498 protein-coding genes, 1 tRNA gene, 14 pseudogenes, 7 riboswitches and 6 other annotated features (2 of these 526 only partly in view) are annotated in these 461,373 nt (G+C 36.0%); of the genes and pseudogenes, 374 read left to right on the top strand and 139 right to left on the bottom strand.

What is annotated here, in order from left to right; genetic code table 11:
- The 12 genes from JFU23_RS10165 to pheA form a co-directional block, all read left to right on the top strand.
- On the top strand, window positions 1–890 hold the 3' portion of the coding sequence (locus tag JFU23_RS10165; RefSeq protein WP_201031829.1) for an Rne/Rng family ribonuclease. 520 nt of this gene lie to the left of the window's left edge; the window shows 890 of its 1,410 coding nt (coding positions 521–1,410); the start codon falls outside the window, past its left edge; it ends in the stop codon at window positions 888–890.
- A gap of 77 nt (window positions 891–967) precedes the next feature.
- Window positions 968–1,046 (top strand) — a sequence feature (ribosomal protein L21 leader region).
- Between the two features lie 14 nt (window positions 1,047–1,060).
- Complete coding sequence (rplU, locus tag JFU23_RS10160; RefSeq protein WP_000270907.1) at window positions 1,061–1,369, top strand: 50S ribosomal protein L21; 309 nt, start codon at window positions 1,061–1,063, stop codon at window positions 1,367–1,369.
- 11 nt (window positions 1,370–1,380) lie between these two features.
- Window positions 1,381–1,725, top strand: a complete 345-nt coding sequence (locus JFU23_RS10155) for a ribosomal-processing cysteine protease Prp (RefSeq protein ID WP_002138477.1) — start codon at window positions 1,381–1,383, stop codon at window positions 1,723–1,725.
- 3 nt (window positions 1,726–1,728) lie between these two features.
- On the top strand, window positions 1,729–2,019 hold the full coding sequence (gene rpmA, locus JFU23_RS10150; RefSeq protein ID WP_000944957.1) for a 50S ribosomal protein L27: 291 nt from the start codon (window positions 1,729–1,731) through the stop codon (window positions 2,017–2,019).
- Between the two features lie 63 nt (window positions 2,020–2,082).
- Window positions 2,083–2,631, top strand: a complete 549-nt coding sequence (locus tag JFU23_RS10145; protein ID WP_044442397.1) for a sporulation initiation phosphotransferase B — start codon at window positions 2,083–2,085, stop codon at window positions 2,629–2,631.
- Entirely contained in the window at window positions 2,631–3,914 is a 1,284-nt protein-coding gene (gene obgE / locus JFU23_RS10140) for a GTPase ObgE (RefSeq protein ID WP_002015378.1), read from the top strand. Before JFU23_RS10145 ends, obgE begins: the two co-directional genes overlap by 1 nt.
- A gap of 174 nt (window positions 3,915–4,088) precedes the next feature.
- A complete protein-coding gene (locus tag JFU23_RS10135; protein ID WP_201031828.1) occupies window positions 4,089–4,796 on the top strand; it encodes a response regulator transcription factor in 708 nt (235 codons plus the stop codon).
- Window positions 4,786–5,868: a HAMP domain-containing histidine kinase gene (locus JFU23_RS10130; RefSeq protein WP_201031827.1), complete on the top strand. Its 1,083-nt coding sequence runs from the start codon at window positions 4,786–4,788 to the stop codon at window positions 5,866–5,868. The genes JFU23_RS10135 and JFU23_RS10130 overlap by 11 nt, the downstream gene beginning before the upstream one ends.
- A 93-nt stretch (window positions 5,869–5,961) precedes the next feature.
- Complete coding sequence (locus tag JFU23_RS10125; protein ID WP_002015381.1) at window positions 5,962–6,738, top strand: ABC transporter ATP-binding protein; 777 nt, start codon at window positions 5,962–5,964, stop codon at window positions 6,736–6,738.
- A complete protein-coding gene (locus tag JFU23_RS10120) occupies window positions 6,713–8,635 on the top strand; it encodes an ABC transporter permease (RefSeq protein ID WP_201031826.1) in 1,923 nt (640 codons plus the stop codon). The genes JFU23_RS10125 and JFU23_RS10120 overlap by 26 nt, the downstream gene beginning before the upstream one ends.
- Before the next feature lie 49 nt (window positions 8,636–8,684).
- Window positions 8,685–10,598 (top strand): ABC transporter permease, encoded by a 1,914-nt coding sequence (locus tag JFU23_RS10115; protein ID WP_201031825.1) that lies wholly within the window; start codon window positions 8,685–8,687, stop codon window positions 10,596–10,598.
- A gap of 97 nt (window positions 10,599–10,695) precedes the next feature.
- On the top strand, window positions 10,696–11,547 hold the full coding sequence (gene pheA / locus JFU23_RS10110; RefSeq protein WP_002067399.1) for a prephenate dehydratase: 852 nt from the start codon (window positions 10,696–10,698) through the stop codon (window positions 11,545–11,547).
- Between the two features lie 102 nt (window positions 11,548–11,649).
- On the opposite strand, the gene JFU23_RS10105 is transcribed toward pheA, so the two are convergent.
- The 3 genes from JFU23_RS10105 to JFU23_RS10095 all read right to left on the bottom strand — a co-directional run bounded on the left by JFU23_RS10105 (window position 11,650) and on the right by JFU23_RS10095 (window position 14,062).
- On the bottom strand, window positions 11,650–12,297 hold the full coding sequence (locus JFU23_RS10105; protein ID WP_201031824.1) for an MOSC domain-containing protein: 648 nt from the start codon (window positions 12,295–12,297) through the stop codon (window positions 11,650–11,652).
- Window positions 12,298–12,377: 80 nt separating this feature from the next.
- A complete protein-coding gene (locus JFU23_RS10100; protein WP_201031823.1) occupies window positions 12,378–12,920 on the bottom strand; it encodes a transcription repressor NadR in 543 nt (180 codons plus the stop codon).
- A complete protein-coding gene (locus JFU23_RS10095) occupies window positions 12,920–14,062 on the bottom strand; it encodes an IscS subfamily cysteine desulfurase (RefSeq protein WP_193652397.1) in 1,143 nt (380 codons plus the stop codon). Before JFU23_RS10095 ends, JFU23_RS10100 begins: the two co-directional genes overlap by 1 nt.
- Window positions 14,063–14,215: 153 nt before the next feature.
- On the opposite strand from JFU23_RS10095, the gene nadB reads away from it, so the two are divergent.
- From nadB to JFU23_RS10070, 5 genes and pseudogenes are all read left to right on the top strand, one after another.
- A complete protein-coding gene (nadB, locus tag JFU23_RS10090) occupies window positions 14,216–15,745 on the top strand; it encodes an L-aspartate oxidase (protein ID WP_002067402.1) in 1,530 nt (509 codons plus the stop codon).
- A 19-nt stretch (window positions 15,746–15,764) separates the two neighbouring features.
- A complete protein-coding gene (gene nadC, locus JFU23_RS10085) occupies window positions 15,765–16,598 on the top strand; it encodes a carboxylating nicotinate-nucleotide diphosphorylase (protein WP_002034160.1) in 834 nt (277 codons plus the stop codon).
- A 30-nt stretch (window positions 16,599–16,628) separates the two neighbouring features.
- Window positions 16,629–17,735 (top strand): quinolinate synthase NadA, encoded by a 1,107-nt coding sequence (gene nadA, locus JFU23_RS10080; RefSeq protein ID WP_002192476.1) that lies wholly within the window; start codon window positions 16,629–16,631, stop codon window positions 17,733–17,735.
- A 224-nt stretch (window positions 17,736–17,959) separates the two neighbouring features.
- Window positions 17,960–18,116, top strand: a pseudogene (safA, locus tag JFU23_RS31180) (SafA/ExsA family spore coat assembly protein); the annotation flags it as partial.
- A gap of 1,925 nt (window positions 18,117–20,041) precedes the next feature.
- Window positions 20,042–20,686: a YhcN/YlaJ family sporulation lipoprotein gene (locus tag JFU23_RS10070; RefSeq protein WP_201031821.1), complete on the top strand. Its 645-nt coding sequence runs from the start codon at window positions 20,042–20,044 to the stop codon at window positions 20,684–20,686.
- Window positions 20,687–20,718: 32 nt separating this feature from the next.
- Here the strand turns inward: JFU23_RS10070 and JFU23_RS10065 are convergent, their stop codons facing one another.
- Entirely contained in the window at window positions 20,719–21,153 is a 435-nt protein-coding gene (locus tag JFU23_RS10065; RefSeq protein WP_088040188.1) for a branched-chain amino acid ABC transporter substrate-binding protein, read from the bottom strand.
- Window positions 21,154–21,586: 433 nt separating this feature from the next.
- Between JFU23_RS10065 and JFU23_RS10060 the strand changes: the two genes are divergently transcribed.
- Window positions 21,587–22,102 (top strand): BofC C-terminal domain-containing protein, encoded by a 516-nt coding sequence (locus JFU23_RS10060; RefSeq protein ID WP_002015325.1) that lies wholly within the window; start codon window positions 21,587–21,589, stop codon window positions 22,100–22,102.
- A gap of 11 nt (window positions 22,103–22,113) precedes the next feature.
- On the opposite strand, the gene JFU23_RS10055 is transcribed toward JFU23_RS10060, so the two are convergent.
- Complete coding sequence (locus JFU23_RS10055) at window positions 22,114–23,058, bottom strand: iron-hydroxamate ABC transporter substrate-binding protein (protein ID WP_201031820.1); 945 nt, start codon at window positions 23,056–23,058, stop codon at window positions 22,114–22,116.
- 188 nt (window positions 23,059–23,246) lie between these two features.
- Between JFU23_RS10055 and ruvA the strand changes: the two genes are divergently transcribed.
- From ruvA to yajC, 7 genes and pseudogenes are all read left to right on the top strand, one after another.
- A complete protein-coding gene (gene ruvA / locus JFU23_RS10050; protein WP_002088786.1) occupies window positions 23,247–23,864 on the top strand; it encodes a Holliday junction DNA helicase RuvA in 618 nt (205 codons plus the stop codon).
- Window positions 23,865–23,869: 5 nt separating this feature from the next.
- On the top strand, window positions 23,870–24,871 hold the full coding sequence (gene ruvB, locus JFU23_RS10045; RefSeq protein WP_000344470.1) for a Holliday junction branch migration DNA helicase RuvB: 1,002 nt from the start codon (window positions 23,870–23,872) through the stop codon (window positions 24,869–24,871).
- A gap of 213 nt (window positions 24,872–25,084) precedes the next feature.
- Window positions 25,085–25,382, top strand: a pseudogene (gene tnpA, locus JFU23_RS30550) (IS200/IS605 family transposase); the annotation flags it as partial.
- Window positions 25,383–25,387: 5 nt separating this feature from the next.
- Complete coding sequence (locus JFU23_RS10035) at window positions 25,388–26,467, top strand: RNA-guided endonuclease InsQ/TnpB family protein (protein WP_201031818.1); 1,080 nt, start codon at window positions 25,388–25,390, stop codon at window positions 26,465–26,467.
- 235 nt (window positions 26,468–26,702) lie between these two features.
- Window positions 26,703–27,755, top strand: coding sequence for a tRNA preQ1(34) S-adenosylmethionine ribosyltransferase-isomerase QueA (gene queA, locus JFU23_RS10030; protein ID WP_002088783.1), 1,053 nt, complete (start codon window positions 26,703–26,705; stop codon window positions 27,753–27,755).
- 12 nt (window positions 27,756–27,767) lie between these two features.
- A complete protein-coding gene (gene tgt, locus JFU23_RS10025) occupies window positions 27,768–28,907 on the top strand; it encodes a tRNA guanosine(34) transglycosylase Tgt (protein ID WP_002015319.1) in 1,140 nt (379 codons plus the stop codon).
- Between the two features lie 27 nt (window positions 28,908–28,934).
- Complete coding sequence (gene yajC, locus JFU23_RS10020) at window positions 28,935–29,195, top strand: preprotein translocase subunit YajC (protein WP_061674817.1); 261 nt, start codon at window positions 28,935–28,937, stop codon at window positions 29,193–29,195.
- Window positions 29,196–29,232: 37 nt separating this feature from the next.
- Here yajC and JFU23_RS10015 read toward each other — a convergent pair whose 3' ends face one another.
- Window positions 29,233–29,616 (bottom strand): TIGR04086 family membrane protein, encoded by a 384-nt coding sequence (locus JFU23_RS10015; RefSeq protein WP_002015315.1) that lies wholly within the window; start codon window positions 29,614–29,616, stop codon window positions 29,233–29,235.
- Between the two features lie 103 nt (window positions 29,617–29,719).
- Between JFU23_RS10015 and JFU23_RS10010 the strand changes: the two genes are divergently transcribed.
- Entirely contained in the window at window positions 29,720–30,376 is a 657-nt protein-coding gene (locus JFU23_RS10010) for a DUF421 domain-containing protein (RefSeq protein ID WP_002143230.1), read from the top strand.
- A 29-nt stretch (window positions 30,377–30,405) separates the two neighbouring features.
- On the opposite strand, the gene spoVB is transcribed toward JFU23_RS10010, so the two are convergent.
- The gene (spoVB, locus tag JFU23_RS10005) at window positions 30,406–31,965 is read right to left on the bottom strand and encodes a stage V sporulation protein B (protein WP_002015313.1); all 1,560 of its coding nucleotides are present in this window, start codon (window positions 31,963–31,965) and stop codon (window positions 30,406–30,408) included.
- A 186-nt stretch (window positions 31,966–32,151) separates the two neighbouring features.
- Here spoVB and JFU23_RS10000 point away from each other — a divergent pair, with 186 nt between their 5' ends.
- The 11 genes from JFU23_RS10000 (at window position 32,152) to JFU23_RS09950 (ending at window position 46,904) form a co-directional block, all read left to right on the top strand.
- Window positions 32,152–32,436: a post-transcriptional regulator gene (locus JFU23_RS10000; protein WP_078175458.1), complete on the top strand. Its 285-nt coding sequence runs from the start codon at window positions 32,152–32,154 to the stop codon at window positions 32,434–32,436.
- A 281-nt stretch (window positions 32,437–32,717) separates the two neighbouring features.
- Window positions 32,718–34,982 carry a protein translocase subunit SecDF gene (gene secDF, locus JFU23_RS09995; RefSeq protein WP_201031817.1) on the top strand — a complete coding sequence of 755 codons (2,265 nt, stop codon included), beginning with the start codon at window positions 32,718–32,720 and terminating at the stop codon, window positions 34,980–34,982.
- Window positions 34,983–35,185: 203 nt separating this feature from the next.
- Window positions 35,186–36,079 (top strand): cation diffusion facilitator family transporter, encoded by an 894-nt coding sequence (locus JFU23_RS09990; protein ID WP_002015308.1) that lies wholly within the window; start codon window positions 35,186–35,188, stop codon window positions 36,077–36,079.
- Between the two features lie 101 nt (window positions 36,080–36,180).
- Window positions 36,181–38,502, top strand: a complete 2,322-nt coding sequence (gene recJ, locus JFU23_RS09985; protein ID WP_201031816.1) for a single-stranded-DNA-specific exonuclease RecJ — start codon at window positions 36,181–36,183, stop codon at window positions 38,500–38,502.
- A 65-nt stretch (window positions 38,503–38,567) separates the two neighbouring features.
- Complete coding sequence (locus tag JFU23_RS09980; RefSeq protein ID WP_002015305.1) at window positions 38,568–39,080, top strand: adenine phosphoribosyltransferase; 513 nt, start codon at window positions 38,568–38,570, stop codon at window positions 39,078–39,080.
- Window positions 39,081–39,291: 211 nt separating this feature from the next.
- Window positions 39,292–41,475, top strand: a complete 2,184-nt coding sequence (gene relA / locus JFU23_RS09975) for a GTP diphosphokinase (RefSeq protein WP_002015304.1) — start codon at window positions 39,292–39,294, stop codon at window positions 41,473–41,475.
- Between the two features lie 17 nt (window positions 41,476–41,492).
- Complete coding sequence (locus JFU23_RS09970) at window positions 41,493–41,933, top strand: D-tyrosyl-tRNA(Tyr) deacylase (RefSeq protein WP_002015302.1); 441 nt, start codon at window positions 41,493–41,495, stop codon at window positions 41,931–41,933.
- 268 nt (window positions 41,934–42,201) lie between these two features.
- Complete coding sequence (locus tag JFU23_RS09965; protein WP_001242605.1) at window positions 42,202–42,378, top strand: hypothetical protein; 177 nt, start codon at window positions 42,202–42,204, stop codon at window positions 42,376–42,378.
- 54 nt (window positions 42,379–42,432) lie between these two features.
- Window positions 42,433–42,663 (top strand) — a binding site (T-box leader).
- 69 nt (window positions 42,664–42,732) lie between these two features.
- The gene (gene hisS, locus JFU23_RS09960; RefSeq protein WP_012261743.1) at window positions 42,733–44,004 is read left to right on the top strand and encodes a histidine--tRNA ligase; all 1,272 of its coding nucleotides are present in this window, start codon (window positions 42,733–42,735) and stop codon (window positions 44,002–44,004) included.
- Window positions 44,005–44,016: 12 nt separating this feature from the next.
- Complete coding sequence (gene aspS / locus JFU23_RS09955; RefSeq protein ID WP_002015297.1) at window positions 44,017–45,792, top strand: aspartate--tRNA ligase; 1,776 nt, start codon at window positions 44,017–44,019, stop codon at window positions 45,790–45,792.
- A gap of 344 nt (window positions 45,793–46,136) precedes the next feature.
- Window positions 46,137–46,904 (top strand): tRNA threonylcarbamoyladenosine dehydratase, encoded by a 768-nt coding sequence (locus JFU23_RS09950; protein ID WP_000903181.1) that lies wholly within the window; start codon window positions 46,137–46,139, stop codon window positions 46,902–46,904.
- A gap of 157 nt (window positions 46,905–47,061) precedes the next feature.
- On the opposite strand, the gene JFU23_RS09945 is transcribed toward JFU23_RS09950, so the two are convergent.
- Together JFU23_RS09945 and JFU23_RS09940 are read right to left on the bottom strand one after the other, a co-directional pair.
- Complete coding sequence (locus tag JFU23_RS09945) at window positions 47,062–47,703, bottom strand: RsfA family transcriptional regulator (protein WP_201031815.1); 642 nt, start codon at window positions 47,701–47,703, stop codon at window positions 47,062–47,064.
- Between the two features lie 37 nt (window positions 47,704–47,740).
- Window positions 47,741–49,027, bottom strand: a complete 1,287-nt coding sequence (locus JFU23_RS09940) for a replication-associated recombination protein A (protein WP_201031814.1) — start codon at window positions 49,025–49,027, stop codon at window positions 47,741–47,743.
- Between the two features lie 394 nt (window positions 49,028–49,421).
- Between JFU23_RS09940 and cymR the strand changes: the two genes are divergently transcribed.
- The 7 genes from cymR to JFU23_RS09905 all read left to right on the top strand — a co-directional run bounded on the left by cymR (window position 49,422) and on the right by JFU23_RS09905 (window position 55,828).
- Window positions 49,422–49,838 (top strand): cysteine metabolism transcriptional regulator CymR, encoded by a 417-nt coding sequence (gene cymR / locus JFU23_RS09935; protein WP_000704117.1) that lies wholly within the window; start codon window positions 49,422–49,424, stop codon window positions 49,836–49,838.
- 35 nt (window positions 49,839–49,873) lie between these two features.
- Window positions 49,874–51,019, top strand: coding sequence for a cysteine desulfurase family protein (locus JFU23_RS09930; protein WP_201031813.1), 1,146 nt, complete (start codon window positions 49,874–49,876; stop codon window positions 51,017–51,019).
- A 16-nt stretch (window positions 51,020–51,035) separates the two neighbouring features.
- Window positions 51,036–52,151 (top strand): tRNA 2-thiouridine(34) synthase MnmA, encoded by a 1,116-nt coding sequence (gene mnmA, locus JFU23_RS09925; protein WP_002088752.1) that lies wholly within the window; start codon window positions 51,036–51,038, stop codon window positions 52,149–52,151.
- 110 nt (window positions 52,152–52,261) lie between these two features.
- Complete coding sequence (locus JFU23_RS09920) at window positions 52,262–52,921, top strand: tetratricopeptide repeat protein (RefSeq protein ID WP_201031812.1); 660 nt, start codon at window positions 52,262–52,264, stop codon at window positions 52,919–52,921.
- Between the two features lie 107 nt (window positions 52,922–53,028).
- Complete coding sequence (recD2, locus tag JFU23_RS09915) at window positions 53,029–55,365, top strand: SF1B family DNA helicase RecD2 (protein WP_201031811.1); 2,337 nt, start codon at window positions 53,029–53,031, stop codon at window positions 55,363–55,365.
- 127 nt (window positions 55,366–55,492) lie between these two features.
- Window positions 55,493–55,681 (top strand): hypothetical protein, encoded by a 189-nt coding sequence (locus JFU23_RS09910; RefSeq protein WP_002015288.1) that lies wholly within the window; start codon window positions 55,493–55,495, stop codon window positions 55,679–55,681.
- Window positions 55,682–55,699: 18 nt separating this feature from the next.
- Window positions 55,700–55,828 (top strand): YrzQ family protein, encoded by a 129-nt coding sequence (locus JFU23_RS09905; protein ID WP_002015286.1) that lies wholly within the window; start codon window positions 55,700–55,702, stop codon window positions 55,826–55,828.
- A gap of 36 nt (window positions 55,829–55,864) precedes the next feature.
- On the opposite strand, the gene JFU23_RS09900 is transcribed toward JFU23_RS09905, so the two are convergent.
- Complete coding sequence (locus JFU23_RS09900) at window positions 55,865–56,077, bottom strand: hypothetical protein (protein ID WP_002015285.1); 213 nt, start codon at window positions 56,075–56,077, stop codon at window positions 55,865–55,867.
- 177 nt (window positions 56,078–56,254) lie between these two features.
- Between JFU23_RS09900 and JFU23_RS09895 the strand changes: the two genes are divergently transcribed.
- Window positions 56,255–57,322 carry an AI-2E family transporter gene (locus JFU23_RS09895; RefSeq protein ID WP_201031810.1) on the top strand — a complete coding sequence of 356 codons (1,068 nt, stop codon included), beginning with the start codon at window positions 56,255–56,257 and terminating at the stop codon, window positions 57,320–57,322.
- 38 nt (window positions 57,323–57,360) lie between these two features.
- On the opposite strand, the gene JFU23_RS09890 is transcribed toward JFU23_RS09895, so the two are convergent.
- Window positions 57,361–57,705: a PH domain-containing protein gene (locus JFU23_RS09890; protein WP_002129215.1), complete on the bottom strand. Its 345-nt coding sequence runs from the start codon at window positions 57,703–57,705 to the stop codon at window positions 57,361–57,363.
- A gap of 237 nt (window positions 57,706–57,942) precedes the next feature.
- Window positions 57,943–58,161 (top strand) — a binding site (T-box leader).
- 41 nt (window positions 58,162–58,202) lie between these two features.
- Here JFU23_RS09890 and alaS point away from each other — a divergent pair.
- From alaS to JFU23_RS09830, 12 genes are all read left to right on the top strand, one after another.
- Window positions 58,203–60,845, top strand: a complete 2,643-nt coding sequence (gene alaS / locus JFU23_RS09885; RefSeq protein WP_002015283.1) for an alanine--tRNA ligase — start codon at window positions 58,203–58,205, stop codon at window positions 60,843–60,845.
- Between the two features lie 78 nt (window positions 60,846–60,923).
- On the top strand, window positions 60,924–61,190 hold the full coding sequence (locus JFU23_RS09880; RefSeq protein ID WP_000348591.1) for an IreB family regulatory phosphoprotein: 267 nt from the start codon (window positions 60,924–60,926) through the stop codon (window positions 61,188–61,190).
- 3 nt (window positions 61,191–61,193) lie between these two features.
- A complete protein-coding gene (gene ruvX / locus JFU23_RS09875; protein WP_001221204.1) occupies window positions 61,194–61,607 on the top strand; it encodes a Holliday junction resolvase RuvX in 414 nt (137 codons plus the stop codon).
- Between the two features lie 12 nt (window positions 61,608–61,619).
- Window positions 61,620–61,898 (top strand): DUF1292 domain-containing protein, encoded by a 279-nt coding sequence (locus tag JFU23_RS09870; protein ID WP_002034112.1) that lies wholly within the window; start codon window positions 61,620–61,622, stop codon window positions 61,896–61,898.
- A gap of 241 nt (window positions 61,899–62,139) precedes the next feature.
- The gene (mltG, locus tag JFU23_RS09865; protein ID WP_085312413.1) at window positions 62,140–63,210 is read left to right on the top strand and encodes an endolytic transglycosylase MltG; all 1,071 of its coding nucleotides are present in this window, start codon (window positions 62,140–62,142) and stop codon (window positions 63,208–63,210) included.
- Between the two features lie 215 nt (window positions 63,211–63,425).
- Window positions 63,426–64,067 (top strand): O-methyltransferase, encoded by a 642-nt coding sequence (locus JFU23_RS09860; protein WP_002034114.1) that lies wholly within the window; start codon window positions 63,426–63,428, stop codon window positions 64,065–64,067.
- 7 nt (window positions 64,068–64,074) lie between these two features.
- The gene (locus JFU23_RS09855) at window positions 64,075–65,004 is read left to right on the top strand and encodes a peptidase U32 family protein (protein WP_002138432.1); all 930 of its coding nucleotides are present in this window, start codon (window positions 64,075–64,077) and stop codon (window positions 65,002–65,004) included.
- Between the two features lie 18 nt (window positions 65,005–65,022).
- Window positions 65,023–66,303, top strand: a complete 1,281-nt coding sequence (locus JFU23_RS09850; protein ID WP_002015275.1) for a peptidase U32 family protein — start codon at window positions 65,023–65,025, stop codon at window positions 66,301–66,303.
- A gap of 17 nt (window positions 66,304–66,320) precedes the next feature.
- Window positions 66,321–66,959: a uridine kinase gene (gene udk, locus JFU23_RS09845; protein ID WP_002015274.1), complete on the top strand. Its 639-nt coding sequence runs from the start codon at window positions 66,321–66,323 to the stop codon at window positions 66,957–66,959.
- Window positions 66,960–67,235: 276 nt separating this feature from the next.
- Entirely contained in the window at window positions 67,236–67,712 is a 477-nt protein-coding gene (gene greA / locus JFU23_RS09840) for a transcription elongation factor GreA (protein ID WP_078213491.1), read from the top strand.
- Between the two features lie 92 nt (window positions 67,713–67,804).
- Window positions 67,805–69,559 carry a peptidoglycan D,D-transpeptidase FtsI family protein gene (locus JFU23_RS09835; protein WP_201031809.1) on the top strand — a complete coding sequence of 585 codons (1,755 nt, stop codon included), beginning with the start codon at window positions 67,805–67,807 and terminating at the stop codon, window positions 69,557–69,559.
- 116 nt (window positions 69,560–69,675) lie between these two features.
- A complete protein-coding gene (locus tag JFU23_RS09830) occupies window positions 69,676–70,326 on the top strand; it encodes a YrrS family protein (protein ID WP_002138429.1) in 651 nt (216 codons plus the stop codon).
- A gap of 34 nt (window positions 70,327–70,360) precedes the next feature.
- Here the strand turns inward: JFU23_RS09830 and JFU23_RS09825 are convergent, their stop codons facing one another.
- The gene (locus tag JFU23_RS09825) at window positions 70,361–70,576 is read right to left on the bottom strand and encodes a YrzA family protein (RefSeq protein ID WP_033672669.1); all 216 of its coding nucleotides are present in this window, start codon (window positions 70,574–70,576) and stop codon (window positions 70,361–70,363) included.
- Window positions 70,577–70,712: 136 nt separating this feature from the next.
- On the opposite strand from JFU23_RS09825, the gene JFU23_RS09820 reads away from it, so the two are divergent.
- From JFU23_RS09820 to JFU23_RS09760, 13 genes are all read left to right on the top strand, one after another.
- Window positions 70,713–71,351, top strand: coding sequence for a class I SAM-dependent DNA methyltransferase (locus tag JFU23_RS09820; RefSeq protein ID WP_002015267.1), 639 nt, complete (start codon window positions 70,713–70,715; stop codon window positions 71,349–71,351).
- Window positions 71,352–71,365: 14 nt separating this feature from the next.
- Entirely contained in the window at window positions 71,366–72,061 is a 696-nt protein-coding gene (gene mtnN / locus JFU23_RS09815; RefSeq protein WP_002015266.1) for a 5'-methylthioadenosine/S-adenosylhomocysteine nucleosidase, read from the top strand.
- Window positions 72,062–72,143: 82 nt separating this feature from the next.
- Entirely contained in the window at window positions 72,144–73,067 is a 924-nt protein-coding gene (locus JFU23_RS09810) for an O-acetylserine dependent cystathionine beta-synthase (RefSeq protein ID WP_002067263.1), read from the top strand.
- Between the two features lie 3 nt (window positions 73,068–73,070).
- Complete coding sequence (locus tag JFU23_RS09805; RefSeq protein ID WP_002067265.1) at window positions 73,071–74,204, top strand: bifunctional cystathionine gamma-lyase/homocysteine desulfhydrase; 1,134 nt, start codon at window positions 73,071–73,073, stop codon at window positions 74,202–74,204.
- Between the two features lie 260 nt (window positions 74,205–74,464).
- On the top strand, window positions 74,465–77,068 hold the full coding sequence (adhE, locus tag JFU23_RS09800) for a bifunctional acetaldehyde-CoA/alcohol dehydrogenase (RefSeq protein WP_201031808.1): 2,604 nt from the start codon (window positions 74,465–74,467) through the stop codon (window positions 77,066–77,068).
- Between the two features lie 126 nt (window positions 77,069–77,194).
- Window positions 77,195–77,431 carry a YrhC family protein gene (locus tag JFU23_RS09795; protein WP_002034123.1) on the top strand — a complete coding sequence of 79 codons (237 nt, stop codon included), beginning with the start codon at window positions 77,195–77,197 and terminating at the stop codon, window positions 77,429–77,431.
- Window positions 77,432–77,578: 147 nt separating this feature from the next.
- Window positions 77,579–78,526 carry an ABC transporter substrate-binding protein gene (locus JFU23_RS09790; protein WP_085312408.1) on the top strand — a complete coding sequence of 316 codons (948 nt, stop codon included), beginning with the start codon at window positions 77,579–77,581 and terminating at the stop codon, window positions 78,524–78,526.
- 5 nt (window positions 78,527–78,531) lie between these two features.
- Window positions 78,532–79,560, top strand: a complete 1,029-nt coding sequence (locus tag JFU23_RS09785; RefSeq protein ID WP_002015259.1) for a FecCD family ABC transporter permease — start codon at window positions 78,532–78,534, stop codon at window positions 79,558–79,560.
- Complete coding sequence (locus tag JFU23_RS09780; RefSeq protein WP_201031807.1) at window positions 79,547–80,365, top strand: ABC transporter ATP-binding protein; 819 nt, start codon at window positions 79,547–79,549, stop codon at window positions 80,363–80,365. The genes JFU23_RS09785 and JFU23_RS09780 overlap by 14 nt, the downstream gene beginning before the upstream one ends.
- Entirely contained in the window at window positions 80,332–80,727 is a 396-nt protein-coding gene (locus tag JFU23_RS09775) for an ankyrin repeat domain-containing protein (protein WP_002129192.1), read from the top strand. The genes JFU23_RS09780 and JFU23_RS09775 overlap by 34 nt, the downstream gene beginning before the upstream one ends.
- Window positions 80,728–81,021: 294 nt before the next feature.
- Window positions 81,022–81,549 (top strand): GNAT family N-acetyltransferase, encoded by a 528-nt coding sequence (locus JFU23_RS09770; protein WP_002015253.1) that lies wholly within the window; start codon window positions 81,022–81,024, stop codon window positions 81,547–81,549.
- A 58-nt stretch (window positions 81,550–81,607) separates the two neighbouring features.
- Window positions 81,608–82,066 (top strand): GNAT family N-acetyltransferase, encoded by a 459-nt coding sequence (locus JFU23_RS09765; RefSeq protein ID WP_002129190.1) that lies wholly within the window; start codon window positions 81,608–81,610, stop codon window positions 82,064–82,066.
- A gap of 110 nt (window positions 82,067–82,176) precedes the next feature.
- Complete coding sequence (locus JFU23_RS09760) at window positions 82,177–82,554, top strand: hotdog family protein (RefSeq protein WP_002015250.1); 378 nt, start codon at window positions 82,177–82,179, stop codon at window positions 82,552–82,554.
- A 39-nt stretch (window positions 82,555–82,593) separates the two neighbouring features.
- On the opposite strand, the gene JFU23_RS09755 is transcribed toward JFU23_RS09760, so the two are convergent.
- Complete coding sequence (locus JFU23_RS09755) at window positions 82,594–83,139, bottom strand: helix-turn-helix domain-containing protein (protein WP_002015249.1); 546 nt, start codon at window positions 83,137–83,139, stop codon at window positions 82,594–82,596.
- 156 nt (window positions 83,140–83,295) lie between these two features.
- On the opposite strand from JFU23_RS09755, the gene JFU23_RS09750 reads away from it, so the two are divergent.
- Both JFU23_RS09750 and JFU23_RS09745 read left to right on the top strand, forming a co-directional pair.
- Window positions 83,296–83,700 (top strand): DoxX family protein, encoded by a 405-nt coding sequence (locus JFU23_RS09750; RefSeq protein ID WP_002015248.1) that lies wholly within the window; start codon window positions 83,296–83,298, stop codon window positions 83,698–83,700.
- Between the two features lie 21 nt (window positions 83,701–83,721).
- On the top strand, window positions 83,722–84,579 hold the full coding sequence (locus JFU23_RS09745; RefSeq protein ID WP_002143199.1) for a VOC family protein: 858 nt from the start codon (window positions 83,722–83,724) through the stop codon (window positions 84,577–84,579).
- 16 nt (window positions 84,580–84,595) lie between these two features.
- On the opposite strand, the gene JFU23_RS09740 is transcribed toward JFU23_RS09745, so the two are convergent.
- The 3 genes and pseudogenes from JFU23_RS09740 to JFU23_RS09730 all read right to left on the bottom strand — a co-directional run bounded on the left by JFU23_RS09740 (window position 84,596) and on the right by JFU23_RS09730 (window position 90,133).
- Window positions 84,596–84,910 carry a 4a-hydroxytetrahydrobiopterin dehydratase gene (locus tag JFU23_RS09740; protein ID WP_002143198.1) on the bottom strand — a complete coding sequence of 105 codons (315 nt, stop codon included), beginning with the start codon at window positions 84,908–84,910 and terminating at the stop codon, window positions 84,596–84,598.
- Window positions 84,891–86,645, bottom strand: coding sequence for an aromatic amino acid hydroxylase (locus JFU23_RS09735; RefSeq protein WP_201031806.1), 1,755 nt, complete (start codon window positions 86,643–86,645; stop codon window positions 84,891–84,893). The genes JFU23_RS09740 and JFU23_RS09735 overlap by 20 nt, the downstream gene beginning before the upstream one ends.
- Before the next feature lie 162 nt (window positions 86,646–86,807).
- Window positions 86,808–87,035 (bottom strand) — a binding site (T-box leader).
- Window positions 87,036–87,086: 51 nt separating this feature from the next.
- Window positions 87,087–87,315 (bottom strand) — a binding site (T-box leader).
- 70 nt (window positions 87,316–87,385) lie between these two features.
- A pseudogene (locus tag JFU23_RS09730) lies at window positions 87,386–90,133 on the bottom strand (S8 family serine peptidase).
- A 229-nt stretch (window positions 90,134–90,362) separates the two neighbouring features.
- Between JFU23_RS09730 and JFU23_RS09725 the strand changes: the two are divergent.
- Entirely contained in the window at window positions 90,363–91,601 is a 1,239-nt protein-coding gene (locus JFU23_RS09725; protein ID WP_201031805.1) for a TolB family protein, read from the top strand.
- A gap of 44 nt (window positions 91,602–91,645) precedes the next feature.
- Here the strand turns inward: JFU23_RS09725 and JFU23_RS09720 are convergent, their stop codons facing one another.
- Together JFU23_RS09720 and JFU23_RS09715 are read right to left on the bottom strand one after the other, a co-directional pair.
- On the bottom strand, window positions 91,646–91,768 hold the full coding sequence (locus JFU23_RS09720) for a DUF4023 domain-containing protein (RefSeq protein WP_000071861.1): 123 nt from the start codon (window positions 91,766–91,768) through the stop codon (window positions 91,646–91,648).
- Window positions 91,769–91,840: 72 nt separating this feature from the next.
- Complete coding sequence (locus tag JFU23_RS09715; protein ID WP_061674802.1) at window positions 91,841–92,179, bottom strand: hypothetical protein; 339 nt, start codon at window positions 92,177–92,179, stop codon at window positions 91,841–91,843.
- A gap of 169 nt (window positions 92,180–92,348) precedes the next feature.
- Here JFU23_RS09715 and JFU23_RS09710 point away from each other — a divergent pair, with 169 nt between their 5' ends.
- The 3 genes and pseudogenes from JFU23_RS09710 to JFU23_RS09700 all read left to right on the top strand — a co-directional run bounded on the left by JFU23_RS09710 (window position 92,349) and on the right by JFU23_RS09700 (window position 94,034).
- The gene (locus JFU23_RS09710) at window positions 92,349–92,924 is read left to right on the top strand and encodes a histidine phosphatase family protein (protein WP_201031804.1); all 576 of its coding nucleotides are present in this window, start codon (window positions 92,349–92,351) and stop codon (window positions 92,922–92,924) included.
- Window positions 92,925–93,317: pseudogene (locus JFU23_RS09705) on the top strand (hypothetical protein); the annotation flags it as partial.
- A gap of 216 nt (window positions 93,318–93,533) precedes the next feature.
- Window positions 93,534–94,034 (top strand): DoxX family protein, encoded by a 501-nt coding sequence (locus JFU23_RS09700; protein WP_002015237.1) that lies wholly within the window; start codon window positions 93,534–93,536, stop codon window positions 94,032–94,034.
- A gap of 36 nt (window positions 94,035–94,070) precedes the next feature.
- Here JFU23_RS09700 and JFU23_RS09695 read toward each other — a convergent pair whose 3' ends face one another.
- On the bottom strand, window positions 94,071–94,955 hold the full coding sequence (locus tag JFU23_RS09695) for an alpha/beta fold hydrolase (RefSeq protein ID WP_137076034.1): 885 nt from the start codon (window positions 94,953–94,955) through the stop codon (window positions 94,071–94,073).
- A gap of 15 nt (window positions 94,956–94,970) precedes the next feature.
- Complete coding sequence (locus JFU23_RS09690; RefSeq protein WP_201031802.1) at window positions 94,971–95,810, bottom strand: GNAT family N-acetyltransferase; 840 nt, start codon at window positions 95,808–95,810, stop codon at window positions 94,971–94,973.
- A gap of 269 nt (window positions 95,811–96,079) precedes the next feature.
- Here JFU23_RS09690 and JFU23_RS09685 point away from each other — a divergent pair, with 269 nt between their 5' ends.
- Both JFU23_RS09685 and JFU23_RS09680 read left to right on the top strand, forming a co-directional pair.
- Complete coding sequence (locus JFU23_RS09685) at window positions 96,080–97,465, top strand: alkaline phosphatase (RefSeq protein ID WP_002143184.1); 1,386 nt, start codon at window positions 96,080–96,082, stop codon at window positions 97,463–97,465.
- Between the two features lie 54 nt (window positions 97,466–97,519).
- Window positions 97,520–97,984 (top strand): hypothetical protein, encoded by a 465-nt coding sequence (locus tag JFU23_RS09680; protein WP_201031801.1) that lies wholly within the window; start codon window positions 97,520–97,522, stop codon window positions 97,982–97,984.
- A gap of 179 nt (window positions 97,985–98,163) precedes the next feature.
- Here the strand turns inward: JFU23_RS09680 and JFU23_RS09675 are convergent, their stop codons facing one another.
- Window positions 98,164–98,814 (bottom strand): GTP pyrophosphokinase, encoded by a 651-nt coding sequence (locus JFU23_RS09675; RefSeq protein ID WP_002015229.1) that lies wholly within the window; start codon window positions 98,812–98,814, stop codon window positions 98,164–98,166.
- A 304-nt stretch (window positions 98,815–99,118) separates the two neighbouring features.
- On the opposite strand from JFU23_RS09675, the gene JFU23_RS09670 reads away from it, so the two are divergent.
- From JFU23_RS09670 to JFU23_RS09660, 3 genes are all read left to right on the top strand, one after another.
- On the top strand, window positions 99,119–100,615 hold the full coding sequence (locus tag JFU23_RS09670) for a YcdB/YcdC domain-containing protein (protein WP_201031800.1): 1,497 nt from the start codon (window positions 99,119–99,121) through the stop codon (window positions 100,613–100,615).
- A gap of 183 nt (window positions 100,616–100,798) precedes the next feature.
- A complete protein-coding gene (gene sigK, locus JFU23_RS09665) occupies window positions 100,799–101,512 on the top strand; it encodes an RNA polymerase sporulation sigma factor SigK (protein WP_000051382.1) in 714 nt (237 codons plus the stop codon).
- Window positions 101,513–101,803: 291 nt separating this feature from the next.
- A complete protein-coding gene (locus JFU23_RS09660; RefSeq protein ID WP_002129166.1) occupies window positions 101,804–102,592 on the top strand; it encodes a phosphatidylserine decarboxylase in 789 nt (262 codons plus the stop codon).
- A gap of 152 nt (window positions 102,593–102,744) precedes the next feature.
- On the opposite strand, the gene sda is transcribed toward JFU23_RS09660, so the two are convergent.
- Window positions 102,745–102,900 (bottom strand): sporulation histidine kinase inhibitor Sda, encoded by a 156-nt coding sequence (gene sda / locus JFU23_RS09655; RefSeq protein WP_002015226.1) that lies wholly within the window; start codon window positions 102,898–102,900, stop codon window positions 102,745–102,747.
- A 246-nt stretch (window positions 102,901–103,146) separates the two neighbouring features.
- Between sda and JFU23_RS09650 the strand changes: the two genes are divergently transcribed.
- The 8 genes from JFU23_RS09650 (at window position 103,147) to JFU23_RS09615 (ending at window position 108,278) form a co-directional block, all read left to right on the top strand.
- A complete protein-coding gene (locus tag JFU23_RS09650) occupies window positions 103,147–103,659 on the top strand; it encodes a YqeG family HAD IIIA-type phosphatase (RefSeq protein WP_002015225.1) in 513 nt (170 codons plus the stop codon).
- A gap of 3 nt (window positions 103,660–103,662) precedes the next feature.
- A complete protein-coding gene (gene yqeH / locus JFU23_RS09645) occupies window positions 103,663–104,769 on the top strand; it encodes a ribosome biogenesis GTPase YqeH (protein ID WP_002015224.1) in 1,107 nt (368 codons plus the stop codon).
- Window positions 104,770–104,784: 15 nt separating this feature from the next.
- Window positions 104,785–105,618 carry a shikimate dehydrogenase gene (gene aroE, locus JFU23_RS09640; protein ID WP_002015222.1) on the top strand — a complete coding sequence of 278 codons (834 nt, stop codon included), beginning with the start codon at window positions 104,785–104,787 and terminating at the stop codon, window positions 105,616–105,618.
- Window positions 105,619–105,622: 4 nt separating this feature from the next.
- Window positions 105,623–105,916 carry a ribosome assembly RNA-binding protein YhbY gene (gene yhbY / locus JFU23_RS09635; protein WP_002015220.1) on the top strand — a complete coding sequence of 98 codons (294 nt, stop codon included), beginning with the start codon at window positions 105,623–105,625 and terminating at the stop codon, window positions 105,914–105,916.
- A gap of 134 nt (window positions 105,917–106,050) precedes the next feature.
- Window positions 106,051–106,620: a nicotinate-nucleotide adenylyltransferase gene (locus JFU23_RS09630; RefSeq protein WP_002015218.1), complete on the top strand. Its 570-nt coding sequence runs from the start codon at window positions 106,051–106,053 to the stop codon at window positions 106,618–106,620.
- Entirely contained in the window at window positions 106,610–107,179 is a 570-nt protein-coding gene (gene yqeK / locus JFU23_RS09625) for a bis(5'-nucleosyl)-tetraphosphatase (symmetrical) YqeK (protein WP_002143180.1), read from the top strand. Before JFU23_RS09630 ends, yqeK begins: the two co-directional genes overlap by 11 nt.
- Window positions 107,176–107,532: a ribosome silencing factor gene (rsfS, locus tag JFU23_RS09620; protein ID WP_000653209.1), complete on the top strand. Its 357-nt coding sequence runs from the start codon at window positions 107,176–107,178 to the stop codon at window positions 107,530–107,532. Before yqeK ends, rsfS begins: the two co-directional genes overlap by 4 nt.
- Entirely contained in the window at window positions 107,529–108,278 is a 750-nt protein-coding gene (locus JFU23_RS09615; RefSeq protein WP_002088700.1) for a class I SAM-dependent DNA methyltransferase, read from the top strand. Before rsfS ends, JFU23_RS09615 begins: the two co-directional genes overlap by 4 nt.
- Window positions 108,279–108,450: 172 nt before the next feature.
- Here JFU23_RS09615 and comER read toward each other — a convergent pair whose 3' ends face one another.
- A complete protein-coding gene (gene comER / locus JFU23_RS09610) occupies window positions 108,451–109,278 on the bottom strand; it encodes a late competence protein ComER (RefSeq protein WP_016100601.1) in 828 nt (275 codons plus the stop codon).
- Between the two features lie 77 nt (window positions 109,279–109,355).
- Here comER and JFU23_RS09605 point away from each other — a divergent pair, with 77 nt between their 5' ends.
- The 3 genes from JFU23_RS09605 to JFU23_RS09595 all read left to right on the top strand — a co-directional run bounded on the left by JFU23_RS09605 (window position 109,356) and on the right by JFU23_RS09595 (window position 112,912).
- On the top strand, window positions 109,356–109,955 hold the full coding sequence (locus JFU23_RS09605) for a helix-hairpin-helix domain-containing protein (protein ID WP_063218883.1): 600 nt from the start codon (window positions 109,356–109,358) through the stop codon (window positions 109,953–109,955).
- Window positions 109,956–110,018: 63 nt separating this feature from the next.
- Window positions 110,019–110,576, top strand: a complete 558-nt coding sequence (locus JFU23_RS09600) for a ComE operon protein 2 (RefSeq protein WP_002088698.1) — start codon at window positions 110,019–110,021, stop codon at window positions 110,574–110,576.
- A 14-nt stretch (window positions 110,577–110,590) separates the two neighbouring features.
- Window positions 110,591–112,912 (top strand): DNA internalization-related competence protein ComEC/Rec2, encoded by a 2,322-nt coding sequence (locus tag JFU23_RS09595; RefSeq protein ID WP_201031799.1) that lies wholly within the window; start codon window positions 110,591–110,593, stop codon window positions 112,910–112,912.
- Window positions 112,913–112,943: 31 nt separating this feature from the next.
- Here JFU23_RS09595 and JFU23_RS09590 read toward each other — a convergent pair whose 3' ends face one another.
- Window positions 112,944–113,078: a YqzM family protein gene (locus JFU23_RS09590; protein WP_000997609.1), complete on the bottom strand. Its 135-nt coding sequence runs from the start codon at window positions 113,076–113,078 to the stop codon at window positions 112,944–112,946.
- A 348-nt stretch (window positions 113,079–113,426) separates the two neighbouring features.
- Here JFU23_RS09590 and holA point away from each other — a divergent pair, with 348 nt between their 5' ends.
- Window positions 113,427–114,437, top strand: coding sequence for a DNA polymerase III subunit delta (gene holA, locus JFU23_RS09585; RefSeq protein ID WP_002067332.1), 1,011 nt, complete (start codon window positions 113,427–113,429; stop codon window positions 114,435–114,437).
- 84 nt (window positions 114,438–114,521) lie between these two features.
- On the opposite strand, the gene rpsT is transcribed toward holA, so the two are convergent.
- Window positions 114,522–114,779: a 30S ribosomal protein S20 gene (gene rpsT, locus JFU23_RS09580; protein ID WP_002088694.1), complete on the bottom strand. Its 258-nt coding sequence runs from the start codon at window positions 114,777–114,779 to the stop codon at window positions 114,522–114,524.
- Window positions 114,780–114,959: 180 nt separating this feature from the next.
- Here rpsT and gpr point away from each other — a divergent pair, with 180 nt between their 5' ends.
- The 33 genes and pseudogenes from gpr to JFU23_RS09420 all read left to right on the top strand — a co-directional run bounded on the left by gpr (window position 114,960) and on the right by JFU23_RS09420 (window position 146,198).
- Entirely contained in the window at window positions 114,960–116,063 is a 1,104-nt protein-coding gene (gene gpr, locus JFU23_RS09575; protein WP_002088693.1) for a GPR endopeptidase, read from the top strand.
- A 20-nt stretch (window positions 116,064–116,083) separates the two neighbouring features.
- Window positions 116,084–116,425 carry a DUF3679 domain-containing protein gene (locus tag JFU23_RS09570; RefSeq protein WP_307838305.1) on the top strand — a complete coding sequence of 114 codons (342 nt, stop codon included), beginning with the start codon at window positions 116,084–116,086 and terminating at the stop codon, window positions 116,423–116,425.
- A gap of 208 nt (window positions 116,426–116,633) precedes the next feature.
- Window positions 116,634–118,457, top strand: coding sequence for an elongation factor 4 (gene lepA, locus JFU23_RS09565; protein WP_002015204.1), 1,824 nt, complete (start codon window positions 116,634–116,636; stop codon window positions 118,455–118,457).
- Between the two features lie 190 nt (window positions 118,458–118,647).
- Entirely contained in the window at window positions 118,648–119,022 is a 375-nt protein-coding gene (locus JFU23_RS09560; protein WP_002015203.1) for a winged helix-turn-helix transcriptional regulator, read from the top strand.
- 51 nt (window positions 119,023–119,073) lie between these two features.
- The gene (gene hemW, locus JFU23_RS09555; RefSeq protein WP_201031797.1) at window positions 119,074–120,213 is read left to right on the top strand and encodes a radical SAM family heme chaperone HemW; all 1,140 of its coding nucleotides are present in this window, start codon (window positions 119,074–119,076) and stop codon (window positions 120,211–120,213) included.
- Between the two features lie 133 nt (window positions 120,214–120,346).
- Window positions 120,347–121,363 carry a heat-inducible transcriptional repressor HrcA gene (hrcA, locus tag JFU23_RS09550; protein ID WP_002015201.1) on the top strand — a complete coding sequence of 339 codons (1,017 nt, stop codon included), beginning with the start codon at window positions 120,347–120,349 and terminating at the stop codon, window positions 121,361–121,363.
- A gap of 114 nt (window positions 121,364–121,477) precedes the next feature.
- Window positions 121,478–122,044, top strand: a complete 567-nt coding sequence (gene grpE, locus JFU23_RS09545; protein ID WP_002165061.1) for a nucleotide exchange factor GrpE — start codon at window positions 121,478–121,480, stop codon at window positions 122,042–122,044.
- 26 nt (window positions 122,045–122,070) lie between these two features.
- Window positions 122,071–123,906, top strand: coding sequence for a chaperone protein DnaK (gene dnaK, locus JFU23_RS09540; RefSeq protein WP_002015198.1), 1,836 nt, complete (start codon window positions 122,071–122,073; stop codon window positions 123,904–123,906).
- A gap of 202 nt (window positions 123,907–124,108) precedes the next feature.
- Window positions 124,109–125,215, top strand: coding sequence for a chaperone protein DnaJ (gene dnaJ / locus JFU23_RS09535; RefSeq protein WP_002015197.1), 1,107 nt, complete (start codon window positions 124,109–124,111; stop codon window positions 125,213–125,215).
- Window positions 125,216–125,243: 28 nt separating this feature from the next.
- A complete protein-coding gene (gene prmA / locus JFU23_RS09530; protein WP_002067162.1) occupies window positions 125,244–126,182 on the top strand; it encodes a 50S ribosomal protein L11 methyltransferase in 939 nt (312 codons plus the stop codon).
- Between the two features lie 145 nt (window positions 126,183–126,327).
- On the top strand, window positions 126,328–127,077 hold the full coding sequence (locus tag JFU23_RS09525; protein WP_002015195.1) for a 16S rRNA (uracil(1498)-N(3))-methyltransferase: 750 nt from the start codon (window positions 126,328–126,330) through the stop codon (window positions 127,075–127,077).
- Window positions 127,078–127,083: 6 nt separating this feature from the next.
- A complete protein-coding gene (mtaB, locus tag JFU23_RS09520; RefSeq protein WP_201031796.1) occupies window positions 127,084–128,436 on the top strand; it encodes a tRNA (N(6)-L-threonylcarbamoyladenosine(37)-C(2))-methylthiotransferase MtaB in 1,353 nt (450 codons plus the stop codon).
- A gap of 469 nt (window positions 128,437–128,905) precedes the next feature.
- A complete protein-coding gene (gene rpsU / locus JFU23_RS09515) occupies window positions 128,906–129,079 on the top strand; it encodes a 30S ribosomal protein S21 (RefSeq protein WP_000048061.1) in 174 nt (57 codons plus the stop codon).
- A gap of 15 nt (window positions 129,080–129,094) precedes the next feature.
- A complete protein-coding gene (locus JFU23_RS09510) occupies window positions 129,095–129,538 on the top strand; it encodes a GatB/YqeY domain-containing protein (RefSeq protein WP_000054578.1) in 444 nt (147 codons plus the stop codon).
- Between the two features lie 107 nt (window positions 129,539–129,645).
- Window positions 129,646–129,939, top strand: coding sequence for a sporulation protein YqfC (gene yqfC / locus JFU23_RS09505; RefSeq protein WP_002067170.1), 294 nt, complete (start codon window positions 129,646–129,648; stop codon window positions 129,937–129,939).
- Window positions 129,940–130,188: 249 nt separating this feature from the next.
- Window positions 130,189–131,387 (top strand): annotated as a pseudogene (yqfD, locus tag JFU23_RS09500) (sporulation protein YqfD).
- A 3-nt stretch (window positions 131,388–131,390) separates the two neighbouring features.
- Entirely contained in the window at window positions 131,391–132,350 is a 960-nt protein-coding gene (locus JFU23_RS09495) for a PhoH family protein (protein ID WP_002015189.1), read from the top strand.
- A 196-nt stretch (window positions 132,351–132,546) separates the two neighbouring features.
- Entirely contained in the window at window positions 132,547–134,691 is a 2,145-nt protein-coding gene (locus JFU23_RS09490; RefSeq protein ID WP_002015188.1) for an HD family phosphohydrolase, read from the top strand.
- Entirely contained in the window at window positions 134,688–135,158 is a 471-nt protein-coding gene (gene ybeY, locus JFU23_RS09485) for an rRNA maturation RNase YbeY (protein ID WP_201031795.1), read from the top strand. Before JFU23_RS09490 ends, ybeY begins: the two co-directional genes overlap by 4 nt.
- Entirely contained in the window at window positions 135,155–135,508 is a 354-nt protein-coding gene (locus tag JFU23_RS09480; protein ID WP_002190697.1) for a diacylglycerol kinase family protein, read from the top strand. The genes ybeY and JFU23_RS09480 overlap by 4 nt, the downstream gene beginning before the upstream one ends.
- A 99-nt stretch (window positions 135,509–135,607) precedes the next feature.
- A complete protein-coding gene (locus tag JFU23_RS09475; protein ID WP_002015184.1) occupies window positions 135,608–136,006 on the top strand; it encodes a cytidine deaminase in 399 nt (132 codons plus the stop codon).
- Complete coding sequence (gene era, locus JFU23_RS09470; RefSeq protein WP_002088672.1) at window positions 135,999–136,904, top strand: GTPase Era; 906 nt, start codon at window positions 135,999–136,001, stop codon at window positions 136,902–136,904. The genes JFU23_RS09475 and era overlap by 8 nt, the downstream gene beginning before the upstream one ends.
- A gap of 176 nt (window positions 136,905–137,080) precedes the next feature.
- Window positions 137,081–137,224 carry a YqzL family protein gene (locus tag JFU23_RS09465; protein ID WP_000883924.1) on the top strand — a complete coding sequence of 48 codons (144 nt, stop codon included), beginning with the start codon at window positions 137,081–137,083 and terminating at the stop codon, window positions 137,222–137,224.
- 33 nt (window positions 137,225–137,257) lie between these two features.
- Window positions 137,258–138,004, top strand: coding sequence for a DNA repair protein RecO (gene recO / locus JFU23_RS09460; protein ID WP_002088669.1), 747 nt, complete (start codon window positions 137,258–137,260; stop codon window positions 138,002–138,004).
- Between the two features lie 106 nt (window positions 138,005–138,110).
- On the top strand, window positions 138,111–138,743 hold the full coding sequence (ccpN, locus tag JFU23_RS09455; RefSeq protein WP_088034669.1) for a transcriptional regulator CcpN: 633 nt from the start codon (window positions 138,111–138,113) through the stop codon (window positions 138,741–138,743).
- 29 nt (window positions 138,744–138,772) lie between these two features.
- Window positions 138,773–139,585 carry a pyruvate, water dikinase regulatory protein gene (locus JFU23_RS09450; RefSeq protein WP_085312390.1) on the top strand — a complete coding sequence of 271 codons (813 nt, stop codon included), beginning with the start codon at window positions 138,773–138,775 and terminating at the stop codon, window positions 139,583–139,585.
- Window positions 139,586–140,022: 437 nt separating this feature from the next.
- Entirely contained in the window at window positions 140,023–140,169 is a 147-nt protein-coding gene (locus JFU23_RS30545) for a PIN domain-containing protein (RefSeq protein ID WP_002034048.1), read from the top strand.
- An 80-nt stretch (window positions 140,170–140,249) separates the two neighbouring features.
- Window positions 140,250–140,393: a hypothetical protein gene (locus JFU23_RS09445; protein ID WP_162836445.1), complete on the top strand. Its 144-nt coding sequence runs from the start codon at window positions 140,250–140,252 to the stop codon at window positions 140,391–140,393.
- A gap of 81 nt (window positions 140,394–140,474) precedes the next feature.
- Window positions 140,475–142,277 carry a DNA primase gene (gene dnaG, locus JFU23_RS09440; protein ID WP_002015179.1) on the top strand — a complete coding sequence of 601 codons (1,803 nt, stop codon included), beginning with the start codon at window positions 140,475–140,477 and terminating at the stop codon, window positions 142,275–142,277.
- 59 nt (window positions 142,278–142,336) lie between these two features.
- Window positions 142,337–143,464 carry an RNA polymerase sigma factor RpoD gene (gene rpoD / locus JFU23_RS09435; RefSeq protein ID WP_000764062.1) on the top strand — a complete coding sequence of 376 codons (1,128 nt, stop codon included), beginning with the start codon at window positions 142,337–142,339 and terminating at the stop codon, window positions 143,462–143,464.
- A gap of 385 nt (window positions 143,465–143,849) precedes the next feature.
- Window positions 143,850–144,206: a cytochrome c550 gene (gene cccA / locus JFU23_RS09430; protein WP_002129130.1), complete on the top strand. Its 357-nt coding sequence runs from the start codon at window positions 143,850–143,852 to the stop codon at window positions 144,204–144,206.
- A 166-nt stretch (window positions 144,207–144,372) separates the two neighbouring features.
- The gene (locus JFU23_RS09425) at window positions 144,373–145,080 is read left to right on the top strand and encodes a tRNA (adenine(22)-N(1))-methyltransferase (RefSeq protein WP_002190695.1); all 708 of its coding nucleotides are present in this window, start codon (window positions 144,373–144,375) and stop codon (window positions 145,078–145,080) included.
- On the top strand, window positions 145,077–146,198 hold the full coding sequence (locus JFU23_RS09420; protein ID WP_201031794.1) for a Nif3-like dinuclear metal center hexameric protein: 1,122 nt from the start codon (window positions 145,077–145,079) through the stop codon (window positions 146,196–146,198). The genes JFU23_RS09425 and JFU23_RS09420 overlap by 4 nt, the downstream gene beginning before the upstream one ends.
- A 40-nt stretch (window positions 146,199–146,238) precedes the next feature.
- On the opposite strand, the gene JFU23_RS09415 is transcribed toward JFU23_RS09420, so the two are convergent.
- Together JFU23_RS09415 and vrrA are read right to left on the bottom strand one after the other, a co-directional pair.
- Window positions 146,239–147,189 (bottom strand): 4-hydroxy-3-methylbut-2-enyl diphosphate reductase, encoded by a 951-nt coding sequence (locus tag JFU23_RS09415; protein WP_002015175.1) that lies wholly within the window; start codon window positions 147,187–147,189, stop codon window positions 146,239–146,241.
- A gap of 89 nt (window positions 147,190–147,278) precedes the next feature.
- Entirely contained in the window at window positions 147,279–147,992 is a 714-nt protein-coding gene (gene vrrA, locus JFU23_RS09410; RefSeq protein WP_063218892.1) for a VrrA/YqfQ family protein, read from the bottom strand.
- 179 nt (window positions 147,993–148,171) lie between these two features.
- Here vrrA and JFU23_RS09405 point away from each other — a divergent pair, with 179 nt between their 5' ends.
- Window positions 148,172–149,482 carry a DEAD/DEAH box helicase gene (locus JFU23_RS09405; RefSeq protein ID WP_002015172.1) on the top strand — a complete coding sequence of 437 codons (1,311 nt, stop codon included), beginning with the start codon at window positions 148,172–148,174 and terminating at the stop codon, window positions 149,480–149,482.
- Window positions 149,483–149,733: 251 nt separating this feature from the next.
- The gene (locus tag JFU23_RS09400) at window positions 149,734–150,630 is read left to right on the top strand and encodes a deoxyribonuclease IV (protein ID WP_201031793.1); all 897 of its coding nucleotides are present in this window, start codon (window positions 149,734–149,736) and stop codon (window positions 150,628–150,630) included.
- A gap of 19 nt (window positions 150,631–150,649) precedes the next feature.
- Here the strand turns inward: JFU23_RS09400 and JFU23_RS09395 are convergent, their stop codons facing one another.
- Window positions 150,650–150,904: a DUF2624 domain-containing protein gene (locus tag JFU23_RS09395; protein WP_002088657.1), complete on the bottom strand. Its 255-nt coding sequence runs from the start codon at window positions 150,902–150,904 to the stop codon at window positions 150,650–150,652.
- Between the two features lie 151 nt (window positions 150,905–151,055).
- On the opposite strand from JFU23_RS09395, the gene JFU23_RS09390 reads away from it, so the two are divergent.
- The 4 genes from JFU23_RS09390 (at window position 151,056) to JFU23_RS09375 (ending at window position 154,145) form a co-directional block, all read left to right on the top strand.
- Entirely contained in the window at window positions 151,056–151,934 is an 879-nt protein-coding gene (locus JFU23_RS09390) for a YitT family protein (protein ID WP_002015168.1), read from the top strand.
- A 180-nt stretch (window positions 151,935–152,114) separates the two neighbouring features.
- A complete protein-coding gene (locus JFU23_RS09385; protein ID WP_002015167.1) occupies window positions 152,115–152,885 on the top strand; it encodes a metal ABC transporter ATP-binding protein in 771 nt (256 codons plus the stop codon).
- On the top strand, window positions 152,885–153,718 hold the full coding sequence (locus JFU23_RS09380) for a metal ABC transporter permease (protein ID WP_201031792.1): 834 nt from the start codon (window positions 152,885–152,887) through the stop codon (window positions 153,716–153,718). The genes JFU23_RS09385 and JFU23_RS09380 overlap by 1 nt, the downstream gene beginning before the upstream one ends.
- Before the next feature lie 13 nt (window positions 153,719–153,731).
- On the top strand, window positions 153,732–154,145 hold the full coding sequence (locus JFU23_RS09375; protein ID WP_002015164.1) for a Fur family transcriptional regulator: 414 nt from the start codon (window positions 153,732–153,734) through the stop codon (window positions 154,143–154,145).
- An 84-nt stretch (window positions 154,146–154,229) separates the two neighbouring features.
- Here JFU23_RS09375 and ispG read toward each other — a convergent pair whose 3' ends face one another.
- From ispG to JFU23_RS09360, 3 genes are all read right to left on the bottom strand, one after another.
- Window positions 154,230–155,345, bottom strand: a complete 1,116-nt coding sequence (gene ispG, locus JFU23_RS09370; protein WP_131798918.1) for a flavodoxin-dependent (E)-4-hydroxy-3-methylbut-2-enyl-diphosphate synthase — start codon at window positions 155,343–155,345, stop codon at window positions 154,230–154,232.
- Between the two features lie 165 nt (window positions 155,346–155,510).
- Window positions 155,511–155,876: a hypothetical protein gene (locus JFU23_RS09365; protein ID WP_002129120.1), complete on the bottom strand. Its 366-nt coding sequence runs from the start codon at window positions 155,874–155,876 to the stop codon at window positions 155,511–155,513.
- A gap of 65 nt (window positions 155,877–155,941) precedes the next feature.
- On the bottom strand, window positions 155,942–156,709 hold the full coding sequence (locus JFU23_RS09360) for a DUF1189 domain-containing protein (protein ID WP_002129119.1): 768 nt from the start codon (window positions 156,707–156,709) through the stop codon (window positions 155,942–155,944).
- Between the two features lie 19 nt (window positions 156,710–156,728).
- Between JFU23_RS09360 and JFU23_RS30230 the strand changes: the two genes are divergently transcribed.
- From JFU23_RS30230 to glcK, 15 genes are all read left to right on the top strand, one after another.
- Window positions 156,729–156,920: a hypothetical protein gene (locus JFU23_RS30230; protein ID WP_002034057.1), complete on the top strand. Its 192-nt coding sequence runs from the start codon at window positions 156,729–156,731 to the stop codon at window positions 156,918–156,920.
- Between the two features lie 28 nt (window positions 156,921–156,948).
- Window positions 156,949–157,022, top strand: a tRNA-Ile gene (locus tag JFU23_RS09355).
- A gap of 220 nt (window positions 157,023–157,242) precedes the next feature.
- Window positions 157,243–157,854: a superoxide dismutase [Mn] gene (gene sodA / locus JFU23_RS09350; RefSeq protein WP_001052029.1), complete on the top strand. Its 612-nt coding sequence runs from the start codon at window positions 157,243–157,245 to the stop codon at window positions 157,852–157,854.
- Window positions 157,855–157,976: 122 nt separating this feature from the next.
- Window positions 157,977–159,254 (top strand): MFS transporter, encoded by a 1,278-nt coding sequence (locus JFU23_RS09345; protein ID WP_201031791.1) that lies wholly within the window; start codon window positions 157,977–157,979, stop codon window positions 159,252–159,254.
- Window positions 159,255–159,363: 109 nt separating this feature from the next.
- Complete coding sequence (locus JFU23_RS09340; RefSeq protein ID WP_201031790.1) at window positions 159,364–161,490, top strand: peptidoglycan D,D-transpeptidase FtsI family protein; 2,127 nt, start codon at window positions 159,364–159,366, stop codon at window positions 161,488–161,490.
- 521 nt (window positions 161,491–162,011) lie between these two features.
- Complete coding sequence (locus tag JFU23_RS09335; protein WP_063218895.1) at window positions 162,012–162,929, top strand: PstS family phosphate ABC transporter substrate-binding protein; 918 nt, start codon at window positions 162,012–162,014, stop codon at window positions 162,927–162,929.
- Window positions 162,930–162,956: 27 nt separating this feature from the next.
- Window positions 162,957–163,907, top strand: coding sequence for a phosphate ABC transporter permease subunit PstC (pstC, locus tag JFU23_RS09330; protein ID WP_002088646.1), 951 nt, complete (start codon window positions 162,957–162,959; stop codon window positions 163,905–163,907).
- A 1-nt stretch (window position 163,908) separates the two neighbouring features.
- The gene (gene pstA, locus JFU23_RS09325) at window positions 163,909–164,775 is read left to right on the top strand and encodes a phosphate ABC transporter permease PstA (protein ID WP_002088645.1); all 867 of its coding nucleotides are present in this window, start codon (window positions 163,909–163,911) and stop codon (window positions 164,773–164,775) included.
- Between the two features lie 28 nt (window positions 164,776–164,803).
- Window positions 164,804–165,619: a phosphate ABC transporter ATP-binding protein gene (gene pstB, locus JFU23_RS09320; protein ID WP_002088644.1), complete on the top strand. Its 816-nt coding sequence runs from the start codon at window positions 164,804–164,806 to the stop codon at window positions 165,617–165,619.
- Window positions 165,620–165,780: 161 nt separating this feature from the next.
- Window positions 165,781–166,437, top strand: coding sequence for a phosphate signaling complex protein PhoU (phoU, locus tag JFU23_RS09315; RefSeq protein ID WP_002015145.1), 657 nt, complete (start codon window positions 165,781–165,783; stop codon window positions 166,435–166,437).
- Between the two features lie 345 nt (window positions 166,438–166,782).
- The gene (locus JFU23_RS09310; protein ID WP_002088642.1) at window positions 166,783–169,137 is read left to right on the top strand and encodes a sugar phosphate nucleotidyltransferase; all 2,355 of its coding nucleotides are present in this window, start codon (window positions 166,783–166,785) and stop codon (window positions 169,135–169,137) included.
- A gap of 69 nt (window positions 169,138–169,206) precedes the next feature.
- Window positions 169,207–169,356 carry a 50S ribosomal protein L33 gene (gene rpmG / locus JFU23_RS09305; protein WP_001265616.1) on the top strand — a complete coding sequence of 50 codons (150 nt, stop codon included), beginning with the start codon at window positions 169,207–169,209 and terminating at the stop codon, window positions 169,354–169,356.
- A gap of 105 nt (window positions 169,357–169,461) precedes the next feature.
- Window positions 169,462–170,040 (top strand): 5-formyltetrahydrofolate cyclo-ligase, encoded by a 579-nt coding sequence (locus tag JFU23_RS09300; protein ID WP_002015142.1) that lies wholly within the window; start codon window positions 169,462–169,464, stop codon window positions 170,038–170,040.
- 104 nt (window positions 170,041–170,144) lie between these two features.
- Window positions 170,145–170,345 (top strand): YqgQ family protein, encoded by a 201-nt coding sequence (locus JFU23_RS09295; protein WP_201031789.1) that lies wholly within the window; start codon window positions 170,145–170,147, stop codon window positions 170,343–170,345.
- Window positions 170,346–170,394: 49 nt separating this feature from the next.
- The gene (gene glcK, locus JFU23_RS09290) at window positions 170,395–171,378 is read left to right on the top strand and encodes a glucokinase (protein ID WP_002088641.1); all 984 of its coding nucleotides are present in this window, start codon (window positions 170,395–170,397) and stop codon (window positions 171,376–171,378) included.
- 80 nt (window positions 171,379–171,458) lie between these two features.
- On the opposite strand, the gene JFU23_RS09285 is transcribed toward glcK, so the two are convergent.
- Entirely contained in the window at window positions 171,459–171,632 is a 174-nt protein-coding gene (locus JFU23_RS09285) for a DUF2759 domain-containing protein (protein ID WP_002015138.1), read from the bottom strand.
- Between the two features lie 170 nt (window positions 171,633–171,802).
- On the opposite strand from JFU23_RS09285, the gene JFU23_RS09280 reads away from it, so the two are divergent.
- Both JFU23_RS09280 and JFU23_RS09275 read left to right on the top strand, forming a co-directional pair.
- A complete protein-coding gene (locus JFU23_RS09280; RefSeq protein WP_016092321.1) occupies window positions 171,803–172,432 on the top strand; it encodes an MBL fold metallo-hydrolase in 630 nt (209 codons plus the stop codon).
- Between the two features lie 9 nt (window positions 172,433–172,441).
- Complete coding sequence (locus tag JFU23_RS09275; protein WP_201031788.1) at window positions 172,442–173,554, top strand: class I SAM-dependent methyltransferase; 1,113 nt, start codon at window positions 172,442–172,444, stop codon at window positions 173,552–173,554.
- 151 nt (window positions 173,555–173,705) lie between these two features.
- Here the strand turns inward: JFU23_RS09275 and JFU23_RS09270 are convergent, their stop codons facing one another.
- From JFU23_RS09270 to metI, 4 genes are all read right to left on the bottom strand, one after another.
- Complete coding sequence (locus JFU23_RS09270; protein WP_000894375.1) at window positions 173,706–173,996, bottom strand: ArsR/SmtB family transcription factor; 291 nt, start codon at window positions 173,994–173,996, stop codon at window positions 173,706–173,708.
- A 433-nt stretch (window positions 173,997–174,429) separates the two neighbouring features.
- Window positions 174,430–174,942, bottom strand: a complete 513-nt coding sequence (locus JFU23_RS09265) for a cysteine hydrolase family protein (RefSeq protein ID WP_137057952.1) — start codon at window positions 174,940–174,942, stop codon at window positions 174,430–174,432.
- A gap of 171 nt (window positions 174,943–175,113) precedes the next feature.
- Entirely contained in the window at window positions 175,114–176,277 is a 1,164-nt protein-coding gene (metC, locus tag JFU23_RS09260) for a cystathionine beta-lyase (protein ID WP_201031787.1), read from the bottom strand.
- A complete protein-coding gene (metI, locus tag JFU23_RS09255; protein WP_002067146.1) occupies window positions 176,274–177,386 on the bottom strand; it encodes a cystathionine gamma-synthase/O-acetylhomoserine thiolyase in 1,113 nt (370 codons plus the stop codon). The genes metC and metI overlap by 4 nt, the downstream gene beginning before the upstream one ends.
- A gap of 89 nt (window positions 177,387–177,475) precedes the next feature.
- A riboswitch (SAM riboswitch) is annotated at window positions 177,476–177,589 on the bottom strand.
- 202 nt (window positions 177,590–177,791) lie between these two features.
- Window positions 177,792–177,901: riboswitch (SAM riboswitch) on the top strand.
- Window positions 177,902–177,971: 70 nt separating this feature from the next.
- Between metI and JFU23_RS09250 the strand changes: the two genes are divergently transcribed.
- The 6 genes from JFU23_RS09250 (at window position 177,972) to JFU23_RS09225 (ending at window position 185,838) form a co-directional block, all read left to right on the top strand.
- The gene (locus tag JFU23_RS09250; protein WP_201031786.1) at window positions 177,972–179,804 is read left to right on the top strand and encodes a bifunctional homocysteine S-methyltransferase/methylenetetrahydrofolate reductase; all 1,833 of its coding nucleotides are present in this window, start codon (window positions 177,972–177,974) and stop codon (window positions 179,802–179,804) included.
- Window positions 179,804–183,202, top strand: a complete 3,399-nt coding sequence (gene metH / locus JFU23_RS09245) for a methionine synthase (RefSeq protein WP_016100612.1) — start codon at window positions 179,804–179,806, stop codon at window positions 183,200–183,202. Before JFU23_RS09250 ends, metH begins: the two co-directional genes overlap by 1 nt.
- Window positions 183,203–183,220: 18 nt before the next feature.
- Entirely contained in the window at window positions 183,221–184,279 is a 1,059-nt protein-coding gene (locus JFU23_RS09240) for an undecaprenyldiphospho-muramoylpentapeptide beta-N-acetylglucosaminyltransferase (RefSeq protein ID WP_201031785.1), read from the top strand.
- A gap of 244 nt (window positions 184,280–184,523) precedes the next feature.
- The gene (locus JFU23_RS09235; protein WP_085960924.1) at window positions 184,524–184,766 is read left to right on the top strand and encodes a DUF3966 domain-containing protein; all 243 of its coding nucleotides are present in this window, start codon (window positions 184,524–184,526) and stop codon (window positions 184,764–184,766) included.
- A 97-nt stretch (window positions 184,767–184,863) separates the two neighbouring features.
- Window positions 184,864–185,241, top strand: coding sequence for a nucleoside 2-deoxyribosyltransferase (locus JFU23_RS09230; RefSeq protein WP_002034029.1), 378 nt, complete (start codon window positions 184,864–184,866; stop codon window positions 185,239–185,241).
- Between the two features lie 108 nt (window positions 185,242–185,349).
- Window positions 185,350–185,838: a hypothetical protein gene (locus tag JFU23_RS09225; protein ID WP_137059013.1), complete on the top strand. Its 489-nt coding sequence runs from the start codon at window positions 185,350–185,352 to the stop codon at window positions 185,836–185,838.
- Window positions 185,839–185,874: 36 nt separating this feature from the next.
- Here JFU23_RS09225 and JFU23_RS09220 read toward each other — a convergent pair whose 3' ends face one another.
- Window positions 185,875–186,186: a hypothetical protein gene (locus JFU23_RS09220; RefSeq protein WP_002165070.1), complete on the bottom strand. Its 312-nt coding sequence runs from the start codon at window positions 186,184–186,186 to the stop codon at window positions 185,875–185,877.
- Between the two features lie 252 nt (window positions 186,187–186,438).
- On the opposite strand from JFU23_RS09220, the gene JFU23_RS09215 reads away from it, so the two are divergent.
- Window positions 186,439–186,654: a DUF3912 family protein gene (locus tag JFU23_RS09215; protein WP_002034026.1), complete on the top strand. Its 216-nt coding sequence runs from the start codon at window positions 186,439–186,441 to the stop codon at window positions 186,652–186,654.
- Window positions 186,655–186,723: 69 nt separating this feature from the next.
- The gene (locus JFU23_RS09210) at window positions 186,724–187,134 is read left to right on the top strand and encodes a hypothetical protein (RefSeq protein ID WP_201031784.1); all 411 of its coding nucleotides are present in this window, start codon (window positions 186,724–186,726) and stop codon (window positions 187,132–187,134) included.
- Between the two features lie 79 nt (window positions 187,135–187,213).
- Here JFU23_RS09210 and JFU23_RS09205 read toward each other — a convergent pair whose 3' ends face one another.
- The 3 genes from JFU23_RS09205 to JFU23_RS09195 form a co-directional block, all read right to left on the bottom strand.
- Window positions 187,214–188,608 carry an L-cystine transporter gene (locus JFU23_RS09205; RefSeq protein ID WP_201031783.1) on the bottom strand — a complete coding sequence of 465 codons (1,395 nt, stop codon included), beginning with the start codon at window positions 188,606–188,608 and terminating at the stop codon, window positions 187,214–187,216.
- 107 nt (window positions 188,609–188,715) lie between these two features.
- The gene (locus JFU23_RS09200; protein ID WP_002015110.1) at window positions 188,716–188,958 is read right to left on the bottom strand and encodes a DUF2626 domain-containing protein; all 243 of its coding nucleotides are present in this window, start codon (window positions 188,956–188,958) and stop codon (window positions 188,716–188,718) included.
- Between the two features lie 281 nt (window positions 188,959–189,239).
- Window positions 189,240–189,935 (bottom strand): helix-turn-helix transcriptional regulator, encoded by a 696-nt coding sequence (locus tag JFU23_RS09195; RefSeq protein WP_002014995.1) that lies wholly within the window; start codon window positions 189,933–189,935, stop codon window positions 189,240–189,242.
- 205 nt (window positions 189,936–190,140) lie between these two features.
- Between JFU23_RS09195 and comGA the strand changes: the two genes are divergently transcribed.
- The 10 genes and pseudogenes from comGA to JFU23_RS09145 all read left to right on the top strand — a co-directional run bounded on the left by comGA (window position 190,141) and on the right by JFU23_RS09145 (window position 195,784).
- Complete coding sequence (comGA, locus tag JFU23_RS09190; RefSeq protein ID WP_002138337.1) at window positions 190,141–191,184, top strand: competence type IV pilus ATPase ComGA; 1,044 nt, start codon at window positions 190,141–190,143, stop codon at window positions 191,182–191,184.
- Window positions 191,171–192,207 (top strand): annotated as a pseudogene (comGB, locus tag JFU23_RS09185) (competence type IV pilus assembly protein ComGB). The gene comGA and the pseudogene comGB overlap by 14 nt, the downstream one beginning before the upstream one ends.
- A gap of 11 nt (window positions 192,208–192,218) precedes the next feature.
- Window positions 192,219–192,518, top strand: a complete 300-nt coding sequence (gene comGC, locus JFU23_RS09180) for a competence type IV pilus major pilin ComGC (protein WP_002088623.1) — start codon at window positions 192,219–192,221, stop codon at window positions 192,516–192,518.
- On the top strand, window positions 192,515–192,970 hold the full coding sequence (comGD, locus tag JFU23_RS09175; RefSeq protein WP_137059084.1) for a competence type IV pilus minor pilin ComGD: 456 nt from the start codon (window positions 192,515–192,517) through the stop codon (window positions 192,968–192,970). Before comGC ends, comGD begins: the two co-directional genes overlap by 4 nt.
- On the top strand, window positions 192,963–193,244 hold the full coding sequence (locus JFU23_RS09170) for a type II secretion system protein (protein ID WP_201032271.1): 282 nt from the start codon (window positions 192,963–192,965) through the stop codon (window positions 193,242–193,244). Before comGD ends, JFU23_RS09170 begins: the two co-directional genes overlap by 8 nt.
- A gap of 1 nt (window position 193,245) precedes the next feature.
- A pseudogene (gene comGF, locus JFU23_RS09165) lies at window positions 193,246–193,704 on the top strand (competence type IV pilus minor pilin ComGF); the annotation flags it as partial.
- Window positions 193,701–194,072, top strand: coding sequence for a competence type IV pilus minor pilin ComGG (comGG, locus tag JFU23_RS09160; RefSeq protein ID WP_016096113.1), 372 nt, complete (start codon window positions 193,701–193,703; stop codon window positions 194,070–194,072). The pseudogene comGF and the gene comGG, both read left to right, overlap by 4 nt.
- Window positions 194,073–194,245: 173 nt before the next feature.
- The gene (locus JFU23_RS09155; RefSeq protein ID WP_201031782.1) at window positions 194,246–194,896 is read left to right on the top strand and encodes a 2OG-Fe(II) oxygenase; all 651 of its coding nucleotides are present in this window, start codon (window positions 194,246–194,248) and stop codon (window positions 194,894–194,896) included.
- 151 nt (window positions 194,897–195,047) lie between these two features.
- Complete coding sequence (gene aroK, locus JFU23_RS09150) at window positions 195,048–195,545, top strand: shikimate kinase AroK (protein WP_137057331.1); 498 nt, start codon at window positions 195,048–195,050, stop codon at window positions 195,543–195,545.
- Window positions 195,546–195,583: 38 nt separating this feature from the next.
- On the top strand, window positions 195,584–195,784 hold the full coding sequence (locus tag JFU23_RS09145) for a YqzE family protein (protein ID WP_002015009.1): 201 nt from the start codon (window positions 195,584–195,586) through the stop codon (window positions 195,782–195,784).
- A 66-nt stretch (window positions 195,785–195,850) separates the two neighbouring features.
- On the opposite strand, the gene JFU23_RS09140 is transcribed toward JFU23_RS09145, so the two are convergent.
- Together JFU23_RS09140 and JFU23_RS09135 are read right to left on the bottom strand one after the other, a co-directional pair.
- Complete coding sequence (locus tag JFU23_RS09140; protein ID WP_002138325.1) at window positions 195,851–196,486, bottom strand: VC0807 family protein; 636 nt, start codon at window positions 196,484–196,486, stop codon at window positions 195,851–195,853.
- Between the two features lie 127 nt (window positions 196,487–196,613).
- Window positions 196,614–196,730: pseudogene (locus tag JFU23_RS09135) on the bottom strand (GTP pyrophosphokinase).
- A gap of 71 nt (window positions 196,731–196,801) precedes the next feature.
- Between JFU23_RS09135 and JFU23_RS09130 the strand changes: the two are divergent.
- On the top strand, window positions 196,802–197,029 hold the full coding sequence (locus JFU23_RS09130) for a hypothetical protein (protein ID WP_000032698.1): 228 nt from the start codon (window positions 196,802–196,804) through the stop codon (window positions 197,027–197,029).
- A gap of 98 nt (window positions 197,030–197,127) precedes the next feature.
- A complete protein-coding gene (locus tag JFU23_RS30930) occupies window positions 197,128–197,259 on the top strand; it encodes a hypothetical protein (protein WP_002088613.1) in 132 nt (43 codons plus the stop codon).
- Between the two features lie 49 nt (window positions 197,260–197,308).
- Here the strand turns inward: JFU23_RS30930 and JFU23_RS09125 are convergent, their stop codons facing one another.
- Window positions 197,309–198,103, bottom strand: coding sequence for a YqhG family protein (locus JFU23_RS09125; RefSeq protein ID WP_201031781.1), 795 nt, complete (start codon window positions 198,101–198,103; stop codon window positions 197,309–197,311).
- Complete coding sequence (locus JFU23_RS09120; RefSeq protein ID WP_002015016.1) at window positions 198,090–199,772, bottom strand: DEAD/DEAH box helicase; 1,683 nt, start codon at window positions 199,770–199,772, stop codon at window positions 198,090–198,092. Before JFU23_RS09120 ends, JFU23_RS09125 begins: the two co-directional genes overlap by 14 nt.
- 391 nt (window positions 199,773–200,163) lie before the next feature.
- Here JFU23_RS09120 and gcvT point away from each other — a divergent pair, with 391 nt between their 5' ends.
- The 11 genes from gcvT (at window position 200,164) to JFU23_RS09065 (ending at window position 208,579) form a co-directional block, all read left to right on the top strand.
- The gene (gene gcvT / locus JFU23_RS09115) at window positions 200,164–201,264 is read left to right on the top strand and encodes a glycine cleavage system aminomethyltransferase GcvT (RefSeq protein ID WP_002034013.1); all 1,101 of its coding nucleotides are present in this window, start codon (window positions 200,164–200,166) and stop codon (window positions 201,262–201,264) included.
- Between the two features lie 20 nt (window positions 201,265–201,284).
- A complete protein-coding gene (gcvPA, locus tag JFU23_RS09110; protein WP_002034012.1) occupies window positions 201,285–202,628 on the top strand; it encodes an aminomethyl-transferring glycine dehydrogenase subunit 1 in 1,344 nt (447 codons plus the stop codon).
- On the top strand, window positions 202,625–204,100 hold the full coding sequence (gene gcvPB, locus JFU23_RS09105; RefSeq protein WP_002122485.1) for an aminomethyl-transferring glycine dehydrogenase subunit 2: 1,476 nt from the start codon (window positions 202,625–202,627) through the stop codon (window positions 204,098–204,100). Before gcvPA ends, gcvPB begins: the two co-directional genes overlap by 4 nt.
- A gap of 284 nt (window positions 204,101–204,384) precedes the next feature.
- Window positions 204,385–204,588, top strand: a complete 204-nt coding sequence (locus JFU23_RS09100) for a DUF3929 family protein (RefSeq protein WP_000262495.1) — start codon at window positions 204,385–204,387, stop codon at window positions 204,586–204,588.
- Between the two features lie 70 nt (window positions 204,589–204,658).
- On the top strand, window positions 204,659–204,850 hold the full coding sequence (locus JFU23_RS09095; protein WP_002088608.1) for a hypothetical protein: 192 nt from the start codon (window positions 204,659–204,661) through the stop codon (window positions 204,848–204,850).
- Window positions 204,851–204,966: 116 nt separating this feature from the next.
- On the top strand, window positions 204,967–205,341 hold the full coding sequence (locus JFU23_RS09090; RefSeq protein ID WP_044442613.1) for a GntR family transcriptional regulator: 375 nt from the start codon (window positions 204,967–204,969) through the stop codon (window positions 205,339–205,341).
- 3 nt (window positions 205,342–205,344) lie between these two features.
- Window positions 205,345–206,217, top strand: a complete 873-nt coding sequence (locus JFU23_RS09085) for an ABC transporter ATP-binding protein (RefSeq protein WP_201031780.1) — start codon at window positions 205,345–205,347, stop codon at window positions 206,215–206,217.
- Complete coding sequence (locus JFU23_RS09080; RefSeq protein WP_201031779.1) at window positions 206,198–206,866, top strand: ABC-2 transporter permease; 669 nt, start codon at window positions 206,198–206,200, stop codon at window positions 206,864–206,866. Before JFU23_RS09085 ends, JFU23_RS09080 begins: the two co-directional genes overlap by 20 nt.
- A gap of 14 nt (window positions 206,867–206,880) precedes the next feature.
- A complete protein-coding gene (locus JFU23_RS09075) occupies window positions 206,881–207,513 on the top strand; it encodes an ABC-2 transporter permease (RefSeq protein WP_061674780.1) in 633 nt (210 codons plus the stop codon).
- A 33-nt stretch (window positions 207,514–207,546) separates the two neighbouring features.
- Window positions 207,547–208,143 (top strand): ABC-2 transporter permease, encoded by a 597-nt coding sequence (locus JFU23_RS09070; RefSeq protein ID WP_201031778.1) that lies wholly within the window; start codon window positions 207,547–207,549, stop codon window positions 208,141–208,143.
- A 250-nt stretch (window positions 208,144–208,393) separates the two neighbouring features.
- A complete protein-coding gene (locus JFU23_RS09065; RefSeq protein ID WP_016100624.1) occupies window positions 208,394–208,579 on the top strand; it encodes a hypothetical protein in 186 nt (61 codons plus the stop codon).
- A 66-nt stretch (window positions 208,580–208,645) separates the two neighbouring features.
- Here JFU23_RS09065 and JFU23_RS09060 read toward each other — a convergent pair whose 3' ends face one another.
- From JFU23_RS09060 to JFU23_RS09040, 5 genes are all read right to left on the bottom strand, one after another.
- Window positions 208,646–208,903, bottom strand: a complete 258-nt coding sequence (locus JFU23_RS09060) for a DUF3975 family protein (RefSeq protein ID WP_098635948.1) — start codon at window positions 208,901–208,903, stop codon at window positions 208,646–208,648.
- Window positions 208,904–208,918: 15 nt separating this feature from the next.
- Window positions 208,919–209,233, bottom strand: coding sequence for a DMT family transporter (locus JFU23_RS09055; protein ID WP_002015033.1), 315 nt, complete (start codon window positions 209,231–209,233; stop codon window positions 208,919–208,921).
- A gap of 1 nt (window position 209,234) precedes the next feature.
- Entirely contained in the window at window positions 209,235–209,567 is a 333-nt protein-coding gene (locus JFU23_RS09050) for a DMT family transporter (RefSeq protein WP_000312339.1), read from the bottom strand.
- A 71-nt stretch (window positions 209,568–209,638) separates the two neighbouring features.
- On the bottom strand, window positions 209,639–210,220 hold the full coding sequence (locus tag JFU23_RS09045; RefSeq protein WP_201031777.1) for a TetR/AcrR family transcriptional regulator: 582 nt from the start codon (window positions 210,218–210,220) through the stop codon (window positions 209,639–209,641).
- Window positions 210,221–210,318: 98 nt separating this feature from the next.
- Entirely contained in the window at window positions 210,319–211,296 is a 978-nt protein-coding gene (locus tag JFU23_RS09040; protein ID WP_002034002.1) for a LacI family DNA-binding transcriptional regulator, read from the bottom strand.
- A gap of 317 nt (window positions 211,297–211,613) precedes the next feature.
- Between JFU23_RS09040 and JFU23_RS09035 the strand changes: the two genes are divergently transcribed.
- Complete coding sequence (locus JFU23_RS09035; RefSeq protein WP_016100627.1) at window positions 211,614–212,150, top strand: hypothetical protein; 537 nt, start codon at window positions 211,614–211,616, stop codon at window positions 212,148–212,150.
- 35 nt (window positions 212,151–212,185) lie between these two features.
- Here the strand turns inward: JFU23_RS09035 and JFU23_RS09030 are convergent, their stop codons facing one another.
- Window positions 212,186–212,569, bottom strand: a complete 384-nt coding sequence (locus JFU23_RS09030) for a rhodanese-like domain-containing protein (RefSeq protein ID WP_002034000.1) — start codon at window positions 212,567–212,569, stop codon at window positions 212,186–212,188.
- Window positions 212,570–212,738: 169 nt separating this feature from the next.
- Between JFU23_RS09030 and JFU23_RS09025 the strand changes: the two genes are divergently transcribed.
- The gene (locus tag JFU23_RS09025; RefSeq protein WP_201031776.1) at window positions 212,739–213,575 is read left to right on the top strand and encodes a lipoate--protein ligase family protein; all 837 of its coding nucleotides are present in this window, start codon (window positions 212,739–212,741) and stop codon (window positions 213,573–213,575) included.
- A 28-nt stretch (window positions 213,576–213,603) separates the two neighbouring features.
- On the opposite strand, the gene JFU23_RS09020 is transcribed toward JFU23_RS09025, so the two are convergent.
- From JFU23_RS09020 to JFU23_RS09005, 4 genes and pseudogenes are all read right to left on the bottom strand, one after another.
- Complete coding sequence (locus tag JFU23_RS09020; RefSeq protein WP_201031775.1) at window positions 213,604–214,443, bottom strand: hypothetical protein; 840 nt, start codon at window positions 214,441–214,443, stop codon at window positions 213,604–213,606.
- A gap of 200 nt (window positions 214,444–214,643) precedes the next feature.
- A pseudogene (locus JFU23_RS09015) lies at window positions 214,644–215,312 on the bottom strand (DUF1048 domain-containing protein).
- Window positions 215,313–215,319: 7 nt separating this feature from the next.
- Complete coding sequence (locus tag JFU23_RS09010; protein WP_201031774.1) at window positions 215,320–216,006, bottom strand: DUF1129 family protein; 687 nt, start codon at window positions 216,004–216,006, stop codon at window positions 215,320–215,322.
- Between the two features lie 5 nt (window positions 216,007–216,011).
- The gene (locus JFU23_RS09005) at window positions 216,012–216,329 is read right to left on the bottom strand and encodes a PadR family transcriptional regulator (RefSeq protein ID WP_000556081.1); all 318 of its coding nucleotides are present in this window, start codon (window positions 216,327–216,329) and stop codon (window positions 216,012–216,014) included.
- A 156-nt stretch (window positions 216,330–216,485) separates the two neighbouring features.
- Here JFU23_RS09005 and splB point away from each other — a divergent pair, with 156 nt between their 5' ends.
- From splB to JFU23_RS08990, 3 genes are all read left to right on the top strand, one after another.
- Window positions 216,486–217,511, top strand: coding sequence for a spore photoproduct lyase (gene splB / locus JFU23_RS09000; protein WP_002015042.1), 1,026 nt, complete (start codon window positions 216,486–216,488; stop codon window positions 217,509–217,511).
- Window positions 217,512–217,644: 133 nt separating this feature from the next.
- Window positions 217,645–218,073: a transcriptional regulator MntR gene (gene mntR, locus JFU23_RS08995; protein ID WP_201031773.1), complete on the top strand. Its 429-nt coding sequence runs from the start codon at window positions 217,645–217,647 to the stop codon at window positions 218,071–218,073.
- Window positions 218,074–218,126: 53 nt separating this feature from the next.
- Window positions 218,127–218,774: an HAD family hydrolase gene (locus tag JFU23_RS08990; RefSeq protein WP_002111771.1), complete on the top strand. Its 648-nt coding sequence runs from the start codon at window positions 218,127–218,129 to the stop codon at window positions 218,772–218,774.
- Window positions 218,775–218,854: 80 nt separating this feature from the next.
- Here JFU23_RS08990 and JFU23_RS08985 read toward each other — a convergent pair whose 3' ends face one another.
- The gene (locus JFU23_RS08985; protein WP_002015046.1) at window positions 218,855–219,256 is read right to left on the bottom strand and encodes an SA1362 family protein; all 402 of its coding nucleotides are present in this window, start codon (window positions 219,254–219,256) and stop codon (window positions 218,855–218,857) included.
- Between the two features lie 79 nt (window positions 219,257–219,335).
- On the bottom strand, window positions 219,336–220,256 hold the full coding sequence (locus tag JFU23_RS08980; RefSeq protein WP_061689630.1) for a DUF1385 domain-containing protein: 921 nt from the start codon (window positions 220,254–220,256) through the stop codon (window positions 219,336–219,338).
- A 244-nt stretch (window positions 220,257–220,500) separates the two neighbouring features.
- Here JFU23_RS08980 and JFU23_RS08975 point away from each other — a divergent pair, with 244 nt between their 5' ends.
- Genes JFU23_RS08975 through efp form a run of 4 tightly spaced genes read left to right on the top strand, consistent with a single transcriptional unit; the run spans window position 220,501 to window position 223,127 of the window.
- Complete coding sequence (locus JFU23_RS08975) at window positions 220,501–220,986, top strand: YqhR family membrane protein (protein ID WP_002015048.1); 486 nt, start codon at window positions 220,501–220,503, stop codon at window positions 220,984–220,986.
- Between the two features lie 55 nt (window positions 220,987–221,041).
- Complete coding sequence (gene aroQ / locus JFU23_RS08970; protein ID WP_201031772.1) at window positions 221,042–221,482, top strand: type II 3-dehydroquinate dehydratase; 441 nt, start codon at window positions 221,042–221,044, stop codon at window positions 221,480–221,482.
- A gap of 4 nt (window positions 221,483–221,486) precedes the next feature.
- On the top strand, window positions 221,487–222,548 hold the full coding sequence (gene pepQ / locus JFU23_RS08965) for a Xaa-Pro dipeptidase (RefSeq protein ID WP_201031771.1): 1,062 nt from the start codon (window positions 221,487–221,489) through the stop codon (window positions 222,546–222,548).
- 21 nt (window positions 222,549–222,569) lie between these two features.
- A complete protein-coding gene (efp, locus tag JFU23_RS08960) occupies window positions 222,570–223,127 on the top strand; it encodes an elongation factor P (protein ID WP_201031770.1) in 558 nt (185 codons plus the stop codon).
- Between the two features lie 104 nt (window positions 223,128–223,231).
- On the opposite strand, the pseudogene JFU23_RS08955 reads toward efp, so the two are convergent.
- The 3 genes and pseudogenes from JFU23_RS08955 to JFU23_RS08945 form a co-directional block, all read right to left on the bottom strand.
- Window positions 223,232–223,432, bottom strand: a pseudogene (locus tag JFU23_RS08955) (hypothetical protein); the annotation flags it as partial.
- Window positions 223,433–223,787: 355 nt separating this feature from the next.
- The gene (locus tag JFU23_RS08950; RefSeq protein WP_201032297.1) at window positions 223,788–223,964 is read right to left on the bottom strand and encodes a hypothetical protein; all 177 of its coding nucleotides are present in this window, start codon (window positions 223,962–223,964) and stop codon (window positions 223,788–223,790) included.
- On the bottom strand, window positions 223,945–224,526 hold the full coding sequence (locus tag JFU23_RS08945) for a GNAT family N-acetyltransferase (RefSeq protein WP_201031768.1): 582 nt from the start codon (window positions 224,524–224,526) through the stop codon (window positions 223,945–223,947). Before JFU23_RS08945 ends, JFU23_RS08950 begins: the two co-directional genes overlap by 20 nt.
- A 178-nt stretch (window positions 224,527–224,704) precedes the next feature.
- Between JFU23_RS08945 and JFU23_RS08940 the strand changes: the two genes are divergently transcribed.
- The 9 genes from JFU23_RS08940 to JFU23_RS08900 are packed head-to-tail and all read left to right on the top strand — an operon-like array spanning window position 224,705 to window position 230,226.
- Entirely contained in the window at window positions 224,705–224,986 is a 282-nt protein-coding gene (locus tag JFU23_RS08940) for a YqhV family protein (protein ID WP_000816054.1), read from the top strand.
- 27 nt (window positions 224,987–225,013) lie between these two features.
- Window positions 225,014–225,940 carry a stage III sporulation protein AA gene (gene spoIIIAA / locus JFU23_RS08935; protein ID WP_002143102.1) on the top strand — a complete coding sequence of 309 codons (927 nt, stop codon included), beginning with the start codon at window positions 225,014–225,016 and terminating at the stop codon, window positions 225,938–225,940.
- Window positions 225,934–226,449 (top strand): stage III sporulation protein SpoIIIAB, encoded by a 516-nt coding sequence (gene spoIIIAB / locus JFU23_RS08930; RefSeq protein WP_002088574.1) that lies wholly within the window; start codon window positions 225,934–225,936, stop codon window positions 226,447–226,449. Before spoIIIAA ends, spoIIIAB begins: the two co-directional genes overlap by 7 nt.
- 14 nt (window positions 226,450–226,463) lie before the next feature.
- Window positions 226,464–226,667: a stage III sporulation protein AC gene (spoIIIAC, locus tag JFU23_RS08925; RefSeq protein ID WP_000020914.1), complete on the top strand. Its 204-nt coding sequence runs from the start codon at window positions 226,464–226,466 to the stop codon at window positions 226,665–226,667.
- Between the two features lie 23 nt (window positions 226,668–226,690).
- Window positions 226,691–227,074, top strand: coding sequence for a stage III sporulation protein AD (gene spoIIIAD / locus JFU23_RS08920; RefSeq protein WP_078172833.1), 384 nt, complete (start codon window positions 226,691–226,693; stop codon window positions 227,072–227,074).
- Between the two features lie 10 nt (window positions 227,075–227,084).
- Window positions 227,085–228,257 (top strand): stage III sporulation protein AE, encoded by a 1,173-nt coding sequence (spoIIIAE, locus tag JFU23_RS08915; RefSeq protein ID WP_002067101.1) that lies wholly within the window; start codon window positions 227,085–227,087, stop codon window positions 228,255–228,257.
- Window positions 228,258–228,269: 12 nt separating this feature from the next.
- Complete coding sequence (gene spoIIIAF, locus JFU23_RS08910; protein WP_002015059.1) at window positions 228,270–228,902, top strand: stage III sporulation protein AF; 633 nt, start codon at window positions 228,270–228,272, stop codon at window positions 228,900–228,902.
- Window positions 228,892–229,554: a stage III sporulation protein AG gene (gene spoIIIAG / locus JFU23_RS08905; protein WP_002088572.1), complete on the top strand. Its 663-nt coding sequence runs from the start codon at window positions 228,892–228,894 to the stop codon at window positions 229,552–229,554. The genes spoIIIAF and spoIIIAG overlap by 11 nt, the downstream gene beginning before the upstream one ends.
- A 15-nt stretch (window positions 229,555–229,569) precedes the next feature.
- Window positions 229,570–230,226, top strand: a complete 657-nt coding sequence (locus tag JFU23_RS08900; RefSeq protein ID WP_002015062.1) for a SpoIIIAH-like family protein — start codon at window positions 229,570–229,572, stop codon at window positions 230,224–230,226.
- A gap of 58 nt (window positions 230,227–230,284) precedes the next feature.
- Here the strand turns inward: JFU23_RS08900 and JFU23_RS08895 are convergent, their stop codons facing one another.
- Entirely contained in the window at window positions 230,285–230,482 is a 198-nt protein-coding gene (locus tag JFU23_RS08895; protein WP_012261697.1) for a hypothetical protein, read from the bottom strand.
- A 469-nt stretch (window positions 230,483–230,951) separates the two neighbouring features.
- On the opposite strand from JFU23_RS08895, the gene accB reads away from it, so the two are divergent.
- From accB to JFU23_RS08820, 15 genes are all read left to right on the top strand, one after another.
- Entirely contained in the window at window positions 230,952–231,440 is a 489-nt protein-coding gene (gene accB, locus JFU23_RS08890) for an acetyl-CoA carboxylase biotin carboxyl carrier protein (RefSeq protein WP_002067078.1), read from the top strand.
- A gap of 16 nt (window positions 231,441–231,456) precedes the next feature.
- On the top strand, window positions 231,457–232,809 hold the full coding sequence (accC, locus tag JFU23_RS08885) for an acetyl-CoA carboxylase biotin carboxylase subunit (RefSeq protein WP_002015065.1): 1,353 nt from the start codon (window positions 231,457–231,459) through the stop codon (window positions 232,807–232,809).
- Between the two features lie 22 nt (window positions 232,810–232,831).
- Window positions 232,832–233,224, top strand: coding sequence for an Asp23/Gls24 family envelope stress response protein (locus JFU23_RS08880; RefSeq protein WP_000807630.1), 393 nt, complete (start codon window positions 232,832–232,834; stop codon window positions 233,222–233,224).
- Window positions 233,225–233,571: 347 nt separating this feature from the next.
- On the top strand, window positions 233,572–233,964 hold the full coding sequence (gene nusB / locus JFU23_RS08875; protein WP_002067080.1) for a N utilization substance protein NusB: 393 nt from the start codon (window positions 233,572–233,574) through the stop codon (window positions 233,962–233,964).
- A gap of 23 nt (window positions 233,965–233,987) precedes the next feature.
- Window positions 233,988–234,848, top strand: a complete 861-nt coding sequence (folD, locus tag JFU23_RS08870) for a bifunctional methylenetetrahydrofolate dehydrogenase/methenyltetrahydrofolate cyclohydrolase FolD (protein ID WP_002067081.1) — start codon at window positions 233,988–233,990, stop codon at window positions 234,846–234,848.
- 26 nt (window positions 234,849–234,874) lie between these two features.
- On the top strand, window positions 234,875–236,233 hold the full coding sequence (xseA, locus tag JFU23_RS08865; protein WP_002015068.1) for an exodeoxyribonuclease VII large subunit: 1,359 nt from the start codon (window positions 234,875–234,877) through the stop codon (window positions 236,231–236,233).
- Window positions 236,223–236,453, top strand: a complete 231-nt coding sequence (gene xseB / locus JFU23_RS08860; RefSeq protein WP_000428422.1) for an exodeoxyribonuclease VII small subunit — start codon at window positions 236,223–236,225, stop codon at window positions 236,451–236,453. The genes xseA and xseB overlap by 11 nt, the downstream gene beginning before the upstream one ends.
- Window positions 236,453–237,346: a (2E,6E)-farnesyl diphosphate synthase gene (ispA, locus tag JFU23_RS08855; protein WP_002015072.1), complete on the top strand. Its 894-nt coding sequence runs from the start codon at window positions 236,453–236,455 to the stop codon at window positions 237,344–237,346. Before xseB ends, ispA begins: the two co-directional genes overlap by 1 nt.
- 307 nt (window positions 237,347–237,653) lie before the next feature.
- Window positions 237,654–239,546, top strand: a complete 1,893-nt coding sequence (dxs, locus tag JFU23_RS08850) for a 1-deoxy-D-xylulose-5-phosphate synthase (RefSeq protein WP_002190646.1) — start codon at window positions 237,654–237,656, stop codon at window positions 239,544–239,546.
- Between the two features lie 3 nt (window positions 239,547–239,549).
- Window positions 239,550–240,389 carry a TlyA family RNA methyltransferase gene (locus tag JFU23_RS08845; protein WP_002015074.1) on the top strand — a complete coding sequence of 280 codons (840 nt, stop codon included), beginning with the start codon at window positions 239,550–239,552 and terminating at the stop codon, window positions 240,387–240,389.
- 142 nt (window positions 240,390–240,531) lie between these two features.
- Entirely contained in the window at window positions 240,532–240,981 is a 450-nt protein-coding gene (argR, locus tag JFU23_RS08840; protein WP_002015076.1) for an arginine repressor ArgR, read from the top strand.
- A gap of 270 nt (window positions 240,982–241,251) precedes the next feature.
- Window positions 241,252–242,991 (top strand): DNA repair protein RecN, encoded by a 1,740-nt coding sequence (recN, locus tag JFU23_RS08835; protein WP_002088564.1) that lies wholly within the window; start codon window positions 241,252–241,254, stop codon window positions 242,989–242,991.
- 119 nt (window positions 242,992–243,110) lie between these two features.
- Window positions 243,111–244,403: a SpoIVB peptidase gene (gene spoIVB, locus JFU23_RS08830; RefSeq protein ID WP_002015079.1), complete on the top strand. Its 1,293-nt coding sequence runs from the start codon at window positions 243,111–243,113 to the stop codon at window positions 244,401–244,403.
- A 286-nt stretch (window positions 244,404–244,689) separates the two neighbouring features.
- Complete coding sequence (gene spo0A, locus JFU23_RS08825) at window positions 244,690–245,484, top strand: sporulation transcription factor Spo0A (RefSeq protein WP_002015081.1); 795 nt, start codon at window positions 244,690–244,692, stop codon at window positions 245,482–245,484.
- Window positions 245,485–245,781: 297 nt separating this feature from the next.
- Window positions 245,782–246,345 carry a PRK06770 family protein gene (locus JFU23_RS08820; protein ID WP_201031767.1) on the top strand — a complete coding sequence of 188 codons (564 nt, stop codon included), beginning with the start codon at window positions 245,782–245,784 and terminating at the stop codon, window positions 246,343–246,345.
- A 237-nt stretch (window positions 246,346–246,582) separates the two neighbouring features.
- Here the strand turns inward: JFU23_RS08820 and JFU23_RS08815 are convergent, their stop codons facing one another.
- Window positions 246,583–246,729 (bottom strand): YycC family protein, encoded by a 147-nt coding sequence (locus JFU23_RS08815; protein WP_001247671.1) that lies wholly within the window; start codon window positions 246,727–246,729, stop codon window positions 246,583–246,585.
- Window positions 246,730–246,779: 50 nt separating this feature from the next.
- Between JFU23_RS08815 and JFU23_RS08810 the strand changes: the two genes are divergently transcribed.
- On the top strand, window positions 246,780–247,508 hold the full coding sequence (locus JFU23_RS08810; RefSeq protein ID WP_201031766.1) for a glycerophosphodiester phosphodiesterase: 729 nt from the start codon (window positions 246,780–246,782) through the stop codon (window positions 247,506–247,508).
- 51 nt (window positions 247,509–247,559) lie between these two features.
- On the opposite strand, the gene JFU23_RS08805 is transcribed toward JFU23_RS08810, so the two are convergent.
- Window positions 247,560–247,793, bottom strand: coding sequence for a DUF2627 domain-containing protein (locus JFU23_RS08805; protein ID WP_001190193.1), 234 nt, complete (start codon window positions 247,791–247,793; stop codon window positions 247,560–247,562).
- 137 nt (window positions 247,794–247,930) lie between these two features.
- Here JFU23_RS08805 and JFU23_RS08800 point away from each other — a divergent pair, with 137 nt between their 5' ends.
- From JFU23_RS08800 to JFU23_RS08710, 19 genes are all read left to right on the top strand, one after another.
- Window positions 247,931–250,003, top strand: a complete 2,073-nt coding sequence (locus JFU23_RS08800; protein ID WP_137058392.1) for a sigma 54-interacting transcriptional regulator — start codon at window positions 247,931–247,933, stop codon at window positions 250,001–250,003.
- A gap of 195 nt (window positions 250,004–250,198) precedes the next feature.
- Complete coding sequence (gene yqiS / locus JFU23_RS08795) at window positions 250,199–251,098, top strand: phosphate butyryltransferase (RefSeq protein WP_002033959.1); 900 nt, start codon at window positions 250,199–250,201, stop codon at window positions 251,096–251,098.
- Window positions 251,099–251,133: 35 nt separating this feature from the next.
- On the top strand, window positions 251,134–252,234 hold the full coding sequence (locus JFU23_RS08790; protein ID WP_113734247.1) for a leucine dehydrogenase: 1,101 nt from the start codon (window positions 251,134–251,136) through the stop codon (window positions 252,232–252,234).
- Window positions 252,235–252,321: 87 nt separating this feature from the next.
- Window positions 252,322–253,425 (top strand): butyrate kinase, encoded by a 1,104-nt coding sequence (gene buk / locus JFU23_RS08785; protein ID WP_002088555.1) that lies wholly within the window; start codon window positions 252,322–252,324, stop codon window positions 253,423–253,425.
- 4 nt (window positions 253,426–253,429) lie between these two features.
- Window positions 253,430–254,851 carry a dihydrolipoyl dehydrogenase gene (gene lpdA, locus JFU23_RS08780; protein ID WP_002033960.1) on the top strand — a complete coding sequence of 474 codons (1,422 nt, stop codon included), beginning with the start codon at window positions 253,430–253,432 and terminating at the stop codon, window positions 254,849–254,851.
- 27 nt (window positions 254,852–254,878) lie between these two features.
- The gene (bfmBAA, locus tag JFU23_RS08775) at window positions 254,879–255,880 is read left to right on the top strand and encodes a 3-methyl-2-oxobutanoate dehydrogenase subunit alpha (protein ID WP_002033961.1); all 1,002 of its coding nucleotides are present in this window, start codon (window positions 254,879–254,881) and stop codon (window positions 255,878–255,880) included.
- Between the two features lie 13 nt (window positions 255,881–255,893).
- Window positions 255,894–256,877 (top strand): 3-methyl-2-oxobutanoate dehydrogenase subunit beta, encoded by a 984-nt coding sequence (bfmBAB, locus tag JFU23_RS08770; RefSeq protein WP_000290070.1) that lies wholly within the window; start codon window positions 255,894–255,896, stop codon window positions 256,875–256,877.
- Window positions 256,878–256,892: 15 nt separating this feature from the next.
- The gene (locus JFU23_RS08765; protein ID WP_033731239.1) at window positions 256,893–258,215 is read left to right on the top strand and encodes a dihydrolipoamide acetyltransferase family protein; all 1,323 of its coding nucleotides are present in this window, start codon (window positions 256,893–256,895) and stop codon (window positions 258,213–258,215) included.
- Window positions 258,216–258,555: 340 nt separating this feature from the next.
- A complete protein-coding gene (locus JFU23_RS08760) occupies window positions 258,556–259,734 on the top strand; it encodes an FtsW/RodA/SpoVE family cell cycle protein (protein WP_000831201.1) in 1,179 nt (392 codons plus the stop codon).
- Window positions 259,735–259,840: 106 nt separating this feature from the next.
- Window positions 259,841–260,545, top strand: a complete 705-nt coding sequence (locus tag JFU23_RS08755) for a DUF421 domain-containing protein (protein WP_201031765.1) — start codon at window positions 259,841–259,843, stop codon at window positions 260,543–260,545.
- A 73-nt stretch (window positions 260,546–260,618) separates the two neighbouring features.
- The gene (locus tag JFU23_RS08750) at window positions 260,619–261,077 is read left to right on the top strand and encodes an NUDIX hydrolase (RefSeq protein ID WP_201031764.1); all 459 of its coding nucleotides are present in this window, start codon (window positions 260,619–260,621) and stop codon (window positions 261,075–261,077) included.
- A gap of 144 nt (window positions 261,078–261,221) precedes the next feature.
- Window positions 261,222–261,635, top strand: coding sequence for a BrxA/BrxB family bacilliredoxin (locus tag JFU23_RS08745; RefSeq protein WP_002015097.1), 414 nt, complete (start codon window positions 261,222–261,224; stop codon window positions 261,633–261,635).
- Between the two features lie 250 nt (window positions 261,636–261,885).
- A complete protein-coding gene (locus JFU23_RS08740; protein WP_002192550.1) occupies window positions 261,886–262,665 on the top strand; it encodes a transporter substrate-binding domain-containing protein in 780 nt (259 codons plus the stop codon).
- Between the two features lie 36 nt (window positions 262,666–262,701).
- Window positions 262,702–263,361, top strand: a complete 660-nt coding sequence (locus JFU23_RS08735; RefSeq protein ID WP_002067073.1) for an amino acid ABC transporter permease — start codon at window positions 262,702–262,704, stop codon at window positions 263,359–263,361.
- The gene (locus tag JFU23_RS08730) at window positions 263,354–264,076 is read left to right on the top strand and encodes an amino acid ABC transporter ATP-binding protein (protein ID WP_002088545.1); all 723 of its coding nucleotides are present in this window, start codon (window positions 263,354–263,356) and stop codon (window positions 264,074–264,076) included. Before JFU23_RS08735 ends, JFU23_RS08730 begins: the two co-directional genes overlap by 8 nt.
- 379 nt (window positions 264,077–264,455) lie before the next feature.
- On the top strand, window positions 264,456–265,613 hold the full coding sequence (locus tag JFU23_RS08725; RefSeq protein ID WP_201031763.1) for an RNA-guided endonuclease InsQ/TnpB family protein: 1,158 nt from the start codon (window positions 264,456–264,458) through the stop codon (window positions 265,611–265,613).
- 156 nt (window positions 265,614–265,769) lie between these two features.
- Window positions 265,770–266,738, top strand: coding sequence for an aromatic acid exporter family protein (locus tag JFU23_RS08720; RefSeq protein WP_201031762.1), 969 nt, complete (start codon window positions 265,770–265,772; stop codon window positions 266,736–266,738).
- Window positions 266,739–266,754: 16 nt separating this feature from the next.
- Entirely contained in the window at window positions 266,755–267,315 is a 561-nt protein-coding gene (locus tag JFU23_RS08715; protein WP_002015103.1) for a L,D-transpeptidase, read from the top strand.
- Window positions 267,316–267,379: 64 nt separating this feature from the next.
- Window positions 267,380–267,619, top strand: a complete 240-nt coding sequence (locus tag JFU23_RS08710) for a DUF3894 domain-containing protein (RefSeq protein WP_002088543.1) — start codon at window positions 267,380–267,382, stop codon at window positions 267,617–267,619.
- A gap of 90 nt (window positions 267,620–267,709) precedes the next feature.
- Here the strand turns inward: JFU23_RS08710 and prli42 are convergent, their stop codons facing one another.
- Entirely contained in the window at window positions 267,710–267,802 is a 93-nt protein-coding gene (gene prli42, locus JFU23_RS08705; protein ID WP_000549036.1) for a stressosome-associated protein Prli42, read from the bottom strand.
- A gap of 188 nt (window positions 267,803–267,990) precedes the next feature.
- On the opposite strand from prli42, the gene JFU23_RS08700 reads away from it, so the two are divergent.
- Entirely contained in the window at window positions 267,991–268,536 is a 546-nt protein-coding gene (locus JFU23_RS08700) for a GNAT family N-acetyltransferase (RefSeq protein ID WP_002015105.1), read from the top strand.
- A 127-nt stretch (window positions 268,537–268,663) separates the two neighbouring features.
- Window positions 268,664–269,782 carry a tripeptidase T gene (locus JFU23_RS08695; protein ID WP_201031761.1) on the top strand — a complete coding sequence of 373 codons (1,119 nt, stop codon included), beginning with the start codon at window positions 268,664–268,666 and terminating at the stop codon, window positions 269,780–269,782.
- Window positions 269,783–269,833: 51 nt separating this feature from the next.
- Here JFU23_RS08695 and JFU23_RS08690 read toward each other — a convergent pair whose 3' ends face one another.
- On the bottom strand, window positions 269,834–270,040 hold the full coding sequence (locus JFU23_RS08690) for a hypothetical protein (RefSeq protein WP_000809197.1): 207 nt from the start codon (window positions 270,038–270,040) through the stop codon (window positions 269,834–269,836).
- A 142-nt stretch (window positions 270,041–270,182) separates the two neighbouring features.
- Here JFU23_RS08690 and JFU23_RS08685 point away from each other — a divergent pair, with 142 nt between their 5' ends.
- Window positions 270,183–271,421, top strand: coding sequence for a DNA polymerase IV (locus JFU23_RS08685; RefSeq protein WP_201031760.1), 1,239 nt, complete (start codon window positions 270,183–270,185; stop codon window positions 271,419–271,421).
- Here JFU23_RS08685 and JFU23_RS08680 read toward each other — a convergent pair.
- The 7 genes from JFU23_RS08680 to JFU23_RS08650 form a co-directional block, all read right to left on the bottom strand.
- A complete protein-coding gene (locus tag JFU23_RS08680) occupies window positions 271,414–271,563 on the bottom strand; it encodes a hypothetical protein (protein WP_162014387.1) in 150 nt (49 codons plus the stop codon). The two genes, JFU23_RS08685 and JFU23_RS08680, sit on opposite strands and share 8 nt — an antisense overlap.
- A 76-nt stretch (window positions 271,564–271,639) precedes the next feature.
- The gene (gene mgtA, locus JFU23_RS08675) at window positions 271,640–274,345 is read right to left on the bottom strand and encodes a magnesium-translocating P-type ATPase (protein ID WP_201031759.1); all 2,706 of its coding nucleotides are present in this window, start codon (window positions 274,343–274,345) and stop codon (window positions 271,640–271,642) included.
- Window positions 274,346–274,676: 331 nt separating this feature from the next.
- Window positions 274,677–274,844, bottom strand: a riboswitch (M-box (ykoK) riboswitch).
- Window positions 274,845–275,390: 546 nt separating this feature from the next.
- Entirely contained in the window at window positions 275,391–275,900 is a 510-nt protein-coding gene (locus tag JFU23_RS08670; RefSeq protein WP_201031758.1) for a hypothetical protein, read from the bottom strand.
- A gap of 12 nt (window positions 275,901–275,912) precedes the next feature.
- Window positions 275,913–276,557, bottom strand: a complete 645-nt coding sequence (locus JFU23_RS08665; RefSeq protein ID WP_201031757.1) for an ATP-binding cassette domain-containing protein — start codon at window positions 276,555–276,557, stop codon at window positions 275,913–275,915.
- Window positions 276,544–277,404, bottom strand: a complete 861-nt coding sequence (locus JFU23_RS08660; protein ID WP_201031756.1) for a hypothetical protein — start codon at window positions 277,402–277,404, stop codon at window positions 276,544–276,546. The genes JFU23_RS08665 and JFU23_RS08660 overlap by 14 nt, the downstream gene beginning before the upstream one ends.
- 731 nt (window positions 277,405–278,135) lie before the next feature.
- A complete protein-coding gene (locus tag JFU23_RS08655) occupies window positions 278,136–278,927 on the bottom strand; it encodes a hypothetical protein (protein ID WP_061689287.1) in 792 nt (263 codons plus the stop codon).
- A gap of 116 nt (window positions 278,928–279,043) precedes the next feature.
- Window positions 279,044–279,454, bottom strand: a complete 411-nt coding sequence (locus tag JFU23_RS08650; RefSeq protein WP_201031755.1) for a hypothetical protein — start codon at window positions 279,452–279,454, stop codon at window positions 279,044–279,046.
- A gap of 239 nt (window positions 279,455–279,693) precedes the next feature.
- Here JFU23_RS08650 and JFU23_RS08645 point away from each other — a divergent pair, with 239 nt between their 5' ends.
- Entirely contained in the window at window positions 279,694–279,810 is a 117-nt protein-coding gene (locus tag JFU23_RS08645) for a hypothetical protein (protein WP_002067056.1), read from the top strand.
- A 40-nt stretch (window positions 279,811–279,850) separates the two neighbouring features.
- Here JFU23_RS08645 and JFU23_RS08640 read toward each other — a convergent pair whose 3' ends face one another.
- A complete protein-coding gene (locus JFU23_RS08640) occupies window positions 279,851–280,102 on the bottom strand; it encodes a DUF3932 family protein (protein ID WP_201031754.1) in 252 nt (83 codons plus the stop codon).
- A gap of 188 nt (window positions 280,103–280,290) precedes the next feature.
- On the opposite strand from JFU23_RS08640, the gene rnz reads away from it, so the two are divergent.
- The 4 genes from rnz (at window position 280,291) to sdaAA (ending at window position 283,515) form a co-directional block, all read left to right on the top strand.
- Window positions 280,291–281,214, top strand: a complete 924-nt coding sequence (gene rnz, locus JFU23_RS08635; RefSeq protein ID WP_201031753.1) for a ribonuclease Z — start codon at window positions 280,291–280,293, stop codon at window positions 281,212–281,214.
- A gap of 552 nt (window positions 281,215–281,766) precedes the next feature.
- Window positions 281,767–281,913: a hypothetical protein gene (locus JFU23_RS30540; RefSeq protein WP_158080567.1), complete on the top strand. Its 147-nt coding sequence runs from the start codon at window positions 281,767–281,769 to the stop codon at window positions 281,911–281,913.
- A 45-nt stretch (window positions 281,914–281,958) separates the two neighbouring features.
- Window positions 281,959–282,618: an L-serine ammonia-lyase, iron-sulfur-dependent subunit beta gene (sdaAB, locus tag JFU23_RS08625; protein WP_002088527.1), complete on the top strand. Its 660-nt coding sequence runs from the start codon at window positions 281,959–281,961 to the stop codon at window positions 282,616–282,618.
- A gap of 18 nt (window positions 282,619–282,636) precedes the next feature.
- Window positions 282,637–283,515, top strand: coding sequence for an L-serine ammonia-lyase, iron-sulfur-dependent, subunit alpha (sdaAA, locus tag JFU23_RS08620; protein WP_002033842.1), 879 nt, complete (start codon window positions 282,637–282,639; stop codon window positions 283,513–283,515).
- Window positions 283,516–283,572: 57 nt separating this feature from the next.
- Here sdaAA and proI read toward each other — a convergent pair whose 3' ends face one another.
- Window positions 283,573–284,412: a pyrroline-5-carboxylate reductase ProI gene (gene proI, locus JFU23_RS08615; protein WP_002066991.1), complete on the bottom strand. Its 840-nt coding sequence runs from the start codon at window positions 284,410–284,412 to the stop codon at window positions 283,573–283,575.
- 166 nt (window positions 284,413–284,578) lie between these two features.
- Between proI and JFU23_RS08610 the strand changes: the two genes are divergently transcribed.
- Both JFU23_RS08610 and JFU23_RS08605 read left to right on the top strand, forming a co-directional pair.
- Window positions 284,579–285,532 (top strand): MBL fold metallo-hydrolase, encoded by a 954-nt coding sequence (locus tag JFU23_RS08610; protein ID WP_002014957.1) that lies wholly within the window; start codon window positions 284,579–284,581, stop codon window positions 285,530–285,532.
- A 9-nt stretch (window positions 285,533–285,541) separates the two neighbouring features.
- The gene (locus JFU23_RS08605; protein WP_002143077.1) at window positions 285,542–286,336 is read left to right on the top strand and encodes an SDR family oxidoreductase; all 795 of its coding nucleotides are present in this window, start codon (window positions 285,542–285,544) and stop codon (window positions 286,334–286,336) included.
- 29 nt (window positions 286,337–286,365) lie between these two features.
- Here the strand turns inward: JFU23_RS08605 and JFU23_RS08600 are convergent, their stop codons facing one another.
- Window positions 286,366–286,551 carry a YqzH family protein gene (locus tag JFU23_RS08600; protein WP_002033845.1) on the bottom strand — a complete coding sequence of 62 codons (186 nt, stop codon included), beginning with the start codon at window positions 286,549–286,551 and terminating at the stop codon, window positions 286,366–286,368.
- A gap of 224 nt (window positions 286,552–286,775) precedes the next feature.
- On the opposite strand from JFU23_RS08600, the gene argC reads away from it, so the two are divergent.
- The 7 genes from argC to JFU23_RS08565 all read left to right on the top strand — a co-directional run bounded on the left by argC (window position 286,776) and on the right by JFU23_RS08565 (window position 292,920).
- Entirely contained in the window at window positions 286,776–287,813 is a 1,038-nt protein-coding gene (gene argC / locus JFU23_RS08595; RefSeq protein WP_201031751.1) for an N-acetyl-gamma-glutamyl-phosphate reductase, read from the top strand.
- Window positions 287,814–287,823: 10 nt separating this feature from the next.
- Complete coding sequence (gene argJ / locus JFU23_RS08590) at window positions 287,824–289,047, top strand: bifunctional glutamate N-acetyltransferase/amino-acid acetyltransferase ArgJ (protein ID WP_201031750.1); 1,224 nt, start codon at window positions 287,824–287,826, stop codon at window positions 289,045–289,047.
- A gap of 11 nt (window positions 289,048–289,058) precedes the next feature.
- Window positions 289,059–289,826, top strand: a complete 768-nt coding sequence (gene argB / locus JFU23_RS08585; protein ID WP_201031749.1) for an acetylglutamate kinase — start codon at window positions 289,059–289,061, stop codon at window positions 289,824–289,826.
- The gene (locus tag JFU23_RS08580; protein ID WP_201031748.1) at window positions 289,823–290,983 is read left to right on the top strand and encodes an acetylornithine transaminase; all 1,161 of its coding nucleotides are present in this window, start codon (window positions 289,823–289,825) and stop codon (window positions 290,981–290,983) included. Before argB ends, JFU23_RS08580 begins: the two co-directional genes overlap by 4 nt.
- 12 nt (window positions 290,984–290,995) lie before the next feature.
- The gene (gene argF / locus JFU23_RS08575; protein ID WP_002014968.1) at window positions 290,996–291,946 is read left to right on the top strand and encodes an ornithine carbamoyltransferase; all 951 of its coding nucleotides are present in this window, start codon (window positions 290,996–290,998) and stop codon (window positions 291,944–291,946) included.
- A gap of 148 nt (window positions 291,947–292,094) precedes the next feature.
- The gene (locus JFU23_RS08570) at window positions 292,095–292,646 is read left to right on the top strand and encodes a DUF2062 domain-containing protein (protein WP_085312312.1); all 552 of its coding nucleotides are present in this window, start codon (window positions 292,095–292,097) and stop codon (window positions 292,644–292,646) included.
- Between the two features lie 58 nt (window positions 292,647–292,704).
- Window positions 292,705–292,920, top strand: coding sequence for a hypothetical protein (locus JFU23_RS08565; RefSeq protein ID WP_201031747.1), 216 nt, complete (start codon window positions 292,705–292,707; stop codon window positions 292,918–292,920).
- 24 nt (window positions 292,921–292,944) lie between these two features.
- Here JFU23_RS08565 and JFU23_RS08560 read toward each other — a convergent pair whose 3' ends face one another.
- Window positions 292,945–293,391, bottom strand: a complete 447-nt coding sequence (locus tag JFU23_RS08560; protein WP_002088507.1) for a MarR family winged helix-turn-helix transcriptional regulator — start codon at window positions 293,389–293,391, stop codon at window positions 292,945–292,947.
- A 72-nt stretch (window positions 293,392–293,463) separates the two neighbouring features.
- A complete protein-coding gene (locus JFU23_RS08555) occupies window positions 293,464–294,243 on the bottom strand; it encodes a GDSL-type esterase/lipase family protein (protein ID WP_201031746.1) in 780 nt (259 codons plus the stop codon).
- Window positions 294,244–294,515: 272 nt separating this feature from the next.
- Here JFU23_RS08555 and cpdB point away from each other — a divergent pair, with 272 nt between their 5' ends.
- Complete coding sequence (cpdB, locus tag JFU23_RS08550; RefSeq protein ID WP_201031745.1) at window positions 294,516–296,897, top strand: bifunctional 2',3'-cyclic-nucleotide 2'-phosphodiesterase/3'-nucleotidase; 2,382 nt, start codon at window positions 294,516–294,518, stop codon at window positions 296,895–296,897.
- A gap of 49 nt (window positions 296,898–296,946) precedes the next feature.
- Here the strand turns inward: cpdB and nhaC are convergent, their stop codons facing one another.
- Window positions 296,947–298,320, bottom strand: coding sequence for a Na+/H+ antiporter NhaC (nhaC, locus tag JFU23_RS08545; RefSeq protein WP_201031744.1), 1,374 nt, complete (start codon window positions 298,318–298,320; stop codon window positions 296,947–296,949).
- A 277-nt stretch (window positions 298,321–298,597) separates the two neighbouring features.
- Window positions 298,598–298,817, bottom strand: a binding site (T-box leader).
- A 142-nt stretch (window positions 298,818–298,959) separates the two neighbouring features.
- Between nhaC and JFU23_RS08540 the strand changes: the two genes are divergently transcribed.
- From JFU23_RS08540 to JFU23_RS08505, 8 genes are all read left to right on the top strand, one after another.
- Window positions 298,960–299,316 carry a hypothetical protein gene (locus JFU23_RS08540; RefSeq protein ID WP_201031743.1) on the top strand — a complete coding sequence of 119 codons (357 nt, stop codon included), beginning with the start codon at window positions 298,960–298,962 and terminating at the stop codon, window positions 299,314–299,316.
- A 77-nt stretch (window positions 299,317–299,393) separates the two neighbouring features.
- The gene (gene bioA, locus JFU23_RS08535) at window positions 299,394–300,827 is read left to right on the top strand and encodes an adenosylmethionine--8-amino-7-oxononanoate transaminase (protein ID WP_201032270.1); all 1,434 of its coding nucleotides are present in this window, start codon (window positions 299,394–299,396) and stop codon (window positions 300,825–300,827) included.
- Complete coding sequence (gene bioD, locus JFU23_RS08530) at window positions 300,827–301,555, top strand: dethiobiotin synthase (protein WP_201031742.1); 729 nt, start codon at window positions 300,827–300,829, stop codon at window positions 301,553–301,555. Before bioA ends, bioD begins: the two co-directional genes overlap by 1 nt.
- The gene (gene bioF, locus JFU23_RS08525; RefSeq protein WP_201031741.1) at window positions 301,521–302,708 is read left to right on the top strand and encodes an 8-amino-7-oxononanoate synthase; all 1,188 of its coding nucleotides are present in this window, start codon (window positions 301,521–301,523) and stop codon (window positions 302,706–302,708) included. The genes bioD and bioF overlap by 35 nt, the downstream gene beginning before the upstream one ends.
- On the top strand, window positions 302,705–303,445 hold the full coding sequence (locus tag JFU23_RS08520; protein WP_137058363.1) for an alpha/beta fold hydrolase: 741 nt from the start codon (window positions 302,705–302,707) through the stop codon (window positions 303,443–303,445). Before bioF ends, JFU23_RS08520 begins: the two co-directional genes overlap by 4 nt.
- Complete coding sequence (gene bioC / locus JFU23_RS08515; RefSeq protein ID WP_201031740.1) at window positions 303,411–304,220, top strand: malonyl-ACP O-methyltransferase BioC; 810 nt, start codon at window positions 303,411–303,413, stop codon at window positions 304,218–304,220. The genes JFU23_RS08520 and bioC overlap by 35 nt, the downstream gene beginning before the upstream one ends.
- A gap of 1 nt (window position 304,221) precedes the next feature.
- On the top strand, window positions 304,222–305,220 hold the full coding sequence (bioB, locus tag JFU23_RS08510; RefSeq protein WP_113937121.1) for a biotin synthase: 999 nt from the start codon (window positions 304,222–304,224) through the stop codon (window positions 305,218–305,220).
- Between the two features lie 180 nt (window positions 305,221–305,400).
- Window positions 305,401–305,721: a hypothetical protein gene (locus JFU23_RS08505; protein WP_002088493.1), complete on the top strand. Its 321-nt coding sequence runs from the start codon at window positions 305,401–305,403 to the stop codon at window positions 305,719–305,721.
- Between the two features lie 23 nt (window positions 305,722–305,744).
- On the opposite strand, the gene ribH is transcribed toward JFU23_RS08505, so the two are convergent.
- The 5 genes from ribH to JFU23_RS08480 all read right to left on the bottom strand — a co-directional run bounded on the left by ribH (window position 305,745) and on the right by JFU23_RS08480 (window position 310,019).
- Window positions 305,745–306,206 carry a 6,7-dimethyl-8-ribityllumazine synthase gene (ribH, locus tag JFU23_RS08500; RefSeq protein WP_000230892.1) on the bottom strand — a complete coding sequence of 154 codons (462 nt, stop codon included), beginning with the start codon at window positions 306,204–306,206 and terminating at the stop codon, window positions 305,745–305,747.
- 18 nt (window positions 306,207–306,224) lie between these two features.
- Window positions 306,225–307,418, bottom strand: a complete 1,194-nt coding sequence (ribBA, locus tag JFU23_RS08495; RefSeq protein WP_201031739.1) for a bifunctional 3,4-dihydroxy-2-butanone 4-phosphate synthase/GTP cyclohydrolase II — start codon at window positions 307,416–307,418, stop codon at window positions 306,225–306,227.
- Window positions 307,419–307,430: 12 nt separating this feature from the next.
- On the bottom strand, window positions 307,431–308,075 hold the full coding sequence (gene ribE, locus JFU23_RS08490) for a riboflavin synthase (protein ID WP_016100654.1): 645 nt from the start codon (window positions 308,073–308,075) through the stop codon (window positions 307,431–307,433).
- Entirely contained in the window at window positions 308,057–309,169 is a 1,113-nt protein-coding gene (gene ribD / locus JFU23_RS08485) for a bifunctional diaminohydroxyphosphoribosylaminopyrimidine deaminase/5-amino-6-(5-phosphoribosylamino)uracil reductase RibD (RefSeq protein WP_201031738.1), read from the bottom strand. The genes ribE and ribD overlap by 19 nt, the downstream gene beginning before the upstream one ends.
- Window positions 309,170–309,478: 309 nt before the next feature.
- Window positions 309,479–309,622: riboswitch (FMN riboswitch) on the bottom strand.
- Between the two features lie 190 nt (window positions 309,623–309,812).
- Window positions 309,813–310,019 (bottom strand): CDGSH iron-sulfur domain-containing protein, encoded by a 207-nt coding sequence (locus JFU23_RS08480; RefSeq protein WP_001151582.1) that lies wholly within the window; start codon window positions 310,017–310,019, stop codon window positions 309,813–309,815.
- Window positions 310,020–310,303: 284 nt separating this feature from the next.
- Here JFU23_RS08480 and JFU23_RS08475 point away from each other — a divergent pair, with 284 nt between their 5' ends.
- Window positions 310,304–310,549 (top strand): DUF2552 family protein, encoded by a 246-nt coding sequence (locus JFU23_RS08475; RefSeq protein ID WP_002014992.1) that lies wholly within the window; start codon window positions 310,304–310,306, stop codon window positions 310,547–310,549.
- Window positions 310,550–310,559: 10 nt separating this feature from the next.
- On the opposite strand, the gene JFU23_RS08470 is transcribed toward JFU23_RS08475, so the two are convergent.
- The gene (locus JFU23_RS08470; protein WP_002014993.1) at window positions 310,560–311,483 is read right to left on the bottom strand and encodes an alpha/beta hydrolase; all 924 of its coding nucleotides are present in this window, start codon (window positions 311,481–311,483) and stop codon (window positions 310,560–310,562) included.
- An 82-nt stretch (window positions 311,484–311,565) separates the two neighbouring features.
- On the opposite strand from JFU23_RS08470, the gene JFU23_RS08465 reads away from it, so the two are divergent.
- Together JFU23_RS08465 and JFU23_RS08460 are read left to right on the top strand one after the other, a co-directional pair.
- On the top strand, window positions 311,566–312,060 hold the full coding sequence (locus tag JFU23_RS08465) for a GNAT family N-acetyltransferase (RefSeq protein WP_201031737.1): 495 nt from the start codon (window positions 311,566–311,568) through the stop codon (window positions 312,058–312,060).
- A gap of 248 nt (window positions 312,061–312,308) precedes the next feature.
- Entirely contained in the window at window positions 312,309–313,235 is a 927-nt protein-coding gene (locus tag JFU23_RS08460) for a LacI family DNA-binding transcriptional regulator (RefSeq protein ID WP_201031736.1), read from the top strand.
- 25 nt (window positions 313,236–313,260) lie between these two features.
- On the opposite strand, the gene JFU23_RS08455 is transcribed toward JFU23_RS08460, so the two are convergent.
- A complete protein-coding gene (locus JFU23_RS08455; RefSeq protein ID WP_002138221.1) occupies window positions 313,261–314,580 on the bottom strand; it encodes a Na+/H+ antiporter family protein in 1,320 nt (439 codons plus the stop codon).
- Between the two features lie 119 nt (window positions 314,581–314,699).
- Complete coding sequence (locus JFU23_RS08450; RefSeq protein WP_201031735.1) at window positions 314,700–315,698, bottom strand: alpha/beta fold hydrolase; 999 nt, start codon at window positions 315,696–315,698, stop codon at window positions 314,700–314,702.
- 131 nt (window positions 315,699–315,829) lie between these two features.
- Between JFU23_RS08450 and JFU23_RS08445 the strand changes: the two genes are divergently transcribed.
- A complete protein-coding gene (locus JFU23_RS08445) occupies window positions 315,830–316,306 on the top strand; it encodes a ribbon-helix-helix domain-containing protein (protein ID WP_002014948.1) in 477 nt (158 codons plus the stop codon).
- Window positions 316,307–316,355: 49 nt separating this feature from the next.
- Here JFU23_RS08445 and JFU23_RS08440 read toward each other — a convergent pair whose 3' ends face one another.
- Together JFU23_RS08440 and JFU23_RS08435 are read right to left on the bottom strand one after the other, a co-directional pair.
- Window positions 316,356–316,667, bottom strand: coding sequence for a ferritin-like domain-containing protein (locus JFU23_RS08440; RefSeq protein WP_113937126.1), 312 nt, complete (start codon window positions 316,665–316,667; stop codon window positions 316,356–316,358).
- Between the two features lie 169 nt (window positions 316,668–316,836).
- Complete coding sequence (locus JFU23_RS08435) at window positions 316,837–318,426, bottom strand: bifunctional metallophosphatase/5'-nucleotidase (RefSeq protein WP_201031734.1); 1,590 nt, start codon at window positions 318,424–318,426, stop codon at window positions 316,837–316,839.
- Between the two features lie 201 nt (window positions 318,427–318,627).
- On the opposite strand from JFU23_RS08435, the gene JFU23_RS08430 reads away from it, so the two are divergent.
- The 3 genes from JFU23_RS08430 to JFU23_RS08420 all read left to right on the top strand — a co-directional run bounded on the left by JFU23_RS08430 (window position 318,628) and on the right by JFU23_RS08420 (window position 320,442).
- On the top strand, window positions 318,628–318,891 hold the full coding sequence (locus JFU23_RS08430; RefSeq protein WP_002014945.1) for a YqkE family protein: 264 nt from the start codon (window positions 318,628–318,630) through the stop codon (window positions 318,889–318,891).
- A gap of 68 nt (window positions 318,892–318,959) precedes the next feature.
- Window positions 318,960–319,484, top strand: a complete 525-nt coding sequence (locus JFU23_RS08425) for a GrpB family protein (protein ID WP_002138216.1) — start codon at window positions 318,960–318,962, stop codon at window positions 319,482–319,484.
- Window positions 319,485–319,614: 130 nt separating this feature from the next.
- Complete coding sequence (locus JFU23_RS08420; protein WP_098167395.1) at window positions 319,615–320,442, top strand: aldo/keto reductase; 828 nt, start codon at window positions 319,615–319,617, stop codon at window positions 320,440–320,442.
- Between the two features lie 63 nt (window positions 320,443–320,505).
- On the opposite strand, the gene JFU23_RS08415 is transcribed toward JFU23_RS08420, so the two are convergent.
- Window positions 320,506–321,420, bottom strand: a complete 915-nt coding sequence (locus tag JFU23_RS08415) for an aldo/keto reductase (RefSeq protein ID WP_016096157.1) — start codon at window positions 321,418–321,420, stop codon at window positions 320,506–320,508.
- A 53-nt stretch (window positions 321,421–321,473) separates the two neighbouring features.
- Window positions 321,474–321,602 (bottom strand): Z-ring formation inhibitor MciZ, encoded by a 129-nt coding sequence (mciZ, locus tag JFU23_RS08410; protein ID WP_000870295.1) that lies wholly within the window; start codon window positions 321,600–321,602, stop codon window positions 321,474–321,476.
- Between the two features lie 74 nt (window positions 321,603–321,676).
- On the opposite strand from mciZ, the gene JFU23_RS08405 reads away from it, so the two are divergent.
- Both JFU23_RS08405 and JFU23_RS08400 read left to right on the top strand, forming a co-directional pair.
- Window positions 321,677–322,216, top strand: a complete 540-nt coding sequence (locus JFU23_RS08405) for an NUDIX domain-containing protein (RefSeq protein WP_201031733.1) — start codon at window positions 321,677–321,679, stop codon at window positions 322,214–322,216.
- A 121-nt stretch (window positions 322,217–322,337) separates the two neighbouring features.
- A protein-coding gene (locus JFU23_RS08400) for an IS1182 family transposase (protein WP_374191746.1) occupies window positions 322,338–323,800 on the top strand; the annotation gives its coding sequence in 2 pieces (ribosomal slippage) (window positions 322,338–322,899 and window positions 322,899–323,800; 1,464 coding nt in all).
- A 24-nt stretch (window positions 323,801–323,824) separates the two neighbouring features.
- Here the strand turns inward: JFU23_RS08400 and JFU23_RS08395 are convergent.
- Window positions 323,825–324,376, bottom strand: coding sequence for a GNAT family N-acetyltransferase (locus JFU23_RS08395; RefSeq protein WP_002033881.1), 552 nt, complete (start codon window positions 324,374–324,376; stop codon window positions 323,825–323,827).
- Window positions 324,377–324,502: 126 nt separating this feature from the next.
- Between JFU23_RS08395 and spoIIM the strand changes: the two genes are divergently transcribed.
- From spoIIM to corA, 9 genes are all read left to right on the top strand, one after another.
- Window positions 324,503–325,150, top strand: a complete 648-nt coding sequence (gene spoIIM / locus JFU23_RS08390; protein WP_002014939.1) for a stage II sporulation protein M — start codon at window positions 324,503–324,505, stop codon at window positions 325,148–325,150.
- A 106-nt stretch (window positions 325,151–325,256) separates the two neighbouring features.
- Window positions 325,257–325,712 carry a ferric iron uptake transcriptional regulator gene (gene fur, locus JFU23_RS08385; RefSeq protein WP_000392654.1) on the top strand — a complete coding sequence of 152 codons (456 nt, stop codon included), beginning with the start codon at window positions 325,257–325,259 and terminating at the stop codon, window positions 325,710–325,712.
- A gap of 103 nt (window positions 325,713–325,815) precedes the next feature.
- Window positions 325,816–326,046: a YqzK family protein gene (locus JFU23_RS08380; protein ID WP_002088473.1), complete on the top strand. Its 231-nt coding sequence runs from the start codon at window positions 325,816–325,818 to the stop codon at window positions 326,044–326,046.
- A 6-nt stretch (window positions 326,047–326,052) separates the two neighbouring features.
- Complete coding sequence (gene xerD / locus JFU23_RS08375; protein ID WP_002067028.1) at window positions 326,053–326,943, top strand: site-specific tyrosine recombinase XerD; 891 nt, start codon at window positions 326,053–326,055, stop codon at window positions 326,941–326,943.
- Between the two features lie 143 nt (window positions 326,944–327,086).
- Window positions 327,087–327,815 (top strand): FixH family protein, encoded by a 729-nt coding sequence (locus JFU23_RS08370; RefSeq protein ID WP_201031732.1) that lies wholly within the window; start codon window positions 327,087–327,089, stop codon window positions 327,813–327,815.
- A 364-nt stretch (window positions 327,816–328,179) separates the two neighbouring features.
- Window positions 328,180–329,364, top strand: coding sequence for a phosphopentomutase (gene deoB / locus JFU23_RS08365; protein ID WP_201031731.1), 1,185 nt, complete (start codon window positions 328,180–328,182; stop codon window positions 329,362–329,364).
- Window positions 329,365–329,376: 12 nt separating this feature from the next.
- Complete coding sequence (locus JFU23_RS08360) at window positions 329,377–330,198, top strand: purine-nucleoside phosphorylase (RefSeq protein ID WP_001078443.1); 822 nt, start codon at window positions 329,377–329,379, stop codon at window positions 330,196–330,198.
- A 7-nt stretch (window positions 330,199–330,205) separates the two neighbouring features.
- The gene (locus JFU23_RS08355; RefSeq protein ID WP_002067030.1) at window positions 330,206–331,510 is read left to right on the top strand and encodes a pyrimidine-nucleoside phosphorylase; all 1,305 of its coding nucleotides are present in this window, start codon (window positions 330,206–330,208) and stop codon (window positions 331,508–331,510) included.
- Window positions 331,511–331,719: 209 nt separating this feature from the next.
- Complete coding sequence (gene corA / locus JFU23_RS08350; protein WP_002067031.1) at window positions 331,720–332,682, top strand: magnesium/cobalt transporter CorA; 963 nt, start codon at window positions 331,720–331,722, stop codon at window positions 332,680–332,682.
- Between the two features lie 33 nt (window positions 332,683–332,715).
- On the opposite strand, the gene JFU23_RS08345 is transcribed toward corA, so the two are convergent.
- Complete coding sequence (locus JFU23_RS08345) at window positions 332,716–334,005, bottom strand: NCS2 family permease (RefSeq protein ID WP_002033892.1); 1,290 nt, start codon at window positions 334,003–334,005, stop codon at window positions 332,716–332,718.
- A gap of 134 nt (window positions 334,006–334,139) precedes the next feature.
- Window positions 334,140–334,811 (bottom strand): SIMPL domain-containing protein, encoded by a 672-nt coding sequence (locus tag JFU23_RS08340; RefSeq protein WP_002138209.1) that lies wholly within the window; start codon window positions 334,809–334,811, stop codon window positions 334,140–334,142.
- Between the two features lie 160 nt (window positions 334,812–334,971).
- Here JFU23_RS08340 and JFU23_RS08335 point away from each other — a divergent pair, with 160 nt between their 5' ends.
- Complete coding sequence (locus JFU23_RS08335; RefSeq protein ID WP_113937133.1) at window positions 334,972–335,391, top strand: MarR family winged helix-turn-helix transcriptional regulator; 420 nt, start codon at window positions 334,972–334,974, stop codon at window positions 335,389–335,391.
- A gap of 100 nt (window positions 335,392–335,491) precedes the next feature.
- Window positions 335,492–336,037 (top strand): hypothetical protein, encoded by a 546-nt coding sequence (locus tag JFU23_RS08330; RefSeq protein ID WP_002138207.1) that lies wholly within the window; start codon window positions 335,492–335,494, stop codon window positions 336,035–336,037.
- A gap of 17 nt (window positions 336,038–336,054) precedes the next feature.
- Here JFU23_RS08330 and JFU23_RS08325 read toward each other — a convergent pair whose 3' ends face one another.
- From JFU23_RS08325 to JFU23_RS08310, 4 genes are read right to left on the bottom strand one after another with little or no spacing between them, the layout of a single operon-like run.
- A complete protein-coding gene (locus tag JFU23_RS08325; RefSeq protein ID WP_085312290.1) occupies window positions 336,055–337,140 on the bottom strand; it encodes an acetoin ABC transporter permease in 1,086 nt (361 codons plus the stop codon).
- A 12-nt stretch (window positions 337,141–337,152) separates the two neighbouring features.
- On the bottom strand, window positions 337,153–338,220 hold the full coding sequence (locus JFU23_RS08320; protein ID WP_201031730.1) for an ABC transporter permease: 1,068 nt from the start codon (window positions 338,218–338,220) through the stop codon (window positions 337,153–337,155).
- Window positions 338,210–339,091 carry an ABC transporter ATP-binding protein gene (locus tag JFU23_RS08315; RefSeq protein WP_201031729.1) on the bottom strand — a complete coding sequence of 294 codons (882 nt, stop codon included), beginning with the start codon at window positions 339,089–339,091 and terminating at the stop codon, window positions 338,210–338,212. Before JFU23_RS08315 ends, JFU23_RS08320 begins: the two co-directional genes overlap by 11 nt.
- Window positions 339,057–339,476, bottom strand: a complete 420-nt coding sequence (locus JFU23_RS08310; RefSeq protein ID WP_002033900.1) for a GntR family transcriptional regulator — start codon at window positions 339,474–339,476, stop codon at window positions 339,057–339,059. Before JFU23_RS08310 ends, JFU23_RS08315 begins: the two co-directional genes overlap by 35 nt.
- A gap of 166 nt (window positions 339,477–339,642) precedes the next feature.
- Between JFU23_RS08310 and dacF the strand changes: the two genes are divergently transcribed.
- The 14 genes from dacF (at window position 339,643) to JFU23_RS08240 (ending at window position 350,348) form a co-directional block, all read left to right on the top strand.
- On the top strand, window positions 339,643–340,833 hold the full coding sequence (gene dacF, locus JFU23_RS08305; protein ID WP_201031728.1) for a serine-type D-Ala-D-Ala carboxypeptidase DacF: 1,191 nt from the start codon (window positions 339,643–339,645) through the stop codon (window positions 340,831–340,833).
- A gap of 165 nt (window positions 340,834–340,998) precedes the next feature.
- Window positions 340,999–341,349, top strand: a complete 351-nt coding sequence (spoIIAA, locus tag JFU23_RS08300; protein ID WP_002128957.1) for an anti-sigma F factor antagonist — start codon at window positions 340,999–341,001, stop codon at window positions 341,347–341,349.
- The gene (gene spoIIAB / locus JFU23_RS08295) at window positions 341,350–341,790 is read left to right on the top strand and encodes an anti-sigma F factor (RefSeq protein ID WP_001243400.1); all 441 of its coding nucleotides are present in this window, start codon (window positions 341,350–341,352) and stop codon (window positions 341,788–341,790) included. It abuts the gene before it with no gap.
- Window positions 341,791–341,802: 12 nt separating this feature from the next.
- Window positions 341,803–342,561 (top strand): RNA polymerase sporulation sigma factor SigF, encoded by a 759-nt coding sequence (sigF, locus tag JFU23_RS08290; protein ID WP_002014922.1) that lies wholly within the window; start codon window positions 341,803–341,805, stop codon window positions 342,559–342,561.
- A gap of 154 nt (window positions 342,562–342,715) precedes the next feature.
- The gene (locus JFU23_RS08285; protein ID WP_002094424.1) at window positions 342,716–342,817 is read left to right on the top strand and encodes a methionine/alanine import family NSS transporter small subunit; all 102 of its coding nucleotides are present in this window, start codon (window positions 342,716–342,718) and stop codon (window positions 342,815–342,817) included.
- Window positions 342,818–342,954: 137 nt separating this feature from the next.
- Window positions 342,955–344,459, top strand: a protein-coding gene (locus tag JFU23_RS08280; protein WP_483862042.1) for an IS1182 family transposase whose coding sequence is annotated in 2 segments (ribosomal slippage) — window positions 342,955–343,516 and window positions 343,516–344,459 — 1,506 coding nt in all. Because the reading frame shifts where the segments join, the coding sequence is not laid out codon by codon here.
- A gap of 71 nt (window positions 344,460–344,530) precedes the next feature.
- Window positions 344,531–345,151 carry a stage V sporulation protein AA gene (locus JFU23_RS08275; RefSeq protein ID WP_002067040.1) on the top strand — a complete coding sequence of 207 codons (621 nt, stop codon included), beginning with the start codon at window positions 344,531–344,533 and terminating at the stop codon, window positions 345,149–345,151.
- Window positions 345,144–345,560 (top strand): stage V sporulation protein SpoVAB, encoded by a 417-nt coding sequence (gene spoVAB, locus JFU23_RS08270; protein ID WP_016092269.1) that lies wholly within the window; start codon window positions 345,144–345,146, stop codon window positions 345,558–345,560. The genes JFU23_RS08275 and spoVAB overlap by 8 nt, the downstream gene beginning before the upstream one ends.
- 12 nt (window positions 345,561–345,572) lie before the next feature.
- On the top strand, window positions 345,573–346,031 hold the full coding sequence (gene spoVAC, locus JFU23_RS08265) for a stage V sporulation protein AC (protein ID WP_002128953.1): 459 nt from the start codon (window positions 345,573–345,575) through the stop codon (window positions 346,029–346,031).
- Window positions 346,032–346,044: 13 nt separating this feature from the next.
- Window positions 346,045–347,061: a stage V sporulation protein AD gene (gene spoVAD / locus JFU23_RS08260; protein WP_002165116.1), complete on the top strand. Its 1,017-nt coding sequence runs from the start codon at window positions 346,045–346,047 to the stop codon at window positions 347,059–347,061.
- Window positions 347,062–347,064: 3 nt separating this feature from the next.
- Entirely contained in the window at window positions 347,065–347,415 is a 351-nt protein-coding gene (gene spoVAE / locus JFU23_RS08255; protein WP_002014916.1) for a stage V sporulation protein AE, read from the top strand.
- A 5-nt stretch (window positions 347,416–347,420) separates the two neighbouring features.
- A complete protein-coding gene (gene spoVAEA, locus JFU23_RS08250) occupies window positions 347,421–347,990 on the top strand; it encodes a stage V sporulation protein SpoVABEA (protein WP_201031727.1) in 570 nt (189 codons plus the stop codon).
- Complete coding sequence (spoVAF, locus tag JFU23_RS08245; protein WP_002143032.1) at window positions 347,977–349,449, top strand: spore germination protein SpoVAF; 1,473 nt, start codon at window positions 347,977–347,979, stop codon at window positions 349,447–349,449. The genes spoVAEA and spoVAF overlap by 14 nt, the downstream gene beginning before the upstream one ends.
- A gap of 95 nt (window positions 349,450–349,544) precedes the next feature.
- Entirely contained in the window at window positions 349,545–350,348 is an 804-nt protein-coding gene (locus JFU23_RS08240; RefSeq protein ID WP_201031726.1) for a Cof-type HAD-IIB family hydrolase, read from the top strand.
- 31 nt (window positions 350,349–350,379) lie between these two features.
- On the opposite strand, the gene JFU23_RS08235 is transcribed toward JFU23_RS08240, so the two are convergent.
- On the bottom strand, window positions 350,380–351,246 hold the full coding sequence (locus JFU23_RS08235; protein WP_002033908.1) for a DUF1002 domain-containing protein: 867 nt from the start codon (window positions 351,244–351,246) through the stop codon (window positions 350,380–350,382).
- 187 nt (window positions 351,247–351,433) lie between these two features.
- Here JFU23_RS08235 and JFU23_RS08230 point away from each other — a divergent pair, with 187 nt between their 5' ends.
- Window positions 351,434–351,871 carry a peptidylprolyl isomerase gene (locus tag JFU23_RS08230; protein WP_002190570.1) on the top strand — a complete coding sequence of 146 codons (438 nt, stop codon included), beginning with the start codon at window positions 351,434–351,436 and terminating at the stop codon, window positions 351,869–351,871.
- A gap of 485 nt (window positions 351,872–352,356) precedes the next feature.
- A complete protein-coding gene (gene ribT, locus JFU23_RS08225) occupies window positions 352,357–352,725 on the top strand; it encodes a GNAT family N-acetyltransferase RibT (RefSeq protein WP_000908403.1) in 369 nt (122 codons plus the stop codon).
- A 20-nt stretch (window positions 352,726–352,745) separates the two neighbouring features.
- Here the strand turns inward: ribT and JFU23_RS08220 are convergent, their stop codons facing one another.
- Together JFU23_RS08220 and JFU23_RS08215 are read right to left on the bottom strand one after the other, a co-directional pair.
- Window positions 352,746–353,264, bottom strand: a complete 519-nt coding sequence (locus tag JFU23_RS08220) for a DUF309 domain-containing protein (RefSeq protein WP_063218952.1) — start codon at window positions 353,262–353,264, stop codon at window positions 352,746–352,748.
- 99 nt (window positions 353,265–353,363) lie between these two features.
- Window positions 353,364–353,459 (bottom strand): YjcZ family sporulation protein, encoded by a 96-nt coding sequence (locus JFU23_RS08215; RefSeq protein WP_000510194.1) that lies wholly within the window; start codon window positions 353,457–353,459, stop codon window positions 353,364–353,366.
- A gap of 169 nt (window positions 353,460–353,628) precedes the next feature.
- On the opposite strand from JFU23_RS08215, the gene JFU23_RS08210 reads away from it, so the two are divergent.
- From JFU23_RS08210 to phnF, 6 genes are all read left to right on the top strand, one after another.
- On the top strand, window positions 353,629–354,372 hold the full coding sequence (locus JFU23_RS08210) for a segregation/condensation protein A (RefSeq protein ID WP_002143025.1): 744 nt from the start codon (window positions 353,629–353,631) through the stop codon (window positions 354,370–354,372).
- A gap of 156 nt (window positions 354,373–354,528) precedes the next feature.
- Window positions 354,529–355,101, top strand: coding sequence for an SMC-Scp complex subunit ScpB (scpB, locus tag JFU23_RS08205; protein WP_002128944.1), 573 nt, complete (start codon window positions 354,529–354,531; stop codon window positions 355,099–355,101).
- A gap of 78 nt (window positions 355,102–355,179) precedes the next feature.
- The gene (locus JFU23_RS08200; RefSeq protein WP_002190566.1) at window positions 355,180–356,082 is read left to right on the top strand and encodes a ComEC/Rec2 family competence protein; all 903 of its coding nucleotides are present in this window, start codon (window positions 355,180–355,182) and stop codon (window positions 356,080–356,082) included.
- 207 nt (window positions 356,083–356,289) lie between these two features.
- On the top strand, window positions 356,290–357,432 hold the full coding sequence (gene nagA / locus JFU23_RS08195; protein WP_002165119.1) for an N-acetylglucosamine-6-phosphate deacetylase: 1,143 nt from the start codon (window positions 356,290–356,292) through the stop codon (window positions 357,430–357,432).
- Window positions 357,433–357,436: 4 nt separating this feature from the next.
- The gene (gene nagB / locus JFU23_RS08190) at window positions 357,437–358,225 is read left to right on the top strand and encodes a glucosamine-6-phosphate deaminase (RefSeq protein WP_002033913.1); all 789 of its coding nucleotides are present in this window, start codon (window positions 357,437–357,439) and stop codon (window positions 358,223–358,225) included.
- Entirely contained in the window at window positions 358,155–358,886 is a 732-nt protein-coding gene (gene phnF, locus JFU23_RS08185) for a phosphonate metabolism transcriptional regulator PhnF (protein ID WP_071746946.1), read from the top strand. The genes nagB and phnF overlap by 71 nt, the downstream gene beginning before the upstream one ends.
- Before the next feature lie 73 nt (window positions 358,887–358,959).
- Here phnF and JFU23_RS08180 read toward each other — a convergent pair whose 3' ends face one another.
- On the bottom strand, window positions 358,960–359,778 hold the full coding sequence (locus tag JFU23_RS08180; RefSeq protein ID WP_002014903.1) for a Cof-type HAD-IIB family hydrolase: 819 nt from the start codon (window positions 359,776–359,778) through the stop codon (window positions 358,960–358,962).
- 165 nt (window positions 359,779–359,943) lie between these two features.
- Between JFU23_RS08180 and glcT the strand changes: the two genes are divergently transcribed.
- The 4 genes from glcT (at window position 359,944) to ptsP (ending at window position 365,307) form a co-directional block, all read left to right on the top strand.
- The gene (gene glcT, locus JFU23_RS08175; RefSeq protein WP_002033914.1) at window positions 359,944–360,792 is read left to right on the top strand and encodes a glucose PTS transporter transcription antiterminator GlcT; all 849 of its coding nucleotides are present in this window, start codon (window positions 359,944–359,946) and stop codon (window positions 360,790–360,792) included.
- Between the two features lie 340 nt (window positions 360,793–361,132).
- Entirely contained in the window at window positions 361,133–363,196 is a 2,064-nt protein-coding gene (gene ptsG / locus JFU23_RS08170; protein WP_002014901.1) for a PTS glucose transporter subunit IIABC, read from the top strand.
- Between the two features lie 135 nt (window positions 363,197–363,331).
- A complete protein-coding gene (ptsH, locus tag JFU23_RS08165; protein ID WP_002033915.1) occupies window positions 363,332–363,595 on the top strand; it encodes a phosphocarrier protein HPr in 264 nt (87 codons plus the stop codon).
- Window positions 363,595–365,307 carry a phosphoenolpyruvate--protein phosphotransferase gene (gene ptsP / locus JFU23_RS08160; protein WP_201031725.1) on the top strand — a complete coding sequence of 571 codons (1,713 nt, stop codon included), beginning with the start codon at window positions 363,595–363,597 and terminating at the stop codon, window positions 365,305–365,307. The genes ptsH and ptsP overlap by 1 nt, the downstream gene beginning before the upstream one ends.
- An 86-nt stretch (window positions 365,308–365,393) precedes the next feature.
- Here ptsP and JFU23_RS08155 read toward each other — a convergent pair whose 3' ends face one another.
- From JFU23_RS08155 to JFU23_RS08140, 4 genes are all read right to left on the bottom strand, one after another.
- Window positions 365,394–365,756: a DUF3915 family protein gene (locus JFU23_RS08155; RefSeq protein ID WP_085312280.1), complete on the bottom strand. Its 363-nt coding sequence runs from the start codon at window positions 365,754–365,756 to the stop codon at window positions 365,394–365,396.
- A gap of 196 nt (window positions 365,757–365,952) precedes the next feature.
- Window positions 365,953–366,171 carry a hypothetical protein gene (locus tag JFU23_RS08150; RefSeq protein WP_002088422.1) on the bottom strand — a complete coding sequence of 73 codons (219 nt, stop codon included), beginning with the start codon at window positions 366,169–366,171 and terminating at the stop codon, window positions 365,953–365,955.
- A gap of 232 nt (window positions 366,172–366,403) precedes the next feature.
- Window positions 366,404–367,866 (bottom strand): IS1182 family transposase gene (locus JFU23_RS08145; protein ID WP_374191745.1). Its coding sequence is split into 2 segments (ribosomal slippage): window positions 366,404–367,305 and window positions 367,305–367,866, totalling 1,464 coding nucleotides; the frame shifts between segments, so codons are not numbered across the junction.
- 132 nt (window positions 367,867–367,998) lie between these two features.
- Window positions 367,999–368,616: a nitroreductase family protein gene (locus JFU23_RS08140; protein WP_201031724.1), complete on the bottom strand. Its 618-nt coding sequence runs from the start codon at window positions 368,614–368,616 to the stop codon at window positions 367,999–368,001.
- Window positions 368,617–368,926: 310 nt separating this feature from the next.
- Between JFU23_RS08140 and JFU23_RS08135 the strand changes: the two genes are divergently transcribed.
- The 4 genes from JFU23_RS08135 to JFU23_RS08120 all read left to right on the top strand — a co-directional run bounded on the left by JFU23_RS08135 (window position 368,927) and on the right by JFU23_RS08120 (window position 372,720).
- Entirely contained in the window at window positions 368,927–370,219 is a 1,293-nt protein-coding gene (locus tag JFU23_RS08135) for a GGDEF domain-containing protein (RefSeq protein WP_002128934.1), read from the top strand.
- Between the two features lie 149 nt (window positions 370,220–370,368).
- Window positions 370,369–371,499, top strand: coding sequence for a serine hydrolase domain-containing protein (locus JFU23_RS08130; RefSeq protein WP_002088417.1), 1,131 nt, complete (start codon window positions 370,369–370,371; stop codon window positions 371,497–371,499).
- Window positions 371,500–371,503: 4 nt separating this feature from the next.
- A complete protein-coding gene (locus JFU23_RS08125; RefSeq protein ID WP_201031723.1) occupies window positions 371,504–372,382 on the top strand; it encodes an NAD(P)-dependent oxidoreductase in 879 nt (292 codons plus the stop codon).
- Between the two features lie 5 nt (window positions 372,383–372,387).
- A complete protein-coding gene (locus tag JFU23_RS08120; protein WP_002014892.1) occupies window positions 372,388–372,720 on the top strand; it encodes a DUF3909 family protein in 333 nt (110 codons plus the stop codon).
- Window positions 372,721–372,831: 111 nt separating this feature from the next.
- Here the strand turns inward: JFU23_RS08120 and JFU23_RS08115 are convergent, their stop codons facing one another.
- The 6 genes from JFU23_RS08115 to JFU23_RS08090 all read right to left on the bottom strand — a co-directional run bounded on the left by JFU23_RS08115 (window position 372,832) and on the right by JFU23_RS08090 (window position 377,863).
- On the bottom strand, window positions 372,832–373,107 hold the full coding sequence (locus tag JFU23_RS08115) for a hypothetical protein (protein WP_002033923.1): 276 nt from the start codon (window positions 373,105–373,107) through the stop codon (window positions 372,832–372,834).
- 317 nt (window positions 373,108–373,424) lie between these two features.
- The gene (locus JFU23_RS08110) at window positions 373,425–373,937 is read right to left on the bottom strand and encodes a 1,2-dihydroxy-3-keto-5-methylthiopentene dioxygenase (protein WP_201031722.1); all 513 of its coding nucleotides are present in this window, start codon (window positions 373,935–373,937) and stop codon (window positions 373,425–373,427) included.
- On the bottom strand, window positions 373,915–374,553 hold the full coding sequence (locus JFU23_RS08105; protein WP_201031721.1) for a methylthioribulose 1-phosphate dehydratase: 639 nt from the start codon (window positions 374,551–374,553) through the stop codon (window positions 373,915–373,917). The genes JFU23_RS08110 and JFU23_RS08105 overlap by 23 nt, the downstream gene beginning before the upstream one ends.
- Window positions 374,550–375,209 carry a 2-hydroxy-3-keto-5-methylthiopentenyl-1-phosphate phosphatase gene (locus JFU23_RS08100; RefSeq protein ID WP_201031720.1) on the bottom strand — a complete coding sequence of 220 codons (660 nt, stop codon included), beginning with the start codon at window positions 375,207–375,209 and terminating at the stop codon, window positions 374,550–374,552. Before JFU23_RS08100 ends, JFU23_RS08105 begins: the two co-directional genes overlap by 4 nt.
- Window positions 375,206–376,450, bottom strand: a complete 1,245-nt coding sequence (gene mtnW, locus JFU23_RS08095) for a 2,3-diketo-5-methylthiopentyl-1-phosphate enolase (RefSeq protein WP_201031719.1) — start codon at window positions 376,448–376,450, stop codon at window positions 375,206–375,208. The genes JFU23_RS08100 and mtnW overlap by 4 nt, the downstream gene beginning before the upstream one ends.
- Window positions 376,451–376,514: 64 nt before the next feature.
- Window positions 376,515–376,620: riboswitch (SAM riboswitch) on the bottom strand.
- Between the two features lie 52 nt (window positions 376,621–376,672).
- A complete protein-coding gene (locus JFU23_RS08090) occupies window positions 376,673–377,863 on the bottom strand; it encodes a pyridoxal phosphate-dependent aminotransferase (RefSeq protein ID WP_201031718.1) in 1,191 nt (396 codons plus the stop codon).
- A 14-nt stretch (window positions 377,864–377,877) separates the two neighbouring features.
- On the opposite strand from JFU23_RS08090, the gene JFU23_RS08085 reads away from it, so the two are divergent.
- The 4 genes from JFU23_RS08085 to JFU23_RS08070 all read left to right on the top strand — a co-directional run bounded on the left by JFU23_RS08085 (window position 377,878) and on the right by JFU23_RS08070 (window position 381,700).
- Window positions 377,878–378,741: a carbon-nitrogen family hydrolase gene (locus JFU23_RS08085; RefSeq protein WP_002131202.1), complete on the top strand. Its 864-nt coding sequence runs from the start codon at window positions 377,878–377,880 to the stop codon at window positions 378,739–378,741.
- Between the two features lie 71 nt (window positions 378,742–378,812).
- Window positions 378,813–378,953: riboswitch (SAM riboswitch) on the top strand.
- Window positions 378,954–379,041: 88 nt separating this feature from the next.
- Window positions 379,042–380,220 (top strand): S-methyl-5-thioribose kinase, encoded by a 1,179-nt coding sequence (mtnK, locus tag JFU23_RS08080; RefSeq protein ID WP_002190558.1) that lies wholly within the window; start codon window positions 379,042–379,044, stop codon window positions 380,218–380,220.
- Window positions 380,217–381,272: an S-methyl-5-thioribose-1-phosphate isomerase gene (mtnA, locus tag JFU23_RS08075; RefSeq protein ID WP_201031717.1), complete on the top strand. Its 1,056-nt coding sequence runs from the start codon at window positions 380,217–380,219 to the stop codon at window positions 381,270–381,272. Before mtnK ends, mtnA begins: the two co-directional genes overlap by 4 nt.
- 290 nt (window positions 381,273–381,562) lie before the next feature.
- Window positions 381,563–381,700 carry a YvrJ family protein gene (locus JFU23_RS08070; RefSeq protein ID WP_002014881.1) on the top strand — a complete coding sequence of 46 codons (138 nt, stop codon included), beginning with the start codon at window positions 381,563–381,565 and terminating at the stop codon, window positions 381,698–381,700.
- 150 nt (window positions 381,701–381,850) lie between these two features.
- On the opposite strand, the gene JFU23_RS08065 is transcribed toward JFU23_RS08070, so the two are convergent.
- Window positions 381,851–382,627, bottom strand: coding sequence for a 3-hydroxybutyrate dehydrogenase (locus JFU23_RS08065; RefSeq protein ID WP_085312272.1), 777 nt, complete (start codon window positions 382,625–382,627; stop codon window positions 381,851–381,853).
- A gap of 198 nt (window positions 382,628–382,825) precedes the next feature.
- Here JFU23_RS08065 and JFU23_RS08060 point away from each other — a divergent pair, with 198 nt between their 5' ends.
- The 4 genes and pseudogenes from JFU23_RS08060 (at window position 382,826) to JFU23_RS08045 (ending at window position 385,051) form a co-directional block, all read left to right on the top strand.
- Window positions 382,826–383,158: a PadR family transcriptional regulator gene (locus tag JFU23_RS08060; RefSeq protein ID WP_002014879.1), complete on the top strand. Its 333-nt coding sequence runs from the start codon at window positions 382,826–382,828 to the stop codon at window positions 383,156–383,158.
- Window positions 383,158–383,925 (top strand): annotated as a pseudogene (locus tag JFU23_RS08055) (DUF1129 domain-containing protein). Before JFU23_RS08060 ends, JFU23_RS08055 begins: the two are co-directional and overlap by 1 nt.
- A 13-nt stretch (window positions 383,926–383,938) precedes the next feature.
- On the top strand, window positions 383,939–384,700 hold the full coding sequence (locus tag JFU23_RS08050; protein ID WP_201031716.1) for a DUF1129 domain-containing protein: 762 nt from the start codon (window positions 383,939–383,941) through the stop codon (window positions 384,698–384,700).
- 51 nt (window positions 384,701–384,751) lie between these two features.
- On the top strand, window positions 384,752–385,051 hold the full coding sequence (locus JFU23_RS08045) for a DNA-binding protein (RefSeq protein ID WP_201031715.1): 300 nt from the start codon (window positions 384,752–384,754) through the stop codon (window positions 385,049–385,051).
- Window positions 385,052–385,066: 15 nt separating this feature from the next.
- Here the strand turns inward: JFU23_RS08045 and JFU23_RS08040 are convergent, their stop codons facing one another.
- Complete coding sequence (locus JFU23_RS08040; protein ID WP_085312271.1) at window positions 385,067–385,684, bottom strand: ImmA/IrrE family metallo-endopeptidase; 618 nt, start codon at window positions 385,682–385,684, stop codon at window positions 385,067–385,069.
- Between the two features lie 177 nt (window positions 385,685–385,861).
- Between JFU23_RS08040 and JFU23_RS08035 the strand changes: the two genes are divergently transcribed.
- From JFU23_RS08035 to JFU23_RS08020, 4 genes are all read left to right on the top strand, one after another.
- Entirely contained in the window at window positions 385,862–386,155 is a 294-nt protein-coding gene (locus JFU23_RS08035; protein WP_002088390.1) for a DUF3928 family protein, read from the top strand.
- Between the two features lie 261 nt (window positions 386,156–386,416).
- Window positions 386,417–386,866, top strand: a complete 450-nt coding sequence (locus JFU23_RS08030) for an NUDIX hydrolase (RefSeq protein WP_012261633.1) — start codon at window positions 386,417–386,419, stop codon at window positions 386,864–386,866.
- 139 nt (window positions 386,867–387,005) lie between these two features.
- Window positions 387,006–388,181, top strand: a complete 1,176-nt coding sequence (locus JFU23_RS08025; RefSeq protein WP_002128911.1) for an acetyl-CoA C-acetyltransferase — start codon at window positions 387,006–387,008, stop codon at window positions 388,179–388,181.
- Window positions 388,182–388,310: 129 nt separating this feature from the next.
- A protein-coding gene (locus JFU23_RS08020) for an IS1182 family transposase (protein WP_374191743.1) occupies window positions 388,311–389,773 on the top strand; the annotation gives its coding sequence in 2 pieces (ribosomal slippage) (window positions 388,311–388,872 and window positions 388,872–389,773; 1,464 coding nt in all).
- A 30-nt stretch (window positions 389,774–389,803) separates the two neighbouring features.
- Here the strand turns inward: JFU23_RS08020 and JFU23_RS08015 are convergent.
- Both JFU23_RS08015 and JFU23_RS31050 read right to left on the bottom strand, forming a co-directional pair.
- Entirely contained in the window at window positions 389,804–390,529 is a 726-nt protein-coding gene (locus JFU23_RS08015; protein WP_061674451.1) for an AAA family ATPase, read from the bottom strand.
- Between the two features lie 10 nt (window positions 390,530–390,539).
- A pseudogene (locus JFU23_RS31050) lies at window positions 390,540–390,808 on the bottom strand (hypothetical protein).
- Between the two features lie 147 nt (window positions 390,809–390,955).
- On the opposite strand from JFU23_RS31050, the gene JFU23_RS08010 reads away from it, so the two are divergent.
- Both JFU23_RS08010 and JFU23_RS08005 read left to right on the top strand, forming a co-directional pair.
- The gene (locus JFU23_RS08010) at window positions 390,956–391,684 is read left to right on the top strand and encodes a DUF4184 family protein (protein WP_201031714.1); all 729 of its coding nucleotides are present in this window, start codon (window positions 390,956–390,958) and stop codon (window positions 391,682–391,684) included.
- 36 nt (window positions 391,685–391,720) lie between these two features.
- Window positions 391,721–392,479: a hypothetical protein gene (locus JFU23_RS08005; RefSeq protein ID WP_033715007.1), complete on the top strand. Its 759-nt coding sequence runs from the start codon at window positions 391,721–391,723 to the stop codon at window positions 392,477–392,479.
- A 36-nt stretch (window positions 392,480–392,515) separates the two neighbouring features.
- Here the strand turns inward: JFU23_RS08005 and JFU23_RS08000 are convergent, their stop codons facing one another.
- Window positions 392,516–392,947, bottom strand: coding sequence for a DUF3997 domain-containing protein (locus JFU23_RS08000; RefSeq protein WP_002033805.1), 432 nt, complete (start codon window positions 392,945–392,947; stop codon window positions 392,516–392,518).
- A 131-nt stretch (window positions 392,948–393,078) separates the two neighbouring features.
- Between JFU23_RS08000 and JFU23_RS07995 the strand changes: the two genes are divergently transcribed.
- The 3 genes from JFU23_RS07995 (at window position 393,079) to JFU23_RS07985 (ending at window position 394,507) form a co-directional block, all read left to right on the top strand.
- Complete coding sequence (locus JFU23_RS07995) at window positions 393,079–393,534, top strand: RDD family protein (protein WP_002033806.1); 456 nt, start codon at window positions 393,079–393,081, stop codon at window positions 393,532–393,534.
- Between the two features lie 299 nt (window positions 393,535–393,833).
- The gene (locus JFU23_RS07990; RefSeq protein WP_002142992.1) at window positions 393,834–393,932 is read left to right on the top strand and encodes a hypothetical protein; all 99 of its coding nucleotides are present in this window, start codon (window positions 393,834–393,836) and stop codon (window positions 393,930–393,932) included.
- A gap of 65 nt (window positions 393,933–393,997) precedes the next feature.
- Window positions 393,998–394,507 (top strand): SDR family NAD(P)-dependent oxidoreductase, encoded by a 510-nt coding sequence (locus JFU23_RS07985; protein WP_002033807.1) that lies wholly within the window; start codon window positions 393,998–394,000, stop codon window positions 394,505–394,507.
- A 69-nt stretch (window positions 394,508–394,576) separates the two neighbouring features.
- Here JFU23_RS07985 and JFU23_RS07980 read toward each other — a convergent pair whose 3' ends face one another.
- Window positions 394,577–395,677: an ABC transporter ATP-binding protein gene (locus JFU23_RS07980; protein ID WP_002066938.1), complete on the bottom strand. Its 1,101-nt coding sequence runs from the start codon at window positions 395,675–395,677 to the stop codon at window positions 394,577–394,579.
- A 278-nt stretch (window positions 395,678–395,955) separates the two neighbouring features.
- Between JFU23_RS07980 and malL the strand changes: the two genes are divergently transcribed.
- Complete coding sequence (malL, locus tag JFU23_RS07975) at window positions 395,956–397,632, top strand: oligo-1,6-glucosidase (protein ID WP_087955296.1); 1,677 nt, start codon at window positions 395,956–395,958, stop codon at window positions 397,630–397,632.
- Between the two features lie 38 nt (window positions 397,633–397,670).
- On the opposite strand, the gene JFU23_RS07970 is transcribed toward malL, so the two are convergent.
- Window positions 397,671–399,431 carry an alpha-glycosidase gene (locus tag JFU23_RS07970; protein WP_201031713.1) on the bottom strand — a complete coding sequence of 587 codons (1,761 nt, stop codon included), beginning with the start codon at window positions 399,429–399,431 and terminating at the stop codon, window positions 397,671–397,673.
- A 324-nt stretch (window positions 399,432–399,755) separates the two neighbouring features.
- On the opposite strand from JFU23_RS07970, the gene JFU23_RS07965 reads away from it, so the two are divergent.
- From JFU23_RS07965 to JFU23_RS07945, 5 genes are all read left to right on the top strand, one after another.
- The gene (locus JFU23_RS07965) at window positions 399,756–401,015 is read left to right on the top strand and encodes an extracellular solute-binding protein (RefSeq protein WP_201031712.1); all 1,260 of its coding nucleotides are present in this window, start codon (window positions 399,756–399,758) and stop codon (window positions 401,013–401,015) included.
- A 76-nt stretch (window positions 401,016–401,091) separates the two neighbouring features.
- On the top strand, window positions 401,092–402,393 hold the full coding sequence (malC, locus tag JFU23_RS07960) for a maltosaccharide ABC transporter permease MalC (RefSeq protein ID WP_002088367.1): 1,302 nt from the start codon (window positions 401,092–401,094) through the stop codon (window positions 402,391–402,393).
- Window positions 402,394–403,236, top strand: coding sequence for a maltosaccharide ABC transporter permease MalD (gene malD / locus JFU23_RS07955; protein WP_002088365.1), 843 nt, complete (start codon window positions 402,394–402,396; stop codon window positions 403,234–403,236).
- A gap of 282 nt (window positions 403,237–403,518) precedes the next feature.
- Complete coding sequence (gene malR / locus JFU23_RS07950; protein ID WP_002014809.1) at window positions 403,519–404,550, top strand: maltose operon transcriptional repressor MalR; 1,032 nt, start codon at window positions 403,519–403,521, stop codon at window positions 404,548–404,550.
- Window positions 404,551–404,669: 119 nt separating this feature from the next.
- Window positions 404,670–406,132, top strand: a protein-coding gene (locus JFU23_RS07945) for an IS1182 family transposase (protein WP_374191743.1) whose coding sequence is annotated in 2 segments (ribosomal slippage) — window positions 404,670–405,231 and window positions 405,231–406,132 — 1,464 coding nt in all. Because the reading frame shifts where the segments join, the coding sequence is not laid out codon by codon here.
- A 13-nt stretch (window positions 406,133–406,145) separates the two neighbouring features.
- Here JFU23_RS07945 and JFU23_RS07940 read toward each other — a convergent pair.
- On the bottom strand, window positions 406,146–407,309 hold the full coding sequence (locus JFU23_RS07940) for an aminotransferase A (RefSeq protein WP_002033816.1): 1,164 nt from the start codon (window positions 407,307–407,309) through the stop codon (window positions 406,146–406,148).
- A 234-nt stretch (window positions 407,310–407,543) separates the two neighbouring features.
- The gene (locus JFU23_RS07935) at window positions 407,544–407,744 is read right to left on the bottom strand and encodes a hypothetical protein (RefSeq protein ID WP_000929276.1); all 201 of its coding nucleotides are present in this window, start codon (window positions 407,742–407,744) and stop codon (window positions 407,544–407,546) included.
- Between the two features lie 309 nt (window positions 407,745–408,053).
- Here JFU23_RS07935 and JFU23_RS07930 point away from each other — a divergent pair, with 309 nt between their 5' ends.
- Window positions 408,054–409,328: a sensor histidine kinase gene (locus tag JFU23_RS07930; protein WP_002014814.1), complete on the top strand. Its 1,275-nt coding sequence runs from the start codon at window positions 408,054–408,056 to the stop codon at window positions 409,326–409,328.
- Window positions 409,329–409,387: 59 nt separating this feature from the next.
- Here the strand turns inward: JFU23_RS07930 and JFU23_RS07925 are convergent, their stop codons facing one another.
- Window positions 409,388–410,131, bottom strand: coding sequence for a DUF3967 domain-containing protein (locus tag JFU23_RS07925; RefSeq protein WP_002033817.1), 744 nt, complete (start codon window positions 410,129–410,131; stop codon window positions 409,388–409,390).
- 236 nt (window positions 410,132–410,367) lie between these two features.
- Between JFU23_RS07925 and nucA the strand changes: the two genes are divergently transcribed.
- Together nucA and comJ are read left to right on the top strand one after the other, a co-directional pair.
- Window positions 410,368–410,802: a DNA-entry nuclease gene (gene nucA, locus JFU23_RS07920; protein WP_002014817.1), complete on the top strand. Its 435-nt coding sequence runs from the start codon at window positions 410,368–410,370 to the stop codon at window positions 410,800–410,802.
- Between the two features lie 39 nt (window positions 410,803–410,841).
- Entirely contained in the window at window positions 410,842–411,231 is a 390-nt protein-coding gene (gene comJ, locus JFU23_RS07915) for a competence protein ComJ (protein ID WP_002088359.1), read from the top strand.
- A gap of 40 nt (window positions 411,232–411,271) precedes the next feature.
- Here comJ and metE read toward each other — a convergent pair whose 3' ends face one another.
- The 3 genes from metE to JFU23_RS07900 form a co-directional block, all read right to left on the bottom strand.
- Entirely contained in the window at window positions 411,272–413,560 is a 2,289-nt protein-coding gene (metE, locus tag JFU23_RS07910; protein WP_002014819.1) for a 5-methyltetrahydropteroyltriglutamate--homocysteine S-methyltransferase, read from the bottom strand.
- A gap of 130 nt (window positions 413,561–413,690) precedes the next feature.
- A riboswitch (cobalamin riboswitch) is annotated at window positions 413,691–413,878 on the bottom strand.
- Between the two features lie 223 nt (window positions 413,879–414,101).
- Complete coding sequence (locus JFU23_RS07905; protein ID WP_002128898.1) at window positions 414,102–414,659, bottom strand: PadR family transcriptional regulator; 558 nt, start codon at window positions 414,657–414,659, stop codon at window positions 414,102–414,104.
- 91 nt (window positions 414,660–414,750) lie between these two features.
- Window positions 414,751–416,292 carry an MDR family MFS transporter gene (locus tag JFU23_RS07900; RefSeq protein ID WP_002014821.1) on the bottom strand — a complete coding sequence of 514 codons (1,542 nt, stop codon included), beginning with the start codon at window positions 416,290–416,292 and terminating at the stop codon, window positions 414,751–414,753.
- A 511-nt stretch (window positions 416,293–416,803) separates the two neighbouring features.
- Here JFU23_RS07900 and JFU23_RS07895 point away from each other — a divergent pair.
- Window positions 416,804–417,304, top strand: coding sequence for a hypothetical protein (locus JFU23_RS07895; protein WP_201031711.1), 501 nt, complete (start codon window positions 416,804–416,806; stop codon window positions 417,302–417,304).
- Window positions 417,305–417,335: 31 nt separating this feature from the next.
- Here the strand turns inward: JFU23_RS07895 and JFU23_RS07890 are convergent, their stop codons facing one another.
- A complete protein-coding gene (locus JFU23_RS07890) occupies window positions 417,336–417,569 on the bottom strand; it encodes a phage holin (protein WP_002014824.1) in 234 nt (77 codons plus the stop codon).
- Window positions 417,570–417,730: 161 nt separating this feature from the next.
- On the opposite strand from JFU23_RS07890, the gene JFU23_RS07885 reads away from it, so the two are divergent.
- Both JFU23_RS07885 and JFU23_RS07880 read left to right on the top strand, forming a co-directional pair.
- On the top strand, window positions 417,731–418,384 hold the full coding sequence (locus JFU23_RS07885; protein WP_201031710.1) for a diguanylate cyclase domain-containing protein: 654 nt from the start codon (window positions 417,731–417,733) through the stop codon (window positions 418,382–418,384).
- Between the two features lie 551 nt (window positions 418,385–418,935).
- Window positions 418,936–419,598 carry a YkyA family protein gene (locus JFU23_RS07880; protein ID WP_201031709.1) on the top strand — a complete coding sequence of 221 codons (663 nt, stop codon included), beginning with the start codon at window positions 418,936–418,938 and terminating at the stop codon, window positions 419,596–419,598.
- Between the two features lie 32 nt (window positions 419,599–419,630).
- Here JFU23_RS07880 and JFU23_RS07875 read toward each other — a convergent pair whose 3' ends face one another.
- Window positions 419,631–420,089: a YkyB family protein gene (locus tag JFU23_RS07875; RefSeq protein WP_002014827.1), complete on the bottom strand. Its 459-nt coding sequence runs from the start codon at window positions 420,087–420,089 to the stop codon at window positions 419,631–419,633.
- Between the two features lie 177 nt (window positions 420,090–420,266).
- On the opposite strand from JFU23_RS07875, the pseudogene JFU23_RS07870 reads away from it, so the two are divergent.
- Both JFU23_RS07870 and JFU23_RS07865 read left to right on the top strand, forming a co-directional pair.
- A pseudogene (locus JFU23_RS07870) lies at window positions 420,267–421,804 on the top strand (Ppx/GppA phosphatase family protein).
- Between the two features lie 106 nt (window positions 421,805–421,910).
- Entirely contained in the window at window positions 421,911–424,019 is a 2,109-nt protein-coding gene (locus JFU23_RS07865) for a polyphosphate kinase (protein ID WP_201031707.1), read from the top strand.
- Between the two features lie 165 nt (window positions 424,020–424,184).
- Here the strand turns inward: JFU23_RS07865 and JFU23_RS07860 are convergent, their stop codons facing one another.
- Entirely contained in the window at window positions 424,185–424,421 is a 237-nt protein-coding gene (locus JFU23_RS07860; RefSeq protein ID WP_002014830.1) for a hypothetical protein, read from the bottom strand.
- A 97-nt stretch (window positions 424,422–424,518) separates the two neighbouring features.
- Window positions 424,519–425,375: pseudogene (locus JFU23_RS07855) on the bottom strand (metallophosphoesterase).
- A 194-nt stretch (window positions 425,376–425,569) separates the two neighbouring features.
- Here JFU23_RS07855 and fadH point away from each other — a divergent pair.
- The 3 genes from fadH to JFU23_RS07840 all read left to right on the top strand — a co-directional run bounded on the left by fadH (window position 425,570) and on the right by JFU23_RS07840 (window position 428,479).
- A complete protein-coding gene (gene fadH, locus JFU23_RS07850; protein ID WP_002142976.1) occupies window positions 425,570–426,334 on the top strand; it encodes a 2,4-dienoyl-CoA reductase in 765 nt (254 codons plus the stop codon).
- Between the two features lie 255 nt (window positions 426,335–426,589).
- The gene (locus JFU23_RS07845) at window positions 426,590–427,807 is read left to right on the top strand and encodes an EAL domain-containing protein (protein WP_201031706.1); all 1,218 of its coding nucleotides are present in this window, start codon (window positions 426,590–426,592) and stop codon (window positions 427,805–427,807) included.
- Window positions 427,808–427,990: 183 nt separating this feature from the next.
- Window positions 427,991–428,479 carry a DUF3993 domain-containing protein gene (locus tag JFU23_RS07840; RefSeq protein ID WP_002128890.1) on the top strand — a complete coding sequence of 163 codons (489 nt, stop codon included), beginning with the start codon at window positions 427,991–427,993 and terminating at the stop codon, window positions 428,477–428,479.
- A 25-nt stretch (window positions 428,480–428,504) separates the two neighbouring features.
- Here JFU23_RS07840 and JFU23_RS07835 read toward each other — a convergent pair whose 3' ends face one another.
- Window positions 428,505–428,741, bottom strand: coding sequence for a glutaredoxin domain-containing protein (locus JFU23_RS07835; protein WP_002014835.1), 237 nt, complete (start codon window positions 428,739–428,741; stop codon window positions 428,505–428,507).
- Between the two features lie 232 nt (window positions 428,742–428,973).
- On the opposite strand from JFU23_RS07835, the gene JFU23_RS07830 reads away from it, so the two are divergent.
- The 10 genes from JFU23_RS07830 (at window position 428,974) to JFU23_RS07785 (ending at window position 436,002) form a co-directional block, all read left to right on the top strand.
- On the top strand, window positions 428,974–429,210 hold the full coding sequence (locus tag JFU23_RS07830) for a YkuJ family protein (protein ID WP_000055151.1): 237 nt from the start codon (window positions 428,974–428,976) through the stop codon (window positions 429,208–429,210).
- 185 nt (window positions 429,211–429,395) lie between these two features.
- Window positions 429,396–429,545, top strand: a complete 150-nt coding sequence (locus tag JFU23_RS07825; RefSeq protein ID WP_002033828.1) for a hypothetical protein — start codon at window positions 429,396–429,398, stop codon at window positions 429,543–429,545.
- Window positions 429,546–429,619: 74 nt separating this feature from the next.
- Complete coding sequence (locus tag JFU23_RS07820; protein ID WP_002033829.1) at window positions 429,620–430,138, top strand: ribonuclease H-like YkuK family protein; 519 nt, start codon at window positions 429,620–429,622, stop codon at window positions 430,136–430,138.
- Window positions 430,139–430,265: 127 nt separating this feature from the next.
- Window positions 430,266–430,457: an antirepressor AbbA gene (abbA, locus tag JFU23_RS07815; RefSeq protein ID WP_002145987.1), complete on the top strand. Its 192-nt coding sequence runs from the start codon at window positions 430,266–430,268 to the stop codon at window positions 430,455–430,457.
- Between the two features lie 163 nt (window positions 430,458–430,620).
- Window positions 430,621–431,064 carry a cyclic-di-AMP-binding protein CbpB gene (gene cbpB, locus JFU23_RS07810; protein ID WP_002066926.1) on the top strand — a complete coding sequence of 148 codons (444 nt, stop codon included), beginning with the start codon at window positions 430,621–430,623 and terminating at the stop codon, window positions 431,062–431,064.
- Between the two features lie 177 nt (window positions 431,065–431,241).
- The gene (locus tag JFU23_RS07805; RefSeq protein WP_002014840.1) at window positions 431,242–432,126 is read left to right on the top strand and encodes a transcriptional regulator CcpC; all 885 of its coding nucleotides are present in this window, start codon (window positions 431,242–431,244) and stop codon (window positions 432,124–432,126) included.
- Window positions 432,127–432,197: 71 nt separating this feature from the next.
- Complete coding sequence (dapD, locus tag JFU23_RS07800; RefSeq protein ID WP_002014841.1) at window positions 432,198–432,920, top strand: 2,3,4,5-tetrahydropyridine-2,6-dicarboxylate N-acetyltransferase; 723 nt, start codon at window positions 432,198–432,200, stop codon at window positions 432,918–432,920.
- A gap of 61 nt (window positions 432,921–432,981) precedes the next feature.
- Complete coding sequence (locus JFU23_RS07795; RefSeq protein WP_201031705.1) at window positions 432,982–434,112, top strand: N-acetyldiaminopimelate deacetylase; 1,131 nt, start codon at window positions 432,982–432,984, stop codon at window positions 434,110–434,112.
- A gap of 274 nt (window positions 434,113–434,386) precedes the next feature.
- Window positions 434,387–435,253, top strand: coding sequence for a hypothetical protein (locus JFU23_RS07790; protein WP_002014843.1), 867 nt, complete (start codon window positions 434,387–434,389; stop codon window positions 435,251–435,253).
- Between the two features lie 83 nt (window positions 435,254–435,336).
- The gene (locus tag JFU23_RS07785; RefSeq protein ID WP_000504033.1) at window positions 435,337–436,002 is read left to right on the top strand and encodes a potassium channel family protein; all 666 of its coding nucleotides are present in this window, start codon (window positions 435,337–435,339) and stop codon (window positions 436,000–436,002) included.
- A 38-nt stretch (window positions 436,003–436,040) separates the two neighbouring features.
- Here JFU23_RS07785 and rnjA read toward each other — a convergent pair whose 3' ends face one another.
- Window positions 436,041–437,708, bottom strand: a complete 1,668-nt coding sequence (gene rnjA, locus JFU23_RS07780; protein WP_201031704.1) for a ribonuclease J1 — start codon at window positions 437,706–437,708, stop codon at window positions 436,041–436,043.
- Window positions 437,709–437,712: 4 nt separating this feature from the next.
- Entirely contained in the window at window positions 437,713–437,925 is a 213-nt protein-coding gene (locus JFU23_RS07775; RefSeq protein WP_000576436.1) for a DNA-dependent RNA polymerase subunit epsilon, read from the bottom strand.
- A gap of 547 nt (window positions 437,926–438,472) precedes the next feature.
- Here JFU23_RS07775 and JFU23_RS07770 point away from each other — a divergent pair.
- Window positions 438,473–439,246, top strand: coding sequence for a Cof-type HAD-IIB family hydrolase (locus JFU23_RS07770; RefSeq protein WP_002014845.1), 774 nt, complete (start codon window positions 438,473–438,475; stop codon window positions 439,244–439,246).
- Between the two features lie 62 nt (window positions 439,247–439,308).
- Here JFU23_RS07770 and def read toward each other — a convergent pair whose 3' ends face one another.
- Window positions 439,309–439,863: a peptide deformylase gene (def, locus tag JFU23_RS07765; protein ID WP_002014846.1), complete on the bottom strand. Its 555-nt coding sequence runs from the start codon at window positions 439,861–439,863 to the stop codon at window positions 439,309–439,311.
- A 167-nt stretch (window positions 439,864–440,030) separates the two neighbouring features.
- Window positions 440,031–440,180 carry a YjcZ family sporulation protein gene (locus JFU23_RS07760; protein WP_002014847.1) on the bottom strand — a complete coding sequence of 50 codons (150 nt, stop codon included), beginning with the start codon at window positions 440,178–440,180 and terminating at the stop codon, window positions 440,031–440,033.
- A 513-nt stretch (window positions 440,181–440,693) separates the two neighbouring features.
- On the opposite strand from JFU23_RS07760, the gene pdhA reads away from it, so the two are divergent.
- From pdhA to JFU23_RS07735, 5 genes are all read left to right on the top strand, one after another.
- A complete protein-coding gene (pdhA, locus tag JFU23_RS07755) occupies window positions 440,694–441,809 on the top strand; it encodes a pyruvate dehydrogenase E1 component subunit alpha (protein ID WP_000536893.1) in 1,116 nt (371 codons plus the stop codon).
- Window positions 441,810–441,812: 3 nt separating this feature from the next.
- On the top strand, window positions 441,813–442,790 hold the full coding sequence (pdhB, locus tag JFU23_RS07750; RefSeq protein WP_000068162.1) for a pyruvate dehydrogenase complex E1 component subunit beta: 978 nt from the start codon (window positions 441,813–441,815) through the stop codon (window positions 442,788–442,790).
- Between the two features lie 93 nt (window positions 442,791–442,883).
- Window positions 442,884–444,176 (top strand): pyruvate dehydrogenase complex dihydrolipoyllysine-residue acetyltransferase, encoded by a 1,293-nt coding sequence (pdhC, locus tag JFU23_RS07745; RefSeq protein ID WP_002033838.1) that lies wholly within the window; start codon window positions 442,884–442,886, stop codon window positions 444,174–444,176.
- 5 nt (window positions 444,177–444,181) lie between these two features.
- Window positions 444,182–445,594, top strand: a complete 1,413-nt coding sequence (gene lpdA / locus JFU23_RS07740; RefSeq protein ID WP_002014851.1) for a dihydrolipoyl dehydrogenase — start codon at window positions 444,182–444,184, stop codon at window positions 445,592–445,594.
- Window positions 445,595–445,806: 212 nt separating this feature from the next.
- Window positions 445,807–446,034 carry a hypothetical protein gene (locus JFU23_RS07735; protein ID WP_002088334.1) on the top strand — a complete coding sequence of 76 codons (228 nt, stop codon included), beginning with the start codon at window positions 445,807–445,809 and terminating at the stop codon, window positions 446,032–446,034.
- A 1-nt stretch (window position 446,035) separates the two neighbouring features.
- Here the strand turns inward: JFU23_RS07735 and JFU23_RS07730 are convergent, their stop codons facing one another.
- Window positions 446,036–446,428, bottom strand: a complete 393-nt coding sequence (locus tag JFU23_RS07730) for a DUF1885 family protein (protein WP_002014853.1) — start codon at window positions 446,426–446,428, stop codon at window positions 446,036–446,038.
- A 134-nt stretch (window positions 446,429–446,562) separates the two neighbouring features.
- Between JFU23_RS07730 and JFU23_RS07725 the strand changes: the two genes are divergently transcribed.
- From JFU23_RS07725 to JFU23_RS07710, 4 genes are all read left to right on the top strand, one after another.
- Window positions 446,563–446,859, top strand: a complete 297-nt coding sequence (locus JFU23_RS07725) for a DUF3055 domain-containing protein (RefSeq protein WP_201031703.1) — start codon at window positions 446,563–446,565, stop codon at window positions 446,857–446,859.
- A 195-nt stretch (window positions 446,860–447,054) separates the two neighbouring features.
- The gene (locus JFU23_RS07720; RefSeq protein WP_000536778.1) at window positions 447,055–447,183 is read left to right on the top strand and encodes a GapA-binding peptide SR1P; all 129 of its coding nucleotides are present in this window, start codon (window positions 447,055–447,057) and stop codon (window positions 447,181–447,183) included.
- 59 nt (window positions 447,184–447,242) lie between these two features.
- On the top strand, window positions 447,243–447,371 hold the full coding sequence (locus tag JFU23_RS07715; protein WP_002033839.1) for a GapA-binding peptide SR1P: 129 nt from the start codon (window positions 447,243–447,245) through the stop codon (window positions 447,369–447,371).
- Between the two features lie 44 nt (window positions 447,372–447,415).
- Complete coding sequence (locus tag JFU23_RS07710) at window positions 447,416–447,544, top strand: GapA-binding peptide SR1P (RefSeq protein WP_002111497.1); 129 nt, start codon at window positions 447,416–447,418, stop codon at window positions 447,542–447,544.
- Window positions 447,545–447,580: 36 nt separating this feature from the next.
- Here JFU23_RS07710 and JFU23_RS07705 read toward each other — a convergent pair whose 3' ends face one another.
- Both JFU23_RS07705 and speA read right to left on the bottom strand, forming a co-directional pair.
- Window positions 447,581–448,411: a protein-glutamine gamma-glutamyltransferase gene (locus JFU23_RS07705; RefSeq protein ID WP_002066931.1), complete on the bottom strand. Its 831-nt coding sequence runs from the start codon at window positions 448,409–448,411 to the stop codon at window positions 447,581–447,583.
- Window positions 448,412–449,029: 618 nt separating this feature from the next.
- On the bottom strand, window positions 449,030–450,502 hold the full coding sequence (gene speA, locus JFU23_RS07700) for an arginine decarboxylase (protein ID WP_002128878.1): 1,473 nt from the start codon (window positions 450,500–450,502) through the stop codon (window positions 449,030–449,032).
- Between the two features lie 383 nt (window positions 450,503–450,885).
- Here speA and JFU23_RS07695 point away from each other — a divergent pair, with 383 nt between their 5' ends.
- On the top strand, window positions 450,886–451,146 hold the full coding sequence (locus tag JFU23_RS07695) for a UPF0223 family protein (protein ID WP_201031702.1): 261 nt from the start codon (window positions 450,886–450,888) through the stop codon (window positions 451,144–451,146).
- Between the two features lie 88 nt (window positions 451,147–451,234).
- On the opposite strand, the gene JFU23_RS07690 is transcribed toward JFU23_RS07695, so the two are convergent.
- A complete protein-coding gene (locus JFU23_RS07690) occupies window positions 451,235–451,861 on the bottom strand; it encodes a YktB family protein (RefSeq protein WP_201031701.1) in 627 nt (208 codons plus the stop codon).
- 205 nt (window positions 451,862–452,066) lie between these two features.
- On the opposite strand from JFU23_RS07690, the gene JFU23_RS07685 reads away from it, so the two are divergent.
- Both JFU23_RS07685 and JFU23_RS07680 read left to right on the top strand, forming a co-directional pair.
- Window positions 452,067–452,255 carry a hypothetical protein gene (locus tag JFU23_RS07685; protein ID WP_002121995.1) on the top strand — a complete coding sequence of 63 codons (189 nt, stop codon included), beginning with the start codon at window positions 452,067–452,069 and terminating at the stop codon, window positions 452,253–452,255.
- Between the two features lie 88 nt (window positions 452,256–452,343).
- Window positions 452,344–453,135 carry an inositol monophosphatase family protein gene (locus JFU23_RS07680; RefSeq protein WP_060749584.1) on the top strand — a complete coding sequence of 264 codons (792 nt, stop codon included), beginning with the start codon at window positions 452,344–452,346 and terminating at the stop codon, window positions 453,133–453,135.
- Between the two features lie 44 nt (window positions 453,136–453,179).
- Here the strand turns inward: JFU23_RS07680 and JFU23_RS07675 are convergent, their stop codons facing one another.
- Entirely contained in the window at window positions 453,180–453,359 is a 180-nt protein-coding gene (locus JFU23_RS07675) for a DUF5325 family protein (RefSeq protein WP_000400129.1), read from the bottom strand.
- Window positions 453,360–453,499: 140 nt separating this feature from the next.
- Here JFU23_RS07675 and typA point away from each other — a divergent pair, with 140 nt between their 5' ends.
- The 3 genes from typA (at window position 453,500) to JFU23_RS07660 (ending at window position 456,094) form a co-directional block, all read left to right on the top strand.
- Window positions 453,500–455,344, top strand: coding sequence for a translational GTPase TypA (gene typA, locus JFU23_RS07670; RefSeq protein WP_113769776.1), 1,845 nt, complete (start codon window positions 453,500–453,502; stop codon window positions 455,342–455,344).
- A 157-nt stretch (window positions 455,345–455,501) separates the two neighbouring features.
- Window positions 455,502–455,804, top strand: a complete 303-nt coding sequence (locus JFU23_RS07665; RefSeq protein WP_000893662.1) for a YlaH-like family protein — start codon at window positions 455,502–455,504, stop codon at window positions 455,802–455,804.
- A 14-nt stretch (window positions 455,805–455,818) separates the two neighbouring features.
- Window positions 455,819–456,094 (top strand): hypothetical protein, encoded by a 276-nt coding sequence (locus tag JFU23_RS07660; protein ID WP_085312257.1) that lies wholly within the window; start codon window positions 455,819–455,821, stop codon window positions 456,092–456,094.
- 35 nt (window positions 456,095–456,129) lie between these two features.
- On the opposite strand, the gene JFU23_RS07655 is transcribed toward JFU23_RS07660, so the two are convergent.
- On the bottom strand, window positions 456,130–456,330 hold the full coding sequence (locus JFU23_RS07655) for a YlaI family protein (RefSeq protein WP_002094429.1): 201 nt from the start codon (window positions 456,328–456,330) through the stop codon (window positions 456,130–456,132).
- Between the two features lie 145 nt (window positions 456,331–456,475).
- Here JFU23_RS07655 and JFU23_RS07650 point away from each other — a divergent pair, with 145 nt between their 5' ends.
- Both JFU23_RS07650 and JFU23_RS07645 read left to right on the top strand, forming a co-directional pair.
- Window positions 456,476–456,931, top strand: a complete 456-nt coding sequence (locus JFU23_RS07650; protein WP_002014791.1) for a PNPOx family protein — start codon at window positions 456,476–456,478, stop codon at window positions 456,929–456,931.
- A 246-nt stretch (window positions 456,932–457,177) separates the two neighbouring features.
- On the top strand, window positions 457,178–458,506 hold the full coding sequence (locus JFU23_RS07645; RefSeq protein ID WP_002088317.1) for a PhoH family protein: 1,329 nt from the start codon (window positions 457,178–457,180) through the stop codon (window positions 458,504–458,506).
- Between the two features lie 49 nt (window positions 458,507–458,555).
- Here JFU23_RS07645 and JFU23_RS07640 read toward each other — a convergent pair whose 3' ends face one another.
- Complete coding sequence (locus JFU23_RS07640) at window positions 458,556–459,053, bottom strand: molybdopterin-binding protein (RefSeq protein WP_201031700.1); 498 nt, start codon at window positions 459,051–459,053, stop codon at window positions 458,556–458,558.
- A 150-nt stretch (window positions 459,054–459,203) separates the two neighbouring features.
- Here JFU23_RS07640 and JFU23_RS07635 point away from each other — a divergent pair, with 150 nt between their 5' ends.
- The 3 genes from JFU23_RS07635 to pyc all read left to right on the top strand — a co-directional run.
- Entirely contained in the window at window positions 459,204–459,491 is a 288-nt protein-coding gene (locus tag JFU23_RS07635) for an Fpa/YlaN family protein (RefSeq protein ID WP_002088314.1), read from the top strand.
- 125 nt (window positions 459,492–459,616) lie between these two features.
- Window positions 459,617–460,795, top strand: a complete 1,179-nt coding sequence (locus JFU23_RS07630; protein ID WP_201031699.1) for an FtsW/RodA/SpoVE family cell cycle protein — start codon at window positions 459,617–459,619, stop codon at window positions 460,793–460,795.
- A 333-nt stretch (window positions 460,796–461,128) separates the two neighbouring features.
- Window positions 461,129–461,373: the beginning of a pyruvate carboxylase gene (gene pyc / locus JFU23_RS07625; protein WP_201031698.1), read on the top strand. It continues 3,202 nt past the right edge of the window; only the first 245 of its 3,447 coding nucleotides appear in the window; it begins with the start codon at window positions 461,129–461,131; its stop codon lies off the right edge, out of view.

Here is a 461,373-nt window from a genome sequence, read left to right as displayed (position 1 = left end):
TGCAGCAGTTATATGAAGAGTTAAAAAGAAAAGAAGATCAAGGGAAGGCGCCCTTACTACTTCATCAACCAGCGACGTTTTTAGATCGTGTATTTCAGGAGAACCCAATTGAAACAATTGAAAAAATAGTTGTAGATACGAGAAGTATAGTAAAAGAATTAGAAGAAAAAGTAGGGAAAGAAAGAGTAACCTTTTATAATGAAAAATCTTCGATGTTTAACCATTTTGGAATAGATCGTGAAATCGAGAAAGCACTTCAAAAAATTGTGTGGCTACCAAATGGTGCCTATCTAATTGTAGAACAAATGGAGACGATGACTGTAATTGATGTGAATACAGGTAAATTTACTGGAAAACAAAATTTACAAGATACCGTATTTCGCACAAATGAAATGGCTGCTGAAGAGATTGCTCGTCAATTAAGACTTCGTGATATTGGCGGGATGATATTAATTGATTTTATTAATATGAAAAGACGGGAAGATAAAGAGAAGGTAAGAGAGCGTTTAATGATAGCTTTACAAGATGATCGCACATATACAAGAGTGCTTGGGTTTACAGAGTTAGGTATTTTAGAGATGACGCGTAAGCGCAAGAAACATTCGTTACGTGACGTATTATTAGAAGAGTGTGCGCCTTGTAAAGCGACAGGTTACGTTATATCTAATGAAACAATTGCGTATGAGCTAGAGAGAGAGCTTATTACTTATGGTAATATAGAGGATGAAGCTGTATTGATTGGTGCTTCAAAAAAAGTACAAAAACATTTTTCACAAAAAGAATTACAAAAAAATATTCCATTTGAAATTTATTTCAAAGATGATATTATCGAAAAGTACGCTATTATCCGTTTTGGAAGTAAGAAAGAAATTGTAGAACGGAAAAAATAGTTAGCAGAACATTCATTGACAATAGTCAATGAGTCATGGTAATATTTTTATGTTATAGTTTATAGCACCTAAACTGCTATATGCTACAACCGCACAAGACAGGTTCCCTAAAGACATTTTATGTCTACCTCGTTTTTGGCGAGTCTTAGTAATTAAGAGGAGGTGCAAGTATGTACGCAATTATCGAAACAGGTGGAAAACAAATTAAAGTTGAAGCTGGTCAAGCAATCTACATTGAAAAATTAGATGTTGAAGCTGGTGAAACTGTTACTTTTGACAAAGTTCTTTTCGTTGGTGGCGAAAACGTGAAAGTTGGTAGCCCAGTTGTAGAGGGTGCAACAGTTACTGCGAAAGTTGAAAAACAAGGTCGCGCTAAGAAAATCATCGTTTTCAAATACAAAGCGAAAAAGAACAATCGTAAGAAACAAGGTCATCGTCAACCTTACACTAAGCTAGTAGTTGAAGCTATTAACGCTTAATTCTGGTTAAGATGATTAAGATTACGATAAGTCGCACGAAACTAGGAAGTATCCGATCATTTAAAATGACTGGACATGCCAATTATGCGCCACATGGACAAGATCTTGTCTGTGCTGGAACTACAGCGGTTGTGTTTGGTTCTATAAATGCAGTGGAAGAACTTTGTAATGTGCAGGCAACTATTGAACTCGGAAGTGATGGCGGATTCTTGACGTATGAATTGCCTAATGATTTAGACGTTCATACAGCAGAAAAAGCACAAATACTTCTAGAAGGATTGGTTGTTTCACTTAAGACGATTGAACTTGATTACGGAAAGTATATCCGTTTAATAGAAAAAGTGCAGGAGGTGTAACGTATGTTAAGATTAGATCTTCAGTTTTTCGCATCTAAGAAAGGTGTAGGTAGTACAAAGAACGGTCGTGACTCTCAGTCAAAACGTCTTGGTGCTAAACGCGCAGATGGTCAAACGGTTTCAGGTGGTTCAATTCTTTACCGTCAACGCGGTACAAAAATTTATCCAGGTGTTAACGTTGGTCGTGGTGGCGATGACACTTTATACGCGAAAGTTGACGGCGTAGTACGCTTTGAGCGTCTTGGTCGTGACCGCAAACAAGTGAGCGTATATCCTGTTGCTCAAGAAGCATAAGAACTCACGGAAAACTCTAACCTGAGTGCAGGTTAGAGTTTTTCTATATTAAGGGGTATCTAAATGAATGAAAAATGGACAATTATAGATGCGTTGAGCCACTCGAGACATGATTGGCTCAATCGTTTGCAGATGGTTAAAGGAAATCTTTCCCTTGGAAAAGTGGAAGAGATTCATAGGCTCATCGATCGTTTTGTCCAAGAAGCGAGACAAGAATCCAATCTGATGGGGCTATCAATGCCTTTATTTTCAGAGTGGATTTTAACATATAATTGGAAACAGCAACCGTGCTTATTGGAGTACGAAGTATTAGGGAAATTACATAACTTATCTCATCTAGATGAGACTGTATGTACATGGACGAATCAGTTTTTCTTAATGCTTCAGCATAGTTTAGACGTATATGTTGAAAATTATGTTTGTATCACAATTGAATGTGACGCGGAGAATGCTCGTTTCTTTTTTGATTTTCGTGGAAAGCTAACGAATGTAGAAGAACTACAAACGTGGCTTGCGAACGAAAACAATAAATGGTATTCCATTTCTTATACAGTACGAGACGAAGAAGTCTCAGTTATATTACAACTAATCGAAAAAAGTGTGGTGAAATAATGTTTGTAGATCAGGTCAAGATATATGTAAAAGGCGGCGACGGTGGTAACGGAATGGTTGCGTATCGTCGTGAGAAGTATGTACCTAAAGGTGGCCCAGCAGGTGGCGACGGTGGTAAAGGTGCAGATGTTGTTTTTGTTGTTGAGGAAGGCTTACGTACATTAATGGACTTCCGCTACCAACGTCATTTCAAAGCTGATCGCGGTCAGCACGGAATGAGTAAAGGTCAGCACGGTCGTAAATCTGAAGATTTAATCGTAAAGGTTCCACCAGGAACAATAGTGAAAGATGAAAAAACAGGTGAAATTCTTGCCGATTTAGTAACGCATGAACAAACAGCTGTAATCGCAAGAGGTGGCCGTGGTGGCCGTGGTAATTCACGTTTCGCAACAGCGACGAACCCAGCGCCAGAAATCGCTGAGAACGGGGAACCAGGTCAAGAACGTGATGTCACGCTAGAACTTAAAGTGCTAGCAGATGTTGGACTTGTTGGATTCCCAAGTGTAGGTAAATCTACATTATTATCTGTTGTATCATCAGCGCGTCCGAAAATTGCAGAATATCACTTTACAACAATCGTTCCGAATCTTGGTGTTGTTGAAACTGGTGATAACCGCAGCTTCGTTATGGCTGACCTTCCTGGACTAATTGAAGGCGCACACTCCGGCGTTGGACTTGGACACCAATTCTTACGTCATATCGAACGTACACGTGTAATTGTACACGTTATCGATATGTCTGGTTTAGAAGGACGTGAGCCATATGAAGATTATGTCACAATCAATAATGAACTAAAAGAATACAATATGCGTTTAACTGAGCGTCCACAAGTTGTTGTTGCAAACAAAATGGATATGCCAGATGCAGAAGAAAACTTACAAGCATTTAAAGAGAAATTGGGAGACGAAGTGAAAATTTTCCCAATCTCAGCTGTAACGAAACAAGGTGTTCGTGACTTACTATTTGAAGTAGCGAACTTATTAGAAACAACACCAGAATTCCCAATGTACGATGATGTAGAAGAATCTGAAGCAAGTGTAATGTACAAATTTGAATCTGAATCTAATTTTGAAATTACACGCGAAAGTGATGGCACATTTGTTATTTCTGGTTATGACATTGAGAAAACATTCAAGATGACAGACTTCTCACGTGATGAATCTGTACGCCGATTTGCTCGTCAAATGCGTGGAATGGGTATTGATGAAGCCCTTCGTGCACGTGGTGCAACAGACGGAGATATTGTGAAAATTCTTGAATATCAATTTGAATTTATCGATTAAGACTGCCGAAATATGGCGGTCTTTTTTTTTTTCGTTATTTGAGTCCAGTAAAAACCCAATTCATATAGGCGAACTATAAGTCGATATAGGAAAAAATCCCCATTGATTAAAGTTTCAATTTATAATAGAAAAAGGAGTGATTTTAGAAGAATATTTTATGGGGAGAAAAGGAATATGTATAAAATATTAATTGTAGAAGATGATGAAAAAATTGCAGAGATATTAGAGGAGCATTTAGAAAGGTATGGATATCAATCTTTCAGAGTGAGCGATTTACGGCATATAAAAGATGAGTTTGTAAAAGTAAGTCCTCATCTTGTGTTACTTGATATTAATTTACCATACTTTGATGGCTTCTACTGGTGCCGCCAAATCCGCACTGTATCGAATGCGCCGATTATTTTTGTTTCTGCAAGAACAGGGGAAATGGATCAAGTAATGGCGATTGAAAATGGCGGAGATGATTACATTACGAAGCCATTCCATTTAGATATCGTAATGGCAAAGGTGAAAAGTGCACTCCGCCGCGGGTATGGTGAGTATGCTTTGGCCGCGGAAAGGGACTGCTTAGGTGTTAATGGATTGTTATTATTCCCATCACAGCACACAGTAGAGTGGAAAGGTCAACAAACGGAACTTACAAAAAATGAGTTTTATTTATTAGAATGTTTAATGAAACAATCAAATCAATACGTGACACGTGAAGAGCTGTTAGAGGCTTTATGGGATGAAGTAGCTTTTGTTGATGATAATACATTAACCGTGAATGTAAAGCGTGTAAGGAAGAAACTTGAGGAGTTAGGCATTAAAAATGCAATTGTCACAAAGCGTGGGTACGGTTATGCTCTTCTTACTGAGTGGGGCGAAGGGCATGAAGGTTAAAAATTACCTCATAGACCGCTTTTCGTTAATTATTACTTATATTGTAAGCCTTTGTTTATTTGGACTCGTATTGCAGCTGCAAAGTCTCTTGGAAAAGAGATCAATTGATTGGGGTACGTGGTTATATGGGCTTTTATTAGGGACAGTTGTATTTAGTGTATACCTTATTTACGATTACCGAAAACGAAGTGTGTTTTTAAAGAGAATAGAACAGTATATTGCCGGTGGACATACATTACATGACTCTTTACTTATTGATACTTCTTATACAACAGAGCAAGAACTGGTCGTTGAAGCGTTTACGCTATTAAGGCAGCAATATATGAATGAAGTTCATAAGCAGCATGCAAAAGAGCAACAGCAAATGATTTTTATGAACCAGTGGATCCATCAAATGAAAACACCAGTATCCGTTATTGAATTATTGTTACAGAAATATGGTAAGGAGCACCGTGAAGCAAGGGGAACGATTGAAAGTATTCGTGAAGAAAATAATCGTATTTTAAATGGGTTAGATTTAGCGTTACATATGGCAAGGTTAGATCAATTTTCGAAAGACTATAAAGTAGAAGTAGTAAATGTTATAGAGGTCATTCGAGATATTATTAATGAAAATCGGAAGTCGTTCATTCAATCTTCTGTATTTCCGAAAATGATGTTTGAAGAAGAGACTTGTATGATTGCGTCTGATAGAAAGTGGCTTAGTATCGCGATGAGCCAAATTGTTGTGAATGCAATTAAGTATACAAAAATTTCAGAAGCAGAGAAAAAAGAAATTCAATTTCAAATTGAAGAGAAAGATCAAAAGGTGTTATTACATATTAAGGACAATGGAATTGGTATTCCTGAGCAAGATGTAAAGCGTATATTTGATCCGTTCTTTACGGGAATAAACGGCCGTAAAACAAGGGAAGCGACAGGTATGGGTTTATATATTACGAAGGAAATCTGCGGTAATTTACATCATGGAGTGTATGTACAATCAACTGAAGGGGAAGGAACAACAGTTACGTTCCAATTTGCAAAAGATGAAGAATATCATACATTAATGAGAAAAATGACAAAACTGTAAGATAACAAAACGTTTTGTAAGGGAAATCACTCGTTTCTTTTTCTTATTTTTCTTATAGTAAATGTAAGAAGAAAACACGTAGGGGGATTAGAAATGAGTGTTCTTGAAGTAAAAGGGTTAACGAAGGTGTACCAATCAAAAGGTTCAGTAGCGACGACTGCTTTAAATGATATAAATTTTAAAATTGAAGAAGGCGAGTTTGTAGGGATTATGGGGCCTTCAGGAAGCGGAAAAACAACGCTTTTAAATTTATTAGCAACAATTGATAAGCAAACTTCAGGTCATGTGCTTGTAAATGGTGAAGAAATTAATCAAATGCGTGCTGCAAAATTGGCGGAATTTCGCCGTACACATCTAGGATTCATTTTCCAAGATTTCAACTTACTTGATACATTATCGATTAAAGAAAATATTATTTTGCCGCTTGTAATGGCGAAGAAATCTGTAAAAGAAATTGATGCGAAAGTACTTGAAATTGCGAGGTTTTTAAACATCGAAGAAATTTTAAATAAAAAAGTATACGAAGTATCAGGTGGACAACAACAACGTGCAGCAGCTGCAAGGGCGATTATTCATGAACCAACATTAATTTTAGCGGATGAGCCAACAGGAAACTTAGATTCTAAGTCAGCGAAATCATTAATGGGAGCACTTCAAGATTTGCATGAGCAAAAGAAAGTAACGATTGCAATGGTAACGCATGATCCAGTAGCGGCGAGTTATTGCGAACGTATTCTTTTCATTCGCGACGGAGAAATTTTCTCAGAAATACATAAGGGAAGAACGAAACAAGCCTTTTTCCAAGAAATTCTGGATGTACTTGCGATGCTAGGAGGAGAATATCATGAACTTTCGCCAGCTCGCGCTTAATAACGTAAAAGGAAATTGGCGTAATTATAAAGCGTTTCTTATTAGTAGCTGTTTATCGATTGTCGTATTTTTCATGTATGCTTCCTTCATTTATCATCCAGATGTCGTAAGCGGTAATATTAGTATGAGGGATATGATCTCAAAAGGGCTAGAATCGATGAATTATATTGTAGTCATCTTCTCAGCACTCTTTATTTTATATGCGAATTCAACATTTTTACGAGCAAGAAAAAAAGAGTTTGGTCTATTAACATTAATAGGCGGAACAAAATCTCAACTTGGCCGAATGATTATATTAGAACAGCTTATGTTAGGTAGTATTGCAATTGTAGTAGGTATTGGGCTTGGCATGCTTTGTTCAAAATTATTTTTCCAAGCATTAAGCGTAATATTGAAAATAGATAAAACACTTCCACTCGTATGGAATAGTAAAGCAATTCTTATTACAGCTGGTGTATACTTTATTCTATTTTTAATCCTATCATTGTTTAGTGTTTGGACAGTAGGGCGCTTGCAAATTATTGATTTATTAAGAGAAGCAAGAAAACAAAAAGTAGAACCTTTTGCATTTACATGGTTAGGTGTAGTTGGTATAGGATGTATTATTGTTGCATATGTACTTAGCTTCCAAGTGACATTTATGAATTTTATCATACTGTTTTTACCGATTGTAGGGCTGACGATAGGCGGAACGTATTTACTGTTTACACAAGGTAGTACAGTCGTATTAAAAGCACTGCAAAAAAGAAAAAAATCTTTTTATACGTATCCAAATATGTTCGTACTTAGCAATCTTATTTATAAAATGAAAGATAATGCTCGTTTTCTATTTGTAATTTCTATTATTACGGCAGTTGTATCTTCAGCGGTTGGTACGCTTTATGTATATTTTGAAAATATGAGTGCGAAAACGATAGAGCTTACACCGCATGCTATTTCATATGAGGAAAAGGGACTAAACACGCATAGCCTGATTAATGAAGAAAAAGAACAAGAGATTGTAAAAAAACATGGGTTTGAAGATGCACGAAAAGTAACTTACGTAAAACTACCTGCAACACAGAAAATAATGTTGTTTAACAGTGAACGTGAAGTACCAATGACGATTATTTCAGAAAAAGAATATAACGCGGAAGTGCGTAAACAAAAGAAAGAGCAAATTACAGAGGTTCATAATGCACCAGGTAGTGCGACGATGGTTATGGTTGATGCAGCAAATGAACTTATGAAGATAGATCGTACGAAACCGTATGAATTTACAATCAACGGACAAATGCAGTCTGCTCAATTAAATGAGCCAACGTCATATTCTGTTTTTAATGATAGCGAATATCTCATTGTGAATGATCAAGATTTTGAGAAATACGAAAAGCTCGTACCAGATGAAGAAAAGACGAAATATTATGGTTATTATATTGAAGACTGGAAAAGTACGGAAGACCTTGTGCTAGATTTGAAAAAGGAAATTGCACCAGAAAAGCAAGGGGAATTGAGAAACGCAGTGTTCGCTTATAAAGATATAAGAGAAGGTGGAGCGATTACAATGTTCATCGGATTCTTCGTAGCAGTACTGTTCTTCTTCTTTGCGTGTAGCATGACATACTTTAAATGGTTTAATGATAAAGAACAAGATCGTATTCAATTTAAGTCATTAAAAAGAATTGGTATGACAGATAAAGAAATTCGTAAAATTGCAATTCGTCAGATGGGTGTTATCTTCTTTATCCCAATTTTAATCGGTACAATTCATAGTGGGTTTGCTCTTCATACGTTAGGGAAAATGCTTTATATCGATTTATGGAAATCAGGTGCGATTGTAATAGGGGCTTATATTTTAGCTTCTGCCATTTACTTTATGATCGCGCAAAGAGGATATTTAAAACACGTGAAAAGCTAGGGAAACCTCTAGCTTTTTGCCTATGTAGTAAGGTACAGGAGGACGATAGATGAACATTCGGCAACTGGCGCTACAAAATATAAAGGGAAATTGGCGTAATTATAAAGTGTTTTTCTTAAGTAGTTGTTTTGCCATATTTGCTTCTTATGCATACATGTCTGTCATTGTACATCCGTATATGCAAGAGACGATGTGGTATCAAAATGTACGCTGGGGACTTATCATATGTAACGTTATAATTATTTCTTTTTTCGTCATATTTATTTTGTACTCTACTTCTATTTTCATAGAAGCACGTAAGAAAGAATTAGGGTTATATATGTTAATGGGAGCGACGAAGTCTAACGTAATAGGAGTGATTATGACCGAGCAAATATTGATCGGAATTTTCGCTAATATTTTCGGTATTGGGCTTGGCATGATTTTTTTGAAACTCTTTTTTATGGTATTTAGTATGTTACTTCATCTTCCGAAAGAACTCCCTGTCATATTTGACATGAGAGCGATTGGTGTAACGTTTGTTATATATATGCTCGTCTTTGTTCTGTTATCTTTTATAAGTGCTTTACGTATATGGAATATAAAAATCATACGGTTATTAAAAGAATTTCGAACAGATAAACGAGAGAGGAAAACATCAAAGTGGCTTTGTTTATTCGGCTTTGCTTGTTTAGGAACGGGATATGCGCTAGCGCTACAAGTGACGGTGCCAACGATAGCATTATACTTTTTCCCTGTGTCTATACTTATCTTTTTTGGAACGTATTTTTCTTTTACACATGGTGTTAGCCAATTGTTAGAAGTGATAAAACGAAATAAAAAGATTATGTATACATATCCGTATTTATTTATAGTGAATCAATTGTCACATCGAATGAAGGAAAATAGTCGCTTTTTCTTTCTGTTGTCTATGGCAACAACGTTTGTCGTTACGGCGACAGGTACGGTGTTCTTATATTTTTCTAGCATGCAAGATATGTGGCGTGGCGGAGGAGTACACTCATTTTCATACATAGAAAAAGGTACTTCTGCTCATGAAGTTTTCGAGAAAGACAAGGTTGAAAACTTATTACATCAATATGGATATGATAATTTTCAATATATGAGTTTTGTTGGAGTGTATGCATCCTTTCAGTCCAATAAGGGAGAAACAGAGGTAGCACCGCTTATAAAGGAAAGTGAATACAATCAAGAGGCAAGAAAACAAAAACAGAAAATGTATTATCCTAAAAAAGGAACAGTTACACTTGTCTATTATAATAAACGCAATTATCCAAATGTATATAATCAAAAAGAGATTCAATTGCAAGTAATGAATCAAGCGTATCCATTCGCATTTAACGGTCAGAAAGAAGGGGTGCAATTTAACTATCACCCTTCATACATTAATGGTCTGTTTTTTGTCATGAATGATGAAGATTTTAACAGTATAGCAAATATAATTCCGGATTCTGAAAAAATGATATATAGAGGGTATACATTACCAAATATCGAAAATACGAAGGAATTAAACGAAGCTTTACGGAAACATATGAAACAAAATGCAAATGATGCATTTCGAAGTAATATGGAGTTATATGTGAATATGAAAGAAGGCGGTGATATTACTCTATTTGTAGGCTCATTCATTAGTATATTATTCTTCCTTACTTCATGTAGCATCGTATATTTTAAATGGTTTCATAATATTGCATCGGATCGTAAGCAGTACGGGGCACTCTCTAAACTTGGGATGACGAAGGAAGAAGTTTGGAAGATTTCCCGTTGGCAATTGTGTATGCTATTTTTTGCGCCAATTATAGTAGGAAGTATGCATAGTGCAGTTGCGTTATATACGTTTCATAATACTCTCTTTATGGACGGTTCATTAAGAAAAGTAGGTTTGTTTATTCTGTTTTATATCGCTGCATGTATCATTTATTTCTTCTTCGCTCAAAGAGAATACAAGAAACATTTAGACTAGCGAATGCTAGTCTTTTTTAAATATTCGAAATTTACATAGAAGAATATAAAAAAGTATGGTATAACAGTAAGAAAACGAAAAAGAGAGGGAAAAGACGATGATTCGAGTAGGATATTTAGGACCAGAGGCAACATTTACAAATATGGCGGTGAGTCGTTTTTTTCCGGAAGCAGAGCATGTACCGTATCGAACGATTCCAGATTGTATTGATGCAGCCGCAAATGAAAACGTAGATTTCGCAGTTGTACCGTTAGAGAACGCCATAGAAGGTTCAGTTAATATAACGGTTGATTATCTCGTACATGAGCAGCCACTTTCCATTGTAGGAGAAATTACAGTGCCAATTCAGCAACATTTACTCGTACACCCGCAGTACGAAGGAGTGTGGAAAGAAGTATACGCTGTACATTCTCATCCACATGCCATTGCACAGTGCCATAAATTTTTAAATGAGGAATTAAAAGGCGTAACTGTTCGAGATATGACATCAACAAGTGCTGCTGCGCAATATGTGAAAGAACATCCTGAAGAAAAAGTTGCCGCCATTGCAAATGAAGCAGCGGCAGAAAAGTACGGATTAACAATTGTAAGGCGTGATATTCATACGCATAAAAACAATCATACGCGTTTCCTTGTTCTCCATAAGAAAAAGAAAGCAGTACTGCCAAATAACGGAGAAAACCGAGGAGAGAAAACGACGCTTATGATAACGTTACCTGCTGATTACGCAGGGGCACTATATCAAGTGTTATCAGCTTTCGCATGGAGAAAATTAAACTTATCCAAAATTGAATCGCGCCCGATGAAAACAGGTCTTGGAAATTACTTTTTCTTAATCGATGTCGATAAAGCATACGATGACGTATTATTGCCAGGCGTAACGATGGAACTTGAAGCACTTGGTTTTTCTGTTACTGTATTGGGGAGTTATTCTTCTTATTGGTTGTAAGGGGAGTGTTTGTCGTATTTTGTAGTTAAGTCGATATAATTTCGGTCGCTAGTATACCGTATGATAGATAAATAGAGTCCCACCTATAAAAGGTGGGATTTATTATTTTAACTTCGCAAGGCGATCCTCTAACTGACCACGCCAAATCTCGGCTAGTTCTGGTACAGCAAGAATCTTCTCAATGCCATCTTTATCTTTCCTATTATGAAAATAAATTTCGTTAGAGAACAAAACAGATACATTGTTTGATGGACGCTCTAGTAATGTAATTTTAGAATCTTTACGCACAGTACCTTCTTGAAGAACACGACATAAATACCCAGTATATCCAGTTGCTACAATACGTGGCAAAATACCAGGAATACCAAGGCGTTTTGAAATTGTGCTACAAGGTACTCTCGCTTGTGTAACTTGAATGATTGCTTCGCCTAGTTGATATGTATCTCCGATGCATACATCACGCTCTAACATATTTGTTACGGTAATGTTTTCGCCAAATGTGGAAGCCGGAAGTGTAGTTTGAAATTCCTCTTCCCATAGTGCGTAATGCTCGTGTGGGTACACACAAACTGCGCGATCAGGTCCCCCGTGGTGTTTTAAATCCGCTACATCATCACCACGGAATCCGTCTTTTGAGAGGAAGGCCTCTTCTGTAGGATCTTTACATATACCTGTTATCATTTCTTTATCTTCGCCATATTTCATTTGTTTCGGTTTACCAGTGCTAAAGTGAACGAGTTCAATCCCCATAGTTGATCTCCTTTACAATTGATTTCAATATTATATCACTAAAAAAGCACAGAGAATGATAAAAAACTCTGTGCTTTACATTAATAAACGAGAAATCCAACGCGGTCTAGTGCCTCACAAGCGGCATCTAATTTTTCTTTAGAATCTGCTTCGATTGTATGTAAGTGAATACCATCTGTTAGTTGCGAAAGATAGGAAGCGTTTGTGTTTTCGATTTTTTGTAAATATTGTTCTACATCGAAGCGATTACTTACCATAATCGATGCTGTTAAGTCGCCGTATACAGGATGCTCAACTTTTACATCTTTAATCGTAACGCCGTGGTCAACTAACATAGTAAGTTCTTGACGTACTTCTGCCGGTTTATGTTGGCATACGATTACGCGTTCAAAAGCTTGTTGTCTTGTTTGTGGCTTTAAATATAAATACCCTTGTGCAGTCGCAATAATTGGTTCATTTCGTGCTTTTAGTAAGGAAATGTCTTGAACGATAACTTGCCTACTTACGTTTGTCTTTTTAGATAGTTCATTCCCCGATAACGGTTCATTTGCAGCAAGAAGCCACTCGAGGATGAGTTGTCGTCTTTCTTCGCCTAAAATCTTTTTTTGATCATTTTGTTTCATTATGATTTAACACCTCTATAAAATTGATTTCCAATTGTGTGTAGTGCATGAATAGTTGTATCAATTTGTTCTTTCGTTGTGTGATGTCCGAAAGAAAAGCGGACATATTGTTTTGCCTCTTCATACGTTTTTCCAATTGCAAGCATTGTTTTTGAAGGGTCTTGTTTACCTACTTGGCAAGCACTTCCAGTTGAAATGGCTATACCATGACGGTTACATTCTAACATTGTATACTGACCTTCTATTCCTTTTATTGTAACCCCAATAATATGTGGTAAACAAGAAGTAGAATGTCCTTTCACTTCAATTTCTAGAGGAAGTGTTTGTAATTGCTCTAAAAAATAAGATCGTAATTGTTGAAAACGAAAGCTCTCTTCCTTTTGATTCTTTAATATATGCTCTGCGGCTGTTAAAAAAGCAGCGATTCCAGGAACGTTCACTGTACCAGGGCGAAAGCCTTTTTCATGAGAAGTTCCTGGAAATACTTGTTCCCAGCGAACTTGCGGATTTATATAGCAAGCTCCAACTCCTTTTGGTCCGTATATTTTATGGGCTGAAACAGAGAGGCTATCAATCTCCATCGCTTTAACGTCTATTGGAAGTTTACCAAACGTTTGAACACAATCCGAATGAAATAAAACATTATATTTTTTTAAAAGTGCTCCGATCTCTGCAATGTTTTGAACGGTCCCGATTTCAGAGTTTCCGTGCTGTATACTTGCTAGAGCAGTATCTTCTGTAATAGCTGCTTCTAAATCTACTAAATGAATTATCCCACTTTTATCAACAGGAATCTCAGTAATAGTATAACCTTGCGATTGTAAGGATTGAAAATAACTTCGAATCGATGCGTGTTCCATAGGTGTCGTAATAATGTGCTTTCCATTTCTAGCATTTAGAAGGGATTGAATCGCAAGGTAGTTAGATTCTGAACCGCCGCTTGTAAAGAATACACCTTGTTCCTTACCCCCAATCATTTCTGCAAATGTTTCTCTACAAACTTGCAATAAAGATGATGCGCTTCCGCCGATATCGTGTAAACTTTGTTCATTTCCGAAATATTTCTTTGCTGCTTCTACATATGTTTCTAAAGCTTCTTCGCTCATAGGTGTTGTCGCTGCATAATCTAGATATATCATCATGTAATTTCCTCTCTTCAGTAAGAGTGACATTTGTTTTCGTTTTTAGAATGGTAGTGAAAATAAGAATTGTAAAAAAACTCTTGTCATTATTTTAAAACTATGTAAATATAGGTGTCAAGACAGTTGGAAAGTGTAAAGTGGGAGGCAACAATTATGCCAAGTGCAGATGTCTTGATTATTGGAAGTGGCGTTGCGGCGCTTCGTGTTGCGAAAGAGCTTTGTCACGAAAAGAATGTGATAATTATCACAAAAAAAACAGGACGTAATAATAATACACATTTAGCTCAAGGAGGAATTGCAGCAGCTGTTGCTACATATGACGATCCGAGTGGGCATTTTGAAGATACATTAGTGGCAGGTTGCCATTATAACAACGAAGAAGCAGTTCGTTATTTAGTTGAAGAGGGACCGAAAGAAATAAGTAAGCTTATTACGAATGGAATGAAATTTGATGGGGATGAAAAAGGGATCCACCTTGGTAAAGAAGGGGCGCATCGAAAACGGCGCATTTTACATGCCGGAGGAGATGCAACTGGTAAAAATCTATTAGAGCATTTAATACAAGAAGTAGTTCCGAACGTTACTGTCGTTGAGCATGAAATGGTGCTCGATTTCATTATAGAAAATAATAAATGCATAGGAGCTTTAACGCGAAATAGTGAAGGGAAGCTGAAGCGTTACTATGCTGATAATACGGTGTTAGCATCAGGAGGAATAGGTGGTTTGTACGCCTTTACATCGAATGATGAGACAATTACAGGCGATGGACTTGCGATGATATATCGAGCTGGGGGAGAACTTGTGGATTTAGAATTTGTACAATTTCATCCGACGATGTTATACGTGGACGGGCGATGTTGTGGTCTCGTTTCTGAAGCAGTCCGTGGTGAAGGAGCTGTCCTTATAAATGGAAAAGGACAGCGTTTTATGATGGATATACATCCCGGGAAAGATCTCGCACCGCGTGATGTAGTGGCAAGGGCTATTCATGAACAACTTCTTGCAGGTGAAAAAGTGTACTTAAACATCGAAACCATCCAAAACTTTGAACAACGTTTTCCGACCGTCTCATCATTATGTAAAAAGAATGGTATTGATTTAAAAGAAAATTCTATTCCGGTCGTACCGGGCGCTCATTTTCATATGGGCGGCGTGAAGACGAATTGTGACGGAGAGACGTCCATTTCAAACTTATATGCGGTCGGTGAAGTGGCTTGTAATGGAGTTCATGGTGCGAATAGATTGGCGAGTAATTCATTATTAGAAGGTCTTGTGTTTGGAAGACGAATAGGAAAACACATTTTAGCTAAGCCAGCAGAGGAAAGAAAAAATGTGCCGGAAGAGAGAGGGAAAAGTTTTATAGCTCTTAATGATTTACCGTTGAAAGAAGAAATACAAGAATGCATGATGAAATATGTTGGGATTGTGCGAACTGAGAAAAATTTATCATATGCTCAGAGATGGTTTAGTAGGTACGGTGTGCGAAATATGATCTTACAATATGATGCACTTACAAATGAAGAGATAACGCTTATTAATATGTTAACAGTTTGTGAGCTTATAACAGTATCAGCTTTGCAAAGAGAAGACAGTATTGGTGGTCATTATCGCATTGATTATCCAGAAAGAAATAGCGTGAAAAAAGAGATTATCCGAGTGAGAAGAAAACTACAACTTGTTTAATAAGGGGAAGAGGGGTTTTATGAATACGTTAAAAGTTAAGGAAGCATTAAATCGATTTTTTCTAGAAGATATAGGAGAAAGAGATGTAACATCTCAGCTTATCTTTCCCGATAATGCACTTGCGAAAGGAACGTTTCTTGTAAAGGATACAGGGGTATTTGCAGGGTGCTTAGTAATTGAAGAAGGATTTAAATTAATTGATCAGAGAATTGGAGTTGAACTTCATAAAAAAGATGGGGATCTTGTAGAAAAAGGAGAAATAATTGCAACCGTGCAAGGCCCAATCGCATCATTATTAACGGCAGAGCGCGTTATATTAAACGTTATTCAGCGTATGAGCGGGATAGCGACGATGACACGTAAGGCGGTTTTTGCTTTAGATAGCAGTCATACACGCATTTGTGATACGAGAAAAACGATGCCAGGACTACGTATGTTTGATAAATATGCTGTAGTATGCGGGGGCGGATTTAACCACAGATTCGGTTTATATGATGGTGTCATGATTAAAGACAATCATATTGCTTTTGCTGGCTCGATTACAAAAGCTGTTACATCGGTGAAAGAAAGATTGGGACATATGGTGAAAGTAGAAGTCGAAACAGAGACAGAGGCGCAAGTAAGAGAAGCAGTAGAGGCCGGCGCAGATGTTATTATGTTCGATAATCGTACGCCAGAAGAGATTCGTGAGTTTTCAAAAATTGTACCAAGTGCCATCGTTACGGAGGCTTCAGGTGGTATTACAATTGAAGATTTATCAAAATACGGAAAAACAGGGGTAGATTATATTTCACTTGGAGCGTTAACACATTCAGTGAAAGCACTTGATATTAGTTTTAATATTGAGGCCTAATGAGAGTGGTTTAGAGGGGGAGAATCATAAATGGGTATTTTAGAGAAAGTTCAGCCAATCGAAGTAATGTTACCAGAGCGTTATCAAACGATGTCTATATTAGAGATGGAAGAGCGTGTCCGTGAAATTAAAGAAAAAATGGGGGCATTACTATTTATTCCAGGACATCATTATCAAAAAGATGAAGTGGTGCAATTTTCAGATGCAGCAGGGGACTCACTTCAACTCGCGCAAGTTGCAGCGAATAATAAAGAGGCAAAATATATTGTGTTTTGTGGTGTGCACTTTATGGCAGAAACGGCAGATATGTTAACGACAGATGATCAAATTGTCATCTTACCAGATATGCGTGCCGGTTGTTCTATGGCAGATATGGCAGATATTGAACAAACAGAAAGAGCGTGGAAAGAGCTCGCGAAATTATTTGGGGATACGATGATTCCATTAACGTATGTAAATTCAACAGCTGCGATCAAAGCGTTTTGTGGTCGTAATGGAGGGGCAACAGTAACCTCTTCTAATGCAAAACAAATGGTGTCTTGGGCGTTTACACAAAAAGAGCGTCTCGTCTTTTTACCAGACCAACATTTAGGAAGAAATACAGCGTATGATTTAGGTATTCCGTTAGAAAAAATGGCAGTGTGGAACCCGCATACAGATTCATTAGAGTACGATGGAGATATAGAAGAAATTCAAGTGATTTTATGGAAAGGCCATTGTTCTGTTCATCAAAACTTCACTGTGAAAAATATTGAAAATGTGCGAAAAAATCATCCGGATATGAATATTATTGTTCACCCTGAATGTTGTTATGAAGTGGTTGCTGCTTCTGATTATGCAGGATCAACGAAATATATTATTGATATGATTGAAGCAGCTCCGGCGGGAAGTAAGTGGGCGATTGGTACAGAGATGAATTTAGTGAACCGAATTATTCAGCAACATCCAGATAAAGAAATTATTTCGCTAAATCCGTTTATGTGTCCTTGCTTAACGATGAACCGAATTGACTTACCTCACCTGTTATGGGCACTTGAGAACATAGAAAGAGGAGAACAAATTAACGTTATTCGTGTAGAGAAACAAGTAACAGAAGAGGCAGTTCTTGCATTAAATCGTATGTTAGAGCGCGTTTAAAGCAGCGGGATTTCCGTTGCTTTTTTTCGTACATATAATCATAACAAGGATGAAATAGGCATACATTGTGTTGAGGAAATCATTGCGGTTTTTCTATACTTATTCCACTTCGAATCATATTGAAAATAGAAGAAGTGATAAAAGTAAAAGAAGTTAATGTTGTTTAGAAAGTGTTACTTCAAAGTGTTTTTACTTATAGATAAGTTATACAGGAGGGGGAAAATTTGAAAATTCATATCGTGCAAAAAGGGGAGACCCTTTGGAAAATTGCAAAAAAGTACGGAGTGGATTTTGAAACGCTAAAAAAAACAAATACACAGCTTAGCAATCCAGACCTAATTATGCCAGGGATGAAAATTAAAGTGCCATCGCATAGCGTTCATGTGAAACAACAAACTGGATCGGGTTCAGCGCCCCCGAAACAATATGTAAAAGAGGTGCAGCAAAAAGAGTTTGCATCAACACCAACGCCACTTGCAATAGAAGATGAAGATGAGATCACGTATCAATCAACACCTATTACACAACAACCAGCTATGCAACAAACGCAAAAAGAAATGCAGATAAAACCGCAAAAAGAAATACAGGTGAAGCCGCAAAAGGAAGTGCAAGTGAAGCCACAAAAAGAAGTGCAAAAAGAAATTCCGATTCAAAAAGAGAAGCCAGTTGAAAAGCCACCTGTCATTCAAAAACCACCTGTTGTAGAGAAAGTAGAAAAACTAAAACCTACTACGAAAGAAAACACTAAATTTTCTATCAATGTATTACCGCAGCCGCCGCAACCACCAATTAAAGCGAAAAAAGAATATAAAATTTCAGACGTAATAAAAAAGGGAAGCGAGTTAATTGCTCCTCAAATTAATAAAATGAAACCTAATAATGTCATTTCTCCGCAAACGAAAAAAGACAATATAGGAAACATAGTGTCACCGCAAGTGAAGAAAGAGAATGTAGGGAATATAGTGTCGCCGCAAGTGAAAAAAGAAAATGTAGGGAATATAGTGTCGCCGCAAGTGAAAAAAGAAAATGTAGGGAATATAGTGTCGCCGCAAGTGAAGAAAGAAAATGTAGGGAATATAGTGTCGCCGCAAGTGAAGAAAGAGAATGTAGGGAACATAGTCTCACCAAACGTATCAAAAGAAAGTGTTATTATCCCGCAAGTAATACCGCCTAATATTCAAGTGCCGAATATAATGCCAATAATGGATAACAATCAACCACCAAATATAATGCCAATAATGGATAACAATCAACCACCAAATATAATGCCAATAATGGATAACAACCAACCACCAAATATAATGCCAATAATGGATAACAATCAACCACCAAATATAATGCCAATAATGGATAACAACCAAATGCAAAATATGATGCCGATAATGGATAACAACCAAATGCCAAACATGATGCCGATAATGGATAACAACCAAATGCAAAATATGATGCCGATAATGGATAACAACCAAATGCAAAATATGATGCCGATAATGGATAACAACCAAATGCCAAACATGATGCCGATAATGGATAACAATCAAATGCCGAACATGATGCCGATAATGGATAACAATCAAATGCCGAACATGATGCCGATAATGGATAACAACCAAATGCCAAACATGATGCCGATAATGGATAACAATCAAATGCCGAACATGATGCCGATAATGGATAACAACCAAATGCCAAACATGATGCCGATAATGGATAACAACCAAATGCCAAACATGATGCCGATAATGGATAACAATCAAATGCCAAACATGATGCCATATCAACAGCCAATGATGCCGCCATATCCGCCGTATCAGCAACAAAATCCATACAATCAAATGCCGTATCAACAAATGGCGCCGCAATATACTTCTATGCCAAATCCAAATATGATGCCAATGGATAATAATATGCCGCCACTCGTGCAAGGTGAAGAAGATTGTGGATGCGGAGGAGAAAGTAGGTTATATAGTCCACAACCGGGTGGACCACAATATGCTAATCCTTTATATTATCAACCAACTCAGCCAGCATATGCACCACAGCCAGGAACGATGTATTATCAGCCGGACCCACCAAACGTATTTGGAGAACCAGTTTCAGAAGAAGAGAACGAAGAGGAAGTTTAAAAAAAGGTGGGGTTATTCCCACCTTTTTTGTATTCGTGATAGTCAGGAATATGGTGAATTTACATTAAGTGCTAGAAAATTCCTAGTGAAATATTAACAGTGTAAAAAAACTCTCTGTTACTCATCATAAGGGGGAGCTTTTCGAAAGAGAAGTTCATTCTAACAGAGGGGGTTTTTGTATTGAATACGAAAGTACAAGTTATTGCTGCTTCTTTGTTAGTTACCAGTGCATTAGCTGCATGTGGTACACCAAAAGATAATAATGCGATGGATGGACGTAACTATAATTACGAGCGTACATCTTATAATGATACACACCGATATAATGATAATGTAACGCGTAACGATCGTTATACAGATTATGTAACATATAGAAACGGTCGTAATGACGCAGGATCCAACTATTATCGTGATGTAAATTACAATGGGCAAATTGCTAATCCACACCCAACTCGTAATATTACAATGAACAATTCATACATTAACAATGATGGTAAAACTGCGGAGAAAATTACGAATCGTGTGAAACGTATGAATAACGTAGATCGAGTTTCTACAGTTGTATATGGAAACGATGTAGCGATTGCGGTAAAACCACGTAATACAGCGACGAATGAAACAGCGATGGCGAACGAAATTCGTCAAGCTGTTGTGAATGAAGTTGGAAATAGAAACGTATATGTTTCTGTAAGAAATGACATGTTTACTCGTGTCGATGCAATGAGTACGCGTTTACGTAACGGCACAGCTACAAACGATTTTAATCGTGACATAACAAATATGTTCCGAGACATTCGTTACGGCCTGACTGGTACTATGCGATAACAAATCAAAGAGGAAGGGATAGCCCTTCCTCTTTATTCATCTTCGTCTTGTAAACGACGTTTTTTTACAAAATAACTAACGGAGTAAGACGCTAAAAAGCATATGAAGAGAATACCACCTGTTAAAATAGCTTCAAATAGAGGTCGTTCTGGACTGAAAATGATATAAATAATAGCCATGATAATTCCTACAATAAGAGAGCGTAAAATAATTTTGTAATAAGGAGTTAACTTTATTTCCTTTTCGCTTTCTTCTACATCGATAGAAACGCTTAATTGTAAATAACTAAGTACAATACTTGTAAGAATAAATAATAACCACAATGGAGATTTCGTAATTTGATCCATTCCTTCTGTGAATCCGATATAGCCTAAAATTCCGATTATACCAATTGATTGAAAAAGAAAGGCAATACGTATGTTTTTTAACGTTTGAAGTATGAGGCGTTCATCTTTAATTTTTTTCAAGGTATTCATCCCCTGTTTATATTTATAGTATTAATTGTAACGTATATATTACATTAATCAATTTATAATTTACATAAATTTCAATTGGTTGAAAGAGGAAGTGCAATATATTTAGAAATATATTGCACTTCTACCTTGTTAATGTTATATTAGCAAAGCGATGAGCTAATTTACGTAAGTCGAGAGATATGCTTAAGTGCTAAACACGCGAATGTGGTCGCCTGGTCTTTCGCCGTAAACGCATCAGACGCCTGCTTTGCAGGCGTCTTTCATTTTATATAAAAGTAAATGATACATGCAGATGAGGATTAACCCTTATCTGCATTTTTTATTTTCCTTAGAAATTTAATGCTATTGTTTATATGGATAAAACCCCCATTTCCGGAAAAGCTACAAATGAAAGTATGATTTTGCCTAGAAGAGGTGAACAGAAATGAAATGGATGCTAATTGCAGTGCAAGCTTTCGTTGTGATGTTTTGCTTAGCTTATGGATCCGATGTGAGGGCAGAAGTAGTAGAAAAAGAACCTCAAGTTACAATTTTATTAGAGCGCATGTATGTTGATGGAGAAGTAAGTGAGGAAATACTGACAGAAAAAGTAGCGGATTTAGAAAAGTTTTTGCAGCAATATAAAGAATGGCAACTTGTTGATCGTGATGATGTGCAAATCGTATTACAAAGGAAAGTTGATGATATTTCTCCTTTACTGAAAACGAGCGGTTATTTTGGTGTTTCAGAGGAAGGGATATTGCAAATTTTTAAAGGGGTACCGAAAAGTGATAACGCGATCCATTCCTTCTTTCAAATTGATATGAAAAAGCTTGAGAGTTATGAGCGAGCAAAACTAAAGCGTGGTATTCGTATTAAGTCAAAAGAAGGATTCGTGAAGACAATCGAAAAAATGAAGCAATACGCAGTGCAAAATAAGAAAAAAAGCAGCTCAGGGTGAGCTGCTTTTTCTTATTTATTCTTAGCTAAAATCTCTTTTGCGATTTCATCAATTAGCATATCTTTTCCAATTGGATTGAATGCTTTCGTATTGAAGACTTCATTCGATACTTCATATACGTGATTGTTTTTTACTGCTTTATTATCTTTCCAAACCGCACTGTTTTTATAGTCTTCGTACACTTTATCAGCTTCTCCGCCGAAGTTTACAATAAACATTTGATCAGGCTGGAATGCAACAAGGCCTTCTAGTGATACTTGTGCCATCGTTTGTTTTAAATCAGTGCCTTTTGTTGCTGGAAGTTTTAAGTCGTTAAAGATGATGTCACCATATCCGAAGCTACCGTATACACGGAAGTTTTGTGGTGTTACTGCAACGAACATAAAGTTCTCATCTTTTGTTTTCTCTTTAATTTTTTTAGATAAAGAGTCTGCTTTTTTATCGTAGTCTGCAATCCATTTGTCGGCTTTCTTTTCTTCGCCAAATAGTTTACCTACTTCTTTAAACTTACCGCGCCAGTCTTCTAGATTTGTTTCTAGAACAACTGTCGGTGCCACTTTTTCTAGTTGATCATAAATTTTCAATTGACGATTGTTTAAAATAATTAAGTCTGGTTTTAGAGCGGTAACAGCCTCTAAATCAACTTTAGGTGCCCAATACCAGCCAACAGCTTTTACTCCGTCTAACTTTTCAGTTAAATGATTTTGGATTTTATCTTTATATGTGTTTGCTGTACCGACAGGTTTATGACCAAGAAGTAATAATTCTTCTGTTGATCCAGATAAGTCAACAATTCTCTTTGGATTAGCTGGAATTGTTGCTTCCCCTTTAGCATGTTTTACAACTTTCGTTTTCGGTTGTTCTTTTGCTTTTGATTCTTCTTTTTGAGAAGAACAGCCAACGATAGAAAGAACAACTAGCATAATAGTAAATAAAATAAATAGCTTTTGTTTCATCCTGATGTAACCCCTTTAATTAGTATTGATAATCATTATCGACTTCTGTATATTAAGGGGCTTTATCCTTTCTGTCAATGGAAAATAACAGAAGTTTTAAACAGAGAACATTCGTTGGGGTATTCTCGCTTTTCTATCATTAAATATGTTAAAATGGAATACATGATTTAAGAGGGAGAGATCGTATTTTGTTTGAATATGTTACAGGCTACGTGGAGTATGTAGGACCGGAATATGTCGTAATTGATCATAATGGAATTGGTTATCAAATTTTCACACCAAATCCGTATGTATTTCAAAGAAGTAAGCAAGAAATCCGTGTCTATACATATCATTATGTGAGAGAAGATATTATGGCACTTTACGGTTTTAAAACACGTGAAGAGCGTTTATTATTTACAAAATTGTTAGGTGTATCGGGGATTGGACCAAAAGGTGCTCTTGCAATTTTAGCTTCTGGTCAAACCGGACAGGTCGTTCAAGCGATTGAACATGAAGATGAGAAGTTCTTAGTGAAGTTCCCAGGCGTCGGAAAGAAAACAGCGCGCCAAATGATTTTAGATTTAAAAGGAAAACTAGCAGATGTTGTACCAGATGCGTTTGTTGATTTGTTCTCAGATACTGAAAGTTTTGATACGAAGAAAGGTTCATCAGTTGAACTTGATGAAGCACTGGAAGCACTGCGTGCACTTGGCTATGCAGAACGAGAAGTCTCTCGCGTTGTACCAGAGTTATTAAAAGAATCACTAACGACGGATCAATATATTAAAAAGGCACTTAGTCTTTTACTAAATGGTAAGAGGTGAGTATAATGGACGAACGTCTCCTTTCAGGGGAATCTGGATACGAAGATGCGGATTTAGAGTATTCATTACGGCCACAGACGCTCCGTCAGTATATTGGCCAAGATAAAGCGAAACATAATTTAGAAGTGTTTATTGAAGCGGCGAAAATGCGTGAAGAAACGTTAGATCACGTACTTTTATATGGCCCACCTGGACTTGGTAAAACGACGCTTGCGAATATTATTGCCAATGAAATGGGTGTTAACATTCGAACGACGTCAGGTCCTGCAATTGAAAGACCAGGAGATTTAGCGGCTGTATTAACAGCACTTCAGCCTGGGGATGTATTATTTATTGATGAAATTCATCGTTTGCATAGATCTATTGAAGAAGTGTTATACCCAGCGATGGAAGACTTTTGCCTTGATATCGTTATTGGAAAAGGACCGTCAGCTCGCTCTGTACGTCTAGATTTACCTCCATTTACGCTAGTTGGGGCAACGACGCGTGCAGGTGCATTATCAGCACCACTTCGTGACCGTTTTGGTGTACTTTCACGATTAGAGTATTATACAGTAGATCAGCTTTCTGCGATTGTAGAACGTACAGCAGAAGTGTTTGAAGTTGAAATAGATTCGTTAGCAGCATTAGAAATTGCAAGACGTGCCCGTGGTACACCTCGTATTGCGAATCGTCTATTACGACGTGTACGTGACTTCGCACAAGTTCGCAGTGACGGAACGATTGCGATGGAAATTACACAAATGGCGTTAGAACTATTACAAGTAGATAAATTAGGACTTGATCATATCGACCATAAATTACTGCTTGGTATTATTGAAAAGTTCCGCGGTGGTCCAGTTGGATTAGAAACTGTTTCAGCAACGATTGGGGAAGAATCTCATACGATTGAAGATGTGTATGAGCCGTATTTATTACAAATTGGCTTTTTACAAAGAACGCCAAGAGGCCGGATCGTAACACCGCTCGCATATGAGCATTTCGGAATGGAGATGCCCAAAGTATGACGGAGATGCCAAAGCTGCTTATTACAGCCCTGTCTGAGTGAGAAGTTTCATTACCTTTAGGGATATGGGATAAAAGTGTGGTTGGATACGGAGTACCAATAAAAATCGTAAGGTTTATGGTACTTTAAGTATCCAAAGTATGGGTAGCTTCTTTAATCTTTTTTGTTGTAGTTTTTGAAAAGACCGGATACATTGTAACTATGATAAATGATTATAGAAGAATGTTTCAAGGTGTTGTTTGCAGAGATATGTAACGCACGTGATATTGTTAATATCATAATGGGATGGGTTAAAGACCACGTTCACTTATTTTTTAATACACGCGAACACTTAGTCCTGCTGATACAATGGCAAAAATAAAAGGAGTGACATCAAAGTATTTGAGAGAAGAAATCCCTCTCTCATGCACTTACAAATTTTATGGACGCGGTCCCATGTTGTTTTTACTACTGGAAATGTGTCAAGTGAGACAATAAAACAGTGGATTGAACATCAAAAAACGAGGGGATGAAACGTATGTCACAGACCCTAACAGTGAAAGTGAAATTGCTTCCAACAAAAGAACAAATGTGCTTATTGGAAAAAAGTAGCCGCGAGTATATCAAAGTCATGAATATGCTTGTATCTGAAATGGCTGACACAAAGGCGAGCACGAAAAAAAGTACGAAAGATATTGAAGCCAATATCCCAAGTGCGGTGAAGAATCAAGCAATCAAAGACGCGAAAAGTTTGTTTGCTACAAAAGTAAAGAAAAGTAAGTATAAAATCATTCCGATTCTAAAGAGGCCTGTTTGTGTATGGAACAATCAAAATTATTCATTTGACTGTACTTATATTTCAATTCCATTTATGGTAAATGGAAAGTCAACGCGTTTAAAGGTTCGAGCTTTATTAACGGATAAAAATAATCGCAATTTGGATTTGTTAAAATATAAGCTAGGCACACTCCGTATCACGAAGAAATCGAATAAGTGGATGGCACAAATATCGGTCACGCTTCCTACAAGTGAAAAAGCAGGGACGAAAATTTTAGGAGTAGACTTAGGTCTCAAAGTCCCCGCGGTAGCGATCACAGATGATGATAAGATTCGTTTCTTTGGGAATGGTAGGCAAAACAAATATAAGAAGCGTAAGTTTCGAAGTGTTCGTAAGAAGTTAGGGAAAGACAAAAAAGTGAATGCGATTCGGCGATTTGATGATAAAGAGCAAAGATGGATGAAAGAAAAAGACCATAAAATAAGTCGTGAAATCATTGGTTTTGCGATTGATAATCATATTTCTGTCATTCGATTAGAACAACTAACGAATATAAGACAGACGGCAAGAACAAGCCGTAAAAACGAAAAAAACCTACACACTTGGTCATTCTGTCGTTTAGCGCAATTTATTGCATACAAAGCAGTATTAGTTGGTATTCAAGTTGAGTATGTGAATCCAGCTTATACAAGTCAAAGTTGTCCGAAATGTGCTAAAAAGAATAAAGCACAAGACAGAAGATACAAGTGTCCATGTGGGTTTGAGACACATCGTGATATCGTTGGGGCGATGAATATTCGCTACGCAACTGTGACTGATGGTAACAGTCAATCAGCCTAAACACCTATATGGTCTGGTTTAGGAGGGGTAATGAGATACCCTAATCTTGAAGGCTGTTCAAAACAGAAATGGACTGCGAACGTTTAGTCATTCAGGAATCCCACCTGTAATTCCGTAAGGATTCGGGCTTGCGGCTGTAGTTGTGGGAGTCTCAAATGTATTGTGTTAAGTATTGCATTATCTTTCATTATGTATATAATAAATCGATTCAAATAAGAAATAGGTGGATACAGTTATGGATATTAATCTGTTTGATTTTCATTTACCAGAAGAACTCATTGCACAAATTCCGCTTGAAGAGCGTGAAACATCAAGATTGATGGTGTTAGACCGTGAAACAGGAGATATTGAGCATAAACATTTTACAGACATTCTTTCTTACTTACAAGAGGGGGATTGCTTAGTTTTAAATGAAACGAAAGTGATGCCGGCTCGCTTGCACGGTGTGAAAGAAGATACAGGTGCACACATTGAAGTGCTTCTTTTGAAACAAGAGGAAGGCGATAAGTGGGAAACGCTTATAAAGCCAGCGAAGCGTGTAAAAGAAGGAACTGTCATCTCTTTTGGTGAAGGAAAGTTAAAAGCAACTTGCATTGGAACAGCAGATCAAGGTGGGCGTCAACTTGAGTTTTCATATGACGGCATCTTTTATGAAATTTTAGACGAGCTTGGAGAAATGCCACTTCCTCCATATATTAAAGAGACGCTAGAAGATCGCGATCGTTATCAAACGGTATATGCGAAGGAAATCGGTTCAGCAGCAGCACCGACGGCTGGCCTTCACTTTACAGAAGAGTTACTCGAGAAATTGAAGCAAAAAGGCGTCGGGTTAGCATTCATTACACTCCATGTAGGACTTGGAACATTTAGACCAGTTTCTGCAGATACTATTGAAGAGCATCATATGCACGCAGAGTATTACCATATGTCTGAAGAGACTGCGGCGTTATTAAACCGCGTGAAAGAGAATGGCGGCCGTATTATTACAGTAGGTACGACATCAACTCGTACGTTAGAAACGATTGCAACAGATCATAGTGGTAAGCTTTGCGCAGCTTCTGGCTGGACAGATATTTTTATGTACCCAGGATATGAATTTAAAGCAATTGATGGTTTAATTACAAACTTCCATTTGCCGAAATCAACATTAATTATGCTTGTAAGTGCATTTTCAAATAGAGATAATGTACTTCATGCTTATAATGAAGCAGTAAAAGAAAAATATCGTTTCTTTAGTTTCGGTGATGCGATGTTCGTTGCATCTCACGCTAAAATGAGAAACAAATAAAAGGAGTAAATTATGACAGCAATTCGTTATGAATTTATTAAAACTTGTAAACAAACGGGTGCGCGTTTAGGTCGAGTGCACACGCCACACGGCTCATTTGATACACCGACATTTATGCCAGTTGGTACACTTGCAACAGTTAAAACAATGTCACCAGAAGAATTAAAAGCAATGGATTCTGGCATTATTTTAAGCAATACGTATCATTTATGGCTACGTCCAGGCCACGAAATTATTCGTGAAGCAGGTGGCTTGCATAAGTTTATGAACTGGGATCGTGCAATCTTAACGGATTCAGGTGGATTCCAAGTATTTAGCTTAAGTGATTTCCGACGCATTGAAGAGGAAGGTGTTCATTTCCGCAATCACTTAAATGGCGATAAATTATTCTTATCTCCAGAAAAAGCGATGGAAATCCAAAATGCATTAGGTTCAGATATCATGATGGCATTTGATGAGTGTCCACCGTTCCCTGCTACTTTTGAATACATGAAAAAGTCTGTAGAGCGTACAAGCCGCTGGGCAGAGCGTTGCCTAAAGGCGCATGAACGTCCACAAGATCAAGGTTTATTCGGTATTGTGCAGGGCGGGGAGTTTGAAGAACTTCGTCGTCAAAGTGCGAAAGATCTTGTTTCAATGGACTTCCCTGGCTATGCTATCGGCGGTCTATCTGTTGGTGAACCGAAGGATATTATGAATCGTGTTCTTGAGTTTACAACACCACTTCTTCCTGATGATAAACCACGTTACTTAATGGGTGTAGGTTCTCCTGACTCGTTAATTGATGGTGCGATTCGCGGTGTTGATATGTTTGACTGTGTACTTCCAACTCGTATCGCTCGAAATGGTACATGTATGACAAGTGAAGGCCGCTTAGTTGTGAAAAATGCGAAATTCGCTAGAGACTTCGGGCCGCTTGATCCGAACTGTGATTGCTACACATGTAAAAACTATTCTCGTGCGTACATTCGTCACTTAATGAAATGTGATGAAACGTTCGGAATTCGTTTAACGTCTTATCACAACCTTCATTTTCTGTTAAACTTAATGGAGCAGGTGAGACAAGCTATTCGTGAAGACCGTCTTGGCGATTTCCGCGAAGAGTTCTTTGAACAGTATGGCTTTAATAAACCGAATGCTAAAAACTTCTAATACATAATTTAAAAGGAGGAACACAAGATGAATGCAGGTATGATGAATATCGTTATGATTGTTGCGATGTTTGCGATTTTCTATTTCTTATTAATTCGCCCGCAACAAAAGCGTCAAAAAGCAGTTGCACAAATGCAAAATGAAATCAAAAAAGGTGATACTATCGTAACAATCGGTGGTTTACACGCTACAATCGAATCAGTGGATGAAACAAAAATTGTTGTTAAATCTGGTGGTGCACACTTAACTTTCGATCGCAATGCGATTCGTGAAGTTGTGAAAAACTAATGATGAAGGCCCTGCATGAAATGTGCAGGGCCTTTTTTTAACTATTTTGTTTTGACATATTTACACCGAAAATACCTCCGAGTGTACTCGCACCCATCAATGCTAATTGGTAGAGTAACTGTGAGTTCGATAAAGTTTGAGAGAAGCCTAAATAGTTAACGAGAAAGACGAGAATAGCGAATGTAAGGCCTGTTGTGAAACCTACTAGCCATCCTTTTCCTTGTGCCTTTTTACCAGCAATAAATCCAGACATAAGCATAGATAGAAGGGCTATTATAAAAATAATAATTACTAATGTCCCTTCATTAATATTCGTAAATTTTAATAAAAGAGCCATGATCATACTTGTAATAGATGCGAGGATTAATAGGGTAATAATACCGAATCCGATTGCGCTCGATAATTTTTTCGTTCCATCCATTATGCATTCCCCCTTTTTAATACAAGCATATTTTCATTTTGTTTAAGTTAGACTAGTTTCTTTTTTGTAGGGGAGCCTATAAGTAAAAAAAGGGGATGTAGAAATGGAATGGGTATCAATAATCGGACGAACAATGCTTTTGTATATAATCATTTTAATTATTTTTCGTCTTATGGGTAAACGTGAAATTGGAGAATTAAGTGTATTAGATTTAGTTGTATTCATTATGCTCGGTGAAATGGCTGTAGTGGCAATCGAAAATACAGATAAATCACTTTGGCATCAATTAGTTCCAATGACTTTTCTTATGTGTATACAAATCATTTTGTCGGTCATTTCTTTAAAGTTTCAGCGTTTTCGGCATTTAATAGAAGGGGAGCCTGCGATTCTTGTGAATGCAGGTAAAATTGATGAAAAAAAGATGCGGAAGCAGCGATATAACATAGATGATTTATTGATGCAACTACGTGAGCAAGGAATCGGAGATGTGCGTGATGTAGAATACGCTATTTTAGAACCATCTGGAAAGTTATCTGTCTTTCAAAAACAAAAAAGTAAAAAGAGCAAAAATGATACACCAATTTTTACACTCCCACTAATTATTGATGGAGAAATTCAATACAATCATTTGCAAATGATCGAACATACAGATGGGTGGCTCGTTGAGAAACTGAATAACTTAGGTTATAAAGATGTGAAACGGATTTTATATTGTAGTTTTCAAAATGGACAGTTTTTCGTTGATTTGAAAGAAAATTAGAGGCTTACCATTTTGAATGGCAAGCCTGCTTACTTCAAAAATGAAAGTTTCCGAATGATAGGGAGACGACTTAATTCTTCTTTTCGAATGAGTTTGAAAACGAAGAGGAGAACGATATAAACGATTGTTGTTAAAGTGATTTCCCATAATGTTTGTATGCCAAGTGAATGAGAAAAAACGATATACTTATGAAGATAAAAACCGAAGGTACCAGCAATCCCGATAGCAATTCCGCCGAAAATATAGTCTTTTGCATAAATGGTAAATGCAATTTTCTTTAAAACAGTGGCGTAGTGAAGGAATGTTACGGTTACTATATTTGCTGCGATGGCGAGGGCAACCCCCATCATTTGGAACTCTGGGCGTGAAGCGAGTACAAAGATAACGATTAATTTTACGATAGCGCCAATAAATGTGTTCATCATAGCAGCGCGTGCTAAGTTTAAAGCTTGCAACACAGATGTAAGGGGGCTTTGAAAATAATGAAATAAAAAGCAAGGTGCAAGAAGCTGGATGAAAGCGGCCGCGTTGTCTGATCCGTACATGAGAGTTAAAACTGGAGAAGCAAATACATATAATATAACGACTGACCATCCGCCGGTTATTAAGGAAATTCGAAGTGCTTGTTGTAATCGGTGTTCTACTAATTTGTGTTGTCTCTTTGCCATTGCCTCGCTAATTGATGGGACGAGTGCTGTAGAAAGAGCATATGTAATAAAGGCTGGCAGTGATAGAAGTGGGAACGCATATCCGTTTAATATACCGTATTGCTGAGTTGCGACAGAAGCAGCAACGCCGGCGATTGCTAAGCTTTGCATAACGACGATAGGTTCAAAGAAATAAGAAACGGAACCAATTAAACGGCTTCCTGTAGTTGGTAAAGCAATGTCCATAAGGGAATAAAATGTATTTTTGCTCTCCTTTACAGTAGTGAAAAATCCAGAGCGTATAGATAAATGTTTTTCGCGTTGGAATAAAGTAAGTAAAAATAATAAAGATGCAACTTCGCCAAGAACAGCTGATAGCATGGCACCGGCTGCAGCATATTCTACGCCGTAAGGTAAAAATAACCGAATGCATACAGCGATAATTGTAATGCGGACAACTTGTTCTATGACTTGAGCGTAAGCGCTCGGCTTCATGTTTTGTTTCCCTTGGAAATAACCACGTAAAACGGAAGAAACTGCAATAACGGGGACGACAGGTAAAATAGCCATTAATGGATAGTAAGTTCTTTCATCTGTTAATAATGTTTTTGCTAAAATAGGTGTGAGTAGCATAATCCCAATTGTTAAAATGATGCTAATAATGGATGTAACGGCTAGCGAGACAGTTAATATTTTTTTAACTCTTTGTTTATCGTTCACTGCTTCCGCTTCTGCTACAAATTTTGCGATTGCAACAGGAAGGCCAATTTGTGTTAGTGTAATTGCTAAAATGAAGGTGGGGACAGCCATCATATAAAGGCCAACGCCTTCTTCGCCTAAAATACGTGCCATTACAATGCGATTAATAAATCCAAGGATTTTTGTAATAAAGCCAGCTATCATTAAAATAAATGCACCTTTTAAAAAGCTTTGTCTCGTCATACTCTTCTCCTACCTTCTCAAAATCAATGGAATGATTTACAATAATTTATATGCACGTATGAGACAAGAATGACAAGCATTTAAGAGAGTGAAGTATGAATGGTACTCTTGAAAGAAGTTATTACTGTCCATTAGAGCGGGATTAAAAGCGACTTTTTGTGCTGAAATAAGAAGGAGATGTTATATATGTTGGATAATGAGGCTTTGGTAGAATCATACCGCGGACAGTTACAAGTCGTTTTAGAAAGTAAAGTAGAAGAGTTTCACATGTTTGGCTATGACCGAGTGACAGATAATGATATTTGGAAGTTTCTCAAGGCGAAAAAGTGGAAAAAGATAGACAGTGATGTTAGGTTGTATGCATTAGTAAATGATGTATTAAGAGTAAGTACTAATGAATATATGAATTATTTAACTGTTGAAGCATATCAGGCGCCACTTTGGTCGTTTGATGAATATGAAAATAAATAACCGACTGTAATTGGTTTGTTCTTCCTTTTGCAGTATAATGATAGGTATTGATAAAGAGGAATTAATTATGTCTAAGATTATATATAAAGGAGGTAGTGAAGAGAAAAAATAAATAATGAAAGTGTAGGTATTGTGAAAAGCTTACCGACACAGCTAGTGATGAACTAGCGGAAATACATGTATTTTATAGAAAGTAAGTCTACTAACTAGGCGTATGCACACGTGCGAAAATGAATCGTAAGAGATTTATTGAAAGTGTTAGTAGCAGAAAGAGGGTACATATGGCAAAGCGTGGTACAAGAATTGCCGCCTTTTTCCTCATCGTTTTATTAATTGGTGGAGTAATTGGTGCGGCAGGAAAAGACATAGCAAAAGGAATTAGTCTAGGACTAGACCTTCGCGGTGGTTTTGAAATTCTGTATGAAGTAAAACCAGCCAAAAAAGGTGATAAAATCGATCGTGATGCACTTGTAAGTACAGTAGGTGCTCTTGAAAATCGTGTCAATGCACTCGGTGTAAGTGAGCCGAACATTCAAATCGAAGGGGAAGATCGAATTCGTGTGCAGCTTGCTGGTGTACAAGATCAGCAAAAAGCACGTGAAATGTTATCAACGCAAGCGAAATTAACATTCCGTGATGTAGATGACAACCTTCTTATGGATGGAGCGGATTTAAAAGGCGGCGGAGCGAAGCAAACATTTGATGATAAAGGTCGTCCAAGTGTTGGACTTACGTTAAAAAGCGCTGAAAAATTCCGTGAAGTAACAGAGAAGATTTCAAAAATGCCACCACCAACGAATTTAATGGTAATTTGGCTTGATTTTGAAGAAGGAAAAGATTCGTATAAAGCAGAATCTGCAAAACCGAATCCAAAGTTTTTATCAGCGGCAACAGTAGAACAAGTATTTAATCAAGCTGAAGTATCTATCGTAGGTGGAAACTTTACAGTTGAAAGTGCGAAAGAACTGTCATCTTTATTAAATGCAGGTGCACTTCCTGTTGATTTAAAAGAAATGTATTCAACATCTGTTGGAGCAAAATTTGGTCAACAAGCATTAGAGCAAACGATTTTCGCTAGTGCAATCGGTATTGCTATTATCTTCTTATTCATGCTTGTATTCTACCGTTTACCAGGGCTTGTAGCGGTTATTATGTTAGGTTTATACATTTTCGTTACATTACTTGTCTTTAACTGGATGCATGCGGTTCTCACGTTGCCAGGTATTGCGGCATTAGTGCTCGGGGTAGGTATCGCAGTAGATGCGAATATTATTACGTACGAGAGGTTAAAGGAAGAGCTGAAAATTGGTAAGTCAATGATGTCAGCATTTCGTGCTGGTAACCATCGTTCATTAGCAACAATTTTAGATGCGAACATTACAACGATTGCAGCAGCGGGTGTATTATTTGCTTACGGTAATAGCTCTGTAAAAGGTTTCGCAACAAGTTTAATTGTTAGTATTTTAGTCGGTTTCATTACGAACGTATTCGGTACTCGTTTCTTACTAGGTTTACTTGTAAAGAGCCGTTACTTCGATAAAAAACAATCTTACTTTGGTGTTAAGGAAAAGGATATTATTCCATTAACAAAAGGTGTAGTACATCCGCCAACGAGATTTGATCGTATTAACTTCGTAAATATCGGTCATAAATTCTTCTTATTCTCAATTGTAGTCGTAATTGCTGGGGCAATTATATTACCGATTTTCAAAATGAATCTTGGTATTGACTTTGCAAGTGGGACACGTATCGATTTGCAATCAAAACAAGCAGTTACTGTGTCTGATGTTCATAAAGATTTTAAAGAATTGAACATCGATGTGAAGGAAGAAAATATTGTACCGACTGGAGATGACAATAAAGGTTTCGCAGTTCGTACATTAGGTGTTCTATCAAAAGATGAAATTGCGAAAACAAAAACATTCTTCCACGATAAATACGGTACAGATCCGAATGTAAGTACAGTTTCGCCGACAATCGGTAAAGAGATTGCACGAAATGCATTTATCGCAGTACTAATTGCTTCTGCAGTAATCGTTCTATACGTAAGTATTCGTTTCCGTCTTACGTACGCAGTATCTGCAGTAATCGCATTATTACATGATGCATTCGTTATGATTGTTGTATTTAGTCTTTTCCAGATAGAGGTAGACTTAACGTTTATCGCTGCGGTATTAACGATTATTGGTTACTCTATCAATGACTCGATTGTTACGTTTGATAGAAACCGTGAGTTATACAAACAGAAAAAACGAGTTCGCGACATAAAAGATTTAGAAGAAATCGTAAACTCAAGTATTCGTCAAACAATTGGTCGTTCAATTAATACAGTGTTAACAGTGTTATTCCCAGTAATCACACTACTTATTTTCGGTAGTGAATCACTGCGTAACTTCTCACTTGCATTATTAATTGGATTAGTTGTAGGTACGTACTCTTCTATTTTCGTTGCTTCTCAAATTTGGTTAATGCTTGAAAACCGTCGTTTGAAAAAGGGCAAAAACAAGAAGAAGGTTGAGAAAGAAGAACCTGAACCGCAAGTATAAAAAAGATGATGTCTCATTATGAGGCATCTCTTTTTTCGTTTGTGGATACAATAAGATAGCAACTTTTGAAAGAATGAAATGGAATAAAGTGGTGATGTTATCGCTGATTTTGTTAAAATAAAGTGAAACTTTAATAAGTGGGAGTCTTACTGCTCGTTAAAGCGGGATAAAAAGAGAGGTTAAGAAAAGAAGGGATTTTAATTATGGAAAAAGATGAACGTTTTAAACAGGCCGAGTTTGGTGCTATTGTCGGAATCGTTGGTAATATTATATTAGCGATTGTAAAAGCGGTAATTGGTTATATTGGAAACAGTAAGGCACTTTTAGCGGATGCGGTGCATTCTGGATCAGATGTAATTGGCTCGTTAGCTGTACTTTTTGGATTACGAGCAGCAAAGCAACCGCCTGATGAAGATCATCCGTATGGTCATGGTAAAGCAGAATCGATTTCAGCGATTATTGTTGCGGTATTATTATTTATTGTTGGAATAGAGATAGCGATTTCGTCTATAAAAGCTTTTTCACAAGATTTAGAACCGCCAAAAGGAATTACAATTTTTGCAGTTATTCTTTCGATTGTAGTGAAAGAAGGGATGTTTCAGTATAAATATCGATTAGGGAAGAGGATAAATAGTGATGCAATTATTGCAAATGCATATGAACATCGTTCGGATGTGTTTTCTTCAATTGCAGCTTTAATCGGCATTTGTGCAGCTATTATCGGCGGTAAGTTAGGTATAGATTGGCTTGTATATGCCGATCCAATTGCGGGATTATTTGTTTCAATTCTCGTTGCTAAGATGGCGTGGAGTATTGGAGCAGAAGCTATTCATGCAACGCTCGATCATGTTCTGCATGAAGAAGATGTTGTTCCGCTTAGGGAGGCAGTTTTTCAAGTGGAAGGTGTGAAAAAAATCGGCTCTTTATATGCAAGAGAACATGGCCACTATGTTATTGTCGATATTAAAGTATCTGTAGATCCATATATCACTGTAGAAGAAGGTCACCGCATCGGAAAACATGTAAAAGAAAAACTTATGAAACAAGATAACGTACAAAACGTTTTTGTACATATTAATCCGTATTCTCCAAATTAAACATAACGGATATTTAATTATATAGATATCTAATCGTAGTTTGCATTATATTGTCACCCCTTAATCTGTCTTGTATAATGGATAGGTTAAGGGGTGATTTCGTGTTACAACCGAAGACGCGTTGGAAAGAAAAAGAATATAATGAGGAACTAGTGAGTGAATTAGCAAATAAATTGCAACTATCACCTCTTGTGACTTCATTATTTCTTGGCAGAGGCTTAAATACAGAAGATAAGATTGTAGACTTTTTAAATACAGCAGATCAAGAATTTCATGATCCATTTTTACTTGAAGGAATGGATCGGACTGTAGAACGTGTGAAAAAAGCTATTGAAAATGGAGAACAAATATTAATATTTGGCGATTACGATGCGGACGGAGTAAGTAGTACGACTGTGTTATATCTTGCTCTCAAAGAATTAGGTGCAGAAGTAGAGTTTTATATTCCAAATCGTTTTACTGAAGGCTATGGGCCAAATGAAGAAGCGTTTCGTTGGGCGCACAGTGCAGGGTTCTCACTAATTATTACTGTCGATACTGGTATCGCAGCGGTACATGAAGCGAAGGTAGCGAAGGAACTTGGAATAGATCTTATTATTACAGATCATCATGAGCCACCACCAGAATTACCAGAGGCACTTGCGATTATTCACCCGAAATTAGAAGGCCGTGTTTATCCGTTTCATTATTTAGCGGGTGTTGGTGTTGCATTTAAAGTTGCACATGCACTTTTGGGCCGTGTGCCAGAGCATTTGTTGGAAATTGCAGTAATCGGTACGGTAGCCGATTTAGTATCGCTTCACGGTGAAAATAGATTGTTAGTACAGCGTGGACTGAAGCATATGCGAATGACTCGGAATATCGGTTTAAAGGCGTTATTTAAAGTTGCTAACGTTTCGCAAAGCGAAATTACAGAAGAAAGCATCGGGTTCGCACTCGCACCTCGTATTAATGCAGTTGGTCGTTTGGAAGATGCAACACCTGCTGTACACCTTTTATTATCAGAAGATCCAGAGGAAGCGAAAGAGCTAGCTGAAGAAATTGATGAGCTGAACAAACTTCGAAAAGATATTGTAAAGCAAATTACTGAAGAAGCTATCGCTGAAGTCGAAAATAATTTCCCGCCAGAAGAAAATAAAGTATTAGTCCTTGCAAAAGAAGGTTGGAATCCAGGGGTAATTGGAATTGTCGCTTCTAAGTTAGTTGAACGTTTTTATCGTCCGACGATTGTATTAAGCATTGATCCTCATAAAGAAACAGCAAAGGGATCGGCTCGTAGTATTGCAGGATTTGATTTGTTTGCAAACCTTTCAGATTGCCGTGAATTGTTACCGCATTTCGGAGGTCATCCGATGGCAGCGGGAATGACGCTTAATATGAATGATGTGGATGAATTAAGACGCAGGTTAAATGAGCAAGCAGATGTAATTTTAACAGCAGAAGATTTTATTCCGATTACAGCAGTGGATGCATTTTGTAAAGTAGAGGATGTAACGCTTGCCGCGATTGAGGATATGCAAAAGTTAGCGCCATTTGGCGTAGGAAATCCGAAACCGCGTATTGCGGTGAAAGATGCCGACTTAGAAAGTATCCGTGCAATTGGATCTGATGGTTCGCATTTAAAAATGGCTCTTCGTGATGGACAAGCAACACTGGACACGATTGGATTTGGATTTGGTACTTATGCGAAAGAAATCTCTCCAGTTGCGAAGGTTTCTGTAGTAGGAGAAGTGTCCATTAATGAATGGAATAACTTTAAAAAGCCGCAATTAATGGTGCAAGATATTGCTGTAGAGGCATGGCAATTATTTGACTGGCGTAGTATGCGTAATGTAGAAGCAAATTTAGCAGAACTTCCGAAAGAAAAAATAACAATGGTGTATTTTTCTGAAGAGGTATTGAATAAATTTTCTTTAGAAGGCTATAAAGAGCGTATCGTGCATGCATCAGAGGTAGCTCATTTTGATGATCAATACATTGTGCTACTTGATTTGCCGAAAGGAACAGATGAATTAGGTGATGTATTTAAGGCTGGATTCCCAGCTCGAATTTACACGCTATTTTATCAAGAGAATAATCATTTATTTAGTACGGTCCCAACGAGGGAACATTTTAAATGGTACTATTCTTTCTTAAGCCAAAAAACACCATTTTCTTTAAGGCAATATGGGGAACAACTGTGTCGTCATAAAGGTTGGTCAAAAGATACAGTAAATTTCATGACACAGGTGTTTTTTGAGTTAGAATTTGTTACAATAAAAGACGGTGTCATTTTTATGGCAGACAAAAAACAAAAGCGTGATTTAATTGAATCGAACACATATCGTGAGAAAATGAACCATTTACAATTAGAGAAAGAATTGGTTTATAGCACATATCAGCAACTATATACATGGTTTGAAACGATTCGTGATCATAAATAAGTAGAACAGTTAGGGTAAAGGATTTGTATTTACAAACCTTTTATATCTGAGGAGGATTCAGAAATATGGATTTCAAGCAACATATCGCAATTGTACCAGATTATCCGAAAGAAGGTATTGTGTTTAAAGACATTACACCTTTAATGAACGACGGAAAAGCATATAAAGCAGCAACAGATGCAATCGTTGAGTATGCAAATAAAAGAGACATTGATGTTGTAGTAGGACCAGAAGCGCGTGGTTTTATTATTGGTTGCCCAGTTTCTTATGCATTAGAAGTAGGTTTCGCACCAGTTCGTAAATTAGGGAAATTACCACGTGAAGTAATTACAGTTGACTACGGTAAAGAATATGGAACGGACGTTTTAACAATCCATAAAGATGCAATTAAGCCAGGCCAACGTGTATTAATTACAGATGACTTATTAGCTACAGGTGGAACAATCGAAGCGACAATTAAACTAGTTGAAGAACTTGGTGGAGTTGTAGCAGGAATTGCATTTTTAGTAGAGCTTACTTACTTAGATGGTCGTAAAATGTTAGATGGTTACGATGTATTAGTATTAGAAAAATACTAATCATTATATAGGTGAAACTACGGTGATAAAAAAGTACCCGTGAATCTCTTGGAGAGGAGCGGGTACTTTTGTATAATTGCACAAAAAAACATGGTGAAATGTCAGTAAAATCTTTTCCTTTTCACAATTCACAATCATTGGGTTATAATGATAGAATATAATTTATTCTATTCAATAAAGATAAAGTCAATTTTCAATAAAAGGTGATTCGATGGCAAATGAGCAAGTACTAACAGCTGAACAGGTACTCGAGAAAGCAAGTCAATATTTAGCGGATGGAGATATTGAGCTAGTGGCACGTGCCTATGAATATGCGCGTGATGCACATAGCGAACAATATAGAAAATCGGGTGAACCATATATTATTCACCCAATTCAAGTTGCAGGTATTTTAGTTGATTTACACATGGATCCGGCTACAGTATCGGCAGGTTTCTTACATGATGTAGTGGAAGATACAGAAATTACATTAGAAGACATTGAACGGGAATTTAATAAAGAAATCGCTATGCTTGTCGATGGTGTTACAAAGCTTGGAAAGATTAAATATAAATCCCATGAGCAGCAACAAGCAGAAAACCATCGCAAAATGTTTATTGCAATGGCTCAAGATATTCGAGTTATTTTAATTAAACTAGCTGATCGTCTTCATAATATGCGTACATTGAAACATTTGCCTCAAGAGAAGCAGCGTCGCATTGCGAATGAAACGTTAGAAATCTTTGCACCTTTAGCACATAGACTCGGAATTAGTACTATTAAATGGGAGTTAGAGGATACGTCACTCCGCTATTTAAACCCACAGCAATATTATCGTATTGTGAATTTAATGAAGCGTAAACGTGCAGAGCGTGAAGAATATTTAGATGAAGTAATGACTGGCATTCGCGAGAAATTAAAAGAGGTTTCAATTCAACCTGAGATTTCTGGAAGACCAAAACATATTTACAGTATTTATCGTAAAATGGCATTGCAAAATAAACAATTCAATGAAATTTACGATTTACTAGCTGTACGTGTCGTTGTGAATAGTATTAAAGATTGCTATGCGGTACTTGGAATTATTCATACGTGCTGGAAACCAATGCCAGGTCGTTTTAAAGATTATATTGCAATGCCGAAAGCAAATTTATATCAATCTCTTCATACGACTGTAATTGGACCAAAAGGTGATCCGCTAGAAGTGCAAATTCGTACGAAAGAAATGCATGAGATTGCAGAATTCGGAATCGCGGCACATTGGGCGTATAAAGAAGGTAAAGCAGCAGAAACAACGGGTACATTAGAGAAGAAACTAACTTGGTTCCGTCAAATATTAGAATGGCAAAATGAAGCTTCTAATGCAGAAGAATTTATGGAGTCATTAAAAATTGATTTATTCTCTGATATGGTATTTGTCTTTACACCGAAAGGCGATGTAATGGAATTACCTCTTGGCTCTGTCCCAATTGATTTTTCATATCGTGTCCATTCGGAAATTGGAAACAAAACAATTGGTGCAAAAGTAAACGGGAAAATGGTGACACTTGATTATAAGCTGAAAACTGGTGACATCATTGAAATTTTAACATCGAAACATTCTTATGGCCCAAGTCAAGATTGGGTAAAGCTTGCTCAAACATCTCATGCGAAAAATAAAATACGTCAATTCTTTAAGAAGCAACGTAGAGATGAAAATATTGAAAAAGGCCGTGAACTTGTTGAAAAAGAAGTGCGTGGCTTAGAGTATGAGATGAAAGAAGTATTAGCACTTGATAATTTAAAACGTGTTGCTGAGAAGTTTAACTTTGCAAATGAAGAAGATATGTTTGCAGCAGTTGGATACAACGGCATTACAGCTGCACAAATTGTTACGCGACTAACAGATAAGTTCCGTAAACAACGTGAAGAAGAAGACATCGTGGAAGTTAAAGAAGTTCGTAAACCGATGAAAATTCGAAAATGGGATTCTGGTGTAAAGGTAAGTGGTGCAGATAATTTGTTAATTCGTTTATCAAAATGCTGTAACCCAGTTCCAGGCGATGATATCGTTGGGTATATTACGAAAGGTCGAGGCGTATCAATTCACCGTTGCGATTGCGTCAATGTGCATACAGAAGAAGCGGTGGAGCGTTTACTAGAAGTAGATTGGGAAGGTAGTCCTGAAAAAGAAATTGAGTACAATGTTGATATTGAAATTTCAGGCTATGATCGTCGTGGTTTATTGAATGAAGTATTACAAGCTGTTACAGAAACGAAGACGTATATCTCAGCTGTTTCTGGTAGAAGTGATCGTAATAAGATGGCAACGATTAACATGTCGATTTCTATTCGAAACTTACAACACTTGAAAAAAGTAGTAGAGCGCATTAAACGTGTTCCAGAAATTTATGCCGTACGACGCATGATGCATTAATAGGGAGTGTAGAAAAGATGAGAGTTGTTTTACAACGATCAAAGGAAGCGTCTGTCACAGTAGATGGCGAGATTGTAGGACAAATTCCATTCGGTTTAACATTACTAGTTGGCATTACGCATGAAGATACAGAAAAAGATGCAACTTATATCGCAGAAAAAATTGCAAACCTACGTATTTTTGAAGATGAGAGCGGAAAGATGAACCACTCTGTACTTGATATGAAGGGACAAGTTCTATCTATTTCGCAATTTACATTATACGGAGATTGCCGTAAAGGAAGACGTCCAAACTTTATGGATGCTGCGAAACCTGATTATGCAGAACATTTATATGATTTCTTTAATGAAGAAGTGCGTAAACAAGGACTGCATGTGGAGACAGGACAGTTCGGAGCAATGATGGACGTTTCTTTAATCAATGATGGTCCGGTGACCTTAATTGTAGAAAGTAAATAGTGTTGCCGGGGAAGAGAGGATTATAGGTCCTCTCTTTTTTCATACATTGTTGTATGTTTTGTTCATTTATCCCGCTATTTGTGGGAGATCCACTGCTCGTAAAAGCCTGATTAGTGAGGGCTAATAATGAGTGGCGATGGACAAAATCCCTATTCATTAAAGTTTCACTTTATTTGGAATCAATAGCTGTTTCGGTTATGTATAACTCTTTCATCAATATGGAACAATAAAAAGTAAAACATCTATATTGAATGTGAGGGATATACGTATGCGTATGAATGAAAAAGGGCATTCTGTTACAAATGGTGCAAATCAACTGTTTAACGTAAATTTTCATGATTTTATTTCAAAAGAACAAAACAATACTTCAATGGAGCTTGCTTCTGAGTTTGGAATTTCACTACAAGATGTAAAGCGCCTAAAGAAGCAAATTGAGCGCTCTTAGAGCACTTGACAATCCTACTCAACAAACGTATAGTAATTTTATATTTACATATGAATATAGCCGTTGATAGAGGAGAGTAAATGAGATACACATGGAAAGAGAAGAAATGTCCTAGGCTGAAAACATTTCTACATGATGACTGATTGAATGACACTCTGTAGGTTTCAACTTGAAAGGCTTATACGCTTAGTAGAGATGAACGCAAATTTAAGCGTTATTAAAAAAGTGGAAGCATACGTGCTTCAATTAGGGTGGCACCACGGGTATAATACTCTCGTCCCTACTGTTCAAACAGTAGAGGCGGGAGTTTTTTTATTTTTATTAAGATTAAAACAATTTGAGGAGGAACTGAATATGTCTATTCAAATCCCACGCGGAACGCAAGATATTCTTCCAGGTAGTGTTGAGTTATGGCAGTATATCGAAGGGCAAGCACGCGACATTTGCCGTCGTTACAATTATAAAGAAATTCGTACACCAATTTTTGAGCACACAGAGCTATTTTTACGTGGTGTTGGTGATACGACAGATATCGTACAAAAAGAAATGTATTCATTCCAAGACCGTGGAGAGCGTAGTTTAACATTACGTCCAGAAGGTACTGCACCTGTTGTACGTTCTTACGTTGAAAACAAAATGTTCGGTGATGCAACACAACCAACAAAATTATACTATATCGGCCAAATGTTCCGTTATGAAAGACCACAAGCAGGTCGCTATCGTCAATTCGTACAATTCGGTATTGAAGCAATTGGTAGTAACGATCCAGCAATTGATGCAGAAGTAATTGCACTTGCTGTAGAGTTTTACCGCGGTATGGGCTTGAAAAATATTAAAGTTGTATTAAATAGCTTAGGTGATGCAGCGAGTCGTCAAGCGCACCGTGATGCGTTAATTGCTCACTTTGAGCCGCGCATCGGAGAATTCTGTTCTGATTGCCAATCTCGCTTAGAAAAAAACCCTCTTCGTATTTTAGACTGTAAGAAGGACCGTAATCATGAATTAATGAGCACGGCACCATCTATTACAGAATACTTAAACGAAGATTCAGCAGTATACTACGACAAAGTACAAGAACTACTAACGATGATGGATGTTCCATTTGAGAAAGATCCGAATTTAGTACGTGGTTTAGACTACTACCAACACACTGTTTTTGAAATTATGAGTGAGGCAGAAGGTTTCGGTGCTATCACAACATTAAGTGGTGGTGGCCGTTATAACGGACTTGTACAAGAAATCGGTGGACCGGAAATGCCAGGTATTGGTTTTGCGATGAGTATTGAGCGTTTAATTATGGCGCTGAAGGCTGAAAATATTGAGTTACCAATTGAACATAGTATTGATTGTTACGTTGTAGCACTTGGTGAAAAAGCGAAAGACCGTGCTGCAAAAGTTGCGTTCGATCTTCGTAAAGCTGGATTATCAGTTGAAAAAGATTATTTAGATCGCAAAATGAAAGCACAATTTAAATCTGCAGATCGTTTAAATGCGAAATACGTAGCTGTATTAGGGGAAGATGAGCTAGATAAAGGCATCATTAACTTAAAAGATATGGCAACAGGCGGACAAGAAGAAGTAGCGTTAGATGTATTTGCTTCATATGTAGCAGAGAAATTAATATAGGGGGAACTTAAAGTGGCTGAAAGAACACATGCATGCGGGAAAGTAACAGTAGAAGCGGTTGGACAAACAGTTCAATTAAAAGGTTGGGTACAAAAACGCCGTGATTTAGGTGGATTAATCTTTATCGACTTACGTGACCGTACAGGTATCGTACAAGTTGTATTTAATCCAGAAACATCAAAAGAAGCGTTAGAAGTAGCAGAAACGATTCGTAGCGAATACGTATTGCACGTAGAAGGTACAGTTGTTGAACGTGGTGAAGGCGCAATTAATGATAATATGGCAACTGGTCGTATTGAAGTACAAGCATCGAAAGTAAATGTATTAAACGCAGCGAAAACAACGCCAATCATTATTGCTGATGATACAGATGCATCAGAAGATGTGCGTTTAAAATATCGTTACTTAGACTTACGTCGTCCTGCAATGTTCAACACATTCAAAATGCGTCATGACGTAACGAAAACAATTCGTAACTTCTTAGATACAGAAGAGTTCTTAGAAGTTGAAACACCAATTTTAACGAAGAGCACGCCAGAAGGAGCTCGCGACTATTTAGTACCAAGCCGTGTGCATGATGGTGAATTTTATGCATTACCTCAATCTCCGCAGCTATTTAAACAGCTTCTTATGGTCGGTGGATTTGAGCGTTACTATCAAGTAGCACGTTGTTTCCGTGACGAAGATTTACGTGCGGATCGTCAACCGGAATTCACGCAAATTGATATCGAGGCATCATTCTTAACACAAGATGAAATTTTAGAAATGATGGAGCGTATGATGACGAAAGTCATGAAGGATGCAAAAGGTGTAGAAGTTAGTGCACCATTCCCTCGTATGAAATATGCTGATGCAATGGCTCGCTTTGGTTCTGATAAGCCGGATACACGCTTTGAAATGGAACTAAAAGACCTATCTGAATTTGCAGTAGGTTGTGGATTTAAAGTATTTACAAGTGCTGTAGAAAACGGCGGACAAGTAAAAGCGATTAACGCAAAAGGTGCAGCGAGCAAATACTCTCGTAAAGACATCGATGCATTAACTGAATTCGCCAAAGTATACGGTGCAAAAGGTCTAGCTTGGCTTAAAGTTGAAGAAGACGGCTTAAAAGGACCGATTGCGAAATTCTTCGGTGAAGAAGAGGCAAACGTGTTAATGAGTACATTAGAAGCGGATGCTGGTGACTTATTACTATTCGTAGCAGATAAGAAAAGTGTTGTTGCAGATAGCTTAGGTGCACTTCGTTTACGTCTAGGTAAAGAACTTGAGTTAATTGACGAAAGTAAATTTAACTTCCTATGGGTAACTGATTGGCCACTTCTTGAGTACGATGAAGATGCAGATCGTTACTTCGCAGCTCACCACCCATTCACAATGCCATTCCGTGAAGACGTTGAGTTATTAGAAACAGCACCAGAAAAAGCACGTGCACAAGCATATGACCTTGTATTAAACGGTTATGAGCTTGGTGGTGGATCACTTCGTATTTACGAGCGTGACGTACAAGAAAAAATGTTCAAAGCACTTGGATTCTCACAAGAAGAAGCACAAGAACAATTCGGATTCTTATTAGAAGCATTCGAATACGGTACACCACCACACGGCGGAATCGCATTAGGTTTAGACCGTCTTGTTATGTTACTTGCAGGTCGTACGAACCTTCGTGATACAATTGCATTCCCGAAAACAGCAAGCGCAAGCTGCTTATTAACAGAAGCGCCAAGCCCAGTTGCAGAAGCTCAGCTTGAAGAGCTAAGCTTAAAATTGAGCTTGAAAGAAGAGAAGTAAGAATAGAGTCTAGATGGTTATACTATAGCCGTCTAGGCTTTTTTTATAGAGGTTGTTTAAAAAGTCCGGTTTAGATAACTGTTGCATCTCATCGTTACGTATGCTAGTCCGGTGCTCGAGTAGTATCCCTACACTGTGCTTCTCCTAGCATAAGTGCCTCGATCTGCTCGGTTCTCTAAATCCTCCTTTTTAAACGTATATGTAAGAAAAAAGTCCGGTTTACATTATGTTTTCCTTGTTTGAAATATGTATTTTTAGGAATTCTATAACTTTTTCTATACAAATAGTCGGAAAAACGCTAGAATACATGGTAGACCATTTTTGTAATAGGAGTGTAGAGCTGAATGTTACATCAATTTTCACGTAATGAATTAGCCTTTGGAAAAGAAGGCCTTGAAATATTAAAAAATAGTACAGTCGGTATTTTAGGTATTGGCGGTGTAGGATCATTTTCGGCAGAAGCGTTAGCACGTTCTGGCGTAGGACGTCTCGTATTAGTTGACAAAGATGTTGTAGATATTACAAACGTAAACCGTCAAATTCACGCGTTAGTATCTACTGTAGGACGTTCAAAAGTAGAATTAATGAAAGAGCGTATTGCAGATATTAATCCAGAGTGTGAAGTAATTGGGCTAGAGATGTTTTATACAGATGAAACATATGAAGAGTTCTTTAAACACGGTTTAGATTTCGTAGTAGATGCATCTGATACGATTACGTTCAAAATTCATTTAATTAAACAATGTTTACGTCGTAAAATCAAAATTATCTCATGTATGGGTGCGGCAAATAAAATGGACCCAACTCGTTTCCGTATTGCGGACATTTCTAAAACACATACAGATCCAATTGCGAAAGTAATTCGTACGAAGCTTCGTAAAGATGGTATTAAAAAAGGTGTAAAAGTTGTCTTCTCTGACGAAAACCCAATCGTAATTCGTGAAGAAGTACGTAAAGAAATCGTACCAGACGAAAATGCAAAAATTCGTAAAGCGAAATTACCACCTTCTTCAAATGCGTTCGTACCATCTGTGGCTGGTTTAATTATGGCAAGTCACGTTGTACGTGAGCGTATTAAAAACGTAGAAGTGAAGCGTGTAGGGCAAGAATAAAAGGAAAGCATATATCCATTTCGGATATATGCTTTTTGTATGTTTTAAAGAAATGTCGATGTCGAATCGTTAATATAATTTCATTTACTGTGGTGCTTTTTCACTAAGGGAAAATAAACAGGGATGTCACTTAGTTGAAAAAGTGGCATCCCTGTTTTTAGTTTTCTGCAGAATATATAATATCTAAATTTCCATTTTGATCGGTTTTGAAAATCGGAGCAATTTGCTCTTCTTGTTCTTCAACTGAAACAAGTTTTCGAGCACGATCCATAATTCTAACAAGCATTGCATAATCTTCTTCGATTGCTTGTTGTTTTTTTGTGAGAACAGCTAATTTTGCTTCAAGTTCATTATTCATTTTTTGCAGGGAAGTGAGCTGATCTTGTAATACGTCATTTTCAGTTTGTAACTTTGCGAGTGAAGGGTTATTGTGCTCCAAGTTTTGCAAAAATGAGATGACATTTTGCATTGTAAGATCTTGTTTATTTGGGACAATATCTTCTGAAAACTCGGCATCGATTACGAGCTGCCGAGTTTGTGAGAACAGCTCTTTTTCTATTTTAGCTTCCGAACGCTTTAATTCTTTACGTTGTTTTTTTGCGATTTGCACCGCATCTTCATAATATGGTCTTACTTCAGCATTCCATCTAAAGCCACAAGCTGCTGAAGTTCGGTTTAATGTATCACCAACTTCATCGAATGCTTTTATTTGTGTACTTCCGCTGCGAATATGTCGTAAAACAGTTTCTGCTAAAAGGAGATCGTCTTCTTTTGTCCATGCATCTTGACGTGTTTTCATAAGCGAACCCTCCGTAATGGTGACGTTTTCGCTTATATTACCCTTTATTCTTCGTTTTATGCGAACTTTGTAATCTTTCATAAACAGTAGAAAGTGCTTGTTCAAATTTTCCTGTCGTTTTCGGTTTATAATATTGCTTGTTTTTAATTTTATCAGGTAAGTATTGTTGTTGTACCCAGCCATTTGGGTGATCGTGTGGATATAAGTATTCGATGCCTCTTCCTAACGATTCGGCTCCTTTATAATGACTATCTTTTAAATGACTTGGAATATCGCCTGTTTGGCCATTACGTAAATCGTGTAGTGCGGCATCGAGTGCTTTATAGGCCGAGTTTGATTTCGGTGATAGACAAAGTTCAATAACAGCATTTGCAAGTGGTATGCGTGCCTCTGGGAAGCCGACCCGTTCAGCTGATTCAATCGCTGCAAGTGTACGTTGTCCAGCTTGTGGGCTAGCAAGTCCGATATCTTCATATGCCATAATAAGCAGACGTCTACCGATGCTTTGTAAGTCACCAGCTTCGATAAGACGTGCTAAATAATGAAGTGCGGCGTTCACATCACTTCCGCGTACTGATTTTTGAAAAGCAGATAAAACGTCATAGTGAGCATCGCCACCTTTGTCGTGAACGAAACTCTTTTTCTGTAAGCATTCTTCTGCGATTTCAAGTGTAATTTCCGCTGCCTTGTCGTCAGTTGTAAAGCTAGATAAAACAGCTAGTTCAAGTGCATTATAAGCTGAGCGCATATCTCCGCCTGACGCATTTGCAAAGTGATGTAATGCTTCATCCGTAACAGTTACATCATATTCCCCAAGCCCTTTTTCTTTATCTTCAAGCGCTCGTTTTAAGCCAATTAAAATATCATCTTCTGTTAATGCGTGTAATTCGAAGATTTGACAACGACTTCGAATAGCAGAATTAATAGCATGGAACGGATTGCTTGTCGTTGCACCAATTAAAGTAAGAAGTCCGCTTTCTAAATGGGGTAATAGAAAGTCTTGCTTCGCTTTATCTAGCCTATGAACTTCATCCAAAATTAAAACGAGGTGCCGATGCATCTTCGCTTCTTGTACGACAACTTCCATATCTTTTTTATTATGAGTAACAGCGTTTAAGAGGCGAAACAGGGTTCCAGTACTTCCTGCAATTGCGCTAGCGATTGATGTTTTTCCTGTGCCTGGAGGACCATATAAAATCATTGATTGAAAATGATTTGCTTGGACCATACGCCATAAAATCTTGCCTTCACCAACTAAATGCTGTTGTCCGATAATTTCTTGAATATTTGTAGGGCGCATTCGATGTGCGAGTGGTTGTTTCATTTGACCCTCTCCCTTAATGTATAATCTCATTCTATCGTATCATTTTTTTTGATGAAATTTGAAATAGGATGCTGTTTTGTGGGGAAAATGAATATGAATATTCCTATTTTTCTTTCAATTGTAATAATTTCCGAGTTTTTCAATGTGATTTTATGTTATCATTTTGATACACAAGTTGAAATTTCTTATAATACTATATTATGCTATAATTTCATAGGATTTTAAATTGTGTTCTTTTATAAAGTGAAACTTTAATTAGTGGGGGGTTTGTTCATCCCCCACCTAACTTCTTTACTCCAGCCGAATTTTGAGGTGGGAGTTTTACTGCCCGCAAATAGCGGGATAAATAAGATATAACCAATAGAAGTGAAAATTTGAAATGAGGTGCAAATAGATGAAGATTTCAACGAAAGGCCGCTACGGCTTAACAATTATGATCGACCTTGCAAAAAAGTTTGGTGAAGGCCCAATTTCATTAAAATCAATTGCACAGGCACATGACCTATCTGAGCATTACTTAGAGCAATTAATTTCACCACTTCGTAACGCTCGTCTTGTAAAGAGTACGCGCGGGGCATATGGTGGATATGTATTATCTGATCAGCCAGTCAACATTACAGCTGGAGATGTAATCCGTGTACTAGAGGGTCCAATTAGTGTTGTAGAAATGATAGAAGAAGAAGAACCAGCACAACGCCAATTATGGATGCGTGTTCGTGATGCAGTGCAAGAAGTATTAGATAGTACAACTTTAGAAGATTTAGTACGTTATGAGGAAGAAAATCACGGGGGCTATATGTTTTACATTTAATTCCTTGTGAAACGATTTGGAAAGAAGGAGATTTAATGGAACGCATTTACTTAGATCATGCTGCGACATCTCCGACTCACCCAGAAGTGGTCGAAAAGATGATTCCATATATGACAGAAACATTTGGAAACCCGTCTAGTATTCACTTTTATGGGCGTCAAACGCGCCATGCGGTAGATGAGGCGAGACGTGTGTGTGCACGTAGCATTCACGCGAGTCCAAATGAAATTATATTCACGAGCGGTGGTACAGAAGCTGATAATTTAGCACTTATAGGTGTAGCGCGTGCGAATCGTCATAAAGGTAACCACGTTATTACAACGCAAATTGAACATCATGCGATTTTGCATACGTGTGAATTGTTAGAGCGTGAAGGATTTGAAGTGACGTATTTACCTGTTGATGAAACAGGGCGTGTTCAAGTTTCTGACATACAAAAGGCACTAACGGAAGAGACGATTCTTGTATCTATTATGTTCGGGAATAATGAAGTAGGGACAATACAACCAATTGTGGAAATAGGAAAGTTGTTAAAAGAGCATCAAGCTTATTTCCACACAGATGCTGTACAAGCTTACGGTTTAATAGAAATAGATGTGAAAGAGTTTGGTATTGATTTATTATCGATTTCCGCTCACAAAATTAACGGCCCAAAAGGTGTAGGGTTCCTATATGCTGGTGCAAATGTGAAATTTGAACCGTTATTAATAGGCGGAGAGCAAGAAAGAAAACGTCGTGCTGGTACTGAAAATGTACCTAGTATTGTTGGACTTCAACATGCAGTTTCGCTAGCTGAAAAAACTCGTGAGCAAAAAAATGCCCAATATGAAGAGTTTAAAGATATAATGGTATCTGTCTTCAAAAATGAGGACATTCATTTCGAGGTAAACGGAGACTTAGAATATCGCTTACCACATGTGTTTAATATAAATTTTACAGGAATGAATATTGAACCGTTTCTTGTAAACCTAGACTTAGTTGGTATTGCAGTATCAAGTGGTTCTGCTTGTACAGCTGGTTCGATTGATCCATCACATGTATTAGTGGCGATGTTCGGAAAAGACTCCGATCAAATACGTTCATCCGTACGCTTTAGTTTCGGACTTGGAAATACGAAAGAGCAAATTGAAAAAGCGGCGTACGAAACAGTGAAAATCGTGAAGCGATTAACACAAAATTAGCATGGGAGGTGACATGATGAACAAACTACCTCAAGAAACACGCGTTGTCATCGGGATGTCCGGTGGCGTCGATTCATCTGTAGCAGCTCTTTTATTAAAAGAGCAGGGTTATGATGTAATCGGAATTTTTATGAAAAACTGGGATGATACAGATGCAAATGGTGTCTGCACAGCAACAGAAGATTACAATGATGTAATTGAAGTGTGTAACCAAATCGGCATTCCGTATTATGCAGTAAACTTTGAAAAACAATACTGGGATAAAGTATTTACGTACTTTTTAGATGAGTACCGAGCTGGTCGTACACCAAACCCAGATGTAATGTGTAACAAAGAAATTAAATTTAAAGCATTTTTAGAGCATGCAATTGCACTTGGTGCTGATTATGTAGCAACAGGTCATTATGCACGCGTTGCTTATATGGACGGCGAATATAAAATGCTTCGCGGCGTTGATGACAATAAAGATCAAACATATTTCTTAAATCAATTAAGCCAAGAGCAACTATCAAAAACAATGTTCCCATTAGGTGAATTAAAGAAACCACAAATTCGCGAAATGGCGACAGAAGCTGGTTTAGCGACAGCGGCGAAGAAAGATAGTACTGGTATTTGCTTCATCGGTGAGCGTAACTTTAAAGATTTCTTAAGTAACTATTTACCGGCGCAACCAGGTGTAATGCAAACATTATCTGGTGAAGTGAAAGGGAAACATGATGGTTTAATGTATTATACAATTGGACAACGTCATGGCCTTGGTATTGGTGGTAATGGTGATCCGTGGTTTGCTGTTGGAAAAAACTTGAAAGAAAACATTTTATATGTTGATCAAGGATTCCATAACGAACTTCTATATGGTGATGAAGTTATTGCTACGAATGTAGGCTGGGTAAGTAATAAAGCGAAGGAAAAAGAATTTACGTGTACAGCGAAATTCCGTTATCGTCAAGCAGACAATAAAGTAACGGTTCAAATCGTTGATGAAAATACAGTTCGTATTCTTTGTGATGAGCCAATTCGTGCGATTACGCCAGGCCAAGCAGTTGTTTTCTATGATGGAGATGAGTGCTTAGGCGGCGCTACAATTGATGAAGTATATCATAGTGGTAAGAAATTAGATTATTTAGGATAACACGAGAAGCCTCTGCCGATTAGCGGTTAGAGGTTTCTTTTACATAAAGCGAATTTTCGTTCGCTTGGAAAATACATTCTTTGTTATAATTTGTTGTAGAGGTGAAGGATATGTCAAACAAACTTGAAACAGGTATTAAATATATGCAAGAAGGAAACTGGGAAGAAGCAGCTAAAAATTTCACAGAAGCAATCGAAGAAAATCCGAAAGATGCGCTTGGATACATTAACTTTGCGAATTTATTAGATGTATTAGGTGATAGTGAGCGAGCAATTGTATTTTATAAACGTGCATTAGAATTAGATGGTAAATCTGCTGCTGCTTATTATGGCTTAGGAAATGTATATTACGGTCAAGAGCAATTTGCAGAGGCGAAGGCTGTATTTGAACAAGCGATGCAAGTGGGATTACAATCAGCTGACGTAACATTTATGTTAGGTATCACACATGTGCAACTTGGAAATGATCGTCTTGCACTTCCATTTTTACAAAGAGCGACGGAATTAGATGAAGGCGATGTAGAAGCTGTTTTCCAATGCGGACTTTGCTTCGCACGACTAGAACATATTCAAGAGGCAAAACCTTATTTTGAAAAGGTGTTAGAAATGGATGAAGAGCATGCAGATGCGTATTACAATTTAGGTGTTGCGTACATATTCGAGGAGAATAACGAGAAAGCTCTTACTTTATTTAAGAAAGCGACTGAAATTCAAGCAGACCACTTTTTAGCTGGTAATGGTATTCGTTTATTAGAGCAAGAAGCTGAATAAAGGGAACTTATAGTTTAATGCGCAGTTACCCCTCATCTAAAGATTGTGAAAGAGGTGGGGGATGTACTGCTCATTAAAGTGAAAAGAACTCGGAAAGGAGAGGCAATATGGGAAATCAACATGCAATGGATTTGTTTGAGGAAGAAAAAAAATTTATAAAAGCGCAAGTTCTTCATACCATTTTCCACAACGAAGAAAACCTCTATTCCGTTGTCAGTATGAAAGTCATTGAAACGAATGAAACATACGACGAAAAAAAAGTAATGATAAACGGTCATTTTCCCCGTATGCATGAAGATGAAGTGTTTACATTAACAGGTCATTTTAAAGACCACCCAAAGTATGGAAAACAATATTTAGTTGAAACGTTTAAAAAAGAACTGCCACAAACAAAAGCAGGTATGGTGCAATATTTAGCGAGCGATTTATTTAAAGGGATTGGAAAGCGTACAGCTGAAAAAATCGTGGACCATCTTGGTGAGCATGCGATTTCTAAAATTATGGATGATCCGGATGCGTTAAGTGGTGTTGTAAACAAGCAAAAAGCGCAGGAAATATATGAGACGATTATTGAGCATCAAGGGCTCGAGAAAGTGATGAGTTTTTTAAATGGTTACGGTTTTGGAACAAAACTTTCTATTAAAATTTATCAGCAATATAAAGAGATGACATTAGAAGTGATTCGTAATAATCCGTATAAACTTATTGAAGAAGTGGACGGAATTGGATTTGGAAGAGCAGATGATATAGGGCGTGCAATCGGAATAACGGGCAATCACGACGACCGTGTACGTGCAGGGTGTTTTTATACGTTAGAGAATATTTCATTACAACTCGGTCACGTGTATATGGAAAAAGGTCAGCTTGTAAGAGAAACGATGTCACTTTTAAATAATCAAGAAGGCAGAGTGACTGAGGAAGATATTGTAGGCTGCGTTGAAATGATGCAAAGCGAAGGGAAAGTCATTATAGAAGAAGAGCGAGTGTATTTAGCTTCTTTATTCTATTCTGAGAAAGGCGTTGTAAAGTCAATTCGTCGTCTTATGAATCAAGAAGAAACCCCTGCATTCCCTGAAGCAGAAGTGTTAAAAACATTAGGAGAAATTGAAGAACAGCTAAAGGTACAGTATGCGCCGCTTCAGCAAGAAGCAGTTCAAACTGCACTTCATAAGCCGATGATGTTATTAACAGGTGGACCAGGGACGGGGAAAACAACAGTTATTAAAGGAATTGTTGAAATGTATGCGTCACTTCACGGAGTATCATTAAATCCGAATGAATATAGTGATGATAATCCATTTCCAATATTATTAACGGCCCCAACTGGAAGAGCGGCGAAGCGCATGAGTGAATCGACAGGACTTCCAGCTTGCACAATTCATCGTCTGCTTGGATGGACGCCAGAAGGATCTTTTCAGCGCAATGAAACAGACCCTGTACAAGGGAAGCTCCTTATTATTGATGAGTTTTCGATGGTAGATATTTGGCTTGCAAATCAATTGTTTAAATCCTTGCCGACGAACATCCAAGTAATCGTTGTAGGTGATGAAGACCAATTACCATCGGTAGGACCTGGACAAGTGTTGAAAGATTTATTAAATGCAGGTGCCATTCCAACGGTAAAACTCACAGAAATTTATCGTCAGGCAGAAGGTTCGTCTGTTATTCAGCTTGCCCATGCGATAAAAGACGGGACGCTCCCGCCAGATTTAGCACAAAATAAAAAAGATCGTTCATTTATCAGCTGTGCAGGTGCTCAAATTGTTGAGGTTGTTAAAAAGGTTTGTGAAAATGCTAAGACAAAAGGCTTTAGTGCAAGAGATGTACAAGTGTTGGCACCAATGTACCGCGGACCAGCAGGTATTAATGTGTTAAATGAAGCTCTTCAAGAAGTGTTTAATCCGAAAAAAGAAAAGAGTAAAGAAATTGCCTACGGTGACGTTGTATACCGCAGAGGTGATAAAGTACTTCAATTAGTCAATCAGCCGGAAAGCCAAGTGTTTAATGGTGATATTGGAGAAATTGTTTCAGTATTTTATGCGAAAGAAAATTTCGAGCAACAAGATATGATTATCGTTTCATTTGATGGAATTGAAGTAACATATACAAAGCCGGATTTAAATCAAATTACGCATGCCTATTGCTGCTCGATTCATAAATCACAAGGTAGTGAATTCCCAATAGTTATTATGCCAATTGTAAAGAGCTACTACCGTATGTTACGTCGTAATTTAATTTACACGGGTATTACAAGGAGTAAGAAATTCCTTATTATTTGCGGGGAGGAAGCAGCGTTTCAATCCGGTGTAAATCGCCTTGATGATGCAATGCGTCAAACGACTTTAGCTGGCCGATTGCAAGAATCACAAGGAGAAGTGCAGATGGTGACGGTTAATGGTGAAGAAATGGACGTGGAAAACATTTCACCGTATGATTTCATGTAACAAGGTGAAATTATATAGTGAACCTTTCAAACGTATAACGTTGAAAGGTTCTAGCAATGTATAAATGAATGCAGTTTGGACATAATGGCGAATAGAATCTGGGAGACTGTAAGGAGATGAAAGCCATATGTTCAGTTGTCCAAATTGCAAAGGGAAAGACATCGGAAAAATAGGTGTCAACCAATTTTATTGCTGGAATTGTTATATCGAATTATCGGTTTCAAAGGGGAAAATCCATACACATCAAGTAGAGGAAGATGGTTCATTAAGCTCTCTTGATGATTTATTTGATGATAATGAAAGAACGATCGGATAACGAAAAGGGGGATTTACTTTGAATCTACGCAATTCATTAATCGCATTAGGTGTTGGAGCTGCAGCGTATCAATATGCTCGCAAACAAGATGTATTCTCAAAACGCAATGTAAAAAAAGCACGTAAGATGATTAAGTCTTATTTATAAGGCGTAAAAAACTCCCTTTATGATAAGGGAGTTTTTTTATGCGCTTGTATGCAAATATAAAAGTCCGATTTCAGAGAAGAGATAAGATAAACCGTAGCATCCAACGCCAAGCATTCCATAATGCCATAAGTGCTTAGCTCTTTCCTTTCGTGAGGAACGAATAAAGAAGCCTTTCCAAATACCAAACCCGATACAAATCCATTCAAGAAGCATAAAAAGTGCGGATAATGCAAGCATAAATAAGATCATTATGAGCCCTCCTGATTATATTTTGACATTTTGTATTTTCAAGGGGTGGTTGTCCTTATTATGTTAAATATATGTATGTCTTTAAAAAACAGTAGGGTCTGTATAAAAAGATTTTAAAACTTTTGCACATAACCTAACCTATTTATTTTCAAAATAAAGATGGAGGAGGTTTTTCGTGTGAAGAATCTTAAAATCATTTGGATATATCGTTTAGGATTATTGTTACTCGTTTTTCTTTGTTTGCTCGTCTTTTTAAAAATTAAGCCACTATGGGCACCGATTATTTTTGTATTTAAAGTGGCAATCACACCGTTCTTTATTGCTTGTTTTATTGCTTATTTATTACACCCTTTAATTGAAAAAATCCATAAGGAAGGAATGCCACGCACACTTGCTATTTTGCTCATTTATATTCTTTTCTTTGGCGGAATTGGCTATGGAATTTATAAAGGAACGCCAGTTGTTATTAAACAGTTACAAGAAATTAATGAACAATTTCCGCAGTTTACAAAAATGTACGATTCTTGGATGGATGGAGTTACAGAACAAACAGCGAATTTCCCATCATTTATTCATGAAAAGGTGAAACAAATTTTTGGTGGTGTAGAAACGAAGATTCAAGCGCTTTTAAATAAAGTCATGAGCACAGCTCGTGGTGTACTGGATTCGTTACTCATTATTTTCTTAATTCCGTTCATTGTATTTTACATATTAAAAGATTACGGTGAGTTTTATCATATATTTTGGAAATTAGTCCCGAGTAAGTGGCGTAGTACGGGGCAAATGCTTGCGAAAGAAATTGATAAATCACTCGGAAGTTATATTCGAGGGCAGTTATTTGTTTGCTTAGTATTAGGGGGAGTATCTGTTCTTTCTTTTTGGTTTATCGGTATGAAATATCCATTGCTGCTCGGCATTATTATTGGGGTAACGGATATAATCCCGTACTTTGGTCCTATTTTAGGGGCGATTCCGACGTTGATGATTGCAGCAACGGTATCAACGAGTTTACTCATTAAGGCGGGAATTACGATTGCTATTTTGCAATTTTTGGAAAGTAACATTTTATCGCCTTACATCGTTGGTAAGTCGCTTCGTATGCATCCTGTGATCATTATGTTTGCATTACTAGTAGGGGGAGAAGTTGCGGGGATTGTAGGATTACTAATATCGGTTCCTATTTTAGCGGTCATTCGGACAGTGGTCGTTCATGTGAGGCCTCTTTTGAAAAAAGAAGATGTGTAATATGATAGCCCTCTACTTATAAAAGTAGAGGGCTATCATTATTTAGAGAGTTGCTCGTGTATTTGTTGAACGAGAGAGCTTATATCATTTGTTTGAATATGTTTTATTTTTTTCCATTCATTATCGTACATAAATATAATTTGATTGCTGAAAAGGCGCTTTTGCTCTTTTAGATTAGAAATGTTTGCAAAAGAGTACTCTTCAAATATTGGGTTCTTACTTACATCTGGTCCATAAAAGAAGAGCCGTTTGTTCGTTAAAATTAACAGTCCTGGTCTTGCGACGGAACGATATATAAATATATTTAATGAGCATGCTGCATAAAAAAGGATTTTTTCATCAGTTGTTAACATTTCTTTAGCTTGATTCAATAAGGTTGTCATTGTAATCGCTCCTTTATTGTTAATAATTTAATTATAACAAATAATGTAATATTTAGAAAATTGTATAAAGTATTTTTTGAGAGGATATTCCTATTTAGTAATAAATGCATAATATATTTAAAGGCTGTTAAGAATGAATAGTAGAATAACTATGATTAATAAGCAATTGATACAATATAAATGATTATCTACATTGACAAACTTAAGAGAATTCTATTATATTTAGTCATATAATACATTAAATCAATGACGGAACAAGTACGTTACAGTCCATTTGTAGAGAGAAGCTTCCACTGGCTGAAAGGAGCTTTAAATGAAGGGTAACAGAAAGCTAATCCTGAGAGCAGCTAATCACTGCCGTCTTGCCACGTTACGGCACCATGAGGTGATGAATTGATTGTTATAATAATCAATTCATAATTAGGGTGGTATCGCGAGTTAACTCTCGTCCCTTTTATTAGGGGCGGGAGTTTTTTATATTTAAGGAGGAAAATACAATGAAACAACTAACAGGCGCACAAATTCGTCAAATGTTTTTAGACTTTTTCCAAGAAAAAGGACATGCAGTAGAACCAAGTGCATCACTAGTTCCTCATGAAGATCCATCTCTGTTATGGATTAATAGTGGTGTAGCGACATTAAAGAAATATTTTGATGGTCGTGTAATCCCACAAAATCCACGTATTACAAATGCACAAAAATCAATTCGTACAAACGATATTGAAAACGTTGGGAAAACGGCTCGTCACCATACATTCTTTGAAATGTTAGGGAACTTCTCAATCGGTGATTACTTCAAAGAAGAAGCAATTACTTGGGCTTGGGAATTTCTAACGAGCGACAAATGGATCGGATTCGATAAAGAATTACTATCTGTTACAATTCATCCGGAAGATGAAGAAGCATTCACAATTTGGAATGAGAAAATGGGTGTTCCAAAAGAACGCATCATCCGTTTAGAAGAAAACTTCTGGGATATCGGTGAAGGACCAAGTGGACCGAATACAGAAATTTTCTATGACCGCGGTGAATCTTACGGTAATGACTTTAGTGACCCAGAATTATATCCGGGCGGAGAAAACGAGCGTTACTTAGAAGTATGGAACCTTGTATTCTCTCAATTTAACCATAATCCAGACGGTTCATATACGCCGCTTCCTAAGAAAAACATCGATACAGGGATGGGTCTAGAGCGTATGACATCTATCGTTCAAGATGTACCTACGAACTTTGATACAGACCTATTCATGCCGATGATTGGTGCAACAGAATCAATTTCTGGTGAGAAATATCGTAATGGCGATTTAGAAAAAGATATGGCGTTTAAAGTAATTGCTGACCATATCCGTACAGTAACATTCGCTGTTGGTGACGGTGCTCTTCCATCTAACGAAGGCCGTGGTTATGTATTACGTCGTTTATTACGCCGTGCTGTTCGTTATTCTAAGAAATTAAACATTAACCGTCCGTTCATGTTTGAATTAGTACCGGTTGTTGGAGAAGTAATGAAAGACTTCTATCCAGAAGTACTTGAAAAGAAAGATTTCATCGCAAAAGTTGTGAAGAATGAAGAAGAGCGTTTCCATGAAACACTTCATGATGGTGAATCAATTTTAGCTGAAGTAATTGCAAAAGCGAAAGAAGAAAAAACAACTGTTATTTCTGGCGTAGATGCGTTCCGCCTATACGACACGTACGGTTTCCCAATTGAATTAACAGAAGAATATGCAGAAGAAGCTGGTATGACAGTTGATCAAGCGGGCTTTGAAAATGAAATGGAGAAACAACGTGAGCGTGCACGTGCTGCTCGTCAAGATGTTGATTCTATGCAAGTTCAAGGCGGTGTACTTGGTGAAGTTAAAGTAGCGAGCGAATTCGTTGGTTACGGTACAGTTGCAACAGAAAGTAACGTTGTTGCACTTGTGAAAAATGGTGAGTATACAGATAGCTTACAAGCAGGTGAAGAAGGACAATTAATGCTTGATGTAACGCCATTCTACGCTGAGAGCGGTGGGCAAATTGCAGACCGTGGTTATCTTCTTGCTGACGGCGTGAAAGTTGTTGTAAAAGACGTACAAAAAGCACCAAATGGTCAAAACTTACACAAAGTTGTTGTTGAAGAGGGTACATTAACGAAAGAAGCGGCTGTAAAAGCTCTTATCGATACGAAAAACCGTAGTAGCGTTGTGAAAAACCATACAGCAACTCACTTACTGCACCAAGCATTAAAAGATATACTTGGAACGCATGTTAACCAAGCGGGTTCTCTTGTAACATCTGAACGTTTACGTTTTGACTTCTCTCACTTCGGTCAAGTACAAGCTGATGAATTAGAAAAAATTGAGCGTATCGTAAACGAAAAAATTTGGGAAAGTATTGATGTTGCGATTTCTCAAAAAGCAATCGAAGAAGCGAAAGAAATGGGTGCAATGGCATTATTCGGTGAAAAATACGGTGATGTTGTACGCGTTGTACAAGTAGGCGATTACAGCTTAGAGCTTTGCGGTGGTTGTCACGTTGATAACACAGCTTCTATTGGTATTTTCAAAATCGTTGCTGAGTCTGGTATCGGTGCAGGAACTCGTCGTATTGAGGCGGTAACTGGTAAGTCTGCATACGAATTAATGAACGATCAAGTAGGTTTATTAAAAGAAGCAGCAGGAAAAATGAAAACAAATCCAAAAGATATTTTAACAAGAGTTGATGGTTTATTTACTGAAGTAAAACAACTTCAAAAAGAAAACGAATCTCTTGCTGCGAAATTAAGCAATATCGAAGCTGGAAACTTAACTGATTCAGTAATGACAGTTGATGGCGTGAACGTATTAGCGGCGAAAGTAAATGTTGCAGATATGAACAACTTACGTACAATGATGGATGACCTTAAAAATAAATTAGAGTCTGCAGTTGTTGTATTAGCGTCTGTAAATGACGATAAGGTAAACATTTTAGCTGGCGTAACGAAAGATTTAATTAGTCAAGGTTACCATGCGGGTAAACTTGTGAAAGAAGTAGCTTCTCGTTGTGGAGGCGGCGGTGGTGGCCGTCCTGATATGGCACAAGCAGGCGGTAAAAACCCAGCGCAAGTAGAGGAAGCTTTAGCGTTTGTACAAGAGTACGTTAAATCTGTTTCAAAATAAAGAGATAGTAGTGTACAATGGTAGGGAGAGGAGAAGTTCTTCTCCCTATACTTACTACTTACAAGTGAGGTGCTTGAAATGGACGGTTTTGATAAGACAATGAAGTTTAGCATTCAAGATGAAAAACAGAGTGTCCATGTAAATGATGTACTTTTAACTGTGTATGATGCACTTCAAGAAAAAGGTTATAATCCGATTAACCAAATCGTCGGTTATTTATTAAGTGGAGATCCAGCATACATACCTCGCCATAAAGATGCACGAAGCATCGTTCGCAAGCTTGAACGTGATGAGATAATTGAAGAGCTTGTGAAGTCTTACTTGAAACATCATCGTGAGGAGTAGTTTATGCGGATATTAGGTTTAGATGTTGGTACTAAAACAGTCGGTGTTGCAATGAGCGATGAAATGGGCTGGACAGCACAAGGGCTGGAAACAATCAGGATTAACGAAGAACGAGGCCACTTTGGTTTTGACCGTATTTCTGAGTTGGTAAAACAGTACAATGTGGACAAAATAGTAGTAGGTTTACCTAAAAATATGAATGGTACAATCGGCCCTCGTGGTGAAGCGTGCCAGCAATTTGCAGAAAACCTGCGAAATCTGTTACAATTAGAAGTTGTAATGTGGGACGAGCGTTTGTCGACGATGGCAGCGGAACGTCTGCTCATTTCAGCTGATGTGAGCCGTAAGAAGCGAAAACAGGTAATCGATAAGATGGCTGCAGTCGTGATCTTACAAGGATTTTTAGATAGTAAATAAGAGGTGACCAAAATGGAAGAAAATCAAATTACAATTGTAGACGAAAAAGGAAACGAACATTTATGTGAAATTATTTTCACTTTTGATGCTGAAAAATTCGGCAAAAAATCTTACGTAGTCTTCTCTCCAATCGGTGAAGTAGACGAAGATGGAGACCAAATCTTCGATGCAATGGCATATGAGCAAAGTGAAGAAGAGGGCGGAACATTACTTTCAATTGAATCTGAAGAAGAGTGGGAAATGGTACAAGAAATGTTTAACACTCTTGCTGATGAGCAAGAAGAAGAATAGTAATGGATAAAAAGGCGAACTGTGTACACAGTTCGCCTTTTTTGTATTCATATGCAAAATGACAGATTTTTTGTCGAAACTACTTAATTGTTTATAGTATAATAAGACGGGTTGTATGAAAAAAGGCTTTAAATACGTAGCTGTCACCGATTATTTAGAAATGATTGGTTTTGCTTTATGTTTGTAGGGCATTGTATAGAGGAAGTGTATACGGTCTACAATTGAATAAGGAGGAAGAATTTTGGTAGAGAATCAAGTGAAGAAGAAGCGTAGACGCATTTTTTTAATTTCGATTATCGCACTGCTTTTAGTTTGTGGATCAGTCTATGCGTATATTTCATCTGCATTAGGGCCAGTTGATAGCGAGAATAAAAAAGAGATTGAGGTAGAGATTCCAAAGGGGTCATCTACAAGTAAAATCGGTGAGATTTTAGAAGAAAAAGGTGCTGTGAAAAGCAGTACAGTTTTTAGTTTTTATACGAAATTTAAGTCGAAAAGCTTACAAGCAGGTACATATTTATTAAATCCTTCGATGAGCGCCAACGATGTCATTGAACAAATGTCATCTGGCAACGTACATCGTCCGGCTCTTTATAAAGTGACGATTAAAGAAGGGGCACAAGTAACTGAAATTGCTGAAGTGATTGCGGCAGAATTAAAGTGGAATAAAGATGATGTTGTGCGTCAATTAAACGATAAAGCATTTATCCAAAAAATGCAGCAAAAGTATCCGAAGCTACTAACGGATAAAATTTTTGATAGTAACATTAAATATCCACTAGAAGGATACTTATATCCAGCAACGTATTCTTTCTATAAAAAGGATACAAAATTAGAAGAAATTGTAATCCCGATGCTTGAGAAAACAAATGCAATTATTGTTCAAAATGAGGCGAAAATGAAAGCGAAGAACTGGGATGTTCATCAACTTCTCACGTTGTCTTCACTTATTGAAGAAGAGGCTACTGGCTTTACTGATCGCCAAAAAATCTCTAGTGTTTTCTATAATCGTTTAGCGAAAGGTATGCCGCTTCAAACGGATCCGACGGTATTATACGCACTTGGAAAGCATAAACAACGTGTATTATACGAAGACTTGAAAGTAAACTCACCGTACAATACGTATGTTGTGAAAGGGTTGCCGGTTGGACCGATTGCAAACTCTGGTAAACATTCAGTGGAAGCAGCGTTAGATCCTGCGCAAACAGATTATTATTATTTCTTAGCTGCACCAAGTGGTGAAGTGTATTATGCGAAAACATTAGAAGAACATAATGCATTAAAGCAAAAATACATTACGAAAAAACAGTGAAATGGGGAGGGATAGCGAAAAGGGTCGCATATCCCTCTTTTTTGTGGTAAAATATATCGGGTTAAAAACTGGCAGAAGAATCGTTTTTAATATCAAAACGGGACGTACAAGCTAAGGGTGAAACTGGCTTGTATTTTTATTGCATTCTATGTGTGAAAAGACAAAGGTTGACGCGTCATAGAGGCACTTCTCCATGTAAATAAGGAGGACCAATTATGGAGGATGCAGTTAACGAGTACCTATTATCATTTATTGATCCAAAAGATAAATTAATTCTTGAAATGGAAGAGTATGCAACTGAAAACCATGTGCCGATTATGGATCGACTTGGAATGGAATTTATGCTGCAATTTTTACGTTTAATTGGACCGGAAAGTATTTTAGAACTTGGAACAGCAATCGGTTATTCTAGTATTCGTATGATGCAAGCTATTCCGAACTCTCGCATTGTGACAGTAGAGCGCAATCGTGAACGATATGAAAAGGCACTTGAATATATAGAATGTTCCTCGGTAACAGACCGTATTTCTGTTATTTACGGTGATGCTTTAGAAACGGGCGAACAAGTGAAAGAACATGGAACATTTGATGTTATTTTTATTGATGCAGCGAAAGGGCAGTATCGTCGCTTTTTTGACTTATACGAACCGTTATTAAATCCTGGTGGCGTTATTATTTCAGATAACGTTATGTACCATGGTCTTGTGACGACAAAAGAGAAAATTGAAAATAGACGTACCCGTGGTTTGATTCGTCGTATTAAGACGTACAATGAATGGCTTATGAATCATGAAGGATATGATACAACGATTTTCCCAATTGGCGATGGAGTGGCTGTAAGTAAAAAGAGAGGGTGACAAAAGTATGAAGAAACCTGAATTGTTAGTAACGCCTAGAGCGGTGGCGGATATTGAACCTCTTGTGAAAGCAGGGGCAGATGCAGTAATGGTTGGTGAACAAAAGTTTGGTTTACGTTTGGCAGGAGAGTTTTCACGTGAAGATGTGAAACAAGCTGTAAACATTGCACATGAAAATGGTGTGAAAGTATACGTTGCAATGAATGCGATGTTCCACAATGATAAAGTAGAAGAATTAACGGACTATGTTGCCTTTTTAAATGAGGTAAATGTAGATGCGATTGTTTTCGGAGATCCAGCGGTATTAATGGCTGTTCGTGAAGTTGCACCAAATATGCAACTTCACTGGAATACAGAAACGACAGCAACAAACTGGTTTACTTGTAACTATTGGGGGCAAAGAGGAGCGAAACGCGCTGTATTAGCTCGTGAGCTTAGCTTAGATGAAATTGCTGAATTAAAAGAAAATGCTGAAGTGGAACTTGAAGTACAAATTCACGGTATGACTTGCATGTTCCAATCGAAGCGTTCACTAGTAGGAAACTACTTTGAGTATCAAGGGCGTAATCTCGACATCGAAAAGAAAAAGTATGAAGAGAATATGTTCTTATACGACCCGGAACGTAATAACAAATATCCAATTTATGAAGATGAAAATGGTACTCACATTATGAGTCCGAATGATATTTGTTTCATCGATGAGTTAGAGGAACTAATCGATGCTGAAGTCGATAGCTTAAAAATTGATGGTGTCCTAAAAAGTTCTGAGTACATTATTGAGGTAACGAAGAAATATCGTAAGGCGATTGATTTATGTGTAGAAGATCGTGATGCGTATTATGACGTGAAAGATGATTTATTTAAAGAGATAGAAGAAATACAACCGGTAAATCGTCCGTTAGATACAGGATTCTTCTTTAAAGAAACGGTTTACTAAACGAGGAGGGTGTAGGAAATGACTGTACAAGAAATTTCACGAGTGATCGATGGCAAACGCGTTATTGTGAAAAAACCTGAACTGTTAATCCCTGCGGGTAACTTAGAAAAATTAAAAGTAGCTATCCATTATGGGGCAGATGCTGTATATTTAGGTGGACAAGAATTTGGTCTTCGTTCTAATGCAGGTAACTTTACGCTGGAAGACATGGCAGAAGGCGTTGAATTTGCAAAGAAATATGGAGCAAAAATATACGTAACAACAAATATTTTTGCACATAATGAAAATATGGATGGGCTAGAGGAATATTTAAAAGGGATTGAAAAAGCTGGCGTAACGGGAATTATCGTTGCCGATCCGCTTATTATTGAGACATGTAAACGTGTAGCTCCTTCTGTTGAGGTGCATTTAAGTACACAACAATCACTATCCAACTGGAAAGCAGCACAGTATTGGAAAGAAGAAGGTTTACATCGTCTTGTATTAGCTCGTGAAGCAAGCTATGAAGAAATGAAAGAAATTAAAGAAAAAGTTGATGTTGAAATTGAAGCATTCGTCCATGGTGCAATGTGTATCGCGTATTCAGGGAGATGTACATTAAGTAACCATATGACAGCGCGTGACTCTAACCGTGGTGGTTGTTGTCAATCTTGCCGCTGGGATTATGATTTAGTTCAAACGGTATCACAACATAAAGATGCAAAAGAGCTTCCTCTATTCCAAGAAGAAGATGCTCACTTTGCGATGAGCCCAAAAGATTTAAATTTAATCTTATCAATTCCGAAAATGATTGAAATTGGAATTGATAGCTTAAAAGTTGAAGGACGTATGAAATCTATCCATTACGTAGCGACTGTAGCAACTGTATATCGTAAAGTAATTGATGCGTATTGTGCGGATCCGGATAACTTTGAGTTTAAACAAGAATGGTTAGATGAACTTGATAAATGTGCAAATCGTGATACAGCTCCTGCATTCTTTGAAGGGGTTCCAGGACATCAAGAGCAAATGTTTGGAAATCATAGTAAGAAAACAACGTATGATTTTGCTGGTTTAGTGTTAGATTATAATGAAGAAACGGGCATCGTAACGCTTGAGCAACGTAATCACTTCAAACCAGGACATGAAGTGGAGTTCTTTGGGCCAGAAATAGAAAACTTTACGCAAACGGTGGAGAAAATTTGGGATGAGGATGGAAACGAATTAGATGCAGCGAGACATCCGTTGCAAATCGTGAAATTCAAAGTGGATCAACCAGTGTATGTGAATAATATGATGCGCAAAAACATACTTCAATAAGAAAGAGTGGTAGTCGAATGGGGACGAATAAGCCTGTTGTAATTGGAATCGCTGGTGGTTCAGGATCAGGAAAAACAAGTGTAACGAAAGCGATTTTTGACCATTTTAAAGGTCATTCCATTTTAATCTTGGAGCAAGATTATTATTACAAAGATCAAAGCCATTTACCAATGGAAGAACGTTTAAAAACAAATTACGATCATCCGTTAGCGTTTGATAATGATTTGTTAATTGACCATTTGCAGCAGTTGCTTGCATATGAGCAAGTGGAAAAGCCTATATATGACTATACATTGCATACGCGTTCAGAAAAAATTATTCCAGTTGAGCCGAAAGATGTAATCATTTTAGAAGGAATTCTTATTTTAGAAGACCCACGTCTTTGTGAGTTAATGGATATTAAGGTGTTCGTTGATACAGATGCAGACCTTCGTATTTTACGCCGCATGCAGCGCGATATTGAAGAGCGCGGTCGTACAATGGATTCAGTTATCGACCAATACGTAAACGTTGTACGTCCAATGCATAATCAATTTATTGAGCCTTCTAAGAAATTCGCGGATATTATTATCCCTGAAGGTGGACAAAACCATGTTGCAATTGATATTATGGTTACAAAAATTGCAACAATTCTTGAACAAAAAGTAAATTTGTAATAGCATAGTAAAAGATATACGATAGGAAGGGATTTTTTCCCTTCTTATCGAATACAATGAAACATGAAACCTCACCTACCAATAGGTGAGGGCATATTTATATCAACTTTCCATACATACCTTCTTTATATAAGGAAGAATTGGAGAATAAGGGGTTGTATGTGACAACTCCACTAGTGCTACGTGTGCTAGAAACCTCCGCTATATAAGCGGAGGAGTTTTCATATGGAACTCCTCTTTTTTTCGGGGGATTGGTATATAAAAGGAGTGGAAAACATGGCAACAGAAAAAACATACCCTATGACGCAAGAGGGTAAGCAAAAACTAGAGAACGAAGTTGAACAATTAAAAACAGTAAGACGTAAAGAAGTTGTAGAGCGTATTAAGATCGCACGTAGCTTCGGAGATCTTTCAGAGAACTCTGAGTATGATGCAGCGAAAGATGAGCAAGCATTCGTAGAAGGACGTATTACACAACTTGAAAACATGATTCGTAATGCGGTTATCATTGAAGACAATGGTGAAGAGTCTACAGTTGTAACATTAGGTAAAACAGTAATATTTAAAGAGTTACCAGGTGGAGACGAAGAAGCGTACATAATCGTAGGTAGCGCAGAAGCCGATCCATTTGAAGGAAGAATTTCTAACGATTCTCCAATCGCAAAAAGCTTATTAGGTAAGCAAATTGGTGAGAAGGTAGCAATCCAAACACCAGGTGGAGAAATGCAAGTAGAGATTATCTCTGTAAAATAACGTAAAAAATCACTTGTGTAAAAACGAGTGATTTTTTATTTGTATAAAAGGTGAAACACCTCGTCTAAACTACAATAGACGAGGTGTTTTTTATGAAAATGAAACGGAGAATTATAATTGTTTTAATTTGTTTTATAGGTGTGATTTTTTTATTACTTTGTCGTTTAATCCAAATACAGATTATAGATACGGAATCATTTACTGACCGAAATATCAATCTGATTGAAAAAAGTGTTACGCAACGAACACAATCACTTACAGTAGATAATGGAAGAGGGCATTTTACAGATCGAAATGGTAAGGAAATTGGTGAAGAGAAATATCCAGTCTTAATTGTTTTTCCATTTTTACAAATAAAAAATGACATGTTAGAGAAAATTGCGCATATCATTGGTGTGTCGAGACAAGAGATAAGACTGCAAATGAAAAATAAGAATCAAGCATTTATATTACGAAAGGAGAATACCCCATTTCAATTAACGCTCGAGCAGATGAAGAAGGTAAATCAATTAGATATTTTAGGTATTGTAGCAGCAGAAGTTCGACTGAAGCAAATGGGGGAGGCAAATCATTTAATTGGTGATGTGGGAGAGAATGAACAGGAATTTCAAAAGCGTTATGGAGAAATGAAAAAAACTTCGAAACAAACGCCAATTGGTATTTCTGGATTGCAACAATCATTTGATGAATTTTTACTGACTGATGGAGAAGCGAAAGTACTATATCAAGTGGATCGACAAGGAGAACCGATTTTTGGGAAGCAGGCGAAATACACTTCACCAGGAAATCCATTTTATCCAGTTACTATTCAAACAACAATACATAAAACGTTGCAACGACGAGCAGAGAAGATTATAGATGAAAACGGAATAAAAAAAGGTGGGTTAGTATTACTAGACATAAAGAATAGTGAAGTTTTAGCAATGGTAAGTAGGCCTTCTTTACAGATGAATGATAGGAGGATATATAAATCTACACTTGAAAATCAAATGTTAACTCCTCATTTTCCGGGGTCTGTTTTTAAAACAGTAGTTGCAGCAACAGTAATCGATGAGAATTTGGTGCGGTTTAATCGTACATTTAACTGTAATACGGATTTATACGGTGAAAATCTTCCACAAGTTATGATGGGGTCATTAAACTTTAAGGAAAGCTTTGCTAGAAGCTGTAATCGAACGTTTGCCGTATTAGGTGATGAACTAATGCAAAAGGATAGGGAAGTATTAGAAACGTATTTAGAGGCCTTAGGAGCAAGTGAGAAGGTAGGTTGGAAAGGTTCAGTGTTTCATACACCAGAATTTGAGCAATTGCCAGAAGAAAAGAGTGCTATTATTTGGGGAAGCGAAGAAAATAAAGATAGTAGAAAAGCGATTGCTCAAACGATGGTCGGACAAAAAGATGTACGTGTGTCACCTCTAGCTATAGCGAATATGATGGCGACAATTGCTAGAGGTGGAGAGAAGATGGAAGTGAAAGCTGTGAAAAAAATAGTGTATAAAAATGGAACCGACTTTTTTGCATTTGAAAATCATAAATTAAATGGGAAACAGCTTTCTTATGAAACGATGAAAAAATTACAACAGTTGTTAAGAGCCGTTGTAACGATGGAGAAAGGAACGGGAACAGCATTCCGTTCGTTGCCACTAACTGTCGCTGGAAAATCTGGGACGGCACAAACAGGAAAAGGAGAGAGGGTGAATCGCTGGTTTGCAGGTTATTTTCCATATGAAAACCCAAGATATGCTTTAGTTGTAGTTGATATAGAAACAGATAGTAATGAAAATGTAGTCACACCAGTTTTTGCAGAAATGGTAGAGGCAATTCATCAATTAGAAATTGAAAAGTAATCTTGCAATTATTTATGAAATGTTTTCATTTCGTGAAAATATTATTGTAAATGTTCAACCTTTCTAGATTTAATGTTACAATAGCAAGTATGAAAAACTGCATGGAGGTTTGAAGAATGGCAGGAGGATCTAGATTCCAACAGAAACAACAAAAACGTCGTCAAAACGGTGTTTTAAATATTGCAATCGCTATTGTATTAGTAGCAGTAGCTATTGTAGCATATCAATTGTTTGTTCCTGACACAAAAGAGCAAGCGTCTTCTAATGATAAAAAGGTAGCTCAGCAAACAACAAAAGAGAATAAAGCTGAGAAAGCTAAAGGTAAAGAAGAGCCGAAGAAGAATGAGCAAGATAAGACAGAGGCTAAGAAGAAGGAAGAAGAAGAGAAGCAAAAGGCTGAGGAAGAAAAGAAAAAAGCTGAAGAAGAAGCGAAAGCTAACGAGAAAGCACCAGCTGAAAAAACACAGTCACAGGCAACAGATGCTTATACGAAATCTTCTTGGAAGCCAGTAGGTACAGAGCAAGGTGCAACACCTGCGATGACGTTTAAAAAAGGTACAGCAGATTGGAATGAGATGAATCAAGCGATTTCAGCTGCAATTGACGTTCCAGTAAATCAATTAGTTATCCATAGAATTGGAAATAACGGTAAGAATAAAGCTTACGGTAACGTACAAGATAAACAATCAGGTAAAAAATATTATGTGAATATTGATTGGGTAGACAATGAGGGCTGGAAACCAGTACTTGTTCAAACTCTAAACTAAAAAGAGAGGCTCATTAGGAGCTTCTCTTTTTTAGTTAGCGTAATTTCTTTAATTTAAAATGAACAACCGCGCTATAATATGGTCTTTTGCTTTCGGGATCCATAACCATTTGATGCGAGATGTGATGAACTTCAAGCATAAGTGCTTTATTATTATCAATTTGTTCGTTAATTTTTTTTTCTAGAGAAACTAAGTTTGCAGCCTCGAAAAATTCCACTTTATCTTCTAACATTTCAAAGGTAAATGACACGAAGATGCCCCCTCTCCTATGTAATCAACTACAGTGTAACAAAGAAAAGAAGGAAATACCATGTACATTTCAATTGACATTTTTAGAAAGAGAGAATATCATACTGATAAAACCGATAAGAAAAAGGGGAATTTTTATGGGAACAGAATTTAATGGTTTATTTGATGAATGGGCTCATACGTACGACTCATTTGTACAAGGCGAAGATATACAATATAAAGAAGTTTTCGCCCATTATGAGGACATTTTAGAGGATGTAGTTAACAAGTCATTTGGCAACGTATTAGAATTCGGTGTTGGTACTGGCAATTTAACAAATAAATTATTACTTGCTGGTCGCACAGTTTACGGTATAGAACCGTCACGCGAAATGCGTACTATTGCAAAAGAGAAATTACCAAAAGAGTTTTCAATTACAGAGGGTGATTTTCTTTCATTTGAAGTCCCAAATTCAATCGATACTATTGTGAGCACTTACGCATTTCATCATTTAATAGATGAAGAAAAAGACGTAGCAATTGCGAAGTATAGTCAATTGCTAAACAAAGGTGGTAAAATAGTGTTTGCTGATACGATATTTGCAGATCAAGATGCATATGATAAAACTGTCGAAGTAGCAAAACAAAGAGGTTTTCATCAGTTAGCAAACGATTTGCAAACAGAATACTATACACGTATTCCGATCATGCAATCTATTTTTGAAAACAATGGCTTCCACGTAACGTTTACGAGATTAAATCATTTCGTTTGGGTAATGGAGGCAACTAAGCAATAGAAAGAGGGATTAGATTGAGAATTGCTGTAATTGGAGCAATGGAAGAAGAAGTACGTATTTTACGTGACAAACTAGAACAAGCAGAAACAGAAACTGTTGCAGGTTGTGAATTTACGAAAGGGCTATTGGCAGGACATGAAGTAATCTTGCTAAAGTCTGGTATTGGTAAAGTAAATGCAGCGATGTCAACGACAATTTTATTAGAAAAATATAAGCCTGAAAAAGTAATTAATACTGGTTCAGCTGGTGGATTCCATCACTCTCTAAATGTTGGTGATGTAGTTATTTCAACAGAAGTTCGTCACCATGACGTAGATGTAACAGCATTTAACTACGAATATGGTCAAGTGCCAGGAATGCCACCTGGATTTAAAGCTGATGAGGCATTAGTTGCATTAGCTGAGAAATGTATGCAGGCAGAAGAAAATATTCAAGTCGTAAAAGGTATGATTGCAACAGGTGATTCATTTATGAGTGATCCGAACCGCGTTGCAGCAATTCGTGATAAATTTGAAGACCTTTATGCAGTAGAAATGGAAGCAGCAGCTGTTGCGCAAGTATGCCACCAATATGAAGTTCCGTTTGTTATTATTCGCGCACTTTCTGATATTGCTGGTAAAGAATCAAATGTTTCATTTGATCAATTTTTAGATCAAGCAGCTCTTCATTCTACAAACTTTATCGTAAAAGTACTAGAAGAGTTAAAGTAATGTAACAAAAAGGCAACTGTCTCATATAAAGAAAATACATACAGTTGCCTTTTCTTTATTGGCAAATAAGGGGGAGAACACGATGAATGTATATCGTGGAGTTCATGAGTTGATTGGCCATACACCAATCGTAGAAATTACTCGTTTTTCACTTCCGAAAGGAGTCCGTTTATTTGCAAAGCTTGAATTTTACAACCCAGGCGGAAGCGTTAAGGATCGTTTAGGAAGAGAATTAATCGAAGATGCACTAGAAAAAGGGCTTGTTGCAGAGGGCGGAACAATTATTGAACCGACGGCTGGGAATACTGGCATTGGACTGGCACTTGCAGCGTTAGAACATGATTTACGCGTCATTGTTTGTGTACCAGAGAAATTTAGTATTGAAAAACAAGAATTAATGAAAGCGCTAGGTGCAACGGTCGTGCATACACCGACTGAGCAAGGAATGACCGGCGCAATTGCAAAGGCAAAAGAATTAGTAAATGAAATACCGAATTCATACTCTCCAAGTCAGTTTGCGAATGAAGCAAACCCTCGTGCTTATTTCAAAACATTAGGTCCTGAACTTTGGGATGCATTGAATGGAGAAATTAACATATTTGTTGCAGGGGCAGGAACTGGCGGTACGTTTATGGGAACTGCGTCTTATTTAAAAGAGAAAAACATTGATATTAAGACGGTTATTGTAGAACCAGAAGGATCTATTTTAAATGGTGGTAAAGCTGGTTCACATGAAACAGAAGGGATTGGTCTTGAATTCATCCCGCCATTTTTAAAAACATCTTATTTTGATGAAATTCATACAATTTCTGATCGACATGCATTTTTACGAGTGAAAGAGTTAGCGCAAAAAGAAGGCCTTCTCGTTGGGAGCTCTTCAGGAGCAGCGTTTCATGCAAGCTTACTTGAGGCAGAGAAAGCAGCACCAGGTACGAATATTGTAACGATTTTTCCTGATAGTAGTGAGCGCTATTTAAGTAAAGACATATACAAAGGATGGGAATAAAAAATGAGAGCAAAGACAAAATTAATTCATGGTATTCGCATAGGAGAACCTTCAACTGGATCTGTAAACGTACCGATTTATCAAACAAGTACGTACAAACAAGAAGCAGTTGGTAAGCATCAAGGATATGAATATTCACGTACAGGCAACCCAACACGTGCAGCTTTAGAAGAAATGATTGCTGTATTAGAAAACGGTCATGCTGGATTTGCATTTGGTTCAGGAATGGCTGCTATTACAGCAACAATTATGTTGTTCTCAAAAGGTGACCACGTCATTTTAACAGATGATGTTTATGGCGGAACGTACCGTGTTATTACGAAAGTATTAAACCGCTTCGGTATTGAGCATACATTTGTAGATACAACAAACCTAGAGGAAGTTGTAGAAGCGATTCGTCCAAATACGAAAGCGATTTATGTAGAAACACCAACGAACCCATTACTAAAAATTACTGATATTAAGAAAATATCTGCTCTTGCTAAAGAGAAAGATTTATTAACAATTATTGATAACACATTCATGACGCCATATTGGCAGTCGCCAATTTCTTTAGGAGCAGACATTGTGCTTCATAGTGCAACGAAATATTTAGGAGGACATAGTGACGTAGTTGCAGGCCTAGTAGTTGTAAATAGCCCGCAATTAGCAGAAGACCTTCACTTTGTACAAAACTCAACAGGAGGTATTCTTGGCCCACAAGATAGCTTCTTACTACTTCGTGGTTTAAAAACATTAGGAATTCGTATGGAAGAACATGAAACGAATTCACGTGCGATTGCCGAGTTTTTAAATAACCATCCAAAAGTAAATAAAGTATATTATCCAGGTCTTGAATCCCATCAAAACCATGAACTAGCAACAGAACAAGCAAATGGATTTGGTGCTATCATCTCATTTGATGTAGATAGTGCGGAAACGTTGAATAAAGTACTTGAGAAACTGCAATACTTTACACTTGCTGAAAGCTTAGGAGCAGTAGAAAGTTTAATTTCTATCCCATCTCAAATGACACATGCATCAATCCCAGCAGATCGCCGTAAAGAATTAGGAATTACAGATACATTAATTCGTATCTCTGTCGGAATTGAAGATGGTGAAGATTTAATTGAAGATTTAGCACAAGCGCTAGCATAATAAAAATGCACTGCTAATGTAGAGCAGTGCATTTTTATTATATTAACTTGTGAAACATTTCACAAATTAGACATACACAAATGAAATGATTTCATGTATATTGAATTCATGAAATGTTATTCACGAATAAACTTGTGAAATGTTTCACAAACAATGAGATTCATGTAGGACGGTAACTCTATTTTTTTTCGCTAATCGGGACTTGTTATGACCTATAGGGACTTATAAAGACCGTGATAACAGAATAGGAGGAAATTTACATGGTAGTCAAAGAGAAAGTTGTAAATGAAATGCAAGAGGTAAAAGAGATGATTGATACGTTAGTAAATAACGGTCAAAAAGCTTTACAAGCATTAGAAAGTTTTACACAAGAGCAAATTGACAACATTGTTCATGAAATGGCGCTTGCGGGTGTCGATCAACATATGCCGCTTGCGAAGTTGGCTGTTGAAGAAACGGGCCGTGGCGTATATGAAGATAAATGCATTAAAAATATTTTTGCCACTGAATATATTTGGCATAGTATAAAGAAAGATAAAACGGTAGGAATTATTCATGAAGATCCTCATGAAGAAATAATAGAAATCGCAGAACCTGTCGGTGTAGTAGCTGGGGTAACGCCAGTAACGAACCCAACATCGACAACAATGTTTAAAGCATTAATCGCGATAAAAACGAGAAATCCAATTATTTTCGCATTTCATCCTTCTGCACAAAACTGTTCCGTTGCAGCGGCAAAAACAGTATATGATGCAGCAGTGAAAGCTGGTGCACCAAAGCATTGTATTCAATGGATTGAAAGACCTTCTGTGGAAGCAACGAAACAATTAATGAACCATGATGGTGTCGCACTCGTTCTAGCAACTGGAGGGGCTGGTATGGTGAAATCGGCTTATTCTACTGGTAAACCCGCGCTAGGTGTAGGGCCAGGTAATGTACCATGTTATATAGAGAAATCGGCACATGTAAAACGTGCTGTTAATGATTTGATTTTATCGAAAACATTTGATAACGGTATGATTTGTGCGTCAGAACAAGCCATCATTGTAGATAAGGAAATCTATAATGATGTTAAAGCAGAAATGATTGCAAATAATTGTTATTTTGTAACAGAGGAAGAGAGAAAGAAATTAGAAAAGCTTGTTATTAATGAAAATACATGTGCAGTAAATAGTGATATTGTTGGGAAATCAGCACAGTATATTGCTGAATTAGTAGGAATTACTGTACCTGAACATACAAAAATGCTTGTAGCTGAAATTAAAGGCATCGGAGCAGCGTATCCACTATCTCGTGAGAAACTGAGCCCAGTGTTAGCTTGTGTAAAAGCAAATTCATTAGAAGAAGGATTTACATATTGCGAAGAAATGTTAGAGCTTGGTGGCCTAGGGCATTCAGCGGTTATCCATTCTACAAATAAAGAAGTACAAAAACAATTTGGGTTACGTATGAAAGCCTGCCGTCTCATTGTAAATGCACCTTCATCACAAGGTGGAATTGGTGATATATATAATGGATTTATTCCATCACTTACGCTTGGTTGTGGCTCCTACGGGAAAAACTCAGTTTCCCAAAACGTAACGGCGACTCATTTATTAAATATAAAAAGGTTGGCAAATAGAAAAAAGAATATGCAGTGGTTCAAATTACCACCCAAAATTTATTTTGAAAAACATGCGACAGCATATTTAGCAAACATGCCTAACATTTCCCGTGCATTTATTGTAACGGATCCAGGGATGGTTGAGCACGGTTATGTAGATACAGTTACGCACTATTTACGTAAGCATGCAAATGATGTGAAAGTTGAAGTTTTCTTTGAAGTTGAGCCAGATCCATCAGATGAAACTGTATTTAAAGGTGCGGACATGATGAAAAGCTTTAAACCAGATGTAATTATCGCGCTTGGTGGCGGTTCAGCTATGGATGCAGCAAAAGGGATGTGGCTATTCTATGAGCACCCAGAAACGACATTCTATGGAATAAAACAGAAGTTTTTAGATATAAGAAAACGTACATGTAAGTATCCGAACTTGGGAAATAAAGCACAATTTGTTGCCATTCCAACAACATCAGGGACGGGATCAGAAGTGACGCCATTTGCGGTTATTACAGATAAGAAAAATAATATTAAATACCCGCTTGCGGATTATGAATTAACACCAGATGTAGCGATTGTTGATCCGCAATTTGTAATGACAGTACCACCTCATGTGACGGCAGATACTGGTATGGACGTATTAACACATGCAATTGAAGCGTATGTGTCTGTTCTGGCAAATGACTATACTGATGGTTTAGCATTAAAAGCAATTGATCTCGTATTTAAATATTTACCGAGAGCATATAAAGATGGAAATGATGAAGAAGCACGAGAAAAAATGCATAATGCTTCCGCAATCGCAGGGATGGCATTTGCAAATGCTTTCCTAGGTATTAATCATAGTTTAGCGCATAAAATTGGACCGGAATTCCATATTCCGCATGGACGTGCGAATGCAATTCTTATGCCGCACGTAGTTCGCTATAATGCTATTAAGCCAAGAAAACACGCATTGTTCCCAAAATATGAGCACTTTGTGGCTGATGAACGCTATGAACATATTGCGAGAATGCTCGGGCTTCCAGCAAGCTCAACAGCGGAAGGTGTGGAATCACTCGTCCAAGCAATTATTGAGCTTGGAAAAAGCTTAAATATAAATATGAGTATTGCAGGACAAGGAGTTGCTAAAGACCAATTTGAAGGGGGTGTTGGATTATTAGCAGAAAGAGCTTTTGAAGATCAATGTACAACAGCTAATCCAAAATTACCGCTCATTTCAGAGCTGAAAGAAATCTATATGGAAGCATATAAAGGCGTATAATAGATAAAAAAGAGCCGCGAGTAAGCGGCTCTTTTTTACTTTGGAAAACATCTCCCAGATTGGTTCTATTTACTTGTCTTTAAGCTTGATAGAATGTGATAAAGTGAGGATGGGAGTGATAAGCAGATGAAAGAATTACAAGAAAAAATAGCAGATTATACCCGGTTTGCACAAGTACTTTTAGCTATAAGTACATTTTTAATGATCGGTTTATTAATTCCAAGTGGAATAAAAAGTATGGTACAGTCTTTTGTTATGATGGGGAGTATTATTGTATTTTTAGTTCTTGCTTTTTTCTTCTTTAAGCGTGTTAGAACGATGCGTGATCAATTAGAGGAGAGCGAATATGAAGAAAATTGTTAAATAGGGCGCTACGAAAAGAAGAAATCTTTTTGTAGCGTTTTTTCATTTTTGTAGAAAATGTATGCGTTTCATATTGACAATGATAATCCTTATCAATTAAAGTAGAATAGTAGTTAATGATTATTATTATCAATTAGAGGTGAAAGAATGAACAAATCTATTACGCTGTTCACAGCGATCTTATCTATTTTTTTCTTATTAATAGGTTGCAGTGCAAAAGAAAACGAAAAAGCATCCGCAACAAAAACAGACAAAGGAACAGACAAAATCGAAATTACCGATCTCTCAGACAGAAAGATAACATTCAATAAAGTTCCTGAAATTTTTGCTACGTTGAGTATGGGAGACATGGATATTATTCATGCTTTAGGTGGAAAAATAGTAGGTCGTCCGGATACAAAATTAACTCTCCCAGAGGAATTAAAGAAAGCACAAGTAATCGGGAATGCACATCAACCGAATTTTGAGCAAATTGCTAGTTTAAAACCGGATGTACTTGTTGCTAACAATGGATTCCAAAAGAACATTCCAACGGTCGAAGGACAAGGAACAAAAGTAATCATTTCTTCAGCCAACTCTGTAAAAGATATTCAAAAGGGTATTGAAATATATGGAACAGTAATGAAGAAAGAAGATAAAGCAAAAGAGCTTAACCAAAAAATTAATGATCAAATGAAGAAATATGAGAAAAAGAGTGACGTTAAAGCGTTGCTAGTTTATGGAGCACCAGGCACTTATTTAGCAGCATTACCAACATCTCTATCAGGGGATATTTTAGAAAAAACAGGCGGGAAAAATATCGCAGCTAGTTTTCCAGAAATGAAAGAGTATCCGCAATATGCACAGCTAAGTGTAGAACGTATTATTGAAGCAAATCCAGATGTGATTTATTTAATTACACATGGAGATCCCAATAGTGTGAAAAAAGCATTTGAAGGCGAAATGATGAAAAATGAAGCATGGAAAAATTTAGATGCAGTAAAACAAAATCGTGTAGTTATTTTACCACCAGATTTATTTGGATCAAATCCTGGGACAAAAGTTACAGAAGCGATGGACTTTATGTATAAAAGTATACAAGATGTAAGGAAATGATAAGTATGGAGAGTAGTGAAATAGTAAGAGAAAAGGAACATCCTTTTGCGAGAAAAAGGTGGATAATAACAGTTACTTTAGTCGTATTAACTGTTCTAGGTCTTTTTTATGGCCTTTTTGCAGGGAGCTTATCTTTTTCTTTACGAGACATTATAGAAGGTATACAAGATGAAGGTTCGACAGTTCATCGAATTGTATGGGATCTTCGTATACCGAGAGTGCTCGTTGGTTTTATAGTAGGAACGTGTTTAGCTGCATCAGGAGCATTATTGCAAGGGGTTATGAGAAATCCTCTTGCAGATCCTGGAATTATCGGAGTTTCATCAGGAGCAGGTCTTGTAGCAATTATAATCATGATTTTATTTCCTCAACATATGGCATTCTTACCACTAGGAGCGTTTTTAGGAGCTTTTATTACAGCAATGGTCATTTACGCACTATCATGGCAAAAGGGGGCGCCACCTTCACGAATTGTATTAGTAGGTGTTTCAATAAACGCCTTAATTGGTGCAGCGACTTCAGCGCTAATGTTATTACATAGCGACAAAGTACAATCAGTTTTACCGTGGTTAGCTGGTGGTATTGGTGGTGTTAGTTGGGCACATTTAAATATGATTATTTACTATGCGATATTCGCTATTATATTAGCTTTCTTCGGTATTAAACATATTCGAGTATTAATGCTTGGGGATGAAATGGCAAAATTATTAGGGTATAACGTGGAAAGAAGTCGGTTTTATTTAATAGTAGTAAGTACAATGTTAGCTGGAATAGCAGTTAGTGTTTCTGGTCTTATTGGATTTGTCGGTCTTGTTGTACCGCATATGTTACGTTTATTAGTTGGAAATGACTATAAATATTTACTGCCATTATCATGCCTTGGCGGTGGGATATTACTTGTTTTTGCGGATGCGATAGCTCGAAGTTGGTTCGATCCAATCGAATTGCCTGTTGGTATTTTATTGTCCTTCTTAGGTGGTCCGTTCTTCTTATATTTAATCCATAGAGGAGGAAAACAACGTGATTTCCGTTAACGAAGTGTTTTACGCACATTCTGAAAGATTTCAAATGCAAAATATGAATGTACATATTAAAGCTGGAGAAATCGTTAGTTTAATCGGCCCGAATGGATCGGGGAAATCTACTTTGCTTCGTTTAATAGCACGGCTACTTAAACAAAGCGAAGGAGACATCATTTTAGATGGGGAAAATATTTATACGATGAAGAGTGCAGATGTAGCGAAGCAATTAGCGATGTTACCACAAATGCACGATCATCAATTAGATTTAACAGTGAAAGAACTAATAGAGTTCGGAAGAGGTCCTCATAAATCATGGAGTAGTCGCTTAAATAAAGAAGATGAAGAAATTGTTGATTGGGCATTGTCTGTTACAAAGCTTGAAGGGTATGAATATCGTCTTTTACAATCCTTATCAGGAGGAGAAAGGCAACGTGCTTGGATTGCAATGACGCTTGCACAACGCACAAATGTCTTACTATTAGATGAACCAACAACCTTTTTAGATATCGTCCATCAGTTAGAAGTAATGGAACTTGTTAAACGATTAAACGAAGAGTTTGGTATGACGATTGTAATGGTTTTACATGATATTAATCAAGCGGCTCAATATAGCGATCGTTTACTCGTATTAAAACAAGGGAAGATTCAGTATGATGGCGTACCAGAAGAAGTACTATGTCATCAAATGTTTCAGCGTGTATTTGGAATTGAAGTTGATATATTCCAAGGGAGTGACAAGCCATTTTTTACACCGAAACGAATTTGTGAAAAGGGAGAAGAGAGATGCAAACAGACGAGCGTATTACCACTGAGTTAGTAAGGGAATTTGTTATGGCAGCTCACGGAGATCTAGAAAGAGTACAGGAGCTTTTGGCCGAATCACCGAGCTTACTTCATGCTTCTTATAATTGGGGTGGCTCAGATTGGGAAAGTGCCTTAGGAGCAGCGGCCCATGTAGGCCGTAAAGATATTGCTCTTTATTTACTGGAAAAGGGAGCTCGGATGGATATTTTTGCAGCAGCTATGCTGGGTGAACTTGAAGTCGTACAAGCCATTTTAGTAGCACAACCAGAAGCATTACGTGCATCTGGCCCACATGGCATCTCTCTTCTTCAACATGCACGAATGGGTGGAGAAAAAGCTCAGCGTGTATTTGAGTACTTAACAGTGCTTTCTTAATGACCGCAAAGTTCTTATGTGCGGTAAACTTTCCACTCAAAGGATTGGAAGGTTTACCGCCCGTTAGAACGGGATAAGTATCTAGTATATTTGAAAATCCTACACCCCCTCAATTGTAGTTTTCTTTATACTAGTTATGATATGGATGCAGTAGACACTCTTTTGTCTACTGCTTTTTTTTGATATAATACACTTTTATAAGATTGAATTTTCTTTCTTTTTGGTAACTTTCTTGATATGAATTATTCAACACTTACGTAGTTTGAAATATGTTGTTATGTAATGAGGTTCAAAATGATGGGAGTGAATAAAAGAGTGTTCCATACAGATCGCTTACAATTTCGCAAATATACAATGGATGATTTACCATTTTATGCTTCTTTATGGGGGGATGAGAAGGTAATGCGCTATATTGGAAATGGAACGTTAAAAACATTTATGCAATGTAAAAAAAGTTTGGAGGAGAGGGTACTTCCAAATTATAAAAATGGTCTCGGTTTATTTGTAATGATTGAAAAGGAAACAGGGATAAGAATTGGTCATGCAGGACTTGTCAAGCAGAAGGTAGATGGAAAAGAGGAAATTGAGATTGGCTATTGGCTACTTCCTAAATATTGGGGGAAAGGGTATGCGAAAGAGGCTGCGGCGGCTTTTCGAGACTATGGTTTTCAAGCATTACAAATGAATAAATTAATTTCACTTATTAATCCGAACCACCCAGCTTCAATATTTGTTGCTAGAAAAACAGGGCTTAGTTATGAGAAAACAACTTCATTTCATGAGATGGATGTTCTCGTTTATTCCATTAAGCGGGTTGGATGAAAAAAGGTGAATTGCATTTTTTGGAGAATGGTATATAAAAAATAAAAGGAGGGATTACATGTATATTTATCATAATGGACTAATTATTCGTGAAGGAACGAATGGAGTGCCAGCATATGCGATTAAGACATTATTTGAAGATGCTGGCTGGAGCAATGATAATATCCCTTCTTGGCAAATTGAAAAGTTTACGATTGCATTTGAAAATTCAACATGGGCTTTCACAATTTGGGATGAAGAAGAAATGGTCGCGATGGTTAGAGTGATTTCTGATCAAATCATGGTTGCTAACATAGTAAATTTAGTTGTGAAGTGTGAGTATAGGGGGAAAGGGTTAGGTAAGAAACTTGTAGCTCTTTGTTTACAAAAGCTTCCGCATGGCGATTGGTTTGCGCATACGTCCGCTAACAATTTTGATTTTTATAGAAGTTGTGATTTTGAAGTAAGAGAGTTATCAAGAAATGGAACATGTGCGTACTATGGGTATCAAGTGGCAAAAGAGGAAGGGCATCGATAACTTATAAGGTAATAAAGAAAAAGGATTGCTATTTTAATAATATAAACTGAACTGAGACTCATTTTGTGATAAAATAAAAGAAAATTCAGTTTATTAAACGGGGGATAAAAATGAATGTAAAAGTTGGGGATATATTTAAATACGAAAGAAGATTTACCGAGGAAGAAGTTTTTGAATTTGCAAATATTACAGGCGATAAAGGTAGACATCATATGGAATATGATGAGAATGGACGATTAATGGTCCATGGTTTATTGACTGCTAGCATTGGGACGAAAGTAGGCGAAGAGTTACATTACATAGCGAGGGAATTAGTAAGTGAGTTTATTAGACCAGTTTTTACAGGGGATACGGTTACTTGTGAATTAACTTTAACAAATATTGAGCAAATGGAAGGATATAAAAAGGTTTCAATTGAGTCAGTTTATCGCAATCAACATGAAAAGACCGTACTAGTTGGGACGAGTTATGGAATTATAAGGGAATAAAAAAGAAGCCTGTTACGAAACAGGCTTCTTTTTTATCGTTTAGTAAACACGTTTTCGATTTTCCGCATGACTAGAGATAAGTAATAATGCAGATTCTTCACCTATATTGCGAACAATATGAGGAACGCATGCATTCCAAGAGAAAGAATCACCTTCTTCTACAATCGCAATATCTTCTCCATGTTGAACTTCTAGTTTTCCGCGTAATACAAGATGACACTCTTCACCTTCATGAGCATTTGGTGAGTTTTCTTTCGGGAATCCGGCAGAAATTTCTACTAGAGATAGGCGGAGACCACCTTGCTCCGCAACATGTTCAATTCTTTGTTCATCTTTTCCATACACACTGTATTTACGCTCTTCTTTTTTTACAATTTTCAAACGATCTTTTTGTTCTAACAATAAATATGGAAGGGGAACATTTAAAAAATTAGCGATCATTTCTAAAGTTGAGATAGATGGTGATGTTTTATTGTTTTCAACCTGACTCATAAAGCCTTTAGAAAGACCTGTTCCTTCACAAATTTGGGCAATCGTAATTCCTCTACGTTGACGAATTTCACGAATCGCAGAACCGATATTCATAAAATCATGCTCCTTTTTGTAAACAACTATTTGTATCATAGCAAAAAAAAAATATTTTTTCTCATGAAAAATGAATTGACGAATAAAAATAATTAGTGTATGTTTTGTAATGTAAATAAAAGTTTTGTATAACAAAACTATAAAGGAGAGAAAGAAATGAATCAACATATTGGTAACTTAATTATTCGTATCGTGTTAGGGGTAACGTTCTTTATGCACGGTTTAACAAAATTCCAATCAGGAATTGACAATATTGCAGGGTGGTTTACAAGCATTGGTTTACCAGGAGGACTTGCATACGGTGTAGCAACAGTTGAATTAGTTGGAGGTCTATTGTTAATTCTAGGTTTAGGCGTAAGGTATATTGGCTTATTATTTGCACTTGTTATGGTTGGAGCGATTGTGAAAGTAAAATGGTCAGCTGGTTTGTTAGGAGACGGGAAAAATCCTGGATTTGAGTTAGAACTTGCATTATTAGCGATGGGTGCTTACTTATTTGTTGCGAAAGCTAATGGTTTTGTAGATAATTTCTTAAAAGAGAAAATGTTAAAGAAGAATTAATTAAAATGGGGGTATAACAAAATGGGCTTTCCACTTCATCCCGAAACAACACTTGGGGTTGTTCATTTATATGTATCAAATTTAAAGAAATCGCTAGAGTTTTATACAGAAGTATTGCGTATGAAGGTACTGGAAGAAAAAAGTACAATCGTTACGTTTGGTAATGAGGACAATGAGCCACTTCTCATAATAGAAGAAAAGGAAGACGCTCTTCCGAAGCAAAGAGGTCGAACTGGTTTATATCACTATGCAATTTTATTACCAAACAGACAAGACTTAGCAAATATTCTTCGTCATTTTGTTGAGAGAGTACACCCATTACATGGTGGGGCTGACCATTACTTTAGTGAAGCTCTTTATTTAGCTGATCCAGATGGAAACGGGATTGAAATTTATCATGATCGCCAAAAAGAAGTTTGGCATGATGAAAATGGAGAGTTACCATTTGTTAGTAACCCGTTAGACGGCGAAGGATTATTACAGCAAGGAAATACATGGAATGGATTCCCGGCTGGTACTGTGATGGGGCACATTCATTTACATGTAGCTGACTTAGAAGAAGCGAAACGTTTCTATGTTGATGGCCTTGGTTTTGATGTAACGATTCCAGCTCGTAATGGAGCGTTGTTCGTATCAGCAGGTGGTTATCATCACCATATCGGTTTAAATACATGGCAGGGTGAAGGTATACCACCACAAATGCCAAATTCCGTTGGTTTGAAATATTTCACAATTGTACTAGCAGATGAAAAACAAAAAGAGCAAGTGTGTGAAAGTTTAAAATATATTGGCGTAGTTGCTACGTATAAAGATGGAATATTACAGGCCAAGGATCCGTTTGGACATTGTATACATTTTAAAGTGAAAGGAGAAGCCTAAAAAGGCTTCTCTTTTTTCACTTTCTTATAATAGCTTTTTCATTTTGTAAAAATAGGTCATCAAATTGCTTTGCAAGGTCAAAATCTAGTTTCGTTAAACCTTTTGCATTCCATGATGACAAAGTAATAATGACTGCTTTATACTGGATAAGGATAAATGGGTGGTGATTATGTTCTTCTGATAGTTTGGCGGCTTCAGAGACAAATTCGACTCCTTTTAAGTAGTCGGAAAACATATATTTTCTTTCAATCCATTTTTCATCTTTCACTGTCCATTTATCCAGCTTTGTTAATTCCTCTTGTACTTCTTCATTAGTTAATCGTAGCATCACTTTTCACATCCTTTACCTGCAGTAACGCAAGACCATTGTTAATAAGACGTGTTACAGATTCTTCAGTTGTGAAAGTAGAAAGTTGTTGTAATAAAGCTGCTGATGCTTCGTGACCTTTGTTATGTTCTAAAAGCAATTCTAAAATTTCAAGACGAAGCAACCATTCTTTCGGATAAAATTTATTTAATACTTCTTGAATAGCTATTAATTGATCAGTATGAGTATCGTGTAAAATACTATCGTTACGTATATCTCGAACTGTTTGATACATACGTTCAAGCTTATTCAGTACAAGTGGATCAGGCGTTTCTTGTACTTCTTCATTCATCGGGAAAAATGCAGCCGCATCTGCCGCTCCTGGGAATACAGAAGTGATTTGTGAGCCGACAGCCATATCAAATGCTCCCCATGAAGGATCAAATAATAAGCGATCTTTATGAGTAACTGCACAATTTATAAAGGAGATAAGAGCAATTTTTTTATCATTCTTTACAATGTCTGTTACTGTTCCTTTTACATGAATGCCACTTGCAAAAGTAAACTCTGCACTGCTTCCAATTGTAATGCCTAATGATTGTAATTGTTCTTCTGTACAATTTTCTAATGAAATATCTCCATCTAGTAATCCGATTGGTGTCCCGAATCCATCGCTGTGCACAGATGTAGAATGATTTGCTAGTTGTTTATTATGAATTGCTAATGCAGTTGGTGAGCTTGTTCGTGTGTAAATAACTTCACCAGTATCATTTTTAATTGTCTCTGTAAATGTACCCGTAATTTGTAATCCACTACTTAGCTCAGTTGTAGCATGATTTTCGGAGCGGATTGCTTTTTCTAATCCTTCTGTTCCACCTGTTTTAAATGCCATCGTTGTAGAGAACTGCTCAAGGGCCTCAGTCAATTCTTCAAATGATTCACAAACAAATAGCTGTGGTTGCATTTTTGTTACATCATAAGTTGTCCCGGTGCAAGCTTCAATTGAGAATGGGACTTTCTTTACAGCGTTTGTTAAGCAATGCTTACTTTCACCGACAGAGGAAAGGAGACCAGCACCGTAAATTTTCGGATCATTTATATTGCCGATTAAGCCGTATTCCACTGTCCACCAGAATAAACGTGAAATTTGTTCTGCTTCTGATAAACCAGAAACTAAGTTTTGTTTTTCGATTACAGCATTTTCAGCAACTGTAACTTCTTCAGGTGTAGAAGTAGGGCTTTCTTTTACGATCGTTAATGTACGAACGGCTTCAAAAGCATCATGTTCTTCTTTTGTGGAGAAAGCTTTCGCTCCAATTTGTCCAAAGCGTTTCACATATTTTGCATATGTAGAATCAAGCAAAATCGGTGCGTGGCCTGCAGCTTCATGAACGATATCAGGAGCGGGTGTATACTCGATATTTTCTACTTTACGAATATCTGTTGCGATTGGTAGTAATCCATGCCCCTGAAAATCGAAGAATGCGACGCCGGGAATAAGTCCGTCAATCGTTACGGCACCCCAGCCGCTTGGTGCTAAACAGTCATTCATTTCTTCTACTTTTGGAATTGCATCTATATTAATACCAGATGATTGTAGTCCGTTAACATAGGATGGATGAGCAACATCTTTTAAGAAGCTATGGTTTTGTCTCATAATGTAACGCCAAACAGCGTGATTCACCGGTGTGTATTGATCATAATGCTGTGTGGATACGAATGGTTTTAAATGTGATGGAATTTCTTTTTTCTTTGTCATTTAGACGTCCTCCTTTTTCTCTATAAAAATGAATACCAGTTTTATATAGCTTGTACCACCTCCTTTCAGAATTGTAAGCGCTTATAAAATTTTATCATAACATTCGAAATTCTTTAACAACTGTTTGCGTGAGAAATAGAAAAATCCCCTATCGGAAAATCCGATAGGGGCGAAAAAATCGCGGTACCACCCTATTTGTAAGTGAAAATATACTTACATCTCAACTAATGATAACGGAAAAATCCCGTCTTTTCCTTCATGCATAAAAGCACTACGAAAAAGAAGCTCCAGAATTGTAATTCGTACTTATATATGTGCTAATTCCCACCGACCATTAGCTCTCTGAAATAGGGATACAAGATACTACTGCGATTCTTTCAACGCGTATATATGAAGTTATTTAAAAGGGAAGGACGCAAAAAAGCCCCTATCGGAAAATCCGATAGGGACGATAAAAATCGCGGTACCACCCTATTTGTAAACAATTAATTGTTTACCACTTACTTTAAGATAACGGAAAGATCCGTCTTTCTCTTCATGCATAAAAAGCATTACGGGAAAGAAGCTCCAGAATTGTAATTTACGCTTGTATATGTACTGATTCGCACCAACCATCAGTTCTCTGAGACAGGGATATAAGTCGCTACTAGTATTCCTTCAAAGCCGATATATAATTCGTTCAACTAAACTATGTTTTGTATTATAAAACTATATTTAAAAGCTTGTCAACAATAATTTTATTATCTCACTTCTAAATCGACGTTTAAATTAGACTTATTTCCAGCTGCATCGGTTGCTACAATATGAATTGTATTCTTTCCTTGTTGTAATTGACTACGATCGAAATAAATTTCATAGTTTTTCTCCCAAGGATTTAGGTATGCACTTTCCCATGCTCCATTTCCGTTAATTTCATACTGTATCGTTACGGGATGTCCTGGAGCAACCCATCCGGATTCTGCCATCCAATCCAAAAGTATATCATCTACTTTACCTCTAATTACGAGGTTTTCTTGATCTACTTCAGACGATAATTTCGGTGCAGTACGATCGACAAACACAGCTCCTGTTTGCTTTGTTTCTCCACCAGAGTTAGAAGCAACAGCTTCGATTTGGTATAAGCCATCAGGTAGAGGAGATCCGTCAGTTTTCGTACCATTCCATTTGAAAGATTTATAACCAGGTGTTTCGTTTTTACCTTGATGTATCATGCCTTGATATGTTACACGGTCTTTCGTAATTAAATTAGCGTGAAATGTTACATCCTCCACTGGTGTAACTAAATAGTAATTGATCAGGTTGTCATCTAGTATTCCATCATTATTTGGACTAAAAGTAGAATTAACGATTTCAAGACCATCAATACGTTTGTATTCTTTCGGATCAATGCTAAACGTAAATGGAATACGCATTTCTTCAGTCTTCCCTTGCTCTTTCACATATAGATTTCCTGTATATACACCTTGTGGTAAGGAGCTATCTACAGTAATAGTAAAAGGCTTTTCAATGTTACTATTAGGTTTCACACTAATAGAAGAAGAGAAAGAAGTCTGGACTTTTGTTTTTGTATCTAGTAATTCAATGCGAGTTGAAAAGTTTTTCTTTTTGTTAGAAAGATTTTGTAACGTAATATTTTGTGTTAACTTCACTTTGCCGCTATTTGGTTTAATAAGACCGAAACTTACATTGTTAGGTTTCACTAATGCATCTGTTTGGGCTGCTTTTGGAATGTTAATTAAACCAGATCCTTGTGCCATGACAGGATATGCATTTTCATTGACATCCTTTAATGCTTTTGCAGTGTTGGCAAGAGCTGCTTTCAATTGTTCTGTCGTCCAATCAGGATGCATTTGACGCAGCAGGGCAACGGCTCCCGCTACTTGTGGCGCAGCCATACTTGTTCCGTCGTGAGATTCATAGCCACCTCTCGGCACTGTACTAGTAATTTTCACTCCAGGTGCAACTATATCAGGTTTTATAAGCCAACTACCTTGTGATGGTCCTCTTGAACTAAAGTTACCAATAAGTTCTGTTTGCTTTGGTTGTCCAATTTTTATATTTTTCTTTCGTTTTGTAATTAAAGTTTTTAACTCTTCGCCATTTGTATTTGATAGTTGCATAACTGGAAGAGCTACATCTTCACGTGCAAAATATTCGGGCATAATATTAATTTATTTTTCGTTAGAAATTAGTAGCACGCCAAGAGCACCAGCTTGTTTCGCTTGTTCTGCTTTTACTAACGTGCTTGAAGTTCCTTGTAAAACAAGGGCGAACTTACCTTTCACATCTTGTTTAGCGTAATCACTTGAATTACCGTAGCCAACATATATAAGCTGAGCATCGTTGCCTACTTGGAAATCTGATTTTGATAACGGTAATCCTTGGTAAGATTTATTGGAACCAGCTACTTGGAATGTTGGAAATGGAATAGATACAGTAGATGCACCAACAGAGATGACACTACTTGCGTTACCAGGAGCGTCAACAGACCAAGGTTTTGGTCCATCATTTCCATTTGAGACGACTGCAGTAACACCAAGTTTTGCTGCGCGTTCTAACGTCATTGTTACAGGTTGATCAGGTACATTCAAATCTTGACCAAGAGATAGATTTAAAACATCGGCACCATCTTGAATAGCGCGCTCAATACCTTGAATAATATCTTCGGTCGTACCAGTACCACCATCATTCATGACACGGTAAGCAAGTATAGAAGCATTCGGAGCAATCCCCTTTATTTTTCCGTTACCAGCAATAATTCCTGCAACATGGGTACCGTGAACGTTTCCATCCATCGGATCATTATCCTCATCGACTGTATCATAGCCACCGATATAATTTGCTTGTAAATCAGGATGGGTATAGTCGACACCTGAATCGATAATAGCGACTTTCATCCCTTTTCCATCAAGGGATTTGCCAGTCGGATCTTTTAAATTCCAAGCTTCAGGTGCACCAACTGTAGGGCCTCCAACGTTTGGTGTTTCTTGATCTGCTAGGCTTTTTGACGTTTCATGTAATTTATATGTTAAGTTCGGATAAATTGCTTTTACTTCAGGTAAAGAAGCTAGAGCGGCAATTTGATCCCCTGGGATAGAAATAGAAAATCCAGAAAATAACGTACTATACGTTTCTTTTATGGTTGCCTTCGGTGCTTTTTCTTTTATTTTCTTTGTTGTATCCTCTTGTGCTTTTTTTAGTTGTGCATGGTATGATTGCACATTGCTATTTTGTAGGTCCGGAGCATGTTGAATGTTACTTTGTGAAGCGAGTGGAGCATGTTGCAATTCTACAATAACTGAAATTTCTTTTGATGTTTTTGTTTCAACATTTTGCGCGATTTTGTTTTCTCCCCATTGTTCAATATTTGCTTTTAACTGTGGGCTAAATTGCTTCTCTTTTTGCAGTGATTCAGCATGGGCGCTTAATGCTCCAAAGCTCGAAAAGACGAGCGCCATACTTAATAGTGTTGATGTAGTTTTCTTCATTGAAACTCCCCCTAACAAAAAGTGCCAATTTCCCGAAAATAAATATTGCATTTTTATCGTTAATTATAGGAACGGATGTTGGCTAAACTATACATTCGACATAATTCATACCAAACCTCTTTGAATTAAAAATTTCTTGGGAAATTTTTTGGAATTATGTCGAATGGATAATATTTGCATATAGTAAGCGGAATATGAGGAATGCTAAAGGGGGAAATGGGGGTGCTATATGAAAAGGTTTATAGTAAGTGGAATCATGATTTTGTTCCTTTTTTTCTGTTCAAGTTCTATTACTAGCGCAGAAAACAATGGAGTAAAAGTTGCCTTTATTCGTAATCATAATCTATGGATTAAAGTCGGTGAAAAAGAAAAACAAATTACAAAAGGAGAGTACATAACAGGGCCGAAATGGTCACACAATGGAGAATGGCTTGCATATGCAAAAGGAAAGAAGCGAAATCACTTTGAACTGTATCGGCTGAAAGATGGAAAGAAAGTTACGCCATCTCAATCAGAAGCATCGAATTATCAATGGTCACCAACAGAGAATATAATTGCATTTGTATTTGCACGCACATTAAATACATTTGATGCTGAAAAAAAGAAAGCAGATTTTGAAAACGTAGCTAATGGTGTAGGTGACTATGCATGGTATCCTGATGGTAAGAAGTTTCTTGTATCATCAGAAGCGTACTTGCTTCCAACAGGATGGACAGGTGCTCAGTTATATGAAATACAAAAGGATGCAAATATGAATCCTCATAAGATGAAACATTTATATGCACTACCGAATGAGCATGATGACTTTTTAGCATTAGTTGGAAGTGGATTTAAGTGGTCGCCAGATCAAAAATGGATTTCGTTTTTGGCAGTACCAACAGCTTCTTTGTCAGCTGATGGTAATACCCTTTGCTTAATTCGAGCAGAGGGCAGTCGTTTTGAAACAGTAGATCAAATGTTATTAAACACACAATGGTTCAAATGGGCGCCATCAAAGAATATATTAGCCTATATTGAAGGAAGCGGGAGAGTGGCTTTAGAGAATAAGCATTTAAAAATAAAAGAATTGCCGGTTCTCCAGCAAAATACATTTACTCCAAAAGGCTATGTTGATTGGGATTTCACATGGAAGAACGATAATGTAATTATCGTTTCAAGGGCAAAGGAAGCAGAGCTATCGGTCCCTCTAGAAAAAAGACCACTACCATCTTTATATGAAATAAATAGTACAACAGATGAACAACATCAAATTACAAAGCCATCCAATAGCAAAGGCGATTATAACCCTATTTTTAGTAAGAAAAGCAACCAATTAATGTGGCTCCGTTCAAATCGTAAGAAAGCTGATGTATGGCTTGCTCATAGCGATGGAAAACATGAAAAGAAGTGGATTGAAAATATAGATGTGCCAGAGTGGTATTATGAGAAATGGAATTGGGAAGATGTCGTTTCGGTTAAAGACGAGTAAAAAAAACCTGCCTAAAATATAATTTTTAGGCAGGTTTTTCAATGTTATTTATGTGTTTTATTTGGCTTTTTTTTCGCAGGGTTTCCGTTCCCTTGGCGCTTTCTATTTTGTTCATCTTTTGCTTGTTTTTCATGTAATGTATCTAAAAAGTCATTTGAGTTACTCATTTTTATATCTCTCCTTTTTTCATTGCGTCCTAGTTACTATAACCATTTAGGAGGATAATCATGAGATAAAAGTTAAGCGCTTAGTTTTCTTCGGTAGTATACGTAAAATATGCCATATGTAATGAATAACATAAGTAAAACTTGTAACTCTACATTTTCTTTTAAAATAGTTGCGACAGAAGATGGTAAGTAAGGTGATGTATCGCTCGTTCCTAAACTTAACCATTTGTTTAAGAGGTTCATGATACAAAATATGAAAACACCAGACCAGCTTGCGATAATTGCTTTTTGTTTAATTTTTGTTTCACGCTCATCATCTGTAATCCAAGGATTAGCAGTTTTATCACTATTAAAAAAGCCATTTATGTATCCCCATATGATCATTCCCATAAAGACGATAATCCATTTCATATTTGTAATCCTCCTCTTCTTGTAAAAAGTATTTTACATATATGATTGTAATATTTTTCAAATGTTGGTGTCAAACACTTTTTACATTCTACTTTTTAAAATAGCAGGAGTAAAGAAAAAAATAGGGAAGAAATATGTGAGACCATTTTCTAGTGAGAGGAAGAGGAGAATGAAACTTATTTTTGTTCGGCATGGTGAAGGTGAACATACGAAAGATTTACCATTAAGTTTACAAGCAGTGAATCCGCCATTGACGGGCGTGGGAAATAAGCAGGCTGAATTGCTTCAGTGCGATGTACCATTACAAGAAAAGGATATATTAATCGCTAGTCCTACACTTCGAACTTTACAAACTGCGACAATATGGAGTGCGGAAGTTGCTTGTCAAAAAATTGTTCACCCATATATATCCCCACGTATTTTTCCTTATCGGGAATCCGCCAAAACATTACCGTGCGATCAATTGTTAGATCGAAAGATAATACAAAATTTATTTCCACATTTTTCATTAGAAGAAAGTAGAAATGAATTGTTATGGAATGAGGGAGTCAATATCATCTCGGAGATGGAATTTAAGCAAATAGTAGATGAATTTCTGCACTGGTGCTATCAGTTAAAAGCAGAAAAAATTTGTATCGTTGCACACGATGGAACAATTACAGCGTATAGGCAATATTTACAGAAAGTCGCTTTAACTAGAGCTGATTTTTTGAAAGAAACGGGTATATATGAAATGGACTTATAGGAGAGAAAATTTGTAATGGAAGAGTTAGGAGAAGATGTGTACGACTTAAATGGGCCGGGAGTATACTTTAGCGTAGCAGAAATTAAGTAATATGCAAAATTGCATATTACACATATTGAAAATGGTTGGTATAAGTTTGGGGAGTTGAAACTAGTAGAATCCTTTTTACATAGTGGTGTAAAATCATATGTTGGATTGATAGATTATGTAGATGGAAATGTAGCACTTATGTTTACAATACGCCTATTTTACGGGTTTATTAACCATGACAAAACGTTAGAAGAAGTTGTTCGAGAAGCGAGATTAACCGATGAGGAGACATGTACATTTCGAGTATATAAACAATATGAAACGAATTTATTCTATATTCGAATGAATGCGTTTCACATTTAACTTACAGTTTTTTTACATTTTTTTCAATGAAAATGATTATCACCTGTGGTATGATATGTTCAAGTTTTTACAGGTAATAAAAGTTACTATATAAACGTTAGTATGTAATGTTTTTTATGTATGTCACAAATTATTCACGATTAACGTTTTAAAAGTAAGTAACTAATGTTATTATATTATCTGTAACTGATTTAATTACAACTTTAGGAGGAAGATATGATTATTCAATTTTTAAGAGAAAACAAAGCAGTTTCTTTTGTATTAGCGATAATTCGAGTGTATCTTGGTTACACATGGGTAATGGCTGGAATCGGTAAACTACAAGGAAAAGGCTTCGATGCAACTGGTTATTTACAAGGTGCAATTGAAAAATCTAAAGGAGCACAACCAGCTGTTCAATCTTGGTGGGCATCATTTTTACAAGATTTTGCAATTCCAAACGTTGATTTATTTAATACACTTGTGACGTGGGGAGAAATTTTAGTCGGAATTGGTTTAATTGTAGGCTGTTTAACAAAAACAGCGGTCTTTTTCGGTCTTGTAATGAACTTTTCCTATATGTTTAGTGGGTCAATTGGTGTAAACCCTGAAATGGTTATCTTATCCATGTTCGTTCTTGTTTCTGGTATGAATGCTGGAAAACTTGGAATTGATGGCTTAGTTATTCCAAAAGTACTAGGATCAAAAATTCAAAAACGCCAAAAGCAAGCTGCTTAATATATGAAAACGGGTATCTCAAAATGAGATACCCGTTTATTTTTCAGCACTTATAGGATTTTTCTCGAAGAAATCTTTTACATACCCTACAAATTCTTGTGGCTCTTGACGAAATGGAGCATGATAACCTTTTTCAATAATATGGAAAGTGCTGTTTTTTAAGAATTGATGATAAGTTTCTCCTTCTTTCCAAGAAACGCTACTATCATTTCTTCCCCATATAATTAAAGTTGGTTGCTTGATTTCAGTTGCATTGATTTGAAGACGCCTAGGCCATAATTTCATTTTATTATAATGCTCTTCATCATTACGCTTGAATTTAACTTTGCTCTCATCATAATCTGCAATAGAAGAAACGGCACTTAAATCAGTCGACAACTTTGGTTTTGGTGAACCTTGTTTATTAACGAACGTATGAGGGCCGCCTGTAGCATCAGTTAAAATAAGGTGGGTAACCGCTTCGGGGTATAAATATGTTAAATTAAGAGAAATTTCTCCGCCCATAGAATGTCCCAGTATTGCGAATGAGTCGTACCCTAATTTTTTCATTAACTTATAATACAAATTTGCATGAGTTGGGAAAGAATAATAAAAATCCATCGGTTTAGAGGAACGTCCGAATCCTAAAGCATCAACAGAAATAATCGTATGATCTTTTGCTAAATCTGAGTAAACCTTTTGAAAACCATTGGATGATCCTCCAAATCCATGGATCATAAGTAAAGGTGGTTTTTCATCACCAATCTTTTTAAAGTAAATCGTTTGACCATCTATCTCTACCATTTTTTCCTCGGTAGTTAGTTTCGCTGTAATTGTATTTTTAACTTGTTTTACTTGTTCTACTGGCTTTTCTGCTGCACTACATCCTACTAATAGTGTAAGAGTAAGACAACCTACCATAAAATAGCTAAATCGCTTCAATTAGGTGTCCCCTTTCTAACATAACGCTGCATCTATCATAGCAAATAGTATATTACGATTTCCAGGAAGTTGATTACCGTTCTTTATCATAAGAGGTGAAAGGAGCGTTTCCTGGAAATTTTCTGTTTGAAGAAATTGACGGAAAATGAATTGTGAGTGCGGAACATCAATGCGTATTGTCCCATTCCACGAGTTGCAAATTATTTCTAATAACTGAATAGCGTCTTTTTCTTTTTTTGAAATAAGCGGAGTGATACATAGTACATTTCCTTTTTGTATGCATAAAGCAAAAGCATCTATTTGATTATCCCGCTCTATTTTAAAGGAGTAAGTTGCTCTCGATAGTAGTGATAAATAAAGCTTAGAACGATCTGCACCAGTCGCAGTTTGATCAAGAAAAATGAGAGATTGAAGATCGGCTTGCTGAATTTGTTTTATGGGAAAAGAATTTGTACTTATATGAGCCGCTTGTTTTTCGAAACGATGAATTGTTGTTATTGATTGAAATCCATAAGATTCATATAAGGATTCACCAGCTTTTGTTGCAATGAGCGTAATAGGGAGCGATGGATAAGTTACTTTTAAGCTATTGTTTAACAAAATACGGCCAATTCCTTTTCTTTGAAAATCAGGATGCACGATTAACATACCGATAGAAGAAAATCCAGGGGCAAACGAAAAGACCCCGCCCGCTGCAATAAGTTTATTCTCATGTACATAGCCAAAAATTGTGCCAATGGAAAGGTACATATGGAATTGCTCTTTCATAAAACTCTCATACTGTAACCACCCAACTGATTCGCAAAGAGAGAGTAAATCTGGAATGGAAGATTCGTCTAGTTTTACTGTTTTCATAAAGTTCACCATATTTCTATTTAAATTAGAAAAAATAAGAATAATATTAAGAAATGTAAAATAATAGGTTCGTATTAAAAGAAATCCAACATGTTTATATTTATCTTTGTAAAGGGGAGTATGCTTGATATGAAAAGACAAACTTATACAAATTATAACTTAAATTTACATAAGTTAACAAAAAATTTACATATAACTCATTTTCTCTTAACAGTCTTCTATTAAATTTGATAGTGGGAAATGAATAACCTAATTAGGGGGACAAGACAGTGAAAAAGTTTGTAAAAAAAGCATGGCCATTTGCAGTTGTGGCGTCGTTAGCAGTTACTTCGGTAGCAACATGGAATTTTACGCGTTCTAGTGAGGTTAATGCAGATGAGAACGGAAACAATGCAAAAATTAAAAATGTCATTGTATTAATTGGGGACGGTATGGGGCCTTCATATATGACAGCTCATCGTTATATGAAAGATAATCCAAAAACATTTGAGATGGAATCTACAGAATTTGATAAGCATCTTGTAGGAACACAAAAAACATATCCAGAAGATGAACATGAAAATATTACAGACTCTGCATCGGCAGCTACTGCGATGTCAGCAGGTATAAAAACATATAACGCAGCTATTGCAGTAGATAATGATAAAGCTGAAGTGAAAACAGTATTGGAGCAAGCGAAAGAAAAAGGGAAGTCAACGGGACTCGTTGCAACTTCTGAAATTACGCATGCAACACCAGCTGCATTCGGTGCACATGATATTAGTCGTAAAAATATGGACGCAATTGCAAATGATTACTTTGATGAAAAAATTAAAGGTAAGCATAAAATAGATGTTATGCTTGGCGGGGGCGTAAAGAACTTTGTTAGAAAAGACCGCAATCTTACAGAAGAATTTAAGAAGTCTGGTTATAGTTATGTAACAGATCGTAATCAATTATTAAATGATAAAAGCGATCAAGTTCTTGGCTTATTTGCACCAGGTGGTTTAGACAAAATGATTGACCGTACTGACAAAACACCTTCATTAGAAGAGATGACAAATGCAGCGATTGAGCGCTTGAACAAAAATAAAGACGGTTTCTTCTTAATGGTCGAAGGTAGTCAAATTGATTGGGCTGGACATGATAATGATATTGTCGGTGCAATGAGTGAAATGGAAGACTTCGAAAAAGCGTTTAAAGCAGCAATTGAGTTTGCGAAAAAAGATAAGAACACATTAGTTGTTGCAACTGCAGATCATGCTACTGGCGGATTATCTTTAGGTGCGAATGGTGAGTATAATTTTAAAGTAGATCCGATTAAAGCTGCGAAACGTACGCCAGACTTTATGGCAAGTGAGATTGTAAAAGGTGCAAATGTAGAAGAAACATTGAAAAAGTATATTGATCTACAATTAACACCAGAAGAAATTAAAGCTGTAAATGATATAGCTCCATCAAAAGATGTAACAAAGATTGATAATGCAATTGAAGATATCTTCAATAAGCGTTCGGTTACAGGTTGGACAACGGGTGGACATACAGGTGAAGATGTGAACGTATATGCATTCGGACCAGGTAAATACTTATTCTCTGGCGTTCAAGAGAATACAAATATAGCTAAACGTGTCTTTGACATCGTTGGCGGCGGCGATCCGAATAAAGGAAGACGCTAATTATAAATGAAAGTGAGGCGAAATGCCTCACTTTTCTTTTTAGGAGATGGAAAGATGAGCGTTTTTTTAGGGAAATTAAGATTCCTTCTAGTATTCGTATTATTGCTAGTTGGATGTCAATCTCAAGAGAATAATATAGAACAAAAATCTGCTGGGAAAACTGAGGAAAAGGTACATATAACGAAAGAAGAAGAGAAATCCATTCAAGATGTTATTGAGGCATTTGTACGGACGACGAATGAAAAAAATCTTGCTGAGCATATGGAGTTATTTTCAAAGAAGATGCCTAGTGCTGAAGACTTAAAAACACAAAAGGAAGCGGCATTTCAAAAGGGAAATAAGAAAATAGAATTGGAACATATGAATATGAAAGCTCTTAAAGATGGGCTTGTTATTGTTGAAACGGAGGAAAAAGAAGTAGATGGAGGGGTTACTCTCCAAAAGAAAATGCAGTATGCACTTGGAAAAGAAGAAGAAGGGTGGAAGATTGAAGAGGTTCGTACGATAGAGAAGAAATAAAGTGAAACTTTAATCAGTGGGGGTTTTGTCCATCCCCCACTGATTATTAGTTGAACCAATCGGGCTTTTATGGGCAGTTGATCGCCCACCTAACTCCTTCGCATTCGCAGAATTTTGAGGTGGGAGTCTTACTGCCCGCAAATAGCGGGATAAAAAGGTTCTCATAGGAGAGAACCTTTTTATAGTGGTAATAAAATTTGATTTGAACATGCTTCAATGTCATCAATATCTTGACGGATTGTTGCCATCTTATTATCGAGGTCTTCAGCTTTCATAGCAGCGTCATGTAGTTCATCTTTCAAATAGTCAGGTATATTTCCTTCATATTTGTAGTAAAGTTTATGTTCTAAACTTGCCCAAAAGTCCATGGCAAGTGTACGTAATTGAATTTCTGCAAAGACATCTTTCGTACCAGAATTTAGTGACAATGGATATTTAATAATCATATGCAAACTTTTATAGCCATTTCCTTTTGGATTAGCAATATAATCTTTTACTTCTACAATTTCCATGTCTCCACGATTTTCAATAACTTCTTTTAAATGATAAATATCTTCTACAAAGCAACATGTAATACGGATGCCAATAATATCTTGTAATTGTGTTTGAGCATTTTCAACTGTTGGTGATAAGTTTTTACGCTCAAGCTTCCTAATGATACTTTCGGGTTGTTTAAGTCTTGTTTTTATATGTTCAAACGGGTTGTAGTCTTCTAAAAATTGAGCTTCCCGGTTCATAATTTCAAATTTAGTTTTTAACTCTTCTAAAGCGAATGTATAAGGTAATACAAAAGCTTTCCAGTAGTTAACTGTTGATTGGTTATATTCCATTTCTATACACACCTTTTCTTATTTACAAGTGAAGTTGTTATTATACTAAACACCAAATCATGTAGGCGCAAGCAGCAAATGATGAGATCATAAAGCGATATTTAGTTTTCATCTTTTCAACCCCTTTCAAATGAAATTATATATGAATAAACGTCATTGTTAGTAATTTCACTATGTACAATTCTTATAGTAATAGATTCATGTGAAATTCGTATGAACTAATTGTTTCAGTTTTTTGTCTTTTTGATAATGGCTTTTGGTTTTGTTTGTTATAATTACCTTAAATTGTAACAAAGGAGAGGTTATGATGAATCCAAAAGATAAAAAAAGAAAAGAGCAAGTGGCCCACATTATTGAAATTCCAGATGAATATAGGCTTGTTGTAGATGATCAAGAAGGAGTGGATGATCCGTATCATCTATTATGGTGGGGGCATAAAGAGGATGAGGAGAAAAAGATACAAATTACATTAAATAGGCATACTGGTAATTTATTCGAATTCAGGATAGATGATGAAAATTATTTTTCGAGTGATAAAGAAGTGATAGAGGAGAATAAGGCAAGAGAGATTGCAAATGTATTTATAAAAAAATATGTGGAAGAAGAATTAGAATTTTATACATATGTGTCAGTTAAGGATGACTGGCGTGGTTGGAAAGAAATAAATTATATGCAGGAAGTGAATGGATATCCATTGCCGAATACAGGATGTGTTGTGCGAATTCATCCTTCAGGTAATGTTGTGCATTTTCATTACAATGGACAAAAAGCTATAGGGAAAAAACCGTTATGGCCAATTGAAATTGTTGAGGAGAACGTCGTTTTAGAAACTTTGAGAGCTAGACAAGATATGAGACTTGTATTTGTGGATTTAACACATTCTTCATGTAAATATGAAAATGGTGAGGAAGTAAAAGGCTATCATCTTGTATATGAACCAGAACCTAGTCATGCGTTTATTGATGCAAGTACAGGTAAAGATTTATTTGACCCAGATCATTATAAATTGCCTCCAACTGTAGCTGTTGAAAAACCGAAAAAAGATAGTCAACAAGATGATATATTCGATTTATTTGACTGGGATAAAGAAAGTTTTACAAAAGTGGCTGAGACAGAAAATGAAGATGGAATAAGGATGAAATTTGTTTCGAAAGAGGAATTACAAAAACAGAAAGAAGAAAAGAATCCATATTTAATGAATGAATTTTTAAAAAAGCATTTACCGATGTTAAAATATAATAATTTAGTTGGCATTACGATTGATAAATCAACCAAGGAATTAATTGGTTTTATAAAACTGGCAGACGATAAAGAAGTAAAACAAATACTGTCTAGAGAGGAATGTTTACAAAAAGCACTTCAATTTTTAGAACATGTTATTCCAGATGTTACACAATATCTTCGCCTTTGGGATGAACGTGACGAAGATGAAGGGATTGAAAGATTTGTCTTTTCAGTATATGTGAATGAAATTCCGGTAGAGTATAGGGAATTCATGGTCAACATTAATACAGAAAATGGTGCTGTGATGCATTACTCGGGAAAACCTAGCAATATAATAGAAGAGTTACTTGCACATGAAACAGCACCAAAAGTAACAAAAGAAAAAGCGTTAGAAATATATAAAGAGGTCATTCGAGTAAAATTAGAATGGTGTATAGATCATGATGCAGAGGAAATGAAATATAAACTGCTGTATAAACAAACGAGGAGTGAAAATCATAAAGAATCCGTCGATTGTAGTCGGAAAATTCGTTACATAGATGCGCATACTGGAGAGAAAATTTGGAGTGAATATTAGTAAAAGCCAATCGATACGTTTCGATTGGCTTTTACTATGTTTATAGAAAAATTTAATGATTAGCGTTGAGTGGTTTAAGAATGCCATTAAGTTAAGAGTTCCATATTTACATCGTACAGACACAAACAACCTCATGCCCACATACACATAGTAAAGACCACTATTTTGGCGGAGGTGAAAGGTTTGAGTCTATTCGCCGCAATTGGATATATGGTTCGAGAAGTGTTTGTATTTGTTTCTTATGTGAAGAACAATGCGTTCCCGCAGCCGTTATCATCAGATGATGAGAGAAAGTACTTAGAGTTAATGGAGCAAGGTGATGCTCAAGCGAGAAATCTTTTAATTGAACATAATTTACGGCTTGTAGCTCATATTGTTAAGAAATTCGAAAACACTGGTGAAGATGCAGAAGATTTAATTTCAATTGGTACCATTGGGCTTATTAAAGCGATTGAAAGCTATTCAGCAGGGAAAGGAACTAAGCTTGCAACATATGCAGCGCGCTGTATCGAAAATGAAATTTTGATGCATTTACGTGTGCTGAAGAAAACGAAAAAAGACGTTTCACTTCATGATCCGATTGGGCAAGATAAAGAGGGTAATGAAATATCGCTTATTGATATATTAAAATCAGAATCTGAAGATGTAATTGATATGATTCAGCTTAGTATGGAGTTAGAAAAAATTAAAGAGTATATCGATATTTTGGACGAACGAGAGAAAGAAGTAATTGTGAAGCGTTTTGGACTTGGGCTTGATAAAGAGAAAACACAGAGGGAGATTGCGAAGGCACTCGGTATTTCAAGAAGCTACGTATCGCGAATTGAAAAGCGTGCTTTAATGAAAATGTTCCATGAATTTGTGCGGGCTGAGAAAGAGAAAAAAGCAAAAGAATAATGTGTATTGTAAGCAGCTACACTTTAAAAGTGGCTGCTTTTCTTTCGGGAAAACGGAAAGAAAACGAGCTGTTCTAAGAAGAAATACATGTTCACTGTTGAAAATGGCGGGTTCTATCTGTAATATTAGAAGGTGCTAAACAATTTAAGAATAAAAATTATACTTAGTTTTTCTTCGTGTATAACGAGACGGCTCCATTCTATATGTGGGAATAAGAACCAATTTTACATATGATATAGAGAGAAAAGAAGGGGAAACTAAAGTTATAGGCTGATTAGGAGGTTTCGTAATTTGCGACGGACATTATATCGACTTATGATCGAACTTACAAATGGTCGTTTTACTTCTTATATATTACGTAAATTTGCACAATCTCGTTTGAGCTCTATCATTATTCCATCGTATGTGAAAGTTTTTCAAATTAATCAAGATGAGATGGAAAAGGGTTTGAAGGAATATGGAACATTGCATGATTTATTTACACGTAGGCTAAAAGAAGGAAAGCGTAGTATTGATACTGATGCATCGAGTATCGTTAGTCCTGTTGATGGTGTTTTTGCTGATCAAGGTCCTATTGAGGATACAAAAACATTCGATATAAAAGGAAAGCGTTATTCAATTGTGGATATGCTAGGTAATGAAGAGCGTGCAAAGCGATATGCAGGCGGTACATATATGGTGATTTATTTGAGTCCAAGTCATTATCATCGCATTCATAGCCCGCTTTCTGGCTCTGTGACTGAAAGATTTGTACTCGGTAGAAAATCATATCCGGTAAATGCAGCGGGTATGGAGTATGGGAAAGAACCATTGTCAAAAAATTATCGCTCTGTTACAGAAGTAAATAGTGACGGCGAACATATGGCACTTGTAAAAGTAGGTGCTATGTTTGTTAATAGTATCGAGCTCCTTCATGAAAGAAGTACTGTTCAAAAAGGTGAAGAGATGGCATACTTTACATTTGGCTCAACAGTTGTTTTATTATTTGAAAAAGATATGATTAAAGCAGTGCAGGAATTGACAAGTGGGCAAGAGCTGCGTCTTGGTGAAAAAATTGCAACCCGAGTATCTCATAAGTAAAGAAAAGGTTTTATAATATACTTATGAAGCTCTAATTAAGAAATGTGGACAAAGATGCTTAATGAAGAAATCCCCTAGATGGGAGTACTTGTTTATTCGAGAGCCATCGCAGGATGGCTCTTTTTACAGGTCAATCAGCAATCTATATGTACTCAAGAAGATTTGACGAGCTTGTCCTCTAACGAGCGTCTAATAATTTCTTGTTTTATAAGTAAAATGAAGTCGGGATTTAATTTTAGTTCTTTTGCTTTATAATAAGACTCAGTGAGTAAATCAGTAGATAACTGTTCCATATGTTTTGTTTTCAAGGTGAGTCACCTCCTAATAATATAAGGATTGATTCGTTGTTGCATTTAATGTACCAAAAAAATATGACAGTCACAAACAAGAGGTTATCCACATAACTCAGTGGATAAAATGTGGATAGATTGTTAGTAAATTCCAAATTGACTGAAAAATTAACGTGGAAAGTGTGTACAAGTTTATCCACAGGTTATCTATCGAAAAATGTTGTCGAAAAATTTTATGAAAAATCCTCAAAGAGGTGAAAGAAATTGAAGTTATTTTTACCAAATGAATATGTGAAAAATATATATCATATTCAACCAGAAGATTTGAAAAAACGTGGAATTAAAGGAGTTATTACTGATTTAGATAACACTTTAATTGAATGGGATCGTCCAAACGCAACGCCACAGCTTGAAGAGTGGTTTTTGAAAATGAAAGAAAATGATATTCAAGTAACGGTCGTTTCAAATAACAACGAGCAACGCGTTAAAGACTTCGCTGACCCATTAGGTATTCCGTTTATTCATAGTGCGCGCAAACCGTTTGTTCGCGCATTTAAGCGTGCGATACATGAGATGCACCTGCAGCCAGATGAAGTTGTAGTAATTGGAGATCAGTTACTAACGGATGTGCTCGGCGGGAATCGTGTGGGACTTCATACAATTTTAGTTGTACCGGTAGCGCAAACGGACGGATTGGTGACACGATTTAATCGGAAAATTGAACGAAGAATTATGAGAAACATGAAGAAAAAAGGCTTAATTAACTGGGAGGAATAAAGTTTGACTGAAACAATTAAATGTATTGGTTGCGGTGTAGAAATTCAAACAGAAAATAAAAATGAAGTAGGATACGCTCCTGTATCATCTTTAGAAAAAGAACAAGTAATTTGCCAACGTTGTTTTCGTTTGAAACATTATAACGAAATTCAAGATGTATCTTTAACAGATGATGATTTCCTTCGTATTTTGAACGGAATTGGACAATCAGACGCACTAGTGGTTAAAATCGTAGATATTTTCGATTTCAATGGTAGCTGGTTACCGGGCTTACATCGTTTTGTAGGGAACAATAAAGTATTACTTGTAGGGAATAAGGCTGACTTAATTCCAAAGTCAGTTAAGCATGATAAAGTAAAACATTGGATGCGCTATAGTGCAAAGCAACTTGGTTTAAAACCAGAAGATGTCTTTTTAATTAGTGCAGCTAAAGGACAAGGAATCGCTGAACTTGCTGATGCAATTGAGCATTACCGCGAAGGTAAAGATGTTTATGTTGTTGGATGTACGAATGTTGGTAAATCAACATTTATTAATCGTATGATTAAAGAGTTTAGTGATGAGACTGAGAATGTAATTACAACATCACATTTCCCAGGAACAACGCTTGATTTAATTGATATCCCATTAGACGAAACGTCATCTTTATACGATACACCAGGTATTATTAATCATCATCAAATGGCGCATTATGTTGGGAAACAAAGCTTAAAGCTTATTACACCGACTACAGAAGTTAAGCCAATGGTATTCCAATTAAATGAAGAACAAACATTATTCTTTGGTGGATTAGCACGATTTGATTATGTAAGTGGGGGCCGTCGTGCATTCACTTGTCATTTCTCAAACCGTTTAACAATCCATCGTACAAAGCTTGAAAAGGCTGATGAATTGTACGAAAAACACGCTGGAGAATTATTGAATCCACCGACACCAGAAGAATTAGAAAATATGCCTAAGTTTGTGAAATATGAATTTAATATTCGTGAGCCGAAAACGGATGTTGTATTCTCTGGATTGGGCTGGGTTACTGTAAATGAATCAGGAGCGAAAATTGTTGCTCATGTACCAAAAGGAGTAAGTGTTTCATTACGTAAATCTTTAATTTAATATGGAGAGGGATTTATGAAACAATTATATGGTGTAATCGGAAATCCAATTGGACATTCATTATCACCCGTTATGCATAACGATGCATTTGAACACTTGAATATGGATGCCCATTACCATGCGTTTCTTGTAGAAGAAGAAGCGCTAGGGGAAGCAGTAAAAGGTTTGAAAGCATTAGGTATTTCAGGATTTAATGTAACGACTCCGCACAAAGTTGCAATTATGGAGTACTTGGATGAGATTGCCCCGTTAGCAAGGCAAATCGGTGCGGTAAATACAGTAGTTCATCGAGATGGAAAATTGATTGGGTATAATACAGATGGAATTGGTTTTGTTCGTGCCCTGCAGTCAATTAGTGAAGATCCACTTCAAGAGAAACGTATTTTATTAATCGGTGCAGGTGGTGCTAGCCGAGCTATTTACTTCTCGCTTGCCGATGTAGGTGTGAAAGAAATTGATATTGCTAATCGTACGAGAGATAAGGCGAAAAACCTTATCTCTGGGTGCATGGCAAATGTTAATTCGCATGCTCTATCGTTAGAATGTGCAGCAGAAAATCAAGGGGAATATGATATTATCATCCAAACAACAACGATAGGTATGCATCCACATGTTGAGTATACGCCGCTGGAAATTCGTTCATTGAAACAAGGAACGATTGTTTCTGATATTATTTATAATCCATTTGAGACGAAAATTTTAGGCGATGCGAAAGAACAAGGTGCAATAATTCAAAATGGAATCGATATGTTCGTTTATCAAGGTGCACTTGCGTTTGAAATGTGGACAGGGTGTGTGCCGAATATTGATAGAATGAAACAATTAGTAATGAGAGAGCTTGGAGGCTAATTATATGTTAACAGGAAAACAAAAAAGATTTTTACGTGCAAAGGCACATCATTTAACACCGATTTTTCAAGTTGGAAAAGGTGGCGTGAATGAAAATATGGTGAAACAAATTGGAGAAGCATTAGAAGTTCGTGAACTATTTAAAGTGAGCGTATTACAAAACTGTGAATTTGATCGTAGTGAAGTTGCAGAAGAGCTTGCACAAGGTGCACGAGCTGAAATCGTTCAAGTAATCGGAAGCACAATTGTTTTATACAAAGAATCAAGAGAAAATAAGCAGATTAAGCTTCCTCGATAAAAGATATACGTGAGTTATTTCGTAATGGACGCTTGATATGTAGAAAGCGAACCAATTGAACTTTTATTAACAGTGGGCTCTCTTCGAATTTGTATGGGGAGAGTTGCTGTATGTAAAAGGAAGGAGCGTTTCTTTTGAGAAAAATTGGCATTATTGGTGGCACGTTTGATCCACCTCATAATGGGCATTTGTTAATTGCAAATGAAGTGTATCATGCTTTAGGGTTGGAAGAGGTATGGTTTTTGCCGAATCAAGTTCCACCGCACAAGCAAGGACGTAACATTACGAGTGTGAAAAGTCGATTAAACATGCTGCAAATAGCGATTGAGGAAGAAGCATACTTTTCAATTTGTTTAGAAGAGCTAGACAGAGAAGGCCCATCTTATACGTACGATACTATGGTACAATTAACGGAGAAGTATCCGGATGTGCAGTTTCACTTTATTATTGGCGGAGACATGGTTGAGTATTTGCCGAAGTGGTATAACATTGAAAAGTTACTTAAGCTTGTGACTTTCGTTGGAGTTGCAAGACCAGGTTATACATTACATACGCCTTATGATATCGTAAAAGTGGAAATTCCGGAGTTTGCAGTTTCTTCTTCTCTGTTACGTGAGAGATATATGACGAAGAAAACGTGCAAATATTTACTCCCCGAAAAAGTACAGGTATATATCGAGAGGAATGGGTTGTATGAATCGTGAGGAAGCACTTAGTATTGTCAAACAACAAATGCATGAAAAACGTTATATACACACGGTTGGTGTAATGGAAACAGCGATTGAACTTGCTAGGTTATATGGTGTAGATGAGAAAAAGGCAGAGACGGCTGCTATATTTCACGATTATGCAAAATGTAGAGCGATTCCAGAAATGGAAGAGATTATTAAGAGAGAAGCTTTGCCAAAGGATCTACTGCACTATAACAAAGAGTTATGGCATGCACCTGTTGGGGCATACTTAGTAGAAAAAGAAGTAGGCATTACTGATCCTGAAATTCTACAAGCTATTACATATCATACAAGTGGTCATGAAAAAATGACAATGTTAGATAAAGTTATTTATGTAGCAGATTACATTGAACCAGGACGTAAGTTTCCTGGTGTGGAAGAAGCGAGGAAACTCGCATATAAAGATATAAATCAAGCTTTACTGTTTGCTTTAAAGCGAACAATTCAATTTTTAATGGAAAAAGATCAAACGATTTATCCATTAACATTCCAAACATACAATGAAGTTATCAAGGAGGAAATTAATAAATGAAAGATAAAGAGTTATTAGTATTAGCGGCAAAAGCAGCTGATGATAAGAGAGCAGAAGATATGGTTGTACTAAATATGCAAGGTATTTCACCGATTGCAGACTATTTTATTATTTGTCACGGAAATTCAGACAAGCAAGTACAAGCAATTGCACGTGAAATTAAAGCGAAGGCACATGAGTTCGAAATTAACGTACAACGTATGGAAGGCTTTGATGAAGCACGTTGGGTTTTAGTAGACCTTGGTGATGTGGTTGCTCATGTATTCCATAAAGATGAGCGTAATCACTATAATTTAGAGCGTCTATGGGGCGATGTGCCGCGTGAAGATATTGCAGATGAGCTAGATCAATGAAATACGAACAATTTGCTTTGCTGTATGACGAACTGATGAATGATGTCCCTTATGATAAATGGGTGGAATTCACAGAGGAAAGTTTACAACAGGCATCTATGAAAGAGGCAAGAATCCTTGACGTAGCATGTGGAACTGGTAACGTAACACTTCCGCTTGTGCGAAAAGGTTATGACTTAATTGGTGTAGATCTTTCGGAAGAAATGTTAACTGTCGCGCAGCAAAAATTGGGGGGAGAAGGATATTTTATTCCTTTTTACCAACAAGACATGAGAGAGCTCGATGTTCCTGGTGAATTTGATTGTGTGACAATCTTTTGTGACTCATTAAATTACGTATTGCAAGAAGATGGAGTGCAAGAAACATTTAGAAGAGTTTTCCACCATTTACGTCAGGATGGCTTGTTTTTATTCGATGTACACTCTTTATATAAAATACATCACGTATTTCAAAATGAAACATATACAGTGAACGGCGAAGAAATATCACTTATTTGGAACTGCTTCCCTGGAGAAGAATCAGATAGTGTGGAACATGATTTGACATTCTTTGTACAAGATTCAGAAGAAGATGTGTATCATCGTTTTGACGAATGTCACGTGCAACGTGCGTATTCGGTTGAAGTGTTAACAAAATGGCTTGAAGAAGCTGGGTTTACAGTGCTTCGCGTCACAGGTGACTTTGAACGAATTGAAGTGACAGAACAAACAGAGCGCATCTTTTTTATGGCGAAGAAGAATGGATAAAAGAAAAGCAACCGATAAGGTTGCTTTTGTTTTATAGAAAAGATGTAGTTTTAGTTCTAGAAAAATAAAAAGATGATATGTGTAAAGTGTAAAAATGCTAGTTTTAGTGAAAATGTAGCATGAAAAAGATAAGTATTAATAAAAAGGGTTTGGGATTACGATGGCGTATTTATTATGTGTGTTTATCGAATTGCTGCTCAACGCATTTTAAATCTTCATCAAATTTCTCATGTGTCCGTTCGATTAATTTATGAAACATATCCCCAACGTGCTCTTCTAAAATACGAATACCTTCTCCTGTAACACCGCCTTTAACGCATACCTTTTCTTGTAAAGTAGGTAATGTGAAAATTTCTTTTTCGAGTAATTTCCCCATTCCAATGACCATTTCACTTACTAAAGTAGTGGCTTCTTCATGTGTAATATTTGTTTTATCTACAGCAGCGTTAATGAAACATTGTAATAAATAACTAAAAAAAGCAGGGCCGCAGCTTGCTATATCAGATGAAACGCGCGTTATATCTTCTTCTATAACAAGGGGAGTAGAAATGTTTTTGAATAGACGAAGTAGTTTTTGTTGCCATTCTAGAGAGCAATTATTTCCAAATGTAAATAGTGATGCGCCGGATAAGGCGCGGTTTGTGATGCTTGGAATGATACGAGCGACGTGGCAAGGTATAAGTGTTTCTAATTGTGATGGAGATATGGGGCTTGTGATAGAAACTAAGCAATCTTCGTCTGAAAAATGGTCAGCGTATTTTTGTAGAATAGGGTATATGTCTATCGGTTTTACGCAAATGAAAATAAGCTGGGATTGTTCGATTACCTCTTGGATTGTTTTGGCTATATGAACAGAAGGGTATTTTTCTTTTATATGATATGCTTTGGCAGGCGTCCGATTAATAATAGTAAGGCACGAAGGTTTGACAGCACGGGTTTCTAAAAATGCATCGATTAGTATATTCCCCATGTTCCCTGTCCCTATAATTCCTATGTTCAATGTTTCATCCCTCCTTCGTAACAGCTTTCTCCTAAACAATATGAATGATGTTATAAATTTATGATTAGAGGTGTAAAATGATGTGGGATTTTCCGAAAAAATGGTTGGGATTAGTGGTTATTATTGGCACTTTGATTTTTCTTTTTTTCTGGAAAACGAATCAGCAAACAGAGCGATCGCTCATTACAACGGAAGTTCAAGTAAAAGATGTGGAGAAAAAAAGTAAACCGAAAGTATTGGATACAAAGGAGCAGAAAAAAATAATTATAATTGATGTGAAAGGGGCGGTTTTTAAAGAGGGTGTGTATGAAATGAAGGAAGGGGACCGGGTGAAGGAGGCGGTTGAAAAAGCTGGTGGTTTGTTGCCGGATGCAGATGTGAAGAAAGTGAATTTGGCGCAAATGGTCCAAGACCAAATGCTTCTGTATGTTCCTAACAAGAATGAGCCAGTGCAAGAAGGGACTACTTTTTCAAAAAGCGAGGGTAAAGTGCAAATAAATACAGCTTCTAAAGAGCAACTTGAAAAAATAACAGGCATTGGTTCTCGGAAAGCGGAAAGTATTTTGAAATACCGAGAAGAACATGGCCCGTTTCAGAAAATAGAAGATTTATTAGAAATTGATGGGATTGGTGCGAAGTCTTTAGAGAAAATAAAAGATCAAATTATTATTCCATAAAAGATTGACGAAGTTTTTCTTTTTTCGCTACACTACAAGTAGACAAAAAAGAAGGTGAAAAATATGGAACGAATTTCATGGGATCAATATTTTATGACGCAAAGCCATCTACTATCTTTACGTAGTACATGTACAAGGCTTGCGGTAGGAGCGACAATCGTTCGTGATAAACGAATTATTGCTGGTGGATATAACGGTTCAATTAAAGGTGGTGTCCATTGTATAGACGATGGTTGCTATGTCATTGATAATCATTGCGTTCGTACAATTCATGCTGAAATGAATGCTTTATTGCAATGTGCGAAATTTGGTGCAAAAACAGAGGAAGCGGAAATTTATGTCACACATTTTCCTTGTTTGCAGTGCTGTAAGGCGATTATTCAAAGTGGTGTTACAGCGGTTTATTATGCACAGGACTATAAAAATCATCCGTATGCCGTAGAGTTATTTGAACAAGCGAGTGTAACAGTAAAGCACGTTCCGCTAGAATACGATATTACATCGCTAGAGGAACAAGAGCGTCATTTACAGCTAAAGGAATTATTCGCAGCTTTAGAAAAAGATAATTTATCAATGGAAGAATTACAGCGTGTATTCACTAAAGCGAAAATGATGCTATAAGGAGTGAGTATGAGTTGAATGGGCAATGGGGCTATGTTGCAATCTCGTTTATAATTGGGATTGCAATTACCTTTTCCGCATCGCATTTGTTGGCTGCTTGTTGTTTCGTTTGTTATGTTTTATTTTGTTTATATCGTACTTCGCGTAAAACCTTCATATTTTGTATAATAGCGTGTTTTAGTGGCGTTATGTACACCATGTATGTTCAGAGTCTAAATAAGCCGCTAGGGGAGTCCTATGAAGTTACACGAGGGGTCGTGCAAAATACACCTCTAATTAATGGGGATCGTCTCTCTTTTCAAATTGAAGATCAGAATAAAAACTTAGTGCAGTTAAATTATAAAATACAATCTGCTTCGGAAAAGAAGCAGTTGCAACAATTACATGCAGGTATATCGTGTACATTTAAAGGGGAGGTGAAAGAACCACAAACTGCCCGGAATTTTCATGTTTTTGATTATCGTAATTATTTATATCAGCAAAAAATACATTTTATATTTGATGTGACATACATTTCTGAATGTCAAAAAACATCGTTGTCACTCGTGCAATGGATTTTCCTTCTCAGGCAACAAACAATCTCGAAAGTTACAGAAATGTTCCCGGAACAATCAGGTGCATTTATGAACGCATTATTATTTGGAGATCGACAACAAATGACGTTTGAAGTAGAAGAGCAATATCAACAATTTGGTCTTATACATTTGTTAGCAATTTCAGGATCGCATATCGTATTATTAATGGTTATAATGTATTTTGTTTTGCTAAGAAGTGGTGTGACGAAAGAGATAGCAACAGTATGCCTTATAGTTTGCATTCCTCTGTATATGATCATAGCTGGGGCGTCGCCATCTGTTGTGAGGGCTTCTATAACAGGAGTTTTATTATTGGTAGCTTTCATATGCTCTGTTCGCTTATCTAGTTTAGACGCCTTAAGCATAACGGCTATATGTATGCTTATATACGATCCGTATCTTATTTTCAACATTGGATTTCAATTCTCATTTGTAGGTAGTTTTTCTTTACTACTATCTGCGCCGATATTATTAGGGCGTAGTAATGGAATAGTTCGAAATTCTATTTACATTTCTATAATTTCACAGCTCGCTAGTACCCCCATCTTGTTATATCATTTTGGTTATTTTTCTCCTTATAGCATTTTCCTCAATCTTATATATGTTCCTTTTCTATCCATTATTGTATTGCCATGTAGCATCATTATTCTTATATGTATGCCGGTTATTCCATTTTTCGCAAAAGGAATTGCATATGTACTTTCACTATGTTTAACCATTTCTAATGATTTTCTAAGTTACTGTGAAAGTTTCCCTTTCATCCGACTTACTTTTGGTCAAACTCCGTTATTTCTTGTGGATATATATTGTTTTAGTATCGTTAGTATATTTGTGATTTGGGAAAGGGTAATAACGAAAAAAATTTTGTGCATAGTTGTGGGTGTGTTTCTTTTTATTAGTACTTGTCATTATGTATATCCATATTTTCGCGAAAGTGGGAGTGTTACATTTCTTGATGTTGGACAGGGAGATGCGATATTAATTCGTCTTCCATACGATAAAGAGGTTTATCTTATTGATACAGGAGGAGCCCTTTCTGTCAAGAAGGAAGCGTGGCAACAGAAAAAGCATGAATTTTCTGTTGGGCATGATATTCTTGTTCCTTTTTTACAAAAAGAAGGTATAAAAACGATTGATAAATTAATTGTAACGCACGGAGATGCGGATCATATAGGTGCTGCGCTGGATTTGCTGTCATCTATTATTGTAAAAGAAGTTGTATTTGGGAGAAAGGAACAAGATGCTGTATTGGAAAAAGTGGTGAAGAAAAAGGCGTTAGAAAAGAGCGTGAAGATAAGTGTAGTAGGAGAAGGGGAAGGTTGGAGGGTAAATGAAGCGGAATTTTTCGTATTAGCTCCAAAGGGGAAAGAAAAGGGAGAAAATGACTCTTCGATTGTACTATGGGCCAGACTAGGGGGACTAACATGGCTATTTACGGGTGATCTAGAAGAAGAAGGAGAAAAGTTTATAGTATCAACATATCCTGATTTGCGGGCTAATATTTTAAAAGTTGCCCACCATGGGAGTAAAACATCGTCTACAGACCCATTTTTAAGCCTTGTACAGCCTGCTGTAGCGATTATTTCTGTGGGGGAGCGTAATAGGTATGGGCACCCGCATAAGGAAGTTATAGAGCGTTTTAAGAAGATGGGTATTGATATATGGCGTACGGATAAGCAAGGTGCTATTTCCTATGTTTTTAATGGAGAAAAAGGAACCTTTCAAAGTAAAATCACATATGATGAAACACATAGAAGATGAAAAAAAGAAGACTGCCGTTAAGCAGCAGCCTTTAAGAACCGATGAATTTAATAACAGTTGCAATAATGAAAAGTGTTGCGAAAAAACCAAATGAGACGATAAATCCTACCCCTGAATCAATAGCGTCATTGCGTTTACTTTGAACGTTTTGTTCAAAATCATTCATTTAGAATCCCTCCCCAACATTCCATTTTAGTATAAAATATTGTCAGAAAAAAATCTACAATTTCCATATGAAGTGAAATAGAGTATTTGTATACTTTTTCTAGTTAGTTAAGTAGCGTGAATTTTTCATTTCCAATCATGTTAACAGTTGGCACTTATACTAAGATTATTATTGTAAATAATAAAGGGAAGGTGATTACCGCACACCAATAAGAAATCCGGGGCTTATTGCGTGGCGTTTTATATAAATAAAGGGGCGGGTTATAAAGACCGTCCCTTTGTACTTGTAAAACAAAAGCTAGGGCATTAGTATAAATATATATTGCCAAGTTAGGGAGTAGGAAAAAATATGAGTGATATACATAAGAAGATTAAAAAGAAACAGTTCGCTCCGTTGTATGTACTGTATGGAACGGAAGCCTATTTTATAAATGAAACGATAAAGCTTATTACAACGTACGCGCTTGAAGAGGAAGATCGAGAGTTTAATGTTGTGACATACGATTTGGAAGAAGCGTATTTAGAAGATGTAGTTGAGGATGCGCATACGCTTCCTTTTTTTGGAGAGCGTAAAGTTATATTAATAAAATCACCACTATTTTTAACGGCACAAAAAGAAAAATTAGAACAAAATATAAAAATTTTAGAAGAATATATTGGGGAGCCCTCTCCTTTTTCTATTCTTGTTTTTGTTGCGCCTTATGAAAAATTAGACGAACGAAAAAAAATTACAAAACTATTAAAGAAAACAGCGGATGTAATAGAAGCAAATGCGATGCAAGTGCAGGATGTTCAGAAGTGGATTGTTTCTCGTGCGGATGAGGTGCATGTGCATATTGATAATGCAGCTGTTAGTTTATTGTTAGAGCTTGTGGGAAGTAATGTAACAATGTTGGCGAAGGAAATGGACAAGTTAACGTTATACGTCGGTATGGGCGGAGAAATTACGCCAAAACTTGTCACGGAACTTGTGCCGAAATCTGTTGAGCAAAACGTGTTTGCTTTAACAGAAAAAGTGGTGAAAAAAGATATCGCTGGTGCGATGCAAATTTTAGACGGATTATTTACACAGCAGGAAGAACCGATTAAACTGCTCGCTTTATTAGTAAGTCAGTTCCGCTTGCTACATCAAGTGAAAGAGTTGCAACAGCGTGGTTACGGACAAAATCAAATCGCGTCCCATATTGGTGTACATCCGTACCGGGTAAAGTTGGCGATGAATCAAACGAAGTTTTTCTCTTTTGAAGAATTAAAAAAAGTTATTATAGAATTGGCGGAAGCTGATTATAGTATGAAGACTGGAAAGATGGATAAGAAACTTGTGCTTGAGTTTTTCTTAATGCGGTTAAATCATATGTAGTGACACAAAAAAGTTCACGTACTTAGTACGTGAACTTTTTTGTGTATATAAAAAACGATCCGAATGGATCGTTTTTTAAACGCCTTACGCGTTTACTTGTTTCGCTAAGCGAGATTTTTGACGAGCTGCAGCGTTTTGGTGGATAAGACCTTTACGAGCTGCTTTGTCAAGTTTTTTAGAAGCAGTTTTGAAAGCTTCTTTAGCATTTTCAAGATCGTTATTAGTAACTAAAGTTTCTACAGTTTTAACAGCAGTACGCATGTCAGACTTGATAGAAGCGTTATGTGAACGACGCTCTTCGCTAAGTTTAGCGCGTTTGATAGCAGATTTGATGTTTGCCATACTTTTCACCTCCCTGGTGCAATCGAATGACTCGATTCTTACATAGAACAAGTGATATTTTATCAAACGGTGAAGAGAATTGCAATAGTATATCAATGAAATTTCACGTAAAGGAAAGAATGACCTAATATAACTTGGGGAAATCTAACGATATTTACTATGAATTACGGAGGAGATACGATGAAAGAACCATTAGATTTAAGTAAATATAGTGTTAGAACTGACCTTGCTGTAGAGGCGCACCAAATGCTACAAGAGCGCCAAGAAGAACAAAAAGGGATACAGGGAGTTATTGTAAAAGAGAGGGAAGAAGAGGGAGTTACAATTACAAAAGTAACTATTGATGAAATTGCATCTGAGTCGATGGGGAAAAAACCTGGAAGTTATTTAACTCTTGAGGTGCAAGGTATAAGGCAACAAGATACGGAACTTCAGCAAAAGGTAGAGCGTATTTTTGCAAAAGAATTTTCTTATTTCTTAGAAGAGGTTGGAGTTTCAAAAGAAGCGAGTTGTTTAATCGTAGGTCTTGGGAATTGGAATGTAACGCCGGATGCACTCGGACCGATAGTTGTAGAGAACGTATTGGTGACGAGACATTTGTTTAAATTGCAGCCTGAAAGTGTGGAAGAAGGGTTTAGACCTGTTAGTGCCATTCGTCCAGGGGTAATGGGAATTACAGGGATTGAAACGAGCGATGTCATTTACGGAATTATTGAGAAGACAAAACCAGACTTTGTCATCGCAATTGATGCATTAGCTGCGCGTTCTATTGAACGAGTAAATAGTACGATACAAATTTCTGATACAGGAATTCATCCAGGATCTGGTGTTGGGAATAAGCGTAAGGAACTAAGTAAAGAAACATTAGGTATTCCTGTTATCGCAATTGGTGTGCCAACTGTGGTAGATGCTGTTTCGATTACGAGTGATACAATTGATTTTATTTTGAAACATTTTGGCCGGGAACTGAAAGAAGGAAACAAACCGTCACGCTCTTTATTGCCAGCAGGTTTTACATTTGGAGAAAAGAAAAAATTAACAGAAGAAGATATGCCAGATGAAAAGAGTCGAAATATGTTTTTAGGAGCTATTGGTACGTTAGAAGAAGAAGAAAAGAGAAAGTTAATTTATGAAGTGTTATCTCCTCTTGGTCATAATTTAATGGTAACTCCAAAAGAAGTAGATGCGTTTATTGAGGATATGGCAAATGTAATAGCCAGCGGTTTAAATGCAGCGCTGCATCATCAGATTGATCAGGATAATACAGGGGCATATACACATTGATGGAAAGAGGCAGAAATAGCTTGAGTCAATTTACGCTTTTATGTATATGCGGTACAGTCTTATGTTTGCTTATGATGATAGCTGGAGTGGGACTCGCTAATCATGGTCTAAAAAGTATGAAGGGATATCGTCAGCTGTCATATGAACAAATTGCTCATATGACAGGAACAGAAGGCGATGGGGCTGAACCCGGAATTTCGGGAGAGACGTTTTCGACTATTGAAAAACAAAAACAGTTAGAAAGCTTAAGAAGTTTTAATGTTGTAGAAGGTATCGGTATGGCGATAGCAAGTGTTGCTCGTGATATGACAAAGTTTGGAACGGATATAGTTGTTGGGGCAATAAAAGGAATTTTTAGTTAAGGGTAGCGGGAAGGATGGTTGTCTTATGTTTGTAAGAGAGCTGTCTTTTAATTTGAAAAAGGTTTGTCTCTTATGGTTTGTTCGCATAAGATATAGATAGAGTGATTTGTATTGTAAGCAGCACGAGTTTTCATTGAATCTTTGCTGCTCTATTGATATAATCAGTGCTAGTGTATATTGGCGAGACTATTAGGAGTTGAGAACATAGATGAATAAAGAAGAAAGAGCAAAAAGACAGTCCAAAATTCGTAACTTCTCCATCATTGCTCACATTGACCACGGGAAATCAACGTTGGCAGACCGTATTTTGGAGAAAACAAACGCGTTGGCACAGCGCGAAATGAAGGCGCAATTGCTTGACTCTATGGAGTTGGAGCGTGAGCGTGGTATTACAATTAAATTAAATGCAGTACAACTAACGTATAAAGCGAAAGACGGTGAAGAGTATATTCTTCACTTAATCGATACTCCAGGACACGTCGACTTTACGTACGAAGTATCTCGTAGTTTAGCGGCTTGTGAAGGTGCAATTCTTGTAGTGGATGCAGCGCAAGGAATTGAGGCGCAAACATTAGCGAACGTATATTTAGCGCTTGATAATAATTTAGAAATCTTACCAGTTATTAATAAAATCGACTTACCAAGTGCAGACCCAGAACGCGTACGTCAAGAGGTAGAAGATGTAATTGGTTTAGATGCATCGGAAGCTGTACTTGCTTCAGCGAAAGCTGGCATTGGTATTGAAGAAATTTTAGAACAAATCGTTGAAAAGGTACCAGCTCCAACAGGTGATTCAGAAGAGCCGTTACAATGTATGATTTTCGATTCTTTATATGATCCGTACCGTGGTGTAATTGCATATATCCGTGTTGTAAATGGAACGGTAAAAGTTGGCGATAAAGTACGTATGATGGCAACTGGAAAAGAATTTGAAGTAACAGAAGTAGGTGTGTTTACACCGAAAACGACGCAACGTGACGAGTTAACAGTAGGTGATGTAGGTTTCTTGGCAGCATCTATTAAAAACGTAGGTGATACACGCGTAGGTGATACGATCACACATGCGAAACGTCCGGCTGCAGAGCCGTTAAAAGGGTATCGAAAATTAAACCCAATGGTATTCTGTGGTTTATATCCAATCGATTCTGCACGTTATAACGATTTACGTGATGCGTTAGAAAAACTAGAATTGAATGATTCTGCTCTTGAATTTGAGCCTGAAACATCTCAAGCTTTAGGTTTTGGTTTCCGTTGTGGTTTCTTAGGGCTTCTTCACATGGAGATTATTCAAGAACGTATTGAACGTGAATTCAAGATTGACTTAATTACAACAGCGCCAAGCGTTATTTATAAAGTGTATTTAACAAACGGTGAAGATTTTATTGTTGATAATCCATCTAATATGCCAGATCCACAGACTATCGATCGTGTAGAAGAGCCGTTTGTGAAGGCTGCAATTATGGTTCCGAATGACTATGTTGGAGCTGTAATGGAAATTTGCCAAGGGAAACGTGGAACGTTTATTGATATGCAATATTTAGATGAAACACGTGTTACATTGACATATGAAATCCCGTTATCAGAAATCGTATATGATTTCTTCGATCAATTGAAATCAAATACGAAAGGATATGCATCATTTGACTACGAGTTAATTGGTTATAAACCATCTAAACTTGTGAAAATGGATATTCTTTTAAATAATGAACAAGTGGATGCTTTATCATTTATTGTACATCGTGATTCAGCGTATGACCGTGGTAAAGTAATTGTAGAGAAATTAAAGAAATTAATTCCAAGACAACAGTTTGAAGTGCCAATTCAGGCGACTATCGGAAATAAAGTTGTATCTCGTTCTACAATTAAGGCGATGCGTAAAAACGTACTTGCAAAATGTTACGGTGGTGACATTTCTCGTAAGCGTAAACTTCTTGATAAGCAAAAAGAAGGTAAAAAACGTATGAAGTCTGTTGGTTCTGTAGAAGTGCCGCAAGAAGCATTCATGGCTGTACTGAAAATGGATGATAACTAATGGAGTGAACTATAATTAGTGGAGATTTTTCTATTCTTCGCTAATTATTAGCCCGCACCAATCGTGATAAAAGTAGAAGCCGTTCGTTCGGCTTCTTTTTTTATATGCTACTTTTTAGACATCTTATGATCTCTCATTTACAATAGTGAGAGAGCTTTTTAGTGATTGATATAGAGTTAGGAGACTATTAATGTCCGAAAATATTCGAAAAGATATTCGAGAGAAAATACAAAAAGGTAATTTTAATTGCGAAAAGGAACTGACGCTTTCTATAATTAGTGGGAAGTGGAAAGTTGTGATATTGTGGCACTTAGGTGTGGAAGGTCCGCATCGTTTTAGTGAATTGCAACGTCTGTTCCCGAGCATTTCTCATAAAGTTTTGTCAAATCAATTGAAAGAGTTAATGGAGGACGGGATTGTTGATCGAACGGTATACCCGGAAATTCCTCCGCGTGTTGAGTACTATATGACGGAATTAGGTATGTCGCTTTTACCGATCGTTGAAATGATGTATGATTGGGGAAAAATGCGAATGGAACAAATCCGTAATACAGTAGAGAAGTAAAGAATCCTCCGGAGTGCGGAGGTTTTCTTTTTAGAAAGGTAGGAGTTATATTTGGTACAAGCTGCATATATTCATATTCCATTTTGTCAGCATATTTGTCACTATTGTGATTTTAATAAAGTATTTATTGAACGCCAACCGGTTGATCAATACTTACAATATTTAGAGAAAGAAATAATAAATACGGTTCAAAAAGTACCGTTTGAAAGTATGAAAACGATTTTTGTTGGCGGAGGAACTCCGACAGCTTTAAATATGGAGCAAACAAAAAAACTACTCGACATCATTAACCGTCGTTTGCGCCCATTTGCGCCGAATTGTGAATTAACATTTGAAGCGAATCCAGGTGATTTACCGAAAGAGAAGTTGAACGTATTGCTAGAAGGTGGAGTAAACCGAATTAGTTTTGGTGTGCAAACGTTTCGTGATGAGCTACTTGAGAAGATTGGACGCAGGCATACGAGAGAAGATGCATTCATAGCAATTCGAGAAGCGCAGGAAGTCGGTTTTACAAATATTAATGTAGATTTAATTTATGCTCTGCCAGGACAGACGATAGAAGATGTAAAGGAAACATTAGACATTGCCTTTACGCTTGGTGTACAACATTTCTCGGCATATTCCTTAATTGTGGAACCGAAAACTGTATTTTATAACTTAATGAATAAAGGGAAATTAAGACTACCAGGTGAAGATCATGAAGCGAAAATGTACGAAATGGTAATGGATGAAATGGAGAAACATGGTTATAACCAGTATGAGATTAGTAACTTCTCAAAAGGTAATAATGAAAGTAGACACAATCTCACATACTGGAATAATGAAGAGTATTATGGATTTGGAGCTGGAGCGCATAGCTATGTGAACGGGGAACGAATTCAAAATGTAGGTCCGCTCAAGCAATATTTCACTAAAATTGATGAGACAGGATTTCCATATTTAGATGTTCACCCAGTGACAGAGAAAGAAAAAATGGAAGAAGAGTTGTTCTTAGGACTTCGAAAAACAAAAGGTGTTTCTAAGTTAGAATTCCAAAAGAAATTTAATGTGGAGATGGACCATGTTTTTGCAAAGCAGTTACAAAGTAATCAAGAACAAGGATTACTTGAAAACAGAGATGGACATGTTTGTTTAACGAGGAAAGGGAAACTATTAGGGAATGAAGTATTCCAGTCATTTTTGATTGATTAATTAAATGTGCCATAAGCGCGAAAAATTTTTGTTATTTCGTGACGTTTCCGTTGACAATTGAATGTCAATTTTGGTAAGTTATTAATAGATTTAGCACTCGAAGACAAAGAGTGCTAACAGAGGTGATGATGAGATGCTTACGGAACGTCAGCTCTTAATTTTACAAACAATTGTTGATGACTTTATTGGATCAGCGCAACCAGTTGGTTCGAGGACGTTGGCTAAGAAAGATGAAATTACGTTTAGTTCAGCTACTATTCGAAATGAAATGGCTGATTTAGAAGAACTAGGATTTATTGAAAAAACGCATAGTTCTTCTGGGCGTGTTCCTTCTGAAAAAGGATACCGATTTTATGTAGACCATCTTTTAGCGCCGCAAAACTTACCGACCGATGAAATTGTACAAATTAAAGATTTATTTGCTGAAAGAATTTTTGAAGCAGAAAAAATTGCACAACAATCAGCTCAAATTTTATCAGAGCTTACGAATTATACGGCCATTGTTCTTGGTCCCAAATTGAGCACAAATAAACTTAAAAATGTACAAATTGTACCGCTTGATCGTCAAACAGCAGTCGCTATTATTGTAACAGATACAGGGCATGTGCAAAGTAAAACGATTACCGTTCCGGAATCTGTTGATTTATCAGATTTAGAAAAAATGGTTAATATTTTAAATGAAAAGCTATCTGGTATACCTATGGCAGAACTTCATAATAAAATCTTTAAAGAGATTGTTACAGTCTTGCGTGGGTATGTTCATAATTACGATAGTGCAATAAAAATGTTAGATGGTACATTTCAAGTCCCTTTATCGGAAAAGATATACTTTGGAGGAAAAGCAAATATGCTTTCGCAACCAGAGTTCCATGACATTCACAAAGTAAGATCTTTGCTGACGATGATCGATAATGAGGCTGCGTTTTATGACATTTTGCGTCATAAACAAGTCGGAATTCAAGTGAAAATTGGTAGAGAAAATTCTTCTACGGCAATGGAGGATTGCAGTTTGATTTCTGCAACGTATTCGATTGGAGAAGAGCAACTTGGAACAATTGCAATTTTAGGTCCGACGAGAATGCAATACTCTCGTGTAATTAGTTTACTGCAGTTATTTACAAGACAATTTACAGACGGACTTAAAAAGTAAATGAGAGTAATACATTCGCTCAAGTGATGAAATTTTCATTGCTGTGTGTAATATATAATGCTTAGGTAATCATGCTAAGCATGATACCTAATACCTTTTAAGGAGGTGAAAATTGTGGAAGAGCGTAACGAACAAGTGGTAGAAGAAGTGAAAGAAGCGCAAGTTGAAGAAGCTGTCACGCCAGAAAACAGTGAAAAAACTGTAGAAGAAAAAAGTGAGGCTGCTCTTTTACAAGAAAAAGTAGATGAGTTACAAGCGAAACTAACGGAAACGGAAGGTCGCACATTACGTCTACAAGCTGATTTTGAAAATTATAAGCGCCGTGTCCAAATGGATAAACAGGCTGCTGATAAATATAGAGCACAAAGTCTAGTTTCAGATATTTTGCCAGCTCTTGATAATTTTGAAAGAGCGATGCAAGTGGAAGCGACTGACGAGCAAACGCAATCCTTGTTACAAGGTATGGAAATGGTGCATCGTCAATTGCTAGAAGCGTTGACTAAGGAAGGTGTTGAAGCGATTGAAGCTGTTGGTAAACAGTTTGATCCGAATGAACACCAAGCTATTATGCAAGTGGAAGACAGTGAATTTGAATCAAACGCGGTAGTTGAAGAATTCCAAAAAGGTTATAAACTAAAAGACCGTGTGATTCGCCCATCAATGGTAAAAGTAAATCAATAATTTACATAAAAGTAGGAGGATTCGCCATGAGTAAAATTATCGGTATTGACTTAGGTACAACAAACTCTTGTGTAGCTGTTATGGAAGGTGGAGAACCAAAGGTTATCCCAAATCCAGAAGGAAATCGTACAACACCTTCTGTTGTAGCTTTCAAAAATGAAGAGCGTCAAGTTGGGGAAGTTGCGAAGCGTCAAGCAATTACAAACCCAAATACAATCATGTCTGTTAAACGTCATATGGGTACAGACTACAAAGTAGAAGTTGAAGGTAAAGATTTTACACCTCAAGAAATTTCTGCAATCATTTTACAAAACTTAAAAGCTTCTGCTGAAGCATACTTAGGTGAAACAGTAACGAAAGCTGTTATTACAGTACCTGCATACTTCAACGATGCAGAGCGTCAAGCAACGAAAGATGCTGGTCGTATCGCTGGTTTAGAAGTTGAGCGTATCATTAACGAACCAACAGCCGCAGCACTTGCTTACGGTTTAGAAAAACAAGATGAAGAGCAAAAAATCTTAGTATATGACTTAGGTGGCGGTACATTTGATGTATCTATCCTTGAGTTAGCAGACGGCACATTCGAAGTTATTTCAACTGCTGGTGACAACCGTCTTGGTGGAGATGACTTTGACCAAGTTATCATCGATCATTTAGTAGCTGAATTCAAAAAAGAAAATAGCATTGATTTAAGCCAAGATAAAATGGCACTTCAACGTCTGAAAGATGCAGCTGAAAAAGCGAAGAAAGATCTTTCTGGTGTAACACAAACACAAATTTCATTACCATTCATTAGTGCTGGAGCTGCTGGCCCATTACACTTAGAATTAACGTTAACAAGAGCTAAATTCGAAGAAATTTCAGCTGGTCTTGTTGAAAGAACATTAGAGCCAACTCGTCGTGCATTAAAAGACGCTGGTTTTGCTCCAAGCGAATTAGATAAAGTTATCCTTGTTGGTGGATCTACTCGTATCCCAGCTGTACAAGAAGCAATTAAACGTGAAACTGGTAAAGAGCCATACAAAGGTGTAAACCCAGATGAAGTTGTAGCATTAGGTGCTGCAGTTCAAGGTGGCGTACTTACTGGTGATGTAGAGGGCGTTCTATTATTAGACGTAACTCCACTTTCTTTAGGTATCGAAACTATGGGCGGTGTGTTCACGAAACTAATCGAGCGTAACACTACAATTCCGACAAGTAAGTCACAAGTATTCTCAACAGCTGCTGATAACCAACCAGCGGTAGACATTCACGTACTACAAGGTGAGCGTCCAATGTCAGCTGACAACAAAACGTTAGGTCGTTTCCAATTAACAGACCTTCCGCCAGCACCACGTGGAATTCCACAAATCGAAGTAACATTCGATATTGATGCGAACGGTATCGTTAACGTACGTGCAAAAGACTTAGGTACAAGCAAAGAGCAAACTATTACAATCCAATCTTCTTCAGGTCTTTCTGATGAAGAAGTAGATCGTATGGTACAAGAAGCTGAATCAAATGCTGATGCTGACCAAAAACGTAAGGAAGAAGTTGAACTTCGTAACGAAGCTGACCAACTTGTATTCCAAACAGACAAAGTTGTAAAAGATTTAGAAGGTAAAGTAGATGCAGCTGAAGTAGCGAAAGCAACGGAAGCGAAAGAAGCATTACAAGCGGCAATCGAGAAAAACGAACTTGAAGAAATCCGTGTGAAAAAAGATGCTCTTCAAGAAATCGTACAACAATTAACTGTTAAATTATACGAGCAAGCTCAAGCGGCTGCAGGGCAAGCAGAAGGTGCACAAGGAGCACAAGACGCTGGCGCGAAAAAAGATAATGTAGTAGACGCTGAGTTTGAAGAAGTAAAAGAAGACAAGTAATACAGTGAAATAAAATAAGTAAGATGACAAAAAGTCAAAGTCAAGCGTGCCTTGGCTTTGGCTTTTTTCACGAATAAGAAGAAATGTGTGAGGATCTTAAGTTTTTTATTTTGCATACTGTAAGTGAGGAAACTTTGTTGCAAAGCACTTTCTTTCGGTGTTAAAATTACGTTTATGTGAAAGATTCGGGGGTTGCAAATTTATGAATAAACGAGACTATTATGAGGTCCTTGGACTTAGCCAGGGCGCTTCAAAAGATGAAATTAAAAAAGCGTATCGTCGTTTGGCTAAAAAATACCATCCAGACGTAAGTAAAGAAGAAAATGCAATTGAAAAGTTTAAAGAAGTACAAGAGGCATACGAAGTATTGAGCGATGATCAAAAGCGTGCGCAGTATGATCAATTTGGTCACGCTGGTCCGAATCAAGGTTTCGGTGGCGGAGGAGACTTCGGCGGTGGCTTCGGTTTCGAAGATATCTTTAGTTCATTCTTTGGCGGTGGCGGCGGAAGACGTCGTGATCCAAATGCTCCACGTCAAGGTGCTGATTTACAATATCAAGTTACTTTAGAGTTTGAAGAAGCTATTTTTGGTAAAGAATTGAACGTTGAGATTCCAGTGGAGGATCCATGTGATACTTGTAAGGGTAGTGGAGCAAAACCAGGGACTTCAAAAGAAACATGTAAACATTGTTCAGGATCAGGGCAAGTAAGTGTAGAACAAAATACACCATTTGGGCGTATTGTAAACCGTCAAGCTTGTGGACATTGTTCAGGAACAGGTCAAATGATTAAAGAGAAATGTACGACATGCCATGGTTCTGGTAAAGTTCGTAAACGTAAAAAAATCAATGTTAAAATTCCAGCGGGTATCGATAATGGTCAACAAATTCGTGTATCTGGAAAAGGTGAAGCAGGCGTAAATGGCGGACCGGCAGGTGACTTATATGTTGTTGTTCATGTGAGAAATCATGAATTCTTTGAACGCGAAGGGGATCACATTATTTGCGAAATGCCAATAACATTTGCGCAAATGGCACTTGGTGCGGAAGTAGAAGTTCCTACCGTTCATGGCAAAGTGAAGCTGAAAATTCCAGCAGGAACACAAACAGGAACAGAATTCCGCTTAAAAGGAAAAGGTGCTCCGAACGTACGTGGATATGGTCAAGGAGATCAATATGTAGTCGTTCGTGTTGTTGTGCCGACGAAATTAACTTCACATCAAAAAGATTTATTGCGTGAATTTGCAGGGCAAGAAGAGCAGGATGATAGCTTATTCAGAAAGCTTAAACGTGCTTTTAAAGGGGAATAATGGAAATGAAAAATGGAGTTGGTAAATTGTGAAATGGTCAGAAATTAGTATTCATACAACAGAAGAAGCAGTAGAAGCTGTCTCTCATATTTTGCATGAAGCAGGCGCTAGCGGGGTTGCGATTGAGGACCCAGCGGAGTTGACGAAAGAGCGCAAGCAACAATACGGTGAGATTTATGCACTTAACCCAGATGAATATCCAAGTGAGGGTGTTTTGGTAAAAGCATATTTCCCACAAACGGATTCTTTACACGAAACGGTTGCAGGTGTAAAATCATCTATTGATGCACTACCATCTTTCGACATCGAAATTGGTAAAGGAACTATTACAATTAATGAAGTCGATGAGGAAGATTGGGCTACTGCTTGGAAGAAGTATTATCATCCAGTTCAAATTTCTGATACATTCACAATTGTGCCGACGTGGGAAGAGTATACACCGTCTTCTCCAGATGAAAAAATTATTGAATTAGATCCAGGTATGGCGTTTGGTACAGGGACACATCCAACAACGACGATGTGTATTCGTGCGTTAGAAAAAACGGTTCAGCCAGGTGATACTGTGATTGATGTGGGGACAGGTTCGGGGGTACTTAGTATTGCTGCGGCAAAATTAGGTGCGGCTTCTGTTCAAGCGTATGATTTAGACCCAGTTGCAGTTGAAAGTGCAGAAATGAATGTGCGCTTAAATAAAACAGATGACATTGTCAATGTTGGACAGAATAGTCTATTAGAAGGTATTGAAGGTCCAGTTGATTTAATCGTAGCAAATTTACTAGCGGAAATTATTCTTCTATTCCCTGAAGATGCAGCGAGAGTTGTGAAGCCAGGTGGATTATTTATTACATCTGGTATTATTGGGGCGAAAGAAAAAGTAATTTCTGAAGCGTTAGAAACAGCTGGATTTTCAATTGAAGAAGTACTTCGAATGGAAGATTGGGTAGCAATTATTGCACGAAATGCGTAATATAGATTTTAGTCTATAAAGAACAGGGGAGTCTCTCACCGTATAAGGTGAGGGACTTGCCGTTTGTTATATGAAAATGATAACGTTTCGTTCTTTTCGTAAGTGTTGACTTACGAAAGGAACGAAACTCTACTAAGGTGATTATATGCAACGTTATTTTGTAGAAGAGAAATATGTAAATGAGACAAGTATTCGCATAATGGGTGATGATGTCCATCACATCGCAAGAGTGATGCGTATGTCAGCCGGTGACCACATTTATTGCTGTGTAAATGGTAAAACAGCAGAGTGTTCAATTGCTGAAATTACCAGTGAATTTGTGGATACCACTATTGTAGAATGGGTAGAGGCGTCAAGCGAACTTCCTGTGTTCGTGACGATTGCAAGTGGACTGCCGAAAGGAGACAAGCTAGAGTTAATTTTTCAAAAAGGAACTGAGCTTGGGGCAGCTGCATTTTTACCATTTCAAGCATCTCGATCTATTGTAAAGTGGGATGCGAAAAAAGCAGATAAAAAAGTTGAGCGTTTGAAAAAAATTGTAAAAGAAGCTGCGGAACAATCGCATAGAAGTGAAATTCCAGAAGTACACGTTCCCTCATCATTTAAACAACTGCTGTCGATGAGTAGCGAGTATGATGTTTGCCTTGTTGCGTATGAAGAAGAAGCGAAACAAGGTGAGAAATCTAATTTTGCGAAAGCTTTAGCGACGATTAAACCAGGCCAAAAACTGCTGATTGTATTTGGACCAGAAGGCGGTTTAGCGGAGGAAGAGATAACCGCACTTCGTGAACATAAATTTGTACCATGTAGTTTAGGACCAAGAATTTTAAGAACAGAAACGGCTCCGCTTTATGCGTTAAGTGCCGCTTCTTATCATTTTGAATTGATGGGGTGATAATCAATGGCAACTGTTGCGTTCCACACGTTAGGTTGTAAAGTAAACCACTATGAAACAGAAGCGATTTGGCAATTGTTTAAACAAGGTGGTTATGAAAGAACTGAATATGAAAAAAAATCTGATGTATACGTTATTAACACATGTACAGTAACGAATACTGGAGATAAAAAAAGCCGTCAAGTAATTAGACGTGCTGTACGTCAAAATCCAGATGCGGTAATTTGTGTAACTGGATGTTATGCACAAACATCTCCAGCGGAAATTATGGCAATTCCAGGTGTAGATATTGTTGTTGGTACGCAAGATCGTGAGAAGATGTTAGGATACATCGAAGAATTCCGTAAAGAGCGTCAACCAATTAATGCTGTCCGTAATATTATGAAAACACGTGTATATGAAGAGCTCGATGTACCATATTTCACGGACCGTACACGTGCATCTTTAAAAATACAAGAAGGTTGTAATAACTTCTGTACATTTTGCATCATTCCTTGGGCGCGTGGTTTAATGCGTTCTCGTGATGGAAAAGAAGTTATTAAACAAGCGCAGCAATTAGTAGATGCTGGCTATAAAGAAATCGTATTAACAGGTATTCATACAGGTGGGTACGGTGAAGATATAAAAGAGTATAACTTAGCTGGATTACTGCGCGATATGGAAGCGGAAGTAGGCGGATTGAAACGCCTTCGTATTTCTTCTATTGAGGCGAGTCAAATTTCTGATGAAGTAATTGAAGTGTTAGATAAATCAGAAGTAGTTGTACGTCACTTGCATATTCCATTACAGTCAGGATCTAATACTGTATTGAAACGTATGCGCCGTAAGTATACGATGGAATTTTTCCAAGAGCGTTTAGATCGTTTGAAAGAAGCGTTACCAGGTCTTGCGATTACATCAGACGTAATTGTTGGATTCCCAGGCGAAACAGAAGAGGAATTCATGGAAACGTACAATTTCATTAAAGAGAATCGTTTCTCTGAATTACACGTTTTCCCTTATTCGAAACGTACAGGTACTCCAGCAGCACGTATGGAAGATCAAGTTCCTGAAGACGTGAAGAACGATCGTGTTCACCGTCTAATTGAGCTATCAAATCAATTAGCGAAAGAGTATGCTTCTAGATTTGAAGGTGAAGTACTTGAAATCATTCCGGAAGAGGCATTTAAAGATGGTGACCGTGAAGGTTTATATGTAGGTTATACAGATAACTACTTAAAAATTGTGTTTGAAGGATCTGAAGAATTGATTGGTAAGCTAGTAAAAGTGAAAATTACAAAAGCTGGTTATCCATATAACGAAGCGCAGTTTGTTCGTGTTCTTGAAGATGATGTAAAAAAAGAATCAGCAAGCGCATAAAATGAAACTTTAATCAGTGGGGGGTTGTTCATCCCCGCTGATTATCAGCCTGACCCCCGCCTAAGTTCTTTGCTTTCGCTGAATTTTGAGGTGGGGGTCTTACTGTCCTGGCAAATAGCGGGATAAAAAAGCATGCAAACGGAAACGATTTGCATGCTTTCTTTTTTTTTTTTTGTGGAGAAGTTAAGTACTGAAAAGGCAGGTACGTTGAATGAGTAGTTATTTAATGCTTTCTTGTATTAAAAAAGGTGTAATGATAAAAAATATAGTTGTCTTCAGGGGAAAAGGATAATAGCTATCTACATAGCTTTTGAACAGGTAAGGGCATCTATTCTTCTTTTATTCTGCCAAATAGTTGACCTGAAGTGATAAAATGTATTATAATCGTAAAAGACATGCTGAAGAAGGGTTTCTTTTTGCATGCTGAAATTAGTATGTAAGTGTGATGTTTCGGAGGGAGGGAAAGAGAATGTCAAAAACAGTCGTTCGTAAAAACGAGTCTTTGGAGGATGCACTTCGCCGTTTTAAAAGATCGGTTTCTAAAACTGGTACACTTGCTGAAGCAAGAAAGCGCGAGTTTTATGAAAAGCCAAGTGTAAAACGTAAGAAGAAATCTGAAGCGGCAAGAAAGCGTAAGTTCTAAGAGAGGGTGTAAGTTATGAGTCTTCTCGGTCGTTTAAACGATGATATGAAACAAGCGATGAAGAATAAACAAAAAGAAAAATTAACCGTTATTCGTATGGTTAAGGCTGCTTTACAAAATGAAGGTATTAAACTGCAACATACTCTTACTGAAGAAGAGGAATTAACAGTTTTAGCTCGTGAAGTAAAACAGTATAAGGACTCCCTCCTTGAATTTAAAAAAGCTGGTCGTGAAGACCTTGTTGATAAACTGCAAAGTGAAATTCAGATTTTAAGCGCATATTTGCCGGAGCAATTAACAGAAGAAGAACTAGCGGATATAATTAAGCAAGTTATTTCTGAAGTTGGTGCTACATCTAAAGCAGATATGGGTAAAGTGATGACTGCTGTTATGCCGAAAGTAAAAGGTAAAACAGACGGATCACTTGTGAATAAGCTGGTTATCCAGCTATTAGCATAAAAAAGCGTCTCATTTCGTATGAGACGTTTTTTTATGCTTTTTTCAGTTTGGACGTGATATTACAAGCTCTTTTTTCATACATATGGGATGAGAGGGGGTCTTTTGAGATGAAAAAAATAGAACAAATGAAGAATTGGTTAACGAAGCAAATAGACCTGCCAGTGGATGTGTTAATGGATCTACCTCGGATCACGCTTGTTGGGCAAGTACATATCTATATAGAAAATCATCGAGGATTATTAGTGTTTTCAGATAAAGAGGTAAGATTGCTATTGAAACATGGTCAATTATTAATTAAAGGTCAATCCTTTGTTATTAAAACAATCCTTCCAGAAGAACTGTTGCTTGAAGGGATTATTGAACAAGTGACGTTTTTAGAAAATGAAAAGAAAGAGGAGTGAGGAGAAACTTCCGTTTGTGAAGTTTTTCTTCGTTACCTTGTATTAACAGGTGGTAACGTTCTGGCCGCAATATTCGGTTCGTACAAAGAGGATAGGTGGGAATTGAGTTCCACGTAAAAAACTGGCTCGTGAAGGTTAATAATTAGTGAGGATCAAGGAATCTGCTAATTAAAATTTTAGTACGAGCTAGTTTGATAATCGAATTGAAAAGTAGTGTATCTACTTTTAGAAAGGTAGTGGAGATAGTCGATGAAAAATAAATGGTTTATAAAATGGCTTGGGTATGTAAAGGTGCGAATTGAAGGTAGAGGAGCGGAACGCTTTGTTAACGAGTGTGTGCGGAAGAAATTACTCGTTTGGGATGTAAAGAAGATAGCTGATGAAACGTTAGTTTTTTGTATGTTATTACGAGATGTGAAAAAGATAAAACCAATTTATAGAAAAAATGAATGTAAATTATATTTTATTGGACGTTACGGTTTTCCTTTTTGGAATAAGCGTGTAATTAAAAATAGTGGATTTTTAATTGGGTTTTTAATATTTTTTTCGGAATGATCGCATTGTCAAATATGGTGTGGAAAATTGAAATTACAGGAGCAAAACCGGAAACAGAATATATATTGATGAAAGAATTGGACAAAATGGGTATAAAAAAAGGTAAATTACAATTCCAAATGCCGAGTGTAGAAGATGTTCAACGTTATTTGACAGACAATATTAATGCGATTACTTGGGCGGGATTAGAAATAAGAGGGACAACATATCATTTTAAGATTGTTGAAAAAAATGAGCCGAAAAAAGAAAGTGAACAACAGCCACAAAACTTAGTAGCAAAAAAAGAAGGGATTATTACAAAAACATTTGTGGAAGTTGGGAAGCCGGTTGTCATGAAAAATGACCATGTGGAAAAGGGGCAACTTCTCGTATCCGGGATGTATGGTAATGAGGAGAATCCGACAGTTGTTTCGGCTAAAGGGATTGTATATGGAGAAACGTGGTATAAATCTGAGGTGGATGTTCCGTTAAAGACACAATTTCAAGTGTATACTGGTAATTCATACAATGAACATTTCCTTAAATTTGGGAGTACTAAAATAAAAATATGGGGATTTCAACAGGATAAGTATAAGCGCTCTCGTACTGAAAGTGTAAAACATGATGTGAAATTATTTGGATTTACATTACCAATTGCATACGAGAAAGATATTGTACGAGAAGAGGAAGAAGCGAACCGAGAATATACCGAAAAACAAGCAATGAAAGTAGCGAAAGAGATGGCAGAAAAAGAACTGAAGAAAAAATTGGATGAACATGCTATGATTGTAAGTGATAACATTTTGAGTAAAGAGGTTGAGGCGGATCACCTAAAGGTCACATTACATTATACAGTGATTGAAAATATTGCAGAGCCACAACCAATATCTGAATCCGATATTCAAGGAGACTGAGTAATGGCAGAACAATTAGTAGAAATGAACCAACAATTGGAAAATCCCAACGAAGCAATCGCTCTTTTTGGGGTAAATGATGCTCATTTAAAAGTAATTGAACGAGAACTTAGTGTATCGATTGTGACTAGAGGAGAATCTGTTCGTGTATCTGGGGCAGATGAAACTGTGGTGCTCGTAGAAAAAATCTTACAACAGTTACTTGTTGTTATCCGTAAAGGTGTATCAATTTCGGAAAGAGATGTTGCGTATGCGATTCAGCTTGGGCAACAAGGGAAAATTGCTCAATTCGAAGAATTATATGAAGAGGAAATTTTTAAAACGGCAAAAGGTAAATCCATTCGTGTGAAAACGATGGGGCAAAGACGATATATTCATGCAATGAAAAAGAATGATATTGTATTTGGGATAGGACCTGCTGGGACAGGAAAAACATACTTAGCCGTAGTAATGGCTGTGAGAGCTTTAAAGCAAGGGTATGTAAAGAAAATTATTTTAACAAGACCTGCTGTAGAAGCTGGAGAGAGCTTAGGGTTTTTACCAGGTGATTTGAAAGAAAAAGTAGATCCGTATTTACGTCCACTATATGATGCGTTACATGATATTCTTGGACAAGAATATACACAACGTATGATGGAACGTGGTGTAATTGAAATTGCACCTCTTGCTTATATGAGAGGGCGTACTCTGGATGATTCATTTGTTATATTAGATGAGGCGCAAAATACAACTGGTGTTCAAATAAAAATGTTTTTAACACGATTAGGTTTTAGTTCTAAAATGGTTATTACGGGGGATCCCTCACAGGTAGACTTGCCAAAAGGGGTAAAGTCAGGTCTTTCTATTGCTGCTAATATTTTATCTGGTGTATCAGGTCTTTCGTTCATAACACTGGAACAAACAGACGTTGTGAGACACCCATTAGTGCAACGTATTATTGAGGCATATGATAAAATGGAATGATCCTATTTGTCAGGATCATTTCTTTTTGTATGATAAGGTTGGCGAATGACATATTTTTTACTATCATTAAAGACGAGGGAAATAAACTATAGGTGATAGTGGATAAAAATGTTGTCCAAAAAGTATCGTTACCTAGAAGAAATGAAAGCTATAAATAGTTTCACTTTATTTCTGGAGAGGAGAAGGTATTGAAATCATGTCAAGATCTCAAGAAATTTCTAAGTGGTTTCGTAATTTACAACATTCGAAAAAACTAAGTTGGATTTCTTACGTTTTATTAGGGGCAGTGCTGTTTTTTGCACTTATGAATAATGTAAAACCAGAGCAATTAGATGTTACAACATATTCTATTGCGAAAAAAACAATCCATTCTCCTATTAAAATTGAAGATAAAGTTACAACGGACAAAAAGAAAAAAGAAGCCGCTACAAAAGTTGAAGATCAATATACATATAAAAGTGAGTATAAACAAAATAAAGTGGATATTGTGAATGACGTCTTTGCTAAAGTAGATGAAGTGATACAAGAGATTAAAGCGGTTGGACCGGATGAGCAAAAAAAGATTACTGATGCTGAAAAAGTGGACAAGTTGAAAAAAAAATTGCCTACTGATTTAACGAAAGAATTATCTGATTCAAACTTACTAAACTTAATTAATGCAGATTCGAACCAATTAGTATTAGCGAAAGATGCAACAGTTACAGCTATTAATAGTATCATGACTGAGCATGTTAAAATGGATGAATTAAAGGATGCGAAGGAACGATATGTAAGTGAGATGAATAGTGTTAATGTTGATAATGGTTTAAAGGAATCTATTAAGGCGTTAGGGAAATATGCGATTTCTGCAAACTATTTTTATGATCCGACCTTAACAAAAGAGAAGAGAAAAGCGGAAGAAGATTTAGTTCCACCTGTTTATATTCTTCAAGGGCAAGTCCTTGTTAGAGAAGGTGAAACGATTTCAAGTGATATGTACAATCAGTTGAAATTAGTTGGCCTGTTAGAAAAAGGGAACAGTTTTCAACCCTATGTTGGGTTAGCGGTACTCATTGGTGTGCTATTGTACTTTATGCATAAGCAGTTTGAAGTGTTTTTACAGCGGAAAAGGGAAGATAGGCCGTATGTCCTAGCGTATATTACAATTTTGTCTATCACGATTGTTTTAATGAAAATCATTAGTTTGTTTCAAAAGCTTGAGTATGCAGGAATCGCGTATGTTGTTCCAGTTGCAATGGGAACAATACTTGTAAAATTAATGATTGGTGATCGATTTGTATTTTTAACGAGTATGATCTTTTCTGTATGCGGAAGTATTATGTTTAATGAAGGTGTAACGAGTACACTGAATTATAGTGTGGGGATTTATGTTTTATTAAGTTCATTATCAGTTAGTATTTTCTTGAGAGAAAAAAATCGTCGTACGATGATTTTACAAGCGGGTATACTCGTTTCTGTATTAAATGTAGTCGTATTAGCGGCTTTGCTATTATTACGTAACGGGAATTTTTCGCCTCTTGAAATTGGGGTGCAATTATTAATGGCTGCTGTTTCGGGTATTATCTCTTCTGTTCTAGCTATGGGGATTTTACCGTATTTAGAAAGTGGTCTTGGGATTGTATCGAGTATGAAATTGATGGAACTTTCAAGTCCGAATCACCCGCTTTTGCGTAAAATTTTATTAGAAGCACCAGGTACATATCATCATAGTGTAATGGTGGCTAATCTCTCAGAAGCTGCTTGTGAAGCAGTTGGAGCAAATGGAGTATTAGCGCGTGTAGGGGCGTATTATCATGATGTAGGGAAAACGGTACAACCACAGTTTTTTATTGAAAACCAAATGGGTATTGAAAACCCGCATGATAGATTAGACCCTGTAACGAGCAAAGATATTATAATTGCTCATGTAACCGATGGGGTGAGAATGTTAGAAGAACACCATATACCTCAAGAAATTATCGATATTGCTGGACAGCATCATGGTACAACGTTACTTAAATATTTTTATTATAATGCGATTAAAGAAGATAAAGAGAAATATACGGAGGAAATGTTCCGCTATCCAGGATCGAAAGCAACTTCTAAAGAGTCGGCGATCGTTGGTATTGCTGATAGTGTGGAAGCGGCGGTACGTTCGATGAACCATCCAACACCAGATCAGATTAATAATTTAGTGCAAAGTATTATTAAAGATCGCCTGCAAGATGGTCAATTTAGTGAATGTGATTTGACATTTAAGGAACTACAAATCGTTGGAAAAACGTTATGTGAAACGTTAAATGGTATTTTCCATTCCCGTATTACATATCCGGAACCGCCGGAAGAAAAGGAGAAAGAATGAGTTTATTAATTGATTTTATTGATGAAACAGAAGAAGTGAAAGATGAATATATAAGTTTGATTCGAGGTTTAGTAGAGAAAGCAGCCCAAATGGAGAACATAGAAGAAGGCGCAGAATTATCGGTTACATTTGTAGATAATGAACGTATTCGTGAAATAAACCGTGATTACCGAGATAAGGATCAGCCTACGGACGTTATTTCTTTTGCTATGGAAGAAATGGGAGAAGGCGAAATGGAAATTGTCGGTGCAGAGATGCCGCGTATGTTAGGAGATCTTATTATTTCTATTCCAAGAGCAAAAGAACAAGCTGAAGAATATGGGCATTCTTTTGATCGAGAACTTGGGTTTTTAGCACTACATGGCTTTTTGCATTTGCTTAGTTATGATCATATGACAGAAGAAGATGAGAAAGAAATGTTTGGAAGACAAAAAGAAATTTTAGAGGCCTTTGGATTAGGACGATGAAAACAGGAAAACTTTTAGATAGTTTTGGATATGCTATAGCTGGTATATACTTTTGTCTTCGTCATGAACGAAATATGAAAATTCATTATTTAGCCGCAGTCATCGTTATATGCTGCGGCTTTTATTTCCATATTACAACAATGGAATGGATTGTCGTACTTATTGTGATAGGGATTGTAATGAGTTTAGAGATGGTGAATACGGCTATTGAAAAAACAGTAGACTTAGCAACCGCCGATATTCATCCGGTTGCAAAAATTGCAAAGGATGTTGCAGCAGGGGCAGTTTTATTATTTGCAATTATAGCTGCTGTAATTGGTGCTATTATCTTTTTACCGTATATGGTATAGTTGCATTCCGAAGCTTTTATTAAGCTTTGGGAGCGCCGTGAAGGCCTTTAATGAAAGAGTGTATCTATTCACATCTATGAACGGAAAGGATGCGGGAATATGAATAGCAAACAATTAATTCAAGAAGCAACCGAAGCGCGTAAACGAGCGTACGTACCATATTCTAAATTTCAAGTAGGTGCAGCTTTACTAACTCAGGATGGAAAAATATATCGTGGATGTAATGTTGAAAATGCATCATATGGTTTATGTAACTGTGCAGAACGAACAGCTTTATTTAAGGCAATTTCTGAAGGGGATAACGAGTTTGTAGCTATTGCAGTCGTAGCGGATACAAAGCGTCCAGTACCTCCTTGTGGAGCATGTCGACAAGTTATGATAGAATTATGTAAACAGGATACGAAAGTATACCTATCAAACTTACATGGTGATGTTCAAGAGACAACAGTCGGAGAATTGTTACCAGGAGCATTTTTAGCGGAGGATTTACATGAATAGAAAAGGTTATAAATCAGGTTTTGTCTCTATTATTGGCAGACCGAATGTTGGGAAATCTACATTTTTAAATCGTATTATTGGCCAAAAAATTGCCATTATGAGCGATAAGCCACAAACAACTCGTAATAAAATTCAAGGTGTATATACAGAAAATGATTCACAAGTAGTTTTCATTGATACACCAGGAATACATAAACCTAAACATAAACTAGGCGATTTCATGGTGAAGATGGCTCAAACGACATTAAAAGAAGTTGATATTGTTTTGTTTATGGTCAATGCAACTGAAGGATATGGTCGTGGTGAGGAATTTATTATTGAGAAATTACAAGAAACGAAACAACCGGTATTTTTGGTAATTAATAAAATTGACCAACTTCATCCAGAGCAATTGCTGGAGTTGATTGATCAATATCGTAAATTATATGAGTTCGCGGAGATTGTGCCAATTTCTGCATTGGACGGTAATAACGTTGAAGCGTTAATCGGAGCAATTAAAAAGTATTTACCAGAAGGACCGCAATATTACCCGGATAATCAAGTAACGGATCATCCAGAGCGATTTATTATTTCAGAGCTTATTCGTGAAAAAGTATTACATTTAACACGTGAAGAAGTACCACATTCTGTAGCGGTTGTTATTGATGCAATTCAAAAGCGTGAGGGCGGAGCGGTTTATATAAACGCAACGATTGTTGTTGAACGTGCATCACAAAAAGGAATTATTATAGGTAAGCAAGGGAAGATGTTAAAAGAAGTCGGTAAGAGAGCTCGTTTTGACATTGAAGCACTTCTTGGTTCTAAAGTATTTTTAGAAGTATGGGTGAAAGTGCAAAAAGATTGGCGTAATAAGATGTCACAGCTTCGTGACCTTGGTTTCCGTGAAGACGAGTATTAATATGAAGTAAAGTTGTGATCAGTGGATGTTTTGTTCATCCGCTGATTATTGGTTTTTATGAACCTTGATAAATTAGGAAAAATTTTTCTCACATGAAAATGAACAAAATGGGTCAACTTAATAACAACAAAAGAAATTGGTTTATAGGCTACGCTTATTGAGAAAGGTGGATTCTTATGCTAGATTTTACCTGGAAGTTTTTCTCCAAAACAGGAAGCATTGAAACGTATTTGCTTTTGAAAGAAATGGAAAAAGACGTAAACGATGAGATGGATCAACATGAAGAGGAGTTAGCGCATCTAGACTCTCCAATTTCTTGACCCGTTTTGTTCAAACCTTGGATGGTGACGAACATGTTTCAAAAAGTTGAGGGCATTGTTATCCGTACGACAGATTACGGAGAAACAAATAAGATTGTTACAATATACTCACGGGAATTTGGTAAGGTAAGTGCAATGGCAAGAGGGGCGAAAAAGCCGAAGAGTCGGTTAGCAGCTATTTCGCAACTTATGACACATGGTCATTTTCTTATTCAAATGGGATCTGGACTTGGAACTTTGCAACAAGGCGAGATTATTTCATCTATGAAAGAAATTCGCGAGGATATATTTTTAACTGCTTATGCATCATTTATTATCGAATTAACTGATAAAGCAACAGAAGATAAGAAGCATAATCCGTATTTATTTGAAATGTTATATCAAACGTTGCATTATATGTGTGAGGGTGTTGACCCAGAAGTATTATCATTAATTTATCAAACGAAAATGCTTCCGGTATTAGGGATGCACCCGTACTTTGATACATGTGCTATTTGTCATCAAGAAACAGATTTTGTCGCCTTCTCTGTCCGGGAAGGCGGTTTTCTGTGCTCTCGTCATGCGGAACAAGATCCGTATCGTATTCCGGTGGGAGAGGCTGTTCATAAATTATTACGTCTCTTTTTTCATTTTGATTTACACCGACTCGGTAATGTATCGGTGAAGGATAGTACAAAAAAACAAATGCGCACAGTATTGAATACATATTATGATGAATATTGTGGGATTTATTTGAAAACAAGGCGTTTCTTGGAACAACTTGATAAGTTTCAAATATAAAAAGGGCCGTATACGGTCCTTTTTACATACTTTCTTTTTCGAATAGCATATTTAGTATATAATATTTAAGAGATAGTATAACTTTTTTCGTTGTGCATTAAAGGTGGTGATTATCATAGAGCTGAATAAACGGCAAGAGCATATCATTCAGATTGTAAAAGATCACGGTCCTATTACAGGGGAGTCAATTGCTGGGCAATTGGGTTTAACACGTGCAACGCTAAGACCAGACTTAGCAATTTTAACGATGGCTGGTTATTTAGAAGCGCGTCCACGTGTAGGTTATTTTTATACGGGTAAAACCGGGGGACAGCTATTATCTGAAGCTGTTAAGAAAATTAAAGTGCAAGATTATCAATCTAGACCGGCTGTAATTGATAAAAATGTATCAGTATACGATGCAATCTGTACTATGTTTCTAGAGGACGTTGGTACATTATTTGTTGTAGATCAAGCTACTTTATTAGTTGGCGTTGTATCTCGTAAAGATTTATTACGAGCTAGCTTAGGAAAGCAGGATTTAACCTCTCTTCCGGTTAATATTATCATGACAAGGATGCCAAACATTGCGATGTGTCGCAGGGAGGATTCTTTATATGATATTGCGATGGAATTAATAGAAAGACAGATTGATGCGTTGCCAGTTGTGAAGGATACGAAACAAGGTTTAGAAGTGATTGGACGAATTACAAAAACAAATATTACACGTGCGTTTGTAAATTTAGTAAATAACGAATAAGTGTAATTTGTTTAAAGTGAGGTAATGTAATGGATAATAAAATCGTATATGTCGTATCTGACTCGGTAGGAGAAACGGCTGATTTGGTTGTTAGAGCGGCAATGGGACAGTTCCCATTCGCTCCTGATATTAGGCGTGTACCGTATGTAGAAGATACAGGGACATTAAAAGAAGTAATCTCGATTGCCAAGAACAATCAAGCGCTTATTTGTTTTACGTTAGTAAAGCCTGATATGCGTCAATATTTATTGACAGAAGCGGCAAAAGAAGGAGTAGAGGCATACGATATTATCGGACCTCTTATCGATCAAATTGAAGAAATTACAGGGCAAGTACCAAGGTATGAGCCAGGTGTCGTTCGAAGATTAGATGAAGAGTACTTTAAAAAAATTGAAGCGATTGAATTTGCAGTTAAGTATGATGATGGTAGAGATGCACGTGGTATTTTAAAAGCTGATATCGTGTTGATTGGAATTTCACGTACATCAAAAACACCACTTTCACAATATTTAGCGCATAACAAACGTTTGAAAGTTGCTAATGTACCACTTGTACCGGAAGTGGATCCGCCTGAGGAATTATATCAAGTGGCAAAAGAGAAATGTTTCGGTTTGAAAATTATACCAGATAAGTTAAATCATATTCGAAAAGAACGATTGAAGTCACTTGGATTAAGTGATGGAGCAACATATGCAAATATTAATCGTATTCAAGAAGAAATTGATCATTTTGAGGAAGTAATTAGTAAAATAAATTGTCAAGTGATTGATGTATCAAATAAGGCAATTGAAGAAACAGCAAATATTATTGTGAATGCAGTGCAAAACCAAAAAATGTTTTAGCACATTTACCAAAGGTGAATGTGCTTTTTTCGCTCGTGAGAAGGCGTTAGAGGAAGATGCGAAGTAGAGCATGAACTTTCGGCTTAGTAATAGAATATAGCGGAATGGTTATACTTATATTCTTCTGTTTTTTAATTATGCTAAAGGAACGATTTCGTTATCTTTAAGTGTAAGATGAAAATTAAAGGGATATGTAGCGTAGTTGAAGAAAATATATTATAATAAAAAATTGTGATAAAAACCTATATTTTACGTTTAGACTTTAATTTTTCAGAATAAACTAGGGATAGGATTTTCGAAAAAGACATGTATTTACGTTAAATCGACAAAATCTAGACAAGAAAACGCACATTATGGAAGGATTCACAGAAGGGATGTAGAATACAGAAATATGCAAAACATCAGATAAGATATTATTTGATGCAGATGCGTATCCCGTGAAGAATGCAATTGTGCAAGTTGGAACAAAATTTTATGTCGAAATTTTGTTTGTCGTATCCTATGCTCATCGTTCAAGAAAACAGCAAGGTAATTGGGTCTATGTAGATTCTGAGCAAGATGAAGTTGATTGTTATATTTATTAACATGCAAAAGCTACAGATCTCATGATCATACAGGCTATAGTGCTTCTTGCTAGTCTTCTTGTGAAAAAGGAGTATATGTATTGTCTCCAGGAGATACATTTGTAACAGATGAGCAAATGTATACAATTTTATATAGTAGTATGTATCTGCGAATTTACGCAGACTGGGGACTTATACGAAAGGTCCAAAATCGTTTACACAATGTGATCGACAGTACTTTCTAACAAATTTAGAAAAATATTGTCGAATTATAAAGGAATCTTTTAATTTATATCGAATACAAAATACGACACGGAGATGGAGTTATGGGGAACAGAATTCCTGAAGAAGTTGTTGAACAGATTCGGACATCATCCGATATTGTAGAAGTGATTGGTGAGTATGTTCAACTTAGAAAGCAGGGGCGTAACTATTTCGGCCTTTGTCCATTTCATGGTGAGAATTCTCCTTCATTCTCTGTTTCATCTGATAAGCAAATTTTTCATTGTTTCGGATGTGGAGAAGGTGGAAATGTATTTTCTTTTCTTATGAAAATGGAAGGACTTGCTTTCACAGAGGCTGTTCAAAAGCTTGGCGAAAGAAATGGAATTGCAGTTGCAGAATATACATCAGGGCAAGGACAACAACAACAAGAAGACATATCTGATGACACTGTCATCATGCAACAGGCTCATGAACTTTTGAAAAAGTATTATCATCATTTATTAGTAAATACAGAAGAAGGAAATGAAGCACTTTCATATTTATTAAAACGTGGTATTACAAAAGAGATGATTGAGAAATTTGAAATTGGTTATGCATCACAAGCTTGGGATGCAGCAACGAAAATTTTACAAAAAAGAGGTTTGTCGCTATCTAGTATGGAACAGGCTGGCCTTCTTGTAAGAAGTGAGAAGGATGGCAGTCATTATGACCGCTTCCGCGGAAGAGTTATGTTTCCGATTTATACTTTACAAGGTAAGGTGATAGCGTTTAGTGGAAGGGCATTAGGAGATGATACTCCGAAATATTTGAATAGTCCTGAAACACCGATTTTTTACAAAAGTAAGCTGTTGTATAATTTCCACCAAGCAAGGCCGTTTATTAGAAAACGTGGGCAGGTTGTCCTTTTTGAAGGTTATGCCGATGTACTAGCCGCGGTGAAAAGTGGTGTGGAAGAAGCTGTTGCGACAATGGGAACAGCTTTAACTGAAGAACAAGCGAAACTTCTGCGACGTAACGTTGAAACTGTTGTTCTTTGCTATGATGGTGATAAAGCAGGGCGAGAAGCGACGATGAAAGCAGGGCAATTACTATTGCAAGTTGGTTGCCAAGTGAAAGTTACATCCTTGCCAGATAAGCTTGACCCTGATGAATATGTGCAACAATATGGGACAACCGCTTTTGAAAATCTTGTGAAATCAAGTATAAGTTTTGTTGGTTTCAAAATAAATTATTTGCGTTTAGGGAAAAATTTGCAAGATGAGTCTGGCAAAGAAGAATATGTAAAAAGTGTTTTAAAAGAGTTATCATTGCTACAGGATGCGATGCAGGCGGAATCATATTTAAAATCATTATCGCAAGAATTTTCGTATTCAATGGAAACACTTTTGAATCAATTGCACCAATATCGCAAAGAACAAAAGGTACAGCAAAAACAAATAAAGCAGGTTTCTAAGCCATCTCAAATTGTTCAAACGAAACCGAAATTAACAGGTTTTGAAAGGGCAGAAAGAGAAATTATTTACCATATGTTGCAAAGTGCAGAAGTGACAGTGCGTATGGAACCTCATATAGAAGATTTTTATACAGAAGAACATAAAGGGATTTTATATGAACTATACGCATATTATGAAAAGGGAAATGAACCTTCAGTCGGAACATTTTTAAGTTGGCTCTCTGATGAAAAGTTGAAAAATATTATTACTGATATTTCGACGGATGAATTTATTAATCCAGAGTACACAGAAGAAGCGTTACAAGGTCATTTGGAGGCGCTAAGACGCCATAAAGAAAAACTTGAAAAGATGGAAATTATCTTTAAAGTAAAACAAATGGAAAAAACAGATCCTGTAGAGGCTGCTAAATATTATGTGGCATATTTACAAAGTCAAAAAGCAAGAAAATAGCTTTTTCGATAAAGTTTTAGTATAATGAATGTTTGTATCTCGCGTAAGGAGGGGAACAGATGGCTGATAAACCAGCTCGTTCTAAACAAATTGAAACTGAAATGACCCTTGAGCAAGTGAAAGAACAACTCACTGAGCTCGGAAAAAAACGTGGCGTTCTTACATATGAAGAGATTGCAGAACGCATGAATGGATTTGAAATTGAATCCGATCAAATGGATGAATACTATGAATATTTAGGTGAACAAGGGATTGACTTAGTTGGTGACAATGACAACGACGAAGGTCCTAATAATCGTCAAATTACAAAAACGGAAGAAGAATTTGACCTTAATGATTTAAGTGTGCCGCCAGGTGTGAAAATCAATGACCCTGTTCGTATGTACTTAAAAGAAATTGGTCGTGTAGACTTACTATCTGCTGAAGAAGAAATTCGACTTGCGACACGTATTGAAGAAGGCGATGAAGAAGCAAAACGCCGTCTTGCGGAAGCAAACTTACGTCTTGTAGTAAGTATTGCAAAGCGCTACGTGGGCCGTGGTATGCTTTTCTTAGACTTAATCCAAGAAGGAAATATGGGTCTAATTAAGGCAGTTGAAAAGTTCGACTACCGTAAAGGTTTTAAATTTAGTACGTATGCAACTTGGTGGATTCGCCAAGCTATTACACGTGCGATTGCAGACCAAGCGCGAACAATTCGTATTCCAGTTCATATGGTTGAAACAATTAATAAGTTAATCCGTGTACAACGTCAATTATTACAAGATTTAGGACGCGAACCATCTCCTGAAGAGATTGGTGAAGAAATGGATCTTGCTCCAGAAAAAGTACGCGAAATCTTAAAGATTGCACAGGAGCCAGTTTCTCTTGAAACACCAATTGGTGAAGAAGACGACTCCCATTTAGGTGACTTTATCGAAGACCAAGAAGCAACATCGCCTGCGGACCATGCAGCGTATGAATTGCTAAAAGAACAATTAGAAGATGTGTTAGATACACTAACAGATCGTGAAGAAAATGTTCTGCGTCTTCGTTTTGGTTTAGATGATGGACGAACTCGTACGCTTGAAGAAGTTGGGAAAGTATTCGGCGTAACGAGAGAACGTATTCGTCAAATTGAAGCGAAAGCACTTCGCAAATTAAGACATCCAAGCCGTAGTAAGCGTCTTAAGGATTTCTTAGAATAGGCTACCTTTAAGTTTACTTCACTTTTGTGAAGTAAACTTTTTTGTTTTGTTAATTTTTGTTAAAATTTAGCTATCGGCAACGATTACAATTTCTTGTAATTTATTTTACAGAATTGTCTTTTGATTTGCAAATGCTCATTTTTCGATTTTTCGATTTATTTTGTTTATTATATACAAAATAATATGTAGAAAAGTAAAAAATATGATGAGAAACGTTAGTAATTATCGAAATAATATGCGATATAATAGTGAAAATCAATAAAATGAATTTACGGAATATTTTTAACAAGTAGTAGTTTGCTCTTTTCTGATAGGGCGTTTTCAAGTACAATATAAATGACTGAATCATCTAACTATTTAGCGGTATAGAGGGGGGAGAAGAGATATGAAACGTAATCCGTTGATTCCGTTCGCTCTTATTGCAGCATTAGGTATTATCGTTATGTTTGTATTTTCATTTCAGGGGCTAAATAAATCTAAAGAGTTAGCTGATGCAAAAAATGGTGGGAAACCAGCACAAACAGCATCAAAGCCAGAGGATATTGTAAAGCAAAGCTGTACGAGCTGTCATGGTGATCAGTTACAAGGAGCGGTAGGCCCTAATTTACAAAAAATTGGTGGGAAACTTTCAAAAGATGAAATTAAAGAAGTTATTTCAAAAGGAAAAGGAAATATGCCGCCAAATATAGTTCCAGCTGATCAAGCGGCAAAAGTAGCTGATTGGTTATCGAAGAAAAAATAAAGTATAGAAAAACAAGCCTTTTGCTTTTTGCAAAAGGCTTGTTTTTCTATACTATCTAAAATACGATTAGTAATAGAGAATTGAAGTATTGTTATGGACTTGCAACAACTACTATAAATTCATTATCATGGAGACAGACTGAGAAGAGAAGGAGTAATGGAAATACATGAATGAAGTAAAGCTTTCGAAACGATTAGAAGAAGTTGTGAGGGAGATTCCGGTAGGCTCGACAGTAGCTGATATTGGATCGGATCATGCGTATTTACCGTGTTATACAATTATAAATAATATTGCTACAAAAGCAGTTGCAGGAGAGGTTGTAGATGGACCGTTTCGCTCTGCACAAGCAACTGTAGCTGAAAGTGGCTTACAAGATAAAGTAGACGTTCGTAAAGGGAATGGATTAGCTGTTATAGTGCCAGGAGAAGTAGATGTTATTACGATTGCTGGTATGGGTGGAGCGTTAATTCGTGACATTTTAGAAAGTGGTAAAGAAAAATTAGAAGGTGTAACACGTTTAATCTTACAGCCGAATATTGCAGCACACCATATCCGTGAATGGTTTATTGAAAATGGATGGGAGCTTATCCGTGAGAAAATTGTAATAGAAGACGGAAAGATTTACGAGATTTTAGTCGGAGAGCGAGGAGATACAGCAGTACCTTACTCTGAAAATAAACAAGCTGAATTGTTTATGGGTCCATTTTTAATAAAAGAAAAAAGTGAAGCTTTTATTGAAAAGTGGGAAGGGGAATTGAAAAACTTCCAAAATATTTTAAAACAGTTAGAACGTGCAGCAGAGTCTGAAGAGACAAAAGCGAAGCGTGCAGAAGTAGAAGCGAAAATGAAAATGATAGGAGAGGTTTTATCATGAGTAAGATTCCGAATGGTCATGAAATTATTTCTTTGTTTGAAGGTATGTATCCGAAGCATTTAGCGATGGAAGGGGATAAGATTGGCTTACAGATTGGAGCGCTTAATAAACCTGCCCAGCACGTATTAATCGCGTTAGATGTAACTGAGGAAGTTGTGGACGAGGCGATCCAATTAGGAGCGAATATCATTATAGCGCACCATCCTTTAATCTTTAATCCATTAAAAGCGATTCATACAGATAAGGCGTACGGAAGAATTATTGAAACGTGTATTAAAAATGATATTGCGGTTTATGCGGCGCATACAAATGTAGATATTGCTAAGGGCGGGGTAAATGATTTACTTGCTGATGCGTTAGGGTTACAAAATACAGAAGTATTAGCTCCTACATATGCAGAAGAAATGAAAAAAATTGTTGTATTTGTTCCAGTAACCCATGCAGAAGAAGTGCGCAAAGCTCTTGGAGATGCGGATGCAGGTCATATCGGTAATTATAGCCACTGTACGTTCGGTAGCGAAGGGGTAGGTACGTTTATCCCTCAAGAAGGTACAAATCCTTATATCGGAGAAACTGGGCAGTTAGAACGTGTGGAAGAGATACGTGTCGAAACGATTATTCCAGCTTCATTACAAAGAAAAGTTATTAAAGCGATGTTGGCAGCCCATCCATATGAAGAAGTGGCATATGATGTATATCCGCTTGATAATAAAGGTGAAACATTAGGTCTTGGTAAAATAGGGTATTTACAAGAAGAAATGACGCTTGAGCAGTTTGCTTTACATGTGAAACAATCATTACATGTAAAGGGTGCAAGAGTTGTTGGAAAGTTAGATGATAAGGTGCGTAAAGTAGCTGTACTTGGTGGTGACGGTAATAAATATATAAACCAAGCGAAATTTAAAGGAGCAGATGTATATGTAACAGGTGATATGTATTATCATGTTGCTCACGATGCGATGATGATTGGTTTAAATATAGTCGATCCAGGACATAACGTTGAAAAAGTAATGAAGCAAGGTGTACAAAAACAATTGCAAGAAAAAGTAGATGTGAAGAAATTCAATGTACACATTCACGCTTCGCAGTTACATACAGATCCATTCACATTTGTATAAGAAAAATAAAAACCGTTGCTCATGTAGGCAACGGTTTTTATTATTGTTCTTTTTTCACTTTTACACGAGGTAGTATCTTTTGAAGTGGTACTTTTCGAATTCTGTCCCATGTAGCTGGATTCATTGGGTCATATTGATCTAAGAAAGCAATAACTTCTTTTGTAATTGGCGTTGGAGTAGAAGCACCTGCTGTAACAGCTACGTTTTCTACACCTTGTAGCCATTCTAATTGGATTTCACTTACGTCTGCAACGCGGTATGCTGTCGTACCAGCGATTTCTTGTGATACTTGTGCTAAACGGTTTGAGTTGTTACTTTTCGGATCACCGACAACAATTGTTAAATCTGCAACATCAGCTTGTTTAGCGACAGCTTCTTGGCGAACTTGAGTTGCTAAACAAATTTCCTTGTGGAATTCTGCTGTTGGGAATTTTTTCTGAATGTCCTCCATTAAATGTTGAACATCCCATTGACTCATTGTTGTTTGATTCGTAACTAAAATTTTATCCGTTGGAATTTCTAGTGTTTTTAAATCATCAGCTTTTTCGATAAGATGAACGATATCAGGTGCGATACCAACTGCGCCTTCTGGTTCTGGATGATTTTTTTTGCCGATATAAATGACATGGTATCCTTCAGCTTTCTTTGCTTCGATAAGGTCATGTGTTTTTGTAACATCTGGACAAGTTGCATCAATTGTCGTTAAACCTTTTTCTTTTGCACGTTGTTTAACTTCTGGAGAAACACCGTGTGCAGTGAAAATAACAGTACCAGAATCGATTTTATCTAAAATTTCTAATCGACTTGGACCGTCTAATGTAATGATGCCATCCTCTTCGAAAGCATCTGTGACATGCTTATTGTGAACAATCATACCTAAAATATAAATGGGTCTCGGTAATGATTTATCTAATGCGGCATTACGTGCAATAACCATTGCGTCAACAACACCATAGCAATAACCACGAGGGGAAATTTTAACAATCTTCATGTGAGTAATCCTCTCCTTCTAAACAAGGGATACTTTTGTGCATAGTCCATTACATTATAAAGGAGGAGTGGATAGAAAACAAAGGATTGTTACACATATAGTTTTGGTTTTGTTACTGATTGTTGAACGGGTTCTTTCGGAACCTCTTTTTCTATTACCGGTTCAAGCACTATTTTTTTTCGTTTCCTTTTTGGAGGTGGAGGAGGTGGAGTTGCTACCTCAACCTGTTCTGTTGCATCTTCAGTTTGATTTTCTTCCGTACTTTTTCCAGAGGTGAGGATTTTAACAATGCTTGGTAGACTACGCATAATGGGACCGTACTGTTCGACAACAGGACCGACAGATTGCACGACTTGAGATACTTTTTCGATATTATTTATCATATTAGTTGGGTTCGAAATTAAATTTGAAAAAAAACTACCGATGCCGCTGCTAGATGCCGCTGCAGTTGTAGCTGACGCAGCACCACGTGTATCATTTGATTCATACATTTGAGGTGGTATCATCTGCTCTGGATATTGCTGCATGTATGGCTGATATTGTTGTGTATATTGTTGTTGGTATGGCTGTTGCTGTTGATATTGGGGCGGCGGTTGTTGGTGCATCATCGGTGGCCCTTCCATTTGTCGATAAGGAGGGACCATTTGCATGAAAGGTTCGGTTGGATCGTGTTTTTTAAAGAGTTTAGCAAGGAAACCTTTCTTTTTTTGAGCCATCGGTGGTAGTTGTGGAATCGGATATGGTGTGTAAGATTGTTGTCCTCGATTCGGATACATTTGTCTTATAGGGGATTTCGGAAACATGTGGGAAATCCTCCTTTCTTCAGTTAGGTATATACACATACAATATGCAATGGAAGGAAAGAAGGTTAGTTTTTGAGATAAAAACCTAAACTAAAGATGGATTTTACTTGTAGATTTCGATATAATGTAGACTTGACTGATTTGTGCGCAGTAGAAATTTTAGAAAGAAGGTGTAACTTATGACACTACAAACTTTTACACAGTATGATTTTAAACCATTTTTAATAGATGCAGTTCGTGAACTACGCTTTACAGAGCCAACAGGAATTCAAAAGAAAATTTTCCCGGTCGTGAAAAAAGGTGTGAGTATAATTGGACAATCCCAAACTGGTTCTGGGAAAACACATGCATACTTACTTCCTACATTAAACAGAATTGATGCAAGTCGTGAAGAGGTACAACTTGTTATTACAGCGCCTACTCGTGAGTTAGCACAACAAATTTACGAAGAAATTGTGAAACTAACAAAGTTCTGTGCAGAAGATCAAATGATTACAGCACGCTGTTTAATTGGTGGAACTGATAAACAACGATCAATTGAAAAGTTGAAAAAACAACCTCATATTGTAGTTGGAACGCCAGGGCGTATTAAAGATTTAGTAGAAGAAAAGGCGCTATTTGTTTATAAAGCGGATACTATTATTGTCGATGAAGCGGACTTAATGCTTGATATGGGATTCATTCAAGATGTAGATAAAATTGCGGCACGTATGCCTAAAAATCTGCAAATGTTAGTTTTCTCTGCAACAATTCCTCAAAAATTAAAACCATTTTTGAAGAAATATATGGAGAATCCAGAACATATTCATATTAATCCGAAGCAAGTTGCAGCAGGAAATATTGATCATTACCTTGTGCCTTCAAGACACCGTAATAAAACTGAATTAGTGAAAAATATGCTACTTCAATTTAAACCATATTTAGCAATTGTCTTTACAAACACAAAGAAGAAGGCTGACGAAGTAGCCGATGGATTAGCAGAACGTGGATTAAAAGTAGGGCGTATACACGGTGATTTATCACCACGTGATCGTAGAAAAATGATGAAACAAGTTCGTGATTTAGAGTTCCAATACATTGTCGCAACAGATTTGGCGGCACGCGGTATTGATATTGAAGGAATTAGCCATGTTATTAACTATGAACTTCCACCAGATTTAGATTTCTTCGTTCACCGTGTTGGAAGAACTGCACGTGCGGGTCATTCAGGTATTGCAGTGACGATTTATGATCCAGCAAATGAAGAAGCGTTAGATAGTTTGGAAAAACAACGTCATATCGAGTTTAAACATGTAGATTTACGCGGAGATGAATGGGCGGATTTAGGTGACCGTCGTCGTCGTAAGAGCCGTAAAAAACCAAGTGATGGACTAGATGTTATGGCAACAAAAGTTGTTAAGAAGCCGAAAAAAGTAAAACCAAACTATAAACGAAAACTTGCAACAGAACGTGACAAAGTGAAGAAAAAATATAGCAATAAAAAAAGATAAGGGATTTCCCTTATCTTTTTTTTATCTCACTGCTTGAGAGAAAGTCGATTAATGTAGACTAATAATTAGTGAGGGGTAGAAAAAACGTTGACTAAAGTTTCGCTTTATTGGGTTAATTTAAGTATAGAGTTCAGATTGTTTGAATAGTCCGTTTAATTTATGTAGTGCCTTTTGTGTGAACAAACAATTCGCTACATATTTCTACAAATTATGCTATCATTATATCTATTGTATATTGAAGAGGTGATTGTATGTTAAAGATTGGATCTCATGTTTCTATGAGTGGTAAGAAAATGTTATTAGCAGCAAGTGAAGAGGCTGTTTCATACGGTGCAACGACGTTTATGATTTATACAGGTGCACCGCAAAATACACGAAGAAAACCAATTGAAGAATTGAACATAGAAGCGGGAAGAAAAAATATGGAACTAAACGGTATTGAGGAAATTATCGTACATGCGCCATATATTATTAATCTTGGGAATACGACGAAACCTGAGACGTTCCAATTAGGTGTAGACTTCCTTCGCATGGAAATTGAAAGAACATCGGCATTAGGTGTAGCGAAACAAATCGTTCTTCACCCAGGTGCGCACGTTGGTGCAGGAGCGGATGCTGGTATTCAACAAATTATTAAAGGGCTTAATGAAGTATTAACGCCAGAGCAGACGGTTAACATTGCGTTAGAAACGATGGCAGGAAAAGGAACGGAATGCGGTCGTAGCTTTGAAGAAATTGCGAAAATTATTGATGGTGTGAAATATAATGAAAAACTATCTGTATGTTTTGATACGTGTCATACGCATGATGCAGGTTATGACCTTGTAAATGATTTTGACGGTGTGTTAAACGAATTTGATAAAATTGTTGGGATAAATCGTTTACAAGTACTTCATATTAACGATAGCAAAAATGTACGCGGAGCTGGAAAAGACCGTCATGAGAATATTGGTTTTGGTCATATTGGTTATAAGGCATTGCATCACATTGTGCATCACCCACAACTTACGCACGTACCAAAAATTCTTGAAACACCGTATGTAGGTGAAGATAAAAAAGATAAGAAGCCACCATATAAATTAGAAATCGAAATGCTGAAAAATGGTACTTTTGATGAAGGAATTCTTGAAAAAATTAAAGCACAATAAGGAGGGGATTTTCCCCTCCTTATTTTAATAGCTGCTGAAATAAAATATTTACTTGTTGGGCAGTGGCAGGAGTAGTTACTTTAGCGATTTGTTTTAACAAATCTAGTCGCTCGGTATTATCGTAAATGTTAATGTTTTTCCCTTTCATAAGTAAAACGATTTTATCAGCTTGTGCAGTTGTGATTGGAACTTCGTATTCTTTACTATATTTCAATAGTTCTTTTGTAGAAATATGATTTAATTTTTTGTTCACAATTTGTTTAATGAGGTTCATCGTGTTGTCCTCCTTCACACGTTCTTCTATCGAAATATATGTACGCATAGCTTGTACATATTCGTATCAAGGTGCATTTTTTCAATGGGGAAAAGAAGCTTATGTTATAATATAAGAACAAAACTATAGATAAAGACTATAAGGAGGACTTATGGAAAAAAAGCAACATCGAAAAGAAAGTGTTATTCATCTTGTATATCGTTTAGTTATGATTGTCTTTGGGGCAGCGTGTGCGGCGGTAGCGATTGAACTGTTTTTAATGCCAAATAAAATTATTGATGGTGGAATTATTGGTATTTCTCTTATATTAGATTATCTTACTCCTAATATTTGGTGGTTAAGCTTTTCTACTTTAGTTGTTATCCTCAACATTCCTTTTATGTACTCCGGGTATAAGCAAATTGGAAAAACATTCATGTTATCTTCAGCATTTGGAATTGTAGCTTTAGCATTTATTGAATCAACGTTGCATGCTATCCCGCCATTTACAACAGAGCCGATTTTAGCAACAGTTTTCGGCGGTCTTATTTTAGGGATTGGTGTAGGACTTGTTATTCGTCATGGTGGATCGTTAGACGGGACCGAGATTATGGGAATTCTATTAACGAAGAAATTACCGTTTTCTGTTGGTGAATTCGTAATGTTTGTGAACTTATTCATTTTTGCATGGGCAGCATTTGTTTTTGGTGTCGAACAAGCGATGTATTCTGTTATGACGTACTATATCGCATTCAAAACAATTGATACGGTAATTCAAGGATTAGACGAAACGAAAGCAGTTTTAATAGTATCGGATCAATATGAGGAAGTATCAAATGCGATTTTACACCGCCTTGGTCGTGGAACAACAAAACTTGTTGCTAAAGGTGGCTATACAGATAAAGAAAAAGAAGTTATTTATGCAGTTGTAACACGTCTGGAAGTGACGAAGTTAAAATCAATTGTGCATGAAATTGATGAAAACGCATTTGTTACGATTATGAATACACAAGAGACAAATGGTGGTAAGTTTAAATCAGCAATTCACTAAAAAGTTAATTGTAATATCTTTTGAAAGCAGAGAATTATTCTCTGCTTTTTGTTATAATAATAAGGTTTCTTGAAATAAAGAATATATTTTAGGCAGATTGGTTTACAACTATAATAAGCTGTACTATAATTCAAATAGAGATAAATCGGAATCATTCTGAATTAAAATAGGTGAGATGCTATGAATAATATATTGGAAATAGAAGGATTAACGTTTCGGTATGAAGATCGCAACGTGTTAGAAGATATTAATTTGCAAGTTCCGAAGGGAGCTTTTTTAGGTTTAGTTGGACCGAATGGTTCAGGGAAATCGACTTTACTTAAATGCTTATTGGGTGTTTTAAAACCAAAGCAAGGAAGTATTAGATTGTTTGGCATTGATAGTAAGAAATTTAAAGAGTGGAATAAAGTTGGTTATGTATCCCAAAAGGCAAGTAGCTTTAACTCAGGTTTCCCGGCAACTGTTTTCGAGGTTGTTTCAATGGGGCTCGTTTCGAAAAAAGGGCTTTTTCGCTTTTTTACGAAAGACGATAATGCGAAAGTAGAAAAAGCGATTGCTGATGTAGGTATGAGCGAATTTCGAGGTCGCAACATTGGAGAACTTTCTGGTGGACAACAACAGCGTGTATTTATTGCTCGTGCACTTGTAAGTGATCCGGAATTGCTTATTTTGGACGAGCCTACTGTTGGGATTGATGTGAAGAATGTGGCAAGTTTTTATGAGATACTAGAGGATTTAAACAAAAGATTGGGAATTACGTTAATTCTTGTTACGCACGATATGGGTGCTGTAACAGAGAAGGTGACGCATGTTGCATGTTTGAATCAGCATTTACATTTCCATGGGAATGTAGAGAAATTCCGAGAGTTAGAAGATGCAGAAATGTCGATTTTATATGGACATCATGTTCATCGCTTAGAACATGAACATGGGCATCACGGGAGGATATAATGATACAGGATTTTTTACAATATGATTTTTTACGTAATTCCTTATACGCTGGTATTTTAATAGGGCTTGTCGCACCACTTATCGGCGTGTTCGTTGTAATTCGCCGCATGTCGCTTATTGCGGATGCATTAAGTCATGTGACGTTATCAGGAATTGCAGCGAGTTTATTACTTGAAAAGACAATCTTTACCGGTGGGTTTTTAAACCCTTTATATATGGGGATGTTTTTTTCAATTGGTGGAGCATTGCTAATTGAAAAATTACGTACTGTATATAAACATTATCAAGAGTTAGCAATCCCGATTATACTTTCAGCAGGGATGGGGATTGGAGTTATCTTCATCTCACTTGCTAATGGATTCAATACGGATTTATTTAGTTATTTATTTGGTAGTGTAAGTGCTGTAACAAGTGCGGATTTAATTATTATTAGTATAGTAGCAATTGTTGTTATTGCGACGATTGTTTTATTATACAAAGAGTTGTTTTTACTATCATTTGATGAGGAATACGCTGTATCAACCGGTTTAAGTGCAAAGTGGATTCACTTTATCTTCATTATATTAGTTGCTCTTGTAATTGCGGTATCAATGCGTGTTGTAGGTGTTCTTCTCGTATCATCTTTAATGACGTTACCAGTTGCAGCAAGTATTCGTATTGCAAAAGGATTTAAACAAACAATTTTCTTTTCCATTTTATTTGGTGAAATTGCAGTAATTGGTGGAATGTTTGCTTCGTATCAACTTGATTTAGCTCCAGGTGGTACAATTGTTATGATAGCGGTTCTTATTTTAATTGGTGCAATTTTATGGAAGAAGAAAAAAACTGCATAAAGTAGGGATAGGTATGAATCTAACAGAAGCTTTACGCCTAATGAAGGAAAAGGGATACAAACATACAGGGAAAAGGGAAGAGATGCTGAGATTATTCGCAGCTCATAATCGTTATTTAACTGCGAAAGATGTTTTAGAGCATATGAAGGGTGATTATCCAGGACTTAGTTTTGATACGATTTATCGTAACTTAACGGTTTTTGCTGAAGTCGGTGTTTTAGAGCAAACGGAATTAAATGGTGAAAAGCATTTCCGTTTTACATGCTCCATTATGGAACATCATCATCATTTCATTTGTTTAGATTGTGGTGGTACGAAAGAGATTAATTCCTGCCCGATGGATTTTATGAATAAAGATTTTAAAGGTTATGAGGTAACGGGGCATAAGTTCGAAATATATGGTCGTTGCCCAAAATGTGCAAAATGAGAGGGCTCGTCAGTTATATAACTGACGAGTTTTTAATTTGAATGTAAAAAAAGGTTGCTCACAAAAATTGTGGCAACCTTCTTTTTATTGTTCTTGTTTTTCTTTTTCTTTTTCTTTTTCTTTTTCTCGTTCGGCAGCCATTTCAGCAGCGATTACATCAATTTCTTTTTTCAGTTCTTCTACCATTGTTTCTTCTGGTACTTTACGAACGACTTGCCCTTTACGGAATAATAAACCTTCTCCGCGTGCACCGGCAATACCGATGTCAGCTTCACGAGCTTCACCAGGACCGTTTACGGCACAGCCGAGTACTGCAACCTTAATTGGAACTTTAAGTGTAGAGATGTATTCTTCGACTTCATTAGCAATGCTAATTAGGTCGATTTCAATACGACCACAAGTTGGACAAGAAATAAGTGTTGCGGCATTAGATGCAAGACCGAATGATTTTAATAGTTCACGTGCAACTTTTACTTCTTCAACTGGATCAGCGCTTAAAGAGATACGAAGTGTATTTCCGATGCCTTTACTTAAAATTGCTCCAAGACCGGCGGCGCTTTTTACAGTCCCAGCAAACAATGTTCCTGATTCTGTAATACCTAAATGTAATGGATAATCAAAAGCGCGAGCAGCTTTTTCGTATGCTTCAATTGCTAAGTTAACATCAGAGGCTTTCATTGATACGATAATATCGTGGAAATCTAAGTCCTCTAAAATTTTAATATGGTGCAGTGCGCTCTCGACCATACCATCAGCAGTTGGATATCCATACTTTTCTAAAATATGACGTTCTAATGAGCCGGCATTTACACCGATACGGATTGGAATGCCACGCTCTTTCGCTGCATTTACAACAGCTTCTACTTTATGGCGACGTCCAATGTTACCTGGATTGATACGTACTTTATCAATGCCACCTTCAATTGCTTTTAAAGCAAGGCGATAATCAAAATGAATATCAGCAACAAGTGGAATGTTGATTTGTTTTTTAATATCAGCAATAGCATTTGCTGCGCGTTCGTCTGGAACAGCAACACGAACAACTTGACAGCCAGCTTCTTCTAAACGTTTAATTTCAGCAACTGTAGCCTCAACATCATGCGTTTTTGTTGTCGTCATACTTTGTATAATTAATTCATTGTTACCGCCAATTGTTAAATTACCGACTTTAACTGGACGTGTTTTTGTGCGTTGAGTCATTTCATTCACGAATTGATCGCTCTCCTTATAAAAGAAGTTTCTTATTTTAGTCCCTTACATCAATGATAGTATGTGTGAGAAAGGGCTATAGAAACCAAAGTACTCGGTTTCACTTTTACTATTGTATCAGCGCCTTTATGTAATTGACAAGGATTAAGTGATTGCTTATTGATATAAGGGGAATTTATAAGACTTTCCAACTTGGATTTTTGTAGCAGATGTATTTTTATTTAATTGCTTAAAATCATCAATTACTTTTTCAATAGAAGGAATTTTTTTCTTATTAATCGCTTCTGTAATAGAAAGAACTGTATCGCCAGTTTTTACTTCGATTGCTTTATAAGCTGTATCCGTTTCTTTTTCTGTTTCTTTCTCTTTATTTTGTTTTGTATCTGTATTTTCTTTTTTTATCGTTTGGGCAGCAGATGTTTTTTTGTATGAACTTAACATCGGTAAAGTACCGATTTTTATGTCGTAATAAAATATATAACCGAGGACAAGCACGAATAAGAGTACACCTAATCTCTTCATATCCTTCACTCCTTTGCTAGGAATATATGCTTGTCCAAAAAAAAAATGCCTATTTAGGCATTTTTTTATAGTTCTTGTTTTTCTTTCGGCTTTGGAACTTCTTTAATTGTTAAGTATAGAACGATTAAAACAACTGCAATGTAAATGAATGTTGCGCCAGGTACGTTTATTTTGCATAAATCCATAATCATAAAGAAGATTGTTGGAATTGTGTAGCTGTAAGCAGTTAATGTCCAAACTTGTTTATAAGATAATTTGCGTTGACCGCTCATCGCAGAACCGATGAAGGCAAGCAATGTAACTCCTACAAAGGTAATAAATAATTGGAACAAGTACAGTAAGAACCCAATAACGAATAATAAGATTGGATAAATACTGTCAAATAACGAAATGAAATCTTGTAAATCTTTTTTCTCAAGAGATGCGCCTAATAAGTCATTATAGGAGTATGTTTGTGTTTGACCATTCCCCATGGAGACTACTTTATCTTTTAAAACAAATAAACCTGTTTTATTTTGATATTTTTCTAAGTCTGTTGAATTTGGATCAAATACGAAAAGGGCATTTCCATCTTCTTTTTCGATAGGTTGATCAATATCAGCTGTTAGCTCGCCATTTTCAATTTTAAAATCAGGTAAATCTTTTTCGATTACTTTATTTACCATGTTAACACCATCTTGAATAACGCTACCGTACAAGAAAGTTCTTGGAATAGTAGTGATTAGGCAAAGAAGCATAATATACAAAATGGTTTTACCGATTTTTTGAAAACGGAAAAGCGCCATATCTTTAGGCGAATATACGCTTTTTGCTAGCTGTTTAAAAATGGACATAGATTCACTTCCTTTATGTATGTATAAAATCATTGTAACGTACGAATCTAGAGAAGCTCAAGATATATTATATTTACATATAGTAGAGAGGACTAAATTCCTTCTTATTAATTTACTTCTTTTAGTAGAGAAAAATACAATTGACACTTTTCTTTCGTATATGGTAAATTTATCTTACATTTTTCAAACGATATATCCGATTGGAATTTAGTTATTTTTAATGGTACATATATAATCGTGGACCCTTAGCTCAGTTGGTTAGAGCAGACGGCTCATAACCGTCCGGTCGTAGGTTCGAGTCCTACAGGGTCCATATCCATTTCATATGTTTATTATGTCAGCAGGAAGCTTCCTTGTAGAAGGAAGCTTTTTTTCGGAATATATGAGCATTTTAATTGAAAAGAAGTGGGAATTTTGCTACTTTAATGATAGCAAGACAAAGCGATTTATTTGTTTGCACCCTATGGCAATTAGGGTAGAATGAAGTTGTATGTCACTTAAGTGACAATACATAAACCGGGAGGAATATAACAATGGCAAAACACGAATTACCAAATTTACCTTATGCGTATGATGCTTTAGAACCTCACTTTGATAAAGAAACAATGAACATCCATCATACAAAACATCACAACACGTATATTACAAACTTAAACGCTGCTTTAGAAGGTCATGCAGAATTAGCTGACAAAAGCGTTGAAGAATTAGTTGCAAACTTAAACGAAGTACCTGAAGCAATCCGTACAGCAGTACGTAACAATGGTGGCGGACATGCTAACCATACATTCTTCTGGACAATCCTATCTCCAAACGGTGGGGGACAACCAGTAGGCGAACTTGCAACTGCGATTGAAGCGAAATTCGGTAGCTTCGATGCATTCAAAGCAGAATTCGCAAAAGCTGGCGCAACTCGCTTCGGTTCTGGTTGGGCTTGGTTAGTAGTAAACAATGGTGAGTTAGAAGTAACAAGCACTCCAAACCAAGATTCTCCTCTAACTGAAGGTAAAACTCCAGTTATCGGTTTAGATGTTTGGGAGCATGCTTACTACTTAAATTACCAAAACCGTCGTCCTGACTACATCGGTGCATTCTGGAACGTTGTAGATTGGAACGTTGCTGAAAAACTTTACCAAGAAGCAAAATAATTAAAGTTAATACAGCTAGAAAAAAGCTAGGGGGTTTTCTCCTAGCTTTTTTCTATGTTCTCCTTTTACATAATTGAGCTTGTCTTTGGAAGACTAGAACATGAAGTAAAGGAGAGTTGTGTATGAAGTGGAAACATGTAATCGGTGATGTTGAAGTGAATCGGGATTTAGTATTATTGCTCGTTATAGGAGGTTTATACACGCTCGCAATTTCTTTATCGAATACGTTTGTAAACATTTATTTATGGAAGCAAACACAAAATTATGTGAATCTGGGCTTGTATAATTTGGCCAGCGTTGTATTGCAGCCTCTAACATTTCTTGTGGGCGGGAAATTAGCGAAACGTATTGATCGCTCGATTTTATTGAGAATCGGTGTAGGCACGTTAGCTGTTTTTTTTATCGTCGTTTTAGTAGCGGGAAAAAGTGCATCTCACTATATTTTATTAATGGGAGCCCTTTTAGGAGTTGGTTATGGTTTTTATTGGCTCGCTTTTAACTTGTTAACATTTGAGATTACAGAACCAGAAACAAGAGATTTTTTTAACGGTTTTCTAGGACTTCTTACATCGTTCTCTGGAATGATTGGACCGATAGCAGCAGGATATACAATTTCACGTATGGAAAAATGGAGTGGTTATACTATCGTTTTCTTCCTCTCGTTAATGCTATTTGCGGTTGCAGTCGTTCTAAGCTTTTTTTTATCGAAGAGGGAATGTGAAGGACGCTATGAAATTGTGCAAGTATTGAAAGAGCGGCAAGTTGATGAAAACTGGGGAAGAATTACGCGCGCTCATTTCTTCCAAGGTTTGAGAGAGGGAACGTTTATTTTCGTTATTTCGGTATATGTCTATTTAGCATCTGGTAGCGAGTTAGCACTAGGGAAATATAGTTTAGTGAATTCTGCAGTATCATTTGTATGCTATTATTTAGTTGCTCGTATGTTAAAGAAAGAATGGCGAAAAAAAGCAATTTTACTTGGTGGCATTATTTTATATGCGGTCGTATTTTTAGTTATTTTTAATGTTACATATACGAAATTACTTATTTATGCAGCATGTATTGCGGTTGCATATCCGATTTTACTCGTTCCGTACGGCTCAATGACATACGATGTAATTGGTAGAGCAAAACAGGCGAGAGAATGGCGTGTAGAATATATAGTGGTCAGGGAATTATGGTTAAATGCCGGAAGAATTTGTTCCATTTTAAGTTTTTTATGTGCTGTCATATTTTTTCCGCCTGAAAAAAGTTTACCTTTCTTACTATGTATTTTAGGAGCTGGACATTTTCTTATTTATTTTGCAGTTAAAAATGTCAAATATGATGAGGGGAATGTGAACAAAACCAGTGTTGTAGCGCAAGGAAGCACGCAGAATCAAACTGAACCAGAAGGTTAACTTATCGCGTGTTTTATGCTAGAATAGAAAAAGATGTAAGACAGCAGTGAGGGCACCTTTATGAAGGTGTCCCTTTCACATTACATAGCTGTTGGTAGAGGGGGTTTGTATGAGCAAGAAGCAGAAACAACAAAAGAAAAAGACCCACGTTCCTTTTCGGTTAAACGTGTTGTTTTTTTGCGTGTTTTTAATGTTCTCCGCGGTTATTGTAAGGCTTGGATACGTACAAATTGTTCGTGGTGAGGAATATAAAAATGAAGTTGAGAAAAAAGAAAACTCAACGATAAGTAATCCTGTACCACGCGGGAAAATATTTGATCGTAATGGAGAAGCGGTCGTAGATAATGAGCCTATTCGTACAATTACATTTACAAAAATGAAGGGATCAACTGCAGCAGATCGCTTAGAGACGGCGAAAAAGTTAGCAGATTTAATTGAAGTCCCAACAGATAAGTTAACAGATCGCGATAAGAAAGATTATTGGCTTGCTTTACATAAAGAAGAAGCAGAAGCAAAAATCACAAAAAAAGATCGTGAAGAGTTTAAAGTGAATAAAATTGACGATAAAGAACTAGATGAACGTCAACGAAATCGTGTAACAGAAGAAGAGATTAATCAATTGTCAGCAAAAGATTTAGAAATATTGGCGATCAAAAGCAAGATGGAAAGCGGATATGCAATGACGCCGCAAATCGTTAAAAAAAATGCAACACCGGAAGAATACGCGATTATTAGTGAAAATTTAGCGAAATTACCAGGTGTAGATACAAATGTTGACTGGGAGCGAAAATATAAGTATGACGATATGTTCCGAAGTGTACTTGGTGGTGTAACTTCTTCTGATGAAGGGTTACCGAGAGAAAGATTAGATCACTATCTTGTTCGTGATTATAATCGTAACGATCGCGTAGGAAAAAGTTACCTTGAGCAACAGTACGAAGATAGTTTACACGGCACAAAAGCTGAAGTTAGAAATGTTACAGATAAAGACGGTAATATTTTAGAAACTATTAATGTGTCACAAGGACAACGAGGTAACGATCTGAATTTAACGATTGATATGAAATTACAAAAGCGCGTAGAAGAAATTCTTACAAAAAACTTAATGAGTTTTAAAGGGAGCGAACCTCTTTTAGACCGTGCATTCGTTGTAATGATGAACCCGAAAAATGGTGAAGTTTTATCTATGGCGGGGAAACAATTAGTGAACAAAGACGGCGAAACGAAAGTAGAGGATTTTGCATTAGGAACGATGACAAGTTCTTATCCGATGGGTTCAACTGTAAAAGGTGCGACAGTACTTACGGGGTATCAAACTGGTGCGATTCAACCTGGATCTGTACAGTTAGATGAACCAATTAAATTAAAAGGGACACCTACGAAGTCATCTTGGAAACAGATGGGGTATATTAATGACCTTACAGCGTTAAAACAGTCTTCAAACGTTTATATGTTTAAAACAGCGATGAATATCGCTGGGGTTCCATATGTACGAGGCGGTACGTTAGATATTCCGAAAAGTGCGTTCGATACTATGCGTTACTATTTTGGTCAGTTTGGACTTGGTGTGAAAACAGGCATTGATTTGCCAAATGAAACTGCTGGTCAAATAGGTAAAGGAAATCAACCAGGTTTCTTATTAGATTTATCAATCGGGCAGTATGATACGTATACACCGCTTCAATTAGCGCAATATATTTCGACGATTGCAAATGGTGGATACCGTATGCAACCACAAGTTGTAAAGGAAATTCGTCAGCCATCGGCGAAGCCAGAGGAAGTTGGAAAAGTGGTTCAATCCATGGAACCGAAAGTATTAAATCGTGTTGATATGCCTGAATCACAAATTAAACGTGTTCAAGAAGGATTTAGACAAGTGTTTAACGATACAGGTGGTACAGCTACAAAATACTTTGCAGGTGCACCATATAAAGCCGCTGGGAAAACAGGTACAGCTCAAACTGTATATGGCGGAGATAAAGAGATTGGTAGAAATGCAAAGGGTGAGCGTGTTGAAACATATAACTTAACATTAGTAGGTTATGCCCCGCTCGAAGATCCAGAAGTAGCATTTTCTGTTGTTGTGCCATGGGTACATGATGATAAAACAGGGATTAATGGATATATCAGTCGTGAAATAATGGACGCTTACTTTGATTTGAAAAAACAAGCATTAACTGGTGAAGCTCCGCAAGATGAAAAAGCGAAAAAAAATAAAAATCAAGATGATGAATAAAAAAGTTGTAAAAAAAGCACACTATCTGAAAAGATAGTGTGCTTTTTTTTATGCCTTACGCATATGGTTTAGTAAATGTGGACAAGCATAAAATATTGAAAAAAACATGTAGTTTCAAAAACGATGAACACAACAAGATTAGTGCATACGCTCTAAGTTTGTTGTGTGTGATAGGCGATAGCAGTTTTATCCCGCGTTTGAGGGCGGTAAAACTCCCACCTCAAAATTCAGCTGGAGCAAAGAAGTTAGGTGGGAGCCCTGCTGCCCGTAAACGCCCGATTGGTGAAGGCTAATAATCAGTGGGGATGAACAAAACCCCCACTGATTAAAGTTTCGCTTTATGGATGATTAGAAAATTTCCTGCATCTAAAGTACAAAAGTGAAAATAAAGTATGTGTATACAGTTGTTTTTGTGGGACTTTACAAAACTTTTACAAATAATTAAAACCGAATTAATAGTTTAGCAGTATTCTTATATCTGTAATCCTGTTATTTCCGGTTACTTCTAGGAGGAAGAACACGTGAAATGGATGAGCGCATCGATTAAAGTTTTGACATTATCGACATGTTTCCTTTGTTTTAATATGTCTACTGCATTCGCTACAAATGAAATGGGAGAAGTGAGAGTTGATGGATCCTCAACGGTTTTCCCCATTATAGAGGCAGTAGCAGAGGAATATACAAAGGCCCATCCAAACGTGAAAATTTCTATTAGTATTTCTGGGACAGGGGGAGGATTTAATCGTTTCAGTAAAGGAGAAGTAGATATAAACAATGCTTCGAGATTGATGAAACCGGTAGAAGAAAATGCAATGCAGAAAAAATCCATTCAATTTACACCATTTGAGGTTGCTTATGACGGTCTAACGATTGTTGTGAATCGTCAAAATACGTGGGTAAACAATATGACGATAGACGAGTTACGTCTATTATGGAGTGAAAATGGAAGATTGAAACGATGGTCACAAATTCATTCATCATGGCCTCGTGAACAAGTTAAATTTTATGCGCCAGGCGTAGACTCTGGTACTTATGATTATTTCCAAAATGTTGTCTTACAAAATAATCGCCTTGTAAAAACGGTTTCTTTGTCTGAAGACGATCAAGTTATTATGCAAGGGGTTATGAATGATAGAAATGCCATTGCTTTTGTAGGATATGCTTATTATATGGCCAATCGAGATAAGGTAAAAGCAATACAGGTGGATGGTGTATTTCCAACGAAAGAGACCATTCAGTCGGGTACGTATAAGCCATTATCTAGACCGCTATTTACGTATGTGAATCATGCATCTATCAGAAATAAAATTAATGTAGCAAATTATATGGAGTTTATGATTAAGCATGTTGGAAGCCTTGCTGAAGAGGTCGGATATGTAAAATTACCAAAAGAAAAATATAATGAACAGCTGCGAATGTTAACAGAAATAAAAAGGTAATGTCAGGGTGGAAAGGGGTTTTCATCTTTGGCTCATAATGACAAAAGTCAAATTACATTTTCTGTACAACATTTGATTGAGAGAAATACAAATAGAAGAAAAAAAACGCAACGAATCAATCGAATTGTTCCGTTAATACTAAAAGCTATTGCTAGCGTTTCCATTGTAACGACACTTGGAATTATTATTACGTTGGCAAATGAAACAATCATGTTTTTTCAAAAGATATCATTGTATTCTTTTTTGACAGAGAAGGAATGGTTACCTTTTTTTGAAGATCCAAAATTCGGTATATTACCACTTATATGTGGAACAATCCTTGTAACAGCAATTGCCATGTTCGTAGCAATTCCTATTGGTTTAGGTTGTGCCGTGTTTTTAAGCGAATACGCTTCGAATGGCGCTCGGAAAATATTAAAACCGTTGTTAGAGCTACTAGCAGGCATCCCGACAATTGTATATGGTTTTTTCGCGTTAACAGTTGTCACACCACTTTTACAACGAGTTATACCAGATTTGCAGTTTTTTAATGCTATTAGTCCAGGTATTGTTATAGGGTTTATGATGATACCGACGATTGCGTCTCTCTCTGAAGATGCGATGAGAGCTGTAGCGAAAGGAATTAAAGAAGCCTCATTAGCGCTAGGAGCAACTCGTTTTGAGATGGTAAAACAAGTGGTGTTTCCATCGGCTTTTACGGGCATAATGGCAGCGATTATATTAGCAGCTTCCAGGGCAATTGGTGAAACGATGATTGTTGTTATTGCAGCTGGATCAACACCTAATGTATCGATAGATCCGACTCATTCTATTCAAACATTAACAGCCTATATTGTACAAGTGAGTTTAGGTGATGCTCCGCACGGAACGATTACTTATTACAGCATGTATGCTGTAGGTGCAACGTTATTTATGTTTACTTTTATTATGAATATCATTTCGCAATATATTATGCGCCGTTTTAGGAGGTTGACATAATATGCGAATGTTAAACCATAAGAACATACAAGAAAATATGGCATCGCGTTTTTTAAAGGATCGGATTTACAAGTGTTTGTTTTATATAGCAATTTTGTTTTCGGTAGTAATACTTTTTATATTGCTTTTTCAAATTTTTGAAAAAGGTATAAGTTATCTTTCAATAGATTTCTTTACAAACTTCGCCTCACGTAATCCGAGAGAAGCTGGGATTGTCGCTGCTTTGTCAGGAACAATACTATTTATGAGCATTGTTATACCAGTCTCTTTTATATTTGGAGTCGGGACAGCTCTTTATTTAGAGCATTATGCGAAGGAGTCCGTTTTTAAAAAGTTAATTGAATTAAATAATCAAACATTAGCAGGGGTACCTTCCGTTGTGTTTGGTTTACTCGGGTTAACTATTTTCGTATACGCTCTCCATTTGGGAGAGAGCATAATGGCAGCGGCACTGACGATGAGTTTACTCGTCTTACCAACTGTTGTTGTAGCTAGTCAAGAAGCGATTAGAACTGTGCCGAGCTCATTACTAGAGGCTTCTTACGGATTAGGTGCTACGAAATGGCAAACGATGTATCAAATTGTATTGCCAGTCGCTTTGCCAGGGATTGTAACGGGATGTACGTTAGCGGTATCGAGAGCAATTGGTGAGGCAGCACCATTATTAGTTATTGGGGCACTTGCCTTTGCAAATTATGTTCCGTTCAGTATGTTTGATAGATTTACGGTTTTACCAATTCAAATTTTTAATTGGATGAGTAGACCACAAGAAGAATTTCAGTATGTAGCAGCAGCTGGGATGATTGTTTTGCTAGGATTGTTGCTCTTTATAAATATATTTGTCTTATGGTTACGAAATCGAAAATAAGTTGGAAGTGGATGAAAGGGGAATTCAAATGGTAGCAACAGTAGTAAATGTACAGGTGAAAAATGAGAAAAAGATTGAGACAGCACCAAAAAAAATAGTATTTGATACGAAAAATTTAAATTTATGGTACGGAGAAGACCATGCTTTAAAAGATATCAACTTAAGTATTCATGAGAATGAAGTAACAGCGATTATCGGTCCAAGTGGTTGTGGGAAATCAACATACTTAAAAACGCTAAATCGTATGGTAGAGTTAGTGCCTATCGTTCGAACTACGGGCGTTATCGAATATAGAGAACGAAACATATTTGATAAATCATATCCAGTTGAAGAATTACGTACGCATGTGGGTATGGTGTTCCAAAAGCCAAATCCATTCCCAAAATCTATTTATGAAAATGTAGCATATGGTCCGAAAATCCATGGTGTTCGTGACAAAAAAACACTTGATGAAATTGTTGAAAATAGCTTGCGCGGCGCAGCTATTTGGGATGAGTTAAAAGATCGTTTGCATGATAATGCATACGGTTTATCTGGTGGTCAGCAACAACGTCTATGCATCGCACGCTGCTTAGCGATTGAGCCAGACGTAATTTTAATGGATGAGCCAACATCGGCGCTAGATCCAATTTCAACATCAAAAGTAGAAGAATTAATTCAGGAGTTAAAGAAAGATTTTAGTATTGTTATCGTGACGCACAACATGCAACAAGCAGCACGAATTTCAGATAAAACTGCTTTCTTCTTAAGTGGAGAAGTTGTGGAATATACAGATACGAACAAATTATTTACAACACCTGCAGATAAGCGTACAGAAGACTACATTACAGGACGATTTGGTTGATATCGCTAGCAAGGCTAAGAGTAAATGCCCTCTTAACAGAGGGCATTTCTCATTTTAAATAGGGGAGTAATATTTCTCTTTTCTCAAGGCTTAATAAACGTACAAGAGGCTGGGTAGGGGATTTATATATAATGGCACATAATATTGAGGGGGAAGAAATGATGGTAAGAGAACAGTTTCAATGTGATTTAAAAACGTTACAGCAAAAGGTGATCGAGCTTGGTGAGTTAGCAAGTGGAGCTTTATTGATTGCTATGGAAGGTCTTCACAACAGGGATGTAGAGAAAGCGTTAGAAGTCATTGATGGGGATTATCGCATGGATAATTTAGAAGAGGAAATAAATGACCTTGCGCTTATGCTTATTACAAAGCAGCAGCCTGTAGCAAGTGATTTAAGAAGAATTTTCATTTCAATTAAAACAGCGACAGATTTAGAACGTATTGCAGACCATGCTGTTAATATTGCGAAATCAACAATTCGTCTTGGTGAAAAAGAAGTGGTTGTTAGTTTACATAATCTTGAGGAAATGTTTGAGATTGCTCATAAGATGTTAAATTTAGCATTAGAAGCATATGAGCAAGAAAATTTAACTTTTGCTAAACAAATTGCTGAAATGGATGATTCAGTTGATGAAATTTATGGGAAGGCGATTCGTGAATTTATTTCATCTATCCCTGGACAACCAGAAGCGATTACACAAATTACACAACTATCCTTTGTTGCAAGATATATTGAGCGTGTAGCAGACCATGTTACAAATATTGCCGAGAATGTATTTTATGTAGTAAAAGGAAAGCATTATTTATTGAATGAGTAGGGGGAAAAGTAGGTGATGAGAAATCACCTGCTTTTTTTAGTCAAAACATGACAAAAAAAGCTCGTTGTTTCCTTTAGTCTATGATGATAAGATGTATCATAATTAATGGAAAAATAAGTACATATATGTTAGTTACGTGTTATTAATTATTTTACCAAGTTAATGGTAAGCGCTTTCTTTTTGGTGGGAGTTAAAAGGTACATTTATTTATAAAGTGAGGCTTTAATTAGTGGGGCTGTCTCTCGCTGATTGTTAGATCGTACCAAACCGGACTTTTACTGCAGTTAATGTGGGGTAAATGATATACGGAGTTCTTGAACATTATATAAGTGGAGGCTGAAGTATATGAAGGGGGTTATTTTAGCTGGAGGAAAAGGGAGACGCCTTAGACCATTAACATGTAATACTCCAAAACCGATGTTACCATTGTTAGAAAAACCAGTTCTTGAATATAATATTGAATTATTACGTCAGCATGGTATTCGTGAAATTGCAATTACAGTTCAATATATGAGTACTGCCATTAAGCAATACTTTGGTGATGGTAGTAAGTGGGGAGTTAACTTGTATTATTTTGAAGATTCTCCTCCGCTTGGAACAGCAGGGAGTATTAAGCAAGCGGAAAGTTTTTTAGATGAAACATTTGTTGTTATTAGTGGGGATGCACTAACTGACTTTCAATTATCAGAAGGAATTGCATTTCATGAACAGAAGAAGAGAATGGTAACGATGTTTGTGAAAGAAGTAGAAAATCCACTCTCATTTGGCTTAGTTGTAATGAATAAAGAACAAGAAATTATACGATATATAGAAAAGCCGAGCTGGAATGAGGTAGTTTCTAATATTGTGAATACAGGTATTTATATAATGGAGCCAGAAATCTTTTCTTACATACCATCCATGGAATTTTCGGATTTCAGTCATGATGTGTTTCCTTTATTGGCAAATAAAAATGCTTTATTTGCATATTTATCAGAAGACTATTGGCTAGATATTGGTACATTTGATCAATATCGGCAAGCTCAATTCGATTTGTTGACGAAAAAGTTGAAGGTGCCTATTCCATATACAGAAGTATTACCGATGGTGTGGATGGGAGAAGGTGTAACGATAGGAAAAGGGACGAAAATTCATGGCCCTTCTTTTATTGGAGAAGGAGCAATGATTGGTGCAGGGGCTGTAATTGAACCGTACTCTATTATCGGGAAAAATAGTATCGTTTCAAGTTATTCTCATTTGCAAAAAAGCATCATTTTTGCAAATTCTCATATAGGAAAAAATTGTGAGTTGTTAGAAACAACAATAGGAGATCATACAATGGTCGAAGATGATGTTACACTTTTTCAAAAAAGTATTGTAGCGGATCATTGTCATATAGGGAAAAGTACAGTAATTAAGCAAAAAGGAAAAATATGGCCATATAAGGAGATAGATAGTCATTCGATAGTAGGTTCTGCCGGTGTTAAAGAGAGTGAAAAGAGTGCAGGATGGTTACAAAAAAGCCGAATTGTAGGAAGGGGTAATGTTGAAATTACTCCTCAATTTATTGTGAAAGTTGCAATGGCTTATGGATCTCTTTTTGCCAAAGGGGAGAGTATATTGATTGGAAGTCAGGAAAATATAGAAACAACTTCCTTTAAAAATTTATTCCTCCATGCCATTCATGGCAGCGGGATTCATACGATGGAATGTAAAGAAATGAATGAGTCGCTTTTTCAGTATGCCATTCATAATTTGCAATGTGCAGGTGGAGTTTTCGTTCAAGTGGAAAGCGAAAGAGGGATTGTTATACAACTGTATGGCAAGGAGGGCTCGTTTTTAACGTATAAGCAGCAAAAAGAGATAGAACAAGTATATATGTCTGAGTCGTTTTATTACGCTTCTGAGAAAGAACTGGGGCGAAATAAGCTAGTTCACGTTTCTGCAAATAATTATGTAGAAGCTGTGTTAGAGCGTATTGATATTGAAACGATACAAAAACAGAAGTTTCATCTTCTTATTAATAAGAGAAATGATATGTTACAACATTTACTTATGATTTTTTTGCAAAGGCTCGGATGCACAGTTACATGGATTTATGCGGGCGAACAAAAGCATCATGTGAAAGCCTTGATGAAATCAAGTAAAGCAAATATGGCACTTATGTTTTCAGAGCAAGGAAATTATTTCGAGTTATATGATAATCATAGTAATATTTACCAGGGAACAGATTTTGAAGAGGTAGATATTCCAGATTTATTACTTGAATCGGCAGGAAATATTTACCCGATGTCTTTGAAATTAGGAGAATGTTACCTTCTATTTTATACGCAGGATGAAAAAAAGTCGTTTCAAGCGAGATGGAAGCGAGATATTTTATATCGAATTGGAAAATTATTCGAGCTAATAGCATTGCAGGGAAAAACATTTCTCAGCATAGTAGAGCAATCACCTCCGCTCTATCTACTTTGTGATGAAGTTGTATGTTCATGGAATGAAAAAGGGAAAGTAATGAGGAAATTATTGGCTGATATGGAAAGAAAGGAAGAAGGTATATTTGAAGGAGTACAGTTCAAATATACCGAAAAAGAGTGGTCTTATATCGTTTCTGACACAAAACAACCGAAATTTTTAGTGTATTCGCATGCTAGAAACCCAGTAATAGCAAGGGAAAACATGAAAAATCTTATAGAAAAAATTAGACAATATCAAAAGGTGTAGAATTTTTATTTTAAAAGTGGTATTATAGTATAGTCTGATTTAAGTTATTAGTACTGGAGGGAAATAAGAATGCGTGTGAATATTACTCTAGCATGTACAGAATGCGGAGATCGTAACTATATCTCAAAGAAAAACAAACGTAACAACGCTGAGCGTATCGAGCTTAAAAAGTATTGCAAGCGTGACAAGAAGTCTACGTTACACCGTGAAACAAAGTAAGCAGTAGGAATATTTTCCTACTGTTTCTTTTTTTTATGCGATTCCTACGTAAAAGTGATACACTATCTTCGTAGAGTAAAGTGTCACTGCAAGGGGGAAAAGTGTGTGAAAGAAGAGAAAATACGTTTACGCAAACAAATAATAGAACACATGAATTCTTTATCTGAAGAACAGTATACAACTTTATCGGAACAAATTGCAGTTTCGGTGTATGGACAAAAAGAGTGGGTTGAAGCTAAAACAATTGGAATCACTCTCTCGATGGAGCATGAAGTGAATACATATCCTATTATCGAAAAAGCTTGGGAAGAAGGAAAGAAAATTGTTGTTCCGAAGTGTAATAAAGGGACAAGAACGATGTCTTTTCGACAAATTAGTAATTTAAATCAATTAGAAACAGTATATATGAATTTACGTGAACCGATTCCAGCACTTACGGAAGAAGTGAATGCGTGTGAAATTGATCTTCTTATCGTGCCGGGAGTAGCTTATACACGCCGAGGAGAACGGATTGGATATGGCGGTGGCTACTATGATCGTTATCTCGTGCACTATAAAGGGAAAACGCTATCATTAGCTTATGATTTTCAAATTGTAAAACATATTCCGGTAGAGCCATTTGATAAAAATGTAGAAAAAATTATTACAGAAAAAGGAACAATGGTTATAAATGGGCTTGTATAGACAAATAAAAATTGACGAGACTTTTTCTTCTTGATTATAATAAAATATGTGAACGTTTTCTTATTATAATTTTTTTATAGTAAGTGAGCATAAAGGGTGATGAAATGATATCCATTTATGATATTCAGCAATTGCTAAAGAAATTTGGCACGATTATTTATACGGGTGATCGAATCGCTGATTTACAATTAATGCAAGATGAATTGCGTGAATTAAATCAATCACAGCTAATCGATCCACTAGACTATCAAACAGCTTTATTTTTGTTGAAGCAAGAAATTCAAAAAGAGATAAATAAGAAATAGATAAATAAGAAATAGATAAATAAGAAATAGATAAAGGTAGGTACGTAACATGGAAGAGAAATGGTTAGTTGGTGTTGACCTTGGTGGTACAACGATTAAATTAGCATTTATTAATGTGTACGGTGAAATTTTACATAAGTGGGAAATCCCTACGAATACAAATGAACAAGGAAAACATATTACACTTGATGTAGCGAAAGCTATTGATAAAAAGTTAGAAGAATTAGGTGAATTAAAAAGTAAGCTAATTGGTATTGGTATGGGAGCTCCTGGTCCTGTACATGTGGCATCTGGAATGATTTATGAAGCGGTTAATTTAGGATGGAAAAACTATCCGTTAAAAGATTTACTAGAAGTAGAAACGGGATTACCTGTTGTTATTGATAATGATGCAAACTTAGCGGCGCTTGGTGAAATGTGGAAAGGTGCTGGTGAAGGAGCAAAAGATTTAATTTGTATGACACTTGGCACTGGTGTTGGTGGTGGTGTTATCGCCAATGGTGAGATTGTACATGGTATAAGCGGTGCTGCTGGTGAGATTGGACATATTACAGTTGTTACAGAGAACGCTTTTCCATGTAATTGCGGGAAGTCGGGTTGTTTAGAAACGGTAGCCTCTGCAACAGGTATTGTGCGTGTTGCTATGCAACAAATACAAGAGACAGATAAAGAAAGTGTTTTACGTTCTATGTTAGCAGAAGAAGGGCTTATTACATCAAAAGATGTGTTTGAAGCGCTTGGACAAGGTGACGAACTAGCAGGTGAAGTAGTGGAAAAAGTAGCTTCTTATTTAGGATTAGCTGTAGCGAACCTTGCTAGTACGTTGAACCCAGAGAAAATCGTAATTGGTGGTGGCGTATCTAAAGCTGGAGATTCACTATTAGAGCCAATTCAACGTTATTTCGAGCAATATGCTTTCTCTCGTGCTGTAAAGAGTACGAAGTTAGCAATTGCAATACTTGGTAATGATGCAGGTGTAATTGGAGGAGCGTGGCTTGTAAAAAAGCACAAATACGAGGCGAAGATGATATAAGTTGTGAATAATGAAAAGAGGAAGGGGCCCCCTTCCTCTTTTTATGCAAGATCTTGTTGGAGAATAAAAATGTAAATGGATTAAGCTGTTGGTGGGTACCCATTATATAGAACAGTCATGATTGTAAACCATCCGAAAACAAGTACGGTTGCAATAGCGAAGCCGCCCGCGAATAAGTTTTTTTCGCGAAGTGTTCTAAGCGTAGCAAATACAGCTAACAGAGTGACTAGCGTAAAAATAATAACAAGGCCCATACAATATCCTCCTCTGTCTACTCATTCCTTAGAATGAGTTTTTAGAATATTTACTCTTTTATATTGTACATGTTTTAAAAATGATTGTCGAGATGACACGCCTTCTTTTCCTAAGAGAAAGAAATGTTGTATCATTAAAAGTAAATTAAATAACTGGAGGAGATTTTCATATGAAATGGATACAAATGCCTTTAGGCCCATTACAAACAAATGCTTATATTTTAACGAATGATCAAAATGAGTGTATTATTTTTGATCCTGGTCATGAAGGAGAGAAACTTGTTACATATTTACAGGAAGCGCAGTTAAAGCCACTTGCGGTTTTATTAACACATGCTCACTTTGATCATATTGGTGCTGTTGATGCCGTGAGAGACGCTTTTCATATTCCTGTATACGTACATAAAGAAGAAGCGGATTGGTTAGGAGATGCAACTGTGAATGGCTCGCAAATTTTTATGATGAACCGCAGTATTACAGCAAAACCAGCAGATCATATTATTGACGGAGAGGGTACATTAACGATCGGTTCTTTTAGTTTTGAAATTTTTGAGACACCAGGACATTCTCCAGGAAGTATTTCTTATTACAGTAAAGAAGCGAATGCTGTATTTTCTGGAGATGTATTGTTCCAAATGAGTATTGGAAGAACGGATTTACCTGGTGGAAGTTTTGCTGAATTAATTGGAAGTATTGAAGAGAAGCTATTTGTATTACCAGATGAAACAGCAGTGCTATGTGGACACGGTCCAGAAACAAGTATTGGATTTGAAAAAGAAAATAATCCATTTTTACAATAAGGAGTCATTATGGGGATGGAGCTCATTTTAAGACAATGGATGGAAAAAGAAAAGGATCATTCGATTTCATATAGTACGTATATGAACCTCGTATTATATGCAGAGGAACATGGGTATTATATGAGAGAACGTGAAAAAATTGGAAGACAGGGAGATTTTTTTACGAGTAGCAATGTATCTTCTGTATTTGCGAAGACTTTTGCTAAGTTTTTTATTCGGCTTGTTGAAAAGGGAGAAGTTTTTCCAAATATTTGTGAGATTGGTGGGGGAACAGGAAAGTTTGCCTATGATGTTTTACAAGAATGGAAACAATTATCTCCGGAAACCTTTATCAATTTAAACTATTCAATTATTGAAGTGAGCCCTTTTCATAGAAGGCTACAACAGGAGAGGCTTTGCTTATTTGATAATGTGTCGTATTATACATCTTATATTGAAATGGGAGAGTCTTTCGAAGGAATTATTTTTTCGAATGAATTATTTGATGCGTTTCCTGTTGAGATAGTTGAGAAAAGAAATGGAATTTTGTATGAAGTACGTATCACGTATACAGATGAGGGAAACCTTACAGAAGTATTTAGACCGATAGAGAAAAGAGTCGGTCGTTACTTATTGAAATATAACATTCATATTGCTGAGGGACAGCGCTTTGAAGTGCCTATTGCAATGGAAGAGTATATAGAAGAGATTGCGAAATGGTTTCAGAAAGGTATATGTATTATAGTTGATTATGGATATACAAAAGAAGAATGGATGCATCCTGCACATCGTGAAGGAAGTTTAAGAGGATATTATAAGCACAAGCTAATTCGTAATCCTCTTGCATATCCAGGAGAAATGGACCTTACTACGCATGTTCATTGGGATGAGTTGAAGATGAATTTTGAGCTACAAGGAATTAATACGATATGGCATAGGAAGCAATCAGAGTTTTTGTTAGCAGCAGGAATATTAGATCAGCTTGCTAGCCATCAAGATACCAACCCTTTTTCTGAAACTCAAAAACTAAATAGAGCTATTCGCTCTATGATTTTGAACGGAGGATTAGGTAATGCTTTCGATGTTGTTATACACACAAAAGATATGAAGAATTTACTTTTGAATCAATATTTAACAATATGAAAAAAAACAAGACACAGTATTTTCTGTGTCTTGTTTTTTAATACGACTTTTAATTATGTAGCATTATATATTTTCTCTCATGATATATATTTATATTAAAGATATGAGATGAAAAATATAGAATACACTCTTTTTCTCTGTCTATAGGTCCCTAACCTAATAATACGCGAACGAGTTGAATGATTGTTTCGTTTTCTACTTTGTAGTAAATTTCCAATCCTTTTCTTTCACTAGAAACGATTTTAGCACTTTTTAACTTTGCTAAATGCTGTGAAATTGTAGATTGTGGCATGTTTAAGCCTGTGTACATTGTAGAAACGTTGCTTGGGCCACGTTCAATTAATCCCTTTACAATACATAAGCGAACAGGATGAGCAAGCACTTTCAATAATTCTGCATTGCTTTCATATAGTTCTATTTCTTTTTGAAAGGTTTCTAACATGTTCTTTTCCACCTCCGTGTGAGCTGTTATACCATACTATACATACCAAAAAATCAAAGAAAAGAAAACAGTTGTTGCAGAAAAAAAGTCCTAAAGTAAAGAAATTGTAAGAAAAGAGACCCTGATGTAAATAAAATAGATAAATTTGCACAGTTTTGTAAAATGACATTTTTGAGTGAAAATTTTGATGCGTTTCAAAAATTGAAAGATATAGATATATTCGTAACACAATTTTATCATGATTTTCTTATTCTTTCAAATGAATATACAAAATTTTTAAAATAATATGACAAAGGAATTATAATGTTATATATAGAATATATAACAGGTTAAAAGAAAAGAAGCTGATTATGATCAGCTTCTTTATGATGATAATGAAATGTTTGGATGTAACTGATACATCTTAGAATAATCAAGTCATTAGTCATTTATTCTAGAGTTCATCTTGTATCAATTTTAAAAATCTGTGATTCCATATATTCTCATAAAAATTAATTGTCTCTTTTGCGGACATAAATGGATTATTTAACGTAGAGGTTGTTTTCTGTACCATGAAGTTTTCGTATCCTAGTCCATGGGCAAATTTAATCGTAGCATCCATACAGTACTCTGTTTGGGCACCACAAAATTCAATACGATGTACAGATAATTGGTCTAAAATCTCTTTTAAGTTCGTTTTATAAAATGAATTTGCATGTGTTTTTCTTACAAAAAAATCTTGTTCTTGAACATCTAGATCGGTATGAATAGCCCAAAGTTCTTTTTCGGGTACCAAATCATCATCACAATGTTGAACAAAAATGATTGGTTTATTTGATTTTCTGTATGAAGAAATTCTTTTATTTACTTTTGTAAGTAAATTTTGTAAATCGAATAAATGCTCTTCGCTATAACATACCCCATTTTGCAAATCGATAACGATTAAAATATCTGCACAAGTATCCATTATTTTTACCCCTTTTTTATTTCTTAATATATCAATTAGTCCATTACTTGGAAATAGATAATGCATTTTTATTTTTTTATGGACTATAACAGAAAGAGAAACATTAAAATGAATATGCTAGACAGCATAAAAAGAAGATATAAAAACTTAATTTCATATCTTCTTTTCTCTCTATGCATTAATAGGTTCTTCTACATAAGATAGAGCATTTTCGAAATCGGATATTAAATCGTTAACATTTTCAAGACCAACCGATAAACGGAGTAATGAATTGGAAATCCCTCTTTCATCACGTGCTTCCTGTGATAAAGCTGCATGTGACATTTTTGCTGGATATGAAAGAATAGATTCAACAGCTCCTAGACTAACCGCAAAAACGGGTAGTTTAACTTTTGATAAAAATTGGCGCAGTGCATCTTCGGATTGTAAGGTGAAAGATAAAACAGCCCCAGCTGATGTTGCTTGAGTTTGTTGAATACTATAGCCAAGATGTGATTGTAATCCAGGGTAATAGACATTTTGAACTTTAGAGTGCTCTTGTAAAAAATGTGCGATTTTGTTGGCACCTGCAGCTGAATGTTCGAGACGTACATGCAATGTTTTAATGCCGCGAAGCACGAGAGAACAATCTTGCGGTCCTAAAATAGCGCCGAATGCATTTTGTAAAAATCCAAGTTTTTGAGCGAGTTCGGCATCTTTTACAACTGCTAATCCGGCAGTAACATCACTATGACCGGCAATGAATTTTGTGGCACTATGAAGAACGACATCGGCGCCAAGGTCAAGTGGCTTCTGGAATAGTGGTGTCAAAAATGTATTATCAACAAATGTAAGAGCACCAATAGATTTTGCAAGATTAGAAACAGCACGAATATCTGTCACTTTTAAAAGTGGGTTAGAAGGTGTTTCTACATAAAAGAGCTTCGTATTTGGTTTAATGTTTTCTTTTACTTCTTCCACATTGGTCATATCAACAAATGTATGTGAAACACCATAACGGGAGAGAACTTCAGTAACAATTCGATAAGTACCTCCATATACATCTTCTGAAATAAGAACATGGTCACCTTGTGAAAGAAGGAGAAATGCAGTAGAAATGGCTGCAATGCCTGATGCAAAGGCAAATCCTTTTGTCCCGCCTTCTAATAAAGCAATGATATCTTCAAGAGCTTCACGTGTTGGATTTCCAGATCTACTATAGTCATACTTTCCGAAAGCATCTACATCAAACTGATGGAATGTTGATGTGTTATAGATGGGAACGTTAACAGCTCCTGTGTGTGAGTCATGCTTGTATTGATTATGCAGTAAAAGCGTATCTATGGAATAACTCATATTCTTACACCTTCTTTTACAAGTTTAATTGCTTGCTTTAAGTCTTGAATTAAGTCGTTGCTATTTTCGATGCCGACTGAAAAACGGAGAAGACGATTACACACACCACGTGCTGTTCGAACATCTTCTGGAATGTCGGCATGAGTTTGCGTTGCTGGATAAGTCATTAAACTTTCGACGCCGCCAAGACTTTCAGCAAATGTAATTAAGGATAAAGATTGTAAGAAAGGATTAATCCAAGTTTCATCTTGAAGGCGAAATGAAATCATACCACCTCTTCCTGGATAAAATACATCTGTCACACCATCTTCATCATTTAAATAAGCAACAATTGCATGAGCGTTTTCTTCATGCTGTTTCATGCGAAGTGCTAAAGTCTTCATGCCTCGAATTAATAGCCATGAATCAAACGGGCTTAAGACAGCACCAGAGGCATTATGATAATGAGCAAGCTCCTCGCAAAGAGATTTCCCTTTCGCAACGACAAGTCCGCTTAGTACATCGTTATGACCGCCTAAATATTTAGTTGCGCTATGAAGGACGATGTTTGCACCTTCTGTTAATGGTTGCTGTATATAAGGTGTATAGAACGTGTTATCTACAATAAGAAGTAGTCCGTGCCTTTTCGCTACACTTGCTACACTTACGATATCAGTTACTTGCATTAATGGATTAGTCGGTGTTTCTATGAAAATAGCCTTCGTTTGAGATGTGATTGCTTGCTCAATTTGTTTAATAGATTGTGTATCTACGTATCTACATCGAATATTCCACTTGTCTTCATGTTCGGAAAATAGACGATATGTTCCCCCGTATAAGTCTTCAGATACGATAAGCTCATCTCCGGAACGGAATAGTGAAAGGACAAGGAGAACAGCCGCCATTCCTGAACTACAGGCATACCCTTGCTCACCGCTTTCTAAGTCTGCAATTGCCTGTTCTAAAAGACCGCGAGTCGGATTTCCAGTTCTTGAATAGTCAAAGCCAGTAGATTTACCAATTCCTTCGTGACGATAAGCAGTTGAGAAATAAACAGGTGGATTAACAGTTCCTGTTGTAGTTTCGCTACGGTTCCCGATTTGTGCTAGTTTTGTTTCGATTGTTGACATGTGAAAATTCCCCCTTTTTAAAGTGAACGACTAAGTGAAAATAAAAAAAGCCTTCTAAGAAGAAGGCTTTCGGATTGAATAGAGTCTTCTTCTCATCTGTCAAATCTTTCACAATTTGCTGGAATTAGCACCTTATTAACGAATGAATGTTAATGGTTGCTGAGGCGTCAAAGGGCCAGTCCCTCTACCTCTCTAGATAAGAATGTTCGTATGAAATTTTATTATGGTTTTAACTTTACAACAAAAGATAACTGAATTGCAACTTTATTTTAAATAATTTTTATTTTTCCGCAAGTGTCATTGACTTTTATTTTAGTGCGTGCTAAATTTATAAAAAATTAACAAACATTGTTAAAAGGGGAACGTATTTCCTTTTAGCTACATAAATAAAATAATAAAGACAAACTCTTATTGAGAGCGGTGGAGGGAAAGGCCCTGTGAAACCCGGCAACCTTCAAACTAAATGTTTGAAACGGTGCTAAAACCTGCAAAACGTGTGTTTTGCATAATAAGAGGAGGAACAATTATGTCCCCCTCTTCAAAGTGAAGAGGGGGTTTTTATATTGATAGAAATGAGGGAGATTCGTGAAATTACTAGATTTATTATCAAAAGGAATTGTAATAGGTGATGGTGCGGTTGGAACGTTATTACATTCGCATGGTTTACAAAGTAGTTTTGAAGAATTGAATTTGTCTGATCCGGACTTAATTATATCGATCCATAAACAATATGTAGCTGCTGGAGCGGATGTTATTCAAACGAATACGTATGGTGCGAATGAAGCGAAACTCCGCATGTATGGTCTAGAGAATCAAGTTGTCCAAATTAATAAAGCGGCAGTGAATATTGCGAAAGCATCAGTAACAGATCGGAATGCAATTTTAGGGACAATTGGAGGTATGAAACATATTGGTGCTGTTACAACGACTGATATAGAGCGAGAATTTATGTTACTTGAGCAGGCAGGTGCTTTACTAGAAGAACAGGTTGATGGATTACTATTAGAAACTTTTTATGATGAATTTGAATTATTGCATGCGGTTAAAGTATTGCGTAAACAAACGAATATTCCGATTGTTGCTCAGTTAGCGTTACATGAGGCAGGTACGACTCAAAATGGGAATGATGTCAATGAAATATTAAAACAGCTTTTAGATTACGGTGCCAATGTTGTTGGGTTGAACTGTCAACTAGGCCCGCTTCACATGACGGAAGCTTTCAAAATGATATCGATTCCTCAAAATGGCTATTTATCAGCATATCCGAATGCAGGTCTCCCGAATTATGTGGAAGGGCGTTACGTATATGAGGGAAGTCCAGCGTATTTTGAAGAGATGACACCAAACTTTATTGAACAAGGTATTCGTTTATTAGGTGGTTGTTGTGGTACTACCCCGGAACATATTGAAGGAATGAAACGTGCTATTGCAAATGTTGCACCTGTAATAGCAAAGGAGACGATTCAAAGGCCTAAAGTGGTCCATACACATGAGAAGCGTTCGAGAGCTCATGTTACTCTAGCAGAAAAGGCAAAGAAACAAACGACAGTTGTAGTGGAATTAGATCCACCGAAAACGTTAGACACGCAGCGTTTTTTTGAAGGGGCAAGAGCACTGAAAAGGGCTGGAGCGGATGCTATTACTCTAGCAGATAATTCATTAGCATCTCCTCGTGTTTCGAATATGGCTATGGGTGCATTATTAACGAAGCATGATATTCCAGTATTGACGCATTTAACGTGTAGAGACCATAACGTCATTGGACTACAGTCTCACTTACTTGGATTATCAGCATTAGGTATGGAGGAAGTGCTAGCTTTAACTGGTGATCCAGCGCGCGTTGGTGATTTCCCAGGTGCAACTTCTGTATATGATTTGTCATCGATAGAGCTCATTAAAATGATTAAAGAGATGAACGACGGTCGCTCTATTTTAGGGAAATCAATTGGTCCGGCAACAAGATTTTCTGTCGGAGGTGCATTCAATCCTCATGTAAGGCATTTAAAAGCAGCGGTCAAGCGAATGGAACGAAAAATTGATGCTGGTGCTGAATATTTCTTAACGCAGCCGATATATGATGTTGCTTTAATAGAAGAAGTATATGAAGCGACAAAGCATTTGGAACAACCTATCTTTATTGGAATTATGCCGTTAGTAAGTAAGCGGAACGCAGATTTTCTTCATTTTGAAGTGCCGGGTATTACTCTCCCTGAAGAGATAAGACAAAGAATGGATGGACATGAAACGAAAGAGGCAGCCATAGAGGAAGGGATTCGTATTTCACAAGAGTTGATCGATGCGGCGATGAAATACTTTAACGGTATTTATCTTATTACACCGTTTTTAAAATATGAAATTACAGAACATCTCGTGAAATATGTGAGAGAAAAGCAAGAAGTGAAAGAAGGTATTAATTGATGAAACGAATAGAAGAGAGATTACAACATGAAATTTTAATATTAGATGGTGCAATGGGAACGATGATCCAGCAAGAAGACTTAACAGCGGAAGATTTTGGAGGAGAAGAATACGAAGGTTGTAATGAATATTTAGTAAAAACAAGACCGGATGTTATTTTAAATATTCATAAAGTCTACATTGAAGCTGGAGCAGATATTATTGAAACGAATACGTTTGGTGCAACAAATATTGTATTAAGTGATTATGCATTGTCTCATTTAGATGAAGAGTTAAACGAAAGGGCAGCGCTTTTGGCGAAGCAAGCAGTTAAAGAAAGTGGGAAAGAAGTGTATGTTGCGGGAGCGATGGGACCAACGACGAAAGCGATTAGTGTTACAGGTGGTGTGACTTTTGAAGAGTTAATTGAAGCCTATACAAGGCAAGCGAGAGGACTATTAAGAGGAGAAGTTGATGTATTACTCGTTGAAACGAGTCAAGATATGCGTAATGTGAAAGCTGCGTACATTGGAATTCAATCGGCGTTTGAAGAACTAAACAAAATAGTACCTATTATGATTTCTGGAACAATTGAACCGATGGGAACGACTTTAGCGGGTCAAACGATCGAAGCCTTTTATTTATCGGTAGAGCATATGAAGCCATTATCGGTTGGATTAAACTGTGCTACTGGTCCAGAATTTATGAGGGAACATATACGTTCCCTATCTGATTTATCGGAGTGTTATATTTCGTGTTATCCAAACGCTGGTCTTCCTGATGAAGATGGGCATTATCACGAATCTCCAGCGTCACTTGCTGAAAAAGTAAAACGTTTTGCTGAAGAAGGATGGATTAATATTATTGGTGGTTGTTGTGGCACAACACCAGAACATATACGTGTAATGAAATCGGCGCTTGCCTCGATTAATCCTCGTGAGCATCATGAAAGGGTTGGACATGGAATTAGTGGACTAGAAGCGTTGCAATACGATGATTCTATGAGGCCTTTATTTGTTGGAGAAAGGACGAATGTAATTGGATCGCGTAAGTTTAAAAGATTAGTAGCAGAAGGGAAATTTGAAGAGGCTGCTGAAGTGGCAAGAGCGCAAGTGAAGAAAAATGCTCATATTATTGATATTTGTATGGCAGACCCTGATCGTGATGAAATAGAAGATATGGAAAGATTCTTGGCAGAAGTTACGAAAGTGTTAAAAGTACCGATTATGATTGATTCAACAGATGAAAATGTTATGGCGAAAGCTCTTACTTATATTCAAGGAAAAGGTGTTATCAATTCTATTAATTTAGAGGATGGAGAAGAACGTTTTGAAAAAGTGACACCCCTTCTTCGGAAATACGGTGCTGCGATAGTTGTAGGGACAATTGATGAAGATGGTATGGCAGTTAGTGCAGAAAGAAAGATAGAGATTGCTAAAAGAAGCTATGAATTACTAACGAAGAAGTATGGTATACGCCCATCTGATATTATTTTTGATGCGCTTGTGTTTCCTGTAGGAACAGGTGATGAAGAATATATAGGTTCAGCGGCAGCGACTATAGAAGGAATTCGTCTTATTAAAGAAGCGTTACCAGAATGTTTAACGATTCTAGGTGTGAGTAATATATCTTTTGGTTTACCACCAGCTGGACGTGAAGTATTAAACTCTGTCTTTCTATATCATGCAACGAAAGCAGGATTAGATTATGCGATTGTTAATACGGAAAAATTAGAACGCTATGCGTTAATTCCAGAGGAAGAAAAACGTCTTGCGGATGCATTATTATTTGAAACGACGAAAGAGACGTTAGAAAAATTTACAAACTTTTATCGTGTTGCCAAAAAGAAAGATGTCGTTATACAAGAAACGCTAACACTTGACGAACGACTGGCAAATTATATTGTAGAAGGTACGAAGCAAGGACTACAAGAAGATCTAAGTCTCGCGCTTACAGAAGGGCGAAAACCTCTGGATATTATTAACGGGCCGCTTATGACAGGAATGGATGAGGTGGGGCGATTATTTAATGGTAATGAGCTTATCGTTGCTGAAGTATTGCAAAGTGCTGAAAGTATGAAAGCTGCCGTAAGTTATTTAGAGCCACATATGGAATCTAGTGAGAGTGCAAAAAAAGGGAAAGTATTATTAGCGACTGTTAAAGGAGACGTACATGATATTGGGAAAAACCTTGTTGAAATTATTTTATCAAATAACGGATATGAAATTATTAATTTAGGAATTAATGTTCGTTCGGATCGAATTGTTCAAGAAGTACAAGAAAAGAAACCTGATATTATTGGCCTTTCTGGTTTGTTAGTAAAATCCGCACAACAAATGGTAACGACTGCTGAAGATTTAAAAGCAGCCAATATTGATATTCCAATTGTTGTAGGTGGTGCAGCACTAACGAGGAAATTTACAGATAATCGTATTTCTCCATCTTATAAAGGGCTCGTATGTTATGCAAGTGATGCAATGACAGGTCTTGATATTATTAACAAATTACAAAAAGAAGAAGAACGTGAAAAGATGAAGCGAGATAAAAAGGAACGCCATCTTCATATTGTGAAACAAGAGGAGAAAAAAATAGAAATTCCCGCAGTTATTGAGCCGTTGCCAAAAGCAACTGTTATAGTGCCAGATTCGACGAAACGAGTTGTATTACGGGATATTCCTGCCCTTCATCTTGCACCGTTTTTAAATAGACAAATGTTAATTGGACACCATCTTGGGTTAAAAGGAAACGTAAAAAAACTCTTGCAAGAAGGGGATAAAAGAGCACATGAGCTAAATGATTTAATTGATGAATTATTACAAGAAGGACAATCTTGGTTACGCCCAAAAGCGGTGTATCAATTTTTCCCGGCGCAAAGTGATGGACAAAATATAATTATATACGATCCGGAAGATCACACACGTATTATAGAGCGATTTGAATTTCCGAGACAAGGGAAAGCACCATACCGTACTTTAGGAGATTATATACGCCCGATTGGAGATGAGATGGATTATGTCGCTTTCTTATCTGTTACCGTTGGAGAAGGGGTTCGAGATATTGCAGAGGAATGGAAGGCGAAGGGAGATTATTTACGCAGTCATGCAATTCAGTCGTTAGCACTTGAATTAGCAGAAGGACTTGCTGAAAAAACACATATGCTCATTCGTGATCGTTGGGGAATTCCAGACTCACCTGAACTGACGATGGAAGAGAGATTCCGTACGAAATATAGAGGAATACGCGTATCATTTGGTTATCCAGCATGCCCAGAACTTGCTGATCAAGAAAAATTATTTCGCTTAATTCATCCAGAAGAAATTGGTATTTCATTAACAGAAGGATTTATGATGGAGCCAGAAGCGTCTGTAACGGCTATGGTATTTTCTCACCCTGAGGCAAGGTATTTTAGTGTACTATAGTGTAGAAGGGGGAGACGTATGAAAAAAATAGTCTTTACAGGTGGCGGTTCGGCAGGGCATGTAACGCCTAATTTAGCAATTATTCCACATTTACAAAAGCAGAACTGGGATATCTCTTATATTGGTTCTCATCAAGGGATTGAGAAAACGATTATAGAAAAAGAAGGAATTCCGTATCATAGTATTGCAAGCGGGAAGCTACGTCGTTATTTTGATTTGAAAAATATAAAAGATCCTTTTCTCGTGATGAAGGGTGTTATGGATGCGTACGTAACAATTCGTAAACTAAAACCGGATGTTATTTTTTCAAAAGGTGGTTTCGTATCCGTACCAGTCGTAATTGGAGGATGGCTAAATAGGGTGCCAGTTTTATTACATGAATCTGATATGACACCTGGACTAGCAAATAAAATTGCGCTCCGTTTTGCCTCGAAAATATTTGTTACATTTGAAGAAGCAGCGAAACATTTACCGAAAGAAAAAGTAATATATACAGGATCGCCTGTACGTGAAGACGTACTAAGAGGAAATCTTGAAAAAGGTTTAAAGTTTCTAGGGTTTTCCCGGAAGAGATCAGTTATTACTGTTATGGGAGGAAGTTTAGGCGCAAAGAAAATTAATGAAACGGTTCGATCGGCACTTCCAGATCTTCTGAAAAATTATCAAATTGTGCATCTTTGCGGAAAAGGAAATCTTGATGAATCCTTACAAAATAAAGAAGGATATAGACAATTTGAATATATACATGAAGAGTTGTCGGATATATTAGCAGCAACAGATTTTGTTATTTCACGTGCGGGATCCAACGCAATTTTTGAATTTTTAACAATACAAAAGCCGATGGTTTTAATTCCGTTATCGAAATTTGCAAGCCGTGGAGATCAAATTTTAAATGCTGAATCCTTTAAAAGACAAGGGTATGCATCGGTATTATATGAAGAGGATGTAACGGTGAACTCACTTATAAAGCATATAGAAGAGCTATCTCATAATAATGAGACGTATAAAACAGCATTAAAAAAATATAATGGAAAAGAAGCGATTAAAACTATCATTCAACATATTTCAGAGGCATGATTAAACAATCATGTCTTTTTTAGTAGGATGAAAGATTCCAAGAATTGATATTTTTATGTTACAATAAAGTGAAACTTTAATCAGTGGGGGGGTCATCCCCACTGATTATTAGCCCTCACCAATCGGGCTTTTACGGGCAGTTAATCCCACACCTAACTTCTTTGTTTTCGCTGAATTTTGAGGTGGGGGTCTTACTGCCCTCAAATAGCGGGGTAACAAATGGTTAATAGGGAAATTCCAATTGATTAAGCGTGAAAATACGAATGGATTAGGAGTGACTGTGTTGGAGCTAAGTCTCTATGAAAATACTGCACTTATTATATGCTTTGTGTTGTACGTTGGTAGTGTTATTGTTTATATTTCACGGAAATTTTCACAAGAACGAGAGCTTGAAAAATCAGAAATAACAGCTGAACTAGAAATGTTAGCTGATGAAAGTTATAAAAAACAAAAAATAAAAGAAGATCATGAGGCACCCCATCATTGAAACGCAAATAAGTTCTAAGGATGGGGATTTTTTTTGAAAAAATCCCATTAACGCTAAAAAAGGAGTTTCCCCATACATATTTAAGGAGTGAATATAAATGAAATTTTATATTGCTTCAGGATTTCAAAATAAACATCTTGTTCGTTTCGTATCAAGCCAGTTGAAAGAAGTGGGATGGCAGCATACATATGATTGGACGAAAAATGAAAGAGCAACCAATAGAGAACAATTGCAAAAGATTGGTGAAGAAGAACAAGAAGCGATACGAGAAGCTGATGTTTTCTTACTCATACTAGAGGGTGGGAATGGAAGTCATACAGAATTAGGGATGGCAATTGCTTTAGAAAAGAAAATTTATATATATCACAAGGGCAATGAGTTGCAAACGACATTCTACCATTTACGAGAAGTTGATATTTTCGAAGGAGAAATTGAGGGGCTTGTCTCATATATATTGAATAAAGTGGAATGTTAGACGTGGGAATGCAGCGAGAAATATTTCTTGCAAAAAAAGAGTGAAGGTTACCATTAGGCTATTTTGGGCACAGTTATTATAAGTAAAGCATATAAAGGAGTTATAAATATGAAATTAGAAAATGGATGGGAAACAAGTTTTTTAAGGGTTGTACAAAACAGTGAATTTAAGAAAGATGCAATTCTTAGTCAATTGCTTTTTGCGGATAGTGAAGAAGTAGAAGAGCTTGTTGATGATTACGGTTATGAAGAGATTATTGAACGCGAACATGATGATGAGTTAGCAGGAATTTTAGGAGAAGAACTTTTCAGTGAGCTGGAGCGAAACGTATTCTTATCTCCACAGCCAGAAGAAAAACTTATTTCATTCGTAAATGGATTAGGTTTTCATGTGTTAGATTGGATTGTGCTTCTTGAAACAGAATTTGGCATTGATAGCGCAAACTTCACATCGGATGCAGTGAAAATGTTAGAAAAGCGCTTTAGACAGTTTCCCTATATAGAAGAGAAGACAATTTTTGATATGACGTTTGAAGAAGCGATGGATGTATTAGAATCTGTTACAGGATTACAGCTGAAGGGGAAAATGAACGTATAATGAAAAAGAACGTGATAGCTTCACGTTCTTTTTTTTTTACATAATAATAATTTTATCATCTAGCTTTGTTTGTCCAGTAAGAAGTGCATTTAAATACTCTACTTTTCGTATGCAAGCTTGTATATGTCTTTCAACCTCTTGTAACTCTGCTTGGTGATGCGTTTCAATTGGATGAATTTGTACGTTAAATTTTTCGAATTGACTACTATATGTTATTTCTGCATAGCCGCTCATAATATCGGTTTCGTTATGAAATAAAAATTGCTTCGTTTCTTCACAGAATGATACATCCTGAAAGCCATATACTTTTAATGCTTCAATTACTTTGTTAATCATGTTTATATTCATTTTTTAACCCTCTTTACGAAGTTCTACTTTTATATTATAACATAAAAAATTACGTAGAAAGCGCTTCCAAGTGTATTTTATTATAAACTTTACGTTTCAATCATAAAAATGAAACAAAGAAAAAATAATTGTAAAGAAGGAAGGACTCTTTTATTGTTTCGTCATATATATAGAGAAATAGTGCAATGAAAGGAAATTTTCCGAGGTGGAGATTGTATTTCCAATTTGAGCGCAGTAAAAGAGGTGAGAATCTTGAACTTTGATATTGTAGGACAAAAAGCATATATAAAAAATGGGCCGCATCGGAACCGAATTGGAACTGTAAAGAAAAATGAAAAACAATTAGAATCCCATTTTGCTATTGTAATTGGAGAACAAAGTATTGATGTAGAGCTAAAGGATATCGTGTTAGTTGGAGTAGATGTAGGACAATTTCATACATGGTGCGAGCAAAATGGTTATTTGTGAAAGGGACGGGCTGTGAGATAATGAAATATATTTGAGAAAAGAGAATATGTTATTGTATTCTCTTTTTCTATGTTTAAGGAGGCGGAAATGAAATATAAAGCACAGGAGCTTACATTGGAGTTGAAAGAGAAGATTCAATGTATGGAGAATGGAATAGAGCGAATATCACTTGAACTTTTTAAAGAGTATTCATATTTATACATAGAGAAAAACATGGAACTATCTATGGAACTTGTTAAAGATAAAGAGCATCCTTTTGAGGGGGGGTATTATTCATCAGTTGCCATAGCTATATTAGATGAAGAAAAAGAGATGATTGGATTTTATAATATTCCAATTTGGAAATGCGAAAGAATCTTTTTAGGAATGCAAATTCAATTAAGCATTTGGGGAAGTAAGAAAGTAGGGGAACTTGTTGACGAATCTTGTTATGAGATTGAGGAAGAGTTAAAAGAGCAACTAGAAGAATACTTGGAGTGATAACTTTCAAGAGAAGATGTATAGAGATGGAACATAATAAAAAAGACGCTAACAGTATAAATTGTTAGCGTCTTTTTTATTATGAAGCAATCTCACCAGTTTTTACATCATCTTGATTGTACGTATCCTGATCTAATTCACCAAGCCATTTACTAGAAATAAGACCAGCTGTCATAGAACCACTTACGTTAAGAGCTGTACGACCCATATCGATTAATGGTTCAACTGAGATAACAAGAGCGACAATGCCGATTGGTAAGTTCATTGTAGATAGTACGATTAACGCTGCGAATGTTGCACCGCCACCAACACCGGCAACACCGAATGAGCTAATAGCAACGACAGCGATTAAAGTTAAAATGAATTGTGGTTGTAATGGATCAATTCCTACAGTTGGAGCGACCATCATAGCAAGCATTGCTGGATAAATACCTGCGCAACCGTTTTGACCGATAGATACCCCAAAGGATGCAGCGAAGTTAGCGATTCCTTCAGAAATACCAAGCTTTTCTTTTTGAGCTTCAATATTTAATGGCATTGCACCAGCACTAGAGCGAGATGTGAATGCAAATGTTAATACAGGGAACACTTTTTTCAAATATTGAATTGGATTTAAACCAGATAATGCGATTAATAATAAGTGAATGATAAACATTACGATAAGAGCTACGTAAGATGCTAACACGAAGTTACCAAGTTTTAAAATAGCGTTAATATCGCTACCAGCAACTGTCTTTGCCATAAGAGCTAATACGCCGTATGGAGTAAGACGTAAAATTAATGTTACCATACGCATTACGATTGCATATACAGCATCAAGCATTTTCTTAAATAGCTCTGCTTGTTCTGGATATTTTCGTTTTACACCTATAAAGGCAATCCCGATAAAGGCTGCAAATATTACAACAGAAATTGTTGATGTTGGACGAGCACCTGTTAAATCAAGAAAAGGATTCGTAGGCAACAGTTCTAACAATTTGTCTGGAATTGTTGTCTTTTCAATAGAGGTAAATCTTTCTTCTACTAATTTCAGACGAGCAGATTCTGCATCACCTTGTTGTAATCCTGCTGCTGATACATCAAATCCTGCGCTTGCAGCTATACCGACAGCTGCGGCAATTCCTGTAGTAAGAATTAAAATTCCGATAATAAGACCACTGATTTTACCAAGGTTTTTCGTTAATTGTAATTTTGTAAATGCTGAAATAATAGATACTAAAATAAGTGGCATAACGATCATTTGAAGTAATTTCACATAACCGTTACCAATTAAACTAAACCAGGTATTTGATTCGATAATTACTTTAGAAGTAGGTTCATAAATAAATTGTAATATAAGACCAAAGATAATTCCGACTCCTAAAGCAGTAAATACACGTTTATTAAAAGATACATGCTTACGTTGCATATAATACAATACGCCAACTAAAATGAGCATGACTGTGATGTTAATCCCGACAAGCAGTGTATTCATGTTGATTCCCCCTAATTCCAATGTGTTATATAGAATATAAGGTAATAAAACCTATAAGTCAACTAGGGAATTGCGGGATTAAAAAAAAGATGGCAATTTGCCATCTCTTAATGCCCAGCTCCAGGGACAAGTAAAAATGTTGTGTACCATGTAAATCCGATGAAGAAAACGGTTAAATATGCCCCGAATACGTATATATACATACGCTCTGTTAATTTTAAATAACTTAAAAGTACGAAGAATCCTGTTTGTCCTAAAAATAGTAGTGCGGTCGAATGCATATCCCCTACGTAAAACATAACCGAGAAAATTCCAGTCCAAAAGCCGAGAACGCGAAACATGCGCTCCATGCCATCTCCCTCCTTTTCTAAAAAAAGTAAAACCTCTTTTCATTATAGTTTATTTTTCTAACTATTGTAAATATTCATTCATATAAAAAAGAAGCCAATTATAATATTGACTTCTTCTTAGTTGAAAAACTAAATTTGAACTTTATCCCGCTATTTGTGGGCAGTAAAACTCCCACCTCAAAATTCAGCAAATGCGAGGAAGTTAGGTGGGAGATAACTGCCCGTAAAAGCCCGATTGGTGAAAGCTAATAATCAGTGGGGGAAGAACACCCCCCCACTGATTAAAGTTTCACTTTATAGTTACAAGATTTGCATCCATCTAGTAGACTATCGTTTCGTGTTAATTCCACGTTCGGGAATAGGATTTCAAAAATCCCCTTCATCATATCTCCGTGCATATTACAAATTTCAGTCGGATGATGCGCAGCAACTTCTTTAAATGGGCAATTGTGTACATCATAGAAAATTTTTGTGCCATCTGTACTTAATTCAAAAGCAGGGGATAAGCCAGCTGTTGAGAATGCTTCTTTTGCGATTAGCATTTTTTGTTCTATCGTCAATGCTTCTGCACTTACATTTAAGCGATGCATATGTTGTTGCATTAATTCTTTGCCGAATTGTTTCCCTGTTTCATATAGCGCTTTTTCACCAGCACTACCTAAGCTTAGCAGTGAATTAAATGCTATCTGCGCTAATAATTGATAATCGCGAAATGGGAATTGTAACTGGATGACATCTTGAGACAAGACGTATAGTCTGCTTGGTCTGCCGCCTTTCCCAGTTTTTTTTGTTTCTGATTTGAGCATATTAACATCTTCTAATTTAGATAAATGTAAACGCGCTACGTTTGGATGAATGTTAAACTCATCTGCAATTTCTTGTACAGTTACGTAATTATGCTTTTGCGAAATATATTTATAAATGTAATAACGAGTAGGGTCAGATAACACACCTGTAATTTTTAAAGCTTGTTCCATTAGGATCTCCACCTTTATCACTTTATCCAAGATATTAACATTATAATACAGATAAACTTCCATATAGGTAATTTCAGACAATAATTCAGAAATTGTTCATAATTTCACAAACATATTTTCCCTTTTTCTCCTAGTGAAAATACAAAATTTCTAATTTTTCTTGTGCATTTTTTCATGATATATACATAGTGAGGAGGGAAACTTGATGAATAGTGTCGAGCTTTTTGCAAATATGATTATGAAAGAAGCTTGTGGGGTGCAAGCATCGGACTTACATATTGTGCCCAGGCAGAAGGATGTGGCGATTCAATTACGTATTGGAAAAGATTTAATTACGAAACGGTGTATTGAAAAGGGATTTGGAGAAAAGCTTGTTTCGCACTTTAAATTTTTAGCATCAATGGATATAGGAGAGAGGAGAAAACCTCAAAATGGTTCGTTGTACTTACAAATTGATGGACAAGAAGTGTATTTACGCCTTTCAACACTTCCAACAGTATATCAAGAAAGTCTCGTTATTCGCCTCCATTTACAAGCATCTGTACAGCCGTTGTCTCACCTTTCGTTATTTCCAAGTTCAGCGGAAAAATTACTCTCTTTTTTAAAGCATTCGCATGGGTTACTCGTATTTACTGGGCCGACTGGTTCTGGAAAAACAACAACAATGTATGCATTATTAGAAGTAGCTAGAAAATGGCAAACACGTCGCATCATTACACTGGAAGATCCAGTTGAGCAAAGAAAAGATGGTTTATTACAAATTCAAATAAATGAAAAAGCTGGTATCACATATAAAACAGGATTAAAGGCTATTTTGCGTCATGATCCAGATATTATTTTAGTTGGCGAAATTCGTGATGAAGAAACAGCAAAAGTAGCTGTAAGGGCCAGTTTGACGGGACATTTAGTAATGACAACCTTGCATACAAATGATGCGAAAGGAGCGATACTACGATTTATGGATTATGGTATTACAAGGCAAGAAATTGAACAATCATTATTAGCAGTAGCTGCTCAGCGGCTCGTCGAATTAAAATGTCCATTTTGCAGAGGGAAGTGTGCAACTTTATGTAAATCAATGAGGAAAGTGAGACAGGCAAGCATTTATGAACTGTTATATGGATATGAATTAAAACAAGCGATTAAAGAAGCAAGTGGAGAACATGTTACGTATCACTATAAAACGTTGGAATCGTCGGTTCGAAAAGGGTATGCTTTAGGCTTTTTAGAAGAAGATGTATATGTTTAAGAGAAAATGGAGTTTAAGTGATCAAGCATTATTATGTAAAAGATTAAGTGATTTATTAGAGAAAGGTTACTCACTTTTGCAGGCGTTAGAATTTTTGCAGTTGCAACTACCATTAGGGAAGAAATTACAGTTACAGCGTATGATCGAGGGATTGAAAAATGGACAAAGTTTGCACGCTTCTTTTCACCAATTAATGTTTCACTCTGAGATGTTAAGTTATTTGTTTTATGCAGAGCGACATGGTGACATTTCTTTTGCTTTGCAACAAGGGAGCGTACTTCTTTACAAGAAAGATAAATATAGGAAAGATATGATGAAAGTAATGCGATATCCTATGTTTTTATCATTTTTTTAATGATTATGCTTTCTGTTTTTAACCTCATTTTATTGCCTCAGTTTGAAATGATGTATAGTTCTTTACGTTCTACAGCACCACCACTTACGGAGCAAATTTTAGTTGCAATTAAATTATTACCCTACTTCGTTTATATGATTGTTCTTATCGTTATAACGGGATTTAGTTTATATATATTTTATTTCCGAAAACTTCCGCCTACTCAAAAGGTAAAGATTATGATCCGTATTCCCCTTATGAAAACATTTCTTATTTTAAATCATTCGCATTATTTTTCCACTCAATTAAGTGGTTTATTACACGGTGGATTGTCGGTACACGAAGCATTAACAATAATGATGAAGCAAAAGTATCATCCGTTCTTTCAGTATGAAGCAGACCGGATTGAGCGGCAATTAATTGCAGGAGAACCGTTACAATCTATTATTGATAAAAGCGGTTATTACGAGAAAGAACTTTCTTATATCATTACGCATGGACAAGCAAACGGTAATTTAGCAAATGAGCTTGGTGATTACAGTGAGCTCATTATTGAAAAGGTAGAACAAAAAATTAAACGTATGTTATTTGTGATTCAACCCATTTTATTTACATGTCTTGGGGTTATAGTCATTTTGATGTACTTAGCGATGATTATGCCGATGTTTCAAATGATGAATTCTATATAGGGGGCATTTACATGCAGAATGAGGAGGGTTTTACTCTTTTAGAAATGTTATTAGTTATGGTTGTCATAACTGTATTATTACTATTAATTATTCCAAATGTAGTTACACAGCGCTCATCCGTCCAAGGAAAAGGATGTGCAGCCTATGTGAAATCTATAGAAGCACAAATACAAGCATATCACTTGCAACATAATAAGATTCCATCAATAGAGGAACTTGAAACAGGAAAGTATATTACTTCAAAAACTTGCCCGAAAGGTGAACCAATCCATATTTCCGATGATGGTACGGTATCAGCTGGGAAATCGTGAAGCAAAAAGGTTTTACTCTTTTAGAAATGCTACTTGTCTTATTTGCTATTTCTGTACTGAGTGTTGTTACGCATTTTAACGTTACTTCATTACATGAAAAACAAAAAGTTGAGCAGTTTTTGAAACAGTTTTCAAATGATATTTTGTATATGCAGCAGTTAGCGATTAAGCGTCAAAAACATTATACGTTACGCTGGTTTAAAGAGAAACATATGTATTATATTTCGGAATCGGAGACAGACCTTTTAATTGTTAAGAGAGAATATGATAAAGATGTCCAAATGGATTTGCATACCTTTCCAAATCCAATGACATATAATCCGAGCGGGAATATTAATAGGGGTGGTGCGATTTTACTTTCCTATCGAGGGTATAAATATGAGATTGTATTTCAGCTTGGAAGAGGGAGATTTACGTATCGTGAAGTGTCAAAAAGGATCAGTAATGGTTGAAATGGTTGTAGCGTTAAGTTTAATAATGATGGCGGCATCGTTATTGCTCCCGCAAACATTATTAATTATGCAAGAAAGAAAAAATATAAAAATGAGCTATAAAGCATTAATATTATTAAAAAAAGAAGCGGCCTTATTTAAGTATGAGAATGAGGAAAAGCGAGTAAAAGAGCAAGTCATAAAAGGAATTGTATATTACACATATTGGAGAGGAGATGAAGTTTGTACGATGTGGAAAGATATGAGAGGAAAAGCGATGGAGCAATGCCTTTAGGCAAAGGAAAAATAAAAAAGAAGCGGGATTTACATTAATAGAAATGATTGCATGTTTGTTGCTTTTATCAATGTTCTTTTTACTTTTACCGCGTCTTCATATTATGGGGATAGAAAATACACATTCAAAAGGATTAAATGACTGGGAGTGGGATGTGTTTTTAGGACAAATGCAATTAGAGTTTCGTGAAGTATTAAGTGGGAGGAAGATAGAGCTAGAAAATGGTGGGAATATTTTACGCTTCCAACTTCGTAATGGTGATCAGGTGACGTATGAAAAGTTGAATAGTAATTTAATAAGAAAAGTAAATATGCGCGGAAGGGAATTTATATTACAAAGGATTGAAGCGATTTCGTATAAATTAACACCTCATTTGTTATATATATATGTGAAAGATATAAGTGGTGAAATATATGAAGGCGTGGCTGTGCGCTATAGTGAAATTGAGATAGAAACATGAGAAAACAAGATGGATTTGTAATGCCAGGAACAATTATTTTTCTTATTTTATTCATTTCATTTTTGATGTACGAAACGAATATGTTACTTTCGGATAAAAAATTTTATTCTGAAATAGAACAAAGTTTTTTCATGGAGGAACTTGTTGATCGAGCTATTTCAGATATAAAAAGAGACTTACAGCAAAAAGAAAAAGAGGATGTTTTTTTATTTCAGTATGAAAGAGGAGAAGTGAGTGGAAAGTACGTCTTTGAAAATGATGTTATTATCATTTCTTTGCAATGTGTTACAAAACAGAGAGTTTTCTATACAGTGAGCTTTCACTATAGGAAAAAGGATAATAAAATATTTGATTGGGTAGAAGGATAATATGTAAAATATATGGAGAAGAACCATGAGTTTCTATTGTGGAGGGATTCAATTTCTTTGAGGAAAGGGATAAGAACGATGTTCAAAAGTTTAAATTTTCTCAAAAAAGAGAAAGGTAGAAAGAATATGATATATTCATGCTATCCAATCATTTTTTCTAGGGAGATAAGAAAATGACAAATAACAATCAAATAGGTGAAAATAAGGAACAAACTATTTTTGATCATAAAGGAAATACGATTATGACAGAGGATAGAGAAATACAAATTATTTCAAAATTCGAAGAACCTCTTATTGTTGTATTAGCAAATGTATTAAGTGATGAAGAGTGCGCTGAATTGATTGAAATGTCTAAAAGTAATATGAAACGTTCTAAAGTTGGTTCATCACGTGATGTAAATGATATTCGAACGAGTAGTGGTGCATTTTTGGAAGAGAATGAACTTACTTCGAAGATTGAAAAACGAATTTCATCTATCACGAATGTTCCTGTAGCGCATGGAGAAGGATTGCACATTTTAAATTATGAAGTGGATCAAGAATATAAAGCGCACTATGATTATTTTGCAGAACATAGCAGGTCAGCTGCTAATAATCGTATAAGTACTCTTGTGATGTACTTAAATGATGTAGAAGAAGGCGGGGAAACATTCTTTCCGAAATTAAATCTTTCTGTACACCCTAGAAAGGGAATGGCAGTATACTTTGAGTATTTTTATCAAGATCAATTACTAAATGAGCTTACGTTACATGGAGGAGCACCTGTAACGAAAGGTGAGAAATGGATTGCAACGCAGTGGGTGAGAAGAGGTACTTATAAGTAAAAGTGAGCCAGCTTGTTTGATTACGAGAAAATAGTGAGTATGTTACGTTTTGTTCTTCATAGCATAAGAAGAACAAAACGTTTTTTTATTAAATAAAGTAACATCTTTCGTTATAATAACAAATAATAACGGATGATTGAGAGGAACGAAAATGAAATCTATATACATAACTGGCTATATGGGAGCCGGGAAAACAACAATTGGAAAAGTGTTAAGTAAAGAACTTCATATGGATGTTGTAGATACAGACCAAAAAATTGAAGAGAAGCAAGAGAAGGCAATTCGTGATATTTTTGCCGAAGAAGGCGAAATGGCTTTTCGGGAATATGAAAGTGAAATGTTACGTTCGCTACCGGTTCAGAATGTAATTATTACAACGGGTGGAGGGATTATTGAACGGGAGGAAAATCGAAAGTGGATGAAGGAAAATGGAACTGTTGTGTATTTATATTGCGATCCACATGTAATTGCAGAAAGGCTTCGTGAAGATACGACACGTCCACTATTTCAGAAGAAAGATATAGATGCATTTATAACGAAATTTGAATCGCGCCGAGCTTATTATGAAGAGGCTGATATTCATATCGATACGACAAATAAGTCGGTAAAGCAAATTATGAATGAATTAAAGCAAAAGATTAATGAATAAAAAAGTGGACATACTAATCAAGTAGAGGTGATGATAATATGTCTACTAATGATTATGTACGCTTTGTGACACAGCAATTTGTGTCATATATGGATGCTCCAAAAGAGGATCGAAAACAACAGAAACAACAACGTCGTGCGGAGAAAGAGCCATTCTTAAATAAATGGTTTGGTGTTATGCCACTGAGCGCTGCTTTGTTTTATCGAAATGTAAAAAATAAAAGAAAAAAATCAAGCTAACTTTTTCGTAATATGTCTGGCAAAATAAAGATCCCCTAGCAGCTTGTTGCACTAGGGGATCTTTATTTATTGTTGCACAGATTCTTTTTCTTCAGTAACCGCATGTATCTTATTATTTACCCATACAAACCCTATTCCGATGCAAATAGAAATACCCCAGCCAACAGCAGTCATAATAGCTCTCATTTCACCATATCCATCTACACCGAAAACAGAGATGAAATAGATTTTCAAGAAGCTTTTTAATATAAATTGAAGGCCGAAAAATAGTGTTAAATATTGCAGTGCTGGATATATACGACTATCACGATAAAGCTCACGACTTTTATCACGATCATGACCTTGCAGAGCTGAAATATCCGCTGCGAAATATAACATAAGTGGTTTTTTTATAAAGATTGTACATATAACGATGCAGCCAAGTACGATATGATAATATGCATCATTCCATAGCATTCGTTCCGCTGATCCAGATATTAAGTCTACCGTTGTATTAGAAATGAGTGTAATTAAAATAAAGAACCCTGTAACGTTAAGCTGTTTTTCCTTTTTAAAGGTATACAGTGTATAAATAATCCCCGGAACAGAGGAAATTAACATTGCGTAATAAGGATCGATATAAGGTTTTGCAAATTTCCAAATGAGGAATGGGAATACGAGATAAAAGACAAGATCTAATATAGCTTTTTTATTTTGATTCATACAAATCCTCCTTAAGTCATACATATATTTTATAATATAATTTCTGAAAATTGTATAAGGTTTAATAAAAAAAGAAAAGTAGATGATTAGTAGATTAAAAAAATTGTCCCTAGCGTAGTAAGTTTTTTTAGTATATAATAAAGGAAACGCTTTCATTTTTGGTTTGTTCACAAAATGGATGGAAAATCACATATTTACTATTGATATGTTACTTTATAATGAAACTAATTAAATATACATGCATACAATATTGTGAAATAAATAACATAAATAATCTATATAAATGTAAACGTTATCAAAAGAGAGGTGGAGACAATGAGTAAATTTTTCTTCAATCATAATCCAGCAACATTAGAGGATGGAAGACTGGTTAAGTATGCTGAAATTATTTATGGAGAAGGTGGCCGTTCTGTATTAGAAAATTTAATGGTGAAGGCATCTATCAGATTACGTGATCGTTATCCGAATAAATCTGACGAACAGATCTCGAACCTCGTAAATCAAGGCATCCATGATATGTTTCAAAAATACGTGAATGAGTAAGAGCAGCTACTGGCTGCTCTTATTTTTTTGTATAAGGATTGTGCCTCTAGCTGAAAATAAAGATGCATTTTGAAACATGCAAAAAGGAGGCGAAAAAGATGAGTAATGGAATTGGTCGTTCAAAAGAGAATCTTCCAACTGATGCAAACCATGTAAGTGCAAAGGATCGTGCATATCAGAAACGTATGACAGAGAAAAAACAGCAAGAGCGTAATGAAGATAGAGAATAGGCTGGAAACATATCTTAAAAGAAGCTCCTTCAATCTGAAGGAGCTTTCTTTAAGATAGAAAATGATTTGCGGTAACATAAAAGAGACCACCGTTTATAATTTGTATTGTAATGCGTGGTTCGTATTGTTCTTGTAATGCTTGCTTTTCAATTTCATAGCTTTCTGGAAGTTCATCGCTATCTTCGTAAAATCGATTTAAAAGGTCTAAATCGTGATTCCAACGCACTCTCGCTTCTTTTGCCCACGTGTGGTCATCTTCAGCGATTATATTTTTTAAAGCATCCTCTATACGTTGTAAGCCACTTTGTGGCTTAATGATAGGTGAGAGGGTAAAACAAAAGTCAGGTATTTTCGGTGTGAGTTTGATCTCTGCTAAAGTGTCATGAAAGTTCGCAATCATTGTCCCGGAAATAAGATGAATACCGATGGAATGAAGTATGTCTTTTTTGCGGTCGCATTGATAAGATACTTTTATATTTACACCAAGCCAAGGATGAAGGGGGGTATGAGTTGCCCCGCTATGTTTCACTTCCTCATATAAACGTATGTATGAACCTAGTTCTTTTGTTGTTTCAAATATTTGATGCAAACGGGGTGAACCGTAATGAATAAGTTCACCGTCGTTTTCTTCGTTTTCTGGATTTGTAATAAGAGTAAGGCGCATCGGGTTCGGAATGCCTCCTGTTTTTTCAAGATAGTGCCAATAGAAAGGGCGGTTCATTAGTAATTTATCCATTTCAATTGTTAACTGCACGTCTAATAGGTGAGGGGAACGTTCTAAAATTTCGCAGTTATTCGCCTCAAAAAAGTTATATAAGTAATTATGAATTTCATTTTGCTGCATAGTCTTGCACCTCTGCTTCATTGCGCTTCGCAAAATCGATAATAGATGTTAAATTTTCCATCTTGATTCGAATTTCACCTTCGCTTTTTGACTGCGCGAAAATTTCTTGAATATGCGCATCAATATTTTTCATGTTGATTCTCGTTAAAATTTCATCGAGTTCACCGATTACACGTTCAAATAAATTAATTTTTTCATATAGTAGTTTTAAAATGTGCTCTTCAACAGTGTGCTTTGTTGCTAAGTTATAAATATGAACATCATTTTTTTGTCCAAGACGGTGAATACGTCCAATCCTTTGCTCGAGTCGCATTGGATTCCACGGTAAGTCGTAATTAATCATATGGCTACAAAATTGTAAGTTAATTCCTTCACCACCAGCTTCGGTCGCAATTAATACTTGGGCATGATTTTGGAAAAGCTCCTTCATCCAATCTTTCTTCCCGCGCTTAAATCCACCGCGAAATGGAACAGAGGAAATGCCATGTTGTTGTAAGAACCATTGTAGATACATTTGTGAAGCTCTATATTCAGTGAAGATAATGACTTTATCGTCAACTTCTTTTATAAGCTCTAGTGCTTTATTTGCTTTGGAGTTGAACGGAATATGATTAATTTTGTCCATCAGCACATCAATATGTGGGTCCTTTATGTAGTGTTCATTTTCTTTCTGTCTTTTTTCTACATGTTTTTTTAATGAATAGTAAACAGCTTCACGACTACTACATGCTTCCCGTTTTAAAGTTAAGGATGAGAAAGCAGATGTGACGGCATCTTGTCCACGCCAATTTTCAATTTCATTATACAAAGCTTGTTCTTCTTCATTGAATTCAACGAAGATTGTTCGTACATGCCTCTTCGGCCAATCAATGCCAGTGTTATTGCGTCTATTTCGAACCATTACTTTATTGATAAGAGCTTTTAAATCTTCATCGGATTCAGTGGAACGATTTTTGGAAGCGTAATATTCTTCAAAATTAGATTGATTGCCTAAATGACCTGGTTTTAATAAAGAAACGAGGTTGAAGATTTCATCGATTTTATTTTGAACAGGAGTTGCAGTTAGTAATAAACAAAACTTCTTTTTTAATCGCTGTGCAAATTCATAGTTTTTTGTTTTATTATTTTTTAGTTTATGTGCTTCATCGATAATAATAAGGTCATACTCTAGATTTAAAACGATATCGCGATGCGGTGAACGTTTCGCAGTATCGATTGATGAAACGATGACATCAGCTTGTTCCCAAGAATAACTTTTCTTTTGAGCGACCGCAGGAATAAAAAATTTTGTGTTTAGTTCATACGCCCACTGAGATACGAGAGAAGCTGGAACGAGAATGAGTACCTTTTTTACAAGTCCTCGAACCATATATTCTTTTAAAATAAGTCCAGCTTCAATCGTTTTTCCAAGTCCAACTTCGTCTGCTAGAATCGCTTTACCATTCATTTGTTCAATGACATTTTGAGCGACCTCTAATTGATGTGGAAGCGGCGTGAAATGTGATAAATGTTTCGGTGCTTGCAATCCATCAAAAGTAGGGACGAGTAACGATTTCTCTGTTTTATAAGCTAAATGATATAAATCCCAATTTGTCCAAGGACCATCTTCATCAATTCTTTTTAAAAAATTGTTTTGCCACGTTCGATCTACGGAAATATCGACATTCATTAAGACTCTCCCACCTTTTATAAACTAAAGTGATTATTTAAAAAATCTTTATTATAAGCCTCGTAATAAGGCGCTATCACAATTACTAAAAGTTAAAGAATAGGCAATGATAAAGGGCTAAATTTCAAAATTTGTATTTAATAAGATTAAGAATGAAAAATTCTAAATTATTTTTTATGCTAGAATATTGATGAAATATAGCGAATAATGTTAGGATAATGGTGTGAAATGTGTGGAATCTTTCGTATTTTATCCAAGAAAGTAACTTTTTATTTACGCTTTCATAAAAAAATATACTGAGATTCCGTATAACCTTATCTTTTCAGAATGAAAATGTTTAGATATGGGAAGCAACTTTTATTGATTTGTCAGAGCATAAGGGGGAAAGAGCATGATTACATTACAACGTACACCGTTATTTGATGTATACGCGAAGTATGGTGGGAAAACAGTCGACTTCGGTGGTTGGGAATTACCAGTTCAATTTTCAAGCATTAAAGAGGAACATGAAGCTGTACGTACAGGAGCAGGTTTGTTCGATGTATCTCATATGGGAGAAGTAGAGGTAAAAGGTGTAGATAGTTTAGCATTTTTACAACGTGTTGTTACAAATGACGTATCTACCTTAAAGGTAGGGGGCGCACAATATACAGCTATGTGCTATGAAAATGGTGGCACAGTAGATGATTTATTAATCTACAAACGTGGTGAAGAAGACTATTTATTAGTAATCAATGCATCAAATATCGAGAAAGATTACGAATGGTTAGCTAGCCATGTAATTGGCGATGCGAAAGTAGTCAATGTTTCTAGTGAAGTTGCGCAGCTTGCAATTCAAGGACCAAAAGCAGAAGGCATTTTACAAAAAGTTGTGTCAGAAGATTTGAAAGAAATTAAGTTCTTTAAATTTAAAAATAATATTCTTGTAGATGGAATTCCTGCACTTGTATCTCGTACAGGTTACACAGGTGAAGATGGATTCGAAATTTACTGTAAGAGTGAAGATGCAGCAAAACTTTGGGAGAAACTTCTTGAAGTGGGAGCAGAAGAGGGCTTAAAACCATGTGGCTTAGGTGCTCGTGATACACTTCGCTTCGAAGCAACACTTCCGTTATACGGACAAGAGTTATCAAAAGATATTACACCGATTGAAGCGGGAATTGGTTTTGCGGTAAAACCAAATAAAGAAGCAGATTTCTTTGGAAAAGAAACGTTAAAAGAGCAAAAAGAAAACGGTGCATCTCGTAAATTAGTCGGCATCGAAGTAATCGAACGCGGTATTCCTCGTACGCATTACCCTGTATTTATAGGAGAAGAAAAAATCGGGGAAGTAACGAGTGGTACACAATCTCCAACGTTAAAGAAAAGCATTGGTTTAGCACTAATTGATGTAAAATACGCAGCAGTTGATACAGAAGTAGAAATTGAAATTCGTAATAAACGCGTCAAAGCAGTAGTTGTTCCAACACCATTTTATAAACGTTCAAAGTAACGGGGAGAGGGGTAGATTTCATGTTGCATCGTTATCTTCCAATGACAGAAGAAGACAAAAAAGAAATGTTACAAACAATCGGCGTTCAAACGATTGATGAGTTATTCTCTGATATTCCAGAGAGTGTTCGTTTTAAAGGGGATTTAAAAATTAAAGAAGCAAAATCAGAGCCAGAGCTTTTAAAAGAGCTATCTCAAATGGCTAGCAAAAATGCGAACTTAAAAGAATATGCTTCTTTCTTAGGAGCAGGTGTATACGATCATTACGCTCCAGTAATTGTTGATCATGTTATTTCTCGTTCAGAGTTTTATACAGCTTACACACCATACCAACCAGAAATTTCACAAGGGGAATTACAAGCAATTTTTGAATTCCAAACAATGATTTGTGAATTAACAGGAATGGATGTAGCAAACTCTTCTATGTATGACGGAGGTACAGCTTTAGCTGAAGCGGCAATGCTAGCAGCTGGTCATACTCGTAAAAAGAAAATTCTTGTATCTAAGGCAGTTCATCCAGAATCAAGAGCAGTACTTGAAACATATGCAAAAGGTCAAAATCTTGAAGTTGTTGAAATTGATCATAAAAACGGTGTAACAGATTTAGAAGTATTACAAAGTGAAGTAGATGATACAGTTGCTTGTGTAATCGTTCAATATCCAAACTTCTTCGGACAAGTGGAAAAGTTAGCTGATATCGAAAAAATCGTTCATCAACAAAAATCATTATTTATCGTTTCTTCAAATCCATTATCATTAGGCGCATTAACACCGCCAGGAAAATTCGGTGCTGATGTTGTAATCGGTGATGCACAACCATTCGGTATCCCAACGCAGTTTGGTGGACCGCACTGTGGTTACTTTGCAACAACGAAAGCATTTATGCGTAAAATTCCAGGACGTCTTGTCGGACAAACTGTAGATTCAGATGGTAAACGTGGATTTGTATTAACGTTACAAGCACGTGAACAGCATATTCGTCGTGATAAAGCGACGTCTAACATTTGTTCAAACCAAGCGTTAAATGCATTAGCAGCTTCTGTTGCAATGACGGCACTTGGCAAACAAGGTGTAAAAGAAATGGCACGTCAAAACATTTCTAAAGCACAATATGCAAAACGTCAATTTGAAGCGAAAGGTTTCACAGTAACGTTCGCTGGACCATTCTTTAATGAATTTGTTGTAGATTGTAAACGTCCAGTTAAAGAAATAAATGATGTATTAATACAAAAGAATATTATCGGTGGTTACGACCTAGGCCGTGATTATAAAGAGCATGAAGACCATATGCTTGTAGCGGTAACAGAGCTTCGTACAAAAGAGGAAATTGACACACTTGTAAACGAAATGGGGGCTATCCAATGAAGAACCAAGACCAAGCACTTATTTTTGAAGTGACTAAAGAAGGACGCGTAGGATATAGCTTACCCAAATTAGATGTAGAAGAAGTAAAATTAGAAGATGTGTTTGAGAGTGATTATATTCGAGTAGAAGATGCAGAGCTTCCAGAAGTATCTGAACTTGATATTATGCGCCATTACACAGCGCTTTCAAACCGTAACCACGGTGTGGATTCTGGATTCTATCCACTTGGGTCTTGTACGATGAAATATAATCCGAAAATTAATGAAAACGTAGCTCGTTTCGCAGGCTTTGCAAATATTCATCCACTTCAAGATGAAAAAACAGTGCAAGGTGCAATGGAATTAATGTATGACTTACAAGAACATTTAATTGAAATTACAGGTATGGATACTGTTACGTTACAACCAGCAGCTGGTGCACACGGAGAATGGACAGGATTAATGTTGATTCGTGCATATCATGAAGCGAACGGTGACTTTAACCGTACGAAAGTAATTGTTCCTGACTCTGCTCACGGAACAAACCCGGCGTCTGCAACAGTAGCTGGTTTTGAAACAATTACGGTGAAATCAAATGAACATGGTCTTGTTGACTTAGATGATTTAAAACGTGTTGTAAACGAAGAAACAGCAGCACTTATGTTAACAAATCCAAATACATTAGGCCTATTCGAAGAAAATATTTTAGAAATGGCAGAAATCGTCCATAACGCAGGCGGTAAATTATACTATGATGGTGCAAACTTAAATGCGGTATTAAGCCAAGCACGCCCAGGAGATATGGGATTTGACGTTGTGCATTTAAATCTTCATAAAACATTTACAGGTCCGCATGGCGGCGGTGGCCCAGGTTCTGGTCCAGTAGGTGTGAAAGCTGATTTAATTCCGTACTTACCAAAACCGATTTTAGAGAAAACAGAAAATGGCTATCACTTTAACTATGATCGTCCAGAAGCAATTGGGCGTGTGAAACCATTCTATGGTAACTTCGGAATTAACGTTCGTGCATACACATATATTCGTTCTATGGGCCCAGATGGCTTGCGTGCAGTAACTGAGTATGCTGTATTAAATGCGAACTATATGATGAGAAGATTAGCACCATTCTATGATCTTCCGTTCGATAGACATTGCAAGCATGAATTTGTATTATCAGGTCGTCGTCAAAAGAAACTTGGTGTACGTACATTAGATATTGCAAAACGTCTGCTTGATTTCGGTTACCATCCACCAACAATTTACTTCCCATTAAATGTGGAAGAATGTATTATGATTGAGCCAACAGAAACAGAATCAAAAGAAACATTAGATGGTTTCATTGATAAGATGATTCAAATTGCTAAAGAGGTAGAAGAAAATCCAGAAGTTGTACAAGAAGCACCACATACAACAGTAATAAAACGTTTAGATGAAACATTGGCTGCTCGTAAACCAGTTTTACGTTATGAAAAGCTAGCACCTGTACAAGTGTGATTGGAAAAAAAAGAACTCGCTACATGCGGGTTCTTTTTTTTCCAACATTGGTGCGGATAGAATGAAAAAAATGTTAAAAATTTATATTTTTTGTTTCATATTGCTGTAAAGATGCGGTTTTATAGGTGTTTTTGTTGAAAAAGTCGGTTTGATAAAAGTATTTATTTTTGTTAGAATTTTATTGAAATTAAGAAGATGTGATGAGGTAGAAATTACTCATTTTTATGTATATGTGAAAAAACGAGCAAGACGGGGGTGGAAGCGTGGGATATCGATGTTATAGAATGGTATACCATTTAGAAAATGGAGAAACAATTAAAGATGTAAAAGAATTTTGTTACCGAGACCAAGGGAAAGTGTTAGAAAGAGTAGCGCACCGTGTAATGGATAATAGAGAAGTGACAGCGATTGATAAACAAGGAACAATCATTTCAATAGCGTGTGAGGACATTGTAAAGGTAGAACTTGATTACATAACAGAAAGTTAACCTTGAGTCATATCGAATTATTCGATACAATATACTGTTGAATGGTGAAGAGAGAAGAGAGGAGTTTATCATGGGTAATACAAGACACTTTTATATGTTTATTTTAGCGTTTGTTCTTGTTGTGGCGTTAACGATTTATTTAATTGTTGATAGCAGCTGGTACAATACAGTTCATCCAGCATTCCTTCTTTTTATGTATGTAGGAATTGCGGTTGTTAGTTTCGGAATGAGAGACGAAATGTTAGATCGCTTTGAAAAGTGATACATATACGAAAGACCAACAGAAAAATGTTGGTCTTTTTTTCTTGCCAAAAATAGGATGTTTTGTATATACTGTGTATATAAGGTATATACAGTATATACACACTGGAGGAAAACATGAATATTATTATTTCGAATTCTTCCCAAGACCCTATTTATGTGCAAATAAGGAAACAATTAAGCCAGCTTATTTTAAATAGTGGTTTAAAGGGTGGAGACCAATTACCGTCTATTCGTAGCTTAGCGAAGGAATTACAAATTAGTGTAATTACAACGAAACGTGCGTACGAGGAGCTTGAAAAAGAAGGATATATAGAAACTGTTGCTGGGAAGGGGACTTATGTTTCACATAAAAATAATGAACTATTAAAAGAACAGCGGCTACGTCTATTGGAAAGTAAAGTAGAAGAGATTGTGAATGAAAGTAAAGTGTTGCAGCTTTCACTGGAAGAGTTGCAACAGATGATTGCGTGTTTATACAAGGGGGAATAAGAGATGTTAGAGCTAAAAAACGTTTGTAAAACTTATCAAGATTTCTCAGTGAAAAATGTAAGTTTTACATTGCCACGTGGATATATTATGGGATTTATCGGACCGAATGGAGCTGGAAAAAGTACGACGATCAAAATGATTATGAATTTAATCAGAAAAGAGAGCGGTGATATAAAAATTTTTGGTAAGGACAATAAGAAAGCCGAAAAGGAAATAAAACAAAATATTGGTTTTGTATATGATGAAAATCATTATTACGAAGATTTAACGTGTGAGCAAATGAAACGGATTATTGCACCGTTATATAAAAAGTGGGACGAAAAGCAGTATCAATCGTATATGCAGAGATTACAAGTTCCAACGTATAAAAAGATTAAAGAGTTATCCAAAGGGATGAAAATGAAATTTGCGATTGCAATCGCACTTTCACACCATGCGGAATTCATTATTATGGATGAACCAACAGCAGGATTAGACCCAGTTGTTCGAATTGAATTACTTGATATGCTGCAAGAGATTGTAATGGAAGATGAAGTATCTGTATTATTCTCAACACACATTACAACAGACTTAGAGCGCATCGCGGATTATATTACGTTCATCAACGATGGAGAAATTATATTTACTGGTGAGAAAGACGAATTAATGGAGAACTACGTAATCGTAAAGGGCAGTAATGACTTATTAGATCGAGAAGGAAAAGAACTATTTGTTGGATTACGAAAAAATAAATTTGGTTTCGAAGGTTTAGCGAAGGATAAACAAGCAATTATCGATTGGTTTGGAAATGAGGTTGTAATAGAAAAGCCTACATTAGATGATATTATCGTTTACACCGCGAAAGGGAGAGGTGCTTATGCGTCAGCTCATATATAAAGATTTGTTCTTTTTTCGGGTAACTTGGTTAGTGAATCTGAGTATGCCTCTTTTATTCTTTATATTAGAGCCAGATGGTGAAATGTTATTTCCGATGAGCTGTCTATTTATAACTCTTTCCTCCGTTATGACGTTAATCTTTATGGATGAAAGGAATAAAAGTGACATTATTATAAATAGTTTACCGTTAAGCAGAAAGGATATCATTATTGCTAGATATATTTCCTGTGCAATATTCAGTGTAGGGGGCATGGTTTCCACTATGCTAGTTGTTTTTCTTATAAGAGGTATCGCTGTTATTGATGATATCGGTGCATATCATCCTAATTTGTATATTGAAATTCCGTGGTATGGAGTAGTAAATGGGGCTGTTTACGCCGTATTTTTTGTTGTAACATTCTTTCCTAGTTATTATGTTACAAGGTCAAAGATAGCACGAAGTATAGTGTCAGGAGCATCAATGGTAGTTGGTGGAATTGCTTGGATATTCATAGGAGATGGATTGGATGAAACAACACCTTCATTCATTGAGTGGATTATGAATCCAGTGCATATCGGTGTATTTATAGTTGGAGGAATTATATTAGCTAGTGTCTATATCGCTTCTATGTTTCTTACAATTAAAATTTATGGAGCACGTGATTTGTAGAGAGGGGAATTCATATGCAACAGTTGATTTTGAAGGAGTTTTTCTTACATAAGAAGATGTTTCCTTTATATTTTTTAATACCTATTTTCTCTGTTTTTAGGAATCCCGTCCAACCAATGGGGATTGCAATAGGATTATTTATAACATGTAGTACGATTATATATATTTCTTTTTATTATGACGAGAAAAGTAAAGCAGAAAAAGTATTAGTGAGTTTGCCTATAACGAGAAAGGAGATAGTTATAGCTAAATATATTTCAAGCTCATTATTTATTATGGCTGGTTTGAGTACAACTTTTATAGTCGTAATATTAGGAAATATTTTATTGAACAGAGACATAGCTATTCCTGGATATGCAATATTTTCGGCAATAGTAGCTACTTTGATCTATTGTGTTGTAACGATACCTGCTAATTACGTTGGAGGATATAAAGCTATTACTGTCTTGAATGTGATTATGATTTTTCCTTTAATGGGTATGATTGGCCTTATGTGCAGTATTTTTGGTGATGAAATAATTATGTTAAAAGTACTCCACTCTCAAGAGGCTACACTAGCAATGAGTGCTCTTGGTATCGGAGTGTTAGTAAGTATAGTCATATCAATGTTTCTCTCAATGAAAATGTTTCAGGAGGCAGAGTTATAGAAGAGGCTCTTTTCATACTAGGAGGTGTAAAACATGATCAAGCAATTAATTTTAAAAGATTTCATCATTCAATGGAAATTTTTAATTTGGTACATACTCTATCCTATTCTCTTTTATATGGCTTTAACAGATACGGAAAATCTATTCATAATTATGTCAGTAATTATTACAATTGGGGCAACAGTAAAAACATTTGAAGTAGATAGTAAAAATGAGAGTGAAGTTATAGTAAATAGTTTACCAATATTGAGAAAACAAATTGTATTTGCGAAATATATAGTAGCAATTATTATTCTTTTTATAAGCGTAACGGTCGGTTGTTTCACGATGGGAATGAAGAATGGGGTTAACCTATTTGAATTTATTGAAACGACAATGGTTGCTAGTATTAGCTTTATTTTAGTGTATTTAAGTTTTGTTTTACCAATATCGTTTTGGTTAGCATATAAAAAAGCTATTTTTATTACGATTTTTATACTAATAGCACCGACAGCAATTGGTACTATGTTCTTTGAAATCAGCATGGAACAAATTCAACTATATAACAGGGTGTTATTCGTTAGTTCAATTTGCATGTTCATAGTATCTATCTTCGTTTCAGTGAAATTGTATGAGAAGAGAGAATTTTAAAAGGTGCCTTATATAAGGCACCTTATTCAATAACGACAATATGAAAGTAAGAGTTTATAAACAGAGAGGCTGTTTGGTACAACATCTTTTGGAGTATGTAATATAAAGCTGAAAACGATAACGAGAATGAGAAAGAGGAAAAATAAAAATAGGATCTGCTTATGTATAGAATTTTGCATATAACCCACTCCTTTTTTAGGTAGTATGTCCAAAAGAAAGAAGGATATGAAAAATTTTAGGAGGGAGAATGATGAACAAAAGAAAGTGGTTATATAGAATTGGGGTACTTTTATTTTCAATCGGTCTCATATTAGCAAATTTTTACTCAGATATACCATCGCCATTTCCTAATTTGTATAAAGGGATTGGTATGAGTGTTGTCATAGCTGGTCTGCTTTGTCTGATCGCATCAAATTTCTATAGAAAATCAGAATGAATATAAAGTGAAACTTTAATCAGTGGGGGTCTTACTGCCCGCGAATAGCGGGATAAAAAAGGACAGTTACTTCTTTTCAGAAGAACTGTCCTTTTTAAATAACTTGTTCCATAGCTTGGCGATACTCCATATAATCACGATTGCAATGGAGGCAATAATTGACCAAGCAATAGATGCAATTTCAAGTGCCATGCTAGGAAGGAATGTAAGAATGGATACTACTTTATGAAACAACCATTCTATTATATGAAAACTGATTTGTAATAGAATGACAATTCCAAGTGTAATCCATGCTAACATTTGTTTTCCTTTTTCTTTCCACATGACATTCACCTCACGTTAGCCTAATAATTTTAAGCCAACAGCGCCGCACAGAATGCAGCTTAAGAAGGCAAGGCGACGCCAATCCGCTGACTCGCGGAAAATAAGAATACCGAGAAGTGCACTTCCGGCAGTTCCGATTCCAGTCCAAATTGCGTAAGCAGTTCCCATCGGTAATGTGTTCATTGCAAGAGATAAGAAGAAGAAGCTTACGCCAAAGTTAGCGATTAAAATAACTTTTGGTGCCCAGCCTTTCTTTTCAGTGGCTACTTTCATAAAGAGTACACCAACAATTTCACAAATACCAGCTAGAATTAAAAATACCCAAGCCATTTTATGCGGCCTCCTTCGCTTCTTTTTCTTCTGTTACTCGTTTTAAACCAATTACTCCGAAGAAGATTAAACCGATTAATAATACTTTTACGATAGAGAAAGGTTCTCCGAAGATGAAAATCTCTGTAAGAACGATTCCACCAGCTCCAATTCCTGTAAAGACTGCGTATACAGTGCCGACAGGTAAATCTTTATATGCTCTAAATAATAAGACGAAACTAATTGTAATTAATAGAGCAACACCAGCCCACTCAAGTGGTGCCTCCGCTTTTTTAAGTCCAATAACCCAAAAGATTTCAATAATACCAGCTATGATTACATAAATCCATGCCATATGTCATTTCTCCTTCCTACCAGTCGTTAGGTAAAGGGCTTAAAAACGACGCATTGCAAAGGAGCAATCCGTCAGTTTGAAAGGCCGCGCCAAAATACTTTCCAAGAAGCTTCTAAACGTGTCTCAAAACGATTTAAACCTGCGTATAGTAGTTCAACCATAAGGCCGTCAAGTAAGCATAAAAAAGCCTCCAAAGCATCTTTTACTTCAATGTTATGCAGTTCATCTTGTTCGCTTGCTCTTTTAAACACAGGGAATAAAAGTTTTCCGACACTTTCAATGTGTACATTCGCTTTATCAATAATTTGTTCGCGAAATGCATCCGGCGGAAAATAAGAAGTTCGTAACCAAAACATTGATTCTTCACTTTCACCAAATCGTTTTGCATAACCTTTTAACAGATTTACTAGCAATTCTTCAGTAGACGATTTTGAAAAATTTTCGATATCGTCAGTGAAGCTTTGTAAATCTTTTTGAAGAGCGGATTCTAAGCATATAAAATATAGCTCTTCTTTTCCTTTAAAGTGTGCGTAAATCGATGGTTTTTTAATCCCAACTTCTTGAGCAATATTTGCTAATGAAGTTCCTTCGTAGCCGTAGCGCGCGAAATGAGAAAGTGCTACAGCTTTAATGCGGTTTGCTGTCATTTTCATCCCCTACCTACCGTTCGTTAGGTTCATTATATGAGATAAAAAATATAAAGTCAATAGGTGAAGAACTGAAAAAAGAGTGCTATGGTTGGCACTCTTTTCTAGACTGTTTTTCGCTCAATTAAATGGAATGAAAGTTCTTCTGAGTTTCCAATAATGTGTTCGTTTTGTATCTGTTTATGAAATAAAGAAAAAGCACGCGATCCCATTGTGAGCCCGGGATGCTCAATAGTTGTAATTTCTAATGCTTTTGAAATTTCATGGTTATCAAATCCCAGGATAGCGAGGTCTTCAGGTATGCGAATGCCATGTTTTTTTGCCTCTGTTAATAAACCAGCAGCTACTTGATCGTTCGCTGTGAAAATAGCGGTTGGACGATTTTTCATGTTTAAAATACGATGAAGTATTTTTGCCCCGTCCTGCATCGTATAACATTGATGGAAAATCCAATCAGGGTGTACTGTTTTTCCTTCGTGACGGAGAGTGTCGGCGAAAGCTTTTTCACGCTCGATTGAATTAACACTTGTTTTTCTTGCTAAACAAATGCCGATTTTTTCATGACCTTTACTGAGTAAATAGGAAGTACCAAGGCGGAATCCTTCGTAATGATCTACATAGACAGATGAAATGAGGGGATGGTTCATTTTTTCACATGAAATAATAGGGGCAAATTTTGCGAACGGTTCAATTTGTTCCCATGAACTCGTGCGAGAGCAAATAATCATCCCGTCAAATTGTTTCATTTTCATCATTTCAAGAACGCGAATTTCTTCAATACTATCGTAATTCGTTTGGCATAAATTAATATGATATCCAGCTGCTAACGCTTCGTTTCCGATTCCTTCAATGATCGTGCTAAAGTACGGAAGATTAATAAAAGGTAGCATAACGCCAATTGTATATGTTTTACCCTTTATTAAATGGATAGCATTTATATTTTTTGCATAGTTCAATTCTTCAACTGCATCTAAAACACGCTTACGTTTTTCCTCTTTTACGTAAGGATGATTATTAAGGACACGAGAAACAGTTGATATAGATACACCAGCAGTTTTTGCAATTTGTTTTATATTGGCCATATGTATCACCTCTTTCCTTAATTATAAGGGGAAAATAATAAGAATGAAAAAAATCTTGACCTGAAAAGCTTTTCACAATCTATGTTATAAGCATGACTTCTGTTGTTCGCGTAACCTTTTTATTTGGGCGTAAGAATAGTGGGGTCTTTTTTGTATGTCTGCAAAGAATTTTTGTCAGAATGTGTGAGAATAACGTGGAAAGTTTTCGGAGGAGGCGTTTGATAACGAAGCGAATAGTAGAGAGTATAAACGCTTCACTCGTTAAGAGAGCGGTATGAAAGGGCGGAAACAAATTGAAAAAAGGAATCATTTGTTTCGTGTTTTCTAGTGTAATACTTAGCTCATGTTCATTTCAGCAAACGATGCAAGAAGAAAAAACATTTGTAGGAACAACAGGAGGGGCTAAGGACCGTGTTACTGATCCGATTCCGCTAAAGGAACTTCCAAAATATTTTCCGGCAAAGTTTAAAGTTCCAACGTTTTTACCTTATGACATTACGAGTGATGTGCAGGGAGAGGTAAGAACGATGGGAAAGAAGAATGCTGTCTTAACGATTAAATATAAGCAACAAGAGAAAGGAAGGCACGATTATATAGAATTAACAGTGGCCAACTTTTCTTACAGTTTTCCATACCTCGTAGAAGAGAATCGATTTCAAGAACAAATGAAATTGAATAATGGAGCACCTGCTTATTTTAAAAATAAGGATGATTACGAGCGAGGGGACGAATTTGCTACGCTTATATGGAAAGAGAAGGGGATTGAATATCAGCTATTATATCGTAATGTAGATGAGAAAGATGAAGATGTGATTAAACAAAATCTACTGTACATTGCGAACAATATGGAATAAAAAACTAGCTGTATCGTGCAGCTAGTTTTTGTATGTTATTTCTTTTTAATTTTGCCTGACCAAGATTTAAATCCACCTTTTAATTGGTAGAAATCTGTGTAGCCTTGTTTCTTTAAGTATTGAGCTGCACGACCTGTACGGAATCCGCTTTGGCAATATAAATAAACCGGTTGATCTTGGCGAAGTTCTTTGTGGCGAAGGCGAATTTGTGATAATGGAATGTTACGCGCACCTAAAATATGTCCCGCGTTAAATTCATCCGCTTCGCGAATATCGATAAGCTGTGCTTTACGGTAGCCAGCGCGAAATTCTTCTTCTGAAAGTGTTTTAATTAATTTTTTCTGATAGAAATACATCCATACAGTGTAGCCGATGAATGCTGCAATTGCGGCTAGTATAATAATCAAGTTTGTTGACACGATTCTATCGCTCCTTTTTTCTTATCCTACTTTCAATATTATAATGCCCGTATGTATTTATGCAACAGATTCATTTGTATATAAGAAGAAATTTCGTATTCTTTCACAAATTTTGTCGAATTTGGTAGACTAGAGAATGTGAAAAATAATTGGTTATATGAGGTGCAGGATGGGAAAAGAAAAATGGTGTTATATTAACTCTGGTCAATGTTCACCAGCATTTAATATGGCGTTAGATGAATGTTTATTAAATTGGCAAAGTGAAAAGAAAATGCCACCAACAATTCGTTTTTACGAATGGGAAGTACCAACATTAACAGTCGGGTATTTCCAGCGTGTTGAAAAAGATATAAATATGGATGTAGTTAACGAAAAAAAATATGGATTCGTTCGTCGTCAAACAGGCGGCAGGGGTGTACTACATGACAAAGAATTAACGTACAGTGTTATTGTGTCTGAAGATCATCCGAATATGCCAAAAACAGTTACAGAAGCATACCGAATTATTTCGCAAGGCTTATTGGACGGTTTTAAGGCATTAGGATTAGAAGCGTATTATGCAGTTCCGAAAACAGAAGCGGATCGTGAGAATTTAAAAAATCCGCGTTCAGGAGTATGTTTTGATGCGCCATCTTGGTATGAGATTGTAGTTGAAGGAAGAAAAATCGCGGGTAGTGCTCAAACACGTCAAAAAGGTGTTATCTTACAACACGGTTCTATTCCGTTAGAAATAGATTTAGATGAGTTGTATGACCTATTTTTATTCCAAAATGAGCGAGTAAAAGAGCGTATGAAAAACATGTTTTCTTCTAAAGCGGTAGCGATTAATGAATTAACAGACCGCACATTTACGATTGAACAGTTAATTAAAGCGTTTGAAACTGGATTTGAAAAAGGTTTAGATATAGAGCTTGTGCCGTATGAACTAACAGAAGAACAGCTTCATGAAGTTCAAACTTTAGCAAAAGAGAAGTATGAAAGTAATGAATGGAATTATAAAAAATAAGGAGATGGCGACCGCCATCTCCTTATTTTTATAGTAAATTAAGTACTTTTTCTACTTTGATTCCTTTATCTTGTAAAGAACGAAGGCGATTTACAACGTCCATAATTTCTTTGTCGAATGTAACGCTAATACCTTGGCTTTGTAGCTCTTTTTTTAATCCTTCAATAGAATCATCTATGTCGATGCCAAGCTCGTAATCTTGACAAACTTCAATTGTCTTTTTCACAAGTTTAACATAATTTTCTTGTAGTTTTGTATTTGTTTCAGTCAAAGCAGGTTGCTTCGGTTTTACAGGAGTAACCGGTGCTGTCTCTTGCTTTGTAACTGGAGTAGGTACTGCTTTTTTCACAGGTGCTGGAGTAGATAGTTCTATAGCTGCTTCAACACTTACTGACTTCGGCGTTGGTACCGGAGTAGGTTTAGGCGCAGCAGGTGTTTCTACTCGCGTAATAGGCTTTGGAGCAGGTATAACTGCTTTTGGAGCTTCTACAACTACTTCTTTTTTCGGAGTAGCTTCTACAACTGTTTCTTCTTGCTCAGCAGCTTCTTTATTTTCTTTGCTCCACATAACGCGTTCAACTTCTAGAGAAACATTGTTTTTGTTCATCGCTGTTAATGTAACTTTACCAACCTCAGCGTTCCCAGTGAAATCAACAATTTTATAAATAACACTCTTGTTCCAATCCACGTTTCCGCTCAAAAATAATTCTTCGTTACATTTTGGCGTTAAGCCCTCGATTTTAATTTCTGCGTTTACACCGTTTTCACTATATACCATAATTAGCGAAGCATTTACATCTTCGTCTGCTAACATTAGTTCACGTACCATTTTGCCGGTGCGTACTTGCGTTTTCTTCTTAACTGACATCTAATTTCTCCTCTCAAAAATTCAGTAATAATAAAAAAATCGTATAACGAAAAATAATTGCTCACGAAGATTTATGATACCGATAATAAAAGCATCACGTCAACAATTAACTTTAATTATTTTGCATTTTTCTTATTTTCTTTATGAAATTTTTCAATTTGTAAAATTAGACAGAAGAAAAACAGCCGTTTGAAAGGCTGTTAAAATTTAGATGTTTTATATAAAAATTTGTACAGAATATAAAAAGAAAGTGTAACAAGAGCACCTTGCTAAATAGACAAATTATAAAATAAGTACGGCTGTGTTTTAAAAAATACGTTTGAAAAGATTGATAAGACAAAAGGTATGAACGCTGATAGTATGAGGAGTACTTTTTGGTGCCAAGATACTAGTATTGTAAAAGAAAAACGTCTGAATAACGAAAAAGTTATGAAAGAACCAATTGTTAAAACGATAGCAGATAATATTGTTCCGGGAATACTAAATGGAATTCCTAAGTGATTTGTATCTGTAAATAGTTTTTGCATAAGAGTAGTAAATGTATCGTATCCAATTTGAATAGCTAACAATAAACTAACTGCAAACCCAATAACGGCGGCTTGTTGGAAAAGATTTTGATGTTCTGAAGAATTAATTAATTCATCACAGTAAGCTTTTAAATCTTCTCCGAAAATATCATGAGCATTTTTATCATCTTCTTGTGCTTCTAAAAGATGGTCTAATATTTCTAATAGCAGTTCTTCCATTTGCTTTTGCGGAAAGCTAGTAAAGCGTAAATAAATAAGCATATCACCATAAGCAGCTTCGTTTTCAGGTGTTAATAATTTTCTTTTTTCATTGTTTAACTTAACCATTTCTTTTTCGGTCATAACCTCGTTACTCCTTTTTAAATTCTAAGTATTCTTTTTTGAAGAAAAGTTTATATAGTGCATAGCAAGAGATGGCAAGTAAAGCGCCAATCCAAGGTGAGATTTGCAAAGTAGTATAGGGCTTTTTTATAAATAAAAAGGAAATACCGATTAATAGTATCCATAGGCTATGGCGTATTAAAAAACTTCCTATATGCCTCCAAATAGTTGTTGTGTTTTTAAATAAATCAGTGTTAATAAAATCGAAAACAAAACGTATCATAAGATGTACGGACAAGATAAATGCGAGCAGATAAATGAAATCAATGTGTACAAATTTAAAACGTGCTTCATTTGAAAATAAGGGAAATACCAATGCAATTACGGAAGAAATAGCAAAGTATATTGCTAACAAGTAACTAGTTATAAATAAAGGAATCGATAATTGTTCCCATAAACTTTGCTTCGGTAGAGCAGCAATTAGCTCGTCACAGTACGCCTGTAAGTCGTCACCAAAAATATCATAAGCACTTTTTTCTTTTTGTTGAGCTTCAATAAGGTGATCAAGAATTTCAATTAGCAGTTCTTCTGCTTGGTACTCTGGCACTTTAGCTAGGCGGATGTATATTAACATGTCACTATAGGTGGTTTCATTTTCTGCATTTAATAATTTACGCTTTTGATTATTTAATTCGATTAAATCTTTCGCCTTCATCCCCATCACTCCCCTTGTAATAAGTTATTTACCGTCGTTGAAACCATTCCCCAACTTTTTTTAAATTCTTCAAGTTGTTCTAATCCCTTATCAGTTACGTGATAATATTTTCGTTTCGGTCCAAGAGAGGAAGCCTTTAATGTACCTTCAATAAGTTTCTCTTTTTGCATACGTAACAATAAAGGATAGATGCTTCCTTCACTTACGAATGTAAAGCCGTGTTTATTTAATTTTGTACTTAGTTCATATCCGTACACTTCTTCTTGTGAAATGATATATAGAATGCAACCTTCTAGTACACCTTTTAACATTTGGCTGTGCATGATTTCACCACCTTTTATCCAGGTAACTTGCATTGCAAGGTAGCTGTTATCCAAATTATAACATTCAGTAACTTGCAACGCAAGTTACTGAAGTGGAAAACTTTAATCTGTGTTAATTTTCATGTGATTCCCATACTAATGAGAGGAGGGAAGCACATGAAACCATTTATGCCAAAACTCGTTTACTTTGAACCGAGGGCACTCGAATATCCGCTTGGAAAAGAGCTTTATGAGAAGTTTACGAAGATGGGATTAGAAATCCGTGAAACGACATCACACAATCAAATTAGAAATTTTCCAGGGGAAAATGAATTGCAAAAGTATCGTAATGCAAAAGCAACACTTGTCGTTGGGGTGAGGAAGACGTTAAAGTTCGATACATCAAAACCTTCAGCTGAATATGCAATTCCGCTTGCAACAGGGTGTATGGGACATTGTCATTATTGTTATTTGCAAACGACACTTGGGAGTAAACCTTACGTAAGGGTGTATGTGAATCTAGATGAAATCTTTGAGAAGGCAAAGCAATATATGGATGAAAGGGCCCCTGAAATAACAAGATTTGAAGCGGCGTGTACATCAGACATCGTTGGAATTGATCATTTGACACATGCATTAAAACGGGCGATAGAGTTTATCGGAGAAAGTGAACATGGACGTTTGCGTTTCGTTACGAAATATTCGCATGTTGATCATTTATTAGATGCAAAGCATAATGGGAAAACGCGTTTTCGATTTAGTATTAATTCACGTTATGTTATTAAAAACTTTGAACCAGGGACATCGCCATTTGAAGAGCGAATTGAGGCTGCTCGTAAAGTAGCGGGGGCTAATTATCCTCTTGGTTTTATTGTTGCGCCAATTTATATGCATGAAGGGTGGGAAGAAGGGTACCGTGAATTGTTTGAACGATTGTACAATGCGTTAAAAGACATGACGATACCAAATTTAACGTTCGAATTAATTCAACATCGTTTTACGAAACCAGCCAAAAAAGTCATTCAAGAACGTTATCCGAATACGAAACTTGAAATGGATGAAGAGAAGCGGAAATATAAATGGGGACGATACGGTATTGGGAAATATGTATATCAAAAGGATGATGTGGAAGTATTAGAAGAAACAATACGAGGTTATATATATGAGTATTTTCCCGATGCAGAAATTCAATATTTTACATAAGGGGAATCTGGATTCTTTTTTTGTTTTATATATTTAGGCTCGTTTCCACCTTGTCACGTTATTCTTTCTGGTGTATCATTTTATTGATTGCTTCGTACGGAATAAGCAAAATGAAATTGGATGGAGGAAACCGATGCCTACCCCTAGTATGGAAGATTATATTGAACAAATTTATTTGTTGATTGATGAAAAGGGTTATGCCCGTGTATCTGATATTGCTGAAGCGCTTAGTGTACATCCATCCTCTGTAACAAAAATGGTACAAAAATTAGACAAAGACGAATATCTAATTTATGAAAAATATAGAGGGCTTGTATTAACATCAAAAGGTAAAAAAATCGGAGAACGTCTCGTATATCGTCATGAATTGTTAGAACAGTTTATGCGCATTATCGGTGTGGATGAAAGCAAAATTTATAATGATGTAGAAGGAATTGAACATCATTTAAGTTGGGAATCAATTGACCGTATCGGTGATTTAGTACAATTCTTTGAACAAGATGAAGTTCGAGTAAAAACACTTCGTGGTGTTCAAAAAGCAAATGAAGAGAAAAGTAATTAAGGGGAACGTGTGGCGTTTCCTTTTTTATTTCAATCGAAAAGGACGGGAGAATAATGAAAGCAATTATTTTTGATTTTGATGGATTAATTGTGGACACAGAAACAATATGGTTTCACTCTTTCAGAGATGCTGTTCGTGAATACGGCGGTGAGTTACCTTTAGAGGAATTTGCAAAATGTATTGGAACGACAGATGAAGTGCTTTATGCATATTTAAAAGAGCAATTAAAAGAAAAATTTAACGAGCATGCATTAAAGGGAAAAGTAACAACTTTACATAAAGAGAAAATGAAAATACCAAAAGCGCGTGACGGGGTAAAAGAATATTTAGAAGAAGCGAAAGAACTTGGATTGAAAATCGCATTGGCCTCTAGTTCATCTAGGGAGTGGGTCGTTCGTTTTTTAGAAGAGCTACAAATTAGAGATTATTTTGAAGTGATTAAAACGCGAGAAGATGTAGAGAAGGTAAAACCAGATCCAGCTCTTTATAAAGTTACGATAGAAGAATTAGGAATTGAACCATCAGAAGCTGTTGTATTTGAAGATTCATTAAATGGATTGAAAGCAGCGGTGGCAGCAGGATTAAAGTGTGTCGTCGTACCTAATGATGTGACAAGAAATTTGCAATTTGAAAACCATCACCTTCGTATCGAAAGTATGAAAGAGAAAAGTTTGAAAGAAGTGCTTCAACATATAAAGTGAAACTTTAATCAGTAGGGTTTTTCGCATCTTCCACTGATTATTAGCCCCGCACCAACCGGGATAAAAAAAGACCGTATTTCCTAAAAGGAAGCACGGTCTTTCTTTTTGTTTTTTTTACCTTCAATGACAGTTAAATGAGATTGTTTTCTTTTTCTTTTCAACGATGGAGAATTACCCTTTTTCCCCTTGTCATCAGAAGCATTTCGTTTCAAGAAAGAATTGCTTAGGGGTGCTACATTTTGTTTCCCGTGTTTGCGGTTCGATTGTTTCGCTGCACGCTTATATGAGCTTTGCGAATTTGCAGAACCACTAGAGTTTGTAAACATTTTGTAGAGTAAGTAAAAGATACCGACGACAGCTAACATGATACCAATGTTTTTCAATACTTCCATTGGATTTGTAATAACAGATGAAACAAGGCCGAATATTGCCAATCCGATAATAAGCACAAATATAGCGAATGTAAACGAACGACCGTTCATAAGGGACACCTCCTAAAAACATATATTAAAATTAGTATATTAACGATGAGGAAAGGAGTTGAACACCATTTTTAAATAATTATTGTTTGTTTTCTAAACGTAATAATTCTTCAAACGATGCGATTGCAACTTCCGCTTGATCATCTGTTGGTTCTTTCGTTGTTAATAGTTGCAGCCATAATCCTGGATATCCAAGTACTCGTAAAACAGGGACATCTCGTAATCGATTGGTAAATTGTAATACTTCAAAAGAAATACCGAGAACAACTGGAATTAATAAAATTCGGTTTACTACCCTTGCCCAAAGCGGATCTGTAGGGACGAGGAAATAGACAAACATTCCAATAATGACTGTAAATATAATGAAGCTACTGCCACAGCGATAATGGAGGCGAGTTTGCTTTTGAACATTTTCTATAGTCAGTGGAAGATTATTCTCATAAGCATTGATTACTTTATGTTCCGCACCGTGGTACTGAAATACCCGCTTAATAAGTGGGGTTAAAGAAATGAAGTATATATAGCTCAATAATAGCATGAGCTTAATGACACTTTCGACAATGATTTGCCCTGTATGAGATGGGAAAATCGGTCTCGTTAATTCAGCTAAAAGTGCAGGAACTGCTGTGAAAATTACTTTACCAAATATGAACGATAAAACGCCAACTGCTGCAACTCCTAATACCATCGTTAATTTTGATTGTTCTTCTTTTTTATTTGCAAGTTGTTCATCTTCTTCTGGGTGGACATCAAATCGTTCTGAAGCAAAGTTTAAATGTTTCGCTCCATTCGCACTTGCATCCACAATAGCGGCAATACCTCGTAAAAATGGAATTTTCTTTAGTAGAGATAATGCTTTATTACGAACGCGTGGTAAACGATAAAATTCAATCGATTTATCTTTACGACGAACCGCTGTAACAGTATATTCTCTACCGCCAAACATAACTCCTTCTATGACTGCCTGCCCGCCATATATTTGTTTTGACTCTTCTGCCATGTTAACACCAACCTGTATTTGTTTCTCTCTTATGTAGAAAAAGAGGCAATTGTCATACTTGGTTTTGTCATCTTGAAATAAGACAATCACCGAGTTTCCTTTATTTTATCGACAAATACAGGCAGATGACAAGGGAAAATGTTACGAGAGTCGGACATTTCTTATTCTTTTTATAGACAAATTTTGCAGGATTTAAACATGCCTCAAAATAGTTTCGGGCATACTAGTGAGCGGAGGTGTCAATGTGAATCAAGAACAATCAACAATAAGAAACTTTGTACAAATTGGTTTATTTGGTGGCTTATTTTGGGGAGGTATATGGTATTTCCTTCATATATTCTCATTTACAGAAGCTGGACCTAACTATTTACTTTTACCGTTTGCATTTGGAGATTGGAAAGAAGGGGTTTGGGGAAATGTACTAGGTATCGTTTGTATGGGACTTCTTTCAATTTTAGTGGCATTTCTCTATAAAGCCCTTTTTAAAAAGTTTGAAGGAGTATTCCCTGGCGTACTATACGGTTTGTTTTGGTGGGCATTATTATTTTTGGGGATGGGGCTAATGGCACCTGTTATTAAAAGTGCACTCCATTTACCGAAAGAAACAATTGTAACGACAATATGTATCTTTATATTATATGGTGTTTTTATTTCGTATTCTGTAGCATTCGAATCGAATAATACAAATAGAGGAGAAGGGGTCGAGAAGACAAACTATTCAAATAAGTGATTCCTATGTTAAAATGTCGTATAGACATTTTTTAATATTAAGGAGTTTTAAGAAAATGAAAAAGTTACTCCTCGTAAATGGTCCTAACCTAAATCGCCTTGGCGTTAGGGAAGTAAATGTATACGGAAAAGGAACGTTAGCGACGCTTGAAACAGATATGAAACACGAAGCAGAGAAAATGGGAGTGGAGTTAGAATGTTTCCAATCGAATCATGAAGGTGCTATTATCGATCGTCTTCATGAGGCTGAAGATATATATGAAGGGATCATTTTAAATCCTGGAGCATTTACGCATTATAGCTACGCGATTCGGGATGCTATCGCAAGTGTGTCGATTCCAGTTATTGAAGTACATATTTCTAACATTCATCAGCGTGAGTCGTTTCGTCATGAATCTGTGACAGCGGCTGTTTGTGCGGGACAAATTGTTGGATTTGGTTTTTATGGCTATAAGCTAGCGCTATTTGCATTAATGGAGAAATTGAGGGAGGCATAAAGTAATGGAAAAGATCGAGAGATTAAGAAGTGCGTTTGATGAGGCTGGTATTGACGGTATCGTATTAACGAATGAACATAGCCGTAGATATATGGCGAATTTCACAGGAACAGCTGGTGTTGTACTGATTTCAAAAGAGCGTGCTCTATTTATTACAGATTTCCGTTATGTAGAGCAAGCTAGTAAGCAAGCGGTTGGATACGAAATAGTGCAGCATGCAGGATTAATTCTTGATGAAGTTGCGAAACAAGTTAAAGAACTTGGAATTCAAAAGCTAGGATTTGAGCAAGATACTCTTACATATAGCTCTTACGTAACGCATAATGAAGCGATCGAAGCTGAATTCATCCCAACTTCTGGGCTTGTAGAAAAGTTACGCTTGATAAAGACTGATTCAGAGATTAAGATATTAAAGGAAGCTGCACAGATTGCAGATGCTGCCTTTGAGCATATTCTATCATTCATTCGCTCGGGAGTATCTGAAATTGAAGTGTCAAATGAACTTGAATTTTTCATGAGAAAACAAGGAGCAACATCTTCTTCGTTTGATATTATCGTTGCTTCAGGTCTTCGTTCGGCATTACCGCACGGCGTGGCATCTGAAAAAGTGATAGAAAAAGGAGATTTCGTCACATTAGACTTCGGTGCTTATTACAAAGGATATTGCTCTGATATTACTCGTACGATTGCAGTCGGTGAACCATCTGATAAATTAAAAGAAATTTATAATATCGTTTTAGAAGCACAACTACGTGGTGTGAACGGTATTAAAGCTGGTTTAACGGGTCGTGAGGCTGATGCATTAACGCGTGATTACATAACGGAAAAAGGATATGGTGAATACTTCGGACACTCTACTGGTCATGGAATCGGTCTTGAAATCCATGAAGCACCAGGTTTAGCGTTCCGTTCTGATACAGTACTTGAACCAGGTATGGCTGTAACAGTAGAACCAGGTATTTATATTCCAGGTGTTGGCGGGGTACGTATCGAAGATGATATCATTGTAACAAGTGAAGGTAATGAAGTAATAACGAAATCACCAAAAGAACTTATTATTTTGTAATACACAGGAGGATTTTTTTACATGATTTCAGTAAACGATTTTCGTACAGGTTTAACAATTTCAGTGGACAATGCCCTTTGGCAAGTAATGGATTTCCAACACGTAAAGCCAGGTAAAGGTGCTGCATTCGTTCGCTCTAAACTACGTAACCTTCGCACAGGATCTGTTCAAGAGAAAACATTCCGTGCAGGTGAAAAAGTAGAAAAAGCACACATCGAAAACCGTCGTATGCAATACTTATACGCGAGCGGTGAGTCTCACGTATTTATGGATAACGAAACTTATGAGCAAATCGAACTTGGCGAAAACCAAATCGAGCGCGAATTAAAATTCTTAAAAGAAAACATGGGAGTATCTATTATGACATACCAAGATGAAGTACTTGGTGTTGAACTTCCGAACACAGTTGAATTAACAGTGGCAGAAACAGAGCCTGGTATTAAAGGTGACACAGCTTCTAACGTAACAAAACCAGCTAAATTAGAAACTGGTCTTGTTGTACAAGTACCAATCTTCATTAACGAAGGCGAAATGCTTATCATCAACACTGGTGAAGGTAAATACGTTTCTCGTGCATAGTAGAAAAGCACTCGTGATTATCACGAGTGCTTTTTTTATCCCGTTATTTGCGGGCTAATAATCAGTGGGGGATGAACAACTCCCCCACTGATTATAGTTTCACTTTATAGGAAATAGGGAAGATAATAAATTGTGGTTATAACAAAACTAACTGTGACGAGTGAAAGGGTACCCATAATATATGGAGTCAAAACAATTTGAAATGGTCGTATTTCACCAGTTTCAACACCGGTAAAAGTTTTATTCGTTGCATGATCCATATTGTTATTTTTAAAGTTACTCATAATAATTAACCACTTGACACTCCCACCCCTAAAGGGGCAAGCTGACTAACGTCAGTGGGATTCTTGCTACCAAAGGCGAAGTCCATTTCTGGTATCGCTGACGTGCAAGATTGCGGTGTGCCATCACCACTCCCACAACAGACCATATAGGTTCGTGGGCTACGGTACTGTGACCATACCGTACAGATTGTTGGTTCTCAAATGTTTTTACGTCTTTTGCATGACGACTTAATACATTTTACGGAGTAGAAGAATTTGCTACCCCAACCTCATATGTATTCTGTTTTCAGAGAACAGTCGTTTTAGAGTCTTTTGCATGACTATAAATAAAGTATACCATGTTTTGCTATGCAAAAACGATGCTTTCATCCCACGTCTAAATACGGACTAAAGTCCTGCGTGGGCTTTCCCGCATCATAAATTCTGTAATTGCAAATATTGCTAGACTGCCAAGGAAAAAGCTCTCCATAAATGACCAGCCGACCATTTTGGAAAAAAGATAAATAATAGCTAACTCTACTACAATTGTTAAACTAATTTTCAATCCCTTCATATTTTTCCCCCTCATTTCGTACTTCCAACCAATTTGAAAATTTTTCGTATGATACAACATGCAGTACGCAAGGTGATTTTACTTCTTTCTCCAAAGCAGCGTGTACGTCTGGAAATTGTTTTTCCGCATGTAATGAAATGTAAGGTAGTTTCTCTTGTGCTTTTAAAGAGCGAATGTTAATCGTTTTAGCACCGGCAAATACGTATGTAAGTTGCAAGTCTAAAAAAGAGATTTTTAAAATCTCTTTTTTAGCAGCTTCGTTATATCCTCTTCCCCAATATTGATAGCCGAGCCAACTTCCAATATGTGAGTGCTTTTGTTCGTAATTAATATGTTTAAGTGTCGTGAGGCCAATTATTTCATTTTCCTCACTTACAATCACTCTTGATAAGGAGTGTTTTTTTCGTTCCTCTCCAATTGTAAAAAGAATGAATGCCTTTGTATCTTCCACTGATTCTACTTTTATCCCTAATGCATTTTTTACATGTGGATTACTTGATAGCTCAAAAATCACATTTGCATATCGTAAATCGAGTGGTAATAAAGTAACTTCCTTCATCATCTATGCTCCTTTTCTATTAAATATACCATAAATTAATGAGAATATTCAGATTTCAATAAAGTCGATAGAGAAAAATTATGTTTTTACTTCTGAAATAGACAACCTCTGCATATGGTTGTACAAATATATTCTTTTTCAGAATAAGGAAGTAGTAACTGTTATGGGAGAAGGTGGGAGAATGAAACAGTGGCTAGCGGCAATGGAAACATCCGTGCTTGTTATGGGGTTACTTCGGTTGTTTTCAGGAAGCGCGGAAATATTCGCCGCTTTGCTTATGCTTTACGTGAATGATGCGAAGAAAGCATTGTTTATAAATGGTATGTTGGCGTTTGTTGGACCGACCGTATTAATTTTAACAATGACAATTGGCATAGCGAGTGTAGCAAGTGAGATTTCTTTCTTGAAACTCTTTTTTCTAGCGCTTGGAATTGGCTGCATTTTTATCGCGTTGTTGAAATAGTAAGTCGAGTATAGTGGGGAGAAGCTTATGAAAGAAGTATTAGAAGTTTTACCGAAAGCGATGAGACAGTTAGTTGAAGGCTGTAAACAATACGATACTCTAGAGGAAATTCGCGTTCGAATTGGAAGGCCACTAGAGTGTATCGCACATGGAGAAGTGTTTTTCTATGACTATATCGCTACAGCGGAAGATGCGATCCATTTATTGAATAAATTAAGCCAATTCTCAATTTATACGATGGAAGAGGAATTGAAACGTGGATATGTGACACTACGAGGAGGACATAGAATTGGCCTAGCTGGAAAAGTCATTACAGAAAAAAGTGCAGTGAAAATGATTCGGGATGTCTCTTCTTTTAATATTCGTATTGCCCGTCAAAAAATAGGGATTGCTGAGCCGCTTCTGCCATATCTTTATGAATCGCGATGGTTAAACACGATGGTAATTGGCCCACCGCAAACGGGGAAAACAACACTTTTAAGAGATGTAGCACGCTGTATGAGTCAAGGTGTAAGTGCTTCGAAAATTCCTTCATGTAAAGTGGGGATTGTTGATGAACGATCAGAAATTGCGGGTTGTGTGAAAGGAATCCCGCAATATGACTTTGGCGTGCGAGTAGATGTATTAGACGCTTGTCCAAAAGCTGAAGGAATGATGATGATGATTCGTTCTATGAGCCCAGACATCTTAATCGTAGATGAAATTGGACGTAAAGAAGATAGTGAAGCGATTATGGAGGCGGTACATGCAGGTGTTCAGCTTTTTATAAGTGCACATGGATTTTCTTATGATGACGTTGTGAAACGTCCATCGTTACAGGCGGTGCTGGAACTTGGTGTATTTGATAGGTTTGTGGAATTATCAAAAGCGAGAGGGCCAGGAACAGTTATGCAAGTGAAAGATAGAGATGGAAAACCAGTATTATCCCATAGAAAGGTTCAAGGCGTATGGTGAAAATATTTGGTGCGGTATTAATAGTTGCTGTTAGCACTTTTTTCGGATTTTCATACGCTAAAAGGTACAGTGAAAGACCACGGCAACTTAGGTTATTGAAGGCAGCATTGCAATCATTAGAAGCTGAAATTATGTATGGACACACGCCGTTATCTGAGGCTGCAGAGCGTTTAGTCAAACAAATGCCGAAGCCGTTAAATTGGATATTTCAAAGTTTTTCGAAACGGCTAGAGGACGGGGAGCAAACAGTTAGAGAAGCTTGGATTGATAGTTTGAAGGAGAACTGGACGTTAACGGCGTTTAAACAAACCGAGTATGAAATCTTACAACAATTTGGTGAAACACTTGGACAACATGATCGTGAATCACAGCAAAAACATATTCGCTTATGTATTACACATTTGGAGAGAGAAGAAGGAGAAGCGAAAGCATTACAACTACAATATGAAAAAATGATAAAGAGTTTAGGGGTACTAGCAGGGCTACTTATCGTAATTTTACTGCTATAGGGGGGAGAAAGGCGATGTCCATTGATGTTGGATTAATATTTCAAATCGCCGGAATCGGCATTGTTTTAGCTTTCATTCATACTGTACTAAAAGAATTAAAGCGAGAGGATATTGCAAATTGGGTTATCCTTGTCGGTTTTGTCGTTATTTTGTTTCATGTTGCATTTTTAATTAATACTCTATTCGACAAGATTAAAAGTGTCTTTCTCTTCCAGTAAAGGAGGCGGTTCGAATCGAAATTATACAAATTGTCGGATTAGGCCTCGTTGCTACATTTTTAGCTGCTGTTTTAAATCAGCATAAGTCTAGTATTACATCGTTATTTATTGTGTTCATTGGTAGCATGATGTTTCTTCTCTTAATCGATCAAATTCATTCTATTTTACAAATGATTGAGAGAGTGGCGAGTGAAGCGAAGGTTAGCAACGTATATGTAGAAACGTTATTGAAAATTATAGGGATTGCTTATATCGCTGAGTTTGGTGCGCAAATTACAAAGGATGCTGGTCAAGGTGCAATCGCTTCGAAAATTGAATTAGCTGGGAAAATCTTAATTCTCGTCATGGCAATTCCTATTTTGACGGTTGTAATTGAAACAATTCTCGGTTTTTTACCTACAGGATAAGGGGGAGTGAATGTTGAGGAAGTTTGGAGCTAAGCTATTATTTGCTTGCTTCCTTTTCTTTTCTTTACCGATTGTTGTACAAGCTTCTCCTATAGAAACAAACGTCGTTGATCAACAATTGGATAAGCTCGGAATTGAAGATGTGAAGCAATTTTGGGACGGGCTTGTTACAAAGTATGGAGGCTATTTACCAGAGAGTCAAAAAGGAAGCTTTATGGAGTTTGTAAAGGGAGAAAAAGAGTTCTCCATAAAAGAGTGGATGATAGGTCTACTAAAATATTTATTTCATGAGCTTGTTGCAAATGGAAAGTTACTTGGAACGCTCATTATGCTCACGATTTTCAGTGCATTGTTGCAATCGTTGCAATCTGCTTTTTCAAAGAGTAGCGTGAGTAAAATCGCTGATGCAGTCGTATACATGGTACTTATTATTTTCGCTTTAAATAGTTTTTATGTCGTTATGACATATGCAAGAGAGACGATACAAACAATGGTAGATTTTATACTAGCGTTATTACCAATTTTACTTGCACTCGTAGCAACAGGAGGCGGTGTTGTTTCTGTATCATTTTTTCATCCAATCATCATTTTCTTAATGAATACGAGTGGGCTTCTTATGAACTATATCGTTCTACCACTTTTATTACTTGCAACTATATTAAGTATTGTAAGCACGATGAGTGATCAATATAAAGTTACGAAATTGTCCAAGCTTTTGCAAAACGTTAGTGTTGGGATTATTGGTATCTTTTTGACGGTTTTTTTAGGCGTATTATCTGTACAGGGAACAGCGTCAGCCGTTGCTGATGGTATAGCTGTGAAAACGGCTAAATTTGTAACAGGAAATTTCATTCCTGTAGTAGGAAGGATGTTTACTGAGGCGGCGGATACTGTTATTAGTGCATCTGGATTATTAAAAAACACAGTCGGAATTATCGGGCTCGTTATTTTATGCTTAATTGTCGCTTTCCCAGCGATTCAAATTTTTTGTATCGCGTTTATTTATAAATTCGCAGCAGCAGTATTGCAACCAGTAGGCGGAGGAGCAATTATTCAATGTTTAGATATCATTGGACGAAGTATCATTTACGTATTTGCTTGCTTAGCTATCGTATCATTTATGTTCTTTTTAAGTATCACAATTATTATTGCTGCCGGGAACATTACTCTCATGATGCGGTAGGAGGTGAAGAGTATGCAATTTGTTACAGAGTGGATTAGAAATATTATCGTTTTTTTACTCTTAGCGACAATGCTTCATCTTATTCTTCCAAATTCAAATTTGCAAAAGTACGTTAAATTCGTTGTAAGTCTATTGTTAGTCGTATTAATTTTAACGCCTCTATTTAAGTTGTTACAAACAGATGTAAATGAAGTTATCGCAAATTTCAATGAGGAAAAGTACGTAGCAGATGGATCTGTAAAAAATTCGATAGATTCGAAGAAAAAAGAAATACAAGCTCTAACACGTGCATATAGTTTAGAAGAGATGGCTACCAAAATGAAAAAAGACGTAGGAAAAGAGTTTGAGAAAAAGTATGGTATGACAGTCTCTGAAATACAAATAGTCGCAGTGGAACATGCAGAAGAAGTAAAGTCAGCGAAAGATATTCAATCTGTTGTTGTGACGTTGAAAGAAAAAGAACGTAGTAAAAATGATGCAATCGAAACAGTAAAGCCAATTGAAATTAATATGAAAGAACCTCCAAAAAAAATAGAAGAAACGAATGTAGAAATGAAAGATTTCTTTTCAAGCAGGTGGCAACTAGAGGATAAACAAATCCAAGTTCAGATGGAAGGGAGGACAGGTAGCGTAAATGGACAATAAAGATAAAAATTCGAGGTTCTCATTTTTTCGAAACCTATTAAATGGGGATGGAAAAGAAAGTAATGAGAAGGGGAAAAAGGTAACACCTAAGTTTTTGCTTGTCCTACTCATACTTGGGATTGCGCTTATGTTTTCTAGTAATTTCTTATCACCTAAAAAAGAAGAAGTGCCTGTGTTTAAAGAAAAGACAAGTCAAAGCCAAGATAAAGATGTACCAACTTTCGGTCAAAAAAACAATGATAATATGTCAAATGTAGAAAAATACGAAAAAGCGTATGAACAAGAATTGAAAGCTTCTTTAGAAGAGATAGCCGGAGTAAAAGATGTAACTATTAAAGTGAACTTAGATTCATCTGAAGAAAAAATACTCGAGAAAAATACAGTAAAACGTTCACAAACGACAGGTGAAACTGATAAAGCAGGCGGGAAAAGGGAAGTAGAAGACGAGTCTCTTGATGAAAAGACAGTCATTATACGTGAAGGTGATAAAGAAACTCCAATTGTTTTGCGAACAGAGAAACCGAAAGTACGAGGTGTTCTGGTCGTAGCAAAGGGAGTGGATAATATACAAATAAAAGCAATGGTAAAAGAAGCTGTGACGCGATTATTAGATGTACCAGCTCATCGCGTTTCAGTATCACCGAAAAATTGATAGGGAGGAAATAAAGTGTTAAAAAAACAAACGGTTTGGCTATTAACGATGTTAAGTTTAGTGGTTGTACTATCTGTTTATTACGTAACAACTCCTGATAAAATGAATACAGCAGCACCGGCAACGGGTGAAAAGATGGGACAAGAAAAGCAAGGTGTTGATAAAGCAGTTACAAAAGAAACAACGAAAGAAACTACCAATAAAGAGACAACAAAAGAAAATACAAGCAAGGAAACTACAAATAAAGAAACAGACAAGAAAGAGAATGACAAAAAAGAAACAAGTAAAAAAGAGGCTAGCGTAACAGTTCAATCAAGCGATGAGAATTTTACAGCGCTTCGTATGCAAATGGAAGATCAGCGTAGTGTAGAGAAAGAAAAGTTACAAAATGTAATGAAGTCATCAAAATCTTCAGCAGAAGAAAAGAGTAAAGCGAAAGATAATCTTGATGCAATCACTACGATGGAAACGAAGCAACAATTACTTGAGACAGTGATTAAATCTCAAGGCGGATATAAGGATGCTCTTGTAAGAGCTGATGGAACAGACATTAAAGTAACAGTTAAATCGGCAAAGCATTCACAAAAAGAAGCGAATAAAATTATTCAGCTCGTAAGAAGTGAAGGTGGTTCAAAAGATGTAGGTGTGAAATTTGATCCATCAGTAAAATAAATTGAAATTATAATAGGTGTTGCTGCTTCAAATTAGATAAAAGAATAATAGAAAAAAGCTATCGTTTTCGATAGCTTTTTTCTATTTCATCTTTGCAGTTGTATTTAGTATTTTCAATTGGAAACGGGGAAATACGCTGTGAGTAAAAGATTAATGGTTCGTGATGATGGTGATTAGTTTTTCCAGATTTGACGTGAATGAAGAGGACCAATGTCCAAATCACTACGGCAGGCAAGAACAGGATGAGCCATATCATATGTCCGCACCTCACTACAATAAATTTGCTACACTTTGAACATACTATTCTTTTATGAAGGAAGAATGAACGGCGCGTAAACAAAAAAAATATTTGGTAAAAATATGTTTTTTTACCGTAGATAAAATGAAGAATGCTGAGGGAATTACGTTTTTACACTTTGCAGTTTTGAAAAAGTAAAGAATGTTTTTTAGGAAGTGGTCTTGCCAATTTTGTGTGAAACTTGGTATTATTACTAGGTAATAATTTTTTGGTGGAATAATATTTTTACAGGAGTTTCGATTTATAATAAAGAAATATAAATTGGAATGTTTAAAAAATTTAGCGTAAGATGGGAATAGTAAATATTTCTATTAGTAAATGTCATAGGAATAAATTTTCTAATAGAATACATCGTATTTTTACAGTAAATCAGTTTGATGCCAATCTGTAAAAACGGGACAAACAAGAGTATGGGAGTGGATTTTACATGTTTAAAATTCAAGAAGTTCGTGAATTAATTAAATTAATTGATAGCTCTAATATTGATGAATTTGAATACAAAAAAGACGGTACAGCAATCAAAATGAAAAAACGTGGTAATGAAGTTGTTGCTGTGCAAGCACCGGTAACGAAACAGGTAGTACAACCAGCAGCATCTGTTGAAGTAGAAACAACAGTAGCGGCAGCGCAAGTAGAAGTGCAAAAACAAGAAGAGAAGAAAGTTGTTCAAGATGAAAACCTACATAAAATCACATCACCGATGGTAGGGACATTTTATTCCTCTTCTTCGCCTGATACACCTCAATATGTAAGTGTTGGGGACAGAGTATCGAAAGATTCTATCGTATGTATTGTTGAAGCTATGAAATTATTTAACGAAATTGACGCAGATGTAGAGGGCGAAATTGTTGAAATTCTTGTTAATAACGGACAGCTTGTTGAGTATGGACAACCGCTATTTCTTGTAAAAGCGTAATAAGGGAGTCTTTGTGATGATAAAAAAAGTATTAATAGCCAATCGTGGGGAAATTGCTGTACGAATTATTCGTGCTTGTAAAGAAATGGATATTGAAACAGTTGCAATTTATTCAGAAGCAGACAAAGAGTCACTTCATGTGCAAATTGCAGATGAAGCGTATTGTGTTGGACCAACGATTTCAAAAGAAAGCTATTTAAATTTGACGAACATTATTAGTGTTGCGAAATTAACAGGTTGTGATGCAATTCATCCGGGATATGGATTTTTAGCAGAGAATGCAGATTTTGCAGAATTATGCCGTGAGTGTAACTTGATTTTTATCGGTCCAAGCCCAGAAGCCATTTCAAAGATGGGCACAAAAGACGTTGCACGTGATACAATGAAAGAAGCAGGGGTTCCGATTGTACCAGGTTCACAAGGTATTATTAAAAATACCGAAGAAGCGATCGAGCTTGCTAATCAACTTGGATATCCAGTTATCATTAAAGCGACTGCAGGTGGCGGCGGAAAAGGTATTCGTGTTGCACGCCATGAAGAAGAGCTTGTAAAAGGAATTCAAATTACACAGCAAGAAGCCAGTACCGCTTTTGGGAACCCTGGTGTATACTTGGAGAAGTACGTTGAAGATTTCCGCCATGTTGAGATTCAAATAATGGCAGATACACATGGAAATGCCATTCATTTAGGAGAGCGTGATTGTACAATTCAGCGCCGTCTGCAAAAACTATTAGAAGAAAGTCCATCACCTGCACTTGATGAGAATATTCGCAAGCAAATGGGTGAGGCAGCAGTTAAAGCGGCGGTAGCGGTTGATTATACAGGTGCTGGTACGGTTGAGTTTATTTATGAATATAAAACGAAAAGCTTTTATTTCATGGAGATGAATACGAGAATCCAAGTTGAACATCCAGTTACTGAAATGGTAACAGGGATGGATTTAATTAAAGAACAAATTCTTGTTGCTTCTGGAGAAAAGTTATCGTTACAGCAAGAAGAAGTACAATTTAATGGTTGGGCAATGGAATGTCGAATTAATGCGGAAAACCCTGCCAAAAAATTTATGCCATCTCCAGGTAAAGTAGAAATGTACTTACCACCAGGCGGATTTGGTATTCGCGTCGATTCAGCTGTATATCCGGGATATTCAATACCACCTTTCTATGATTCGATGGTTGCTAAATTAATTGTTCACGGAAAAACACGTGAAGAGGCAATTGCAAAAATGAAGCGAGCGCTCAGTGAGTTTGTCATTGAAGGCGTACATACAACAATCCCGTTCCATTTGCAATTGCTAGAGCACCCTGATTTTGTAAAAGGTGAGTTTAACACGAAATTTTTGGAAGAGCATGAACTTGTGACGCAGTGATACATTAAAGGAGGTTTTTTTCATGGCTGAACATATGTTAGATATGGGTCAAGATACAACTCTTGGAAAAGTAGAAATTGCACCAGAAGTAATCGAAGTAATTGCAGGTATTGCAGCTGCTGAAGTAGAAGGTGTAGCGGCAATGCGTGGTAATTTTGCTACAGATGTTGTTGAGAAGTTAGGTAAGAAAAATCATGGTAAAGGTGTAAAGGTTGAATTAGCAAACGAAGATATTATTGTTGACCTTTATGTTGTGATGTATTTTGGTGTAGCGATTCCGGTTGTTGCACAAAAAATTCAAGACAATATTCGCCAAGCACTCTTTACAATGACAGGACTTGAGCCAAAAGAAGTGAACGTTCACATCGTTGGCGTAACATTCGAAACACAAAAAACAGAAATCGAACCAGTGTAAGAGTGGAAAAAGGTGCCTAGTAAAATAGGCATCTTTTTTATCGTTTCATTTCTTCACAAATTAAAACCCTCTAATTATTATACTATTTCAAAAAAAAGAAAAATAAAACGGTATGTTTCATTTTTCCAAAAAACGTACATTGTGATAAGATATGGAACTTGAAGTTAATCTTTTTATTATTTTTCAGCCTTGTACCCCGTGTGTGAAACGATAAATTGTGTTATTATCATTGTATTATAAGGTTGGAAAATCAATGAAAACTGCAAGAGTAAGTGAATTGACGGCTTATAAATTATAATAATATAACAAAACATAAGGAAAGACTTGAAGTATAAAGGAGAGTTACAATGAAACGTAGGACGGCTAGAGAAAGAGCAATGCAAGCATTATACCAAATGGATATTACAGGTGAATTAGAACCGAAAGTAGCGGTGGAAAATACGCTAGATGAAGGCGAAGAAACAAATGAGTTTCTAGAATCACTTGTTGTAGGATTTGTAGACAACAAAGAAGAAATTGACGCAGCAATTCGTCAAAATTTAAAAAAGTGGAAGCTTGAGCGTATTAGTATTGTTGATCGCAGTATTTTACGTGTAGCTGTGTGTGAGATGAAATACATGGAAGAAATTCCGCACAATGTAACAATTAACGAAGCAATTGAAATCGCAAAAACATTTGGGGATGAGGAATCTCGTCGTTTTATTAACGGCGTTTTATCTAATATAAAAGATACACTGTAATTTCTTTAAGGGGGAAACTTAAAATGGTAGCAGTAATCATCAAAGGAAATGAAGTTGCGGAGAAAAAACGAGCACAATTAAAAGAAAAAGTTGTGAAGTTAAAAGAGCAAGGGATTGTACCAGGATTAGCAGTTATTTTAGTTGGAGAAGATCCAGCATCTCGTTCTTATGTAAAAGGAAAAGAAAAAGGCTGTGAGCAAGTAGGAATCTATTCAGAGCTAATTGAACTTCCTGAAACGATTACTGAGGAGCGTTTGCTTGCTGAAATCGATCGCTTAAATGGAGACGACCGCATTAATGGCATATTGGTACAATTACCTTTACCAAAACATATTGAAGAAAAAGCTATCATTGAAAGAATTTCACCGGAAAAGGATGTAGATGGATTTCACCCAATCAGCGTAGGACGTATGATGACGGGACAAGACACATTCCTTCCATGTACACCGCATGGCATTTTAGAATTAGTAAAAGAAACGAATCTTGATATTTCTGGAAAGCATGTTGTTGTAATTGGAAGAAGTAATATTGTTGGTAAACCAGTGGGGCAACTGTTTTTAAATGAAAATGCAACTGTCACATATTGTCATTCTAAGACGCAAAATATAAAAGAATTATCGAAGTTAGCTGATATTTTAATCGTAGCCGTTGGACGACCGAAAATGGTAACAGCTGACTATATTAAAGAGGGTGCGGTTGTAATTGATGTTGGTGTTAACCGTTTAGAAACAGGCAAACTTTGTGGTGATGTTGATTTTGACAATGTATTAGACGTTGCAGGTTACATTACGCCTGTGCCAAAAGGAGTCGGCCCAATGACTATTACAATGCTTCTTCACAACACTGTGGAGTCTGCAAAGCGTGCAGGTGTTGTTTGTCAATAATTTGAATCGGCTATGAGGAGAGAGAAATGGAGAAACAATATTTAACCGTTACAGCATTAACACGCTATATTAAAACAAAAATAGAGTATGATCCGCATTTGCAGTCTGTTTGGTTAAAAGGAGAAATTTCCAACTTTAAATATCATAGTCGTGGTCATATGTATTTTACATTGAAAGATGAAAATGCAAGAATTGCAGCGGTTATGTTTGCGGGTCATAATCGTAACATTAAATTCAGACCGGAAAATGGAATGAAAGTACTTGTAAAAGGAAAGATTTCTGTTTATGAGGCGAGTGGTTCTTATCAAATTTATATTCAAGACATGCAGCCTGACGGAATTGGAAACTTGCATTTAGCTTATGAGCAATTAAAAGTTCGTTTAGAGGAAGAGGGCTTGTTTTCTCAAGTTTATAAAAAAATAATTCCTCCGTATGCTAAAACAATAGGTGTAATCACGTCGCCAACAGGAGCAGCAATTCGCGATATTATAACAACAATTAAACGTCGTTATCCAATTGGAAATGTTATTGTGTTTCCTGTACTTGTACAAGGGGAGTCAGCAGCTCCCTCGATTGTACAAGCAATTCGTACAGCGAATGAAATGGGAGATATTGATGTTTTAATTGTTGGACGTGGTGGAGGCTCTATTGAAGAATTATGGGCCTTTAATGAGGAAGTAGTTGCAAGAGAAATTTTCACAAGTGAGATTCCGATTATTTCGGCTGTAGGCCATGAAACAGATTTTACAATTGCAGATTTTGTCGCGGATTTACGTGCACCAACACCGACTGCAGCAGCTGAGTTGGCGGTACCTAATACTATAGAGTTACAAGAAAAGGTATTACAAAGAACTCTGAGATTGCAAAGAGCAATGAGAGAGAGAGTACATAAAAAAGAAGAAAAACTGCAAGTGTTACAAAAATCTTATGCGTTCCGTTATCCAAGGCAAGTGTACGAGCAAAAAGAAGAGCAGTTAGACAGGGCTCTTGAACAACTTGTTTTAGCGAAAGAGCGTTATATAGATAAAAAAGTAAATCAATTAAAGCAACTTTCATTTTATTTAGAAAAGCACCACCCATCTCAAAAAATTATACAAACGAAAACGGCAATTGAAACGTTGCAAAAGCAGTTGCAACGTGAAATGCAAACATTACTTCAAACGAAGGAGTTCGTATTTGTGAGAGCGGCTCAAAAGCTTGAGGTATTAAGCCCGCTTAAAGTAATGATGAGAGGGTATGGGCTTGTATACGATGAAGAGAAACAAGTATTAAAAAGCGTGAAAGATGTTAGCCTTGGAGATGCTGTTTCGGTTCAATTACAAGATGGAATACTAGATTGTAGCGTATCAAGCATAGAGGAGCGTGAATTGAATAATGGAAAATAAGTTAAGCTTTGAAGAAGCAATTTCGCAGCTTGAGCATCTCGTTTCTAAGCTTGAACAAGGTGATGTACCTTTAGAGGAAGCAATTTCTTATTTTAAGGAAGGCATGGAATTATCTAAGCTTTGTGATGAGAAATTGAAAGATGTACAAGAACAAATGGCAGTTATCCTTGGGGAAGATGGAGAGCTTAAACCGTTTACTGCTTTAGGAGATGAAGCATAGTGACACATATAGCTTTTGATGCTTTTTTGAAAGAGAGTAAAACTTTCGTAGAAGAAAAGCTTGTAAGCTATGCAAATGAATTACAATGTCCAAATGTGCTTCGTGAAGCGATGGCATATTCTTTGGAAGCGGGTGGGAAACGTCTCCGCCCGTTACTTTTATTTGCAACGTTACAAGCGTTTGGGAAAGAAAGAAATCTTGGAGTGGGTGCAGCTTGTGCCCTTGAAATGATTCATACATATTCGTTAATTCATGATGATTTACCTTGTATGGATGATGATGATCTAAGACGAGGAAAGCCTACAAATCATAAAGTATTTGGTGAAGCAATGGCAGTTTTAGCGGGAGATGGTTTGTTGACATATGCTTTTCAAGTTATTATGGCATATGAGCAAAAAGAAATCTCTGCTGAAAAAAAAGTAAGACTTGTACTTGAGCTTGCGAAAGCAGCAGGACCTGAAGGAATGGTTGCTGGGCAAGTGGCAGATATGGAAGCTGAAGGAAAACGACTTACAATTAATGAATTAGAGTACATTCATAATCATAAGACAGGTAAACTACTTGAGTTTGCTGTACTTGCAGGCGCGATACTTTCTGATGCTACAGAAGAGCAAGAAGAGAAGTTACTTGCATTTGCGAAATATATCGGTCTAGCTTTCCAAATTAGAGATGATATTTTGGATGTAGAAGGAACAGAAGAAGAGATTGGAAAACCGATTGGTAGTGATGCTTCCAACGAGAAGAGCACATATACGACGTTATTTACTGTAGATAGAGCAAAATCTATTTTAGAGGAGAAAATTGCAAAAGCAAAAGATTCTATTAGCTCCTTACAATTACAAGATGAATATTTACTATCTATTTGTGATTTAATCGCAAAACGTAATAACTAATATAACAGCGTTTCCATTTGTTGAGTCATTCATCATTTTATGATATAAATGTAGGAAAGGTTTTTCTTTTCTTGTTATTGGCAAAAATATATGTAGATTACATTGCCGTTATCACTTCGTGTTAGCGGCTATTTTTTTCATCACGTAAAGAAATATGATGTATAATATGATAAGTGAAAAAATGGAAGTGTTTTCTGAAAGCAGGACAAGATAAAAAGAATAGAAAAGATAATTTCTTGTGTTGTGTAAATGTTTCTTATAATATTTGACATGTTGACAGATTATGAAATGAAAGTGAGTGATCCATGTGGATCTAACGCAAATTCAAAACCCTAGTTTTTTGAAAGATATGTCTATCAGTGAACTAGAGGGGTTGAGTGAGGATATTCGTAAGTTTTTAATTGAAGAGCTCTCTCAAACAGGTGGACATATTGCACCTAATTTAGGTGTAGTAGAACTCACAATTGCTCTGCATAAATTATTTGATAGTCCGAAAGATAAGTTTTTATGGGACGTAGGACATCAATCCTATGTACATAAAATTTTAACAGGGCGTGCGAAAGAATTCGGCACATTAAGGCAATACCAAGGTCTATGTGGTTTTCCAAAACGCTGCGAGAGTGAGCATGATGTTTGGGAAACTGGTCATAGTTCAACGTCGTTATCTGCTGCAATGGGAATGGCTCTAGCACGTGATTTAAAGAAAACGGAAGAATACGTTATACCAATCATTGGCGATGGTGCATTAACAGGCGGAATGGCTTTAGAGGCATTGAACCACATTGGGCATGAAAAAACGGACATGATTGTTATTTTGAATGACAATGAAATGTCAATTGCACCAAACGTCGGTGCACTTCATAATGTACTTGGTCGTTTACGTACCGCAGGGAAGTACCATTGGGTAAAAGATGAACTAGAGTATATATTGAAGAAAATCCCAGCAGTCGGCGGGAAAGTTGCTGCGACAGCAGAGAAAATAAAAGATAGTCTAAAATATTTACTAGTATCAGGCGTCTTTTTTGAAGAATTAGGCTTTACATATTTAGGTCCGGTCGATGGGCATGATTATGAAAAGTTATTCGAAACGTTGCAATATGCAAAGAAAACAAAAGGCCCAGTACTTGTTCATGTTATTACGAAAAAAGGAAAAGGTTATAAACCAGCTGAAAGTGACGTTATTGGAACTTGGCATGGAACAGGATCGTATAAAATTGAGTCAGGTGACTTCGTTAAACCGAAAGAAGTTGCACCAGCATGGAGTGCTGTTGTTAGTGAAACAGTGCTTAAGCTAGCGAGAACGGATGAACGTATCGTTGCAATTACGCCTGCAATGCCTGTTGGATCGAAACTTGAGAAATTCCAAAAAGAATTTCCGGATCGCATGATTGATGTAGGTATTGCAGAGCAGCATGCTACAACAATGGCAGCTGGTATGGCAACACAAGGGATGAAGCCGTTCTTAGCAATTTATTCAACATTTTTACAAAGAGCATACGACCAAGTTGTTCATGATATTTGTCGCCAAAATTTAAATGTTTTCATTGGAATAGATCGCTCTGGATTAGTAGGAGCAGACGGTGAAACGCATCAAGGTGTATTTGACATCGCGTTTTTACGCCACTTGCCGAATATGGTGCTTATGATGCCGAAAGATGAAAATGAAGGTCAACATTTAGTATATACAGCGATGCAATACGAAGATGGACCGATTGCTTTACGTTATGCACGCGGAAATGGACTTGGTGTTCAAATGGATGAAGAATTAAAGGCGATTCCAATCGGTACATGGGAAACGTTAAAAGAAGGCACACAAGCAGCAATTTTAACGTTTGGTACGACAATCCCGATGGCAATGGAAGCAGCTGAGCGTCTTGAACAAGCTGGAGTATCAGTGAAAGTAGTGAATGCTCGCTTTATTAAGCCGATGGACGAAGCATATTTACATGAGCTTTTAGGGGAAAATATACCGATTTTAACGATTGAAGAGGCTTGTTTAATCGGTGGCTTTGGAACGGGAGTAGTTGAATTTGCTTCTGAGAACGGATACCATAGTGCTTTAATTGAACGAATGGGTATTCCTGATCGCTTCATAGAGCATGGTAGTGTAACAAAACTGTTAGAAGAAATTGGTTTAACAACAGATGCTGTTGTAGACCGTATTCATACAATGATTCCATCAAAACAAAAAAGGGCGTAACAAATGAGCGTAAAAAAAGAAAGAGTAGATGTACTATTAGTAGAGCGAGGACTTATAGAAACGCGTGAGAAGGCTAAACGTGCTGTTATGGCAGGTCTTGTATATGCGAATGAAATGAGACTCGATAAGCCAGGGGAGAAAATCTCACAAGATACGGAGATTACGGTGAAAGGGCAAGTCATGCCGTATGTAAGCCGTGGTGGTTATAAGCTTGAAAAGGCATTAGAAACATTTCAACTTGATTTACAAGATAAGGTTATGATAGATATTGGTTCATCAACTGGTGGTTTTACAGACTGTGCGCTTCAAAATGGGGCGAAGTTATCCTACGCATTAGATGTAGGATATAATCAACTTGCGTGGAAATTGCGTCAAGATGAGCGTGTTGTTGTGATGGAACGAACGAACTTCCGTTACGTGACACCGGCAGATTTAGAGCGTGGTTTACCGCAGTTTGCAAGTATTGATGTTTCATTTATATCATTAAGGCTTATATTGCCGGTTTTAAAAACAATGCTTATGCCAAATGGTGATGTAGCTGCATTGATTAAACCTCAGTTTGAAGCTGGACGAGAACAAGTCGGGAAAAAAGGCATTGTTCGTGATAGAAAAGTACATGAAGCTGTCGTGGAAATGATTGTCGATTTTGCTCTTAAGGAAGGCTATAATATCGAAGGTTTAACATTCTCACCAATTACAGGCGGGGATGGAAATATTGAATTTTTAATTCATCTAAAGTGGCACGGTGAGCGTGAGAATGGCGAAAATCATTCTCCGGTTTCTATTGAGCAAGTTGTTACAGAAGCACATGATGTTCTAAAACAAAAAGGGAAAGGGGAATAACATATGTTGTTCCTCTTTTTGTTGTAATCGTATAATGATTGTAAAAACAATTGTGTACAAGTAATGGATTATACGGTAACATAAATAAATGAAGTATACCAATGTTTAAACTATGGTAAGAGATAGTGTGAGGTGCAAATGTATGAATAAAGGTCAGCGCCATATTAAAATCAGGGAAATTATTGCTAACAAAGAAATTGAAACACAAGATGAACTAGTTGATATTTTACGTAATGTGGGGTTTAATGTAACGCAAGCAACAGTATCGCGCGATATTAAAGAACTGCACTTAGTGAAGGTGCCATTACATGATGGCCGCTATAAATATAGCTTGCCAGCAGATCAACGATTTAATCCGTTGCAAAAATTAAAACGAAATCTAGTGGATTCATTTGTAAAATTAGACACGGCAGGACATATGCTGGTGCTAAAAACATTGCCTGGTAACGCTCATTCACTTGGGGCACTCATTGATCATTTAGAGTGGGATGAGATTGTCGGAACCATTTGTGGTGATGATACTTGCTTAATTATTTGCCGTACACCTGAAGATACAGGTGTTGTCTCTGATCGTTTCTTAAATATGCTTTAACAGAAAAATCTTGTTTACTTTCCTCTGTAAAGTGGGAAGTAAACAAGATATTTTTATTGGCGAAAAATACGGATTTTCAAATACAATACATTATTTTTTTTGAATGAAGTTAGAAAATAGGTGGATTGACCCGTAAAACGAATGTTTGGTACAATGGAGCGGGTTAGAAGAGTAATTTATACATACAAACATATAGTATAACTATTTGAATGAAGAATACTGAGAAAAGCCCTTAATAGGGGATTAGTTTATAACGAGGTGAATGGGGCATTGTTATCGGAATTATCGATCAGAAACTTTGCTATTATTGAGGCATTAAATATTTCTTTTCAAAAAGGTTTAACCGTTTTAAGTGGTGAAACAGGAGCTGGAAAATCCATTATTATTGATGCAATTAGTTTGCTTGTTGGTGGCCGTGGTTCAGCAGAATTTGTTCGATATGGAACAGAAAAGGCTGAGATAGAAGGCTTATTCTATGTAGAAGATGACAAACATCCATGTATCGCAAAGGCAGAAGAGTTAGATATAGAAATAGAAGATGGCATGATTATTTTGAAGCGTGACATCGCTGCGAACGGAAAAAGTGTCTGTCGAGTAAATGGGAAACTTGTTACACTCAGCATATTAAAAGAGATTGGAAAAACGCTAGTTGATATTCATGGACAGCATGAAACACAAGATTTAATGAATGAAGAGCGTCATATGTTTATGCTTGATCATTTTGATGGAAATCGCATTGTTAAACAATTGGGCATATATCAAAATGTATATACAGACTATGAGAAGTTAAAAAAACAGCTGAAATCTTTAAGTGAAAATGAACAACAAATGGCCCATCGTCTAGATTTAATTCAATTCCAACATGAAGAAATTCGTAAGGCGGATTTAAAAATGGATGAAGAATATGAATTGACTGAGGAACGATTAAAAATCTCCAATTTTGAAAAGATTTATAAAGCACTAGGAGATGCGTATCGTTCGTTAAGTGGAGACGGACAGGGATTGGATCACGTAAGAAATGCAATGGGACAAATGGAGAGTATTACGCACTTAGATGAAGCGTATCAAGAAAATCATGATTCTATTGCAAATAGTTATTACTTATTAGAAGAAGTTGCATACCAGCTTAGAGAAAAATTAGATATGATGGAATATGATCCGAAACGTCTAGATGAAATTGAAACACGTTTGAATGAAATCCGTATGTTAAAGAGAAAGTATGGAAATACTGTAGAAGAGATTTTAGCGTATGCTGATAAAATTGAACAAGAAATTTTTACGATTGAAAATAAAGACGTACATATTGAAACGACGAGAAAGCAGTTAACGAAATTAGAAGGTGTTATTGTAAAAGAAGCAACGTTGTTAAGTACTATGCGTCATGAGCTTGCAGATCATCTTACAAGCGCTATTCATCAAGAATTAAAAGAACTATATATGGAAAAAACGAAATTTGAAGTGAGAATTATGAAGAGGGTAGGAAATGTAGAAGAACCTCTCGTGGAAGGAACACCGGTAAAACTTACGGCGGATGGCTACGATCATGTGGAATTTTATATTTCAACGAATCCGGGTGAACCGTTAAAGCCACTTTCAAAGGTCGCTTCTGGCGGAGAGTTATCTCGTATTATTTTAGCTTTAAAAAGCATTTTTTCTAAGCATCAAGGTGTTGCATCTGTTATTTTTGATGAAGTGGATACGGGTGTGAGTGGTCGGGTTGCACAGGCTATTGCGGAAAAAATTTATCGTGTATCAGTAAACTCGCAAGTACTTTGTATTACGCACTTACCTCAAGTAGCTTCAATGGCGGACTCTCATTTATTTATTAGAAAACAAGTGGCGAATGATCGTACGATTACATCGGTTACTGTGTTAAGTACGGATGAAAAAGTAACAGAAATTGCTCGAATGATTTCTGGTGTTGAAATTACAGATTTAACGACAGAGCATGCGAAAGAGTTACTTACGCAAGCGCATCATTTCAAACAGACAGCAGAGGCTATCCAGTAATGGATAGCTTTTTTTTCTCAAATGACGATTTCTTAATTCTTCCGGTTATAAATAAAGCGCTGCAAGGAGAGATTAAAAAGTGAAGCCAAGAGGCTGAATGTGGGGTAGGAGCGAGGAGAGTGAACAAATTGAAATTAGAAAGATTTCGAAAAATAATAGGTCTTTGTCTCCTTGTTTCTCTAGTTTTTATTGGATGTTTTAAACCGCTTCGAACGTTTATTTCATCTCCGAAGCAACTTGTTGTTTTTGAAGGACAACAATCAGAAATAGCATCATTACCAGTTTTTAAGGCTGCATCTACAAATCGTAATGTATTTACTGTAAGTTCAAATGAACAAGAACTTATGGTAAATTCTCACCAAAATGGTGAAGCTGATATGGTGTTTCAACTTGCTGGTTTTCCAGTGAAAAAAGTAAATGTGAAAGTATTAAAAGATTTTAAAGTTATTCCAGGTGGACAATCGATTGGTGTAAAATTGAACACAAAAGGTGTACTTGTTGTAGGCCATCATTTAATTCAAACTGAAAAGGGTAAAGTATCTCCTGGTGAAACAGCTGGTGTACAGATTGGAGATATGATTACTGAAATCAATGGTAAAACAATTGAAAGAATGAGTGATGTAGCACCATTTATTCATAATAGTGGAGAAACAGGTGAACCGCTTAATCTTGTTTTATTAAGAGATGGAAAATATATTCGTGCTAAGCTAACACCACAAAAAGACAATGGTGAATCCTCTTACCGAATTGGACTGTATATTCGTGATTCAGCAGCTGGTATCGGAACGATGACATTTGTACATCCAGATTCTATGAAATATGGAGCGCTTGGTCATGTAATTTCCGATAATGATACAAAAAAGCCAATTCAAGTAGAAGATGGACAAATTATGCGTTCGACAGTAACGTCTATTGAAAGAGGAAGTCACGGGAACCCGGGAGAAAAATTAGCAAGATTTTCACCGGATCGTGAAGTGATTGGTAATATTACAATAAATAGCCCGTATGGTATTTTTGGGAAATTAAACACAGATATGACAAACGGCATAATGGATAAAGCAATGCCTATCGCATTATCCCATCAAGTAAAAGAAGGGCCAGCGAAAATATTAACAGTTATTGATCAAGATAAGGTGGAAGCGTTTGATATTGAAGTTGTTAGTACGGTACCACAAAAGTTCCCAGCTACAAAAGGTATGGTTATAAAAGTGACAGATAAACGTTTACTAGCAAAAACGGGTGGTATTGTACAAGGAATGAGTGGAAGTCCGATTGTACAAAATGGGAAAGTAATTGGTGCGGTTACACATGTATTTGTAAATGATCCAACGTCAGGATACGGTGTTCATATTGAATGGATGTTACATGAGGCTGGAATTAATATTTATGATCAAGAGAAAAAAGCGAGCTAATACATATTAGCTCGCTTTTCTTTTGAAAAATTCGTTGAAATTTTGTAAAAGCTCCGCAAGAGCTGTTTTTTGTTGTAAGATATAAGCAAAGGGTTGAACGTTTCGCTGTAATTCTATGATGGAATGTGTTGCGAAAGTAAAAAAATGAACGATAAACATATTTTTTTGTGATTTTATCGGAAAGTAAGAAACTTTAAAGGGAATTTTCACACAATTGTCGAACAATTCATGTAGCCTAGAAGCTTACACATGTCGGAAGAATCGATTCGGTAAGGGAGGAAAAACTGTGGAAAAAATTAAAGTATGTCTTGTGGATGATAATAAAGAATTGGTATCGATGCTAGAGAGTTATGTTGCTGCCCAAGATGATATGGAAGTTATCGGAATTGCTTACAATGGTCAAGAATGTTTAAACTTATTGAAAGAAAAGCAGCCTGATATACTCGTTTTAGATATTATTATGCCACATTTAGATGGTCTAGCTGTGCTAGAGAAAATGCGACATATTGAAAGGTTAAGACAACCTAGCGTTATTATGTTGACAGCATTCGGGCAAGAAGATGTGACGAAAAAAGCGGTTGATTTAGGGGCATCATATTTCATATTAAAACCATTTGATATGGAGAATTTAACAAGTCATATTCGTCAAGTTAGTGGTAAGGAAAGTGCTACTATTAAACGTCCATTACCATCTTTCCGATCAGCAACAACAATCGATGGAAAACCGAAAAACTTAGATGCGAGTATTACAAGTATCATTCATGAAATTGGTGTACCCGCTCATATTAAAGGGTACATGTACTTACGAGAAGCAATCTCTATGGTGTACAATGATATCGAATTACTAGGATCTATTACGAAAGTATTATATCCAGATATTGCAAAGAAATATAATACAACAGCAAGCCGTGTCGAGCGTGCAATCCGTCACGCAATTGAAGTAGCTTGGAGCCGTGGGAATATTGATTCTATTTCGTCCTTATTTGGTTATACTGTATCCATGTCAAAAGCAAAACCTACGAATTCTGAGTTCATCGCAATGGTTGCGGATAAGCTAAGACTTGAACATAAGGCTAGCTGAGAGGAAAAGTAGTAAGGGATTTAAGTTTTAGTAGAGCTTAATAATTCTTGAAATTTATACTCGATATCAATTTTAAAACCAATAAACTTTTATTTAATGACCAATGAATTTTAGAATTCGTTGGTCTTTTTATTTTGTTGAGAAAAAGAGGGAGAAGTGATATCAATTTTATCAAAATTATTTGGGTAGATAAAAAGGGTTGTTTGATATTATGGAAAATAAAACCTGTTTTTAGTAATATTACATATAAGTGAGTTTTTTAAGGTAATTAAATAGGTATACAGAGGGAGAAGGAAAATGAAAAACAAAATATTAACTTGGCTAGGAATAGTAGCAGCTATGGGAGTTCTTGCTGTTGCAGTTACATTTGGAATGTTAGAGCTTGCCGATAATCCAGTAGATAAAGAAGTGAGTGCTCAAATAGATAAAAAAGAAGACCCAACGATAGTAGGTAGAGAGGTAGATGGAGTCTTTGTTGATGTGTATGTTACTGAAAATTCTACTGAAAGCGAAGTCATTACAGTGATGTATCACATGACTCATCAAAAAGTAGTGGCAGAACGAAAATCGGGATCCATCCCAATGATTCAAAATAACGCTGAAAAATTAAAAAAAATCATAAATAAGAGTAGTTTTGCGAAGAAAAATGAGCTTGTAGCAATTGCTGATAGATGGGCGAAAAAAGATTTTAGTAAAATTGTAGAAGATCACAATTTTTTCTCGGATGCTCAAGAGGATAATGTTTGTAAAGCCACTAGAGCGATGGATGCGATAGAAGAGCAACATTATATTTTAACTACATTCGGGGAGGAAAAAGCGAAAGAACTATACGAATCAGGGGATACTCCGCACGTTCAATAAAAAATAATATGAAGGGCTTCTAGTTTTTTATTACCTTGCTTTAGGGGCAATGGTGACTTGTGAATAAATATTCTGCTTTCTTTATGACTTGTAACAAAAAAGAAGATATATAATTCATTATTAAATGATGAAGTGAAGGCTAAATCGCATCGTAGTACATCTGTTAAAGGATTTTAGCGGGGAAGTCATCCATGATATAATAGATGATAATAAAAAGCCCTGCAAAACAGGACTATATTATTCTTCGTCTTTATTTTGTTTTTCTAATTCAACTAACTTTTGGATTAAAATATGCTGTGGCATATGCATAAGTTGTTCAAGTGGAACACCTAACGCTTTTGATAGGCGGACTGCAGTGTCTGGAGAAATTTGTAATGGTCTCATAGAAGTACCTCCTTTTTCGTATAGTATAGCATAAGATTGGGGGAGTGAGGATGACTCTTATATTTGCGCATCGTGGTGCGGCGGGAACGTATCCGGAAAATACAATGATTTCATTTGAAGCAGCAGAGGCTTTCGGGGCAGATGGAATTGAACTCGATGTTCAATTCACGAAAGATGGAAAAGTTGTCGTTATTCATGATGAAACAGTGGATCGGACAACAAATGGAAAAGGTGCGGTTGGAAATTATTTATATGAGGATTTATGTAAGTTGGATGCGAGTTATAAATTCGGTGACAAAGTAGGTTTTTGCAAAATACCTCTTCTAGAAGAGGTGTTAGAATGGCTCGCAAAAACGAAATTGCTACTCAATATTGAACTGAAAAATAATAAAATCCCATACAGAGGTTTAGAAGAAGAGGTTATAACACTTGTACGTAAGTTTAGTCTAGAGGATCGGATTGTGTTTTCTTCTTTTAATCACTACAGTATGAAGCGATGTCATATGATGGCTCCTGATATTCAAACAGCTATTTTGTATCGTGAAGGTTTGCATAGCCCGTGGGCATATGCAAAAAAGATGGGTGCTACTGCAGTACATCCGAATTATCGTTATCTTCAAGATGCTATCGCTGAATTAACGATGGGAAGTGGTGTGGAGGTTCGTCCTTACACGATAAATGAAGAAACGCTTATGCGTAAATATTTTGATATGAATATATCAGCGATTATTACTGATTATCCTGAAACAGCAAGAACTTTATTACCGATAAAAAAATGAGACCTAATATAATGGTCTCATTTTTTATTTATGATATGTGAAAACTTTGTTTTATCTTCTGAAGCGTGCTTGTACTTTATTTCTCTTACGATCTCTGTGTAAGACGAAGCCGCCGAAGATATAAAACCCGAGTGCGAAGCAAAGAGCGCCGATTAAAAATTGTAACCATAATATAGGGATTGGGGAGAACAAAATCCCAAATACAGTATCTCTCATTAGTTTAATACCAAGCACGGCTAATGAAATGGGGATGAGTGCTAATAATAGAGCGAGGTAACGCTGCATACATAACGCTCCTTTTCAGATTATTTTGTGTATTTTAATGATGTTATATGGAATGGGGGTTTGTCAAGAGGTTGCTGAACGAGTAAGATAAGAATGTGAAAAATTTTGCAGAGATACTTCGAGAGGAAGTGTAATGTATGAAACAAAATGTGTTAATTGTTGGAGCAGGTGAAGGTGGGAGTACACTGCTGAGTCTGTTGCAAAATTCGAATATATTTCAAATTATAGGGGTTATTGATATTAATCCAATTGCGAAAGGATTACAAATCGCAAAGGAATATGGGGTTCCGATTGGTGATAGTGTAACTCCGTTTCTTTCTATGCATATTGATGTAATGTTTGATATGACAGGTGATTATGATTTACATAAAGTTTTATTGGGAAGCAAGCATAAAGACACCCTTCTTATACCAGGGGATATTGCAAAAATTGTTACGAGACTAGCGCATGAGAAGGAAAGCTTAATTGGAAAGCTAGAAGAACAGACGCAACAAGGGAATTTAATTTTAAACTCAACGCATGACGGTATGATTGTTATAGACCAAGAGGGACAAGTTCGTCTGTTTAATAAAAGCGCAGAGCGTATTACTGGATATAAAAAAGAGGAAGCAATAGGGAAATATATTTTAGAAGTTATTCCAACGAGTAAGTTGCTTCGTATTATACGCACGAAAAAAATAGAAGTGAATCATGAACTGACGTTAGAGAATGAAAAAAAGATTATTACAACGCGTATTCCGATATTAAAAGAAGGTGGAGAGGTTCAAGGGGCATTTGCGATTTTTAAAGACATTACAGAAGTTGTAGATTTAGCGGAAGAAGTTACAGACTTAAAAGAAATTCAAACGCTACTTGAGGCGATTATTAACTCATCTGAGGAAGCAATTTCGGTTGTTGATGAGAAAGGAAGAGGACTAGTTATAAACCCTGCTTATACGAAGTTAACGGGTTTGACTGAAGAAGAAATTATTGGGAAGCCGGCTACAACTGATATTGTGGAAGGTGAAAGTATGCATATGAAAGTACTTCGGACACGCCGAGCGGTACGAGGAATACATATGAAGATTGGGCAAAAAAAGCGAGATGTAATTGTAAACGTAGCACCGGTTATTGTCGATGGAATATTGAAAGGGAGCGTCGGGGTAATTCGCGATGTATCAGAAATTCAAAAGTTAACAAATGAATTGAATAGGGCAAGACAAATTATTCGAACGTTAGAAGCAAAATATTCATTTGATGATATTGTTGGTGATTCAGATGAAACGACGGCAGCTATTGAACAAGCAAAACTTGGAGCGAATACACCGGCAACAGTATTGCTTAGAGGGGAATCTGGTACGGGGAAAGAGTTATTTGCACACGCTATTCATAACAGTAGTAATCGAAAATACAATAAGTTTGTACGAGTAAACTGTGCTGCTATTTCTGAGACCTTATTAGAAAGTGAATTATTCGGTTATGAGGAAGGCGCGTTTTCTGGAGCGAAAAGAGGCGGGAAACGAGGATTCTTTGAAGAAGCGAATAATGGAAGTGTTTTTTTAGATGAAATCGGAGAGTTATCTGCAAATACGCAAGCGAAACTCCTTCGTGTGCTACAAGAAAAAGAAATTGTGAAAGTAGGGGGAACGAAAGCGATACCTATTAATGTCCGGGTAATTGCAGCAACACATGTGAATTTAGAAAAGGGCATTCTAGAAGGAGAGTTCAGAGAGGACTTATATTATCGTTTAAATAAAATCCCGATTCAAATTCCTTCCCTTCGTCAGCGTAAAGGAGATATACCAGCGATTGCAGAAAGGTTAATTCAAAAAATTAATCAAGATTATGGTCGTAATGTAGAAGGACTCACCGATTCAGCCGTTTCGTATTTACAATCATATGAATGGCCAGGGAATGTTAGGGAACTTGAAAATATTTTAGGACGAGCTATTATCTTTATGAATTATAACGAAATATATATTGATGTACATCATTTACCGCCTTTACATAAAGAAGAACAAGTAGAGACGAAACAAAATAATTTATTACCTGAATTAGAAGAGAAGGCCCTTGAACACCTAGTGACAGAATTTGAGGGGAATATTATCCGTGAATATTTAGAGAAATTTGATGGGAACAAAACGAAGACTGCAAAAGCGTTAGGAATTTCAGTTCGAAACTTATATTACAAGCTAGAAAAGTATGACTGTGCAAAAAATAGCATGCAATAAATTGCGTACCATGCAATTTATTGCATGGTATACAAAAAGCGACAAAACGAGACAGAATATTTCGTTGTTTTCCAAAGTATTGATTTTACTGCATTTTGAATGCGTTTTCATTATTGGTAAGACCACTTTTGAAAGTTGGCACGGTATTTGCTTAATGAATAGACGAGGGACGACGGAAAGGGTTGATTACAAAATATGAAGTTAGAACACTTAATTGATCAAGCAGCAGGACAGCCTAAAAAAACTGTGGCTGTAGCAGTAGCTGAAGATCATGAAGTAATTGAAGCTGTAGCGAAAGCAATCAAGTTACAGCTAGCTCAATTTCGTCTATATGGAAATCAAGAGAAAATAATAGGGATGCTACAAGAGCATGGGTTACAAACTTCAGAACATATTGAAGTGATTGCAGCAGCGTCAAGTGCTGAGGCTGCAGAACTTTCTGTTAAATCTGTAAGCAATGGCGAAGCAGATGTGCTAATGAAGGGGAACATCCCAACAGCAAATATTTTGAAAGCTGTATTAAATAAAGAGTGGGGACTTCGTAAGGGCAGCGTGCTTTCACATGTTGCAGCGTTTGAAGTTCCAAATTACGATCGTCTTATTTTTGTTACAGACGCAGCGATGAACATTGCACCTGATGTAACACAAAAAGCTGCTATTATACAAAATACTGTAGAAGTTGCCCAGGCAATAGGAATTGATTTGCCAAAGGTAGCGCCAATTGCAGCGGTAGAGGTTGTTAATCCTGCGATGCAAGCGACAATTGATGCAGCGATGTTAACTCAAATGAATCGCCGCGGACAAATTAAAAATTGTGTCGTTGATGGACCACTTGCTTTAGATAATGCAGTATCACAAATTGCAGCAGAACATAAAGGCATAGTAAGTGATGTAGCAGGTAAGGCAGACATTTTACTCGTCCCAACGATTGAAGCTGGAAATGTGCTATATAAATCACTCGTCTATTTTGCAAATGCAAAGGTAGGAGCGATGATTGCTGGCGCTAAAGCACCGATTGTTTTAACATCACGTGCTGATTCAGCAGAAACAAAAGTATATTCATTAGCATTGGCAGTTGCGACTGCTTCAAAATAAACCAAATAGGGTAAAACAATTAGGGGGAAACGACAATGACATTAGAAATCTTCGAATACTTAGAAAAATATGATTATGAGCAAGTGGTATTTTGTCAAGATAAAGAATCTGGTTTAAAAGCAATCATTGCAATCCATGATACAACACTTGGACCAGCTCTTGGTGGAACAAGAATGTGGACATATGATTCTGAAGAAGCGGCGATTGAAGATGCATTGCGTCTTGCAAAAGGGATGACATACAAAAATGCAGCAGCTGGTTTAAACTTAGGTGGTGCAAAAACAGTAATTATCGGTGATCCACGTAAAGATAAAAGCGAAGCGATGTTCCGTGCATTAGGACGCTACATTCAAGGACTAAACGGACGTTACATTACAGCTGAAGATGTTGGTACAACAGTAGATGATATGGATATTATCCATGAGGAAACTGATTTTGTAACAGGGATTTCACCATCATTCGGTTCTTCTGGTAACCCATCTCCAGTAACTGCATACGGTGTTTACCGTGGTATGAAAGCAGCTGCAAAAGAAGCATTTGGTACAGATAACCTAGAAGGAAGAGTAATTTCTATTCAAGGTGTTGGTAACGTAGCGTATCACCTATGCAAACATTTACACGCTGAAGGAGCAAAATTAATCGTTACAGATATTAATAAAGAAGCTGTACAACGTGCAGTAGAAGAATTCGGTGCAACAGCAGTTGAGCCAAATGAAATTTACGGTGTTGAATGTGATATTTACGCACCATGTGCATTAGGCGCAACAGTTAATGATGAAACTATTCCACAACTTAAAGCAAAAGTAATCGCAGGTTCTGCAAATAACCAATTAAAAGAAGATCGTCACGGCGACCTTATTCATGAAATGGGTATTGTATACGCACCAGACTATGTTATTAATGCAGGTGGCGTAATTAACGTAGCAGACGAATTATATGGATACAATAGAGAACGTGCATTAAAACGTGTTGAGTCTATTTATGACACAATTGCAAAAGTAATCGAAATTTCAAAACGTGATGGCATAGCAACTTATGTAGCAGCAGATCGTTTAGCTGAAGAGCGCATTGCAAGCTTGAAAAACACTCGTAGCACATACTTACGCAACGGTCACGACATTATTAGCCGTCGCTAATCATTCATATATAACTTTTACAAAAGGTGTGGTTACCTCTTATGAGGTTTCCACTTCCTTTTAAATTTATTAGTGGAGGTAGCAACATTGTCTGTAAATCGAATTCTTGTTATTAACCCAGGTAGTACATCCACAAAGATTGGTGTTTTTGATAATGAAAGACCCGTTCTAGAAGAAACTATTCGTCATGACGTAGAGCAGATTGGAAAATATAAGCGAATTATCGACCAATATGAGTTTCGTAAAGAAACGATTTTAGAAGTTCTACATTCTCATGGTATTAACATTTCAAAATTAAACGCTGTTTGTGGGCGTGGTGGATTACTTCGTCCAATCGAAGGCGGTACGTATACAGTAAACGATGCGATGTTAGAAGATTTGAAAAATGGGTTTAGCGGTCATCACGCTTCAAACCTTGGAGGCATTTTAGCATATGAAATTGCTTCTGGATTAAACATTCCTGCATTCATTGTGGATCCTGTCGTTGTAGATGAGATGGAGCCAATTGCTCGTATAAGTGGTATTGCTGGTATGGAACGCAAAAGTATCTTCCATGCATTAAATCAAAAAGCAGTTGCTCGTAAAGTGGCAGATGAATTAAATCACAAATATGAGGATTTAAATTTATTAGTTACACATATGGGCGGCGGTATTACAGTTGGTGCTCATAAAAAAGGAAAAGTTATCGATGTGAATAATGGCTTAAACGGAGAAGGACCATTTAGTCCAGAGCGTGCTGGTACAGTACCAGTAGGACAATTAGTTGAAATGTGTTTTTCTGGTGAGTATTACCGAGACGAAATGGTTAAAAAACTTGTCGGACAAGGTGGACTTGTAAGTCTTATCGGTACAAACGATGCAATTAAAGTAGAACAAATGGTTGAAAAAGGTGATCCTGAAGCAACTCTTATTTATAAAGCAATGGCGTATCAAGTTGCAAAAGAGATTGGCGGAGCTAGTGCTGTACTTCACGGGAAAATCGATGCAATCGTATTAACTGGTGGACTTGCGTACAGTAAAATTCTTGTCGATGAAATAAAAGAACGTGTTCACTGGATTGCAGATGTTATCGTACATCCAGGAGAAGATGAATTACAAGCGTTAGCAGAAGGAGCACTTCGTGTATTACGTGAAGAAGAAGCTCCAAAAGAATATATTGTACGAGAAAAACAAACAGTAGCTAGGGGTTGAGATAATGGCAAGAGAATATGATTTAGTCATCGTTGGCGGCGGTACTGGTGGATATGTTGCTGCTATTCGTGCATCACAACTAGGATTAAAAACTGCACTTGTTGAAAAAGAAAATCTTGGTGGTACTTGTTTACACAAAGGATGTATTCCTAGTAAAGCTCTTTTACGTAGTGCGGAAGTATACGCAACTGCTAAAAAAGGAGAAGAGTTCGGAGTTATTGCAAGTAATGTAGAACTAAACTTTGCTAAAGTACAAGAGCGTAAAGAGAAGATTGTAACGCAGCTTCATAAAGGCGTTCAGCATTTAATGAAACAAGGTAAAATTGATGTGTTTGAAGGTATTGGCCGTATTCTTGGCCCATCTATTTTCTCTCCAATGCCAGGTACAATTTCAGTTGAACTTGCAAGTGGAGAAGAGAATGAAATGTTAATTCCAAAAAATGTACTTGTTGCAACAGGTTCTCGCCCAAATTCATTACCAGGATTAGAGTTAGACGGAGAGTATGTAATGTCTTCGGATCATGCCCTAAAAATGGAAACGCTTCCTAGCTCAATCATTATCGTTGGTGGCGGTGTAATTGGTATTGAGTGGGCATCTATGCTTGCTGACTTCGGTGTAGAAGTTACTGTATTAGAATATGCGAAAAACATATTACCACTAGAAGATAATGACGTTTCAAAAGAAATGCAACGTCTATTCAAGAAAAAAGGTATTAAAGTGGTAACTGGTGCAAAAGTATTACCAGAAACATTGGTAAAAGATAATGGAGTAACAATTCAAGCTGAACATAACGGTGAGAACAAAGCATTTAAAGCAGAAAAAATGCTTGTATCTGTAGGAAGACAAGCGAATACGCAAAATATGGGCTTAGAGAACACAGATATTGTTGTGGAAAAAGGATACATTCAAACAAATGAGTTTTATCAAACGAAGGAATCTCATATTTACGCAATTGGAGATGTAATCGGTGGCTTGCAACTTGCTCACGTTGCTTCTCATGAAGGAATTGTTGCAGTAGAACATATCGCTGGTAAAGAAGTTACACCAATTGATTATTCTATGGTATCAAAATGCGTATATAGTAGTCCAGAAGTTGCTTCTGTCGGCTTAACAGAACAAGAAGCAAAAGAAAAAGGCTATAAGTTAAAAGTAGGTAAGTTCTCATTCCGTGCAATCGGAAAGGCACTTGTATACGGAGAATCAGACGGTTTTGTAAAACTTGTAGTTGATGAAGAAACAAATGACATTCTCGGTGTTCATATGATCGGACCACATGTAACAGATATGATTTCTGAAGCTGGTCTTGCAAGAGTACTTGATGCAACACCTTGGGAAGTAGCACATACAATTCATCCGCATCCATCATTATCTGAGGCGATTGGTGAAGCTGCACTTGCTGTAGATGGAAGAGCGTTACACGCATAAAAATGTGGATTTAGGAGGTTATGAAAAATGGCAGAAGTAAAAGAAAAGCGCCATGAAGAGCTTGGCTTAAGTGATGAGCAAGTATTAGAAATGTTCCGTACGATGTTACTTGCACGTAAAATTGACGAACGTATGTGGTTATTAAACCGTGCAGGTAAAATTCCATTCGTAATTTCTTGTCAAGGACAAGAGGCTGCACAAGTTGGAGCGGCATTCGCTCTTGATAGAGAGAAAGATTATGCATTACCATACTACCGTGATATGGGTGTTGTACTAGCGTTTGGTATGACAGCTAAAGAGCTTATGTTGTCTGCTTTCGCAAAAGCTGGAGATCCAAACTCTGGTGGTCGTCAAATGCCTGGTCACTTCGGTCAAAAGAAAAATCGTATTGTTACAGGATCATCACCAGTAACAACGCAAGTACCACATGCAGTTGGTATTGCACTAGCTGGAAAAATGGAGAAGAAAGATTTAGTAACGTTCGTTACATTCGGAGAAGGCTCTTCAAACCAAGGTGACTTCCATGAAGGAGCAAACTTTGCTGGTGTACACAAACTACCTGTTATTTTCATGTGTGAAAATAACAAATATGCAATCTCTATTCCAGTTGAAAAACAATTAGCATGTAAAAACGTATCGGATCGTGCAATTGGTTACGGCATGCCTGGATATACAATAGACGGAAACGATCCGCTTGCAGTATATAAAGCTGTAAAAGAAGCAGCAGACCGCGGTCGTCGTGGTGAAGGTCCGACTTTAATTGAAGCAGTATCATATCGTTTGACAGCACATTCTAGTGACGACGATGATCGTGTTTATCGTGATAAAGAAGAGGTAGAAGAAGCGAAGAAAAAAGATTCAATTATAACATTTGCAGCTTATTTAAAAGAAGTTGGTGTGTTAACTGAGGAATTTGAAAAACAAATGCTAGACGAAATTATGCATATCGTAAATGAAGCAACAGAATATGCAGAAAATGCTCCGTATGCAGCACCTGAAGATGCATTGAAGCACGTATACGCAGAATAGGGGGGAACGTTTCATGGCTGTAATGTCTTATATTGATGCTATTACATTAGCAATGCGCGAAGAAATGGAACGCGATGAGAAAGTATTCGTTTTAGGAGAAGATGTTGGTAAAAAAGGTGGCGTGTTTAAAGCGACACACGGTTTGTATGATCAATTTGGTGAAGATCGTGCGCTTGATGCACCGCTTGCAGAATCTGCAATTGCTGGGGTAGCAATTGGTGCGGCAATGTATGGTATGCGTCCAATCGCTGAAATGCAGTTTGCTGATTTCATCATGCCAGCAGTAAACCAAATTGTTTCTGAGGCAGCAAAAATTCGTTATCGTTCTAACAACGATTGGACTTGTCCAGTTACAATTCGTGCGCCATTCGGCGGGGGTGTTCACGGTGCATTGTATCATTCACAATCTGTAGAAGCGATGTTTGCAAACCAACCAGGTTTAAAAATTGTTATCCCTTCTACACCATATGATGCAAAAGGCTTATTAAAAGCTGCAATTCGTGATGAAGATCCAGTATTATTCTTTGAGCATAAGCGTGCATATCGCTTAATTAAAGGTGAAGTGCCAGAAGATGACTATGTATTACCAATCGGAAAAGCAGATGTAAAACGCGAAGGTGATGATATTACTGTTATCACTTACGGATTATGTGTTCACTTTGCTCTTCAAGCAGCTGAGAAGTTAGCACAAGATGGAATCTCTGCACACATTCTTGATTTAAGAACGGTATATCCGTTAGATAAAGAAGCGATTATTGAAGCGGCTTCTAAAACAGGTAAAGTTCTTCTTGTAACAGAAGACAATAAAGAAGGAAGTATTATAAGTGAAGTGGCAGCAATTATTGCTGAAAACTGTCTGTTTGATTTAGATGCGCCAATCGCACGTCTTGCAGGTCCAGACGTTCCAGCAATGCCATATGCACCAACAATGGAAAAATTCTTTATGGTAAATCCAGATAAAGTTGAAAAAGCAATGCGTGAACTTGCGGAATTTTAATCGGGGGGACTATACATGGCTGTAGAAAATATCACAATGCCTCAGCTCGGGGAGAGCGTTACAGAGGGTACAATTAGTAAATGGCTCGTTAATGTTGGCGATCACGTAAACAAGTATGATCCGCTTGCAGAAGTAATGACTGATAAAGTAAATGCTGAAGTACCATCTTCTTTCACTGGTATTGTGAAAGAATTAATCGCTGGTGAAGGTGAGACGTTAGCTGTAGGTGAAGTAGTTTGTGTTATTCAAGTAGAAGGCGCAGATGAAGTAGCAGCGACAGCTGTTGAGGAAAAAACAAAAGAAGAACCAAAGGCAGAAGTAGCTACGCCTGAAAAAGCACCGAAAGCAAAACAACCAACTGATGGAAAACCACGTTTTTCACCAGCTGTTTTAAAACTTGCGGGTGAGCATAACGTTGATTTAGATTTAGTAGAAGGTACGGGAGCAAATGGCCGTATCACTCGTAAAGATATTTTAAAGCTAGTGGAATCTGGAAATATTCCGCAAGCAGGTGCGAAGAAAGAGGAAGCGGTAGCGGTAGCAGCAGTAGTAGAAGCGCGTCCAGAAGCACCAAAAGCAGCGCCAGTAGCACAAAAAGTAGAAGCTGCAAAACCAGTTTCTGTACCAACAATGCCTGGCGATATCGAAATTCCAGTAACAGGTGTGCGTAAAGCAATTGCAGCGAACATGTTGCGTAGTAAACACGAAGCGCCACATGCTTGGATGATGATTGAAGTAGATGTGACAAACCTTGTGTCATACCGTAATTCAATTAAAGGTGATTTCAAAAAGCGCGAAGGTTTTAATTTAACGTTCTTTGCTTTCTTCGTAAAAGCAGTAGCACAAGCGTTAAAAGAGTATCCTCAAATCAATTCAATGTGGGCTGGCGATAAGATCGTTCAGAAGAAAGATATTAACCTTTCTATCGCTGTTGCAACAGAGGACGAACTATTTGTACCAGTAATTAAACACGCGGATGAGAAGACGATTAAAGGTATCGCTCGTGAAATTACAGAGCTTGCAGGAAAAGTACGTACGAAATCGTTAAAAGCGGACGAAATGCAAGGTGGAACATTTACAATTAATAACACAGGATCATTCGGTTCTGTTCAATCTATGGGTATTATTAATTACCCACAAGCGGCTATTTTACAAGTTGAATCAATTGTAAAACGCCCAGTAATTATGGATAACGGTATGTTCGGTGCTCGCGACATGGTTAACTTATGTTTATCACTTGACCACCGTGTACTAGATGGCCTAATTTGTGGTAAGTTCTTAGGACGTGTAAAAGAAATTCTAGAAAACACGTCAGAAAATAATACATCTGTATATTAATAAAAAGCTCGCTTATGCGAGCTTTTTATCATCTTATTTCTTCATCTACATCCTACTATATGTATAATATCTTTCCCAGTAATCTTACAATGAACGATTATGTATTAGGAATTTATGAAAATACATTGCTGATATATGGTATATGGATATAAAATAAGAAAAGAATAATTTTTTTGGCAAATCTTACTGATGAAACTGTAGTATAATATATTGTATTGTATGAAAAAGAGAGTTATTCTATATAAGTGTTTTATAGATAATGTGTAATCAGTCGTCAAAACATGAAGAATGTTGACTCCTGGTTTTTTATTTTGCTGTAACAATGTTTCAGGAGGATGTCATGAAAAGAAGTACCGAGTTTCTAAAAAGTTTAGATGTAAAATTAATATTAATTTTGTTAGCATTATGTGTTACGAGTATAGCTGCTATATATAGCAGTCAGCAAACTGGCCAATATGGAGAGGCAAACTTTGCGATGAAACAGGGTTTGAACTACATAATTGGAGTTGTATTGTTATTGCTTGTTGCAAGCATCGACTTAGATCAATTACAAAAATTGTCTTGGCCACTTTATATCGTCGGATTTGGTTCACTTATTCTTTTGAAAATACTACCGGTTTCCACTTTCACACCTGAAAAATTAGGTGCAAAAAGATGGTTTGTATTTCCGTTAGTTGGACAAATTCAACCATCCGAGTTTTTCAAAATTTCATTGCTTCTCGTAGTAGCAAGTATAGCAGTGAAACATAATGCACAGTATATGGCAAGAACATTCCAAACGGATTTACAATTAGTAGGTAAAATTGTGCTTGTATCCCTTCCGCCTATGGCTGTTGTATATAGCCAACCGGATACAGGGATGGTGTTCTTATATGCTGCTGCAATTGCATGTATTTTATTTATGTCAGGTATTCAGAAGAAATTGATAGCGTTATGTACAGTTATTCCAGTCACCATATTATCTGCGTTAATATTTATTTACGTAAGGTATGAAGATTTCTTCTTTAATAAGTTAGTTACGTTACTAAAACCTCACCAACAATCACGTATTTTAGGTTGGTTAGATCCATTCGAACATACAGATCAAGGTTATCAAACACAGCAATCGATTTTAGCTGTAGGTAGTGGCGGTATGGAAGGGAAAGGATTTGGCGAAGGGAACGTCTATATCCCTGAGAAGCATACTGACTTTATTTTTGCTACAATTGCCGAAGAAGGTGGATTTATCGTAGCCGCGTTAGTTGTATTCTTGTTCCTATTACTACTATATCGAACAATTATTATCGGTTATTCTGCTGATAATTTATTCGGTACATTATTATGTGCTGGATCAATCGGAATATTAACGGTTCAAATATTCCAAAACATCGGTATGATTGTCGGATTAATGCCTGTAAAAGGGATTGCATTACCTTTCTTATCGTATGGGGGAAGTTCCTTATTCTCGAATATGATTATGATGGGGCTCATATTGTCCGTACGGAAAACGTATAAAAAATATATGTTTTCAGTTAAGTAAAAAAGCTAGTTCGTGTAAAAACGAACTAGCTTTTTTACATATATGCTCTTAAACGTTGCAAACTAAAACAGAATAGCAGTTTGAGACGGGTAAGGAGTGCAAAGTGATGCATATGCATATTTTTGAAGGGGCACGGCATCTTTCTAATAGTGAATGGGTTATTCGGGCTATCATAGCATACATATTTTTAATATTAGTTGCGAAAGCGATGGGGCAAAGGTCCATCGCGCAACTTCGTTTTTTAGATGTTGTATTAGTATTATTGCTTGGTGGGAATATTTCTAACGCATTATCTGATGAAAAAGTGGGGTTACTCGGCTCGATGATTACAACGTTCATACTCGTTGTACTTCACATTATAAGCTCAGTCTTAATGTTGAAATGGGATAGATGGAGACGCTTTTTAGAGCCAGCACCTATTATTCTTATACAAAATGGTTCCATTGATTTTAGCAATTTGAAAAAAGCGAGAATTACGGTGGAATATTTATTTTCGGAACTTCGTATGCGAAATGTGAGCGATATTCAAACGATTAAATTAGCATTGTGGGAAGCGAATGGTGTTGTTTCTATATTTCGGTATCCAGAATATGAAGCAGTTTCGCGGCTTGATCTGAAAGTGGCGGGAAGAAGATCTCCAGTTTCTTTTGTATTAGTAAAGGATGGGAGGATTCAGCAAGATGTTCTAGCTTTAGTAGGAAAAACAGAAGAGTGGGCGAGAGAATTTCTAGAGAAGAGTGCAGAAGTCGAATCCATTATGTTAGCTACAGTAGATGAAGCTCATAAAATAAATATTTTGTTAAAAAAATGAAAAATATACGCATTTTGTCGTTTCATACATATGATACAATAGTGTGGACAACGAAAAAATGGGAGGTGTTTCCATGGGATATGTAGAGGAATTACGAAAAGTAGTTGGTCATCGCCCTTTAATTTTAGTTGGTGCTGTTGTACTCGTTATAAATGAAAGTGGATATGTATTATTACAGCAAAGAACAGAGCCTTACGGAAAATGGGGGTTGCCTGGCGGGCTAATGGAGCTTGGTGAATCACCAGAAGAAACAGCTTACCGTGAAGTATATGAAGAGACAGGAATAGAAGTAAAGAACCTCCGATTAATCAATGTATTTTCTGGAGCGAACTATTTTACAAAATTAACAAACGGTGATGAGTTTCAATCCGTAACGACAGCCTATTATACCGATGAATACGAAGGGAATTTTGTTATGAATAAAGAAGAAGCGGTTCAGCTTACATTCTTCCCACTAACAGAACTACCTGACTATATTGTAGGATCGCATAAAAAAATGATTGGTGAATATATGAAAATTATGGAAAAGTGACAAAAAGGTGTTAGAGCAAGGGCTCTAACACCTTTTCTATGCCTAAATACAAGTAAACTTACTTGTATTTCATAAACATTAACTGGTAAGATACAAATAGGTAGAATTAGAGGAGGGAAAAGATTGATTAACTTTAACTTTTTTATGAATGATGTTGTCCGTCAAGCGCGTGAAGAGATTGTCTCTGCGGGATATACAGAATTGACGACACCAGAAGCAGTCGAAGAAGCATTTAAAAGAAATGGTACAACACTTGTAATGGTAAACTCTGTATGTGGTTGTGCAGGTGGCATTGCTCGTCCTGCTGCTGCACATTCCGTACATTATGATAAACGCCCTAACCACCTTGTAACGGTATTTGCGGGTCAAGATAAAGAAGCAACAGCAAGAGCTCGTGAATATTTTGAAGGATATCCACCTTCATCTCCATCATTTGCGTTATTGAAAGATGGAAAAATTGTAACGATGGTAGAACGTCATGAAATTGAAGGTCATGAACCAATGCAAGTAATTGCAAAACTACAATCTTATTTCGAAGATAATTGCGAAGAACTATAAGGAAGAGAAAAAGGCGGTACGTCCACAATCAAGTGGGTGTACCGCCTTTTTTATTTAGTTTTTAAAATAATTAAACATGCAGGAAGTTGTTATTTTATGCATGTTTTTATGCATTAACAACAGCTTTAATACTGTTTTTATATTTATTTTTATTTTATATATTGCATAAAAATTAAAGTGCTGATACAATACAAACATCGAATAAATATTCTATTAAACTTTTAAATATACATTATTAGGGGGAAGAAAGATGAAGAAGTTATTATCAATATCGTTTGCACTTATTTTAATTGTAAGTATGTTCAGTGCTTGTAGTAATGGGGAAGAAAAGGCTACGGGAAAAAATAAAAAAGTACTCGTTATGGGGACTTCAGCAGACTATAAACCGTATGAATACGTGGAAGCTTCAAAAAGTGATGAAATTATCGGCTTTGATGTTGATATTGCCAAATATATCGGAAAAGAACTTGGATACGAAGTGAAAGTGAAAGACATGGATTTCGGCGGATTATTAGCATCTCTTAATTCAGGAAAAGTTGATTTCGTTATGGCGGGTATGACGCCAACTGCAGAGCGTAAAAATAATGCTGATTTCACAGATATATATTTTGTTGCAAAAAATATGATCGTTTCAAAAAAGGGCTCTAATATTAAATCGTTAGAAGATTTAAAAGGGAAAAAAGTAGGAGTACAAACAGGATCAATTCAAGAAGAAAAGGCAAAAGAATTTCAGAAACAAGTCGATTTCAAAGCTGAGGGACGTGACCGTATACCAGAAATCGTACAAGAAATTAAAGCTGGTCGTTTTGACGCTGCAATTATAGAAGACACAGTTGCAAAAAATTATTTAGAAAAAATGAAAGAACTACAAGGAATTGAAATTCAAGAAGCACCAGAAGAAGTAGGTGCAGCAATTGCTCTTCCGAAAAATAGTGATAAAACAGAAGAATTTAATAAAGTAATTAAGAAAATGCAAGAAAATGGAGAAATGGATAAATTAGTGAAGAAATGGTTTGGCAGCGGAAAATAAGCTGCCTTTCACTTTTCTGTGAGGGGAATGAAAAGGATGAATCTAGATTTTTCGGCAATTACGCCTTCAATACCATATATATTAAAGGGATTAGAAGTTACATTGAAAATTGTAGCTGCATCAGCTGTGGTAGGATTTATTTTAGGAACGTTATTAGCACTTTGCAAAATTGCTAGAATACGAGTATTAAATATTGCAGCAGATATTTATACGTCAATATTTCGTGGCACACCGCTAGTATTACAATTAATGATTATTTATTTCGGTGTTCCGCAAATGATGGGTTATGAGATACCGGCCTTTTTAGCAGCTGTACTTGCATTTAGCTTAAATTCAGGTGCATATATGTCAGAAGTAATTCGTGCCGGCATTCAAGCAGTCGATAAAGGACAAACAGAAGCAGCAATGGCTTTAGGTATTCCGTACAGTAAAATGATGAGAAATATTATTTTTCCTCAAGCTTTAAAAAATATATTACCAGCACTTGTGAATGAGTTTGCGACACTTACGAAAGAGTCGGCTGTAGTAACCGTAATAGGAGCGACTGATTTAATGCGCCGTGCTTATATTGTAGGTGGTGAAACATTTAAATATCTTGAGCCATTACTTTTTGTTGGACTTATTTATTATATATTAGTAATTATTCTTACATTAGTCGGGAAAGCCATTGAAGGGAGAATGAAGAAAAGTGATTAAAATTGACAACCTTCATAAATCATTTGGGAAAAATGAAGTATTAAAAGGAATTACAACAACGATTGAGAAAGGAGAGGTTGTTGCAATTATTGGACCGTCTGGATCTGGAAAGTCAACGTTTTTACGCTGTATGAATGTATTGGAAGCGCCGACAGATGGTCACATTTGGATTGGAACGGAAGAAGTAACGAATCCGAAAACAAATATTATGCACGTTCGTGAAAATGTCGGAATGGTATTTCAACATTTTCACTTATTCCCTCATATGACTGTATTAGAAAATATTACGTATGCTCCTATCAATGTAAAAGAAGTAACGAAGCAAGAAGCTGAAAAAAAAGCTGAGAAACTTCTAGAAAAAGTGGGGTTATTAGATAAGAAAGATGCATATCCAAATCGTCTTTCAGGAGGACAAAAGCAACGTGTAGCAATTGCAAGAGCGTTAGCGATGGAACCGGAAGTTATGTTATTTGATGAACCTACCTCTGCGCTAGATCCAGAAATGGTGAAAGAAGTGTTAGAAGTTATGAAATCATTAGTTACGACAGGAATGACGATGGCAATCGTTACACATGAAATGGGATTTGCAAAAGAAGTAGCAGACCGTGTTCTCTTTTTAGATGGTGGAAAGCTCGTAGAAGATAGTAATCCGGAAGAGTTTTTTACAGCACCAAAAAGTGACCGTGCAAAAGAATTTTTGCAAAAGATATTGTAATATGTGAAGGGTACGTGAATAATAGGTAGAAAAGGATGACATTGCGTCATCCTTTTTTTATACTAACTGTAAATACGTTTATACATATAGGAGCATTAAACAGTAGTCAAAAAAGTAAACCATCATAGACATATGTATTAAAATATAATTATGAACGAGTATATGTTGAAAGAATTTTTGGGAATAATTCATATGTCTATTGAAACATTGAAAAGATGGGATAATTCAGGTGTTTTAACTGCTTATCGAAATCAAAAAAATAAATGAAAAACGATCTCCACAAGAAGAACTTGTTCAAGATTTGCTATCTATCATTCATGTATGTAGTCGTAGGATATATGATTGAGAAAATACAAAAAATGTCGAGGGATAAAGAGATATGAGAAGAGCATATTTTATAGAGATGAAACCGACAAATGAACAAATAATCAAGATCAATCAAACAATTGGAGTGTGTAGGTACGTTTACAATCTGTATCTCTCCAAAAACAAAGAGATGTATGAATCAGAGGGAAAGTTTTTGAGTGGATATGATTTTTCTAAATGGCTAAACAATGTCTATACAAAAGAATGTAGCCAATGGATTAAAAAGGTATCTAGTAAAGCGGTAAAACAGGCAATTATGAATGGAGATAAAGCTTTTAAAAGATTTTTTAAGGGTTTATCTGGATTTCCACGTTATAAGAAAAAGAAGAATCAAGATGTGAAATGCTATTTTCCTAAAAACAACAAAACAGATTGGACAGTAGAAAGACATAGGGTAAAAGTCCCAACGATTGGTTGGATGAGGTTAAAAGAATATGGGCATATCCCCAAAAATGCGATTGTAAAAAGTGGAACGATAGGTAAAAGAGCAGGAAGATATTTTGTGTCTGTGCTTTGCGAATGGGAAGAAGCAGGAACGAAGCCAATACTCAATCAAACAGGTGTAGGGATTGATTTGGGGTTGAAGGATTTTGCTATACGTAGCGACGGTATCGTTCATGAAAACATTAATAAAACAATACAAGTAAAAAAGATAGAAAAACGCTTAAAACGTGAGCAACGTTCTTTATCGCGTAAATTTGAAAATATAAAAAAGAGAGGTGAACAATCTGTTACTAACAAAAGAGCGAATATAGATAAAAATATTCTTAGGGTGCAAAAACTACATGCCAGGCTAGCAAATATTCGATTAGAGTATGTAAAGTCTATTGTAAATGATGTGGTGAAAATCAAGCCAACGTTTATTACAGTGGAAGATTTGAATGTGAAAGGTATGATGAAGAATAAACATCTATCTAAAGCAGTTGCTAAGCAGTGCTTTTATACATTTAAAACATGGTTATTGACGAAATGTGAGGAATATGGAATTGAACTACGTCAAGTAGACAGGTTCTATCCATCTTCAAAGCTATGTTCATGTTGCGGTCAAAAGAAAGCGAATATAAAGCTATCTGACCGAGTATATACATGTGAATGTGGAAATGTAATGGATAGAGATTTGAACGCGTCAATCAACCTTTTACAAGCAAAAAAATATACAATACTAACGTGAATAGATTGTATATATGTACGGTGGGCTACATTGGAATTTACGCCTGTGGAGTGTTAGATCAAACTGTAGTAGCGAGTTAGTGGTGAGACAGGACACATAGAAGCAGGAATACTCTAAGAATATACATTTGTCTATATTTTTTGTAGCAGTAATGATATGTTTAAAATTGGATATAGAACAGTGAAAACAGCGCTTGGAACGGGAGCGGCAGTGTTTATTGCTCAGCTATTAGGATTAGAATTTTATAGTTCAGCTGGTATTTTAGTCATTTTATGTGTGCAAAATACGAAACGAAAATCCGTTCAAGTATCGTTGCACCGTTTTTTAGCTTGTGTATTATCGATGGTATTTGCGTTTTGTATTTTTGAAACGATTGGTTATACACCACTTGCGATTAGCGTATTACTGCTTACCTTTATTCCAACTGCAGTTATGTGCAAAATTCAAGAAGGGATTGTCACGAGTTCGGTTATCGTTATGCATCTGTATTCATTAAAGCAAATTACATGGTCTATAGTTGGTAATGAAATTGCTATATTAACGATTGGAATTAGTGTCGCTTTATTAGTAAACATGTACATGCCAAGCAGTGAGAATAAACTGAAAGAGTATCAAGGAAAAATAGAAGAGCATTTCAGAACGATTTTGTTTGAAATGGTCGTTTATTTACGGAATCGAGATAGTAATTGGAGTGGGGCCGAATTAATTGAAACAGAAATGATGCTGAAAGAAGCGAAAGATTTATCATTTAAAAAAATTGAGAATGAATTTATGCGTGAAGATGACTATTATTATCGGTATTTTGATATGCGTATGCAACAATTTGAAATTTTGGAGCGCATGATACCATTAGCTGCATCACTATCTTGGACGTATGAACAAGCTGATATGATTGCAGACGTAATTGAAAATATAGGGAATTCTATTCGACCTGAAAGTACAGGGGTCATTTCGTTAAGACAACTTCAAGAAATGCGAGAAGTATTTAGAGAAATGCCTTTACCAGTCTCGCGAGAAGAATTTGAAATACGTGCAAAACTTGTTCAACTTGTTTATGAGATGGAGCAATATTTACTCATTAAAAGTCGTTTTAAGGGAAAGGATAATATAAAAGAACTTATTTAGAAGGTAGGAACTATATATGCCGTATCTTCTTTCTTTATTATTATGTCTTTCTCTATCACCGATCTGGCCTCTTGGTGATAACCCACGTGCTGGAGATCCTTTTATAATTGTAAATAAAGCAACGAATAAACTAGCTTACATCGATGATGGGAAGATCCAAAAGGTTTTTCCAGTAGCGACAGGGAAAACAAATGAATTAACCCCAGAAGGAACCTTTGACATTGTATTGAAGGCGAAGGATCCCTATTATATTGCGAAGGATATTCCTGGGGGCTCTCCCAAAAATCCACTTGGATCGAGATGGATGGGATTTAATGCAAGAGGCACGGATGGAAGTAAGTATGGGATACACGGGACAAACCAACCTAGTTCAATTGGAAAATATATTTCGCAAGGATGTATAAGAATGAAGAAACATGATGTGGAATATTTGTTTGATCGTATTCCAATTGGAACGAAAGTATCGATTGTGAAATCGAAAAAAACATTTCAGCAATTGGCGAAGGAAAAAGGGGCCATAGTATTTGGAAAAGTCAACGAAACGGTTGGCTTTTTCTTTTATTATAAGTTGTCTTGACATGTGTACATAACCATGCGTTAATGAGAATATATAAAGATAATTGAGTAAAGGGGTTGCTCATATGTATTTAAATCCAAAAATTTCTTACATGCAGTTTTGTGTTGGTTTTCTATTTGTTATTACATTCATATTGGCAACTTTTAATATATGTTCTTACGTTGTAGCGATCGTATTTATGGCATTACTCAATCTTACTTTTGTTATTGGGGCATTTCAGCAGAAACAATATACAAGTTTTGTAATAGCACTTGTAATGGCCTTTTCCTTTAGCATTGTAGCAATTGTAATATATATAAAATAAAATGTTCATTACAAGATAGACTATCTCGATTTCGAGATGGTCTATTTTGTATGTGTAAGCAGTAAAAAAAGGACGAGTGAATCGTCCTTTTTACCAAAACATACTTGCGCCAGTAAGTAATGTTGTTACAAGCATAGAAATTAGCATTATATAAACCATAATTTTTTGAGCTTTTTTATGCATCGTTAAACCTCCTTGCAAATCAGTACAATTTCATTGTAACGAGAAATGAAATTGTGGACAAGGGGAGAGAAAGGACAAAATTCGGGAAGGGGGTGCAAAATATTACAGGAAATTTGAGCATACGTAGAGAATATGTTAAAAGATAGATTATTAATTTTTTGTTATGCAAGCTGAAGAATGGAGATACAATGATGAAAATATACGAGACAGATCGTTTACATTTAAGAGAAATTGATGAGTCGTATGCGGAAAAAGTTCTTCAATATTACGACAAAAATCGTGAATTTTTAAAAGCGTGGGAAGAGTATAGACCGGAGGGGTTTTTCACGTTAGATTATCAAAAGAAAAAGTTACAAAAGGATAGAAAAGAGTTCGCGGAAGGCAAGATTATCAGGCTTTGGATTTTTAAAAAGGGTGATGATACAAAAATTATTGGATGTATTTCATTTAATCTAATTGTTCGCGGAATTTATCAATCTTGTGTACTCGGTTATAAATTAGATAAGGAAGAATTGAATAAAGGTTACACAACAGAAGCGCTTAGAAAAGCAATTCAAGTTACCTTTGAAGAATTTCATTTACATCGTATAGAAGCACCAATTATGCCACGAAATTTAGCATCTATACAAGTAGTGACGAAGATAGGATTTCAATATGAAGGTGTATCTCGAAAAATGCTAATGGTAAATGGCATCTGGGAAGATCATATGCGCTGGGTATTGTTAAACGAGTAATAGAAGGCAGATGGGTATCTAGATGTGTTAACCATCTGTTTTTTGTCTTGTATTTCGAAACTTTTGCGAAATTCTGTTATAATTAATGTTGTTACATACATAATGGTAGTGCAGGAGGCGCAGTCTTATGATTAATCAAGAACGTTTAGTAAATGAATTTATGGAGTTAGTACAAGTAGATTCTGAAACAAAATTTGAAGCAGAAATTTGCAAAGTGTTAACAGAGAAATTTACTGCTTTAGGTGTAGAAGTATTTGAGGATGACACGATGGATGTGACTGGTCATGGTGCAGGTAACTTAATTTGTACTTTACCAGCAACAAAAGACGGTGTTGATACAATTTATTTCACTTCTCATATGGATACAGTAGTTCCTGGTAATGGAATTAAGCCTTCTATTAAAGATGGATATATCGTATCAGATGGTACTACAATTTTAGGAGCCGATGACAAAGCTGGATTAGCATCTATGTTTGAAGCAATTCGTGTCTTAAAAGAGAAAAACATTCCTCATGGTAAAATTGAATTTATTATTACAGTTGGAGAAGAATCTGGTCTTATTGGCGCAAAAGCGTTAGATCGCGAGCGCATTACAGCAAAATATGGTTATGCATTAGATAGTGATGGAAAAGTTGGTGAAATTGTAGTTGCAGCGCCAACACAAGCGAAAGTGAATACGATTATTCGCGGGAAAACAGCTCATGCTGGCGTAGCACCAGAAAAAGGTGTATCTGCAATTACTATCGCAGCAAAAGCAATCGCAAAGATGCCACTTGGTCGTATCGATTCTGAAACAACTGCAAATATTGGACGTTTTGAAGGTGGTACACAAACAAATATCGTTTGCGATCATGTTCAAATCTTTGCAGAAGCTCGTTCTTTAATAAATGAAAAAATGGAAGCACAAGTTGCAAAAATGAAAGAAGCATTTGAAACAACTGCAAAAGAAATGGGTGGTCATGCAGACGTTGAAGTAAACGTTATGTATCCAGGATTTAAGTTTGCTGCTGGTGATCACGTTGTAGAAGTTGCGAAACGTGCAGCTGAAAACATTGGTCGTACGCCTTCTCTTCACCAAAGTGGTGGCGGAAGTGATGCGAACGTAATCGCAGGACATGGTATCCCAACAGTTAACTTAGCAGTTGGTTATGAAGAAATTCATACAACAAATGAAAAAATTCCTGTTGAAGAATTAGCGAAAACAGCAGAATTAGTTGTAGCTATTATCGAAGAAGTAGCGAAGTAAGTAATAAAGTCAAAAAGACGTGTGAACCAATTATGGTTTACACGTCTTTTTTTATTTTGATTCAATTGCTTTCACAAGGCGGATAAGCCAATATAAGAAGACCCACGGAAGTACATAAGTTGTTGTAAAACGTATGAAATGAGAGAAGATTCCTAAAGCGTAAATGTTAATGTTAAAAAGGGGAAGTAACAAATAATTAATCGCAAGGATTACTATAATAATAATAAATACATAATTGAGTTTATTATGTTGTTTCATAACGATTCACCTACTTTACAATAATATCCATTTGTTACGTACAGTATAGCAAAAAATAGATAGAGAAAAACCAATAATTATTATAACGTGTAAAGAAATTTGATATAATGAAGGAACAAATGTTCTTTAAGGGGTGAGTAGTATGCGAGAAATGTATCCGAAAAATGGACGTGTTATTTTACATGTAGATATGAATTGTTTTTTCGCATCTGTTGAAATTGCTCATGACCCATCATTACAAGGAAAGCCATTAGCGATTGCGGGGAATGAAAAAGAGAGAAAAGGGATTATCATAACATGTAGTTATGAGGCGAGAGAATATGGAATACGTACGACGATGCCTCTATGGGAAGCGAAGCGATTATGCCCGCAATTAGTTGTGAGGCACCCTAATTTTACATTATATCGAGAAGCTTCATTTCAAATGTTTCAAATTCTTTCCCGTTTTACAGAAAAAATACAACCGTTTTCTATAGATGAAGGGTATTTAGATATTACAGATTGCTATGCGCTCGGTTCGCCTCTTGAAATAGCGAAGATGATTCAACAAGCGTTACTAACAGAGTTACAGCTTCCATGTAGCATTGGGATTGCCCCAAACCTTTTCCTAGCAAAGACTGCTTCAGATATGAAAAAACCTCTTGGAATTACAGTACTTCGAAAACGTGATATCCCAGAAATTATTTGGCCACGATCAGTTGCAGAGATGCATGGAATCGGAGAGAAAACAGCTGAAAAACTAAAAGACATTCATATACATACAATTGAACAGTTAGCAAAAGGAGACGAGCATATCATTCGCGCTAAAATTGGAAAGCACGGTGTTGATTTACAAAAACGTGCAAAAGGTATGGATGACAGGGAAGTTGATCCGAATCAAATGGGACAACATAAAAGCGTTGGAAATTCGATGACTTTCTCAAAGGATATGGACGAAGAAAAAGAATTACTTGATATGTTAGAAAGATTATCGAAATCAGTAAGCAAAAGGCTACAAAAACGAACTCTCGTTAGTTATAACATTCAAATTATGATTAAATACCATGATCGTCGCACGGTAACACGGAGTAAACAATTGAAAAATGCAATATGGGAAGAACGGGTTATTTTCCAAGCAGCATCACGTTTATGGAAGCAACACTGGAATGGTGATTCTGTTCGTCTATTAGGTGTTACAGCTACTGAATTAGAGTGGAAGACAGAATCAGTGAAACAGTTAGATTTGTTTTCATTCGAAGAAGATGCGAAAGAAGAGCCGTTACTTGCTGTTATTGATCAAATTAATGAAAAGTATGGAACACCTCTTTTACAGAGAGGTAGTCAATTATTGCGTAAGCAAGAAAAGTCGTTTCAGCAAAAATTAGAAAATAAGTTTATGTAGAAGGTTTTAGAGATTTAAACCCTTCTTTTTTAGATGGAAGAGAGGATCCAGCCATTCGATGTCTCCATTGTCTTTCCATTCCGATGCAAGCTCCTACAATAATTGCTATAAATAACCTTAATACGATGTCATACCATATCATCATGGTTACCTCCATACATATAAGTACATGTTATATTTTTTGAGAATGAGTGAGAAATACCCACTCATTCTCATTTTTACAACCAGCTGTGGAATTTTTTAATATAAAGCTTTTTCAGGAATTGTGTTAAGAAAGCATAACCTAATAATATTCCTATGAGCCACGGGAAGTAGCTTAGTGGTAATGCTTGTAAACCAATTGCTGCACCAAGTGGTGAGAATGGAATGTAAATTCCGATTGCCATAATACAAGCGGTTAATATAAGAACTGGTATTGATGCTGTACTTTGAATGAACGGAATTTTCTGTGTTCTAATCATATGGACAATTAATGTTTGAGTTAGCAACCCAACGACAAACCAACCAGATTGGAATAGCGATTGTTCTCCAGGTGTATTTGCACCGAACACATTCCACATGACAATGAATGTGATAATATCGAATATAGAGCTAATTGGACCGATGCAAATAATGAAGTTACGCAAGTTTGCAGTATCCCATTTTCTAGGCTTCTCTAGAAATTCCTTATCCATTTTATCCCATGGAATTGAAAGTTGTGAAATATCATAAAGTAAGTTTTGAATTAAGAGATGAATTGCAAGCATCGGTAAAAATGGAATGAAAGCACTTGCCACTAATACACTAAATACATTTCCAAAGTTAGAGCTAGCTGTCATTTTTATATATTTTAAAATATTGCCGAAAGTAGTGCGTCCTTCTAAAATACCTGCTTCTAATATAGTTAAACTTTTTTCAAGTAAAATAATATCGGAAGATTCTTTTGCAATGTCAGTAGCAGTATCAACAGATATTCCAACATCAGCATCACGTAGTGCAACGGCATCGTTAATACCATCCCCCATATAACCTACAGTATGACCATTACCTTGCAATACGCGAATGATGCGGGACTTTTGCATTGGATTTAGTTTTGCGAACACTGTTGTTTCTTCTGCCAGTGTTGCTAATGTTTTATCTGGTAAAGAATCAATTTCGTAACCGAGGACAGGCTCACCTATATTTAATCCCACTTCTTTACAAACTTTTTTTGTAACAATTTCGTTATCGCCTGTTAAGATTTTCACTTGTACGCCATGTTTTTGCAATGCTTGAATTGCAGAAGCAGCAGATGGTTTAGGTGGATCTAAAAAGCCGATATATCCAGTAAGGATCATAGCGGATTCATCTTGTACTGCATAAGCTTTATGATAAGGTTTGTTATCGTTCTTGTATGCTACAGCGATGACACGCATTCCTTCACTATTTAAAGTTTCGCTAAGATGTTTTACATTTACTCTCATTTCTTCAGTGAGAGGGACAATTTGTCCATCAACTTCAGTGTAGTTACAAATTGATAAAATTTCTTCTACGGCACCTTTACAAACCATTGTATGTTCACCTAAAATATTTTTCACGATGACAGACATGCGACGCCGAGCAAAATCGAATGGAATTTCATCTAGCTTTTGAAAAGCTGATGGATCAAATTTATGGTTCTCCTCTGTATGTTCAATAACAGCTTTATCTATTAAATTTTTCAATCCAGTTTGATAGAAGCTATTTAAATAGGCAAAGTGTAATACACGATCGCATTCATTTCCGTTAGGATCTAAATGACGAACTAGGACAACTTTATCTTCTGTTAAAGTTCCAGTTTTATCTGTGCAAAGAATGTTCATAGCACCTAAGTTTTGAATTGAGTTGAGCTGTTTTACAATTACTTTTTGTTTAGACATGTTCACGGCGCCTTTAGCTAAATTAGCAGTTACAATCATTGGCAGCATTTCAGGTGTAAGGCCAACTGCAACAGCAATAGCAAAGAAAAAAGCTTCTTGCCAATCTCCTTTTGTGAATCCATTAATGAGAAGGACGATGGGTGCCATAATAAGCATGAATGTGATTAAGAGCCAACTTACTTTGTTTACGCCTTTATCAAAGTTTGTTTCTGCACGTTTTCCGATAACCTTTTTTGCTAAAGAGCCGAAATACGTATCCGTACTAGTTGAAACAACAACAGCTTTTGCGCTACCGCTAACAATATTTGTACCCATAAAGCAAAGGTTTTCCATATCGAGCGGATTGTAATTTTTTTTCATGTTTTTCGGTAATATATGTTTATTTTCCGTATGGTAGCAGTTTTCGTATTTTTCTACAGGAAGTGCTTCCCCGGTTAAAGAAGACTGATTAACAAATAAATCTTTTGCGGATAAAATACGCACATCAGCTGGCACGATATCACCAGCTGAAAGTGAAATAATATCGCCAGGTACAAGTTCTTCAATTGGAATTTCTGTTGTGTAATTTCGATTTAAATTTGTTACGTTTTTTGTTTCGTGTACAAATCCATCTATTCTAAAGACACTCGCAGTTGTTCGAACCATAGCCTTTAACTTATCCGCCGCTTTCTGAGAGCGGAATTCTTGTAAAAAGCGAATCGTTGCACTTAGCAGTACCATTACAGATACGACAATTGTTCCTTGTATATCATCTGTGAAAAAAGAGAGTGCTCCAAGAGCTAACAAAACAAAAATAAATGGATTTTTAAATGCCAGCAGAAATTGAATGTACCACGGCAATGTTTTATTATGAGCGATTTCGTTCGGACCATATAAAGAAAGTCTACGAGACGCTTCTTGTTTAGAGAGTCCATCTTGTGTTGTTTCTAAGAGTTTTAACGCAGAGTTTACATCCTTTGTTGCAACTTCCACTAATAATTCGTTATTTGCTTTCATGCTATCTTGATCGTAAGCATGCTTCGTTTCTTGTCTTTGTAAATTTAACATTGGTAGTTCCTCCTCTTTCATGAAGGAGGAAACAATCTGTTACTCGACTATTTTAAACAGGGAGGAACAGCTTCTTTCCTACCTACATGATGAAATATAAATGTAAAACATATGGGTATCTGGGCCGAATCATCACTTGCCACTGTTCCTCACCTCCGTACAATTAGTAGTTTCTGAATATGCTATGTTTGTTTCATAGTAGGGTGCATAAAGATATAAAAAAGACCTTTACTCAAAACGAGTAAAGGTCTGAATTCGTAGTCAAAAAGAGTCAACAACAAAGACTGTTAGTAAACATAGGTAAAAACAGTTTTTGTGTATGACAAAACATACGCACCTCTCCCTCGTTGAGTTTTAGCACTGTATAGCATAGGTACTGAAACCAGCTACGTTAAGAAAGGCCTTCATTCCGACCTTTCCTGTTGACCCATTGGCGTCTCTCGACATTTTTGGGCAGCAGCGTTTCTCTATACAGGAGCCTCACCTAACAGAGACCATATTCAATTACAAGTTGAATGTTAGCACTGTAAAATCGTAGTGTCAATATCTTTTTAATCTGTTTTTTTGAAAAATTAAATAGATTTATAATGGATATATGGAATGGAGTGGGTTATGTTGTTTATAGATAATGTGGGAAAATAAATGTTTTGTAAGAGGTGCATGTATAATGAAACCGCCAAATTTTATAATAAATATCTGAGAATCAGAAGTGGTTGTTTAATGAGCGAGAAGATTTATGTTCTCATGGAGAAAATTATTTAAACGTAGATGGAACGATTATTACACAAATGAGCATGGATGAGAGAGGTAAAAAAGTATTTTTATACTTTTTTGCCTTAAAGGATTTGTTAAAATCTAAAATGCCAATAGAACCTCTTTCGGGGCTCTATTGGCATTTTTAGATTGATAACGTATATTTTTCATATTTGCACCACAGTAGGAATATTTTCTTTGTTTAATAGTAAGAGCTAGGTCATATATTACAAACCATCTAATCGAAAAGGTGATTTTATCTCATTCAGCAATCAACAATCGAATTAGGCCTTTAATTGTTAGGTAAATCTAATATGTATTTTATTCTCTTACCATCTTTTTCTCCTAGATATACTAATTTCGCAGGTGTATTAAGTGCAACGCCCCAACTTTCCCTCATTTTCATTGTTGCAATGCCTTTATGGTTTTGTAACCTCTCCCATGAAACTATAGTTTTCTTTGTACTCTCATTAAACATTCCATTCGTCTTATTAACTCCTTTTAAAGGTGCCAATATATGCAAATCTGTAAAAATTGTTTGTTCCGTTTGAGTGTTATTTGTTGCCTCAATATCAAAAAGGTAATGAATTTCTTTATTTCCATTATCATCAATTACTTGTTTCTTCTTGAAAGAATTAATGCTAAATTTAAATATATCTGTATTAAATGATTGACCTAGATTAATATTCTCTGATTTCACAATATAAGATTCATTTAAATTATTTACTACCTGATATCTCCAACATGCCCCTAATATAAAAAATGTACAAATAATCATAAAAACATATCGTTTTTTATTCATATCTTTCTCCCTCTACATCTCTGAAGATAGTGATACTTTACCATTTTCAACTAGGAATATTCTGTCTGCAATTAAATTTAATGTTTCACTATCATGACTCGCAACTAATATAGTTGTACCTGTAGACTTTAAATCTAATAAGATTTTAGTTATATCCCTAATTCCATTTTCATCTAAAGCGTTTGTAGGCTCATCTAAAATTAATAACTTAGGATCTTCCATAATTGCTTGTGCTATACCCAATCTTTGTTTCATTCCAAGTGAATATTTTTTTACTTTTCTTTTATCTTCTGGATTTAATCCTACGAGCTCCATTGTTTCACTAATTGTTTTATCCGTTATTTTATTTTGAATAGAAGCTAATAGTTTTAAGTTTTTAAATCCTGTATAGTCTGGAATGAATCCTGGATATTCAATGATAATGCCTGTATTTTCAGGAAACGGATGATCAATACCAATTATTTTTCTATCTATTAATATTTCACCACTATCTATTTTCATCAATCCTAATAAAGCTCTAAAAAGCATTGTTTTACCTGAACCATTTCTCCCTTTAAAACCATAAATCTTTCCCTTTTCTAATTCAAAATTAACATCATTTAAAATAATATTACCTTTTAGCATTTTAGAAACATGCTTGGCCTCAATGTATATCATCAGAATCATCCTTTCTATTAACAAATTCAAATGTTTTCCCTACCCAATAACCACTTATCCATAGAAAAAAAGCGCACAAAAGAAAATAGGAAATAGAATATAGAAAATGTTCATTATTAACGTAAAATAAATTTTTACGAATTAACATACTATCGAACGGATTACATATAACCGGTATAAATATAGTCATGGTAATAATCACTATAATCACTATATATGAAATAACACTTTTAAATTTAGTAGACACAATTAAATAAACCCAAACTAATAAGGAAGATGTTATTAGTTGTAAAGTAAAGCTTTTTATAACAAAAATGGTTTCTTTTAAATGATTATAAATTTTAGGATTAATATTTTCTGTATATATCCCCCAGTTAAATTGATAAGAACAAAAAATACCTCCCCAGAAGAACACGGCAATATAAAATAATAAAGTTATACAAATAGTTAGTATACCTGTACTAATAAATTTGCTAAACAATACTTGATACCTAGATACTTTCCTGGCTAAAAGATACGGTGTCTGTTGTATAAAATCAGCTCTTACATAAGTACCTAATATAAAACAATAAGATAATTGTAATATAAGCCATGTTACTGGAAGCTGGAATCGCCCCATTTCAACTTCTTTAAAAGATATCCCTTTTAGTAATTCATATAAAACATCAAGAACCGTTATAGCATTTGAAGGTAGCTCTCTATACTGGGCTGATTGCTTTAATAAAAATGCCGCTCCCCCCACCAATGCACTATAAACAATAAATACTATTATCAATCTTAATTTCATAATATGAATGCTTAATATTAAATCCCTTTTTAATAATTTATAAAAAACACTATTTTTCATCGTAATTAATCACTTCCGTTATATAAGTCCATCCGGTGTAAACAAATATTCAATATAGCAAATGAAATACTAATAATCCCTAACATAAAAGCCAATTTCATCAAGATTATATCTATTAGAAACCAATCTTTTTCTTGAAAAATCAAACCTTTTGACCAAAATAAAGAGAAATTATATTTTTTTCTAACAACTGATCTATCGTAATAAGGAAGTAAATAGTAAAAATACAAATAGCTTTATTTTTAATGAAAAAAACTAGTATTTGTGCAAAAATACATATTGCTACAGTTACTAGCCATAACGATACTATAAAATATGTAATTACTAACCAACTTGAAGATGTGAGCAACCAAATCACTATTTTTTCTTTTACAATAAAAAAATTAATTCCTACAATTAACAGATAGATACTTGAATAGATGATTGTTAGACTTACAATTTTTATGATTAAATGAAAACAATATGATTGACGAGTTTTATGTCTAAAATACATATAAACATTCTTATCCGTATAATTAAATGAATAGAAAAAAAGTAACAATAATGGAAGATAACTAAATAACACTATTTTCATATCTCTTGAAGTACTAAGAAATGAAAACAAAGAATCATTAGATAAAAAGTAAAATGATCTAATGAGGTGAATAGACACACCAACTATAAGAAATAAAATATTAATCACAAATAACCATCGTTTTTGAAACAACTCTAATAAATACATTTTCAAAAGGCTATAAAATAACATGTCTTTTTACTCCTCTTAAAAATAAAATTATCGATAAAATAAAAATCCCTATTAACACTAAAATAGAAACAATAATATTGGCTCCATGATATATATGGGATTCAGATAAGAAATATATAGGAGCGAGGGGCATAGGATAAAATAAATTAATTATCATTAAAAAAAGTTGTAATAAAAAAGCACTTAATAAAGTTACAAAAGTATGCTTGGCATAAAAGGACATACTAAGAGAAAACAAAGCAAATGCTCCTCCATAAACAAAAGCAATAACTGCATATAACATCATATGAATAAAAGGATGAGTGAAATAAATGTTAATAAAAAAGGTCGCTCGCTCATACATCCCTATATTGGAATTTAAAACTTCGTCAGGATTTACATTTGGAAGAAACATAAATGATAAAAAAATGTTTAAAATCAATGGAATAATAACAACAAAGCCACCGATAAAAAAGGTTTTACTAAACAGCTTAAGAAAATACATTTTATAATTACTTCTTATAATTACAAACAAAAAAGATCCATTTTTTTTATCTTCCTGAAAGATCGATGAACTAGGTAAACTTGCAATCACTGGAAGTATAAAGAAAAATAAAAAGGAAGGTGTTACAATACTATTAATTCCCATCCAAGTTGTATATGGAGTGAAGATAACATCCTTTTTATCGGCTAGTGGAATTACATAATATAATATATATACACAAGATAAGGCTATTCCTAACATAAGCGAAAAATAAAAATTCCTATTATTCATTCTTTCATTAAAATAAGTACCCATGTTTCACCTCTTAAAAATTCAAATATACTCCTCGTAACATTTAAAATATGTAATGTTACGAGGAAAGGCTTACAAGAATATAAAGTATTATATTTATAAGTTCATTTTTCATATAATTATTTACGAATACTATCCGGGCTCCAAACACCACTTGCTGTACCCTCAGCCCATCTTCTGGTATCAATTTTAACCTTGATACCAGAATTATATTTCTCAACTGCTAAATTGTATAAGAATTCTTCTTGACCATCACGCATTTTGTATGAATGACCATCCGAAACATCAGTACCATCTTTTAATGCAGCCCAGGCATTGAAATATCCATCTAATCCCGACATGTTGTCAACCCTCATATAATAAGCCGTTTTATTATATGAGGGTTGAGATGGTGTTTCATCATTAGGACTGTAAACACGATATACATTTGACCAGGGTCTATCTTCATGATTAGACTTTGCTGCTGCTGCTGCTGCAAAGCTTGATAAGGCTATTCCTGCTGTTAAAGTTAGAACCGTTATTTTTTTCATTTATACTCCTCCTATTCTTTTACTTGTAAGCCCTTAAAAAATATAGCACATGAAATAAAATAATATATATAGATTTACAAATATTAATATTTCTTTAATATTAGCTATAACTTTTTAACAAATATCTTGTAAAACATATCATTACACAAAGTTTTTCAAGCAATAACAACTGTTTTACTTATAGATATTAAATAAAGAAAAGATATTTACAAAAAAGATACAATATAGTTGTTTCAATTGTGCTACAAGTAAAAGGATTATTTAATAAATCAAGTGAAAAGATAATTTTAGATGAATTTGATCGGAGTATGTATACAGATTTTTGGACAGAAGATGACTGGTTGTTAAATAAGTAAAAATAAAAAAGCACTGTAATCAGTGCTTTTTTATTTTAGATTACGAGATTGTAGCATTTTCAAAAATAACAATCTCTGAATTACTTGTTGTTGAAACGCGTTGTGCGTAATATGTTAAAGCTGAAGAAATATATGTTGGTAACGAATCATTTGTATGTGTTGTTGTATATTCATGGATTAATTCTTTTAAAGTCGTCCATTCTAATTGTGCTGGGTGATCAGAAACGAAAGAACTTACCCAGCGATCAAATGAAGATGAAAAATCAGTTTGTAAACGAAATACTTCTTTCATAATAAAACGCTCCCTTAAAATGTAGTATAATCATTTTAACACAAAACACGAACGATTACTAAGTTTTTAATTATAACGTTCGTGTTATATAGTTGTCTAGATGATTGGTTATGTAAATTCGATTTGCCATTTGAAATAACATTCCGTAAGATGAAAGGTAGATTATATAAAGAGCTGGAGGAAAGAAAGTGGAATTTGTATTTTTAGGAACTGGTGCAGGTGTTCCTTCGAAAGGAAGGAATGTTTCAGCAATTGCTCTGCAATTGCTAGAAGAACGAGGACAGACTTGGTTATTTGATTGTGGCGAGGCGACGCAACATCAAATATTGCATACATCAGTACGTCCACGCCGCATTGAAAAAATATTTATTACGCATTTACATGGTGATCATATTTTTGGGTTGCCTGGTTTATTAGGAAGCCGTTCGTTTCAAGGAGGGACTACACCTTTAACAGTGTATGGACCAAAAGGAATTAAACAATTTATTGAAGTGGCATTATTAGTAAGTACGACACATGTTAAATATCCACTTGAAATCGTTGAGATTACGGAAGAAGGTATTGTGTTTGAGGATAATGAATTTTGTGTAGAAACAAAAAGGTTATCACATGGAATTGAATGCTTCGGATATCGAATTGTAGAGAAAGATATACAGGGAGCTCTTTTAGTGGATAAGTTACTGGGAATGGGTGTGAAACCTGGTCCAGTTTTTAAACGCTTAAAAGATGGTGAAGTAGTTGAATTAGAGAATGGCACAGTGTTAGATGGAAAAGATTTTATTGGCCCGCCTCAAAAAGGAAGAGTTATTACAATTTTAGGCGATACACGATATTGCGAAGCGAGTAGAGAGCTTGCGCAAGATGCTGACGTACTTGTTCATGAAGCAACTTTTGCGGCAGAAGATGAACAACAAGCGTATGATTATTTTCATTCCACATCTAAGCAAGCTGCGAGTATTGCAGTTCAGGCAAATGCAAAACGCTTAATATTGACTCATATTAGTTCTCGTTATCAAGGAGATACATATAAGGAATTATTGAAAGAGGCAAGAGAGCTATTTTCTAATACAGAAATAGCTACGGATTTAAAATCATTTCCAGTAGAAAGATAATAATGTTGTGAAAAAATGGTGACGATAGGTTGCCATTTTTTTTATTTCTAAAAAAATTAAAAATAAAACTGTTATCATTTTGTTTTTATATAGGATGACACAGAAAGTTTTAATGATGTGAAGATATAGGATAAAAATACATAATAACGATTATTTAGAAAAACTGTTATATAAGTCAGACGACATACGATTGGTACAAGTAGCAAAAATGGATTTTTATTCAGAACTTTTAAAATTCATTAAAAGTAAGCGTTTTATTAAAAACAAGCTATAATGAGGGCAGATTATAATTTATTGTAGGCTACATGCGTTTTAGCCATTTGTCATAACAAGTGAAGTTGACTAAATCGTGAGAGAGCAACATGGAAATTATAATAGGAAGGATATTACTATTATTTGTACTAAGTCTTTTTTCCCTTTTTAGCTTTAAAATATCAAAAGGTATGAAAGCAATGGGAGTTTCACTTGTTTATGCTATGCTTGTAGGGGGTTCTGTGTTAAACTTTGGATTGCTACCAGACTTTATTGTGGACTATCTTATATTATTTTTAAATGCAGGTAATGCTAAGTTTCTTATTTATTATTATAACTGGTATTATTTCAGGATATATTGCTTCACTGTTATTCAAAAACTATCCAATTCTTACAGCGGAACAAATTCGTGGTACGACTGGAACAGCAACCGATTCGGTAGCTTAATAGAATAGTAAATAATTTTTTCATAGAGGTTTAGGGGGAGTTATGATGAAGTATCGCTCAGTGTTTGATATTATTGGTCCGGTTATGATTGGTCCATCAAGTTCACATACAGCAGGCGCGGCAAGAATGGGGCAAGTTGCTCGTCAGCTGTTTCGTCATGAACCAGAGAGAGTTAGCATTTCATTATATGGTTCATTTGCAAAAACATACCGTGGTCACGGTACGGATGTAGCGCTAATCGGTGGAATACTAGGATTTGAAACAGATGATTTACGTATTCCAAGTGCGTTAGATATTGCAAAAGAACGCGGGATTGAAGTGGAATTCATTGAAGAAGATGCAAATGCTCCGCATCCAAATACAGCGAAAATTCGTCTGTATAAAGGTGAAGAGGAAATTGAAGTTGTTGCTTGCTCAATTGGTGGCGGTAAAATTGAAGTTGTAGAATTAAACGGATTCGATCTTCAATTAACAGGCACGAGTCCAGCACTACTTATTGTAAATAACGATCGCTTTGGTGCTATCGCAGCTGTAGCTTCAATCCTTGCTAAGCATGAGATTAACATAAGTACAATGAGTGTTTCTCGTAAAGAAAAAGGAAGAAGAGCGCTTATGGTCATTGAAACAGATGAATTATTAGCAGATGAAGTAATTGCGGAAATAAATGGGCAACAAAATATTTGTCAAGTAACTATTATGGATTAATTGCAGGGGGGACACACCATGTTTCGGAACGCAGCGGAACTAGTGGCGCAAGCTAAAGAGCAAAATGTAAAAATCGCAGAAATTATGATTCAATGTGAAATGCAAACAAGAAATATCTCACGTGAAGAAGTAATTGCTGGAATGGAAAAGAACTTAGTCGTGATGGAACAAGCAGTAGAACGCGGTATTCGTGGTGTAAAATCACCGACTGGTTTAACTGGCGGGGATGCTGTGAAAGTCCAAGCGTATATGCAGAGTGGAAAAGGTTTATCTGGAGATACAATTTTGGACGCAGTGAGTAAAGCTGTTGCGACAAATGAAGTAAATGCGGCGATGGGAATTATTTGTGCAACACCAACAGCAGGATCTGCTGGAACAGTGCCAGGTGTACTGTTTGCACTACAAGAAAAATTACAGCCGACACGCGAAGAAATGATTGAATTTTTATTTACAGCAGGAGCTTTCGGTATGGTTGTTGCGAATAATGCTTGTATTTCTGGCGCGGCAGGAGGTTGCCAAGCTGAAGTAGGTTCAGCAAGTGGAATGGCAGCTGCAGCAGCAGTTGAGATGGCTGGTGGAACACAAGATCAAGCAGCTACAGCGATGGCGATTTCATTAAAGAATATGCTTGGTTTAGTATGTGATCCTGTTGCAGGGCTTGTAGAAGTACCTTGTGTAAAACGTAATGCAGCAGGAGCTGCGAATGCCATGATTTCAGCTGATTTATCATTAGCTGGTGTAACTAGTACAATTCCATGTGATGAAGTCATTGAGGCGATGTTTAGAATTGGACAAACGATGCCAGTAGCACTTCGTGAAACAGCAGAAGGTGGCCTTGCAGCAACACCGACAGGTCGTCGTTTGCAAGAAGAGATTTTTGGTAAGAGTAATAACTAAAAGCATATCATATGATTAAAGTAAAAACGGAGCTCAAATAAAGTTGAGCTCCGTTTTTTATTTTTCTTTTGCTATTTCTTCTAATGTTTTTCCAAGATCGTGTGATCGTTTCGTTGCTTGTGTAATACATGAGATTAATGCTTGTTGAAAATTATGCTCCTTTAATACTTCAATACCTGCTTCAGTTGTTCCGCCAGGAGAAGTAATTTCTTTTCGCAAAATAGAAGGGTGTTTTTCGCTTGCTTTTAGCATTTCAGCAGAACCAATCATCGTCTGAAGAATAAGAGATTTTGCAACATCTTCTTTTAAACCAATTTTTTTTGCTGCCTCTTCCAGTGCCTCTACCACGTAATAAATATAAGCTGGTCCACTTCCAGATAATGCAGTGATAGCATGCATATCTTCTTCTTCTACAACAGAGACGAGACCAATCGTTTCAAATAAAGATGTTGCAGTGCGAATATGTTCCTCCGTTGTGTGTTCTGAAGGTGAGATAGCGGTAGCGGATTTTAAAATGGCTGCAGATGTATTTGGCATTGCACGAATAATCGGAACGTCTTTTTGAAGTAGGTTTCTAATTGAATGAGTAGAAACACCTGCTAATAACGAAATAATAAGCAAGTCATTATTTATGTATTCTTTAAGAGGAATAACCGCTTCTGCGACATCTTTTGGCTTCATAGCTAGAAAAAGAATATTTGCATCAGCAAGTAATTCCTTTTTATTATGTGTACCTTTGACACCGTATTTTTTATGTAACTCCTGTAATCTTGTCTCGTTAGAACGATTACTTACAGTGACGTGTTCTCCCTTAACAACATTTGCGTTTAATAAGCCACCAATAATCGCTTCGGCAATAGAGCCTGCACCGAGAAAGGAAATGTTTTGCATAGACATGATGTGCCTCCTTTAAATTTGGTTAGAAATACTTATAAATGTACATACATTCGTTATGTTATGGAAAAGACCTCTTTTTATCTGAAAATAATGACAAATTTATAGGGAAGTTGTAAACTGAAGAGGTATTCATTTTTGAACCGGAAAAAGACAGGGGGGGCTAAGCATGACGGCGATTCATCGAATGGAGATTCCTGTTCCATTTGCAGTTGAGACAGTGAATGTGTTTTTAGTTGAGGGAGAAACATTAACGTTAATTGATACAGGGACAAATACAGAAGAAGCAAAGAAAGCACTAGAAAGTCAATTAGGTGCATTAGGATATAAGATAGAAGATATTGAAACGGTAGTGATTACGCATCACCATGCGGATCATTGCGGACTTTTAAATACATTTTCTGAAAAAGTAAAGATTATCGGACATCCTTGGAATGAACCGTGGATTACACAGAATGCTGAATTTTTAAAGAGGTATCATGAATTTTTTAAAGAGACAGCCTTGCAGTTCGGCGTTCCAGCAGTATTTCTGAATGGTGAGGCGTTATTGACGACGAAGACACTTAAATATTCTTGTAATAGATCGTTAACACATACCGTGAGAGAGGGAGATCGTATAGATTCGTTACCTGGATTTACAGTGATTGAAACCCCGGGTCATGCTTCCACTCATATTTCATTATATAGAGAATCTGATGGAATATTAATTGGTGGGGATGCTCTCATTAGTCATATTTCTTCAAATCCAATATTAGAACCACCATATGAAGGGCAAACAGAAAGAGCGCATCCCTTATTGCAGTACAATCAAACGTTAAAACGTTTAAGTGAAATGAATATTTCACGGATTTTATCAGGGCATGGGGAAGATGTTCTGAATGTGAAACAACTTATTGAAACAAGATTACAAAAGCAAGAGACACGTGCTTTTAAAGTGCTTGAACTATTAAAGGAAAAGCCAATGACAGCATTTGAGGTGTGTGTAAAACTATTTCCGGTATTATATAAAGAGCAATTACCACTTACTATCTCAGAAACTGTTGGACAATTAGACTTTTTAGCATATAATCAACAGGTGATGATTGATGAATCTTCACAACAATTGATTTATTATGCAAAGTAGGTGACAGCAATGACGGGACGTTTACAAGAAAAAGTAATCGTCATTACAGGTGCTTCTAGTGGAATTGGAGAGCAAGTGGCAATGCAGGTTGCAGAGCAAGGGGCGACGCCGGTATTAATGGCTCGAACAGAAGAGAAGCTACAAGCATTAGCGGACAAAATTAAAGTAACTTATAATACGCCTTGCTATTACTATGTATTAGATGTAAGTGAAGAAACGAAAGTACAATCTGTTTTTTCAAAGGTATTACAAGAAGTAGGACGTATTGATATATTGGTAAATAATGCTGGGTTTGGTATTTTTAAAACGTTTGAAGATGCTTCAATGGATGAAGTAAAGGATATGTTTCAAGTAAATGTATTTGGATTAGTAGCTTGTACGAAAGCGGTATTACCTAATATGGTAAAAAGGAACGAAGGACAAATTATTAATATTGCTTCATTGGCTGGAAAAATTGCAACTCCGAAGTCGAGTGCTTATGCAGCAACAAAACACGCTGTATTAGGATTTACGAATAGTTTACGTATGGAGTTATCTAACACAAATGTATATGTAACAGCAATTAACCCAGGACCGATAGATACGAACTTTTTTGAAATAGCCGATCAATCAGGTACATATGTGAAAAATATGGGACGTTACATGTTAAAACCAACATATGTAGCAGAACAAATCGTAAAGGCGATGCAAACGAAAAAACGTGAAGTAAACTTGCCGAAGTGGATGGGAATGGGGCCAAAGCTCTACGCATTATTCCCAGGTTTATTTGAACGCGTTGCAGGCAAATCATTAAGTAAAAAATAGGAGATTTCCATATGGAAATCTCCTATTTTTTATTTTCCAGTTACATAATCGTAAACGATATCCTCAACAGCCTCGTATACATCAATTTCAGTATTTAAATGAATTATCATTTGAATATGTTTAATTAGCATTTCCTGATCCTCTTTTGAAACAGGATTACATTGATATTGCCGAAAACTTTTTATAATCATTTTCTCAATTAATTTTTTATTCATGTTTTTCCCCGCCTGTATGTATACATGTATTGTTCTATTGTACTTGAAGTGAAATGAAAACACTACTATGCACTATTTTTGCATAAAAATCCACTTGTGTATATTTCTTTTATAGCGAGGTTAATATTTTGAAGTTTTTAAAAATTATAAATATTTAATTGACTTTATAATTATGCAATATTATAATCAAACTTAATTTAAAGAATAGATATGAGGAGGAGCTTATGAAAGTCGCAATTATTGGAGCAACTGGATATGGAGGTATTGAGTTAATTCGGTTATTAGAGCAACATCCATATTTTTCGATAGCATCTCTCCATTCTTTTTCACAAGTCGGTGAATTTATAACAAATGTATACCCGCATTTTCGAAATGTTCTTGTCCATACGTTACAAGAAATTGATGCGGAGAAAATAGAGAAGGAAGCTGAAATTGTATTTTTAGCAACCCCAGCGGGAGTATCGGCAGAGTTAACACCAAAATTATTGGCAGTAGGTTTAAAAGTAATTGACCTATCTGGAGACTTTCGTATGATAGATCCCTCGTCATATGAATTGTGGTATAAAAGGCCAGCTGCACAGGAAGAACTTCTTAGGAAAGCAGTATATGGATTAAGTGAATGGAAAAGGCCTGAGATCCAAAATGCAAATTTAATTGCAAACCCAGGATGTTTTGCTACAGCTGCATTATTAGCGGTAGCGCCGTTAGTACGTAGCGGCATAATTGAAGAAGCTTCGATTATTATTGATGCGAAATCAGGAGTATCTGGAGCGGGCAAAACGCCAACAACAATGACTCACTTTCCTGAGTTATACGATAACTTACACATTTATAAAGTTAATCAACATCAGCACGTTCCTGAGATTGAGCAAATGCTTACAGAGTGGAATCGTGAAACGAAGCCAATCACGTTTAGTACACATTTAATACCGATATCACGAGGGATTATGATTACACTTTATGCGAAAGTGAAAGAGGAAATGAAAATAGAGCAACTTCAAAAGTTGTATGAAGAAACGTATGAATACTCAGCTTTCGTTCGAGTTCGCTCGCAAGGAGAATTTCCAAGTCCGAAAGAAGTAAGGGGCTCAAATTATTGTGATATTGGGATAGCTTACGATGAAAGAACAGAAAGAGTTACGGTCGTTTCTGTTATAGACAATATGATGAAAGGTGCGGCAGGGCAAGCAGTTCAAAATGCAAATTTATTAGCGGGACTAGAAGAGACAACGGGTTTACAGTATATGCCGCTTTATCCATAAGGGGGAAATTATGATTAAAGCATCGTCTATTACAAAATTAGCAAATGGTTCAATTGTTACACCAAAAGGCTTTTTGGCAATCGGTACTGCAAATGGTCTGAAAAAGGTGAAAAAGGATATGGGTGCAATCGTTTGTGAGGTGCCAGCATCATGTGCTGCTGTGTATACAACAAATCAAATACAAGCAGCGCCGTTGCAAGTAACGAAGGATAGCATAGCAGCAGAAGGGATATTACAAGCAATTGTTGTAAATAGCGGCAATGCAAATGCTTGTACGGGGATGAAAGGATTGCAAGATGCTTATGAGATGCGAACATTAGGAGCGGAACACTTTGGAGTAAAAGAAAAGTACGTCGCAGTCGCTTCAACAGGTGTAATTGGAGTACCTTTACCGATGGATATCATTCGAAAGGGAATTGAATCTCTTGTGCCAACAAAGGAAGTAAGTGAAGCTTATTCTTTTTGTGAAGCAATTTTAACGACAGATCTTATAACGAAAGAAACTTGCTATGAGATGATAATTGATGGGGAAGCAGTGATCATTGCTGGGGTCGCAAAAGGCTCAGGGATGATCAAGCCGAATATGGCAACGATGCTTAGTTTTATTACAACAGACGCCAATATAGAGCATGAAGTATTGCAAACAGCATTATCACAAATTACGAATCATACGTTTAATCAAATTACGGTGGACGGAGATACTTCTACAAATGATATGGTCATCGTTATGGCAAGTGGATTATCAGAAACGAAAACGATGAATATGGAACATGAAGACTGGGAAACTTTCGTAGTTGCTTTACAAAAGGTATGTGAAGATTTAGCGAAAAAAATTGCACAAGATGGTGAAGGTGCTACGAAGTTAATAGAAGTAAACGTGTTAGGGGCTAGAACAAATGAAGAAGCAAAGAAAATTGCAAAACAAATAGTCGGTTCCAGTCTTGTGAAAACAGCGATATACGGTGAGGACCCAAATTGGGGACGAATTATTAGTAGTACTGGACAGAGTGAAGTAATTATTAACCCAAATACAATTGATATCACTCTTCAATCTATCGCCGTATTAAAAAATAGTGAGCCTCAAATGTTTTCTGAAGAGGAAATGACAAAGAAATTACAAGAACATGAAATAAAAATTGATGTGTGTTTACATTTAGGAGATGAAACGGGATCAGCTTGGGGCTGCGACTTAAGTTATGAATATGTGAAAATAAATGCTTGTTATCGTACATAAGGAGAGAGAAGATGAGTGATTATATTGTGGTTAAATGTGGCGGTAGCATGTTGAATCGATTAAATAGTGTCTTTTTTGATTGTATAAAGAAATTGCAAAATAAGTATAAGGTTGTTATTGTCCATGGCGGTGGCCCAGAAATTGATGCCAAGTTAGAAGACTCTAATATCGAGATAGAAAAGAAAGATGGATTAAGAGTAACGCCGAAAGAGGTTATGGATGTTGTTCAAATGGTGCTATGCGGAAGTACGAATAAAAAATTCGTAATGAATTTACAAAAACATGATTTACTTGCGGTGGGGCTTTCAGGATGTGACGGTAATTTACTTCAAGTTCAACCTGTTGGCGAAGCGATAGGATATGTAGGAGAAGTAAGTTATGTAGAAACAGCCCTATTGAAAGGGTTGATAGATATGAATTGTATTCCTGTCATTGCCCCAATTGGGATAAATGGTAATGAGGTTTATAACATAAATGCAGATACCGCTGCAGCTGGAATTGCAGCCGCACTATCTGCAAAAGAACTCATTTTTATAACGGACGTAGATGGAGTGTTACACGAAGGAAGATTGGTAAAGAAAACGGATGAATATGAAATTCTTACTTTTATAGAACAAGGCGTCATTACAGGTGGAATGATTCCGAAAGTACAGGCGGCACTTACATCGTTAAAAATGGGAGTGAAAAAGGCTAGTATCGTAAATGGTACAAAGGATTTTACTGAGGTTACAGGAGAGTGTGTTGGAACTACGGTAACAAAAGGGGTGAGTATCGTATGACAAGCCATCTTTTTCAAACATATGGAAGAAGAGAAATTGAATTTCTAAAGGGCAATGGGGCGAAAGTTATTGATAAAAGTGGTGAGCAATATTTAGATTTCACTTCTGGTATTGGAGTATGTAACTTAGGACATTGTCATCCTACGGTTGTAAAGGCAGTAGAAAAGCAACTTGGAAATATATGGCATATATCTAACTTATTTACGAACTCCTTACAAGAAGAGGTCGCATCATTATTAACAGAAGATACAGCATTAGATCATGTGTTTTTTTGTAATAGCGGGGCGGAGGCAAATGAAGCGGCTTTAAAACTAGCACGTAAGCATACTGGGAAATCTCTCGTAGTAACATGTGAGCAATCTTTCCACGGGAGAACATTTGGAACGATGAGTGCAACAGGACAAGATAAAGTGAAAGAAGGATTCGGTCCATTACTTCCGTCTTTTTTACATATACCATTTAACGACATACGAGCATTAGAGGAAGTAATGAATGAAGAAGTTGCGGCGGTAATGGTAGAAGTTATTCAAGGAGAAGGAGGAGTAATATTAGCTGATCCATCCTTTTTGAAGGAAATTGAAAAACTATGTAATCAGTACAATGCTCTTTTTATTATAGATGAAGTACAAACTGGAATAGGCAGAACAGGAACACTATTCGCTTATGAGCAAATGGGAATAGTTCCTGATATCGTTACCATCGCAAAGGCGCTTGGGAATGGTATTCCAGTTGGAGCGATGATTGGCCGAAAAGAACTAGGTTCTTCTTTTACTGCCGGGTCACACGGTTCAACTTTCGGTGGGAATTATATTGCTATGACTGCAGCGAAAGAAGTATTGCAATTCATTAAGGAACAATCGTTTTTTAAAGAGGTACAGGAAAAGGGCGAGTACGTATTAAAGAAATTGCAAGAAGAATTACGACACGTTGAATGTGTTCAAAATATTCGTGGTAAGGGACTTATGATTGGAATCGAATGTAAGCATGAGGTTGCAAATGTCATAGAACAACTAGAAAAAGCAGGACTTCTCGTATTACAAGCAGGGCCTAATGTTATAAGACTATTACCACCACTTATTGTAACGAATGAAGAGCTAGAACAGGCAATATATATGATAAAAAGAGTGGTTTGTACAAAAAATGCATCAATAATATAAGGGGGAAATTTCATGTCAACTGTACAAGTACCGAAATTAAATACGAAAGATCTTTTAACGTTAGAAGAATTGACGCAAGAAGAAATCATTTCTTTAATTGAGTTCGCTATATATTTAAAAAAGAACAAGCAGGAGCCTTTATTACAAGGGAAAATATTAGGTCTCATTTTTGATAAACATTCAACCCGTACTCGCGTTTCTTTTGAAGCAGGAATGGTACAGCTCGGAGGACATGGAATGTTTTTAAGTGGAAAAGAGATGCAAATTGGCAGAGGAGAAACGGTGTCAGATACTGCGAAAGTACTATCTCATTATATTGATGGAATTATGATACGCACATTTTCGCATGCGGATGTAGAGGAGCTTGCAAAAGAGTCCAGTATCCCAGTTATTAACGGTTTAACTGATGATCATCATCCTTGCCAAGCGTTGGCAGATTTAATGACGATATATGAAGAAGTTCATACGTTTAAAGGAGTTAAATTAGCTTATGTAGGTGATGGGAATAATGTATGTCATTCACTATTGCTAGCGAGTGCAAAAGTCGGGATGAATATGACTGTGGCAACGCCTGTGGGGTATGAGCCGAATGAAGAAATTGTTAAAAAAGCATTAGCGATTGCTGATGAAACAGGGGCTGAAATTGAGATTTTGCATAATCCTGAATTAGCGGTAAGTGGAGCAGATTTTATTTATACTGATGTTTGGATGAGTATGGGCCAAGAAGGAGAAGCAGAAAAATATACTTTATTCCAGCCTTTCCAAGTAAATAAAGAGCTTGTTATACATGCAAAGCAAACATATCGTTTCCTGCACTGCCTGCCTGCTCATCGTGAAGAAGAAGTAACTGGAGAGATTATAGATGGGCCACAGTCTATCGTTTTTGAGCAAGCTGGTAACAGGTTGCACGCGCAAAAAGCTTTATTAGTGAGTTTATTTAAAAATATAGAAGAGCCTTCCTAAAAGGGGAGGTTTTTTTATATGGAAATGTCGGATGTATATTTAGTTAATTATCTCTATATCATTTATAATAAAAAGAGAAAACTAATTTTATTTTTCATATCATGTAAGGACATACTAGATAAAAAATATAGTTAAAGAGATGATGAATTTGAAAACAACTAAGAAAACATATTCGTTTTTTCAGCGAATGTGGAGAATATTAAAGTTTCAATATTTTAAGTTGCTTCGATCGCCAGAAGGAGCAAAGAAAGTGTCACTAGGTTTTGCTATTGGATTTGGTTTAGAAATGTTGGTGATTTATACGGCATCGCTCGTATATTTAATATTTTATCCAATTGTCAGGTTAGCAAAGGGATCTTTTCCAGCCGCAGTCATTGGTAATATTATTGGGAAAATATTGTTTCTCCCAGTATTTTTATTTCCGTTTGCTTATGCGCTAGGAAAAATGATTTACCCATTTCATGTACAGAAAATACATCATGAACCATTTACGATATCAGATTTGTTTTCGATCCATATTTTTACGATGTTAAAGAGCTTATTACAGAGTGAAGTGTATGTATTAATTGGTATGACGATAATAGGAATTGTGTTTGGGGTAATTTCATATTTCGTTGTGCATTATTTATATGAAAAGAATCGTAAGTTACGTTTGAAGAAAAGAAAGAAACAAGTGAGAGAACCACTTGTTCAAATATAAAGAATGTCACATTCATTTTCTCCTTTGAATATGTTTAAGAAAAAGGGGGAGAGAATGAATGTATTATTATTACGTACCGCAAGTATACCCATATGTAAATTATTATCCGGTTTATGATATGAGTAGACAATACGAATTATATCGACAACAACAATTACAGCAAATACCACAAATGCCACAAATGCCACAACAACAGCCTACGCAAGAACAAAAACCATATTTAATGACATGGCCGTATTCAAATGTATACTATGGTAATTATTACGAATCATAAAGCTGCTTCTATTTAGAAGCAGCTTTATGCGTTTGTTTTCAAAATTAAATTTTGAATGGTTTTAAGAGAATAAATGAGCTTTTCGCGCTCTTCCTCAGATAATGTTTGAAAATTTTCTTTTAGTTTGCCTAAAATGAATTGCTGATACTGACTTACTAACATTTTCCCTTCAGTTGTTAGGGAAATTAAAATGACCCTTCGATCTTTTTCGCTATAATGACGCTCTATTAGCTCTTCTTGAATAAGTTTGTTTAATAGAGGGGTCATGTTAGGCCGTGAAATCGCTAGCCGCTTGCCAATTTCTGAAACTGCTAATGTACCATTTTCATGCAAAAGCAGTAACACTTGCGTATGTGATGGCGGCATATGTCTTTGAGAAGAAAACTCTCCAGGAAGCATAAATTTGCGATAAAAAAGAGGCACTAGCGAAAGAAGATGATCAACAATACGTTCCCACTCGCGTGATTCCATATAACGGCCCCCTTCCACTATCATTGTAACAAAAAAGACAAGGTATAAAAATAGAATTGTTTCATGGTAGCCTTAATATTTGTAGGATAACACTTGCTTTGTAAATGTATTGGCAATAATCGTATAACCGTTATCATTTGGGTGTACTTGGTCAAATAGTAAATCTTTTTTATCCTTCGATATTAATTTGCGAATTGGTAAAACAATCGACGGTTGATGTGCTTTTGAAATAGAATAAATAGAATCATTCCAACCATCTAAAAACATATCTGCATAACTTGCGATGGAGTCATCTAGTTGTAAAGGGTTATAGAGTTCAGATAGAATGAGTAAAGCATTCGGATTTTGATCTCGAACGGTCTTTACAATGTTTTTTACATCCGTTTCAAAACGGGCTTTTTCTTTATTTAACATTTTAATACCATCTATAACACCTACATCACGATTTAAGCGGAATAAATTATTTGCTCCAATATTAATAGTAATTATATTTGCTTCCCTAATTTTTTGTTGAACTTCTTCTGACTGGACTTTTTTAACGAGACGATCTGTAGTGAGACCATTTACACCGAGGTTTTCTACCCTAATTGGTTTATGAATTTGTCCTTCTAATTGTTTAGAAGCTAATTCGGCAAATCCCCCTTGTGTAGATCCATATCCTTTTGCAAGTGAATCACCTAATACGAGGTGATAAAAAGAGTCATTCGTTTGCTTATAAATCCAACTCGGAGCAGATGTTTTTTCTGCTTTTCCTTCAGTTTCTTTTTGTTTTGTCTCATCGTTCTTTTCAAAATTAGAACAAGAAATGATTAGAAGGAGGAGACAAACAATTGTTAAGATGACTTTTTTCATAAATTCATCCTCCTTGTAATTGGTAATTGTATCATATTCAGCAGTATAAGTAATGTAAGGGCATATTATATGTTTATGAAAAGTTTACAATAACTTTACAGAAAATTTGTTGAAGTTTGTCAAAAAATATTGACGATACGAAAGAACTTTATATATGATAATGTCAGATAAAGTGAAAATCATCGCTCTAATAGAAGTAAAAAGGTATGTGGTTAGAGACTGATAGAGATTCATTTCATTATTTTGGGGTAATTGTATAAGGGGGATTTTTTGTGAAAAAGTCAAAAAAAATGCTAGCTGGAGCAACACTTGCTATTGGTGTTATAGCACCGCAAGTATTGCCAACAACAGCTCATGCAGAGGAAAAAGCTGGGGAGAATACAGTTAACTTACGAATTCTAGAAACATCGGATATTCACGTTAACTTAATGAATTACGATTATTATCAAACGAAAACAGATAATAAAGTAGGTCTTGTGCAAACTGCAACACTCGTTAATAAAGCACGTGAAGAAGCGAAAAACTCTGTCCTATTTGATGATGGAGATGCATTACAAGGGACACCGCTTGGAGATTATGTAGCGAATAAAATAAAAGATCAGGAGAAGGAGAATTCTGTTGATCCTAACTATGTCCATCCATTATATCGTGTAATGAATTTAATGAAGTATGACGTCATCTCTCTTGGGAATCATGAATTTAACTACGGTTTAGATTATTTAAAGTCAGTGATTAAAAAAACTAAGTTCCCTGTTATTAACTCAAATGTTTATATAGATGATCATGATGGTAATGATGAGAATGACAAGCATTACTTTGATAAACCATATCATATTTTTGAGAAAGAAGTAGTGGATGAATCAGGTCAAAAACAAAAGGTGAAAATTGGTGTAATGGGATTTGTTCCACCTCAAGTTATGAATTGGGATAAAGCGAATTTAGAAGGAAAAGTAAAAGCAAAAGATATTGTGCAAACAGCGAAAAAATTAGTTCCGGAAATGAAGGCGCAAGGTGCGGATATTATAGTTGCACTAGCGCATTCAGGTGTTGATAAGAGTGGATACAACGAAGGAATGGAAAATGCATCGTTTTATTTAGCGACAGAAGTTCCTGGCGTAGATGCAGTATTAATGGGACATTCACATACTGAAGTGAAGGACGTATTTAATGGTGTTCCAGTTGTAATGCCTGGTGTTTTTGGTAGTAACTTAGGTATTATTGATATGCAATTGAAAAAGGTAAATGGAAAATGGGAAGTACAAAAAGATCAGTCTAAGCCGCAACTTCGTCCGATTGCTGATAGTAAAGGTAATCCATTAGTAGAATCTGATCAAAAACTAGTTAATGAAATTAAAGATGATCATCAAGCGACAATCGATTATGTAAATACAGCTGTAGGTGAAACGACAGCACCAATTAATAGTTATTTTTCATTAGTACAAGATGATCCTTCTGTACAACTTGTGACAAATGCACAAAAATGGTATGTAGAAAAGTTATTTGCTGAAAATGGACAGTATAGCAAATATAAAGGAATTCCAGTTTTATCTGCAGGGGCACCATTTAAAGCGGGTGGCCGAAACGGTGCTACATATTATACGGATATTCCAGCAGGCACATTAGCAATTAAAAACGTAGCGGATTTATATGTATATCCAAATACATTATATGCTGTAAAAGTAAATGGGGCACAAGTGAAAGAATGGCTTGAAATGTCTGCAGGTCAGTTTAATCAAATTGATTCAAAGAAAACAGAAGAACAGCCGTTAGTAAATATAGGCTATCCTACATATAACTTTGATATTTTAGATGGCTTAAAATACGAAATTGATGTAACACAACCGGCGAAATACGATAGAGATGGAAAAGTTGTAAATGCAAATACGAATCGTATTATAAATATGACGTATGAAGGGAAGCCAGTAGCTGATAATCAAGAGTTCATCGTCGCTACAAATAACTATCGTGGAAGTAGCCAAACGTTCCCTGGTGTAAGTAAAGGGGAAGTTGTATACCAATCACAAGATGAAACACGTCAAATCATTGTGAAATATATGCAAGAAACACCAATTATTGATCCAGCAGCAGATCAAAACTGGACATTTAAGCCGATTGTTGCAGATAAATTAAATACAACATTTGATTCTTCACCAAATGCACAAAACCATATAAAGAAAGATGGAAAGATATCATATGTTGGACCATCTGAAAATGAATTTGCTAAATATGCAATTGATATAACGAAGAAGAATGATGATAAGGAAACTGGTGGAGAGAATCCAACGATACCGCCAACAGGTGAAGGCAATAACGGAGAGAATCCAACGACACCACCAACAGGTGAAGGCAATAACGGAGAGAATCCAACAACACCGCCAACAGGTGAAGGCAATAACGGAGAAAATCCAACGACACCACCAACAGGTGAAGGCAATAATGGAAATGAACCAAAACAAGATGGAAATAATACAGGATCTGGACAAACTACAACGGATAATCAAAACTCAAAAGAAACAACAACTGTAAGTGAAAATAAAGAAGAACGTGATTTACCGAAAACAGGTACAAGTGTTGCTTCTACAATTGGAGCAGGTCTGGCGTTTGTTGGAGCGGGATTACTTATGTTATTTAGAAGAAAGAAAGCGAATAGATAGCGGAGAAATATAAAAAGGATTACCGATTAAGGTAATCCTTTTTATTATATTATGAAACTGGTACTGTTTTTTCTTTCTTCCATGAAAGGCCAAATCCAGTAAAGCCGACGATAATCGTTAAGACTGGGCAAGCTAAACAGAAGATTGCGTATGGAAGGTAATCGAATGTTGGAACGCTAAGGACGTTTGTTAAGAATACGCCACTTACACCCCATGGTACGAGCGGGTTAATAACTGTACCTGCATCTTCTAATACGCGTGATAAATTACGACGTTCTAAACCGACTTCATCGTATTTGTTAGCGAATGCTTGTCCTGTTAAAACGATTGATAAGTATTGTTCGCCAAGTAGGAAGTTTACACCAATTGCAGTTGAAGCAGTAGAAATAATTAAGCGTGTGCTATTTTTTACAAAGCTAGAGATAATATTCATCAGCTGCGCTATAATACCCATTCCTTGTAATAATCCTCCCATACAAAGAGCTAGGAAAATAAGAGCAATCGACATCATCATACTTTGTAGACCACCGCGAGATAGTAAGCTATCAATGTCTTTAATACCAGTTTTAGAAACGTAGCCGTCTTGCATAATTTTCATTAAATCAGCTAAAGAAGTGCTAGGTTTAAAAATAAAGAGAATAATAATTCCTACAACAATTCCTGCAAGCAATGTTGGAACTGCTGGAACCTTTTTAAATGCGAATAGGAACAGTAATAAAATTGGAATAAGTGTAACGATAGAAATCGTTGTGTTTTTTTCTAACGTGCTAATAAAGTTTGTGAAGTCAACGTCTCCACTAATACCGCTTCCTAAAATGAAAAATGCGATAAAAGCAATAATGAAAGCAGGAACTGTTGTCCAAAGCATGTTACGAATATGCTCAAATAAATCTACACCCGTTACAGCAGGAGCTAAGTTTGTTGTATCAGATAAAGGAGACATTTTATCTCCAAAGAATGCACCAGAAATAATTGCACCAGCGATCAGAGCTGGATCGTACCCGAGAGCACTACCCATTCCCATAAAGGCAAGTCCTACAGTTGCGGCAGTTGTAAAGGCACTACCGATACTTGTTCCAACAATTGCACAAACAACAAAAACGGTTGGGACGAAAATTTTAGGAGATACAAGCTGGAAGCCGTATACCATTAAAGTTGGAATTGTTCCAGCAGCGATCCAAACACTAATTAATACGCCCACAAGTAAGAAAATAAAAATAGATGGAATACCAGCTGAAATACTACTGATCATCCCTTTTTCCATAGTAGACCAAGAGATTTTTTTCATAAATCCAAATGCTAATAAAAGAACGATACCAAATAAGATTGGGATGTGTGGTGAAACTTCTAATTGGATAACACTAAAGCCAATACAGAAAAAGATAAATAATGTTAAAAGAACAGATTCAATTTTTGAAACCATTGTTTTTCCCTCCTAAGTAATCTAAAATAGCTCTTTTTTATATAAAATTCGCCAATATTGTATATTTCCTTCTAGAATTTAGAATTTTGTGACAAATTACCAGTAATTGTCAACATCTCAATATGATACGGAAATGATTGGATAAAAAAACGCCCCTGCATATAATTATGCAGGGACGAAGAAATCGCGGTACCACCCTAGCTTGTGAAAGGAATGTATCACAAAATAAAGGGTCATATGATATGCGCTCATAAAATAAAAACGCCCCTGCAATATATGCAGGGACGAAAAATTCGCGGTACCACCCTAAATTGTGAAACAGTTTCATTTCACCACTCTTTAGACATAACGGTCTAAACCGTCTTTCACTACTCCTCACGTTTCGTAAAAGAAGCTCCAGGGGGTAATTCATAAATCGCTCTGTACTGGTTCGCACCGACCACCAGCTCTCTGAAATCAGAAAACGAAATACTACTAAATCCTATCAACGCCGATTCATATGATGTTAGTTAAATTTTTATCATATATTCATCATACATGTCAATAAAAACATTCGATATTTTTTTAGGGAAATAAAGGAGAAATGTTTTTCATACTGTAAAAATGTGCGTTATAATGAATTTGAAAGGGGAGGAAAGAGTGAAGAAAAAAATAATTCTTTTTACCACCTTACTAGTCGTTGGCGGAAGTGCTGGAATTTACACAGCTTTTGCAGCTGAATCAGAGCAGTCGAAACAAAAGCAAATACAGCAGTCAGAAGTGAAGAAAGTGAAAGAAACTGAAGAGAAGAAATCGATGGAAAAAGCAGCTACTAAACTAGGAGTTTCTACTGAGGGGAAAACAAAAGAAGAGGTTACAAAAGAAGTAGATACCGCTAGATTTGAGCAGCGCCATGATTTGTTAATTAAGCATGCTAAGCAACTTGGAATTGATACAGAAGGAAAAAAAGATGAAGAGATTATTTTAGAAATTGGAAAGATACAACATGGAAAGTAGAACAACTTATCGTATGATAAGTTGTTCTTTTTTGAGAATTATTTTATTTAAAAATAATTGACAGTCATTTGTTTTTAATGTTAACTGTATTTATAAATGAGTTAACATTAGGGGTGACAATTGTGGCTATTAATAGTAACACGAGTGAAAAATCGTCTTATACATATGAAGAATTATCGAAGAAGAATAAAGATTACGTATGGCACCCATTTACACAAATGAAAGATTATTTAGAAGAAGATCCTGTCATTATTGAACGTGGAGAGGGAAGAAAGCTATACGATGTAAATGGAAATGAATATTGGGACGGTGTTTCATCTATTTGGTTAAATGTTCATGGGCATCAAGTACCAGAACTAGATGAGGCAATTCGCGAGCAATTAAATAAAATTGCTCATTCTACTATGCTAGGACTTGCTAACGTTCCATCTATTTTATTAGCAGAAAAAATAATTGAAGTTGTACCAGAAGGTTTGAAGAAAGTATTCTATTCAGACTCTGGTTCTAGCGCCGTTGAAATTGCAATTAAGATGGCCTTTCAATATTGGCAGCATAAAGGAAAACCGAAAAAACAAAGATTTGTTACATTAAAAGAAGCATATCACGGTGATACGATAGGTGCTGTTTCAGTAGGAGCAATAGACTTGTTTCACCAAGTGTATAGTTCACTATTATTTGAGGCAATTAAAATGCCGTATCCATATACATATCGTTCTCCTTATGGAGATAATAAGGAACAAATTGTAAAGAAACATTTAGAAGAAATGGAAGAAATGCTACAAGAAAAACATGAAGAAGTAGCAGCTATTATTGTGGAGCCATTAATGCAAGGTGCTGGTGGGATGATTACAATGCCAAAAGGATACTTAAAAGGGCTTCGCGATTTATGTACAAAATACAATGTATTATTTATTACAGATGAGGTAGCGACTGGATTTGGGCGTACCGGGAAAATGTTTGCATGTGAACACGAGGATGTAACGCCAGACATTTTAACAGCCGGAAAAGGTTTAACAGGTGGTTATTTACCAGTGGCAATTACGGTAACGACAGATGAAATTTATAATGCCTTTTTAGGAGGCTATGAAGAACAAAAAACGTTTTTCCATGGTCATAGTTATACAGGGAATCCGTTAGGGTGTGCCGTAGCAATTGCAAATTTAGAACTATATGAAAAAACTAATTTAATAGAAAATGTTGCGTATAAAGCAGAATATGTAGCGGCACAATTAGAAGATCTTAATGAATATAAGCACGTAGGAGATATTCGTCAGTGTGGGCTAATGGTTGGTATTGAACTTGTGAAGAATAAGGAAATGAAAGAATCGTTTGAATGGACAGAAAGAGTCGGCGTTCAAGTATGTAAACGTTCAAGAGAGCTGGGCATGATTTTGCGACCACTCGGTAATACGATTGTATTTATGCCGCCTCTTGCATCTACGGTGGCTGAGATTGATGAGATGTTACGCATTTTATATAAAGCAATCTCGGATGTTACGGAGGGAGAGTAATGAGTGGTTTCTTTATAACGGCAACGGATACAGAAGTTGGCAAAACGGTAGTGACAGGAGCATTGGCAGGTATATTTCGAGAGCGTGGACATAATGTTGGTGTATATAAACCGTTGCAAAGTGGACATGTTGCATCAAATCCTGAGGGTGATGCAGCAAGATTAAAAGCATTATCGGGTGTACCGACAGAAGAAGATGAAATTTGTCCTTATTCCATTGAAGAACCACTTGCTCCGAGACTTGCCATGAAAAGAGCTGGAAGGACAGTAACGTTAAAAGAAATTACTGCTCACTATAATGAACTGCTAAAAAAGTTTAATAGCCTATTTGTAGAAGGGGCTGGTGGGCTTGCAGTTCCATATACAGAAGATGCTTTAGTGATTGATTTTGCAAAAGAATTACAGCTTCCTCTTATTGTAGTAGCGCGTCCTACGCTTGGGACAGTTAATCATACTATTTTAACAATTTCTTATGCAAAAGCACATGGATTAAAAGTAGCAGGTGTAATTTTATCTGGATGTAAAGGATATGAAAAAGAAAGAGTGCAAGAAAATAAAATAATGATTGAGGAGTTAAGTGGCGTGCCGGTTTTAGGGTTATTACCATTCCTTGAAGGAGAGTTTACAAAGGAAGAATTATTAGGGGCGGCAAAAGAGCATATTATGATTTCAAAATTAGAGGAGCTCATCCAAAATGAATCAAATGTGGCGCACGCATCTTCAATCTAAAGTAGAACAATTAAAGGAGCAAGGGCAGTATCGTAATTTACATGTAACAGAGAAAGCGGAAGAGACATGGCTTATTCGAAATAAGAAAAAGATGCTAAATTTAGCATCGAATAATTATTTAGGATTAGCTGGAGATGAAAGGTTGAAAGAAGCTGCTATTGCCTGCACGAGAAAATATGGAACTGGAGCGACAGCATCTCGTCTCGTTGTAGGAAATTATCCATTGTATGAAGAGGTTGAGAAAATTATATGCAACTGGAAAGGTACTGAAAGAGCATTAATTGTAAATAGTGGGTATACAGCAAATGTAGGTGCTATATCTGCTTTAGCCTGTCGTCACGATATGGTTTTTAGTGATAAATTAAATCACGCAAGTATTGTTGATGGAATTATATTAAGCGGAGCAGAGCATAAAAGATATCGTCATAATGATTTGGATCATTTAGAAAAGATGTTGCAAATAGCGTCACCAGAAAAGAGAAAATTAATCGTAACAGATACGATTTTTAGTATGGATGGAGATATTGCATATTTGAGAGGCTTAGTTCAGCTGAAAGAGAAATACGGGGCAATCATTATAGTTGATGAAGCACATGCAAGTGGAATATATGGAATCGGTGGAGCTGGACTATCTCATATAGAAAAAGATATCGCTCAAAAAATTGATATACATATGGGGACGTTTAGTAAGGCTTTAGGGTGTTATGGTGCGTATTTAACGGGTGATTCCATTTATATAGAGTATTTACAAAATATGATGAGAAGCTTGATTTTTACTACAGCTTTACCACCAGGAACATTAGGGGCGATCCGAAAAGCAATTGAAATTGTGAAAGAAGATAACGAAAGAAGAGAGCGACTTATAGAGAATGGTGCATATTTCAGGACGCATTTACAAGAAGCTGGTTTTGATATTGGGAATAGCTCAACTCATATTGTACCGATTGTAGTTGGGTCAAATGAAAATACTTTACGGTTTAGTGAAAGGTTACAAGAGGTAGGTATCGCAGCCATTGCAATTCGTCCGCCGACTGTTCCGGTTGGTAGTTCTCGAGTCCGTTTTGCAGTTACGTCACAACATACAATAGCCGATTTAAAATGGGCTATTCAGCATATTATACGTATTGGTAAAGAAGAGGGGTTTTTAGTATGAAAGAGCTAAAGCTTATTTTTATTCCAGGATGGGGAATGGAAGAAGGTGTTTGGACTTTGGTTCTGCCGTATTTTAAAGGATATTCTGTTCAATGTATAGATTGGCGTAACGTGAAAGAACAAAGTGAATTTGCGGGGCGAATAATAGATGTAGCGCAGGATGAAAATGTAATTTTAGTTGGATGGTCACTAGGAGCGTTAGCGGCAGTACAAGCTTATAAAAAGATTAAGGCGAAAGGTATGGTGCTAATTGGTGGTACCGCTAAATTTACCAATACAAGTGACTATACAAGTGGATGGAATTCCCTGCATGTAGAACGTATGAAAAAGAATTTAACGAGAAAGAAAGAAGATACTTTGAAGCGTTTCTATGAAAATATGTTTACAAAAAGTGAGCTGAAGGAGAATACGAATTTTGAAGAGATTGCGCTGAAGTTTAAAGGAGACTCGATTCAGTCTTTACAATTAGGCTTAGATTATTTAATAGAAACAGATATGAGAAATGAAGTAATAGATATGAAAGCCCCGCTGTTACTCCTTCATGGAGAGCAGGATGTAATATGTCCATTGTCTGCAGCCCATAGTATGGCGAATAATACGAATGTCAATCTAAAGGTAGTAAGCGGTGCTGGGCATGCATTATGTGTAACGAATTTCGAATATTGCGCAAATGAAATTATTCAATTTGTAGAGGGGATACGACATGATCAACAAAACGTTACTGCAAAAACGGTTTAACGGGGCGGCTGTATCCTACGATCAATATGCAAATGTACAAAAAAAGATGGCGCATTCGTTACTTTCTACATTGAAGGAACGATATAGTGAAACATCATCGATACGTATTTTAGAACTTGGATGCGGGACAGGATATGTAACAGAGCAATTATCAAATTTATTTCCGAAAGCTCATATTACAGCTGTGGATTTTGCTGATGAGATGATTGCAGTCGCGAAAACTAGAAAAAGTTTGGGAAATGTGATGTTTCGATGTGAAGATATTGAACAATTAAAATTAGAAAATCCATATGATGTCATCATTTCAAATGCTACATTTCAATGGCTTAATGATTTAAAAGAGACAGTGAAAAATTTATTTAACTATTTGTCTGAAGAAGGAACATTATTATTTTCCACGTTTGGTAATACGACTTTTCAAGAATTGCATACGTCTTTTCAGCGTGCTAAGAAAGAAAAGGGGATACACAATTGTACTTCAATAGGACAACGATTCGTTTCGAAAGAACAGTTAGTGAATATATGCAAAAATTCATTAGGAAATGTACATGTTTCTGAAACATGTTACATAGAAAGATTTGCAGAAGTTAGGGAGTTTCTACATTCTATTCGAAAAGTAGGAGCGACCAATAGTAATGAAGAGTCTTATTGTCAAAGCCCTTCACTCTTTCGTACGATGCTTCGTATATATGAAAGAGACTTCACGGAAAAAGAAGGGATAATGGCAACATATCATGCTTTATTTACGTATATAACAAAAGAGGGGAAGAGATGAAATGAAACAAGTACAAATAAAAAGGGATTGGAAAAAACTTGCATACGACGTAGTAGAAGAGAAAATGATTGCGAAAGAAGATGCAATTGCAATATTAGAAGCTGATGATACAGAGGTTTTAGAAATTATGAATGCAGCTTACATCATTCGCCATCATCATTTTGGTAAGAAAGTAAAGTTGAACATGATTATAAATACGAAATCTGGATTATGTCCTGAAGATTGCGGGTATTGTTCACAGTCTATTATTTCAGAAGCACCGATTGATAAGTATGCATGGTTAACACAAGAGAAAATTGTTGAAGGAGCGCACGAAGCAATTCGTCGTAAAGCAGGTACATATTGTATTGTTGCATCTGGTCGTCGTCCGACGAATAAAGAAGTAAATCACGTTATTGGAGCAGTTAAGGAAATTCGTGAAACGACAGATTTAAAAATTTGCTGTTGTTTAGGATTTTTAAATGAAGATCAAGCAGGTCAGTTAGCAGAAGCTGGTGTGCATCGTTATAATCACAATTTAAATACGCATGCCAACAATTATGATAGCATTTGTTCAACGCATACGTATGACGATCGTGTTGATACAGTCCAAAAAGCGAAGCAAGCCGGTATTTCTCCATGCTCTGGAGCAATTTTCGGAATGGGAGAAACGATTGAACAGCGCGCTGAAATTGCATTTGAATTACAACGTTTAGATGCGGATTCTATTCCATGTAATTTCCTTGTTGCTGTAAAGGGTACTCCGCTTGAAGGACAAAAAGAATTAACACCTGTAGAATGTTTAAAAGTGCTGGCGATGATGCGTTTTGTAAATCCAACAAAAGAAATTCGTATTTCAGGTGGTCGAGAACTTAATTTACGTTCTGTACAGCCACTTGGTTTATTTGCAGCAAACTCTATCTTTGTCGGGGACTATTTAACAACAGCTGGACAAGAGCCGACTGCGGACTGGGGTATGATTGAAGATTTAGGATTTGAGATTGAAGAATGTGCGCTATAAGATAGATGAAAAGCAAACTCTTTAAAGGGGTTGCTTTTTTTGTAAATAAAATGTAATAAAAGTCCATTAACGCTTGATAGTAGTCACTTTTGGACGAGAAAAATAATTTTGTGGACGAATTTTCCAAGCCCTAATTGTACATAGTAAAAATGTAATTTATATCGGGTTGGAGGATTTTACATGTACAAATACATATTAACTATTATGACCTGTCTGATTTTAATAAAAGCGATAAGTGCTGATCCAGTTAAGGCGGCTGAAAATCCTGAACAAAAAGAAATGCAACAAAGAATTGAACAGCATTTTCGAACGAAAGCTGAACATTTTGGGCTTGAAACAGAAGGAAAAGATTTAAAAGAAGTGAGGAAGGAAATTTCTATTATAGAAGAAGCGGAAAAGAGAGAAAATGTGTGGAGAACAGCACAAGCTCTTCGTATAAAAACAGAAGGAAAAACGATGGATGAATTAATAGAAGATGTACGAAAAAAGGTGAGAAAATAAAAAAAGAGGCCGTAGCCTCTTTTTTAAGCCCATTGTTTTGATAAATGAGCCATTTCGATCGCAGCAACTGCCGATTCATATCCTTTATTACCAGCTTTTGTACCTGCACGTTCAATCGCTTGTTCAATTGTTTCTGTCGTTAATACACCGAAAATAACTGGAATGTCCGTTTGTAGTGATAAAGACGCAACACCTTTTGCTACTTCATTACAAACGTAATCGTAATGTGTTGTAGCACCGCGAATTACTGTACCTAATGTAATAACAGCATCATATTTTCCGCTATTGGCCATCTTTTTAGCGATTAAAGGAATTTCAAACGCACCAGGAACCCATGCAACATCAATATCATTCTCTTCTACACCGTGACGCTTTAATCCATCTAAAGCTCCGCCAAGTAACTTACTTGTAATAAACTCATTAAAACGTCCAACAACAACCCCAACTTTTAATCCTGTACCAACTAAATGACCTTCGAATACCATAATGTATCTCTCCCTTAATTATAAGTTTAGTAAATGTCCTAATTTGCTTGCTTTCGTTTGTAAATACGTTTTATTTTCTTCTTTTGTTGGCATTTGCAACGGTACACGCTCGGTTACTTCTAAATCGTAACCTTGTAAGCCAGCAATTTTTCGTGGATTATTCGTTAATAATCGTAAACTTTGTAAGCCTAAATCTTTTAAAATTTGAGCGCCAATACCGTAATCACGAAGATCAGCTGGGAACCCAAGTTTTTCATTTGCCTCTACAGTATCTAACCCTTCTTCTTGTAACTTATAAGCGCGAAGCTTATTCAGAAGGCCAATTCCTCGTCCTTCTTGTCTCATATAGAGAAGAACACCTTTTCCTTCACGCTCAATTTGAGCAAGTGCAGCATGTAGCTGTGGTCCGCAATCACAGCGGCACGAACCAAATACATCTCCTGTTAAGCATTCTGAATGAACGCGTACAAGTACAGGTTCGCCTGTTGAAATATCACCTTTTAAGAGCGCGATATGTTCTTTCATATCTAATGAGTTAGAATAGCCAATTGCATGGAAAGTACCGAAATCTGTAGGTAATGTAATTTCCACTTCTCTCGTCACAAGTGTTTCGTGATGGCGGCGATAAGCAATTAAATCTTCTATTGTAATCATTTTTATATCAAATTGTTTTGCGCACTCTAGTAAATCAGGTACACGTGCCATCGTACCGTCCTCATTTATAATTTCGCAAATGACTCCAGCTGGTTCTGCCCCGCAAAGTTTGGCTAAATCGACAGCGGCTTCTGTATGACCAGCACGGCGCAGGACACCGCCTTCTTTCGCAATTAATGGAAAGATATGTCCAGGGCGATTGAAATCAGAGCCTTTTGATGCAGGGTTTAACAATTCTTGTATCGTAGTTGCACGTTCATGAGCACTAATCCCTGTTGTTGTAGAAACATGATCAATGCTCACTGTAAACGCAGTGTGATGTGAATCTGTATTATGAGATACCATTGGCTCTAACTGTAGACGTTCTGCGTACTCCTCCGTAATCGGTACACAAACGAGACCACGACCGTGTGTAATCATAAAATTAATCGTTTCTGGTGTAATGTACTCTGCTAAAGCAATAAAATCGCCTTCATTTTCTCGGTTTTCATCATCACATACGATAACGACTTTTCCTTGTTTTAAATCTTCTAGAGCTTCTTCAATACGATGAAACATTGTGCTTCCCCCTTATAGAAATCCGTTTTCTTGTAAAAAGTTTTCGGTCATTGACCCCGTTCTTTTTACTGGCTTTGAAATAAAGCGTTCAATATATTTTCCAATCATGTCACACTCAATGTTTACGATGTCCCCGGCTTTTTTTTCTCCGATTATAGACTCGCTTACTGTGTGAGGGATGAGTGAAATTGTAATTGAAGATTCGTCTATATCAAATATTGTTAAGCTAGTGCCATCAACAGCAACGGATCCTTTATGCAAACAATAGCGTAGTAATTCATCAGAAATTGCTATTTTGTAATAGATGGCATTGTAATGTTGTTTTTTAGTTAAAATCGTACCGATGCCATCGATATGTCCGGTGACGAAATGTCCACCGAATCGTCCGTTTGCAGCCATCGCCCGTTCTAAATTCACTTTGGCACTTGGCTTTAGCATACGAAGTGATGTTGCTTTCATTGTTTCAGGCATTGCGTCGACAGTGAATGAAGTAGTCGTAAAAGTAGTTACTGTTAAGCAAATGCCGTTAACTGCGATACTATCACCTAATTTGACATCCGATAAAATTTGCTTTGCGCTAATAGTTAGCTTCATTGCTTCACCACTTTGAGTCATGCTTGATATCGTTCCTAACTCTTCTACGATTCCTGTAAACATTCCGTCACCTCGCTTTTTAAGGTTGCAACAATTTTTATATCATTACCGATTTGTTTCATCTCTTGAATTGTTAAGGAAAGTGCATCTTGTACCTTCGAAAAACCAGCTCCGCCAAATAAGGTGGGTGCATCTTTTCCACCAATTAATTTCGGGCTTATATAGGTCACGATTTCATTAAAACTATTTGTTTTTAAGAAGTTTGCATGCACCGTTTGACCACCTTCAACGAACAGAGAAAGAATTTGTTTCTCACCGAGCAGGGATAGGACATCTTGTATTTCAATTTGTTGTGTTTTCATTTGGAATACAGCTATATTGTTAGATTCATAAGACGCTATTTTCTCTTTGTTTACATCCTTACCGACAATAATCCATGTCGGAGTTAAGCCATCTGTTATGACATGAGAAGATGGCGGCGTTCGTAAGTGGGTATCTAAAATAACGCGTATAGGATGTTTACCTCCGTTTGGAATTCGTGTTGTTAAGTGTGGATTATCAGTTAGAACTGTATTCACACCGACTAGGATAGCATCATGTATATGACGATATTGGTGAACGTCAGCGCGTGCTTCTTCGCCTGTAATCCACTTACTTTCACCGGTTACAGTTGCTGTTTTTCCATCTAAGCTCATTGCTGTTTTTATTGTTACAAAGGGACGTTTCTTTTTCATATAGTGAAAAAAGTATCGATTTAATAAAGTGGCTTCCGCCTCAAGAACACCAGTAGTTACCTCGATTCCAACTTCTTCTAATCTCCTTTTTCCATTTCCGGAAACGAGGGGATTGCAATCAAGAGTAGCAATTACAACACGCTGAACTCCTTTTTCAATGAGTAATTCACAGCAAGGGGGTGTTTTTCCAAAATGGCTACACGGTTCAAGTGTTACATAAACGGTAGCGTCTTTTGCTCTTTCACCAGCCATGTGAAGAGCATGAACTTCAGCATGTTCTTCACCAGCACGCATGTGGGCACCCATTCCAACAATTTCCCCATCTTTAACAACAACGGCACCAACCATAGGATTTGGGCTTGTTTGTCCCGATGTTCCTTGTGCTAACTGCAAGGCAATCCTCATATATTCTTGATCTGTCATTCTTTTCACCTCTCCTGAAAAAATCAAAAAACCCCAAGGATTTTATATCCTTGGGGTTTGGGAGACGTGATTTCTAGAAATATAGTTCGAATACGAAAGTATAGGAAAGAAACCTAACGATGACTGATATTTTGGCATAAGGAAAAAACCTAGCAAAATATCAAATTCTTTCAACGCTAGTCGTATCTTTTTATTTCAGTATAGAAACATAAGTATACAAAATAAAACATATATAAAGATTCAAAATGAAACTTTAAAAATATGCATACTGAAATAAAAGTGTATTCGCTATATAAAATTACTAGAAAACATATCCTTCTCCCATCCAGACTATACTGTCGGCCCTAGAGTTTCACTAGATCCACCGTTTTCGCGTTGAAAACGGGTCACGGACTTAGAAGCTATCGCTTCATCACCGCCGGTTGGGAATTTCACCCGACCCCGAAGGATGTTGTTTGCTCACATTATAGCACAAAAAAGAAAAAAGCATAGTAAAAAATGTTCGAATGTGAAGAATTGTTTGAAAATATATGCCGATTTGAATGGGGACGAAAGTAATAGAAATGTTGAAAGGGGAAGGGCTGTATAGGCTTTGATCAAAAGAAAAAACATACACAAATAAATGTGCATGCTCTTTAAATATTTATTCTGCCTCTGGTGCTCTAACAACAGACTCGAATTTTCCTTTATGCGAAGCATCGCAATAAGGCATGTTTTTTGATAAACCACAACGACATAAAGAAAATGCTGGTTTTGCTGGGAATACATTCCCTTGTGAGTCAACTAATTCCACGTCCCCTGTAACGCGAAAAGAGCCATTATCATTCACTTTAATTTGTACTTTTGCCAACGTTATCCCTCCTTTCCAAACGCTTACTCTCATCATATAATTAGGGAGAGTACTTGACAATATAAAGTGAAACTTTAATCAGTGGGGGCATCCCCACTGATTATTAGTTCAACCAATCGGGCGTTTACGGGCAGTTAATCTCCCACCTTACTTCTTTGCCTAAGCTGAATTTTGAGGTGGGAGTCTTACTGCCCGCAAATAGCGGGATAAAAAGAGCACTTTGTTTGAGAGAGAAGAGAGTGTTATAATAGTTTTTATAACTGACTAGAGTAAGGTGACGAAAGATGGATAAAAAATTACACACACTACAAAATATTGCAAATGAGCGCACATGGGCATCATTTTTGAATGATAATCATCCATATAGTTTACTTCATTGGTCAATCGCAGGTGTAGGACAAGAACCGAAAGATGTTTGGTTACTTCAAGATGAGGTAACTTTTCAAACGACGGAATTCCCAACGCTAGACGAGGCAGTAAAGTGGATTTCTGAAAATATGGAACAAGTTACAGACGTTTTAGCGCAGTAAAAAAACAGGCTTATGCAAGCCTGTTTTTTGTTTCTTTTACATATGTGTTTAAAAATTGATCGATGGCATCTTCGTACTCTTCTTTATTTTCATTATAAGAGCAAGCGTGTGCACCATGTTCTGCAATATAAAGCTGTTTATTATTTTCTTTCGCTTCATAAAGTGATTTCGTCATATCAGATAAAATATAGTCATCATCTTTACTATGAATAAAGAGAACCGGATTGTTAATATTTTTTATACAATCAATTGGTGAAACTTCACGAATTGTATAGCCATCACGAACTTTTAAAAAGGCATTTGCTAAAGGTAATAAAGGCCATTTTGGCAAATGAAACTCAACTTTCAAACGATGTTGTAACTGTCCATAAAAATCAGAGAAAGGACAATCAGCAATATAAAAATCAGCACCATCTTCTACAAGTCCTGCATATTGAAGAAGAGTTGCAGCACCCATAGATTCACCATGAATTCCGAGTGTAATATTCGTTCCGAAACGATCTTTTAGCCAGTCAACTACTGACTTTAAATCATGTTTTTCATAATAGCCATAACTTGTTGTTTTACCACCGGTTTTACCATGACGGCGATGATCATAAATAAATACGTTATATCCTCTATTTAAAAATAAGTTTGCATATTTAACGGAATTCATTTTATTTACAGTCACACCGTGGCAAAAAATCATAAATTTATTGGAATGACCAGCTGGCATGTAATATCCGTGAAGTTCGTATCCGAATTGAGAAGGGATGTGAACCTCTTCTTTTTGAATAGCCTTAAAATCGTCCAAATGAAAATGCTTTTTCGTTTCGCGTTCTAAAACTTCTTCCTCTGTTTTTTTCTTCAAGTACATAACTTTATTTGTAAAGAAAATCCCAATCGCAGTTAGTGCACCTAGTATAGTAAACAATGCTGTAAAAAAACGTTTCATACTTTACCTCATCCTCCAAATACCTCTACATGTGATACACTAACATTGTATCACAATGATGTGAAAAGGGGAGAAATCGTGTATGGTTCATATACAAAAAATCACACCAGAAATGAAAGAAGCAATTCAGGATTTTATGTGTGAAAACTGGGGAAGCTCAATGATGGTCTCGCGAGGCAGAGTACATCAATTAGAAGAATTACCTGGTTTTATTGCACTTAGAAATAACAGAATAGTGGGAATTATAACATATAAAGTGATAGAAAACATGTGTGAAATTGTATCGTTAAATAGTTTTGAGGAAGGGAAGGGGATTGGTACAAAACTGGTGGATTGTGTATTGCGAGTGGCAAAAGAGAACGAATGTAAAAAAGTGTGGCTTATTACGACGAATGATAATATGAACGCACTTCGTTTTTATCAAAAACGTAACTTCATGATGACGAACTTGTATATTGATGCGGTAAAGGAAGCACGAAAAATAAAGAAAGAAATTCCGTTTATTGGTTATGATAATATCGCGATTTCACATGAAATTCAGCTGGAGTATATTTTCTCCCGCATTAACGGGCAGTAAAACTCCCACCTCAAAATTCAGTTGGAGCAAAGAAGTTAGGTGGGAGATCCACTGCCCGTAAACGCCCGATTGGTTCAACTAATAATCAGTGGGGGATGAACAAAACCCCCACTGATTAAAGTTTCACTTTATGAGTAGAGTGGAAATTGTGTAACAATTTTCAGAAATATAAAACAATAACCTTGACGAATGTTATATTTTGGTTTAATTTAAAATTGTAATCTATTACCATATTAAGGGGTGACGATGTGGCAACTATACGTGATGTTGCAAAATTGGCCGGTGTTTCAGTCGCAACCGTTTCAAGAGTCATTAACGAAAAAGGATATGTCCATGAAGATACGGTGAAACAAGTAAAAAAAGCAATTGAAGAATTACATTATAGACCGAATGCTACAGCAAAGCCTTTATTTAAACAGCCTTCAACGGTGATTGCATTACTTGTAGATAATTTGCATAATCCATCATACATCACTTTGCTCCGTTTCGTTGAGGAAATAGCATACAAAGAAGGGTATCAAGTAATAGTTTGTAATATAGAAAATAAGAATAGATACATAGATATGTTGGAACAAAATAACATTGCAGGCGTTATAATGACGAAATCTGTTTTTCGAAGTATAGGAGAAATCTCACTTCCTTTCGCTGTGCTTGAAGAACGACAATCTCTTATGAGCTATTATGAAAGTGGACAGAAAGTTGTTTCTTTATTAAAAGAGAAAGGCTGCCAGTTTCTTGCTTATATCGGTGAGGGAGTAGAGAGTGAAGAAATGGAAGAGCATGTGGCAGGATTTCTAGATACTGCTTGGAAAGAAGGACTTTCTTATCGAGAGGAAATTGTACAAGGGTATACGAATCAACAGTTTCTTGAATTGTTACAAAAGCATCCATACATAGATGGGGTTGTAGCTTCAAGTGATAAGGTCGCTATTGAGCTAATCAGGGCGGCGAAAACTCTTAATATTCATATACCAGGTAAGTTACAAATCATTGGATTTAACGGGAGTGTAGAGGGTGAATGGATAAGTCCATCATTAACGACGATTGGAAGTTATATCGAAGAAAATGGGGAAATAGCTTTTCAACAGTTAATAGGAAAAATAAAGAAGAAACAAGTGCGACAAGAAGAAGTGGAAACAGAATTTAGGTGCATTGAGAGAGAAACAACAAAGTAAAAGGTGCGTTTTTAAAACGCACCTTTTATAGTGTAATTGCGGCAATAAAGCCGAATATAAGTAACGGTATATTATAGTGTAGAAATGTTGGGACACATGTATCCCATATATGATGGTGCTGACCATCAGCATTTAAACCAGACGTTGGTCCAAGTGTACTATCAGATGCTGGAGAACCTGCATCACCAAGTGCACCAGCTGTACCGATAATTGCGATTGTAGCCATGGGACTAAATCCGAGCTGGACGCATAACGGTACGAAAATTGTTGTTAAGATTGGGATGGTTGAAAAGGAAGAGCCAATTCCCATCGTAACGAGAAGTCCAATAATGAGCATAAGAAATGCAGCAAGCGGTTTATTATTTCCGATTATATGTGCACTCGTTTGCACAAGCGATTCAACATGTCCAGTTTTTCGAAGAACAGCGCCAAATCCTGCGGCAGAAATCATAACAAATCCGATAAAGGACATCATACGCATTCCACTCGTTAAAATAGCATCGGCTTCTTTAAGAGGGAGGCTACCGCTAACTGATAAGACGATAATACCTGCTAAAGCACCAAAAATCATTGATTCTGTTGCTAATTGCACAGTTAATGTAGCGAGTATTGATAATAAACCCAAAGTAATGCTTCTTTTCGTATAGGGAACGATTTCATTCTGTGCAGCATGAATTTGTTCTGTTTCATATGTACGTGGTTTTCTGTATGTAATGAAAACCGCTACACATAATCCGATAATCATACCGATTGCTGGAATAGTCATCGCTTTTGGAATAAGTGCGACATCAAATGTAAGACCGCTTTGCGCAGCATTTGTTTGCAATACGTCATGAAAAATTTTTCCGAACCCTGCTGGAACCCACATGTAAGGGGTAATTAACCCAAATGTAATAAGACATGTTACAAGCCTACGATCCACCCTCAGCTCATTTAATACTTTTAAAAGTGCTGGAATTAAGATTGGGATGAAAGCGATATGAACAGGGATAATATTTTGTGAGAAACAAGCCATTGTTAAAATGATAAATAATATAAGTATTTTAGAATAGACTTGTTTTTTCGTGTCTTGTTCGTTGCCGATCCATTTTAAAGCTGATTGGATCATTGCATCAGGAAGTCCTGTTTTTGAAAGGGAAATAGCAAATCCACCGAGCATTGCGTAGCTTAATGCGATAGGAGCACTGTTCCCAAGACCGGCTGTAAAAGTACTAATTGTTTCTGAAATACCGAGTCCGCCGATAAGGCCGCCTGTTAAAGCTCCAACGATAATGGCGACAATGACTTGGACACGTAACAAACTAAGCAGTAGCATGACTGCTACTGCGATGAGTACAGCGTTCATAATAAATGTAATCTCCCTAATTTTTATTCTGTTAAGGCAAGCAAGTGTTTGTAGTGACATATACTTGCGACATATCATTATAAAATGTTTTCTATGAAATGTAAAAGCGCCTTTTGTTATTAATGTTGAAAAGATAGTTCTTGTTTAATTGATTGTAAATATTTAGCGAATAACTCAGGCTCTTCTAAATCTGGAGAATGTGCCGAGTTTGGAAACCAAATCATCTTTTTAATAGGAGCTTGAATGATATCGCAATATTGTTGAACGAGTGCATAAGGAGTTTGATAATCATAGCGACCAGAACAAAAATAAACAGGAACAGATAAACTTGAAATAGATGAAAAGAAATCGATTGTCAGCATCTCTTCCCATAAAACTCCGGATTTTAAATTTCCTGCGAGAAATTTGAACCAATCTAATAGCGTATATTCAGGAGAAAAGAAGCCTTTTCGTATGAAAGAAAAGGAAGATCCATTTTGGATTGCTCCTCCGAATGTACCAAGCCACTTTCTTTGAATAATGAGGCGTCTCGTATCTAAAAAGGGTGGTTTCCCTAATTTTAAAAGAGAAGCTAATGCCTTTTTATGGTCATGTTTTTTGGCAGAGCTAATTAAATGTTGATATAGTAATTCTTCATTTTGCTTCATATGTACGATTTGACCGATGCCGATGTATGCTTCTATATATTCGGGACATTGATTAGCGATTTGTAGTCCGATAATACTTCCCCAAGAATGACCTGCGAGAAATAGTTTTTGCTTATTAAAGCGTTTGAGAAGATATTGAATAACCTTTTTTGCATCTGAAAAAAATTGATTAATCGTAAGATTTGTTTGGATGTCCCGCCATAAAAAGGATTTACCTGCCCCTCGCTGATCCCAATTAATAACGATAAAGTGCTTTTCTAACTCTTTTTGAAAATGGCGAATAAAGCCGATTTGTGCCATACCAGGGCCGCCGTGACAGCATAATAAAATAGGCTGTTCCACGTTTTGGCCGCGTATAAGGAGAGATTGTTTCCGGTCATTAATCATAACGCTTTCTATCGTAGCGATACTGTTAGGGATTAGTTGCTTCTTTTCATTGTAAAACTGAGGGGTGTGGCTACGAAAAAGCATATGTAAACCTCCTTTTCTTAAATGGTATGAATCGCACAGGCTCTTTCTTTTGCATATACTACTAGAAAATCATTGTATCATAACATACTGGTTTGATTTCAAGTTTAGGCGATTAAGAGAGGAGGGAGAATATGACGATTGGAGAAATTATTGATTCTTTAAATAGACGCGAATCAATCGCTATTATAGCGAAACGGCTTGAAATGAGCCCATATACATTATCAAAGAAATTAAGGGTGATTGGATATGAATATGATGGAGAGCAGAAAAAACGTATCTTTATAGGTGATGGCGAAGAGCCACGTCATTTGCAAATACAAGAAGCTACTGCCCTTCAATATGCAAAAACAGACTATCAATTACTAATTTATGAACAATTACAAAGCATTTATGAATTGCTAAGAAAAAGAGAAGAAGTAAGTGTTCAAATTATAAGTAAGAGCACAGAGAAAAAGAAACGAACCTTTTCGATTAATATAGAAGTATTAGCAAGACTAGATGTTATATCGGAATCAAAAGGGATTCAAAAGTCTAAAATTGTAGAAGAAGCACTACAGGAGTTTTTGCAACGGTATGATGTTAATCATGAAACGTATCCAGAGAAATAAAAGAAAGGATACTATGTTCCATATAAGAGCGTGTATCCTTTCTTTTATTTCATTTTTTGTTTTGTTTCGAAAAGTAATATAGGAACCAAACGGCATGATTTTGTTCATCAGCTGCTGCGCGCTGAAATGTTTCTTTCACTTGTTGATTTGTCGTTCCGTCAGCAATTTCTAAGTAAAAATCAACTGTTCGTTGCTCATCTTGCCGAATTTCAAGGATTTGAGTTCGTTCATTTATGTCTGGAGCTAAAGTAGCTAATCTAGCATAAAAATGAATGGCGCTATATTCTCCATTAATTGCTTTCTCAATACTACGAATGTGTTTGTCGATACAATGTATCGTCATTGTTTGATAGAAATACATACAAATCTTCCCATTATAGTTTTCTATATACTACGAAGAAACAAGGGGCTATGTGCGTATCCTTTACTGCACTAGAAAAATGACAATACGTATGACTCTAAAAGAAGAAGCTCCTTGCATATAAAAGGAGCTTCTTCTTTCGAGTGTCACGCACTAGTTTGAATAGTATTTAATTGTTTTTTTGAATACGTCCATCAATAATCGGCTGAATTGGTTCTGTCACTTGTTTTACATAATCGACTAATGCTTCAAAATCGTTTGGACCAGTTTCAGCATTTTTTCCATTTTTAAAGGATACGAATCCATCACCGCCAGAAGCTAGGAAAGCATTTGCAACTACGCTATACGTTTTAGAGGGAACTAATTCTTCACCATTTGTTAAACGGATATTCGTAACCTTTTCGTTATTTGGTTTGTTTGCATCCCAAGTGTATTGAATACCTGAAATTTGAAGCATTCTCGTTGCTCCTTTTTGCCATTGTTGATTTAATATATCACGAATATCTTGACCTGTTAGATCTACTTTAATTAATTGGTTTCCGAAAGGCTGAATGCCGTATAATTCGCCCCATGTAATATCTCCAGCGTCTAGATCATTACGAATTCCACCAGGATTCATAAGAGCGATTTGTGTTTGCATTATTTGGCGCTGGGCATCCGCAACTAAATTTCCAAGTGTAGATTCACCAGCATCGTTTTGTTTACGGTCGATAGGTGCTGTAGATTTTCCGACTACTTCATTTACAAGAGGTGCGATTTTTTCTTTATATTGATCTAACTTTTGTTTTACTTGTTTATCAGGCTCTACACCTTCATGGTACGTTGTAATAACTTCAGCTTTTTTCTTCACAATATCTTTTGTTTTTCTATCAATTGTTACATCTACGTCCGAAAAAGCCATTCCGTAAGAATTCGCTTGCACGATAAGTTTATTATTTACAGTACCATTTACATACGTATGACTATGTCCGCCGAAAATAACATCGACTTCTGGATCTGTTTCATTTGCAATTCGAGTGAGGTCTCCATTTGTTACACCAGACTCATCAGTTGTTCCGCCGACATGTGCAAGGACTACGATAGATTTAACGCCGAGACGCTTTAATTGTTGTGTGGATTTATTAATAGCCTCTACTTCATCAGTAATTTGTACATTCTTTAGCATAGTAGGCATAACGACATTCGGTGTATCCGTTGTAACAACTCCAATGAACCCTACAGGAACTCCGTCAACTATTTTTACAGTGAATGGTGGTAAAAATAAGCGGCCAGTTGATTTATTATAGAAGTTTGCAGCGACATAAGGGAAGTTTGCTCCTTTGAAATTTCCTGTTTTTTCGTGATATCCACCGTAAATGAGGCGTTTCATTTCATCGATACCTTCATCAAATTCATGGTTTCCGATTGTACCAACATCAAACTTTAAGTCATTTAAAAATTCAATTGTTGGTTCGTCTTGTAATAATGCGGAAACTGGTGGGCTGGCTCCGACAATATCACCGGCATGTACGAGAAGTGTATTAGGGTTTTGTTTTTTGCGTTCTTTTAAATAAGTAGCTAAATAATCAGCGCCACCAGCTTCTTTATTGTTAACTTTTTTTACAGTATCTAGTTGACCATGTAAATCATTAATACCAAGCATTTGTACGTCTATGTATCGGTTTTGTTCGGCAGGAGTCTGAGATGGAGGAGCGGCGAATACGCTTGAAAAAGTAATAGTACTTAAAACAGCAACAGCAGGAATAATTTTTTTCCACATAATTAATTTCTCCTTTTTTTATAATCTGACATCATACGACATAATTTTAATAGATTACTAGGATTATATCTATATAAAAATTTAGTTTTTTCGAAAAATTAACATATTTACAAAAGATAAATAATAGAGTAGGGAACCTTTTTTATTGTCGATTTCGCCATGTATCCTCTATAATGGAGAAAAAAGTAAAAGGTGAATAGTATGAAGAAAAAGAAGCAAAGACAAACACAAAGACACTCTCAAATGAATCAACCAGAGAAAGAATCACTTACACTAGGTGATCAATTGAACGATTCGTTAATGCAACAATTAAAGAATAAGAAAAAAGAGTTGCAAGTGAGAGAAGAGAAAAAAGAGGCAGCAGAACAAGAAAGAAAGCGTAAGGAACAAAAAGAACGTGAAAAGAATAAATCATTTGAAGAACTGTTAAGTGAAAGTAGCCTTACTTGGAAAGACTTTAAATAATAAAAAAATGATCAGTGAAATGCCGCTGATCATTTTTTTGACGAGTTTGTAAGAAAAGGGGAGTTAGAATGAGGGAAATTGTAGTCGTTCCGTATGAAAATCATTGGAGTGAGAAATTCCAAATGGAAGCCGAAAGATTAAAATCGGCGATGCCAGAAATGGTGAAAGTCCATCATATTGGAAGTACGTCAGTGCCAGGACTGGCAGCTAAACCAATTATAGATATGATTATGGAAGTAGAGAGTATCGACAGAGTAGATCATTGGAATGAACGTTTTAAAGAGCTTGGTTACATCGTAAAAGGGGAAAATGGTATTTCAAGACGTCGTTATTTTATTCATGGGACTGAGGAAAAACGCTCGTATCACTTACACGTATTTGAAAAAGGAAATCCTGAGATAGTAAGGCATTTAGCATTTCGTGATTATATGATGGCTCATTGTGAAGAAGCAGAAGCGTATGCGACTTTAAAGAAAGAACTAGCTGAAAAATATACATATGATGGCACGTTGTATACAGAAGGAAAAAATGAATTTGTACGTAATGTTGATGAAAAAGCGAAGAAATGGATAGAAAGTAACGTGAACGACTGAGTTCATGTTATTTTCTAAAGGGGTATAAAATTATTATGTAAACTGTACGTATGTTTTGACATTTTGAATAAATCTTGTTGAAATAAAGTGGTGGTTTATAAAAAATGTAACATTGAAAGGGAGAACGAGTATGCATATTCCAACAACTACACTTCATAATGGCGTGAAAATGCCGATGATTGGTCTAGGCGTTTATAAAGCTAAAGAAGGCGACGAAGTTAAACAAGCAGTAAAAACAGCGTTAGAAGTTGGATACCGTTCGATTGATACAGCAACTGTATATGAAAATGAAAGCGGTGTCGGAGAAGCGGTTCGTGAATCTGGAATTTCGCGAGAAGACTTGTTTATTACAACAAAAGTTTGGAACGATGATCAAGGGTACGAGGAGACGCTCGAGGCGTTTGAAAAAAGTTTAAAGAAATTACAAATGGACTATGTAGATTTATATTTAATCCATTGGCCGATAAGAGGGAAGTATGTTGATACGTACCGTGCTCTAGAAAAGCTATATGAAGAAGGTAAAGTGCGTGCCATTGGTGTTTCTAATTTTCATAAACATCATTTAGAACTGTTATTACCAAATTGCAAAGTGAAGCCGATGGTAAACCAAGTTGAACTTCATCCAATGCTAGCGCAATTTGAATTGCGTGATTTCTGTCAAGGTGAGCAAATTCAAATGGAAGCATGGAGTCCTTTAATGAGAGGCGGCGAAGTATTCCAGCATCCAATTATTCAGGCTATTTCTAAAAAATATGAAAAGTCACCTGCACAAGTTATATTAAGGTGGGATATTCAAAGTGGGATTGTGACTATTCCTAAATCTGTTACGCCATCTCGTATTAAAGAGAACTTTACTATTTTTGATTTCTCATTAACTGAAGAAGAGATGGATCAAATTAATACGTTAAATCGTAATTTACATGTAGGAACGAATCCTGATAAATATGATACGTTATAAAAAAAGACTGCCGCCTAGTGTTGGGGGGGGGGGCAGTCTTTTGCTTTTATCGGTATCAATATTTTAGCGATGCAAAGCATATGAATCATACTTAACAATCTTTTGAAGTTGTACATATTCTTCTTTTGTTAAAGATAACTGTTGGCTAGCTTGTATATTTTCTTGCAATTGTTGAATAGAGCTTGCACCAGGTATAACAGCTGCAACAGTTTCGTTATGTAAGCAATATTGAATAGCTGTTCCTGTTAAAGAGCTTTCTCCGATTATTTCTTTTACACTCGCGAGTGTCGAATATAACTCATCGTAAGAATAAGAGAGGTAATCTTTTTCTTTTACTCTTTCTATCTTTCTTGCATTATTGTTAGTTAAAATCCCTTTTGCAAGTGGTCCGCGAGCAATAACGCTAATTTGCTGTTCATTAAGAAACGGGAACCATTCTTCAGGGCGACGATTTAAAAGGCTGTATTCCATTAATATGCTAACGATATTTGATCGTTTTGCATACTCACGAATGACATTTGGGCGTATAGAAGAGATACCATAATGACGAATAATCCCTTCTTTTTTTAATTCTTCAAAGGCTTCAACTGTTTCATCTATAGGATCTTCAATCGTCCCGCCATGCAGTTGATATAAATCAATATAATCTGTTTGAAGTCTACGTAAACTCTCTTTTACTTCGGTCTTTATATAAGCTTTAGAAGGATCCCAAGACCAACCGTTTTTTTCTTCTGTCCATCGATTTCCAACCTTTGTTGTAAGAACAATTTGGTCGCGTTTTCCTTTCAGAGCTTTTCCAACAAATTCTTCATTTAATCCATAATCGTATAAGTCCGCTGTATCAAAAAAATTAATTCCTAAATCGATTGCCTCATCGATAATACGCATAGCTTCAGCCTCAGATGCACCGAGAGACATACAGCCAAATCCAATTTCCGTAACATATAAATCTGAGTTTCCTAATTGACGTTTTTTCATAGGTCAACCTCCTTACCTTTATTGTACGAAAGGGGAAGGAGGTTGACAAACGTTTACTTTTTATTTGCTGTAATCCACTCTTGTACAGTTGTATACTCTTTGCCATATTGTTTTAGCTTATGACGAATTTGCCATGCTTTGCCGACTAAAGTGACGCGATTTGGTAAAATGTAAACTTTCATTTCTATCACGCTCCTTTCAATGTGGTAAAATGTATGAAGAACGATTAGGAAATAGAACAGGGAGATGAAGTAGTATGAGTAATCTTGCAGAAAGAACAGTAAAAACTGAACCGATTTTTGATGGTAGAGTTATAAAAGTTCGTGTTGATGATGTAGTATTACCAAATGGAGAAATGAGTAAACGTGAAATCGTAAATCACCCTGGGGCAGTTGCTATTATTGCTATTACTGATGAGGGGAAAATTGTACTCGTTGAGCAGTATCGTAAAGCTCTCGAAAAGGCAATTGTGGAAATTCCTGCTGGGAAGTTAGAACCTGGGGAAAAGGCAGAGGTAACAGCAGTTCGTGAATTAGAAGAAGAAACAGGATATGTATGTGAAAATATGGAGCTTATTACATCTTTCTATACATCACCTGGTTTTGCAGATGAGATTTTATATGTATATAAAGCGACAGGATTAAAACAAAAAGAAAATAAAGCAGCTTTAGATGAAGATGAATTTGTGGAATTAATGGAAGTGTCATTAGAAGAAGCGATTGATCTTATGAAAGACCTTCGCATACATGATGCTAAGACGATGTTTGCAGTACAATATTTACAATTACAAAAATAAACACTCGCCTAAGGCGAGTGTTTCAGGCTGTGGAGAAAGCCTTCTCCACAGCCTATTTTTGTGTCTGAACCTCTTTTTATGTGTCAACACTGATAAAAAAGAGGAAAAGGAGAGATTTCTTATGATGGGTGCTTTAAAAAATCATCGCGACGAGCGTGTATCTGTTTCTGTAGAAGAATTGGTTCCACAAGATCATTTCCTTCGTGCGATTGAAGCGACAATTAGTTTTGATTTTATTGAGGAGAAGTTACGCCCTTATTATTGTGAAAACAATGGCCGTCCGTCAATCCATCCTATCGTTTTATTTAAGATGATGTTTATTGGATATTTTTATGGTATTCGTTCTGAGCGTCAATTGGAAAAGGAGATTAAAACGAACATTGCCTACCGTTGGTTTTTAGGGTTCTCTCTATCAGATACAATTCCAGATCATTCTACAATCAGTTGTAATCGCCGTACTCGTTTCGTTCATACAAATATTTTCGAAGAAATTTTTGATGAGATTGTGAGACAAGCGACGGAGCGCCGTATGGTAGGAGGACGTGCGTTGATGACAGATTCCACACACATTAAGGCCAATGCCAATAAAAATAAATTTGTACATAAATATAAAAAAGAAAAGGCAAAGTTCTATATAGATGAACTAGAAGCTGCGGTAATCGAAGATCGTGAGGCGCACGGAAAAAAGAATTAAAACCTAGAAAGGAAAGTGATACCCCTACTAAAAAAACTCGGATAAGTACAACGGATCCAGATAGTGGATTTTTAATGAGAGATGGAAAACCGAACGGTTTTCATTTTTTAGATCATCGTACGACTGATGCGAAGTACAATATTATTACAGATACCTATATAACGGCTGGAAATATGGCAGATTCCGAGCCGTATTTAGCACGTCTACAAGCTCAAGTTGATAAATTCGGATTTGAAGTGGAAGCTGTAGCTCTTGATGCAGGCTATTTTACAGGATATATCTGTAAGAAGTTATCAGAAAGAAATATATTTATGGTGATGGGGTATCGCCGATTTGGAAAGAGAAATAAAGAAGTACCGAAAAGCCAATTTAAATATGCAGAAGAAATGAATGCATTTGCTTGTCCGATGGGATGTATTTTAGAATATGCGACAACGGATCGCGAAGGATATCGTCAATATAAATCGAATCCAGAAGACTGCGCTGTTTGTCCGCTACGTGAGGTATGCTTTTCAAAGAAACAAAAACAAAAAGTTATCACCCATCATATATGGGAGAAATATAAAGATATCGCTAGAAAAAACAAACTAACAGCTACAGGGAAAAAGTTGTATAAAGTACGATGTTCAACTATAGAGCGAAGCTTTGCGGATGCAAAAGAACTACATGGCTATCGATATGCTCGGTTTCGAGGGCTGAAATCTGTCCAAATGCAGGCTTACCTCACCGCCGCTTGTCAAAACATGAAAAAAATAGCCCTCCATCTAACCAAAAAGGGGTTGGTGGAGGGCTATTTTTCTAAATTCTACTATTTTTTGTTGTTTTCTTTCGCTAAAATCAAAAAAGATTCCAGAGTGTTGGGAACCCTAAAGGGTTTCCCAACACTCTGAAACACTCGCCTAAGGCGAGTGTTTTTAGTTGATTTTTGCATATACACGTGCATCGCGTAAGCTGCCATCGGGTGCTAGGAAATCATTTTCCATTGTACCTTCTAAAATAAATTCTAGACGTTCTGCTAAGTTACATGCGTTTATATTTGTTGCATCAGTACGAATTTCAATTCTTCTAGCACCTAGTTTATCAAATGCAAATTGAATCGCACCTTTAATGGCTTCTGTCATATAGCCATGCTTTGTATAAGCGCTATGTAGCCAAAAGTGAAGTGAAAACTTTGGAATATCCCAGTTTTCAGGCTTGAGCGTAATAGCTCCGATGAATGTACCAGATACTTTATCGTATAAGTGGAAATCAAGTGTTTCACGAAGTAAAAACTGTCCGTGAGCTTCGCGAACAATTTCTTCAGCACGTTCTTCTGTTTCAGCTGTAATTGGCATCCATGGTAATAAGTCTTCTAGCGAAGCTTGGATTGCTTCATATACCTCTGTTCCATCACCTGGAAACGGCTTACGTACTTGCAAGCGCTCAGTTTGAAATAATGTTGGAAAATCTAATAATAATGGTTTCAAGAGAAATCCCTCCTATTCTCTACTTTTTAGTTTAGCAAAGTAGAGCGGAATTTCAATGCTAATTCGTCATACTTTTTTTCTTTCTTTCATACATTTTTAGTAAGAGTGTGAACGGAGGGAAGGAAAATGTGGCGAAAAACGTGGCAAGACCGTGTAATGTCTCACATACAGGAAAATTCTTCACTATATATATTTAATGCGGTTTTATTACTGATGGGAGTAATATTTGGAGCGATTCTTGTGAATAGTTTACAAATAAACCAAAAGCAAGATTTATCATTTTATTTACAGCGTTTTTTTGGACAAGTTTCTAAAGGAGAATTTGCTGTCGCAGGCGAAATGTTTCGAGAAAGTTACTTTTCGCAATTAAAATATATCGGCTTTATTTGGATTTTGGGGATTTCAATTATTGGGTTGCCGCTCATTTTTATCTTACTATTTTTAAAAGGGGTAGTTGTTGGATTTACAGTAGGTTTTTTAGTAAGTCAGCACGGATGGAATGGACTATTATTAGCATTTGTATCTGTATTGCCACAAAATTTAATTATAATTCCTGTATTTCTCGTAATGACAACAATTGCTGCAAGCTTTTCCTTACGCATGATTAGGCATCAATTTATTCGGAAAATAACTGAGCCACTATTACCGTTATTAATTCGCTATACATGCTTTTTTCTCGTGATTGGAGCGGTATTAGCTATTGCTTCCAGTGTCGAAGTGTATGCATCACCAGTTTTAATGAAAGAAGTTGTGGAGGCTATTAACAAACAATAAATATTTTTTGAGAATAATTATCAATTTGTTTTCATTGTTTTTCTTTTGACAGGAGCCCTTCTTCTGATATAATGGTGTAAGAGTGGCGAGGAGGGAGTAGTACCGAATGGAAGAAAGAATTGAACGAATTAAGAAGCAATTACATGCAGCGAGCTATAAATTGACACCACAACGTGAAGCAACAGTTCGTGTGCTGCTAGAAAATGAAGAAGATCATTTAAGCGCAGAAGATGTATACCTCCTTGTAAAAGAAAAGTCGCCAGAGATCGGATTAGCAACCGTTTATCGAACTTTAGAGTTATTGTCTGAGTTGAAAGTTGTCGATAAAATTAACTTTGGAGACGGTGTTTCGCGTTATGACTTACGCCAAGAAGGTGCACAGCGTTTCCATCATCATTTAATCTGTACACAATGCGGTGCTGTACAAGAAATACAAGAAGATTTACTTGGTGAAGTGGAGAATAAAGTGGAACGAGACTGGAGCTTTAAGGTGAAAGATCATCGTTTAACATTCCATGGGATTTGTAAAAATTGTCAAGAAAATGAAACGGATGAAAAATAACCTTTTCCTATTTAACTAGGAAGAGGTTTTTTATTTGAATAAGGTATAAATTGGTGAAAGCTTGGCATATGTTGTAATAACTTATATTTTGGAGGAATTTACAATGCGCCGAGCTTTAAAATTAACTTTTGATGGGATGAAAGTATTTTTATTATTTACAAGTTGTACGATTTTGTTTTATTTCGCTATACTATGGATAAATGAAGAATATGAAAGTTACCATCGTTATGAAAAGCCAAAAGAAGAGACTGTAGAAAAAGTATCAGGGAATGAGGAGCCGGAAAAGGATGCTTTCGTAAATAGAATGATGTTTTTCTATGAAAATGGGGAGTAGTGTAGATTGGAAGATCAATTAAAAGATTTTATTCATTATATGATTGTTGAAAAAGGTTTAGCGAAAAATACAGTTGTATCTTATGAACGCGATTTAAAAAGCTATGTGAAGTATTTGCAAAATGTAGAACAAACGAAGACGTTTCATGAAGTGACACGCTTGCATATTGTTAACTTTTTGCAGCATTTAAAAGAAAACGGGAAATCTTCAAAAACATTGGCGCGTCATATTGCATCGATTCGTTCGTTTCATCAATTTTTACTTCGTGAACGAGCAGTGGAGCATGACCCATCGGTACATATTGAAACGCCACAAGGGGAACGGAAATTACCAAAAGTATTATCAATCGACGAAGTGGAAGCATTGCTTCAAACACCGAAAACGGCAAGTGCTTTTGGGATTCGTGATAAGGCAATGTTAGAGTTGTTGTATGCAACAGGACTTCGTGTTTCAGAATTAATTGCATTAAATTTAGAAGATGTGCACTTAACGATGGGATTTGTTCGCTGTATCGGGAAAGGGAACAAAGAAAGAATTATTCCACTAGGAAGCTTAGCGACAGAAGCGATTCAAAAGTATATTGAAAAAGGAAGAAGAGAATTGATGGGTAAAAAAGCAGTAGATGCGCTCTTTTTAAACCATCATGGTAATCGATTATCGAGACAGGGATTTTGGAAAATTTTAAAACGGCTAGCGAAAGAAGCGAATATTGCAAAAGAGCTTACACCGCATACGTTGCGTCACTCTTTTGCTACGCATCTATTAGAAAACGGGGCAGATTTGCGTGCTGTACAAGAAATGCTTGGACATGCAGATATTTCAACGACGCAAATCTATACGCACGTTTCAAAAACTAGATTAAAAGATGTATATAAACAGTTTCACCCGAGAGCATAGTCACTATGCTCTTTTTTCATAGATTAAGAAGAGCGAACCATTTCACAGAAACTTCACAAACATTTCGTACATTGTTTTCAGCAGAAGACTAGAATATTACAATGTATTTCCTCTATACTAAATAAAGTATGAAGGAGGAAATGATGATGAAAAAACTTATTATGACTTTATTTATCGCGATGCTAGCATTGGCTGGCTGTAATACAAACAAAGAAGAACCGAAAAAAGAACAGAAACTGGAAGCTATAAAAGTAGCGGTTCAAACGAATCCGAAAGAAATTAAACCTGGTGAAAAAACAGAAGTACAAGCACTTGTTACACAAGGAAAAGAAAGAGTAACGGATGCTGATGATGTAAAGTTTGAGATTTGGAAAGATGGCGACGAGAAACACGAGATGTTAGATGGTAAGCATAAAGGAAAAGGTGTTTATGCAGTAAAGAAAACATTTGAAACTGATGGAGTATATCATATTATTCCTCATACAAATGCACGTGAAATGCATGTTATGCCAGAAACAAAAGTCGCTGTAGGAAATGCAAAAGTAGAAGATGCGAAAAAAGAAGAAGGTCATGGGGATCATAAAAGTGATACGATGATACATCTTATGGCTGGTGATATTAAAGCAAATGCTGAATCAACAATGAAAGTCCATTTAAAACAAAAAGAAGAAGCGTTAACTGGTGCTGAAGTACAACTTGAGATTTGGAAAGACGGCGTTGAAAAACACGAATTTATTCCGGCGAAAGAAGGGAATAAAGGGGAGTATGAAAGTAAACATACTTTCAAAGAGAATGGTGCTTACAAAGTGAAAGTTCATGTTAAAAAAGGTGAACTACATGAACATAAAGAAGAAACAGTAGAAGTAAAATAAAAAGTAGCTCTTTAGAGCTGCTTTTTATTTTTATATTAGGAAATATGTTATAAAATGATTAGCACTTCTTTGCAGAATGGATTACAATAGAAGGGTAAAGAAAATGAGGAATTCTACGAAAATGTATTAAAAAGAAAGCGTAAACATGTTATGATATCAATATCAGATGTCTGACATCTGACTTGGAAAAACCTAGAAATGTTTTTTATTCGTTTGAAAGTAAAACGAAAAAGTTAGAGAATGATTTAAAGCAGTACTGTTTAATAATGAGGACGAGAGATAATTCCCATTGATAACAGTTTCACTTTATAGCGTTTTGAACATACTACAAGAAGTAGAACTGAACATATAGGAGGTTGCAGTTATGAATAAATATAAACGTATTTTCCTAGTCGTAATGGACTCTGTGGGAATCGGTGAAGCACCAGATGCTGAGCAGTTTGGTGATTTAGGTTCTGATACAATTGGTCATATCGCTGAACATATGAATGGATTACACATGCCAAACATGGTGAAATTAGGCCTTGGTAATATTCGTGAAATGAAAGGAATCTCTAAAGTAGAGAAACCGCTTGGATATTATACAAAAATGCAAGAGAAATCTACAGGTAAAGATACAATGACAGGTCACTGGGAAATCATGGGCCTTTACATTGATACACCATTCCAAGTGTTTCCTGAAGGATTCCCGAAAGAATTACTTGATGAATTAGAAGAAAAGACAGGTCGTAAAATTATCGGTAATAAACCAACTTCTGGAACTGAAGTACTTGTTGAGCTTGGTCAAGAACAAATGGAAACAGGTTCTTTAATTGTTTACACTTCTGCTGATAGTGTATTACAGATCGCAGCTCATGAAGAAGTAGTACCACTTGAAGAGCTATATAAAATTTGTAAAATCGCACGTGAATTAACATTAGATGAGAAGTACATGGTAGGGCGTGTTATTGCTCGTCCGTTCGTTGGAGAGCCAGGAAACTTCACACGTACACCAAATCGTCATGACTATGCGTTAAAACCATTTGGTCGCACAGTAATGAATGAACTTAAAGATAGCGATTATGATGTAATTGCTATTGGTAAAATTGCTGACATTTATGATGGAGAAGGTGTAACTGAATCACTTCGTACGAAATCAAATATGGATGGAATGGACAAGCTTGTAGATACATTAAATATGGACTTTACAGGTATTAGCTTCTTAAACTTAGTTGACTTTGATGCCTTATTTGGTCATCGTCGTGACCCACAAGGGTACGGAGAAGCATTGCAAGAATATGACGCACGTCTTCCAGAAGTATTCGAAAAACTAAAAGAAGATGATCTATTATTAATTACAGCAGACCATGGTAATGATCCAGTACATCCTGGTACTGATCATACACGTGAATATGTACCGTTATTAGCATATAGCCCAAGCATGAAAGAAGGCGGACAAGAGTTATCACTTCGTCAAACATTTGCTGATATTGGTGCAACTGTAGCAGAAAACTTTAATGTTAAAATGCCAGAACATGGAACAAGCTTCTTAAACGAGCTAAAGAAATAGGGGGATAAACAGATGAATCGTGAACTAATTACAAAATCAGCTTCATACTTAAAAGAGAAATTTCAAGAGACACCACAAGTAGGACTAATCCTTGGATCTGGACTAGGTGTATTAGCAGATGAAATCGAGAACGCAGTAACAGTACCATACAGTGAAATCCCTGAATTCCCAGTTTCAACTGTAGAAGGACATGCAGGTCAACTTGTATTCGGTACACTTCAAGGTGTAACAGTAGTAGCAATGCAAGGACGTTTCCATTTCTACGAAGGATACGATATGCAAAAAGTAACATTCCCAGTTCGTGTTATGAAAGAACTAGGTGTAGAAACAGTTGTTGTAACGAACGCAGCTGGTGGTGTAAATACATCATTTGAACCAGGCGATCTTATGTTAATTTCAGACCATATTAACTTCATGGGTACGAACCCATTAATCGGACCAAATGATTCTGAAATGGGTGTACGTTTCCCTGATATGTCTACATCATATACGCCAGAACTTCGCGAAATGGCGAAACAAGTTGCAGCAGATTTAAATATTAAAGTACAAGAAGGTGTATATGTTGGAATGACAGGTCCTGTATATGAAACACCTGCTGAAATTCGTATGCTTCGTACACTTGGCGGAGATGCAGTTGGTATGTCAACAGTACCGGAAGTAATTGTAGCTCGTCATGCAGGTATGAAAGTACTAGGTATTTCTTGTATTTCAAATATGGCAGCTGGTATTTTAGATCAACCACTTCACCACGATGAAGTAATTGAAACGACAGAACGTGTTAAAGCTAATTTCTTAGCATTAGTAAAAGCAATTGTAAAACAAATGAAGGGGTGACTTCACAATGAGAATGGTGGACCTAATTGCAAAAAAACGTGATGGACATGCATTAACGACAGAAGAAATTAACTTTATCGTTGAAGGATATACAAATGGTAGTATTCCAGATTATCAAATGAGTTCACTTGCAATGGCAATTTTCTTCCAAGATATGAATGATCAAGAACGTGCAGATTTAACGATGGCAATGGTAAATAGCGGTGATACAATTGACTTATCAGCCATTGAAGGGGTAAAAGTAGATAAGCATTCAACGGGTGGAGTTGGTGATACAACGACACTTGTATTAGGTCCATTAGTAGCTGCTTTAGGTGTACCAGTTGCGAAAATGTCTGGACGAGGTCTAGGACATACGGGTGGTACAATTGATAAATTAGAAGCAGTACCAGGATTCCATGTGGAAATTGAAAATGATGAATTCATGCGTCTTGTAAATGAAAATAAAATCGCTGTTATTGGTCAAAGTGGAAACTTAACACCTGCTGATAAAAAGTTATATGCGCTTCGTGATGTAACTGCAACAGTAAATTCAATTCCTCTTATCGCTAGCTCAATTATGAGTAAGAAAATTGCTGCTGGTGCAGATGCAATTGTTCTTGATGTAAAAACTGGAGCAGGCGCGTTTATGAAAACGGATGAAGATGCAAAGCGTTTAGCAGAAGCAATGGTACGCATCGGTAATAACGTTGGTCGTAATACGATGGCGGTTATTTCTGATATGAGTCAGCCGCTTGGTGAAGCAATTGGTAATGCATTAGAAGTACAAGAAGCAATTGATACATTACAAGGTAAGGGACCGAAAGATTTAGAAGAGTTATGTTTAACACTTGGAAGTCAGATGGTGTACCTTGCTGGACAAGCTTCATCTTTAGAAGATGCACGTGAAAAGTTAATTGAAGTAATGAACAATGGTAAAGCGCTAGAATCATTTAAAACGTTCTTATCAGCACAAGGCGGCGATGCATCTGTTGTTGATGATCCTTCTAAATTGCCACAAGCACAATTTAAAATTGAAGTAGAAGCGAAAGAAGACGGTTACGTATCGGAAATCGTTGCAGATGAAATCGGAACAGCAGCAATGCTTTTAGGAGCAGGGCGTGCAACGAAAGAGTCTGAAATTGATTTAGCAGTTGGTCTAATGCTTCGCAAAAAAGTAGGCGATAGCGTGAAAAAAGGTGACTCTCTTGTTACAATTTACGCAAACCGCGAAAATGTTGAAGACGTAAAAGCGAAAATTTATGAGAACATGAAAATCGCTAAAGATCACGTAGATGCACCAACTTTAGTACACGGTATTGTAACGAAGTAATAAAGTGAAACTTTAATCAGTGGGGGCTTTATCCCCACTGATTATTAGCCTTCACCAATCGGGCATTTACGGGCAGCCCGACCCAGACCTAACTTCTTTGCTTTCGCTGAATTTTGAGGTAGGGGTCTTACTGCCCGCAAATAGCGGGATAAAAAAAGCTGAGGAGATTTCTCCTTGGCTTTTTTTACTATTTTTTGTTTATAATAGTAATGGGTGAAATTATGATTAGAATTTGTGCAATAACGAAAAAAAATGAAGTTTTATATGATGTTTCGCTAGAAGAAACGAAAAAAGAGAACATCATATGGTATTGGCTTGATTTATATAAGCCAACGAAAGAGGAGTATACATATATTTTACAAGATCACTTCAAGTTCCATCCCCTTGCAATTGAAGATTGTGTAGAGTATGTACAGAGACCAAAGGTAGATTTTTATGATGGATATAACTTTTTAGTTCTTCATGCATTCGGAGAAGACGGATTAGAACCGCATGAAATCGATTTATTTATTAGTGATCGATATATAGTCTCTTTCCATTTCTCTCATAACAATGCGATTGAAAGAGTATGGAAAACGCTCGGTGAAAAGAAACGTATTAAGAAGAGTCCTTTGCATGTAGCACATACAATTATTGACCAAATTGTAGATGATTATTTCGCACCTGTTTATTACATCGAAGACCATTTAAATGCAATTGATGATAATTTAACGGGTGAGACAGCAGGAAGTGTGCTAGAAGAAGTATTTGATATTCGTGCAGATTTATCTAAGCTAAGGCGTACGATTATTCCGATGCGTGATTTATTGTATCGTATATTAAATTCAACACGTTTTTACGGTATAAGCGATCATGAAATTTATTTTAAAGATATACATGATCATTTGCTTAAACTGACAGAGATGATTGAAGCGAGCCGTGAATTAACAGCAGATATTCGAGATAGTTACTTTTCGTTGAATTCCCACCATATGAACAATATTATGAAAACATTAACTGTTTTCTCGACTATTTTCATGCCGTTAACATTTATTGCAGGGGTATACGGCATGAACTTCGCACATATGCCAGAGCTTGGCGGGAAGTATAGTTATTTTATTTGCTTAATTTTAATGGCATTAATTGGCGGCGGAATGATGGCTTGGTTTTATAAAAAAGGTTGGTTTAAGTAAAAAAACACCGAGGATTTCCTCGGTGTTTTTTTCTTAGCCAATAGCGTGTAATACGAACATGGCTAAGAATAAGCATGTAATAATATACATGGACGGTGCGACTTCTTTACGCTTTCCAAGTGCAACTTTCAAGATAGGATAAGCAATAAATCCGAACGCAATGCCATCAGCGATACTATATGTGAGCGGGATCATAACGATAATTAAAAACGCTGGAAATCCTTCTGAAAAGTCGTTCAGAGGAATTTGTTGAATGCTTGTAATCATCAGCCCGCCAATAATAATTAAGATTGGTGCAATGGCACTGTCAGGAATTATTTTGACAAACGGAAGCGCAAACAGTGATGCGAAGAATAACAACCCTGTAACGATAGACGTCAGACCTGTCTTTCCGCCTGCAGTAATACCTGCGGCACTCTCTACTGTTGAAACGGTAGGGCTTGTGCCAAATAGACCACATGTCATTGCTGAAATTGCATTTGCTTGGTAAGCACGTGGGAATTTACGATCATCTTCTAATAAACCATGTAAAAGTCCCATGTTCTCAAAAATAAGCACCATGCTTAAGGAGAATGTTGCAATCCAAAATGGCAAGGAAGAAAGTTTCCCAAATGACATAGCTCCAAACACATCGCCATAATTAGCGAATGAAAACGAACTATTTCCCATTTGACTCGTATCAACAAGACCAAACAGCCATGCAATACCAGTTCCAATTGCAATCGTCCATAAAAAGCTTCCACGTACGTTACGCGCAAATAGTACAAGTGCGACAATAAGAGTAAGTAGTGTGGCAAGAACGACAGGACTACTTAATTTTCCCATTGCAACAGCAGTATTAGGATGCGAAACGACTAAACCACCTTTTTGCAAGCCGATGAAAGCTAAAAACAACCCGATACCGACAGTGATCGCTTCCTTTAATGACTTTGGAATCGATACCGAAAGCACGCGAGCAATCGGTGTAAAAGCAGCAATTGCAAAAATAATACCGGCGATAAAAACAGCTGCCAATGCTTCTTGCCAAGTTAAACCGAGCGTATGCACAGCAGTGTACGTGAAGAATGCATTTACACCCATACCAGGGACAAGAATAGCAGGTGCATTTGCCCAAAATGCCATGAGTAGACATCCGACAAATGAACTAAAAACAGTTGCCAAAATTCCTGCCTCAAGAGGAATGCCGGCATCTGATAAGATTGACGCATTTACAATCATAATATAAACAATTGTGAAAAATGACGTGACTCCAGCTAAAACTTCTTGTTTTGGTGATGTTTGGTGTAAGTCTAATTTAAATGTTCTTTCAAGTATTCCTTTCATGTTAAACCTTCTTTTTCATATCCCTCTCCCACCCGTGATATCTCTTATGTAAGAGCTCACCGTCCTTTATTATATCAGAACATCATGTTTTTACAACAACGAAAATGATAACGGTTACTTATAAATGAGTTTATTTATAAATACGTAAAAATTGCCCGGATAGATGAAATGATTTCTAGTTCTCCTGATTGAATGGGCGGAGCTGCTTGCGCATGCAAAGTAGCATATGATGCGATCTCCCGTGGTAATTGGGCAGATTCTTCAACGAGTGAGAGGGGAACAGGATTAATATTTAAATTGTAGGTACTCGCAATTGTACGAGCTTTGTCTACTGCTTGTTGCAGAGCTTGAATGAGAGCTTGCTCATAATATTTATTTGGATGAGATATTCGAAAACGTAATCCTTTTGCTACGTTTGCACCATTTGTAACGGCTATATCATATACTTCCCCTGCTTTTTGTACATTTAAAACGGTAATTTCATACAAATGCTCCACACGGTAGCCTTGTAGTAATGCTTTATCATTTACATATTCGTATTGAGGAGTAATTGTATAAGAAATGGTTTCTATATCTTTATCGGCAATACCTAGCTGTTTGAGTGCATCAAGCAATTGTTTCGATTGCACTGCATTTTCTTCTTGCGCCTGTTTTACATTTTTACTATCTGTTCGAATGCCCAGTGTTAATATGACAACATTTGGTTTTGCCTTTATAATGCCTTCTCCTTGTACAGTAATAGTAGCTTCTTTACCAGTATTCGTCGTACGGATATTATGTAAATACGGATTCATTCCACTTTGCATTTATGCTCACCATCCTTTTTTATATGTATATGTGTGAACAAAAAAGAAAATCTTATGAAAAAAGTTACATAAATGAGAATGTTGAGGGAAGAAAGCATATACAATATAGGTATTTATAGATTATAATATGTGTAAATATGATAAAAAAGGGACGAGGCTAGTGAACGAAAATAGAGAAACACTGATTTTAGATTTATCTGCATCATTTCGAAAGATGATACGTTTATTACAAAATGATATTAATACACGTTTTTCAGAGCATATGCCATATAATGAATTCTCTGTATTACGTGCGTTATTTTTAAACAGTCCACAGATGGCTTCGCAAATTGCGAGTGAAGTAAACGTAACCTCCAGTCATATTACAGCTGTAACAGATCGTCTCGTGCGAAAAGGGTTTGTTGAAAGAAAACGTTCAAATTCGGACCGTCGTATCGTATACTTAGAAATTACTGAAAACGGACGAGAAGTAACTGAAAAGCTTGAAGCTGTGCGTAAAGAATATTATAAAGAGAAATTTAAAGGTTGGAGCGACCAAGAGATAGAAATGGTTTTGGAACTATTTGGCCGCGTATTATAATAAATGAGGATAGGAAGCGAGAGCTTTCCTATCCTTTTTCTTTTGAATAAAAATATTTTGAAACTCCGATACTTTAATTAAACAGATCGGAGGAAAGATTATGAAATATATTGCTGCACTTACCATTTTACTTGGAAGTTTTTTCTGCTTTCATACATTCATGTACGCTGATACCCCTATCCAAGTGGTGCAAAAAGAAGTGAAGTACATTGAGAATGATAATACCGTCTTGTATTCGAAATTATGGGTTCGTTCTATGCAAAACGCAGTATTATTTCATCATAGCGATAATGTTCGTAATCAGGACACTTTGCGTAATGTAACAAGTTCATCGCTCGTTAAAGCGAAGCAATTACCATTTAAGAAAGCATCAATGTATATTCCAAGATTATCGCAATACGTATCAAAAGCAGGGAAAGAAAATATTCAAGTGCACTACATTGCGGTGCACTATAATGTGAAAAAAGAAAATGCGTATCAATTAAATGGTATGAACTATTTTCTGCAAGTATTTGTGAAAGAGCGCGGCGAATGGAAAATTGCTGAAAGTGTAGTCGCGCCGACAGAGCAAATTGTGCAAAATGGTGATGGATTTGGGATGAAAGAAGAGATGGTGTATGGGGATAGGAGAGAGAATGTGAAATAGCCTCCTTTTGAAGGAGGTTATTTCACACGCCAAGAAAATTTTAATTTTAATAAGCGAGATAATAGTAGGTAGACTATCGTACTGGTTCCTATAAAACCAATATAATAATTTAAGATAGAATGACTTCCTCCCGCTGCCATTCCTCCAAACATTCCAATAAAGATTACACAACATATCATACATAGTGTTTTGAGTTTCGGATATAATAGGAAGTTTCCGTTTTGTTCATTAGGTGATCTTGTATATAAGTACATTCCTAAAGGTAATAGAATAAGTATATTTGCGATTGGGCCGATAAGTTTTGTTGCTGAAGGAATATACGTAAAATTAGGTTCATCATGACGTACGCCTTGTTGATCAGTATAAGCGCGTTGAGGATCGTAGTTAAAATTAATATTGAATCCGCGAACGGGCGCTAAAATACTCACTTTTTCTATTACTGAACCGTAACGATCTACATTCTCCTCCGTATAGACGGGGTGATTGGAAATAAGTCCAACCGTATGAATAGAAATAGCTCCGGCAATTAGAGTCGGCAAAATAAAAGGGAATCCAAGTATAGCAACACTGAAGAATCCTTGTGAAATCATATTACCAGCAATTGTTCCTATGCATAATGCAAGTGTATAGATAGCAATTAAGATGATAACCATGTATAAGAAATAGGTATGAAATGGTGAAAATATTTGATACTTATTATGAAAAGTTGTCTTTTTCATAATAGCAAAAAGTCCCCAATTCAATATAACGATAGCTACAATATTACACACACCAAAAAGCCATTTCGTCATGAAGAGATGTTTCCGTTTAAATGGCATAGACCATAGAATGTCACTTGATTGATTTTGACGCTCCCATCCAATAAGGATGCAGGCTAATGCAATAAGGAGTGCTCCTTGAACCATGATAGTATCGGGAAGTGAAAGGTGATAATTGTATCGGTATATATATTTCCATTCATTATTTTTATGAAAATGTTTTAGTTGCTCGGCAGATGCTAAATAGTATTTATAGGATAGTACATAAAAACTTACTAACCAAAATAGCCAAACAATATATTTACTTTGCTTGTAGGTATGCACCCATAATGCTTTTTGAAACATAGGATCTCTCCTTTAAAAAACTTTATAGTTTGTAAGACGTGATAATATAAAATAAGTGACGATTCCAAATAAAAAGAACCCAACATAGTAACTAAATAATAAATCAAAACGCTTCAACATTTGCCCACCTATTAATGCAACATAAAAGGTAGTACCCCATATCCAGATTGAGTTGTATTTTGGAAAAAGGAAAATTTTCTTATTATGTTCATTAGGTGATCGTGCATAAAGAAACATACCAATTAGTAAGCTGGAAATAGTATAGAAGATAGGAACAAGTATTACTTTTGCAGAGTAGTAACTATGAAAAGTGGGTCCCCTTTGTATTACTTTTCCATGATCTTCATATGATTGAGCTGTTGGATGGTAATTATAACTAATTGAAAAGTCTAATATGGCGCTTGAAATGTTGGTCTTTTTATTGAATTCATAAATGTTTTCGAAATTCGTATAACTTTTATTCCCCTGTATTGCCTCAGCGTGAGCTGTAAAGAAAAGGAGTAAGAGTGAAAAGATTCCCATTCCCATGATGCAAAAAGTAATGCTAAAGATGCTTTGTGAAATAATACTGCCAGTAAATGTACCGATACATAAAGAGACAGTATAGATCGCTATATATGTGAAAATTGCATACAGGAAATATCGATGAAACGGTTCGAAAGATTGATATTCAAAGTGAATCGTAGATTTATAAATAAAATACATAAGACCCCAATTGATTAGAAGTGATAGTACAATGAAAAATCCACCGAAACCCCACTTCGATAAGAACATATCACGTCTTTTAAATGGAAATGTCATAAGTGAATTTCCATTTTGATTACTTCGCTCCCAACCAATTAATATACAGGATAGGATAATTGTAATAATACCTAACCAAAAGCTATCAGAAGAATGAAAAGAATAATGATAGTAAAACTTTTTTTCACCCATGCTTTCTGGATGGAGAAAGAGAGACTGTTGATCTTCAGCTGCTTGATAGTATCCGAAAGATAAAAAATAAAGTGAACTAAAGAAAAATAGTAACGCAGCATATTTCCCGCGCTTCCAATTCCACATCCACAGCGCCTTATGAAACATACCCATCCTCCTCAAGTGTCGTAACGAAGACATCTTCAAGTGACATTGCTAATTCTTCAATGAGTATTGGTTGCTCTTTATAAAACTTTTCAAGCGTTGTAGCAACATTTCCTTCGATTAAAATCGTATATACTTTTCCTGTTTGGTTTAATATTTTAATATTGCTTAAGTTTTCTAGTTTTTGAGGTAGTGATCGTTCGTAAGCAACTTGGACTTTAGCAAATCGTGATTTTGCATCATCTAGTGATGTAATAGAATCTACTGTATGTCCTTTTAAAATAATGATTGTATCGGCAATTTTTTCAACTTCATCTAAATGGTGAGTGGAGATGAAAATGGTAATTTCTTTTTCTGCAACTTCTTCAACGAGAAATTGTAGAATCTGTCTTTTAACGATAGGATCAAGTCCATTTGTCGGTTCATCTAAAATGATATATTCTGCTTTTGCAGCGAAAGCTAAAATGATCGCAAGCAGTGCTTTCATTCCTTTTGAATAACTACGAATTCGCTTGTTTGGTAAGTTGAAACGTTCTAGCAGTTCGTAGAAATATGGTTCATCAAATGCTGTATAAACTGCTTTATAAAACTTCACGATTTCTTTCACTGTATATCCGTTCAGTATGTTAGTAGAATCCGGAACATATACGACCTTTTGTTTCATTTCAGGATGCATATGAACATCTGTATCTTCATATGTAACAGTTCCTTCATCGGGGTCTAAAATGCCGACCATCGTTCGTAATAAAGTTGTTTTCCCCGCGCCGTTTCTTCCAAGTAATCCGACGATACTACCTTTTTGTAATGTGAAAGAAACATCGTCTAAAATCGTTTGGTTATCAATTGTTTTCTTCAAGTTTGTCACTTTCAACATCTGTATTTCCTCCAATCTCTTTATAGTATGAATCTATCCAATCGTGAATTTTATCTTTCGTAATCCCAAGATAAGAGGCTTCTAGTAATAATTGATGAAATTGCTTTTCAACCATAGCGATTTTCCTTTCGTCTAATGTTGGGGTAATCGATTGGGCTACAAATGTTCCTTTTCCTCGTAATGTTTCAATAATCCCTTGTCGCTCTAATTCTTGATAAGCTTTACTTACTGTATTTGGATTTATAACGAGCAAAGAAGCAAGCTCACGTACAGAAGGAAGCTTATCACTTGGAGCTAACATATTTTTTAGTACGAGCTCTTTTATATTTTGAACAATTTGTTCCCATATCGGAGTGTTGCTTCTTGGATCAAGTTGAATATGCAAGAGCAATGTCTCCTTCCTAATGAGTATTAAGTGTACTACTTCATGTAATACACTTAATACAATATAGGCAATGAATTTATTTGTCAACTGAAAATAATAGAAAAATATGGTATTAAAAATGTATAAATTGGAAAAAATAAGTTTGATATAGAATGGAGGGTTAGTCATGAAGCGAGTTTTTGGAATACTTGTTTGTTTCATGTTATTGCTTTCTGGTACTTCAGTTAGTTTCGCACAATCTGAGAAAACGAAGCAGGAAAAAACAGAAGAAACCACGCCGAAGTTAGCGGAACAAGCGTCGTCAGCGATCGTAATTGAGCAAGATACAGGTAAAGTTTTGTTTGATAAAAATCCGAATGAAAAGTTACCACCTGCTAGTATGACAAAGATTATGACAATGCTATTAATTATGGAACAAGTTGAAAAAGGAAAACTAAAACTAAACGATAAAGTTAGAGCGAGTGAACACGCAGCTTCAATGGGCGGATCACAAATTTTTCTAGAACCTGGGGAAGAGATGACTGTAAATGAAATGTTAAAGGGCATTGCAATTGCATCTGGAAATGATGCATCGGTTGCAGTAGCTGAGCATATCGCTGGTTCAGAAGAAGGTTTCGTAAATATGATGAACAAAAAAGCGAAAGATCTAGGATTGAAAAATACACATTTTCAAAATCCGACAGGTCTTCCAGCGAAAGATCATTACTCTACAGCGAATGATATGGCTATTATGGCGAAAGAGTTGATGAAGTATCCACTTATTCGAAAATACACAGGTAAATATGAAGACTATTTACGTGAAAATACGGATAAGAAGTTTTGGCTTGTTAATACGAATAAGCTAGTACGTTTTTATCCTGGAGTAGATGGAGTGAAAACAGGCTTTACGACAGAAGCGAAATATTGTTTAACGGCATCGGCTGAGAAAAATGGTATGCGTGTTATTTCAGTTGTAATGGGAGCACCTACATCAAAAGAGCGGAACAATCAAGTAACGAAGCTTCTTGATTATGCATTTGGACAATACATGACAAAGAAATTGTATACACGTGGTGAGAAAATTAAGACTGTACAAGTAGGAAAAGGTAAGGAAGAAAAAGTAGATTTAGTTGCGTCAGACAATGTGTCTCTTCTTATGAAGAAGAGCGAAAATATGGACAAAGTTAAACAAGAAGTGATTGCTGAAAAGAAAGTGAAGGCACCGATTAAAAAAGGTGATGCACTTGGCACACTTGTTATTAAAAGAGATAAAGATGTTTTATTAAAACAAACAATTGTAGCGAAAGAAGATGTTGAGGCAGCGAGCTGGTGGGAGTTATTTAAAAGAAGTTTTGGGATGTTTTCAACATCAAAATAGCGGCGAAAATTTTGATGTTTTTCTGTTCGTATTTACTGAAATAATTGCTGAAAGGTTTCACTTTATGACGAAATAGTTCTTCTTTTGTCAGTAGGAAGGATTCTGATTTTATATCACGAAAATCTTATGTTAATGAGTAAAGTTTGAGCATAAGGAGGAAATCGTGTGAGTCTTTCCATGCATTTAGAAGTAAAACGTGACGTCTTATGTGTGAGGCTAGAGGGCGAGTTAGATCATCATACTGCTGAAGAGTTGCGAACGAAAGTCACAGATATGATTGAGACACATGGTGTTCATCATATTATTTTGAGCCTAGAGAACTTAACATTTATGGATAGTTCTGGTTTAGGCGTTATATTAGGCCGATATAAACATGTAAAGGGATTAGGTGGAGAGATGGTTGTCTGTGCAATTTCACCGCCCGTTAAACGTTTATTTGAAATGTCAGGTCTATTCAAAATTGTTCGTTTAGAAGAAAGTGAAGCGCATGCGCTCGCGACGTTGGGGGTGGCGTAGATGAGAAATGAAATGAACCTTCAATTTTCAGCGTTAAGTCAGAATGAATCATTCGCTCGTGTTACGGTAGCTGCTTTTATTGCGCAATTAGACCCGACGATGGAAGAACTAACAGAGATTAAAACAGTTGTGTCAGAAGCGGTTACAAATGCAATTATTCATGGGTATGAAGGAAATGCAGAAGGTGTTGTTTATATTTCAGTGATTTTGGAAGAAGCGATGGTGAAACTCACGATTCGAGATGAAGGGATTGGTATCTTTAACTTAGATGAAGCAAGACAACCCCTTTTTACAACTAAACCTGAATTAGAGCGTTCCGGAATGGGATTTACTATCATGGAAAATTTTATGGATGAAGTAGAAGTTATTTCAAACGAATCTTTCGGGACAACAATCCATTTGACAAAATACTTATCAAATAGTAACGCTCTATGCAATTAAGGAGAATAGCCAATGGACATAGAGGTCAGAAATGAGAAGAAGAAACCTCAGTTAAAGGACCACGAGCTAAAAGCGTTAATTCAAAAAAGTCAAGATGGAGATCAACAAGCGAGAGATACAATCGTTCAAAGTAATATGCGTCTCGTATGGTCGGTTGTACAGCGATTTCTTAATCGAGGATACGAACCAGACGATTTATTTCAAATTGGATGTATTGGGCTCTTAAAATCGGTAGATAAATTTGATTTATCTTTCGACGTGAAATTTTCAACATATGCAGTTCCAATGATTATCGGTGAAATACAACGATTTTTACGTGACGATGGATCAGTGAAAGTAAGTAGATCTTTAAAAGAAACAGGAAACAAAGTCCGAAAGATGAGAGACGAGCTTTCGAAAGAATTTGGAAGGGCTCCAACGATTAATGAGGTAGCACAGGCTCTTGAACTAACGCCGGAAGAAGTTGTTCTGGCGCAAGAAGCGAGTCGTGCTCCTTCGTCGATACATGAAACTGTGTATGAAAACGATGGAGATCCAATTACTATTTTAGATCAAATTGCAGATCAATCGGAAACGAAATGGTTTGATAAAATTGCTTTAAAAGAAGCAATTAGAGAATTGGATGAACGAGAAAGGCTAATTGTGTATTTGCGCTATTATAAAGACCAAACCCAATCAGAAGTAGCGGAGCGCATAGGCATTTCGCAAGTACAAGTTTCAAGACTTGAAAAGAAAATATTAAAACAGATGAAAGATCGAATAGATGAATAGCTATCTATTCGATTTTTTTTGTTGTAACGTATGGTTGGTCGATAGCGGCAGCATTCCTTCTAGTTGCACTAGTCATTAGTCTGAAGAAATGGAATGCACAAATACATTCAGACTCTGTCCAGCTTGAAAAAGAATGGAAGGACCGAGGTGTTTCATGATGAGTGGATCAGCGATTATGATGATGGTTATAGGTATGGTAGTCATTTGGGGAGGACTTGCATTAAGTATTGCAAATTTATTTAAGAAAAAGGCATAAGCTAAAAACATCTGTACCGAAATGGTACAGATGTTTTTTCAGGCTGTGGAGAAAGCCTTCTCCACAGCCTATTTTTGTGTCTGAACCTCTTTTTATGTGTCAACACTGATAAAAAAGAGGAAAAGGAGAGATTTCTTATGATGGGTGCTTTAAAAAATCATCGCGACGAGCGTGTATCTGTTTCTGTAGAAGAATTGGTTCCACAAGATCATTTCCTTCGTGCGATTGAAGCGACAATTAGTTTTGATTTTATTGAGGAGAAGTTACGCCCTTATTATTGTGAAAACAATGGCCGTCCGTCAATCCATCCTATCGTTTTATTTAAGATGATGTTTATTGGATATTTTTATGGTATTCGTTCTGAGCGTCAATTGGAAAAGGAGATTAAAACGAACATTGCCTACCGTTGGTTTTTAGGGTTCTCTCTATCAGATACAATTCCAGATCATTCTACAATCAGTTGGAATCGCCGTACTCGTTTCGTTCATACAAATATTTTCGAAGAAATTTTTGATGAGATTGTGAGACAAGCGACGGAGCGCCGTATGGTAGGAGGACGTGCGTTGATGACAGATTCCACACACATTAAGGCCAATGCCAATAAAAATAAATTTGTACATAAATATAAAAAAGAAAAGGCAAAGTTCTATATAGATGAACTAGAAGCTGCGGTAATCGAAGATCGTGAGGCGCACGGAAAAAAGAATTAAAACCTAGAAAGGAAAGTGATACCCCTACTAAAAAAACTCGGATAAGTACAACGGATCCAGATAGTGGATTTTTAATGAGAGATGGAAAACCGAACGGTTTTCATTTTTTAGATCATCGTACGACTGATGCGAAGTACAATATTATTACAGATACCTATATAACGGCTGGAAATATGGCAGATTCCGAGCCGTATTTAGCACGTCTACAAGCTCAAGTTGATAAATTCGGATTTGAAGTGGAAGCTGTAGCTCTTGATGCAGGCTATTTTACAGGATATATCTGTAAGAAGTTATCAGAAAGAAATATATTTATGGTGATGGGGTATCGCCGATTTGGAAAGAGAAATAAAGAAGTACCGAAAAGCCAATTTAAATATGCAGAAGAAATGAATGCATTTGCTTGTCCGATGGGATGTATTTTAGAATATGCGACAACGGATCGCGAAGGATATCGTCAATATAAATCGAATCCAGAAGACTGCGCTGTTTGTCCGCTACGTGAGGTATGCTTTTCAAAGAAACAAAAACAAAAAGTTATCACCCATCATATATGGGAGAAATATAAAGATATCGCTAGAAAAAACAAACTAACAGCTACAGGGAAAAAGTTGTATAAAGTACGATGTTCAACTATAGAGCGAAGCTTTGCGGATGCAAAAGAACTACATGGCTATCGATATGCTCGGTTTCGAGGGCTGAAATCTGTCCAAATGCAGGCTTACCTCACCGCCGCTTGTCAAAACATGAAAAAAATAGCCCTCCATCTAACCAAAAAGGGGTTGGTGGAGGGCTATTTTTCTAAATTCTACTATTTTTTGTTGTTTTCTTTCGCTAAAATCAAAAAAGATTCCAGAGTGTTGGGAACCCTAAAGGGTTTCCCAACACTCTGTAAAAACATCTGTACCGAAATGGTACAGATGTTTTTTTTATGAAAAAATTGTATTAGAAAAAATTCCAATAACCATACTACAACTACGAGGAAGAGTGAAGGGGTGAATGAAAATTGGAACAAACGATTTATATTAAAATGCGCAATCGCTTAAAAGTGTCTCCTACGTATGAAGTAAAGCTGAGCGATGTTGCTCAACTTGCCGGAGATTCTTTTGTAGTTGAGTTGTTACAAAATGAAATAGTCTACAAAATAACAGCGCATGATAAAACACATGTTGTAATTGATGTTATGAAAGTGATTGAGATTATTCAACAAAAAGCGGCTCACATACAAATTAATTTACTTGGTTCTGGACAAACTCTTGTTGAAATTATATACGAAAAAAAGAAAGTGCATCCGGTTTTCTTCGGACTTGTATGGTTGTTACTTTTCATTGGAGCGGCCCTTGCAATAATTTATTTCCATGAGGATGTAAGTATGCAACAAGTACACCAACGGTTATATTACATGATTACTGGAGAATTTAAGGCGCAACCACTTTTATTTCAAATTCCTTATTCATTAGGTCTTGGATTAGGTATGGTCTTATTTTTTAATCATGTATTTCAAAAGAGAATTAATGAAGAGCCGAGCCCGTTAGAAGTTGAGATGTTTCAATATCAGCAGTCGCTTGATCAATATGTAATTGTTCATGAAAACAAGGATAATATGAAACAGATTGCTGATGATTGAGTGTGCATTTGTTGTATTAATTGGCTTAGCTGGAGGGATTGCAGTAGGTAGCGGATATGTCGCGTTTTTAGCTGTACTTGGTATAATCCCTCGTTTAGCTCAATTAACGAGAAGTGGAAAGCATATTCAATACTTTGAGTGGGCGGTCATTGCAGGTACTTTAACAGGGGCTTGGTGTAGTTTGAAAAATATTACATTTCAAACGTCACAATATTGGCTTGTTATATTAGGGATATTTTGTGGCACATTCATTGGAATGCTCGCTGCGGCGTTAACGGAAGTGTTAAACGTTTTACCTATTTTAGCGAAACGAGTAAGGGTAGAGGAGAAAATTATTGTTTTACTCGTGGCTCTTGTACTTGGGAAAGTAATAGGCTCGTTGTTTCACTGGATTTATTTCGTAAAGTAGGAGGCAATATATATGGCAGGGCGAAAATTGAAGGACGATTACATAAATAAAGTGAAGGAGTACCATCCAAAACCGAACTATTTCATAAATTGTGTGAAGGCATTTCTTGTTGGTGGACTCATTTGTACGGTGGGAGAAGTGTTGATGAAATTTTATATACATTACTTTCACTTTAGTGAGAAAGAGGCAGGAAACCCTACAGTTGCAACTCTTGTTTTACTATCAGCGATTTTAACAGGGTGTGGTGTATATGATAAAATCGGGCAGTTTTCTGGAGCGGGATCAGCAGTGCCAGTTACTGGATTTGCGAATTCTATGGCGAGTGCCGCACTAGAGCATAGGAGTGAAGGGATTGTTCTAGGAATCGCTACTAACATGTTTAAGCTTGCAGGAAGTGTCATTGTATTTGGAGTCGTCGGTGCATACATTATCGGGTTAATAAGATATACATTTCAAATTTTAATGTCTTAAAGGAGGGGTGGGTATGAGATTGACAGGAAAACAAACGTGGGTATTTCAAAATGATATCTTCGTGAATGCAACTGGTACTGCTGTCGGTCCGAAAGAAGCTGAAGGCCCTCTTGGAAAGGATTTTGATATTTCATATTCTGACTTACATTGCGGAGAGGAAAACTGGGAACTTGCTGAACGAAGGTTAATGTCAGACTCAATTCAACAAGCGATGCAAAAAGGGAATATAAAAAAATCGCAAATTGATTTCTTTTTAGCGGGAGATTTATTAAACCAAACAGTGACAGCAAATTATGTTGCTCGTGAGTATGGTATTCCTTTTTTAGGGATGTTCAGCGCTTGTGCGACGTCAATGGAAACTTTGGCGATTGGATCAGCTTTTATAGATGGTGGATTTGCGAATCGTATTTTAGCTACAGTAAGTAGTCATAATGCGACGGCGGAAAGACAATTTCGTTCCCCAACAGAATACGGAGGACAAAAGCCAGGGACAGCAAACTCAACTGTTACCGGAGCAGGGTCAATATTAATTAGCAATGAGGAGAGTGCAATTAAAATAACAGCAGCAACAATTGGTAAAGTACAAGATTTAGGAATTGCTAATCCTTTAGATATGGGATCAGCGATGGCACCAGCTGCTGCTCATACAATTCAACAACATTTTGAAGATTTGAGAAGAAGTGCAGCTGATTATGATCTTATTGTTACTGGTGATTTATCGGCTGTTGGGACACCAATTGCGAAACAACTTTTACTTGAGGAAGGGTATGATTTGGGGAATGTATACAATGATTGTGGATTAATGATTTACAATTCAAATCAAGAAGAAGTGTTTGCAGGGGGCAGTGGTTGTGCTTGTTCAGCTGTTGTAACATACGGCCATTTATTGCGTGAAATGCAAAAAGGGAATTTACAAAGAATTTTTGTCGTTGCAACTGGAGCTCTATTAAGCCCCATGATGATACAACAGAAGGAAACGATTCCAACGATTGCGCATGGTGTTGTGTTTGAAAGCGTTAAAGGAGAGTGAATTGTGGATTTTATATATGCATTTCTTGTAGGAGGAGCTATTTGTGTAATTGGACAAGTGTTGCTAGATTTCGCAAAGTTAACACCGGCACATTTAATGGCAACTTTTGTAGTCGCCGGAGCTATTTTAGACGGATTCGGATTGTACGATAAGCTTATAAAATTTGCAGGTGCTGGGGCAACAGTCCCAATTACAAGTTTTGGACACTCACTATTGCACGGGGCAATGCATGCGGCAGAAAAACATGGATATTTAGGAATTGGAATCGGTATGTTTAGCTTAACGTCTGCGGGGATTTCAGCAGCGATATTATTTTCATTTTTTGTTGCACTTATATGTAAACCGAAAGGATAAATCAAATGAGACGAAGGGTTGTTTTGGTCACAGATGGAGATGAATATGCAAAGCGGACAATTGAGCTGTTAACAAAGGAATTTGGGGGGAGGTGTATTTCAGCATCGCAAAGTAATCCGACCAAATTGACAGGGAAGAAAGTTGTTGAGCTTATTATGCAAACGCCATATGACCCTGTATTTGTCATGTTTGATGACAGCGGATTTATAGGAGAAGGATCTGGTGAAAAGGCGTTAAAGTATGTCGCAACACATAAACAAGTTGATGTACTCGGTATTTTAGCAGTAGCATCTAATACACATCATTGGGAATGGGCGCGTGTAGATGTAAATGTAGATCGGAATGGGAATTTGACAGAATATGGCGTTGATAAATTTGGACTCCCAGATGGTGAAATCGGCAGGATTAGTGGGGATACGATTTATTGTTTAGATGGTCTGAATGTTCCTGTCATAGTGGGGGTCGGTGATATTGGCAAGATGTGCGGAAATGATGAATGGGAGAGAGGATCACCTATTACTAGAAAAGCGATTCAATTAATTTTGGAAAGGAGTGGCTTTTATGACGAAGCCTAAAAAAGTGAATATCCCGATTTCATCTTTTTTAAGTGATAATGAAAATTATTTAAAGCAAACAGTTGGACTTGGTGTTACATACGATGTTGGTATTCGTAAATTTAAAATTTTAAATAAAGAAATTGGTGTGTTATTTGTAAATGGACTTTGTGATACGAATTATATTATCCCTATTTTAGAAGAAGCGGTGGATACAAATGAAATAAGGGATGTAGAAGAAGATACAGTAAAGCTTTTAGAGAATCGTTTAATTCATCAACAAGTAAGTAAAGTAAAAACGATGGATGATGTAATGCTCCAAGTATTATCAGGACTCATTGTTATATTTGTGGAAGGTGAAACTGAAGCGTTCGCAATAGATGTTCGTAGTTATCCGGGCCGGACACCGACAGAACCAGATACAGAAAAGGTAGTGCGTGGTGCAAGGGATGGCTTTGTTGAAAATATCGTTGTAAATACAGCGTTAATTCGTAGAAGAATACGTGATCCACGTCTTCGAAATGAAATGATTCGAGTAGGGGATAGATCGCAAACGGATATTTGTATTACATATGTACAAGATGTTGCAAATCCGGATTTAGTGAAGATTATAAAACAAGAATTAAATAATATTGAAGTAGATGGGATTACGATGGCGGATAAAACGGTAGAAGAATTTGTAGTGAAACAAGGTTATAATCCATTCCCGCTTATCCGATACACAGAGAGACCAGATGTAGCAGCAAATCATCTGTTAGAAGGACATGTGTTAGTACTCGTTGATACATCACCAAGTGCTATGATCACTCCAACAACATATTTTCACCATTTACAGCATGCAGAAGAGTTTAGACAAAATCCAGCTGTAGGTACATTTTTACGTTGGGTACGTTTTTTAGGTGTTATATTTTCGCTATTCTTACTGCCATTTTGGCTAGTATTTGTTTTTGATCCGACTCTTTTACCGGAAAGTCTTGCTTTCATTGGACCAAATAAGATGACGCATTTACCGATTTTATTACAAATTTTGATGGCGGAAGTCGGACTCGAATTTTTAAGAATGGCTGCCATTCATACACCGACATCATTGTCGTCGGCAGCAGGATTAATTTCTGCCATATTAATTGGTCAAATTGCAATTGATGTAGGTTTGTTTGTACCAGAAGTTATTTTGTACGTAGCAGTTTCTATGATTGGAGCATACGCTACGCCAAGTTATGAGTTAGGGCTTGGGAATAAGATTGGAAAATTGTTTGTCATTATTTTAACAGGCATATTTCATGAAATGGGATTTGTCATTGGAATGACGATATTGATTCTATTTTTAACATCTATAAAAAGCTTGCAAACACCGTATTTATGGCCGTTTTTACCGTTTGATTGGGGCGCGTTAACGAAAATTTTACTTCGTCCAACTATGTCTAGTTTAAAGGTTCGTCCAAGTATTGTAAGACCTCAAAATGTGCGAAGACAAAAATAAGCGGGATTATGCTCCGCTTATTTTTTATTGAAAATTTATTGTTTTTTTAACAAAAATCAAACATTTTTTTTGTACAATTAGAGTAGATATTGTGTATGGAAGGGGAAGAGGACATGATTAAACTATTTGTAAGTGATTTAGATGATACACTCGTTTACAATATGAATGATATGCAAAAAGAAGATGAACGAGCGCTTTGTTGGCTAGCTGAAAACGGGACAAATATTTGTTTTGCCTCTGGCCGTTTTACTCACCGAATTGATGAGGCGGTAAAAAGGTTTTCGTTCCCGTATTACACAACTAGTTTAAATGGAGCGACAATGATACTACCGGATGGAAAAGTATTTCATGAATCGAGTTTTGAAGATGGGGTTGCCCAGGAAATATATCGATATATACATAAAAAGGGACTAGCAGATATTGTTTGTGCAAATGAGCAGCGATATACAAAAAGGAAGAATGAACATCACCATACTTTTGAAGAGTATATGGGAGTGCATATTGCGGAAATCGAAGAGTTAGAAGAGGAATTTGGGAAGACTGTACATCCTGCGAAATTATTTGTTTTTGGCGAAGAAGAAAAAATTGTAGCATTAGATCAAGAGTTGAGAGATACATTTCATAGCGAAGCGGAAGTCTTTATATCGGGTAAGCGATATGTTGACATTATGCCAAGGGGTGTAAGTAAAGGAAGCGCTCTGAAGCGATTAATGGAAAATTTACAAATTGAAGCAAATGAAGTTGCATGTATTGGAGATTCTTTCAATGATATTTCTATGTTTGAAGTAACCCCGCACTCCTTCACCCTCCATCATGCTCATCCGTATGTGAAGGAGAAAGCAAATCATGTTGTCCGTTCGGTTGAAGAAGCTATTATGAAATTACCGTTACTTGTATAAAAAAGAAGCTCGTCATTGGCGAGCTTCTTTTTTACTTGAATAAAGATTTAACGAAATCAATGATACTAGAGAAGAAATCTTTTACTTTATCTAGGAAACTTTGCCCTTCATCAGATCCTAAGAAGGCAGACACATGGTCTTTTGCTTTTTCTAATTGGCTACCAACTTGGTTCCAATCGATATTAAGATTTTTCATTTTATCAAATAACGATACTAAGTTATCCAACTGTTCATCTGTTAATGTAATGCCAAGTTGATCAGCAATTTTTTTAATTAATGAACGTAAATCTTCAGTGGTTTTGGGCTGTTCTTTTGCAATTTCTTCTTTAATTTTTGCAACAAGTTGAACTGCTTTTTCTTCGCCGATTTTATCACCAAGCTGGGCTGTTTGTACCATTTCTTCATTGGCTACTTTTTTTACTTCTTCAGGAATGGCTTTGTTTGATGTTGTTTCATAGGCCTTCATTAAACCTGTTAAAGCAGCAGTTCCTGAAACTTTAAATGGTGCAGTAATTTGAATCTCTGCATCTTTCACACCTGCTGTAATAAGTGCATTTGTGTACATTGCATCTGTTATCGAATTAATGTTTTTTGAGCGTACAATGAGACCTGACCCTGGTTTTGTGTATGTAATCATAGAAGAGGAAATTGCTCTCGTACCAATTTGCGCTTTTGGAACAATTCCTTCTAGAAATTTATGTTCTTCCGCATTAGACACAGTGATGATTGTAGCATCTTTTGGTGCTTTCATTTCTTTTAACAGCTCTTGTTTTTGTTGTTCAGATAAGTTTTCTCCTAGTGTAACAATTGATTCTCCCTCAATGATGTCTGCAAATGAAGCTGTTGGCATAATAAATACGGCTACAGCTAATAGCAGAGCTAGTAATTTCGTTTTCACGAAAAATCGCTCCCTTTCTCTTTCTTAAATTTTCGGGCAACACAGTTATTATAGTATATTTTTCTTATTTGTCACCTAGCTTCTTCCACATTTCAAAAAAGAAGTATGCAGATTGTCGGATTCTTTTTGTTTCTCGTCATGAATATGGTAATATAGTGCTGAGATAGTTGAAAGGAGACATATACATATGAAAACTTTAGGATACATATTAATGGAAAATGGCGAAAAAATCGATTTAGAATTTTTCCCAGAAGAGGCACCAAAAACAGTAGAAAACTTTAAAAAATTAGCAGAGCAAGGATTTTATGATGGTGTGACATTCCACCGCGTTATTCCTGGCTTCGTAAGCCAAGGTGGAGACCCAACAGGCACAGGTGCAGGTGGCCCAGGTTACTCTATCCCATGTGAAACTGATGGAAATCCTCATAGACATCTTGTTGGATCACTTTCTATGGCACATGCTGGTCGTAATACAGGTGGTAGCCAATTTTTTGTTGTTCATGAGCCACAACCGCATTTAGATGGCGTACATACTGTATTCGGTAAAGCAACAAGCGGTATTGAAACGGTATTAAACATGCGTCAAGGCGATGCAATGAAAGAAGTTAAAGTTTGGGAAGAATAAGTTACGAGAAAAAGAGAGCGATTTTGCTCTCTTTTTTTATTTCCTATAAACAGGGATTGGTATATATTTTAAAGTATATGACACAAATAGGACGGCTACTAACGTTAAATTATATTGTTCATGAGAACAAACTTTTAACAAAATACATAGGATGGAGTACGAATTATATGCTTCAATAAATGTATTTCTCTTAACATATTGCTTTTAGTAGAACTACTTTGTTCAAAAGTGGTTAATAAGTGAAATGTGATGAGAAAGGGATTTTTCTTTTAGTTCCTATATAGTATTGTCTCTTTTTTGAGCGGTGTAATAGAAAGAAATAGCGTGGAAACATATATTTGACTTTCTTCTTAACGCTTTGTATGATTATCAAGTTGTTTCAGCCCCTTCTCACTCTGGTAAAAATATTGTAGAATGAATGTGATATGAAAAGAGTGATTGAGGGGATAAATAGTTTGTAACTTTTGTAAGAAGGGATAAGGGTTATGTTAATTCGTTTTAAAAAAAGTTATGAAAAAATTGCAATGGGGCTTCTTTCATTTATGCCAACTGAAAAAGATGTGAAAACATTACAATTGACAATGAAAGAGTATGAGGCGAAAGAGGATTGGCAATTGTATTTGTGGAAACAAAATGAAGATTTTGTTGGGATAATGGGGATTATAAAAAAAGAAGATCAGGTATTGGAAATTCAGCATTTGAGCGTGAATCCGTCTCACCGTCATATGGGGATTGGGACGAAGATGGTTCAAGAGCTTAAGAGTAAATTTCTTGAGTTTACAATTTGCGGAAATGAGCAAACAGCAAGTTTTTGCAAAAAGTGTAAAGAGCTTGAACAAAATATACATTCATGAAAGCAGGGATAAGTAGTTTATTATCTCTGCTTTCTTTTTTGTAGTTGTTCGTGTCGTTCAGAAATGACTTCTGTTCGATCACGCAATGTGTGCTTATTTATGATGTATTCACCAGGAATGACGTTCGCATCTTTCCAAGAGAGGTTTTGTTTCTTACATAACTGTATGCATTGTTTTTCTAACGATACGTCTAATAATGGTAAAAATAACGGGGCGAAATTTTCCTTTTTGTGGATAGATTGTAATCTTTCATTTAATAAGAATGTAAGTTGTTTATGATCTATTCCGAATTGATGTAATTGCGCGCTGCTCTTTTCTAAAATTGTTATTGCGCTTTTTATCATCTTCTCTGCACCATTCCAATTGGATCGTCTATGATGGTATGAGGAAACAGCAATTTGAATGAGGCCGACTAAGTAATTGTCACGTTCTCCTCTAGGTTTTAATTTCCAATATTCTTCTAATATTTCATGACATTCAAAATAATCATAGTCTCCGTGAAAATGAATTAAAAATTGTACGTACTCGGTAGGATACATTTTATTCGCTCCTGTCTAACGGTTATATGTACAGTTTATCATAGAAATATTAACAATAAGCGACTAGGGAAATATCCCTAGTCGCTTTATTGCGTCCTATTAGCAGAAGCAAGCTGCTCCTACAATGATTAGTAAAATGAACAGTACAACAAGTAATGCGAACCCACCGCTAAAACCGCAATCAACGTGACCCATAGTTTTTTGACCTCCTACATTGTTCTTACTACATTGTTATCATATGAAGCGGTGGGCATTATGACATGGGCATAGGTCTATTTTTAATTAAATTTCTTAAAAAGGTTGGATAGAACATGAGTATGCTCTATACTTATGGTGTTATAGAAAAAATGTGGTGGGATGCTTTGTGCAGTATAATTTTAAAGTAGAGGCTTTTGAAGGGCCTTTAGATCTATTGTTACACTTAATAAATCGTTACGAAATTGATATATATAATATTCCTGTAGCGAAAATTACAGAGCAATATCTATCTTATGTCCATACGATGAAAGAATTACAATTAGATGTTGCCAGTGAGTATTTAGTAATGGCTGCAACGTTATTACAAATTAAAAGTAAAATGTTGTTACCGAAACAAGAAGAAGATGTACCTGATAACGGTGAAGACTTTATAGATGATCCTCGTCAAGAATTGATGGAGAGGTTAATTGAATATAAGAAATATAAGCAAGTTGCTACTGAGTTAAAAGAAAGAGAACAAGAAAGAGCACAGCTATATACACGTCCGCCAATTGATTTTACATCATTTCAACAAGAAGAGGAGACAAGCTTACCTCTTGATGTTACGTTATATGATATGTTAGCGGCATTTCAAAAGCTAATGCGTCGTAAAAAAGCAAAAACCCCCGTAACAACGCGAATTACTCGCCAAGAAATACCAATTGCACAGCGAATGACTGATATTCTACAACAGTTAGAAGTAAGAGGCGGTCGCCAAAGCTTTTATGATTTGTTTGCTGATGAAGAACGTGAAATAATGGTTGTAACATTTTTAGCGGTTCTTGAGCTAATGAAAAATCAACAAATCATAATTGAGCAGGAACATAATTTTGATGAAATTTTCGTATCAAGCTCTAATAAATCCGTATAGAGTTGATGTGAAGATGGGATAGAAATATTTTATCTCATGTTAGGTTTTAATGTATCGTTTGGAACGAGAGAAGAAATATTGAACCGAACGCATTTACTGTGATTCGGTTTTTTTATGTGTGTTTTTTATGGGAAATAGGAGGAAGGAGTTCGTAAAATGGATAGAAAAGAACAAAAATCGATTATTGAAGGGCTTTTATTTGTTGCAGGTGACGAAGGGATTTATCCGGAACAGATAGCTAAAGTTCTGGAAGTTGAAGTGGAAGAAGTAATAAACAGTATAGAGGAAATGCAAAAAGAATGCGAAGGATCGAATCGCGGTTTGCAAATTGTACAATATGCAAAAGTGTATCGTTTTGCAACAAAGAAAGAACATGCTTCGTACTATCAAAAATTAATAGATACTCCAACCGCGGCTTCACTTTCTCAAGCAGCTCTTGAAACGTTGGCAATCGTTGCGTACCGTCAACCGATTACAAGAACAGAAATGGAAGAGATTCGAGGTGTGAAAACGGACAAGGCATTACAAACGTTAGTTTCACACTTACTTATAAAAGAAACGGGAAGAGCGGAAGGACCAGGGCGCCCTATTTTATACGGAACGACGAAAGAATTTTTAGATACGTTTGGATTGAAAACATTAGATGATTTACCACCTCTTTCGGAAGAAAATGAACAAATGAATGAAGCAGATTTATTCTTTGGTTCTTTACAGGAATTATCAAAATAAAAGCTTAGCATTTTGCTAAGCTTTTTTTGTATATCAATTACAGAGCGTGCCATACTAAATGAAAAAAGGAGACGAGTTATGAAAGGTGTACGGAGTATTCTATTGTTGGTTTCTGTTTTATTATGTTTTTCGTTAAACAGCGCATCGGCTAAAAGATATATGATGTCTATTCATACTGCGTCTTCTATACATATGCAGCGGCAACATTTTGGTAAAATGAAAGTGAGTTTTTTAAAAGTTGGACAAGGTGATGCGACACTTATTACATTGCCAAATGGTCAAACGATGTTAATAGATGGGGGTCCTTATGAAGCGGGAGAGGTCATTATTCAAAAACTAATTGAAAAAAGAATTAATCATTTAGATGTGATTGTAAGTACTCATCCTGATATGGACCATATAGGAGGACTTATTCCAATTGTAGAGCAAATGCCAGTTTCCCTCGTATTAGATAGCGGGAAAACATATAGTTCATTTACTTATCATACGTATCGAAATAACATTAAAAAAAGGGGCATTCCTTTCATTTCAGTGAAGGAAGGACAATACATACCGCTAGATCCACATGTTTCTATACAAGTATTGAACAATGGGAAATCGAAAGACGAGAATAACGAGTCTTCAATTGTATTAAAGATTCGATATGGTAAAGCGGACTTTTTATTAATGGGTGATGCTGATATACGGACAGAAAATGAAATATTAAAGCAATTTGATGTACATGCAGATGTATTAAAAGTAGGGCATCATGGCTCGTATACTTCAACGAGTGAAACATTCTTAAAAAAAGTAGACCCACAATTCGCTATTCTTTCGTACGGGAGTAGAAATCCATATGGACATCCTCATCAAAGTGTTGTAAGACGATTAAAACAGCGTGGTATAATGATATACGGAACAAACAAGCGTACAGTAGAAATAGAAACAGACGGTGAACATATTACTATGGGGTCGAGTGGTCTTATGCCACTACTTAAGTGATTAATTATATAAGAGGGTATTTTCCATTTTGGAAAAAATGAATAACATATATTATAATGAAAAAGAAATAAATTTCCTTTTTTCTGCTGAATGAAGAGGAAATTTCATTAGAATGTATAGACAACTACTCGTGTGTATATTAAGATGGAATTAGGCGAATAAGGTAATAATAACAAGTAGGTATTTCATGGGAAAGGATCGATGAAAATGAAAACGCAAGTTGTCATCAATGCCAAAATTTATACAGGTAAAGAAGTAGTGGAAAACGGATTTATTCGTTACACAGAAACAATTAAAGAAATTGGTTTGATGGCTCAATATGTATCACAAGAAAATGAAACTGTGTTAGATGCGGCAGGAAAGATTGTGATTCCAGGTATGATTGATGTTCATATTCATGGTGGATACGATATTGATGCGATGGATGCAAATAGCGATGGATTAGTAACTCTTGGTAAAGAAATGTTAAAAGAAGGAGTTACAACTTACTTCCCAACAACAATGACACAAGCTCCAGAAGCGATTGAAGCGGCGCTAAGTGCTGCGAAGGAAGCGAAAGATAAGGGAGCACATTTCGAATATATTCACTTAGAAGGACCATATGTTTCAAAAAAACGTGCGGGTGCACAACCACTTGAACATATTGTTCCTGCGAGTATCGAGCAATTTAAACAATGGCAGGAAGCAAGTGGTAATCTAATTAAATTAGTAACATATGCACCGGAAGAAGAAGGTGCGTTAGAGTTTGAACAGTATCTTGCTGAAACAGGTGTTGTTGGCACAATGGGGCATACAGATGCAATTGATGCACAACTGAAAAATAGAAAAATTACACATGCAACACATTTATACAATCAAATGCGTGGATTACATCATCGTGAACCAGGAGTTGTTGGTCATGTGTTATTAAATCCAGATGTAATGGTTGAAGTAATTACAGATGGTATTCACATTCACCCTGATATGGTGAAATTAGCATATAAATTAAAAGGACCGAAAAAAGTAAGTGTCATTACAGATGCAATGCGTGCAAAAGGTCTTGAAGAAGGATTATATGAGCTTGGCGGACAGCCAGTACATGTAAAAGATGGCAGTGCCCGATTAGAAGATGGAACGTTAGCTGGTAGTATTTTAAAAATGGATCAAGCTTTCCGAAATGTAATTGAATTTACAGGATGTTCAATCGAGGAGGCAGTGTTAATGACATCAGTTAACCAAGCAGAAGAATTTGGATTAAATAATAAAGGCGCGTTAGCGGTAGGTAAAGATGCAGACTTTGTTGTTATGACTGAAGAATTACATGTATATGATACGGTTCGTTTAGGAATTCATATGAAGGAAGGGAAGTAATTAGATGAATATTCTAGTTGTAAAAACTCCAGAAGAATTAGCAGAAGCAGGTTATAAGTTAATTAAAGAGGTTGTAAAATCAAAAGAAAATCCAACTTTAGGAATGGCTACAGGAAGCTCTCCATTAGGTATTTATGCAGAAATGCGAAAAAATAAACTTGATACAAGTCATGCAACCACTGTAAACTTAGATGAGTACGTAAATTTACCACACGAAGATAAAAACAGCTATCACTATTTCATGCAAGAACAGTTGTTTGATCATCTTCCATTTAAACAAACTTATGTACCGAATGGGATGGCAAGTGATTTAGAGGAAGAGTGCAAGCGTTATGAAGGCATTCTAGTAGCTAACCCAGTTGACTTACAGATTCTTGGAATCGGTGAAAACGGTCACATCGGATTTAATGAGCCAGGAACACCATTTAATTCTCCAACTAACATTGTAGAATTAACAGAATCTACACGCCAAGCAAATCTTCGCTTCTTTGAAAATGAAGAAGATGTGCCGACTCATGCGATTACAATGGGAATTGGAAGTATTATGAAAGCGAAACAAATTCTACTTGTTGCTATGGGATCTAAAAAGGCAGAAGCTATTAAAGAATTATTGCAAGGTGAATATAGTGAGGCGTGTCCTGCTACAGTTTTACAACGTCATCCGAATGTAACCGTAATCGCAGATCCAGAAGCTCTATCTTTATGCAGTGAGGCGATTGCTGATGAACATCGACAAGTATTCACCATTTCCGATCTATTATCAGATTCAAGAGTGGGTGAAACAGCTAATTGAGGACGGCGAATGGAAGCCGGGAGATAAAATTCCATCTGAGAATGAACTTTGTGATAAGTTCGAAGTGAGTCGTATGACAATCAGACAGGCGATTAATAACTTAGTGGAACAAGGCTATTTATACCGGAAACGTGGGATTGGAACGTTCGTCCAACTTCCGAAAGTGGAGCAAAAGTTGCAAGGGATGACGGGATTCACAGAAGATATGATATCTCGTGGTATGAAACCGAGCAGTCAGTTATTAAGTTTCCGCCTAGTTCCAGCTACTGCTAAAATAGCAGACCGGCTGAGAATACAAGAGGGAGAATCGGTTTATGAAGTGAGGCGTACGCGCTTAGCTGATGACGAACCGATTGCATTTGAGACGACATATTTGTCGCCAACTCTTGTGAAAGATATTAACGAAGAAATATTGCAACAATCTTTATATGAACATTTAGAGAAAAAACTGGGCTTTAAGCTTGTTCGCGCTACTCAATCAATTGAAGCTTCAATTGCAACGGATAATGAAGCTGAACATCTGCATATTCCTAAAAAGGCGCCTGTACTTGTAATGCGTCAATGGTCATATTCAGAAGGTGAGTTACCGTTAGAGTATGTGAAATGTATTTATCGTGGGGATCGTTACAAGTTTATTACGAACATCGCACGTAACAAGTAATATATTTCAGTTTGTGAAGTACAGTGAACTTTGATGTTTTCAACATGTAAAGAAATAAAAATACGACTCATCCTTATAAGGATCGAGTCGTATTTTTATTTGCTTCTTCATTATAAACAAGTACTTGGTTAACGGCATCTTTGACAGCATCTACTACATAGTGAGCGTGCTCTTTTACCGCATCATCAGCTTGAGACATAGCAAAACTATGAGGAGTTAAGGAAAACATTGGGATATCATTGTAAGAATCCCCTATGCATGCAACCTCCTCTGGTTGTATTTGAAACTCTTGTAATAAAACAGAAATAGCAGAACCTTTACTAATATTTGGTGGCATTACATCTAAACACTGTTCAGCTGAAATGAAAGTACTAACTTTTCCATGGAATTTTTCATCGATCTTTTTTTGAAGGAGTTGTAAGTTTTCTTTTGTTCCACCGATAGAAATTTTATTTGGAAAAATTGTATCATCGATTTTCTGTAATAAATTTGGTTCTTCAACAGAAGTCATTGCTACTTGTTTTTCGAGTTCATGAATAAAAGGTGTCTTTTCTTCAATATAGTAATTATGCTCATCACTTACATAACGGAAATAAGGGTCTTGATTTGTCATAGCTAGTAAATCAGGAAGAATGCTGGAATCAAAATTTGCGGATAATAGTTGCTTATTTTCATTAGTGTATACAAACACACCATTTACACTAATACGATGGAAATTTGTATTTACAGCTTTCATTAAGTCTGCGATTTCATTATCAAGTCGTCCAGAAGCGAAGCAAAGAATAACATTTTGCTCAGCAAGACTGCGAAGTGCCGCAACATCCTGTTCATCAATCAGACCTCCATGCTGCATCATTGTACCGTCAATATCACTTACAAACATTTTAATCATGTTGCTATCTCCTTTCTATGTACAGTTGCTCTTACATTATACGCATCATATACAAACATGTCTAAAAAATGAATTTTTATCAAATGGTAGATGTTTTACATTGACGACAAAGAAGAATGTTCTGTAACATAAAAGTAGGCTATTTAAGTACGAGGGTGGTGTTATATGAGTAATTATCTAGAAATTAAAAAAGTTTTAAATAATAATGTCATCATTGCTAGCCATCCTGAACACGAGGAAGTAGTAGTGATCGGTAAAGGAATTGGATTTGGAAAAAAGGCTGAAGATGTGTTGGAGCAAGAACAAATTGAGAAAATGTTTGTTTTAAAAAATGAACGTGATCGAGAACAATACAAACTTTTAGTGCCGCATGTGAGTGAAAAGCTAATTGAATTGATGAATGATATTATGTTATACATTCAAGAAAAAGCGGAGTCTCCATTAAATGAACATATTCATATCGCTTTAACAGATCATATTTCTTTTGCAATTAAAAGGCTGAAACAAGGACTTACAATAGATAATCCTTTTTTAGTTGAAACGAAAATGCTATATCCAGAGGAATATGAAATTGCTGAAGGAGTTGTGAAACTTTTAAATTCTCGTTTGCAAATTACATTACCAGAAGGAGAAGTTGGCTTTATCGCACTCCATATTTATAGCTCGCTTACAAACTCTGATTTATCTTCTGTTAATCAAAATTCTCGTCTTATTGCACAACTTGTGTCTTTAATTGAGACAAACCTACAAATTACATTAGACCAAGAAAGCATTCATTATTTACGCCTTATTCGCCATTTACAATATGCTATTGAACGGGTGAAAAAAGGAGAAAAAGTAGAAGAAGCACAAAGTTTTGCTGATTTATTAAAATTAGAATATCCAGTTTGTTACAATTTGGCGTGGAAGCTAGTCAAAGTAATGCAGAACGAATTACAACTTCCTGTTTATGAAGCGGAGAGTATTTATTTAACGATGCATTTACAACGATTAGTGAAAGCAGAACATGTGTAAAAAGACATATATTTTTGTCTAAAATGAAAACGTTAAAAAAAATGATTGAATCGCTTACAATAGTTATGTATAATAACTATTGCAAAGTTATACAAAATTCGACAAACACATTAAGGTAAATAACGAAAACGTTTGCTTTAATTATAGTGAACTTATACGTAATCCTATTTTTGACACGTGTTACTGATTCGATCAGGCATGAGTGGAGAAAAGTTGGGAATGTAAGCTAAAGAAAGGGACATACTACCCTTTGTATAGCTATCGTTCTATCTTTTTTTTCCTCATGCCTTTTTGGCGTTTGTCGAAAAGTATCAATATAGATAAGAGAGGAAGGGTTTCCATGTTTAAGAAGATCTTTGGTGTTCTTCAAAAAGTCGGAAAAGCGCTTATGCTTCCAGTAGCGATTTTACCGGCAGCAGGTATTTTACTTGGATTTGGTAATGCATTTCAAAATCCACAACTAACAAATGTTATCCCTGCTTTAAAAGCAGATTGGTTCGTAATGGTTGCAAAAATTATGGAACAATCTGGCGATATTATTTTCGCTAACCTTGCGCTATTATTCGCAGTTGGGGTAGCGATCGGTTTAGCTGGTGGAGACGGAGTAGCTGGTTTAGCAGCGTTCGTCGGATACTTAATTATGAACAAAACGATGAGTGTGTTCTTAGAAGTAGATAAACTAGTGAAAGTAACAAGCACTGGAACAGATCCAGTGAAAATTGGATTTTCAGATCCAGCATATGCAAACGTATTAGGAATTCCAACGCTGCAAACAGGAGTGTTTGGTGGTATTATCGTCGGGATAGTAGCGGCATATTGTTATAATAAATACTTCAACATTGAATTACCATCATACTTAGGTTTCTTTGCAGGTAAGCGTTTCGTACCAATCGCAACTGCAACATTCTCTTTAGTGGTAGGTATTATCATGTGCTTCATTTGGCCATACATTCAAGGTGGCTTAAATACGTTCTCACATCAAATGATTGATGCAAATAGAACGATAGCAGCATTTATATTCGGTTTAATCGAACGTTCATTAATTCCATTTGGATTACATCATATTTTCTATTCACCATTCTGGTTCGAATTCGGTCAGTATACAAATGCAGCTGGCGAATTAATCCGTGGTGACCAAAAAATCTTTATGGCACAGTTAAAAGACGGCGTAGAATTAACAGCAGGTACATTTACAACTGGTAAGTATCCGTTCATGATGTTCGGTCTTCCAGCAGCAGCTTTAGCAATGTACCATGAAGCACGTCCGGAAAATAAAAAATTAGCAGCTGGTATTTTAGGATCTGCTGCATTAACATCTTTCTTAACAGGTATTACAGAACCGCTTGAATTTTCATTCTTATTCGTAGCACCAGTATTATTCGGAATTCATGCAGTATTCGCTGGTCTATCATTTATGACAATGCAAATTTTAGGTGTTAAAATTGGTATGACATTCTCTGGTGGTTTAATTGACTTCATATTATTCGGTGTACTACCAGGTCGTACGGCATGGTGGTGGGTAATTATTGTTGGTCTTGTACTAGCAGTTATTTACTACTTCGGATTCCGTTTCGCAATCCGTAAATGGAACTTAAAAACACCTGGTCGTGAAGTAGCGAATGCTAATGAAGGCGCAGGGAAAACAGAAGCAGGAGAACTTCCACGTGAAGTATTAGTAGCACTTGGTGGTAAAGAAAACATTGCTTCGTTAGATGCTTGTATTACTCGTTTACGCGTTCAAGTTAACGAACAAAAAAATGTAAATAAAGACCGCTTAAAAGAGCTTGGAGCAGCCGGTGTACTTGAAGTTGGAAATAACATTCAAGCTATTTTCGGACCGAAATCTGACACATTAAAATCACAAATTCATGATATTATGTCAGGCCGTACACCTCATGTTGAAAAAGAAGCGCCTGTAAAAGTGGAAGAAGCTCCTCAACAGGTTGATGAAAATGAAACAATCGTTTCACCAATTGAAGGGAAAATCTTACCGATTACAGAAGTACCTGACCAAGTATTCTCAGGGAAAATGATGGGAGATGGATTTGCGATTGAGCCAACAGAAGGAACAGTAGTTTCTCCGGTTAATGGTGAGATTGTAAATGTATTCCCTACAAAACATGCGATTGGTATTCAGTCTGAAGGCGGAAAAGAAATTTTAATCCACTTCGGTATTGATACTGTAAAATTAAATGGTGAAGGCTTTGAAGCGCTTGTAGCACAAGGTGATAAAGTGAAGCAAGGACAACCATTATTAAAAGTAGATCTTGCATTTGTAAAAGAAAATGCACCATCTATTATTACACCAATCGTCTTTACGAATTTACAACAAGGGCAACAAGTCGAATTGAAAAAAGATGGAAATGTTAAGAAGGGCGAAAACGCTATTATTGACATTCAGTAGGAATTTGACGCAAAATGTTTATAATTATAATAGGCGATGTGGTTGACCGAACATCGCCTATTATATACAATAGATGATGTAGTACTCACGTCTATACAACTAAAAAAATACTGTATTTGAAGGAGATAAATTATCATGGAAAAAATCTTTAAAGTAACTAGCGACTCAGGAATTCATGCTCGTCCAGCAACTCTACTTGTAAACACTGCAAGCAAATTTGGTTCTGACATTAACTTAGAGTATAACGGAAAAAACGTTAACTTAAAATCAATCATGGGTGTTATGTCTTTAGGAATTCAACAAGGCGCGGAAATTAAGGTCACTGCAAATGGTGATGATGCAGCTCAAGCACTAGCAGCTATCGAAGAAACTATGAAAAACGAAGGATTAGGAGAATAATGACTCTTAATATCCAAGGGATCGCTGCATCAAGTGGGATTGCTATTGCAAAGGCTTTCAGACTTGAGAATCCTGAATTTAACATTGAAAAGAAATCAATTACAGACGAAGCTGCTGAAATTGCACGCTTAGACGCTGCGCTTGAGAAAGCAAAATCTGAACTAGAAGCTATTAAGGACCACGCTTTTGCTGAGCTAGGTGCTGATAAAGCTGCTATCTTTGAAGCACATTTATTAGTATTAAATGATCCGGAATTAGTAAATCCAGTAAAAGATAAAGTAAATAGCGAAAAAGTAAATGCTGAATTTGCAATGGATGAAGTTGCATCAATGTTTATTTCTATGTTTGAAAACATGGATAACGAATACATGAAAGAACGTGCTGCGGATATTCGCGACGTAACAAAGCGTGTTCTTGCGCATTTACTAGGAATTAACTTCTCAAACCCTGGTACAATTTCTGAAGAAGTAATCATCATTGCTGAAGATTTAACACCATCTGATACAGCTCAGTTAAACCGTAAGTATGCAAAAGGTTTCACAACTGATATCGGTGGACGTACATCTCACTCTGCAATTATGGCTCGTTCTATGGAAATTCCAGCTGTTGTTGGTACGAAAGTTGTTATGGAGAAAATCCAAAACGGCGATATCGTAATCATTGACGGTTTAGATGGAGAAGTAATTGTAAACCCATCTGAAGAAACTCTTCGTTCTTTTGAAGAAAAGAAAGCGAAATTTGAAGAGCAAAAAGCTGTATGGGCAAAATTAAAAGACCAAGCAACTGTAACAAGTGATGGACATCACGTTGAGCTTGTTGCTAATATCGGAACACCAAATGATGTACAAGGTATTATCGATAATGGCGGAGAAGGCGTTGGTTTATACCGTACAGAATTCTTATACATGGGCCGTGACAATCTTCCAACAGAAGAAGAGCAGTTCGAAGCGTATAAAGCAGTTCTTGAAGGTGTAAAAGAAGATCAACCAGTCGTTGTTCGTACACTTGACATTGGTGGAGATAAAGAACTTCCATACTTACATTTACCAAAAGAAATGAACCCATTCTTAGGATACCGTGCAATTCGCTTATGTCTTGATGAGCAAGATGTGTTCCGTACACAACTTCGTGCATTACTTCGTGCTAGCGTATACGGTAACTTAAAAATTATGTTCCCAATGATTGCAACTCTTGATGAGTTCCGTCAAGCGAAAGCAATCTTATTAGAAGAGAAAGCAAAACTTGTAGAAGCGGGTACAACTGTTTCTGATTCTATTGAAGTTGGTATGATGGTTGAAATTCCAGCTTCAGCAGTATTAGCAGATCAATTCGCAAAAGAAGTTGATTTCTTCTCTATCGGAACAAATGACTTAATCCAATACACAATGGCTGCAGACCGTATGAACGAACAAGTAGCTTACTTATACCAACCATATAACCCATCTATTTTACGTCTTGTAAAAATGGTTATCGATGCTGCTCATAAAGAAGGCAAATGGGCTGGTATGTGTGGTGAGATGGCGGGAGATTCACTTGCTATCCCATTATTATTAGGCTTAGGTTTAGATGAGTTCAGTATGAGTGCAACATCTATTCTTCCTGCAAGAACACAACTAAGCAAGTTGTCAAAAGCAGAAATGGAAACATTAGCAGAAAAAGCATTAACAATGTCAACTGCTGAAGAAGTTGTTGAATTAGTTAAAAGCATATAATAGTAAAAAAACCTGAGTCGATTTGAAATCGGTCTCAGGTTTTTTTGTTACATATACCTTAGGTGATTTTATTAATTAAACTTCTCTTAAAGAGCAATTGCGATAACATCTTCTGGGCAAACACGTAAAATCCCTTCAAATCTATCGTCATTACGATTGTTTCCATTCTTATCATCTTTGTTGTTGTCTTTGTCGTCGTTATCTCTTCTTAATGCAGAGAATAGAGCAATACCGTTACAGAACCCCTCAAAAACTAAATTGCGGAATGTTCCATTTCCTTTTAGTTTAAGAAGTGAAATTTCAGTGCCTATAGAAAGATTTGCAAGTACGTTACATACAGCAGGTCGTTGTGGTCTAATTTCTTCTCTCTCTTTCTCACGATGGTTGTGCTCTCTTTCATGATGATGACAGTCTCTAAAGTTATCACAGCATCCAAATGATCCAAACATAATCCTCATCACCCCCTTCACACTTATAATCTATGTAAGTTCGGTAGTTAGTGACTGGACAGATAATGGAAATTTTTCTAGGGGATTTTCTCATTTTAAATGACTAGATGGGTATTTAGTATGGAATGATGTTTAAAATAGGGGAAATGTCACAAAAAAATGTAAAGACCACCGAAATGAATGAATTAGGTAGCCTTTACACTTTTTTACTTTTATATAAAACGATGATATATACAGGAAGAGCTAAGAGTAGTGGTGCAATGGATCGTGCAGTATGTTTTTCTGCTTCTAATTGTAACGCTTCTTCTTTTGGGAATTGTAACACTGATATGTTTGCAGCATCGCCAATAAAATATAGCAGTAGTACAGTTACTATGTAACTCAAAAGTGCGATAAAGCTTCCGTATGAACTCAATGAAAATCCCTCTCTTGTTATCTATTTGTTATCATTGTATCACAATTGTAACAAAAATACACGGTTATATTTCAATGATTTAACAAATTTCGACACAAAACGCCATATTTGTTTATGGTGATAGCGTAAAAATTACAATTTCTCTATGTGTAGATGTCGAATAATACATTGTAATATTACGGATGTGTGACAGGATATAAAAAAACGAAGGTAATGAAATTACCTTCGTTTTTCAGAGTGTTGGGAAACCCTTTAGGGTTCCCAACACTCTGGAATCTTTTTTGATTTTAGCGAAAGAAAACAACAAAAAATAGTAGAATTTAGAAAAATAGCCCTCCACCAACCCCTTTTTGGTTAGATGGAGGGCTATTTTTTTCATGTTTTGACAAGCGGCGGTGAGGTAAGCCTGCATTTGGACAGATTTCAGCCCTCGAAACCGAGCATATCGATAGCCATGTAGTTCTTTTGCATCCGCAAAGCTTCGCTCTATAGTTGAACATCGTACTTTATACAACTTTTTCCCTGTAGCTGTTAGTTTGTTTTTTCTAGCGATATCTTTATATTTCTCCCATATATGATGGGTGATAACTTTTTGTTTTTGTTTCTTTGAAAAGCATACCTCACGTAGCGGACAAACAGCGCAGTCTTCTGGATTCGATTTATATTGACGATATCCTTCGCGATCCGTTGTCGCATATTCTAAAATACATCCCATCGGACAAGCAAATGCATTCATTTCTTCTGCATATTTAAATTGGCTTTTCGGTACTTCTTTATTTCTCTTTCCAAATCGGCGATACCCCATCACCATAAATATATTTCTTTCTGATAACTTCTTACAGATATATCCTGTAAAATAGCCTGCATCAAGAGCTACAGCTTCCACTTCAAATCCGAATTTATCAACTTGAGCTTGTAGACGTGCTAAATACGGCTCGGAATCTGCCATATTTCCAGCCGTTATATAGGTATCTGTAATAATATTGTACTTCGCATCAGTCGTACGATGATCTAAAAAATGAAAACCGTTCGGTTTTCCATCTCTCATTAAAAATCCACTATCTGGATCCGTTGTACTTATCCGAGTTTTTTTAGTAGGGGTATCACTTTCCTTTCTAGGTTTTAATTCTTTTTTCCGTGCGCCTCACGATCTTCGATTACCGCAGCTTCTAGTTCATCTATATAGAACTTTGCCTTTTCTTTTTTATATTTATGTACAAATTTATTTTTATTGGCATTGGCCTTAATGTGTGTGGAATCTGTCATCAACGCACGTCCTCCTACCATACGGCGCTCCGTCGCTTGTCTCACAATCTCATCAAAAATTTCTTCGAAAATATTTGTATGAACGAAACGAGTACGGCGATTCCAACTGATTGTAGAATGATCTGGAATTGTATCTGATAGAGAGAACCCTAAAAACCAACGGTAGGCAATGTTCGTTTTAATCTCCTTTTCCAATTGATGCTCAGAACGAATACCATAAAAATATCCAATAAACATCATCTTAAATAAAACGATAGGATGGATTGACGGACGGCCATTGTTTTCACAATAATAAGGGCGTAACTTCTCCTCAATAAAATCAAAACTAATTGTCGCTTCAATCGCACGAAGGAAATGATCTTGTGGAACCAATTCTTCTACAGAAACAGATACACGCTCGTCGCGATGATTTTTTAAAGCACCCATCATAAGAAATCTCTCCTTTTCCTCTTTTTTATCAGTGTTGACACATAAAAAGAGGTTCAGACACAAAAATAGGCTGTGGAGAAGGCTTTCTCCACAGCCTGAAAAACGAAGGTAATGAAATTACCTTCGTTTTTATTATTTCGCCCATTCACTTACTTGTTCTACGCTCATGCGCGGTGCAGGGTGACCTTTTAAAGTGGATTCACCAATTGTAATAAGCATAATTGGTACGTAACGAGATGAAACATTGAATTCTTCCATTAATGCTTGTGGATTGAAGCCACCAATAGCGCAAGTATCCCAGCCGGTTGCTTTAGCAGCAAGCATAAGTTGCATTGCTGCTAAAGCAGCATTTGAAAAGGCAGCATCTCGTGGGTATTGCTCCCGAGTATATGCAGATTCAATATTTTTAGCTAAGCGCTCTTTTGCTTCTTCATTCATAAATCCTTGTTCTACAATTGGACCGTAAACAGGTTCAACATTTTTATATGCCTCTAAATCACCTAAAATAGCGACTACAGCAGAAGCATCAAGAATTTGTTGTTGGTTATAAGCAATTGGGTGTAATCGTTTTTGCACGTCGGCGCCTTGAAACACAAGGAATTTCCAGTGTTGCAAGTTCCAAGCAGAAGGTGCTTGAGCAGCTGCTTTTAAAATTTCATGTAACTCTGTAGATGAAATTTCTTTTTCAGGGTTGAATGCACGTGTAGATGTGCGTTCATATAAAACGTTAAAAAAGTCATTGTTTGTCATTATATATCCTCCAAATTACATATCAACTTAATATAAAATAAATGTAATATACTCCACTTACATTTTGTAAGTTATTGAATTTAAGAATATAATACCTTTATTTTAATTGTCAAGTTTTAAATAGTAAGGCAGGGCATTCATACAAACGATACAATTCATATAATCATACACTAAAAAAGGAATTTCCAGAGCAGATAAGCGAAGATAACATTCTCAATTAGCTTGTTAATATGAGTTCCTCACAATTCTTTATAAAATGATTGTGAGGAATTCAGTAAAACAAGATATATGAAGTGAGTGAAGACTAGTGATGAACATACTACATTTTTTATTAGAGAATACTGTTTTCCAAAATGTATTACAAGATCTTCAGTTGAATGTCCTTTATATAGAAGATGGATGTACACATCAACAAACGATAGAAAACGTCCATCCAAAATGTATGTTTATAGCAAATAGTTTTGAAGAAGGAGAAATATTGTTTCATAGAACTAGACCACATATTGTAATTATGTATGTAACAGATTTTGCTCAAATAAAATATATAAAGAATATATATAATTCACAGAGCACATTCATTATCATTTGGGATCAACAGATAGACAATCAGTTTGCAGATTTACTACTGTTAGGAATACGTAATATTGTTATAGCACCAGTAACTCCACAAGTGGTACTAGAGGAAGTGAATAAGAGTTTATATCAACTTTCTTTAGTGCGGCAAGTAGGTTTACAGCAAGAATTGCTTCAAACGATGTTTGATTTTCAAAATGATTTATTATTTATAGTAGAAGATGATGAGATTGTTGATTGTAATACGAATTTTTTACAATTCTTCGGACATGATAATTTATTTACGTATCGTGAACAACATTTAGTGTTTGCAGAACATCTTATTAGAGAGAACGGATATTATTCGACGACTCACGATATAACATGGCTGGATGATACTTTATCAAATGGAAGAAGAATTAAAATGTACAATTATGAAGGAGAAGCATTTACTTTTCTATTACGTGCGACACCATTACCAGAAGACTTATCGCGATTTATAGTAAAATGCACAGAGATTACAGAATTAGATGAAATCTATCAAGAGCAAGAAAGATTGGCTATGATAGATTCATTGACAGAAATATATAATCGCTTGAAATTCCAGCAAATATTGGAGACAGAGTGGGAGAATGTATTACGTAATGATGAAAAAGTTGCACTTATTTTGTTTGATATAGATAATTTTAAATCAGTAAATGACACATATGGTCATGATTTTGGCGATTTAGCATTAGTACAACTTGCAGATCTTATGAAATCTAAAGTTGAAGATCAACATGTATTTGCAAGATGGGGAGGAGAGGAATTTATAATATTAGTGACAAATACGGTAGAAAAAGAAGCGTTTCAAGTTGCGGAATCATTGCGATTTTTCATTGAAACAAAGCATTTCTCTGGAATTTCGAAATTAACAGCGAGTTTTGGAGTTGCGTTATATGAGCAAGGGATTACAAGAGAAGAGTTAATGCAAAGAGCGGATATTGCGTTATATGAAGCGAAAAAAAATGGGAAAAATCAAGTATGTATATATAGAAAAGAAAAAATGTGATTTTTCGCAACAAATTGTTGCGATTTTTTTTTATTACTTGATAATAGAATATGGGGGACCATTTTAACCGAGAAGCTCCCACTTCAAGTAAGCTCGCAAGAGAGACTAAGTGGTGGGTAGTTCACATGAAGTAATTACGGAGGAACAATATGATAAAAAAAATAATGGTTATGGCTTCACTGTCTGCTGTAGTTTGCGGCGGAGTATACTATTTTCTCTATAGTCCCGATCCAAAGGAACAAGCAGTATTAACAACAAAGGTAACTCCTGCTATTGAGTCAGAGGTACAGGATAATATAGAAGAAGTACAAAAAATTGATTATGCTAGTATATCTCAAAAGTTAGATCAGTATTTAGTAGGAAAGCAATTTAATGGGACAGTTTTGGTGACAGATAAAGAGCATGTTATATTGAATAAAGGATATGGATATGCTGATGTTCAAAATAAAATAGAAAATACGCCTCAAACAAAATATCGTATCGGTTCTATTACGAAAACAGTTGTTGCTACATCCATTCTACAGTTACAAGAACAAGGGAAGTTAAATATCCAAGATAATGTAAATAAATACATTCCTTCATTTCCAGCAGATAAAAATATCACGTTATATCATTTATTAACACATACCTCTGGTTTGCCTGAACATGCCAAAGGAAATGTGAATGCAGCCTCCCGTTTACAGTTAATTAATTGGATTGGACGTCAAAATGTAGAATTTCCTCCAGGAACAGGTTGGAGGTATACAGATTATAATTATATGGTGCTTGCTTTTATTATAGAAAGTATATCGAAAAAGCCTTTAGGAGATTACATAAAGGAGAATATATTTACAAAAGCAGAGATGCATGAATCGGGTATGGGAAATATGGTACCTGGAGATAAAAACTTCACGAAGGGTTATGTGAAGAAAGACCAAGATCTTGTACCAGCACAAAAATTAGGAATGGACTGGTTATATGGATCGGGTGAGATGTATACGACAGTAGGGGATATGAAAAAATTAGATGAAGCGATTATAAATGGGAAGCTTCTTTCTGAACAAAGTATACAAGCGATGTTTACACCCTCAGCAGAGAGGAAATATGCATTTAGCTTTTACATATATCCTGATTTTTTCCATAACCATGGTGTATTATCTGGTTGGAACACTTTCAATAATTTCAATAAAGAAAAAGGAACGTTTGTTATTTTATTCTCAAATGTGAAGAATAGTTTGGATGATGATTTTAATAAGGAATTTCGGAAGATGGTAAATGATTTATTAGAACAAAGGGGATGAGAAGATGGAGAATAAAAATTTATCAATAGGTTTCATCGGTATTGGTGTAATGGGAAAAAGTATGGTACATCATTTAATGCAAGGAGGTCATAAAGTATATGTATATAATAGAACGAAGGAAAAAGCGGATTCTTTAGTGCAAGAGGGTGCGACTTGGTGTGATACACCGAAAGCGTTAGTAAAGCAAGTTGATGTTGTTATGACGATGGTTGGTTATCCTCATGATGTAGAAGAAGTGTACTTTGGGATTGATGGAATTTTAGAACATGCAAATGAAGGTACGATAGCAATTGACTTTACAACATCTACACCAACATTGGCAAAACGTATTAATGAAGTTGCGAAAAGAAAGAATATATATACATTAGATGCACCAGTATCTGGCGGGGACATTGGGGCTAAAGAAGCAAGACTAGCAATTATGGTCGGTGGAGAGCACAGAATATATGATATTTGCTTACCTCTATTTGAAAAACTAGGAACAAATATTCAGTTGCAAGGCCCTGCTGGGAGTGGACAACATACAAAAATGTGCAATCAAATAGCAATTGCTTCTAACATGATAGGAGTATGTGAAGCGGTAGCATATGCGAAAAAGGCTGGACTTAATGCAGATAAAGTATTAGAGAGTATTTCGACAGGAGCAGCAGGTAGCTGGTCATTAAGTAATTTAGCTCCTCGAATGTTAAAAGGAGATTTTGAACCTGGCTTTTATGTAAAGCATTTTATGAAAGATATGAAGATTGCTTTAGATGAAGCTGAAAAATTACAATTACCAGTACCGGGTTTAACCCTAGCGAAGGAATTGTATGAAGAGCTAATCGCAGATGGAAAAGAGAATAGCGGAACACAAGTATTATACAAAAAGTATATAAGGGGGTAAATGGAATGGATCTCCAAAAGTTTGACGAGATGATTGATGCTGTGCAGCGAGCAACTTGTGTACAGATTAATGATAAGCAAAAAGAAGCTTTTAAACAAAAATACGATTTTGGACCAGATTTTGAATATGGAAGAGATGAGAAAGGACATTATGTTATCCGAAGCTCGAAAAAGATGTTAGAGGAAATGGAGTTTTATTTGGCATTGAAATATGATCGGGATGGAATTGTCCTTTATATGCATGCTGAGATTGAAGGGACATGTCATGTATCCGTTAGCTACAGTGAAGATGCACTTCATTTGCAAGAATTGTTTCAATTTCTAGAAGAAAATAAATAAAAAGTCCTCATTTGAGGACTTTTTATTTATTTAGGCAGGCATAATATTTAAGTTGGATAATTTATCCCGCTATTTGTGTGCAGTAAAACTCCCAATGATTAAAGTTTCACTTTATAGGCTGGAAGCGCGGCGGCATCGTTCAATTGGGAATGGAATAACTTGGGCAATGTGATTAGGGCCGAGCTGTTTTGCGCGAGCATGGCGTAGTATATAAAATGCGCACAGAATAGAAACAGGAATAGCACCATATAAACCAAAAAATAAAGCGCTTACACATGATGCAGCAAAACCTAAAACACCAACTTCTAATTCTTCCATAATAGCTCCTAAAATGACAGGAATAGCTCCGCATGTAACTCCTAGTATAAGTGCGATAAGTAAACTCATGATTATCCCCCTCTGTTTGCAATATTCATTTCCTTCTTATTAGTTGTAGTATATCATATACAAAACAGAATTTTCAGAAAAATTTCAAAAAAAGTTCAATAAATGTTCAAAAAAAATTCCGAAATATACTTGATAAAGTGGAATTGTGATTCGAGATATTTGATTTGAACAAACGAAAGGGACAAATCATTTTAGTAAATAAAAAATCAGGCTTACTTCAATGTTATGAAATAAGCCTGTTCCATAGGAGGATGTATATATGTAGAGTGAATAAAAGATTGGAAAAGGGGTTCCAATCTTTTATTCAACTAGCTACCTTAATAAATTGGAACCCAACCTTCTGTTGTAACAAAAATACGAATAACTACAACTTGGCGATCATCTTGTAAGGTAAAATAATGTCTTGCATTTTCAGGTACAGATATAAGATCACCAGGCTCAAGTTCAACGTCAAAGAATCGACCATCTTTTCCTTCAATAGCGAAGATGCCATGACCGCTGACAATAAAGCGAACTTCATCGTCAGTATGATGGTGTTCTTTTTGGAAATTAATTAATAATTCGTCAAGGTTAGGTGTGCCATTTGAAAGTGAAATTACATCATGAGCTTTATAACCTCGGCGCGCTGAAACATCGGCGATTTCTTTTGAAAACACAGCTAATATTTCAGCCTTGTTTTCATCTGCTAACGAATAATTTTCATTTAAATGAGTAGGAAGCTTAGAGATGTTCCATTTCTCATATAAAACGCCTTCCTCTTGTAGAAATTTAGATACTTCCACTTCATTTTCGATACGAGTATTTACTTCATGAATACGAATTTGCGCCATTAGAAACGCCTCCTTGAATTGATAATAGTTTTATATGAAATTGGAATAAAAACTCATAAGCTTCTAATCTTTTCTTTGCATCAAAGCTATCTCGGCCCCATACGGTAATACCATGGTTACGGATTAATACTGCTCCCGAATCTTCTTGTATATGCTTTCGGAAGTTTTCTCCAAGCGTTGGGATATGGGCATGGTTTTCGATAATAGGAATGTTAATCGTTGCACCTTCTTTCCAAATATCGAGAGCTTTAATAATTTCTTGATTTTGAAGGGTGACTGCATCACTATATAAATTTGTGATGACATTATTATCAGTTGTATGAACATGAAGTACGCACCCGGCATTCGTATTGTTATAAATATGTGTATGCAATATTGTTTCTGCTGAAGGGCGTAATTCAGTCTCTAATACGGGAACCCCTAGATGATCTACTAATAGAAAATCATCTGGAGTAGTTTTTGTTTTATCTTTACCACTTGCTGTAATAAGAAAAGTAAGTGGATCATGACTGACTTTTATAGAAATATTTCCACTCGTTGCTGGAAACCAATTCCGAGTTGTTAATTCTTTTTTAATTTCACTTAAGTCATACCATTGACGAAAAAGTTGTTTCATAATTTCACCTCCAACAAATGTTTTAGTTCAGCTAGAACATCGTGAAATGTTTCAAACGGTGTATAAGCAATACGATTTTCTTCACACTTTGTAATAAGGAAGTCACGGGCGAATACTTTATCTGCTTGTTTTGTTGCTTGTAAATCAGTAATAGAATCTCCAATCACAATATGAAAATCATCTTTAGAGCTTAGTTTACGAATTAATGATGATTTACAGAGACCACAACTATGCTGACATTGCTCGTCACAAGGGTGCGGCCATTTCACTTCAACAAATTCTCCTGAAAAGTCAGTTGCATTACAATAAATTTGTTCTTTAGGGATTATTTCTTGTAAGAGTGGATAGACGAAGAAATCCATTCCACCTGATATAACGTAAAAGGAAATGTTATTTTCATTAATGAATTGTATGAATTCATGAAAACCTGTACGGATTTCAGCAGTTTCTTGTAAAAGCTGAATAATATCATCGTGTAGATTAATAGGTATTAATCGAAATAATTGAGAAACACCTTCTTGAATAGAAAGTTCTTGCGATAAAATTTTTTGCTTTATTTCCTCTGCTTCTGGTGGTGCGAATTTTTCCATAATGGACATGATATTATCGTTATTTGTAATCGTACCATCGAAATCACAAAATACTTGAATACTCATAATTTCACCTCATGAGAAGGATTTCCCCATATTTGTAGTGCGCTATGCAAATTTATTTCATCCACTTCATGGAGTGGTTTACCTTGTAAAGTAGCTTCAATTGCAGCACGGAAAGCTTTGCCACCACCTTGAGCTCCATTTGGATGCCCATGAATCCCGCCGCCGGCATTAATAACAACATCCTTACCAAAATCTCGTAAAATAAAGGGAACGAAACCAGGATGAATTCCAGCAGATGGAACAGAAAAACTTTTCTTGAAATAGTGGTCTTCCTCAGTTAATGCTGCTGTAATGAGAAGAGCTTCCTCTTTTTCTAATGCAACGTTGCCGTATGGTGATGGGAATAAAGAGAAATCAGCACCAGCGTAACGTAGTAATTTTCCAAGTAGTAATGGAGAAGAGAAACCGTATAGTTTCGATGATGAATATGCGCCACTTACAGCAGGGTGTGCCATAATAGGAATTGGAATTTCATCGTCTTCTACAAGTGCTTGCAGTACATCTAATCCATAAGAAAATACATTAAATAAAAGAATGTCTGCTCCAGCTACCACCGCACGTTTCGCGTTTTCTTTTAAATCATAAGTTCGACCTGTTAAATTTACTGCGTATAAAGTTTTATGCCCGTAAGTTTCGTATACAGATTGTAAAACTTCTTTACCAGATTCAATTCTTTTTATAAGTGGTGTTAATGAGTTTTCGAATAAAATTTCATCATCTTTTACAATATCTACGCCTCCAATTGCCTGATCGCGTAGTTGAGTTTTTAAATATCCAATATTCCGTCCTATCATCCCTTTGAAAATACTCATTAGAAGAGGTCGATCTTGAACTTGTAAAAGGTTTCGGATGCCTTCAATTCCAAATTTTGGTCCAGGGAACTGTTTCTTTAATTCGTCTGAGAATGTTAAATCAATTAGTTTAATTTCTCCATCTAACGAAAGTTTTCCAAATGTTGTTGTCAAAATGGCTGGTAAGTCAGGGCTAAAGTTCAGCGATGGATAATGAATTTTAATGAGTCCACGTGATACTTTTTTGCCAAGGTAAGAGTTAATATGTTCTTGTTCGTCTAACGCTTCAATATGAATGACATTGCCTTTATGTTGTTTTAATTGTTCTTGTAATAAGTGTGGTAAATGAGTCCATGAACCAATTGTTAAACCGATTGCAATTTGTTCTGCTTTCTTTTCTAAGTTGTGAGAATCATCGTGGATTAAATATTTCGCTATAATTCCGCTCATTGTTATAACCTCCTAGTTAAATAAAAAAACCTCTCAGCTAAGGAGAGGTTTTTTTACAACCAGCTCCTTATCTGTCAGCGTAACGCTGCGAGAATTAGCACCGTGTCTACAATTGTAGATCGGTTGCCGGGTTTCGTCGGGCTCGTCCCTCCACCTGCTCTTGATAAGAAGTATTTAGAAATGTTTAAATTTTTAAGATAACTGAATTTTGTCAGATATTTTTTATGTTGTCAATGACTTTTTGAAAAAATTTAATTTATCAATTCGATTAATTGCTTCTCGTAATCTATCTTCTGTATGCAAGAGACCAACACGGACATACCCTTCGCCGTGCTCACCAAATCCAACACCAGGAGCAACTGCAACGTGTGCTTTTTCTAGTAAAATGTCAGAAAATTGCTCAGATGTATATCCTTTTGGAACAGGAAGCCATGCAAAGAATGATCCTGTTGGAATGTTTACTTTCCAACCAATTGAGTGACAAGCTGAAATAAGAGCATTTCTCCGAGATTCATAACTATTAACAAGATCTACCACACAAGACTGCGAGCCTAATAGTGCTTCGCGGGCAGCATCTTGAACTGCACCAAAAATACTAACATACATATGATCTTGCAATAGGTTAATAGTTTCGATGACACTTTCATTTCCTACTGCAAAAGCAATACGCCATCCAGCCATATTGAAAGTTTTCGATAAAGTGTAAATCTCAATACCTGTATCTTTAGCGCCGTCTGCTTGCAAGAAACTAACAGGCTTTTGACCATCGAATCCGATAGCACCGTAAGCAAAATCGTGAACAACTAATATATTATGTTTATTAGCAAAATGAATGGTTTCATCAAAAAAATCTTTTGATGCAGTAGCACCGGTGGGGTTATTTGGATAGTTTAAAAACATTAACTTTGTTCGCTCCGCAACAGAGTCATCAATTTTTGTATAATCCGGTAAAAAATTATTTTCTGCAATAAGCGGCATTGTTTCAAATTGTGCTTTTGCTAAAGCAACTCCTGATAAATAATCTGGATAGCCTGGATCTGGAACGAGAATAGTGTCACCAGGGTTTGTAAAACAAACTGGTAATTCTACTAATCCAGCCTTTCCGCCAAACAAAATAGCAACTTCAGTTTTTGGATTTACTACTACATCATATTCACGTTGATAGAATGTTGCCACGGCTTCTTTTAAGCTTTCGTGTCCGCGAAATGGCGGATATTTATGATGAATGGTCTTTTCAGCAGCATCTTGTAAAGCTTTAACGATATGCTGCGGTGTTGGTTGATCTGGATTACCTTGACCTAGATTAATAACATCGTGACCAGCTGCAACGACTTTGTTAACTTTTGCAACAAGTGAAGCGAAAAATTGTGTTGGCAATGATGTTACTATCTCAGAAGGTTGAAATAATTTCATACTTTCCACCTCTTTTGAAAGTTGTTACAATTCTAGTGACAAATGATATAATCTTTCCAGTATTTTGTAAAGAAAAAAATGAGAATGGGGCTGAAAAAATGAAAGTCGCATGTATTCAAATGGATATTGTCTTTGGAGATGTAGAAAAAAATATTGAGAACGCTAAAAAAAAAATAAGTGAAGCGATGAAAGAAAGACCAGATGTTATCGTCTTACCAGAACTATGGACAACAGGATATGATTTAACGAGACTTTCTGAAATTGCAGATACGGATGGATTAGAAACGAAAGAAAAGTTGAAAGAATGGTCGAAGCAATATGGTGTACATATTGTTGGTGGTTCCATAGCAAAGCAAACAGAGCAAGGGGTTACAAATACAATGTATGTTGTAAACAATGAAGGGAATCTAGTCAATGAATATAGTAAAGTACATTTATTTCAGCTGATGGATGAACATAAATATTTAGTTGCTGGTAATGAGACAGGTGAATTTAAGTTAGATGATGTAGAGTGTGCTGGTACAATTTGTTATGATATTCGTTTTCCAGAGTGGATGCGCGTTCATACTGCTAAAGGTGCAAAAGTTTTATTTGTTGTAGCAGAATGGCCATTAGTACGTTTAGCACATTGGCGTTTGCTTTTACAGGCGAGAGCAGTTGAAAATCAGTGTTATGTTGTTGCGTGCAATAGAGCAGGAAAGGATCCGAATAATGAGTTTGCAGGTCATTCTCTAATTGTGGATCCTTGGGGTGAAGTTGTGGTAGAGGCAAATGAAGAGGAATCAATTTTATTTGGAGAACTTAAATTCGAGAAAATTAAAGAGGTACGTAAAGGAATTCCGGTTTTTGCAGATCGTCGTCCAGAATTATACAAATAAAATGTTGACAAGTGATTTTTATTCTTGGTATAGTCTTCATCATAAAGTTAAAAATTCTAAAAATTATAAAACTCTTATCAAGAGCAGGTGGAGGGATTTGGCCCGATGAAGCCCAGCAACCGACCGTAATACCATTGTGAAATGGGGCGTTTATGACGCCAAAAGGCACGGTGCTAATTCCAGCAGAAAGTAAACTTTCTGGCAGATAAGAGGGGAGAAGATAAACTTCAAACCTCTTTCTTTGTGGAAAGGGGTTTTTCTATTTTAGAAAAACCTCTGAATGAAAAGGAGGAGAAGACGATGGGATATTATTCATTAACTGAAACAACAGCTATACAATATGCGAAAGAACACGGTTATTTTGAAAAGAAAGCAAATGTAGTTTGTCATGAAATTGGAGATGGAAATTTAAATTACGTGTTCAAATTAGATGATGGAGAGAAGTCTATTATAATAAAACAAGCACTGCCATATGCGAAAGTAGTTGGTGAGAGCTGGCCACTGTCTATAAAAAGAGCGACGATTGAAAGTAAAGCATTACAAATTTTTGCGAAGTATGTGCCAGATTATGTTCCAGTAGTGTACAGTCATGATGAAGAGTTAGCAGTTACAGTAATAGAAGACTTATCAAGACTAACAATTACAAGAAAAGGATTAATAGATGGAGAAGGATATCCACTTTTATCCCAGCATATCGGTCGTTTTCTAGCACATGTTTTGTTTTATACTTCAGATTTCGGTTTACAGTCAGAAGAGAAAAGGGTACTAGAAGGTACATTTGTAAATCCAGACCTTAGTAAAATTACAGAAGATTTAGTTTTTACGGATCCATTTGGACATTATGATACGAATGATTATGAGTCAGATTTACAGTCAGTGATTGATGAACTTTGGAGTGACAAAACTTTAAAACTAAAAGTAGCACAATATAAATATAAGTTTTTAACGAGAAAAGAAGCGCTTATTCATGGTGATTTACATACTGGTAGTATTTTTTCATCACCTTCTGAAACGAAAGTGATCGATCCAGAATTTGCAACGTACGGTCCATTTGGATTTGATATCGGTCAATTTATTGCAAATCTATTATTAAATGCTTTATCTAGAGAAGAAGAAAAGAGAAGTGTACTATTTTTCCATATAGAAAAGACATGGAGTTATTTTGTAGAAAACTTTACGAAGTTATGGATTGGTGAAGGTGTAGAAGCATATACGAAAGAAAAACAATGGTTACCAATTATTTTGCAAAATATCTTTACTGATGCCGTCGGATTTGCCGGATGTGAACTGATTCGTAGAACAATTGGCTTAGCTCATGTAGCGGATTTAGATGGGATAGCAAATAAAGAAAATAGAATTCAAGCTAAAAAACAAGCGTTATCCTTAGGTAGAGAACTAATAAAATATGAAGCCAAGTGTGCTGATATTCAACTGTTTCGAACATTATTTCAACAGACAGTTGGAGGCGTAAAAGCATGAGTACAATTATTACTATTCCGAGATCTGTAAGTTGGAAAGGTGATGCAATTGCAGTATTAAATCAAACAAAGTTGCCGCATGTCACTGAATACAAAACATTAACGAATATTGAAGATGTATGGAAAAGTATCATTATGTTAGAAGTACGAGGAGCGCCTGCAATTGGAATTGTAGCTGCGTTTGGTTTGGCGCTTGCGGCAAAGAAATACGATGCTATAAATATCTATGAGTTTCAGAAGAAGTTTAATAGAGATTGTAACTATTTAGGAACATCACGCCCGACAGCAGTCAATTTATTTTGGGCAATTGATCGTATGAGAGAATCTATTCGAGAGATTACTACAATAAAAGAAGCTCAAAAAATATTAGAAGAAGAAGCGCTTCATATTCAGCAAGAGGATGAAATGGTGTGCCGAAGTATTGGAGAACATGCTTTAACATGTTTTAAAGACGGTGATAAAATTTTAACAATTTGTAACGCTGGAAGTATTGCAACTGCTAGATATGGAACAGCATTAGCCCCATTTTATATTGGGAAAGAGAAGGGTGTGCGTTTACATGCGTATGCGTGTGAAACGAGGCCGGTTTTACAAGGTGGTCGTTTAACGACATGGGAATTGAAACAAGCAGACATTGATGTAACGCTTATTACGGATAATACTGCAGCACATGCAATTCGAACGAAAGAAATTAATGCGATTATCGTAGGGGCAGATCGAATCGTTGAAAACGGTGATACTGCTAATAAAATAGGAACATTAAATTTAGCTATATTAGCAAAGTATTTCGGTATCCCATTTTACGTTGCAGCACCGTTATCTACATTTGATACTACGAAACAAACAGGCGCTGAAATTGTCATTGAAGAAAGAGATGAAACAGAAGTTACGAAAATTTTTGGGAAACAAGTGGCGCCACTTGGAACGCCTGTATTTAACCCCGCATTTGATGTAACACCGCATGAATTAATTACGGGGATTATTACTGAGAAAGGTATTTTACGTGGAGATTATAAGCAAGAAATTACATCATTATTTGAAAAAATAAGCTAACTGCTCAGTCGCTATATAAAAAAACGGTAGAAAAGCATGTTTTTAAATGGTCGAGAGGGACTGGCTATGTATAGGAGCTGTAAGTGCCTGTTCCTACCACGCGCAACGTTTTAAAACAAAGAAAGGTAGCAAGGTGTAGGACCATTTGTATCTTCATGGTAGCAATCTATATGCTGAAAAATGAAATGTATGGCTGAGTAGTTAAAAAACAAGCTAATAAAAAATAGCTTGTTTTTTATGCCTTAAGTCTTCGTTTCCTCTTATTTATGTAATGAAGGGAGGAGAGAAAGATGGAAGAGTGGATCGGGATGATAGGTAATGTGGGCTTTCCAATTGTTGTAACGCTATATTTACTCCATCGGATTGAAAGTAAATTAGACGGAGTGATTGTTGCAATTGAGAAACTCCCTAAACAATTACTAAAGTAGAAAGATCCTCGCGATAGAAAGTAAAATAAAGTTTGCTCGCGAAGAGCAAACTTTATTTTTTATCCCGCATTAATGGGCAGTAAAAGCCCGATTGGTGAAGGCTAATAATTAGTGGGGATGAACAAAACCCCCACTGATTAAAGTTTCACTTTATTGAGCAGTATAACCACCATCGATAACGACAGCTTGACCAGTTATACCTTTTGCTTTTTCACTCGCTAAAAACATAGCATAATCAGCAATTTCTTGTACTTGTAGCAAACGTTTCTGTGGTACAAGAGGATAAATGACATCTTCTAAAACATTTTCAAGTGGTACATTTCGCGTAGTTGCTAAGTCTTGTAGTTGATTTCGTACAAGAGGGGTATCAACATATCCGGGACAAAGAGCATTTACAGTAATTCCATGAGTTGCTCCCTCTAAAGCAGCAACTTTTGTTAATCCAATTACACCATGTTTGGCACTATTATAGGCAGCTTTTCCAGCGAATCCAACAAGTCCGTTAATCGAAGCAACATTAATAATACGACCATATTTTTGCTTTTTCATAATCGGAAAGGCATGTTTGATGGCGATAAATGGAGCGATTTGCATAATTTTAATAAGAAGCTCGAATTTATCAGTTGGAAAATCTTCAATCGGTGAAACATGTTGCATTCCTGCGTTGTTAATTAATACATCTAATGAGCCGAAGTGAGTAACTGTTTGAGAAATTGCTGCTGTAATTTCTTCTTCAGATGTAACGTCACATTTTAAACCAATGGCTTGATAGCCTTCTTTTTGCAATTGTTCAGCAGCTTCTTTTGCACGATCTTCAAGGCGATCACTAATGACAACTTTCGCACCTTCTTTTGCGAAAGCACTTCCCATTTCATAACCAATACCGCTCGCAGCACCTGTTAAAAAGACAACTCGATTTGTAACCATGATGAAAAACACTCCTTCATAATAAAAGTTCTCTTATTGCTCTATTTAGAGAGGTGATAATAAAATTCCTGCAAACATTTGGAGAAATATTGCTAGCTATCTTGTTTTGCAAAGTAGCGTTTGCTATACTATTTTGTAAAGTAAACGCTACTTACGATTATCTATCTTGTAAAACAAGATAGTGGGAGGATTTGAAATATGTCGACAAGTCAAATGCTGAAAGGGATTTTAGAAGGATGCTTACTTGCTATTATTTCTGAAGGTGAAATATACGGTTATGAAATGAGTGAAAGATTAGCGAAGTATGGTTTCACAATGGCGAGTGAGGGAAGTATTTATCCGTTATTAATACGAATGCAAAAGGAAGGATTAATAACAAGTGTAATGAAGGAATCTCCATCTGGTCCAAAGCGAAAATATTATACATTAACAGAAAAAGGCGAGGAAGCACTGGATGAATTTATGGATCGCTGGGAAGCGATGCAAAGTAGTGTAGAGCGTCTACTTGAAGGGAAGGGGAGAAAAAAATAATGTTATCAAATGAAGCGCGAAATTTTTTATTAGATATGAGATTATTTTTAACTGCAAAGAGTGTGAAGGAAAGCGATATTGAAAGCTTTTTAGAAGATGCAGAGTTGCATTTAATAGAAGGTGAGGGTGAAGGGAAAAGTGTAGAAGATATTTTCGGAAGTTCACCGAAAGAATACGCGAATGAACTTGTAAAAGTGATGGAAAGGGATAGAAAGGAAAATTGGAAGTAAATTGGTTTTACGGTAATGAATATCGTATCGTTTTGGTTTATTGCTTCTATCTTAATAGTGAATAACGGAATTCTACAGATTTCACTTATTCAGTGCATTGGCTATAGCTTTACATTGATCGTAGCTGTAATGGGTCCCAATTTTCTGCTTCGTAAAATGACCTTTGTAACAAGCTTTACAAAAACGTGGTTTTCCATGTGGTTTTTAGTCATGATTGCACCAATGTTTTTATTAGGAGCAGTTACGATATTAGATGTGATATATCCTACAACGATGTTTACGTTGACTCTAGTCCAAAGTTATATATTAGCTGGAGGGATCTTTATCCTCACGGTAGCTATAAATATATATTTTGAAGGATGGTTTAAAAATTTATATTTAATTATTCCGCTTTCTATTATGTTAGTTTTTAAAACGTTCACATCGGAAGATCTCGTGCCAATGTTATTTCAAATTATATGTTTATACGGAAGTTTGTTTATTTTAATCTTCCTTGAAATTATGATGAAGGCGAATAGAAGAGAAACGGTTAATTAAGGGAGGGATTCTAATGCAAGTTTCTAAAGAAGGGGAAAAGTTTTTAATCGATACGAAAGTGTATTTAATTACGAAGGGAATTAAAGAAGAAGATGTAGATGCTTTTCTAGAGGATGCAGAGCTACATTTAATAGAAGGTGAGAAAAAAGGAAAGACGGTAAGTGATATATTTGGTGATTCGCCAAAAGAATATGCAGAAGAATTAGCGAATGAGATGGAGAAGGGTAAAGGCGGGAGTATAAAGACTATTTTAGGAATGATAATTGGGATAGGTGGATATTGGTTACTTACAAATATTTTATTTGAAAGTCCGAATCATGAATTTACATTAACGAATGTACAATTGATTGGGTACCCAATTGTTTTAATGATAACTATTGTGGCTATTATTTTTGCTTTTAAGATGTCATCATTTAAAAGCAAAATAAAAGAATTTAGCATTATTTATGTAGCAGCTTTGCTACCAATTTTATTACTAGTATTATTAATGTTTATGAATAAATGGTATGGGACACCTGTATTGCAATTAACTACTATGCAAAGTTATATACTAGCTGGAATTGTCTTATTGGTGTTGTTAATTGGCGAAGCTTTTATACTTGGATGGATTGGAATATTAGCTGTTATCGTACCGCTATTAATTATGTTTGTATTTAAAGAATTAGGGAAGCAAAACCCATATTGGGGAATACTAGAGCCTTTACTTCTGTACGGAAGTTTGTATGTATTAATGCGATGGTCTTTGAAAAATGAGGAGAAAAAAACTGTAAGCTAGCTTTATATTAATAGTGCACGAACTGAATTTTTTATTAAGGGGGGAACAAATATGCAAAGTATATTTCTAGGTATATTGTCTATTATATTTTTAGGTTTAACGATTTTTGGGCTATATACTACCTTTTTGAAAAAGGTACATGATGACTATTTCGATACTTTATTAGATGACACATCGGGTTATGTTTTGTTCTTCGGTTTAATAGGAAAAGGGCTGCTCTGGATATGCAAAAAAGTATTTCCAAAGAAATATTATATAGGGATTTTTAGAGGGATTACGTTTATCTTTAGTTGTATTTTTTTATTTCTAGCAGCCGGTATTTGGTTTGTTGATTGGAATATATTGTTGTAAACAGTAACAATATCGTTACTGTTTTTTTCTTTGTAATAAAGAACTTTGTAAGGAGAGTTCCTTTTGTTCGTTTGTTAATAAGGAATGAATATGGACGTTTTCAGGGCGAGGGACTATAGGATACATAAGATTTGTTGGAGAAGGGTGGTGCTCCGATCCAGTTGGAGAGTGGGGATCTGCGTGCGTAAGTTTTCCATGAATTCGTCTTGTAAATAAAATATGACCAATTTCGTGAGCGAGGGTGTATATATTTTTCATTGGAGCAGCTGAGTTTGTTAAAACGATGTAACCAGTAAGTTGCTGTTGTTTCGCTAGAGAGTAAGCGCAAGCGATTACTGCGGTTTCTTTGAAATAATCACTGCCAATATAACAAATATAAAGGTCACATTCAGGAGCTTCGTTAACACAAGTTTGAAAAAAAGATGATAATTTTTCCTGACTTTGAATGGAGTTTTTATAACTAATTTCCCGATTAGAAAAACGGAAAAGCTCGTTTAGTACGATTACTTCTTTAATTTTAAATGTAATGGGATGCCAAATTGATTCTGCAACTGCTAAATCTTTTGCAATACGGTCGTCAGAAATATCGGCGCCTGGAGTAATGCAAACACATATATTAACGTATGAATTCATAAGGAACACCTCAAATGAAAAAATTCTTTCTATAATATATGTGGGGGAAAGGTCCTATGTATGGATAAACGCCTTGTTTATTACACGAATATATAGACTATAAGTCGAAAAAATTTCATAGTTCTATAACGTAGTATGGTCTGCTTTTTGATATAGTAAAGAAAAGGGGGAGAATATATGTATACATTAAAAATCGTTTCAGACAGAGAAGCTCTGTATCAATTTGCGAGCTATGTAAGAGTTGTGCAAGGGGTTGAAGATGTATATGTAGAGGTGGGAGAACCTTTATATGAACATCCATTAATGAAGTTTTATGTACATATTACAATTGAAGAAACATATGATCAGCATAAAGCATTGCAAGAAATAGCTAGGTTAGTAGAATTAGGGCGTTTTACATATGTCCATTATCATAATGAGGAAATTGAAGAAGCTTTTGAAGTTGTAAAATACGAAAGCTTTAAGAAATAAAGTGAAACTTTAATCAGTGGGGGTTTTGTTTATCCCCCACTGATTATTAGCCCTCACCAATAGGGCTTTTATGGGCAGCCCGATCCCCACCTAACTTCTTTACTTTCGCTGAATTTTGAGGTAGGGGTCTTACCGCCCGCAAATAGCAGGATAACGGTAAAAAAAGGAAGTGGAAGCTTCCTTTTTTATTGAAAATTACAGCAACAAAAGAAAGAGAATTTTGTTATGATAAGGAAGGGTGAGGAAAGGGGAGTTTACATATTGGGGTATATTGAAGAGTTACGCAAAGTAGTTGGTACGAGACCACTTATTTTAGTAGGATCAGCAATTATTATATTAAATGATAATCAAGAAGTATTGCTTCAATATCGTTCAGATACATATGATTGGGGCGTACCTGGTGGGGCAATGGAACTGGGAGAAACGACAGAAGAAACTGCTCGTAGAGAATTATTCGAGGAGACGGGACTAAACGCGAAAATCATGCAATTTCTTGGCGTTCTTTCAGGAAAGGAAGTTTATTTCCGTTATCCAAATGGAGATGAAATTTTTAATGTGATTCATCTGTATCAGGCACATCATGTAAGCGGAGAATTAAAGCTCGATCATGAAGGGTTAGAACTTCAATATTTTCCAGTAGATAAGTTACCAAAATTGAATGAAACGACAGAGAAGATATTACAAAAATTCTTATACGCATTGACAGAATAGAAGGTTAATTCCTTCTATTTTTATTATATTAAATATTTTGATTTTTTGGTATGTTTATAGTATGATAATTTTAGACATACAACTTATGGAATTTCACCTACAAATTTACTAGGGTACATAAGAGAGGGGCAAGTACAAAATGCATAATGTTGTCATTACAGCTGCAGTTCGTTCACCAATTGGAACTTTCGGAGGAGCACTAAAAAATATAACACCAGTAGAATTAGCTGTTCCTGTACTTCAGGAAGCTGTAAAAAGAGGCGGAGTAGAGCCACATGAAGTTGATGAAGTAATTTTAGGTCATTGTATTCAAAGAACTGATGAAGCAAATACGGCAAGAACAGCTGCATTAGCGGCAGGATTTCCTGACACAGTTACTGGTTATACAATTCAACGTCAATGTTCTTCAGGTATGCAAGCGATTATGTCTGCTGCAATGCAAATCCAATTAGGTGTAAGTGATATTGTTGTTGCAGGTGGAGTAGAAGCAATGAGTTCGAGCCCTTATGCATTAAAACAACACCGCTGGGGACAACGTCTACAGCACGGAGAAATTCGTGATACGGTGTGGGAAGTTTTAGAAGATCCGATTCACCATATTATGATGGGTGAAACAGCGGAAAATTTAGTTGAACAATATGAAATTACAAGAGAGGAACAAGATGAAGTTGCGCTTCGTAGTCATACATTAGCGTTGCAAGCGATGGAGTCTGGATACTTTGACGATCAAATTGTTCCTATTACAATAAAAGAACGTAGAAAAGAAGTTGTATTTGCGAAGGATGAACATCCACGTGCAGATATTACAGCGGAAAAATTAGCAGGATTAAAACCAGCTTTCCGTAAAGACGGATCAGTAACTGCAGGGAATTCATCTGGTCTTAATGACGGAAGTGCAGTTCTAGTATTAATGAGCGAAGAAAAAGCAAAAGAAAAGGGCTTACAACCGTTAGCTCGAATTGTTGGATACTCAGTAGCGGGTGTAGATCCGAAAATTATGGGTATTGGACCAGCACCAGCAATTCGTAAAGGATTAGAAAAAGTAGATTGGTCATTAGAAGATGCAGATTTACTTGAAATTAATGAAGCTTTCGCTGCACAATATTTAGCTGTAGAGAAAGAGTTAGGGTTAGACCGTGAGAAAGTGAATGTAAACGGTAGTGGTGTAGGACTTGGACATCCAATTGGTTGTACAGGAGCTCGTATTACGGTAAGTTTAATTCACGAATTAAAAAGACGTGGATTAGAGAAAGGTATTGCCTCTCTATGCGTTGGAGGCGGTATTGGAGTAGCTTTATTTATAGAAGCATTATAAAAAAGAGGCAGCGATTGCTGCCTCTTTTTTTCAGGCTGTGGAGAAAGCCTTCTCCACAGCCTATTTTTGTGTCTGAACCTCTTTTTATGTGTCAACACTGATAAAAAAGAGGAAAAGGAGAGATTTCTTATGATGGGTGCTTTAAAAAATCATCGCGACGAGCGTGTATCTGTTTCTGTAGAAGAATTGGTTCCACAAGATCATTTCCTTCGTGCGATTGAAGCGACAATTAGTTTTGATTTTATTGAGGAGAAGTTACGCCCTTATTATTGTGAAAACAATGGCCGTCCGTCAATCCATCCTATCGTTTTATTTAAGATGATGTTTATTGGATATTTTTATGGTATTCGTTCTGAGCGTCAATTGGAAAAGGAGATTAAAACGAACATTGCCTACCGTTGGTTTTTAGGGTTCTCTCTATCAGATACAATTCCAGATCATTCTACAATCAGTTGGAATCGCCGTACTCGTTTCGTTCATACAAATATTTTCGAAGAAATTTTTGATGAGATTGTGAGACAAGCGACGGAGCGCCGTATGGTAGGAGGACGTGCGTTGATGACAGATTCCACACACATTAAGGCCAATGCCAATAAAAATAAATTTGTACATAAATATAAAAAAGAAAAGGCAAAGTTCTATATAGATGAACTAGAAGCTGCGGTAATCGAAGATCGTGAGGCGCACGGAAAAAAGAATTAAAACCTAGAAAGGAAAGTGATACCCCTACTAAAAAAACTCGGATAAGTACAACGGATCCAGATAGTGGATTTTTAATGAGAGATGGAAAACCGAACGGTTTTCATTTTTTAGATCATCGTACGACTGATGCGAAGTACAATATTATTACAGATACCTATATAACGGCTGGAAATATGGCAGATTCCGAGCCGTATTTAGCACGTCTACAAGCTCAAGTTGATAAATTCGGGTTTGAAGTGGAAGCTGTAGCTCTTGATGCAGGCTATTTTACAGGATATATCTGTAAGAAGTTATCAGAAAGAAATATATTTATGGTGATGGGGTATCGCCGATTTGGAAAGAGAAATAAAGAAGTACCGAAAAGCCAATTTAAATATGTAGAAGAAATGAATGCATTTGCTTGTCCGATGGGATGTATTTTAGAATATGCGACAACGGATCGCGAAGGATATCGTCAATATAAATCGAATCCAGAAGACTGCGCTGTTTGTCCGCTACGTGAGGTATGCTTTTCAAAGAAACAAAAACAAAAAGTTATCACCCATCATATATGGGAGAAATATAAAGATATCGCTAGAAAAAACAAACTAACAGCTACAGGGAAAAAGTTGTATAAAGTACGATGTTCAACTATAGAGCGAAGCTTTGCGGATGCAAAAGAACTACATGGCTATCGATATGCTCGGTTTCGAGGGCTGAAATCTGTCCAAATGCAGGCTTACCTCACCGCCGCTTGTCAAAACATGAAAAAAATAGCCCTCCATCTAACCAAAAAGGGGTTGGTGGAGGGCTATTTTTCTAAATTCTACTATTTTTTGTTGTTTTCTTTCGCTAAAATCAAAAAAGATTCCAGAGTGTTGGGAACCCTAAAGGGTTTCCCAACACTCTGAAAAAAGAGGCAGCGATTGCTGCCTCTTTTTTTATGACTCAAATAAGTGATGAAATAATCGATCGCGATTTTCAAAGAAAAGTTTCGTCGTTTGGTAATGCTCCGTTTCTTCTAATGTCGATTCGTGAATCCCTTCTTGAGTTAAAGAGTATATAGTAGATTCAGGATAAGCCATTAAAATGGGAGAATGCGTCGCGATAACAAATTGTGAACCTTGTTCAGCTAGTTCGTGCATGCGAATGAGCATTGAAAGTTGTCTCATTGGGGATAAAGCTGCCTCAGGCTCATCTAAAATGTATAAACCTTGTCCTGAAAAACGATTCATAAATAATGAGAAGAAGGATTCGCCGTGTGATTGTTCGTGAAGTGAAACGCCGCCATAAGATTTTATAGCATCTATTTCATCGATATAAGAAGCAACGTTATAAAATGATTCAGCGCGAAGAAAGAAACCGTCTTTTGGTGTATTGAAACTTTTTGAAATTCGAATGTATTCATGTAAAGATGAATGTGAATCGTACGTGTTAAAACGGAAGTTCTTCGTTCCACCTTCTGCATTAAAACCTAAAGCAACTGCAATCGCTTCGAGTAATGTTGATTTCCCCGTTCCGTTTTCTCCAATAATGAATGTTACATTCGGATGGAAAAGGAGTGATTGTAATGTTCGTATAGCCGGTAAGCAGTATGGATATGCGGAAAAGCTAGGGATATTTTCTTTTTGTAATGTGACACTTTTTAAAAAGGGTACGTCAATCAATATATAAACCTCAATTCATAACGGATTTTGATTCTAAAAAAGCAGCAAATACAAGTGTAATACAACTTGCTAGTAATATTGTATATTGAAGTGCGCCAAAACCGAGACCTTCCCAGCCGAAAGTCATTCTCTTCCATATAAAAATGAAAAGAACGCTCATAAAGCCAAAGAGAGCAGGCATATATTTTATAATTTTCAAGTGCTTCCATAGAAAGAAGCCAATGTATGTACTTAAAAAAAGGTAGACAGAACAAGAAAAAATACAAGTGTTAACGACACGTGAACTCCTCCTATTTTCTGAATATTTTATGTGGATTATAACACGTAAACTATCATATTCCAATGTGAAAATAAATATTGCATCAAGATTAATTCTCTCGTTATGATAGATGATATTCTATTAGAAATATGAAGAGGAGTATTAATATGCCGTTTACATTTGCACATCCAGCAGCTGTTCTCCCTTTTGCTAAGAAACATTCTAGTTATATTTCGGTGACGTCTCTTATATTAGGTAGTATGGCACCTGATTTTGAATATTTTTTATATTTTAGGCCATACGGTATTATTGGCCATACATGGGCTGGTTTCTTCTATTTGAATTTACCACTCGTTTTTTTATTAGCATATGCATATCATCGTATTTTAAAAGGACCATTTATAACACATTTACCTAAGCCTTTTGCTAGTTACTATAAATATGTAGTAGGTGAGAAGTGGGGGCTTTATACTTGGAAAGATTTTTTTGTATTTTGCTATTCTGCTTTATTCGGTATGGTGACGCATGTCGTTTGGGATGCTTTTACCCATAAGACAGGCTATTTTGTTATGAAAATACCGCTGTTACAGCAAGAAGTATATAGTATTCCAATTTATAAATTTTTACAGCATGGGAGTACGTGTTTTGGTCTACTATTACTAATATATGTGCTATGGAAATATAGAAGGGAAACTGATCAAGATACTAGTTTAACTTCGGAAAAAAAGAAATATTGGGCTTCATCTATCGTTGTGGCGGCCATTATATTTATCGTGCACGCGTTATTAGACCCCTATTTTCATATTTTCCAAATAGGAGGTATAATAGTATCTGGACTGACAAGTTCGTTTTGTGGACTTCTTATTGTTTCTATAGTTTACAAATCAAGGGACTAATATATTTTAATGAATGATAGTGTTAGGAGAAATTAAATCATGAAAGCATGGAAAAGTATTTTTGTTTTATGTAGTTTTCTTCTTATGTTAAGTGGTTGCTTCCATCAAGAAGAAAAGAAGGCAGAACCTAAAAAGAAAGAATCTATTCCAGAAACAAAAGAGTATGGTGGGCGTGAGCTTAAAAAAGTAGGACAAAAAGTGAAAGAAAAAGGGTGGGGGACATTTGAATTAGAACAGATGCATTCTGTGAATCAGACATTTGAAGTAGCCCCAATGAAAATTCACGTACAAGACGTTAAAGTTATCTCATTATCACAAATGAGCAAAGATGCAAAAAATACATTGAAAGTGTATACTGCATTAACTCCTGAAGAAGTAAAGCGTAGATTGGGAGATAAAGTGAGTCAAGAAGACGCTGAATTATATGCATCGTTAAGTGGAACAGAGATTAGCGATACGATTCGGTATGTTGAAATTACATATAAGGTAGAGAATAGTGGAAATAAGAACATGCAATTCTTCTCTATGAATGATGTTATTATTAATGACAAACAGCATTTTAATGTAGCGACTCAAAACTTTTTATATGAAGAAGACACACTTGTAGGCACAAAGAGTGTATCAAGGGAAGATTATAAACCTGGTGAGACACGAGAAGGAATTATCGGTTTAATACTCGATGATGGAAAAGAGAAGGTAAAGGATATTAAGTTTACGACAGATGATTTAGCAGTGGGAGATACTCATGAAGCTGTTAAAGAGCCACAAACTTTCAATATCTCATTTTCTAAGTAAGGTGTGTATTTAAACGAAAACAGTCAGCATAAAAAGTTATGCTGACTGTTTTTTTAGTTCTTTCACATATGAATCTACACTTTGAAAAGGTACTGTAATTTTAAAAGCATCTTTTTGCTCGTTAAATTGTTTTTCATTATAAGGACCGAATCGTTTATTATGCTTTACATCGATAATCCAATAATGTTCACTTTTTTTATTTGTAATTGCTGCGTCAGGATTATTTGGATCTGATTTTTCCTCAATTTGTTTTGTGATAATGTATTTATCGTCCCAAGCAATTTCTGTAATCTTTGCAGGGATGTATTGTGTAGCATATACAGCATCCTGAGAGGGGAAAAGTTCAAATGCATCTCCAGAAGTATGGATGAGTTCATATTCATCGTTAATTGTATAAGTTAAATGGTTTGTATTGCCTGTACAACCTGTTAATAAGAGTGCGGCAAATAGGATTATCCATCTTTTCAATATGGGAACCTCCTTTATAATGCTGTTGTAACACATTGTACAAGAAAAGTAAGCGAAACGCCAGTTTACAATGTTTTTTAGAAGTGGTACGATGAAACGGGTAAAGAAGGATATGAAGGAGTCGACACAAAATGAAGTTAAAGATGCATCGTCCAGCGCTTGTAATGAATCGCATAGGTGCTTCCCTTATTGACATGTTTTTAATCTCGGTTACGTACGGTGCAGTAGTAGCTATTATTACAGGAAACTATAGTGCTATTTTTGATCGTTTTAATATAAGTTTAGGTGACTATAGATATGACCTTACACTTGTTTTCGTATTAATGGCTATAAATTTTATTCTGTTACCTTTTCTTTGGAACGGTTCTACACTTGGTAAAAAGGTAACAAGAACAAAAATAATCTCGTTAACAAGTGAAAAACTAACGTTACAAACATTAATAATACGATTTTTGGTATTATTATTACCAAGCATATTATTACTTGGAGTTCCATTAATATGCAATGTATATATGATGTTATTCCGCAAAGATAATTGTGGCTTCCATGATTTAATTGCAAAGACGAAAGTGATGAGTCTTGTATAATTAATATTTAGATTATACGTGCTACTAATGAAATAAGACTTTTTATCGTTTGTATATAAAAAGTCTTATTTTTAATTTCGTGAAAAATTTCATCATTCTCTTATTTTTTCATAAAATTAGATAAATGGAATTGATATAGGGTGGATATCTCCTATATAGTCCCTTCCATATTACGGAAGGATGTTTAAAGAAGCTGTAGCTAATTCAAACATCCTATTTTCGTTTTGAATAGATTGAAAATTAAGATAATGATATAATGGATATAAATAATATCGTTATATAACAAAGGGGGATTTGGAATGACTGGAGGTAGCTTAATATTTTGGGGAATTCTTATTTTTATTGGTTTAACCTTCGATCAATATAATAGTAAGAAAAAAAAAGAAACAGAAAAGTAATCGCTTACAAGTTGTGGAGTAAACTTTTCCTGCTTGCGGACTAATCTAATAAAGGAGTATACTGAATGACGGTAAGACATATAGAAGGGGTAATGAAAATGAAGCTTGCAGGAAAAGTTGCCATTGTAACTGGTGGTGGCATCGGTATTGGACGTAGTACAGCTCTTTTGTTGGCTAAGCAAGGCGCAAAAGTAATTGTGACGGACATTGATCAAGAAAGTGGACAAGCAACAGCCGAGGAAATTACGGATTTAGGCGGAGAAGCACTTTTTGTATCCTACGATATGGGGAAACAAGGAGATTGGCAACGTGTTATTAGTTTTGCTATGGAGGCATACAGTCGTATTGATATGCTTTTTCAAAATGCTGGTCTATATAAAATAGATTCTATTTTTTCTCGCCAACAAGAGAACGATTCCAATGTACTTTGTATTAATGACGTTTGGATAGAGATAAAACAATTAACGTCATCTTTTATGAAACAGCAAGAAGAAGTGGTGCTTAGTGATTTACCTGTTTTTGGTATTATTAGCACGAGAGGACAATCATTTCATACAATAGAAGCCCTAGTATAATAATGGAAAACCGCCCCCAGTATATATGTGGACGGTTTTTTTGTATGTTCTATTATAGAACTTTATTTTTTAACGAATACGTTGTTCGGTTTGGCTATCAAAGAAATGTGCTTTATTCATATCAAAAGCAAGTTTAATTTGGTCACCAGGTGAAAAAGTATGTCTTGCATCAACACGTGCTGCAAAATCTTGATTTCCAAGTTTCATATATAAAATGGATTCAGCCCCTAACAACTCTGCAACTTCAATTTTCGTTGTGAAAGTAGTAGCTTGTGAAGCTTCTAAAAATAATAGTTCATCATGAATATCTTCTGGACGAATACCTAAAACAATTTCTTTATTTACATAGCCTTGTTCGCGTAATAACTTCATTTTCCCTTCAGATACTTTAAACTTTAGTGAACTGTCTATAACGAAATCGGTTTCAGTTAATTTTCCACGGAAGAAATTCATTGCGGGTGAACCGATAAAACCACCAACGAAAATATTTTCAGGTGTTTCATATACTTCTTTTGGAGTTCCAATTTGTTGGATTTTGCCGTCTTTCATAACAACAAGGCGTGAAGCCATTGTCATTGCCTCAGTTTGATCATGTGTTACATAAATTGTCGTTGTGCCAAGGCGGTGGTGTAATTTAGAAATTTCTGATCGCATTGCAACACGTAGTTTAGCGTCTAAGTTTGATAATGGTTCATCCATTAAGAAGACTTTTGCGTCTCGAACAATTGCTCTACCTAATGCAACACGTTGACGTTGTCCACCTGATAAAGCTTTCGGTTTTCTATCTAAATATTGTTCAAGCCCTAAAATTTGAGCTGCATGTTTCACTCGACGGTCGATTTCATCTTTCGGTATTTTTCGAAGTTTTAATCCAAATGCCATATTATCATACACACTCATATGTGGATAAAGAGCGTAGTTTTGGAAGACCATTGCGATATCTCGATCTTTTGGAGGAACATCGTTCATTAGCTTACCATCAATTGAAAATTCTCCTTTTGAAATATCTTCAAGTCCAGCTACCATTCGTAGTGTTGTAGATTTTCCGCATCCAGAAGGACCAACGAATACGATAAATTCTTTATCTTGAATGTGTAAGTTAAAATCTGTTACGGCTGTTACGTTATTATCATATATTTTATAAATATTTTCTAATTTAAGTTCTGCCATGATATTTCCCCCTAGAAAGTTTATGCAAACGTTTTCTTTGAATTTATTATAAACGAATAGATTCAAAAAAGAAATAAAAACACTATAAAAAAATAAAACGTTTTCATTATTCCTATGAATATATAATAAGTTTCACATGTTTTATTAGAAAAAGAAAATAAATATTGTAAGCGCTATTTTAAATTTGGATAGAATCTGTTATCATTCAGTAATGAAAACGTTTGCGCTTTAAAAAAAAGAAAAAAGAATCAATAGTATAGATGAAATGGGGTAGCATAATGGGAAAACAATGGTGGAAAGAAAGTGTAGTATATCAAATTTATCCTCGTAGTTTTATGGATAGTAATGGTGATGGTATAGGTGACCTTCGTGGTATTCTTGCGAAGCTAGACTACTTAAAAGAATTAGGTATTGATGTAATTTGGTTATCACCAGTCTATGAATCTCCAAACGATGATAATGGTTACGATATAAGTGATTATTGTAAAATTATGAACGAGTTCGGAACAATGGAAGATTGGGATGAACTATTACATGAAATGCATAAACGTAATATGAAACTTATGATGGACTTAGTTGTTAATCATACTTCAGATGAACATAATTGGTTTATTGAATCATGTAAATCGAAAGATAATAAATATAGAGACTATTATATATGGCGCCCTGGAAAAGAAGGGAAAGAGCCGAATAACTGGGGAGCAGCATTTAGTGGATCTGCATGGCAATATGATGAGATGACAGATGAATATTATTTACATCTGTTTTCTAAAAAACAGCCAGATTTAAACTGGGATAATGAAAAGGTAAGACAAGATGTTTATGACATGATGAAGTTTTGGTTAGAAAAAGGAATTGATGGGTTCCGTATGGATGTTATTAATTTTATTTCTAAAGAAGATGGCTTACCAGCTGTTGAAACGGATGAAGAAGGATATGTTTCAGGGCATAAACATTTTATGAACGGTCCGAATATTCATAAGTATTTGCATGAAATGAATGAAGACGTATTGTCTCAGTATGACATTATGACGGTTGGAGAAATGCCTGGTGTAACGACAGAAGAGGCTAAATTGTATACAGGGGAAGCTAGAAAAGAACTACAAATGGTATTCCAATTTGAACATATGGATTTAGATTCCGGAGAAGGTGGGAAATGGGATGTAAAACCATGCTCACTTCTTACTTTGAAACAAAATTTAACAAAGTGGCAAAAAGCATTAGAACAAACAGGATGGAATAGCCTTTATTGGAATAACCATGACCAGCCTCGCGTTGTATCTCGTTTTGGTAATGATGGAGCTTATCATACTGAATCAGCGAAAATGTTAGCGACAGTACTTCATATGATGAAAGGGACACCATATATTTATCAAGGAGAAGAAATCGGAATGACAAATGTTCGATTTGAATCAATTGATGAATACCGAGATATTGAAACACTAAATATGTATAAAGAGAAAGTTATAGAGCGCGGCGAAGATATAGATAAAGTGATGCAGTCTATATATATAAAGGGCCGAGATAATGCTAGAACTCCGATGCAGTGGGATGATAGAGAACATGCTGGATTCACAACGGGTGAGCCTTGGATTGCGGTAAATCCTAACTACAAAGAGATTAATGTGAAACAGGCAATCCAAGATGAAGAATCAATTTTTTATTACTATAAAAAATTGATTGAATTACGTAAAAACAATGAAATAGTTGTGTATGGAACATATGATTTAATATTAGAAAATAACCCTTCTATTTTTGCTTATGTAAGAACATATGGAGAAGAAAAGCTTCTGGTGATTGCAAACTTTACTGCAGATGAATGTGTATTTGAATTGCCTGAGGACATTATTTATAGTGAAGCAGAGTTATTAATACACAATTATGATGTAGAAAATGTATTGATAGAAAACATTACATTACGACCGTATGAAGCAATGGTATTTAAATTGAAATAAGAAAAGCCTTATGCCACTCTGGCATAAGGCTTTTACTATTACCATTTTAAAATAGAGAATCCATACGGTGGAAGTGTAACTTGTAATACACTTGCTTCCGCTGAAAATTCTTCGTTTGTATAAATGTTAATTATTTTCTTCCTGGTAATATGAAGAGGGAGTGAAGTTGTAACTTCACTGTTAGTAGGATTTAAAACGAAAAAGATAGTTTCATCTTCATATGTTTTTGTATAAGAAATATAATTATGTTCATCATTTGCCTCAATGAATTGAAAAGTACCATTTCCTCCAAATGCTTTATGTTGTTTCCGTAATGAAATTAATGTTTGTATATGTGTAAATAAAAGAGTATCTTGTTCTTTTTCATCCCATATCATACATTTGCGGCAGTCAGGGTCCATTCCACCATCCATACCGATTTCATCGCCGTAATAAATACAAGGAGAACCGATGAAAGAAAGGTGAAATACATAGAGTAACTTTAACTTATTTTTATCCCCGTTACATGTTGCTAAAATTCTAGGTGTGTCATGACTGTCTAATAAATGAAATGCCGCTTCATTTACATTCATAGAGTAGGAATGTAGAGAATCAGTAATTTGTTTCATAAATTCACTTGCATGAATGGATTCGTTAGCAAAGTAAGAAAGTAGAGCGTTTGTAACAGGATAGCTCATTACAGCATCAAATTGGTCACCTTGTAGCCATGGGAGTGCATCGTGCCAAATTTCACCTAAAATATATACTTCAGGATTTAATGCTTTTATTTCACTTCGGAATTCTCTCCAAAAACTGTGATCGACTTCATTTGCTACATCAAGGCGCCAACCGTCTATATTGAATTCTCTTACCCAATAACGCCCTACTTCAAGTAAATATTCTTTTACATCTGGGTGTGCTGTATTTAATTTAGGCATATACGGTGTAAATGCGAAAGTATCATAATTAGGAAGTGGCTCGGTTATAATTGGAAATTCATGAATATGGAACCAATCTTTATAGGCGGAATTTTCACCTTGTTCCAGCACGTCTTGAAATTTATCAAAGAAGTACCCGCTATGATTAAAAACAGCGTCGAGCATTACTTTTATACCATGTTTATGACACGCCTGGACGAGTTCTTTGAAAGTTTCTTTCGTCCCAAATTGTGGATCGATTTCCATGTAATCAATTGTGTCATATTTATGATTCGAATGAGCTTTGAAAATAGGAGTGAAATATATTCCGGAAATTCCAAGCTTCACAAGGTAATCAAGGTTTTGAATAATACCAGCAAAATCTCCGCCGAAAAAATTAGTTGGAGTTGGTTCGGTACTTCCCCAAGGGAGGGTGTTTGCTGGATTTAATGTGCTATCCCCGTTAGCGAATCGTTCCGGGAAAATTTGATACCATACTGTGTCTTTAATCCAGGATGGTGCCCTGAAAACGTCTTTTGCATGAACAAATGGAAAGCAGAAAAAGTTACCGACATCGTCATTTGGGATATTAGAAAAAAATCCTCGTTCTGTATAAATAAGAGTTTCTACGTCGTTTTTTAATTCGAATCCATAACGTAAGCGTTTAAATTTCGGTTTGATTGAAACCGACCAATAATCAAATAACTCAGTAGATCCGGTTTTTTTCATTGGTATACTTGCTGTAATCCATTTCCCGTCCTGCCATTCGTACGGATCCCCGTAGATGAGAGCGGCGCTGTGAACATCATCTCTTTTTGTGTGTATTCGGATGTGAATTGTTTTTTCATCGTAAGCGTATGCATAATTATCTTTTGGCCTATGATAGATCGCTTCTTTAAGCATATAGAAAATCCCCCTTTAATATCTCTATACATATAGTTCCCGTAAATGAAATAATAAAGATTATGTTGCAAACGATTGCCTTCCACATAACTTTAATATTGCTTATAAGAGTAGTATTCATTTTATGTAAAGTCAATGAATAAAGAGTGTGATAAGATTATTTTGAAAATTAATATTTGCAAAATGAATAAAAGGATGTATAATGATAGACAAATAGCGCAAACGTTTTCATAGATTTAGATATTGTTTGCGCTTCTATTAAACAACCAAATGCAAACGTTTTCAATTAAAGAGGTACATAGACAATTTAGGGAGGTTTTTGGGATGAAGAAAGCATTATCACTATTAACGATTTCAGCATTGTCAATTGGCATGTTATCTGCATGTGGACCGAAAGATTCAGGAAAAAAAGAGGAAAGTAAAGCGAAGAAAGACTATGATCTTCTCGTTTGGGAAGATGATAAAAAAGGTGTTGGTTTAGAACCAGCAGTGAAAAGCTTTGAGGAAAAATATAAAGTAAAAGTAAAAGTTGTTGAAATGCAAATGACAGATCAAGTGAAAAAGTTACGTCTTGATGGACCAGCGGGGACGGGACCAGATGTTGTAACATTGCCACACGATCAAATCGGAAATGCAGTAACAGAAGGCTTACTTTCTGAAGTAAAAGCAGATGATACTGTGAAGAGTAAATTTACTGACTTATCAATAAAGGCACAAACATACAACGGGAAATTATATGGTTTACCAAAAGCAATTGAAACACCAATTTTTATTTACAATAAAAAATTAATGCAAAAAGCTCCAGAAACGATGGACGAGCTATTTAACTTCTCAAAAGACTTTACGAAGGATGGCAAGTACGGATTTTTAACATTAGGAGATAACTTCTACTTTGCTAACGCGTTTATGGCAGGTATGGGCGGATATGTATTTGGTGAGAAAGACGGAAAGCCAAATGCAAGTGATGTTGGATTAAATAATAGCGGAGCAGTACAAGGTGCTGAATATCTTCAAAAATGGTACAAAGAAAAGTTATTCCCGAAAGGTATTATCGGTGAATCTGGTGGACCTGCTGCTGACGGATTATTCAATGAAGGAAAAGCAGCATCTATTATGAATGGACCATGGGCGTTCCAAGCGATGGAAAAGAACGGAATTGATTATGGTGTTGCTCCAATGCCGAAATTACCAAATGGTCAACCGATGAAAACATTTGTTGGGGTAAAAGGATGGCATGTAACAAGCTTCTCTAAACAAAATGATTTAGCTACAAAGTTCACTGAGTGGGTAACAAATGAAGAAAATGCAAAAATTCGATTTGAGAAGACAAAAGAAATTCCTCCAGTAAAATCAGTAATGGAAGATCCGATTATTAAAGATAACGAAGCTGCAAAAGCAGTTGCAACTCAATCAGAAAATGGAATTCCAATGCCGAATATTCCAGAAATGCAAGAAGTATGGAAACCAGCTGGAGACGCTCTTCAGTTAGTTGTTACAGAAAAAGAGGCACCAAAATCCGCGCTTGATAGTGCAGTGAAACAAATTAAAGGAAATATTGAGGCAAATCATAGTAAGAAAAAATAAGGTGAAATTCGTGCCTCTAATAGGAGAGGCACGAATTCTCTCCCTTCCAAGTAGGAAGAAAAAAGGGGGAAGGAACATGCAAACATCTATGGAACCAATGAAAGATATGAACGGTTCGAAACATAGGAAAATGGCGACCATGTTATCTATTATTCCAGGCATGGGCCAAATATATAATAAACAATTTGTAAAAGGTCTTATTTTTCTAGTATTAACAGGTTCATTTATTGTAGCATTTGCTGATTTGTTAAATATGGGATTATGGGGAATTGTAACGCTCGGTACAGAAGTTCCACGTGACCATTCTGTCTTTCTATTAGTAGAAGGGATTTTGGCACTTATCGTCATAGTGTTTGGACTCGGAATATATGGATTTAACTTATATGATGCATACCAAAATGGGAAGAAACGTGATATAGGAACACCATTAAACTCAGTAAAAGAGCAATACCGTAACTTATTAGATCAAGGTTTTCCATATTTAATGGTTTCACCAGGATTTCTATTACTAATCTTTGTAGTTGTATTTCCAATCATTTTTGTAATCTTAATTGGATTTACGAACTATGACTTATATCACTCTCCTCCAGCTAAATTAGTAGATTGGGTGGGCTTTAAAAACTTTATTGATATTTTCACATTACCAATGTGGAGAGAGACATTTTTAAGTGTATTTTCTTGGACTGTCATTTGGACATTTGTTGCAACAACATTACAAGTTGCACTTGGTATTTTCTTAGCGATTATCGTAAATCAGCCTGGTATTAAAGGTAAGGCAATTATTCGAACAATCTTCATTTTACCGTGGGCTGTTCCAGCATTCGTATCTATTCTTGTCTTCTCGGGTATGTTTAATGAAACATTTGGAGCAATTAATAATCAAGTATTAGCTTTATTCGGGATTGAAAAGATTGCTTGGATGACAGATCCGTTTTGGGCGAAGATTGCTTTAATTATGATCCAAACGTGGCTCGGTTTCCCATTCGTATTTGCAATGACAACAGGTATATTGCAATCGATTCCAGGAGAATTATATGAAGCGGCTACAGTAGATGGAGCAACTGCTTGGCAACAGTTCCGCAAAATTACATTGCCACTTGTTTTATACGCAACAGCACCAATTTTAATTACACAATATACGTTTAACTTTAATAACTTTAGTATCATTTATCTATTTAACGGCGGAGGTCCTGCTGTGGCGGGGCAAGATGCAGGTGGAACGGATATTTTAATTTCATGGATTTATAAGTTAACGATGACTTCAGCGCAGTACGGAAAAGCAGCAGCTCTTACAATGATTTTATCGTTAATCGTTATTACAGTTGCGTTATGGCAATTTAAGAGAACAAAATCATTCCAAGAAGAGGATATGATGTAAATGAATATTAAACGACAAAAGATGTTACGTCTTTCATTAAGTTATTTGGTTATCTTCATAATGTGTGCGATTATTTTCTATCCATTACTATGGATTATTGGTTCATCGTTTAATCCAGGAGATAGTTTGTCCGGTTCTAGCATTATTCCAAAAAATGCTACGTTAGATCATTATCGTAAGCTACTTGATCTTGATTCAAGTAATTACTTACTTTGGTATAAAAATACGTTAAAAGTTAGTGTTATGACGATGATTTTTTCGGTGTTAGCAATTAGCTTTACTGCTTATGCATTTTCGAGATATCGTTTTGTCGGAAGAAAAAATGGTTTATTAACATTTTTAATTCTACAAATGATTCCGAACTTTGCAGCGTTAATCGCACTATACGTATTAGCGCAGTTAACAGGATTAATTGATACACATCTTGCATTAATTTTAATTTATGTAGGTGGAGCAATTCCAATGAATACTTGGCTTATGAAAGGGTATTTTGATACGATTCCGAAAGAGTTGGATGAGTCAGCCCGCATGGATGGAGCAGGACACTTCCGTATTTTTTGGCAAATCATTATGCCGCTTGCAAAGCCAATCGTAGCGGTTGTAGCATTATTCACTTTCATCGGTCCATTTACAGATTTCATTTTAGCAAGTATTATTTTACGCACGCCGGAAAATTACACTTTAGCAGTCGGACTCTATGAAATGGTAGCGAAGAAATTTGGTAATGAATTTACGACGTTTGCGGCTGGTTCCGTATTAATTGCAATCCCGATTTCGATTTTATTCTTATCACTACAAAAATACTTTATTTCTGGTTTAACAGCTGGAGGTACGAAAGGATGAGAAATGGGACATTATGTCCCATTTTTCTTTTCATCTCTCTATAAAAAAATTATAGAGAGATGAAAAGAGATTTGACATCGCATATGAAAAGAAGTGAAATAAATAGTATATTATAGTATAGGAAAAAAGAGCTATATCCCTTACAATACATGGAGAGGGAGAATATGATAAGTTTTGCAAGATAGAATAAATAAATGACAGTTTATGACTTCTCCTATGACTTGCAACGGATGCAAGATAAAATATATGAAAATGGCAGAGAAGTGAAAGGAGGGGATTTTTATGACAGTTACAATTAAAGATGTGGCGAAGAAGGCGAACGTAGCACCATCAACTGTTTCTCGTGTAATTGCTGATAATCCAAGTATAAGTGAAAAGACAAAGCGCCGTGTTCGAAAAGTAATGAGTGAATTAGGGTATCATCCAAATTTAAATGCAAGAAACCTTGCGAACCAAACGACGAAGACACTTGGTCTTGTTATGCCGAGTTCTGCAAGTAAAGCTTTTCAAAATCCGTTTTTCCCAGAAGTTATAAGAGGAATTAGTTCATTTGCACATGTGGAAGGGTATGCGCTTTATATGTCGACTGGTGAAACGGAAGATGAAATTTTTAATGGTGTTGTAAAAATGGTACAAGGGCGTCAAATCGGTGGTATTATTCTTTTATATTCAAGAGAGAACGATCGGATTATTCAATACTTGCATGACCAAAACTTCCCGTTTGTTTTAATTGGAAAACCATATGATCGAAAAGATGAAATTACATATGTAGATAATGACAATTATACAGCTGCAAGAGAAGTAGCGGAATATTTGATTTCATTAGGCCATAAACAAATCGCATTCATCGGCGGTGGATCAGATTTACTTGTAACGAGAGATCGTTTGGCGGGGATGAGTGATGCTTTGAAACTAGCAGATATTCTATTGCCGAAAGAGTATATTTTACACTTTGATTTTTCAAGAGAGAGTGGTCAACAGGCTGTTGAGGAATTAATGGGACTAAAGCAACCACCGACGGCAATTATGGCAACGGATGATTTAATTGGACTTGGCGTGTTAAGTGCGCTTTCTAAAAAAGGATTTGTTGTACCGAAAGATGTTTCGATTGTAAGCTTTAACAATGCTTTATTATCAGAAATTGCTAGTCCACCACTTTCGACAGTTGATGTGAATATTTATCAATTAGGGTATGAAGCGGCAAAAGCTTTAGTTGATAAGGTGGAGCATTCTGAATCTACTTCAAAATGCATTATTATTCCGCATAAATTATTGAAGCGTCAAACTTGTGATCATTATGCAACAAAAAGCTAAGAGTTTAACTCTTAGCTTTTTCAGGCTGTGGAGAAAGCCTTCTCCACAGCCTATTTTTGTGTCTGAACCTCTTTTTATGTGTCAACACTGATAAAAAAGAGGAAAAGGAGAGATTTCTTATGATGGGTGCTTTAAAAAATCATCGCGACGAGCGTGTATCTGTTTCTGTAGAAGAATTGGTTCCACAAGATCATTTCCTTCGTGCGATTGAAGCGACAATTAGTTTTGATTTTATTGAGGAGAAGTTACGCCCTTATTATTGTGAAAACAATGGCCGTCCGTCAATCCATCCTATCGTTTTATTTAAGATGATGTTTATTGGATATTTTTATGGTATTCGTTCTGAGCGTCAATTGGAAAAGGAGATTAAAACGAACATTGCCTACCGTTGGTTTTTAGGGTTCTCTCTATCAGATACAATTCCAGATCATTCTACAATCAGTTGGAATCGCCGTACTCGTTTCGTTCATACAAATATTTTCGAAGAAATTTTTGATGAGATTGTGAGACAAGCGACGGAGCGCCGTATGGTAGGAGGACGTGCGTTGATGACAGATTCCACACACATTAAGGCCAATGCCAATAAAAATAAATTTGTACATAAATATAAAAAAGAAAAGGCAAAGTTCTATATAGATGAACTAGAAGCTGCGGTAATCGAAGATCGTGAGGCGCACGGAAAAAAGAATTAAAACCTAGAAAGGAAAGTGATACCCCTACTAAAAAAACTCGGATAAGTACAACGGATCCAGATAGTGGATTTTTAATGAGAGATGGAAAACCGAACGGTTTTCATTTTTTAGATCATCGTACGACTGATGCGAAGTACAATATTATTACAGATACCTATATAACGGCTGGAAATATGGCAGATTCCGAGCCGTATTTAGCACGTCTACAAGCTCAAGTTGATAAATTCGGGTTTGAAGTGGAAGCTGTAGCTCTTGATGCAGGCTATTTTACAGGATATATCTGTAAGAAGTTATCAGAAAGAAATATATTTATGGTGATGGGGTATCGCCGATTTGGAAAGAGAAATAAAGAAGTACCGAAAAGCCAATTTAAATATGTAGAAGAAATGAATGCATTTGCTTGTCCGATGGGATGTATTTTAGAATATGCGACAACGGATCGCGAAGGATATCGTCAATATAAATCGAATCCAGAAGACTGCGCTGTTTGTCCGCTACGTGAGGTATGCTTTTCAAAGAAACAAAAACAAAAAGTTATCACCCATCATATATGGGAGAAATATAAAGATATCGCTAGAAAAAACAAACTAACAGCTACAGGGAAAAAGTTGTATAAAGTACGATGTTCAACTATAGAGCGAAGCTTTGCGGATGCAAAAGAACTACATGGCTATCGATATGCTCGGTTTCGAGGGCTGAAATCTGTCCAAATGCAGGCTTACCTCACCGCCGCTTGTCAAAACATGAAAAAAATAGCCCTCCATCTAACCAAAAAGGGGTTGGTGGAGGGCTATTTTTCTAAATTCTACTATTTTTTGTTGTTTTCTTTCGCTAAAATCAAAAAAGATTCCAGAGTGTTGGGAACCCTAAAGGGTTTCCCAACACTCTGAAAAAGCTAAGAGTTTAACTCTTAGCTTTTTTCTTTAGAAAGGCTTCTAAACGGTCACAGCCTTCTTTTAAAGTTTCGATACTGTAAGCATAGGAAAGGCGAAGGTAGCCTTCTCCGTATTCGGAAAATGCGGTTCCAGGAACAACGGCTAGCCCAGCTTCTTTTACAAGATCAAGTGCAAAATCAAATGATGAAGATGTTAAATGTCCAACATATGGGAATAAATAAAATGCACCTGTTGGCTTCTCAACCGTTAAACCCATTTGAATGAGTCTATTATACACGTAATCACGGCGTTTTTTGTATTGATAGCGCATCATCTTCGGTGCATCTTTAGCAGCTGTTAAAGCTTCGATTGCAGCATATTGAGCAATTGAAGTAGCGCATGTAACATTGTATTGATGAACTTTTAATATGTGTTTTGCTAAATATTCTGGAGCAAATAAAAGTCCGATACGCCAGCCGGTCATAGAATGTGATTTTGATAAGCCGTTAATGACAATCGTCTTATCACGCATTTCTGGGAAATGAGCGATAGATGTGTGTTTTTCTTCATATACAAGTTCACTATAAATTTCATCAGAAAGAACGAAAATATTTTTATCTTTTAAGACAGATACAATATCTTCTAATTCTTCTTTTGATAAGGTAACACCAGTTGGATTAGAAGGATACGGTAAAACGACGCATCTTGTTCGTTCTGTAATTGCATGTTGCAATGCTTCAGCTGTTAAACGAAATCCAGTTTCGCGAACATCTATAAAAATAGGAGTTGCACCACATAGTCGAATAATCGGCTCGTAACCAGGGTAAATAGGAGCAGGTAAAATTACTTCCGTTCCTGGTTCTAAAATAGTTCGGAATGCAACATCGATCGCTTCACTAGCACCGATTGTAACAATGGTTTCGTTTTCAGGCGAATAATGTAAATTGTAGTTGTCCTTTACAAAGTTACAAGCTGCCTTGCGTAATTCTAGTAAACCAGCGTTATGTGTATAGCTTGTATAATTTTCTGTAATGGCCCGTTTAGCTGCTTCTTTTACTAGAGAAGGTGTAGGGAAATCGGGTTGCCCAATTGTTAAAGAGATAAGATTATCATAGTTTTGAATCATATTAGAGAACTGACGGATTCCAGAAATTTGGATGTCCTTCACTCTAGGATTAATGAATTGTTCCATTGTATCTCCCTTTCTTCCGTTTGAAAATTAAGTTCATTTTATCATATTTTCAACTATTACGCTTTGTTTATAAAATTTCCCCCGCTATTTGTGAAAGATAAGAATTGTATCTTAAAATTCAGTGGAAGTAAGAAATTATGTGAGGATTCAAATTTCTATAAGAGTATAAGCTGTGTGAGTTAATTAAAGTTTCACTTAAGTATAAACACAAAAAAAGCCGCTGCAAGCGACTTTTTAATAACCGTATTCCCAATCTATTTCATCTTCGTTCCAAAGTACGGAAGATACTTTGCCAAGATGGACAACGGATTCATTTACAGCACATGTACAGTCTTCGTCCCCTGCTTTATGTTGCAATTCTTCGTATACTGATTTTTCAACGTTTTCTAGCACAACCAAATTTTCTTCTTTTAAAACAAGCGTAGTACCCGCCATATTTATCTTCCTCCTACTAAAGTAATGATCACTTATTTGTAAACATAGATAGTATGGATTATATGCTGTATTTTGCGATAGTTGTCCGTCTAGTGAAGTGTTTTTTATTTTCTTTGTAATCCGTATTCATTGTATACTGCACGAAGGAAATTTGGTACAGGGTTTACAATCATTTCAGAAATTTGTAACATTTATTATTAGTTGTTAACAAATAATTAACAAAGATGTTAAGAAAAATCAAAATTTTGAAACAAATAGACTTATAAAATGATATAATCATATCAAAATACATATAGGGGATGAGAGGCTATGGAGCTGATTCGTGATTTAATGATCCAAATTGCCATCATTATTTTACCACTATTTTTATATGAAGCGATTCGTTTAAATCGTTATCAAGGAATGCTTCCGAAGCCTAATCGCTACTTTATTATGTTTTTATCTAGCGTTACACTCGTTCTCTCCATGACATACTCTATTTGTTTTGGTACCGTTTGCGGATACAATTTTCATCCAGTCCCAATTGTTAGTGGTTTTTTATATGGTGGGATTGTTGGGCTCATCCCTGCCATTATTTATGTTGCATATGAATGGATTTTTAAGGGGCTTAGTTGGTTGCCTATGGTAGAAGTTATATTTCTTTCGATAATTCCATTATTTTTGTCAAAGAAATGGTCTCTTTTTTCAAGAGATAAGAAGCTAATATTAGCTTTTATGATTGCATCATTTTATGTTCTTGTTTCATTAGTAGTCGGGATGTTGAATGTCCTTTTAGAAACAGGTTTTACACCGTACATATCTAATCTATATAGTGGGTATATATTTGCATCACTTATTATGGTTATGACAATGGTATTTCAAGTGTATTTGACTGAGTATTTAAACGAAAATGCATTATTGCGTACAGAAATGCAAAAATCAGAAAAACTTAATATTGTAAGTGAGTTAGCTGCAAGTGTTGCACATGAAGTTCGAAACCCTCTCACTGTTGTACGAGGGTTTATTCAATTGCTAGAGAGTACGGAAGACGTAAAAAACAAAGATTATATGCGTCTCGTATTAGCTGAACTGGATCGTGCTGAACAGATTATTTCAGATTATTTAAATTTAGCAAGGCCTCAAATTGAAAAAAAAGAACATATTTGTTTATCAGCACAATTAATTGAAATGACAACTCTTATGTCATCATTTGCAGCGATGCAGGGCGTTTATTTGCAAGTTGAGATTTCTGAGAGCCTTTATACTATCGGCGATAAGACGAAATTGAAGCAAGCTATTATGAATGTTGTTAAAAATGGTATTGAAGCAATTCAAGGAAACAAAGGGTATTTAAAAGTAACAGCTATTCAAAAAGATGAATTGATAATAATAAGAGTTAAAGATAGTGGTGTTGGAATGACAAAAGAACAGTTAGTAAGGCTTGGACAACCGTATTATTCTTTAAAAGAAAAAGGAACAGGATTAGGCCTTATGGTAACATTTAGTATTTTACAAGCGCATAATGGCACATTGGAATATAAAAGTGAAAGCGGAAAAGGAACTGAAGCTATTATTATATTGCCAGCTGTACGATATAAGGAATAAAAGTTACCGATAGAAGGTAACTTTTTATTTTATCGTGCATTAGAAAAAGATACAAAATTTCATTCATTTATTTTTTCTTGTTTTGTTCGAACGAATAAACTTTTAAATGATTGAAAGAAGCTTTGCTCTTTTGAGGCGGCGACTAATCTTTTTGTTTCTTGAATTTCGCGAATAACTTGCATAAGTTGTGTATCACGGTTGCTATCTTTATTGTAAATTTGATTGACAAGTTTATTCATTTTTTCTTCTTGTTTGGATTCTCGCTTATACATATGATTCATTAATAAGTCCATTTTTTCTTTTTGGAGTGCATCTGTTTGAGCGGCGTGAACAACTAGATCTTGTAACATTTTTTCTTGTGAGCCTTCTTTTACATAAACTTGTTGCATTAGTTCATCTAATTTCTCGTCTTTTAAACGATTTTGTGTAATGAGAGTAGAGTTTTGATGAATAATTGCTTCATTTAATTGAGCAAGCATTTCAAGTTTTAGCATGAACTCCTCAAAGTTACGCCCATCTTCTTTTGGTTGCACTTCTTGTTTATCTTGAATAACAGGTACAGGTGGGGCATCTTTTTCTTTTAAAATAATAGGTATTGTTTCTGAAATGTCTTCTTGTAATGTAGCAGCTCTTTCATGTATAGATTTCAATAGTTTTAAATCATCCAATTTATAAATACGAGCATCAGCTGTTTTTGAAATGATATAACCGTGTTCCTCTAAGAGTTGGCTATATTTTCGGACTATATGTTTTGGGATACCTGTTTTATTTGTAACATCTTTCGTTTTATAAATAGCTTCCATGATAGTTCCTCCCCAAAAAGTATCGTATATATCATTTCAACCTTTTATGTGGACTTCCTTTGAAAAAGAATGTCGGAAGGTTATTAGTTTTCTACAGCATTAGTGAAAAGATGAAGAAAAATGAATGTTTTTGGCGGAATGGAGAGGAAGAGCTAAAATAATGTCTGAAAACATACATAGAAGAAGTTTGTTATAATAACTGAGGAAAAGAAATTGGTAGGAACACGGAGGTACACATGAAGCAATTTAAAGGTATTATCATTTCAATTATTGCAATTCTTTCTCTTTTGGTAGCAGTATATGAAGTACTTGTGCCAGAGGAGACAAGTACTAAAAAAACAACTACGTATGATCAAATTCTAGAGTTCCCGAAAGAACGATATCCAGAGACCGGGAAACATATAACGGATGCTATAAAAGAAGGACATTCGGAAATGTGTACAATTGATCGTAATGGTGCAGCGGATAGAAGGAAATTATCGTTAGCGCCATATCCGACGAAGAAAGGTTATGATCGTGATGAATGGCCGATGGCGATGTGTAAGGAAGGCGGAAAAGGAGCTCATATTGAATATATAAGTCCAGCAGATAACCGCGGTGCAGGTTCTTGGGTAGGGAATAAGCTAGACAAATATCCAGATGGTACGCGTGTGAAATTTGAAGTGAAATAGTAATTGGCATACATTTCATAGTGGAGGAGAGGGATAGTTATGGAATTAACAATTTCATATTCGCAATTAATGATAATGAACTATGATGGTCAGCAGCCTTATGTAGATTGGACTCCTGAAGATTTTGAAAGAGGCTATGCTGAGGTGGATGGAGCTATTATTTTTGAAGCAATCTCTGACTATACTTGTGAAGTGGAAGTTACTTGTGGAAATCATATTGAGAAAGAAGAAGTGGTTAGAACGATATCAGTTCCTTTCACAGTGAAGAATGAAGAAGTATATATAACAAGTATTCTTTCTAATAAATATCATATTCCTATTCCGAACGGGGAATATATGATAGTCTTGCAGGCAACTCCTCTTGAAGAGCCATCAGACGATGAATTGTATAAAGTACAATACGACTTCTATTTTGAGAGTGTAGAATAAAAAAACGTGTTATCCTTCAAAAGGATAACACGTTTTTTTATTATGCGTTTGTTTTTAGGAGAGAACGAGCGTCTTTTGCTGCCTGAACCATGTGCTCTAAAGCAGGTATAACTTCCTCAGTTCTTCGTGTTTTTAAACCACAGTCTGGATTAATCCAGAAATATTTAGGGTCACATACTTGTAAAGATTGTTCTACGATTGTGAACATTTCATCTTTACTTGGGACACGTGGGCTATGAATATCATATACCCCTAGACCAATTCCTTTTTCATATGTTGTATGCTTTAATGTATTAATAAATTCTCCATGACTTCTTGATGTTTCGATAGAAATAACATCTGCGTCTAACGCTCGAATTGCATCTACAATATCTTCGAAGTTACTATAACACATATGAGTATGAATTTGTGTTTCATTTTCTACAGAAGATGTTGCTAAAAGGAATGATTGAACTGCCCATGTAATGTATGCATCCCAATCTTTTTCTTTTAACGGCATACCTTCACGAAGTGCAGGTTCATCGACTTGGATTACTCTAATTCCGGAAGATTCAAGTAATTCAATTTCATGACGAAGTGCTAATGCAATTTGATATGATACTTCTTTTCTTGAAATATCATTTCGAACGAATGACCAATTTAAAATAGTGACAGGTCCAGTTAGCATACCTTTTACTACTTTCTCTGTTAAGCTTTGTGCATATACAGTTTCTTTAATAGTCATTCCACTTATAAAGGCAACATCACCATAAATAACAGGTGGTTTTACGCAACGAGAACCGTATGATTGTACCCATCCGTTTTTAGTAAAGGAGAAACCAGCAAGTCTTTCTCCAAAATATTCCACCATGTCAGTTCTTTCGAATTCACCGTGTACTAGTACATCAAGACCAATATCTTCTTGGTAACGAATCCACTTTGCAGTTTCTTTTTCAATGAATTGATTATATTGTTCATTTGTAATATCGCCGTTACGCCACTGTTTACGTGTTTGACGAACTTCAGATGTTTGCGGGAAGCTACCAATAGTTGTTGTTGGTAACAACGGTAATTGTAAAGCTACTTGCTGTAGTTCATATCGTTTTTCAAATGGAAGAGGACGTGAGAAATCATCTTCTTTAAGTGATGTACGTGCCACTTTTACATCTTCACGATTACGTGCAGCTGATGAGCGGATTGCATGATGTGCATTACGATATGTTGTTAAATCGCTACTGATGCTTTCTACACCTTTAGTAAGAGCAGAATGGATAAGGACTAGTTCTTCTAATTTTTGATTAGCAAATGCAAGTGCATCAAATAATTCACTTGTTAAGTGAGTTTCTTCCGTTTTATCAATTGGAGTATGCAATAAGCTACAAGAAGGTTGAACAATTAAACCTTTTGCTGTGATTTGATTTTGTAATGTTGTAAATAAAGAAAGTACATCATCAAGATCAGCTCTCCAAATGTTACGGCCATCTATACAACCGATAGCTAAAATTTTATCAGCTGGGAATCCATATTTTGAAATAGCATTTACATTACCTTCTTTGCCATGAACAAAGTCTAATCCAATACCAGAAACAGGGAATGCAATAATTTCTTCATAGTTCTCTTCTACACTATCAAAATATGTTTGTAGAAGAAGATTCGCATTTGGAACCTCTTTATGAATAGCTTCGTAAAGTTCTTTCGCTTGATTAATTTCATCTTTTGTTAAAGATGCGAAGATTGGTTCGTCAACTTGAATAATTTGTGCTCCAGCTGCGTGTAATTCAGAGAATAATTGTACATAAGGTGCAACTAGCTCTTTTAAAATAGTGGCAAATTGCTCTTCGTTATAACCTTTTGCCAGTTTTAGGAATGTATAAGGGCCTAAAATAACTGGTTTTCCATCAACGCCTAACTCTTTTTTCGCTTCTTCATATAAACGAAGAGGACGATTGTCTTTTAAAGAGATTTGTAATCCTTCTTCATATTCAGGAACAATGTAATGATAGTTTGTGTTAAACCATTTTGTCATTTCAGAAGCAACGTGATCTTTAGAGCCCCGTGCCATTGCAAAATATACATCAAGGTAAGAGGTAAACTCTGAAAAACGTGACGGGATGAATCCTAACATGTAGGCCGTATCCAGAACGTGGTCATAATATGTAAAATCGCCAACTGGAATTAATTCAATTCCCTTTTCTTGCTGTACTTTGACGTGTTGAAGGCGAATTTCTTTCATTGTCGTTAAAAATTGTTCTTCATCAATTTTATTGGACCAAAAAGCTTCCAATGTTTTTTTCCACTCTCGTTGTAGTCCGATACGTGGATAACCTAAGTTACTTGTTTGAATTGCCATTTTAAATTCCTCCCTAATTGAAAGTAAGCATTTCCGTTTACTCGGAAATACCTATAACAAAAAGCATAAAGGCATAGAAAAATAAGCCTTCCTTTTTGTTCTTAACACCTCATCATCATCCGTGAGTCTATCAGTGTTGTTAAAATAGGCAGGTATCCTGACTTATGCTTCATATAATTTCTTTCACCTTCCCGTTTTCACAGTGGCACAAAAAAGAAATCTCAGCATTTACAGTGGCGGGACCGTGTTGGAGTTTCACCAAACTTCCCTTTTAAACACGAAGTGAAATATTCGTGTACCTATTTTCCTTTTGAAAGGAATTTAACAAGCGATATGATATTGAAACAAATTCTAACACAATTTTCGGAATTTTGTCCACTGTTTTAAAATAAGAAAATTCTAAAGTTTTTTTATTTCTTTTTATTCGGAAAATTAAGTTTTTCGATGTTTATTTATTATTAAAATGAGGGTGTTTTGAGTTGCGAGGAATAATTATAGTGTTAAGTTTTTCTAAAAGAGGAGGCACCTCTTTTAGAAAAACTTAATCATTATCTACACCTATTTCTGAAAGACGACCTGCAGTTGCATCTTGTAAGAGCGTGTTTAGCCAGCGTAATTCAACATTAATATGCTCAATGACACTTTGTAGAATATATAGTTGAGCACGAGGAACTAGTTGTTTATTATGATCGTATATCGTTTGCATTGTATGTAAATAGAGCATTGTATCATCTCTCTTTTTTTTCAAAATAGGAACTAGAGCTTGTTCGTCGCTAAAGTGAGCGAAAGAGAGCGCTGAATAAATAGGTTTATATATTTGGTTTTTCGCTTCAAATTGTTTTAATAATAAGGTGTGGAAAAGGGCTTTTCCTTCCTCTGTTATATGGAAGATTGTTTTATCTGGTCTATTCGTATCTCTAACAATATTGGTAATGCTAATCGCACCTTGTTTTTCTAATTGCTCGAAGGCGTAGTATAGCGATCCCTTGGCATATTTAATATAACAATCCATTTGTCTTTCTTTCATTATGTGCTGCACTTCATAGGGATGTTTATCTCCTTCGAGTAACAAGCCGAGAATGACTAACTTCATGCTCATGCTGTATCAACTCCTGTATATAGAAACTTTATATATATTATAAACGGTATATCCTCTTTCATAAAGGGATATACCGTTTCGTTTTTCTATATTAGCTTACTTGTTTTTGTTTTTGCTTTGTTTTTGGTCCTGTTAAAAGACGTTCATTTCCCATAAGTAAAATACAAATTATACTTAGCGTAGCTGGGATAAGTGCCCAAAAAAATGTATTAGCAATAGATGTTGCAAGAGCCTCTTTAATTCCGCTTAGTACTTCAGGAGGTAGCTTTTCAGTAGCATTTGGTGATAATAAAAAGCTTGTGTCTCCACCTTTAGGAGCCATTTTTTCTAGTTCAGGAGGGAAGACTGCTTTTAATTTATCAGTGAAAACATGATTTTGAATCGTACCGAAAATCGTGACGCCAAGGGTCATTCCAAGTGAACGGAAGAATGAGTTCGTGGATGTAGCAGAACCGCGATCTCTCATTTCTAGTTTGTGGATAGATGCCATACTTAAAACTGAGAAGGAGAATCCAACTCCAAGTCCAGCAAGCACCATAAACATTGTTACGAGTGTACGAGGTGTTTCCATAGTTAAAGTACTTAGTAAATAAATACCAAGAACGAAGAAAACTCCAGATACTGTCATGATGTTACGATAACTTGTTCGTGAAGCTAATTGTCCACCAGTTTGACTTCCGATTACAGATCCTACCATCATAGGTGTCAAAATTAATCCAGCATTTGAGGCTGAACCACCGAGAACACCTTGAACGAAGATTGGAATATAAACTGTACAGATGATAAAAGCTGCGCCATAGAAAAAGGCAACACCTTGGCTAGCTGCAAATAAAGGTTTTTTAAATAAATGGAAAGAAATAATAGGCTCGGTTGCGTTTCTTTCTACGAAGAAGAAAATAATAAGCAGAATAACAACAGTTGAAAATAAACCAATAATCACATTAGAGTCCCATGCATATTCTTTACCACCAAGTTCTAAAGCAAACATTAAGCAAACGATACTAATGACAAGCGTAATAGCACCAGCCCAGTCAATTTTTTGTTTTCGATATTCTAGAGACTCGCTATAGTATTTAGTAATGAAGAAGAAGGAAATAAGTCCTAATGGAATATTAATATAGAAGACCCAGTGCCAACTTATATAATCTGTAATGTAAGCACCTAATAAAGGTCCGAAAACACTAGATGTCCCGAAAACAGCACCAAATAGTCCAGTCATTTTTCCTCGTTTTTCAGGCGGGAATATATCATACATAATTGTAAATGCGATAGGCATAAGAGCGCCGCCACCAATTCCTTGAATGGCTCTATAAATACTTAGTTGTTCAATACTTGATGCTGTCCCGCAAAGTGCAGAACCAAATAAGAAGAGAATTAATCCGCCAATAAAAAAGCGTTTCCGTCCGTACATATCAGACAACTTACCGAAAATAGGCATTCCGGCCATTGTTGCTACCATGTAGGCGGATGTGACCCAAACGAATTTGTCGAACCCTCCTAAGTCTCCGACAATCGTTGCCATCGCAGTTGCGACGATTGTGTTATCCATTGCTGCCATTAGAATACCAAGTAGTAAACCAGCAACAACAAATTTTGTTTTACTTGAATCGTTTTTTGATAGTTGTGCTTCCAAAAGTAGCCCTCCTTTAATAAAAATTAAACTAACTTAAGTTTTTTAGTGCAATGCATAAAAAAACTTTATGTACAGTTTGTATCGTTCCTCTTCATTTTATAAAAAATTGCACTGACATGATATAAAGGATGGAAATCATAAATTATATTATAGTCAAATTTGACTAAAAGGCAAATGTTTTCTACCGCCAAATTATTTTATCGGGCTTTAACTGCCCGTTAAAGCCCGATTGATTAGAGCTTCACTTTATTATATTGACCAAAAGAGAGAGTAAGAATTTATTTTGTTATGTAGTCAAGGAAGGAAATTGTAAAAAAATATTTAATAAAGTATAACCTGTGTCAACCTATTAAAAATGGTTTTTTCTTTATATTGTCGAATAGGATAAAAGGAGAAGGAAAATTTAATATGGTTTGTAACAAGCTCAATATTTTTTCAAAGTGTAGTTTATTGCGCCGAGAGGCAGAATACAGTTGTATAGATGATATATCTGGAATGAGGTGAATATATTATGAAAATATGGAAACGAATTTCGGATCAAGGAAGGTATCCTATACCGTTACAGCCGGTTTTGTGGATTGATGGTTCTAAAAAGGACACGGAAGCATCCAATGTAGCAGTCACATTGCAAATCCGAAGTATGTATAAAGAAAAATTTTCGTATGAGATGATTTATGATGTTAATGACATACTAATTATTCGACTTGAAGTTGAAAATAAAGGCGTTGAAATGATTTCGCGAGTAGTTGTAAGTCATATGATTCGTGATTATTTCGCGTATATCCCAAACTCTTTAAAAGCAGATAAGGGAATAAGTGAGTTTTTATTTCAGCTTGTAAGGTGGCGAATCGATAATTTATCACCGAGTGAAAAGGTAGAATTAATTTGTCAAATAAAAGCAAATAAAGATAAAGCTCCTCCCAATTCATTATTTCAGGCTACATATACATTTCAATATAAAGGTGTATCATATGGACCGCTACAAACAAATGAAGTGGTTGTCAGAAAATGATAAGAAGGAACCTGTGCGAAAGGTTCCTTCTTTAATGAAGATTGTGCTTCTTGAGTAATTTTTTTTGTTCCACTCCCTTTTTTCCAATATAGTTATTTTTGTATCCAAAATATAGAATGAATAGAAATGAAATAACATTTACTATAGCGTCAATTTGATCGTTTGTAATGAAGTTTATTCCGAAAGAGTTAAATAGTAATTTTAATGATAACAAAAAGCCAGCTAGTAAGCGCATAATATCTAATAGATTTTCTTTTTGAGGCATATAGGTCACTCCTTCCTGAAAACGATATATAGTATATATATGAAATAAAATAGAAAAGGTATACAAGCTTAAGTAGAAATGTACATTAAATATGTACATTTTTTATTTTATAGAAAAACATTATTGTTATAGAAACATATATTGGTATAAAAGGGGAGAGTATGAAACATAAAGGGAAAATTAGTGGATTATTAATTGGGAACACAGTTGCGGTTACAGAATGGATTGCACTTCAGGATGTAATTGCTAAGCTAGATTCGCGATCATTTTTAACCGTCTTTATTATTTATATATTGCAAATGATACTAAGCTATTATTTTGGACATTGGTACGATAAAAGAACGAATACGCGTGTAAATATTGAAGTAGGAGGAATGACGAATAACGATTTTGTCGTTGATTTTTTTGGAAAAGTAGCTGCTTTATCAGAAAGAGATTCTCGTAATATTACAGTGTATATTCTTTCCGTAAAAGAATGGGATGTATTAAAAGACACAGTGCAAGAAAAAAAGTTAGATGAGCTAGTCCAAAGAGTAGAACGTACAATTGTAAAGACAGTTCGAAAAGGTGATGTAGTTACGAGGTGGGATGAAAATAAATATGTTATCGTAGCTGTTGATAATGGCTATGAAAAGTCAACAATAACAAGTCGATTAATCAAAAATATTCAAAATGAAATAGCGAATGATTTATTAAGTGCTACACTATTATTTGGGGCTGCAAGTTATCCTATAGAAGGGAAAACTTTTGAAGATTTGTTTAGAAAGGCACAAAATCAATTGTATAATTATAGAAACTTGCAAAGTCATGAATAAAACTTTGATTTGAAGAAGTATGATATAAAGATTTTTTTGTAACATTTTTTTGTCTTTTGTTACAAAAAAAACTTTTTTGTAACAAAAGTCTTTAAAAATATATGAAATCAGCATATAATTGTGTGTGGATGTGTCAATGCATTTTGCACAATGTTTTCAGTTTAAAAGTGTAGAGGAAAACATGCTCTACACTTTTCCTTTTTAAGAAATTAAAAGAATCTTTGTAAGAGTTGCGAGGTCCCCTTTGCAATATGTAAAATGGACAAAGAGGTTATTTGATAGAAAGTGAGAAAGGGAATGATAGACGTGAGAGGTCAACAATCATCTTTTATCAGGTGAAATATTATAGTGTTTCTTGCAGTAGGTAAGATTAAGGTAAATACCTTTATGTTTTAAGACATTACATAATTGCAAGTGCGAAAATTGTACAAGCAGTATAAATAATTATTGATGATCTTCGTAAAAAAGATGCGAGCGTGAAATAGATAAAGAAGTTACATGTTTTTCATGGGATTTTTGGCACGATGGTCGCTTATTAATAGGAGGAAAAGATGTTGAAATATAATAAATTAGCAATTATAACTGCATTATCAATGACTTTACTAGCTGGTTGTTTCGGCCCAAAACCAGAAGAGGAGCTATATGTTGCATTTGAAAATGCTGCCAAGCAAGAAAAAACAATGTTTGAAGATGCGAAAAAATTAGAGTCATTAGAGAAAGAGGGGCAAGTATTATATAATCAAATTGTCCAAGAAGGAAAAGATAATAATCAGGCTGTTAAGGATAAGCTTGATCAAGCGGTGAAAAATACAGCTGAGCGAGAAAAAGTTCTTATTAAAGAAAAAGAGGCGTTAAATAAAGCGCAAGAAGAAGTGAAGTCAGCTGATAAGCATGTGAAGAAAATTGAAGATAATAAATTAAAAGACCAGGCGGATAAAGTAAAGAGTACTTATGAGAAACGATATGATTCATTCCAAAAGATGTACGATAGCTATAATAAATCTTTAAAGCAAGAAAAAGAATTATATACAATGCTACAAGATAAAGGTACAAAATTAAAAGATATTAGCGAGAAAGTAAAGGTAGTAAACCAAGCATATAAAGATATTGAGACAGAAAAAGATAAGTTTAATGAATATACGAAATCATATAATACAGAAAAAGTTGCATTCTATAAACAAGCTAATATTAAAATTAAGGAAGATAAAAAATAAAACAGTTTGGCCTAATATTAGGCCAAACTGTTTTATTTTTTTGTATAGGTACGGCTATACCATGGAACTGGTTCGCTTAATTTTTTTTCCTGTTTTAATGCTTCAGGACCAATATAATCTTGAAGTGTTTTTTTTGCTATTGTTAAAGATAAGGTTGTTTTCGGATTTCGATAGGAGGATTCAAGGTGACCAAGATGCGGTAGGGTGCGAAAATCATCTTTCGTAGGAGGGATATGGAAAAAATAATCACCTAAACGTATAAGAACATCGGATTGTTGTTGACTAAAACGTGGATTTCTAGAAAAATGTAATCCTTCTTTGATAGCCTTTTTTTCAGTAATTAAGCGTTCTAAAGCAGTCTTTTTTAACCAATATAAGTACTTAGGGTTAGTTGCAGCTTTAGCATGACGATTCACAACGAAAATAGATTGAGCTAGTCTATTAATAGAATGTTGATTATGCAATGGAGATTGTGGTTGTGAAGGTTTCATATTGACTCTCCTTTCAATTTTTCCTTATTATAGCATAAATAAAATGGGTTTTTATTATATGCAAAAAGTAATTGTATATATTTTCAATATTAAAGCAATATTGTTATAAAAAACAACTATTTTGTATAATAGTGATAGAATATGTTTCAGAAATTTGATAATGAAAGAGTGAGAAGTTTGAAAGAAATATTAAAATTACAATATGCCATTATAGATATTGGATCTAATACAATGCGTTTAGTTATTTATGAAAAGCAAAATGGAGGTTTTTATAAAGAAATTGAAAATACGAAAGTGGTTGCTCGGTTAAGAAATTATTTAATCGATGGTGTTTTGAATGAAGAAGGTAAAGAAGTATTGTTACAAACATTATTTCAATTTCAAGAAAGTACAAAATTCCATCAGTTGCATCATGTACTTTGTGTTGCAACGGCAACAATTAGACAGGCTGAGAATCAAGAGGAGATTAAAAAACTTGTTGAAGGACAAACAGACTTTACTCTTAGAGTATTATCAGAATATGAGGAAGCACGTTACGGCTATTTAGCAGTTATGAATTCTACTTCGTTTTCGGAAGGAATAACAGTAGATATTGGTGGCGGAAGTACGGAAGTTACATATATTAAAAATAGAGAGATTTTAGAGTACCATAGTTTTCCTTTTGGTGCGCTTTCTTTAAAACATCTATTTATTAAAGGTGATATTCCTACTAAAGATGAATTAGAGGAAATCCGAGAGTATTTAGAGTGTCAATTTCGAACGTTACCATGGTTAATTGATAAGAAATTGCCTCTTATTGCAATTGGTGGTAGTGCGAGAAACTTAGCGAAAATCAACCAAAATTTAACAAATTATCCTATAGCGGGAGTACATTTATACAAAATGAAAGAAGAAGATATTGAAAATGTAAAAGGTGCATTGGAAAAACAATCGTTTATCGAACTTCAGAAAATGGAAGGATTGGCAAAAGATCGAGCTGATACAATTATTCCAGCGGTTGAAGTATTTCATAAACTTGTAAATATTATAGAAGCAACGGCATTTGTATTAAGCAAAAAAGGATTAAGAGAAGGTGTTTTCTATGAAGAGTTGACGAAAGATTTAGGGATTTCATATTATCCGAATGTAGTTGAAGAAAGCTTACATTTGTTATCACACGAATATGAAATGGATATGGAATTTGTCATTCAACTTATTAAACATGGAAGATTGATTTGTAAACAACTCGAAGAAATGGGACTGATTTCTGTTTCAATAAAAGACTGGGAAGCATTCCATCAAGCAGCGAAAGTATTTAATATTGGAAAATATATAGACGAAGAAGCGAGTCGTTTACACACGTTTTATTTATTGGCAAATAAAACAATTGACGGCATGATGCATAAAGATCGAGTGAGGTTAGCGCTTATTGCATCTTATAAATCAAAAATGTTATTTAAACAACATTTGGCACTGTTTGAAGGATGGTTTGATAAAAGTGAACAAAAGAAAATTCGATTATTAGGGGCTGTATTACAATTTTCGGCTGCTTTAAATATACGACAAAGATCGCTTGTTGAAACAATATATATAACGGAAAGTAAAGAAGGTTTAACATTCAGGATTTTATGTGAAGAATCGGCATTGGCGGAAAAAGTTCAAGCGGAAAAACAAAAAAACAGCTTGAAAGAGTATTAAAAACGAATATTAACTTAGTATTCGAATTGAAATGTTAGGTTGTACGGATGTCTTTACAAAAAAAACACTTTGGAATATTGTAATTTGATAAAATAAAAGTAATTAAATTATATTAAAAAAGTTTCAAAGGGAAGTGTGAAGCGAATGGAATTACTAAAGGGGAATTTAGTAAATTTAAATGATACAGCGTATTATAATAATCGTGAATTAAGCTGGCTAGCATTTAATGAACGTGTACTACAAGAAGCGCAAGATGAAAATAATCCACTATTAGAAAGACTAAAGTTTATTAGTATTTTTAGTTCGAATTTAGATGAATTTTTTATGGTGCGCGTAGCAGGTTTGAAAGATCAAGTAAGTGCGGGATTTAATCAGCCAGAAAATAAAGCAGGTTTAACACCAAAGAAACAGTTAAATAAGATTGCGATAAAATCGCATGAGTTGATGACTGTGCAGTATGAAACGTTTAAAAATTATTTATTGCCAGCGCTTGAACTAGAGGGGATTGAGCGTTTAACATTCCATGATTTGACGAAAGAGCAAAGGGAATTTATCGAGGAGTATTTTGATGAACAAATATTTCCGGTTTTAACCCCTGTATCTATTGATGCGTATCGTCCATTTCCAATGTTATTAAATAAAAGTTTGAATTTAGCTACTATTTTATATGATGAGCAACAGGCTGAGGAAGAAAATCGTACGAAGTTAGGAATTGTACAAGTGCCTTCATTACTGGAGCGTTTCATATTTTTACCGAGTGAAGGGCAAAAACATAAATTTATTTTATTAGAAGATGTAATTAGTGGTTTTACTCATAAACTATTCACAGGATATAACGTATCACCTGTTACTCGTTTCCGTATTACACGTAATGCGGATTTAACGATCCATGAAGAAGGTGCACGCGATTTATTAAAAGTAATTGAAAAAGAATTGAAAAAGCGTAAGTGGGGAGCTGCCGTTCGTTTAGAAGTTGGTAAAGAACACATTGATGAAAGAGTGTTAGCGTTATTGTATGATGTGTTAGAAGTAAAAGATGAAGATGTGTACATGATGGATGGACCGTTAGATTTAACATGTTTATTCTCCTTATATAAAAAATTAGCGCCTTTATATGAACATCTAGTATACCCGGCTCTTATTCCTCAACCTCCTCAAGATTTAGGTGATGAGGAAGATGTATTTGAAAAAGCGATAGAACATGATATTTTATTACACCATCCCTTTGAGTCGTTTCAGCCAGTCGTTGATTTTGTCCGTGATGCGGCAGATGACTCGAATGTACTTGCGATCAAACAAACATTATATCGTGTAAGTGGAGATTCTCCAATAATTCAGGCGCTGAAGGTAGCAGCTGAAAAAGGAAAACAAGTGACGGTATTGGTTGAGTTAAAGGCAAGGTTTGATGAAGAGAATAATGTTCATTGGGCTAAAGAATTGGAACAGGCCGGATGTCACGTTATTTACGGAGTAAGTCACTTGAAAACGCATAGTAAAATTACGTTAGTTGTAAGAAGAAGAAACGGAAAAATTGAAAGGTTTGTACATCTTGGAACCGGAAATTATAATGATGCAACAGCGAAGTTGTATACCGATTTTGGATATATTACATCGCGAAAAGACTTTGGTGTAGATGCAACAAATTTCTTTAATTATTTGAGTGGTTATACAAAAAAACCGCATTTTCATCATTTATCTGTTGCCCCGTTTGATATAAGAGAGCAGTTTATGGAGTTAATAGATGAGGAAATCCGTTATCATAGACAATATGGAAATGGATATATTATCGCTAAAATGAATTCGTTAACAGATAAACCGTTAATAAAAAAAATGTATGAAGCATCACAAGCTGGGGTAAGGGTAGAGCTCATCGTTAGAGGGACATGTTGTTTAAGACCTGGGATTCCAAATGTAAGTGAAAATATTCGTGTAGTTAGTGTTGTTGGAAGATATTTAGAACATAGTCGTATTTATTATTTCCATCATAATGGAGATGAAAAAATATATTTATCTTCAGCTGATTTGATGACGCGGAATATGGAAAAACGAGTAGAAATATCCTTCCCAATTTTAGATATTGAAATGAAAGCGAGAATAAAGGCAATTTTACAGCTGGTTTTAGCTGATAATGTGAAAACACGTGAGCAAAATAAAGATGGTGACTATTATTATATAATTAATAGTAGTATAGAAGAAATTGATAGCCAAGTGAATTTATTTAAGATGGCGTATCAAAATACAGACGCTGAATAGTGTGAAAAAAGTAAAAACCTCTTATTGAATTTAAGAGGTTTTTACTTTTTTCTCTACTCATATATTCTCAAAATGGAAGGATGAGTAGAGAGAATAGTTTTTATTATAGGCGTGTGATGAGTCGGTTCGTTGAGAGAAAAACATTAGAAGAATGGTTGGTTTAAATTAATAATAGTATGGTTGTTGACAAGGCCCTCCGTAACAAGGAAAAGGTGCTGGTGGTGGGAAAGGCGGTGGATAAGGCGGATAAAACGGTCTAGGCCCGAAAGCTAATGCTCCGCCTAGCAGTCCGCCAGCAATTCCAGCTAGAAATGGAACACCGAAAAATGGAAAGAAGCGTGAGTCGCCTGCTGGGCCAAAAGGTGCTGAACGAACTGGGATCGGTTGATAATATGGATACATGAACAAACCTCCTTTACTGGACTCATTTTTATCATATGGTGGACCAAGCGTGGATGAGCGCGTACAAGGAAGGATATGTAAGGAAATAGGCGAATTGTTACGAATGTTGTAGGATGAAGAGTGTAATTTCAGGTTTTGACATAAAGCGGAATGGGACACGTGTTCTTCCAATACCTCGATTGACATAGAGAGTCAAACCTTGAATGTCATAGAAACCTTCAATATATTCTTTTGCAAGCGACGGGGTAATAATAGCACCTAAAAAAGGAATTTGTACTTGTCCGCCATGGCTATGACCAGAAAGTTGAAGATTGATTGGATATGTAGCGATTTGTGGCGCGATATCTGGTTCGTGAACGAGAACAATTGTATAAATATTTTGTTTTGCATGTTGTAAAGTTTCCGCTATTTTTGGTTTACCCAGTAGCATATCATCGAGTCCAAAAATAGAAATTTCACTATTATCCAGTAAACGAATTCGCTTTTCGCTATTTTGCAAAACTTCAAATCCAGATTCGCGCATGATGTGATCATAGTATTCAGTTCCATATCCGCCATGGTCGTGGTTACCATAAATAGAAAATTTACCGAAGGGTGCCTGTATATTCTTTAAAATGGATGCAACAAAAGAAGCCTCGGTATATGTTTGGTAATCATCAATGAGATCACCAGTAAAAAGGACAATATCTGGCTTTTCAGCATTAATCTTGGAAACGATTTGAGATAAATGTTGGAGAGAGAAATAGTATCCTAGATGTAAATCGCTAAATTGAAGGATCTTCATACCATGAAAACCTTTTGGTATGAGCGGTGATTTAAGTGTGTGTTGCGTAAAAGAAAGCAAATAGGGCTCTATATATTTAGCATAATAATAGCCGATACTTGCGGTTATAAATGAATATAGACAAGTGCGTATTCCAGATTTTAAAAATTTCTTCTTGTAATTTTCTTCATATACAGGTTACTCGAACCTCCCTTCAGTTTTTTAAAAATATATTTTAAATACTAAAAAAGTAGTATAGATTACGAAAAAATGAACGAAAAGAAACCTCTTTACGTTAAAATATCAGAAAAATTTAAAAATATAAAGATTTCTATCAAATAAAGTGATAAAATGAATGTGTATTCATTTTTTGGAGGGGATGTATGTGAAAGAGAAGGTAGTTATTATAACAGGTGGATCAAGTGGAATGGGAAAAGGGATGGCGATACGTTTTGCGAAAGAAGGGGCACGTGTTGTTATTACAGGGCGTACAAAAGAAAAGCTAGAAGAAGCAAAGTTAGAAATTGAACAGTTTCCAGGGCAAGTATTATCTGTACAAATGGATGTACGAAATACTGATGATATTCAAAAAATGATTGAACATATTGATGAGAAGTTTGGACGAATTGATATTTTAATAAATAATGCAGCTGGAAACTTTATTTGTCCAGCAGAGGACTTATCTGTGAATGGCTGGAATTCGGTAATTAATATTGTATTAAATGGTACATTTTATTGTAGTCAGGCTATTGGAAAATATTGGATTGAAAAAGGTATAAAAGGAAATATTATTAACATGGTGGCAACATATGCATGGGATGCAGGCCCAGGGGTTATCCATTCGGCAGCAGCTAAAGCTGGTGTATTAGCGATGACAAAAACTCTTGCTGTTGAGTGGGGACGTAAATATGGAATACGAGTTAACGCTATCGCACCAGGACCAATTGAACGTACAGGTGGTGCCGATAAATTATGGATTTCAGAAGAAATGGCTAAGCGTACAATACAAAGTGTCCCACTTGGTAGGCTGGGGACACCAGAAGAAATTGCGGGTCTAGCTTATTATTTATGTTCAGATGAAGCTGCATACATAAATGGAACTTGTATGACAATGGATGGTGGCCAGCATTTGCATCAATATCCATTTTAAAAGGGATGAACAAACGAATGATTTATTCATTTCTTTGTGGTAAAATATGACGAAATTGTGACACTTAAAAGAAATGTGTTTACAAGAGGGGATATATACGTTATATTTAAGACCTCTTTTTTCTTCATAGTAGAATTGCTAATTCCCCTTAGCATTTTACCCCTCTAATCCCTTCAGGAAAACTGAAGGGATTTTTTATTATTTTTCTGTAAATATCGTGTTATAATTTTTGAAAAGTAAAGGGAGGGAAGCACGTTGATAGATGCATTAGATGTAATGAGTAACTTGGATAAAGTCCTTCCTTATTATCAAGCTATTTTTAGTGCTGATGAGCATACAGTAATTGGATATGAAGTTGTAGGACGTATTCAAACAGAAGAGGGCATACAAAGTTTAGCATCTTTCTTCCATGATGATTCTATTCCGAGTGAGTTCCAACTTGAAGCGGATAACATCATCGTAGAAAAAGCGTTAAATAGGTATTTAGAAACGGATCAAAAATTATTATTATTTATACATCGGAATGCTAATGTATTAATGAATGATGAAGATGAAAGTTTACTTCAACTTTTGCTGATGTATGAAGAACAAGGTTTGAACTTACAACGCATTGTTCTGGAAATAACAGAACATGAATGTAAAGAAGATATAGAACAATTTAATCATTTACTCATGTATTATCGTACATATGGTATTCAAATTTCGATTAATAAAGTCGGAACAGGTACAAGTAATTTAGAGCGTATTAGCGTGTTAGCACCGGATATTTTAAAAGTAGATTTAACAAATTTAAGGCAAACTGCACTTTTACAATCTTATCAAGATATTTTATATTCCTTATCTTTACTTGCTAGAAGAATTGGTGCGACATTGTTATATGAAGAAATTGATGCTTTTTATCAACTACAATATGCTTGGAAAAACGGTGGTAGATATTATCAAGGTAATTATTTGAAAGAATGTTTACCTGATTTTATTGAAACGAATGTTTTAAAAGAGCGACTTGGTAATGAATGTCATCAATTTATTCTGCATGAGAAGAAGAAGTTGCAAAAAATTTATAATTTAACAGAGATGTTACGTAATCGAATTGGTGATGTTCTGTCAAAACAAAAAAAGAATGAAGATATAAATGATTGGTTATTACAATTTAGCCAAAGCATATCACAATATAGTTTTCGGATATTTATTTGTAATGAAGATGGTTTTCAACAATCGGGTAATATTATGAAAAAAGATGGTGGATGGATCATTATGCCAGAGTATTATATGAAGAACTGGAGCTGGCGCCCGTATTTTCTAGAAAATATAATGAAAATGCGTTTTGAGAATAAGGCAAGACTTTCAGATTTATATGCTGATATCGAAACTGGTGAAATGGTACGAACATTTTCATTCCCGATTGATGATGAAAACTTTTTATTTATAGATTTATCGTACGAATATTTATATGAAGAAGATGTTTTATTTTAATGCACGAAGAAATTCGTGTATTTTTTTGTTTGTTTTTATCATAAATTGGTAATAGTGAAAATGATGATGAAAATGCTGTCTATCGTTGTAAAGATTTTACGAACGAAATCATCCCTTTCTTTGCATAATCATTGTTACAATGAATACTACAAAGACAAGCTCTTTTAAAAGGAAGGTGAAAAAATGAAGAAATATGGAATATGGTTTGTTCTATTTATATGTGTTGCCTTTCTAGTTGGCTATAGTGTCACAACTGTTTTAGGAAAAGAAGAAGTGAAAGTGGATCGGAAAGAAGTGTTTACAACGATACAAAAAGGTTATGAGACGCAATTTTCAATCCGCGGGAAGCAAATACCTACGAATAAGATGATAGAGACGTTATCACCATATTTTACAAATAATTTCCTTCAAGTTTTTACAGATGAAAACAGTAGAAATGAAAAACAAAGTGGTGAATATTTACTTCCAGCAAAAGAAGCTCCATTTTCTTTTAATTCAGAAACAAAAATGTCTTATGATGAAGAACATAAGAATTTATATGTCTATGAGCGGACAAAGAGTGGACAATATCAAATTGTGACATTGCAAAAGGATAATGGAAAATGGAAATTAGCAGGGTATCATGAAAGTCAGGAACTGTTGACTGAAATAAAAAGGTTACAACAATTATGAGAATAGGAATAGGTGTCGCCTATTCCTATTCTATACCGAGTAGCTGTTGTAATTTTTCAATTTGAAAACCTGCCACAACTTCTTCGTCAATTACAACTGTTGGAGTTGAATAGGATTCATAGTCATATAAAAGACGATTGCGTGCAGCAGCGTCTTTTTTTATGTCAAATTCTTCATATACAACGTTATTATGTTTTAAAAATTCTTTTACAATGGTACAAGGCGGACAATCAGGTTGTGTATAAACCTCAATTTTTTTCATTGTAATTCCTCCCTTTTTCTGTTGTTTATTATATTCTGCCAGTATAAAAAGCGCAATAAAGAAGTAAAAAGATGCTCTTTCATCTTTTTACTTCTTATTTCGACAAATTTTAGTTGAGTTTCTTGCCAAGAACCTTTATCCTAGATTGTGGAACGTTTTTTCTGTTATGACGGATAGAATGAGTATAGCTGTAAAACCTATTGGTAGGAAGATCAGAGAAAGGAGAGATTTCATGTCTCTACTCCAAGGAATTTTAACTCGACTTGTTAGTCTACAAGAACAAGCTGAAAGCGGTGAAGTAGCACAACGCTATTTTGAAGTGAACGGTGAGCGCAAATGTAGCGTGAAATTTTTCGATAAAAGTGAAATGTATGAGTTAGAAGTGTATCAACAAGGTGAAAAACCTCAAGTGTATCAATTCGATAACATCGATATGGTTGCAATTGAGATTTACGATATCATTTCTTGATACATATAAAAAAGGTACTGCCAAATGGCGGTACCTTTTTTAGTTATATTAATTAATGGGCTATATAGGTAGTAGAAGTTGTAATTTAAGTCGCGATTAAATAAAAGAGTTTTTACAAATGTATATGTATAGGAATTTTTTATTTTTCCTACAATGATAGTAAATATTAATAGGAGGTGCAAAGGATGGAACGCTTACCGATTGTTATTTGTCCTAATTGTCACAGTCATGCTGAAATTAATCACGTATTAACCGCCCAGTCTAATCAAAATGTAATTTATACATGTAGGTTTTGTAATTATGTAATTCGAAATATTGAAACGAATAAAGGGTAGTAAGTTATAATTTTTGTTTTTGTCCCATACAATGAGAATACGAAAAGTCTGTCTAATTGAAAGGACGTGACTATGTGGACGGTGAGCATACATTTTATAATGTTTCAGAGAGACATTTGAATTTTGATATGGTATTTAACCGTATTTGTAGTTTCATTGAAAAGGATCCGCGAAATTTATATCGATTATCTATTGGGACAGACTCACAAGCGCATCAAAAGGATACGAGGTTTATTACGGCGATACATATTCATCGGGTTGGAAAAGGAGCATGGGGATGTTTGCATCATAAATCAGTGAAAAATAAGCCAGCAACGTTGCGAGAGAAAATATATTTAGAAACACAGTTTAGTCAAGAAATCGCCTATCTATTTACTCCCAATCATATACAAGCGATATGGGATTTATTGCACCCATACGCTCAAGATGGAGCAGGATTCATAATGGAGATTCATTTAGATATCGGGAATGATGGTTTAACAAAAGAATTTATTTTAGATATGACGATGAAAATTCAAGCAATGGGATTAACAGCAAAAATTAAACCAGATGCTTATGCGGCATTTAGTTACGCAAACAGATATACAAAATAATGTGAAATGATGTCTATATATTCGCAGTCGTTAAGTATTTCTAACGAAAACTGAATATTACATCTGTTAAATGGACTGAAAAATTTATATAATGAGAGTGATGATGCGAGTGCAAGGAGAGGAGCATATGGAAAAGGAATTTGTTTTAACAAGAGAAGAAGAAAATTTATTGTTGGATATTCTGTTTCAGCAAAATTACGCGAGCGAAATTTTAGCGGTGGAGCTTACAGACATTGAGAATGGTTTAAAACAGACAGATGTGACGCAATATAAAAAAATCACAAGATTGTTTTACCGATTAAAAAATAAAGGGTATTAAGCACTACCGGAATGGTAGTCTTTTTTTTATGTTATATGCTAAAATAGTTATGTATTTTTATTAGAAGAATGTCAGGACAAAATAATAATATGAAAACGCTATCATAAAATGTGAATAGGACCGGAGAATATTAGCAGGAAAAAGGGAAAATGGGGGATGTAACATGATTAGTATTCCGAAAGACGAGTTTCAACAAATTCTTGTGAAGGATTTAATGATTTCATCAGATAAAGTAGCACATGTACAAATAGGGAATGGTCTAGAACATGCTTTACTCGTTCTTGTGAAATCTGGATATTCGGCGATTCCTGTTTTAGACCCTATGTATAAATTACATGGGTTAATTAGTACTGCTATGATTTTAGATGGTATTTTAGGATTAGAGCGCATTGAGTTTGAAAGACTTGAGAATATGAAAGTGGAACAAGTGATGAAGGAAGAGATTCCAGTTCTTATGTTAGAAGATTCTTTTGCAAAAGCTTTAGAAATGACAATTGATCATCCTTTTATTTGCGCTGTCAATGAAGAAGGTTACTTCGAGGGTATTTTAACACGGCGGGCTATTTTAAAATTGTTGAATAAAAAAGTGAGACAGCATAATCGATAACGTAGGGAAAGTGACTTCACAGAAAAGGCGAAGTCACTTTTTTTCGTGCATATCAGTTGTGTATGTATTATATTTAAAAAGACATAAAGCATAAGAAAAGTTTGAACTAACAAACCGTTCTAATGTATAAAAGTATGCAATTAAATTAAGGATGAAATGCTTATTAAAATTAGGTGTATGGAAGCTAAGGAAAGAGGGAGAAAGTTGCAAATTGATGATTTTCAAATGATGGTTGTGTTAGCTCAGGAATCAAATATGAGAAAAGCGGCGGAACGTTTATTTGTTTCCCAACCTGCGCTTAGTCAACGATTACAATCTATGGAGAAACAATGGGGAATGAAATTTTTTATTCGTTCACAAAAAGGATTAACAATTACACCTGAAGGGGAAAAAGTTGCAAATTATGCAAAAGAAATGTTACAACGGGAAGAGGGTATTAAAAGTGAACTGGCTCTTTTCAGAACCGAAACATACGGTACGTTAAAAATAGCTGTTGCATCAGTCATTGGGCAATATTGGCTTCCACCTGTTTTGAAAAAATTTGTGCATAAGTATCCTTCTGTGAAGATATCTCTGTTTACTGGCTGGAGTAGTGAAGTGCAAAAGCAATTTTATGAAGGAGACGTTCATGTTGCTATACTGAGAGGATCACAAGAATACAAAGGGCAGAAACAACAATTATTTGAAGATGAATTATATTTAGTTGATAAAGAAATAAAAGATATTTCGATGTTAAAAGAGACAAATAGACCATTTATTCAATTTAAAAGTGATTCGACCTACTATGGACAAATACAAAATTGGTGGTATGGATTATTTTCAAATCCACCTAAGCGAACGATTGTAGTTGACCAAATTGAAACGTGCAAACAGCTTGTTTTAAATGGAATAGGTTATGCTCTTTTACCTTCGACTGTTTTAAAAGAAGTGCAGGAAAATATGTATAAAACACCTGTTCAATTAACGAGAGAAACATGGTTATTGACGAGTGACTCGGCAAGGCAGTTGAAGCAAGTACAAGCATTTTTAGAAATTATAGAAGAAATTCAAATGGAAAAATAAGATTATTGTCTTGCTACTCGCTCTATCGTTTGGTAGAGTAACATTATAAATGGATTTAGGAGGCAACAAGAATGAAAATGATGGACGCTAACGAAATTATTTCGTTTATTCAAAACAGTGAAAAGAAAACTCCTGTAAAGGTATACATAAAAGGGGATTTAAAAGAGGTAACATTCCCTGAAACAGTACAAGCATTTGTAAATAAAAAATCTGGTGTATTATTCGGAGAATGGTCTGAAATTAAGACAATTCTTGATGAAAATAACAAGCACATTGTTGACTATGTAGTTGAGAATGACCGTCGTAATTCTGCAATTCCAATGCTTGATTTAAAAGGTATTAAAGCTCGTATTGAGCCAGGCGCGATTATTCGTGACCATGTAGAAATTGGTGACAACGCTGTTATCATGATGAATGCAACAATTAACATCGGTGCTGTAATTGGTGAAGGTACTATGATCGACATGAACGCAGTGCTTGGTGGACGTGCAACAGTTGGTAAGAACTGTCACGTAGGTGCAGGTGCTGTACTTGCCGGTGTTATTGAGCCACCTTCTGCAAAACCAGTTATCGTTGAAGATGATGTTGTAATTGGTGCAAATGTAGTTGTTCTAGAAGGCGTTACAGTAGGTAAAGGTGCAGTTGTAGCAGCAGGAGCTGTTGTAACAGAAGATGTGCCTCCATATACAGTTGTTGCGGGAACTCCGGCACGTGTAATTAAAGAAATTGATGAGAAGACAAAAGCAAAAACTGAAATTAAACAAGAGCTTCGTCAATTAAACCCAGAGAAATAAAAAATAAAAAGCGTAAGAGCATGAATGTGCTCTTACGCTTTTTATAGATAGAGGTGCAAAAATGACAGTAAGCAAATTTGTCCAAGTTCGTAGAGATTTACATAAAATTCCGGAGATCGGATTTAAAGAGTGGAAAACACAACAGTATATTTTAGATTATATAGGAACGATTCCTAATGAATATTTGGAAGTGAAAACCTGGAAAACAGGTGTAATTGTTAAAGTAAATGGAAAAAATCCAGAAAAAATAATAGGTTATCGTGCAGATATAGACGGTCTACCAATTACAGAGGAAACTGGATATGAATTCTCTTCTGTCCATGAAGGAATGATGCATGCATGTGGACATGATTTGCATGCATCAATCGGTTTAGGACTTCTAACAGCGGCTGTAAGCGAAAGAATAGATGATGATCTTGTGTTTATATTCCAACCAGCTGAAGAAGGTCCAGGTGGTGCACTTCCTATGTTAGAAAGCGATGAGTTAAAAGAATGGAAGCCTAATATGATTCTTGGACTTCATATTGCGCCTGAATACTCTGTGGGAACAATTGCGACAAAAGAAGGTTTATTATTTGCGAATACATCAGAGCTATACGTTGATTTAAAAGGAAAAGGTGGACATGCTGCATATCCGCATACAGCAAATGATATGATTGTTGCAGCGAGTCATCTCGTTACACAACTTCAATCAGTTATTAGTCGTAATGTGAACCCTCTTGACAGTGCGGTAATTACAATTGGGAAAATTACAGGTGGTACAGTTCAAAACATTATCGCAGAAAAGTCTCGTTTAGAAGGAACAATTCGAACGCTATCAGTGGAATCAATGAAACGTGTTAAAAGCCGAATTGAGGCAATTGTTGCGGGAATAGAAGCTTCTTTTCAATGTGAAGCTGTTATTGACTACGGAGCGATGTATCATCAAGTGTATAACCATGAGGAGCTAACGAGAGAGTTTATGCAATTTACACGTGAACAAACGACTATGGACGTAATTACGTGTACGGAGGCAATGACAGGTGAAGACTTTGGTTATATGCTTCGAGAGATACCTGGATTTATGTTTTGGCTTGGAGTAAATTCAGAATATGGTTTACATCATGCGAAATTAAAACCAGACGAAGAGGTTATTGAGAAAGCAATTGTATTTTTAAATCAATATGTGAAGTGGAAGGGAAATAGAAAGTGAACTTACTCGCTAATTGTGCAATAGTTTAGAGTGGGGACTTCTTAGTTCAGAGACGAAAACATCTTTCGTATTCGTTAGTGTTAGACATCTTCATACAAATGAGTAAAGTTAAATTTGACGTCTTAATAATGAGCAGGGGGTTTTTAGCCACTGCTCATTATTAATTATTGCTAATAGGAAAGATAATTATTTAACTACCCTATTATATGTTTACTTTTAGTATGAAAAGTGTGTAAAATCAATGTGATACATAGAAAAAAGGGTGGGGAATTACGTGCAAATTAGCAGTGCGATTTTATGTTTCGTCTTATATGCATATGTTATTATTGCGGCGGTTTATTTTGGGATAAGTTTTTACGCCTATCGTTTAGCAAATAATAGTGAATATGAAGAAACATACAAATGGGTGAAAAGATATTTGTCACCTGTACTAGAAATTATGAATGGATTTGTTCTTTTTTTATTTATTGGATTAATTGCTTTCTCAACGAGTTTAGTAGGGAATAAGACTACGTTATTTGTACTAGGTATCATTATTTTTATGCTATTAGGAATTCGGATTGGTAATACGGTGTTTTGGAACGAAAGAAAAATAGATGGTTGGACAGGGATGTTTATTCCATGTATGTTAGCTGCAATTGTGACGAATATAGAACATGAATATTATCAATTACATTTTTGGCTTATCATTGTTTTAACAATCCTCTCTGTTTTGTATATAAGTACTGTCGTGCTAACATACATCGCAAATGAAAAAGGAGATGCAAAAGGTGCGCACTTCTTTAGAGGGCGTGCATTATTATGGAGTGTGCCGACGATGGCAGTTATAGGAATTATTGCGATATTAGTAAATGGATATCAATTTACTAATTGGCAATTGTTTTTAGAAACTTGGTGGATCTTCATTGTTTCGCTTGTAGCTTTTTTAGGCGCAACACATTATTTATTCCATCAACATCATTACATATTGGCACTGTTATTCGCATTTACACAACTTTTATTTGCTTTTTTCGGACAAGAAACGCTATTGTTCGTTTTTGAAACATTTAGTTCATTTGGAAATATATTTGTATTTGGTATGTTAATTTTCGGTATCGCGTTTTATTTACAACAGTATTTTTATATGCAAAAACAAAAATAAGAAGTATATACAGGTTTTTGTAGCGAATTTAAAGTATGTTACAATAAAAGTACATAGTATTTGATGTTATTGGAGGAATTCCTGTGGGCGAAAAAGAGAAAGAATTTGCTGTTATTGGGCTTGGCCGTTTTGGTGGAAGTATTTGCCGTGAATTAGCTCAATTAGGTATGGAAGTAATGGCAATTGACTCAGATGAGGATAAAATTAATGAGTTTGCAAATATAGCTTCGCATGCTGTAATTGCAGATTCAACAGATGAGATGGTATTAAAAAGTCTTGGTATTCGTAATTTTGATCATGTAGTCGTTGCTATTGGAGATAATTTGAATTCAAGTATTTTAACAACGTTAATTTTGAAAGAATTAGGTGTGAAAAATATTACTGTAAAAGCTCAAAATGACTATCATGAAAAAGTGTTAAGTAAAATAGGGGCAGATCATATTGTGCATCCAGAACGAGATATGGGAAAAAGGATTGCTAATAATATCGCATCAAGTAATGTGTTAGATTACCTAGAGCTTTCAGATGAGCATAGTATTGTAGAGATTATCGCAAATAAAAAAATTGATGGGCACTCTTTAATTGAATTAGATATTCGTGCGAAGTTTGGTTTGAACATTGTAGCAATTAAACGTGGAAAAGAAGTTATCGTATCTCCTAGAGCTACAGAAAACGTTCAGGCGGGAGATATATTAATTGTAATTGGTCATGACGATGAAGTAGATCGTTTTAAGCATTTTTTAAGATAAGAGAAAAGGACAATGCCGAGGAGGCATTGTCCTTTTTCTTATATTTCCATAATGATTGGTAAAATCATTGGACGACGTTTCGTTTTTTCGTATAGGAATGGTGCTAATGTGTCTGTAATCTCATTTTTAATTTCAGACCATTGTGTTGTTTTTCGCTCCATTACTGTTTCTAAATGTGTTGTAATTAATGTTTGAGCATCGTTGATTAAATCGCTGCTTTCACGCATATAAACGAAACCACGCGAGATGATATCAGGTCCTGCTGCAACTTTAAATTCTTTCATATCAATGCTTACAACTACAATAACAAGTCCTTCTTCAGAAAGAATGCGACGATCACGTAATACGATATTACCGATATCTCCAATACCATTTCCATCGATATAGACAGAGCCAGATGGGATTTTCCCAGCTACGCTTGCTTCATCAGAACGTAAAGCAAGAACATCTCCATTATCCATAATGAAACAATTTTCTTCTGGAATACCACAATCATTCGCTAATATCATATGCATACGTTGCATACGATATTCACCATGAATTGGCATGAAATATTTCGGCTTAATAAGACGTAGCATTAACTTTTGTTCTTCTTGTCCACCGTGTCCACTCGTATGAATATTTGAGAGTTTACCATGGATTACATCAGCACCAGCGCGGTACAACATGTTAATTGTACGACTTACACTAATTGTATTGCCTGGGATTGGTGAAGAAGAGAAAACAACTGTATCGCCAGGGATAATTTGAATTTGACGATGTGTACCATTGGCAATACGTGAAAGTGCTGCCATCGGTTCCCCTTGACTACCTGTACATAACATAACAACTTTATTAGCTGGTAGGCGGTTTAGCTGAGCTGTGTCTATGAATGTATCCTTTGGACACCGGATATAACCAAGGTTTTGTCCGATTTCAATAGCCGCTTCCATACTTCGACCGAATACAGCTACTTTACGATTGTTTTCAACAGCAGCCTCAACAACTTGTTGTAAGCGATGGATATTCGATGCAAAGGTTGCGAATATAATACGACCGTCTACTTTGCGGAATATATCTTGAATACTATCACCAACGCGGCGCTCAGACATCGTAAAGTTTGGCACTTCACTGTTTGTACTATCAGATAAGAGACAAAGTACACCGTCTTTTCCGATTTCGGCCATTTTTGTTAAATCTGCTGGCTCACCTACTGGTGTGAAATCAAATTTGAAATCACCTGTATGAACGACTTGTCCTTGAGGTGTTTTCACAACAACTCCGTATGAATCCGGAATACTGTGAGTTGTACGGAAGAAGGAAACAGATGTCTTTTTAAATTTAATAACATCATCTTCTTGAATTTCATAAAGTTTTGCTTTACGAAGTAATCCGTGCTCTTCTAATTTGTTTTTTATTAGGGCAATTGCTAATTTTCCGCCGTAAATTGGAATGTTTACTTGACGTAATAGATAAGGAATTCCACCGATATGATCTTCGTGACCATGTGTAATGAATAACCCTTTAATTTTATCTTCGTTTCGCACAAAATAAGTGTAATCTGGTATTACATAATCGATCCCGAGGAGTTCGTCTTCTGGAAATTTAATTCCAGCATCAATTATAATAATTTCATCTTGAAATTGAACAGCATATGTATTTTTACCGATTTCACCAAGACCACCGAGGGCAAAAACGGCAGCTTGATCATTTTTTAGGAATTTCATATGACTATACGATCTCCGCTAATATTAAATCAGCGTTTTGTTTTTCATATTCAAGATGAGCACCAGTAACAGACTGAACGAACTCGATATTATATGCGAACTTATTTAATTTTTTACGAACATCCTTTTGAGACGTAGCCTCTAAATATAAAACTTTTGTATTTTCACGTACTGGGACCTCAGTTAATTTTTCTTGATAAAATACTTTAAAAATCATTTGGAAAACCTCTCCTTGTCTATGTTTTGCATTATCTGTTACTTATTATAAAGCAAACAGTCACGATTTTCATGTTTTTTCGAATGAGAATGAAGAAAAAGCCCGAAATGGGCACAATTTAAGCGATTGTCTTCTTACGGACTAAATCGTTTAAATAACGCTTGAGCTTTTTCTTCAGCTTCTTCAGCATGATTACTCCTTCCTTTCCTTATTTAAAACATGCATATTACTAATGATAACTCTGTCTCCCATACAAGAAAGAAGATTAGAAGTGAATAGTGAATCTTGTTCTTTTTAGTATAGTGTAAGTTATCTTGTAGTAACGATTAGTAGCCGTTAGTTATAGATATAGTATGAGGAAGAATAGAAAAGAAAATTCATCCGAACAAGTATCCACATTTTTTCACTAATAGTATATGCACATTTCATAAATAAGGTCAGAAAGTGAACGCTTTCTTCACAGATGTTTAATATGTTATACTTTTTTTGAAATTTGAAAAGTGATAATCAAAATAGGAATATAGAGTGCCAGAAAGGATTTTGACAAATGAATGATAAAATTGTCTTTTTTGATATTGATGGAACATTATTAGATCATGATAAGAAAATTCCGCAATCTACAAGAGATGCAGTAAGAGATTTACAAGAAAAAGGTGTGCATGTAGCGATTGCGACAGGGCGTGCGCCATTTATGTTTGAAGATATTCGTGAGGAACTCAATATACATAATTATGTTAGTTTTAACGGGCAGTATGTTGTATTTGAGGATGAGGTATTATTTAATAATCCATTACATCCTGATGCTCTACATAAGTTTACTCAGTTTGCAAAACAAGAAGGATATCCACTTGTATATCTTGACCATCAAGAAATGAGAGCGTCAGTGGAATATCATGATTATGTAAAAGAAGGTTTTGGAAGCTTACAATTCGAGCATCCGGCATATGAACCTGATTTTTATGAGAAACGCGATATTTATCAAACGCTTCTTTTTTGTGAAGTAAACGAAGAAGAAAAGTTTATTCATCATTATCCAGATTTTCATTTTATACGCTGGCATGCATATTCAATGGATATTATCCCTAATGGTGGTTCTAAGGCAAAAGGGATTGAGAAGTTTATTGAGAAAATAGGATTTAATCGTGAACAAGTATATGCATTTGGGGACGGATTAAATGATTTAGAAATGATTGAAGCAGTAGGAACGGGCATTGTGATGGGGAATGGTCATGAGGATTTGAAAAAACTTGCTAATTATGTGACAAAAGATGTTAATGAAGACGGTATTTATCACGGATTAAAGTGGGCTGGCTTGTTATAAGTAAGTGTGGAACCCATTTCACATAATAAAAAGGCGGAAGATTAACTTCCGCCTTTTTACTATTATCGCTCGAGAGGTTTTGAATCATCGGGAGCCACAAATGGATTGTCTTTATTAATATGGTCATAGAACATAACACCGTTTAAATGGTCGATTTCATGTTGGAATACAATTGCTGGTAAACCTTTTAATCGCAGTTTTACGTCTTCACCGTTAATCGTTGTTGCCTTTACTGTAATTCTCGTGTAACGAGGGACATAACCAGGTACTTCACGGTCTACAGATAGACAGCCTTCACCATTTTGTAAATATGTACGTTCAACAGAATGACTAATGATTTTTGGGTTAAATAATGCGTAGCTATATAACGTATCGTTCGTATCAGTTACATGAACCGCAATCATTTTCTTTGAAATACCGATCTGCGGAGCCGCTAATCCGATTCCGGGGCGTAAATTATATTTTTCAGCCATTTCAGGGTCCTGGCTATTTATTACAAATTCAATCATTTCTTTAAGAGTATTTGTATCTTCCTCGCTAGCAGGTAAGGAGACCTCTTCTGCGACGTCGCGCAAAATAGGATTTCCTTCACGAATTACCTCATTCATTGTAAGCATATGTAATCTCTCCTTTCTCCTTTAGTCTACCAAAGGAGATAAAAAAAGTCATCGGCAAGTAAGGAAGAGCTACTTGGAAACAAATCTTCTACAGATAAGTTATGTAATAAAAAGAAAAGACGGCAAAGCCGTCTGTTTCTTTCCATAGTTGTTTCATTTTACATTAATTAGCGAATGCAAGCAGCACCAACGATAATTAAAAGGATAAACAACACAACGATTAAGGCGAAGCCGCTTCCAGATCCGCCACAAGAACCGCCATAACCGTAGGAAGGATATGAACAAGTTGTTGGATAGCAATATGAGTATCCGTACATGAGATGACCTCCTTTATCATTTCCCGCTAATACTGCGGTTACTATAATGTATGGAGGAATGATCAGAAATGTATAGGTATTTACCTATAAAAGGAAGAAGTGTTTGTATAATTTTCTTGAGAAGAGAGAAAAACTAAGGAGAATTAAATCGTTTACATATTATTCTAAGAGAAAAAATAAGTTAAAAAGGGAATAATATAACAGCAGGTTATTGCTTACTAATACAGATGTGAAAAATAAAAACACGTTTGTGTAGAGGAAACCGGCATATTATTTATAAAAAAACGTATTCAAAGTAATTGACATCGTAATTAGAATAGTTGTAAACTAAAAAACGTGATCAAGATTGTATTAATATGTTTTTGAAAAAACATTAGTACAGATTGTTAGGTACACAAAATTATTCTCAACCGACAAACAAATTTGTTGGTTTACATTGTTGCGCTTTCAGTCTAGCTAATAGATAGTGAAAGCGTTTCAGAATATGGTTCAAGAGAGGAAGAGGTGAACGGAATGGGTACTAAAACAAAAAAGACCCTATTTAATGTTGATGAGCAAATGAAAGCTATCGCAGCTCAATTTGAAACATTACAAATTTTAAATGAAAAAGGCGAAGTTGTGAATGAAGCAGCTATGCCTGAATTATCTGATGATCAATTAAAAGAATTAATGCGCCGTATGGTGTATACTCGCGTACTAGATCAACGTTCTATTTCTTTAAACCGTCAAGGACGTTTAGGTTTCTACGCACCAACTGCTGGACAAGAGGCTTCTCAATTAGCAAGTCATTTCGCACTTGAAGCAGAAGATTTCATCTTACCAGGATATCGTGACGTTCCACAATTAGTGTGGCACGGTCTACCATTATACCAAGCATTCTTATTCTCTCGTGGACATTTCATGGGTAACCAAATGCCTGAGAATGTAAATGCACTTGCTCCACAAATCATTATCGGTGCGCAAATCATCCAAACTGCTGGTGTTGCGTTAGGTATGAAATTACGTGGTAAAAAATCTGTTGCAATTACTTACACTGGTGACGGTGGTGCTTCACAAGGTGACTTCTACGAAGGTATGAACTTTGCGGGTGCATTCAAAGCTCCAGCAATCTTCGTTGTACAAAACAACCGTTATGCAATCTCTACTCCAGTAGAAAAGCAATCTGCAGCTAAAACTGTAGCACAAAAAGCAGTAGCAGCAGGTATTTACGGAATTCAAGTAGACGGTATGGATCCATTAGCTGTATACGCAGCAACTGCTTTCGCTCGTGAGCGCGCAGTAAATGGCGAAGGTCCTACTTTAATCGAGACTTTAACATTCCGTTATGGTCCACATACAATGGCTGGTGATGACCCAACTCGTTACCGTACAAAAGATATCGAAAACGAATGGGAACAAAAAGATCCAATCGTACGCTTCCGTGCATTCTTAGAAAACAAAGGCCTATGGTCTCAAGAAGTTGAAGAGAAAGTTATCGAAGAAGCAAAAGAAGATATCAAACAAGCAATTGCTAAGGCTGACCAAGCTCCAAAACAAAAAGTTACTGATTTAATGGAAATCATGTACGAAAAAATGCCTTACAACTTAGCTGAACAATATGAAATTTACAAAGAAAAGGAGTCGAAGTAAGCCATGGCTCAAATGACAATGATTCAAGCAATCACTGATGCTTTACGCGTTGAAATGAAAAATGATCCTAACGTACTTGTGTTTGGTGAAGACGTTGGTGTAAACGGCGGAGTATTCCGTGCTACTGAAGGTTTACAAGCTGAATTCGGTGAAGATCGTGTAATGGATACTCCACTTGCAGAGTCTGGTATTGGTGGACTTGCAGTTGGACTTGCACTTGAAGGCTTCCGTCCAGTTCCAGAAATCCAATTCTTCGGTTTCATTTATGAAGTAATGGATTCAGTTTCTGGTCAATTAGCTCGTATGCGTTACCGTTCTGGTGGACGTTGGACTGCTCCAGTAACAATTCGTTCTCCATTCGGTGGTGGTGTTCATACTCCTGAACTACATGCTGATAGCTTAGAAGGATTAGTGGCACAACAACCTGGTCTAAAAGTTGTTATTCCATCTACTCCATACGATGCAAAAGGTCTTTTAATCTCTGCGATTCGTGACAACGATCCAGTTATCTACTTAGAGCATATGAAATTGTACCGTTCATTCCGTCAAGATGTACCAGAAGGTGATTACACAATTGATTTAGGCAAAGCTGACATCAAACGTGAAGGTACAGATGTATCTGTTATCGCTTATGGTGCTATGGTTCATGCTGCATTAAAAGCTGCTGAAGAACTTGAAAAAGAAGGTATCTCTTTAGAGGTTGTTGACTTACGTACAGTTCAACCATTAGATATCGAAACAATCATCGCTTCTGTTGAAAAAACAGGCCGCGTAGTTGTAGTTCAAGAAGCTCAAAAACAAGCTGGTATTGCAGCTAACGTTGTAGCGGAAATTAACGACCGTGCAATCTTAAACTTAGAAGCTCCAGTTGTACGTGTTGCAGCTGCTGATACAGTATTCCCATTCTCTCAAGCTGAGAGCGTATGGTTACCAAACCATAAAGATATTGTTGAAGCTGTTAACAAAGTAATGAACTTCTAATTTTTAGTTTTTCATGTGCAAAAGAAATCAGCACATGCTGGTTTCTTTTGTACATATTCCATAATAATGAAATGAATCAGGGGGCTGAATTCCGTGGCATTTGAATTTAAACTACCAGATATCGGTGAAGGTATCCACGAAGGTGAAATCGTAAAATGGTTTATTAAACCAGGCGATGAAGTAAATGAAGATGATGTACTTCTTGAAGTACAAAATGATAAAGCAGTAGTAGAAATCCCTTCTCCTGTTAAAGGTAAAGTACTTGAAGTACTTGTAGAAGAAGGAACAGTTGCAATTGTAGGAGATACATTAATTAAATTTGATGCTCCTGGATACGAAAACCTTAAATTTAAAGGTGACGATCATGATGAAGCTCCAAAAGCTGAAGAAGCAGCAGTAGAAGCTCCAGCAGCGGAAACTACTCCAGCAGCAACGGCAGAAGTAGTAAATGAGCGTGTAATCGCTATGCCATCTGTTCGTAAATATGCTCGTGAAAAAGGTGTAGATATTCATAAAGTAGCTGGTTCTGGTAAGAACGGCCGTGTTGTGAAAACTGACATCGATGCATTTGCAAATGGTGGACAAACTGTAGCAGCAACTGAGGCTCCAGCAGCAGTAGAAGCTACTCCAGCAGCAGCAGCGAAAGAAGAAGCACCAAAAGCACAACCAATCCCAGCTGGTGAATATCCAGAAACTCGTGAGAAAATGAGTGGTATCCGTAAAGCGATTGCGAAAGCAATGGTTAACTCTAAGCATACAGCTCCTCACGTAACATTAATGGATGAAGTAGATGTAACAGAACTTGTTGCTCACCGTAAGAAGTTCAAAGCTGTTGCAGCTGACAAAGGTATTAAATTAACTTACCTTCCATACGTTGTAAAAGCTTTAACATCTGCATTACGTGAATTCCCAATGTTGAATACTGCTTTAGACGATGCTTCTCAAGAAATCGTTCATAAACATTACTTCAACATCGGTATCGCAGCTGATACAGACAAAGGTCTATTAGTACCAGTTGTTAAAGATACAGATCGTAAATCTATCTTTACTATTTCTAACGAGATCAATGAACTTGCTGGTAAAGCACGTGATGGTCGTTTAGCTCCAACTGAAATGAAAGGTGCTTCTTGCACAATTACAAACATTGGTTCTGCAGGTGGACAATGGTTCACTCCAGTTATCAATCACCCAGAAGTAGCAATCCTTGGTATCGGCCGTATCGCTGAGAAACCAGTTGTGAAAAACGGTGAAATCGTTGCAGCTCCAGTATTAGCATTATCTCTAAGCTTTGACCATCGTTTAATTGACGGCGCAACTGCTCAAAAAGCATTAAACCAAATTAAACGTCTATTGAATGACCCACAATTATTAGTAATGGAGGCGTAATAACAATGGTAGTAGGAGATTTCCCAATTGAATTAGATACAGTCGTTGTTGGTGCAGGTCCTGGTGGATACGTTGCGGCAATTCGTGCAGCACAATTAGGTCAAAAGGTAGCGATTATTGAAAAATCTAACCTTGGTGGCGTATGCTTAAACGTTGGATGTATTCCTTCAAAAGCGTTAATCAATGCAGGTCATCGTTATGAGAATGCAATGCATTCTGATGACATGGGTATCACTGCAGAGAACGTAAAAGTTGACTTTACAAAAGTTCAAGAATGGAAAAACGGCGTAGTTAAGAAATTAACTGGCGGTGTTGAAGGCCTTCTTAAAGGTAACAAAGTTGAAATCATTCGCGGTGAAGCTTACTTCGTAGATGCTAACACATTACGCGTAATGACTGAAGATGCAGCACAAACTTATACGTTTAAAAATGCTGTTCTTGCAACTGGTTCTACACCAATCGAAATTCCAGGATTCAAATACTCTAAACGTGTTATCAACTCTACAGGCGCTTTAAGCTTACCTGAAATTCCTAAAAAACTTGTTGTAATCGGCGGCGGTTACATCGGTATGGAATTAGGTACTGCATATGCTAACTTCGGTACAGAAGTTACTGTAGTAGAAGCTGGCGACGAAATCTTAGCTGGTTTCGAAAAAGCTATGAGCTCTGTTGTTAAACGTGCTCTACAGAAAAAAGGTAACGTAAATATCCATACAAAAGCTATGGCTAAAGGCGTTGAAGAAACAGAAACTGGCGTAAAAGTTAGCTTTGAAGTTAACGGTGAAATCCAAACTGTAGAAGCAGATTACGTATTAGTAACTGTAGGTCGTCGTCCAAACACTCAAGAAATCGGTCTTGAGCAAGTTGGAATTAAAATGACTGACCGTGGCATTATCGAAATTGATGAGCAATGCCGTACAAATATTTCAAACATCTATGCAATCGGTGATATCGTTCCTGGACCACCATTAGCGCACAAAGCTTCTTACGAAGGTAAAGTAGCTGTTGAAGTAATTAGTGGCCATGCATCAGCAATCGATTACATCGGAATTCCTGCAGTATGCTTCACTGATCCAGAATTAGCATCTGTTGGTTACACTAAGAAACAAGCTGAAGAAGCAGGAATGACAGTAGCTGTATCTAAGTTCCCATTCGCTGCAAACGGTCGTGCGTTATCATTAAACAGCACTGACGGTTTCTTACAACTTGTAACGCGTAAAGAAGATGGTCTTCTTGTAGGTGCACAAGTTGCAGGTGCAGGTGCTTCTGATATTATCTCTGAGATTGGTTTAGCTATCGAAGCTGGAATGACAGCTGAAGATATCGCTCAAACAATCCATGCTCACCCAACATTAGGTGAAATCACAATGGAAGCAGCGGAAGTTGCTCTTGGAATGCCAATTCACATTGTAAAATAATTTAAGTAATGTAAATACCCCATCTCTTATTTAAAGAGATGGGGTATTTTTATTTTCATAAAATGACTTGCAAGGTCTTTATATGTACTTGTCGAATGAATATATAATACTTTAAATGAACCGTTAGCATATATGCCGTTATATAATATGTAATTGATTCAAACTTAATCCCATATATTAATAAAATAGAGCATGTCAAAGGAGAAGGTTCCATGAGAATATTACATGTTATATTTTATCATTTTCTATTATGGAGTGGTTTTTCCATTGTATTAACATTATCGAATGGTGATAAGTTTCATTATAAAGTAATTCTCTTTTTCGTATTTCTTTATTTGGCATATGTGATTGCATGTTTTGTATTACACGTAAGAAAGCAGGCATTATTCCTTACGTGTTCAAATTGCATACTTTTTTTAATCATATTCTCTATTTTTTAAATTAACGTTTATAGAAATACATTGTTCTTCCATTAAATAGTTGTAACTCTCCTTCTAATTTCTTCGCTAGAAAACGGCTAAATTCATTTGCTTTTCCTTTATCACCAAATGTTGCTGTAGTAGGCAAAGAAACCTGAATAAAAGATTGTTCCTTTTCTATTCCAATCCCAACATAAATAGAATCATATCGATCGTGACTCGATTGGAGTTTTAATGTTGTTGCTGATGTATCTAATATTTCATAAGGAAAAGCTGTATTTGTATAAGCATAATTAATTTGATCACCAGTCTTGGAAGTAACGGTTTTATAGTTATGAAAAAGGTGTTTAACATCTTCTATTGAAACAGATTGTTGATTGGATTTAGGTACAAGTGTGATAAAGGCGTGTTGCATACAAATTCCCCCTTAGCTTAGTAGAATAATATCATTCTACATCCTACTGAATTTTTTGACAATTAAAAGGAGTATTACTTTTTTTGTTTAATATATTAATGAGTAGGAAGTGTTATTTAGAAAGGTGGAAACTCATGTTTGAAAAATTGTATGATGAGCATGAAAGTGTGAAGGTACGATTTTTAGGATTTATGACGCATGATACACGTTATGATTTTGGAGTTATTTATACAAATATGTTTTTTGGAAAGCCACTTATTGTTTGTATGCAAACAGGGAAATCTACTTTGCTTGGGAGAGATGATGTAGAAAATGTTCCATATATACAGGAAACTTTTAAGTTAGGATCGGAAGAGGAGGCGGAGGAGTTAGCTCAGTTTTTTAAATTTCTTGTTCCGTCTACTTCTTTGCATGCGGAGTATGAAGAATAATTAACAAGAAACAGTCGTACGTATGAGATATGGCTGTTTTTTTGTGTTAATATCGCATACTAATTTAATTTTAAAATATTTAATGTGTTATACTAAAAACCTATTGACGTAAAAAGTATAACATATTAAAATAAAGACAGAAAGTTAAGCGGTTACAAAAGTTTTTGGGATTATAAACTTAGGGGGAAATGAAAAATGGGAACAATCGTATGTCAAGATTGTGAAGGTACAATTGCACACTTCGAGGATGAGAAAGTAACGGTACTTTACGGGAAATGTGGATCTTGCGGATGTGATCACACAGAACATACAAAAGCCCAATAATTGATAGGAAATTGACAGCTAAAAGTTTTTAGGACCATAAACTTAGGGGGAAATGAAAAATGGGAACAATCGTATGTCAAGTTTGTGAAGGAACAATCGGACATTTTGAAGATGAGAAAACGACAGTACTTTATGGGAAATGTGGTTCCAATTGTGACTGTGCTAGTAGAGACAATGCGAAAGCTTAATCATATATAAGTAGATTATTCTTTAAACTCAGGGGGAAATGAAAATGGGAACAATCGTATGCCAAGTTTGTGAAGGAACAATCGGACATTTTGAAGATGAAAAATCAACAGTACTTTATGGGAAATGTGGATCTCATTGCGAATGTGACCATACAGAACATACAAAAGCTTAAAAATTAAGAAAAAACGCCTACACATGTAGGCGTTTTTTAATAGATTGTAGTTGTATGCCCGACTGTTGCAACAATTGCATCATCTCTAATAGGAATAAATCCTATTGATGTTTGTGGCGTGTTAGGAGGGGCATATTGACTCATCATACGGCTATCAATACGAGTAATAAAATCGGTTAAATAAGCTGAAATAAAAGCATAAGGAATCCTTCGTTCATTTAATGAATAAATAATTTCCTCTTTCGTTTTTACGCCTACGCCATGTCCGTAAAAAAAGAAGTTTCCTAGATAGATTGTATTTTCTCCTTGCCACTCAATCGTAGCTGGATTAACTTGTGGATTTTTAAAGTAAACGAGGTCACCTGGAACGATATCGCCACTCGTTTTTGTTATGAGCTTTAAGTCGCGATCGTAGTCCCATGTATAAAGTAAGAGGTTTGCGAATAGACGGTTGAAAGTTTTTTCCTCATATAATGATAGTAATGCTTTGTAAAAAATGATAATCATTGCGGTGGCACATTCAGTTCCATATAGTTTTCCGTTTTTAAAAATATCTTGGATGGCAATGGAAGGGGCTATGTTTGGGAGTAGTTGAAATCCGCCAAGTGATGTTCTTTCCCAAAACTGAGGGTTGCAAAAAGATTGTTGAAACGTACGAAACTGAAATCCACTTTGAAAAAGTTCTAGCGCGGAAGTAATAATATTAACTCGTAAATTAAGATCAAAGCTGAGTTCATCGGCTGTTCGGAAGGAATAAACTTCTTGATTTCCCGCCATTATGGATAAAATCTGTTGTTTTTCAGCTGCAAATGGCTCATATTCATTTGTGATATAAGGGTGTACAATAGAACGGCCTATCACAATCATAATGGTATCCCCACCTATACGTTACAGATTTCGCGATACGGGAAAGCCTATATTGGACTTTAGACATAGGACGAAAGTATCGCTTTTTCATAGAAAAACATTTATCCCGCTATTTGCGGGCAGTAAGAATTCCACCTCAAAATTCGGCTGGAGCCCTGCTGCCCGTAAACGCCCGATTGGTGAAGGCTAATAATCAGTGGGGATGAACAAGACCCCACTGATTAAAATTTCACTTTATATTTTGGTAGACTTTAACTACAGACAAGTACAAGTCTTTAAAACGCCAATGTGTTCTTTGAAAAAAGATAGCATAGGGAGTTCGATAGCCGAATTCAAGCTATCGGTAAAATGATATGTGTCGTCAAGAACAAGACGCTAAAACACCTGAACACGAATCTGTACGGTATGGTATAGTACAGTAGCTCACGAACCTATACGATTTGTTGTGAGAGTGGTGATGGCACACCGCAATCTTGCACGTCAGCGATACCAGAAATGGACTTCGCCTTAGGTAGCAAGAATCCCACTGATGTTAGTCAGCTTGCCCCATTAGGGTGGGAATGTCAAATTCTTTAGTATCGTATGAAAAAAAGAGAAAAAAGGTGAAAGAAAAGCCTATCAACTGATAGGCTTGTACTCTTTAATAACACGTAATGTTTGTAATGTCATATCTTCAGGACCTTGTACAGGTAACCCAGCTTCTAAATTTTTAAGAATATACTCTAAGTTATCTTGTGTAATAATTTCCCCCGGAGTAAAGATTGGAATCCCTGGCGGATAAACCATAACAAAATCAGCTATAATACGACCTGCTGCGTTTTCAAATGGAATGACTTCTGTTTCTGAATAAAAAGCATCTCTAGGAGAAAGTGCTAGCACAGGTATTTCTGGTATTTCTACTTGTACTTGAACACCTTTGTCTGCTCTATTTCTATATGTTGCTGCTAAATCTTGTAATGCTGTAATAAGTGTATCTGTTTCACTTTCTGTATCTCCAAATGTGATAAGACAAAGTATGTTATATAAATCAGAGAGTTCTACTTCAATGTTGTAATGTTCTCTAAGCCATACTTCAGCCTGATGGCCTGTAATACCTAAATCTTTTACAGATACAATTATCTTTGTAGGATCATAGTTAAAAGTAGCATCTGTTCCTAGCATTTCTTTTCCGGGACAATAAAGATGCTCAATAGCATTAATAGCATCACGAACATGCTCAGCTAATTGTATTGTTTGTTCTATGAGAGCTGTTCCTTCTGTAGCAAGACGTTTTCTAGCAACATCAAGGGATGCTAACAAAATGTAAGAAGTTGATGTAGTCGTAAGCATGCTAATAATGGATTGGACATGCTTTACGTTCACAAGACCTTCTTTTACATTAAGAATAGAGCTTTGGGTTAAAGACCCACCTAATTTGTGAACACTTGTTGCTGCCATATCTGCACCTGCTTGCATAGCTGATATTGGTAGTTCATCATGAAAATGGATATGAACACCGTGAGCCTCATCAACAAGTACAGGAATATCGTAAGAATGAGCTAATTCTACAATCTGCTCTAAATCTGCAGCAAACCCAAAATATGTTGGATTTATAACAAGTAAGCCTTTCGCATCTGAGTGCTCTTCAAGAGCCTTTTTGACAGATTGAATTGTGATCCCATGTGAAATACCGAGCTTCGGATCAATCTCAGGATGCATGAAAATTGGTTTTGCACCTGAGAAAATAATAGCTGACATTACTGATTTATGCACATTCCGTGGCACGAGGATTTTATCCCCAGGACCGCACACGCTCATCACCATTGTCATAATTGCACCACTTGTACCTTGAATAGAAAAGAACGTATGATCTGCACCGAAAGCAGCGGCTGCTAAATCCTGTGCTTCTTTAATCATACCTTTTGGATGATGTAAATCATCGAGCGGCGCAATATTAATTAAATCAATTGCTAATGCATTATGCCCAATAAATTCGCGAAATGTAGGATCCATGCCCTGTCCTTTTTTATGACCAGGAATATGGAATTGAACTGGATTTCGCTTACTGTGCTCAACTAAAGCGGTAAACAATGGTGTTTCGTATTGGGACAATCTATACACCCCTTCTTCTTCGTAATATTTATTAGAGTTTGTTTTATATGATTTCATCTCATTCTAAAAGGAAATTAAGATGACAAACTTTTAGAACTTGACTTGTTTTTCTGCCATTCGCAAAAGCCTTTTTTGGGATGGTAGTCTCACTTTATTCTCTATAAAACAAAAGCATTATATCACCAATAATTATAGATGTATAGAAAAATCGCATTTTCAAGGTGAGTATGTTTAATAGTTATATTTTAAATACTGCAAAGAGGAAGACAATTCCATTGAAATGGATAAATGGTGTATAATGCAGAGTGGCTATAGTGAAGAATAAAAGGTTGTCTTTAAGGTAGCATAATGGAAAAAGAAAGAATACTGAATGAGGTGCAAAAATGGAATATCAATATCCACTTGATTACGATTGGTCAAATGAAGAAATGGTAGCAGTTGTAAAGTTTTATGAAGCGATTGAAAAGGTATATGAAAAAGGAGTTTTGAGAGAAGATTTGATGGAATTATATCGTCGTTTTAAAGAGATTGTGCCATCGAAGGCAGCGGAGAAAAAAATTGATAAAGAATTTCAAGAAGTAAGTGGATATTCTATATATCGTACGATTCAAAGAGCAAAAGAAGTAGCAGAAAAAAGATTGTAAAAATGTAAAAATATTTTGAAAATTAAAATACAAAGTGCTATAATGTGATAACAACTAAAAACGGACAATATAAATTGTCCGTTTTCTACTATCGATTACAAAGTGCATATAAAGGAAGGAGTGGTTGCATCGTAGATTCAATCTTAGCAAGGAATTGTTCGTTGGTCATTGCTGAAAACTCCTCTGGTGATATATGAATACCGACTAATAATTCTGCTTTTTTCACAGTAGCTAAACGTTCAATCATCTTTTGTAAGTCTTCCGTTTCAAGCGTTTCATGTAATTTTACACCTGGTTTAGTATGGTCAATGGACCAAACGAAGTCATTTGGAATATTTGTTTTTAAATCATTTAAATGTTCTAAGAAGGCGTGAGCCGTCTCCACTTTTTGTGGACACTCATAGATTAAACCAAAGTATATGAAGGCATGAGTACCCCATAAACCAATTTGGAAGTGTGGTAACATTTTATATCCACGTTTATTTGTTGAAAAAGCAACCCAAGTATCGTTTGGTGGATTGACTTTGCGGCGTGCATGTTTTGCTACATGGTAGAAAAAGTTTTCGTCAGTTTGTTGTGATAAATATGCTGCAAACTGTTCCCCTAAAGCGTCTAGCTTAGGATGAATATTCGTTTTAATTGCGCTCATTCGTTCTTCAAGACCATCAACAGTAAAGACTTCAAAATCAGTTGATGTGAATGTTTGTATTGTCATGATTGTTCCTCCAACTCCTATTTTGTTTTAATTTTAGCATAGCTTGTACTATTCATAAAAAAAACAGCACAAAAAAATTTAAATAAAAAAATATAATTTTGTTGCATAGATGATTTATCCAACATAGTATAGTATAAAACAAAAAATCAGAAAATTGAATCAATTCTAGTCCGAGGGCAGACGAATATTGGGAGGAGGCAAAAAAATGAGACAGGTGATTAATGCGTTAAAGAGAACAGATGCCGAAAAGAGAATTCCGGTGCTACGTTTGGAGCTAGATTATGAATTAGCAACTTTATATGATGCTATGATGGATAACGACAAACAGAAAAAAGAAGAGTGCGTACAAAAATTAGAAGTGTTAAGACTTGAAATGATCCGTTTAGAAGCGTAATAATAGTATATGTATAAATAATTAGTTGGTGCGAACCTTATAAAGGGTTCGTTTTTTCTGTGAACAGTATAGATCGGAGTGTTTAAACATGCAAGAAGTATGGAAAGACATCGATACACACGCGAAACAGTGGATTCGAGAAGCCGGAGAACATTTAATGGCATCACTGAAAAAAACACTTATTATAGAAACAAAGTCAAATGCAGCTGATCTAGTAACAAACATGGACCGAGAAACGGAGCAGTTTTTAATTGGGAAAATTAAAGAAACATTCCCGGCTCATAATATTTTAGGAGAAGAAGGCTACGGAGATGAGATTACCTCTTCTAATGGGGTTGTTTGGTTAATTGATCCAATTGACGGCACAATGAACTTTGTTCATCAAAAAAGAAATTTCGCAATCTCAATCGGGATTTATGAGAACGGTATCGGAAAGATTGGTCTTATTTATGATCCAGTTCATGACGAACTATATCATGCGGTAAAGGGAGAAGGGGCTTTTTGCAATGATTTAGCTATTCCCATGTTGGAAAAAGGAACGGTAGAGCATGGAGTTATAGCTTTGAATGCGATATGGCTTACTGATAATCCATTGCTTAATATGGAAAAAATGATGATGCTCGTTAAGAAGGCGAGAGGTACGAGGTCATATGGTTGTGCAGCGTTAGAAATGGTATATGTTGCAACGGGAAGATTAGATGCATATGTGACACCGCGCTTATCACCATGGGACTTTGGCGGGGGACAGATTATTGTAGAAGAAGTTGGCGGTAAAGTTACAACGTTCTTGGGAACGCCTCTTTCTATTGTAGAGAAAAGCAGTGTGTTAGTTGCAAAACCAGGAGTATACGAAGAATTATTACCATTTGTATCGCAATAATGAAAAAAAGTAAGAGGCATAAAGAAGCTTCTTACTTTTTAATGTTATTGCGATTTACGCATTTTTCTTTTTGTTACAAAACCGTATCCAACTGTAACAAATGTGCCGATAATGCAAATAATAATGCCGATGGGACTATTTTCAGCAACCATAATTCCGATACCAATTAAGAAGATAACACCGATAATTGCTGTTAATAAAAAGCGATATTGAATGTGTTCCATTTCTTCACCCTCCAATCTCATTTTACTTTCACAAAAGTAAGAATACAACTATATTTTCATTCTTGATTTTATTTTGATTGCCATTGTATCCCCTTCGCTCTTATAATAGAGAAGGATTAAAAAGACATTAGGAGTTGGACATGTTGAAAAAACGACAAGATTTACGAAATATAGCAATTATTGCCCACGTTGACCATGGTAAAACAACACTTGTTGACCAGTTATTACGTCAAGCGGGGACGTTCCGTGCGAATGAACATATTGAAGAACGCGCAATGGACTCAAATGATCTAGAAAGAGAACGTGGTATTACAATTTTAGCGAAGAATACTGCGATTCACTATGAAGATAAAAAAATTAACATTTTAGATACACCTGGTCACGCTGACTTCGGTGGAGAAGTAGAACGTATCATGAAAATGGTTGATGGTGTTCTACTTGTAGTTGATGCATATGAAGGTTGTATGCCACAAACACGATTTGTTTTAAAGAAAGCTCTTGAGCAAAACTTAACTCCAATCGTTGTTGTAAACAAAATTGACCGTGACTTCGCTCGCCCTGATGAAGTAGTTGATGAAGTAGTTGACTTATTCATCGAACTTGGTGCAAACGAAGATCAATTAGAGTTCCCAGTTGTATTTGCATCAGCAATGAACGGAACAGCAAGCTTAGATTCAAATCCAGCAAATCAAGAAGAGAATATGAAATCATTGTTTGACACAATTATTGAACATATTCCAGCACCAATTGATAACAGCGAAGAGCCACTTCAATTCCAAGTAGCACTTCTTGATTACAATGACTATGTTGGTCGTATTGGGGTTGGACGCGTATTCCGCGGTACAATGAAAGTAGGACAACAAGTTGCATTAATGAAAGTTGACGGAAGTGTAAAACAATTCCGTGTAACTAAATTATTTGGTTACATTGGATTAAAACGTCAAGAAATTGAAGAAGCAAAAGCTGGAGATTTAGTAGCTGTTTCAGGTATGGAAGACATTAACGTAGGTGAAACGGTATGTCCGGTTGAGCATGAAGAGGCTTTACCATTATTACGTATTGATGAGCCAACATTACAAATGACATTCCTTGTAAATAACAGCCCATTTGCAGGTCGTGAAGGTAAATTTATTACTTCTCGTAAAATTGAAGAGCGTCTTCGTTCACAATTAGAGACAGATGTAAGTTTACGTGTAGATAATACAGATTCTCCTGATGCATGGATCGTATCTGGACGCGGAGAGTTACATTTATCTATCTTAATTGAAAACATGCGTCGTGAAGGTTATGAACTACAAGTATCTAAGCCAGAAGTAATTATTAAAGATGTTGATGGCGTAAGAAGTGAGCCTGTAGAGCGCGTACAAATCGATGTGCCTGAAGAATACACTGGTTCTATTATGGAATCAATGGGTGCACGTAAAGGTGAAATGTTAGATATGGTGAATAACGGAAACGGTCAAGTTCGCCTTACTTTCATGGTTCCAGCACGTGGTTTAATTGGTTACACAACAGAATTCCTAACATTAACTCGTGGTTACGGTATTTTAAACCACACATTTGATTGCTACCAACCAGTACATGCTGGACAAGTGGGTGGACGTCGCCAAGGTGTTCTAGTTTCACTTGACACAGGAAAAGCATCACAATATGGTATTATGCAAGTTGAAGACCGTGGTGTAATCTTCGTTGAACCAGGTACAGAAGTATATGCTGGTATGATCGTTGGAGAACATACACGTGAGAATGATTTAACAGTTAACGTTGTAAAAATGAAACAACAAACTAACATTCGTTCTGCGACGAAAGATCAAACTTCATCAATGAAAAAACCACGCTTAATGACTTTAGAAGAGTCATTAGAGTACCTAAACGATGATGAGTTCTGTGAAGTAACTCCAGAATCAATTCGTCTACGTAAAAAGATTCTTGATAAGAGTGAGCGCGAAAGAGCTGCTAAGAAAAAGAAATCTGTAGAAGCGTAAAAATAAAAAACAACTACCTTTATAAAAGGTAGTTGTTTTTTATTTTTGTTTATTTTTAGAATTTTTATTCTTTTTTGTGGACAGTATTTTTTTTGCGAGTTACTCTTGTATTAAGTACATAAAGAAAATTTGTTTTTATGAGAAGGGAGGAAAGATAGTGTTAGAAAGAATGTCATTTTTCGCGAAATTGTGCAAAGTTGATGAAAATCCAGAACTAGGGATGTGGTTACTTTATGGAACAATTATTATATTGAGTGCACTTGTATATAATTTAGGATTTGCAAGGAAGCTATCAGTGCTAAAAAATATAGTAATATACATATCTTTAGCAATTGGATGCACGGTATTAACTTTCTTTGCAGTTTTTTTACCAGTTGGAGAGGGGCTCGTTGTAGCGGCGATTGTACTTGGAATTTATAGATTACGTTTACGTCAAGCGAAACAACAAAAAGCAGGATAAAAAGGGGGAGTTTCATGCGCTCGGTACAAGATGCACTATATAATTGGTTAACAATTAAAACTGTTGCGGAAGCGCGTCCAGATGATAGAGCTGCACAAGAAACGTATATATTATTTCGAAATATGATATATGAAGAGCATAAATTACGAAATGTAGAAGTGGAAAAGAACGAGGAAATGTATTTAATTACATATGAAATTGATGGAGAAATAAGGTGTGCAAGATTTCCAGTAGAAGCAATTGATTGTTTTTTGGATCAGATGAATCGTGAACCAGAAAAATACAAATAAGTCCTTATCTATATGATTAAGGACTTATTTACGGTTTACCAATCGTCTTCTACTTTTTTATCACGATATAATCGGAAATTACCACTTGCATGGCGTTCCATAGTACGCTCTGCAATGCGTTCCGTACATTCCATGCACATATATGTATGAATAGGGCGATTACGCAGTTTTTTTGCCATAGGATTTTCGTCATCTAACATATCTTTTTTATCACAAATCATACATCTGACTCTCATTTCGTCACCTCAATACGAATTCTATCAGTATAAGTATATCATGGAAGCATAATGTTTTTGAATAATAGCGGGAAAAAATAATATTTTCGCAATTCGAAAAATAGGTTATGATAAGGATATATAAATAATATTTGGAGGTGGAAATATGGCGAATGTAGTTGAGCCTACATTGACAGGTGATTTAGTACAATCTTTGCGTAAAGAGTGTATCGTTATGATAGCAACAACAGATTTCGAAAAACAAATTCCTAACGTAAGTGCTATTTCTTGGGTATATGCAGTGAGTGAAACTAGTATTCGATTTGCGGTAGATCAACGCTCACGTATTGTGGGGAATATACGGCATAGTGCAGGGGTTGTATTGACTATAATGGCGAATGAATCCGTATTTTCCATAAGTGGTGAAAGTGAAATTTTAACAGATAGAATGGAAGGGATTCCTCTAAAATTAACGGTAGTAGAAGTGAATGTACAAGAAGTTCGTGATGTTATGTTTTATGGTGCGAAACTTGCTACTGAACCAACATATGAAAAAACATATGATCTTCGAGCAGCTAAAAAGCTTGATAACCAAGTATTAGTAGGAATGAAAGAATTATAAAGAAGATGAATAGGAACATCGTTCATAAACTTTTACAAGTGAGTATTGTGATTTAATGTGAAAAATTATAATAAAAAGTAATATATTGAATAGAAATGAATAAAAAATAAAGAAAAGGTTTAATTTCTATGAATTTCGATTCTACCTCGTTTTTACGGTACATATAATTATAACAATGGTTCGTCCATATTTTATGGATGAAACCCTTGTTCTACAAATTTAAAAGTGGAGTCAGGGGGTAACAGGTTGGATAAAATTTATGTGTTAGATACAAATGTACTTTTGCAGGATCCTTTATCTATTTTTTCATTTGCAACAAATGAAGTAGTGATTCCAGCAGTTGTATTAGAAGAGGTTGATTCGAAAAAACGTTATATGGATGAAGTAGGACGAAATGCTCGCTATGTATCTAAGTTAATCGACAAATTTCGCGAAATAGGAAAGCTGCATGAAAGTATTCCGTTAGAAAACGGCGGTACATTTCGTATTGAATTAAATCATCGCTCATTTGTTCAACTGCAAGATATTTTTGTAGAAAAAACAAATGATAATCGAATTTTAGCGGTAGCGAAAAACCTCTCTTTAGAAGAACAAGAAAAAGAGGACGGGAAATCAGTTATTTTAGTAAGTAAAGATGTACTCGTAAGGGTAAAAGCTGATGCAATCGGATTGCAGGCCGAAGATTATTTAAGTGACCGAGTAATCGAAGTGGAAAATATATATTCAGGATTTTTAGAAGGGTATATATCAAAAGAACAGTTAGATTATTTTTATGAAAAAGGTGAACTACCTTTATCTGAAATCGCAAATCATCCTTTTTATCCAAATCAGTTTGTTGTAATGAAAGATGCACTAGGGGGTTCTAGTTCTGCACTTGGGATTGTGGATCATTTAGGTAAGAAGGTAAAAAAACTTATTTTTCACAATGAACAAGTGTGGGGGATACGCCCACGAAACGTGCAGCAAATTATGGGGTTAGAATTGCTACTTCGGGAAGATATTCCACTTGTAACGTTAACAGGGAAAGCCGGTACAGGAAAAACGTTACTTGCATTAGCTTCGGGACTAATGCAAACGGAAGATTTAGGGTTATATAAAAAACTACTTGTCGCGAGACCAATTGTACCGGTAGGGAAAGATATAGGTTATTTACCAGGAGAGAAAGAGGAAAAATTAAGACCGTGGATGCAGCCGATTTTTGATAATCTAGAGTATTTATTCAATACGAAAAAGCCAGGGGAGCTAGATGCTATTTTAGCTGGAATGGGTTCGATTGAAGTAGAAGCGCTTACCTATATACGCGGGAGAAGTATTCCAGACCAGTTCATTATAATTGACGAGGCACAAAATTTAACGAAGCATGAAGTGAAGACGATACTAACAAGGGTAGGCGAAAAAAGTAAGATTGTATTAATGGGGGATCCTCAGCAAATTGATCACCCGTATTTAGATGAATATAATAACGGTTTAACATATGTTGTAGAGAAGTTTAAAGAACAACGTATTAGTGGTCATGTAAAGTTTGTTAAAGGAGAGCGTTCTAATTTAGCACAACTAGCAGCGGATTTATTATAAAAAGGAGTGAGCTTAAGCTCACTCCTTTTTTGCCTTTTAATTATACAATTTAAATGATTGTAAATTTACGGATGTTACGAATCGGATTTTGTCTATTAGATCCATCATGGAAATATAGATGAACAGGCCCGTCTTCTCGTAATGGTTTACCTTCTTTTGAAAAACCGAGAATAGCTTTATGGGCTGTTTCTAACGGAAGTGTAATTGTATTGTCTGTGGTTTCAATTTCGACATGAGTAGCATCTTCTAAAATTACAGCATTTTTTAGAAATGGATGAAGTGGTATGCCAAATGTCCCGTTAATAAGCTGTTCTTTTTTATATTTCTTTACACTTTGTTGTATTGGCGGGAAGGCAGCACCATCACGGATTTCGCGATCCCAATGCTCTGAAGTATGTTTTAAGTATGTTTCTAATTCGGATGAGTCTTCTCTAGTTTCATCAAAGTAAGTTGTCAAATCTATTTTTCGATCATCGAAAATCCATACAGTTGGATCGATAGTGATTGGAAAACGAACTTTTCCATTAATAAATAAAATTTCGCTCATTGTTGTTCCCCCATTTGTGTTATACTCCCACTTTTCAGTATAATAGTATTAGGCACTGTTGTCACAAAAAATGTTTCTATTGCAATTTATTAAAACTATCGCTAATATTAATAGATATGAGAGAGTAGGACGGAAACGGAGGGAATCAATTTGGCGTCTGAGACAGTATCAAATCATCAGGAAAAGGCACTAGCCCTTCTACAAGCGGATGCAGAGAAGATTTTAAGACTTATTAAGGTACAAATGGACAATCTTACAATGCCGCAATGTCCATTATATGAAGAAGTTTTAGACACACAAATGTTTGGACTATCCCGCGAGGTCGATTTTGCGGTTCGCCTTGGTCTTATTGGAGAAGAACAAGGGAAAGCAATGTTAGGAGAGCTCGAACGTGAGTTGTCTGCACTTCATGAAGCATTTACAAACAAACAACAATAACGGGTTCAAATAAGGGGGCTCAAACTGAAATAGTTTGGGCTTTTTATTTGTATAATAAAGAAGGAAGAACCTATATACATATGGAATACAACAATAATTAAATTGAAACAGAAAGAGGAAATGAAATGAAAAAAGTATGGAAATCGATGGATTATTCCTTATTACTTCCTCTTGTTATCTTATGTGTGCTGGGAGTAATAATGGTATATAGTTCTAGTTCCATTGTTGCGATTTCGAAGCATGGGAAACCAGCGGATTTCTTTTTTAATAGGCAAGTATTAATTCTAGCTGTTGGAGCGATAATGTTAGCGATTATCATTGCTATTCCTTATAAACTTTGGAGGAAGCGAATAGTTTTAATAGCAATGGGAATAGGTAGTATTGGTTTATTAGCAGCAGCCTTGTTTTTCGGTAAGGAAGTAAACGGTGCAAAAGGGTGGATATTAGGTATACAGCCCGCTGAATTTGTTAAAATATCGATTATTATTATATTAGCTCGTTTTTTTGCGAGAAGACAAGAGACAGATACTCCTGTTTTTAAAGGGTCGGGACTTACGCTTGGTTTTGTTGGATTGGCAATGTTTTTAATTTTAAAGCAAAATGACTTAGGTACCGATTTATTAATTGCGGGAACGGTTGGAATTATGTTTCTTTGCTCGGGGGTACGGATTAATTTATGGATAAAACGAATCGTTTTAACTGCCATAGTGTGGATTCCGGCACTATATTTTCTTGGGAATTATGCATTAAGCAAGTATCAAAAGGCACGTTTTTCCGTTTTTCTTGATCCATTTAATGATCCTCAGAATGATGGATTCCAATTAATAAATTCTTTTATTGGAATTGCTTCAGGAGGGCTAAATGGTCGAGGGTTAGGGAACAGTGTGCAAAAATATGGATACTTACCAGAACCGCAAACAGATTTTATTATGGCAATTATATCTGAAGAGCTTGGTTTTATAGGTGTAGCTGTCATTTTAATCTGTTTATTACTTATTATTATTCGGGCATTTAGAATTGCACAAAAGTGTAAAGATCCATTTGGAAGTTTAATAGCAATTGGAATTGCAAGTTTGTTTGGAGTTCAAACTTTTATAAATGTCGGTGGTATGTCTGGGTTAATACCGCTTACAGGGGTACCATTACCATTTGTTAGTTATGGTGGGAGTTCTTTGTTAGCTAATCTGCTTGCAATGGGTATACTGTTAAATATTTCTAGTTATGTAAAACGACAAGAGAAACAACAAAACAAATTGACTAACGAAATAGAACAAGGTGGACCGCATCTTGTTGTTGTAAAATAAAAAACACATTGAGCTCTAGAGTTCAATGTGTTTTTTATTTTGTTAGGCTTTAAATGTGATATAATATTGATTGTTTTAAAACGAAAAGTATATTACATTTAAGTGAATGTGATATACAATATTGTTGTTAGAAAAGGAAGAGGTATGCTATACTATTTTTGTGAAACAAATTGATCAGAAAACTTATCATTTGTTGAAAAATAAGGTATGATGGATAAAAATAAAGTGAAGCTTTCTAAGTATAATATAATGTAGAAAGTGAAGAACTTCACGCTCTTTAGAGTGTGTATGTATTTTATCTCTAGAGTGGTAGGAAAATAGAGGGGGAAAATCATGACAAAGCTGCAACGTATTCAAAAAGTATTGGTAGCTAACCGTGGAGAGATAGCAATTCGTGTGTTCCGAGCATGTTCAGAACTTGGATTAAACACAGTTGCAATCTATTCTAAAGAGGATAGCGGTTCTTATCATCGCTATAAAGCCGATGAGTCCTATTTAGTTGGGGAAGGGAAAAAGCCAATTGATGCTTATCTAGATATTGAAGGCATTATTGAGATTGCGAGAAGTAATCATGTAGA

This window comes from Bacillus sp. TH50 (genome assembly GCF_016650565.1).
Lineage (GTDB): Bacteria > Bacillota > Bacilli > Bacillales > Bacillaceae_G > Bacillus_A > Bacillus_A mycoides.
This window is presented reverse-complemented; position numbering and strand designations above follow the sequence as displayed.

Coding starts and splice junctions, on each gene's coding strand:
- JFU23_RS09795 (WP_002034123.1), top strand. CDS start 77,195: ATGAAAGAATTACAAGAAAAAATAGCAGATTATACCCGGTTTGCACAA.
- JFU23_RS08665 (WP_201031757.1), bottom strand. CDS start 276,557: ATGATATACATTGAGGCCAAGCATGTTTCTAAAATGCTAAAAGGTAAT.
- ribE (WP_016100654.1), bottom strand. CDS start 308,075: ATGTTTACAGGAATCGTAGAAGAGTTAGGAACGATATCAAGCATGACT.
- JFU23_RS08040 (WP_085312271.1), bottom strand. CDS start 385,684: ATGAATTCATACGTTAATATATGTGTTTGCATTACTCCAGGCGCCGAT.
- metC (WP_201031787.1), bottom strand. CDS start 176,277: ATGAGTTATTCCATAGATACGCTTTTACTGCATAATCAATACAAGCAT.
- glcK (WP_002088641.1), top strand. CDS start 170,395: ATGGAAGAGAAATGGTTAGTTGGTGTTGACCTTGGTGGTACAACGATT.
- JFU23_RS09220 (WP_002165070.1), bottom strand. CDS start 186,186: ATGAATATAAACATGATTAACAAAGTAATTGAAGCATTAAAAGTATAT.
- bioC (WP_201031740.1), top strand. CDS start 303,411: ATGATCAACAAAACGTTACTGCAAAAACGGTTTAACGGGGCGGCTGTA.
- argF (WP_002014968.1), top strand. CDS start 290,996: ATGTCAACTGTACAAGTACCGAAATTAAATACGAAAGATCTTTTAACG.
- JFU23_RS07890 (WP_002014824.1), bottom strand. CDS start 417,569: ATGCCTCAAAAAGAAAATCTATTAGATATTATGCGCTTACTAGCTGGC.
- JFU23_RS09040 (WP_002034002.1), bottom strand. CDS start 211,296: ATGGCCAATATAAAACAAATTGCAAAAACTGCTGGTGTATCTATATCA.
- JFU23_RS10010 (WP_002143230.1), top strand. CDS start 29,720: ATGGAATGGGTATCAATAATCGGACGAACAATGCTTTTGTATATAATC.
- JFU23_RS09950 (WP_000903181.1), top strand. CDS start 46,137: ATGTTACATCAATTTTCACGTAATGAATTAGCCTTTGGAAAAGAAGGC.
- JFU23_RS10130 (WP_201031827.1), top strand. CDS start 4,786: ATGAAGGTTAAAAATTACCTCATAGACCGCTTTTCGTTAATTATTACT.
- JFU23_RS09415 (WP_002015175.1), bottom strand. CDS start 147,189: ATGAAGATTGTTAAAATTTCCCCTCGTGGTTATTGCTATGGTGTTGTT.
- JFU23_RS07925 (WP_002033817.1), bottom strand. CDS start 410,131: ATGGAAGCTATTTATAAAACGAAAGATGTTACAAATAAAACAGGTATC.
- JFU23_RS07720 (WP_000536778.1), top strand. CDS start 447,055: ATGGGAACAATCGTATGTCAAGATTGTGAAGGTACAATTGCACACTTC.
- JFU23_RS08725 (WP_201031763.1), top strand. CDS start 264,456: ATGAGAAGAGCATATTTTATAGAGATGAAACCGACAAATGAACAAATA.
- scpB (WP_002128944.1), top strand. CDS start 354,529: ATGGATAGAAAAGAACAAAAATCGATTATTGAAGGGCTTTTATTTGTT.
- nhaC (WP_201031744.1), bottom strand. CDS start 298,320: ATGGTTTCAAAAATTGAATCTGTTCTTTTAACATTATTTATCTTTTTC.
- aroE (WP_002015222.1), top strand. CDS start 104,785: ATGAAACAATTATATGGTGTAATCGGAAATCCAATTGGACATTCATTA.
- JFU23_RS08045 (WP_201031715.1), top strand. CDS start 384,752: ATGCAAAGTATATTTCTAGGTATATTGTCTATTATATTTTTAGGTTTA.
- JFU23_RS09045 (WP_201031777.1), bottom strand. CDS start 210,220: ATGAAAATGACAGCAAACCGCATTAAAGCTGTAGCACTTTCTCATTTC.
- JFU23_RS07865 (WP_201031707.1), top strand. CDS start 421,911: ATGGAATTACTAAAGGGGAATTTAGTAAATTTAAATGATACAGCGTAT.
- JFU23_RS08505 (WP_002088493.1), top strand. CDS start 305,401: ATGTACAAATACATATTAACTATTATGACCTGTCTGATTTTAATAAAA.
- JFU23_RS08715 (WP_002015103.1), top strand. CDS start 266,755: ATGCCGTATCTTCTTTCTTTATTATTATGTCTTTCTCTATCACCGATC.
- cccA (WP_002129130.1), top strand. CDS start 143,850: ATGAAACGTAATCCGTTGATTCCGTTCGCTCTTATTGCAGCATTAGGT.
- JFU23_RS09775 (WP_002129192.1), top strand. CDS start 80,332: ATGCAAACAGACGAGCGTATTACCACTGAGTTAGTAAGGGAATTTGTT.
- JFU23_RS09765 (WP_002129190.1), top strand. CDS start 81,608: ATGTATATTTATCATAATGGACTAATTATTCGTGAAGGAACGAATGGA.
- JFU23_RS08655 (WP_061689287.1), bottom strand. CDS start 278,927: ATGGGTACTTATTTTAATGAAAGAATGAATAATAGGAATTTTTATTTT.
- JFU23_RS09195 (WP_002014995.1), bottom strand. CDS start 189,935: ATGGAACAAGCTTTAAAAATTACAGGTGTGTTATCTGACCCTACTCGT.
- JFU23_RS10145 (WP_044442397.1), top strand. CDS start 2,083: ATGAATGAAAAATGGACAATTATAGATGCGTTGAGCCACTCGAGACAT.
- JFU23_RS07835 (WP_002014835.1), bottom strand. CDS start 428,741: ATGAAAAAAATTGAGGTTTATACACAACCTGATTGTCCGCCTTGTACC.
- JFU23_RS07660 (WP_085312257.1), top strand. CDS start 455,819: ATGCGCTCGGTACAAGATGCACTATATAATTGGTTAACAATTAAAACT.
- greA (WP_078213491.1), top strand. CDS start 67,236: ATGGCAACAGAAAAAACATACCCTATGACGCAAGAGGGTAAGCAAAAA.
- JFU23_RS10000 (WP_078175458.1), top strand. CDS start 32,152: ATGTTGGATAATGAGGCTTTGGTAGAATCATACCGCGGACAGTTACAA.
- JFU23_RS09600 (WP_002088698.1), top strand. CDS start 110,019: ATGGAACGAATTTCATGGGATCAATATTTTATGACGCAAAGCCATCTA.
- mtaB (WP_201031796.1), top strand. CDS start 127,084: ATGGCAACTGTTGCGTTCCACACGTTAGGTTGTAAAGTAAACCACTAT.
- accB (WP_002067078.1), top strand. CDS start 230,952: ATGTTTAAAATTCAAGAAGTTCGTGAATTAATTAAATTAATTGATAGC.
- JFU23_RS09265 (WP_137057952.1), bottom strand. CDS start 174,942: ATGGATACTTGTGCAGATATTTTAATCGTTATCGATTTGCAAAATGGG.
- dnaG (WP_002015179.1), top strand. CDS start 140,475: ATGGGGAACAGAATTCCTGAAGAAGTTGTTGAACAGATTCGGACATCA.
- bfmBAA (WP_002033961.1), top strand. CDS start 254,879: ATGGCAGAAGTAAAAGAAAAGCGCCATGAAGAGCTTGGCTTAAGTGAT.
- era (WP_002088672.1), top strand. CDS start 135,999: ATGAATAGAAAAGGTTATAAATCAGGTTTTGTCTCTATTATTGGCAGA.
- hrcA (WP_002015201.1), top strand. CDS start 120,347: ATGCTTACGGAACGTCAGCTCTTAATTTTACAAACAATTGTTGATGAC.
- tgt (WP_002015319.1), top strand. CDS start 27,768: ATGACAGCAATTCGTTATGAATTTATTAAAACTTGTAAACAAACGGGT.
- JFU23_RS09375 (WP_002015164.1), top strand. CDS start 153,732: ATGAATCTAACAGAAGCTTTACGCCTAATGAAGGAAAAGGGATACAAA.
- JFU23_RS09395 (WP_002088657.1), bottom strand. CDS start 150,904: ATGAACCTCATTAAACAAATTGTGAACAAAAAATTAAATCATATTTCT.
- spoIIIAG (WP_002088572.1), top strand. CDS start 228,892: ATGGACAATAAAGATAAAAATTCGAGGTTCTCATTTTTTCGAAACCTA.
- ybeY (WP_201031795.1), top strand. CDS start 134,688: ATGAGTTTATTAATTGATTTTATTGATGAAACAGAAGAAGTGAAAGAT.
- JFU23_RS09130 (WP_000032698.1), top strand. CDS start 196,802: ATGAGTAAATTTTTCTTCAATCATAATCCAGCAACATTAGAGGATGGA.
- mciZ (WP_000870295.1), bottom strand. CDS start 321,602: ATGAAAGTTTACATTTTACCAAATCGCGTCACTTTAGTCGGCAAAGCA.
- JFU23_RS09210 (WP_201031784.1), top strand. CDS start 186,724: ATGTTTAAGGAGGCGGAAATGAAATATAAAGCACAGGAGCTTACATTG.
- comGA (WP_002138337.1), top strand. CDS start 190,141: ATGAATAGTGTCGAGCTTTTTGCAAATATGATTATGAAAGAAGCTTGT.
- mntR (WP_201031773.1), top strand. CDS start 217,645: ATGCCTACCCCTAGTATGGAAGATTATATTGAACAAATTTATTTGTTG.
- JFU23_RS07795 (WP_201031705.1), top strand. CDS start 432,982: ATGACAGTAAGCAAATTTGTCCAAGTTCGTAGAGATTTACATAAAATT.
- JFU23_RS30230 (WP_002034057.1), top strand. CDS start 156,729: ATGTATAAAATCATTGTAACGTACGAATCTAGAGAAGCTCAAGATATA.
- abbA (WP_002145987.1), top strand. CDS start 430,266: ATGGAAAAGGAATTTGTTTTAACAAGAGAAGAAGAAAATTTATTGTTG.
- JFU23_RS08285 (WP_002094424.1), top strand. CDS start 342,716: ATGATGAGTGGATCAGCGATTATGATGATGGTTATAGGTATGGTAGTC.
- JFU23_RS09010 (WP_201031774.1), bottom strand. CDS start 216,006: ATGAAGGCGAAAGATTTAATCGAATTAAATAATCAAAAGCGTAAATTA.
- JFU23_RS09675 (WP_002015229.1), bottom strand. CDS start 98,814: ATGGAATATAACCAATCAACAGTTAACTACTGGAAAGCTTTTGTATTA.
- JFU23_RS09385 (WP_002015167.1), top strand. CDS start 152,115: ATGAATAATATATTGGAAATAGAAGGATTAACGTTTCGGTATGAAGAT.
- JFU23_RS09920 (WP_201031812.1), top strand. CDS start 52,262: ATGTCAAACAAACTTGAAACAGGTATTAAATATATGCAAGAAGGAAAC.
- JFU23_RS09420 (WP_201031794.1), top strand. CDS start 145,077: ATGAGTAAGATTCCGAATGGTCATGAAATTATTTCTTTGTTTGAAGGT.
- yqfC (WP_002067170.1), top strand. CDS start 129,646: ATGAAAAAAATAGAACAAATGAAGAATTGGTTAACGAAGCAAATAGAC.
- nagB (WP_002033913.1), top strand. CDS start 357,437: ATGAATATTCTAGTTGTAAAAACTCCAGAAGAATTAGCAGAAGCAGGT.
- JFU23_RS08340 (WP_002138209.1), bottom strand. CDS start 334,811: ATGCAAAGTGGAATGAATCCGTATTTACATAATATCCGTACGACGAAT.
- mgtA (WP_201031759.1), bottom strand. CDS start 274,345: ATGTTAAATTTACAAAGACAAGAAACGAAGCATGCTTACGATCAAGAT.
- nadC (WP_002034160.1), top strand. CDS start 15,765: ATGAATACGTTAAAAGTTAAGGAAGCATTAAATCGATTTTTTCTAGAA.
- JFU23_RS08820 (WP_201031767.1), top strand. CDS start 245,782: ATGAAAAACAAAATATTAACTTGGCTAGGAATAGTAGCAGCTATGGGA.
- JFU23_RS09770 (WP_002015253.1), top strand. CDS start 81,022: ATGATGGGAGTGAATAAAAGAGTGTTCCATACAGATCGCTTACAATTT.
- JFU23_RS08755 (WP_201031765.1), top strand. CDS start 259,841: ATGCATATGCATATTTTTGAAGGGGCACGGCATCTTTCTAATAGTGAA.
- proI (WP_002066991.1), bottom strand. CDS start 284,412: ATGTCTATGCAAAACATTTCCTTTCTCGGTGCAGGCTCTATTGCCGAA.
- aroK (WP_137057331.1), top strand. CDS start 195,048: ATGAAATCTATATACATAACTGGCTATATGGGAGCCGGGAAAACAACA.
- JFU23_RS08710 (WP_002088543.1), top strand. CDS start 267,380: ATGTATTTAAATCCAAAAATTTCTTACATGCAGTTTTGTGTTGGTTTT.
- JFU23_RS10155 (WP_002138477.1), top strand. CDS start 1,381: ATGATTAAGATTACGATAAGTCGCACGAAACTAGGAAGTATCCGATCA.
- JFU23_RS09400 (WP_201031793.1), top strand. CDS start 149,734: ATGTTAAAGATTGGATCTCATGTTTCTATGAGTGGTAAGAAAATGTTA.
- JFU23_RS09090 (WP_044442613.1), top strand. CDS start 204,967: ATGAATATTATTATTTCGAATTCTTCCCAAGACCCTATTTATGTGCAA.
- JFU23_RS09270 (WP_000894375.1), bottom strand. CDS start 173,996: ATGTTAGAAACCTTTCAAAAAGAAATAGAACTATATGAAAGCAATGCA.
- nucA (WP_002014817.1), top strand. CDS start 410,368: ATGAAGCAATTTAAAGGTATTATCATTTCAATTATTGCAATTCTTTCT.
- spoIIAB (WP_001243400.1), top strand. CDS start 341,350: ATGAGAAATGAAATGAACCTTCAATTTTCAGCGTTAAGTCAGAATGAA.
- JFU23_RS09870 (WP_002034112.1), top strand. CDS start 61,620: ATGGAAGAAAATCAAATTACAATTGTAGACGAAAAAGGAAACGAACAT.
- JFU23_RS10135 (WP_201031828.1), top strand. CDS start 4,089: ATGTATAAAATATTAATTGTAGAAGATGATGAAAAAATTGCAGAGATA.
- JFU23_RS08415 (WP_016096157.1), bottom strand. CDS start 321,420: ATGAAAAAACGTCAATTAGGAAACTCAGATTTATATGTTACGGAAATT.
- relA (WP_002015304.1), top strand. CDS start 39,292: ATGGCAAATGAGCAAGTACTAACAGCTGAACAGGTACTCGAGAAAGCA.
- JFU23_RS09510 (WP_000054578.1), top strand. CDS start 129,095: ATGAGTCTTCTCGGTCGTTTAAACGATGATATGAAACAAGCGATGAAG.
- gcvT (WP_002034013.1), top strand. CDS start 200,164: ATGATTACATTACAACGTACACCGTTATTTGATGTATACGCGAAGTAT.
- JFU23_RS08455 (WP_002138221.1), bottom strand. CDS start 314,580: ATGAACGCTGTACTCATCGCAGTAGCAGTCATGCTACTGCTTAGTTTG.
- recO (WP_002088669.1), top strand. CDS start 137,258: ATGTTTCAAAAAGTTGAGGGCATTGTTATCCGTACGACAGATTACGGA.
- JFU23_RS30930 (WP_002088613.1), top strand. CDS start 197,128: ATGAGTAATGGAATTGGTCGTTCAAAAGAGAATCTTCCAACTGATGCA.
- xseB (WP_000428422.1), top strand. CDS start 236,223: ATGGAAAATAAGTTAAGCTTTGAAGAAGCAATTTCGCAGCTTGAGCAT.
- ptsG (WP_002014901.1), top strand. CDS start 361,133: ATGTTTAAGAAGATCTTTGGTGTTCTTCAAAAAGTCGGAAAAGCGCTT.
- JFU23_RS10055 (WP_201031820.1), bottom strand. CDS start 23,058: ATGAAACAAAAGCTATTTATTTTATTTACTATTATGCTAGTTGTTCTT.
- JFU23_RS10120 (WP_201031826.1), top strand. CDS start 6,713: ATGAACTTTCGCCAGCTCGCGCTTAATAACGTAAAAGGAAATTGGCGT.
- secDF (WP_201031817.1), top strand. CDS start 32,718: ATGGCAAAGCGTGGTACAAGAATTGCCGCCTTTTTCCTCATCGTTTTA.
- JFU23_RS09425 (WP_002190695.1), top strand. CDS start 144,373: ATGAATGAAGTAAAGCTTTCGAAACGATTAGAAGAAGTTGTGAGGGAG.
- JFU23_RS09670 (WP_201031800.1), top strand. CDS start 99,119: ATGATGAATCCAAAAGATAAAAAAAGAAAAGAGCAAGTGGCCCACATT.
- JFU23_RS09380 (WP_201031792.1), top strand. CDS start 152,885: ATGATACAGGATTTTTTACAATATGATTTTTTACGTAATTCCTTATAC.
- JFU23_RS08745 (WP_002015097.1), top strand. CDS start 261,222: ATGAATGATGTTGTCCGTCAAGCGCGTGAAGAGATTGTCTCTGCGGGA.
- spoIIIAE (WP_002067101.1), top strand. CDS start 227,085: ATGTTGAGGAAGTTTGGAGCTAAGCTATTATTTGCTTGCTTCCTTTTC.
- JFU23_RS09345 (WP_201031791.1), top strand. CDS start 157,977: ATGAAGTGGAAACATGTAATCGGTGATGTTGAAGTGAATCGGGATTTA.
- JFU23_RS08090 (WP_201031718.1), bottom strand. CDS start 377,863: ATGAAATTATTTCAACCTTCTGAGATAGTAACATCATTGCCAACACAA.
- sodA (WP_001052029.1), top strand. CDS start 157,243: ATGGCAAAACACGAATTACCAAATTTACCTTATGCGTATGATGCTTTA.
- phoU (WP_002015145.1), top strand. CDS start 165,781: ATGGTAAGAGAACAGTTTCAATGTGATTTAAAAACGTTACAGCAAAAG.
- prli42 (WP_000549036.1), bottom strand. CDS start 267,802: ATGCATAAAAAAGCTCAAAAAATTATGGTTTATATAATGCTAATTTCT.
- JFU23_RS09060 (WP_098635948.1), bottom strand. CDS start 208,903: ATGTGGAAAGAAAAAGGAAAACAAATGTTAGCATGGATTACACTTGGA.
- JFU23_RS08325 (WP_085312290.1), bottom strand. CDS start 337,140: ATGTTTCAAAAAGCATTATGGGTGCATACCTACAAGCAAAGTAAATAT.
- JFU23_RS07805 (WP_002014840.1), top strand. CDS start 431,242: ATGGAAGCTAAGGAAAGAGGGAGAAAGTTGCAAATTGATGATTTTCAA.
- malR (WP_002014809.1), top strand. CDS start 403,519: ATGACAGTTACAATTAAAGATGTGGCGAAGAAGGCGAACGTAGCACCA.
- JFU23_RS09240 (WP_201031785.1), top strand. CDS start 183,221: ATGAAAAAAATAGTCTTTACAGGTGGCGGTTCGGCAGGGCATGTAACG.
- spoVAD (WP_002165116.1), top strand. CDS start 346,045: ATGAGATTGACAGGAAAACAAACGTGGGTATTTCAAAATGATATCTTC.
- JFU23_RS09480 (WP_002190697.1), top strand. CDS start 135,155: ATGAAAACAGGAAAACTTTTAGATAGTTTTGGATATGCTATAGCTGGT.
- JFU23_RS09475 (WP_002015184.1), top strand. CDS start 135,608: ATGAATAGCAAACAATTAATTCAAGAAGCAACCGAAGCGCGTAAACGA.
- JFU23_RS09225 (WP_137059013.1), top strand. CDS start 185,350: ATGAAATTAGAAAATGGATGGGAAACAAGTTTTTTAAGGGTTGTACAA.
- corA (WP_002067031.1), top strand. CDS start 331,720: ATGGGTGAAATTATGATTAGAATTTGTGCAATAACGAAAAAAAATGAA.
- JFU23_RS07970 (WP_201031713.1), bottom strand. CDS start 399,431: ATGCTTAAAGAAGCGATCTATCATAGGCCAAAAGATAATTATGCATAC.
- rpmG (WP_001265616.1), top strand. CDS start 169,207: ATGCGTGTGAATATTACTCTAGCATGTACAGAATGCGGAGATCGTAAC.
- JFU23_RS08320 (WP_201031730.1), bottom strand. CDS start 338,220: ATGTTTCATAAGGCGCTGTGGATGTGGAATTGGAAGCGCGGGAAATAT.
- JFU23_RS10060 (WP_002015325.1), top strand. CDS start 21,587: ATGAAATGGATGCTAATTGCAGTGCAAGCTTTCGTTGTGATGTTTTGC.
- JFU23_RS09970 (WP_002015302.1), top strand. CDS start 41,493: ATGAGAGTTGTTTTACAACGATCAAAGGAAGCGTCTGTCACAGTAGAT.
- JFU23_RS08695 (WP_201031761.1), top strand. CDS start 268,664: ATGATTAATCAAGAACGTTTAGTAAATGAATTTATGGAGTTAGTACAA.
- JFU23_RS08330 (WP_002138207.1), top strand. CDS start 335,492: ATGAAATATATTGCTGCACTTACCATTTTACTTGGAAGTTTTTTCTGC.
- JFU23_RS09900 (WP_002015285.1), bottom strand. CDS start 56,077: ATGATCTTATTTATGCTTGCATTATCCGCACTTTTTATGCTTCTTGAA.
- JFU23_RS09835 (WP_201031809.1), top strand. CDS start 67,805: ATGAAAATGAAACGGAGAATTATAATTGTTTTAATTTGTTTTATAGGT.
- JFU23_RS09405 (WP_002015172.1), top strand. CDS start 148,172: ATGACACTACAAACTTTTACACAGTATGATTTTAAACCATTTTTAATA.
- spoVAEA (WP_201031727.1), top strand. CDS start 347,421: ATGAGACGAAGGGTTGTTTTGGTCACAGATGGAGATGAATATGCAAAG.
- JFU23_RS08985 (WP_002015046.1), bottom strand. CDS start 219,256: ATGAACGGTCGTTCGTTTACATTCGCTATATTTGTGCTTATTATCGGA.
- rsfS (WP_000653209.1), top strand. CDS start 107,176: ATGAAAGATAAAGAGTTATTAGTATTAGCGGCAAAAGCAGCTGATGAT.
- JFU23_RS09295 (WP_201031789.1), top strand. CDS start 170,145: ATGATATCCATTTATGATATTCAGCAATTGCTAAAGAAATTTGGCACG.
- JFU23_RS09715 (WP_061674802.1), bottom strand. CDS start 92,179: ATGAAATGGATTATCGTCTTTATGGGAATGATCATATGGGGATACATA.
- JFU23_RS07695 (WP_201031702.1), top strand. CDS start 450,886: ATGGAATATCAATATCCACTTGATTACGATTGGTCAAATGAAGAAATG.
- JFU23_RS08700 (WP_002015105.1), top strand. CDS start 267,991: ATGATGAAAATATACGAGACAGATCGTTTACATTTAAGAGAAATTGAT.
- JFU23_RS08430 (WP_002014945.1), top strand. CDS start 318,628: ATGAAGAAAAAGAAGCAAAGACAAACACAAAGACACTCTCAAATGAAT.
- JFU23_RS09495 (WP_002015189.1), top strand. CDS start 131,391: ATGGCAGAACAATTAGTAGAAATGAACCAACAATTGGAAAATCCCAAC.
- JFU23_RS09790 (WP_085312408.1), top strand. CDS start 77,579: ATGAACAAATCTATTACGCTGTTCACAGCGATCTTATCTATTTTTTTC.
- comJ (WP_002088359.1), top strand. CDS start 410,842: ATGGAATTAACAATTTCATATTCGCAATTAATGATAATGAACTATGAT.
- JFU23_RS07725 (WP_201031703.1), top strand. CDS start 446,563: ATGTTTGAAAAATTGTATGATGAGCATGAAAGTGTGAAGGTACGATTT.
- spoVAF (WP_002143032.1), top strand. CDS start 347,977: ATGACGAAGCCTAAAAAAGTGAATATCCCGATTTCATCTTTTTTAAGT.
- JFU23_RS09930 (WP_201031813.1), top strand. CDS start 49,874: ATGGAACGCATTTACTTAGATCATGCTGCGACATCTCCGACTCACCCA.
- gcvPB (WP_002122485.1), top strand. CDS start 202,625: ATGAAGAACCAAGACCAAGCACTTATTTTTGAAGTGACTAAAGAAGGA.
- metE (WP_002014819.1), bottom strand. CDS start 413,560: ATGGCAATTCAAACAAGTAACTTAGGTTATCCACGTATCGGACTACAA.
- JFU23_RS09725 (WP_201031805.1), top strand. CDS start 90,363: ATGAAAAGGTTTATAGTAAGTGGAATCATGATTTTGTTCCTTTTTTTC.
- recD2 (WP_201031811.1), top strand. CDS start 53,029: ATGGGAAATCAACATGCAATGGATTTGTTTGAGGAAGAAAAAAAATTT.
- JFU23_RS08895 (WP_012261697.1), bottom strand. CDS start 230,482: ATGATATGGCTCATCCTGTTCTTGCCTGCCGTAGTGATTTGGACATTG.
- JFU23_RS08240 (WP_201031726.1), top strand. CDS start 349,545: ATGGAAGGGGAAGAGGACATGATTAAACTATTTGTAAGTGATTTAGAT.
- JFU23_RS08765 (WP_033731239.1), top strand. CDS start 256,893: ATGGCTGTAGAAAATATCACAATGCCTCAGCTCGGGGAGAGCGTTACA.
- ptsH (WP_002033915.1), top strand. CDS start 363,332: ATGGAAAAAATCTTTAAAGTAACTAGCGACTCAGGAATTCATGCTCGT.
- sdaAA (WP_002033842.1), top strand. CDS start 282,637: ATGTTTCGGAACGCAGCGGAACTAGTGGCGCAAGCTAAAGAGCAAAAT.
- JFU23_RS10035 (WP_201031818.1), top strand. CDS start 25,388: ATGTCACAGACCCTAACAGTGAAAGTGAAATTGCTTCCAACAAAAGAA.
- JFU23_RS08065 (WP_085312272.1), bottom strand. CDS start 382,627: ATGGTTACAAATCGAGTTGTCTTTTTAACAGGTGCTGCGAGCGGTATT.
- JFU23_RS09055 (WP_002015033.1), bottom strand. CDS start 209,233: ATGGCTTGGGTATTTTTAATTCTAGCTGGTATTTGTGAAATTGTTGGT.
- argR (WP_002015076.1), top strand. CDS start 240,532: ATGAATAAAGGTCAGCGCCATATTAAAATCAGGGAAATTATTGCTAAC.
- JFU23_RS08140 (WP_201031724.1), bottom strand. CDS start 368,616: ATGACAAACAATGACTTTTTTAACGTTTTATATGAACGCACATCTACA.
- JFU23_RS08790 (WP_113734247.1), top strand. CDS start 251,134: ATGACATTAGAAATCTTCGAATACTTAGAAAAATATGATTATGAGCAA.
- phnF (WP_071746946.1), top strand. CDS start 358,155: ATGAACATCGACAAGTATTCACCATTTCCGATCTATTATCAGATTCAA.
- JFU23_RS08220 (WP_063218952.1), bottom strand. CDS start 353,264: ATGTATCCTACCGAGTACGTACAATTTTTAATTCATTTTCACGGAGAC.
- JFU23_RS07880 (WP_201031709.1), top strand. CDS start 418,936: ATGTTGAAATATAATAAATTAGCAATTATAACTGCATTATCAATGACT.
- JFU23_RS08450 (WP_201031735.1), bottom strand. CDS start 315,698: ATGCTTTTTCGTAGCCACACCCCTCAGTTTTACAATGAAAAGAAGCAA.
- dapD (WP_002014841.1), top strand. CDS start 432,198: ATGAAAATGATGGACGCTAACGAAATTATTTCGTTTATTCAAAACAGT.
- JFU23_RS09890 (WP_002129215.1), bottom strand. CDS start 57,705: ATGACAACCTTATTGAATCAAGCTAAAGAAATGTTAACAACTGATGAA.
- JFU23_RS09285 (WP_002015138.1), bottom strand. CDS start 171,632: ATGGGCCTTGTTATTATTTTTACGCTAGTCACTCTGTTAGCTGTATTT.
- spoIIIAC (WP_000020914.1), top strand. CDS start 226,464: ATGTCCATTGATGTTGGATTAATATTTCAAATCGCCGGAATCGGCATT.
- JFU23_RS10125 (WP_002015381.1), top strand. CDS start 5,962: ATGAGTGTTCTTGAAGTAAAAGGGTTAACGAAGGTGTACCAATCAAAA.
- bioB (WP_113937121.1), top strand. CDS start 304,222: ATGAAACAAGTACAAATAAAAAGGGATTGGAAAAAACTTGCATACGAC.
- nagA (WP_002165119.1), top strand. CDS start 356,290: ATGAAAACGCAAGTTGTCATCAATGCCAAAATTTATACAGGTAAAGAA.
- malD (WP_002088365.1), top strand. CDS start 402,394: ATGAATATTAAACGACAAAAGATGTTACGTCTTTCATTAAGTTATTTG.
- JFU23_RS08680 (WP_162014387.1), bottom strand. CDS start 271,563: ATGATATGGTATGACATCGTATTAAGGTTATTTATAGCAATTATTGTA.
- JFU23_RS07930 (WP_002014814.1), top strand. CDS start 408,054: ATGGAGCTGATTCGTGATTTAATGATCCAAATTGCCATCATTATTTTA.
- JFU23_RS09170 (WP_201032271.1), top strand. CDS start 192,963: ATGGTTGAAATGGTTGTAGCGTTAAGTTTAATAATGATGGCGGCATCG.
- JFU23_RS09490 (WP_002015188.1), top strand. CDS start 132,547: ATGTCAAGATCTCAAGAAATTTCTAAGTGGTTTCGTAATTTACAACAT.
- pstA (WP_002088645.1), top strand. CDS start 163,909: ATGCGAATGTTAAACCATAAGAACATACAAGAAAATATGGCATCGCGT.
- JFU23_RS09940 (WP_201031814.1), bottom strand. CDS start 49,027: ATGAAACAACCACTCGCACATCGAATGCGCCCTACAAATATTCAAGAA.
- JFU23_RS09820 (WP_002015267.1), top strand. CDS start 70,713: ATGGGAACAGAATTTAATGGTTTATTTGATGAATGGGCTCATACGTAC.
- JFU23_RS09720 (WP_000071861.1), bottom strand. CDS start 91,768: ATGAGTAACTCAAATGACTTTTTAGATACATTACATGAAAAACAAGCA.
- JFU23_RS09275 (WP_201031788.1), top strand. CDS start 172,442: ATGGGGATGGAGCTCATTTTAAGACAATGGATGGAAAAAGAAAAGGAT.
- JFU23_RS07990 (WP_002142992.1), top strand. CDS start 393,834: ATGACTGGAGGTAGCTTAATATTTTGGGGAATTCTTATTTTTATTGGT.
- JFU23_RS08805 (WP_001190193.1), bottom strand. CDS start 247,793: ATGCAGCGTTACCTCGCTCTATTATTAGCACTCATCCCCATTTCATTA.
- nusB (WP_002067080.1), top strand. CDS start 233,572: ATGAAACGTAGGACGGCTAGAGAAAGAGCAATGCAAGCATTATACCAA.
- JFU23_RS07885 (WP_201031710.1), top strand. CDS start 417,731: ATGAAACATAAAGGGAAAATTAGTGGATTATTAATTGGGAACACAGTT.
- JFU23_RS07730 (WP_002014853.1), bottom strand. CDS start 446,428: ATGCAACACGCCTTTATCACACTTGTACCTAAATCCAATCAACAATCT.
- JFU23_RS07860 (WP_002014830.1), bottom strand. CDS start 424,421: ATGTATCCATATTATCAACCGATCCCAGTTCGTTCAGCACCTTTTGGC.
- JFU23_RS10095 (WP_193652397.1), bottom strand. CDS start 14,062: ATGATGATATATCTAGATTATGCAGCGACAACACCTATGAGCGAAGAA.
- JFU23_RS09860 (WP_002034114.1), top strand. CDS start 63,426: ATGGAGGATGCAGTTAACGAGTACCTATTATCATTTATTGATCCAAAA.
- gpr (WP_002088693.1), top strand. CDS start 114,960: ATGAAAGAACCATTAGATTTAAGTAAATATAGTGTTAGAACTGACCTT.
- JFU23_RS09880 (WP_000348591.1), top strand. CDS start 60,924: ATGGACGGTTTTGATAAGACAATGAAGTTTAGCATTCAAGATGAAAAA.
- JFU23_RS07735 (WP_002088334.1), top strand. CDS start 445,807: ATGAGAATATTACATGTTATATTTTATCATTTTCTATTATGGAGTGGT.
- JFU23_RS07875 (WP_002014827.1), bottom strand. CDS start 420,089: ATGAAACCTTCACAACCACAATCTCCATTGCATAATCAACATTCTATT.
- ribBA (WP_201031739.1), bottom strand. CDS start 307,418: ATGTTTCATCGTATTGAAGAAGCTCTAGAAGATTTAAAACAAGGAAAA.
- rpsU (WP_000048061.1), top strand. CDS start 128,906: ATGTCAAAAACAGTCGTTCGTAAAAACGAGTCTTTGGAGGATGCACTT.
- JFU23_RS08425 (WP_002138216.1), top strand. CDS start 318,960: ATGAGGGAAATTGTAGTCGTTCCGTATGAAAATCATTGGAGTGAGAAA.
- deoB (WP_201031731.1), top strand. CDS start 328,180: ATGAATAAATATAAACGTATTTTCCTAGTCGTAATGGACTCTGTGGGA.
- JFU23_RS08990 (WP_002111771.1), top strand. CDS start 218,127: ATGAAAGCAATTATTTTTGATTTTGATGGATTAATTGTGGACACAGAA.
- JFU23_RS08465 (WP_201031737.1), top strand. CDS start 311,566: ATGGTTCATATACAAAAAATCACACCAGAAATGAAAGAAGCAATTCAG.
- spoIIIAF (WP_002015059.1), top strand. CDS start 228,270: ATGCAATTTGTTACAGAGTGGATTAGAAATATTATCGTTTTTTTACTC.
- JFU23_RS07985 (WP_002033807.1), top strand. CDS start 393,998: ATGACGGTAAGACATATAGAAGGGGTAATGAAAATGAAGCTTGCAGGA.
- pdhB (WP_000068162.1), top strand. CDS start 441,813: ATGGCTCAAATGACAATGATTCAAGCAATCACTGATGCTTTACGCGTT.
- JFU23_RS08735 (WP_002067073.1), top strand. CDS start 262,702: ATGAATCTAGATTTTTCGGCAATTACGCCTTCAATACCATATATATTA.
- mtnA (WP_201031717.1), top strand. CDS start 380,217: ATGAGTACAATTATTACTATTCCGAGATCTGTAAGTTGGAAAGGTGAT.
- JFU23_RS09830 (WP_002138429.1), top strand. CDS start 69,676: ATGGCAGGAGGATCTAGATTCCAACAGAAACAACAAAAACGTCGTCAA.
- JFU23_RS09690 (WP_201031802.1), bottom strand. CDS start 95,810: ATGAAAACAGTAAAACTAGACGAATCTTCCATTCCAGATTTACTCTCT.
- JFU23_RS09280 (WP_016092321.1), top strand. CDS start 171,803: ATGAAATGGATACAAATGCCTTTAGGCCCATTACAAACAAATGCTTAT.
- JFU23_RS07650 (WP_002014791.1), top strand. CDS start 456,476: ATGGCGAATGTAGTTGAGCCTACATTGACAGGTGATTTAGTACAATCT.
- JFU23_RS08605 (WP_002143077.1), top strand. CDS start 285,542: ATGACGGGACGTTTACAAGAAAAAGTAATCGTCATTACAGGTGCTTCT.
- JFU23_RS08520 (WP_137058363.1), top strand. CDS start 302,705: ATGAAAGAGCTAAAGCTTATTTTTATTCCAGGATGGGGAATGGAAGAA.
- JFU23_RS07895 (WP_201031711.1), top strand. CDS start 416,804: ATGAAAATATGGAAACGAATTTCGGATCAAGGAAGGTATCCTATACCG.
- JFU23_RS07825 (WP_002033828.1), top strand. CDS start 429,396: ATGGAACGCTTACCGATTGTTATTTGTCCTAATTGTCACAGTCATGCT.
- JFU23_RS08565 (WP_201031747.1), top strand. CDS start 292,705: ATGTATTATTATTACGTACCGCAAGTATACCCATATGTAAATTATTAT.
- JFU23_RS09155 (WP_201031782.1), top strand. CDS start 194,246: ATGACAAATAACAATCAAATAGGTGAAAATAAGGAACAAACTATTTTT.
- JFU23_RS08405 (WP_201031733.1), top strand. CDS start 321,677: ATGAGTAATCTTGCAGAAAGAACAGTAAAAACTGAACCGATTTTTGAT.
- spoVB (WP_002015313.1), bottom strand. CDS start 31,965: ATGACGAGACAAAGCTTTTTAAAAGGTGCATTTATTTTAATGATAGCT.
- ptsP (WP_201031725.1), top strand. CDS start 363,595: ATGACTCTTAATATCCAAGGGATCGCTGCATCAAGTGGGATTGCTATT.
- JFU23_RS09200 (WP_002015110.1), bottom strand. CDS start 188,958: ATGGAGCGCATGTTTCGCGTTCTCGGCTTTTGGACTGGAATTTTCTCG.
- obgE (WP_002015378.1), top strand. CDS start 2,631: ATGTTTGTAGATCAGGTCAAGATATATGTAAAAGGCGGCGACGGTGGT.
- gcvPA (WP_002034012.1), top strand. CDS start 201,285: ATGTTGCATCGTTATCTTCCAATGACAGAAGAAGACAAAAAAGAAATG.
- JFU23_RS08660 (WP_201031756.1), bottom strand. CDS start 277,404: ATGAAAAATAGTGTTTTTTATAAATTATTAAAAAGGGATTTAATATTA.
- JFU23_RS09760 (WP_002015250.1), top strand. CDS start 82,177: ATGAATGTAAAAGTTGGGGATATATTTAAATACGAAAGAAGATTTACC.
- JFU23_RS08815 (WP_001247671.1), bottom strand. CDS start 246,729: ATGAGACCATTACAAATTTCTCCAGACACTGCAGTCCGCCTATCAAAA.
- cymR (WP_000704117.1), top strand. CDS start 49,422: ATGAAGATTTCAACGAAAGGCCGCTACGGCTTAACAATTATGATCGAC.
- argJ (WP_201031750.1), top strand. CDS start 287,824: ATGATTAAAGCATCGTCTATTACAAAATTAGCAAATGGTTCAATTGTT.
- JFU23_RS08845 (WP_002015074.1), top strand. CDS start 239,550: ATGAGCGTAAAAAAAGAAAGAGTAGATGTACTATTAGTAGAGCGAGGA.
- ruvX (WP_001221204.1), top strand. CDS start 61,194: ATGCGGATATTAGGTTTAGATGTTGGTACTAAAACAGTCGGTGTTGCA.
- JFU23_RS09710 (WP_201031804.1), top strand. CDS start 92,349: ATGAAACTTATTTTTGTTCGGCATGGTGAAGGTGAACATACGAAAGAT.
- JFU23_RS08945 (WP_201031768.1), bottom strand. CDS start 224,526: ATGATGAAGGAAGTTACTTTATTACCACTCGATTTACGATATGCAAAT.
- JFU23_RS09390 (WP_002015168.1), top strand. CDS start 151,056: ATGGAAAAAAAGCAACATCGAAAAGAAAGTGTTATTCATCTTGTATAT.
- JFU23_RS08445 (WP_002014948.1), top strand. CDS start 315,830: ATGACGATTGGAGAAATTATTGATTCTTTAAATAGACGCGAATCAATC.
- lepA (WP_002015204.1), top strand. CDS start 116,634: ATGAATAAAGAAGAAAGAGCAAAAAGACAGTCCAAAATTCGTAACTTC.
- JFU23_RS08215 (WP_000510194.1), bottom strand. CDS start 353,459: ATGGGTCACGTTGATTGCGGTTTTAGCGGTGGGTTCGCATTACTTGTT.
- JFU23_RS07705 (WP_002066931.1), bottom strand. CDS start 448,411: ATGATTGTGATAGGCCGTTCTATTGTACACCCTTATATCACAAATGAA.
- JFU23_RS10015 (WP_002015315.1), bottom strand. CDS start 29,616: ATGGATGGAACGAAAAAATTATCGAGCGCAATCGGATTCGGTATTATT.
- typA (WP_113769776.1), top strand. CDS start 453,500: ATGTTGAAAAAACGACAAGATTTACGAAATATAGCAATTATTGCCCAC.
- yhbY (WP_002015220.1), top strand. CDS start 105,623: ATGTTAACAGGAAAACAAAAAAGATTTTTACGTGCAAAGGCACATCAT.
- JFU23_RS07690 (WP_201031701.1), bottom strand. CDS start 451,861: ATGACAATACAAACATTCACATCAACTGATTTTGAAGTCTTTACTGTT.
- JFU23_RS07840 (WP_002128890.1), top strand. CDS start 427,991: ATGAAGAAATATGGAATATGGTTTGTTCTATTTATATGTGTTGCCTTT.
- rnjA (WP_201031704.1), bottom strand. CDS start 437,708: ATGAAATTCCTAAAAAATGATCAAGCTGCCGTTTTTGCCCTCGGTGGT.
- JFU23_RS09560 (WP_002015203.1), top strand. CDS start 118,648: ATGTCCGAAAATATTCGAAAAGATATTCGAGAGAAAATACAAAAAGGT.
- JFU23_RS08070 (WP_002014881.1), top strand. CDS start 381,563: ATGGAAGAGTGGATCGGGATGATAGGTAATGTGGGCTTTCCAATTGTT.
- bioF (WP_201031741.1), top strand. CDS start 301,521: ATGAATCAAATGTGGCGCACGCATCTTCAATCTAAAGTAGAACAATTA.
- nadB (WP_002067402.1), top strand. CDS start 14,216: ATGCCAAGTGCAGATGTCTTGATTATTGGAAGTGGCGTTGCGGCGCTT.
- JFU23_RS09615 (WP_002088700.1), top strand. CDS start 107,529: ATGAAATACGAACAATTTGCTTTGCTGTATGACGAACTGATGAATGAT.
- JFU23_RS08980 (WP_061689630.1), bottom strand. CDS start 220,256: ATGGCAGAAGAGTCAAAACAAATATATGGCGGGCAGGCAGTCATAGAA.
- JFU23_RS09205 (WP_201031783.1), bottom strand. CDS start 188,608: ATGAATACACTGCTTGTCGGGATTAACATCACAGTCATGCTCATTTTA.
- JFU23_RS10115 (WP_201031825.1), top strand. CDS start 8,685: ATGAACATTCGGCAACTGGCGCTACAAAATATAAAGGGAAATTGGCGT.
- JFU23_RS09100 (WP_000262495.1), top strand. CDS start 204,385: ATGGTATACCATTTAGAAAATGGAGAAACAATTAAAGATGTAAAAGAA.
- JFU23_RS07760 (WP_002014847.1), bottom strand. CDS start 440,180: ATGTACGGATACTCATATTGCTATCCAACAACTTGTTCATATCCTTCC.
- JFU23_RS08345 (WP_002033892.1), bottom strand. CDS start 334,005: ATGAAAGGAATACTTGAAAGAACATTTAAATTAGACTTACACCAAACA.
- glcT (WP_002033914.1), top strand. CDS start 359,944: ATGAGTAATTATCTAGAAATTAAAAAAGTTTTAAATAATAATGTCATC.
- aroQ (WP_201031772.1), top strand. CDS start 221,042: ATGAAAAAGTTACTCCTCGTAAATGGTCCTAACCTAAATCGCCTTGGC.
- comGC (WP_002088623.1), top strand. CDS start 192,219: ATGCAGAATGAGGAGGGTTTTACTCTTTTAGAAATGTTATTAGTTATG.
- JFU23_RS07630 (WP_201031699.1), top strand. CDS start 459,617: ATGAAAAAAGTATGGAAATCGATGGATTATTCCTTATTACTTCCTCTT.
- JFU23_RS09855 (WP_002138432.1), top strand. CDS start 64,075: ATGAAGAAACCTGAATTGTTAGTAACGCCTAGAGCGGTGGCGGATATT.
- JFU23_RS08050 (WP_201031716.1), top strand. CDS start 383,939: ATGCAAGTTTCTAAAGAAGGGGAAAAGTTTTTAATCGATACGAAAGTG.
- JFU23_RS08950 (WP_201032297.1), bottom strand. CDS start 223,964: ATGAAGGGATTGAAAATTAGTTTAACAATTGTAGTAGAGTTAGCTATT.
- JFU23_RS08580 (WP_201031748.1), top strand. CDS start 289,823: ATGACAAGCCATCTTTTTCAAACATATGGAAGAAGAGAAATTGAATTT.
- JFU23_RS09120 (WP_002015016.1), bottom strand. CDS start 199,772: ATGAATGTCGATATTTCCGTAGATCGAACGTGGCAAAACAATTTTTTA.
- JFU23_RS09025 (WP_201031776.1), top strand. CDS start 212,739: ATGGGAAAAGAAAAATGGTGTTATATTAACTCTGGTCAATGTTCACCA.
- JFU23_RS08130 (WP_002088417.1), top strand. CDS start 370,369: ATGATAAAAAAAATAATGGTTATGGCTTCACTGTCTGCTGTAGTTTGC.
- malL (WP_087955296.1), top strand. CDS start 395,956: ATGGGAAAACAATGGTGGAAAGAAAGTGTAGTATATCAAATTTATCCT.
- JFU23_RS09910 (WP_002015288.1), top strand. CDS start 55,493: ATGTTCAGTTGTCCAAATTGCAAAGGGAAAGACATCGGAAAAATAGGT.
- JFU23_RS09005 (WP_000556081.1), bottom strand. CDS start 216,329: ATGCACAGCCAAATGTTAAAAGGTGTACTAGAAGGTTGCATTCTATAT.
- metH (WP_016100612.1), top strand. CDS start 179,804: ATGAAACGAATAGAAGAGAGATTACAACATGAAATTTTAATATTAGAT.
- JFU23_RS08355 (WP_002067030.1), top strand. CDS start 330,206: ATGAGAATGGTGGACCTAATTGCAAAAAAACGTGATGGACATGCATTA.
- bioD (WP_201031742.1), top strand. CDS start 300,827: ATGAGTGGTTTCTTTATAACGGCAACGGATACAGAAGTTGGCAAAACG.
- JFU23_RS08105 (WP_201031721.1), bottom strand. CDS start 374,553: ATGAAACAACTTTTTCGTCAATGGTATGACTTAAGTGAAATTAAAAAA.
- JFU23_RS09075 (WP_061674780.1), top strand. CDS start 206,881: ATGCAACAGTTGATTTTGAAGGAGTTTTTCTTACATAAGAAGATGTTT.
- pheA (WP_002067399.1), top strand. CDS start 10,696: ATGATTCGAGTAGGATATTTAGGACCAGAGGCAACATTTACAAATATG.
- JFU23_RS08380 (WP_002088473.1), top strand. CDS start 325,816: ATGCGCCGAGCTTTAAAATTAACTTTTGATGGGATGAAAGTATTTTTA.
- spoIIM (WP_002014939.1), top strand. CDS start 324,503: ATGTGGCGAAAAACGTGGCAAGACCGTGTAATGTCTCACATACAGGAA.
- JFU23_RS09785 (WP_002015259.1), top strand. CDS start 78,532: ATGGAGAGTAGTGAAATAGTAAGAGAAAAGGAACATCCTTTTGCGAGA.
- argB (WP_201031749.1), top strand. CDS start 289,059: ATGAGTGATTATATTGTGGTTAAATGTGGCGGTAGCATGTTGAATCGA.
- JFU23_RS08440 (WP_113937126.1), bottom strand. CDS start 316,667: ATGTATTTCTATCAAACAATGACGATACATTGTATCGACAAACACATT.
- folD (WP_002067081.1), top strand. CDS start 233,988: ATGGTAGCAGTAATCATCAAAGGAAATGAAGTTGCGGAGAAAAAACGA.
- JFU23_RS08690 (WP_000809197.1), bottom strand. CDS start 270,040: ATGAAACAACATAATAAACTCAATTATGTATTTATTATTATTATAGTA.
- rpsT (WP_002088694.1), bottom strand. CDS start 114,779: ATGGCAAACATCAAATCTGCTATCAAACGCGCTAAACTTAGCGAAGAG.
- JFU23_RS09145 (WP_002015009.1), top strand. CDS start 195,584: ATGTCTACTAATGATTATGTACGCTTTGTGACACAGCAATTTGTGTCA.
- JFU23_RS09140 (WP_002138325.1), bottom strand. CDS start 196,486: ATGAATCAAAATAAAAAAGCTATATTAGATCTTGTCTTTTATCTCGTA.
- queA (WP_002088783.1), top strand. CDS start 26,703: ATGGATATTAATCTGTTTGATTTTCATTTACCAGAAGAACTCATTGCA.
- lpdA (WP_002033960.1), top strand. CDS start 253,430: ATGGCAAGAGAATATGATTTAGTCATCGTTGGCGGCGGTACTGGTGGA.
- bfmBAB (WP_000290070.1), top strand. CDS start 255,894: ATGGCTGTAATGTCTTATATTGATGCTATTACATTAGCAATGCGCGAA.
- mtnW (WP_201031719.1), bottom strand. CDS start 376,450: ATGAGCGGAATTATAGCGAAATATTTAATCCACGATGATTCTCACAAC.
- JFU23_RS07905 (WP_002128898.1), bottom strand. CDS start 414,659: ATGAGCATGAAGTTAGTCATTCTCGGCTTGTTACTCGAAGGAGATAAA.
- JFU23_RS07770 (WP_002014845.1), top strand. CDS start 438,473: ATGAATGATAAAATTGTCTTTTTTGATATTGATGGAACATTATTAGAT.
- JFU23_RS08110 (WP_201031722.1), bottom strand. CDS start 373,937: ATGGCGCAAATTCGTATTCATGAAGTAAATACTCGTATCGAAAATGAA.
- JFU23_RS10105 (WP_201031824.1), bottom strand. CDS start 12,297: ATGGGGATTGAACTCGTTCACTTTAGCACTGGTAAACCGAAACAAATG.
- JFU23_RS07710 (WP_002111497.1), top strand. CDS start 447,416: ATGGGAACAATCGTATGCCAAGTTTGTGAAGGAACAATCGGACATTTT.
- JFU23_RS07775 (WP_000576436.1), bottom strand. CDS start 437,925: ATGATTTTTAAAGTATTTTATCAAGAAAAATTAACTGAGGTCCCAGTA.
- JFU23_RS09340 (WP_201031790.1), top strand. CDS start 159,364: ATGAGCAAGAAGCAGAAACAACAAAAGAAAAAGACCCACGTTCCTTTT.
- yqeK (WP_002143180.1), top strand. CDS start 106,610: ATGAATCGTGAGGAAGCACTTAGTATTGTCAAACAACAAATGCATGAA.
- holA (WP_002067332.1), top strand. CDS start 113,427: ATGAGTGATATACATAAGAAGATTAAAAAGAAACAGTTCGCTCCGTTG.
- JFU23_RS09465 (WP_000883924.1), top strand. CDS start 137,081: ATGCTAGATTTTACCTGGAAGTTTTTCTCCAAAACAGGAAGCATTGAA.
- ruvB (WP_000344470.1), top strand. CDS start 23,870: ATGGACGAACGTCTCCTTTCAGGGGAATCTGGATACGAAGATGCGGAT.
- JFU23_RS08685 (WP_201031760.1), top strand. CDS start 270,183: ATGCGAGAAATGTATCCGAAAAATGGACGTGTTATTTTACATGTAGAT.
- JFU23_RS08760 (WP_000831201.1), top strand. CDS start 258,556: ATGAAAAGAAGTACCGAGTTTCTAAAAAGTTTAGATGTAAAATTAATA.
- JFU23_RS09525 (WP_002015195.1), top strand. CDS start 126,328: ATGCAACGTTATTTTGTAGAAGAGAAATATGTAAATGAGACAAGTATT.
- cbpB (WP_002066926.1), top strand. CDS start 430,621: ATGATTAGTATTCCGAAAGACGAGTTTCAACAAATTCTTGTGAAGGAT.
- ribH (WP_000230892.1), bottom strand. CDS start 306,206: ATGGTATTCGAAGGTCATTTAGTTGGTACAGGATTAAAAGTTGGGGTT.
- spoIIIAB (WP_002088574.1), top strand. CDS start 225,934: ATGGTGAAAATATTTGGTGCGGTATTAATAGTTGCTGTTAGCACTTTT.
- JFU23_RS08670 (WP_201031758.1), bottom strand. CDS start 275,900: ATGAATAAAAAACGATATGTTTTTATGATTATTTGTACATTTTTTATA.
- dacF (WP_201031728.1), top strand. CDS start 339,643: ATGAAGCGAGTTTTTGGAATACTTGTTTGTTTCATGTTATTGCTTTCT.
- pdhA (WP_000536893.1), top strand. CDS start 440,694: ATGGGTACTAAAACAAAAAAGACCCTATTTAATGTTGATGAGCAAATG.
- JFU23_RS08155 (WP_085312280.1), bottom strand. CDS start 365,756: ATGTTTGGATCATTTGGATGCTGTGATAACTTTAGAGACTGTCATCAT.
- JFU23_RS09700 (WP_002015237.1), top strand. CDS start 93,534: ATGATTATTCAATTTTTAAGAGAAAACAAAGCAGTTTCTTTTGTATTA.
- JFU23_RS07830 (WP_000055151.1), top strand. CDS start 428,974: ATGTCTCTACTCCAAGGAATTTTAACTCGACTTGTTAGTCTACAAGAA.
- fur (WP_000392654.1), top strand. CDS start 325,257: ATGGAAGAAAGAATTGAACGAATTAAGAAGCAATTACATGCAGCGAGC.
- JFU23_RS07940 (WP_002033816.1), bottom strand. CDS start 407,309: ATGGAACAATTCATTAATCCTAGAGTGAAGGACATCCAAATTTCTGGA.
- JFU23_RS09605 (WP_063218883.1), top strand. CDS start 109,356: ATGATGTGGGATTTTCCGAAAAAATGGTTGGGATTAGTGGTTATTATT.
- dnaJ (WP_002015197.1), top strand. CDS start 124,109: ATGAATAAACGAGACTATTATGAGGTCCTTGGACTTAGCCAGGGCGCT.
- mnmA (WP_002088752.1), top strand. CDS start 51,036: ATGAACAAACTACCTCAAGAAACACGCGTTGTCATCGGGATGTCCGGT.
- accC (WP_002015065.1), top strand. CDS start 231,457: ATGATAAAAAAAGTATTAATAGCCAATCGTGGGGAAATTGCTGTACGA.
- JFU23_RS07715 (WP_002033839.1), top strand. CDS start 447,243: ATGGGAACAATCGTATGTCAAGTTTGTGAAGGAACAATCGGACATTTT.
- JFU23_RS08555 (WP_201031746.1), bottom strand. CDS start 294,243: ATGAAAAAAGTCATCTTAACAATTGTTTGTCTCCTCCTTCTAATCATT.
- ispG (WP_131798918.1), bottom strand. CDS start 155,345: ATGACTCAACGCACAAAAACACGTCCAGTTAAAGTCGGTAATTTAACA.
- JFU23_RS07680 (WP_060749584.1), top strand. CDS start 452,344: ATGCAAGAAGTATGGAAAGACATCGATACACACGCGAAACAGTGGATT.
- JFU23_RS08360 (WP_001078443.1), top strand. CDS start 329,377: ATGAATCGTGAACTAATTACAAAATCAGCTTCATACTTAAAAGAGAAA.
- JFU23_RS08560 (WP_002088507.1), bottom strand. CDS start 293,391: ATGGAATCACGCGAGTGGGAACGTATTGTTGATCATCTTCTTTCGCTA.
- JFU23_RS08810 (WP_201031766.1), top strand. CDS start 246,780: ATGACTCTTATATTTGCGCATCGTGGTGCGGCGGGAACGTATCCGGAA.
- JFU23_RS09980 (WP_002015305.1), top strand. CDS start 38,568: ATGGATTTCAAGCAACATATCGCAATTGTACCAGATTATCCGAAAGAA.
- sigF (WP_002014922.1), top strand. CDS start 341,803: ATGGACATAGAGGTCAGAAATGAGAAGAAGAAACCTCAGTTAAAGGAC.
- metI (WP_002067146.1), bottom strand. CDS start 177,386: ATGTCAACAATCGAAACAAAACTAGCACAAATCGGGAACCGTAGCGAA.
- rpoD (WP_000764062.1), top strand. CDS start 142,337: ATGGCTGATAAACCAGCTCGTTCTAAACAAATTGAAACTGAAATGACC.
- JFU23_RS09680 (WP_201031801.1), top strand. CDS start 97,520: ATGAGCGTTTTTTTAGGGAAATTAAGATTCCTTCTAGTATTCGTATTA.
- spoVAB (WP_016092269.1), top strand. CDS start 345,144: ATGATTGAGTGTGCATTTGTTGTATTAATTGGCTTAGCTGGAGGGATT.
- JFU23_RS08100 (WP_201031720.1), bottom strand. CDS start 375,209: ATGAGTATTCAAGTATTTTGTGATTTCGATGGTACGATTACAAATAAC.
- sdaAB (WP_002088527.1), top strand. CDS start 281,959: ATGAAGTATCGCTCAGTGTTTGATATTATTGGTCCGGTTATGATTGGT.
- JFU23_RS08475 (WP_002014992.1), top strand. CDS start 310,304: ATGGATAAAAAATTACACACACTACAAAATATTGCAAATGAGCGCACA.
- JFU23_RS08010 (WP_201031714.1), top strand. CDS start 390,956: ATGCCGTTTACATTTGCACATCCAGCAGCTGTTCTCCCTTTTGCTAAG.
- JFU23_RS08060 (WP_002014879.1), top strand. CDS start 382,826: ATGTCGACAAGTCAAATGCTGAAAGGGATTTTAGAAGGATGCTTACTT.
- efp (WP_201031770.1), top strand. CDS start 222,570: ATGATTTCAGTAAACGATTTTCGTACAGGTTTAACAATTTCAGTGGAC.
- vrrA (WP_063218892.1), bottom strand. CDS start 147,992: ATGTTTCCGAAATCCCCTATAAGACAAATGTATCCGAATCGAGGACAA.
- JFU23_RS09810 (WP_002067263.1), top strand. CDS start 72,144: ATGAATGTATATCGTGGAGTTCATGAGTTGATTGGCCATACACCAATC.
- dnaK (WP_002015198.1), top strand. CDS start 122,071: ATGAGTAAAATTATCGGTATTGACTTAGGTACAACAAACTCTTGTGTA.
- JFU23_RS07980 (WP_002066938.1), bottom strand. CDS start 395,677: ATGGCAGAACTTAAATTAGAAAATATTTATAAAATATATGATAATAAC.
- JFU23_RS09050 (WP_000312339.1), bottom strand. CDS start 209,567: ATGGCATGGATTTATGTAATCATAGCTGGTATTATTGAAATCTTTTGG.
- ribT (WP_000908403.1), top strand. CDS start 352,357: ATGTTAATTCGTTTTAAAAAAAGTTATGAAAAAATTGCAATGGGGCTT.
- ribD (WP_201031738.1), bottom strand. CDS start 309,169: ATGACAGATCAAGAATATATGAGGATTGCCTTGCAGTTAGCACAAGGA.
- JFU23_RS09965 (WP_001242605.1), top strand. CDS start 42,202: ATGCGTATGAATGAAAAAGGGCATTCTGTTACAAATGGTGCAAATCAA.
- JFU23_RS09360 (WP_002129119.1), bottom strand. CDS start 156,709: ATGTCCATTTTTAAACAGCTAGCAAAAAGCGTATATTCGCCTAAAGAT.
- JFU23_RS08650 (WP_201031755.1), bottom strand. CDS start 279,454: ATGAAAAAAATAACGGTTCTAACTTTAACAGCAGGAATAGCCTTATCA.
- JFU23_RS09365 (WP_002129120.1), bottom strand. CDS start 155,876: ATGAAGAGATTAGGTGTACTCTTATTCGTGCTTGTCCTCGGTTATATA.
- JFU23_RS08435 (WP_201031734.1), bottom strand. CDS start 318,426: ATGTGGAAAAAAATTATTCCTGCTGTTGCTGTTTTAAGTACTATTACT.
- JFU23_RS09230 (WP_002034029.1), top strand. CDS start 184,864: ATGAAATTTTATATTGCTTCAGGATTTCAAAATAAACATCTTGTTCGT.
- JFU23_RS08370 (WP_201031732.1), top strand. CDS start 327,087: ATGATGAAAAAACTTATTATGACTTTATTTATCGCGATGCTAGCATTG.
- JFU23_RS09735 (WP_201031806.1), bottom strand. CDS start 86,645: ATGACAAAGAAAAAAGAAATTCCATCACATTTAAAACCATTCGTATCC.
- JFU23_RS07655 (WP_002094429.1), bottom strand. CDS start 456,330: ATGAGAGTCAGATGTATGATTTGTGATAAAAAAGATATGTTAGATGAC.
- JFU23_RS08315 (WP_201031729.1), bottom strand. CDS start 339,091: ATGTTGAAAGTGACAAACTTGAAGAAAACAATTGATAACCAAACGATT.
- JFU23_RS07965 (WP_201031712.1), top strand. CDS start 399,756: ATGAAGAAAGCATTATCACTATTAACGATTTCAGCATTGTCAATTGGC.
- JFU23_RS09755 (WP_002015249.1), bottom strand. CDS start 83,139: ATGAATATCGGTTCTGCGATTCGTGAAATTCGTCAACGTAGAGGAATT.
- lpdA (WP_002014851.1), top strand. CDS start 444,182: ATGGTAGTAGGAGATTTCCCAATTGAATTAGATACAGTCGTTGTTGGT.
- JFU23_RS08420 (WP_098167395.1), top strand. CDS start 319,615: ATGCATATTCCAACAACTACACTTCATAATGGCGTGAAAATGCCGATG.
- JFU23_RS09750 (WP_002015248.1), top strand. CDS start 83,296: ATGAATCAACATATTGGTAACTTAATTATTCGTATCGTGTTAGGGGTA.
- JFU23_RS09095 (WP_002088608.1), top strand. CDS start 204,659: ATGGGTAATACAAGACACTTTTATATGTTTATTTTAGCGTTTGTTCTT.
- malC (WP_002088367.1), top strand. CDS start 401,092: ATGCAAACATCTATGGAACCAATGAAAGATATGAACGGTTCGAAACAT.
- JFU23_RS09805 (WP_002067265.1), top strand. CDS start 73,071: ATGAGAGCAAAGACAAAATTAATTCATGGTATTCGCATAGGAGAACCT.
- rpmA (WP_000944957.1), top strand. CDS start 1,729: ATGTTAAGATTAGATCTTCAGTTTTTCGCATCTAAGAAAGGTGTAGGT.
- JFU23_RS08640 (WP_201031754.1), bottom strand. CDS start 280,102: ATGAAAGAAGTATTTCGTTTACAAACTGATTTTTCATCTTCATTTGAT.
- JFU23_RS09450 (WP_085312390.1), top strand. CDS start 138,773: ATGGATAATAAAATCGTATATGTCGTATCTGACTCGGTAGGAGAAACG.
- JFU23_RS08035 (WP_002088390.1), top strand. CDS start 385,862: ATGTATACATTAAAAATCGTTTCAGACAGAGAAGCTCTGTATCAATTT.
- JFU23_RS09945 (WP_201031815.1), bottom strand. CDS start 47,703: ATGAAAACACGTCAAGATGCATGGACAAAAGAAGACGATCTCCTTTTA.
- JFU23_RS09745 (WP_002143199.1), top strand. CDS start 83,722: ATGGGCTTTCCACTTCATCCCGAAACAACACTTGGGGTTGTTCATTTA.
- JFU23_RS07640 (WP_201031700.1), bottom strand. CDS start 459,053: ATGAGCGAAATTTTATTTATTAATGGAAAAGTTCGTTTTCCAATCACT.
- yajC (WP_061674817.1), top strand. CDS start 28,935: ATGAATGCAGGTATGATGAATATCGTTATGATTGTTGCGATGTTTGCG.
- JFU23_RS09125 (WP_201031781.1), bottom strand. CDS start 198,103: ATGCAGCAAAATGAAATTCATAATTACTTATATAACTTTTTTGAGGCG.
- yqiS (WP_002033959.1), top strand. CDS start 250,199: ATGAAGTTAGAACACTTAATTGATCAAGCAGCAGGACAGCCTAAAAAA.
- splB (WP_002015042.1), top strand. CDS start 216,486: ATGAAACCATTTATGCCAAAACTCGTTTACTTTGAACCGAGGGCACTC.
- adhE (WP_201031808.1), top strand. CDS start 74,465: ATGGTAGTCAAAGAGAAAGTTGTAAATGAAATGCAAGAGGTAAAAGAG.
- JFU23_RS08025 (WP_002128911.1), top strand. CDS start 387,006: ATGCATAATGTTGTCATTACAGCTGCAGTTCGTTCACCAATTGGAACT.
- JFU23_RS08230 (WP_002190570.1), top strand. CDS start 351,434: ATGAAAACTTTAGGATACATATTAATGGAAAATGGCGAAAAAATCGAT.
- spoVAC (WP_002128953.1), top strand. CDS start 345,573: ATGGCAGGGCGAAAATTGAAGGACGATTACATAAATAAAGTGAAGGAG.
- hisS (WP_012261743.1), top strand. CDS start 42,733: ATGTCTATTCAAATCCCACGCGGAACGCAAGATATTCTTCCAGGTAGT.
- pstB (WP_002088644.1), top strand. CDS start 164,804: ATGGTAGCAACAGTAGTAAATGTACAGGTGAAAAATGAGAAAAAGATT.
- JFU23_RS07995 (WP_002033806.1), top strand. CDS start 393,079: ATGAAGTTAAAGATGCATCGTCCAGCGCTTGTAATGAATCGCATAGGT.
- JFU23_RS07685 (WP_002121995.1), top strand. CDS start 452,067: ATGAGACAGGTGATTAATGCGTTAAAGAGAACAGATGCCGAAAAGAGA.
- argC (WP_201031751.1), top strand. CDS start 286,776: ATGAAAGTCGCAATTATTGGAGCAACTGGATATGGAGGTATTGAGTTA.
- rplU (WP_000270907.1), top strand. CDS start 1,061: ATGTACGCAATTATCGAAACAGGTGGAAAACAAATTAAAGTTGAAGCT.
- JFU23_RS08610 (WP_002014957.1), top strand. CDS start 284,579: ATGACGGCGATTCATCGAATGGAGATTCCTGTTCCATTTGCAGTTGAG.
- pepQ (WP_201031771.1), top strand. CDS start 221,487: ATGGAAAAGATCGAGAGATTAAGAAGTGCGTTTGATGAGGCTGGTATT.
- JFU23_RS08750 (WP_201031764.1), top strand. CDS start 260,619: ATGGGATATGTAGAGGAATTACGAAAAGTAGTTGGTCATCGCCCTTTA.
- JFU23_RS08940 (WP_000816054.1), top strand. CDS start 224,705: ATGAAACAGTGGCTAGCGGCAATGGAAACATCCGTGCTTGTTATGGGG.
- JFU23_RS09310 (WP_002088642.1), top strand. CDS start 166,783: ATGAAGGGGGTTATTTTAGCTGGAGGAAAAGGGAGACGCCTTAGACCA.
- JFU23_RS08880 (WP_000807630.1), top strand. CDS start 232,832: ATGGCTGAACATATGTTAGATATGGGTCAAGATACAACTCTTGGAAAA.
- JFU23_RS10100 (WP_201031823.1), bottom strand. CDS start 12,920: ATGAAACAAAATGATCAAAAAAAGATTTTAGGCGAAGAAAGACGACAA.
- JFU23_RS08470 (WP_002014993.1), bottom strand. CDS start 311,483: ATGAAACGTTTTTTTACAGCATTGTTTACTATACTAGGTGCACTAACT.
- comGG (WP_016096113.1), top strand. CDS start 193,701: ATGAGAAAACAAGATGGATTTGTAATGCCAGGAACAATTATTTTTCTT.
- JFU23_RS09085 (WP_201031780.1), top strand. CDS start 205,345: ATGTTAGAGCTAAAAAACGTTTGTAAAACTTATCAAGATTTCTCAGTG.
- def (WP_002014846.1), bottom strand. CDS start 439,863: ATGCTTACAATGAATGAGGTAATTCGTGAAGGAAATCCTATTTTGCGC.
- JFU23_RS08740 (WP_002192550.1), top strand. CDS start 261,886: ATGAAGAAGTTATTATCAATATCGTTTGCACTTATTTTAATTGTAAGT.
- nadA (WP_002192476.1), top strand. CDS start 16,629: ATGGGTATTTTAGAGAAAGTTCAGCCAATCGAAGTAATGTTACCAGAG.
- JFU23_RS08720 (WP_201031762.1), top strand. CDS start 265,770: ATGTTTAAAATTGGATATAGAACAGTGAAAACAGCGCTTGGAACGGGA.
- JFU23_RS08600 (WP_002033845.1), bottom strand. CDS start 286,551: ATGAATAAAAAATTAATTGAGAAAATGATTATAAAAAGTTTTCGGCAA.
- spoIIIAA (WP_002143102.1), top strand. CDS start 225,014: ATGAAAGAAGTATTAGAAGTTTTACCGAAAGCGATGAGACAGTTAGTT.
- JFU23_RS08200 (WP_002190566.1), top strand. CDS start 355,180: ATGAAAGGTGTACGGAGTATTCTATTGTTGGTTTCTGTTTTATTATGT.
- JFU23_RS09020 (WP_201031775.1), bottom strand. CDS start 214,443: ATGTCAGTTAAGAAGAAAACGCAAGTACGCACCGGCAAAATGGTACGT.
- alaS (WP_002015283.1), top strand. CDS start 58,203: ATGAAACAACTAACAGGCGCACAAATTCGTCAAATGTTTTTAGACTTT.
- JFU23_RS09990 (WP_002015308.1), top strand. CDS start 35,186: ATGGAAAAAGATGAACGTTTTAAACAGGCCGAGTTTGGTGCTATTGTC.
- bioA (WP_201032270.1), top strand. CDS start 299,394: ATGTTAACTGTATTTATAAATGAGTTAACATTAGGGGTGACAATTGTG.
- JFU23_RS07935 (WP_000929276.1), bottom strand. CDS start 407,744: ATGGCGGGTACTACGCTTGTTTTAAAAGAAGAAAATTTGGTTGTGCTA.
- JFU23_RS30540 (WP_158080567.1), top strand. CDS start 281,767: ATGCAGGTAATGCTAAGTTTCTTATTTATTATTATAACTGGTATTATT.
- JFU23_RS08135 (WP_002128934.1), top strand. CDS start 368,927: ATGAACATACTACATTTTTTATTAGAGAATACTGTTTTCCAAAATGTA.
- JFU23_RS08115 (WP_002033923.1), bottom strand. CDS start 373,107: ATGAGTTTACTTATCGCACTTATACTAGGAGTTACATGCGGAGCTATT.
- JFU23_RS09065 (WP_016100624.1), top strand. CDS start 208,394: ATGAACAAAAGAAAGTGGTTATATAGAATTGGGGTACTTTTATTTTCA.
- JFU23_RS08120 (WP_002014892.1), top strand. CDS start 372,388: ATGGATCTCCAAAAGTTTGACGAGATGATTGATGCTGTGCAGCGAGCA.
- xseA (WP_002015068.1), top strand. CDS start 234,875: ATGGAGAAACAATATTTAACCGTTACAGCATTAACACGCTATATTAAA.
- JFU23_RS08800 (WP_137058392.1), top strand. CDS start 247,931: ATGAAACAAAATGTGTTAATTGTTGGAGCAGGTGAAGGTGGGAGTACA.
- JFU23_RS09590 (WP_000997609.1), bottom strand. CDS start 113,078: ATGAATGATTTTGAACAAAACGTTCAAAGTAAACGCAATGACGCTATT.
- udk (WP_002015274.1), top strand. CDS start 66,321: ATGGGGACGAATAAGCCTGTTGTAATTGGAATCGCTGGTGGTTCAGGA.
- mtnK (WP_002190558.1), top strand. CDS start 379,042: ATGGGATATTATTCATTAACTGAAACAACAGCTATACAATATGCGAAA.
- JFU23_RS09080 (WP_201031779.1), top strand. CDS start 206,198: ATGCGTCAGCTCATATATAAAGATTTGTTCTTTTTTCGGGTAACTTGG.
- JFU23_RS07675 (WP_000400129.1), bottom strand. CDS start 453,359: ATGGAACACATTCAATATCGCTTTTTATTAACAGCAATTATCGGTGTT.
- JFU23_RS09070 (WP_201031778.1), top strand. CDS start 207,547: ATGATCAAGCAATTAATTTTAAAAGATTTCATCATTCAATGGAAATTT.
- JFU23_RS08180 (WP_002014903.1), bottom strand. CDS start 359,778: ATGATTAAAATGTTTGTAAGTGATATTGACGGTACAATGATGCAGCAT.
- JFU23_RS08125 (WP_201031723.1), top strand. CDS start 371,504: ATGGAGAATAAAAATTTATCAATAGGTTTCATCGGTATTGGTGTAATG.
- JFU23_RS09850 (WP_002015275.1), top strand. CDS start 65,023: ATGACTGTACAAGAAATTTCACGAGTGATCGATGGCAAACGCGTTATT.